The sequence below is a fragment of the Chitinophaga terrae (ex Kim and Jung 2007) genome (assembly GCF_900107795.1).
GTDB lineage: Bacteria > Bacteroidota > Bacteroidia > Chitinophagales > Chitinophagaceae > Chitinophaga > Chitinophaga terrae.
The window spans coordinates 1-324,495 of the sequence record NZ_FNRL01000003.1 but is presented as its reverse complement, the minus strand read 5'-3'; the positions used below and the strand labels follow the sequence as shown (position 1 = coordinate 324,495).

The window sequence follows — 324,495 nt, the reverse complement described above, 5'->3', positions numbered from 1 at the left end:
ATTGCGTGCTGATCGCTCAATTACTGATGGTGGTCATCAGAAAGAAAGCTGCCACGAAAAAATCTTTTGCTAATATGATCACCGTTATAAGATTACACCTGACAAGCTATGTTGGACTGATGGAATTTATTAAAGACACATATAAAGCATGGAGAAAAAAACACAATGCATCATCGCTTGCCTTTTCACCGTAATAAAGGAGGGGAGCTTCCCCCCATTTTGAAACAATCAAATTTTAGGCTGTAATCCTTATCAGAAAGGGATTACAGCCATTTTTAACCCGATTTTTGTCGGACAATAATGATTTTTTTTATTTAACTGTGCAACTTTTTTCATGCCCGTACGTCTTTAGAAAAAACATGGTATGAAAAAAGTTGCTATAGTTTTATGTCTGAGTCTTATTGCTGCACTTTTTGTAGTGGGCAAGGGGCAACTGACAGGACAATACTCTATTTCCGCTTGCAACCCAGATGAATTACCTATATATTTGATTGGACCCGGATATTTACAACCTACTCCTTCTACTCCCTCAAATGATTACTGTGATGTGGCTGAACGAGAACATATACCATTTGGAGTACTGAAAACGGTGGTAAAAAGCGCTATAGGATTATATCAACAAACCCAGGGATCATATTAAGGTACCCAATCAATTAGCACCAGTTTTTTTTAAGGTTTTTTGTTTTTGAGAAAATTTTATCTAGGAATCTAGTATGAAAAAGATCGTCGTATCTATTGGCTTTGCCATTTGCTGCGTATTGCATGTATTTGCCCAGCAAAACCCTACAGGAAAGATCACATTAAAAGTCACGGACCCCGATGGTAAACCCTTGCCATTCACTACAATCATGCTTAAAGCTGTTAAGGATTCTGTACTTGTAAAAGGTGAGTTAACCACCGAAACAGGAGATTGCAGGTTCGAGAAAATTAAAGACGGACATTACTTTATCCAGGTTTCGCAGGTAGGCTACGCCACCCAGCTCGTTCCGGCCTTTCGTGTTGATGCATCTCACCGCAGCATTGATGTTGGAACATTAAAGTTAACTGCCGCAGGCAAAAACCTGCAGGCTGTGAATGTGACCGCAACTAAACCATACATAGAAAGCTCTCCTGGCAAAACAGTACTGAATGTAGAAAACAGCGTGACGGCAGCGGGCAACACCGCCCTGGACCTGCTTCGCCGCGCGCCCGGAGTACAGGTAGACAATAACGAGAACGTAACTTTAAAAGGCCAGAGCGTTACCGTAATGATAGACGGTAAATTAACCTACCTGAGCGGCGAACAACTCACCAACCTGTTAAAAACATTGCCCGGCGAAAGCATTGCAAACATTGAGATTATCACCAGTCCTTCCGCTAAATACGACGCTGCCGGTAATGGTGGTATCATCAACATTAAAACAAAGAAAGGAAAGATGACCGGAGTAAATGGCAACATCAGCGCTACCCTTACACAAGCTAAATACGGCAGGTACGGCATTTCCGGCAACTTCAACTGGAGAACCGAAAAATTCAACCTCTTCGGAAACTTCGATCAGGGTATTTATCCAAGAATGGTGACACGCGAATACGACAGGCTGATAAACAATAATGATGGCACGACATCCGCTTTAGACCAGGATGTTTTCCAACGGAATAAATTCAAGAACAATTATCTCAAACTGGGCCTGGATTATTTTCTGACAGAAAAACATACCATCGGCGTACTGGCAAGCGGATACAAGAATGGCTTCAGCAACCAGATATACAGCCAGACCTACCTCGGAAGGCCCATGAAAGCCGCCGATTCCATATTGCATTCCATCACCACCAACAATAACAAATTCGATAACATTACGCTGAACCTGAACTATAAAGGCGTACTGGATACGGCCGGCGGACGCGAGATCACTTTCGACGCCGATTACGCACAATTCAATAATCACCGCATCCTGAGGCTTAACGACAGCATGTATGATACGCATACCAGCCTTTACAGGAACAACAATCATATCCAGAACTTTTCCAACGCCCAGATCATTATCAAAAGTTTAAAAACAGATATCTCCTGGCCTTTAACCAAGAATGCAAAGATCGAAGGAGGAATGAAAGTCAGCTTTGTTACTACCAGGAACAATTCCCAATTCGACTCTTTACTCAACGGTAAATACACCACGGTTCCGGGCTTAAGCGATGAGTTCACTTACCAGGAAAATATTTATGCCGCCTATACATCTTACAAACAACAGATCAATAAAACAGGTATCCAGTTAGGGCTGAGAGTTGAAAACACCTCCTCTCTCGGCCGCTCCTACTCTACCAACACGGAAGTGAAAAGGTCGTACACCGACTTCTTCCCTAACCTGTCGATAGAACAAGTGTTGAATCCTAAAAACAAACTGACATTAGTTTTAAGCCGCAGGATAGAACGTCCTAGCTACAGCCAGTTAAACCCCTTCATGTTCTACCTGGATAAATACACTTACGGGAAAGGCAACCCTTACTTAAAACCGCAATACAGCAATATTGCAGAGATAGGATATACCTTCAAGGAAAAGTATATTGCAACGCTCAGGTATACACGAACAACAGATATGATGGAGGAGTTTATTTACATAGACGAAAAGACAAATGCCTCTGTCAGCACTGAAAGGAACTACGATAACACGGATATCTACAGCGTATTGTTCACGCTGCCGTTCCAGGTAACGAAGTGGTGGGAAAACACCAATAACATCGATATTTCCTATAACAAGTTCAGGTTTGCAGATCTGAATGACCAGCCTTATACTTTAACCAATATCAACTACTATATCAACACAACCAATACCATTACTTTACCAAAAGATATGAAGCTGGAAGTTACCGGCTATTACAACTCTCCTTTTGTATACAGCATCTTCAGGGGCTATGCCCAGTATAACATGAATGTTGGTTTGCAGAAACAGTTCTGGAATAAGAATGCTACCGTAAAAGTGAGCTATAACAATATCCTGCGCAATGAGTCGTACAGGGGCGCTGCCGAATATGGCAATATGCGTTTAGGTATTTTCAACACCTGGCAATTCAGGACCTTTAATCTTTACTTCTCTTACCGCTTCGGCAGCACGACCATCAAGGCCGCGAGAGAACGGAAGGCTAACGAGGAACTTAACAGGGCAGGATCCTGAAATCAGTATTTCCTTAACACTGCATAGATACCGGTCCACATACGATGGCCGGTATCATTTTTTTCAGATATGCGTACCCTTTATATACCCCTCCAGGCTGTTAATGATCTGGCGCTGATCGTCGATAATATATTTCACTACGTCGCCAATGGATATGAGGCCGATTAACCGGTTCTTATCATCGATCACCGGCAGATGACGAATATGTTTATCTGTCATCAATTCCATGCAGGCTTCGATAGAATCCTCTTCCGATACAGTGAAAGGATTTTCTGTCATGATCTCCCGGATCAGTGTTTCTTTGGAAGTACGTCCTTTAAGCATTACGCGCCGTGCATAGTCGCGCTCTGAAAAGATACCCAGTACATTGTTTTGGTCGTCTGTTACTGTCAGGGCGCCAATGTTATGGTCTACCAACTGCTGTAACGCTTCATAAACTGTGTTGTCAGGTTTAATGGAGTAAACTGCATGTCCCTTCACCTGCAGGATGTTACGAACTTTTCCCATTGCGAGGTATTTAAGAGAGTAAATAATGAAAAACCACCATTCTGAAGATACGTAAATTCGCGGAATTTTCCACGCGGATGTTTCACGCAGAGGCGCAAAGGAATTTTTGATCGGAGCGAATTTTAAGACCGCAAAGAAGCGGAGATTAATTTAATGAAAATGTTTCACGCAGAGGCGCAAAGGAATTTTTGATCGGAGCGAATTTTAAGACCGCAAAGAAGCGGAGATTAGTTTTGTTGTATAACTTAATCTCCGCTTCTTTGCGGTCTTAAAATTCGCTCCGATCAAAAATTCCTTTGCGCCTCTGCGTGAAACATTTTCATTAAATTAATCTCCGCTTCTTTGCGGTCTTAAAATTCGCTCCGATCAAAAATTCCTTTGCGCCTCTGCGTGAAACTATAAATGTGGTTCGCCGGTGACGGAAGCCGGAGTAGTTTGATGCAGGTCGAAGATGAGGATCTCGTTGCTGCCTTTCCTGAGCCAGGTGGCGGGGCAGTATAAGCGTTGCTGGGGGCCTATTTGCCAGTAACGGCCCAGGTTATGGCCGTTCACCCATACGATGCCTTTTTGGTAAGCCGACATGTCTATATAGGTATCTCCGGTTTTGTCGAGGTTGAAACTGGCTTTAAAGTACTGACCTGGTTTGTCTGAATGGGTAGCCGACGCCGTTAGCGACTGCACGGAGGCTTCATTCATTGGTAAACTGTACATTTCCCAGTTCATCAGCGTCATCCCGTTCAATACTACCCTGTCGGTTATTCCTTTCCTGTCTATCATGGCCTCTGCAAAATTAATGCGGCCCATTCCTTCTACCAGGATTTCCAGCTCGGGGTCCTTTACATTGCTGGTTGGGATTTCGATGGTCTTCTCTCCCAACCTCCTGTCTAATTTCCCGATGTATTGCCCATTGAGGAAGACGGTAGCGTAATCGTGCAGGTCTTTGATCGTAAGCTTGCCGCTTTTATGACCGATCAGTTTGGTTTTATATAACATGAACCCGTAGTCCTGCCCTACTGCTTCGAAAGGTTTAGGCTGCGGTACACTTACAGCCGCCGGCAGGTGATCCCATACGGAAGTAAACACAGTTGGCGTAAAGGCGGGGATGCTGATTGTTGGAATAGCGGCAGGAACAGGAGGCAATTTTTTTCCTTTAGGCAGGTAGCTGGCCAACAGCTGCCTGAGGGCCATATACTTTGGAGTGGCCGCTCCCTGTTCGTTGATCGGCGCATCGTAATCATAGCTGGTTACATCCGGCTCATACCCTTTGCCGCCCGAATTAGCGCCGGCTGTAAAGCCAAAGTTGGTTCCTCCGTGTATGACGTAGAGGTTAAAAGAGCGTTTGGTGTCCATAAGGAATTTGACTTCCTTTACTATGCCGTCGATGCCTGGCCGTTGCCAGTTTTCGCCCCAGTGGGTAAGCCAACCGGGGTAAGTTTCACTGCTGAAAGAAGGGACATTCGGGTTTTGTTTCCTGGCCGCCTCAAAGTCTGCTTCCGAACTGCCGGAATCCAGCCCTATAGCTGCGCCAGGTACTCCTCCTGCCTCCAGCATATAAGCCGTGGCCCCATCTGCAGTGTAGAACGGAACATTGATCCCGTTTTCTACCCACAGATCTTTCAGCGTGTTGAGATAAGTTTTATCGTTACCGTAGCTTCCATATTCGTTCTCTATCTGCACCATTACGATGGGGCCGCCATTCGTTACCAGCAAAGGTTTTACTTCCTTAGCCAAGGCTGTCACATACCGTTTTACCGCTTCCATATAACGGTGATCCATACACCGCACTTTTATATCCGGTATTTGCAGCAGGTAAGGCGGCAGGCCTCCGAACTCCCATTCTGCGCAGACATAAGGACCGGGGCGCAGCAACACCCACATTCCTTCCTGCTGGGCAAGGCGGATAAATTCGGCGATATCGCGGTTCTCTGAGCTGAAATCGAACTGCCCTTTTACCGGCTCGTGGTAGTTCCAGAAAACATAGGCCGCAATAGTATTGCAGCCCATTGCTTTGGCCATTTGTATGCGATGGCGCCAGTATTCTTTGGGTATCCTTGCAGGATGCATTTCCCCGCTGATCATCTGGAAGGGTTTATTATCCAATAAAAAAGCAGTTGGAGAAAGGGAGAAAGAGTGGCGGTTCTGCGCCTGTAACGGAGTTGCGAACCAGCAGCAAAGCGCCAGTCCACTTGTCAAGAGGATCTTTTTCATTGTTCAACTGTTGTTCGTAGCGTTCAATTTACGCTTTATTCCTGAATATCATTACGGCGGGCCGTTCTGACCAGCCAGCCGTAATGATAACGTATTATATATTACCTTTCTTCAGTTCGGAAACTGCGTGATCGCATGCCCTGGCTGTTAACGCCATGTAGGTAATAGAAGGATTTACACAGGAAGAAGAGGTCATGCAGGCGCCATCAGTAACAAATACATTTTTGGCAGCATGCACCTGGTTAAATTCATTCAATACGGAGGTTTTAGGATCGCGGCCCATCCTGGCTGTTCCCATTTCGTGGATACAGTGGCCCGGAGGCGGCATATCGTCGTACCCGTGTACGTTCTTCAACCCTGCAGCTTCCAGCATTTCCACTGCGCTGGCCATCATATCCTTGCGCATAGCAAGTTCATTTTCCCTGAATTCGCAGTCGATGTCTAATGTTGGCAGGCCGTATCTATCTTTCTTGTTATGATTCAGCGATACCTTGTTTTCGTAGTATGGCAGGTGTTCGCCCCAGGAGCCAATTCCCATGCTCCATTTGCCGGGTTGGGTCTGCGCTTCTTTCAGCTGCACGCCGATCCCTTCCCAGCTGGTACCACGACCGCGGCCTGCGCCGCCCTGGTAACCGAATCCGCGCACATAATCCGAACGTTTCGTTTGTTCGTTTACGTTACGGAAGCGGGGAATATAAATACCATTAGGTCTTCTTCCGCTGTTGTAATACTGGTCTTCGAACCCTTCATATTCCCCTGATGCGCCAACGCCGAAGTGGTGATCCATCAGGTTGTGGCCAAGTTGTCCGCTATCGTTTCCAAACCCGTTAGGGAAGCGGTCAGACACGGAGTTGAGCATGATCCAGGAAGTACCCAGTGTAGAAGCATTGAGGAAGATGATATTGGCGTAGTATTCTACCGTTTGCAAGGTATGTGCATCCATTACCCTTACGCCGGTAGCTTTGCTTTTATCTTTATCGTACAACACTTCCAGTACAATAGAATCAGGACGCAGGGTGAGGTTACCGGTTTTCGCGGCTGCCGGCAAGGTTACCCCATTGCTGCTGAAATAGCCGGTAAACGGGCATCCCCTGGCGCAAAGACTGCGGTACTGGCAAGGTCCACGACCATTATGTTCTTTGGTAACATGCGCTGCCCGGCCTATAGTGAGGATACGGTCTTTGTATTGCTCTTTTATCCGTTGAGCTACATGTTTTTCCAGGCAATTCATTTCCATTGCCGGCATGAATACGCCATCGGGCAGTTGAGGCAGTCCTTCGGCCTGCCCGCTTACGCCAATGTATCTTTCCACGTATTCGTACCAGGGAGCGATGTCTTTATACCTGATAGGCCAGTCAACTCCGTGCCCGTCTTTTGCGTTAGCGGTAAAATCCAGGTCGCTCCACCTGTATACCTGCCTGCCCCACATGAGGGAACGGCCGCCTACGTGATACCCGCGCAACCAGTTGAATGGTTTTATTTCATTGTAAGGGTTTTCCCTGTCGTTCACCCAAAACTGCTGGGTAGCTTCATCAAAAGCGTAGCAGCGGCTCTGGATAGGGTGATCTTCCCTCATTTTGTTGGTATGTTCCAGGTGATGGGCAAACTCCCACGGCGCTTTCATAGCCGTTGTGTAGTCTTTGATATGCTCTACGTTACGCCCTCTTTCCAGTACAAGGGTTTTCAGGCCTTTTTCGCAAAGCTCTTTGGCCGCCCAGCCTCCACTAATACCGGAGCCTACGACGATCGCATCGTAGGTATTTTCCTTTTCGGCCTTGATGTTAAGATTCATGTTGCGGTGTTTTGTTTCTCCCAAAGGAGTGGGGTTTCACGCAAAGACGCAAAGGAATTTTTGACCGAAGCGAATTTTAAGACCGCAAAGGAGCGGAGATTAGTTTTGTTGTATAACATGATCTCCGCTCCTTTGCGGTCTTAAAATTCGCTTCGGTCAAAAATTCCTTTGCGTCTTTGCGTGAAACATTCTCATTAGATATTTCCTTTCTTCATTTCTTTTACGGCATAGTCTACAGCTCTCGCTGTGAGGGCCATATAAGTAAGAGAAGGGTTCACGCAGGCGGCGGAAGTCATACAAGCGCCGTCTGTTACGAATACGTTCTTCACGCTATGCATCTGGTTAAACCCGTTCAGGATAGAAGTTTTAGGATCTCTACCCATCCTGGCGGTACCCATTTCATGGATAGCCATACCGGGGTATGAACCGTTATCGTATGTTTTTACATTTTTGATACCGGCAGCTTCCAGCATTTCTGCAGCGTCGTTCATCATATCTACCCTCATTTTCTTTTCATTTTCCTTGAACTCTGCGTCGAATTTCAATACTGGCAGTCCCCATGCGTCCTTCACTGAGTTGTCGAGTGTTACCACGTTGTCTTCGTATGGCAAACATTCGCCGAAGCCGCCCAGGCCGATGCTCCAGTTGCCCGGTTCCTGCAGCATTTCTTTGAAGTCTTTACCTACGCCCATTTCAGCGATACCGCGGCTCCAACCCTGGCGGCTGGCGCCTCCCTGGTAGCCGAATCCACGGAGATAATCGCGTTTATCTGACCCGATGTTGCGGTAACGAGGTACATAGATACCGTTGGCACGGCGACCGAAATAATATTTATCGTCGTATCCTTCTGCCGTTCCTGAAGCGCCTGTGCGGAAGTGGTGATCCATCAGGTATTTACCCAATACGCCACTATCGTTACCCAGGCCGTTAGGGAAACGGGAAGAGATAGAGTTCAGCATAACAAAAGTAGAACCCAGCGTAGAGCCATTGATAAAGATGAGCTTCGCGTAGTATTCTATTTCCTGCTTGGTGTTTTTGTCTATTACCTTTACGCCTGTTGCTCTTCCTTTCTGATCGTCGTAGATCACGGAAGCTACAATAGAATCAGGGCGGAGTGTCAGGTTGCCGGTTGCCATGGCAGCTGGCAGGGTTGATGATTGGGTGCTGAAGTAAGCGCCAAACGGACAACCGCGGCTGCAAAGGTTACGGTACTGGCATTTTTCGCGGCCAGGCAGTGGTTGCGTGATGTTCGCAACACGGCCCATGGTAATGATACGGCCTTTGAACTTGGATTCAACGCTTTTCTTTACGTCTTTTTCCACGCAGTTCATTTCCATTGCCGGCATAAACTGGCCATCAGGGAGCTGTGGCAGGTTTTCCTTAGATCCGCTGATACCAACAAATTTTTCAACGTAGTCGTACCATGGCGCAATATCCTTGTAGCGGATAGGCCAGTCAACAGCGATACCATCTTTCAGGTTAGCTTCAAAATCTATATCGCTCCATCTGTATGACTGACGGCCCCACATGATGGATTTACCGCCTACGATATCCGGCCGGTACCAGTCGAAGCGTTTTACTTCGTTATATGGACTTTGAGAGTCGTTGATCCAGTATTTTTCGTTGTGCTCACTGTAGGGATAGTCCCTGCTCAGCTTAGGGTGAGTTTCGCGTTGTTCAACGGTGATACGGCCGCGGTGAGGGAATTCCCATGGGTCTTTGGTCGCAGTTTCGTAGTCTTTCACATGCTCCAGTTTTTTACCCCTGTCGAGCATGAGCACTTTCAATCCTTTTTCTGTAAGCTCTTTAGCAGCCCATCCGCCGCTGACACCAGAACCGATTACGATCGCGTCGTAAGTGTTCTGTTCCTGTGCTTTTATATTCAGGTTCATGAAATATCGGTTTAAAGATAAAAAGATAGGGTTGGCAGGTTGATGGTCATATTATACCGCCCAGGCTTTTTCGCCTTTGGTATATGGGATACAACCTTCGTATTTACCAGGTACTGCTACATAGCGCAATGCTTTGGTAGCTCCAGGTTCTGACGTGAAATACCCCAGCAGGGTCAGTTCTTTCAGATACTGGAAGTAGTGGGTAGGATCTCCTTCTTTTTTATCTTTACGTTTGTTATAGTCGACACGCTCCTGCTCTACCTTGGTCAGCAGTTCGGTGCGTTGTTCAGGAGTAATATCCATGAACCCTTTCTTGAATTGCTGGCGGCTCGCCTCATCGATCTTTTTGAGTCCTTCGAGGAAGTTCTGCTGATCTTCTTTCTTGTAGCAATCATTCATCATCGTAATAATGAAATCTTCTACTTTGGCATCTTTAGCACCGGGAGTATTCGTTTTTGGAATAATGGTTTCCGCTATTTCTGCCAATAAAGATTTGGTTTCCGGCTTGTTCAATTCATAATTTTTCGGCGCGGAAGTACAGCTCTCCAAAGCTGACAACGTGGAAGCGGAAATGGCGGTTCCCAAAAGGATGGCCACATTCCGTATGGCTTCTCTTCTATGCATAATATAGTTTATTGTGATTTGACCTGGAAAACAAGGTAAGAAAAAAATTCACTAAAATCCAAGATTATTTCGCGGAGGTTTCACGCAAAGGCGCAAAGGGGCATAAGAAGCATAAGATATTGTCTTAAGGAAAATAAGAAAGCAAAGGGAGCGGAGATTGTATAATAACACAATCTTCGCTCCCTTTGCTTTCTTAAAATTCGCTTCGGTTAAAAATTCCTTATGCTTCTTATGCCCCTTTGCGCCTTTGCGTGAAACCTCCGTGCAACACTACATCACGTATTTGCCTTTTTCGTCGACGAGGACGACAGGGAGGCGGTGATGTTTCTCGAAATAGTCGTAGGCGGTCCGGAGCTCCGACCAGAACTGCTTGGAGCTGGGATCAGTGAGGGTGAATGTTCCCAGGTAGTTCATTGACCCGGTGTTATTGAACTTAACCGGGAAAACGTGCACTGGTATGAAGTCCTGGCCTGCGTTCTTGGCGTTTACGGCCAGGATGTATACTTCGTCAATAAATTCGTCGGTGAGCGGAATACAGCCAACAGTGATACAGTTACCATGGATGTAGATATCGCCTCCCGGGCTTTTAGGATCGCTCAGGATGCGGTCCGAAAAGTTCGGATAATTGATACCCAGTGATAAATGGTAGTTACTGTTCGGGTTAAAATCGTTGATATAATAGAAGCCTTCCGGTACCTGCCTGTCGCCTTCCTTCCTTTTCGGACCCATTTTGCCTGAGAGGGTACATACCCTGTAGCTTTTAAAGAGGCGGAAAGTATCGGAAGGGTTGTTTTTCACCCAGATCTCCATTTCGCTGTCCAGTTTAAAAGAGCGAACAAAGATGTACCTGGCGGGGTAAGTCAATCCCTTCTTCTCAAACTCTTTTTTCAAAAGTTCCTCTTTCTCACGGTAGGCCTCTCCCACTTTCGGGAACATCTTTTGGTTCTCTAAAAATGATTGCTGGGCAAATAAATCACCAGCGCCTAACAAAAGCAGAACAAATACAACAAGTCGCTTCATACACAATTACAACAAAATTTTAATTACACCAGGTTCGTATATGCGAGGAAAAATAATACAAATGCAAAAATAAAATATATAGCCATACCAACCTTCCTGTTGGCAATTTTTAATATATAATGTTTATGCCCTTGGTAAATAAGTATAGCAGTAAATGCCTGAAAAATTCCCCCCAACAAAAACAGTATCCCGAACAGTGTCTGTATACTCATAAAAAACGGAACAATATTTTTAAATATTGTTGTAAAGTTAAGTGTTTATTCGCTTACTGTAGCTTTATCCATTCCAGTTTTACGACACTTCCGTCTAACCCCGCGTTCAGCGTAGCTTTCACCGGGAACTTCCCTGCATTGTAAGCATAGCTCCAGGTGTTGGTGATCACGCTCGACGAATTGGCAGATGCAATGGTTTCAGATAACACGTTATGGGCAGACAGGCTGGCCACACCCGCGTCCAGGATCAACGCCAGGTCGCGCTGCTGGGATGGGTTTTGTTTGTTATCGTAGGTGAAAGCTGTGGTAGAAGTATTTATCAGCTTGTTGTATCCCGGCTGTTTTCCAAAAGTGTGGGCTTCGGTCACATTTCCTTCCTTATCCCAGCTAAGTTCCTGGTAACCATCCTGCTGTAATTTTCCTGACGCTGCGTTAAGATGGGAAAAATAACGGGTAGCCAGCTGTCCATCAGCGTTGTAAACCAGCGAATCTACCGATACCAGGGCTGCCTGGCGGTAAGACAATACCTTCAGCAATTTGCCGTCGGCCTGGTATTCGAAAGACCTGTACAATTCGCCGTCCTGACCGGCAGCATTGGCCAACAGTGTTTTAACGATCCGGCCATTTTCATACACCGGAAGCTGGGAAACCGTGTATTCGTCATTGTTTTGCCCGTGAACCTGGAGAATACTGCGGATGGTCCTGTCCGGGTTGTATTCTACCAGCGTTTTACCGGCCGGGGAAATGATCTTTGAAAGATAAGTTTCAAAACTGCTGCCGTTGTTGAAGGCAGAAAAAATGGTGAATGATGCAGCCAATGAGGCATAGATCACTCCATGAGTGAGAAATCTGCGTAGCATAGGTTCTAAAATATTAAAAAATAAACAATTATATAACTTTAAATAAAAAGCTGGCAAGCTATGGCATCCGAACATATATACGGATAAGGATTTACCAGGGATCTATGTTAATGATGGATTAACATACAACGCAGATTTATAATTTATATTTTTTTAATATAAATAAAAAATGGGGCATCTCGTTGCCGAGAATGCCCCTAAGCAGGCTGAAAAAGTTGTAACCTTTCAGCGTTGGGATTCCAAATTGTTAATTATTTTATAAGTTACCTCTCAGGGCCTGTTCCCGTTCAATTGACTCAAACAGCGCCTTGAAGTTCCCTTTACCAAATGACTGGGCCCCTTTACGCTGGATGATCTCAAAAAATACCGTCGGACGGTCCTGGATCGGTTTGGTGAAAATCTGGAGCAGGTAGCCTTCATCATCCCGGTCTACCAATATGCCGAGTTTCTCCAGCGCCTTTACTTCTTCATCTATATTCCCCACCCTGTCTAACAATGTTTCATAATAAGTGGTAGGCACTTTCAGGAATTCTACTCCCCTGTTCTGCAACTCGGTAACGGTCTGGATAATATTATTGGTAGCAATGGCCACATGCTGAACGCCCGGACCTCCATAGAAATCCAGGTATTCTTCGATCTGTGATTTCTTTTTGCCTTCAGCCGGCTCGTTGATAGGGAATTTCACCCGTCCGTTGCCGTTGCTCATTACCTTACTCATCAGGGCTGAGTATTCTGTGGAGATGTCGTTATCATCAAAGGAAATGAGGTTCCTGAATCCCATTACCCGTTCGTAGAACTCTACCCAGGTGTTCATTTCGTTCCATCCTACGTTACCTACACAGTGATCCACATACTGCAGGCCGGTATCAGCGGGCTTGTAGTCGGTTGCCCATTCTTTATACCCCGGCAGGAAAGGACCATTGTAGTTCTTACGCTCTACGAAGAGGTGAACGGTGTCGCCATAGGTATGGATACCGCTTCTTACCACTTCTCCGTATTCATCTTTTTCTACTGTGGGCTCCAAATAAGGAGTAGCGCCCCGTTTCACCGTTTCTTCGAAAGCGGCGCGGGCATCGTCGACCCAGAGGGCCAGCACCTTCACTCCATCGCCATGTTTGGCCACATGCCGGGCGATCTCTGTATCCGGCAACAGGGAGGTGGTGAGAACAAAGCGTAATTTGTTTTGTACCAGCACATAGGATGCGCGGTCTCTTACCCCGGTTTCGGGGCCAGCGTAAGCAACCGACTGGAAACCGAAAGCTGTTTTATAATAATGAGCTGCCTGTTTGGCATTGCCCACGTAAAACTCCACGTAGTCGGTTCCGTTCAACGGTAAGAAATCTTGCACACCGGCATGGTTACCTGCAGTTTTTAATGCTGTTTCCATTACATTCAATTGTTTTGGTTAATAGTTGGTTGGTTTTTGATTTTCGGTTTATTCTGCCCAGCTCATCACGTACGATGCATCTTCAATTTCCAGCGCATCAGCGGTGATCTGCAGGGGATGAAATGTATCTACCATTACGGCCAGTTCTTTTGTTTCTTTTGCGCCAAGGCTTTTTTCCACCGCTCCCGGGTGCGGACCGTGCGGGATACCGGCGGGGTGCAGCGTGATCATTCCTTTTTCCACGTGTTTGCGGCTCATGAAGTCGCCATCTACATAATACAGCACCTCATCACTATCTATATTACTGTGATTATAAGGGGCCGGGATGGCCTGCGGATGGTAATCGAACAACCGCGGGCAGAAGGAGCATACAACAAAGTTGTTGCCCTCGAAGGTCTGGTGAACGGGAGGCGGCTGATGAACACGACCGGTTATCGGTTCAAAATCGTGGATCGAGAAGGCAAACGGGTATTCGCATCCATCCCACCCGATCACATCGAAGGGATGATGTTTATAATGGAGGGGATAGATAACGCCTTTCTTTTTGATCCTGATCAGGAAATCGCCTTCCTGGTCGATGGTTTCCAGGTTGGCGGGCTGGCGGATGTCGCGCTCGCAATAAGGCGAATGTTCCAGCAACTGCCCGTATTTGCTGAGGTAGCGTTTCGGGTAACGAATAGGACTAAACGACTCTACAATAAATAAACGGTTATCCGGCGTATCAAAGTGGATATGGTAGATGGTGCCGCGGGGGATCACCAGGTAATCGCCATACCCAAAGGTTAATTGACCATATTGCGTTTTCAGCACACCGGTTCCCTGGTGTACAAAGATCATTTCATCTGCGTCTGCGTTCTTGTAAAAGTAGTCTTCCATGCTGTTGCGCGGCGCGGCCAGTACAATATGGAGATCGTTGTTCACCAGTACCGGTTTCCTGCTTTCCAGGAAATCGCTGACCGGTTGAATGTTGAATCCCATAAAGCTCCGGTGTTTCAGCATCTTTTCTTCTGCCACTTTCGGGGCAACAGAGTAAGGTTCATCTACTTTAACAATTTCGGTGGGCGGGTGACAATGATACAGGAGGGTGGAATTACTTGAAAAACCTTCCGTGGAAAAGAGTTGTTCAGAATAAAGAGTTCCATCCGGTTTACGAAACTGGGTGTGTCGCTTATGCGGTATCTGTCCGAGTTTATGATAATGTGGCATATCGGATGTTTTTTAAATAGATTGTCTGGTGTATGATTTAATTGCTTAGTGTATGATCCAATTGTTCTGGTGTATAGTTGAATGATCGAATCGGTGTATGATCAAATCAATAACAAGTTTGCCAACAACAATGATGTATGCCTGGAAAAATTCCTGTTGTAACCTGGCTGAAATGCAGCAAATATTGCACCCGCACCTGGTAAACAACTAGTAAGAAAAAATGGAAATAATAAGGATGGGTTATGCCAAAGCCGAATCCATGGCAAGCGTTGCCATGAGGAAGTAGTAGTTAAGCTGACTATTGCTTGTATATTTCAGAGAAATGGACAAGTGGCTGATGTTTAGGCAACTAAGGTAGGAGAATATTCCGGAATATTAAAATTTTAATAGTTGCGTATAAAAAAGCAGGCTAAAAAACAGGAAATTGTCATTATATTGTCACCAAACAAATATTACTCGATTCAACCCTTCTCTGTAAAACTTTCAAAAATCTTCATTTTATAAATATATTTTCAATAAAACACCATATAAACGATATATTTTCAAATAAACACCAGGCAAAATGAAAGATTTCAAAAAATGCTCACTGCGCTTTTATTTACCGGTGTAATTTTAGACTTTTGTTACACAATCGTCATATTTCAATAGTGAAACCGTTATTTACATATCATTTTCCAGCCATTACCGTTCCCACAACGGCTAACACGGCCACTATTGCCACAACGTCTACCATTACAATTACCCCAACCCGGGGTTAGTATTTACATATAGTCCAACGACCACATGAGTGGTATACCAGCCGGGAGAACCCGGAACCTTATCTACGTATAAAATTTCCATATGCAAGTATTAAAATTCGGAGGAACTTCCGTAGGAAGCGCCAAGGCAATAGAACAAGTTTGTAACATTCTCCAAAACCATAAACCCGCAGGAAAATACGCGATCGTCGTATCTGCCCTGGGCGGGGTAACGGACATGCTTATACGCTGCGGTCAACAGGCCGAAAAAGGACAGGAATCATACAAAAACATCCTGCAGGAAATTGAAACCAGGCACCTCGATACCATCCGCGAATTATTCCCGATCACCGCACAAAGCAGCCAGATCAGCCAGCTTAAAAAGAAACTCAACGCCCTGGAAACCCTCTGCGACGGCATCTTCCAGGTTGCGGAACTGAGCGCCCGCTCCCTCGACAAGATCATGAGCTACGGCGAATTGCTCTCCTGCTCTATCGTTGCCGAAAAATTAAAACAACTGGGCTTCAATGCAACCTGCAAAGACAGCAGGGAACTCATTGTTACCGATAACAACTTCGGCCATGCCGCTGTTAACTTTCCCGTTACCAATCATAACATCTCTCAATACTTCGCCCAGCAACAGGCAGATTACGTAGTACTGCCGGGCTTCGTGGCCGCCACTTCCGAAGGCGAAACCACTACCCTGGGCAGAGGAGGTTCCGATTATACCGCCGCCATCATCGCCGCCGCAGTGAATGCCGCCGTGCTGGATATATGGACAGACGTAAGCGGGATGATGACCGCCGACCCAAGGATCGTATCCCAGGCTATTCCTATCTCTCATATTTCTTATGTGGAAGCCATGGAACTTTCTCACTTCGGCGCGAAGGTCATCTACCCCCCTACCATTCAACCGGTCATGAACAAACGTATACCCATCTGGGTTAAGAATACGTTTGCACCGGAAGATCACGGCACCCTGATCCAGGAAAATGCAGACAAAAGCTATCCCGTTACCGGCATCTCCGGCATCCAGCACATTGCCCTGTTAACGCTGGAAGGAAGCGGCATGGTTGGCATCCCCGGCTTCTCCAAACGTTTGTTTGAAGCGCTGTTACGGGAACGCATCAACGTAATCCTCATTACCCAGAGCTCTTCCGAACACTCCATCACCGTAGGCATACACGAAACAGATATGCTGAAAGCCAAATCGGCCGTGGACAGCGAGTTTGCACAGGAAATACTGGAAAGGAGGATCTCGCCGCTCATCGTAGAAAAAGACCTTTGCATTGTAGCGGTAGTAGGCGATAAAATGAAGAACCATCACGGCACCAGCGGTAAACTTTTCGGCACCCTCGGCAGGAACGGGGTAAACGTAAGAGCGATCGCACAGGGATCTACCGAAAAAAATATTTCCGCTGTGATCAATAAAGCAGATCTCAGGAAAGCGCTTAACTTAATGCACGAAACTTTCTTTGAAACGCCTCTTAAACAGGTAAATCTCTTTATTGCCGGGGTAGGAAATGTGGGCGGCAAACTGCTGGAACAACTGCAACAGCAGCACGAATACCTGCAGAAAGAACTGGGCCTGCAGATAAGGGTGATAGCGCTGGCCAACAGCAAACGCACACTCATCAACGATAAAGGCATTTCCCTGGCCAACTGGAAAGAGCAACTGGAAAATGGCGCAGCCATGAGCACCGCCGAACTGGTAGACCAAATAAGAACCCTCAACCTGCGCAACAGCGTATTTGTGGATAATACCGCCAGCGCCGACATCGCAACTACCTACCACGAATTCCTGCAACATGGTATTTCTGTGGTGACCTGCAATAAGATCGCCTGCTCTTCCGACTATGTTTACTATAAACAACTGAAAGACCTGGCCAGGAAATACAACGCTTCTTTCCTTTTCGAAACTAATGTTGGCGCAGGTTTGCCGGTGATCAACACCCTGAACGACCTCGTAAGGAGCGGCGACAAAGTGCATAGTATAGAAGCGGTATTATCAGGAAGCCTGAACTTCGTGTTCAATCATTTTGTGAATGGCGCCAGTTTCAGGGAAGTAGTAAAAGCAGCGCAGGACGAAGGGTATACCGAACCGGACCCGAGAATTGACCTGAGCGGCAAAGATGTTATGCGCAAGATCCTGATACTGGCCCGTGAAAGCGGTGCGGCTATTGAAATGGATGAAATCACCAACCATTCTTTCCTGCCCGCCGAATCATTGAACGCGCCTTCTGTAGAAGCATTTTATGAAACGCTGGATACTTATGCGCAACACTTCGAAGACCTGAGAGCGGCCGCCGACAAAGAAGGAAAACGTTTGAAATTCGTTGCGCGTTATGAAAACGGGAAAGCATCCGTAGGCCTGCAAAGCGTAGGCGCTTCCCATCCTTTCTATCAACTGGAAGGAAAAGACAACATCGTTCTTTATACTACCAGCCGTTATAAAGATCAGCCGCTGATCGTAAAAGGCGCCGGGGCGGGAGCAGATGTTACAGCATCTGGAATTTTTGCTGATATCATCCGCAGTGCAAGATTGTAACAAAAATCATCTAACTTCTAACTAACAAATGGCTTATGGATAGTATTAAAGTATTTGCACCGGGAACAGTGGCGAATGTAGCGTGTGGATTCGATGTAATTGGCCTGGCCCTGGACGCCCCCGGCGATGAAATGATCATCCGGCGTTCGGAAGTACCGGGCGTAAGGATCAGCGCCGTGCATGGCGCCGATCTCCCCCTGGAAGCATCCAGGAATGTTGCCGGAGTAGCCGTACAGGCATTACTGCAAAAACTGGAAGACCCGAAAGCAGGTTTCGAAATAGAGATCTTCAAGAATATACATCCCGGCAGCGGCATAGGGTCCAGCGCGGCCAGCAGCGCCGGCGCGGTGGTAGGCGTCAACCTACTGCTGGGCGAACCGTTCAGCCGCAAACAACTGGTGAGGTTCGCCATGGAAGGCGAAAGACTGGCCAGCGGCGCAGCGCATGCCGACAACGTGGCGCCGGCCATACTCGGCGGCTTTACCCTGGTAAGGAGTTACAGACCGCTGGATATAACGGCCTTGCATACACCCAAAGACCTCTGGGTTACCGTTATTCACCCGCAGATCGAAGTTAAAACTTCCGACGCCCGGGAAATACTGAAACAAAAGGTGCTGATGACAGACGCCATCCGCCAGTGGGGCAATGTAGGCGCGCTTGTGGCGGGCCTGTACCAGGAAAATTATGACCTGATCAGCCGTTCCCTGGAAGATGTGATCGTAGAGCCTATCCGATCTATCCTTATCCCGGCCTTTCATGAACTGAAACTCCGGTGCAAGGAAGCCGGCGCATTGGGAGGCGGCATCTCCGGCTCCGGTCCTTCCGTTTTTATGTTGAGTAAAGGAGAAGAAAGCGCCAGGAAAGTAGCCGACACCATGAACCAGGTATATGCGCCATTAGGAGTGGATTACAAAATATATGTGTCCCAGATCAATACCGAAGGCGTTAAAGTGATTGGATAAAATATAAAACAGTACATGAAATATTTCAGTTTAAACAATAAATCGCACCAGGTCAATTTCGAGACTGCAGTTATACAGGGCCTGGCCCCCGACAGAGGATTATATTTCCCTGAAAAGATCCCGGCCCTGGACCCCGCTTTCATAGCGAACCTTCATCAATTTTCAGATCATGAGATCGGCTACCGGGTGATCAGTCCTTTTATTGGCGATGAAATAGAAGAAAAGGAATTAAGAAAGATCATTGCGGATACGCTCAGCTTCCCCTTCCCCGTTCAGAAAGTAACAGGGCAAACCTTTGCATTGGAGCTTTTCCATGGCCCTACCCTCGCTTTTAAGGATGTAGGCGCCCGCTTTATGGCAGGTTGCCTGGGTTATTTCCGCCGCAACAGCAAAGAGCCGGTTACCGTGCTGGTAGCTACAAGCGGCGATACCGGCGGCGCAGTGGCCAGCGGCTTTTACGATGTACCAGGCGTGGAAGTGGTGATACTGTACCCTTCTAAAAAGGTAAGCCAGTTGCAGGAAAAACAACTGACCACATTAGGTAAAAACATACATGCGTTAGAGATAGAAGGAACGTTCGACGATTGCCAGCAACTGGTAAAAACTGCGTTCCTCGACCAGGAACTGCAACAGAAAAGAGCGCTCACCAGCGCCAATTCTATCAACGTTGCCCGCTGGCTGCCGCAGATGTTCTATTATTTCCTCGCATACAAACAGATGAAGGCGGCGCATCCTAAACTGATATTCTCTGTACCCAGCGGGAACTTCGGGAATATCTGTGCGGGCATGATGGCAGCAGCTATGGGATTGCCTGTATCTCATTTCGTAGCAGCTACGAATGTGAACGATACCGTTCCCCGCTTCATGGAAACAGGCAAATACGATCCGCACAGCGCCGTACCTACGCTTTCCAACGCCATGGACGTTGCAGACCCAAGCAACTTTGTAAGGATACTGGAACTTTTTGGCAACAGCCTGCCCAGCCTGCAGGCCAAACTCAGCTCTTATAGTTTTACAGATGCTGAAACCAGCGTAGCAATGGAAAAGGTCTGGAAAGAACACCATTATATGCTGGACCCGCATGGGGCCGTAGGATACCTGGGCCTGCAACAATACCTGCAGGACCATCCGGAACTTACAGGAATTTTCCTGGAAACAGCCCACCCGGTGAAGTTTGAAGATACCGCTCCGAAGAGCATAAGGGATGAGATCTATACCCCGGCAAAAGTGGCCTCATTGTATTACAAAGAAAAACAGGCGACACTGCTGCCAACAGACTATAATACCTTCAAAAACTGGTTAATGCAATAAGGATTGTGTAGTTTTACGCCCGTATGAAGCGTATACCTATCCTTTTCTTATTAATGGGTGCTTTGGCATGTCATCATGCCGGCACCCGGCAACCGGAAACATCGTCAAAAGACTCTGCACTCTACAGCGATATCGTTCGCCCGGTCACCGATTCTATTCATCAATTTCCGGATAACCCGTCTTTATACTATCGCCGCGCCTTATTGTTGTTTAACACTGATCCATCACTGGCGTTGACAGACTTTGAAAAGGCCGCCGGCATCGACACCGCCAATACCGATTACTGGGCAGGCGCCGGAGAGGCCGCGCTTGTGGTGAATGATTTTAAAAAGGCGGCGCAGAATTTCCAACAGGCGTTGCAGACGGCGCCCGATTACACTTACCTTCAATACCGGCTCGCTATGGCCTGGGTCGAGAATAAACAATATGAAGCAGCCGATAGCCTGGCCAATGTGCTGGCGCAGTCGGCCGACGGAAGGGACAAAGCTTTTTACCTGAAAGCCCGGATGGCGGAAGACAAGCAGGATACCGTAGCAGCTATCAGGCACCTGACCTCCGCGATACAGGCGGCGGGGCAAGCGCCGGAATTTGAAGCGGTGATGGAGCTGGCCGATCTGCTGCGCACCCGTAAAGCTCCCGCAGCGTTGAACTATTATATGCTGGCATGGAGACTGGATACCACCAACGCGCATCCTGTTTTTGAAGCGGGGCAATACCAGGAAGAACTGAACAACCAGGCGGCGGCTATGCAGGCTTACAAACAATGCATCATAGCTGATCCCGGGTTTGAACCGGCATATATGGCAATGGGCAAGATCAGCCTCCGGAAAAAGGACTGGAAAGAGGCCTATAATTATTTTAACATGTCGGCGAAGGTAGCGCCAACAGATGCCTGGGCTTATTATTACCGTGCTATGTGCCTCGAAGAACAAGGCAAAAAGCAGGAAGCGCTGGCGGATTATGCAAAAGCCGCTTCCTTTAAAAAAGATTTTAAAGAAGCCCTTACGGCCATCAAAAGACTAAATCCTTAAATTTACAATACACAAAAAAACTGTGCATTTGGAAAAAGATCCTGTTTTAGTAGCACCGTCTTTGCTGGCTGCTAATTTTTTAGAGTTGGGTAAAGAAGTAGAGATGATCAACCGCAGCGAAGCTGACTGGTTTCATTTAGATGTGATGGATGGTCGCTTTGTGCCTAACATCAGCTATGGCCTGCCGGTGATCGCACAGATCAGCAAGCTGGCAAAAAAACCGCTGGATGTGCACCTGATGATAGAAGAACCGGAGAAGTATGCTGCCGAATTCAAAAAGGCAGGAGCCAATAGTTTAACCGTGCATATGGAAGCCTGTGTGCATCTTCACAGGAACATTCAACAGATCAGGGGCCTGGGGATGAAGGCCGGCGTAGCGCTTAACCCGCATACTCCCGTTGTGACGCTGGAAAACATCATCAGGGACATTGACCTGGTACTGGTTATGAGCGTGAATCCGGGCTTTGGGGGACAAACATTTATCGAACAAACCTATCATAAGATCAGGCAGGTAAAACAACTGATCGCGGAAACCGGATCATCGGCGTTAATTCAGGTAGATGGCGGTGTGGAACTCTCGAACGCGGGACAATTAGTGGCAACAGGCGCTGATGTACTGGTATCTGGCAGTGCTATATTTGCGTCTCCTGACCCGGAGAAAACCATTCACTTATTTAAGACAAGTGGGCAATGATCTCTTTTGACAGGGGCTTGGTCAGATAGCCTGTAACAAACTTATAACCGGCTACTCTTTCCCTGTCTTTCTCATCGATCGACGAGGTCAGTACAAAGATCCGTATCTGTTTGGGAAGATCGTTACAGAATACCGCGTATTCTTCCAGGAATTCCCATCCATCCATCACAGGCATATTTAAGTCCAGCAAAATAAGGTCAGGAAGCGCGGCATCGTTCCCGGCATTTTCGCGGAGGTAATCCAGTACCTCCTGGGCGTCCGAAAATACCCGGATACCAGTGCTGATAGCCTGGCGTTCGATCATGATTTTGGCAATCTGCTGGTGAATCGGGTCATCATCTACAATAAAAATCATATTGATCAACTTCATAAGAGGGGTTTATTCATTTCTAAAAGTAATTATAAATTTTGTTCCTTCACCAGGGCGGCTTTCAGCCCTGATATTGCCTCCCATTGCCTCTACCTGGGTCTTGGTAATAAACAGCCCGATACCTTTGGCATCTTTGTTTTTATGGAATGTTTTACGGAAGCCGAATAGTTTATTCCCAAACCGTTCCATATCGATCCCCACTCCATTATCCTGAACAGTTAACACGATATTATCATTCATTTTGCTGGTTTCCAGGTGTAATGCAGGTTCCCGTTCCGGCGAACGATACCTGATAGCGTTTGTAATAAAGTTCTGCAGGATGCTGTCGAGGTAGACCTTTGGATATTCCAGCGTCGTTGCAGCGTCGAAGTTATAGGTGATCTTAATATTGCTGGTTTCAATATCTACCAGCAAAATATCCATTACCTTCTGCAACCTTTCTGCAAAAACCAGTCTTTCTTTTTCCACATTCACATCTTTACGTATCTGTACCACTTCAACAAGATCGTTCAGGGTTTCATCTATCTTTTTGATCACTTCATGCAGCATTCCAAGATACAGGTCCCTCTCCTGTTGTGATGATGCCTCGTTATGCATCAGCATTAAAGCTTTCAGATTGGCAATAGGCGCTCTAAGATTATGGGATGTAATATGCGCAAAATCTTCCAGTTGTTTATTCTGGTTGACCAGGTTTTTATTCAGGTTAGATAGCTGCTCGTTCGCCTTCCGGAGTTCTTTCTGCATTTTGCGGCTATCGGTAATATCACGCATGAAAACAGAAATTCCCCCATCCTGCATTGGTGTAAGCAGGAAATCGTACCATTTGTCGGCGCCCGAGAAATAGATGCCGAACGATTGAGACGTCTGGTGTTCAATACACTCCTGCAAACGGGGGTAAAAAACGGTGCCGGATAAACGCGGAAATTCCTCGAAAATATTGCTGCCAATGGCTACCGGGTGGCCGATCATTTTTTCGGCTTTCCGGTTGAGGAAGTTAAGATTCCCGTTCTTCTCCATCGCCGCATAGCCCATATCGATGGTATCAAAGAAAAGCCGCATCAGCTCTGTATTCCGGGTAAGCGCGTCTTTGATCTCCCAGTGTTCTGTCACATCCTGCACTACTCCGTATAGCCTAACCAGTTGCCCATCCTCGTATCCCGGCTGGCCTATGAACCGCACCCGCTTCTGCTGCCCGTTGGCAAGTACGGTGAGGTGTACATCAAACGCCTTACCGCTATCCCGGCAGGCTCTCAGCAATGCCCGCAGGGTGTCCCTGGCCTCGTCGGAGTAGAACGACAGCGCTTTTTCAAGGGTTAGTTCTCCCATGGCCGGGTGACAGCCATGGATCAGATAAGATTCGTCTGTCCATCTCATAACCCCGGTGTTCATCTCCAGCTCCCATCCTCCTATCTTTCCTATATTCCCTGTTTGCTGCAGGAACACCTGGTTCTTTTTATTCTCTTCTTCCTGGGCCTTTTTATCGGTAATATCATTGATCAGCGCTACTACGATCATTTCTTTGTCGACCGGCTCTACTACCGGGAAAACAGTAAGATCCAGGTATACTTCCCTGGCAACGGTTGTCCAGCGGCTATCCTGCGAAAAATCTATCTTCTTCTCCACCCGCAGGGTCTTGTTCTGATCCAGGGCCTGTACGAAGAGTTTATCCAGCTCGAAGGCGATGGCCAGTTCATCGGTCATAACGTTGAAAGGCTGCCGCATAGCGGGATTAGGAGAATTGAAGAAGATGCGCTGGGTTTGATTGATCCGCCTGATGAAACCGAAGTTATCGAACTGGATGTAGCCTATCGGCAGGTTTTCGATGATATTGTCGAGCAGCCGTTCGCTTTTCTGCAGGCTGAGTTCTGAGAGTTTCTTTTCCGTAATATCGTCCAGGATGAGGAAGATGTTAGCGGTATTCCTGGCCTTGTCTGTGAGCGGGAATACGGTAGCTTCGAAGTAAACGGGATATAGCCGGGTGATGTTCCGGATACGTTTTTCCCTGTACCTGAGCAGTATTTCTTTTTTGATGGTTTTGCCGGTGTCCCTTGCTTCTTCGAATATGGATGCCAGGCCGTTGAGGCGGTAGAAAGGGTCTTGCAGCCAGTTGTAGCCGGGATTGGTAAAGAATGGGTGTGCGCTCCCCCAGATCTCGCGCTGCCGGCTGTTCATGTCAATACTGTCGCCATTGGCGGCGAACTGTTGAAGGCCCAGGGGAAGGTTTTCCAGTACCTGGCTGTAATAGATCTCGTTCAGTTCCTGTTTAATAGCGGCGAGTTTGCGGGTAGTGATATCCATGCCGATGAGGAGGCAGCCGATGATCTCGCCGGCTTCGTTGGTAATGGCGCTGCAACCGGCTTCCAGCCACAGGGGCTGATCAGAGGACAGGTTGAAGCCTATTTCACCGCGGGCGGGAGTTCCTTCCAGGGCTTTGGAGAGCCACCCAAACCACTGAAGAGGGTTTTCGGGAGGGAGCACGCTGGTGAACGACCGTCCGATCAGCTGATCGGGCGAGGTCTGCAATACGGCTGTCACCTGCAAATTTACCGCAGTAATAATACCGAGCGTGTCGATAGAAACAGAAAAGGCACAGGCATTAATAGCGGCTTCCAGATGTTGTAAGTGCCGGTAGTGCTGTTCCAGCATAACTACATTCATATGATAGCAAATCTATTCTTTATCATCTAGCAATCCCAAAGTAGGCATTATATAGTGAAAAAGCATTATTATCTGCGATAAAAGTAATAAAATGTCCGGTAACCGGCAATTCAGCGTAACAGGCGGTTGCCGGGAATTGCGGCGATGTGGCGCAGGCTTATCCACTTGTTGTGGATTTTCAGTTTTCTGAAATTGTTAAACGATCAATATCTTTGGGTTGTATTATTATATTAATATTTATCAAATATTATCAGATGAAGATTTGGATTATCATGGGTTCAGGAAGCGGCAACCTGTAAAGGCAGATCCTGGCGCGCCTGCAATCCGGCCCTGGAAAAACATGATTGCAGCGGCGTCATATCCTGATTCTGATAAAAAAGAAATGCTGTGTATCACTGCACAGGCAAAAGGATTGGCGTAATTATTGCCGCAGCTGGCATGGCAGCAGCCTTACCTGGAGTTGTTTTGGCTCATATCTCACTCCCTGTACTTGGCGTTCCATTGGAGATGGCAGTCTGCTTAGCGGCGATAAAAACAGTCCTTCAACCAGAACGGCTACAGAATTTAGTATTAGCTTAACAGCGACGTCGTCCAGGTTGCATTTTATTTAAATAAATTCGGTATCGATAACATCGGCATCGATATTCCTGGAAAATTAAACTATAGAATCATTGACTGAATCCATTATCAATTTAGACAGCATTAATCCCATAGAGTTTTTCGGTGTTAACAATGGAAAACTCGATCTGTTGAAGAAAAAATTCCCATTGTTGAAGATCCTGTCGAGGGGTACCCAGCTGAAACTGAGCGGGTCGCCTGAGGAAGTAGCAACAGCAGAGGAAAAGATCAAACAGATAGTGAAGTATCTGGAACGGAATGGCAACCTGACGGAAAACTATTTCGAGCAGATCCTGGGAGACGAGGAAGGAACGAGGATAGATAATTTCAGTGAGCGCAATCCCAACGATGTATTGGTTTTTGGTCCGAATGGCCGTACCGTTCGAGCCCGTACCAGCAACCAGAAAAAGATGGTTGCATTGGCAGAAAAGAACGATATCATATTTGCGATTGGACCTGCCGGTACCGGTAAAACCTATACGGCTGTTGCATTAGCAGTAAGGGCGCTGAAGAACAAAGCAGTAAAAAAGATCATTTTAACCCGGCCGGCGGTTGAAGCAGGTGAAAGCCTGGGTTTCCTGCCCGGTGATCTGAAGGAAAAGATCGATCCGTATTTACGCCCGTTGTATGATGCGCTGGATGATATGATCCCAGCAGAAAAGCTCAGCTATTACATGGCCAACAGGATTATAGAAATTGCTCCCCTGGCGTATATGCGTGGCCGTACCCTCGATAATTCCTTTATTATCCTGGATGAGGCTCAAAATGCTACAGACCTGCAGATCAAAATGTTTCTGACCCGTATTGGCGCTTCGGCCCAAGCCATTATCACAGGCGACCTTACCCAGATAGACCTGCCAAAGAACCAGCAATCCGGTCTGGAAAGGGCAACCCGCATCCTGCGCAATATTGAAGGGATAGGGCATGTAGAGCTGGATGAAGAAGACGTGGTAAGACACCGGTTGGTTAAAGCAATTATCAAAGCGTACGACGCACATAAAAACAGTTAGGATCTTTATCCGGCTATCCCCGGTACTATCGGGGATAGCCGGGTTAACCTGCCTTAACACAAATATTAACGCTTTGTTAACGGCAATTGCCGTAAGTTCATTTTTGGGAAATTCAGTCCGAAAGCCTGTGAATATACGTTTCAATCAACGGCGAGACTTTGCAGAATTGAAGTTTACCCCTATTTTTGTTGTGATATACTATAATTTATCGACCGCATGACCAATTTCTTTCGAATCATGACACTGGCATTCATTACAACCATGCTATTGGGTAGTTGTAAGAAAAGAGCTTCTCCCGAAGAGGTAGCGCTTGCGTTCATGCATGCGATTCAGGATTCGAACTATGACCAGGCCAGAGAATACGCCACTAAAGAGTCCCAACAGGTAATACAGATCTATGCTATTTTCGATGGCCGCAGAAGCGGAGCGGAAAGAGAAAAGATCAAGAACGCAAAGATTGAAGTGGTGAATATCGAAGAAAACGGGGATAAAGCTGCTGTGACGATCCTGAACTCCTCTGCTCATCAGAAAGAAGTACTCCAGATGGTGAAAGAGAACGGGCAATGGAAAATATCACTGACATTCGACAGTATTATACCTAACTACACCCCTCAATCCGGCAGCGCTGCCACTGATACCACATTGCTGGATCAGGAGGCAGATTCCACTGTAACAAATGGCGCCAACGTACCTGTAAACTGATTTCTCCCGAAAGATTGGATAATTTTTTAGCAATTATCCTCCAGTTCCTTAATTTTGCCCTCGCATTATGCAAGGATGGGGTAGATTTCCGGTTTTATCTTACAGGAACAACGATCATCTCTTTCAGTTCAGAAAGAACAGTAACCTTATTCTGCTGCATAATAGCGAACGAATAATTATATACTATATACAAAGTAAAGTAGATTTATTATGATGACAAATCCCTGGCACAGTGTAAGTCCTGGATCTGAAGGGCCACATATTGTTAATGCTATAATCGAGATTCCGAAGGGATGCCGTGCCAAATACGAATTAGACAAAGAAAGCGGCCTTTTAAAACTGGACCGTGTATTATATTCTTCCGTATACTACCCAGCCAACTACGGTTTCATCCCGCAATCTTACTGCGATGATCATGACCCGCTGGATATCCTGGTGCTTTCCCAGGTAGAATGCGTGCCTATGTGCATCATCGAAGCAAAAGTGATAGGCGTAATGCAAATGATTGATGGCGGCGAAGCAGATGATAAGATCATCGCTGTTGCAGCTAACGACATGAGCGTAAACTATATTAACGATATTTCCGAACTTCCACCTCACTTCATCGATGAAATGCGTCATTTCTTCGAAGAGTACAAGAAGCTGGAAAAGAAAACAGTAGTAGTAGAAGAATTCCAGAATAAGGAGAAAGCGGAAAACATTATCCTGAAGAGCTTCGACGACTACCGCAAGATCTTCAAACAAAGCTAATACCCGCCTTAGGGCAATGAAATAAAGAAGCATAAGGAATTTTGACAGGCAGGGATATCATCTTCTCCCTAACATCAAAAACCTTATGCTTCTTTTTTGCCTGATACAAGCCTGCATCAGAAAAAGCGTTTGATTATACGCAGGCGGTGCGTCCGGAGCCCCGTGTCTTTGTTGGTGATGCCCTGGTTATCGATCGGGTCTATCCTTACTTTACCGGCAGAATGGATGATCTCCTGTTCGCTCAGCAAGATGCCCACGTGGGTAATGCGGCCTTCATCATTGTCGAAGAACGCGAGGTCGCCCAGCCTGGCCTGCTGAAGAAAATCAACAAGCTGACCTTGGGTTGCCTGCAAATAGGCGTCGCGCAACAAGGGTATCCCGAACAACCTGAAAACATGCTGGGTAAACCCCGAACAATCGACCCCAAACACGCTGACGCCTCCCCAGAGGTAGGCAGTGTTCAGGAATTGAAATGCGGCGGCCTTTAAAGCTGTTGTATCCACTGGCTGATGCGACAGGATGCCAGACAGCGGTTCTTCGAAGCTTACGGATATATCGCCCCACTGCGCTGATTTACCGGCATATTGTTTTACCGGGCACCCGTAGGGTACATGCATTGGTATGCCGTTCATCTTCACCAGGTTAGCCCAGGAAGGGGTAAAATGAGAAGCGGGCGCCTCGTATAACGCGGTATCTATAGTTTCGAGATGCGACAAAGAAGCCCATCCTGTATAATTATCGTACTGGTTTCTTATTTCTGCCCAACCATCGGCAGTAGTAGAGAGTATTTCTACGCAGGAGCCCCATAACAACTGGGAAACCATTTCACTCCGGTGAGCGGCCGATGCCCGCATAGGCGCTACCGGCACGGTTACAATGGCGTATGGCATATTAATTGTATAAAACCCTTTTATAATTCAATAATTCTATGCTAGAAATGAACTTTTTCCGCTTTTGTACGTAAATATAAATTAATAAGTGTATGCAACAACAGTTAACCAATTTATCAGATAAGGAGTTAATATCCCGCGCCAGGAAACAGAACGACCGCGAGGCTGAAGGCGTATTGATGGAGAGATACAGTCATTTATTGGTTGCTGTTACATTACCCTACCTGCACAAAGACAGTTCCCTGGACCCCAATATTGTATTCCCTACACTGACACAGAGATTAAGCGCCAGCCTTAAAACCCAAACTATTTACAAAGCCAGCGAGTGGATCCTGCACATCCAGAAAGGATACCTGGGTAAACCTGAAAAGAATACCCCCTTCTACCCCTCCCGCGAAGTGAGAGATCTGCTGCATATCGAAAACCTTGTAGATAAGGCCAGCAATAATGTTATCGACAGGAATGAGCTGGTAGTCAGATTGGCACAATCCATGGACAGGCTTCAGCCGGAAGAAAAGACGCTCATTACGCATTTCTATATAGACAATAAATCTTTTGCAGAGCTTTCAGCCATTACCGGCCAGACACGCGATAAAATCAGGGCCCAGCTGAAAAGCACCAAAGGAAAACTAGCCAAGCTATTTATGAACCAGGGATATGTTAAGTAACAAACAACATAACGAAAAGATACTCAAGATTTTTTCCGCTATCCGTTGTGTCAATAAAGATCAGTTGCCCCGGTATATGGACGGCAGGCTGACGGAGGTAGAAAAACATCTGTTAGAACAGCACCTGGTCGATTGCGACCTGTGCTACGGAGCGTTGCAGGCATTGGAGAAAGAAGGAGAACAGGAGCAATACCAGGACCTCACCAGCAAACTGCAGCGGTATGTAAAAGACAGCATACAGCCCGTTTCACACGTTCAGAAAGTTGCCCAATACACGAAGAAAGAGAAAACAAAAGAACACCTGCTTTTTTATTTCTGGGTATTTGCATTTATAGGACTGGGAATAGGCAGCGTGTACGTGTTGCGCGGGCATATCCGCAACCAGCCCCCGCCAGTAAGGTACGTGGCGGCTGTAAACCCCGCTTCCGACAGCAATGCTGCAGAAAATAACGGCCCGGCGCCTGCCACCAATGCAGCCGTAGTAGCGCCTGTAAATAACGCGCATGCCTCTACGCCAAACCCGGTAAACCTGCCTAACGACCCCGTTGCTTCCGCAGCTACTGCAAAGACGCCTGCCAGCGTAGATTCCGCTGCCATCAAAAAAGCATTGGCGTTAAAGGCCGCTCAGAAAAAGGCAACTGCCGACAGCCTCGCTAAAGTAAAACGTGCCCAGTTGCTGCAAAAGCAACAGGACTCCATTCGCCGGGAAGCAGAGAAAGCAAAGGAAAAAGAAGCTGAAAAACCTAAAGAAAAAGACAAGAGCGACGAGCAACCTAAACAAGCGCCTAAACAGGAAACCGCGGCAGTAAAAGAAAAAGAAAATAACCCCGAACCTGCAAAAAAGGAAGCTGCACAGCCAACCGCTGTTGATAGTGATGAATATCTCTATAAAGCAGCCATGGTGTTCCAGCAGCAAGGCAACTACAATGAAGCCATCGACAGGTACAGGCGACTGGAATCCGTATCCTCAGGCAAATACAAAGAGATGGCACGTTACCAGCTTGCTGTATGTTACCGCAACAAGGGGCAGACAGGTAAGGCGCGTCGTATGTTCAAGGAAGTTATCAGGATGGACGGTTCCATGAAAAATGCCGCCCAACAGGCGTTAGATGGATTATAAAAAAAATTTCTGCAATTATTTGTGCATTTTTACGGTAGCTGCATCTTAGCTATAGTATTCCATTTTATTAGCCTGTGAATAATCCAGCCATACAACAACTAACAGACCAGGAGCTTTTGCAAAGGTTCAAAGCTGACCACAACAGCGAATGGATTGGCGTGCTTTTCGACCGGTATGCAGTGCTGCTTCTGGGTATGTGCATGAAGTACCTGAAAAATGAAGAGGATGCACGCGATGCCGTACAGCAAATCTTTCTCAAAGTATTATCCGATGTCAATAACCATGAAATTCAGTTTTTTAAAGCCTGGATATACCAGGTAACAAAAAACTATTGTCTCATGCAACTGAGGAGCCATCCTTTGAAGTATAAAGAGGAGATCTCCGACCGGACCATGGGCGAAATGGTTGCAGAACCCTTGGATAAAAAAGCATACCAGGAGAAAGACCTGCTGATAGAAAACATGGAACATGCTATCCAGCAGCTGAATCCTGAACAGCGTACCTGTATCCAGTTGTTTTATTTAGACAAGAAATCTTACCAGGAAATTGCGGATAAAACCGGCTATTCCCTGTTACAGGTTAAAAGCTATATCCAGAACGGGAAACGAAATTTAAAACTATTGTTGGAGAAACAACAACGCACAAACCACTAACTTGCATTATATAGTGATATGAACGAGCATTTCAACGATATATTTGTTACGACAGGCTGTCCTTCTCAACAGCAGTTGCTGGACTATGTCCAGGGAAAACTGTCTGCTGCCGAACAGCATGAAGTAGAAATGCATCTGGCAGATTGCGAGCTTTGCAGCGAAGCCATAGAAGGACTTTCTGCAATTAAGGAGAAAGAGAAGATCCCCGGATGGATCATCGAAATGAAATGGAATTTATTGAAGCAATTACGTCTGCGCTCCAGGTCAAGGAGAAAACTTGAAACCTACATATACCTGGCGGTCCTGATCTTTGGTATCATCTTATTACTGCTCGGCGCTTTCTGGGCTTATTATTTTATAAACAGGAAATAAGGATAGGAAGCATCTTTTTCTCTATCCTTATTTCCTGTTATCAGTATAAAGTTTTGTCTCCTTTCTCTTTCCACTCTCTGAACACCGCCAAAGCTTCCTGATCCGGCATCGGAATAAGCGGGATCTTCTTCTTCGTATGCGGTACTTCCAGCTCCTTGTAAATAAAGGAATCATCGAAGTCTATGGCTGCCGCATCTTCTTTTGTATTGGCATAATAGACCCGCTGAGGCCTGGCCCAGTAAATTGCACCTAAACACATGGGGCAAGGTTCGCAGGAGGTATATATCTCGCAACCCGTCAGCTGAAAGGCGCCTAAACGTTCACAGGCCTGGCGGATGGCCACCACTTCTGCATGCGCTGTAGGGTCTGTTGTTGCCAATACCTGGTTCCAACCCTCTCCTATTATTTCATCTCCCTTTACCACTACTGCCCCAAAAGGCCCTCCATCCCCGCTTTCCATCCCTTTGCGCGATAATGCAATGGCATGTTGCATAAATCTTTTTTCTCTGGCTCCGATCATATACCTGCGTTTTTGGTTCATTCAAATTTACTGAAAGCTAACGGATAAAAGAGGGCACAAAAAAAGCCCCGCGAAGAGTCGCGGGGCTTATTGTAACTATGTATCGTCGTATTTAGAATTACTTGTTTCTAATCACCACTACTCCATCAAAAACATCGACAAGTACTGGCTTAGATTTATCTATGTCGCCTGCCAGGATCTTTTTACTCAGCAGGTTGATAATTTCTTTCTGGATAAGGCGTTTAAGCGGCCTTGCACCAAACTGAGGATCATAACCCTGAACGGAGAGATACTCAATTGCATAGTCAGAAAATTCCAATATCATGCCACTTTTAGCCACCATGTCTTTCAACTGTTGTAATTGAATGTTAATTATTCCTTTGATCTCTTCTCTCATCAATGGCTGGAACATGATCACTTCATCTATCCTGTTCAGGAATTCCGGACGGATGGTCTGTTTAAGCAGGTTTAACACTTCTTCCTTAGTTGCATCTACTATCTCTTCCCTGTTCTCGTCGTTGATCTTTTCGAAGTTTTCCTGGATAATATGACTACCCATGTTGCTGGTCATGATAATGATGGTATTCTTGAAATTGACCACTCTGCCTTTGTTATCTGTCAACCTTCCATCGTCGAGCACCTGCAATAAAATGTTAAAAGTATCCGGGTGCGCTTTTTCAATTTCATCCAGCAGGATCACGGAGTAAGGTTTGCGTCTTACGGCTTCGGTCAACTGACCGCCTTCATCGTAACCTACATATCCCGGAGGCGCTCCTACCAGTCGGCTAACAGAATGTTTCTCCTGGTATTCGCTCATGTCGATACGCGTCATCATGTTCTCATCGTCGAACAGGTATTCAGCCAATGCTTTGGCCAGCTCTGTTTTACCCACACCTGTGGTACCGAGGAAGATGAAGGAACCGATCGGGCGGCGAGGGTCCTGCAGGCCGGCGCGGCTGCGGCGGATAGCATCGGATACAGCCACTATGGCTTCTTCCTGTCCTACTACGCGCTGATGCAGTTCTTCTTCCAGGTGCAACAGTTTATCCCTTTCGCTCTGCATCATTTTCGATACCGGGATACCAGTTGCTTTGGCTACATTTTCTGCGATATCTTCTGCATCCACTTCTTCCTTCAGCAAACGCTTATGATTTGCCGACATCTGGTCTAATTCCGCGGTCAGATCTGTTACCAGTTTCTCCTGTTCTTTAACTTTACCGTACCTGATCTCTGCCACTCTACCAAAATCGCCGTTCCTTTCTGCCTGTTCTGCTTCCAGTTTCAGGTTTTCGATATCTGCCTTCGCATTCTGGATCTTATCCACTATTTCTTTTTCTGCCTGCCATTTAGCCTTGAAAGTATTTCTTTCTTCACCTAAACGGGCGATCTCTTCTCCCAGTTCTCTCAGTTTTTCTTCATCATTTTCCCGTTTGATCGCTTCTCTTTCGATTTCCAGTTGCCTGATCCTTCTTTCCAGTTCATCCAGTTCTTCCGGCATAGAGTTCATTTCTAACCTCAGCTTTGCAGCGCTTTCGTCTATCAGGTCTATGGCTTTATCCGGCAGGAAACGATCGGTGATATAACGGTGCGATAATTCAACTGCCGCAATAATGGCCTCGTCTTTTATCAGCACGTGGTGATGGCTTTCATATTTTTCCTTCAGTCCACGTAATATAGAGATGGCATCTTCAACGGTAGGTTCGTCTACCAGTACTTTCTGGAAGCGCCTTTCCAATGCCTTGTCTTTTTCAAAATATTTCTGGTATTCATTCAGGGTGGTTGCACCGATTGCGCGGAGTTCACCTCTTGCCAATGCAGGTTTGAGGATGTTGGCAGCGTCCATTGCTCCTTCCATGGCTCCGGCGCCTATCAGCGTGTGAATTTCATCGATAAAGAGAATGATCTCTCCATTACTTTCTGATACCTCTTTTACAACGCCTTTCAAACGTTCTTCAAATTCACCCCTGTATTTTGCACCTGCCATCAGGGCGCCCATGTCCAAAGCATAAATGACTTTGGATTTCAGGTTCTCGGGCACGTCGCCGTTGATGATCCTGTGTCCTAATCCCTCTACGATCGCGGTTTTACCAACGCCTGGTTCTCCAACGAGGATAGGGTTGTTCTTAGACCGGCGGGAAAGTATATGTAAAGTTCTTCTGATCTCGTCGTCGCGGCCAATTACCGGGTCCAGTTTTCCTTCACGGGCCATTTCATTTAAGTTCTTGGCGTATTTCTGAAGGGTATTGAACTGGGTGCCTCCTGTTTGTGAATTGACTGTCTGGCCTTTGCGCAATTCCAGGATGGCGGCTTTCAGCCCTTTTTCTGTGAGCCCTGCATCTTTCAGCAGTTTAGCGGTATCGTCGTTCCCCTGGAGTATTGCCAACAACAGGTGTTCAACGCTTACAAATTCGTCTTTAAATTCTTTTATAGAAGCCCCTGCTCTCAGGATGGCATTGTTAGCCTCCCTGCTGAGCGTCTGGCCAGCGTCTCCGCCTACGATCTTTGGATACTTCTGAAGTTGTTCGTTTAATTTGGTATTAACAAAGGAAACGTTTACATCATTCTTCTTCAGTAAGTATTCCACCGGGCTGTCCTGGTCTTCCAGCAAAGCCTTTAAAAGGTGGCCTGTTTCAATCGCCTGGTTCTGGTTGTTGAAAGCGAGTTGCTGAGCCTGTTGCAGGATCTCCTGTGATTTTATAGTGAAATTATTCAAATTCATATCTTCCTTTTTGATGTTTTCAAAACGTGCTAGATAAACAACAAATCCTAATCCAATGTTGTACGTCCGGAAATTATGACATATAAGTTTAATTTACACTGCATTTTTAGCAGGTTTGCCGTGAATTGACTGCTATTTTTACATATTTTGACCCTAAAACCAAACAACCGGAGGGGTCCGGCTGTTAACCATTCGGTTTCGCGGCCTGAACCGGCCGATCTTACCCGAAGCCGAGCTAAAATTTCTTCATCACAACAAAACTCACAATTATGTCTTTCGACTTAATAGAGACTGCAAAAAGCGTCTTTAACAGTAGTATCGTTAGTCAGGCCTCTTCGCAGTTAGGAGAGAGTGAGGGGGGCATCCAGAAGGCTTTGACGGGCATTATTCCAACCGTCCTGGCTGGCTTGCTGAACAAAGCGGGCACATCTGGCGAAGCCGGGGGTTTGCTGAATATGGTAAAAGGAGTGGCAGACCAGGCCAATCCGTCGGCTGTCAGCAACGCCATACAGAGTGGCTCGGGCGGTTTGATCAGCAAAGGTTCCGAACTGCTGCACAACCTCTTTGGCGACAAAGTCAGCTCGATCATTGGCATGCTTTCCAGCTATGCCGGCATCAAAGAATCGTCTGCCAATACATTACTGCAATCTGCTGCTCCGGCTACGCTGGGAACTGTTGGTCAATACGCTGCTGAAAACAATCTCACTCCTTCTTCTTTCCTCTCTTTTTTAAATACCCAGAAAGACAAAATACTCTCGGCGGTACCGGGAGGATTTAACCTGGCCGGGCTCTTAGGTTTAGGCAGCCTGGGCGAACTCGGTTCAAGGTTCGGCAACCTGGTTAGCGGCGTAGGCCATTCGGCTACCGGGGCGGCAACAGGAGCTGTCAACTCCGTCAGAACAGGCAACACGAAATGGATATGGTCTTTACTGCTTATACTGGTAGCGATCATATTACTCTGGTACCTGATGCGCGGATGCGGCGGCAGCAAACCTGATACTTCAACAACCGACAGTGTGACCACCAGCCAGCTGGTTGATTCAGTCACTACTCCTCCGGCTGTATCCACTCCTTCTGCCCGGGAAAGCATACAGGTAACATTGCCTGACGGAACTGTGCTGAATGCTTATAAAGGCGGAATTGAAGACCAACTGGTCACTTTCCTGAAAGACGACGGCAAAAAGGCCGGTAAAGATGTCTGGTTCGATTTCGATAACCTGAACTTCAAAACAGGAAGTGCAGAAATTACGGAAGAAAGCATGGCCCAGGTGAAGAATATTGCCGCTATCCTGAAAGCCTTCCCTAAAGCGAAGATCAAGATAGGCGGTTATACAGATAAAACAGGCGACAGCACCGTTAACCTGAAGCTCTCTACTGAGCGGGCCGTTGCTGTTGAAAATGCCCTGAAGAAAGAAAATGCCAACGCAGCGCAATTACTGGGCGCTGAAGGTTACGGCTCTCAATTTGCAAAAGCTGCCGCCGATGCGCCTGAAGAACAACGCAAACTGGACAGGCATATATCTGTAAGCGTTCGGGAAAAATAAATGAGATCAACTATTCCCAAAAAGAGGGCGCCTCAAAATCAATTTGAGACGCCCTCGTGGTTTAAACAATGGCGGACTGTCTAATAGCCTTTATTCTGAGTAAGGTTTGGATTTGCCTGCAATTCAGTTAACGGAATCGGCAACACCGTTTTGTTATCATTAAAATTGTAGTTGACCGCCGCTCCTTTGGTCATAGTACCGTCGTTATTACAGTTGTAATATGTTTCTCCCAGCCCGTTCATCGTACTAACGGTTACATTATACCTGTTCAGGTCATTCCATCGCTGCCACTCAAATGCCAGTTCCAACTGTCTTTCTTTCAGGATGATTGTCAGCAGCTCCATTTTGGAATTACCAGAGATGTCCGGCAACTTCACGCGGCTTCTCACCTGGTTTACAAAGGAGGCAGAGAGCTCCAGGTCTCCCAGGTTCGCCAGCGCTTCGGCTTTTAAAAGCAGTATATCTGCCAGCCTGAATAAGTAAGTGTGATCGCCGCCGCTCCAGTTGCTTGGATTATGCGCCTTAAAGGCAAATGGTACCAATACATCACCGGCGCCGCATGGATTCCAGAACACATCACTCCAGGGTACAGATTCGAAGCTGATAGAGGCATTCTTCCTGATTACATCACCCGCTTTATCAAATGCCGATACCAGGGTTCTTGAAGGCACGCAATAGCGTTGCCAGGTATCTGAAGGAACTTGTCCGTTATCATGAGTAGGGTACAGCATTTCAGTACCCCAGTTAATTACGCCTGAAGTATTGGCTATATATGGTATTTCCATGATCGACTCGGTATTGTAATTATGATTGCCATCGAACAGGTCGGCATACCGGGGGACCAGTGAATATCCTTGCAACAATACGCTATCACAATACAAACTCACCTTTGTATAATTCCTTTCCGGGCGCTGTGCCCAGATCTTTGCCAGCAAAGCATAAGCGGCTCCTTTCGTAGCTCTTACCTTGTCTATATTATCAGCGCCATAAGAAGCGGGCAGGCTTCTTACAGCTACCTGCAGGCAGGAATCTATGAATGTATAGGTACCTTCTGCCGTGGCTCTTGGCAGATTTATATCTTTTGAAGCAGCGCTGTTTGAATATCGTTCTATCGGCACTCCACCCCAGAGCGAAACCAACTGATAGTAATGGAAAGCTCTCAGAAAGAGCGCTTCCCCGATAATCTGCTGCCGGCGCTCGGTTGTAAGTGACTCATCTTTTATATTATCAATATTCACCAATACGGAATTGGCTCTTGCAATGGCCGCGTATAGCTCCGTCCACGCCCGGTAAACCGATCCGTTGGTATTGGGAACGCTGTTCATATCCAACTGGTAGTAGTCTACATCGTTACTTCCGCCGCAATAGGCATTGTCTGATCTTACATCTGTATGCGCATAAATTTCCCACTGGTAAAAGTTAGTGGCCATAAATGAGCCATAGGCGCCGGTCAGGGCGGCTTCTATATCATCCCCGGTTTTATAGGCATTACCGGTAGTAGTAGAGGAAACAGGCGTCAGGTCCAGGAATTTCTTGCAACTGCTGGCAGCAACTACCAATCCCAGGGCCAGTATTGCTAATTTATTTTTAAGCATTGTTGTTACATTTAGAATCATAAAACTCAGAAAGTAGCATTCAAACCAAAAATGATGCTGCGGGTTTGAGGATAAGAACCAAAATCCACCCCGATAGCCGTATTGCTGTTATGGCCAAAGGCGCTTACTTCAGGATCATAACCGGAATACCTGGTGATTGTAAACAGGTTTTCTCCCGTGCAATACAATTTAAGGTTAGCGCTTTTCAGTTTAAATGTATAACCAAGGGTAAGTGATTTCAAACGGATATAAGAACCATCCTCTACAAATCTTGATGAAATCTGCGAGTTATAATTGCTGTAAGGAGCGTCCGTATTGTTGTAATCAGGTCTTGGCACATTGGTTATATCCCCTTCTTTTTTCCACCTGTTGAGTACGGCGGCCGACTGGTTTCTCAGTTCCCACATGCCTTCAGAATAAATCCTGGTTGCATTCAGTATCTGGTTACCCTGTACACTTTGAACGAAGAAAGAGAAGTTCCAGTTCTTATATTTGAAATCATTTGTAATACCGAATGAGTACTTTGGATTGGCGTTGCCTATTACCGCCATATCGCTGGTTTGCAGTCCTTCATCTGCATTGGCGATCTTATAGATCATATTGCCGGTTTTGGGGTCTACTCCCTGTGCAACATAACCAAAGAATGAACCGAGGGGAAGGCCCGCTTTTACAATAATACTATTCCCCTTGCTGTTGATAGCACCATCATAGATAATCCCGTCATTTACATTCAGCACTTTATTGCGGTTCAAACTGATGTTGAAATCGGTTGACCAGGTAAGATTGGGGGCTTCGATATTTTTGGAACTGGCGGTAAACTCAAAACCCCTGTTTTGCAGGCTGCCAACATTTTTCAACACGGTAGTGTAACCAGAACTGCCGGGAATTGGGGACTGGAGGAGCAGGTCTATTGTTTTCTTGTTGTAGTAGTCTGCAGTCAGGATCAAGCGGCTATGGAACAGCGACATGTCAAATCCGATATCTGTTTGCCTGGTAGTTTCCCAGTGCAGGTCATCGTTTCCAAGAGTTGTAGGCGTATACCCTGCAGTAACTTTGTTGCCAAATACATAGCTGCCGTTTGCAGCGATCATTCCTAAATAGGAATAGGCGGCAATCTGGCTATTTCCTACATCGCCCCAACTGAACCTGAACTTGAGGTCATTGATGGCAGGAACCCTGTCTTTGAAGAATGCTTCGTTACTGATCCTCCAGGCTACAGAAAAAGCAGGGAAATATCCCCAGCGGCTTTGAGGACCAAACACAGACGAGCCATCAGCCCTGAAGTTGCCGGTAAAATAATATTTGTCGTCGTAACTGTAGGTAAGCCTGCTGATCACAGAGCTCGTAGCAATCTGGGTGATCGACTGCGTAGCTCCATCAATGATAGATCCTCCGTTCACAGTAGTAATATTTCCATTGGCAAAATTCCGCGTGCTGATGCTAGCAACGTTTGCAACTGTTTTCGAAGCGATAAAACCGGCCATAGCGCCGAAGTTATGCTTACCAAACAACTTCTGGTAAGTAAGGGTGTTTTCACTCATCCAATATTCGTTAGCATCAGATGAATAGTTAGCCATCCCCTTCTTACTTCTACCTTCGGTAGTTTTATAAGGATCTACAAAGCTCTGATATTTGCCTGCGAAGTTTTCATAACCCAGCATCGTTCTTGCCTTGAGGTCGGCAGTAATATTCGCTTCTACATATGCATTGCCTAAAAACCTGTTCTTTACATAGTAGTGGTCATTCCCTTTTGCAAGTCCTACCGGGTTATCGAGATCCTGGTAGAAAGGATCTACTGTAAATTTGGTACCTGTAGGATTATATACTTTGATGACCGGAGCGCCGGTAAGCGTATTCAGTAATACGCTGTTCGCGCCGCCGTTAGCGCCTTCAGATACATCCACATCATACCACCGGTTGTAGGATAAACTGGTGCCTATCTTGAATATGTTATTAATCTTATGATCCAGGTTGGCTTTGAAGTTGGCCCTGTTCATGGTATTGTTGATAACCACGCCATTCTGGCGCACAATGCCGCCTGATAAATAGAAAGTGCTTTTAGCATTACCGCCTCTTACAGACAGGTTCAGATTCTGACTGGTACCGGTTCTGAACAATTCATCCTGCCAGTTGGTGTTAGCATCGAACACGCCGAGGTCTATGCTTTCACCCATATCATGAATCAATTGCGCATACTGGGTACTATTTAGCACCGGGATTTTCTTTCGTACGTTTGAGATGCCATAGTAAGAATCGAACGACACTATTGTTTTGCCATTGTTACCTCGTTTAGTAGTGATCAATACTACGCCGTTAGCCCCAGAAGCACCGTAAATGGCAGCGGCAGAAGCATCCTTAAGAATGGAAAAACTTTCGATATCGGACGGATTGATCTCAGAAATACTTTGAGTAGGCACCCCGTCTACCAGGTATAACGGTTCGCTGCCTGAAGTGATGGAAGACGTACCGCGAATCCGTATACTGAAGCCAGATTGAGGCGAGCCGGATGATTTAATGATTTGCACGCCGGCTGCCTTGCCTTCCAACGCATCTCCAAATTGCACGTTAGGCCTGTTTTCCATCGCTTTTGAAGAAACTACGGCAATAGAACCGGTGATATCTTTTTTACGTTGGGTGCCATACCCGACAACTACGACTTCTCCCAGGTTGAAAGTATCTTTCACAAGTTTTACATACATGGTAGTAAGACCATCTTTGGAGAGCGAGTAGTTATCGAATAATTGCGGAATATAACCTGTATACGAAACAGTAATGGAAATAAACCCATTATTAGGCAGGTTATTGAAATAAAATGTACCGGAGGTATCCGTTTGCATGCCCTGCGAGAAATGCAGTTTATCGTTTTTTGCAACAACAATGGCTCCCGTTATAGCGCGGCCATTTTCATCCTGGACCAGGCCTTTCAGCCGGGCGGCAGATTGCGCGTTGGCTAAAACTGCGACCAGCATTAAACAGCCTAAAACAAGCCTTCCTTTGAAGGATAGCGATACCGAACGTATTCGCAGAAATACATTACATGACATGTGTCGTGACATTTGGTTGATTATTTATAGATCAGGTATGTTCCGTCGTTTTTCTTTTGATATTTTAATTCATTCAAGGAGGTGATCACCTGAATAATGTGCTCTAATGAATCATTTTTGTCAAACTTTCCTATGAAATGCAAGTTGGCCAGTTCACTCTTTTTAAATTTGATCGGTTGCCCGTATAACTCTGAAAGCCTGTCGAGAATTACCGGGAGCGAAGCATTATCAAACGAGAACCAGGCAGGTCGCACCACCATCCGGTCTTCAGCCCCGGCTTCTTTTGGCACTGGCGCCAGCGTAGTTTTTGCTTTTTTGGTTGTGTTCACAATATTCATGGAGGCGGCTGTTCTATCCCAGATGAACAGGTCATTAACCGCCAACAGTTTCGGCGATTTTCGCATTACCCTGTCAGTTACCTGTACGATGCCTTCCTCCAGCAGTACCGATTCGCTGGTCGCCTGTTTCTCATTCTTAACGAGAAATTTTGTACCAATCGCTTTAATAGTGAGGTTATCTGCGTATACGATAAAAGGACGGGAGCGGTCCTTATGTACGTCAAACTCCCCTACTCCATCCAGGTACAGTTCGCGGGCCGACCGGTTATAGGCAGAAGTAAAAACCAGCATTGCATGGGGGTACAACACCACCTGCGTGCTGTCCGGCAACCGAAACCGGCTGATAGTATCGCTGGCGTTATGTATTACCTTAATCACCGGGCCACCGGCTATTTTAGGCTGCTCCGGCCCTGGAGCGAACAAATACGCCCAGGTACAGGCCACCAGGAAGACGCCTGCAAAAGCCGCAGAACCATACCTGATCCATTGTTGCTTTTTACGATCCCTGTGAATACGACGGCGGATGGAATGATAGTTTTCGTTCCAGTCCATCCCTTCAGGCACATCTTCCTGTTTAAAATCGTCCCATTCTTCAAAGAGACCATCATTATTACTGCTCATAACATTAGATAAAAGTAGCTTTGCAAGGATACTTTTTTATGAGATCATAAGCGCCCTTACATTAGTATTACGATGGCAGGAAGGAAATTCCTCCGGCCTAATTCAATTTTTTCCTGAGCCGTTTTAAAGTCTTATTGATATAATTATCTATACTTTTTACGGGCATGGATAAAAGATGGGCAATTTGCTGGTAGGAATAGCCATGCAGCTTATTCAGAAGGAAAATGCGCTGGTTTAAGGGCGCTTCTGATTTGAGATGGTAAAGAACGGATTCCCTTTCCAGGTAATCATAATTATTTTCATCAGCGGGAAACTCGTGAGCCTCTATTGGCTCATTCGCATGGCGTTTGCTGGTACGCAGGTAATCGATATAAACATGTTTGGCAAGCTGGAAAAGGTGCTGGTCGATGGTCGCATATACGTCAATGGTATGCCTGTATTTCCAAAATCTGAAAAAAACGCTTTGCATCAAGTCTGCCGCATCATCTACCGACCTGGTTTTTTTGTAAAAAAAAGCCAGGACCTTTTCTCTTTTTAATTTGTAAACCTGCTCAAAAGCCGGTTCCTCATTGTTCTTAACACCTAGTAATAATTGGTCCATACACCATCAGTTTCAGGAGCTGCGATAAAACAAAATATGGACTGAAATCTCCTATTATGAATGCCTGCAAAGCTTATTGAATGATAAAATAGTCAATTTTTCCCAATTTTCAAATGTAGGTGATTCAAATGAAATGAGCTAAACTGAAACCCGGCAGTCATTGTCATATTAATTTACTTTCTCTTTATTCTTTTACCAGTACTACTTTTGCCTTATCGGCCTGCGTAATGGCGTTATAATAATCTGCCAGTTCAGGATATGCAGCCGGCGGATATTCTCCCTGGTAACACTCACGCTTCCGGATAAACGTTAAACGATTGCCTTCGAAGGTACATTGGCTGGAATACCTGCCAAACCTGGTGTCCAGGTTCACTTTTGGCGGCAGGGCCTCCGGTTTGTAACCGGCAGGAACGGAGATATGCACCGTATCTGTATCCACATACGAGAAATCGATATACACAGGCGTTTTCCGGGCCTCGGCCTTATAAAAACGGGAAAGGCTCTTCGTCATCATATTCGGGGTGATAAAGATCCTTTTCCCCGTTACTGCGGCATAGCTGGTAGCCTTTATCGACAAGTCTTCCCGGATAGAAGGAATATCGCCGGGAATCTCGCTGTAGTTGAATTTTGTTACATCATAGCTGGAAAAATCCAGGTACTTGCGGAGGTGTTCCAACTGCTTATCGTTACCCAGGCTATGTATGCGGCTATGCAGATCGTCTTGCTGGATGCCAGTATATAAGGTTACGGCGTTGACAACCGCATCTCCTTTATCATCGATCGTTGCCTCGATATTGCGGATCTGCCGGTTGCTGTTCATATCGTAAACGGGCGTACGAACAAGTTTGCTGTTCTTTTCATCTACCAGTAATCCTAACCTGTTATCAGTAAAGCTGGAAAGGTAGCCCGGCGGGAGCGTCTGACTGGTACATTCCAGCCAGGTGGTATCTTTTGCGCCAGGCACGCAGAGAATAACATGGTTAAACTGGCTGGATGGAAAATCTTCACGGATACGATGTTCTCCCTCTCCTGCTTTAATGATCACGCAGTTGGATTTTATCCCCGCTTCTTTCAGCAAAGCCATCATGTAATTGCTGAGGGCTTTACAGTCGCCATATCCTTTGGCCGCAACGGAAGCAGCGTCAAATGTTTGCCACCCTCCTATTCCAAACTGCAGGCTGATATACCTGTAGTTCTTTTGCAGATACCTGTAAAGCGTATTGATCTTTTCTTTATCAGTGCTCAATCCATCTACCAGCTTATGCACTACCGCTTTGGTATTATCGGGCAATACATCCCTGTTTTCATTCAGCTTATAAAAGAATGTTCCGAAACTGTTCCAGTCGCTCATTGATCCTTCATACCCGGAGATCTTAAAGTTAGCAGGGCCCAGGAAAACGGTAGGAAGAACCTGCGAGATCCTGCCGCTGAAGGCTTCTTTTTTTACAGCGGGTTGGTTGCTGATCTGCCAGGTATACACTGTCCTGTTTTTTTCCTTTGTGATCACAGGAGTTTCCTGGCATTGAGCCCCTTTATACCGCAGGTTAAAATCGGCAGGCGCGTCTACGCTCAGTTTTGCTTCCTGCAGCGAGCATTCATAGTCCGACTGGGGCGACCATGTTGGCAGGAAGGCAGTAGTGGCAACTGAAATTTCAACTTTATATTCTACCGTATATGGGTAGACGTTATAATAGAAATTATGCATTTTCATCCTGGCGTCTGTCATCAGGCTTCCGTCATCTACCGCGCTGATATCTTTTATTTCGCTGTTCTTCAGGCTTTTGACCTTGTTTCCGTCAACATCGTAAAGGGTACCGTCTACAGACCGGATGGAAGTGAACTGATCATAGTGCAGGTAAAGCCCCGCTTCTTTGGCGCCGCCTTCATTCATGATCGTAACAATGTAGTGGCGCACATAGCGTACATCGCTGAGACTTCGGATGGTCAGATTTGTTTCGTCCAATCTGATCACTGCATGCGCGTTTTCCTTCAGCGCTGCCGGGATGTCCTTTACGGGGTAAAACGGGTTGGCGGCTTTTAGCAGGCAGGGAAAGATGCAGCACAGCACCCAGGTGATACAGAAATGCTTTTGCATGCTATTTTTTCTTTTTAAGAACAATTTGTTCTGCTTGTTTTTTTACTACCAGGTCAAAAAATTCTCTTAATGTCGCATATTCTTCCGGGAGGAAATTAGCTTTTTTCAACTGCAGCCGGAACCGGAACTGGATATAGCCGTCGGATTGTTGCAGGATATATTCGAAATATCCGTCGTTCCCGTTCAGCGTAGCCCTGGCCGATTTAGGCAGTTCGTCTACTTCATACCCCTGGGGAATTGCCCAGTTAAGGGTAAATACTTCGTCGGATACATACGGCATCTCAACAGGGAATTTACGCTCCATTGCAATGAATGGGTTCTTTTTGTACGCTTCGTCCATCATCGGCGTGAAGTAGATAATATCAGGATTATCCACAGCATATTCGAAATTGCAACTTTCGATCAGTTGCTTATCGAGGCTATCGAGTCCATCGAATTCGAGGTTGTTGATCTCCAGGCCGTTATTAGCCTTATTCAGCGACTCCAGGTATTTATCTTTTCCTTCCTCCTTTATTTTTTCGCGCAGGGCCAATGATTCGAAATACCCGGATTTCCTGGATCTCATGCCTTTCATTTTGCCGTTTTCCATACCGAGGATGGAGACTGAAGTAGTTCTCTGTTCAAATATTGAATCTGCGCTTAACATCAGCTGATCGCCGAAGGCATTCACCTTTCTTGCCCCGCCGTTGTAGCAATCTATTGGCAACCGGCCAAAACCCATTAACGGATCTGAAGCGTCGAGGGTCACATACCTGTCGTCTAACGTCAGCCCTATAATGGTGTAGTTGAAACGGGAATAGATAGGGTAATGCTGGAAAACATATCCATGATCCCGGGTGCTTAGTACAATTGCTTCGGCGTTGAGACCGGCCTTTATGAGCATAGCGCCCAACAGGATATTGATATCCGTGATGTTGCCTTTCTTTGAATTGAAAGTGGTTTTAAGCGACTGGCTTGTCCATATCTGGTCATCTCCCACTTTTGTAATGTTATCTCTCACCCAATCGTAGATCTTCCTGGCTTTTTCTTCGTTGGAGCTGGTATTACTTACCAGGCTGTTAACCATGCTTTCCAGGAAATAGTTGGGCTCTGTAAGGTACTTACCCATGTCCTTATCTTCCATCAGGTTTTTCATCAGCTCACCCCAGGTACTTTGTTTGGAAGAACGCGGGGTATTCGGCAAGGTGATACCGGATAACTGGAACTCTATGCGGTTTACATAGTTCCTCGTAGTGGTAATGAATTTTTCCGGATGGATCGCCGGTACATCCTGCGAAGCCCAGGTGAATTTACCCACTGTTGGAGTAGCGGTGAAAGTACTGGAAGAAGCGCCGGCGCTGGCGCCACGGTCAACAAAGGAAAATGTCTGCCGTACGATCTCCGATTTCTTCACTGCAAAACTTTCAAAGCCCTGCTGTATCTGTACGTAATCAAAATACTCAGGGATCGCTACCTGGTATTCACTCCATAACCTCGGGTATTCGCCCTGGAAGTTCCAGGGCCGGAGGCGCTGGTAGAAAGGAGAATGAACGGTATAGCTGTATTCAATGATAGAACCTTCCTTAACGGCAGGCATGGTAAAACGTTTGTTTACATATTCCTTATCTATCTTCTCCGAGAAAACGCTTTTACCATCCATTTTTGTTTCTACTACCTGACCGTTTTCCAAATTATAGGTAGAAGCTTTTAAATTCAGCAGTTTCTCTTCCTGTTCCCCTCCGCGGTAGAGGGTAATAACCATATTTGCTTCGTCGTAACCGTTCTTATCCACGATGAGGATGCGACGGTGTACCTTGTAAACGAGTTTGAACCAATCCCCTTCGCTGTCGAAGGACGAGCTCCCGATCTCGGTTAACACGATAGCATGGGCGCCGGTATCATTGCGGAATTTATTCATTCCGAATTCTTCTTTGGATACCTTCCCGAATTTCATTTTACTTCCGATTTGTGCGAAGGATGTAGAAGTCAACAAACACATCGACAGGCAGAAAAGGATAACAAAATAGCGAGTCATAAAACAACAAGTATAGGTATTTCTAATCGGGGGTAAAGATATATAAATAACCTAATGCCCCTGAAAAAAACCGTTAAACGCTTATCAAGTTATAAAATGTAATTTTGCGGCGATGAATGCAACTGTGTACATAAAGCAACTGGCGGCCCAACTGGGATTTGACTATTGCGGGATAGCGGCTGCCGTGCAGTTAGACGATGATGCCCGCCGGCTGGAAAGCTGGCTGAATAAAGGTATGCACGGGAATATGCAGTACATGGAAAATCATTTCGATAAACGGATAGACCCAAGGAAGCTGGTAGATGGAGCAAAATCGGTGATCACCCTGCTTTTTAACTATTATCCCGGCGAGCGGCAAAGGGAAGATGCGCCCCAGGTTTCCAAGTATGCATACGGGGAAGATTATCATGAAGTGATCCGGGCGCGGTTAAAGACCATGCTCGCCAGGATGCAGGAGCAGTTCGGACAGGTACAGGGCCGGGGCTTTGTAGATTCAGCCCCTGTACTGGAAAGGGCCTGGGCTCAGCGCAGCGGCCTGGGATGGATCGGAAAGAACGGGAACCTGATACATAAACAAGCCGGGTCTTTCTTTTTCATAGCCACTTTGATCACAGACCTGGAACTGGAATACGACGGGCCGGTAGCGGACTTCTGCGGTACCTGCCGCAGGTGCCTGGACGCCTGTCCTACCTCCGCTATTGTGGCGCCTGGCGTTGTAGACGGGAGCCGTTGCATTTCTTATTTCACTATAGAACTGAAGGAGCAGCTGATCCCTGAACAGATGCAGGGGAAGTTCGACAACTGGTTTTTCGGATGCGATACCTGCCAGGATGTATGTCCCTGGAACCGTTTTTCCAAAGCGCATAATGAAGCGGCTTTTACCCCATTGCCGGAGATACTGAACTTCAGTACCAGCGATTGGGAAGAGATGACGGAAGAGACTTTTAAGGAAGTGTTCAGGCGTTCGCCTCTCAAACGCAGTAAATATGCAGGGATACGGCGAAACCTGCGGTTTTGGAAAATGAACCGGGGCTCCTGAAAAAAATGTCAGACGACCTGACGTTTAACTTATCTTGAGCTGGATTTATAGGCAAAAAGGCGAATTTTGCAACTTTTTTAAAAGATTGTTCACAGATTTCTTGACAATCCTTCCTCCTTCCCCTACTTTTGTATTGATTTTCCGGTAGGATATCGTAAAGCTAAAAGCAGAACAGTGACCAGAACACATAATCATTTGCACTAATAGGATAGCTATTAAGGCGTTTGTTTATACCAGTAATCTGTATTCACCGATCGATTCCTGTCAAAAAAATTCAGTATTAACACAACTTAAAATACAATATTACCAGGCGTTCGGCCTGTGAGTCTTATTTAAATTTTTATGGACCTGAGTGCCATAACGTGGAATTTTAGCAATAAAGGTCGAATTCTTTCGACCTTTCTTTATTATCTTACCTACCCATAATTCATTTTTGTCATGGAACTTCAAGTGCTAACGTTACCGGGATTAAACGGCTCTGGGCCAGTTCACTGGCAAACCATATGGGAGAACATCCTGCCTGGAGTGGCGAGGGTAGAGCAATCGGATTGGAACCAGCCTGTATGCAGTGAGTGGGTAGCCACATTGGAGGAAAATGTGGCGGCCGCAGGGCCGCAGGTAGTGATCGCCGCCCATAGCCTGGGTTGCGTTACACTGGCTCACTGGGCGGCACAAACGAAATTGAAGATCCGTGGCGCGTTGCTTGTAGCGCCGGCAGATGCAGAACGTCCCGGCTTTCCCGAAGCCGCCAAGGGATTTGCACCTATACCCCTGCTTAAATTGCCTTTTGCAAGTATCGTGGTAGCCAGTACCAACGACCCGTATTGCCAACTGGAAAGAGCTGTCTGGTTTGCATCTCAATGGGGCGGCCGGTTTGTGAACGTAGGCGCAAAAGGACATATCAACAGTGAATCGGGGTTGGGCGAATGGAGAGAAGGGCAGCACCTGTTACAGGAACTCGTACATAACTGGCCCACGCTCTAACGCTTAACATAAAAGTAAACTCCCTGTTATTTCTAGCCATCATATACTTACTACCTTCGCATCCTTCTTTAATTTTTGGTAAACAATGAAGAAAATTTTTCCCTTAGTGTCTGCCCTCTTGGCGGTTGGCAGTGCAAATGCACAAATGAAGCAGTATACTATGGCGCAGGCTCATTCGCACAACGATTACGAGAGAGCTACTCCATTTTATGCGGCAGCGTCTTTACATTTTGGATCAATCGAAGCAGATGTACATCTTAAAAACGGCGTGTTGTATGTGGCGCACGACGAAAAAGATATACAACCATTCAGAACTTTTGATGCGATGTACCTGCAGCCTGTGCTCAGGCAATTTGCGCTCTATGGCAAACCGTATTCAGACAACAGTCCCCTGCAATTGCTGATAGACCTGAAAACAGAAGGCCCGGCTACCTTGCAGGCATTACAAGCCTTGTTGAAGCCTTACAGGCAGTATTTCGACAGAGCGGCCAATCCATCAGCCGTTAAGCTGGTAATTTCAGGAAACCTGCCCCCACAGGCGCAATGGGAGCAATATGACCGCATCTTCTATTTCGATGGGCGGCCAGACAGTACCTATCCCGCTTCGCTGAAAGACCGGGTAGCCATGATCAGTGTCAGTTTTGGCGACTACAGTAAATGGAGCGGCAAAGGCGCCATGACGCCGGAAGATCTCAGCAAGGTTACAGCGGTGATTGATAAAGTTCACCAGAAAGGATATCCGTTCCGTTTCTGGGGCGCCCCCTCTGTAAAGACCTGTTATTATAAACTGATGGACCTGGGAGCCGACTGGATTGGCACCGACTACCCGACAGACCTCTACGATGTGATGCAGAACACCAAACGTACTACCGCTGGTAATCTGCCCACCCATAACGTATATACGCCTACGTATGCAAGCGACGCTACCAGCGTAAAAAGCAAAAACGTTATCCTGCTGATAGGCGATGGAACCGGGCTTGCACAACAGTTTGCAGGTTACACGGCAAATAAGGGAGCTCTTAATTTGTTTATGATGAAACAACTGGGTCTTTCCAAAACCCAGTCAACAGACAACTATCATACAGACTCGGCTGCCGGCGGCACTGCCCTCAGCAGCGGCAACAAAACGCATAATGGAGTGATAGGGCTGGACAATACTTATGTGGCAGCACCGCTGATCCCGGAACTGCTTGCGCCTAAAGGTATCCGTAGCGGGGTGATTGTTACGGAAGAAATTACCGGCGCCACGCCAGCCTCTTTCTATGGGCATACCAGGAGCAGGGATAGCGTATACACCCTTGCACACCAGCTTTTACAGAGCAAATTGCAACTGGCTGTTGGCGGCGGGAAAGAGCAACTGGACCATGACCTGAAAGATAGCCTGAGCAAATCCGGTGTGGCGATCTACGATAACCTGGATAACTGGCCGGTTGATCAGAAGGGACGTACCCTGGTTATCCTCTCTGATAAAGTGGTGACCAGCATGAGAGACGGCAGAGGCGCTTACCTGAAACAGGCTTTACAGAAAGCGCTTCAACAGTTGAGCAAAGGCAATGGCTTTTTCCTGATGGTAGAAGGTTCCAGGATCGATAATGGCGGGCATTTCAACGACCTGGACTACCTGGTAAGGGAGATGCTGGACTTTGATGAAGCCATAGGCGAGGCATTGAAGTTTGCGGATAAAGACAAACAGACCACTGTTATTGTAACTGCAGATCATGAAACCAGCGGACTGGCGTTGATGGATGGAGACATCTCCCAGGGCTGGCTGCGCGGCCACTTTGCCACCAACGATCATACAGGCATCCCCGTGATGGTTTTCGCCTATGGACCTAATTCACAGTTGTTCAGGGGCGTGTATGAGAACAACGAGATATTTAAGAAAATACTTAGCTGTTACGGTAAATAGTAAATAAAAGGATCACCTCAGGTTGCCGGGATCGGTTACAAAATTGAGGAATGCGTTGAACTTGGCGTTGTATTTTCTTTTATCAAGTTTATAATAGAAGGCGCCGCGTTTGGAACTCAATCTTTCCTTATCCTTTTGTTTGATCAGCAAACCGGTAGACAGGACTTTGCGGCTGAAGTTCCTTTTATCGAACGTCACATCATAAACGCCCTCGTACAGCAGTTGCAACTGGGGAATAGTAAATTTACTTGGCAGCAGTTCAAACAAGATCGGGTGAATTGCTGCCTTGTACCTTAACTTCTCTTTAGCCATATTCACCATTTCCATATGGTCGAAGATGAGGTCTGGCAGGCTGTCGAGATCTACCCACTCCGCCTTGTATTCGTCTGTCAGCTGTTGTACATACTGGTTGATATCTATCAGTGCAAAATAGGTGACAGAGATAGTTCTTTCAACAGGATCGCGTTCCGGCTCCCCGAATGCGAACAACTGTTCCATATATACGCCTTCGAGGCCAGTCAATTTATGCAAAATGCGGGCGGCAGCGGCTTCCAGGCCTTCGCCCGGTTGTACGAATCCACCCATGAGGCTCCACTTGTTCTTTTGTGGCTCAAATCCACGCTTGATCAACAACAGTTTCAGTTTTTCGCCATCGAAACCGAAAATAATACAGTCAACCGCCACGAGCATTCTCGATTGCCCAGAGTAACGAGTCATACAGAAAAATTTATATAAGGCGGCAATTTATGTTTCCTGCCTGATATTAGAAAATATATACCTGCTAAAATAAGTGTTGCAACACCGGATCAGTATAATCACTGACAAAGGCTTCGATATTGTCGTAAGCTGCAAATTCTTCCCGTGTATGCATGGTAGTTAATACTACGGCTTTCATCCCGGCATTCCGGGCTGCCTCCACTCCTTTTGGCGCATCCTCAAATACAAGACAGGAAACAGGGTCTGCGTTTAAGGCAGCGGCGCATTTAAGGAACACTTCCGGATCAGGTTTGCTCATCACTACATCTTCAGCACTGATCACTGCTTGGAAATAGTCGCGGATATGCAGGTTGTCCAATACAAAATCGATATTAAACTGGTTGGCGGCGGTGCCTATTGCCATAGGGATCTGTTGTTCCCTGGCTTTGCTGAGAAAAGCAGGGAGGCCTTCTATAAGGGCCAGGTGTGGTCTGAATGCTTCCTGGTACAATACCTCTTTTCTATGGGCAATGTCCATCATTTCTTCCAGCGTGAAATGATCTTTCCCGAAGACCCGTACCAGCAGTTCTTCATTCTTACCATACATATGCCCTCTTACCTGTTCCCTGGATAATGAAGCTCCCAGCGTTTGAAGCATATTATACCAACCTTCAAGATGGAATTCCATGTCGTTGATCATCGTTCCGTTCATATCGAACAGGAACGCTTTGTATTTTCCTTTCATGGCGCCAAAATTAAACATTTGCAGCGATAAAGCCATATGACACCGTGCAGGACCGTGTTTTAACTGTTTATGCAACAATTAATAAATAACCGGCTGTAGCCATTAAAACCTGCCGAAATCCTTATATTTGAACCGGTAGCTAAACAAATGATAACATATCCTAACCCTTTGTTTATCTCTAAAAGAACATTATGGACATCATAGAACGCAACAATATCCATGTGACCGGAAACCTCGACGCCCCATCTTGTATCGTTTTCAATGCGGGATTCGGACTTGACCAGACCTCTTTCAAAGAGGTCATACCGGCGTTTGAAAACGACTACCAGATCGTAACTTTCGACAATGTAAGCGTCGGGAAGTCGGACAGTAATGCGTTTAGTCCTAAACGTTACGAAACCATCAACGGTTTTGCAGCAGACCTGGCAGAAATTATTACAGCGCTGGAACTTAACAACATTATCTATGTGGGTCATTCGGTCAGCGGAATAACAGGCATGCTCACCTATACCCATTACCCGGAACTGTTCCAGAAAATGGTGCTGGTAGGCGCCAGTCCCCGGTACCTGAACGATCCGGCCACTTCCTATATAGGCGGTTTTGATGTTCCTACCCTCAACAGTTTATTCGAAGCCATGGAGGCTAACTACTACGCCTGGGCGGCGGGATTTTCGAAGCTGGCTATGCGGAATGAAGACAGGCCCGAGCTGGCAGAAGAATTCGCCTATAACCTGGGAAAGATCAGGGAAGATATGGCCATCATTATAGCCAGGGCTATATTTTATCTCGACCATCGGGCAGAACTTCCCAAACTCAAGATCCCAACATTGATCCTGCAAACAGAAAATGATGTTGCGGTACCCCCGGTAGTGGGCGAATACATACACCGGCACATCTCCGACAGCAGGCTGGTTAAAGTGCATACAGAAGGGCATTTCCCGCAGATCTCTGCGCCTCAGGAGGTTATTGCAGCCATCCAATCATTTATCTGATCGTATTAAAAAAGCATCATGCCCCAGAATAACTGGATTCGTAAAGCGCTCGATTTTGTCAATCAAACCAGTTACCTGGACAGGAACAATCCTGCGCCGGTTATCCTGTCGAACAGCCTCCGGCATGTTAAACAGGCTACCGATGCCAGTTTGATATTGCATATCGAGTTTGTAGATGAAGATACGGCCAGGGTGCGCGGCGCCTTGCCGGAGAGCTATAACGAATTCACCATTACCTCTGCTTCTTTGCAAAGGGTTATTAAAAGCCAGGGGTCCCGTGTTGTTTTCTGGGAAGAGATCCCGGAAGCAGGCCATGGGTTGACAAATATCCTGAAGCATATCCATGCTGTTGTTATGTTGCCTGTTACTACCATAACCACTGACGGCATATTACTGATCGGCTGGGAACATCCGCTGAAATTCAACGAGGACTTCAAAGTTTGTATGGAAACCATCAGTGTGCGGCTCAGGGAGATATTGGAACAGACAAGACAGCTGAATTACTTCCGGAAAATAGCTGTCAGGTATGGGGCAATCCTTCACCGGGTACCACATGCCCTGGTATTTATCAATAACGATGGGCGCAGCGGCTGGATCAATGAAGAAGCGGCGCAGCTGTTGCACCTGGCTACGCCGGGCGATCAGCTGACGGCGGTGATCTCCGATGCCATGACGCACCTGAGGGAACGGGCGTTGAATAAAGAGGAAATATATAAGAAAGCTATAGAAGTGTTTTCGAAAGTAGATGTAACCCGCGACTGGGAATGGCATTTTCCTGATGAAACCCTGCTGGTATCTTACCTGCCTGTCCAGATGCCGCAGATCTCCGGCCGGTTATGGGTGTTCGAGAAAAAGCAGCCTATCGGCGGTTGATCAGTCGATCACATACCTGTCTTCCGCCTGACCTTGCGGAACACGGCCTCCACTTAATTCAAGTACAGTTTCTTCTATTGTTTTACACATACTGTTGAGCGCAAGATCATTAGATTCAACCCCAAATGGCTCTTCTATTTCGTCGGCAATCGCTTCAAAAGCCACAAACGTATAAGCGATAAAAACGACTATAAAAGGTGTGAACCAACCCAGGTTGTCCACTAACCCGAACGGCAACATGAGGCAATAAATGTAAACCGTACGATGCAGCAAAACGCTGTAACTGTAAGGGATAGGTGTGGATGTAATCCGCTCGCATCCTCCTTCTACGTCGTACAACCTGTCGAAGTTTGTGTCAAAAAGGGACTGTTGAATAGAATCGATCCTTCCCTGCTCCTTCGCGGCTGCTACCCATCCGGCCATTCGTTTTGTTAACACGGCAAACTTATATTTAGCCTCGCGTACTGCTTCCAGGTCTTCGCCCTGCAGGTATTTCTCCATGTCCTGCGTGGCGTCTGTTCTCCTTAACTGGTGTTTTAAAGCGTATAAGGATGCGATCTGCAGGTGAATGAACCTTTCTTTCTCCGCTTCGCCTGCCGCATTGCCAAGGGTGAGCATTTGCCTCGTCAAAGCCCTGTGGATGTTGAGCAAGGCGCCCCAGAGTTTACGTCCTTCCCAGAACCTTTCATAGCTTGCACTATTCCGGAAACCAAGGAATAAGGCTAACACAAAACCAAACATAGTAAGCGGTACCGGGTTAAGAGGTACCTTAAAGGAGAGAACAACACCATGAAAGTAGGTTACCAACAAGGCAACGGTGAATAACAGACCTAACCTCGGTAACAATGCCGGTAACACAGAACCCCTCCATACAAAAAGCATTTTGAACCAATGTTCCTTTTTCCTTACTATCATATTTCTCATGCCCCGTATGCAGGGAGCACACTAAAATTACTCAAATTTGTTACTATTCACATGCAGAAAAATAAATGCCTCAAGATATCAGAACCATTAATTACATTTGGACTATATTACTTAGGAACACTGATATGGCAACAACCAACGCACCTGCAACAAACACTCCGCAAAACGTCACGGATTATCCCAATAACAATACCTACTTCCTGGTTTGGAACTTCCGGGAAAACACGGCAGCAGAACAATTGAAATCCGTATTCCAGCGGGTTTGCGCTTTAGTCATTAACCTGAATAATTCAGCGCTCGACAGGTTTCCCGACTCGAAGGCCAGTTGCGTAATGGGCATTGGTTACGAGGCCTGGTTGAAATTGGATTTACCGCAACCGCTTCCAAAAGAGCTCAAAAATTTTGAGGCAATAAAAGGCGATAAACATACCTCTGTATCCACAAAGGGCGACCTGCATTTTCATATCCGTTCAGATGTTAAAAGCCTGGCTTATGATATGGCTGCCGTCATTTCAGAAATGATGAACAGCGTTGCAGATTGCGTAGTAGAAGTACATGGCTTCAGGTACTGGGATAGCCGCTCGATCCTGGGGTTCGTGGATGGAACAGAAAACCCTCACGGCGCCGACAGAACTTATTTTGCCGTCATCGACGACCAGGACCCACTTTATAAAGGAGGCAGTTATCTTTTCGTTCAGAAATACATCCACGACCTGGATGCATGGAAGTCGCTCACGGTAGAAGAACAGGAGAAAGTGATAGGCAGGTCGAAGGACCGGGACATTGAAATGAGCGACGATATAAAACCTAAAAACTCGCATATCGCGCTGGCAAATATCGGCGACGACCTGAAAGTGGTGCGCGATAACATGCCATTTGGCAGCGTAGCTTCCAATGAAATGGGCACATATTTCATCTGCTATGCAAGTACTTTCAGCACTGTTGAAAAAATGCTGACGAATATGTTCATCGGTAATCCTCCGGGCAATTACGATCGTATACTGGATTTCAGCAAGGCTACTACCGGGGGTTTGTTCTTTGTTCCGTCTACAGGATTGCTGGATTCGTTCGGGGGATAACTACCCCGTTTTCGAAAATAAATTTGGAAACTAAACACTGTTTAGTATATTTGCACTGTAAATAAATTATAACATTGGGAATAGTAGAAAGAAAAGAGCGGGAGAAAGCAGAAATGCGCAGGAAGATTGTAGACGTTGCTGTCCGCATGTTCGTAGAACAAGGATATGAGAAAGTATCCATCAGGAACATTGCCGATAAAATTGAATACAGTCCTGCTACTATCTATCTTTATTACAAGGATAAAGACCAACTGTTGTATGATGTACAAACGGAGGCCTTTGATAGTCTTTACAAAGCTTTTGCTGAACAGGTGACCAGCAGCGATCCGTTTGAACGCCTGGAGCAATTAGCCTACGCATACCTGGACTTTGCCTGGAAGAACCCTGAACTTTACGACCTGATGTTTATTATTAAAGCGCCAATGAACGCCATCGCGGAGGAAGAAAAATGGAAAGGAGGCGATGATTCTTATAATGCATTAGTGAATTTAGTATCTGAGTGTGTAGAGAAGAAGCTGATCCGGCAAAACGATCCTGCGCTGGCGGCTTTGTCGATGTGGGCATTCGCTCACGGGTTTGTCAGTTTGCAGCTTCGGGGTCGTTGTCAGAAAGCTACGGGGTATACCGAAGAAGAAATGCCGGATGTGATACGGCGGGCGGTAAAAGAATACCTGCAATTAATTAAAGCCTGAGGGCTTTTTTTTAACAATGCAAATAAACACCGTTAAGTATATCAACAATGATTACAACAAGCCACTGTGGCTTATTTTTTTGAAGATCAATAAACACCGTTCACTATGTACACACTCGTCAAAAAAGGATCAATGTTAACCGCCTCGCTGGCCGTCAGCATCACTTCCTTTGCACAACGCAACGTATTAGACGACTACATACAGCAGGCATTTCACAATAACAAAGGATTGAAATCGCAGCAATTTGAACTGACACAGTCTATGCTCGCCCTGCAGGAAGCAAAAAGCCTCTTCGGACCCAACGTTGCCGTTCTGGGTAGTTACACGAAATCAAAAGGCGGGCGAACCATCGACTTTCCCATTGGCGATATTATGAATCCTGTGTATAACAGTCTTAATCAACTCACCAACAGCCACCAGTTCAAATCGCTCGACAACGTATCTGTACAACTGAATCCCGACAACTTCTACGACGCCAAAGTGAGAGCCTCTCTCCCGCTCATTAACGCAGAGATCTATTACAACCAGAAAATAAAACAGGAACAGATCTCCCAGCAACAGGCAGCGCTGAACGTTTATAAAAGGGAATTGGTAAAAGACATTAAAACCGCTTATTTCCAGTATTACCAGGCGTATCAATCTGTCGACATCTACCGGAACGCTATGCTGCTGATCAATGAAAACATCCGGATCAATGAAAGCATGGTCCGCAACGGCATCCGGAACAACACAGCTTTATACAGGGCTAAAACGGAACAGGAAAAGATCACCGCAGATATCAACCAGGCGGAGAACAATCGTCGTAACGCCAAAGCCTATTTCAATTTCCTGCTTAACAGGGAGCTCGACGCAGATATACAACTCGACAGCACCCTGCTTAATACCCGGGCTTACCTTCCCGGCAACGACATCAGCGGACGGGAAGAATTACAGCAATATAAAAGCGCTACCAAAGCATTGCAGTTAAACGAAAAAATGCAACGCTCCTACCTGGTGCCCAAGCTCAATACCTTTATCGACCTCGGCTCTCAGGGCACGTTTGCCGCCTTTAACAGGGATACCAGGTATTACCTGTTTGGCGTGAACCTGGAATGGAACATCTTCTCTTCCAACAAACAGAAATATCGGATACAGCAGGCTAACAACCAGGTATTGCAGGTAAAAAATGATGCAGATAAAACTGCCGACGCCCTGCAACTGCAGCTCTATCAAAGCATCCAGGACTACCAGACAGCCATCGCCAACCTGGCTGCAGCCAAAAGCCAGCTATCATTTTCGGAAAAATATTACAGGGACCAGCTGAAAGTCTACAAAGAAGGACAACTCCTCTACCTGGAGCTGCTGGATGCACAAAACCAGTTAACACAATCTCAACTTAAACATACCATGGCCCTTGCTGCTGTACAAACCGCCTATGCAAATGTAGAGCGCACCCAGGCAGCGTATGATATTTCTGAACATCAATAATCCATCAACATGAAAAATACTTATCTCCTTGGTTCACTGGCTGTCGTTCTTGCCGCCTGCGGCCAGCCAACTCCTGAAAATAATTCCCAGCCTACCGATACCATTCCTGTTCGTGTTATCTCGCTGGGGCAGCAAGCGGTAAATGGCGTCGTACAGGCATCAGGCCAATTCACTACAGACGATGAAGTGTATCTCTCCTTCAAAACCAATGGTATCATCAGCCAGATATATGTGAAAGAAGGCGACAAGATCAGGGCCGGGCAACTGCTGGCAACATTAGATCCTACAGAGATCAATGCACAGTTGCAACGCGACCAGCTGACCGTAGAAAAGGCGCAGCGGGATTATGAAAGAACATTACGCCTGTATAACGACAGCGTATCTACGAAAGAACAACTGGAAAACAGCAAAACGGCACTGGACCTGGCCAAACAGCAGCTAAATGCAACCCGGTTCAACAGAACACATTCAGAGATCCGCGCACCCAAAGACGGGTACGTGTTGCATAAACTGGCTAACAGCGGTCAAACCATCACCTCCGGCACGCCGGTGCTGCAAACCAACGGCGCATCCAACGCCAAATGGCTGCTGCGTGTAGGCTTAAGCGATAAGGAATGGGCATTGGTTAAAAATGGCGACAGCGCTACTATAGAAGCCGGGAACCAGGTACTGGCAGCAAGGGTCAGCAGGAAGGCAGAAGGTATTGATCCCGCCAGCGGTACTTTCCTGACGGATATACAGCTAAACAATCCAGGCGTTGCTGCCATTGCAACAGGAATGTTTGGAAAATGCACTATCAAAACCAGCGGCCAGGCACATGCCGCAGTATGGCGCATTCCCTACAGCGCGCTGTTAGACGGAGATGGCACTACAGGCGCCGTTTTCATCACCAACGACAGGAAAACAGCGCAACGTATCCCGGTTACTATTGCTGGTATGGAAAAAGACGAGGTATTGATCAGCGGCGGTATGGAAAAGGCCAGCAACTTAATAGTATCAGGAAGCGCTTACCTGAAAGATCAATCACTTATCCGCATCATTCCTTAAACGCTGCAGTCATGAAAATAGCCAAATACGCGGTAAAGAACTACCAGTTCACCCTTGTAATATTTATAATGATCATTGTACTGGGCGTGACCACTATCCTGACCATGCCCAGGTCTGAAGATCCGGAAATGAGATCCCCGCAATACACCGTGGTTGTATTATACCCGGGTACCAGTCCCAAAGACATGGAAGACCTGGTAGTAGATCCGCTGGAAAAAGAGATCTACGGGCTGGATGATATCAAACATGTACGTACCACGATTAACGATGGCGTGGCCGTGATACGGGTAGAATATAAATACAGTTCGGACGTAGACCAGAAATACCAGGAGCTGGTAAGAGAAGTCAATAATAAACGTAAAGACCTGCCTGCTGATATTTACAGCATAGACGTAAAGAAACAGGAGCCTTCAGATGTAAACGTCTTGCAGGTAGCGCTGATATCAGAAAACGCGTCCAGGGACCAGTTGAAAAAGTATGCCGATAACCTGCAGGATGAATTGGAAAAAGTTCCGGCGCTAAAAAAGGTTGAGATCCATGGATTGCCTGATCAGCAGGTGCGGATTGAACTGGCGCTGGATAAAATGGCGCAGCTTCATTTGCCACTGGGCGCTATCATGAATGCCGTACAAAGTGAAATGGCGAATATCCCCGGTGGAAGCATAGAAGCAGGCGACAAATCTTTCAACATCAAAACCAGCGGCAATTACCAGCATATCGATGAAATTGGCAATACCATTGTAGCTGCGCCTAACGGCAAAAATATTCTGCTGAAAGACATTGCCACCATTTACTATGGCTTTGAAGACGAGAAATATTTTGTACGGCTGAATGGCCATAGAAGCGTAGTGGTTTCGGCAGCGCAGAAAACGGGAGAAAACATCACTAAAACGCAGGAACAGTATAAACCGGTACTGGAAAAATTCAGGAAAACGCTGCCAGCCAATATAGACATGGTGCAATACTTCGACCAGGCGGATGCGGTGAACAGCCGGCTTAGCGGGCTGGGTAAAGATTTCCTGATCGCCATATTGCTGGTAGCGCTCACACTGCTGCCCCTGGGTCAACGCCCTTCCCTGATCGTAATGATCTCTATCCCGTTATCCTTATCGCTGGGCATTGTGTTGCTTCATATGTTCGGTTATAACCTGAACCAGCTCAGTATTGTAGGTTTGGTAGTGGCGTTGGGGTTATTGGTAGATGACAGTATTGTAGTGGTAGAAAATATTGAAAGATGGATGCTGGAAGGATACAGCAGGATGGACGCAACCCTGAAAGCGACGAGCCAGATAGGTATGGCTGTAATTGGTTGTACGGCTTCTCTTATCATTGCATTTATGCCGCTGGTATTTATGCCTGAAGGGAGCGGCGACTTCATACGCAGTTTGCCGTTGGCAGTAATATTCAGCGTACTGGCATCCATGGCTATTTCCCTTACGATCATCCCATTCCTTTCCAGCCGTTTACTGAAAGAACATACAGGGCATCCCGACGGCAATATGTTTATGCGTTTCCTGAAAAAGCTGATACACGGAAGCTATGCACGGTTGTTGGACAAAGCGTTGCAAAGACCGGTGTTAAGCCTGCTGGTAGCGCTGGCGATTTTCGTTGGGTCGCTTGGTTTATTTAAGGTGATTGGTTTCAGCCTGTTTCCTGCTTCAGAAAAACCGCAGTTCCTCATCAATATTTTCACGCCGCCGCAGAGCAACCTGGCCTATACGAATAAGATCGTGGAGCAGATCGAGAAAGAGCTGAAGAAAGAACCACGCGTTGCTTCCTTTGCAAGCAATATCGGTAAAGGAAACCCCAGGATCTACTACAATGAGGTCCAGGAAAACGAGAGAAGCGATTACGCCCAGTTATTTGTGCAGCTTGATAAGCATACTACCACTGCACAGAAAATGCAACTGATAGAAAAGCTGAGAGGTAAATGGACCCCTTATCCCGGCGCCAGGATCGAGGTTAAGAACTTTGAACAGGGGCCGCCGGTAACGGCGCCTGTGGAAGTACGGATATTCGGCGACAACCTGGACACGCTCCGTACATTGGCTGCGAGGGTACAGAAGATGCTGGAAAAAACACCGGGTACTATCTATATCAACAACCCCATCGACCAGTTAAAATCCGACATCCGGGTAGAAATAGACCGGGAGAAAGCGCAACAGCTGGGTATCCCAACGGTGAACATAGACCGGGTAGTACGGCTGGCCATTGCAGGCATCAACCTGGGGCAGTATAACGATAAGAATGATAATGATTACGATATCCTGCTTACAAAACAGAAAACCGGTAAGCCAACCATGGATGTATTCAATTCATTGTATGTAAACAACCAGCAGGGAGCTGCCATCCCTTTATCGCAGGTTGCCCAGCTGAAGCTGGAAACATCGCCTTTAACCATCAGGCACCAGGAAAAGAACAGGGTGGCGGCTGTAACTGCGTTTATCCGGAAAGGATACCTTACAGATAAGGTAATTGAAAACGTAGTGAAACAAATGGATGCCACGGCGTTGCCTGCAGGATATTCTTACGAAATGGGCGGAGAAGTTGAAAGTAAAAAGAATTCGTTCGGCGGATTTATGACGGTGATCATCGTTACTGTATTCCTTTTCATTGCCGCGTTGATCCTGCAGTTTAAAACCTTTAAAAGCATGCTCATCGTTTTATCAGTCATCCCGCTGGGAATTGTGGGAGCTGTCATAGCCTTATGGATGACAGGCAACAGTTTATCTTTCGTGGCTATTATCGGGCTGATTGCACTGGCAGGGATTGAAGTAAAGAATACCATCCTGCTGGTAGACTTTACCAACCAGTTGCGCATGCAGGGCAAACCGATAGCGGAAGCGATCAGGGAAGCCGGCGAGGTAAGGTTCCTTCCAATTGTGCTCACTTCGTTAACGGCCATTGGAGGGTTAATACCGATCGCTATCTCTACCAACCCATTGATCGCACCACTGGCTATTGTGTTGATCGGGGGATTGATCAGCAGTACTCTTTTGTCGCGTGTGGTAACGCCCGTAGTTTACCAATTGATCCCGCCTGCTATTGAACAGGTTAAGGTTGTAGGACATGAGGAGAAAAGGAAGATAAATGAGCCGGCGCTTATATAATTTCGTAATAGTTCCGTATTTTTAGGGCTGATTCGAGAAACTCCAATCCTCTGAAAAATTGAATTCTATGAAAAAAATCTTACTGCCGTTTGTAAGTATGTTGTTGCTCCTTTGCGTTATCAACCAATCAGCGCAAGCACAATTGAAAAGGTTTAGTATTGGTCCTTTCGTTGAAGTAGGCTTTCCGACAGGCGATTTCGGTGATACTCATAATACAGGTTATGGTATTGGTCTGGGCGCCGATCTCAAGTTGGTTGCAGGTCTTACTGCTGTAGGTTCTGTAAGCTACTTCCGTTTCCCGGGCAAAACCGTTTCTACGCCAACAGGCAACTACGACGTTAAAAGCGCTAACGTGATCCCGATCCGTTTAGGTTTGAGATACAATCTTATTTCACTGTTGTATGTTAAAGTAGAAGGCGGTACCGCCAATTTTACCGGCGACTATAACAACGGGGTAGGCGCGTTAGTGGCTCCTGGTATCGGTATCCGTTTACTGGGCCTTGATGTGGAAGCAAAATATGAAGCCTGGTTCCATGATAAAACTCATGGCTTCTTCGGGCTGAAAGCGGGTTATAATTTCTAATTACTACTTCTTAAATTTAAAAGGGCCGGTCAGAACGTTGTTTCTGGCCGGCCCGCCTATTTTTGACAAACACTCAGAATAATTCTACCGTCCAGGTTTTCTCCAGTACTTCACCCGGCGCCAGTTGATTGATCCCCTCCTTCTCCTCCAGGTTACCGCTGGCATTCACGCTATCGGCAATCCCGCACCAGGGTTCAATACAAACGAAATCGGCATCTTTTGCCGCCCATATACCCATATAAGGGAATCCTTCGTAACTAACGGTAAGGCCGTGCGGCGTCTTTTTACTCCGGATGCTGATGGCGGTTGAAGCCAGCGACTTAAACACCAACGCATCTTTATAAAAGAGAGATTTCTTCAATGGCAAATCGCTGGTATGCGCCAGGAAAGGTACAGGCGTAAGCTCTACCTGTCCTTCTGCCGATAAAGGCCAGATACCGGCGTTTTCTTCTTTATTGAAAGAAAGATAATAGTCCTCATAACTGGTACCTTCTGCAAGCGGCACTTTAAACGCCGGGTGTGCGCCTACTGAAAACAACATTACGTTGGTATCGGTATTCTCTACACGATAAGTTACCTTCAATGTATTTCCATCCAGGCGGTAAGTAACATTGAACTTAAACCTGAACGGGTATACTTCATGAGACGCAGCGCTGTCTGCCAGCTGGAAGGTAGCCGACTGCCCGTCTTGCTGTACCACGGTAAACAACTGCTCCCTTGCAAAACCATGCCGGCCCAGCTTATAGGTCTGCCCTTTGTATTGATAGGCGTTTTGTTTCAACCCTCCTACTATCGGGAACAGCACCGGGCTTTTCTTCCCCCAGAACGCGGGATCGCCGCTCCAGAGATATTCGAGGTTCAGATCATTCCGGCGGATACTTTGCAATTCAGCGCCCTGCTCAGCCACCTGGACTGTAAGTTTTTCGTTAGCTATTTGTATCATGAGAAGAAGTTTTTTTTTCACGCAAAGAAACAAAGGAAGGCAAAGAGGCAAAGGATTTTTTTTAAGAAAATAAGAAGCGAAGAAATTTATTAAGGTATTAAGGAGGGAAGGAACAAAGAATGTATTTATATATTCTTGCCTTTTGCTCTCCTTACAAAAATCCTTTGTTTCTTATTTCTTACAAAAAACCTTCGCTGCTTATTTTCTTAAAAAAGTCCTTCGCTTCTTATTTTCTTAAAAAAAATCCTTTGCCTCTTTGCCTTCCTCTGCGTCTCTGCGTGCCATCACTGCCTGATGCGGAAGCCATAACCCAGCACCACTGTACCTGCACCGATGTTGTTCTTACCGTTGGCAGAACCTTTCTGGATGTTCAGGAAACCGTAGTTGCCGCCACCTTCGATAAAGATGGAGCTGCGACCGAATTGGTACGCTACGCCAACGTTACCGCTGATACCTACGTTCACTTTGTTAAGCTGATTTTTGATGTCTACATCTGCATCCAATGGCGTGGCCGGAAGAATTTGCGTCTGGCCTTGCGGATCGAGGTAAACAGGGCTGGTACCGGTAACAACCTGTTTAGCGCTGAGCAGGAAGCCTACGAACGGTCCTGCATCAACGTAGAGGCGGAAAGGCGACTTGCCCAGGTTCCAACCGAATTTAGCCAGGATAGGTACCATCAGGTAATTGAACTTCGCTTCGCTTTTGAAGTTGGCGTAGGTATATAAAGTACCCGGAGGCAATTGCGACGCCATACGGGGATCGGCAGGCATGGCCTGCAGCCCTTCTTTTTTACCTCCTTGTCCTGAGAAGTTTACCTGGGCCTGTATGGAGAATAATTTGCTGAAATGATATTCGCCAAAGATGCCGAATTCAGGCCCTAAACGGGATTTATACCCCTCGTTTAAAGGATTGCTTTCTTTACCGCCGGCAGAAAGGTTGGGAATACTGATACCGCCTCTTGCACCGAGGTCGATCTGTTGTGCATTAGCCTGGAGTCCGCAGAATGCGACAACAACTGGCATAAGCCATTTAAAGGAATGTTGGATTTTCATAACTAATGAATAGTTGTTAAATAGAAAGCATAAATGTAATCATTAATTAACATTACTTAGCCACCCGGCAATAAATGACAGTACTTCCCTGCCTTCCGGTTCGTTATGTAATTCGTGATACATCCGTTCCCATTCCTTGTATGTAAGCCATTGTTCGGGCGCTTTGGCAGCAAAGCTGCGGGAGCCTTCTATGGCTGTAAAAGCATCGGCGGTGCCATGTATTAAAAGTGTAGGAATCTTCAGTTCGGCGGCATGTTCAATACTCCATCTTCCATACTGTATCATATCATTGGCCAGCCGGAGACTCAGCTTATCATGTCGTAAAGGATCATTCGCAAATTTCGTGATGGCAGCCTGATCGTGGGAGATCTTGTTGATGTCGAGTCCCTGGTTGATCCTGAGATTGGGAGACAAGCTGCTGAGTAATTTCAATGTACTGCGGAGTACTGCCCCGGGGTTCCGGGCAACGATCAAAGCAGGAGCGGAAACTACGGCAGCCTGTATATCAGGCTGGCGTTTCAGGAGAAAACTCATCAGTATACCGCCGCCCATGCTGTGCCCATACATGACAACGGGAAGATGATAGGTAGCTTTGACATGGTCCAGGAAGGCGGAAAGATATGCAAACGTCCATTCATAGCCCCTGGACGCCCCTTTTTTACCATCGCTTTTTCCATGCCCGTAATGATCGATCCCTATCACAGCAAAGCCCTGCTGTTCAAAAAAGGCGGCTACATGTTCGTAGCGTCCTATATGCTCTCCTATTCCATGAACGATGATCATTACCCTGTTGAATTTTGCAGGAACCCAACTGGCGCCATGGAACCTGGTTTGCTCATAAGACCAGTAAAAATCTTTCATACCTGGAGTTTTAGTGCAGGAAATGACAATAAAGAATATCTTTATGCCCTGTTTTTTCAGGAAGATAAAAATAACCAATCCTTACACATGAGCAAACAAGATCCGGCTTCGCCGGTTTACAGCATTCCCCTCAGCTACCGGAGAATGGAGAATCTTCATATTGTGTTCTGGCTGCTGAAAGATATCAGCTGGTGTATGATATGGAAACCACTAGGCGTGGCGATGATCTTCCCTACGCTGATCATCTCTATTGTCATTGCCTGGAGAACCCGGCAGTTTATGTCGGAGCTTTGCCACAATGTTGCCATCACGGTTTGGATCACCGCCAACTCTTACTGGATGATCAGTGAATTTTTCCATTTCGACGCAATGGTGGTATATGGAGATATTACCTATAAACACCTGTCGCTGATCCCATTCTTTACGGGTATCCTGATCCTTGCCTGGTATTATATTTACTGGCAGCCGCGGCATAAAGAAACAACGGAAGTGATCAGTGAATAAGACGGGCTTTCATGACTTCGTGGATCCGGGTTTTCAGGGCGCCGGGGGCGCCGACTGTTACATTCACCAGGTAATAACGGCTGCCGTTGCGCAGCGCATCCCAACGCCAGTCGAGCTGGCTGGTGCTGCGCCTCTTATTGCTTTCGTACCACCAGGCGGTATACAAGGTAGATCCTGGCTTCTTTAAAACCGCCTGGAAAACCATGTTTCCATCCAGTTCTGTTTCTTCCACTTTCGAAAATTCATACCCACTTCCTTTCCAGCAGATCATAGGCTGATGATCTGAAAAATAGAAGGAAGGAATGGGTTTGATATACAACAACAGGTCTTGGGCCGTTTGCCTGATAACCTGGTCGTCTAGCCTGGTAGCCACGGTACCCGGCAATATGCCTACGTTTTCAGGCGCTATGGATTTCTGCCTGTGCGTATTTACTATCCAACTAACTCCCAGCACCAATGCCAACGGCAAAAACAGGGAACCATGATGTGCATTAACAACTGGTTCCTCATCGGGTTGCAGTTTACCATACCGCTTAACTATCCACTTGCTTAGCAAATAAGCAGGAAGTAATACATAGATCAGGAGGGCGCAGATCCCTACCAGTTCATGGGCGGGGTTTTCAGGCGGTATGGCCATCAATACCAGCACCACCATCCTGAAAAGATTGGAAAAGATGTTAAGCAGGACGATCAATGTTAATAACACCGTTACCCAACCCAGGGAGAGGCGTTTGTTAAACCGTTTCTGGAAGATCGCTATCAGTATAATACCGCATAAAAGAGAAGTGATCATCATGTTAAGACCCATACAGGCGGCATCTACACTGAATTCGTTATTGTTCAGCAGGATCACATTCCCCTGGGTTTTGACAGCCGGCGAAAAGATAGCGATGCTCTTGCCTACCACAGTACTAAACCATAAACGGATAGGAAAAGTAAAAACATTGGCAAAATAGCCGAATACCGGCGCTGCCAGGAAAGCCGCCAGGAAGGTAAGGATAGATATGCGCCGGCCCCCGGATTCTATCACAGATCCCGCAGCAAACAGAAGCCCGAAATAGCATACGGTATATACAGGCAGCCGCCAATAGATCACCCAGCAGACCAGCGATAAACATACGCAACGGAGCAGCGGTTTCCGGGTCGGCGTTGTTTGCCAGGCAGCGGCGATCGCCAGTATTGCCAGCAGGAAGACAGGACTTTTCCAGTTCAGGTATGCATGTAAAGTAAAACAAGCTATAATACCTATTACTGCCAGTAAAACGCTACGGATGATATGCGGATAATTTTTTAACATGCTGTCTTCTTCCTGCCAAAAAATAATTTTCCATACCTGACATAGGCAAGTATGCTTACCGCCAGTATAAACAGGGCCCATTCGTGAGGTTCGGGAACAGATCCATGCCCTTTCAGCGCAGCATTCTGCAACCCGATCTCGTTGTTCGCGATCTTATGCTTATCATAGTCGGCCTGTGTTTCCAGCACCAGTAAACTGGAAACAGGAGATACCACATATCCTTTGGCGGCAACGTCCATTAGCTTGTTTGTATCTGCCGGTTGCCTGGCGCTGGCTTCCAGCAGCCAGTGATAGGCAAACAGCCTGGCAAGATGATCGGGGCCCCGGGTAGCGCCGCTGTCCGGAGCCTGTACAATGCTGATCCCGGCGGCTGGAATATCAATTCTATCCTGCGCTTTTACCGGTAGGGAAAAAGTGCGTCGCTGAAGTTGCGTAACCAGTGACGACAATTCTCCTTTTTGCAAAGTGATCTGTTTGGCGGCGCTTAAAGACCCGATAAAGGGAGAAACCGTATCGCCTATATTGAACACAACAGGGTGATGAGATTGCAGGTATTGATTTAAGGAAGCAGAGAAAGAATCGAACGACAGGTCGCTTAAAAACGGTCCGCTCTTCCCTCCCGCCGTGATCACCAGCGTATTGTTGCCTGCCGGCACCCGGTGGAAGGGGAAAAGGGAAAACCGCAGTTGCTGCCTTTCTTCAAATACCTGTCTGGCATTGGAGGGATTGACAGAGATCCATTTCTGATCCTTGTATACATAAAGTTTTTTAGACCTTAGGGTTGTTACCAGTTGCAGGTAGTCTTTATAGGGCCAGTGGCGGTTGATGTCCAGGTATAAAGTATCAGGATCGAGCACCGAGATAGCTGGTTTGTAGGGTTGCAAAGTATAGCGGGTGTTATCGAACCGGAAAGCGCTGTTGGTTAAGCCGGGATCGGCAAAGGTTACTTTCCAGTCGTCGCTATACCTGCCTATGTTGCCAACTATATTATCTTTAGCCAGGTAAAACCCGTTGGGATATACGATGTTTATTGGTTTGTCTTCAAACTGCAGCTTTACATCATAACTGGCGGAATTACCGGCAGGCCCTTCAAACCAGCCGGGTTGATACGTTAACTGGCGATCGCCTGCCTGCAAAGGAGCCGTGATGCCAATTTTAAATTTCCTTGGAGCGTCTTGTGTTACCGGGAAAACGCGAACGGATACACGGTCGCCTTCCCTCCATTGAACGATGGATGGATCGCGGCGTTGTACGCCCACTACATCCCTGTAAGCAGCCATTGCTTTATCCCTGGTGGTAAGGATACCTTTTTCTTCGCGATCGCCGATCCAGAGAGATAAAGCTGTTACGGTTGCTCCTTCCGGCAGGTGAAAAGTATAGATTGCCTCTTCGGAAGTAGTCCAGCGGTGGGGATTGGTATTTTCTACAACAATTGTATGCTCCGTATAGGCGATGTGGTTAGATGGCCATACCTGCGCCCGGGTGTTCACACTGGCGGTTCGCAGGTAATCTCCATCCCACAATCTCTCCTCGGCATAATGGCGTTTATCGGCCAATACGCCAAGGATATTCAGGCGGTCTGTTTCCTCAACTATTGTTGTAGAGAACAGGCCGGTTGCCAGAACGAACAACGGATCATAATGCGCGTTGTCGTCAAATGACCTGTTGCCCATATCGGCGAAATCACCAAAGGCATCCAGCGTGATCCTTGTTCTCAGGATGCGGTTCATCATGGGAGTAAGTTCCAGTTGCTGGGCAACATTGATCCAGGCGGGTTGTTCATCGCTGCCTGGCGCTGTAGATTGCTTGTACAGCCTTTCGAAATGATTCAGGGAAGTGGCGTAGGTTATACAGTAAACCATTGCATATATGGTTACAATAGAAAGACCGGAGAAAAAGAAGTACCTGTATCTTTTCACCGGTAAAAAGAGCCTGTAAGCTATTAAGGAGTTATGAAGAAGGAGCAGTAAGGGAGCAAATGCTACAATGCCCATTCCGATAACTATCAATCCCACTACCCCTGCAAGGTATACAAAACCCATGGTCAACGCCGGCATCAGGGGAACGAGGAACGATACGCCGCTGGTGAATGCCAGTAAGCATTTCAACCATTCAGGGAACCGTTCAATGAACGATACAGCCAGGATATTTAAACAGAGCAACACTATTGACACGCCAAACCAAACAGCCATGGGAGAAAAGACATCAAACTGGAAATTAAGCGAGTAGGCGTCTATTACCAGCATAACCAGCAGGATCGATAAAGTTGCCCGCGGTTGGCTGTTCTTTTTGAATATTCTTGCCAATAGCAGTAGTACGGCATATAACAGGATTATAAAGTGGTTAACCAGTACTGCTTCGCTTCTTTGTTCGTTGGAAAAAACGAAGATGCCCAGCAAGCCTGTCATGATGGTTAACAATACCGCTCCCGCTATCAGCGGTAATTTTTTTAAAGGGGATTTTTCCATTTCAGGGATATTTACAACGCAAACCTATAAAATAAAAAGCACTTTGCAATACAAAGTGTAAAAATTATAAAGCTAGATAATAACCACAGGAGCTATTTGTGCTTACCAATAATCGGTTGCATCTTTTGAGCCAATGCTTTTTCCAAAACTGGCAATATAGACTCGCACCCGCCATGTAACTGCATTAGATTAAATCGTACTCTTAAACCAATTTGCTTTCCCCAATGGTACATTTGCAGGCCCTGTGTTTTATGTGAACGATGAAATCCCATGTGGGTCATAACTCGTACGAATATATCTTTCTCGACTTTTCCAACATACAGAATTCTGGAATGATAGCTGACTTTTTTCCTGATTGCCGGAACATGTCTTCTATTTGTGATTTTAAATGTTTCTGCAGCATTCAATATCTCTTTAATCTCATTGTCTGATATAACCTCGATCCAATAGATAACCGGGCCGGTGATAGTTTTAAGTTTGTTAAACATTTCAACAAATTGGCCGAAATGCAGGATGTTTGTTTCAAGGTAATTATCCGAGGTAGCACAATCGAATTCAAATGTAAAGTCTCCCTTTCTTCCTTTTTCACTAAAATCATTAAGGATTTTAACAGTGCCTGCTGAAACTTCTTTCAGAAAGTTCATAGTTTGTTCCATAGATATAAGAGTATTATAGATAAATATAAACCGGTTAGTTTTCATTTGAAATATATTTTCATCACCAAAACAGAAAACTCATCTACCGCCTCTCACATAAAAGCAAAAAACTATTACTCTCCATTCAAATACTACAAGCGTATTTTCGCCCCTTATTCCCCTACCCTCCTTTACCATCCATCCTTTAATAAGATCACTAAAAAATAATTTAACGGTATTTATAAAAAATCCTACCTTCATTTTCAAACAAAATATTAGTCAACCACCTTCCACTTCTTTCATCTTAATTGTGGCCCAGTGAATAAAATGAAAAACAAAGGAAATTGTCAACTCGATTGCTTTAACGATTTAGCAACGCTATAAACATTCACCAATTACTCAACCATAAAACAGAACCACGACAACGTGTAGTTCCATTACAAATCACGTCTTATTCACACACATTATGAGGTATGCAATGATCCGAAAATTATGCCTTTTAATGGTCTTGCTATGTGCTACCGGCAGCACATTACTGGCTCAAAAGACCATTACCGGAAAAGTAACAGGAGCCGCCGACGGCGCCCCCCTTCCCGGTGTTACAGTAACCGTTCCCGGCACCACTTCAGGCGCCACCACCAACGCACAGGGAACTTATACTGTTACCATTCCTAACAGTGCTACTACCCTTCAGTTCTCATTTATAGGATTTGAAACTCAAAAGATCAATGTCACGAACCAGACCACTATCAACGTCAGCCTCGTAGCTGCCAGCAAAGGCCTGGGAGAAGTACTGGTAGTAGGGTATGGTACCCAGACCCGCAGGGATGTAACAGGTACTATTTCATCCATCAAAGGGTCTGACATTAAAAACCTTCCCGTGAGCGATGCGGCAGCAGCCATGCAGGGCCGGGTAAGCGGCGTGGAAATAGTACGGTCCGACGGAGCGCCAGGCAGCTCGCCTTCCATCAGGGTACGTGGTACAGGTACCATTAACAACGCTGATCCGCTTATCATCATCGATGGTGTGCCGGCAGGAGGATTAAATGATATCAACCCGAATGATATCGCTTCCATGGAAATACTAAAAGACGCTTCCTCTTCCGCTATCTACGGTACCAGGGCGGCTAACGGCGTAGTGATCATCACTACCAAGAAAGGAAATTTCGGCGAAAAACTGAGAGCGTCTGTGAATGTTTACAGGGGCGTTTCCAATGTTTCCAGGTATATTCCCTTACTCACAGCGCCAGACCTGGTAACACTGAAACAGGAACGTTATACCAACGACGGCGTAGCCATTGAACCTATCTGGAAAGATCCTTATTACGCTACGCAACGCACCGACTGGCAACGCGCTCTTTTTACCACAGGCCATGTTACCAATGCAGACGTAAGCGTCAGGGGCGGTAACAATGCTTCCAACTACCTGCTCAGTGCCGGTTATTATAATGAACAGGGTATCATCACCAACTCCTACTTCAAAAGATATACGGCGCGTATCAACTCCGAACACAAGATCGGCAAACGTTTTAAAGTAGGTGAAAACCTGCAGCTGACATACAAACAAAACAGCGGTCCTGATACCTACTCCTCCCAGACAGGGCTGATCTTCAGTGCGCTCCGTTTCAATCCTGCTATCCCGGTATACAATCCTGATGGCAGCTTTGGTTCTTCCAAAGCCAGCAATGAACTGGGCGATATCAACAACCCGGTGTACACAGCGGTGACAACCGATACCTGGACCAAGAACTATCGCATGCTGGCAAACGTATACGGCGAATTGACCATCATCGACGGTCTTACTCTTCGTGGCAATTATGCATTCGATGGCAGTCTTACCAACCAATACAGTTTCTCTCCTAAAGTGCTGGATCAGACAAGGACCAGGGACCACGCAGAACTGTGGAACAGGAACGATTCTTATAACAGCCAGTTGAGTGAAGTATTCCTGACTTACGATAAAAGGATCAACAGTATTCACCATATTACCGCAACAGGCGGTTACTCCCAGCAAACTACGAACAGTTCTTATTTCCGTGCCGACAGATGGGGCTTTAACGACGAAGCGCCGGATCAACGCGTTTTAAGTAACGGTAACGACATCCACGACGCGCAAGGCAATTACCTGCCGGCTACCGGACTGGCATCTGCGTTTGTAAGAGGATTCTATGGGTATAAAGATAAATACCTCTTAACCGTCACATTCAGGGCGGATGGTTCTTCCAGGTTTGCCCCGGGACATCGTTGGGGTTACTTCCCTGCATTTTCTGCCGGTTGGAGGATCTCTGATGAACCATTCTTCAAAAACAACGTGAAAGCAGTAAGCAACTTAAAGATCACCGGCGGCTGGGGACAACTGGGTAACCAGAACGTAAATGATTTCCAATACCTGGCGCTGATCAACAAAGACCGCAGGTATAACTTTGGAGAAAATCCTTACACCGGCGTATGGAACTCACGTCTTGCCAACCCTGATATTACCTGGGAAAAAGCAGAAATGACGAACATCAGCCTGGAAGCCGGTTTCTTCCAGAACAGGCTGAATGCTACCATTACCTGGTTCAATAAAAATACCCGCGACATGTTGGTCCCCGCACCTGAAATGGATACGCATGGCACCTCCGGGATCCCCGACAGGAACCTGGGTGAGCTGAACAACAAAGGATGGGAAATTGAACTGAACTACCAGGGCGGAAAAGGTGAATTTAAATACAATGTAAGCGCCAATGCTTCCTTCATCAAAAATGAAGTGACCAAACTCTATGATCCCAACAGCTATATAGGTTCTACTCCTTACGGCCGCCAGGGACAAGAGATCTCCAGGACCTATGTAGGCCAGCCTATTGCTTCTTACTACGGATGGAAAACAGATGGCATTTATCAAACGCAGGCGGATATCGACAATGATCCGAATATCTCCAAAGATCCTAACAAGGGCAAAATCCGCCCCGGGGATGTAAGGTTCCTTGATACGAACAACGACGGTATCGTGAATGATCTCGACAGGGTTAATTTAGGCAGTCCTAACCCGAAAGTAGCGTATGGTATACAGGCCGGCGCCACCTATAAAGGTTTTGACCTGAGCGTATCGTTTGCCGGCGTTGGCGGAGTAAAATTATACAACGCAGATAAAATGCAGGGAATGGATGCCAACTATCCATACAACCTCTATGCAGATGCGCTGAACCGCTGGCATGGCGCAGGTACCAGCAATTCCGTACCGCGTATGACCCTGAATAACGACAACCAGAACAACAGGGTTTCTGATCGCTTCGTTGAGAACGGCGATTACCTGGCGCTGAAGAATATCTCTCTCGGCTATACGATCCCTTCAAAGATCTGGGGCAACAGCGGAATCTCTGATCTGCATATCTACATTGCTGCACAGAACCTGTTCATGATCACCAACTACTCAGGTCTTACACCCCAGTTGGGATATAACTATGGTACTTCAGATGGCAACCGCCAGAGAGGCGTAGACGTGGCTGCTTATCCACAGGCAAGGACATTTACATTTGGCGGAACCCTTAACTTTTAATTCAGACTACTATGCAATCCATGAGAAATATATTATTCATCGGTATGACGGCCTCGCTTGCTTTAGGGGCATGTAAAAGCGTATTGGATGTGAACCCGCAGGGCAACTACTCGACCGGCAACTACTGGCGAAACCAGAGCGATGCAGTTGATGGCGTTACCGGTATATACAATGTTTTACTGGAAGAAGATTATACAGGGTTTAATGAATTTGTTTTTGACAACTGTTCAGACGACCAGGTAAGAGGCGGCGACCATGACTATGACGCGGCGATAGAGGACTTCTCTTATGATCCTTCTACTTACAGCGTAAGAGTGGGATGGCGCTGGAAATATGAAACGATCAACCGCGCCAACAACGTACTGATCTACGTTCCAAAGATCACAAATATTGACGCCGCTATAAAAAACAGGTGCCTGGGAGAAGCTCATTTCTTCCGTGCCTTTTCGTACTGGCGCCTGCTGCTGATCTATGGAGAAGCGCCTATCATCACAGAAGATGACGTATTGAAAGCGAATTACAACAAACCAAAAGTAACGGCCGATGAACTGCGTGCGCAGATTGAATCTGACCTGAATGCGGCGGCCGACCTGCTGCCTGAATCGTACGGCGATGCCGATAAAGGCCGCGTAAGCAAAGGCACTGCCTATGGCCTGCTTTGCAAGTTATACATGGAATGGAATAAACTGGATCAGGCAATTGTTGCAGGCAACAAAGTGATCACTAACTCAAACTATGCGCTGGCCACTAATTATGGCGATAATTTCAAAGTGGCTACCGGCAATAATTCTGAAATGCTGCTGGCAGTTCAGACAGTAGATGGAGCCGGCTACTCAGATTTCATCACTTACCATGCTCCACGTAACTGGAACGGATGGAGTTTCTTCTACCCGACCAAAGGGCTGGTAGATGAGTTTGAAGCAGGCGATCCGCGTAAAGACATCTGTATTATGAAACCAGGCGATAAGGTGAATATAGGCACCGGCATTGCAACCTATGAGGCAAGTGCGTCATGGAGCGGTTACCATTATGCCAAGTTCTGTTCCTGGAAGCCATCCGGGGGCCTGGATTATTCTCTTAAAACGCCATTGATGAGATCTGCCGATATTTACCTGCTGGTAGCAGAAGCCAAGATCCGTTTGCATGGTGCAGGCGCCGGCGATGCAGAGATCAATGCAGTTCGCAGTCGCGCTTCCAAAGCATTGAAACCTGTTGTAAATGGCACCATGGCCAACCTGATGCATGAAAGAAGAGTTGAACTTTGCGGCGAGAATGAAAGACACCAGGACCTGATACGCTGGGACAAAGCAGGGTTGATCAATATTGCCGACATCTATGCTAAACCAAAGCTGGCGTATGACGGAACAGAGATCTCAAGAGGCGGCAAAGGAAGAAAGTTCTCCAAGCCTAAAAACTATTACTTCCCTATTCCGCAGCAGGAAATAGACAGAAGTAAAGGAACATTGAAACAGAATCCGAATTTCTAAATACGTGATTAAATAAACGAAAAAGCGGCTGCATCAAATTTGAGGCAGCCGCTTTTTCATGCATTTAACAGGTAATGCGCTCCGGGAGTTCCTTTGTATTGATATCTCACCCATAAAAAAACCCCTCTACCAGGTAGAAGGGCTTTTTGGAAAATAGCTGATATTAATTATTTGGTACTGAATTTATACACAGTGGTCTGAGAATAGGTTTCGCCTGGTTTCAGCACTACGCTTGGGAAGGAAGGCTGATTAGGCGAATCAGGGAAATGTTGTGTTTCCAGGCACAAGGCGGCATGCTGGCCATATTTCTGACCGCCGCGTGTATTCGTAAGCGTACCATCCAGGAAGTTACCAGTATAGAACTGGATGCCTGGCTGGGTGGTAGCCACTTCCATTACACGGCCGCTGGTTGGATCGTACAGCGTTGCAATGGTTGCCATCTCTCCATCTTTTTTATCCAGTACAAAGTTGTGATCGTAACCGCCTTTCACTTTATCGATATCTGCACCGATCTTTTTACCGGTTGTGAAGTTCATTGGAGTGCCATCTACAGGGTCCAGTTTTCCTGTCGGGATCAGTTTATCATTTACCGGGGTATAACGGCTTGCTTTCAGGGTCAGTTCGTGGCCCAGGATAGTGCTTTCTTTACCGGCAGACAGGTTAAAGTATGCGTGGTTAGTAAGGTTCAAGACAGTTGGCTTGTCTGTGGTTGCCTTATAACTGATCTGCAGCGCATTGTCAGGAGTTACGGTATATACCACGGTAGCCACCAGGTTACCCGGATATCCTTCTTCCCCATCTTTACTGTTATATACTAACTGCAGGCTGCTGTCGCCGGCCGGAGTAGCTGTCCATACCACTTTGTCGAAGCCTTTTAAACCGCCATGCAAACTGTTGCCGTGGTCGTTGGCTGCCAGTGTATACTCTTTGCCATCCAATTTGAATTTGGCATTGGCAATACGGTTGGCATAACGTCCTACCAGGGCGCCAAAGTAAGGCTGGCCTTTTTGCTGGTAACCGGATAATGAATCGTAAGAAAGAACAACATTGCCTTTCTGACCTTGTTTGTCGGCAGTGATGATATCAGTGATGATACCGCCATAGTTCAGGATCTTAACTTCCATTCCGCTGGCATTTTTCAGTGTATATTGCAACACTTCCTGGCCGTCAACCTCGCCGAATTTTACGGGGCCCTGGGCGGCGGTAGTAGCTACTGAATCCTGCTTACTCTCTTCACCTTCCTTAGGGGCGGTGTTGTTGTTACAAGAGGCCAGAATGGCGCCGCTGGAGATCAAAAGGGCTGTAAGTGCCCTGACATTCCTATTCATAACGTTTTTTTGGTATTAAGTGAAAAAGAAGTTCCCAATATCGGGATATTTTCTGAAATTCATGGCTCACTTCTTCTCAATTTTTATATCATTAGTCTCATTCCCGGCTGCCTGGCCCCGGGCAAAGAAACTCTTCTTCAACCTTTCCCTGCGCCGGCCCTAAAGAACTTTACAGGCACGGCTTACCTCCTGATATAAAACGACCGCGATACCGGCAATGCAGACTTGAATATGCCATTGATCCCATACTGCCATGCAACAACAGTGACCTTTACGGGAAGCCTGGCGCGTGGAGGGAGCGCCGTAAAATAAAGCCTGTTATCTTTAACATAAGCCGGTCCCTCTTTTACGTAATAGGAAACCGGGAGGCCGGAGGAAGCCTTTGCGGAAAGCGGCATTGACCCTGCTCCCGGTTGCTGATCGGGTAATTCTTCAAATGATATTTCCTGTGCCTCCCCGTTTTTTAACGGCAACGGTATCTTTATATTTACCTGCTGCACGATGCTTTTGAACCGGTCATCCCCTTTGTTACTTGCCAGCAACCAGATATCGTTGCTCCGCTTCGCGTTATTCAATCCCATCCTGTAAAAGTCCAGCACGAAAGTAGTATCATCGATCTTCTTTACGGGCCCGCAGATCCGGTTGATCTCCAACAGCCCCGAGGCTGTTGCCTGAGCAGGCGCCAGGCGCGTAGAATCTGAAAAAAAGGCCTGGAGATGAAAAGTAATCCCGTCGTTTCCCGGTTGAAACGCTGCTGTAAAAACCGCGTGTGTATTGTTAGGTTTCAATACTTTCCCATCCTGTATAAACCCTATGAACTGCCTTTGTTTACCTCTCGCGGCATTGTAAAAAGCCTCCGTTGCCTCAGCCATTTCCCTGTCAAACACCCAGGCGGCATACCGTTTATCGCCCCGGTAACGGTTGTAAGGGGCGGCAGGTGCCGCAGGCAGGCTGTCTTTACGCCACCTGTCTGCCAGCCAGCCCGATTGCGGCCTAAGGGCGCGTAAACCGTTCTTTTGCCAACGGTAGCGCATTGCCTTGCGAAGAAACAAACACACATACCTGGTCAATTCATCGGAGGCATCGAAATGTCCATGCCCTGCATCTGCAAACAAGGTGATAACACTGAGCGGGTTGGATTGGATAAAATCAAAAGCGGGAGAAATGCGATCTTCCCACCATTCGTATTCCCCCATTATGAACAGGGAGGGTACCCCGTTAATATTCCGGCCATGCCAGTTGGGATTAGGGCGCCCGCTTCCTGTCAGCGGCGTCAGTGGCGCATCGCCGTGCAGGGAGATCAAAGCCAGGGTTCTGCCGGGATTCCAGGCGGCAAAGTTCCAGGGGAAGCTCGCAAGGGCGGAATGCCCTATAGGGATAACCGGCGCAGAGGCTAGCCCACCGTAGCCCGATAAATCCGCCAGCTTGTCCATTATATGTTGGAAATACGTAGGGTCGTTACTGTTAAAATCAAACATCTGTGAGATAGCAGGAGTTACCCATACCTCTCCTATCCCCAATTCAGCCAGCGTTTTACGGAATTCAGGATGTTCCAGCATCGTTTCTTCCGTCATATTATGCTGGGCAAAAACAACGGCCTTTAACTGTTTGCAGTTTTCCGGGATCCATAAAAATGCCTGCGGGCAGTCATTGGTTTCGGAGGAGCGTGTACTATCAACAACGCAGCTCCACTGCCATACCTGCGCCATTGCCGGTAACGGGAAACAACATAACAGGAGTATGTATATTCTCCTCATGTTATCTTACATGATTTTACTTCATTAATCCTTCCGCCTTCATCTGATCCCAGAACGAATGCGGGATCTCTTTATTCACCAGGTCGTAGTTCTCCTTTACCCTGTTTGCTTTCGTAGTATTTACCGCTACGCTTTTCACACCGGGAACGTTAAGGCCAAACTGCAGGCATGCTTCCACCGGCCTGATACCGTTGCTTTCGCATAGGTTGTTGAACTTCTCCCTCCATTCGAAATACGGTTTGTCTTCCTGCCGGGAAGGATCCAGTTTCCGGTAGTCGAAATATTCGCTGCCCAGCAGGAAACCTGAATGATATACCGCGGAATTGATGATATGCACTCCTTTGCTGCTTTGTTCGGCAATGAACTGCAAAAGCGCCGGCGGGTGGGTAAAAACGGTTAAGCTGTTGGCAATCATCATCCAGTCAAGGTTTATATCCTGGGATATGCGTTTCAGGATGGTCCAGTCTTTTGCTCCAACGCCTACAGCTGCTACCAATCCTTTTGCCTTCAGATCGAACAGGGCCTGGTATGCCTGCAGGATGTCATCGTACAGCTGCATCCAATGCTTTTCATCTTTTGCCTTTGCCAGGTACTCGTCGGGATCATGCACGGATACCAGCTGCGGCAGGTAGGCTCCCAATAATTCGTTACCCTGTTCGAAACATTCTATGATCCCGTTGTAGCTGATCCTTTGTACGGCGTCATGTTTCAGCGCTTTCCAGACACCAGGCTCAAATGTAGGTTCAGGAGTTTTCAATTCAGTTCTATACCATCCCAGTTTATTGCTGATGACGATATTGTTGGGCGATGTACCCAATTCTTTCAGCACTGTTCCCAGGGTTTCCAGCGCCAGTCCTGCGCCATATTTGCCGGCAGAATCGAACACCGTAAGGCCGGGGGAATGGGCGATACATGCTTCAACAATATTGTATTTCTCCTGGTAATCGACGGCGGTGAAGAGGTTGCCCAGACCGCTCGTTCCAAAGATCAACCGGGGAAATGGCTGACCGTTCATTAACAATGCAGCACTCATAAGGGAGTGGGTATTTCAGTTGTGAATATTGTTATTAATCGAGGCTGATCATGGCCTTTACTAATTCCGGCTTAACTATCAGGGAAGGAAAATCATTCACCACATCATCAAACTGCAATTTATGCGTGATATATTTTTCAGGGTTGATCAAACCCAGCCTGATACTCTCTAATACGTGGCTGAAGTCGGCCTTTGTTGCGTTCCTGCTGCTCATAAGCGTCCCTTCACGTTTGTGGAATTCGGGATGACTGAAAGAGATATCTCCTTTCTGCAAACCTACCAGTACATACCTGCCGGCATGCGACATATACCGGAAGGCGTTGTTGATGGCGTTCAGGTTACCTGTAGCATCGATCACCACGGTAGGCATATCTCCGTTTGTCGCTTCCCGCAACTGCTCTTCCAGCCCTTCGGCCGCCGCATTCAGGACAACTTTTACGCCGCTGATACGCTTAGCCCATGCAAGGCGGTTTTCATTAACATCCATGGCTATGACATTTGCCCCGGCAATGGAAGCCATTTCCATTGTGGCCAACCCAATAGGCCCCGCCCCGATCACCAGCACATTTTCGCCAGCTGCAACCGCTCCCCGCCTAATCCCGTGTGCCGCAATGGCAAAGGGTTCTACCAGGGCTAATGTGTCAAGGTCCAGCCCTGTTGCCGGCAGCAGTAAATGCGATGGCACCTGCAGGTATTCGGCCATCCCTCCGTCTGTATGCACGCCTATCACTTTCATGTTCTGGCAGCAATTTGTATGGCCTGTTCTGCAAGCGATGCAATTACCGCAATGCTGGTAAGGAATAACAGTTACAATATCGCCTTTCTTAATACCGGGAACGTCTCCTTCTTCATATTCGGCCGCCAGTTCATGTCCCAGGACCCGGGGATAATTGAAATACGGCTGTACACCCCGGAACGCGTGAATATCCGTTCCGCAAATACCGATACGGCGTATTTTTATAACAGAATATCCCGGCTTGGATTCAGGCTTGGAGACTTCTTTATATTCCATCTCACCGGGTGTCTTACAGGCTATGATCTTCATGATTTCTATAGATTTTTAAACCCTTTTTCTTACCGGGTTACGCTACTGTATCTTTAGTTACAAGATACTGATACCGGCAAAGAAATCGGTTGCTTGTATACCGTTCAGGGTATGTATTCTCAAAAATAGCACTAGCCCGGCCTTTAATTTTTACACATATCGACAAAAACGCTGTACGATATCGATTTCTGTAAATTCCCCCGGCTTTGTCCTTACTTCACTGCAACCCTTACGGTAGTAGTATTGGCGATATTGGAAGCAGCGGCAATACCTAACAGGAGCGGCGCCCCTGTTGTCCACCTGCTTTCGCCCAGCTGCCGCCAGGAATGGCCATCATCCGAACCCCAGCCTGTCAGAAGGTTTCCTTTTCTTGTTATTTTTATCCAGTACCGCCCTGTGAGTCTGCCATTCGTTACGGCCGGCGCTGCAAGGGCCTGCCGGCTGATAATGGCAGAAGTCCCGGCGCCGCTGCCTTGCGACAACTCGGCAAACCAGTTTGGCGCTTCCAGTTCTTTGGCAACAACAGGGCGGATCAGCAATGCGAGAAATGGCGACGCTTCCCTCAGATCCGCCCTAACCATCGGCCCTACTGCAGTGAACTGGGAGCTGGGCTGCGGGTATAGTTCCATGATCATCTCATCGTTCTTCTTCAGTTTCCTGTAGGTGTAGTTAAAAGCCGGGGGCAGACTATCTTTTAACATACCTCCCGCTTCTATCCTGAAAATATCTTCACCGGCCAACGCGTAGCCGGGTTTATTGACTGAACCTATATCGATATTGTGCCAATCCCTGGGTAAACCGCCCCCGTAACCGGATACGGGGAAAGAGGGCAACGACTCGCCGTTATTACCCGTACCTGTTACGGTGTAGTAATAAAGTTTCCCGTTTTTAATGCCGGAATCAGAGAATATGTTTTCTTCCGCAACACCAATGGTCACAAATGGTCCTTCTCTTTTCTCCGCCCGTTTCACTTTGTAAGCAGTAGCGCCTCGCATCCGGACCCACGACAACAGGTTACTACCCGGTTTAGCTTCCAGTTGCAGGCCCGCAGGGCTTAACATAGTTATTGGCGCAGGCAGATGCTGTGCAGCCGGGGAATCGATGGTATAAAACAAAGTGCCATAACCGGGATGGTCGGCTCCCGGGTTGCCCGGGCCTTCCGGCCGCAGCTTTTCGGCGGCCCTGGCGATATAGGGGGCGTTTAACCCCATCCGTTTTACATAATGATTGTAAACCTGTTCGTATACCGCGCGCAGGTTACCCCGGGCTATTTCCGAAGGCCGCTGGTGCAGGTATTTGCCCGTGCGGTCTATCGCCGGCGTGTAGGGTATCCCGTTATCGCCCAGGTTGTACCTGGCCGTGTACTCAAATCCTTTCAACAAACGGTTACCGGCATACGAATAGAGGTCCAATCCCTGGTGCCAGGCCATTTCACTGCATTCAGCCAGCATGCCGATACCGAGTTGTGAATGCGCCTGGTCGCGCCCTGTTTCCTGTACCTGTCCCTGGTCGTTAATGATATAATTGGTAAGAGAGCCATTTCCCCAGCCATTCACATAATAGCGGATAGCCCGCTCGAAGATCCCGCGATTGTTGCAATAGATCCCGATTGCCATTACAGTTTTAAGCGCTGCTCCATCCCAGTTGCCATTTGCGAAGGGAGCAAATTCCGCCACAACAGGATAAATTACATTAAGGAAATGTTGTTCCGTACGCTTTGCCGCAGCTTCAGCGGTTCCCCGGTTTCGGAATTAATGACCTTACCCGTCACGGTCTTGTTTTGCGCCCATAGAAAATTGGAGAGCAGAATGAATAATAATGTCCCGAAACTTCGGGTAAACATTGATAAGTGGAATTTAATCATACCAGTTTTTTTAAATGGCTGTGAACGTGGAGATAGAATAGTTGATAACGTGAAATCCTGGATCGCCAGCGGAGAGCGATGTAGCCTTCCGCCGGTAATGCAAATTAAACACTCACATTCCCTATTTATAAGGGGAGTATTCGCATAAAAAGGGGTGTGTTTTGTGAATTTAAGGCAGCGGGAGCTGCCAGGGGCTTGCTTTTACACTGAACGGGAAAATATCCTGTGTTATACAGGTTTTTGTTTTACCCGCCTTTTCCGGGTTTCAATTTTTTCGAGGCTGTATTTATCTTCAAACACCTTGCGATACCGCCGGATATATTCAGATGGGTTCATGCCAAATACTTTATTGAATTGGGCGCGGAAGAACTTTACATCATTTATTCCCACCTGGAACCCGATTTCGTTTACATTCAGGCTGGTATTGATCATCAGTTCCGCCGCTTTCCGCAAACGCACGAACCTTACAAATCCCCGCAATGATTCGCCGGATACCAGTCTTATTTTTTTATAGACAGATGAATGGCTCATGCCTATTTCCCTTGCCAGGATCTTGATATTAAAATCGTCGTTATCCAGGTTAGCTTCAACGATCTCTATGCATCTTTCAACAAACTGTTTGTACTGGCCCGATACTTTGGAGTCGTTCTTCCGCAAGGTTACCTCGTTGAGGAAGTAATTCCGGAGATTGCTCCTTGTTTGTAAGGCCGTTTGCACGGCGGCCTGCAGGAATTCTTTTTCAAAGGGTTTGGTTATATAATGATCCCCTCCCACTTCGGCGCTTTCCAGTTTGATCTCTTCAGATGAAGTACCTGTTAGCAGGATAACGGGAATGGTGTTGAGCGCCGGGTTAGTTTTAATTGCTTTGCAAAGTTCAATGCCCGACATAGATTGCATCCTGATATCGCTGATCACTATATTGGGGATTATTGCCGTTGTTTTTTCCAGTCCTTCTTTTCCATCGGCTGCTTCCTCTATGTTGAAGCCTGTCTTAAACATGTTGGAAATATATTGCCTGATCTGCGGATCATCGTCTACGATCAGCATAGTAGGCTTGGAACTGATCAAGGCGCCAAGCGCTTCTTCAGCAGGGCTTCCGGTAGTTGTTTCTGGAAGTATATCCTCGGCCATTTCCTGGAGCAACGGGGTTATGGCAGGTGCTGGGCCGCTTTCGGCAACCTCCGTTTGCTGTTCAATTCCGGGCGGCAATGTGATGCTGAAAACTGTTCCTTTCCCCTCCCGGCTTTCAAATGTTACCCTGCCTTTATGCAACTCTGTAAACTGCTTAACGAGGTATAACCCGATGCCGAAACCTGGTTTCTGTGCATGTTCAATGCCTTCTGAGCGGAAGAATTTTTCAAAGATGCGATGCGCACTGGCAGCCGGGATGCCGCAACCGGAATCTTCTATCGTTATGTCGGCTTTCCTGAACAACAGCAACTGATCCAGCAACCGCAACAGCCTGCGGGCATTCCGGTAAATGATATTCAGCTCAGGATGATGATTGGTATTAAACTCCTGCCTGGCGATCAGGACTTTGATCGGGTTGATAATAAGGGTAAGCGGCGTACGGAATTCGTGTGATACATTGGTGAAAAATGCAATCTTCTTTTCATTCAACTCTCTTTCTTTCTCTGTCTGCATATTTGCCAACGCAACCTGGTACTTCAATCTTCTCTGTCGCTTCGTGTACACCAAATATATGTATGCGATGCCCAAAACGATTATCATATAACCCAGGTAAGCCCACCAGGAGGCATACCAGGGAGGCAGTACGATAATTTCAAGAGAAAGCTCATTATCTATCCACTGCCCTTCCGGGTTCGTACTTTTTACCCGGAATATATAACGCCCGCTGTTCAGGTGAGTGTAGGTAGCCACGCTGTTGTTCCCGGCCTGGTTCCAGCTTTTATCCCATCCTTCCATGTAATAGGAATAGGAGATCTTGTTGGATGTGGAGAAATCAAGAGCTGTAAAGTCGAAAGAAAAAATAGCGTTGCGGTAAGGCACTTCAATGCTTTTTATTTCATCGTCAGTTCTCTTTTTAATATAATCCAGGCGCTGCCCCAAGCCGTATCCCTGCACCATTACCCACACATCCCCGTTAGCCGTCAGCTCAATCGATGCCACATCATACTTTTTTTCCTGCCGCCCATTGGCCATAAAGCACATATTCCGTTGGCTGGCCTGCAGCCACTTCTTCAGGTTTGGTATCCTGACCTTTGGCTGGCCTGGTATCTTTAATGATGGTGTAATAGTTTTCCTGTACATAAAGGAAAATAAATCCCTTGTTGTAGAGCAGCTCTTTCAGCAGGGCTTCTACCGGCTCTTTCTTTGTCAGCGGCCTTTTCAGGTTTACATAAATGTTATCTAACAGGTGTTCTTCGTAAGCGAACCTGGTACCGTAAACAGCTCTTATTTCATTCAACGCTGTTTTCAGGTTCACCTGTTGTTGAGCAAATAGCTTCCCCGGCAGTGTTGCCCACAGGCAACACAGGACAAATAGCAATCGTCTGTACATGCAATTAATTTTGGCTGATAATTAAATGATTCGCGTTTCTTTTAATTTTTAGATTAAACACTTTCCTGATCACAAAGAGGATATCTTCGGCGCTGGCTGCCGGCACAGTTCCTGAAAGCCTTTTCCCGGCTAATTCCGGCGCTTCCAGTGTGATTTCATACCCATAGTTGTCTTCCAGTACTTCTAATATTTCCCGGAGCGAATACCCGTCCAGGTCCAGTTCATTGGTCGTCCAGGCTTTATTAGCCTGTGGTTTCCTTTCCATTGGCGCCAGCAGTTGCCTGCTGCTATCGTAAACAAAAGCCTCTCCCGGTTTCAGTATTTTGACAAATGCTTCCGGGCCGTTCTTTTCGATCCTGAGGCTGCCTTCCAACAGGGAGATCTCTGTCAGGCCACGTCTGTTCCGAACATTAAACTTGGTTCCCAATACAGTAAGCGCCAGATCGCTTACATGTACCTGGAAAGAATCTGATTGTTGCAAACGGTTTTTGATCGCAACATGTTTTACTTCAAAGTAGGCTTCCCCGTTCAGCCAGATCTCTCTTGGCTTATCTGACTTCCAGGAGCGTAAAAAATGGATGGATGAATTACCGTTTAAGGTAACTGCCGATTCGTCGGGTAATATTACCCGTTCGTGATCTGCAAAAGTTGTGGCATAGGTTTTTTCGCCATGCGAAGTCCATTCTCTTAATATCAATATAGAAAACAGTACTGCGGCAGCAGCGGCCGACCATTTGAAAATAAGTTTTAATGGTTGATAACGTCGGCGCCGCTCCTCGTACCCGGCAATTTCATTTTTTATTTTATCCCAGAGCTGTAAACGGTCGGTTGCTGGCATATAGGCCGGTTGCTTATTCAGCAACAATATCCAGGTGCGCGCTTCTTCCATGAACAGCCTTTTATCCGGATACTGTTGAATTAACTGCTCCCAGTATGCGATGGCATCGGCATCCCGGTTCAATATATGGCGTACAAACTCTTCATCTTCGAAGAATGCAGTAGCTGTGTATTGTCCATAATCCCTGATCTTTTTCTCCATAGCTATTTATACATACACGACAATCCCCGGTTTTATCCCTTCCCGGGATTAAAAAATTAATAATTTCTTTTTTCTGCCATAAAAATGAACAAATTTCAAAAAACGCGTCATTATAAAGGCTGCATTAGATTTTTTTCAAAGAAAGAGCAGCAAGTAAAATAAGGAGATCAGATTTGGACAGGTATTGCCTGAGGGTATCAATTGCTTTATACAGCAATTTGTAGGTGCTGGAAACGGAAAGCTGCATCAATGCGGCTATTTCATCGTATTCCATTTCTTCGTAATAGCGTAAATGTATAATTTCTCTTTGCCTGGGCGTCATTTTTTCCAGGGCTGCTTTCAGGTTACGCCGTATGTTTTCCAGGCGTTCGCGGCTGATGATAGTATGGTCATAAGCCAGTTCCTGTTCCAGTTCCGGCCACTCGTCGAACACTGAAAAGGTATATTTCCGTTGCCGGGCATCCAGCAAACGCAGTAATACCCGGCGAAACGATTTATATAAGTAGTTTTTTACAGAACCAGTTTCTTTAATACTGTCCCTGTTCTTCCAGAGTTTAACAAACAATTCCTGCAGGGCGTCTTCGATAAGGTGATTATCTGCAGAAAAACGATGCCCGTAGTTAAAAAGAGGGAAATAGTATTTATCAAAGATCACCTGCAGGGAGGATTCATCTCCTGAACGAAAAGCATCCCATATATCTCTTTCATCCTGCATGATATCTGACAAATTCAGTTGTGCTGCGAAATTGCTGAAAATGTTTTACATTTCAAATATCCGCGCTGAATGGCCAGCTATCCTACTATTTACCTGCGCCTATCCTCAGCACAGTAAAAGAGTTAGGCGCTACTGTTAACGGAACAACGTTGCCGCTTACGTTAATTGCAGCAACCACAGGCTGAACTGGTTGCGCATCAAATTTATTTGAGCCAACAGGGTTGTCGCCCGTCAATGTTGTAAGCGTAGCTTTCTTTGCAAGGCTTTTCCGGCCCTGGAATTGAATCTTCGGACTCGCCGGTTGCTGGCCTGCATTTACGATCTTCACGATAATATCGTTCGTTTTTTTATCGAAAACGGCGCTTGCATACAGGCTATCCTGCCCCGATACCGCTTCGTTGCCCGACACCAGCGGCAATACATTTGTTCCTTTATTCAGGCTATATAATTTCTGTACATGGTAGCTGGGCGTAGGCACTACTTTCATACTGTTTACCCAGATCAGGTCGGGCGCCCATTGCCACTGTTCTGCATTGGCGAAAAGCGGTGCATAGGAAGCCATCTGAACAACATCCGCGTTCCGTTCGAGTCCTGTAAGGAACGCTGCTTCGGCAATGGCGGCACGGAGCGTGTTGCGGTCGGCCCCTACAAAATCTTTCGTTTCATGAGCGGCGTATTCGCCCGCAAATACTTTTGAACCTGTTCTCGGGTAATTATCGTAACGACGCGCATTGGAAAGGAACCATTCAGGATTCCTGTAATAATGTTCGTCAATAAAATCAGCTTTCATTTTACGAAGCGTATCATTCAGGAAGTTGAAACGATCGCCATTCGGATCAGTACCGGAACTAAATACCAGTTTGATCTCGGGATGCGCTGCTTTTAGCTGGCGGGCAAATTCGCTGGCCCGTTCGATGTATTGCGGTCCCCAGTTTTCGTTCCCTACTCCTATCATCGTCAGGTTAAAGGGCTCGGGATGTCCCATCGCCGCGCGAACTTTTCCCCATTCGCTGGTTGCCGGGCCATTTGCAAATTCCACGAGGTCGATGGCGTCCTGGATGTAAGGCTGCAGTTCTTCCATGGGCGCCAGTTCGGCGGTATTGAACTGGCAGGCCATACCGCAGTTCAGGATCGGTAATGGTGCGGCGCCAATATCTTCTGCCAGCTGGAAATATTCAAAGAAACCCAGGCCGAAGCTCTGGAAGTAGTCTGGTGTCAGGCGATGACTGAATTCCGTGTTCCATCGGTTGATGATCAATTCCCGGTTCTCTATCGGTCCTATGGTTTTCTTCCATTGAAAACGGTTGGCCAGATCGCGGCCTTCCACAATACAACCGCCTGGGAAACGGATAAAGCCGGGCTTCATATCCGCCAGCATCTGTACCATATCCGCCCGCAGACCATTCCGCCTGTTCTTCCAGGTATTGGAAGGGAACAGCGAGATTATATCCAGGTCGATCATTCCGTTGCCTTCCAACCACAAGGTCAGTTTAGCTGCCGGTTCGTCGGCCGTTGCGCGCAGGGTGATCTCTTTCTTTGCCCACTTACCGCCTGTTGGCGCGGCTTCGAATGCACTTTCGCCTATTACTTTACCAGAGGGAGTGAGCAACTCTGCATGCACAGTGATGCCGGGTGCGGCAGTACGGAACATGGCAGACAGGTAGTATTCAGTACCCTGGCGGATGCCCATCCCGCGGAAGCCTTCGTTGGTAAGGCCAAACTCACGTTTGCCGCGGTTATTGACCTTCACCTGCAAGTAGTTCGGATTCGCTTTGTTATAGGTTGTGCTATGTACAACCAGTATATCGCCTTCTTCTTTGCGGCCATTCAACGTCCAACCCATGAGTGGCGAATTAAATTCGAACGACCTGTTCTTCACCAATTCAGCATACAACCCTCCGTCTGCTCCCATATTAATGTCTTCAAAAAAGACACCGTACATGGTTGGTTGTATTTCCGCACCCAGCTGGCCTGCAGATACAGTGAACGTTTTCTGTTGCGCCGCGGCCGGCTGAAGAACGGTCAGCAGGCTGCAGAGCGGAAGCAAATATTTTAAATACATACGATGTATAGAAAATTTACAAGTGAATAAATAATACTTACCTGACAATGGCAGAGCGCTGCAGGAGCGTATCAGGAACGAAGTTCAGGAAAGCATAGAAGTTGACGTTATATCGTTTTCTGTCGACTTTGTAATAGAACGCTCCCTTCTTTGAACTCAGTTTATCTTTATCTGCCAGTTTAACAAGCAACTTGGTAGAGAGGATCTTACGACTAAAATTCCCTTTATCGAAAGTTGTATTGTAGACAGATTCATATAACTGCTGCAATTGCGGAATGGTGAACTTATCAGGCAGAAGTTCCAGCAGCAGCGGGTGCAAGGCTGCTTTATACCGTAGTTTTTCTTTTGCCAGGTCTACCATTTTTTTATGATCGAAGATCAGTTCCGGGTGCCGGTTGATAGAAAACCAGACGGGATGGAAATCTTCATGCAACTGCTCTTTATAACGCTGGATATCTATCAACGCGGTGAAGGCTACCGATACTGTTCTTTCCACGCTATCCCTGTCGGGAGCGCTGAAAGTATGCAATTGCTCCATATAGATACCATCGAGTCCTGTAAGGTTTTTCAGTACCCTGGCAGCTGCATCTTCCGCACTTTCATTTTCCTGCACAAATCCACCTACCAGGCTCCATTTTCCCTTGCAGGGCTCGAAACCGCGCTGGATAAGCAACAATTTCATCTCCTGCCCGTCGAATCCAAAAATGATGCAGTCGACGGCGAACAATAACCTTGTTTGCAGTGAATATCTCTTCATATAAAACAATTATACACTAATGTACAAACCAGGTTTGTCATTATTCTTAATCCTTACCAAAAACGTATATAGAGCGCCGACAGTAACAGCAGGGTAACTACGATCAGTACGGTAGTAACCGGCGAGATCTTAAACATTCCCTTATCCAGTACAAAAGCCCGCGGGTTTACCTTTGGTCCGGCCAGGCTTATCAGCACCATTACAATCATGGTGAACATGAAAGCCAGTCCCATACAAATAAGGAATGGGATCTCGTATCCGCCGGTCCCGTTCGGGTAAGCGGTATAGAAGAAGGTTTCATGACCCAATACCTGCGGTGCAAACTGGTTGAAAAATACGCACAGCGTAAAGCCGGTAATGATACCGGCAACAGCTGCAGTACCTGTTGTACGTTTCCAAAACATGCCCAGGAGGAACATGGCGAAAACGCCCGGGCTGATATAGCCTGTATATTTTTGTATAAATGTAAAGCCTCCGGCCCCGCCGATGCCCAGCAGGTCATTCCATGTAAAAGCAATAGCAAGCAGCATTGCCGCGATCACCACCCATCGTCCAACCCATACAAGTTTTTGCTGGGAGGCCTCTTTATTCATATACTTCTGGTAGATGTCGAGCGTAAAAATAGTAGAGATGCTATTCGCTTTGCCAGCCAGGGACGCCACAATAGCTGCAGTTAAAGCGGCAATGGAAAGTCCTTTCAGGCCCGAAGGCAGGAAGCCCAGGATAGCGGCATATGCCCCGTCTTTGTTATCCAGTCCCGGCAACTGTCCGTTCTTATGCAATACATAAGCGGCAATACCCGGCAGCATAACAATAATAGGCATCATGATCTTTAACAGGCCGGCAAACATGATCCCGTTGCGGGCAGTTTGCAGGTTGGCTCCCAGCGCGCGTTGCGTGATATACTGGTTGCAACCCCAGTAGTTCAGGTTCACGATCCACTGGCCGGCTGCATACATGAGAATGCCCGGCAGTACCAGATATTTATTGATGTACTCCTGGGACGAGCTAGCATCCGGCTTTGCCAGGATCATATGGAAATGATCCGGCGCGTCTTTCATTAATGCATTGAAACCTGCAATCGCGTTTCTTCCCAAACCAAAATGTTCGCTTACCAGCGTCAGCGCCATATAGGTAGTGGCAAGCCCTCCAATGATCAGCACACTTACCTGTATTACATCTGTATACCCGATCACTTTCATCCCTCCGAGGGTGATGATGATGGCGAATACTGAGAGCGCTATCATGACTACATGCAAATACTCTCCTCCCAGCAACCCGTTAATGGCGAGGGCGCCCAGGTATAAAATGGAAGTGAGGTTAACGAATACGTATAAAAACAACCAGAAAACGGCCATGATCAATGCAACCGTTTCATTGTACCGCTGTTTGAGGAATTGCGGCATGGTGTAAATCTTGTTCTTCAGGTAGATAGGAATAAACCAAACAGCAATAATGATAAGCGCAATAGCAGCGATCCATTCATAGGCTGCAACAGCGATACCCACAAAAAAACCATCACCGCTCATGCCTATAAACTGCTCTGCGGAGATGTTGGAAGCGATCAGGGAAGCGCCGATAGCCCACCAGGTAAGCGATCCTTCCGCGAGGAAGAAGTCTTTGGCATCAGGATTTTCTTTTTTCTTCCTTCTATATACCCAAAAACCATAGCTGGCAACTACAACGAAGTAGATAATAAATACAAGGACATCACTAAAAGAAAGTACATTTTTCATAACGGGAAATTTGCCGAATATCTAATTGGTATTTGTTTATGTTTTGGCTTACGGAAGGCTGACAGCTGTAGCGTGTTGTTGTCAGAAGAATTGGGATTAACATGCCAACCTTCCGTAAGCCGAATTATAAGATTAAAAAGCTGCGTCGTTCCATCGCAACTCGTTTTGGAAATTTCTTAACTCTGTATGTTTGTCGATCAACGCCAGTTCAATGCCGGCGATGTTGGCAAAATCCTGCATCTGCACTGCTGTCAGGTTCTGGCTGAAGCAGGTATGATGCGCGCCGCCTGCCAGGATCCATGCGGTGCAGGCTTTTTTCATATCAGGGTATGGCTTCCACAATACGCGGGCAACCGGCAGTTTCGGCAATTCATGTTGTGGCGCTACCGCTTCCACTTCATTCACCAGCAAACGGAACCTGTTACCCATATCCACGATCGATGCGTTGATAGCCGGTCCGCCTGCGGTGTTAAATACCAGCCTTACCGGGTCTGCTTTCCCGCCTATTCCTAACGGGTGCTTTTCGCAGGAAGGTTTGCCGTCGGCGATCGACTCGCATATTTCAAGCATATGCGCTCCCAGCACCATCGGGTTCTGCGGATCGAAGTGATAAGTATAATCTTCCATAAAAGAGTTGCCGCCTGGCAAACCGCTGCCCATTACTTTCATAGCGCGTACCAATGCAGCCGTTTTCCAGTCGCCTTCCCCGGCAAAACCATAGCCAGCCTTCATGAGGCGTTGCACTGCAATACCCGGCAACTGCACCATGCCATGCAGGTCTTCAAAGGTATCGGAGAACCCTTTATAGTTACCATCTTCAAGGAAAGCTTTCAATCCCAACTCAATTTTTGCAGCGTCCTGCAATGCAGGATCATTCAGCAAAGCAGGGGAAATCGTATAAGAGGCTGCGTATTCATCAACCAATGTTTTCACCGCATTGGCAGGTATGCTGTTGATAACGGCTACCAGGTCGCCGATGCCGTGAGTGTTGCAGGAAAATCCGAAAACAGATTCTGCTTCCACTTTATCGCCGTCTGTTACCGCTACGTATCTCATATTGTCGCCGAACCTTACAAAACGGGCGCCTTGCCAGTCGTGCCATCCTGCTGCCACGCGGCTCCAGGAGCCTAATTCTGCCAGTACCTCCGGATCTTTCCAGTGGCCTGTGATCACTTTCCTGTTCATGCGCATACGGCTCATCATAAACCCGAGTTCCCTGTCGCCATGCGCGCTCTGGTTCAGGTTCATAAAGTCCATATCTATTTCGCTCCATGGGATATCCCTGTTGTACTGCGTATGCAGGTGACAAACAGGTTTCTTGAGGGCTTTCAGCCCGCGTATCCACATTTTAGCCGGTGAAAAAGTATGCATCCATACTACCACGCCTATACAGTTAGCTGCGGCGTTGGCCTCCATGCATACGGCATAGATCTCTTCCGGCGTGGTAACGATCGGTTTGTATACCACGGTAACAGGAATATGGCTATCGGCGTTAATGGCCGATGCTATTTCCTGGCTATGCTGTGCAACTTGTTTTAATGCTATCTCGCCATATAAATGCTGGCTTCCGGTAACCAACCAGATCTCTAGTTTTTTCAGATCAATCATACAATCAATTTTGTTTATTGGCCGTAATAAGAGTTGGGGCCGTGTTTGCGTTCGTAGTGTTTCTTAATTAAGGAATCCTTTAACCGGGGCGCCCTGAAATTAATAGACTCGGTGAGGTAAGCCATCTTCGCTATTTCTTCCAGTACGGCGCTGTTATATACTGCTTTGGCAGGAGTGCTTCCCCAGGTAAAAGGAGCATGGTTCCCTACCAGGATCATTTCAATTTCCTGGTAAGAGAGTTGTTGTTCCGCCAGGGTGTTCATGATCTGGAACCCTGTCTGGTATTCATAATCGCCCGCTATCAGTTCATCTGCCATCGGCGCCGCGCAAGGTATGTCCAGCGTATTATGATCTGCATGGGTGGTTCCGTAAATGGGAATGCTTCGCTGGCTCTGCGCCCAGGCAGTAGCGTAAGTGGAATGGGTGTGTACAATACCCCCTATTTCTTTCCAATGCTTGTATAACACTGCATGTGTTAATGTATCGGAAGAAGGACGGAGCTCGCCATCCACTACTTTGCCGTCGAAATCCACGATCACCATTTTTGCAGGCGTTAACTCTGCATATGGTACGCCGCTGGGTTTAATAGCAAACACGCCTGCATCCCTGTCGGCTGCGCTTACATTTCCGAATGTAAAAAGGACAAGCCCCAATGCCGGCAACTGCATATTTGCTTCATAAGCGGCTTCACGAATAGCCTGGTATTTCTGCATAGTCATGTTAATCGATATTCAGATTAGCGGTGAATGCACCTAATGCTTTATATTTCCTGTACCTGTCTTCATACAATCCTGTACGTTGCTGATCCGGCGTATAAACCGTTTCAAAGCCCTGCCCCATTGCCTGCATGGCATCTTCCACTTTAGGGAAAATACCGGCAGCGGTAGCGCCAAACATAGCGGCGCCCAATGCGCAGGTTTGTTCGGAACGATGAATTCGTATAGGCATATTCATTACATCCGCCATCATTTGCATGATAAAAGGAGATTTCTTTGCCACGCCTCCTATTCCTATCAGTCCTTTTACCGGTACTCCCTCCCGTTCAAATCTTTCTACGATGGCTTTAGCTCCGAAACATGTAGCCTCGGCCACCGCCCTGAATATCCTTGGTGCGTCGGAAGCCAGGTTAAGTCCTGTAAGGGTGCCTTTGAGCGACTGATCAGCATCCGGGGTTCTGCGGCCGTTCAGCCAGTCGATGCCCCATTCGCTGTTTTCATCCGGCACAATGGCAGCCGCCTGCCTGGATAGCTCTGCAATCATTTTTGCATTTGCTTCCTTTATAAGTGCGGCGATCTCAGGATTCGAGCTCTGTTGAAAAAGATTTTGCAGCGGCCACGACAGCACGTTGCTGAACCACGCATATGCATCGCCGAAGGCCGATTGCCCCGCTTCCATTCCCATCATTCCGGGGATCACAGATCCGGGTACCTGTCCGCAGATGCCTTTTACCAGCGTGTCTTTCACTTCATCCAACGGGGCTACCAGCATATCGCAGGTCGATGTACCCATTACCTTGCTGAGGTGATAAGGTTCTATTTGTCCGCCTACTGCACCCATATGCGCATCAAAAGCGCCGATGCCGATCACCACGCCGGTATTCAGTCCCAGGCGTTCCGCCCACGCGGCAGATAAATTGCCGGCCGCTTCGCTGGAAGTGAACGTTTCGTTGAACAGGCGTTTGGTAACTCCTTTCAGCAGCGGGTCTATAGCTGTGAAGAAGTTATCGGGCGGCAGTCCGCCAAATGCTTCTGCATACAATGCCTTATGCCCTGCGGCGCAGACGCCGCGCCTGATCTGGCTGGCATGTTTGCCGCCGGTCAGGAGGAAAGGTATCCAGTCGCAGTGCTCCACCCAGGAGTAAGTAGCGTTTCTAACGGCTTCGTCTACACGCCATATATGGAGCAGTTTAGCCCAGAACCATTCGGAAGAATATATTCCTCCTACATAGCGCAGGTAATTCTCAGGGAAAGTAGCGGCCACTGAATTGATCCGGGCAGCTTCTGCTATAGCCGTATGATCTTTCCACAATACGAACATGGCATTGGGATTATCTTTAAACGCCGGCAGCAATGCAAGCGGCGTCCCTGTTTCATCTACGGCTACGGGCGTACTCCCGGTAGTGTCTACCGATATGGCTTTGATGTAAGGAGCGATATTGTTGCCCGCCAGTTGCAGGCATTGCCTGATGGTAAATTCCAGTCCGTCTATATAATCCTGCGGGTGCTGGCGGAACCGGCTCTGAGAAGGATTGCAATACAACCCGTCTTTCCATCGGGGATAATAAAATACGGAGGCAGCTATTTCATTCCCGTTCCGGGTATCTACGATGATAGACCTGACAGAATCAGTTCCGAAATCAACTCCTATTACGTATGATGCACTCATGATCTATTATTAATTGTTTCTACGACACTTAAATAAATGGGCACACGAAAACCTGGTATGCCCAATTTTTTACTTCTTATTTAAGTTCCAGTACTACTACAGAGAATGGAGGCAGTTTAACAGTCAGTTGATTGTTTTTGATAGTTGCGCCTTTGAATGCAACAGGTTTGATCTTGTCGGGCTGGTTGAAAGTGTTACAGTCCTGCAATTTGGAGGAAGTAAGGATACGGCCGTTCACTGACTTGTAGCTGGCGCCGGTTTCGACAGTTATTTCCTGTGGTTTGGAAGCATCGATGTTCACGAGGGAGATATGGGTCACCCCTGCTTTGTCTTTAGACGCTGATGCTGTAACTGCCGGAAGCTGTTCATTTTTGTATGTATAGTTGTTGCTTTGAATGCTAACGGGTATCAGCGTAGCATCCTGGTGCACGTTATACATTTCCATTACATGGTAGGTAGGCGTTAAGATCAGTTTTTCGCCTTTGGTGAGGATCACCGCCTGTAATACGTTTACAGTCTGGGCCAGGTTGGCCATGCGTACCCTGTCGGAGTGGTTGTTGAAGATGTTTAAGGTTACGCCGGCGATCATTGCATCGCGCATTGTATTTTGCTGGTAGAGGAAACCAGGATTCGTACCTGCTTCAACGTTATACCATCCGCCCCATTCGTCTACTACCAGGGCTACTTTTTTCTTTGGATCATATTTATCCATGATGGCAGAGTGCTTGCGGACCAATGTGTCCATAAAGCATGCGCTGCGCATGGTCTGGAAGTACTGTTCTTCTGTGAAATCAACGGCATCTCCTTTTTTATTCCAGTCGACCACTGAGTAGTGGTGCAGGGCCAGGCCATCCAACATATGTAACGGGATGTTCTTCATCAGTACCTCTGTCCAGTTATAATCAGATGAATTGGCGCCGGAGGCTATTTTGAAAAGGTTGCCGCTCATGAAAGTGGAATATTTCCGGTAGATATCAGCATAATATTCTGGTCTCATATTTCCGCCGCACCCCCATGCTTCATTTCCCACACCCCAGAAATGCACTTTCCATGGTTGCTGGCGGCCGTTCTGCTGGCGGAGGTCCGACATCGGGCTTTTACCCGGGAAGTTTACATACTGTACCCAGTCGGCCAGTTCCTGTGGGGTTCCGCTTCCAACGTTACCTGCCAGGTACGGTTCGGCGCCTAATTCTTCACACATGTCAAGAAAGTCGTGCGTTCCGAAACTATTATTCTCTGTTACCCCTCCCCACCAGGTGTTAACGATGGTAGGCCTTTTATCTTTAGGTCCGATCCCGTCTTTCCAGTGATAGGTATCTGCGAAACAACCGCCGGGCCAGCGGAGGTTAGGCACTTTCAGCGTACGGAGCGCGCTGATAATATCTTTTCTTACCCCTTTGACGTTAGGAATAGCGGAACTATCGCCTACATAAAATCCACCATAGATACAGTTTCCCAAATGTTCGGCAAAATGCCCGTAAATGTTCTTATTGATTGTCTGAGTTGGCGCGTCAGCTCTTAACGTAACTTTATTCTGTGCTTGTAATGCCTGCGAAGAAAGCAACAGCCCCAGGATGCCGGTACGAATGTAACTATACTGTTTTTTCATAACGAGGATTTAAAAAAAATTTTACGGTCGTTGTTCGATGATCCAAAACAACAAAATAATTGTCATAATTACAATTAAAAAGTTAAAAAAACATTTAAATACCGTGAAACATAATACTACAGCTGATTTACATATTCAGAAATTTATCTAATTATTTTCAAAATCGCTTTTCTGTACATTTGCCCCGAACTTTTGAGCGTATGAAACACTTTATTTTGGCGAGTACTTCTACCCTTTTCGGGCAAGGGTACCTGGAATACCTGAAACCGGCGATGAAAACATTGTATGCCGGCGTAGATGAAATAGTATTTATACCGTATGCGCGGCCGGGGGGTTGTTCGCACGACGACTATACCGCCAGGGCGGCAGATGCGCTGGGCGCTATCGGGATCAGGGTAAAAGGATTGCACACATTTGCTGATCCGGCAGCCGCTATCCGCGAGGCTAAAGGATTTTTCACCGGGGGAGGCAACACCTTCCTGCTGGTAAAGCAATTGCACGAACTGTCGCTCATGGAACCGCTGGCAAACGCCGTATCCGCCGGCGCGCCTTACCTGGGTTGCAGCGCCGGCAGCAATATTGGCGGCGTTACCATGCAAACCACCAACGATATGCCTATCGTATACCCGCCCAGTTTCAAAACCATGGGACTGATCTCCTATAACCTGAACCCGCATTACCTGGACCCGATCCCGGGATCTGAACACATGGGAGAAACCAGGGAAACCAGGATAAAAGAATTTCATACTCAAAACGCCATCCCGGTAATAGGACTGCGGGAAGGCAGCTGGATCTATGCAAAAGGCGACAGCCTGACGCTGGAAGGCAGCCTTACCGCCCGCATATTCCTGGCAGGCGAACAACCGTACGAATTACCCGCCGGCAGTTCCCTGGCAGACCTGAAAGAAAAAAGATAAAAGAATAATCATTCTTTTATCTTTGTAAGATGCGGACAAAGGACGAAAACAAGGAAATAATTATAAGAGAAAAGGCTATCGAAATGATCGTCAACGAGGGTTTCGATGGTCTTAGTATGCATAAATTAGCCAAGGCAGCCAATATTTCCGCATCTACCATCTATATCTATTACAAGAACAGGGAAGACCTGTTAAACAAACTATACGCATTTGCCACCGATTCCTTCATGGAAGCAACGCTGGCAGGCTTCGACCCCGAATCTGATTTCGAAACAGGTTTATGGAAACAATGGACCAACCGCCTGGATCATATCCTGAAATATCCCCTCCTTTACCGGTTCCTGGAACAATTCAAGAACTCACCCCTTATTACCAAACAAACCAGCCTCCAGGAAGACATCTTCAGGAAAGCAATGCAACGCTTCGTGGAGCATGCCGTATGCAAAAAAGAAATAGTGGAATTGCCACCGGAAGTTTTCTGGGCATTAGCATATGGTCCGTTCTATACCCTGGTCAAATTCCATTTGGATAACGCGGCTATGTCGGGCCGCCCTTTCAACTTCAATAAAGACATGCTGCGGTTGGCGTTCAGACACACCATGCGGGGGATTGCACGCAGAGAGGCGTAAGGAGGCAAAGAGCGCAAAGGATTTTTTTTAAGGGAGCAAAGAAATAATAAGAAGCGAAGGAAATAATAAGGGGCGAAAGGATATTGAAGAAAAAGATTAGTAAAAAAACAGCTACTTCAATTTCTTTGCTTTCTTAAAAAACCTTCGCTTCTTATTATTTCCTTCGCTTTCTTAAAAAAATCCTTCGCTTCTTATTATTTCTTTGCTCCCTTAAAAAAAATCCTTTGCGCTCTTTGCCTCCTTACGCCTCTCTGCGTGAAACTACCTCGCGATGTCGATTTTTACCTTCTTGTTCTTGATCTTCTCGTTTTTGATCAGTTCCAGCGTGTAGCTCATTTTGGAGCGTACGACAGCCGCAAAGGAGAAGAAGTCTTTCACTTCGATGAGGCCTATATCGTCTTTTTTCAGCTCCCCTTTCTTTGAAAGGAAACCTACGATATCTATTTTGTTCACTTTGTCTTTTTTTCCTGCGCCGATGAACAGGGTAACCCATTTGGGCTTTTCAGGGAGTACAGCTTTTTCCGGGAGGGTAATGGTATCTACTTGTTCTTCCGATAAGTATGGCATCAGCTTTTCGTCGGGCGCCAGCATCACAATGGCAGTACCGCTGGCTTCCATCCTGGCTGTCCGGCCGTTGCGGTGCGTCCAGCTATCTTCTGTATGCGGTAACTGGAAATGAATAATGTAGCGGATATGCGGGATATCCAGTCCCCGGGCTGCCAGGTCTGTGGTTACCAGTACGTTCACAGTGCCATTCCGGAACTTGGTCAGCGCTACGTCGCGGTCGCGCTGTTCCATAGCGCCATGATAAAAGGTATTGAGTATCCCTTTTTCAGAGAGCATTTTGCCGGTGCGTTCAACCGACTCACGATGGTTGCAGAAAACGATGGTAGACCTGTTGCCGAGGTGACAGATCAGCCTGAACAGGGTTTCTACTTTATCATTTTCCGGCGAGAGCACCTGCTTTATTTCAAGGCGGGGAGCTGTGATGCCATCTTCCGGCAGGAAATCCAGTTTCGCCGGCTCCTGCAATTCCAGGAACGAAGGTATCTCCACCGCTTCTGTAGCGGAAGTAAGGATATGCTTCTTAATATGGGGCAAAGACTCAACAACAAAAGATACTTCTTCCTGGAAACCTAATTCCAGTGTTTTATCAAATTCGTCCAGCACCAAAGTTTCTATACCGTCGGTTTTGATGTTTTCCCGGCGGATGTGGTCTCCGAGTCTTCCGGGCGTACCCACGATCACGGCAGGGGCTTCAATGAGGTTGTTTTCTTCCGTTTCCCTCAAATGGCCGCCATAGCAGGCAGTTACCTTATAACCGGTGCCCATCTGCCTGAACACTTTTTCTATCTGTAAGGCCAGCTCCCTGGAGGGAACTACGATCAGGGCCTGTGTTTTCTTATTGGCGGGATCTAAGCGTTCCAGTACAGGCAACAGGAAAGCCAGGGTTTTGCCGGACCCGGTTGCCGATAGCAGGATCACATCCTTATGTTCCTTGTTTGCTTTCAGGGATGCCTCTTGCATTTCGTTGAGGGCATCGATCTTCAGATTGGTAAGAATATTACCTAATGTCTTTTTTTGCATTGCCGCAAAAGTACGAAGTTCTATTTACATAGCTTGATTTGCTGCTTTTCGGGGTATGCAAACTCGTTAGGCAGCACCCAGCGGGCTTTGTACATCTTCCACCCAGCATGGCCCGCTACGTGTTTCCCTTCGGCATCCAGCACTTCGTCTGTCCACCACTGCTCTTTAGGCTTTATGACAATGGTCGGGTAACCTTCAGGACCGCTGGATACGCTCTTGATATCCTGTTGAATCACCGCTGCCTGTTCGAACTTCAGGGTGTTGACATCAAACTGGTAAACGTTGGAGCCTACCGTCATCCAGAGTTTGTTCTTGCTGCCATATACCGGGAACAGGTCGTGCGCATCGTGACCGGGAATAGGAAAAGAGCGCTCCGCTATTAAGTCGGGCTGCTGGCAGTTGTTGTTGTACCGGTATACTACCATAGAATCGCGACCGGCCGACCAGAGTTTCTGCCGGCGTTTGTCCCATACCACGTTATGGCCGAAAGTGATGTAGATCTTTTTAGTATATACCTGTTCGGGGAAATTGAGGGTATCTGTTTTGAACAGCATCAGGTAGTTGCCTGTGCTGGAAGCGGAAACGATGTTTCCGTCGGGCAGCAGTTCGGCCGAGTGGGTATTACCGCCGGCATAGGCGTAAAACACCGCCTTCTTATCCGCTATCCTGATCAATGCTACTCCGCCGCCGGAAGCGTTGGTAAGTACGTATTGGCCGTCATACACCACTTTTGCTTCGCTGGGCGTGTTGAACCACTTCACATGCTCCGGTTTGACATTGGATTCTGCCGCTTTCCACTCCCAAAGAATATTGCTGGTAGCGGCATCTATAATAATGATGCGGTTCTGCGATTGCTCCGCAATGACCATACATTTTTTACAATTCTTCACATCTGTTTGCGCATAACAAGCAACAGTCAGCAATACAAGGCAACTTAAAAAGAACGATTTCATTAGTTCACAGGATTATTATCCTGTAAATATAGTTGTTAGGTTATAATGAAAAGGAGCTATCTTCAAATAATTTTGGCGCAGCTTTTTTATTTGATGAACTGTGGGTATTTATAAAGTTGTATTGCGTGTATGGTAGTGGACAGGAAAACTTTTATGCCAAGTCCTGAACAATGCTTCACCCTAATTAAAGAACCCGCCTCTTGTTTTGAAGAGACGGATTTTTGGTTTGATAACCCTCCCAATATATTTGTGATTAAACCCTGTTCAGTTTAGATCTTCCCGGTCAATGATGTTAATCTTCTAAATCATCAGGAACAAAAGGGTCCGGAGCTTCTTTTTCTGATTCATAAACGACCTCGGTGAGAGTTATTCTGGTATAATCAGCAAATTCAGCCATTATTTTTTGGAGCAGCCCAATCGGTGCATCCTTACTCAAATAATTTTTATATTCCTCTTCCGTCAGAGAAAGCTTTTCAATAATCTCCGCATCTTCAAGGAGTTTACCTACCTTTCCGGCGTTGGTTTTAATATCTTTAACCACAAATGCAAAAGCGTTTATCATGTCATTATTGGTATTTTTTTACCTGTTATTTCTCCCATGATTACCAGGACTTAGGCTGTGCATAAACATATTTGATATCCTGATAGGAGATTTATTGAGTCTGGGGAGGCAAAAATGGATATGAAAAGCTAAAAATAATAATTAATATCATACTACCATTCACAAATAGATACCGATACACCAGTGGCTCCAGGAAAAAAAGTCAAGGTCATTACTGTTGCTGTTCTGGCTACATTATATTGATTTTTATATCTAAAATATACACTTTTGTTTTTAGTGATTTCCAGGAAAAGAATGTAGCTTCTCTTTTAAAAAAAAGACCGCCTCATAAAAAGAGACGGTCTTAATGTATAAACAGTTGTGCCTAGAATTTGTAAGAAACAGTTCCTGTGAACTGGGTAGGCGGAATAGGATTGATGCTGTAGTTCTCGTGTACGTAGTAATTGTAAGTATTGGTAACGTTCGAAACTTTAGCCATTACTGCAAAACGTTTGAAGGAATAACCGGCGCTAAGGTCCAGTGTTGAGAAGCCCGGAACGGAGATCAACCTGCTTTTAGCCACCATTCCCTTGCTGTCGGTGGTATTGTTCCAGCCTGCGTAACGCTGACCAATATAGTAATAACCTACCCCGAATTTCAACCCTTTCAGTTTAGATTGCTGGATGGTATAGAACACGCTTGCATTAGCGGTGTGGTTCGGGTTACCTACCAGCCGCTCGCCTGATACAGATCCATTCTTTTCAGGCGCTTTTTCTATCGTGATATTATTGTAGCTGTATCCTGCAATCACATCCAGGCCTGCAGCAGGGTGACCGGCAATGTCCAATTCCACTCCCTGGCTCAGTGTTTCGCCTATCAATGCCTTCAGGGAAGTGTTGTTGTTAGGCTCTCCGAATTTATTAAAGATAGCCGTTTGCGCATAGTTGTTGTTGCGGATACGGTAAAGTGTCAGGTTAACAGACAATAGTCCTTTAAACAGGTCGTTCTTCACCCCTACTTCATACTGTTCGATAGTAGAAGGTTTCAGGGAGTTGCTGTCGATATCCAGACCGGAGTTTGGCGTAAAAGATGTCGAATAGCTGGCGAATATTGCCGTTGCAGGGATTGGCTTATATACGATACCAAACCGTGGTGAAAATGCGTGATCGTATTTAGCGTTGTTATTATCTTTTTTCGCGCCTGATTTCATATCATAGGCAACGGTAGATTCGTTTTGCAGGTAAGAAAATCTAACCCCTGCCAGCACTTTCAATTTCTCTGAAACGCTGATCAGGTCCTGTACGTATACCCCTACCCTGTTAACCGGAGCATTTGTCACGGTTTTCAGCGTATCGCCGGGCCTGTCTGTACGCCTTGCGTATTTATCCAGGTCATAAACATTTACGCTATCGTAAATCCCCGTTGTTTTATTGATGCTTGGTACGGTGTAAGCATAGGTGCCTGTCAGGTACCTGTCTGCATCTGCCCCTACCAACACAGTATGTTCCAGTGAACCGGTTTTGATCTTTCCTGTGAAATCTACCTGTGCTGCGTAGTAATCTTCGTTAGTTGCATTTCTGCCCAGGGGACGTTGCCAGATACTGTCTTTGCGGGCCTGTATCCTTTCTATCGAATAGTAATCGCGTTGGTATTTGGAATAAGCGATGTTAGCGGTTAAAGTCCAGTTGCTGTTCAGTTCATGCCTTAAGTTGGCAGAAGTAGTGGTTTGCTGGGTATGCGCATACTGCCATGGCGCTCCAAAGAAGGTGTTGCGCGATACTTTGTTGATCGCCGTATCTGCAATAGAACCAATACCAAAATCAGGTGTAAAATCATGTTTCAGGTAATCGGCCTGCACGAGCAATTGAGTACGGTCGCTCAGTTTAAACAGCAAAGAGGGGTTAATGTAGTAACGTTTGCTGTGTACCTGGTCGCGGTAACTGTCGGCAGTTTCAAAAGCGCCGTTAACGCGGTAAGCAACGTTTGAAGAGAGCGGGCCGTAAACATCGAACGCCGGTTTAAGCAAACCATAGCTGCCTGCACGAACGTTCACTTCTCCGCCAAACTTGAATTTAGGTTGTTTGGTAACCATGTTCAATACAGCGCCGGGAGATACGTTGCCGTACAGGATGGCTGCACTGCCTTTCAGCACTTCAACCTTTTCAAGACCGCTCATTTCAGGCATAGCGCCGGAATTCACGCGGGCGCCATTCTTAAAGGTATTGGTGCTGGAGAAACCGTAACCGCGGGAGTTGAAAGTTTCCTGGGTACCGGCCCTCATAGAAGCCATATATACGCCGTTGATATTTTTAACTACATCGCTCAGGCGTTGTACCTGTTGTTCCTCCAGGGTTTTCTGTCCTATTACGGTAACGCTTTGCGGAAGGTCCATAGCCGCAACAGGTAATTTACCGATACTAACCGGTTTCCTGTTGATGGTTTTGCCATGTGCGCCGGCAACAACGATTTCGTTTAACTGGCTGGCGGTAGCTTCCAGGGCAACGCTGATGTCGGTAACCTGGTCGGGCTGTACTGTTACGCTTTTGCTTATAGTTTTAGTGCCTGTATAGGAAATGACCAATACATGCTCTCCTGCTTTTATATTTTTTAATGTAAAGAGGCCATCTTCGCCTGTGATAGTGCCCTTTTTGGTATTCTTAAGTCCAATTGTTACAAACGCCGCAGGCTGACCGTCGGCGAATGTTACTTTCCCCTTAATGATGCCTGATTGTGCCGTTGCAATGAGGTTAATCAGAATTAGGTTGATAATGAGGTAAAACTGTTTCAATTCAGATAAATTTTCCGCAAAGAAACAGGTAACGGCAAATTAAAGCTGATCAGATCGGGAAAACGAATGATCCAAAACGGAAATTTTCCCGACCTGGTCAGGTTATTTGTCTATATTTCAGCGCTTCATTTCATTGATCCATCTCGACACCAGCGCTACGCCTTCTTTATGTATCACCGTTCTTGCCAGTTCCGGCATGGCAGTCCCGGGAACGGTGCTGTTCATCCGGTAAGCCAAAATAGAATGCAGCGCATCGCCCGGCACAATGTCGTAATCCAGCCCGCCGGCCCCCCCGCCTGCGGAAACGGGCGATTTCATAAAACCCAGGTGATTCTCGTTCTGCTGCTCATATTCCAGGAATAAGCCAGTATTATAGGCGTCGCCTCCGTGCGTATGACAATGCGCACAGTTCACATCCAGGTAGGCCCTGGCCCGCTCCTTTACGGAATAATTCACACTATCCTGCCAGTCGGGTAGCTTGGCAACGGCAGAAATACCGGGCAGGCCGGCCAGTTTTTGCAACTTCGCCCATTGTTGCAGTTGGTTGCCCTTACCCGCATCATGGTTCAGGTTACGGGCTTTGGGCCCAATTGGCGTCAATACGCTGTTGTTGATATGACAGCGTTTACAATCGTTGGTATTCGGCATCTGGTACACCGTGGTATGCGCGGCGCCTGAATCGTCCAGCAGTGTAATGGGGATCTTTTTGCCAAGTATCCATTGCCTGGCGTCCTGCTGGGTACTGTCCCAAAGGTAATTCATCACTTTCCACTGGTGATCGGCCGGATCGCGGAACAACAACCGGGTTTCTATCATTACTTTCTCCTGCCGGCTGTTCAGGTAAGCGAAGTTTTTAATGATAAAGGTAGAATCAGGGAACTCCAGCAGGCCGGCTCCTTTATACCTCATTGCGCTATCGGCCGGTAATACGATGAACCGGTCTTTCAGCGTATAATCGGTAAACAGCGGGGTAGCCAGGTAATATGGCAATACCCCGGCCTTTGGCCGCAGGGATCTTAAATTCCCTTCAAAGAAACCGTAATCAGATAATTTCTCTTTAAACCGGAATGCTTTCGCAACGGGAGTGGTCGTACAACTCTGCACCGCCCATAGCCATCCCAAAAAGGCGCAGATCAACCAGCAAATCTTCTTCCTCATCTTCCTAAAACATTATTTACAAGTATATGGCGTTACATCCAGGCTGGGTTTCCAACCTTTATCTTTCATATGCAAAGCATCGATATTGATGAACAGGTTAGGATCGTTCTGCTGGATACAAAGGGAATCAGGGTTGATAGCCGTACCTTTGGTAAGCAGGTTAGTGGTAATGCCATCGTACGCGATCAGCGGTATCCGTTTCCTGGATGGGTCCATCGCTTTCAACTGCTGCTCTATACCTACCAGTATCTTGCCTGTATGATGTTCGTACACCGCTGCCGGGAAAGCTGTGTCCATCTTCATCTCATTATCATGGATATGAATATTCCTTGGTATAGGGAAATAGTTATCATTTATTTTCGATCCTGCATTTTCATCAATAAAAAATCCTGACACTACAGAAATAGCATTGGAATTGTTGTTGATGATCCTGTTCTTATAGAGTTCTACATTTGAAGCGGCCAGAATAACGATACCGCTGCCCGGTGCGGCGTTGCCTACGCCCCAGGTTGAGCCGAAACTGCCTGCCTTGGCAAAATTCCTTTCGTTATTGTCATGCAGGTAGTTGTTATAGGCTTTCACATTGCCCCCGCGTTTGGAAAGATCGGGCAGATCAAATACCAGGAACCCGGCTGTATTGCCCCAGAATTCATTATCGTAAACTTCTGCATTGGAAGTATTTTCTATTTCACAACCGGCAACGTTCTTAAAGGCTTTACATTTGCGAACGACCGCGCTGTCTGTTTGTCCTACATAGATACCGGCATCAGAGGCTCCTTCTGCATAACAATTCTCTACCAGTACATTTTTACACAACACCGGGTAAATAGCATACCCGCCGCTGGTAGAATCGGCCTTCGACCAGATAGCATGCAGGTTAGTGATCACTACCTGTTCACTTTTATTGATCTTAATAAGATCTCCTTTACTATCTTTCAACGTCATACCATCGATAGTGAATCCTTTGGTATCAGTTACCCGGATGCCTTCGCCGCCCTGCGACTGCCCGCTGAAATCCAGCACTGTTTTACCGGCGCCCGCCCCTTCTATAAGAATATGTTTCACCTGTGCAATGCTCAGGTTATCGAACTTGTAATCGCCTGCTTTCAGCGTGATCCGGCTGCTGTCGGTCAGCGACAGGAAAGCGGCTGCGATCTTTGCTTCTTCTCCGGGGCCAAATGTCTGGTGTGTTTTATAACCATCTTTATCAGTAGCCGGCTGCTGGATGCAAGCCACTAACGATAAGAGTAACAAACAGGGCAATAACTGTTTCATGCGGCAAATTTTAAAAGATTAAAAAACATTGTATGCATAGGTTATGTAATACAGTCCGCCGATGGCCGGGCTGCCGAAACCGTTCCTATAGTAGGTATTGGTAATGTTCGTTCCTCCCAGTTTGATAGTGGAATGCGCCTGCAGCAAACGGTAACTGAACTGGGCGTCGATCACCGCCGATGCCGGCACTGTACCGCTTGCAAATCCTATCTGGTAGAAATACGCAGGTCTGTACCTGAACGTAGTATTGAACGAGCATCTTTCTTTTTTACCAAATCCTGTATTTCCGAATTCGATATTGAATTTATAATTAGGCGTATTGAAATTATTTACCTGGTTGTTGTTTTTGTTGTTGAGAAAATCGGAAGAAAAATTCACTTTAGCGAGGAAGTGATGAGACAGATCAACGCCTACGCTGGCTGCATAACCATAGGTGTTCACTTTTTCGGCGCCGTTGTAAGCGATGTTGTACTGGATATATTTATTCCTGTCCAGGAAGGCCGCAGGATCTGTTTCTCCCGGCGTGTTCGCTACGTTTACATATCCTATAAAATTCTTCCATGTAGAATAATATCCCAATACATCTATCAATACCTTACCCGCGATAAGCGAGGAATAACCTAACTCGAACGCATCTACGGACTGCGGCTTGATGTCGTTCAACTGGAATAGTTTCAGATCGGCAGGATTCTTCGTACGCTGGAAAGAGTCAACACTGGCCAGGGTGTAAGCAGGATATTTATCGAATTGGTATACGCCGTTCAACAACCTGTCGCTGCCCCCGGAGGCAAAACTGTTATAGTCGACCAACGTGCTTTGCAAAGCCTGAATGTTGGATGGGAAGCTATATGCATTCTGGTAAGAGAAACGGATAAAGCTCTCTTTATTTACTTCCAGCACTGCCGATAAGCGGGTAGTAACCCGGGGCTTGGCGAAGAGAGTGTTCTTGTCGTACCGGAAAGCGGCGGCAAGACTCAGCTTATTACGGATAACTTTTTTCGTGAGATGGGCATAGGCGCTGTATTCCGCTACATCGATAGGGCTTTCGTTGTCGGGAAATAAAGTGCCTTTAGAATCGAGCCTGTAGAGGCGGTAGTTTAAACCGGCGATCAGTTCTGCAAACTTCACCAGGTGAGTAAAGTTGTATTGCAGTTCGGTATTAAACAACCTGCTTTTATCGGTGAATAAAGTGCCGCCTTTGGAAGTAGGGATGCTGGCTATGCTGTCTTTCAGCCGGAGGAACTCCGTGCTTCCCGCCAGGGGCCTGCCCTGGTCGGCAAAGCTCCTGGCGACGTTGCTTGCATCCAGGTAGCTTTGGCCTGCGGCCATTGATTGTAATAACGCGGAAACATATTGAGGATACCAACCATCGCCTGTATTTCCGTCGTAGCTGGGTTTCCAGGCTTCGTTGATCAGTTGGGCGGTAGGCCCGGCGATGATGGTTCTGCCAGAATTTTCCCTGCTGGTATAGGCCCTGAGGAACCAATGCTGCCCTCTCAGTTCCGCCCTGTACTGGCCCAGGTGAAAACGGGTCAGCGCATAACGGGTATCATTGCTGTACACTGCATTTCCCTGGCCGTAAGTGGCAGAAACGATCGCTTCCAGGGTTGGTTTGAACTTATACCGCAGCTCCACGTTGCCTTTGAAGAGCTGGGCGTCGCTGCTCAGGTACCCATACTCGGGGTAACCGGTACGGGAAACAATATGATGTCCTTCAGCCAGGAGGGGTTCTACGATTGGCGCCAGTTCGGGCACCTGCGCCATGGCTCCTTCCAGGAAGGGATTGATGTCGGCCGAGGTTTTGGTGCCGTATACATTCACCCCGTTGTAGCCGGGGTCCTGCAAGGGGCCGCCGGGGCCGTTGGTATTGGTTGTATCGGAAGCCATCCAGTCTTTGGCCTGGGTATATTGCACATTGATCTTAAAGGCAAACCGCTCGCTCACCTTTTTACCCCAGCGTACCGTCCAGTCGTAATACGGTGAGGGGCCTAGCGGGTCGTTTGCTTTGCCTTTCTTTACATGATTGATCCCCTGTGTTATCTGTGCGCTGAGTCCCTGGTATTTGAACGGGTCTTTGCCTGTCATGACCATCGTACCATTCAGGCCCCTGGACCCGTACAGGGCAGACGAAGCGCCTGAAAGCACTTCCAGGTTATCTACATCCAGTTCGGTGAGCCCGATCACGGCGCCAATGGGGAAATTCAGGCCGGGGGCCTGGTTGTCCATACCATCCACTATCTGGGTAAAATTGGTATTACCGCTGGTATTGAAGCCGCGGGTTGTGATCGTGGTGAACATCATACTGCTTGTGGTAACATCTACCCCTTTCAGCCCTTGCACCATATTATAATAGCTGGGCTGGGGAGAATTAATGATATCTTTTGTACCGATCCGTTCTATGGTAACCGGCGATTCTATTTTCTTCTGAACAAAACGGCTGGCCGAAACCACTACTTCCCTGCCTAATACTGATACCGGCTGCAGCTCTATATGCTGCGGCCCCGGACCGCTCACTACAATTTCTTTCGACTCGAAACCCAGGGAGGAACAAACCAGTGTAACGGGGAATCCTTTTCGTACCGTTACCCGGAAATTACCCTGGTCGTTCGTATAATCACCTGTTTGCGTTCCTTTTATCATCACCGAAACAGCGGGTACCACTTCTTTGGTATCGCTGTTCCTGATATTTCCTGTTACCACTTGTTGGGCGGATGCGCCCAGCGACAATAAGATCAATAAAAAAGAAGTGACAGTCCTAAACATAGGCGGATAGATTTTGGCAAGCGTTGCTGCGATATTACAAATCGCCGTCTGACATTGGATCGCCGCACTATCCTTTTGGGGTGAAATAGGTTATGAAAGGGGTAAAATTTAACCCTCAGGGGTAAATCGTTGCTGGATGGCAGGTAAAAAAGTAGCGGAAACGGGTACGGTGATCTCCTCCAATCCTTCCAGTTGCAACTGGTGACCTTTGCTGTTTTTCCTGAAAAGCACCACTTTACCTATGTTAATTAAATAAGAGCGGTGAGCTCTAACAAAATGGCCGGCAGGCAGTTTTTCCTCCATTTTTTTCAGCGTTGTTCTTACCAGTTCTTTGTGGAGTGAGTTGCCCACTAGATAAAATAACTGTACATAGTTATCTTCTGCTTTCAGCAGTAAAAGTTTACTTGTATGTACGGTGAGTACAACTTTATCATGTTCGTCGGTGATCTGCAGGCAGTTATCTTCCTTTCCCTTTTCCAGTGTCCGGAGTTTGCTGACCTGTTCTCTTGTATAGAACCATAACAATGCGATGCAGTATGGAAGCGGTAATAATAAAGCGGTGTAATGAAGTGTGGTAATATATTCATCCAGTGTAAAAAAGAAAACCGGGCTGATAGAAACATTAAAAATAGTGACCAGTAAAGTTACCAGAATTATCTCACCAATGAACCAGGCCAGGTAAGTAGCGTTGGTCAGCTTTTTCCGGAAAGGCAGTTTTGCCAGCAGGAACTGGGTAACCGACAGCACCACTACTCCGCAACCTGTGAAGCACAGGAATATGGGGGCTAAAGAAATATCGATCCCTTCATACCATAGGTTCATATTAAATGGCAGGAAGAGGTACATGAAAAGAAAACTGAACACGCTGCAGAACAGGATCAGGGTAACCCGGTTAGACACGCTATCCAGCAGGGTAAAACGAGGTTGGCGGGTTGCATAAGAAATAAGCGGCAAAGTGGTGAAGCTTTTCATACCGGGAATTTTTACTTCAATTAAGTTAAGGAAAAAACGCCGGATAACCTTAGCCAGGATCACATGCCTTCTATCATAGTAGAGATGCATTTGGGAAGAAACCGAGTATAGGCCCCGCCGATGGCCAGGACAATAGGATAAGCGATCCTGAGCCTTCTTGCCGCCATTATCAGCAGCAGGATAATAAAGACCACGATGACATGGTTGATAATAGTAGACAGCAGCATGTGTCAGAGGTTCTTTTTCTTAAATTTCTGCGGGAGGGCCAGTTCTTTACCCGACACCATAAATACGCCTTCTCCCCGATAGTGAACAGTTCTCGGATATTTAGGATAGGTAGCGGCCTGCGCTCTCACTACTTCAAAGATGAAAAAATTGTAATTATCAAGCAAGGAGGCGTCGGCAATTTTACATTCGTAATTGGCATAGCATTCTTTGATGATGGGCGCCTTAACGATTTGGGCAGGTTCGGGTGTGAGGCCGAATTTGCGGAATTTATCCATACGCTGACCGCTGGAGTTGCCGATGCCGATTATTTCATCTATTAAATCCACCGTTGGAATATTAATGACACATTCGCCGCTTTTCCGGATCATATCGAAACTGTGATTGCTGGCAGTGATCATGCAGCCGATCAGAGATGGGTTAAATTCCAGCACGGTATGCCAGGCCTGGGTCATGATATTTGATTTCCCTTTATAGTGGCTGGAGATAAGGGCTACGGGCCCCGGTTCGAGGAACTTGCGGATTTTGGAAACTGGGAAGTCGGATTTTTTGTAGTTGCGTTTCATGTAGGGGAAACAAATTTGGGAGGGGATTGTTTGGGGAAGGGAGGGAAAATCTGTATTAGGTAAAGTGAAGATTATATATTTTTATAACAACTTTCTGTTCATCATAAAACTATTACCTATGAATAACTTAACATCTTGCCCCAATTGCGGTGCAAAAATAAAAGACGGCGTATTTAGCAGCAACTTTCTCATGAGTGATATAAAGTCCGAGTTGATCGCGGAAATGAATAACACCCCGAAAGTTACCGGGTGCAGCAAATGTCTTTCCGCTATATACGATGAGGCGTTTAATAAATTTGTAGCCAGCCGGAAAAAGATCCAGGATGAAATGTTGGAGCATATTAAAAACGTTCCGGTGATCACTGCTCATACTCCCTATAACTGGGACTATAATGTATTAGGATTAGCAACCGGGCAAAGCACAACTGGTACCGGCTTATTTGCGGAGGTTGGCGCATCGTGGACTGACTTTTTTGGACTGCAATCCCATACTTATAATAAAAAGATAGCTAATGGCGAGGAGCTATGTCTTCAGCAAATCAGGGCTAAGGCTGTGAAGATGGGTGGTAATGCGATCATTGCAGTTGATATTGATTACTCGGAGATGGGAGGAGAAAAAGGGATGATTATGGTTTGCATGTCGGGCACCGTCGTAAAATTGAATAACCTGGATGTTCTTGATCAGTACAAAGTAGATTCTATAAAAAAGATATCTTTTCTTGCCGACAAACTGCATGTATCTAACAACAAGTATGCAGAGATATTAGAGAAATTTGAATGAGCGGTAAGGGATTTTTGATCAAAGACGGACCGGAGATACAAAGAGAAAGCAGTTGCTTTTTTTTCAATTATTTTCTTTGACTTCGCCGATAAGCGCAACCAAACGCGTGGCGACCTCCTCGGCAATTTCACAAATCTTTTCCCTTTCTGCATTACTCAAAACCTGTATTGGCTTATTTTCAGTCCATCTGTTATGTCCTTTAATCTTCCTATAAAAGGTGGGAGTACTATAGTTACATTCTTCGCATACCCGCTCCCTGAAAAAAATTGGTAATTTGGAAATTTCGGTATGCAGCTCATTTAAAATGTTCATTGGTTCAGATTCGGTAGTCATATAGATAATTTTAAAAGGTTAGCACTTGCATTTATTTTAGCATCGAATTTTAAGGCGTGAAGAATCAGGAAAAAATTTTTAAAATAATGCCCTATAATTTTGGCTATTGTTTTATCTACACTTTTGTGCTCATTTACTAATATGGAAATGTAATAATCAAGGACGGCAACCAGGTCTTGAAAGTCAATCCCCGATTGAAAGCTAGACAGTTCATAGAGTGCGCTTTCCAGCTCAACTACTAGTTCAGAGGTTAAATTAGATACCCCCTCCCTTTCCAGCGCATTAAGGATATCAAAAGCAGCTATGGTAACAGATCTGAATAGAGTGGCAAACATCATAAAGTCCACACGCTGGTCCGCCGTCCAGTAGTCAGCAGTTCTGCTGGCAACAACATTGGATAGCTGGTAATCGCAAAGATCGGTTAGTTCTTTTGAAGTACCGCATGCGGTGATTTGTCTTAAGGTGTTTAATAGATTTTGCATAATGGATATTTAAAGTGAAGAAATACGCTTTTGTCAGCAGTACTACAGTCGTATCAGCCGCTCATGCTGAATAGCTCTATAAAATTTTGTTTAAAATGATGACGAAGAATAGATATAAGCATGTTGATGTATTCCGTTAACTGTAGATACGAAAATAATTAAAATAATGACATATTCGTCATTATTAAGAAAAATATTTCGCCCCATCTTGTAATTTAATGGCGAAGCAAATAAAAAATAATAAACTGTTAAAGGGTATAGCAGCGGTTCTTAAAGAATTGCGGGAGGCCAAAGGCGTTAGCCAGGAGGAGGTTTATAATGATGCTAACATACATGTTGGCCGTATAGAAACGGCTAAGGCGAATCCTACGGTAAGTACAATCGCTGCGCTTTGCAAGTATTTCGATATTTCGCTTTCGGAGTTTTACAGGAGAGTGGAAGAGTTTTAGGGTCTATAGGCTATGTGGCCTGGTTAGTTTTTATGGAGGATTTGTTATTGTAATGGAAGTAGATTACTTCCTGAACATGTACTAATAATTTCAAATATTGTTACGGGTCGACCTTTGTTTCACCGGCCAACCTGCACCAATACTCGAGGCAAAAAAGGGGATGACAATACCGAAAAGTATCATCATTAACAATAACTAAGGTTTTGCCGGTGTCGGAATCTCCAGAAACACAGGATCTATGAGACTATTACAAAAAGGGGCTGTAGTTTCTTTGGTTAACCTAATTTTACAACGAAAAAATCGTTGTAACTATGTTTTATTTTGAAAAAAATAGGCTCCTTAACCACCTCTTTCTACCCCCTCAACCTCTTCAACTCGTCCTCCAACCTGCCGATCCGCTCCCTGTATCTTTCAATCCTATGTTGGATGAATTCAGCCCTGCTTTCCACGCTTTTTCTCTCCGCATCCCCGGCATCCGCTTTCAATGCTTCCATATGTTTCCTGCGCTTTTCCTTCAGTACATCAATGGCTTTGCTTATTCTAACTTTTTCTGCATCTGCGGCGGATTTTAACCTCTTCCTGTCTGCCGCTATTTCTTCATCGATCGTTATTATCTGTTCATCGTCGAATAACTGGTAAGCTGCATCGGCGTCTGTTCTGATAAGCGTGCCACCAGTTTCTTTTGCATAGCTATCTACATATACAGGATCATCTTCTGCAATTTCTGCCACGATCGCTGCATCGCCTGGCTTCAAGGTTTCAGCTACTTTCTTCGCAAAGTCTTCCGAGAAACTGTATTTATCTGTTTCATAGGCGATCCCGGTAAGTGTTCCCAGTAACAAACCGGAGATAAGTCCTACTGGCCCGGCAAGTGCGCCTATCAATCCGCCGATGGCCATGCCGGCAAGGGTGCCGGAACCCGCAGCAGTATCTTCTTCAATAATATGGATCTCGTTGCTTTCATTCTTCCGGATGAGCACACTATCGTAAACGGTGATATCGCCGATCGATTCTATTTCCGCTAATCGCTTCGCGCCTGCAGTGGCCTGGGCTGGAGTTGGATATGAAATAATAATGAGGTTTGTCATGATAGTAAGTTTTAAGTAATAACCACCGACAGAAAAAATTGTTCCAATAAAAACCCCTAAGCAAATTGCTTCGGGGAAGATGTTTGGATATCGTATATCCCTCATTGTTACTATTCTAAATTAAACTCAGCTATGACTGGTGCAAATCATTGAAGTAGACGATCTTCCTGGCCACCTGTTCTTTAACGAGCCGAAACCAACTATTGTATTTGAAACCACGGCGTCAATAGACCTACCCTCCTTCTTAAACAAATTTAAAAACACCGTTGCACAGCATATAAATATACACTAACTTGTAACCCTTATCAACCTTATTTGAGGTCACAGTAACATGAAAAATCAGAAGTATGCGTAAACATTTCCTTGTTTTTGGATTGAGTGGATTAATGACTCTTGGCGCTTTTCAACACAGCATAGCTGCCGGTAAACCTACCGTAACCGTGCAACAACAAGCAGATCAGAAAGAGTTGATCGGCAGATGGGACCTGACCGTTGACATGAACGGCACTCCTACTCCCTCCTGGATGGAAGTAAAACTCTCCGGCTTCAGCACCCTGGTAGGCTACTTTGTAGGTAACAGCGGAAGTGCGCGCCCGGTATCTAAAGTGAACTTCGATAATGGTAAATTCAGCTTCTCTATCCCTCCACAATGGGAAAAAGGTCAGGACCTGACCGTAGAAGGCGCCATCAGCAACGGCGAATTGCAAGGTACCATCGTAATGCCCGATGGCAAAAAATACAACTGGAAAGGGGTAAAAGCTCCTTACCTGAAGAGAACTACCGCTCCAACATGGGGTAAACCAATTAACCTTTTCAATGGTAAAGACCTCACCGGCTGGAAAGCTACCGGCGAAAACCAATGGATAGTAAAAGACGGTATTCTCACCAGCCCACACTCCGGATCTAACCTGTATACAGAACAGACATTCACCGATTTCAAACTGCATGTCGAATTCCGCTACCACGAAGGCAGCAACAGCGGCGTTTACCTGAGAGGACGTTACGAATGCCAGATCGAAGACAGCAAACCGGAAACACATCCTTCCAGCGTACTGTTCAGCGGTATCTACGGCTTCCTGGCGCCTAGCGAGATCAATACCTTAGGCCCCGACAAATGGAACTCTTACGATATCACCCTCGTTGGCCGCATGGTTACCGTTGTAGTAAACGGCAAAACCGTGATCTCCAACCAGGAGATCCCTGGTATCACCGGCGGCGCTATCGATAGCAACGAAGGCGCACCGGGACCTATCTACTTCCAGGGCGACCACGGACCTATCGAATTCAGGAAAGTAGTGATCACTCCTGCTAAATAATATTCTTTCTAAAATAAAAAAGCGTAAGGGATGCCGATAAGAGCGGACATATTAATCCGCGAACCATCAGCATCCCTTATGCTTTTTTATCGCCTGTTATTTCAAACAAAAATTCTTTCAAACATCAGAGCCCCTCTCTCTGCCTTGCCACCAAATGATCCCAGGCTTTCCTGGATATCTCCGCTATCACCCTGTTATTCTTCGCTCCCTGCTCCCAGGAATCGGATACAAACACGGCAATGTAGTAATGCCTTCCATCCGGCAACGCCACAATACCGATATCGTTAGTAGCAGCCGTAAGCCCGGCCTTATTCGTGTCTGATGTGCCGGTTTTATGCGCCACTTTAGTTCCTGCCGGCAAAAGCCCCGACAAACGGTCGTTAATATTGGTATTGGTTGTCATAAACCGCATCATCACATCCCTGCTCGCGGGTTTTAATATCTTTCCTTCATCAAAGGCCTTCAACAAACGGGTAGCTTCCCGCGGCGTAGTCCAATTCCGGTACTGTACATCCCAGTCGGCATGCATTTCCTTTTCTGTTGCCACGATAGAAAGATCTGTAGCCCCCAGCCCGTGCAGGTATTTATTAAGGGCGGCAGGACCTCCCACCAGTTCAAATAATTTATCGCAACCAATATTATCGCTGGTCGATACGGTGCTTTTCAACACTTCTTCCAGCGAAAGATCTACATTACCGCCCGGGTATTTTTTGGCGATTGGGCTCCAGCTTTTCAACGCCATGTCTTCAGGGGTAAAATGTACCTGTTGCTGTAGTGATAGTTTACCTTCATCTACCAGGTGCATCACCAGTAATCCCAGGTGAAATTTGAATACGCTTTGCATAGGGAAACGCTTATTTCCCCTAATGGTAAGGGTATCCCTATCCGATAATACGCTCACGCCTACCCTTGCCTTTACGGAGGCAGCCGTACCTGTTATCTCCTTTCTCCAACCCGCTTTCTGTGCCTGCGCTGTATATAATGTGCTGCAGAAAAGGCCTGCCGCCAATATTATCTTCTTCATCTTATAATCTTTGATGCAAACCTATGAAATGCTTCAACACCATCCCGGCATTTTTTCTTCAAGGGAACAAATATATTTCTCTTTAACCGAGTTACAGAAGTACATCTTTAACGTACATTTTATTTTGTATTTTAGAGCGGTATGACAAACACACAAAAATATTCAGCAGATCCTGCGATCGTTGCCACCTGGCTTAAAGGCTGGTCTATTGCCCGCTCTCTTCCCCTCCCCGTTCCCGACCAGGGAGCATTACGGGTAGATGTTGGATGGCCCGACCAGAAAAAACGCTACGTATTCGCAGAAGTGGGGCAGTCATTTAAAGACCTGGCTGCCAGCATACACGCGCCGCTTGTTTTCCTGAAAGCCTGCGCCGGCGAAGAAGAAGTACGCGCCCTGCTTCCTTCAAACTGGGAGATACAAACACCGGCCTACATGATGCGCTACCTGACGCAGCAACTCATGAACGCCAACCCGCTGCCAGAGGGATATACGTTAAGCGCCAGCAATGAAGACAAATACTTTACCGTCGCCATCCTGGACCCCACAGGTTTTGAAGTGGCAAACGGGGGATTGGTATTGGTAGATGATTATGGAATATATGACCGTATCGCCACCCATCCCAGGTACCAGCGAAAAGGATTTGCTTCCATCATCATGCAAAGCCTGCAAAAGATCAGCCATCAGCATAACGTCTACAATGGCATACTGGTAGCTACTCCTCCGGGCAGGAACCTGTACGATACACTGGGATGGGAACTCTATTCGCCCTACACAACGGCAGTTATTCCATCCGCTTAATACAATTGCTCAACGCCCTGAAATTATGGTAAGTGCCTTTCCAGATATGCGATTTCAGGGCCAGCTTCCTCTGAGGCTCATTGTCCAGCCCCTCTTCATACCAATCGCCATACGTATGATCTACCAGGTAGGTTTGCACATAACTCCATAGTTGCAGGAACTTCCCGTAATACTGCATTGGGTCGTTGGGATATCTTTCTGCCATGATCAACAGGGTATTCAAGCCCTCCGCCTGGGCCCACCAGTTCTTGCTTCTTTTAACAATCGTACATCCCGGCTTGTCTTTGAAATAATATCCCTCGTCAAAAAATCCACCCAATTGCTGGTCCCATCCCTTCTGCAGGGCATGATCCACCATTTTCTTTCCTATGGCCAACGTTTTCGGATCGTCGCGCATGCCGCATGCCCTCGCCGCTTCTTCCAACAGGTATGCCGTTTCCACGTCATGACCAAACGATACATGATCCAGGTTTTTAGAACGGAGAATTACGGCCTCGGATGAATCCCTGAATGTCACCGGTTTCCAGTCCGTGGTAAAGAACAGTTGCAGGTAGCCCTTATCTGTCACGATCTTATCGCGTATCAATACCAGCATTTCCTTCAGCCTATCTTTCAGTAATGGCGATGGCCATACCTCATACAACGACGTGAAGGCTTCCAGCAAATGAATGGAGCTATTCTGATCTTTTAATCCCGTTTCGGCCAGCGGGGCTACATCTTTGGTTCTCTTCACCGGGTTACCCTGCCTGTCGAGATGTTGGAAATACCCTTTATGCACGGCATCATGACTGTGTTTTTCCAGCCAGTTAAAAGCTTCCCGGGCTAACTGCAAGGCTTCAGGATCATGGGAAGCTTTATAGTACGCCGCCAATGCATAGATGGCAAAAGCATTGCCGTAAGCGTCTTTCATGGTACTCTTTGGCTTTCCTGCCCTGTCTGTAAAACTATAAAAGCCGCCGTATTGCTGGTCCCACATTTTATCTTTCAGGAAACGGAAGCCATGGCGGGATAAAGCGATATAGCTGCTATCGTGATAGAACATGGCCGCCTGCGCGGTGGTCCAGGTATGCCTGGCCTGTGTTACTATCATTTTATCCTGGTTTCCTACGGGTTTAAAATCGTAGGAATAAGTGGTGATATATCCACCATACGCGGAATCGGTATTCCGTGGGTAATAACAATCCAGCAATCCTTCTTTTGCCGCATACCTGAACTGGCGGATCAGTGAGTCATTTCCCGGCTTTTGTTGGGCATAGGTTGCCTGCATACCGGCAAATGCCAGTACAACACTAATTATCCGTTTCATACTTAATTATTTTTCGTTTAGAAGTTGATTAGCCGCCAGGGCAAGGAACAGGTAATCTGTTGTTCCGCCGCCCAACACATATTCTCCCTGTTGCCAGAAATAAGGCCATATCATCAGCTCCGGGAAATCGGGCCTGATCAGCGCCGTACCCGATGCTACGCCGCCGGGGATATAAGACCAGTCGGCCCTGTTAAACCCATAAGCCGTGGTAACGGAATTCGCTCCTACCCCCGACACAAAGGAGGCGGTGTTGGAACCTGGATGACAACCTAAAATAAAATTCAGCGCGTTTAAAAGGTATTTATCAGATACTATTTCAGGAAAAGCACGATGCAGGAAATACTGCCTGTACCCAAAGTTCTGGATTCCCCAGCCTGCACCCCAGATATTAGGCTCGTACGGTACGCCGTAAGGGGTTTTATGTCCGTCTTGCTCTATAGAGGCATACAACTGCTTAACGGCATTGCGGACCGCCTCCCTGAAACCGTTATCCTTTATCAATGGCAAAGCCCTGCAAACCATCCATCCATTCCTGCCAAAACTTTTCAGGATACCTTCCTGTTGCGATACCAGGAAATCTGCATACGCCTGGTCTTTCGTGGTGATCAGCAATTCGACTGCCAGGGAAACGCTGCGCGAAGGCTGTTGTTTGCCCAGCGTATTCCATACCGCCAATGCAATTTCCAGGCTTTGCTGTGCCAGTGTATCGTTATACCCTTTCATTACCCTGCTGGCTGCAGCCAATGCTACTGCGGCTTCCAGCGCCCTGCCGGGGTTTTCTTCCGTGAAAACCCATCGATCATCTGGCGATCCCGGCACTCCTACTTCCGGCGCCTTCCCGTTGTGATGCAGCGTGTTAAAATCGACATTATCTGTAAGGTTCACCGGGTCGCCCAGCAATACGTATTGCCGCAACGTTGGTTCAATGATGCCCCTGTAAAACCGGCCCAAAGAGCGATAGCCGTTAACCACGGAGAAGAGTCCGTGTTCTATCTGCTGCAACGCATCAGGCTTGCCGTCGGGTCGCTGGATCTCAACAACCCGCGTAGCCTGGTCTATAGTTGTGTTATCGTAGTTCAAGTGAAAGTTTTCGAATGCCAGTACCAGCCCATGGATGGTTTCGGCCTGCGATTCCACTCTCAGGTCATAATCGCCTGCATCATGCCATCCGCCCTTATTGAGGTCTGGTACTGTTTCGCCGGGTTTATAATTTGTTAAGGTAGATGATCCCTGGATATACCCGTCGAAATGATTGGAATCCACAGGGGCCATACGCGCATCGTCGAGGTGACAGGCGCCATGCCATACCCGGTATTTATCGTTTACCCGTACATGGCACATCTGCGCCGGCAGGAAGTAAGCCAGCGTAGGCTGCCAGACGTTATCGCTATACACTTGTTCACTGATCCGGAAAGGCGGGGTTTTCGTGTCGCCATATTGCACCATGTACATACCCGGTTCCTGGATCTTCGAAAAATCGAAACGCCGGTAGTGGTATCTTAAAAAATCGCCCCACTCTTCCGGCTGGGCTTCCAGCACTGTTTGCGTTCCACTGCCCCCTATACGCAGCAGCTTTGCCGGCAGCCTGCGGGTGTCGTTTGCATCCAGTTCTATCACTGCTTTCTTTTCCTGCAGCGGATGATAGCCCACCTGCGATACCTGCACCACGGGGGCCGACTGCCATCCATTCACTGCATTAGGGGTAACCAGCCACTCTATGGCGTTTTTGGTAGCTCCTTTCTTTATCAACGCCCGCACCACGTACCAGCCATTGGAATGCAAAGCCCTTCCGTCGAGCAGCTGTAACGAATCGCCTGCCACGCTTTCGATGGTCATCCGCTGTAAAGGCGATTCCGGGGCGATAGTTAACTGTTTTCCCACAGCGATGGGTTTTACCTGCAATTCATTCCCGGTATTCCTGAACACCTGGTCGCTGGACTGGCGGGGGAAGATACCTGATTGCTGATCCATCAGGTAAGATTTTCCGAACAAGGCGCCCGGAAACAATTCGAAGTTAAAGCCCACTTTCCCTATCCACTCGTCGGGCAGGGGCTTCTCCAGATCGGCAATAATCTTAAATCCTTTCCCTGCCGGCTGTATGCTGATCACATACGCGAAATGCAGGTCGGGATAGATGATAGGATTAAATCCTTTCCTGTCGATGGCCGAATCGGGGTATACCATCCGTACGCTGACCATCTGCCGCGCTTTATCTACTATTCGTTTGCCTACTTTCGGGATGGGCGACCATTGGCCGGGCGTAGGCTCCAGCCTTAAATCGCCGTTAGTCGCCACTCTTTGCCCGTGCTGTATCACTCCTACCCCTCCCTGGTGCCCTTCGGGATAAAAGTCGTGGGCCAACATTACATTTACTCCCTGGTTTTCCAGGTATTCTTTGCTATTCAGCTTCATTTGTCCGAATCCTGCCAGCGATCCCAGTAGAAGCAAAAGGGATAGGCAATAAGGAGCCCTACGATACATTTTCGTACTGTTTTTCATACCGTTTTACAAATTGTTAATTCGATGATGTAGCGAAGCTGGAGGTACAAAGTTAAAGTGTCAACCGCACAATTATATTAATATAAATGAGATTATTTTATCTATTTCTTGCCCTTTTTCTACCGCTACGACCGCTAAAATAATTTCTTTTAAATTAATTGTCACATTAACACTTAATTATTATCTTGGTATCCAGAACAACGATTCCACTTATGAAAAAGCACTGGCTGACTTTTCTTTTGAGCACAATGGCATTGGGTACCAGCGCCCAAACAAGGTTGCAATCATTTACACTGCAGGAAGTAACCTTATTACCGGGCATATTCAAATCGGCCCAGACAACCGATCAGCATTATATCATGGCGCTGGATCCCGACAGGTTGCTGTCGCCCTATTTCAGGGAAGGGGGGTTGCCGGCCAAAGCAGCGCCCTACGAGAACTGGGAAAGTATGGGATTAGACGGGCATATCGGGGGCCACTATCTTTCCGCGCTCTCTCTTCTTTATGCCAGCACGGGCGATAAAGAAGCCCTCCGGCGGCTGGATTATATGATAGCCGAACTGGCAAAAGTGCAGCAGGCCAACGGCAATGGTTACATAGGAGGCGTTCCGGGCAGCAAAGCATTGTGGAACGATATCCTGCAAGGTAAAGTGAATGCCATCACGCACCGGTGGGTACCGTTCTATAACATTCATAAAGTATATGCAGGGTTAAGAGACGCCTACAGCATTGCAGGCCGTAAAGAAGCATTGCCGATGCTGGTAAAGCTCAGCGACTGGATGGTTGGCATCAGCGAAGCGTTGACAGACGAGCAGATGGAAACAATGCTGAAAACGGAGCATGGCGGCGTGAATGAAGTCCTCGCTGATGTATATGTTATAACCGGCAATAAAAAGTACCTGGCAGCTGCAAGAAAATTCTCGCATAAGGCCATACTTGAACCGCTGGAAAAAGAACAGGATAAGCTGACAGGCCTGCATGCCAATACACAGATCCCGAAGGTAATAGGCTTTAAAAGGATTGCAGATGCAGACGGAGATACCGATTACAACAGGGCTGCCCGTTTCTTCTGGCAAACAGTGGTGAATAACCGCAGTGTTGCCATAGGCGGAAACAGCGTAGGCGAACACTTTAATCCTGTTGATAACTACAGCGCCATGATCACCGCTGTTGACGGCCCCGAAACCTGCAATACCTATAACATGCTGAAGCTAACGAAAGCGCTGTTCCTTTCTGATGCACAGCAAACATATATGGATTACTACGAAAGGGCTTTGTACAACCATATCCTCGCGTCGCAGTTGGCGGATAAAGGCGGGTTTGCATACCATACGCCTATGCGGCCGGGCCATTACAGGGTTTATTCCCAACCTCTTACTTCCATGTGGTGTTGCGTAGGCACGGGTATAGAAAATCATGTGAAGTATAATGACATCATCTATGCAAAAAACAACAATGATCTTTATATCAATCTCTTTATCGCCTCTGAACTGAACAGTAAAGATGGCAAGTGGAAGATCAGCCAGCAGACAGCATTTCCGCAGACCGATAGCACTACCATACTTATTTCAAAAGCTGATAAAGGGAAGATATATATCCGGTATCCTGAATGGGTAACAAACGGCGCGTTAACCGTTTCTGTCAACAACCAACCACTCGCCATACAGAAGAACGGCGTGGGCTATGTAGCGCTTTCCCGCAACTGGAAAAAGGGCGACAGGATCACAATTAAACTGCCAATGCACAAATCGATGGAACAGCTGCCGGATAAATCCGGCTACTATGCTTTCAAATATGGGCCGTTAGTTCTTGCGGCGAAAATAGATACCAACGAGATGACAGGATTGATGGCCGACACAGGCAGGTTTTCGCAGATCCCTCCGGGGAAGAAATACCCGCTGGAAGAAATGCCGTCTTTAAAAGGATCGCCGGAAACTATTTTATCTGGTATCCAGCAGGTAGAAGGACAACCGCTCAGCTTCCGCATCAAAGACGTAGTATACCCGGCTAAATACCAGGACCTGGTGCTGATACCTTTTTACCAGGTAAATGCAGCCAGGTACCAGTTATACTGGCCCGTAAAGAAATAGGTTCGCGTAGTTATAAATGTTGGCATAACACAGGAAAGGTGTCTCTCTACCAATGTAGAGACGACACCTTTCAATTTTTTTATCGCCTTAGAAATTATAACCCAATCGTACTTTCACGGGATCGGTTCTCGGAACATGCTGGTTGTACAGGAAATCGAACAACACCATCATGTTGCCTTTCATTTTATTGTTGATCTTGTATTTTTTAGAGATCCCTAGCAAACCGCTCTGCGTCCATGCCTGTCCTGCTCCTTCCGGCAAGCCTTCGTAATTAGGTTGATAGTTCTGTTCGTAACCGCCGTTCAGGAAAAACGTTCCTTTCAGCTTCCAATCAATAAACGAACGCAAACCTACTCCCTGCCCGGAGAAATGAATATCGTTGAACCCCGTACCAAATCCCAGTTTATAAGAAACGCCAACGCCGGTGCTTCCGTTCTTATGGAATTTATAAGCCACCTGCCCTGCAAAGTCGCCTGTTGAAGGGAAGAATTTATTGCTGCGCTGGAACTGGATATTGCTCCCAAATTCCAGGCGCTGGAGGAAGCTCTTTGTTTTCATTTCATTGGGTTTGAAATCGGGCATTTCCGCTGCATTATCCAGGTCGGGGAACTTGCTTTTCAGCTCATCGAACCGGCTCCGGGCTTCCGCCATTTGCTGGCTCACAGCCGCGCCGGCATTAGGTCCGCTGCCCAACCGCTGCTGGATCAGTTGTTCTACCTGTGCGCGTGTCTGCAATCCTTCCAGGTTAGCAGGATTAGAGGCGCCCTGCAAGTTGAACAGGCCGGCCAGTTGCGAATGCTGCTGCATGAAGTTATTGAAGGCCGGCACTTTCTTAAGTGCTTCCATCGCCTTCTGTTCTATCTTCTTCTTATCTTTTAAAATCTCTTTATACTCTCTTACCTGTTGTGCGTAATAGTAGGCTTCTTTGTTGATCTTCTGGAGGTCTTTCGCCATACCCGCATACTGGCCCAGTTGTTCTTTCAGCAGTTGTTTGCGTTCGCGTATGTATGCTTTGATCTGGTCGGCCTGCTGGAATTTATTTTTCAACTCATCTACCGCTTTGATGGAGCTGTTCAGTTTATCCGCCACTCCCTTTCCCTGCTTTAACAATGAGTTAGGCCCTTGCAGGAAAGAAAGCGTATTTCCCAGGCTATCAAGCGAACCGATGTTACCCGGGAGTTTCGACTGGAAACTAGATAATTTATTTTGCAATCCTGCTTTCAGCTTACCAAGAGAATCTATGCTGTTGGCAAACAGGTTATTGGCTTTCAGGGAATCTATTTTCGCCAGGCGCTTTCTCAACTTCTCTTCCTGTTTCATAAAACGCTTCAGCGACTGCTCGCTTTTCGCGGTGAGTTTCCGTTCGAGGCTACCCGACTTCTTTTTAACGGCGGAAAGGTATTTTTCAGAGATCTGGGCAACTGCAATTTTAGCGCTGTCCTGGGCAACTATAATTCCTACAGGGGCAAACAACAGCAGGAACAAAATGGATAAATATTTCATGGTATATAATTAGAACTGGTCAGGTTACAAATCCGGGTCTCAGGCTATAACTTCTTTGTTTTCATAATAAACGACATGCAATAATAAGAAAAGAAAGTCAAAATAAAATTATCATGTAACTCTTGCGGTTTTCGCACGTTTAACTATAAAATTCCCCCTTATGAATCACACTTTACATTGTTTTAGAACCATTTTCGGCGTTGCCCTGTTTGCTCTGATACAAAGTAGTTGCCTGAAACAAAGTTGCGAAAAACTGGTCCCTGCCAAACTCTACAGACCCGTTTATTTACCCCTCGCTGAGATCCGCAGCGCAGTTAAAGAAACAGGGCCTCAACCCATTTCCCAGAACGGTAAAATATATCTTTACGGGAATTATATTTTTATCAACGAAGTGGGAAAAGGCATTCATGTTATTGACAATGCCGATCCAAAAAACCCAAACGTCGTTTCCTTTATCAACGTTCCCGGCAACACAGATCTGGCTATGAAAAACAACACATTGTATGCTGATAGTTATATAGACCTGGTTGCCATTGATATTACCAATCCCCGCCAGGCCAGGGAAGTACACCGGGTGAACAACGCTTTTCCGCGGGTTGTGTATACTTTTAACTTTGCGCAGTCAGACAGCCTGGGTGTGATAACAGGTTTTACAGAGAAAGACACTGTTTACCACTACAACTGCAACAGCAGCAATCCACAGATCCTGGATAGGTATTTCGACAGCTATTCCAATTCCCTGTCTATAGCCAATTCCAGCTCTCAGCAGGCGCCCCAGGCCATTGGCAAAGCAGGTTCCATGGCGACTTTCGGGCTGCTGAACAATCACCTCTATTCCATTGCGGGTTTCACTGCCACAACTTTCAACGTTACCCAATCTGCCAGGCCGCAGCGGGAGAAAAAGCTGGACCTGAGAGCTTTTGCAGAAACTATCTTCCCTTACAAACATTACCTGTACATGGGAGGTCCAACAGGCATGGCGATCTACGACGCCATCAATACCGATACTTTACAGTTTAAAGGTATTTACCAGCATATCAAGGGCTGTGATCCGGTGATCGTGGAAAATGATCTTGCCTATGTAACGCTAAGAAGCGGCGCTATCTGCAATACGAATACCGAAAACGTGCTGGATGTACTGGATGTGGCTGATCCTACCAACCCTAAGCTGATGAAAAGCTATGGTATGTCAGGGCCTTACGGGTTGGGGCTTGCAACCGATAAAAAGCTGGTAGTATGTGAAGGAGTTAATGGCATGAGATTACTGGATGCAAAAGACCCGTTGAATATTTCAACTATCCAACTTGTCACTTCCGTTGCTCCTACTGATGTTATACACGAAGGCAATGACATAGTTCTGCTGGTTGGCAACGATGGACTTTACCAGTTCGACATTAAAGATATGCGGCATCCAAACCTTTTAAGCAAAATCAACTTCTCTCCAAAGTCCCTTTAAGATGCGTTTAAGATATATTTTACTATTCCTGGCGCTGGCAGCCGGACATGAATCAATAGCACAGACCAAACACGGCGTTTATGGATTTGCGGAAGGAGGAGTATCGGTTGGCGAGAACACGAACTTCATTGCCAGGGCCGCCGTTGGCTATCGTTTTGCCTATCAATGGCAGGTAGGGCTGGGCGCAGGCTTGAATGCAGCATTTGCCCGCCATGTACCGCTGTTTACAACAGTCAGGTACGATCTTACCAAAAAGAAAAGCACCTTTTTCCTCATCGCAGACGGAGGCGTAACCATGCCCTGGCTGATGGATGATCAGTGGCCCGACGGAAACTCGAAAGCCAATAAACAGCATTGGGGAAAATATTTGCAGGGCGGATTAGGATACAGGCTGAACACCGGCGATGGAGCGGCTTTTACGTTTGCGGCAACCTACATGCATAGCGGTTTCAAACTGGAATACCTTTACTACGGCAGCAGCAACGACTATAAATACGTCTTCAACCAACTCGGCTTCACGGTAGGCTTCTTCTTTTAGGGTTTCATGCGGAGGTTTCACGCAGAGAGGCATAAGGTGCATAAGAGGCATAAGATATTTTGATCGAAGCGAATTTTAAGAAAGCAAAGGAGTTGACGATAATGTTATATAACACAATCTTCAACTCCTTTGCTTTCTTATTTCCCTTAAAAAATATCTTATGCCTCTTTTTCCACCTTATGCGCCTCTGCGTGAAACCTCCGCGTGAGACCCCATTTTGATATTATAGGAAAAATGTGTAATTTGAGCCTCGTTTGTTAGACCCTAAATAATAACGTTACCTATGTCAAGATTCCTATCTTATGTTAACGATACCTGGAGGGTATTGTATCCCGTATTGTTCTCGATTGCATTATTGTTGCTCGGTTATTTTTGTTTCGTAAATAATGACCAGGGAAGAGACTTTTCAACCGCGGTAATTGAAGACCGCTATTCATTCAACTATTTCATCAGGAGTGCTATTGCACTGATCATATGGTCGCTGAGTTTATGGTATACTGCCCGTATCCTGCTGCGGCTGAAAATGATCGACTACAGCAACTTCGGATACACCCGGTTCCTTATCAAATGGTTGCCCAGGGTGTTTGGCGTGATCCCCGTGCTCATCTTTATTGTAGCCCTTTTCTCCGTACGGTCTACGGTGCCTACCTACAATATTGTTTACTTCTGCATTTATGTGATATCGTACGCGGCGCTGGGCGTTTCCATCATGTTGTTCCTGGTCTACCGGTCGAGGCTGGCCAGGAAGATGAATATAGAAATGATGCCCGACAGCGAAAGGTTCAATCCTTCGCAATCTTCGCTGAAAGGCGTGATGTCGGCCGGTGTAACGGGGATAGTGATATATATCGTGTTGCTGGTAAATCTGCTGCTGTTCACGATATTTTTGCTGCCGGTAAGCGCCGGCATTGCTTCTTACCTGCATCCGGCTACGATCGTGTTACTGGGATTGTCTTTCTATACCATCGTTTTTGCCGTGATCATTGCCAACTTCAATTTAAGGAAATCGCCCCTGGGTGTTCTTGTGCTTATCTATATCATCAGCATCAGTCACTGCAACGACAACTCAGTGCTGCGCACGATCGATGACCGGCCCCTGCCTGCACGGGAAACGGTAAAGAGCAATATCAAAAACTGGTTAGCGGCAAGGTTGCCTATACATCCTGACACAGCATCTTCCCGGAAAAAAATATATCCCATCGTGCTGATAGCCGCCGAGGGAGGCGGCATCAGGGCTATGGACTGGACCGCCATGGTACTGCAACACCTCAACAACCTGCATCCTGAACTCTACAAACATGTATATGCTATCAGCAGCGTATCGGGGGGCGGAGTAGGTTCTGTTTTCTTCCAGGCTTATTACCGCGACAGGAACAGCCAATACATTCATCAACCTACGCCGGTATGCGATTCATTATTCAGGAAGGCAATAGGAAGCGATTTCCTGAGCGATGTAACAGGCGCCTTTATTTTCCAGGACAATTTGCAAAGGATCATTCCTTTTGCTATCCCTTATTTCAACCGTAACAGGAAACTGGAAGACAGCTGGAGTTATGGCTACAGTCATTACCTGCAGGCTAATACCTTCGAAGAGCCGTTTCTTTCTCTCTGGCAAAAAGATACAACGCTGAAATACTTTATTCCCAATATGCTTATCAATGGCGTACTGGCGGAGTCGGGGCAGAAAGCCATCACCACTAACCTGGATATCAAGAGCGATTCATCGGGTTTATTTGATGATGAAATTGATGTGATTAAAACATTAGGAAGGGACGTACCGCTGAAAACCGCTGCCTCTCTATGTTCCAGGTTCCCGATGATCACTTCGGGCGGTTTGCTGAAACGCGGCGATAGTACCGCGATCGGTCATATTGTGGATGGCGGTTATAAAGAAAACACAGGTATAGAAACCATGTGGCAACTCATGGCGCTGATGCGGCCATATATCGAACAAATGGAAGACTCATTTAAAGTCAGACTACCATTGTACCTGGTGTATATTCAAAACAGCCCGGTTACCCATCCCAATTCAGAAGCCTCGTTAAAAGCAGTGACAACGCTGCCAGACATCACCACCATACTAACGGGCTTCATGAATGCATGGGACAGGCGTACTCCGACCTTTACAGGCCTGTCTAATAAAGTATTCAACGAAAGTAAGCTAAACGAGAGCTATCGCTTCTACTCTATTTCCCTGAACCGGGACGAAGTACAATTGCCATTGGGATGGTATCTCAGCAAAACTGCGCATAATTATATCTGGCAGGAGGCTGGCAGGATACAAGTCCCTCCTTTGATATTAAAACAATTTGAATAAGCTATTTGATATTAAGACCTAAACCAATCTGCGCCTGCTGTGTTTTCCACTTGTAACGGTCGTCGATGTCGTTGATATTGGTGAATCCCCACACGTAACGACCGAATACATGCAGCCTTTGAAAGGTAAGTGTTAAACCGGCAGCCGCGCCCAGGTCGTTGCGTTTGAATGCACGACGGTTATAGTTCAGCAGGTTCTCATCTTCAAAGAAAAGGAAGCTGTATTGCGGCCCTGCATTCACCGTAATAATGTCGTTGATGTTGTAACGCAGCAGGAGCGGGATAGTTATATAATTCAGTTTGATATTGGTATTGGCAGTTACATTACTGCCATGAATGTATTTGGCGCTGAAATCGTCCGATTTCTTCGGGTTGGCCTGGGTGATCAGCAGTTCAGGCTGGAAGCCCCAGCGGGCGCTGAAATCGCGATACGCAAACACACCTATTTGTCCTCCTATTGTATACTTCGACTGTATACCTTCCCCATCCAGTTTAAATAGGTTTGCATCGGCTTTTATACCGAAGTGCGTAGTATTTTGTGCATAAGCGGCAGTCAGATTGAACAACAATAAAACGGATAACAGTTTCTTCATGGCTGATTATTTTCCATAAAGAAACGAATTGCCGGCCGCAATGGTACAGCCGTTAGCGCACTAATAGATCAGTGCACTTTTTTTCACTATAACATCGGAAATTCCCTCGGCGGATCAAACGAGTTTTAACGGTACTTTCCTGCCGGATTTGACTGCCGCATAGATAGCGTCGATGATCTTAAGGTCTTTTACCCCCTCTTCGCCGTCGACTGCCACAACAGGTTGTTTACCTTCCAGGATGATGCCGGCCATTTCTTCCATCTGCCGGGTTTGATGAGTAACATGAGGTTGGGTTAACTCCCCGGAATTCGTTCTTCCTTTAATAGGGCCATAACCGGTAGAAGGCTGCATTTCAGCAAATCCTTTTTCGCCAACCAGGTAGAACCTGTCCAGGTAATTCATCTGGTATGTAGAGAGGCAGGAGGCGACAGCGCCGCTGGGGAAGCCCAGTTGGAACTGTATGGTTTCATCTACGCCATCTTTAAACTTCACAGGATCTGTTTTGGTTTCCTGCGCGGTTACCCATACCGGCTCTTCTCCTACCATGTAACGGGCGCCGTTGATTGCGTATATGCCGATATCCATCAGCGATCCCCCGCCAGCCAGTTGCTTATTTAATCGCCATTGCGTAGGGTCGCCGATCCGGAACCCGCACTGGCCCTGGAAGAACTGTATCTTGCCAAAAGAGCCTTCTTTCCGCAGGCGTATCACTTCCAGCGTTTTTGGTTCAAAGTGCATGCGGTAACCTACCAGCAATTTTACGCCGGCCTTTTTGCAGGCGTCTACCATTTCCTGGCCTTGCTTTGCATTGAGGGCCATCGGCTTTTCACAGATCACATGTTTGCCTGCGGCAGCGATCCTGATAGCCTGGTCGTGGTGCAATCCATTTGGCGTGGTAATATATACGGCATCAATATCTTTATTATCCTTTACCTGGTCGAAGTTCTGGTAGTTATAACAGTTCTTTGCAGGAATTCCATATTTCTCCTGCCAGCGGGTGAGTTTATCAGGAGTTCCGCTGATGGCGCCAACCAGTTTGGCTTTCTGGCAGGCGGTCATCGCATCTGCTACACGGTTGGCGTAACCGCCCAATCCCATAAGGGCTACTCTCAGCACCGGACCATCATAAGGTTTGTGTTCGGCCAGGCCGGCAAGCGGCATTAGCGGAAGCAGGGCAGCAGACGCTGCAATTTGTTGTAAGAAGTTGCGACGTGTACTCATTGACGTGAAATTTTGCACTACATAATACAAAATATTTCCTGGATTAGGAAGCGCTGATTTTGCTTTGCAGGGCAGGGAAAGATTTGTATTTTGAAATATGACCGTTACATCATTAGCACAGAGTTTAATCGCCTTAGGTATAGGAATTACGATCATTGTATTGCTTACTACCCGTTTCCGTATTCATGCCTTCGTTGCATTGTTCCTGGCAGCGTTGGTTACCGGGGGTATCCTGCAATTGCCGGTTCCCGAGATCATCAGCATCATCAAGGGAGGCATGGGCGCGATCTTTGGCTCTTTAGGCCTGATCATTATTTTGGGATCAGTACTGGGCCAGATCATGGAGCATACAGGCAGCACTGCAGTGCTGGCGCATTATGTACTGCGGCTCACAGGTATACGGAGGGCTTCGGCGGCCATGAGCGTGATCGGTTACCTGGTAGGCATGCCTATCTTCTGCGATTCCGGCTTTATTGTGATGAGCGGCTTAAACAAGGCGCTGGCAAAACGTTCGGGCATTCCTGCACTCGTCATGTCTTCCTCCCTGGCTACCGGCTTATACGCGGTGCATTGCCTGATGCCGCCGCATCCCGGCATCACGGCCGCTGTAACCAACCTGCAGGCCGACCTGGGCAAAGTGATGTTATACGGCCTGGTTATCGCCATCCCGGTCAACATTGCCGGCTTCCAATGGATCAGGTATATTACCCGCAACATACCCAGAGATACCACCGCCGCAACCGGTGAAGAGAAACCCGGAGGGCCCTCTCTCCTTCTCGCCATATTACCTGTTATCGTGCCTATCCTGCTTATAGCCATCCGGGCGTTGGCATCGCTGGAGCATAATGATCCAAGCTGGATCAATGTATTGGGCATGCCTGAAGTAGCGCTGACTATCGGTATCCTCATCGCCTTATTATCTGTTAAAAAGCAGCTGCCATCCATCCTGGCAGAAGGAGTGGAAAAAGCAGCAATGGTGCTGCTGATTATCAGCGGAGGCGGGGCTTTTGGGGCAATGCTAACTAAAGCTAATATTGGCGCACATATCGCCACTCCAACGTTAACGGCTATGGGATTATTTCTTCCCTTTCTTCTTACAGCTATATTAAAAACCGCACAGGGCTCTTCCACTGTTGCGATCATCACTGCAGCAGCCATTATCCAGCCGTTGTTGCCGGTAATGGGGTTAGATGGAACAAACGGACGCATCATATGCGTATTGGCCATGGGCACCGGTTCTATGATGATATCGCATACCAACGACGCTTATTTCTGGGTGATCTCAAAATTCGGAGAGCTGGAAGTAAAAGAAACTTTGCGCGTTTACAGTACCGCTACCATTGTAATGGGACTAACAGCCATCCTCTGCGTATATCTCCTCTCTCTACTCCTGTAAACTTTTTCCTACCTTCGAAAATAAAAATCTTATGATCGCATTCTTAGGTATGGGCCTGCTGGGCTCCAACTTCGTGAAAGCCTTATTGGATAAAGGAGAACAGGTAAGGGTATGGAACAGGACAACAGAAAGGGCCACTGCGCTGGAGATATTCGGCGCGCAGCCTTTTGCCGATGTGGCCGACGCTGTAAAAGGCGCTGCCAGGGTACACATTACATTAAAAGATGACCAGTCGGTAGACGATGTACTCGCTGCTGCACATCCCGGGTTGCAAGCCGGCGCTTATATTATAGATCATACCACCACTTCGGTTGATGGCGCCAGGAGAAGAACAAAGGAATGGAAAGAAAGAGGTTTTATCTATGTGCATGCTCCTGTTTTTATGGGTCCGCAGAACGCACTGGAAAGCAGCGGTTATATGCTGGTATCCGGCGACCAGGGGATTATCAATTCCCTGCAAACCAGCCTGGAAGCTATGACGGGCAAACTGGTGAACCTGGGTGAAGAAACAGGTAAAGCAGCCGCTATGAAACTGGTAGGCAATACCTTCCTTGTTTGCCTGACCGCCAGCATTACCGAAACGCTTAAAGTAGCTAAATCATTAGGCGCCGGCCCTGAAGATCTCAGCGCCCTGTTTGATGTATGGAACCCCGGTAATGGCATACAGGGCCGCCTGCGTCGTATCACCAGCGGCAACTACGATAAACCGTCATGGGAACTGAATATGGCCCGCAAAGACACACAACTCTTCCTCGATGCCGCACAAAAAGCCGGTACTCCCCTGAACCTTTTGCCTAACATCGCAAAAGAAATGGATAAATGGATTGAGAAAGGTTTCGGAGCCCAGGACTGGACAATCATCGGTAAAGAGAGCTTTTAACCATTTTCGTAACAAATTCTGGCAGCTTCGTCACTTTACCCATATCAGTACAGCGGCATATACCCATCTTGCCGGGAAATATGTCGCTGTAATGAAAAATATCCTGCTCTTCTTCTGCCTTATCACAACATCCGCCCTGATGGCGCAAACGCCGGCGCCTAATAAACTGGTCAGTTTCGGGCAGCCCGATAGCCTCTACTCCTCTATCCTAAAAGAAAACAGGCCTTTATGGATCTTCAGTCCGCCTCTCGACACGCCCTATTTTTCTGCGGCCCAATATCCTGTACTTTTTATAATGGATGGCGACGCATACTTCCCTTACCTGGTATCGCTGATGCAACAACTGGCTTTTGTTAACGGCAATACTGCTTTGCCTAAAATGATCATCGTTGGGATACCCAATACCGGGAATAACCGGACAAGGGACCTGACGCCAACTACAGATACGGCATTCCCGGGTTCGGGCGGCGGTGCGCAATTCACCGCCTTCCTTGAAAAGGAACTGATCCCCTATATCAATAAAAAATATCCGGCAGCCCCTTACCGTGTAATTATCGGGCACTCGCTGGGCGGGTTAATGGCAACAGATATGATGCTGCACCATCCGCATCTTTTCAATGCTTACCTGGCATCCGATCCATCGCTGTTCTTTAATTCGAAAGCCATCATGAAAGATCCCCATCTTAAAAATGCCACCGGCAAAAAATATTATATGGCTATCGCTCATACAATGAGAGAAGGATTGGATACAAGTGATGTGCGGAAGGATACGGAAGCATCTTCTACCCATATAAACACCATACTATCGTTCATGGATCTGCTGAAAAGCAGGGCGCCGGGATCGTTGGCCTGGAAAGCAAAATATTATGACGATGATGACCATGGTTCCTTACCATCGATCGCCCTGTACGACGGGCTAAGGTTCTTCTTCAAGAATTTCAGGTTCCCGACTTATCTGTACAGGGATGCTTCCTGCCCTGCCGATTCGCTGAAACAACTGATCACTGAGCATTTCGATCTCCTGTCAAAAGACCTGGGATACGACGTTAAACCTGAAGAAGCGTGGTTCAATGGATTGGGGTACATGCACCTGCAACAAAAACATTTTGAGCAGGCAAAGTTATTTTTCGGGCTGAATGTTCATTACTTCCCCGGGAGGAGCAATCCTTACGACAGCATGGGCGACTATTATCAGGCGATCAATGATAGCGCCCATGCAATAGAATATTATAAGAAGGCTTTATCAATCTATTTCAGTACAGATACCAATGATAAACTGAAAAAGCTGCAGGGGCGTTAGTCGGCCTGCAAAACCACCTTGTAATTTGCCGGTATATAAGTGGTAGCCGTTACGTTAGTGATCACCTGGAGGTTCATGCTTCCGGGTTCCGGCGTGGTAAGGCGATAATGTATCACCGCTTCCTCGCCGTTGAAAACAATGCTGGTTACAGTGAGTATATAACCTGAAGTAGGTTTCTCGCCAGCGGAAAGTATTACGCTGTTCACCTGGTCGTTTACCGGCGTAACGGTGAAGCTTACTTCTGATCTATTAACCGCCGCTTTATGTCCTTTCACGAAGGCCGCCGCTTTATCTACCATTTCCCGGGCTTCCGCCGGGGTGATATATGATTTGGGCTTGAAACTTCCATCCTGCAACTCAACCACCTTGAATTTAATCAGCGTTTGAACGGCATTCAGGGTATTGCGGGAGAAAGATTTTTGATCTTTAATGTTGATCCACATCATGTTCACCGGGTATTGACCTGTAGCCTGGATGGCTTCATACAACGCCAATGCAAACTGCTCCCGGGTAGCGGGTGAAGAAGGTTTTACAGAACGGTTCGAGTTAACGCCGTTGTTGGCTGCAATGATCAGATCATTGGCATAAGCGGCGTTATTATCCGCATACTTGAAATAATCGGTCGCTTTGGGTGCTTTAATAAAACGGATGTTATCAATGTTCAGTTCCAGTCCTTTAACGATCATGGATATACCCTGGCCGAAGCTCAGACGCTCCGCAGGTTTGGGCGCTACGGTACTCATAGGCGCTGCACCGGCTTCTGTTACGTGTGGTGTTGTCATTAGTATTAAAGGGATGGCAACAGCTTTAAAGAGGTTCATAAAATTGAATTTAAAATTGTAAATGCGCTATTAGCAATAAGTGTTCCGGAAAGATATTTTAATGAATAATACGAAATGTTAAATTAATCCTGGGTCTCAGATTCCTGGTACTTTTAGGAATGCGATGATCCCAGAATTGCTGCAGGTCTCCTTTCATGATCAGCAAACTCCCGTTCCCTAACGTCAACGCATACTTCCTTTTATGATCTTTCTTATTCCTGAATTCGAAAGTCCTGGCCTGTCCTACACTTAAAGACGCGATATTGGGATGCTGTCCCAGTTCCCGTTCATGATCGCTATGCCAGGCTACAGAATCATTGCCATCCCGGTAATAGTTGAGCAGTACGCAGTTGAAATGCAAATGCGTCAGGGCCTCTACCCGCTCCTTCAACGACAGCAGTCTTTCCGTCCAGGGATTGGGCGTAAAGTCCTTGTCGGACAGCCTGTAACTCCTGCCGGCATCTCCATACCAGGCTGTTAAACGGGGAGTCAGCACCACTTTATCCTGTATGGTCAGGGTCGATTGCTTCCAGGGAACCGTATCGATCAACTCATTCAATAATGCTATCCCCTCTGCTTCTTCCAGAAAATGAGGGTAATAGGTCAGCAATCCCTCAGGGAAGATCAAATGTTCGTTGTCGTCAAATAAGCTAAACTGTGTCATTACCCAGGTACTTTATCAGTTAAGGAAAACAAATAATTGCCCAGGGAGTTCACCCTGATACATTTTATGGAAATAATGATCTTTTTAAGCTAACCCCGGGCCAGAAAATAAGATAACTTGCCGGTCAATTATGCAGAAAAGAATGAAGAAAATCGCCTTATTTTCCACGGTACTGATAAGCCTTTCCCTTCCTGTGCTGGCACAGCGAACCAAGAAACAAGCGGAACCTGTACCCACCTATTATGCCAACAGGTTGCCTTTACATCAGAAACCATACCTCGAACTCCCGTTAGGAAGCATCAGTCCTGCCGGCTGGTTAAGAACAATGCTGGAAAGCCAGCGTGACGGCGCTACAGGCCAGCTCGACAAACTTTACCCATTGGTAATGAACCACCGCAACGGCTGGCTGGGCGGGGATGGCGATCAGTGGGAAAGAGGACCATACTGGATAGATGGATTGTTGCCGCTTGCTTATATCCTTAAAGACGAAGCGCTCATCAAAAAAGTACAACCCTGGGTAGAATGGTCTATCAACCATCAGCATCCGGACGGGTATTTTGGTCCGTCGACCGATTACCCATACGAGCCAGGTATTCAGCGCGACAACAGCCGCGACTGGTGGCCTAAAATGGTGATGCTGAAAGTACTGAAACAATACTACGACGCCACAGGCGACAAACGGGTTATAACGCTGATGACAAAGTATTTCCGGTACCAGCTTAAAGAACTGCCATCCAAACCCCTGGGTCACTGGACCTTCTGGGCAGAATGGAGGGGCGGCGATAACCTGCAGGTAGTGTACTGGCTATATAATATAACCGGCGACCAGTTCCTGCTGGACCTGGCAGAACTGATCCATAAACAGACCTTCAATTTCACTAACGCCTTCCTGCATACGGATATGCTGTGGACGCCGGGATCGGCCCACGGCGTAAACCTCGCGCAGGGCTTCAAGGAGCCGGTTATCTATTACCAGCAGCACCCCGAAGCCAAATACCTGGAAGCGGTGAAGAAAGGCTTTGCAGATCTCAGGCGCTTTAACGGGATGGCGCACGGGCTGTATGGCGCCGACGAAGCGTTACATGGCAATGTACCGACGCAGGGATCAGAACTGTGCACGGCCGTTGAAATGATGTATAGCCTCGAAAGCATGCTGGCCATTACGGGGGATGTAGATTTTGCAGACCACCTGGAAAAAATTGCCTTCAATGCATTGCCTTCACAAATATTTGAAAACTTTATAGATCACCAGTATTTCCAGCAGGCAAACCAGGTAATGGCTACCAGGCATATACGTAATTTCCAGGTGAACCATCATGGAACAGATCTTTGTTACGGGTTGCTGTCGGGCTACCCCTGCTGTACATCCAACATGCACCAGGGATGGCCTAAATTTACCCAGAACCTCTGGTATGCCACTATCGACAGCGGGGTTGCAGCCCTGGTATACGCGCCGAGCGAGGTGAAAATATACGTGGCTAACCAACAGCCGATAACCATTAAAGAAGAAACGAACTATCCGTTCGAAGAAAGCATCAACTTTACTATTAATACTAATAAAAAGGTAAGTTTCCCTTTTCACCTGCGCATTCCTAAATGGTGTAAGAAAGCCAATATCAAAGTAAATGGCGAAACGGTGATGGAAGCAGCCGGCAATAAAATCGTGCAGTTGAACAGGGAATGGAAGAAAGGCGACCGGGTAACGCTCGAACTGCCAATGCATATTTATAACGATACCTGGTCAGAGAACTCATTGTCTGTGCAACGCGGTCCGTTGACCTATGCACTGAAAATAGATGAGAAGATAGAAAAGGTTCACAACACCAAAGATCCTATCGACTATGGCGATACTTACTACGAGATCCGCCCGGCCAGTCCCTGGAACTATGCGTTGATCAGGGATAACAATAAGTTTGATCTGGAGAAGAAGGCTGCTGTTGCCCGGTATCCGTGGAGCATCGAAAATGCGCCGCTGATCCTGAAAACAAAAGCCAAACGCATCCCGAGCTGGGGACTGTACAACGAAATGGCAGGCCCATTGCCGTTTTCTACTACTTACCAGATGGAAGTAGGACAGGAAGAAGAAATTACGTTGATCCCTTATGGTTGTACAAGGTTAAGGATATCGCAGTTTCCCGTGGTGGATAAATGATCATTTTTCGGTATTATAAAAAGAAGGCCGGTAGCGTAGAAGTTACCGGCCTTTATTGTTAATTATTGGGAGAAGATCACACGCTACTTTTTCTTCACATTCAACAGGAACATGGCAAACAACATCACTGCTACGCCCAGCCATTGCACAACAGTTACCTTCTCGTTCAGCAACCAGTGCGAACAGATAACGGCTACCGGCAACTCGGCAGTCATCAGTACAGCGCTTACCCCTACGCCAATTTTAGGAACTCCTTTAGAAAACAGGATTGGGGGAATGATGGTTCCGAAAGTAGCCAGGAATAAAGCCCATTTAAGCAGTCCCAGGTCCAGGTGCGCGGCATGCGATAGTTCTGGCAGGTTGGCCAGCAGCAAACCCAGGAAAGAGCCGGTCATCATAACAGCGCTTTTCGGGAGGGCCGGAATTGTCTTTCCCACGCGGGCGTTAGCCAGCAGGTAGATGGCATAAAGGAGCGCCGACAAGGCGGCCAAAGCAAGACCTTTTAATGGCAGGTGAGCGCCTGCGCTTATTCCCCCGCTCCCCATACCGCTTCCCAGTATGATCAGCACCGTGATCATTAGCTGCGACCTGCCAGGCGCCTGTTTATAGATGAGCCATTCGAGCAATAACCCTATCCAGGTAAATTGCATGAGGATAATAATAGCTACCGATGCAGGGAGATAGACGACGGAGAGATAATATACAAAACTGGAAAACCCGATCGCCGCGCCGGTAGGCAACAGCCATAACAGGGTTTTCAGGGTGTATTGACGAAAGTTCCATTGTTTATTGAGGCATACAAGCAGCCATAGGAACAGCATACCTGCCAAAGCCTGGGATACGGAGATCTGAGCTGCTGTATAACCTTCCCTGTAAGATAGTTTTACAAACGTTGATAAAATGCCATAGCTGCATGCGCCGGCAAATACCATTAATATATACCTGGTCATTTATTGAAAATTTGAATAAAAAGAGATGATGCCGCCTGCGGAAATGCAGAGGCACGAAAAAATAACCAGGTCAACAGACTCAGTGAAATACACAACCAGTCCCGGGTTCAGGACATAGCATAAAAGAGAAAGTAAGCGCTGGTTATTAAGCCTGAACGGCTACAACAACAACAGCTGGAGGAGGTGTAGATATATAAGTATGCATTGTGTTATACGATCATTTTGCGCAAGATAGTAAAATTAGAGTAGTTTAAAAAGAGTTGCCAGCGAGGTTATCGCTGGCAACGGTTATAAGGTTGGTTTCTGATTAATCTGCTTTTACGACAACTTTACCTACAGTTCTTCCTGTTTCAACGAAGGCATGCGCTTCGGCCATTTCATCGAATGCAAATGTTCTGGCAATAACAGAACGGATCTTGCCTGATGCCAGCAATTTCGCGATCTGCTCCATGTCCGCGCCGTTGGAGTGTACCAGGATACCATTGCCGGTTACATTGTAGGCTTTGGCTTTTTCCACGATGGTACCTTTTCCTGCGCCGAAAATAGTGGTGATAGCTCCGCCGGGCCTGATCACTTCCAGGGATTCGTCAATGGTTTTCTCTCCCAGCATATCCAAAACAAAGTCCAGGTCTTTTACCTCGTTTTTCAGGGTCTGGGTTTTATAATCGATATGTTGATCGGCGCCCAGCGCCAGTACCGCGTCTTTATTTGCGGCGGAGGAAGTGCCTATCACATAGGCGCCCAGATGTTTGGCTATCTGCACGGCGTAATGGCCAACACCGCCGGAGGCGGCATGTATCAGTACTTTGCTGCCTGGTTTGATAGCGGGGTTGGGAGTCAACGCCTGCCAGGCGGTTAGCGCAGCTAAAGTAGCGGCAGCAGCTTCCTCAAAGGAAATATTGGCGGGTTTCAAGGCCAGTTGATCGGCCGGCGCGGCTACATATTCCGCATAGGCTTGACCGTGACCGGGGAAATTGACCATTCCAAAAACATCGTCGTTCACTTTAAACAGGGGCGATTCGCTGGCTACTACCGTTCCGGCAATATCCCATCCTAAAATAATGGGATCAAAATCTTTCAGGACGCTGGCAAAACCGCCGCCGGCACGGCTTTTTACATCTACGGGATTAATACTGATGGCTTTTACCCTAACCAGTACTTCTCCTGTTTTGATAGTCGGGGTAGCTATATCCTTGATCTCCAGGTTACTGGTTGGTCCGAATTCCTTTAATACTATTGCTTTCATTGGTCGTGTGATTTATAAAGCAAATTTATACCGACGGAAAGGTTATTTACCTGTACAAATTTTCCATAATTCTGTATTTTTATGCTATGAAAAGAGATAACCTGTATCAGCCGTTCGAAATCCAGGTGAAGGAGCTGGCCTCCTGCAAGGAAGTAACGCATGGTCACAATTTTTTTGAACTGGTCTATATTGTTGATGGCATGGGCCGGCAATGTATCAATGATCATTACTTCAACTACCGGCCTGGTCATATGTTCCTTGTTACCCCGGAAGATTCGCATTCGCTGGAAATTGACACCCCTACTACGCTCTTCTACCTCCGGTTCACTAATATCTATATCCGGCAGAATGCCTTAACGCAGGATAATATCAGGAAGCTGGAATATATTCTTCAGAATGCCAATCATCAGCCAGGTTGTATTTTAAAGAACCAGATAGACAAGAGCCTGGTCAGGCCGGTTGTGGAAGCGCTGATCAGGGAATATACAACCAGGGATATTTATAATGGAGAATTGATCCAGCTGATGGTAAATACCCTGATTGTAATTGTTGCCCGCAATATCAGCAAGTTTTTGCCGGTGAATATGGATGAACAGACAGATGAGAAGGCGAAAGATATACTTGAATATATCCGCCTGCATATTTCGCAGCCGGAGAAGATCCGTTCGGAGGTGATCAGCAAACATTTCGGTGTTTCTGAACACTATGTGGGCAGGTTTTTCAAACGGCATACAAATGAAACCATGCAGCAGTTCATTATGAATTATAAGATCAAAATGATAGAACACCGATTATTGCACAGCGATATGCGGATCAGTGAAATGGTGTCGGAACTTGGATTTACGGATGAAAGCCATCTGAACAGGATCTTTAAAAAGAGAAAAGGGATGAGCCCAACTGCATTCAGGCGGAGCAGACGTCTGGCTTCCTAACTATTTGGCTTAAACTCCCACCCTATGATATATTCCCGCCAACAATGTTCATAACTTTAAAATCCCTGTGCATTTCTTGTGCGGATTTTATAACTTCAAAGATAAACAGGAAGCTATCCCGCACTGTTTTTAACATTGGATTTACACTTGATAAAGTGCATTCCTTTACCTTGAGCGCTGTATTTTATTATCAACCATCCTCAATAAACCTGGAAGAAAATGAACCATAGCAATGTATTACCCAGGCAAACTAATTCGCTAGATGGAGTGAACGGGCAAAAAAGAATTTCACAGATCGTGAATTCCCTGTCGGTAACCGCAGCGTCGCTTGCATTTATATTAGGCTGCCTGTTCTACAGCCTTACCGGCTATGAGACCATTTTTTACCCGGCCATGCTGGAAACCTGCCTGTTCCTCGCAGTAATACCGCTATCCAGGCATACTTCGCCGGAAACAGGGCAAAAAACTTTATTCGCACTTCATACGCTCTTCATTATCTTCTTTGGTATTGTCCTGGGGCCCGCTTCCCAGGTATACCTGTTTGCTCCCTTTCTCGCGTTCTGTACTTTCCTGGTATTCAGGGAATGGAAAAGCAGGATCGCGGTACTGCTTGCATGCACGGCATTAATAGTGTTCGTCCAGGTCAACTACCGTATACAACTTATTCCCGGTCTTGCCCTCTCGGCCGGTTTTATCAATACGCTGAACTGGATCGCTATCGCAACGGCCACCTTCCTGAACTGCTCCGTCTTGTACTACTTTGCAAAAGAGAGCAGATCGCGCTACCAGCAGCTGACCGAATTGGTAGATCAACTATATAAGACCAACCAGTCAATGAAAGTATATGTAAGAGAAACCACGCACGAGATCAGGTCGCCTCTGAATGTTGTAAACAGTATCCTCCAGAATTATCTTGATAAAGCCGATCATTCAAAACGCACCATACAAATAGGTAAAGCACACCTGGAAGCAGTGCATTTTGCCTGCCAGGATATACAGCTGGTAATGAACAATGCCCTGGGATGGTCTAAAATCGAAGCAGGAAAAGATGAAGTGATCAAATCGTCGTTCCAGTTCAGGGAATGGCTTAGCCAACTCTGTGAAACCTACGAATACCTTGGCAAACAAAGAGGAGTATATGTCAATACGGTGATCAGCGAAGCGATCCCCGACTATATCCATACCGATATCGCCAAACTTCGCAGCATCATCGTCAATTTATTAAGCAATGCCATTAAGTTCACCGCCCATCACTCCGTGGTAACCCTGGAAGCATTCGTCAGAAACGAACAACTCTGCTGCACGGTGACCGACCAGGGCAAAGGAATACCAGACGAAGAAAAAGAACATATTTTCGATCCCTATGTCAGTTCCGCCCAGCAACAGAACGAGCCGATAGGACTGGGCCTGCCCATTGCCAGGTACCTTGCGCGGCAACTGAACGGCGATCTTAAGGTCACCGACAACCGGCATGCTTCCGGTTGCACATTTATCCTCTCGCTTCCCCTGGAAGCAGCCGCCCCACCGGAACCGGCAGAAGAAAGTATCGACTATGAACTGATGAAAGGACTGAAGATCCTCGTGGCCGACGACGATTCCATGAATCGCCTGGCTTTTACCATCGTACTGGAACGTTTAGGCATCCAGGTTATCCTGGCCGATTCCGGCGATGAAGTTGTGCCTATGGCGCTGCAACATAAACCGGATATCATTATTGCAGATATGGTAATGCCGGAAGTCAGCGGCCTGGAAGTCATTTCCCTGCTTAAGAACAACAAGGAACTTAAACATATTCCTGCTCTCCTTGTTTCCGGCAATTGTTTCAGCGAAGTACAGGAAGAAGTGGCCGCTTCAGGAGCCGATGGCTTTATCAGCAAACCTGTAACCGCAGCTGCGCTGTTCCAGGCGCTAAAGAAAAATTTGTCTGTCTGCGCCTGATGTAACGCATTACTGTTGCACCCGGCAATTCCTGTATAAGCAATGTTCCTTATTCGCCCCAGGCAGTGACCACCAGGCTCCTGGAACCGCCATGATTCCTGTGTTCGCATAAGTAAATACCTTGCCAGGTACCTAATGCCAATCTCCCATGCCGGATGGGAATCATTACAGAGCTGCCAAGCAACGAAGCTTTTAAATGGGCCGGCATATCATCGGGGCCCTCATCTGTATGCCTGTAATCCGGGTCCGATTCGGGCGCTACCTTGTTGAAGTAAGTTTCGAAATCCATCCTCACCGTAGGATCAGCATTTTCATTTATAGTCAGCGAAGCGGAAGTATGCTGGATAAAAACCTGCAACATGCCCGTGCGGATATCTGACAACTGCGGCATGGCCTGCACTATTTCAGGGGTGATCAGATGAAAGCCCCTGCGTCGTTGGCTCAATTGAATAACTTGTTGGTAGATTTTCATAGCTGCAATTTACTGTATCCTCCAGATTCTGTTATTCTTATCATCCGTCATCAACATACTTCCATCTTTCAGTACCAGTAACCCTACCGGTCTGCCCTTCACAATTCCTTCCGTGGCATTGTGTACAAACCCGGTCAGGAAATCTTCCGGCGGCCCTGCCGGCTTTCCATTCTTAAATGGAACGAACAAAACTTTATAACCACTTACCGGTTTGCGGTTCCATGAACCATGTTGTGCTATAAATGCCCCGTTATGATATTTCTCCGGAAATCTTTTAGCGGTATAAAATACCAGGCCCAGTGAAGCGGTATGCGATCCCAAAGGCACATCAGGTACGATCACCCGGCTGGCCGGCACTGTTGGAGCATCTTTGACCCGTGGATCGCGATGGGCCCCGAAATAGTAATACGGCCAGCCGTAAAATCCCCCTTCTTTTACGCCTGTCAGGTAATCGGGAACCAGGTCGTTGCCCAGGTTATCCCGTTCGTTGACGGCTACCCACAAAGTGTTGGTTCCCGGCGCCCAGCCCATACCTACAGGATTACGCAAACCGGTTGCATATAGCCGCTGGTTGTTCCCATCAGGGTCCATCTCGATAATGCAGGCGCGGTGATCTTCATTGGCAATACCTTTCTCGGCATGATCGGTGCCTGAACCTACAGCGACGTACAATTTTGTTTTATCGGCATTGGTGATAATATTCCGGGTCCAGTGCCTGTTAATTTTACCGGCAGGGAAAGTAGCGATCTTCGTTCCCGGGGCAGTGATCAACGTGTCGCCCGTGTTGTAGGGAAATGTCAGCAGGGCGTCGGTATTGGCAACATACAAACGGTTGCCGAGGAGTAAAATTCCAAATGGCTGGTGCAGTCCTTTCAGGAATATGAACCGTTGTTCGGGAATACCGTCACCATCGGCATCGCGGAGTAAAGTGACCTGGTCTTTACTCTTTTTCATACTGTTGGATTTATTAGCTCCAACGAATACGGCGCCTATCTTGGTAAAAAATGAGTGATTGCTGTTGGATTCCGAAACCAATACATCGCCGTTGGGCAACTGGTACATCCAGCGTGGATTGTGCAACTGGTCTGCATACAAAGTAACTTTAAGTCCCGGCGGCGCCGTTGGCGTTTCGTTAGGTTGCCATCCCATCACATGGCTGTATTTCATGTAGGATTTGGTAGCGTGAGGCGGCGGAAGCTGAAGCGTATCCTGCTGCGCCCAGAGATATAGCGGGCCCGATAATAGGAGTGATAACAAACATTTTTTCATATAAAGTGTTTCCCGTTGCTCTTACAATATCCAAGCCAGCGCCAGGTATAGAAAACGGGGTCTGCGGTCAAACATTAGCAAATATTTAATTCGAAAAGTGAGATTTATTTAAGTAACTTCATGGTTCCTGCCAGCCAAAGAGTAATTAAAAGACATGAAAATCCTTAACGTAAAATTTTAACCATGGTGACACCACAGCAGGTAATGATTATAGATGATGATGCGGATGACAGGTCATTTTTCCAGGAGGCAATCACTAATATTTCCCCTGTTATCGAAACGCGTGTATTTGCCAGTGGCGTACAGGCGTTAGCGTTATTCAAAGAGAATAAGGTATATGCTCCTGACTACATTTTCCTGGACTTCAATATGCCTTTAATGAATGGCCGGGAATGCCTGGTTGAGTTGAGAAAACTTCTGCAACACAAAGTAACCCAGATTATCATTTTAAGCACTTCCGATACAAAAGAAGACCGGGAAGATGCCTTCAGGTTAGGAGCAAAACTATTCCTGACTAAACCCAATACTTTCCAGGAACTGTGTAATATGCTTAAAGGTGTATTGGAAGGAAGCTTCCAGATGTTGTTCCCTTCCCAGCAACCAAATATGAGCAGCCATTAAAGGACCGGCTAATTATTTAGAGATTGATTTATTGTATTTGTTCCTATACTCCATAGGAGAGATGCCCGTCGCCTTTTTGAAAATATTCCTGAAAGCCTTGGTATCAGAATATCCCACTTCGTACATAATTTCATTAATATTTTTACGGCTCGACTCAAAGCTTTTTTTAGCCACTTCCATTTTCACCCGTTGGATGTATTCCGTAACGGTATTGCTGGTAGCTTTTTTAAACCTTCTTTCCAGGCTTCGGCGGCCTACGGAGAAGATATCGGCCAGCTGGTCTACGGTTATTTTTTCTCCCCAGTTCTTTTCAATATAATCCTGTGCTTTCAGAACGGAATCGTCCTGGTGATTGCGTTGCCCTACAAACATACTGAAGGCGGCCTGGCTATCCCTGCTCAGGTCTATTTCAAAATACTTGGAGAGAGCGATCGCCATCGGTCTGCCATGGTATTTTTCTACCAGGTAAAGCAGGAGGTTCCAGAAAGAATTGGCCCCGCCGCTGGAATAGATGCCGTTTTCGTCTATAATGATCTTTTCTGACACCAGTTCAATATCCGGGAACATAGCCTGGAAATCTGCTACTGCGCTCCAGTGTGTGGAACAGCGTTTTCCTTTCAGCAAACCGGTGCTTGCCAGCAGGAATGCCCCAACGCATAAACTGGCCACTTCCGCGCCTTTGGCACGTTGACCCGCTATCCATTTGGTAATAGTGTCATTGTCTTTCAATACTTTATGCCATCCGCCTTCCGGGTCGGGATTCACCGCCGGGATAATAATAAGGTCGGGCCTGAAAGTATTGTCAGATATCTCAACATCAGGCGTAACCCTGAAGACCTGGTGATAATCTTCAGGCTTTTTGGTGGCGCCCACCAGTTTTACGTCAAACATCGGGTCGTTTCCTTCCCTTACGAGGAAATTGTTCAACTGTGTAAAACAGACAAGGGGACCTTCAATACAGCTGAGTGCTACGGCTCCGCGTGGAACTATTATGGCAACTTGCTTCATATTTCAAATCTAAGAGAAAAGATTATTATCTCAACAATCATTTTATTCATTTTTGGAGGCAGAATATCCTGCCTTCCACACAACCCGTTCCGGGCCAATTTGTTATTTAAGCAATCCTTTCACCACAACATTAAAAGCCTGTTCCATGATGGCTGGCGTCAGCTCAAAGGCGTTGCCCTTAAAGTCCCTGCCTTCGCGGTGAAAATTGATAAGAGAATAAAGCGGTGCAAAGCTCAGGGCCCAGTAAGTGACCAATGGCATCCTTTCTATCTCCCCCCTCTCCATAGCTTTCTCCACATACCTGCCTAATGTTTTGGAATATTCTTCAGATACTATTTCCAGCATTTGTTCACGGTAGGTAGAGTTAGTGAGTTGTTCGAAGAAATACCCTGCCTGCAGGTTCGCCAGGTTATAGGCGGTCCTGTTCTGCCACTGCCGCCAAAGCGTTTCCCTGAAGGGCATATCCGGGTCGAACCCCTCGAGGGTAGCCCTGGCCATTTTCAAACCTTCTTCAATAGCAATACTGGTGATCAGGTCATCTTTATCCTTATAATAAATATAAATCGTGGCGGGAGACACGCCCGCAGCTTTAGCCAGCTTGTTAATACTGAAGTTTTCAAGGCCATCATTGGCTATCATTTCAACGGCGCTGTCCCTGATTGCCTGAACCTTATTTTCATCTCTGTTCCGCATAGTCTCAAAAATATAAAAATTCTTCAGTGGATAATGGCTGAGGGATGGCTATTAAGTTAGTGAAAATATTTCTTCATTACCTGTTCTGTTGTCAACATCCCGGTGGTAGTGTTCAGGGAATCAATTTTCGAGAGCTCCGCCTTGGCGAGCGGAATGGTGGATGTTTCCAGCATTCGCTGCATTACCGCACGCTTGGAGGCCGGCAATGAATCTTTTAAATACTTCTCCATCATCAGGTTGGCGATAGGAACCGCGAAAGTAGCGCCGGTACCGGCATTTTCCACGATCACGGCAATGGCGATCCGGGGATTGGCCCTGGGCGCAAAGGCCACGAATACGGAGTGATCTTTCAGGTCGGTCACTTTCCCGTTTACAATTCCCCTGTTCTGGGCTGTTCCTGTTTTACCGCAAACGGCAATACCGGGTATCTGTGCGCCTTTTCCTGTTCCGTGTTCTATTACATCTTCCATTCCGTATATCACTGCGTTATAGGCAGTATCAGATATCCTGGCCACGGTATGCCGTTCTTTGAATTTAGCCAGCAGATCTGAGCTATCCTGGTCGATAGATTGCACAAAATGCGGCAGGTAGTAATATCCCCGGTTGGCAATAAGGCACATGGCATTGGCCATCTGCAAAGGCGTTACCGCTACCTGTCCCTGCCCCATTCCTACATACAGCTCGGAACAGGAGTTCCAGTTGCCATGATATCGTTTATTGATCACCGTAGTATCGGCCACGAAGCCGGGATTTTCGCTGGGAATGTCGATCCCCAGCCGGTGCCCCAGGCCAAAGCGCGACATATATTCGGCCCACCTGGCATGTCCATTCTTCACTCCTCCCCATTTGCGGGCGTCCACTTCCAGCCTGTACAGGTGCAGGAAATACGCATTGCAGGAATGGGCCATCGCTACCCGCATATTGGCGGCATGCCCCGGTTCCCGGTGCAGGCATTTGATCGTACGGTTGCAGGGAGTATAGGCGCCCAGGCAGGGATAGCCAAAGTCGGGGGTAATGATCCCTTCGTCCAGCGCCACAATAGCGGTAAGCGGCTTCATAGCCGATCCTGGCTGGTAAGTGGCCTGTATGCCCCGGTTCAGGAATGGTTCTGTAGGATCTGAAAACAGTTTGCCCACGTTTCGGGCACGGGCAGACCCCGACAATAGATTCGGGTCAAAGACGGGACCACTAACCATAGCGAGAATGCCGCCGGTGGCGGGGTCTATTGCCACCACGCTTCCAACCTTGTTCCGCATCAACTCTTCTCCCAATACCTGCAACTCTATATCCAGGGAGAGCCGCAGGTTCTTTCCGGCAACGGCGGCTGTATCGAACTCCCCGTTCTGCAAGGATCCCTGTGGCCTGTTCAAATTGTCTTTAACGATATATTGTGTACCTCTTTGTCCCATTAATACCCGCTCATAGTTCTTCTCCAGCCCCGTTAGTCCTATATAATCGCCTGACTGATATCCCGTATAATTATCTTGTTTGAGCAAACCGGGTGATATTTCACCAATATAACCTAGTATATTAGCAGCAGCTTTGTAAGGGTAAGTTCTGGCAGGCCGGGGTACCAGTTCGAAACCGGGTTGAAAGAGATACATACTTTCCTGCAACTGGCTGAAGGAAGAAGCAGAAAGTAAACTTGCAAATACGGAAGGTCTGACCTTACCGTTCTTTTTAACAGCGTCGGCTATACGTTTTTTAAACGCCGTCCTGTCAATTCCGAGAATGCTGCATAAATAACTGGTATCAATATTTTTAACGGCAGCAGGAGTAACAACCAGATCGTATAAAATTTCGTTGCTTAAAATACTTTTATTTTTACGATCGAAGATCAACCCTCTGCTGGGGTAAACTATTTTTTTTGTTACAGCATTTGCATCGGCCAGACGCTGATATTTTTTTTCAACGATCTGAAGATAAAACAGCCTGGAAGTCAACAATAGCACGAGGCCTGCGATGAGCAGCACGACAATGCGTCGCCTGGGTTGCGTGAAAACGGACATGAAAAATGGAGGGAGATTTAGAACGCAAAACTAATTTATAAAAATCATTTGTAGTAAAATTCCTACACAGGTGGTCTTTAAAAATGATAAGAATTTTTTGCGAAAAAATTAAGTGGCGCGGATATTGTTTCTAGTAAAAAAAATGGCGGATACGAAGCCGGAAAGTTCACGTTTACGTAAATACTTCCGGGACGATTGCCGTCTTACCAAAAATCAATCGCATGTTCTTGAGTGCTAAAAGGAACCTATCGCCTTTGTTAAAAAAACTATCTTATCGATTAATTGGAGAACCTACCGAGTTTTCCCTCGAAAACCGCATCTTCAACACTATTTGTTTAATTGCTGTATTCATTCTTGCTTTCAATGTACCGTACAACTACCTGACAGGACTAAAAGTAACGGCGCTGATATTTTCAGTGTTGGTGATCGCATTCGCCGGTATTTATTACCTGTCGCGTTTCCATAAAAAGCTTAACACCAGTATTGCCCTGTCAGTGATCGTTGTCAATGTGTTGTTTGCTGTCAACTATTTTTTCAGCGGCGGCATACAGGGCGCTTCGCTGTTATCCTTTACCCTGGCCTTCTTCCTTACTATGCTCATCAGTCCGCGTAGCCAGTATGCCTGGTGGCTGATCGTAAACCTGGTTGTAGTAATAGGATTGATCACGTATGAATACTATTTTCCCGGTTCGGCGCCATCGGTATATGATACCCGGGAAGACCTGTTCGCCGATATGACACCTACCTACATTACCAATGTGATAGTAATATTCATAGGCACTGTTTACCTGAAGAATGCTTATAAAAAAGAGAAAGAGAGAGGGGAAGAAAAAACAAGATCGCTGGAACTAATGAACGCGGAGAAGAGCAAACTGTTCTCCCTGATCTCCCATGATCTCCGGAACCCGCTGGCATCTATCCAGAGTTACCTGCAACTGATCCGGGAAGTGGAACTGGATGCGGCAGATAAAGCACAGATCGAAGGGGAACTGCTCTATGTAGTGAACAACACGCAGGAGATGCTGTACAATATCCTTGTGTGGTCGAAGACCCAGATGGAAGGGCCTAATATCAACCTGGTTCCGGTGAATGTTGCCACGGCGCTGGAGCCCATCCTGCAAATCACCAGGATGGCAGTTGTCAAGAAAAATATTGATTTCAAGGCTGAGATAGATACTGCTGTCGACGTACTGGCAGATATCAATATGCTTCAGCTGATCATCCGCAACCTGCTGGGAAATGCGGCGAAGTTTACTCCCGCCAAAGGAACTATAGAGGTAAGCACCAGCAAGCAGGGAAATAACTGCCGGATCGAGATCAAAGACAGCGGTACAGGCATCCGTCAGCAGGAAGATATCTTCTCGCTGAAAGTACGTTCTACCTTCGGAACGGATAATGAGAAAGGCGTAGGAATGGGATTATATTTATGTAAGGAATATACCATTGCCCAGAACGGGAAAATCTGGTATCAGAATAACCCGGAAGGCGGCAGCTCCTTTTTCCTGGAACTGCCGCTTGCCGGTTAGTTGGTGTAAGGACGCGCCCTTAAAGCGGTCCAGGTATCATCTATGGCGGCGCTGCTTACCACGTTCAATGCAATGGTATCGAAGGCAGCCCAGACGGTTTCCCTTTTTATATCGCTATTTAGTTTCCCCCCTTTCGGATAACATGCCCAGAAATAAGCGTCTTCTTTTACAAAAGGAGCCAGCTTCTTTAATAATGCCAGCAGTTCTTTTTGCTTAACGGCAAATACCTGTACGAAATCGTAGCTTCCTTTTTTTGCAGCCGCAGGCTCCTGGTCAAAACCCCGGTCGCCTATTAGTTCGAGGTAAGAAGCCGGCGCATTCACAATGAGATGTTGCGAGGCTTTTTGATAGTATAATTTTTTCAGTACTGCATCTCCCGACATGATCATGATTATTTGGGAGGGAAAATTACAATTTTAAAGGAACATTCCTCCTGATGCTTCGATTCTTTGCGCAGTTATCCACCTGGCATCTTCACTGCACAGGAAAGCCACGATACCGCCTATATCATCAGGTACGCCTGTACGACCCAGCGCGGTCTGAGATTTAATGAACTCGATGGCCTGAGGAGCGTGTTCGAATACGGAACGGGTAAAATCAGTTTCAATAATACCAGGCGCTACTGCGTTGGCTGTAATACCCCGGCTTCCGATCTCCTTGGCGAGGTAACGGGTAAAAACCTCTATGCCACCCTTCATGGCTGCATAAGCTGCATATCCTGGTGTTACAAACCTGGCCAGCCCTGTAGAAAGATTGATCACCCTTCCTCCATCTGCTATCAATGGTAATGCTTTCTGTGTAAGGAAAATAACTCCTTTCAGGTGTACATTGCACAGTTCATCGAATTCCGCTTCAGTGATCTCAGGGATCAGCGACCGCCTGTCGATACCTGCATTGTTCACCAGGAAATCAAAACTCGCCTTACCTGTTGTTTCCTGCAGGTACCCGGAAATTTCGCCGATGAATGCATCAAAAGTTGATACGTTGGCAGTGTCCAGCTTAAACGCTGCCGCTTTAACGCCCAGTTCCGCCGCTTCTGCTACTACTTTGTTCGCCTCTTCCTGGTTGCTTTTGTAAGTAATAATAAGGTCATGTCCGTGAGCCGCCAGTTTGAGGGCCATATTTCTACCCAATCCCCTGCTGCCGCCAGTTACCAATGCTATTTTCTTTGTTGCCATAATTAAAAATTTAATGATCCAAAGTTCCGGCAAAGCAGTCATTCTGTTATGGTGAGACGTTAAGTATTTATGGTGACTGTTTAAGTATTTTAAACTAACCTGGCGGTCTATTTTACACAATAAACCAAATGAATATTTGGTTTATTAAAAAATTCCTGTACCTTTGTTATGCCCAAAAATATTATTAAGATGAAAGTAGGTTTATTAATAGGAAGTATCAGGCAGGGGCGACAATCACATAAAATAGGTCACTACCTGGCCAACCAATTGGAAGCGCGGCAACATGAGCCGCAGTTGCTGGACCTGGCAGCTCTTTCCCTTCCCCTGCTGGAAGAAAGAGTATCGCTGCACCCTGCATTACCTCAAACGGTAAAAGAATTAAGCGGGAACCTGCACCAGGCGGATGCGCTGATATTGATCACACCCGAATACCATGGCAGTTTTTCGGGCGTGATAAAAAATGCGCTGGATTATTTCTCCGCAGAATTTTACCGTAAGGCAACCGGCATTGTGGCCGTAAGCGCAGGGAAGCTCGGCGGCGTGAGCGCAGCAAACCAGTTACAGCAGGTTGTTAACAGCGCAGGTGGGATTGCAGTACCCACCAAGTTACTGGTGCCGGAAGTTTACGGCGCTTTCAATGAAAAAATGGAACTGGTAAATGAACATACCATTCGTTCCGCTAAAAAGTTCCTGGATGATTTTGAATGGCTGGCCACCGCCATTAACGAAAAGAAATCAGTACCCGCAGGATAGTTCAATTAAACTTCCCTCTCAATACAAGAACGCAGTACACGGTAGCTAATACCCGCTGCGTTCTTTTTTATTAGTTCTATTCTCGCAAAAAAAATTTTATCTTGTCGGCTTATACAATTTTTACCTCGCAAGATCGTCTCTTTCTGAACACCCAACTGATAAGTTGAATAAAATGAAACAAAAACAACCTGGTTTATTCAGTTTGCTGCAACCTTACGGGAAAATGGTAGCACTGCTGATAATATTTACTTTGCTAAGCAGCGGCTTAAACCTATGGCTCCCCAAAATAATAGGAAATGCAGTAGATGCCTACGAAAAGAACAGTTTCAACCTTTCTTCAGTACTCATTACTTTCCTCTCGGTCGCCCTTTTCATCCTTATTTTCACGTACCTGCAAAACCTTTTACAGGTAAGGGTATCCGAAAAAGTAGCCCTGCATTTAAGGAACAGGATCGCTGAAAAGATCTCTACCCAAAGCTATGCATGGGTAGAGCAGGCCAATCCTTCCCGCCTGCTCACGAACCTGATCGCGGATGTCGACAGTATTAAGCTGTTCGTATCGCAGGCGATCGTTTCCCTGGTATCGTCTGTCTTCATTATAATAGGCGTCAGCATCCTGCTGCTCAGCATCAACTGGAAACTGGGCCTGATCATTATCACCATCATCCCCATCATCGGGGTCACTTTTTTCCTGGTACTCAGAAAAGTCAGGGCCTTATTCATAAAAAGCCGGGAAGTGATGGACTGGCTGAACAAAGTGATCAATGAAAGCATCCTGGGTGCCGCGCTGATCAGGGTGGTGAACAGCCAGCAACTGGAAGACAACAAATTTCTTGATGCCAACACCAAGGCAATGAACTTTGGTCTCTCCATCGTAAAATTATTTGCCGGCCTGATGCCTGTTATCACTTTTGCCGCCAGCATGGGCTCTGTAGCCATTTTGCTGCTGGGCGGCCATTATGTGATCGACAATTCCATGTCGCTGGGCGATTTCACAGCCTTCTCCACCTACCTCTCCCTGCTCATCTTCCCTATTATCATCATCGGGTTTATGAGCAACATTATTGCACAGGCAACCGCCTCTTACCAGCGTATCAGCAGCGTACTGCACCTGCCCGATACCATGCCGGCAGGCAATATTACCACTCCCCTGAAAGGGGATATCACTTTTGATAAAGTGAATGTAAAGTATGGAGAGAAACCTGTATTAAAAGATATCTCTTTCAACATAAAAGCAGGAAGCAAAGTAGCTATCATTGGTCCTACCGCCGCCGGCAAAACACAGCTGCTTTACCTCATCACGGGGTTATTGAAACCAACTTCGGGTCAGGTACTGGTAGACAACCGCCCAGTGACCGAATACGACGCCAATGCCTATCACAGCCAGGTTGGATTCGTGTTCCAGGACAGCATCATTTTCAATATGAGCATCCGGGAAAACATTGCCTTCAATGAAACCGTAACAGATGCGGATATGGAGAAAGCTATCCAAACCGCGGAACTTTCGGCGTTTATTAACACCCTTCCCGAAAAGCTGGATACGCTTGTATCTGAGCGGGGCTCCAGTTTATCGGGCGGTCAGAAACAAAGAATTATGCTGGCCCGCGCACTGGCTATCAAACCTACTGTTTTATTGCTCGACGATTTCACGGCAAGGGTAGATACCACTACAGAGAAAAAGATCCTGGCCAATGTTGCAGAAGCGTTTCCCGGTATCACCCTGGTTTCGGTTACCCAGAAAATAGCGGCTGTAACCAACTACGACCAGATCATCCTGTTGATGGAGGGAGAAATTGTTGCGACAGGCACACACGACGAATTAATGCATAACAGCCCTGAATACGTTCAGATCTATCATTCTCAGCAAAGCACCAGCAACTATGAATTACAATCTAAATAAAACATTCACCCAGGGCCAACGCGCTTCGAACTATACTGCCTTTAAAAATCTTTTGCAACTGATCACCAGCGAAAGGAAAAACCTCTGGCTGGCTTTGGGAGCCATCCTGCTCAATTCGGCGATCAACCTGCTGGGACCATTGCTCATCAGCTACGCGGTCGACCATTTTATTGTACATAAAGAATACCGAGGTTTGCTGATCTCCGGTGCAATACTCATCTGCATGTACCTGATCTCGCTCTTCACCAGTTACTTCCAGACCAAGCTAATGGGAAGGGTTGGACAGCGTACGCTATTCACGCTGAGAAATGCCATTTTCAACAAGATCCAGCAATTACCTGTAGCCTTTTTTAACCAGAACAAAGCAGGCGACCTGATCTCCAGGGTCAATAACGATACGGATAAACTGAACCAGTTCTTTTCCCAGGCCCTGATGCAGTTCCTGGGCAGCATTGCCAACATGGTTGGCGCAGGAATTTTCCTGCTGGCGCTGAATGTGAAGATGGGAGCCATTTCACTGCTTCCTGCGCTACTCATTCTCCTGTTTACAAGGGTGCTTTCTCCCTGGGTTAAACGCCGGAACGCCGCTAACCTGAAAACGGTAGGTGCATTGAGCGCCGAGATCCAGGAAAGCCTGGGCAACTTCAAAGCAATTGTTGCCTTCAACCGCCGCGATTATTTCAGGAAACGTTTCAGCGAAGCCAATACCAACAACTATAACACAGCTGTTTCCGCAGGCATTGCCAATAATATATTCCTGCCATTCTACGCCCTTTGTTCCAGCATCGCACAACTGCTGGTACTGGTGGCTGGCATCTACCTCATTTCGCAGGGCGAGTTTACCATCGGTCTGGTATTGGCCTACCTGGGGTATACCAACTATTTCTACACTCCTTTACGGCAACTGGCTACTTTATGGGCCAACTTCCAGGTGGCCATGGCAGGTTGGGACAGGATCTCCGAGATCCTGAACCTGGAATCCGACCTGGTTACCGTCCCCGCTGGGCCGGTCACACCGCCATCCAGTTCGCTGGTCGAGTTCCGCAACGTGCATTTCGGTTACCCTGAAGGCAAAGAGATACTGCATAACATCAACCTTTCTTTCGAACAGGGTAAGACCTATGCGCTGGTTGGGCCTACCGGCGGCGGCAAAACCACTACCGCATCCCTGATCGCCCGCCTGTACGACCCTACCAAAGGAACGGTGCTGCTATCAGGCAAGGATATACGTAGTTATAGCGATAGTGAAAGAACGAAGAAGATAGGTTTCATTTTGCAGGAGCCTTTCCTGTTTTCCGGCACCATCAGGGAAAATATCCTTTACGGCAACAGCGAATATCTTCATGCCTCCAACGAAGAGCTGGTAACCCTGATCAGGGAAGCCAACCTGGAAAAACTGCTGGCCATATTTGAAGAAGGCCTGGATACCAGGGTAACTTCAGGTGCAGAAGGCATCAGCTTAGGACAGAAACAAATCATTGCTTTCATGCGGGCCGTGTTGCGGAAACCTGATCTGCTCATCCTCGATGAAGCCACTGCCAACATCGACACTGTTACTGAACAGTTGCTGGAAGAGATCCTTCAGAAATTGCCGGCTACCACTACCCGCGTGATCATTGCGCACCGCCTGAATACTATAGAGAACGCCGATGAGATCTATTTTGTGAATTCGGGAGAAGTTACCAAAGCAGGTTCATTCCAGAATGCCATGGAAAAACTTATGCAGGGAACAAGAGAAAGCTAGTTTTTTGTATTTTGTTTCTATGAAACACGGCATATTGTTGATACCTATACTGTTCGTCCGCCTGCTCCTGCCGGCACAATCGCTGCCCGTAGTAGATACCGCGGTAATGAACTTCATGAGAACCTATAAAGTGCCGGGCATGGCAATAGCCATCACCCATCATGGAAAGTTAGTATACAGCAAAGGATACGGATTGGCAGATTCAGTGAACCAGGTTCCTGTAACTGCCAATTCTCTTTTCAGGATAGCCAGTGTTTCCAAATCCGTTACCGCAGCAGCTATATTGAAACTCGCAAAAGCAAACAGGTTGAACCTGGATACAACTGTTTTCGGCCCAAAAGGCATATTGGGCGTCCGTTATGGGAAGCAGCCCTACAGCAGCGACCTGCAGGCTGTGACCATCCGGCAGTTATTACAGCATACAGCCGGCGGATGGCAAAATAACGGTGACGACCCTATGTTTTTACATCCTTCCATGAGCGCAGATGAGCTGATCTCCTGGACCCTCGATCATCAACCGTTGAAGAACCCGCCGGGAAAAGTATTTGCCTATTCCAATTTCGGCTATTGCGTGTTAGGGCGCATCATTGAAAAAGTAAGCGGTCAGCCTTACGAAGATTTTGTAAAAGCAGCCATACTGGCGCCCTGCGGCATCCGGACCATGCAGACAGGTGGTAATACCCTGGCCGACAAACGGCCAGGGGAAGTGGTATACTATGGTCAGAATGGCGAAAACCCTTATATATATAATATCAGCAGGATGGATGCGCATGGAGGATGGATAGCTTCGGCTACCGACCTGGCTAAACTCCTTGTACGCCTTGACGGGTTTCCTCAACCGCCCGACATCCTTTCTCCTGCCAGTTTGCAGGCCTTTACAACCGGATCTGCCGCCAACAGCGGTTATGCTTTAGGCGTGGCAGTTAATATGAACCGCAGCTGGTGGCATGCCGGCTCATTACCCGGAACAGCTTCCGAGATCATCCGTACACAGAAAGGCTTTAACCTGGTACTTCTCTGCAACACAAGAACCGACGGCCCTTTCTTCAACGATCTTGACGGCCTGCTCTGGAAAGCGGTCAATGATCCTGCAACACCCTGGCCGCAGGAAGACCTATTTACGCGATGAACTCACCTGCTGCCCTACCCAGATAATGGCATCTTCATACATTTTATTCTGCAGGGAATCTGTAAATATCTTATCTCCATGCCCCATGTTCAGATACAACATATGATAACGCCTGTTGGTCCAAACCACGGGAATATCGCCATAGGTAAGCAGGTTCTTTTTACCTAACGGATAGTTGGAGGGATCGAGGGTTACCAGTACCTGTATATCTTTATTGGCCCTGGGGCTGGGCTCCCATTGGTACCATTCGTTGGCCGGGCTTAAATAATCGGCGGGCAAATGACGGGTAACAGGATGGCTGGTGGGATCTACATGCAACCGTGCAGGCAGTGGCGGCCAGTTGTTGTTGTAAAATACTGCCCCACCCATAAACTGCACAAACCAGGGCCATTGCGTGTATTTATCGTTGTACCCCGCTACATGAAATCCCATCCATCCGCCACCATGTTCCATATACTCAACAAACCCATTTCGCTGGTCTGCCGTTGTAGGAAAGAAATTCAGCCATACCACCACTTCGTATTTTTTCAATTCCTGGAAATTCATTTTCGTCCAGTCGGTAGTTGTATCGAACCGGAAATGCTTCTGCGCCGCCAGGCGCTGGAAATAGGCGATAGCATCCCGTGCAAAATCAACATGGTCGGGCTCTACACGGGTATTATAAAACGCCAGCACCCTGAATTTAGGCGGCTTTGCGCCTGCAAGTCCTGCTACGGGGACGATGATAAGTATGTAAAGCAGTAGTTTTTTGAAGCTCATAGACGTGGAGGTTTTAAAGGGGCCTGCGTTGCAAGCCCCTGCTATCAACAGTGCGTAACCGTAAATTTTATGGAACTAGTTGCCTGCCCAAAGTATCGCGTTTTCCAACAGTTTGGTATAAGTGGGGTTATCAAACAACCAGGGCCCGTGGCCCATAAAAATGTACAGGTTTTTGGCCTTGTAATGATCATTGGTCCAAACAACGGGATGATCTCCCATGGTAACAGAGGAAGCAGGTTGGTAGGTAGATTCGTCTACACTGGCCAATACCTGTACCTGCGGCCTGGGACTTTTATCGTAGATATACCATTCTTCTTTGCTGATGGGAAAAGTACCGCTGATCCCTTTCATTACAGGATGCTTCCCGTTTTCAACCTTCACCTGCGCATCGGCAAACTTCGCTATGTAGTTTTTGAACCGGATCCCTCCCATAAAATCCGAAAACCATTGCCACATGGGGTAACCATCAAATTCTCCCAGCAAGGTAGCATGGTGGAAACCTATCCATCCCTTATGTTCATCTGCTATAAAATGCTCAAAAGCACTGGCAGCAGCAGGTTTCCAGCCATAAGGCGGGTAATCGAGCTGGATGAACAGCCGGAATTGCTTCAGGTAATCTTCATTGATAGAATCTGTATTGTTAATATACCGGAGGTTAATATTCTTTTCGGCAGCCAGTTTATTCAGCCATATCCTGGCGGCTCTTGAAAAGGCTACATGATGTCCGCCGTTCTCATACAGCACCAACGCGGTAAATGAAGGTCTGGCATGTTGAACCTGGAATGCGTTGTTGATCTCATCCAGCAGATATTCTTTTTCATCAGACGAATATTCCCAGAACATTACCCCGCCCATTTTATGTTCCAGCACGTAAGCGCATTTTGCCTGTACGGATCGTTCATCGTCGTAAGTGATGAATTCTCTTGTTGTGGCGTTGAACATATAAGGCGCCTTTGCTTTATCATCCCAGTAGGCTTTGAAATTGCCTTTATCTATCATGCTGTCTTTCATAAAGGAGAATCCTTTACCGAACGACTGCTTCACTACCCTGGCGCCGAGGCCTGTGCCCAGGCTGTCTTCAACCAGGAACCTGCGCCCGTAGAAGGCAATGCCCATCACCAGTTTTTCAACAGGTACTCCGGCCGCTATATAAGCCTTTACGGCTTTGTCGGCAGAGAGGCCATCAGGATTGGTAGAAGACGCATATAGATTGGTATGGTGGCCTGCAAATTTATCAGAGTAAATATCGTAGGTCATCAGGTTTACGAAGTCCAGGTATTTTGCGGCTTTGTCCATTTCCGTGGTTTCAAGGAACTGCGGGAAACCGCCTGTTGCCGTAGTGAGCAACAGCCTGCGTTTCGTCTGCTTCTGCAGCCGGTCCAGCGACTTCCGGAGTTCCGCAAACATCAGGGTGAAGTTCTGTTTGTCTTCAGGCCTGAATACATTCCCTTCTTCGCCGGGGCGACCGGGATATTCCCAATCGATATCCACTCCATCCAACTGGTATTTCTTCACTATTTCAACTGCGCTCTCTGCAAAGGCTTTACGGCTGGTATCAGTTAATACCGCGTCAGAAAAATTCTCGCTCCATGCCCAGCCGCCTATAGAGATAAGGATCTTCAGGTCGGGGTTCTTTTGTTTTAAAAGATTGAGCAGGCGCAGGTTAACCGTATCTGTTTTCAGGTTGCTCAATACAGCCCTGTTAGAAAGTACGTTTACAAAAGCATAATTGATATGCGTTAATTTGTTGGCGGCAATCTTATTAATATCCACGAGCCCCCGGTACCCGCCTACATAGCCAATTATTACCGGTCTCCTCTGCTCTCCCGGCTTTTGAGCAATGACCCGGAGAGCAGTAGCGTTGAGGAGAACCGTTAGCAGCATTAATAAACAAATACCTCCTTTCTTTAGTGAATGCAAATACTTCATAATTAGTTGTTGATGTTTTGACGGGTTAGATCTTTAACCGAAGGTGCTTTTTCTCCATTACTCCTACTATCGCTATCAGCACAAAAGCAACGGCAAACGAACGGATGATACCTCCAATACCGGTATTGAACCAATGAGGATACCGGAAATGACATAAACTCATCACTCCATATAATATATAAGGCATCAGGTAACAGGTGAGCGTGCTGGTTCCGGCAGGCTGTATCGGTTTAAACCACTTCACGTGGCCACGCACATCTACCAGGAAGATCAGCAGGTTAAAAATGAGAATACCGAGCCCGCCGCAGATCAACACCCAGGCCGGGGTGCTGCGGATCTTTGAAATACCATCGGTATAGGGGCGCAGTATAAACCCCACCGCGATACAGGCTGCCCCTATCAGCGCAAAAGTGACGAACAGTTTTCTCCACTCATTATTTTTAACGTAATGACGGTGCAATGATCCTATGAACGCGCCGCCCATTACCAGGCAGACAGCAGACGCATCTCCCAGCGGCCATATATTGAAATTCAGCCAGCCGCCATGATCGCCTATATTGATGCCTAAAAACACGAGGGTTAATATGCCTGTCAGCAATCCATTACCTTTAATAATAAGGAACACTGTGGCGCTGATCAGGTATGCCCACCCTATGATCCCCAGGATGCCGCCCCACGACATCCTCATGCCATGGGTCTGATCTCCTTCCCCTCCCACATATAACTTCGCCATCAACAGCAACGCGGCAATACCCAACCCTTTTAACAGGTATTGCACCCATTTCTGTACAGTGTCAGGATAATCCAGCCATACCAGGAAGAACGCCACTGTTATGATCAGTTCCCAGACGGCGTAAGGCAACAACGCCTGCTCACTGTAGCTTTCCAGGTTCACATGGTAGAAGCCCATCACTATCAGGGCTACAGACCTTAATATTATATGCAGCTCTATCCGGAAGAAAGAAGCCTGCTTCCTTAACCTGTTACCGATGGCAATAGGCATGGAAAGTCCTACTATGAAGAGGAAAGTAGGGAATACCGTATCAGCGAATCCCATTCCGTCGTCCTTATATCCCACATGTTCGATCCAGGAAGGGATATTGCTTACCCCACTCACATCATTCACAAAGATCATCAGCAACATGGTAACTGCCCGGAAGGCGTCGATGGAGCGTTGTCGATTTTGATTGCTTGGCATAAAAAAGGGTTATAAATAAGATGCAGGCACACGATACTTAAGCTACAAAACATTCATCACCTGGCAACGTGGAAATAGCAATAATGGCCTGAACAAATATCCGGAATAAAAAATACACCCACTATTTTTTCGCCCTAACATCACTACTACGGCTATTGATAATCAAGCTTTTTCACTACTACATTACCACTACAAGCCCTATATTTCACCCCCTGCAGCTAATTTTTTCCTATTTTGTCGGGGTCTATGCGGAGAGTTATTATCTTTTTACTTTGCTATTGCTTTATGGGATCGCTGGCTGCCCAGAATACCATCGGGCTTCCTGATATTATAAGTTATAACAGTAAAGATTTTCATGCTCCCCCTGAAACCAGGTGCATACAACAGGATAAAAACGGCATCCTTTATATAGCTAACAACGAAGGGCTGCTTACCTTCAACGGGAAGCACTGGCAATTGCACCCGCTCCCAAATAAAGCAAGCATCCGCTCCCTGGCGATCAGCAACGACGGGAAGATCTATGCAGGCGGCCACGACGAGATCGGGTACTTCTACCCTACCGCCAATGGGCGACTGGAATACCATTCCTTAAAACATCTTATTCCGCCGGTAGACCACCAGTTTGCCGATATATGGGATATCCTCATCACTCCCCGGGCCATTTATTTCAGGACCACCGAAAGCATTTTTGAGCTGAAAGACAACAAGATCAATTTCTATGACGCCCCCGGCGGATGGTCGATGATGACCTGGTTTAACGGCCAGCTATATACGAACGACGGGGCAGCAGGCCTGTTAACCCTGCAGGGAAGCCAATGGACGAAGGTTAGCGATCAGCCGTACGCCCACCTGAGAATAAAAGATATCACTACCTATAATAAAGATACCCTGCTGGTAGCATCATTAAGCAATGGTCTCTTTCTTCTCCATCAACATACCTTAACACCTTTTAAAACCGGAATAGATGAACTGTTGCTGAAAGACAGGATCAATTGTGTAAAACAAATAGGCAATCGCTATGCGATAGGCACTACCGGCAACGGGCTTTTCATCCTCGACGAAAACGGGCGGTTAATGCAGCATTTCAGCCGGAATGAAGAACTGCAAAGCAATAATGTACTCACTATATTCAGCGACCGGGAACAGAATTTATGGCTTGGCCTGGAGAACGGGCTGGATTTCGTCAACTATAATACGGCGCTCAAACATATTTACCCGGATAAGTTCAGCCAGGTTTCGGGTACGGCTGTAATAGTTTCCAACAACCAATTGTATGTGGGCACCTCCAACGGCTTGTACGCTTTGCCTATCCGCCAGGCCGGCGAGGATCTGAGTACCGGCAACGGCATGTTCACCGAAGTGGCCAACACTAACGGGCAGGTATGGGCATTGCAGGAAGTTAACAACCACCTGCTTATGGGGCACCAGGATGGGGCGTTCATTATTAATAATGGTAAAGCCCAGGCGCTGAGCCGGCACCAGGGAGTATGGTCGTTCCTGCCCGGGCAGCAGTTGATCGCCGGCTGTTATACCGGTTTACTGCGGATCGATAGTACCCTGAACCCCGACAAGGTAATAAAAGTGGATAGTTTATATGAGTCTATGCGTTTCCTGGCGGCTGATAACCACGTGATCTGGGGATCGCATCCCTACAGGGGCGTTTTCAGGATGATCCTGTCCAAAGACCAGCAGACAGTTGTGCAGAAAAATATCTATTCAGAAAAAGATGGTTTGCCTTCAGGCGCCAATAACTTTGTTTACCGGGTAAAGAACAGGGTGGTAGTAGCTACTGAAAAAGGGATCTATGAGTATAATGTATCCAATGGCAAAATGGTTCCCTCCTCTTACTTCCAGCCAATATTTAAAGATATGCCAGTCAGGTACCTGGCAGAAGACAAGGCAGGCAACATCTGGTTTGTCAGCAACCAGCTGATAGGCGTGGTAGATTTCAATCAACCTGCCGACAGCAGCTATTTCACCATTAACTGGTTCCCTACCCTGCCTGCCGAGGCCAATACCAGCCCGGGTTATATATACCCTTACGATCAACAGAACATTTTCATCAGTTCCGCCAAGGGCATCTACCATATAAATTACGAACAGTATGTAAGAACAAATACCCAACTGGGCGTAAGGCTGCATAGGGTAACTGCCTTGTCGCCCGCCGACAGCGTACTGTTTGGCGGTTATATCCCCGCTGCCAAAGCGCCGGCGCCCCGGTTAAGCACGTCAATGAACGCCATCCGCTTTGAATATGCCGCCAGCCTGTATCCGCAGCAGAACAATATCCGGTACAGTTGCCGGCTGAAAGGATGGGATGATGAATGGAGCGACTGGTCGGAGCGTACGGAGAAAGATTTTACCAATCTTCCCGCCGGCGCCTATACGTTCCTGGTTAAAGCGCGTAACAGCTCCGGCAATATTTCAGCGCCGGTAGAATATAGTTTTGTGATTTTGCCTGCCTGGTACCAAACTACCTGGGCATACCTGCTATACCTGGCGGCAGTGGCAGGCCTGGTGTACCTCCTTTTGCAGTGGCACCGTAAAAGATTACAGTTCCTGGAAGCGGCGCATAAAAAAGCGCAGGAGCAGCTGCATTACCAGCACCAGGCGGAGCTCTATAAGAACGAAAAAGAAATTATCGCTTTGCAGAATGATAAACTGGCTACCGAGGTAGCGCTGAAAAACAAGGAGCTGGCTACCATTACCATGCATATGGTGAACAGGGGGCAGCTGATATCCCGGATCAAGGAAGAGTTAACGGATATTTTAAAACAAAAGAACCCGCCCGATCCCGCCAATGATTTTAAGCCGGTATTCCGATTGCTGGAAGATGCAGAGAAAGGAGATGATTGGGAGCAATTTGCTGCACATTTTGATGAAGTGCATCATAACTTCCTGGGCAAGTTAAAAAAGAAGTTCCCCGTATTAAGTATTACCGACCTGAAACTCTGCGCATACCTGAAATTGAACCTCAGCTCCAAGGAAATTGCCCAGTTGTTGAACATTTCAGTAAAGGGAGTGGAGATCAGCCGTTATCGCCTTCGCAAAAAACTGCAACTGCCTACGCCTGTAAATCTTTATGATTTTCTTATCCAGAGTACAGAAGATTAAGCTTTTTAGCTAAAAAAACAATTAATATCCAATTAATGGGCCCCGATTAATGCTTTGTTAACGCAGTTGTTAGCGCTGTAATCCGTACTTGCACGCAATTCTGGAGCTACAGCCAGAAATATAACTAAGGTGAATGCAACCAATGGAGGATCCGGCTCTCCGGATTCTCCCTCTTTTTGAAGAACGATTAAAATTCCGGTTTATGAAAATGGCTTGCCAACACAAATTCCACTTTCGTCAAACAATTACTTTAAATATGACTCGTATTTTTTTAGCTGTATTGGTGTTGTTGACAGCATCGGCCCGGGCTCAACTGAAGCATAGCAGGGAAACCCAATATCCTACCTATCATGGCCTTGTAATGGCCGGTTACCAGGGATGGTTCCGTGCAGAAGGCGATGGCTCCGGCGCCAAAAGATTTGCCTATGGAGATGAAACCCGAAGTGGAATTGATATGTGGCCTGATGTTAAAGAGTATGAAAAGACTTACGCCACTCCTTTTAAAATGGCTAACGGCGAAGCGGCCCGTTTCTTCAGCTCGTACGATAAAAGCACCGTTGACCTGCACTTTAAATGGATGCAGGAATATGGCGTAGACGGGGTGTTCATGCAACGGTTCTTCGGAAATGCGAAACGCAGGGACAGTTCTTCCACCGTTGTGCTCAGGAATGCTTTTGCAGCAGCTTCCAAATACAAAAGAGCTATTGCCGTGATGTACGACCTTTCGGGGCTGGCGGCAAAAGATGAAGATTGTTCCGCCATCATCGAAGACTGGAAATACCTGGTAGACCAGCTGAAGGTCACCAACCAGACAGGTAATAAAACCTATTTGCATGAAAACGGCAAACCGGTAGTGGCTATCTGGGGAATAGGATTTCCTGATCGCCCCTACAATATCCGGAACGTTGGCCTGGATAAACTGATCAACTTCCTGAAAAATGACCCGGTATATGGCGGATGTGCTGTAATGCTCGGCGTTCCTACCAGCTGGAGAACGCTGAATGCAGATTGCCTGCCGGACCCGTACCTGCATACACTGATCAAACAATCAGATATCATCCTGCCCTGGACAGTTCAACGTTATTCTCCCCTGCTGCATAATGATATGGACAGGCTAAGAGACAACTTTATTGACGATTTAAACTGGTGTCGTGAAAACAAAATTGAGTATGTACCATGCGTGTATCCCGGTTTCAGCTGGCATAACCTCAGCAAGTATGAATTCCCGGACGATGTAAAACCGGTCGGATCTATTCCCCGCCAGGGAGGCAGGTTTTACTGGCAGCAGATATCTACCCTGCTGACCGCGGGCGCCAATATGTTATATGTGGCAATGTTTGATGAGGTGAACGAAGCAACCGCAATTTTTAAAGCAACAGATACGCCGCCTGTGAGCAGCACTACTCCATTCATTAACCTGGATGGTAAACCATCAGACCATTATTTGTGGCTGACTGGAGAAGCAGCAAAAATGCTCAGGAATGAAAAGCCGCTGAGCGTGAAAATGCCCGAGAGAAAATAATTTTTACCTGCCAGGTCCCTGTTCCGGGGGCCTGGTATTAAAAGCTAATGATGCTTTATAGTTGTGTTAATTGCATGCGGTTCATGGTTGGCCAGCCATTGAAGGCCATATAAATAAGAAGTAAGCCCCAATATCAGGAACAACACAGCCATAAAGATCAGTTTCTGTTGCGTATCCCGGCGACGTACTTCGCGGTTGATCACATATTGCTCCATTTCCAGCCACTTCGCTGCAGGGTCTTTCGTCATGTATTGTTTATCGACCTTCCCTCCCCTGTTCATCTTCTGGTACAGCGTAGCTACAGATCGGGCGTTCGGAATATTGTCCATCAACTTAATCAGCTCCCTGGTTTCCTCATCTTTACTATCCGGCAACTTTTTCAGCCACAACCTATCTGCTACAATTTTGAAGTAAGAATTCATAGATTGATCCTTTAAGCGTGGTAGAATATCTACGGATATTTTTCACTAATAGTTTTAAATTGATAGCAAAAAACCGATTTTGTGGCCTGGGCCCCTAGAATATTGATATGGTTAATATGGACGCCTAACAATGGAAAGCCTACAGAATTCCTTTAGAAAGCAAGAATAATTTTGGACCATGAAATTGTTGATAATAGAAGATGAACCGGTGTTAAGAGACAGTATCCTGGAGTATCTGGAGCGACAGGGCTATATCTGCGAATCGGCTAATGACTTCAAACAAGCCCTTGAAAAGGTAAGGGAATTTGACTATGATTGCATTGTTGCAGATATTACCTTACCCCTGGGCAATGGGCTTGATATTGTGAAAGAACTTAAATCGCTGGAATCCCATGCCGGTATTATCATCATCTCCGCCAAAGACGCCCTGGAAGACAAATTGAAAGGACTGGAACTGGGGGCGGACGACTACCTGACCAAACCTTTTCACCTGTCTGAACTGAATGCAAGGATCAACGCAATACTGAGGCGGAAGAACTTCGATGGAAACACCATTATCAGGTTCAACGAAATTACCGTAATCCCTGCTTCACAAACAGTACTGGTAAATAATAACAGTATTTCCCTTACGGGGAAAGAGTACCAGTTATTGTTATATTTTATCGCCAACCAGCGAAGGGTAGTTACCAAATCGGCGCTGGCCAGTCACCTCTGGGGAGATGAATATGATTCGGCGGGCTCGTACGATTTTATTTACACCCATATTAAAAATCTCCGTAAAAAAATGCTGGAAGCTAACGGGGAGGACTATATTAACACCGTATATGGCACCGGCTACCGGTTTGGTTGATCCATTGCGCAAATCAACAGGATGAAACTTCTGACTAAAACCACTTTATACTTCCTCCTTATCATGCTGCCTGTTTTCACAGCAGGAGCCTTCTTCCTTTATAACCGTTTCAACAAAGAGATCAAACACGAAACGGACGAAGAACTGTTGAACGACCAACTGGAGTGGGTCCGGTACCTGGATACCACCAGCGCCGGTAATCCTGTTTTCAGGATCAGTACGCCGGAGTTCAATATCCGGCCGGTTGATGCGCCGGTTCAGCGCAAACCCCGGCTTACCACTGTCGACATCTACCAGGAGCCGGAAGATACTTACGCCCCTTTCCGCCAGTTATCGCAGGTCATAACAGTGCGTGACCAACATTATGAGCTGATCATCCGGAAATCGCTCATTGAAAAAGACGACCTGGTAAAGAATATAATCCATGTAATGCTGCTGGCCTTCGGCGGGTTGCTCGTTTTTGCGCTGGTTTCCAATTGGCTTATCAGCCGGAAAATATGGAAACCATTTTACCGGTCGCTGGACCAGATACAACAACTTCAGCTTAATAAACTGGCCAAGGTAATATTTGAGCAAACCCCGACCTATGAATTCAACCAACTGAACAGTTCGCTTACCAGCATGACCGCCAGGATGTACCAGGACTACCTGAATATGAAAGAGCTGACAGAAGATGCAGCCCACGAAATGCAAACCCCGCTGGCTATCGCGCAAAGTAAACTTGAATTACTGTTGCAGGACGAATCGCTAACTGCCGCGCAACAACGTAATATCCTGCTCAGCTACGATGAATTGCAACGTCTGTCACGCTTAAATCACAGTCTCCTGCTGCTGGCGAAAATAGAGAACCGGCAATTCCCTGTATCGGCGCCTTTAAAACTGGCCGCCGTTATCAGGAAATATCTTCAGCTTTTTGAAGAACTGATCGCAGAAAAACAACTGACCATCAACAGCCAGCTGGATGAAGAAAGCGAATGGCCGCTTCATCCCGCCCTGGCCGACCTGCTGATCAGCAACCTGCTGGGCAATGCCATTAAATACAACTACGCGGGCGGAGAGATCACGTTGCTGCTGACAGCAAGATCGTTACAGATCAGCAATACCAGCGAGCTTGCCGCTATACCGGCAGACCAGTTATACCAGCGGTTCAAAAAACAGCAGGACACCTACTCCAACTCCAATGGCCTGGGATTGGCCATAGTAAAGAAGATGGCCGACAGCTACCAGCTAACTCTCACTTACCTGCATACCGGCAATGTTCACCAGTTTACAGTAACCCTGCCCTGACAAACAGATTTACTCCAGATTCAGTTCCTTCATTTGCAGCAGAAATTGAACAACATGAAAGGCAAATTGATACTGGCATTACTCGCTAACACGGCCATCGCCGTGGGGCAAAATAATGCGCCACGGAAAGATTCCGGCATTGTAGCTAAAGACACTGCGCAAAAAACGGCAGACCTCCACGAGATCGTTGTTTCCGCTACCCGCAACAACAGTCGTATCACTGATCTTCCAATGAAAGTAGAAGTATTGGGCACCGAAGAACTACAGGAAGAAAGCGGCATCAAACCCGGTAATGTAACAAGCATATTAGGGGATCTTTCGGTGATCCATATCCAGAACACCAGTGCGGTAAATGGCAACAACGTCATCAGGATGCAGGGGCTGGATGGGAAATACACCCAGCTGCTCCGCGACGGGATGGCGGTATACGAAGGATTGAGCGGCAACTTCGGCGTACTTTCCATTCCCCCGCTGGACCTGAAACAGATAGAGATCATCAAAGGCTCGGTATCGACCCTTTACGGAGGCGGCGCCATTGCGGGCATCATCAACTTCGTATCAAAAACGCCCGGCGAAAAACCAACGCTGGATGTGCTGGTGAACAGGAGCACTCTAAAAGAAACCAACTTCAACACCTTTTATTCACAGAAATACGGTAAAACTGGATTAACATTATTTGCAGGCGTTACCACCCAGAATCCCGTAGATGTAAATAAGGACGGGTTCAGTGATGTGCCGAAGCTGCGTCAATACCTGCTGCACCCCCGCTTCTTCTGGTATATCAATCCGCAAACCACGCTGATCGCCGGGTATTCCGGTACCATAGAAAGAAGGGAAGGCGGCGATATGCAGGTGCTGGACGGGCATCCCGATGCCAAACATATTTACACGGAAACCAATAACAGCGAACGAAACAGCATCGAACTGCAGTTGATCCGCAAACAACTGGCTAATGGTACGCTCACCATTAAAGGCAATGGCAGCTTCTTTCACCTGCAGAACGACCAGGGAACTTTTACGCTCCTCGGCAACCAGACCAATACCTATGCAGAAGCCAGCTATAATATGAAGTCCGGGAACCACGACTTCGTTGCAGGACTGAACAACACCGGCGAAGTTTACCGCAGGGCAAAAGGCGACAGCACTTACCTGAACAACTATACTTACAATACTATGGGCGCATTTATACAGGATGGTTTCCATGTTACCTCCCGGCTCCTGGTAGAAGGCGGGTTAAGAGCCGATTACCATAATGTGTTCGGATGGTATATCCTGCCCCGCCTTGCGCTGGTATATAAACCGATAGACGACCTGTCGTTACGCCTCAGCGGCGGCACAGGGTATAAATCGCCCGCCATCTTCACGAACCAGACGCAAACCATCGGCTACCGGAACCTGCTGCCGTTGGGGGCGGACGTAAAATCAGAAAGAAGCCAGGGCATTAACTTCGACGGTAATTACAATACTATGCTGGGCGAAGTATCCTTAACCCTGAACCAGGCATTTTATTATACGCATATAAAAGATCCTATACTGCCGGTAGCTTCGCCGGGAATTGATAAAGTGATGTTGACCAATATGCCTTACGCGATGAGAAGCGCCGGTACAGATACCTATGTAAGACTGGAATACAATGATATCGAGTTATATCTCGGGTACAATCATACTGTTTCCAGGTACCAGGATGATATTAAAACCAATGTTCCGTTTGCGCCCCAGGATAAATTCGCGGGCACGCTGGCTTACGATATACCGGAGAAATGGCGGTTCGGAATTGAGAACAGCTGGGTAGGCAACCAATATGACTATCAAAATCAAAAAACGCCGGCATACTGGTTCTGGGCAGCCATGATTTCGCGGCAGTTTGGTGAGCATATGACGCTGGTATTGAATGGAGAGAACCTGTTCGACGCCCGCCAGGGTAAACATATCCCGCTTTATACCGGCAGCGTTTCCAACCCCGAGTTTGCACCGCTCTGGGGGCCGATCGATGGAAGGACAATTAACATGTCCATAAAATTTAATTTATAGTGTACCTTCGCCAACCTAATTATTTAACAAAATGATAACCTGCAAAAACCGGTACAATGTGTTGTTCGGGTTTAGCGCCATGATATTGCTCCTGTCGTTCCTTGTCAGAACTGCATTGCTGTGTTGGGCCTTCCCGCAGTCCGGGTTAACAATTGCCGATATCCCCGGCATCTATTTCAAAGGCCTGATCTACGACCTTGGAGTAACTTTATTTTTCACTTTCGGGTATGCACTTTACCTGCTTTTCCTGCCGGCAAGGCTGAATAACACCATCTTCAACCGGGTATTTACCTATTTCACGGTATTCCTGGCAGCAATGATACTGGTGTTTTCCTTTTTTGCTGAATTCACCTTCTGGGGAGAATATTCGGGGCGGTTCGATTTTATCGCCGTCGATTACCTCATTTATACGTATGAAGTGATCTCCAACATTAACCAATCGTATCCCCTCCCCCTGCTGATAGGAGGCGTTATCCTGGTTACTGCTTTCCTGGTATGGGTGCTGCACCGCTTAGGATTTTTCCGCAGCAGCTTCCAGTCGAAAACCCCTTTCGGGAAAAGACTGCTGATCACCGCCATACTGGCCGGGCTTACCGTTCTGCATATCTCTTATGTGAGCAACAGCTGGGCCGAGCAGCATCCGAACCGCTACGCCCAGGAACTCTCCAAGGCCGGCGTATATTCATTTGTATCAGCCTACCTGAACAACGAGCTGGCGTATGATAAATACTACATGCAGGAAAATGAGAACATGGCGTTCAACCTGGTGAGAAGCCAGTTGCAGACCAATAACAGCCATTATCTAACGACTGGCAACAACTTGTTAAGGCAGGTAACGGACACGAATACACGTATTATACCGAACGTGATCATGATAACGATAGAGAGCTTCAGCGCCGACTTCATGGAACGCTTCGGGAACAGGGAACATATTACGCCGGTACTGGACAGCATAGCCAAACAAAGCCTGCTCTTTACCAACATGTATGCAACCGGTACCCGTACGGTAAGAGGAATGGAAGCGCTGAGCCTTGCCGTGCCTCCTACTCCCGGCCAGAGTATCGTGCGCAGGAAGCATAACGAGTCGCTCTTTACCGTCGGATACATATTCGGGCAAGCAGGTTACGACCGTGGCTTCTTTTATGGGGGCGACGGGTATTTCGACAACATGAACAATTATTTCGGCAATAATGGCTATGATATCACCGATCGCCTGCGACATAAATTCGTGGATGATAAACTTACCAGTACCAGGACAAATATCCCCGATTCCGCTGTGCATTTCGAGAACGCCTGGGGCATATGCGATGAGGATATTTACGATGCTGTTATCCGCAATGCGGACAATAAATTTGCAGCCGGGAAACCGTTCTATGATTTTGTGATGACCACTTCCAATCATCGTCCTTTCACCTATCCATCCGGTAAAATAGATATCCCTTCGGGCTCCAGCCGCGAAGGCGCAGTGAAATATACAGATTATGCGATCGGCGAATTTCTTAAAAAAGCCGCTTCCAAACCATGGTTTAAGAATACGGTGATCATTTTAGTGGCCGACCATTGCGCCAGCAGCGCCGGCAAGAATGAAATCGAGATCAGCAAATACCATATTCCCTGCATGATCCTCAACCTTCCGGGCGTTGCGCCACAGGAAATAGACAGGATGTGTTCACAGATCGATATTTACCCAACCCTTTTCAGTTTACTCCATTGGACGTATAACAGCAAGTTATACGGCGAAGATGTGCTCTCACCTTCCTACCAGCCCCGCGCCATGGTTAGTACTTACCAGAAACTAGGCTACCTGGTACCGGGAAAGCTGATCATTCTCAGTCCCCAGCAGAAAGCGGAATTCTTCACCTGGAACCAGGAAAAGAACGAACAACATGCCGCACCAATGGATAGCTCCCTTTTAAAAGTTAGCATTGCCAACTACCAGACGGCGTACAACCTCTTCAAGAACGGCGGCATGAAGCGGTAGTTGCACGCAAAGGGGCAAAGGGAAGCAAAGGAGCATAAGATTTTTTTAAGGGTGATAAGAAAGGGAAGGATTTAAGATTAAGATTTTTATTAAAGGTGATAAGAAAGGGAAGGATTTAAGATTAAGATTTTTATTAAGGGTGATAAGAAAGGAAAGGATTTAAGATTAAGATTTTTATTAAAGGTGATAAGAAAGGGAAGGATTTAAGACTAAGACTTTTTTAAGGTAATAAGAAAGCGAAGGATACAAAGATTGTTTCACAACACAATCTTCGTATCCTTTGCTTCTTAAAACCTGCTTCGATCAATATCCCTTATGCCTCTTTGCTCCCCTTTGCCCCTTTGCGTGAAACTTTGCTGGAAATTACATAACTTAAAACCAGTTTAGAACCAGTTAAACCGTTTTCAGATGCTGGCTACCCCGAATATGCCTTTACAGGAACTTGTGATGCAGCAACAGCACCTGCTGCGTATAATAGGCCAGATACAGGATGATGCTTACTGGCAGGATGATGCACGTAACAGTTATGAACATCTTCTTCATAGCCTCATGGAACTTACAGGAAGCAGGTATGGATTTATCAGAACAGTGGATAAGGCCCTGGAGGCGCCGGAACAAACGCTGATCAATATTTCTCCTGAGAAGGGGAAAGAGTTTTTCTCCTGCCTCCAAACAGTAGTGCAAAACAAAGAGCCTTTGATCAATGTGCTACCCGACAGTATGGCCAACAGCATACTGGCTTTGCCCGTAAAGTTCGGGAACGAAGTATTGTCTGTGATCGGGCTGGCCGGTAGAGCAGGCGGTTATAACCAGGATACCATCACATTATTGGAACCACTGTTAAAACTGGTGGGCAGGATACAACAGGAAGAAAAGCAAAGAAAAAAACAAGCGGAATTGGTCAGGAAAGCAGACAAACAGGAAGAAGACTGGAATTCGCTGATGTTAACACTGGATGATATTGTAATGGAGATGAACGAACAGAAGATCTTCACCAATGTCTGGTGCCGGCAGGACGATCTCTTATTCATGCCCCGTGAAATATTTCTGGGGAAAACCATACTGGAAGCGCTGGGCGAACATGCAAAAGAGTTTGACGACCTGGCGGATATTGTGCTTCAAACAGGGATCAGGCAGCAGAAGATCTATAGGGATATCAGGCCTGAAATGGAAAAATGGTACAGCATAAAAATTAGCCTGTTCGAAAACAGCGTACCAGGTCCTAAACGCCTGCTGATACTGATCAGGGACGTGAGTAATTTTGAATCGCAGAAAATAAACCTGAAACGCTCCCAGGCCGAATTAAAGAGAAGCAACCAGCTGCTGAATATGTGCCAGGATATGAGCAGGATGGGAGGATGGGAATTTAATCCGCATACCGGCCAGATCTACTGGACAGCCGAAATTTATAAATTGAGGGAAATTCCTCATACCTACCCGCTCTCCATCCAGGCGGATGCGGAATTCTATCACCCCGCCGACCAGGCTGTTTATGAAGCGGCAAGGGACAACCTTCTTTACAATTACCAACCTTATGACCTGGAGTTAAGACATATTTCGGCCAAAGGAAAACAAACCTGGGTAAGAACTGTAGGGCAGGCGATCCTGAACACTGATGGTATGGTTACGCATTTACGCGGCATCATTATGGATATTACAGATAAAAAAGATGCGGAACTGCGGCTGGTAAAAGCGATGGACGACGCGCAGAAAGCGGCGCAGGCGCGCAGCGAGTTCCTTTCTGTCATGAGCCATGAGATCCGAACGCCCCTTAATGCCATCATAGGTTTTTCGGGCATTTTAAACAACGGCCCTACCGATGTCCAGCCCGAAATTATCCAGAACCTTCAATTCTCGGCCCGTCACTTGCTCGGACTAATTAACGATATCCTTGATTTTACAAAAATGGAAGCAGGAAAAATAGAACTTGAGCACATTGCCTTCAACCCCGTAGACCTAATTCAAGGTATTGCCCGGAACCAGCAGCCAACGGCGAAATCGAAAGGCCTGAAATTATACACGTCGTTTGATGATACCATCCCTGAAAATGTGATCGGAGACCCTGTACGACTTGGGCAGATCATTAATAACCTGCTGGATAACGCGATTAAGTTCACCAGCCAGGGATATGTTTCCATCGAAGTGCAGCAGGAAACCTGCAGCCATCCCGACTCCTGTACCCTGAGCTTTACCATTAAAGATACAGGTATAGGCATCTCTGAAGAAATGCAGGAGCGGATCTTTGAATCCTTTGTGCAGGAGAATTCAGCTATTTCCCGCCTGCATGGCGGAACCGGGTTGGGACTGGCCATCACCCGGAAACTGGTGGAACTTTTCAACAGCCGGATAATACTGGAAAGCAAAAAAGATGAAGGCACCACCTTCCGATTCGATATTACTTTCCGTGTTCCCCCGGCGAAAAGCGCTATACAGCAGAAAAACAAAACGCCCAGGCATCAACTGTTAAAAGATAAAAAGATACTTATAATAGAAGACAATGCCATCAATATCCGTATCCTTGAATTGCAGTTGCAGGCCACAGGAGCGCTTATCAGCAGCGTTTCCAACGGGAAAATTGCCCTGGAAAAAATGAAGGAAGAATTGTTTGACGGGGTCATTCTCGACCTGCATATGCCTGAAATGAACGGTTATGAAACCATCCCTCATATCAAAGCATACCAGCCGGATGCCTTTATTATTGTGCTAACGGCCGACATCATGCCGGAGGTAAGCAAGCGGCTCAGCGCCCTGGGTGTAAACAACCTTTTGCCCAAACCTTATGCAGCGGAAGATCTTATGCAAATGCTGCAGCGTAATATAGTATAGGTACAATTAAAGTATATTCGCGCATTCATAAATGCCAACGAGTATGCAAAACAATAACTTATCGGCACGTGACCTGGCAGTGATCTGGCATCCTTACACCCAGATGCAGACAGCCCCCGCTCCTATCGGCATAGTACGCGGAGCCGGCGCGCTCTTATTCGACGAACAGGATAACGCGTATATCGACGCCACAAGCAGCTGGTGGGTAAATATACATGGCCATGCCCACCCGCATATTGCCAAACAACTGGCCGCGCAGGCATTGGAACTGGAGCATTGCATCTTTGCAGGCTATACCCATCCCCCTGCCGTTAACCTGGCAGAAAGGCTCCTGCAGCTCCTGGGAGGCCAACAGGGCAAGGTATTTTATTCTGATAACGGAAGCACGGCAGTTGAAGTAGCGCTCAAAATGGCGCTGCAATACTGGGATAACAAAGGAATGCCCAGGCGCAATATACTGGCATTCAAAAACGCCTACCACGGCGATACATTCGGCGCCATGAGCGTGAGTGGCCGAAGTGTATTTACCCGGGTGTTCGACGACCTGCTGTTCGATGTACATTTTCTTGATGTGCCTGCCCCCGGCAACCTGGACGAACTGATAGCGCACATAAAGAAGATAGATCCCTCTACCATTGCAGCTTTCATTTTTGAACCATTGCTGCAGGGTTCCGGCGGGATGATCATGTACGACAAAACAACCTTCGATAAACTGCTGCAATATTGTGCAGGAGAAAAAATATTGCTGATCGCCGACGAGGTAATGACAGGATTTGGCAGAACAGGCCCCGACTTCGCCATGCAACAGGTTTCTGTAGAACCGGATATGATCTGTTTATCAAAAGGCCTGACCGGCGGAACAATGGCGCTTGGCGTTACTACCAGCACCAACACCATCTATGAAGCCTTCCTCTCTGCCGATAAACTGAAAACATTATTTCACGGGCATTCTTTCACTGCCAATCCACTGGCCTGCACCGCCGCTCTCGCGAGCCTGGATCTGTTCCTGGACCCTGCCTGCAAAGCAAACCGCGAGCGGATAAACGCCCTGCATCAATCCTTCCTCCTCACCCTGCAAGCCAATCCCCTGGTTAAAAATCCCAGGCTGTTAGGTACCGTTCTCGCCTTTGAGATAGTCACCTCCCACGCTGATGGCTATACGAACTCCCTGGCCGATAAAGTCCACGCCTTTTTCAGGGAACGGCGCCTGATGCTGCGGCCTCTCGGCAATACGCTATACATACTGCCCCCATATTGCATTACCGATGAGCAACTACATACCATCTACAACGCAATAACCACTTTCCTTCATACACTATCATAATCAAAACAAAGAAGCATAAGAACTTTATAAAAAAACTCTTATGCTTCTTTGCCTCCTTCACTTCTCCATCCCTAAAAAAGTAAAAAACCATAAAAGCTTCACTAAAAACCCTCATACCTCTCTACCTTCTTCATCCCTTTGCATAAAAAAAAGCATAAGAGCTTATTAAAAACCCTTATGCCTCTCTGCTCCTTTTGCGTCTCTGCGTGAAAAAAAGCATAAGAGCTTATTAAAAACCTTATGCCTCTCTGCTCCTTTCGCGTCTCTGCGTGAAACATCTGCCTGAAAAAAAAGCATAAAAGCTTATTAAAAACCTTATGCCTCTCTGCCTCCTTTTGCGTCTCTGCGTGAAACCTCTGCGTGAAAAAAAAGCATAAGAGCTTATTAAAAACCCTTATGCCTCTTTGCTTCTTTTGCGTCTCTGCGTGAAACCTCTGCGTGAAACTACTTCACCGGGATTGTGATCCTCGTATCATCCCATTCGAAAACCACTGCGTTACCTGGTAAAGTAAAGGTCAGTTTCTCTACCGGCGTAGACAGCGCTTCTCTTTTTACTTTAACGGATAATACATCCTGTGATTTATTCTTCTCATAATCATAAGCGCCCCATTGACCCAGTTTGCTGTTTAAGATAACTGTCCAGGTTTGCTTATCAGGGATGGTAAATAATGTATAAGTACCGGCTTTAACCTTTTGACCACCGAAAGTAACATCTTTGCTGAAGGTGATCTCGGTTGCCTGGTCGGCGCCTGTACGCCATACCTGGCCATAAGGAACCAATTCGCCATAGATCACACGGCCTCTTTTGGAAGGTTGGCCATAAACGACCTTAACGCCTTTGTTTTCAACGGTGAGATGTGGGCTCTTAGGCGCTTTTTCTTGAGCAAAAACTAAGCTGGTAAAGGCTAAAAATAAGATTGCCAAAAAGAAATGTTTCATTTTTGTTGTTTTTTCCAGGATGATGAAAAGTTTTAAAGAATGAAACAATTTAATTCATTAATCTGGTATAAAATTTAAATATCTGGACCAGTGGTAAAAAATTATTGCGGACGAGATTCACAGATGGTACTTAGTTTATTCAGGGCATCATTCATTGTTGAACCATAGACCCTATCTGCCATAAACCCACGTAATTTCCACCAGGGTAGTAAACCAAGTTTAATCTCCATATGCCAGAATATAGCAGTCGCTTTTCCATCGCTGGTTGGCTTGATCTCTATCCCCCCGTTCACCGGCCGAAGATTATTGATGTTCATGAGGTAATGAATGCCTTTATCGGGAGCGCTGTCGAGGATCGTAACCTTCCCTTCATTCTGTTTCCCGCTCCAGGTGTAGTAAGCGCCGGCCCCGGAAGCAGGACTGGAAAACGACAATGCCGCAGTACTGTCCGGTTTGGCCCAGGGATTCCAGGATGGCCAGGCTTTCAGATCATTGATCTGTGCATACACAACGTCGACAGGCGCCTGGATAACCCCCGAACGTTCAACAACAGCAGTAGACGGGAAGATAAGGGAAGTCAGAAAAATTAATGATCCAAAAATGATGATACTGATCAGTATCAGCTTCATAAAACGCATAACAATCTATTTTTACCTGGAGTCTTTTGATCCTGCCAGTTCTTTTATTTTTTGTAACCCTTTATTAAAGTCTTCTCCCACCCATTTATCCATCATCAGGCCCATTATTTTCCGGACCGGGTTGCTGCCGATCTCGCAGATCATTTCCCAGGTCACCACGGTTCCGCCGGTTACCGGTTCTAACCTGAAAAATCCTTTTGCTGTACCCATACGCATAAAATCCATATTCGTAGCCAAAAAGCTGTCGGGCCGTGATTCTGCGATGGTCATATGCCCGCTGCCTACGCTCCTCAGCTGACTTACCCAGCTGAAACTGGCCCCTGCCCCGCTTTCCTTTTCTCCATAGGTCATTTTAATATTGGGGTCCAGGTGCTGCCAGGGCGACCAGAGTTCCCATGTTCTCACATGGTTGATCAGTGGAAAAATAACTGCTGCATCGGCCGGTATAAATACAGACCGTTCTATTTTGACAGAAGAAGGAAGGAACAGGCTGAAAATAAATAATCCCAGTATTAATACTGCCACAGCGCCCAGGATTATAAATAAGGTTTGCATTTCAAAAGCTTTTGATAGTACAAAACTAACAAATCCGCCCTACTCCCACTTGAATACTTTTACTGCAACAGCGTAAACAACTATCCCCCAGATACTTAAAATTGTCACTTCCCAACCGACCTGCCATAAGTGAAGGCCTTCAAAGGCTACCTTCCTCAACGCCTCTGTCAGATACGTCAGCGGCATTAGTTTACATACCGGCTGCAGCCAGGCTGGGAAAGCATCTATCGGCCATAAAGTGCCTGCCAGCAGGAACTGCGGCAAAGTAAATATATTAGCCAGCATAGGGATGATGCTTACATTCTTTGCAACGCTGCTCACGATGAAGCCGAAACCCATAAAGATGAGCAGACCAAAAACCGAGAGAACGAGCATTTCAACGAAGGTAGAAAAGCCATGCACCAGGGTAAACCCGAATGCAAAGTGGCCCAGTGCGATGATAATCACGGAAGTAAGTAACTGGAAGATCATCCTTGCAATGGCTTCTCCCAATACGATATAGAAACGGCGTATAGGCGTGGCGAAAAACCGCTTCAGCACCAGCATCTGCCGCATATTAAAAAACAGGAATGCAGTAGTGAAAACGGCAGAACTCATGAGCGCAAAACCCAGCTGTCCCGGCAAAATAAAGTCGATGGTCTTATAAAGACGCCCCGGTATAACAGTTTCACTGATGGTAGCCACCGAAGGTCGCGGGTAATATGCATCGTCCAGGTGTTCTGTCACTTCCTTCAATACCGACTGCAACAACAACTTCTTGCTGGCATCCGACGCAGTGGAAGACCGGACATTGATATCGTACACCACCCGGTTGGCGCTGTCCTTACGGGTCAAGATGTTTAAGATGGCCACCAATCTCCCTTTTTTCAGGTCGTCTTCCATCTCGCCGGCCGACTCATCCGTCACCAGGTTCAGGGCCGTAGCCTTTGACAACCCCTGGTACAAGGGGCTGTTGATGTCTGTTTGCCTGTCGACCCCTACTTTCACAGAAACTTTACTGTTCCCGATAAACCCAAAAACCAGGATAAAAACCAGTGGAAAACCCAGGCTGAAAACAACGGAAGACGGACTACGCATGATACCTCTTAAACTTCCTTTGGTAATCGCCAGCATGGCTCTCAACTGACTGTATCTAGCTCCATTCATCTGATCATCTTTTTAAAAACGGCGGTAAAACTACTATAAAAATCACCGAATAACGAATTACAAAACGGGATTTGCCCAAAGCAGCCACTGTGGCTCACTTTTGGCAAATCCCGCTACTATAGGTAAAAGGTAAAAACTATTGGAATCTAAACCTGAAAGGCATCCTGGCCTGGATCTCCCCACGGATATCCTGCACTTCCTTCAGTTGTTTATAGATCTCATAGTTCACTCCCAGTTCTTTTTTCAGCATACGCTGGCTGGCTTCTTCCCCGCTCAGGCTCTTAACCAGCATGGTAACCGGCGACTCCTTCACTTCAGGGTATTCTTTCAGCCCGAAAGTAGAGACCTTAGCCAACCTGGCAGCGCAGGCCAATGCTTCGTTGATACCGCCCAAATGGTCGACCAGCCCTATCTTCTTAGCCTGTTCCCCGCTCCATACGCGTCCCTGTGCAATGCTGTCCACTACGTCGGCCGGCAATTTCCTGCCCGCAACAACCCTGGATTTAAAGGTAGCGTAGGTACTGTCAACCCCGTTTTGGATAAACTTCCTCTCCACTTCGCTCAACGGGCGGCCAACAGATCCCAGGTCGGCATACGGCGCTGTTTTAACGCCATCGAATGTTACGCCCAGCTTATTCTTGAAAAAGTCCTGCATATTGAACATCACCCCGAAAACGCCGATAGAACCTGTCAGCGTATTCGGTTCCGCAAATATACTGTCTGCCATGCAGGAGATATAGTACCCGCCGGAAGCCGCATAGTCGCCCATGGATACCACTACCGGTTTAACTTTTTTAGCCAGGCTCAGTTCGCGCCAGATCACTTCAGACGCCAGGGCGCTGCCCCCGCCTGAATTCACCCTGAAAAGGATGGCCTTTACGTTCTTATCTTCCCTTGCTTTACGGATATCTTTGATGTAGTCGTCGCTGGCAATAGTGCCTTTCCTGTCGGAATGCCCGCCAACAATATCGCCCTGTGCATAGATGATTGCAATGGCATTGGAAGCGTCCCCGTTATCCAGGTATGTAGCGTTGTTGTATTTGCCGATGGTCACCAGGTTAAGGTCTGCATCTTCTTGGATCCCGGTTTTAGCCTTTAATTCGTTCACCACTTCGTCGTCATATTTCAGACCATCTACCAGTTTGTATTTTAACGCATCTGCAGGCTCCTGGATCAGGTTCTGGTTTGCATAACTGTGAAGGGTAGCCGTGTCTATATTCCTTGCCTTGCTGATACCGGCGAGGTAGTTGCCATACAGCTCTCCCAGGAACTCGGTTGTCTGCACTTTGTTGGCTTCCGTCATCTGTGTTTCACGCAGCGGCTCGGTAGCGCTTTTATATTTACCGCAATAGAATATTTCAGGCTTTATTTCCAGTTTATCAAGTGTGCCTTTTAAGAACAGCAGCTGGGTGGAGAAACCCGTAAAATCAATTCCTCCCTTCGGGTTCAGGTATAATTTGTTTGCAGCGGTAGCCAGGTAATAGGCGTTCTGGTCCATCACCTCGCCGTAAGCGTATACGAACTTGCCGGAGGCCTTGAAACGTACCAGGGCATTACGCAGTTCTTCGGTGCTGGCAAAGCCGTTGGGATTTCCATTCACTTTTAAATATATCCCCTTGATGTTATCATCTGTTGCCGCTTTTTCCAGCAGTCTTACGGTTTGAAACAGGCCTGGCACTTCGCCCGGCTCATCTTTCATTAAAATGCCTAAAGGGTTTACTAAACGTTGCTCCCGGTATTCCTGGCCGGTTTCCAGTACCAATACGCCATTGGGGGAAATAACTACTTTTTCTGAGGACAAGGCTCTCCCGATCATTATGGACAGCACTATAAAAAGGAGTACTACAAAGGTTACCAAAGCAAGTAGGGATGCAAAAAAGATTTTAAAGAAACGCATACTATTTGGTTAAGATGAAAGTGAACTGGAAAGATACATTTTTTCAAAAATAAGGAATATGGCTACTTTTGAGGCCTGAAATCTACATGAACACAGCAATATTACTTATAGGTGGCAATCTGGGCGACCGGGAAGCCAACCTCGCAAAAGCGGTACAACTCATCGGGAAAATAGCCGAGGTAAAAAAGGTATCCGCCTTATATCAAACCGCCCCCTGGGGGTCGGTAGACCAGCCCGATTACCTGAATCAGGCCCTGCTTATCAGCACATCGCTTGATGCGCTAACGTTACTGCATACACTGCTGGACATTGAAAGACAAATTGGCCGCATCCGGCAGGAAAAATGGGGCTCCAGGGTGATCGATATAGACATGATATTTTTCAACTCGGATGTCATATCCCTGCCTGAGTTAAAAATACCGCATCCCCGTTTGCATCTGCGGAACTTTGTGCTGATCCCGTTGCTGGAAATAGTGCCGGACCAAATGCACCCCGTATTCAGGAAAACGGTACAGGAACTGGCCGATGCCAGTATCGATCAATTACCTGTCACGAAACTGGGTTAAAACGAAAAAGATTTTCATGCAATATAAATTTATCACCATAGAAGGAAATATCGGCGCCGGTAAAACTACCCTGGCAACCATGCTTTCTGAGCATTATAAAGCCAGGCTGATACTGGAAGAATTTGCCGATAACCCCTTCCTCCCGCTTTTTTACGAACGTCCGCAACAATACGCTTTCCCGCTGGAACTGTTCTTTATGGCCGAACGCTATAAACAACTGAAAGAAGTTTTGCAGTCGCTCGATCTTTTCAGTAACCTGATCATATCAGACTATCTCTTTATTAAAAGCCTCCTGTTTGCAAGGATCAACCTGCCGCCCGAAGAGTATTCGCTTTACCAGAAACTGTTCGACATCATTAACCCCCAACTGGTGCAGCCGGAATTGCTGGTTTACCTGAATGCTCCTGTCAGCAAACTGCAGGAAAATATCAGGCATCGCAACCGCCCATACGAACAGCAGATCCCCGACGAATACCTGCTGAATGTGCACGATACTTATATGCAATATATCAAGCAGCATCCTGTCAGAACGCTGGTGATAGATACCACGCGGGTAGATTTCCTGCACAACCCGGACGATTTCAAAAAAATACTGGATGCCCTGGAACAAACATATGAACCTGGCGTACATTATTTAAAGTTTTAATATCGGGAGATGGGGTAACGGCTAAGTCCTTAATCCCTTCCCTCAATAAGGGAGGCGGTGTCAAAAAAATGATACCGCCTTTTTTCATTTCTTCCTTTTTCTTCAAATATTCTACTTCTTCCCTTCACCCTTTTTCATGCTTTCATTGCCTGCTGTATAGAGCGCCCACATAAAGGCAATAATTGTAACAATATGAAAGTATTCAAGAGCAATAAATGGCTGTTCCTTTTGGGAGCAACCATGACAGGCTATGCTGCGCATGCCCAGGTACCAACAGATCCTGCGGCTGTACCGGCATTCAGAAGCGCATCGTTAAATGCCGTCTTCACGAAGGTTCAGAAAAGTCACTTTTCCCCCAGGCCCATGGATGACGCCTATGCCGCCTCGGTATGGAAAAATTTTATCCAGACGCTGGACCCTTACAGTTATATCTTTTTGCAGGAAGACCTGGACCGCCTGGCTTCCTATAAACAAACCATCGACGAAGAATTGAATACCGGCAGCACGGCTTTTTTTGATGCGGCGATGGCAATCTATAAACAACGCCTGCAGGAAACAGAAGCGTTATACCGTCAACTCATTGCAACGACTCCCGATTTCAAAAAGCAGGAAGCGGTGATCACCTGGCGCAGAGAGCTGCCTTTTCCGGCTAATAAAGAGGAACGCGCCGACCTGTGGCGTAAACTGATCAAACATGGTATTATCAGGAACTACCAGGAAATGGCGGCGGCAACAGGCGATAGCAGCAAGATAAAAGGCGCTATGGACGCAGCTTTGGAAAAGAAGGCTACAGAAAAGGTGAAAAAGTACTACGAAGCGTTCTTCCGGAAGAACAACGCAGGTTCCTTCGCGGATGATATGTTCACCCAATACATCGCTGTGGCATTGCTGGAAATAGATCCGCATACGGGTTTCTCGGGGCCTAAAGACAAATCGTTCTCCGAAGCCCTGAACAGGCGCTATTATGGCCTGGGTATCGAGTTGGGAGTAAATGAGCTGGATTATTATGTAAAACGCCTCATGCCCGGCGGCTCTGCATTCAGGAGCGGGGTAGTTAAAGAGAATGATAATATCCTGGCAATCTCCGATGTCAAAGGAGAAATGTTACCTGTCAGCGGCCTGGAAGCCACAGAAGTTGCCGGCATGATCAGGGGCGAAAAAGGTACGGAAGTGAAACTGACCTTGCAGCAGCCGGGAGAAAAATCCAGGGTTGTGGCGGTAAAGCGCGACGAAGTGGTAGATACTGAAAACAAATCCAAAAGCGCCATCATAGAAAAAGATGGAAAGAAATTCGGCTATATCTACCTGCCAATGTTCTATACAGATGAATCAGGCAAAGGTAAAGGCTGTGCCAACGATGTTGCGGCGGAAGTGGAGAAGCTGAACCAGAACGAGGTAGATGGTATTATTATGGACCTGCGCAGTAATGGCGGCGGATCGCTGGAAGAAGTGGTACGGATGGGCTACTGCTTCGTACCTGGCGGACCTTTCTCCTGGCTGCGGGAAAAAGATAAGATCAACAGGTATAATTCGCCGGAAGCGCCTCCGTTATACGACGGACCGCTGACGGTGCTGATAGATGAAAGCAGCGCTTCAGCTTCAGAGATCTTTGCGGCGGCGATGCAGGACAGGGGTCGCGCCATCATCATGGGTACCAGTTCCTCTTTCGGGAAAGGCACTGCCCAGGTAAATGTAAATGTGGGTAAACTGGGAGATAAAGCAAAAGGTACCGAAGATGTGAACTTTGGCAGCATGCGCCTTACAGTACAGAAATTTTACCGGATCAACGGGTCTACCACGCAACTGAAAGGCGTAATCCCCGATATCGTATTGCAGGATAGAATGAGCTTCCAGACGATCATGGAGAAAGATTTCTCTTCTGCTCTCCCATCCGACTCTGTTATCCTTCCTCCATACAACCGCATGACCTTCCCTTTCAATTACGATGCAGTGATCAGCAATGCCAGGAAAAGGGTTAAGAACAATGAAGCCTACGCTAAAGTAGACGACTATACGAAAAAACTTAAAGCGCTGATGCAGTCGCCTACCCCGCTGGATCTTAACGGGTACAGGAAACAGAACGAAGAAGTGAGTTTTTATAAGAACGGCATACAGCAGGCCAAGGAACTGCCTGCATCACAGCGGCTGAACGTATCGGCGGCGGAGTTCCGCAATATCAGCCCGGCGCTCCAGGCCAGTTTACCTGCTCAGACACCCGGCTACAAAGACTTCCTGGAAAGAGTGAAGAAAGATATTTATATCACTGAATCCATCTCCGTCCTGGAAGATATTATTAAACATCCTAAACAATAGTCGCTGCAAAGCATCAATTTTTTATCAACCTTCCCGGGTTTACCCGGTTTCTAAAAGCAACCAAGTATGATCAGACAATTTTTAACAGTCGCTGTTGCAATAAGTAGCTTTACTGCCTACGCACAGGAAATGGGACCAAAGATCTCGGCAAAAGAACCTACAGTTACCATTACCGCGAAACTGGACAATGCGCCTAACGATACCATGGTAATACTGATGGAGCCTTACACAGGCGAATTCGACTCTACCATTATCAGGAATCACCAGTTCACGATCACAAGACCCATGACCAAAGGGGGCAGTGTATACATCCTGCAGATCGGTGCTGCAAGCGAAAAATCAGGCACTGTCCTTTACCTGGAACCTGGCAAGATCAACATCACCGGTAAAGGGCCTTACTTCAAAGATGCCAAATACACCGGCGATCTATGGGTAAAAGAATGGCAGGAAGTTGCTAAACTGACATCGCCGGAAGAAGGCGATGGCAAACGGTTAGTTGAACTGGAAGCTATGTACAGGAAAGCAATGGAAGTAGGCGATGAAGACAAAGCGGAAGCTTATGCCAAAGAAGGCGGAGAAGTGGAAGCAAGGATGGTTAAAAGCTATAAGAACTGGATCGCCACTCACAGAAATTCCGGAATCTCTGGTTACCTGATGACGTGTTATATCAAAAGCCCTAAAGAACGGGATTCTATTTACAACACGCTTGGCGAACATGCCAAAGCATCCAGGATACTTATGCGTTATAAGTACCCGGGCAAAGTAGACCCAAGTCCTTTGACGGTACACGTGGGCGACGGAGAAGCTCCAGGCATGCCCAAACAACTGAAAGTAGGAGAAGTGGCGCCTGACTTCAGTTTACCTGATACCAACGGTAAAATGGTTTCATTGTCCGACTTCAAAGGCAAGTATGTGTTCATTGATTTCTGGGCAAGCTGGTGCGGGCCCTGCAAACCGCAGATCCCTTTCTTAAAGGCAGCTTACGAGAAATACAAAAACAAAAACTTCGCTATGATGGCCATATCCCTGGATTCCAAACGCGAGGCATGGATAAAGGCGATAGAAAAACATGAACTGCCATGGTTAAATCTTTCATCTCTGAAAGGATGGGGAGATACCGCCGCTACAGCTTACGGCATCAGTTATGTACCGTCGAACGTCCTGATCGGGCCCGATGGCAAGATCATCGCCAAAGACCTGTACGATGAAAAGATTGAGCTTAAACTGGCTGAGCAATTCAATAATCCAACAGCCCTGACCAAATAATACGGATCATTAACATGAAACAGCGTCTGAAAATTATTATTCTGCTCCTTCTGCCATTTTGCAGTTTCGCTGAGGAAGGGTTTGTGATCAGCGGCAAAGTAACGGGCATCATCAGCGGCAGCGTATCTATCGTTCCCCGCTCCGGCGACGATCTGCGAAACCTGCCGGAGAAAGTACGGATCGTAGACGGCGTATTTACCTTTACGGGTAAAATTGATCATCCACAGCCGGTGCAATTGAAAATCAGTACTAAAACCTTAAACATATTCCTGGAAAACACCAGGTATACGGTTGACTGCAGTTTTGAATCGCTGTCGGGCAGCCAGATCAAAGGCAGTAAGGCAAACGACGAATTCCAGGAATTTATGGCCAGCGGGCAATCTAATCTGGATTACCTGAGGGCTCACCCTTCCTCTCCCCTGGCCCCATGGATGGCCAGCATGGCATCATTTAAAAAAGAGAGTATCCTGGAGGCATACAGCCTGCTCACGGAAGAAGGCAAAAAAAGTGTTGAAGGGCGGGAACTGAAAAGACAGATAGATATCTACGAGAAAACAGCCGCGGGAAAGCCTATGCTGGATTTCAAGATGAATGACCCGGCAGGAAAACCATTATCGGTAAAGGACCTGGCAGGAAAGATCGTGGTGCTGGATTTCTGGGCATCCTGGTGCGCGCCCTGCATTGGCTTCATTCCCAAACTCCGCGAACACTACGCAAACTACAGCAACAAAGGAGTCGCCTTTGTAAGCGTGTCAGTAGATGAGAACAAGGAAAAATGGAAAGAAGCTATGAGTTTTCATCCTATGGAATGGAAACAGGTAGTGGCCGCCGGCGGGTTTTCCGACACTGAGGGAGTAAAGCCCCTGTTCAACATCAAGGGTATTCCTTACCTGATAATCGTTGACCGGCATGGGAACATCGCTGCATCGCTGGATGGTTACCACAAAGAAGAACTCGGGAAAGTACTGGAAGATCTGGTCAACAAATAATCGCAGCAGCCGGGCCGTTACAGCGCCCGGCTGCTTTTTTATACAGCTGCTTTAGCTGCAATCGCCGCAGCCGCAAGATAACCGCTGGTCCAGGCATGCTGGAAGTTGAACCCGCCGGTGATCCCATCCACATCCATCACTTCTCCCGCAAAATACAGGTCAAGTAATAGTTTACTCTCCATTGTAGCAGGGTCGATCTCTTTTAACTCCACTCCCCCGCAGGTCACAAATTCTTCTTTAAAAGTAGTTTTCCCTTTTACGGGGAATTCCATTCCTGTCAGCAGTTTAATAAGCTTATTCTGTTCTTTTGCCGGCACATCTGCCCATCGCAGATCTTCTCCTATTCCTGCCTGCAGCAGCAGGAACTGCCACAGGCGCTGTGGCAGTCCAAACGGGTTTTTATTGTGTATCTTCTGCCTGCCCAGTTCAACCCGCAGGCCTGTCCAGGCTTCTCTCAGGGTGTTTTCGTTGTATTCCGGCGCCCAGTTGACAATGGCTGTAAAAGTATAATTCAGCTGCTGCAATTCCCGGGCTCCCCAGGCGGATAAACGGAGAATAGCCGGCCCGCTCATTCCCCAGTGGGTAATAAGCAAAGGCCCCTGTTCATTTAATTTAGTTCCGGCAATGCGGATATGTGCCGTTGTTGCCACTCCCATCAGCTGGGTAACAGGGTTGCCAGGCATATTGAAGGTGAATAAGGACGGCGCCGGGGGCGCTATCTTATGGCCGGTTTCCTTCAGCCAGTTGAATTTCTCTGCCTGGGCATAGCCTCCAGCGGCAATACACAGGTAGTCGGCTTTCAACTCCCCATCCGAAAGGGTGAGGCGCCAGCCGTCTTCAACGCGCTTTACAGCCTTTAACTCGGTATTGGTACGGATGCTGATGCGTTGCTGGTCAGCTTCCCTTAAAAGACAATTGATAATGGTTTCTGAGCTGTCGGTTACGGGGAACATACGGCCATCTGCTTCCGCTTTGAGCTTTACCCCGCGTTGGGCATACCATTCGATGGTATCCGGTACAAAAAAACGGGAAAACGCTTTTTTCACGAAATGCTGGCCCCTTGGATACCGGCTGGCCATATAAGCAATATCAGGCGCATTGTGGGTTACATTGCATCTGCCTCCCCCGCTCACCCGGACCTTCGACAGCAGTTTGCCGGTTTTTTCCAGCAATATCACCTTCAGCGCAGGCGACATCCTGGCTGCGTTCACCGCACAAAAGAAACCCGCGGCTCCGCCCCCGGCCACCACTAAACATTTTTGTCCTTTGCTCATTAAAATCTTGTTAAAACTTATCTTGGCCCCGCAATAATAATAAACCTGAAGTAATCTTAGGGATTAAACTTTCAGAAGTTTATATATTTACATACATATATTGGCTCAAAATCTATTGCATGCAACCAAACCGGAAGAAGAACAAAAGATACTTTTCGTTAAAATGGATGATCCCTGCAGTACTTATGCTAACAGGAGTTGTGAGCGCCCTGGCTGTATTTCCAGACCCGACAGACTGGTCAGACAAACTGATACAGGCGCTTCAGAACTATGACCGCCGTTTTCCTACCGAAAAAGTATACCTGCACCTGGACAAAGACTATTATGCGGCAGGTGAAACCATCTGGTTCAAAGGATACCTGACCTTGCAGGGATTACCAGATGACCAGGCCACCAACCTGTATGTTGAACTCCTGGATAAGAACAACAATATTGTTCAGAAAAAGCTGCTTGCCGTTTATAAAGGCCAGGCGTCAGGGTATTTCGACCTGCCCGACAACCAGAAAGCAGGCGAATATCAACTGAGAGCATACACTTCCTGGATGCTGAACTTTGACCCGGCATTCACCTATATGAGAACGCTGGAAATATTCGATAACAGCAAAAAACAGTCATCAGACAGCCTGGTGGTCAGCGATTTTGCAGTGCAGTTCTTCCCTGAAGGCGGTAACCTCATTGCAGGCCAGCCCAATACGGTAGCATTCAAGGCGATCGATAACAACGGGTATCCTATCGCGGTGAGCGGAACAGTAAAAGGAAAATCAGGAAGCGCCAATATCACCACCCTCCATGATGGTATGGGCAGCTTCGAGATCACCCCTGCTGATAAGGAAGATATTTTCCAGGCCACTGTGAAAACAGCCAAAGGCCAGACAAAAACAGTGGCGCTGCCAGCACCCGTAGCCGGCGCCTCTATTAAAATATTCAACAAAGGAAGCAGGGTATTCTACCAGGCCGTGGTCAGCAACGCGGAAGATACTTCCCTGAACGATATCGCCATCATTGCGCAGATGGGCAACCAGCTGGTTTATAAAGCTATTCTCAATATCGGCGAAGGCCGTATCAGCGGCTTTATCCCGACAGATATGCTCCCGTCAGGCATCATGCAGGTGACCATTTTCAACAAGAATGGCGTTCCGTTGGCCGAAAGGTTAACTTTTGTAAGGAAGAACGACCTGCTGGATATGGATGTACTGGATGCTGAAATGCATAAAGAGCCAAGAACTAAAAATGCTATTGAACTCCGGCTGCCGGATACCATACAATCCAATATTTCCATTTCGATCACAGACGCAGATGCCGTACCTGTTGATAAAAACGCCAGCAGTATTGTTTCCAGCCTCCTGCTGACTTCCGACATCAAAGGGTTTGTATACAACCCTGCCTGGTATTTCAGAAACGATTCTGCCAGCACCCTCCAGGCATTGGACCTGGTGATGATGACCAACGGCTGGAGAAGGTTCAGCTGGGAGAAGATCGTCAAAAACGAATACCCTGAACTCAAATATCCTTTTGAACAGGGCATGTACGTTACCGGTACCGCTTACCTTCCAAACGGCCGCCCGTTACAGAACGGCCGCCTGGATATGATCATCAAGATACCGCTGGACAGTATGACATCCTACGCCAACGCCCCTATCAACGAAAAAGGGCAGTTCGTGATCCCGCAGATGATCTTTATGGACACCGCGCTGATCTATTACCAGGGTAATGAACAGAATAAAAAAGGAACGGATATCTCCGTTAAATTCGATCCGCATTTCTTCGACAGGCCTACCCAGGTTAAAATACCATTCCCGCTGAAAGTGCCGCCACCGGTGAACAACAACACCTTAAAGCAGTTCCTCACCACAACCACTGACCTGGCGAAACTTAACAAAGCTTCTAAAACAGTGATGTTGCAGGAAGTAAATGTAAATGCGAAGAAACCGGAAGAATCTATAGAGAAACGCTATACCAGCGGTATGTTCACCGGCGATGGTTATAGCTTCGACCTGACAAAGGAAAATCCTACTGCGCTGAACGTGTTCCAGTACCTGCAATCGAGAGTTGCAGGCTTGCAGATCACAGGCGATTACAACAACCCAAGCCTCTCATGGAGAGGCGGCGCGCCTACTTTATACCTGAACGAAATGCAGTCGGATGTTAGCATGCTCAGTACTTTATCCATGCAGGACATTGCATTGGTAAAAGTGTTCCGTCCTCCGTTCATGGGTGGATTCGGCGGCGGCGCTAACGGAGCTATTGCCGTATACACGAAGAAAGGCGGCGACGGAGTGCCGAGGAATGATAAAGGAGTGGTTGGATTTAAACTCTATAAAAAAGGCGGCTACGCGTTGACCAAGCAATTCTATTCACCGGATTATTCTGTAAAGAAAGATATCCACTCATTGCCTGATAAACGCCTGACCCTTTACTGGAATCCGAATGTGCCGGTAGATACGCTGACACATACCGCCAGGGTAGAGTTCTACAACAATGACATGACTAAAAAATTCAGGGTAGTTGTAGAAGGTATAGGAGAGAATGGAAATGTAGGACGACTGGAAAGAGAATATTAATTACCGGGTTACCCGGATATATAAAAGAGCAAAGTAGTTTATTCCTGCTTTGCTCTTTTCTTTTTGAAGTGATCTGCCACCTTGAAGTGATCTGCCACCGTTTAAAGTACCTGCAACGGTGTTACTATACCCACGGTAAAGCGATAAGTATCGTCGTTCACCAGCCCCAGGGCGCTCCTGGCGTAATCGGTATACCTGTAAACCCTTCCCACCATATTACCATAGACTTTAAGGTTTACACGTTTAAGCGGGTATACCTCAACCCCGGGAATATATCCCCAGGCGGTTCGTAAATGTTTATCCTTTGCAGGGTCGGGGTTCCCATTCCAGTATGCCAGGTCCACCATTCCTGTAAAAGCAAGATGCACAAGACGGCTAACCTGGAGATCGGCGCTGAGCCAATGACTCATGTATTTTACATCCTGTGCGGGTTTGTGATCGGGCGTCCAGCCGCTCACCAGCAGTTTCCTGTCGAGGTTTTCCAGGCTTAGTTTAAAGTCGTACTGCAGCCTGAATCTTTTTAACTGCAACTGGTTGCCGAATGCGAAGTAGTTCATGTAGGTATGGGTAGCTTCCTTGAACAGGCTGTAAGACCATATGGTTTGGAACCTGTCGTCCCAGAACTTACCCCGCCAGCTCAATACTGCGGCGAACGGGAATTTTGCTTCTGAAATTCCGGGGATGGTATCATATAGTTCTTTAAAGGTTTTGGTGCGGCTGTTCAGCAGCTGGAAGGTGAATTCATTACTGGGCGTTGGTAAGAATCCCACACCGGCGCCGGAAAGAAAATTGTCTGCATACTCGATGATATCCGAATACTCGTAGATATCTATGGGATTGGCGTCGAACTCGTATCCTCCCCAGTCGGCACAGAGTTTACCTGCATAGATCTTCCATTTTTCGTTGGGATCGAACCTGACAAAAGCCAGGTCGGTAGAGCGGCTGATATTATCGACAGACTGGGTTTCAGGATCGCGCGTATACCGGTCGCGGAACCGGAAGAACAGCTTATCGCTTACCTTTCCTTTGATCTCCAGCCTGAATTGTTCGTTTACAAACCTTGAATCCTGGTAGGCGCCTTTATCAAATTCGTTGCGGAACCCGAAACGCATATTCGCGATCACGTCCACATTATTCAGCAATGATTGCTTTGAAACGGGTATCAGCGGCGTGTACAGCGAAGTATCTGCAGCGGCTTGTTTGTGTTGGGCCGGCGCCTGCATGACATAAAGCAACAATACGGCGATCAGCCAATTACGTATGTACATAACCGTTAGATTGAGGGTTTCTTTCACCTGTCTTTTAAAAAAGAATACCTGCCAGCAGGAAGCCTACAGCTACAGAGACTCCCACGCCAACGAGGCCGGGTATCATAAAACTATGATTGACGAGGAATTTGCCGATATGCGTGCTGCCGGTTCTGTCGAAATTGATAGCAGCCAGCAAAGTAGGGTAACCTGGTAAAACAAAATCGCCGTTTGCAGCGGGGAACATGGCTACCATGTGAGGAGGAAGTATGCCCAGCGTCATGCCTAATGGCATGAGGGCTTTGGTGGTAGCCGCCTGGCTGAACAGCAATATGCTTAGCAGGAACAGGGCTATTGCGAAGGTCCAGGGAGCGGAACGCACCATATTGCTCAGCGAGCTTTCAATGATGGCGGTATTGGTTTGCATGAAAGTAGCGCTCATCCATACTACGCCGAAAATAGATACGACGGCCTGGCCTCCGGCGGTAAACAAACTTACCTTGGCTACTGCGGTAGTATCGGTTTTACAGAAGAGGATAATAGCCGCCGTGGCAGCTAACATTACCAGCTCTATAACCGCCGCCATTTTGATACGCCCGGCGGCATCCACAGCGAGGTTCGACACACCTTCGCCAAAAGATGGAAGAATTGAAGGCACTGCGCCTACCAATACGATGAGCAATACCGCCAGTGCAAAGAACAGCACGGAGGTTTTAGCGCCCGGCTTCAGCGGTTCGTTGCTTGTTTTCGCGTCTGCCATGATATGGGCAGCAAATTCTGGATCTTTCATTTTTTCCAGGAACAGGGGATCTTTATCCAGGTCCTTCCCTTTTTTCCAGCATACCAGTACCCCCGCCAGCGTACCGGCAATGGTAGAAGGAATGCAGACCTTCAGGATGTCCAGCAGGGTAACTCCCTGGTCGCCGACGATGGTCAGCAATGCGGCGGTAGCCGCGGAAATAGGGCTGGCGGTAATAGCCAGGTGAGAAGAAATGACAGAAATGCTCAATGCGCGCTCCGGGCGTATCCGTTTTTTGAGAGATACCTCGGAAATAATAGGTAACAAGGAATAAGTAATATGTGCAGTACCTGCGAAAACGGCGAATAGATAAGTTACCAGGGGGCCGAATAGGACGATGAGAGAAGGTTTGCTGCGCAGGATCTTTTCGGCCAGCCTTACCAGGTAATCCATCCCTCCTGCCGCCTGCAATGCTGCCGCAGTGGTAACAACCGACAGGATGATCAGCATTACATCTATAGGCGGTTCGGCAGGGCGCATACGGAACAGGAAGATGTAGATAGCCAATCCTACCATTCCCATCACACCTAAGCCTATTCCCTTCATCCGGGCGCCGATAAGGATAGCCGCCAACAAAATGATAAATTCTAACCAGATCATAAAGCGCGTAATTCTGAGGGTAACTGATAACCTGTATCTGGGATGGGAACAGGCGATTGTTTTGGTGCGGAGGATAAACAGGAGGAAGAACGGGCAACTTCCGGCCGCCCGTTCTGTTATAGTTATTTGTTGATGAACTGGGGCTTGATCAGGTTATCGAACGTAAACACTTCGTCCCACTTTTCCTGGGTCACCCATTTCTTTTCCTTTACTGCCAGGTCGTGTACCGACTTACCTGTTTCCAGCGCTTCCCTGGCAATTGCAGCGCTTTTCTCGTACCCGATAATAGGATTCAACTGGGTTACGATGCCTATGCTGTTCATTACCATATCTCTCGTGCGGTCTGCGTTGGCAGTAATACCAACCACGCATTTATCCTGCAGTGTTTTGCAGGCATTGCCCATGTAAGAGATAGCAGTGAAGAGGGAAAAGGCGATGACAGGTTCCATTACATTCAGTTGCAATTGTCCTGCTTCTGCCGCCATGGTAACTGTAAGGTCGGCGCCTATTACGTAGAAAGCTGTCTGGTTCACCACTTCGGGGATCACCGGGTTTACCTTGCCGGGCATAATAGAAGATCCTGGCTGCATAGGCGGCAGGTTAATCTCATTTAAGCCGGTACGGGGACCCGACGACAGCAATCTCAGGTCATTACAAATTTTGGAGATCTTGACAGCAGTACGTTTTAATACACCGGATAACTGGACATAAGCCCCGGTATCGTAAGTTGCTTCAATCAGATCTCCCGCCAGTTGCAGGTCCAGGTTGGTGATCTCTCTCAGGTACCTGGTCACCAGTTCAGCATATCCTTTAGGGGCGTTAACGCCGGTGCCTATGGCTGTAGCGCCCATATTGATCTCGGAGATCAGTTTTTTGCTCTCCTCTACCCTTGCAATTTCTTCATGTATATTGGTATAAAAAGCGGTGAACTCATCGCCCATGCTCATCGGAACAGCGTCCTGCAGCTGGGTGCGGCCCATTTTCAATATATCTTTAAACTCCTTTCCTTTTGCAGCAAAAGCATTTCCGAGATCGCTCAGTATTTCTTTATAAATCGTCAGTTTATTGATCAGGGCTATACGGAAAGCGGTAGGATAAGCGTCGTTGGTCGATTGGGAACAGTTAACATGGTTATTGGGATGGCAAAACTCGTACTGTCCTTTTTCTTTACCCATCATTTCCAGGGCCACATTGGCGATCACCTCATTGGCATTCATGTTAATGGAAGTACCGGCGCCGCCCTGGATCAGGTCTGTGAGGAACTGGTCGTTGAACTCACCGGCAATAACCCTGTCGCTTGCCTTGATGATGTATTCGGCAATATTTTTATCCAATACGCCTAAATCCCTGTTTGCCATAGCCGCAGCTTTCTTAACATAGCCTAACGCCTGTACGAACAATGGTTCGACTTTCATAGGGATACCCGTGATATGAAAGTTCTCAAGTGCCCGCAATGTTTGAATACCATAATAGACGTCCTGCGGTATTTCTTTCTCACCCAGGAAATCATGTTCGATTCTCTTTGCCATATTTAAAGTAATTTAGGCTTGAAAGTTAAACGCTTTTACAACAATGAAACAAACTGAATTGTTTTAATCTGGTAGAAATACGACAGACTTTTATTTGTTACGCAATTACACTGGCTATGAGGTTTCGCTTTTTATTAATTTGTTACGTAGTATTATTATTTGGAAACAACACAACAACGGCACAACATCTTAAACCGTATTTTGACCCAGCCGAATACAGTGATCTGTTGAAGTTAGTAGAGCGAATGGGCGATACCCCCTGGACTAAGGTTAAAAGTGTTTTACCCCCCGATTACAAGTTGGTTTACAGAGCCCCTGAAAGCGGCCTTCAGAACAGGTGGGATCTCTGGACCTATCAGCAGCGTACAGGCATTATTGTTATCCGTGGTACCAATGGAACCGGCACTTCCTGGCTGGAGAATTTTTATGCAGGCATGATCCCGGCGCAGGGAACAGTAGTACTGAATGATAGTACCAAAGTGCCTTACCGGGTGGCAAAAGACAGCGCGGCATATGTACATGCAGGCTGGATGCTGGCCGTTGCAGCAATGGGACCAGGAATGATAGAGAAGATCAACCAGTACTACCGCCAAGGGATACACGATTTTATTATTTTCGGGCATAGCCAGGGGGGCGTGATCAGCTTACTGATGCGATCGTATTTCGAGTATAACGACCAGGTGCCTAAAGACATCACCTTTAAAACATATGCCAGTGCGGCGCCTAAACCCGGCAACCTGAACTATGCATATGATTTTGATTATATCACCCGTGGAGGATGGGCTTTAAGAGTAGTGAACGCAGACGATTGGGTACCTGAAACGCCTTTCTCCATCCAGACAACAAAAGATTTTGCTCCTGTCAGTCCTTTCATGAACGTAAAGGGAATACTTAAAAAACAGAAGTTCCCCGTACGCAGTGTATTGAGCTATATGTACGGGCGCCTCGACAGGCCGGGTAAACGGGCTTCTCGCAGGATGCAAAGGATACTGGGAAAAACTGCGTACAAACGTGTAAAGAAAGTGCTGCCGGAATATGCAAGGCCTGGTTTTGTAAAAAGCCATAGTTATATGCCGGCAGGCATTCCTGTGATCCTTTACCCGGTTGAGGGGTATAGAGAGCAGTTCCCTTTCGACGGAAAAAATATATTTATACATCACTCCATCCAGGCTTACAGGTGGGAGCTGGAAAAGATCTATAAAGTACAGGTACCTTAATCGTTCCCGCTTTTCTCTCCTACAAACCAATGTTCTTTTTCTTTGAACAGAACATTGAAAGTGGTAAGAGAGCCGTATATGCGGGTAATGTATTGCTGCAGGTTGATCTTGTCTTCGTCACTCAGCACCTTATGGCTGTTGATGTTTTGCTCCAGCACCCGGAGGCGGTCGCGTAACATTACTATTTTATGAAAGAAGGTGTCAATAGGCAGCTCTTTAGGCTTTAAGCCGGCATCGCCTGGTTGCAGGATCATGGTACCGTTCTTCCAGCGATCGCCTAAGGGCACTACTTCGGTTATGCCGCCCCAGAGGCGAAGTATTTTAAGGAGGGAGGTTTCAACTTCCGAAGTGGTTTCAATTTCTTTGGTTACATTTTCTGCTACCAGTACTTCGAAGAGCGGATCGGTTTTATCAATCATTTTAATGCCGTGATCCATGAAGGTAACACGGTACTGTGCATAATTCACCTGTATGATAACTCCCGGACCAAAATGAGCATGCTGAACACGGGAACCAACGCCCAAGTATAGTTCTTCCATTTCTTTTTCTCCCAAACTTAAGTACTTTTTCCGAAGAAATAATTACTAACGTGCAGGGATATATGGAAATAAAAAAGGCCGGTCTGCGCGACCGGCCTTCACTATCTTTCAGATGGCACTATTCCTTTACTTTATTAAGGAAATAAGATAATTTAAATAATAATTCGTCCTGCAATCCCGCCCTCAGTTTGGCTTCTTCATCTGTGATCCCCAAGCGGCGCAGGCGTTGATAATAGACATAGGAGCCGCCTATCAGTTCCAGGCATTCCTGGATCTTGCGTTTCACTTCTGCATCCTTGGTACGTTTTTCAAACTCTTTCTTCGAGAGGATCTTGTCAACAAAGTAGAAGTTGTCTTTGTCTTCTACCCATTTTTTTCCTTCCCTGTGTTGCGGTTTGTATACTTCCAGGTAGCAGTTATCCAGTTTCAGCACATCTCCGAATTCGGCGCGGATATCTATCACCATTGGCTTTTCCACGTTTGGAGCGGCCAGTCTCTTTTTGATATGATTGCTGATCTCTACTCCCAGCTCATCGCTGCTCATCAATATCTGGTTCAGCTCAGAGAATTCAAGGCTGATAGTGATGCGGGCATAGCCCCTTCCGCTTTTGATCTTACCAAAAAGGCTTGGCGTGGTATTTTCGTCGAAGATGATGTCTTCTACCTGGACTTTGGTGATCGTTTTATAATTAGGCGTATATCCTTCTTCCAGCGGGGTAGCGCGTTTGTTCACCAGTTTGGATGCCGCCTGCTTATGGGCATATTGAATGAAATCATCCACGAACCGCAACTCTTGTTTTTTAAGCTTTGCGTAGAGTTCATGCGTGGTGTGATTATGCATTTTACTAAGCAGGGCAAGGTCATTCCAGCTATCGAAGTGTTGCATTTTTTTCAGTTCATCCAACACGTCTGAAGCTGTCATGTTCCGGCGATAGAACAATTCTCCTATCAGGAATAAGGCGTAATCCTGTACGGGATAACCCAGTTCAGGCAATACATCGTAAGGACTCCTTTTTTGTTCTTTGGCGCCTTCCAACAGATCAATGTCTGAGATCACCGGGGCCAGCAAATACTTACGGGCGGCGGTGCGCAATTTCTTGCTAACATAGTCCAGCAGCTGGTCATTCACATGTGCATGATGCACGAAGTCGTGCAGAATCTGCACAAACCGCCTGGAAGTAGGCAAACCAAACTGTGATAAAATGTCGCTTTCCATGTCCAGCACCTCCTCAAACCCAGGCTCCTCCTTTCCAGGCTTCACCCGCTGATCCATCTGTTGGTAACGCTGATAATACTCCTGTAACTTCAGTTTAAGCTGATCCATAACACATTATACAATTAAAAATTTCTAAACACTTTATATCAACAATCAAATAAAAACGATGGGATTCTGTTAAATTTTTCTTCACTGGTTAACATTTCCTGCCTGTCTACCGGTTCAATGGGTAAATACCAACATTGTACCGATGTTTATCTTCAAACACTCAGCTGAATATCAATAAGTTAGTAATTTGGGAATGGAATGGGAAAGTCCGCAAAGATAATCATTTTTTGGGTGCAGACAAACCGCTGGTAAAAAGAAACCGTGAACTTTTCAGCAACCATGCTCAACCGGAATAAGGGGCAGGTATATCCTAAACAGTAAAAAATATTCCCATACATAACCCACTGAAAAATTTTTTCGGAAAGTATTTGGAATTTCAAAATGCTTTCCCTTATCTTTGCACTCCCGAAAACGGCCAAACGGTGACTGTAGCTCAGTTGGTTAGAGCATCAGATTGTGGTTCTGAGGGTCGAGGGTTCGAGACCCTTCAGTCACCCTAAAAGGAAAGCTTCAAAAAAGCTTTCCTTATTTTTTTGTATATATACATCAATTGCTATACCCCGGGTTGTCCTCTCAAACCGCCGCCCTAACCGCTCAACATAGGAACATAACTTATTTTTTTACCATCGCCGGCTTCCGTATTTTTGCCTCAGGTCTTTTTATAAATTTTTTTAAAAAAAACTTTTCCGGAAGAAAGATTCCATTATCTTTGCACTCCCGAAAACGGATAAACGGTGACTGTAGCTCAGTTGGTTAGAGCATCAGATTGTGGTTCTGAGGGTCGAGGGTTCGAGACCCTTCAGTCACCCTAAAAGGGCAAAATCTTTACATGAGATTTTGCCCTTTTTCATTTTCTATACTCTTTTCTTTTTATCCACTCTCCTCTTTTCGTTAAATTCATATCCCAATAACAGCTATCATGTCTAAACAGAAATTCTATGTTGTTTGGAAAGGCCGCCAAACAGGCATTTTTAATAACTGGGAAGAATGTAAGGCGCAGATCGACGGATTTCCGGGAGCCGTTTATAAATCATTTCCTACCCTGAACCTCGCCCGGGAAGCGTTTGCCGCCGGCCCCTCTGTCAACCACGAAAACAGGAATAACCCTACAACTCCAACCTCCAGCTTTATCCGCGAAAGCATTGCCGTGGATGCCGCCTGGAACACAGTGACCAAAGACATGGAATTTCAGGCAATCGATAACCAGACCAATGAAGTCATTTTCCGCCGCGGCCCCTATAAGAACGCAACAGGCAACATCGGCGAGTATTTAGCTATCATACTGGCCCTGGAATATTGCAGGAAGAATAATCTTCCTCAACTACCTATCTACTCAGACAGCTTAACAGCTATCAAATGGGTAAAAGATAAAGAACCCAACACCAGCCTGCCAGCTACAGAAGAAAACAAACCTATACTGCTGCTGTTGCAAAAAGCAACCGATATGCTGAAAGAGAATGAATACCCCAACCCTATCCTCAAATGGGAAACAAAAGAATGGGGAGAAAACCCTGCCGATTTCGGAAGAAAATAATTTCATTTCAAATTTGTATACCCTACTTTTGCTCAAACTAATTTCATCCTGATGATCTTCATTCTTCCCCTTATTGCTGCATTAATAGGCTGGTTAATTAATAAAATCGCTGTTTCCTTTATCGTACGTGGATTGGTCAAACAACAGGGGGTCATTGCAAACCGGCTGGGCGAGCTGGCGGAAGATCAGTTTTCGTTCGATGATATTAAAACCAAACTGGCCGACCCGGAAAATATAAAGAACCTCATTCCACTGGTTGAGAGCCATCTCGACAGCTTCCTTCGCGAACGGCTGCCCAAAGCAATGCCCGTACTTTCCATGTTTATCGGCGATACTATCGTTAACCAGATCAAATCGCACCTCGTCAATGAACTGGATGCACTTTTTCCTGTACTGATCAACCAGTATATTAGCAACGTGGAAAAAGAACTGGACATCAAAAAGATGATCAGCAGCAGGATCAATAACATTCCATCCGCCACTTTACAAAGCACTGTCCGGGAAGGGTTAAAACCTCAATTCAGGCAACTGGAATTACTGGGAGCTATCAGCGGTTTCATCATAGGTCTTCTTACCCTCGCTGCATGCGCCCTGCTGCATTGTTAACTACTGTTAACAGCATTTCATTGTTAACGACTGTTAAGACCTCTTAGCGCTTAAATTGAGTATTTCCCCGGCTTATAATTCCACTCATCACAAACATAAACCATTCATACCCCACCGGGGATACCTTTGTCATAATTGGATAATAAGTCCGGAATGACACCATGAGGATAATAAAACGCTATACATTACTCGCGGGACTTCTTTTATGGCAGCTTAACAGCCATGCACAAAATCAAACTCCCCCAACCGGCCAGAACAGACCAGCACAAGGACAACAAGGCAGACCCAATATGCCGCAGATCGGGCATCTTTACGGCAAGTTGCTGGACGCCCAAACCGGCAAGCCGATAGAATACGCTTCCGTTGCCGTATTAAAACAAAAGGATTCATCACTGGTTACCGGCATGCTTACCAAACCAAATGGTGACTTCAGCCTGGAAAACCTTCCTTTCGGACCATTGCTCGTGAGGATCAACTTCATGGGCTATACCACGCTTTTCAAAAAAGTTACTTTAACTCCACAGGGTATGGAACAGGACCTTGGCAATATCAAGATCCAGCCTAACACCAAAATGCTGCAGAGCGTGGAAGTAACAGGCCAGAAAAGCGCATTCGCCATGGGCATCGATAAAAAAGTTTTTAACGTCGACCGCAACCTGACCAGCGTTGGCGGTACGGCACAGGATGTACTGAAAAGCGTACCTTCTGTGAACGTAGACCTGGATGGAAACGTAACAGTAAGAAATGCTTCTCCCAATATTTTCGTGGACGGAAAACCTTCTACCCTCACATTAGACCAGATCCCTGCAGATGCAATTGAAAGCATAGAACTGGTAACTAATCCAAGTGCGAAATACGACGCAGAGGGCATGTCGGGTATCCTTAACATCGTGCTGAAGAAAAACAGGAAAGCCGGTTTCAACGGCGCCGTTAATGCCGGTATAGGCAACGGAAACAAGTATAACGGGGGTGGAAACATCAACATCAAACAAGGTAAATTCAACGTATTTGCCAATTACAATATCAACTCCAACCAAAACTGGTCGAACGGCACTACCAACAGGGCCAACTACCGCAGCGGAACGGCAGATACAAACTACCTGTTCCAACGCAGCGACGGGGAAAGTAAACCGCTGTTCCAGTTTGGAAGGATAGGCCTTGATTACAGCATCGATAACAGGAACACCATTTCTGTTGCACAGAACATAGGCGGAGGCGACTTCAAAAACTATGAAGATCTGCTCAGCGTTTTTTCTGATGCGCATAAAAGCGTTACCAGCCAAAGCGATCGTATCAACAACAGCAAATTCGGGTTCCGCAACTATACTACCGTTCTCGGTTTCCGTCATACCTACGCGAAACCGAACAAGGAGTGGACAGCTGACTTCAACTATAACAAAAGCACCAACACGCGGAACGGCGAATATATCACGCAGGCTTTATCGCCGGGCGGCATCGCCCTTGGCCAGCCGCTGCTGCAACAGAACAATACCGATGGCAAAACCACTTTCCTGACCATACAAACAGATTATACTGATCCTATTGGCAAGAACGGGAAACTGGAACTGGGCGCGAAAGCTACCATCCGCCGGTACAGCAGCATTTACGACGTACAGGATAAAGACACCCTGACAGGTTCGTTCGTTCCGAACACCATGCTTTCTACAAACTATAAGTATAACGAAGAGATCTATGCAGGCTACGCCAATTTTGCGAACACCATCGGCAACTTCGGCTACCAGGCAGGTTTAAGGGTAGAGCAATATGTTTATGCAGGCGAAAATGAAGGCGCCAAGTATAAACCCACCAAAGCAGTACCAGGCTTCTTCCCCAGCATCTTCCTTTCTCAAAAACTGAAAAAAGACCAGGAGTTGCAGTTGAATTATTCGAGAAGGGTAAACAGGCCTAATTTCTTCCAGTTAATACCGTACCGCGACTACAGCGATCCGCAGAACCAACGGGAAGGAAATCCTAACCTGAAACCTGAGTATACCAACAGCTTTGAGTTGTCTTATGTGAAGAACTGGACCAACAGCAATTTCCTCGGTAGCGTATATTTCAGGAATACAAACAATATGATCTCTACCATCAGTACGCAGATCGGTGCAGATACGTTGCTGACGCAGTATATCAACGCCAACAGGAGCAATTCCTACGGCGCTGAATTGACGATGAAAAACCAGATAGCCAAGATCTGGTCTGTTACCACAAACGTGAATTTGTATCAGACCGATCTGAAGGTAAATACCAACGGGCAGAATTATAACAACAGCGGTTTCAGCTGGTTCGCTAAATTGAACTCTGAGCTGAAATTGCCTGCCAACTTCACTTTCCAGGTGAATGCCACTTACCAGGCGCCAACCATTGCACTGCCTTCCAGCGGTGGCGGTCGCGGCGGCGGGTTCAACCAGATCCCTTCCTCAGCGCAGGGCACTATCAAAGGATTCAGCACAGTGGACGCGGCAGTGCGTAAAGACTTCCTGAAGAATAAAGCGGCATCGCTCACGCTCAGCGTTTCAGATATTTTCAATACCCGCCAGTATGAGCTGAACCAGGAAACGCCAACGTTTGCACAGGATTATATCAGGAAACGCGAATCCAGGATCGTGAAGCTGAACTTCAGCTACCGGTTCGGCAAATTCGATACTTCCATTTTCAAGAAAAAGAAAAGAGACCAGGGAGGCGATATGCAGATGGGCGACCAGATGCAGGCTTTCTAAACATACTAAACTCGGTGAATGCAAACCAATGGCCGGCAAGCAGCGGAAAGCGCTCTGCCGGCCATATTTTTTAACCTACCATTCATCATAATTAGTTAATATTTACGCATCTCCCTAGTACTTTTACAGTGTTGTTGTATCACTGAAATCTAAAGTTGCTAAATCCACGCATGCGAAATTCATTTATCATCCTGTTCGTGCTGTTTGCTGTTGTTACTAACGTTTATGCACAAACGCAACCGGCCTCTCCCATGAAGATCACGGGAAAGGTGGTAGATGAGTCGACAGGTAAGGCTATAGAGTACGCATCTGTTGTATTGCTTAAGCAGGAAGACTCATCGATGGTAACCGGCGTATACACGAATCCAGCCGGTATTTTCACTTTCACCAAGATCCCCGCCGGCGTATATGTTACCCGCGTCACTTTCATGGGTTACGACAGGTTGCAGAAAGCTATACGGGTAACCGAAGGAAAACAAACCCTGGTTGGCACTCTCCGGCTAGTGCCCGCAGGCAAAGTATTGAACGAAATAGAGATCAAAGCTGAAAAGCCTGCATTCTCCATGCAGATAGACAAACAGGTATTTGACGCCTCCAGCATGCTTACAGCAGCCGGCGGTACAGGTACCGACATCCTGAAGAACATTCCCAGCGTTGATGTAGATATAGACGATAACGTGACCCTGAGAGGCAAGGCGGTGACTATTTTCGTAGACGGCAAACCTTCTCCCTTCGGCGATGTAAAAACAGCATTGCAAATGCTGCCAGCCGAAACGGTAGACAGGGTTGAAGTGATCACCAACCCTTCCGCCAAGTACGAGGCTAACGGAAGCGGAGGTATCATTAACATCGTGCTTAAAAAAGATAAAGCTATCGGCTATAACGTGATGGTAAGCGCGAATGGCGCCACCCGCGGCGAAGTTGGCGGAAGCGTCAATGCCAACCTGCGTATACGTCGTTACAACATTTTTGGCAGCTACAATACCGGCTATGACCAAACCCGCGGCAGCGGTATGAGCACCCGTAAAAACCTGGTTGGCGATACTACCAATACCTGGTATTTCACGCAGAGCAGCAGGAACGAGAATATTGGCCGCAGGCATGGTGCACGGCTCGGTTTCGATTATTTCCTGGATGATAATAACACCTTCACCTTCTCGCAGGGCATGGCCCTGGGTGGCGGCAATGGAGAAGACCATATGGACCTTGAGTACCTGGATCAGCATAACGTTCCCGTACGTGAAGGAAACAGGAATAACGGAAGTCATAACAACTGGTCGAACTACAACACCAATATCAACTATAAACATACTTTCAAAAAAGAGAACCAGGAGCTGACGGCTTATGCGTCTTACAGCAAGAACAGCGGCGATAATTTCAGCGATTATTATACGCTGAACAAGTACATGAACGTAGACACTATACCCAACCCTGATCAGCAGCATAATACCGGCGATAATGGCAACAGGTTCTGGAACATACAGTCAGACTTCACCAGCCCGATGGGTAAAAAAGGTAAACTGGAAGCAGGTTTGCGTTCTACCTTCCGGCATATAGACAACGACTATATTGCAGCTTTATATAACTGGAGCATCCCGGATTATGTAGTAAGTAATTCGCTTTCCAACAAGTACAGTTATGAAGAAGACATTCATTCCGCCTACATCAATTTTGCAAACGCAATCGGCAACCTGGGCTACCAGGTAGGCGTAAGGGCGGAGCAATCGCACCTGAACGGTTACTCCTATACGAAAGATACTTCTGTGAACAATCGTTTTTTCAACCTGTTCCCAAGCGTATTCCTGAAATATAATTTTCCCAAGAACCAGAACCAAAGCCTGGTGTTTAACTTCGCTACCAGGATAGACAGGCCGAACTTTGACCAGCTTTTGCCTTATATCAACAACTCGGATCCGCAGAACATCCGTATGGGGAACCCCGAGTTGCAACCGGCGCTGTCCAAGAAGTTCGAGGTAAGCTATTCTGTATACTACCCTAAAACCAGGGATTATCTCAGCATCAGCACCTATTACTCGCAAACCAACGATAATATCGACAGGATCAGCGTCCTGGACCCGAAATCAGGCATTACTACCACGAAGCCGCAGAATTTGGCCACACAACAGAACAGCGGCGGAAATATTTCGTATAGCCTGAACATTTATAAATGGTGGAAAGTCTGGGCCAACCTGAACATCGAATACAACAGGCTTACCAGCGTGATCACCAACAACGAGAATTTCAGCTATGGATTGAATGGCAATACCCAATTCAGGCTGCCGGCTAACCTGAATATACAGATAGGCGGTCATTTCCGTTCGCCGCGCATACAGCCGCAGGGTACATTCAAGGCCATGAACGGGATTGATATGGGCGTAAGCAAAGACTTCCTGAAAAGGAAGCTGAATGTAACGGTAAACGTATCAGACCTGCTCAACAGCCAGCAGTTCAGTTCGCACTACGAAACGCCTACCTTTATCCAGGATTATAACCGCAAGCGGGTTACCCGGTTTGTTCGCCTGAGCGTACGCTACAGGTTTGGGAAAATGGACCCGAATATGTTTAACAAGAAGAAAAAAGGACAGGAAGAGGAAGAAAAAGAGAATAAAGACGAAGAGAAAGAAAAGCCCCGTACCGAAGGCCGTTTATAAGTATTACAAAAGAGAAAGGACTCCTCTACCTGGTAGCAGGAGTCCTTTCTCTTTATATTATATTCTATTTCCTGCCGGCCAGCATAGGCACGAAGGAGAAATTGTCGAATAATTCCTGCTCTGTTTCAGTATCGCTTACTTTGGTGATCCGGAGCATACGCTGCACGTCCTGTCCGCCAACCGGGATGACCATTTTGCCGCCTATTTTCAGCTGCTGTACCAGCTTTTCAGGGATTTGCGGGGCTGCCGCCGTTACCAGTACTTTATCGAAAGGGGCATAAGTGGCCAGTCCTTCATAGCCGTCGCCATAAAAGAACCGGATATTAGGGTATTGAGACTTGAATGGAAGGGTTTTAACCTGGTCGAACAACCTTCGCTGGCGTTCGATGGTGAAAACATTGGCCTTCAGTTCGGCCAGTACGCAAGCCTGGTAGGCGCTGCCAGTGCCGATCTCCAGCACTTTTTCGTAAGGCTTTACTTCCAGCAGTTGTGTCTGATAGGCTACAGTATAGGGTTGAGATATAGTTTGGCCTTCACCGATGGGGAAAGCCCGGTCGTCGTACGCTATACTTTCAAAAGCTGTATCAAGGAAATAATGCCTGGGAATATTGCCGATAGCCGCCAGTACGTTTTCGTCTGTAATGCCCTTCTGACGGATATTATCCACTAATTGTTTGCGTAATCCTTTTTGTTTATAAGTATCTTCATACCGCCTCATAGCCGCAAAATTAACTTATTAACTGTGATTTTTAATCAATTTTTGAGGGGGTCGATTTTACACATTCAGTTTTTTATTTTTACTTTACAATCCATTTAAGCATTTAGGGTGCCCAAAAATAAAACCATGGATACAAATATTCAGAACAAAGTAGACCAATGGCTAAACGGAAATTATGATGCTGAAACCGTTGCCACGATAAAGAAATTACAGGAGACAAACCCCGACGAACTTACAGACGCTTTCTATCGTAACCTCGAATTTGGTACCGGTGGTCTCAGGGGGATCATGGGAGTAGGCACCAACCGTATGAACAAATATACGGTAGGCATGGCTACCCAGGGTTTTGCCAACTACCTGAAAAAAGCGTTCAGCGGAGAGGTGAAAGTGGCAATTGCCCACGACAGCCGGAACAACGCCCGTTTCTTTGCTGAAACCGTGGCGAATGTATTTGCCGCCAATGGTATTAAAGTATTTCTTTTTGAAAGCCTGCGTCCTACCCCTGAGCTGTCTTTTGCTATCAGGTACCTGCAATGTAATGGCGGCGTGGTACTTACCGCCAGCCATAACCCTAAGGAATACAGCGGTTACAAAGCGTACTGGAATGATGGCGCCCAACTGGTGCCGCCGCACGACGTCAATGTTATCCGTGAAGTGGAAAAGATCACTACGCCCGACGATGTAAAGTGGTCTGGCGGCGAGGCTAATATTACGCTGATCGGGAAGGAAATAGATGAAGCTTACCAGAACGAGGTAGTGAACTTATCTATCAACCCTGATATCAACAAAAAACAACATGATCTGAAGATCGTATATACGCCAATCCATGGTACCGGGATCACACAGGTGCCTGCGGTATTGCAGAAAATGGGCTTCACCAATGTAACCATTGTAGAAGAACAGGCGACCCCGGATGGCAACTTCCCTACCGTGGTTTATCCTAACCCGGAAGAATCGGAAGCTATGAGCCTTGGCCTTAAAAAAGCCAAAGAGCTGGATGCCGATATCCTCCTGGGTACCGACCCGGACGCCGACCGTGTAGGCATTGCCGTGAAAGACCAGAAAGGCGAATGGATATTGCTGAATGGCAACCAGACAGGCGTATTGCTGTTTAACTATATCGTTGAACAACGTAAAGCCAAAGGCCTGTCCAAACCTAACGACTTCATTGCAAAAACAGTGGTAACTTCCGACCTGATAGACGTATTTGCTGCCAGGAACGAAATGCCTTGCTATAATGTGCTAACAGGGTTTAAATGGATTGCAGACATGATCCGGCGCCTGGAGCCTAAAGAACATTTTATCTGTGGCGGGGAAGAATCTTACGGCTACATGATAGGTGACAAAGTAAGGGATAAAGACGCTATTTCCGCTGTAGCTATGATCTGCGAAATGGCCGCTTTTGCCCGCAACGAAGGTAAAACGCTGTTCGAGCAGCTGCTCGATATCTACGTTCGTTACGGCTATTACAAGGAAAGCCTGCTGTCGCTTACCAAGAAAGGTATGAAAGGCGCAGAAGAAATAGCCGAAATGATGCGCGGGTACCGCGACAACCCTCCTACCGTGATCAACGGATCTGAGGTGGTGACTATCTACGATTATCAATTGCAACAGATAAAGGATATTAAGACCGGGGATATCAAGGCGCTGGATCTGCCAAAGTCCAACGTTCTGCAATTCCTGCTGGCTGATGGCAGCAAGATCTCTGCACGACCTTCCGGTACTGAACCGAAGATTAAATTCTATTTCAGCGTTAATGAACCATTGGCACAGGCCAGCGAGTTTGATAAAGTAACTGCGGATTTAGATAAAAAGATCAGCGGCATCATTGAAGATATGAAGCTGAAATAATCCAGCATCAGGCGGCTGACCGAAGATTCCCGGTCAGCCGGCCTTTTTATCAACCACTTCTATGCAAAAAAAGCTGCTTCTGCTAACCCTGGTACTTCTCCTGTGCTATCGAAGCAACGCTCAAAAACCTGGGCCATTCTTTTCTATACCTGATACTACCTCTCCAAGGAATATCTGGATATTAAGCGGTACCGCCCTGGCGCTTTATGGCTCCAGCCTGGCCGCCCTTAATTCTGCCTGGTACAAAGGCTACCCGCACGAGAAATTCCATTTTTTCAACGACATGGAAGAGTGGCTGCAGATGGATAAAGCCGGCCATGTGTTCAGCGCTTACATGATAGGAAAATACAGCCGTGAACTATGGCGCTGGTCTGGGCTGCCCCGGAAAAAGCAGGTGTGGATCGGCGGCCTGAGTGGCTTCGCCTATCAATCTGTTATTGAAGTGCTGGACGGCTATTCTTCCAAATGGGGCTTCTCCTGGGGGGATATGGGCGCCAATGCACTGGGTTCCAGCCTGCTAATCAGCCAGGAACTGCTATGGAATGAGCAGCGGATACAACTGAAGTTTTCCGCTTATCCACGCACTTACTCAGACCCCGTGCTGCGCGAGAAAGCAACCGAGCTATTTGGCAATACATTCATGGAAAGGGTGTTGAAAGATTATAACAGCCAGACTTACTGGGTATCAGTGAACATACATTCGTTTGCCCGTAACAGTAAATGGCCGGCCTGGCTGAACGTAGCTGTGGGCTACGGGGCTAAAGGGATGTTCGGGGGCCGGGATAATTACTGGACGGATACTCACGGCATCGAAAGGGATTTCAGCAACATCCGGCGTACCAGGCAGTTTTACCTTTCTCCCGATCTTGATTTTACCCGCATCAAAACCCATAAAAAGGGCGTAAAAGTACTGTTCCAGGTATTAAATATGATAAAGGTACCGGCTCCTGCCCTTGAAATAAACGGGGCGGGAGAAGTAAAAGTACATGCCTTAATGTTCTGATCAATCGAAATACGCAGAAACGATCTCTTCTCCGTTCATTTCCACCAGCACCATATCCTGCAGGGTGGTGGCGAGAGAATAGCCGACGAAGTCGACAGACAGCGGGAAGGATTTATGTTTGCGGTCTACCAGTACGGCAGTCTGGATCTTTTTAGGAAGATAATCCAGGAATGGTTTCAGGGCATACAACATGGTACGGCCGGAGTTAGCCACATCGTCCACTACTACGATCACCTTATCGTTAAAGTCGATGTTCTCGGAAACAACTACTTCCTTCGGATGCTGCTTATCCAGTCGGAGCTCGATGATGCGCGTTTTCAGCGGGGAGATCTGCGCCAGGATAGCGGCAATTTTATGAGCGATGATCACTCCCCTATCCCAGATGCCGGCTAAAATGATCTCAGTTCCGTCGCTGTTCAGCTCATATATCTCATAAGCGATACGCTCCAGCTTCTTCTGAATAATATCTTTTGTAAGTATGATGTTCCTGCTTTCCATACCTGCAAAAATAAGGTTTTAGGTATTAGTTCGATTTCAGATAACAGAAAAAAATCTACCTATCTGATTGCTCTTAAAGGCCGATAGCCAAAAAAGGCATAAATTAGGGAGTCAAATCTGGGATAATGCATATTTTACAAGAATTACTATTCGTGGTCCTGTTTGGAGCTGCGGTATACCTTTTCACGAAGAATGCCCGCCAAATATGGAAGAACATCCGGCTGGGAAGGGATCAGGAACTGAACGACCACCCTGAGAAACGATGGAAGAACGTATTGCTGCTGGCCTTCGGACAGAAAAAAATGTTCCGCAATCCCCTCGTTGCAGTACTGCATTTCTTCGTTTATGCGGGGTTCATCATCATTAACCTGGAGATCCTGGAGATCATCCTCGACGGGGTTCTGGGTACTCACCGGCTGTTCGCTCCTTTCATGGGCAGTGCATATCCTGTATTTATCAGCATATTTGAAGTGTTAGCCGTTACCGTTATCCTGGCCTGCGCTGTTTTCCTCATCCGGAGAAATATCCTGAAACTCTATCGTTTCCGCAGCAGGGACCTGGATGGCTGGCCAAGATCAGACGCCAACTATATCCTGATCACGGAAATTACACTGATGCTTCTTTTCCTGACCATGAACACTGCCGACCTGGCATTGCAGGCAAAAGGCGCTGCGCACTACCTCCCTACCGGCAATTTCGCTGTTTCAGGGATGTTTGCTCCCATGTTCAGCGGCCTGTCTGAAGGCGCATTAACAGGTATAGAACGTACCTGCTGGTGGCTGCACATTGCAGGCATACTGGCTTTCCTGAACTACCTTCCATATTCCAAACACCTGCACATCATACTTGCTTTTCCCAACGCTTATTACGCCAGCCTTTTACCAAAAGGTGAAATGGAAAATATGCCTTCGGTACAACATGAAGTGCAGTTAATGCTGCAACCGGAATTAGCCGCTTCCGCTCCGCCAGCCGAAAACATGCCTAAATTCGGGGCTAAAGACGTTACAGATCTTACCTGGAAAAACCTGCTGGATGCATATGCCTGTACGGAATGCGGAAGATGTAGCGCCGCCTGTCCGGCTAACATGACAGGTAAAAAGCTCTCTCCCCGCAAGATCATGATGGATACCCGCGACCGCGCCACTGAAGTAGGTAAAAACATCCAGGCCAACAAGGGATCATTTGTGGATGATCAGAAAACTTTGCTGCACGATTATATCTCCGAAGAAGAACTCCGGGCATGCACTACCTGCAACGCCTGCGTGGAAGAATGCCCGGTAAGCATCAGCCCATTGGATATCATCCTGCAACTACGCCGCTACCTCGTAATGGAAGCCTCCAGCGCTCCCGGTGAATGGACCAATATGTTCAGCAACATCGAAAACAATATGGCCCCCTGGAAATTCAGTATGGACGACCGCGACAAATGGACTCGCGAGTAGTTGCACGCAGAGGAGTTTCACGCAAAGAAGCAAAGAAGCAAAGAGCGCAAAGAATTTTTGGACCGAAGCGGACTTTAAGAAGCAAAGAAGGGAAGATTATGTTATATAACAATAACACAATCTTCCCTTCTTTGCTTTCTTATTTTTCTTAAAACAAAATTCTTTGCGCTCTTTGCTTCTTTGCTTCTTTGCTTCTTTGCGTGAAACTCCTCTGCGTGCAACTACTCGCGGATGATGACATCTACCGGGACACCGGGGATGCCGTCTACCTGTTTGATCTTATCTCCGTTATGGCCAACGCTGATATCCAGGTATGCGATGCTACCGCTGGCGCCCACAAGCAGTTTGTTGCCGTTTTCAAGGATCTTCAGCATGCCGATCGTTTTGCCGTCGAAGCTGGTGGCGAGCGGTTTTACCTCCTGGTTCAGCGGATTATACCTGAAGATCTTATCTCCCTGCGTGAAGAAGAAAACACCAACGGGTGACGCTGCCCAAACAGTGGAGGCATTGATCTGTGCCGCAATAACAGGTTTACGCTTTGCATAGGCATGGAAAACAGGGTCTTTTCCGGGGTCCATAAACTCAAGTCCGAAGCGCAGTTCTCTTACCGACCCGGCGCTATCGCAGAATGCATAGCATTCATTATCATTGAATTTATCCATATGCCATACGGTCATCTTCAATTGTTTTGGATTAAAGGCCGAATCACGCATCACATAGTTGGTATCAAGGTAATTACGCCAGTCCATACGAACCAGTTTCTGTTTGGATGTTTCGTATCCCAGCCAATACCCACTGGCTTCGGGATTGTTGCCTATCAAAGGTTTGCCCAGTTCATAGTTTCCTGATAAAGGCACTCCGAAATATCCATAGTAAGTGGCAAATGGAGCCGTTTCCATAGCGCCAACATACATCTTATGGTTCATGATCGCTACCGGCACCCCGATGGTTACGCCGTCAAGCCTGGTAACAGTGAGAGGGCCGGGATCAGAATAAAAATTCTGCTGCAGTTTTTTAGTCCTTTGCAAAGTACCCGGGTCAAGCAATACGCCTCCTGTGCTGTAAGCAGCCCAGTAGCCGGTGATCAGGTTCCCGTAGTTCACATTCTTCATCATTGCCAGCTGCACGGCGCCGGGAGGCAGGGTATCCTGGTTGATGGCCGTGTATACATTAGGCTGCACCTCGCCAGATGGTTTGATGAAAGAAATAGCCGAATAACTGCCTGCGTCGCTCAATACGATCATGCCTTGTGAAAACGCCGTGGTAGCCTTGATCACGAAGTTGTAGAAGTACTTCATCTTGTACACGCTATCGTACACTGCCAGTACAGCAGGGTAACGACCCGCTCCCAAACCGAATACGATCTCCAGGTTCTGACCATCATATTCTTCGGCATACATCTGTCCGGGTACGCTGATAGTCCAGTGTCCCTGGTATTTCGTGTTGCCGGAAGGCAGCACCACCTTAGGTCTGATGATCAAACTATCGCCTACCACGGCGGTATATAGGGTATCAAAATTAGAAATCACCGGCTCGCCGATCGGGTGATAATCGTAATTGCCTTTGTCTTTATAACAGGCAGTTAAAAAGATGGCGAGCCCCAGTATATATAGTAAAGTATATTTCATGTTATAGCGATTGAAGTTTAAGGAAGCACCAGTTCTCCTGTTTCATCAACAAAATAATATTTGCCATCTGCTGTGTTGTAACGCAATGGATACTGCTTTGTTGGATTGCCTGTGTTATAGAAAACATAGGTGCCGTCAGTGTTCTTTGTAATCACATATCCTTCCTGCGTATAGTCGGCTATCCTGGTAAGCGGGTCTTGTAAAAAGGCCCTGAACCTGCGGGTAAAGTATAAAACACGCGGGGTCGACTGCCAGTCGGTCTGGTCTTTAGGCAGCTCCGTTGTACCGGATGTACGGATAAACAGCTCGTATTTAACCCTGGAATATTCGCCCAGTTCTCCCTGCCACACTACCCACCATACAGGTTTTACCAATAGATTGGAAAACGTGATGCGTGCAGAGTCCATAGCCGGGAACTGGCTGGGTAATGATGGAGTACTTTCCATTTTCAGCAGTAGGGTAACCGCAGTGGTGGTAAGACTGGGATCTGTTCCCAGCAGGATAACAGGTACTACGGCCCTTCCTGAATCGGCAGGCATTTTATACTGGTCTTGCAGCGGTACAAAATGCTTCCCCGGCACAGCGGTAGATGACGCATCTACACGGATCTTGAAATAACGATCAGTGTTGGTGCGCAGGCCGGAGATACGTACAGGTAGGTAAATAGTGTCTTTTGATTTCTCAGGGAACAAAGCAAACGAGTAAAAGAAACTATCTATCCTCGTTTGTTTTATATCGTCTGTAAAGTCGAAATATACGCTGGCAGACTGCTCGTACAGCAATTCACTTCTTTTGGTACAGGACCATAGCAACAAACTGCAGATTATATAAACCGGAATAAATTTTTTCATGTGCTAAAAGTTTATCTGTTACCGTATACGATTTCATCATCAGGCAAAGGCAATACAAAAATGGCATTGGAAGCGGGGATCAGTTTACCTGCTGCCCCTACTATGGCCCTGTTCAGGCGTTTATACATATAAAACACCTGTCCTTCTCCATAACATTCTTTCCTGGCTTCCTTGATCAGCTCCTGGTAAAAAATATCTGGATTTGTTTCGTCGGTACCTCTCGGGCCAATCCCCCTGTGCAACCTTACTTCGTTAAAATATTCCCAGGCTTTTTGCGGGTTCTGACTGAAAGTACATTCCGCTGCGATGTAATAGATCTCGCTTAACCTGATTGCAGGGCCCATCTGGTAATGGATATTGGCATCGCCATCCCTTTTGTATTTATCCAGCTGGAAATAGGTACCGGCACTGGAAGATTCTTCAGTGAACCATTGTTTGAACCTGAAATCGTCTCCTCCTACCCCGGCCACTTCATAAATGCTTTGTACTTCTGCGCCTGAAATCACCAGGCTGCTTACATCCGTACCCCTGAACTGGTCGTTGAGTGATCCTGAACGGTTAGGCATATAAAATCCGAACAGCAACTCTTTATACAATATCCTGTCTTTCTTTTCATCATCTCCATTCAGGAAATCCTCCTGCTTGGTCCAGGGAAATTTATTGGCATTGATCACTTCCAGGGCATTGAGGAGCGCATTCTGTTTGTCGTTCTTGTAGAGATAAACCCTGGCCAGCTCGCCGCATACAGCGTAGTAATTCAACCTGTGCCTGCGTTGCTGGAGAAATATATCGCCTACATCTTCAGAAGAAGAATCCTTTATCGGGTATCCTACTTTATAACCTGGCAATACAATAGGATCTGTTGCTTTCAGCAACTGCTTGGCGGTGTTCAGATCGTTGAGAATAGAATCCATAGCCTGGCTCACGGTGAGCATAGGCGCTGCCTTTTTGGTGAAGGCGGTAACATACGGAATACCTTTGGCTGTGGCGCCTGTAGCAAAAGAAGGTGCAAATAACCTCAGCGCGTCGAAATGACAATAGGCTCTCATTGCCAGCGCTTCTCCCTTTACAATACCTGCCAGTTGCGCCGACAGTACATCCGGGCGCTTTGCAGCCTGGTCGAGGATGATATTGGAATTGGCGATCACTTCATACAGCCCTTTCCAGATATTGTCTTTGCGCTCGATAATGCGTTTATTCTTGTAATTGAACAGCGATGCTTCCCTGTACCCTACCTGGTCTAATACCGGTATGGTATAATTTTGTGCAAGTACGTCCGGCAACCCGCCCATCAATTCACGGCCATACAGATCTTCCTGGGTGCAACGGCTGTAAAGCCCGTTGATCGCGTCTTTAAACCCTGCATCTACAGCGAACAGGTCGTCTTCTGACACCTCCGAGATAGGTTTTATATCTAACCACTTCTTGCAGGAAAGACATAATGGAAGTATAAACAGTAAAAAGTATTTTCTCATTGAGTAATGATTTTAGAACCTGGTTTGAAGTGAAAAGGTGTAACTCCTGGCGAAAGGATAATCTATACCTCTTTCTGCCTGGACGGTAGACCAATAACCGATATCATTCATGTTTAAAGAAAACCGCAGGCTTTTCATCCTGAGTTTCTGATAGAAAGACGCAGGCGCTTCATACGAGAAGTAAAGCGATTTAAATTCGAGCCTGTTCTCTTTCTGCACAAAACGGGAAGAAGCCCTTGTCATGTTCTGATCGGCAATGTCCTTGAAGAAGGTAACATCGCCCGGTTGTTTCCAACGTTCTGCCAGCACCCTGGAGTCTACGTTAAACCTCGGGTCTGCATTCTCTACCCTGTCGAGCAAGGTCTGGTTGTAATAGTCGCCGCCAAACTTAGTGTAGAAACTTACTTCCAGCATGAAGTTTCCAAAGGCCACGTTGCCGCCGAAGAAGCCGTACAATGCTGGCGTTTCATCTCCTACCGGCACTGTATTCTTTACATTGTACTCGTAGGTCCGGGAACCATCAGGATTGAGGAAGATCTCTTTACCGTTTTCAGGATCGATACCCAATGATTTTACTGCGTAGATGGTATTCATAGACTGCCCTTCCTTATAACGCAACAGGGCTACCGACCGCAGATCGGGGTTATCGTTCTGCTGCTTGTCTATCTCATCATTGTAGGCTTTAAGCGCATTGGATATTTTAGTGATGATGTTCTTGTTGTGAACCATGTTGGCGTTCAGGTTCACAGACCATTTCCTGCTGCGTAAAACGTTGGCGCGTAAATAGAACTCATATCCTGTGTTCTTCATTTCTCCCAGGTTCTCTTTATACTGGTAAAAACCGGTCGAAGGCGCTACGTTGATATCTGCCAGCAGATCTTTTGTAAGCTTGGTATAATAATGAGGGGAAAGATAAATACGGTCGTTGAGCAAGCTGATATCGGCGCTCCAGTCGTAGTTCCTTGTACGCTGCCATTTCAGGCCCGCGTTGCCGTAGGCTTTGAACACAGCGCCCACGCCCGTGGAATACCAGTCGCCTGTATAATATTGATAAGTAGTATTGGAAAGATAGGCTGGGAAAGATACTTCACCAGTTAAACCGGTGGTAGCTCTCAGTTTCAGCTGGGAAATAAGCCCCCCTTTAGGGAAGAAGCTTTCGTTATGCACGTTCCAGCCCAGGCCGAACGACCAGAATGGCGCCATACGCGCATCTGCGCCAAATTTGGAAGAGCCGTCCACTCTCAGGGTTGCATCCATCAGGTATTTGTTCTGGTAGGAGTAGTTAACGCTACCCAGCAAACCTGCCAGGCGCTCTTCGTAGGTTTCTCCTCCCGGCGCTTTATCTTTTTCATACCTGCGGGCAAAGGCGATGTCTGTAAACCTGTCGTTCGTAAATCCTTGCGCTGTAAAGCTTTTGAAGGCCGACTTCTGATCCTGTACGTTCAATGCGGCGGAAGCGTTGAAAAAATGTTGCCCCAGCGCCTTGTTATAATTCAGTACCAGGTTGCCGTTCAATTGCCATTCATCCCTGTTTGTATAGTTATAGGTACCCCTATCTTTCAGATCGTCGCCGGTCCAGCTATAGAAATCGTTGCTCAGCGGGGATACGAATTTATCGCCGGTGGTAACACGTTTGGTGATGCTGATATCGCCGCGCAAACGCAGGCTGTTGCTGACATTGTATTCAGCAGAAAACGCATCTACAAATTCCAGGTAGGCAGATTTTTCGAAGCTCCCGATAGAGGCCTCGTACATCGGGTTCAGTACAGTGGCCGATTTAAGTGAATTACCGCTATTTGGGTCCCTGTAGCCATATTTATCTACCTCTCTTAACAAGTGGCCGTTAGAATCAGTACGTGGGTAATAAGGATTCATTTCAACGTAGTTGGAGAAGGAGCGATAAGGCGATTCTTTTCCTTTCACCTGTGAAACGGTGAAGAGGTTCCTGAACATCAGTTTATTGTTGCTCAGGTTATACTGGAGATTGGTGGAAAGGCTGTAACGATCGCGTCCTGAGCCCTTCATTACACCCGCGTTGGTTTGATAGCGGGCATCTACTATGTATTTCAGGGTAGCGGAACCGCCTTCCAGTGAAATGCCGTGTTTATGGCCAAAATCAGTGCGCAGGGGCTGGGATAACCAGTAGGTATTTACCCCCGCCAGCACATTGCGTCTTTTGGCATAATACTGTTCGTCCAGCGACTGCTGGCTATCGGCATTTTTATATGTATACACGCCTGCCAGTCTTTCATATTCCAGCTTTTGTTCGGCATCCAGCACATGATAGGCGGTGAGGTCGGGTGTTGTGGTATTGAATTCGTAGTTATAGTAGAGTGAAAGCTTTCCTTCTTTTGGAGGGCGGGTATTGATGATCAATACGCCGTTGGCGGCCCTGGAGCCGTAAACAGCAGTTGCCGCGGCATCTTTCAGCAATGTTACCGCAGCAATACGGCTGGGGTCCAGGTCGTATACCGATTGAACAGGAACAGGATAACCATCGATTACAAAAAGGGGAAGGTTGGTGATATTGTTCAGTTGATTCCTGGATAGCTGCTGGTTGCTGCCTGAAGGCAACGCGGTAGTACCACGCACGTTGATATTAGGCAGGGCGTTGGGATTGGAACCTGCAAAATTGTTGTCGACAATCCTGAACGAAGGGTCGTAGGATTGTATACTGGCCAGGATGTTCTGCGGGTTAAATCGTTTTAGTTCTTCTCCCGTAATAGTGATGGCCGTACCTGTAAAGTTATCCTTTTTGATCTGTTGGTAACCGTTCACCACTACGTCTTTCAGGGACTGCATATCCGTACGCAGGGTAACAACAACGCCTGTACGTTTCTGTATTTTTAGTTCCTGGGTTTTATAGCCTATATAGCTAAAGACGAGGGTAGCGCCGTCGGGAACATTCCTGAGTTCAAACTTCCCGTCGGGGGTCGACTGGGTACCATTGGCAGTGCCTTTTACCACAACGGTAGCCCCGGGGATGGGGAGTCCGTCTTCCATCAGCACCTCTCCCCTCACCAGTTGAGGCGCGGGTTGCTGCGGCGCAGGAGTAGCGCTATGCGGCGTTACCGTATCCTTTACCACGGCCTGGGGCGCGGAATGAGGAATCGTTGCCGGAGCAGGTCTGGCTGGTTTATCTTTTTTATAGATGATGAAATAGTTAACGGCTGTTTGCTCCACTTCCAGGGACAGGGGAGCCAGGAAACCCTGTAGATATTGAAGGAGTTGTTGGCTGCTCACTTTAGGAGGGGGCATAGTGGCCCGGATACCTTCTATGGTATTGCCTGTGTAATTGATCTTAATGCGGTATACCGACTCCAGCTTCGCAATAATTTCTTTCAGCGACAGCTGTTGCTGAACAAAATTATAGGCATAGGGAGCCCGGTACGGAACGGCGGACAAAGTAAGAGGCAGGCATAGCAACAAGACAGACAACGTCCTGCCGCCAAGCCGATTGGCGTAAAAAAACTTCATAATACTCAATTAGGTTGGTTGAATAATTTTTACAGCTTATGCTGCTGGTTGATAACCGGGCATAGAAATACTATTCTGCATAGCGCAGTTATTTTTTGTTAAATAAAAATTTATTACTCCTTTAATTTATTTGGTTGATCTTATACTTATTTGAATCTATCTTTTCTATGGTTACTGGTAATGATTTTGACAATACTTTAAAGAACAGGTCGATATTCTCTATTGGTACTATGCCTGTAAATGTTTGCAGTCCTATTTTTTCATCTTCCAGTTCTATCTCTATCCCCAGGTTTTCCTGGATCTGTTTTACTACTTCCGCTATCGGCGTATCGGCGAACACCAGTTTTCGCTGCTGCCAGGCTGTATAGGCTTCAGGGTTTACTTTTTCGTTACGCAATAACCGCGTGGTAACAGAATAAGTGACCATGTCGCCAGGTTTCATGACTATGAGGGTATCCGGCTGTTGTTTCAATGCCAGTTTTACTTCCCCGCTGTTCAGCACAACCTGGGTTTTTACTCTCCTGGTGTTTACGTTGAATTCAGTTCCTGTAACCTGTACATCCACATCCGGCGTATGAACGATAAAACGCTGGTTGTTCTGCAGGTGTTTTACGGTAAAAAATGCTTCCCCGTCCAGCCAGATCTCCCTGGGTTTATTTCGTTTCCAGCCTGTGGCGTACCGGATGCTGGAGTTGCCATTCAACAAGACTTCAGAACTATCGGGCAGCCAGATGGTCTTTAATTCTCCCATTGCCGTTACCTGCTTTACCTCTTCCCTGGAAAACATGAACCATGCAGCTCCATAAAGAATGGCAATAATGGCCAGTACTGCGGCGTAAGGGATCCATTTCCGGCTTCCGCGCCGGCTGATAATCGGCGGCAGATGGAAGAGCCCTGACTTATTATGCTTTTCCGTTGTTTCAATGGTCCGGAGTATCCGGCTCCATGTTTCTTCCGTATCGTTGACCGATGGTTTATAGGTTGCCGTTTTCATTACCTTCAGCCAGTTTGCCGCCTGTTCCACTGTTTCCCTTTTATCGGGATTGTTGCGCAGCCATTCCTCCCAGAAGGCCGTCGCAGCAGCGTCCTGTTGCCATACCCAACGTTGGAATGAAGGTTCCTGTATGAAATCAGCAATCGTATATTCTCTGAAACTCATGAGCGATACTTATGGTATAAAGACGAAGTTTGATCAGATCTTAGCGTCTTTTATCAAAAATTTTTAAATTTTTTTCCGGTTGGTTGAATGAAGCCCCTAGCTGCATGGCAGGATCAGTATCCAGATCAGCGAAACCAGCTTATCGCTGTGCTTTTTCAGGAACCTCAGGGCCTGCGACAGCAATACGTAGGTAGCGTTTACGCTCAACGACATCAATGCAGCCGCTTCTTTTGTATCAAGGCCCTGGAAATAGCGCAGGTGCAAGACCTCCCGTTGCCTGCGTGGCAACTGGTTGATAACACGAATCAGTTTCTGCTGTTGCTCCTGCTCCTGTTCGTCCCCGATAATGATCTGTTCGGGAGAGTAGCTGAAGTCAGCGTCTTCCATGGCTTTCTCATAGAGATGAGGAACATAGAGCGGTTTCAGGCTGCGCAGGATGTTGCGTTTAAGACTGGCCAGCAAATAGAACCTTACAGAGTCAGTTACGGATAAACGTTGCCTGCTTAACCAAAGCGTAACAAAAAGATCGTGAATACAATCTTTCACCAGGGTTTCGTCTTGGTGTATCTTCATTCCATAATTAAACAAAGCAGGAAAATGCTGCGTGTAAATGAAAGACAACGCCTCTTTATCGCCTTCCATCAGCTTGATCCATAACTCCTTGTCATTAAGGTCGGCGTACAATTCAGTTAGATTTAAATTTTGTGCAGTTCAATTCTTTATCTTTATATTCAAATTGTCTTAAAGATATAAATACTAACGTTAGTATGCAAGTGCGGCAATTTCAGCCAACCGGTAAATATCTTAGACAGGTTATTATTTTTCAGACTTTTAACATGATTGCGTACAATCTTTGGATCGATAATTTAAATAATTGAGAATGCAGATCAAAACAATGGCGGAATATGCCGCAAACGGAGAAACACCTGAAATTTTGTTCTGGGTTGGTTGCGCCGGCAGCTTTGACCAGCGTGCACAGAAGATCACCCGCGCATTTGCGGCGATCCTGGACAAAGTAGGTGTGCAGTTTGCCATATTGGGAAAGGAAGAAAGTTGTACAGGCGACCCGGCCCGCAGAGCCGGGAACGAATTCATATTCCAGATGATGGCGCAGAACAACATCCAGCTCCTGAACATGTATAATGTGAAGAAGATTGTTACCGCCTGTCCTCATTGTTTCAATACGCTGAAAAACGAATACCCGGCGCTGGGAGGCAATTATGAAGTGATCCATCATACCAGTTTCCTGCAATCGCTGATCGACGAAGGAAAGATCAAAATGAAAGAAGGAGGCGCTTTTAAAGGTAAAAAAATCACTTACCACGACTCCTGCTACCTGGGCAGAGGTAATAATATATATGAAGCGCCCAGGAAAGTGCTGGAAGTTTTGGATGCAGAACTTGTGGAGATGAAGCGTTGCCGCAGCAAAGGCCTTTGTTGCGGAGCTGGTGGCGCGCAGATGTTTAAGGAAGAAGAAAAAGGAAATGTGCGGGTGAACGTGGAAAGGGGCCGGGAGGCCGTAAGCACCGGGGCGTCTGTTATTGCCGCCAACTGTCCTTTTTGTATGACCATGCTGACTGATGGCGTTAAAGAAGCCGGTAAGGAAGAAGAAGTAAAAGTGATGGATATTGCCGAGTTGATCGCGCAAAATATATAAACAAAAATTATTATAGTTGGTAAACCAGTTTCACCAATCTATAAATGCTTAGTTTTGCAGTATGAATACAAGTAATTTATTCCCTGCCGGCTTTTCGCCGGATTCAAGGGTCTGGATATATCAGAGTAACCGTCCATTCAACGAACGTGAAGTAATAGAGATCAATGAACAGCTGTACCAGTTCACAGCCCAATGGAATGCACATGGCGACCCGGTAAAAGGATGGGGCGGCGTTGTGTACAACCAGGTGATCATATTAATAGCAGACGAAACCCAGACCGCGGTGAGCGGATGCAGCACCGACAGTTCCGTTCGTATTATTAAAAGTATTGAACGCCAGTATGAAGTGAACCTGTTCGACAGGTTATTGCTGGGTTTTATTGTAAATGATAAAGTGCAACTCCTGCCTATGGCCCAGGTTGCCTATGCTTTAGAGAAAGGTTACATTAACGAGAACACCCTCTACCTGAACAATACTGTGCTGACGAAGCAAGACCTGGACACCAAATGGCTGATCCCGCTGAAAGACAGTTGGATGGCTAAAAAGCTGGGCTTGCAGGTTTAATCCTGCTAAAGTTTCTGCCATAATGGCATTTTTACATTTTTATTCCTATTTTTGCCTTCCTAAATTTTTGTCAGGATGCTAGATCTGGATTCTAAAGTGCATGATGAAAGTCGCCAGGGAGAGGCATATGCTCCCGTTGCGGCCAGCACCCAAACATATAATAAGAGATTCTACATTGAAAGCTACGGTTGTGCGATGAATTTCAATGATAGTGAAATAGTAGCTTCTATTTTAGGAGAGGAAGGTTATGGACCTACCCGGAATGTGGAAGAAGCGAATTTGATCCTCGTTAATACCTGTTCTATACGCGAAAAAGCGGAACAAACAGTTCGCAACCGGCTTACAGAGTTTAAAAGATATAAACAGCGTACACCTGGTATGCTGGTAGGCGTTTTAGGCTGTATGGCCGAACGCCTGAAAGGCAAACTGCTGGAAGAAGAGAAACTGGTAGATATTGTTGTGGGACCGGACGCTTACCGCAGCCTGCCTTCCCTGATAGCGGAAGCAGAAGGCGGTCAGAAGTCTGTGAACGTATTACTGAGCCGTGAAGAGACCTATGGCGATATCAGTCCTGTAAGGTTGGATAACAACGGCGTTACCTCGTTCGTGTCTATCATGCGCGGGTGCAACAATATGTGTACGTTCTGCGTGGTGCCGTTTACCAGGGGCCGCGAACGCAGCAGGGACGCACATTCCATTGTCAGGGAAGCAACCGACCTGTTTAATAACGGCTACAGGGAAGTGACCTTGCTGGGCCAGAACGTGGATTCCTACTACTGGATCAGCGACGATGGCAGTGAAACAGTGACCTTTGCCAACCTCCTGGAAATGGTGGCGCAGATCAATCCCTTGCTGAGAGTACGTTTCAGTACCTCCCATCCGAAAGATATTACAGACGACGTACTTTTTACCATGAAAAAGTATGAAAACGTCTGCAACTATATTCACCTGCCGTTGCAGAGCGGTAATACCCGTATCCTGCAGTTGATGAACCGCACCTATACCAGGGAGTGGTATATCAAAAAAGTGGACAGGATCCGCGAAATCCTGCCCGACTGCGGTATTTCTACAGATGTTATCGCCGGTTTCTGCACAGAAACGGAAGAAGAACACCAGGATACCCTCAGTTTAATGGATTATGTAAAATACGACCTGGCTTATATGTACTTCTACTCCGAGCGCCCGGGCACCCTGGCCGCCAGGAGATACCGGGATGATGTTCCGGAAGAAGTGAAGAAAAGAAGGCTGGCCGAAATCGTGGAATTGCACCGCCGTCATTCTGCCGAAAATATGGAGAAGGAAGTCGGCAAAACATTCAAAGTGCTGGTGGAAGGTCCTTCTAAAAGATCGGCTGATCAGCTCTTCGGACGTAACGATCAAAACAAGGCAATCATCTTCCCTAAAGAAAATTATAAGAAAGGGGATTATGTAATGGTAAAAGTGGAAAGCTGCACTTCCGGTACCCTTATCGGGAAAGCAGTGGGTTAATACTTTTAAAACTAAGGTATATGGACATACAGGCTATAAAAAACAGGTTTGGCATTATTGGTAATAGTCCTGCTCTGAACTATGCATTACAGGTGGCTGTGCAGGTTGCAAACACAGACCTTACTGTATTGATCAATGGGGAAAGCGGGGTTGGTAAAGAAGTGTTTTCACAGATCATTCATGCACTGAGCGCAAGGAAGCACAATCCTTTTATAGCAGTAAACTGTGGCGCCATACCTGAAGGAACGATAGACTCTGAATTGTTCGGGCACGAAAAAGGATCCTTTACCGGCGCGGTAGACAGCAGGAAAGGTTACTTCGAAACAGTGAACGGCGGTACTATCTTCCTGGACGAGATCGGGGAAATGCCAATGGGTACCCAGGCGCGTTTATTACGCGTACTGGAAACCGGCGAATATATCAGGGTGGGTTCTTCCAAAGTACAGAAAACAGATGTAAGAGTGGTAGCAGCCACCAACAGAGACCTGCTGGAACGCACCCAACAGGGCAAGTTCAGGGAAGACCTCTACTACCGCCTGAACACCGTACCTATCAGGGTACCCGCGCTGCGCGACAGGAAAGAAGATATTCCTTTGCTGTTCAGGAAATTCTCTGTCGACTTTTCAGAAAAATATAAAACCCCTTCCATTCAACTGGATGAAGAAGCCAGGAATATCCTCGTGAATTATCCATGGAGAGGTAACATCCGCGAGTTGAAGAACATTGCAGAGCAGATCTCCGTACTGGCGACAGACAAACTGATCACAGCGGCAGATCTGAGACGCTTCCTGCCTGAACAGCCGGAAGTGAACAGGCTGCCTGTTCTTGCACCGCAAACACAGCAACAGGGCGGCGATTTTGCCAGCGAAAGGGATATTCTCTATAAACTGTTCTTCGATATGAAAAAGGATGTAACAGAAGTGAAGAAAATGTTCTTCGACATCCTGCAAAATCCTAACATCGCACATTCAGCGGATTTTCATCCCGACAACCATGTATTGCACAGTTACAGCGCTCCTGCAGATGTAGCCGTTCCATCGCCGGGTTTAAGCCCCGCTCAGCCTATCATCCTGGCAGATAATAAGATCGACCATCATGAAGAAGTGGAAGAAACATTATCTATTGCCGATAAAGAGAAAGAGCTGATCGTGAAAGCGCTGAAAAAACACAAAGGCAAAAGAAAAGATGCGGCGCTGGACCTGGGTATTTCTGAAAGAACCCTGTACCGCAAACTAAAAGAATATAACATCGCCGAATAAACGAATTGTAATGATCCGATACATAAAAATTTTTGTCGTTTTCGCGGTCCTGGGACTGATGTCAGGTTGCTCTGTTCACTATTCCGCTACCGGAGCCAGTATTGAGCCGGAAGCCAAAACAGTGAACGTTCGTTTTATCGAGAACAGGGCGCCTATCAATAACCCGACCCTGAGCCAGAAAATGACCCAGAAACTGCGTGACAAGATCACGTCGCAAACCCGCCTGACGCTGGTGCCTGAAACCGAAGGGAAAGCCGACTACGAATTCAGGGCAACCATTACAGGCTACTCTTTCAGCAACGCCGCGGTAACCGATGTTGATAAACCAACACAATCGAGGTTAACTGTTACCGTTAACGTAACCTTCATTAAAAGGATTGGTGATAAAAAGGGTTTTACCCAGTCTTTCAGCCGTTCTGCCGAATTTGATGCCAGGAGAACAGCCAACAGCGTAGAGAACCAATTGCTGGACGATCCGCTTATCCCGGGGATCACAGACGATATATTCAACAGGGCTTTTGCTAACTGGTAATTCATTCATTTTTTACTACATTAGCAATCTATGATGGCAAACCGGATTATAGCACATGTGTTTCTGCAAGCTTCCCTCCATCAAGTAGATCAGTCCCTGATGGAAAAAGTGCTCCAGGAGCATCCTTACTTTTCGGCCGCCCGCATTTTGCTGGCGCGTAAAGTGTATCAGCAAACTGGCGATCTTCAAAACAGCGCCATCAAGAAAGCTCTGGTATATACCAGTCACCCCCACTACGGCTATCACCTGATCATGGAAGACCCGGTTCTTATTGAAGTAGAAGACCGGATTGCCCCGGCGATCCCGGAAGATGGTTTGCCGGGAGACAATTTTTCAGAAGAAAGTAATAATAATATCATCATACAGGAAGAAGTTGACGCGCCAACAGCACCGGAAACGCTTCCTGTCTTCCCTGAGGCGTCGCCGGTCCGCGAACTGCTGCCTGAAGAGGAACTCCCGGAAGCAGAAGATCGCGTTCTTCAGTCGCTGCCGGTAGACAACCTACCAGGAGAAACAACCGAAGAAGCAATCCAGCCGCCGGAAGAATTGCCGCAGGCGGAAGATCATGTTCTTCCTTCGCTGCCGGTAGACAACCTGCCAGGAGAAACAACCGAAGAAGCAATCCAGCCGCCGGAAGAATTGCCACAGGCGGAAGACCATATTCTTCCTTCCCTGCCGGAAGATAACCTGCCAGGAGAAACAACCGAAGAAGCAATCCAGCCGCCGGAAGAAGAGAATAACTTTAACGAAGCAGCAGCACAAACCGCTGCCGCAGATTACGAGAGCATAAACAGAACCTTTGAAGATAAGATCGGCATTACGGTGAAACCGCCTGCCGAAGCGTTGCCGGTTTTCCTTGCCTCCGGCTGGGAAACAAATATCAGCGAACCGGCTGTTACTGCAACAACACAGGAACCGCTGCACGACCAGCAAACAGGTACGGTATTGCAGGAACAGGAAGAAGAAGAAACTATCACCAGCCAACCAGTTGCTGAAAGCAGGGAAGAGACAGGCCTGGAGCTGGAGTCCTCTACCCCGCTTGACGCCTCACTGGAAAATGAATATAAAGAAAACGAAGCATTGGATACAGAAGTAGAAGAAGAAGGAATAAAAGCCGTCGCCGAGCCGGAAGACAACGCCGCTAACAAGGGCGGCATCAGGATCTTCCCTTTAAATATGCCCCAGACAGAGGAAACAGAGCTGATATTCCAGCCGCTGTATACAGACGACTATTTCGCGTATAAGCGGTTAAAGCATCCTGAAGAGGCAGATGAACTGAATGCACAGGGAGCTGCGGAAATGAGAAGTTTTACCTCCTGGCTGCGCCGGATGAAAGAGGATTTCGTGGCTAAAGGCAGCAAAGACTGGTATCAGCAGCAGCTGAACAAGATATATGATGAGGATGAAAAGCCTGAAATTTCAGAGACGGTAGAAAAAATGGCAGTGAACTCGCTGACCTTTAACACCGATATTGTTTCGGAAACATTGGCAGAAATATGGGCTAAACAAAAGCAATATGACAATGCCATTAAGATATATCAAAAATTAAGTTTGCTTAATCCCGACAAAAACGCTTATTTTGCGCAAAAGATATTAGAATTAAAGACACTAACAGACAAAAATAAATAATAATCTATGTTGATAATTTTCGGTATTCTGATCATATTAGCCTGTGTGTTGTTAGGCTTTTTTGTGCTGATCCAGAACCCTAAAGGCGGCGGATTATCCGGCAGCTTTGGCGGTGTTGGCAATCAGGTGATTGGAGTACGTCAGACTACAGACGTGTTGGAAAAAGGTACCTGGATCCTGGCAGCGATCATCGCTGTACTGTGCCTTACCTCTTCTTTTTTCATTGGTAAAGGCGGCAGTACCCAGACCCTCGCTCCTTCCGCTGTTGAAAAAGCGGCAGCAGGTCAGCCGGTTACTCCTCAACAAGCGCCAGCTCAATTGCCTGGTTCTGTACCTCAGGGTCAGCCAGCTCCGGCTCCAGCGCCAAACGGTAAATAATATTAACTTTTTATATTTACTTTAAAACCTCGCCGATAACGCGAGGTTTTTTTAATGGAACAGTTTTCCATATTGAAAAACCTTATTAAATGCCGCTTTAAGCTGTAACTTCTTTATATGGCAAAGAAAAAAAGTAAAAAAGCTAATTCCAATAACGCGTGGATCAAAAGAGTGATCGTGATCGCCTGCTGCCTCGTAGCCGGCGTTATCGTGTATTTCTCCTACCGGATCTTCGGCCCCAACACCAAAGCCTTCGGAGATAATAAATACTTCTATATCCGCACCAACAGCACCTATAACGACGTACTGGAAGGACTGGAAGAACAAGGGATCATCCGCAGCCGCTCCAGCTTCGAATGGGTAGCCAAACGCATGGACTACCCTGCCCATGTTAAAGCAGGCAAGTATAAGATCAATAGTGGAATGAGCAGCTTTGATATTGCCAAATTACTGCGCAGCGGCAGGCAGTCGCCCGTCAACCTGGTGATCACCAAGCTTCGTACAAAAAACGACTTTATCAGGAAAATTGCCGCCAACCTGGAAGCAGATTCCAATGTGCTGCGCTCCCTCATGCAGGACCCCGTATACCTGCGCCAGTTCGGACTGGATACTAACACCGTGATGTGCGCCGTACTTCCTAACACCTACGAATACTACTGGAATACTTCTGCCGAAGCGGCCTTCAAGAAAATCGAAAAAGCCAGGGAAGCCTTCTGGACAGACGAACGCAAAGCCAAAGCTGCACACCTGGGCCTGTCGATCAACGAAGTGACCATACTCGGTTCTATCGTAGAAGAAGAGAGTAACAAAAACGACGAAAAGCCCCTGATAGCCAGCGTATACCTGAACCGCTACAGGAAAGGAATGCGGCTGCAGGCAGATCCTACTGTGAAATTTGCCTTGCAGGATTTCGGGCTGAAAAGGATCAGGGAAAACCATACGCTCTTTGATTCGCCCTACAATACCTACCGGTATGCCGGCTTGCCTCCCGGACCTATCTGCACCCCTTCAGAAAAAACACTGAATGCCGTATTAAACACACCTGAAACAGATTACCTGTATTTTTGCGCTAAAGCCGATTTTTCAGGCTACCACGCTTTTGCAGCCACCTACGCAGAGCACCTGGAAAACGCAAGGAAATACCAGGCAGAATTAAATAAACGAGGATATTGATCAGCTAAAATATTATTTTCAGTTGGCCGTTCGCCTAAATTAAAATAGCACATTGGCATTTAAACCTGAGAACATCATCTTCCGGTCCAAACCCTACCGCAAACTGGTAGAAAGAACTAAAACTCTCTTCCTTCCGGGATTCGAGGGCCTGCCGTTGTATGATGTGCTCAAACACTTTGGCCAGGCAATTAAAAACCGCGGATTAGGCGACAGGGCAAGGGCTATCTCCTTTAACTTCCTGCTGGCCATTCCTCCTTTCTTCATTTTCCTGTTCACACTTGTTCCCTATGTACCTGTAAAGAATATTGAACCAACATTATACGACCTGGCGCAGGATCTTACACCTAACTATAACACCTATATGATAGTGAGGGGAATGATCCACGACTTCCTCTATACTCACCGTAATGGTTTGCTTTCTATCGCTTTTGTGATGGGATATTTTTATTCTTCCAACGGCGTAATGGGTATACTCCGTTCATTCTCGAAGAACCAGGGAGCCGGTTTCAGGAAGCGGAAATGGTGGCAGAACAGGCTGATTGCTTTACAGTTAACCGCTATCCTGGTATTGTTGCTGTTGGTTACAGTAGCGTTGATCATTGCACAGGGAGCCACTTTAACCTGGTTGTTCAACCTCGTTGGTATTAAAAGCGAATGGCTCAGGAATGTAGTGGATATTGCCAGGTGGGTATTGATCGTGATGTTGTTCTATTCTGTGAACGCAGTACTGTACAGGATAGGCGCCGCCACTACCCGCAGGTGGAAATTCGTGACCGCCGGCGCCGCTGTAGCCACCATAGGAATGATATTGGTTACGTTAGGCTTCTCCTGGTTTGTGAACAACTTTGGTAACTACAACAAGATCTACGGCTCCATCGGAACCATCCTGGTATTGATGTTATGGATATTCTTCAATTCTCTTTTATTGCTGGTAGGGTTTGAAATAAATGCAAGCATCAGAGCGTTAAAAGATCGGGAACAAGAAGATGCCCGGCCTGATGATCTGCTGACTATATCAGAATCAATGAAATAGTTCCTCCTGTTTAGAATAGTTGACGAAAACTTTTATTTTAAAAAAAATTCTTATATCTTACTAGATCAATTGCTGGCCCAAAAACTAATTTTACTGTCGCATTTTGGGAATCAGGACCTTAAAATTATCTGTTATGATAAAGGCCTTTTATTTATCCTGCTGTACGCTATTTTTATCCGCTGCCACCCCTAATCCGGAAATTGCGCTGGAGATCGGGGCGCCCATACCTAAAGCCGAACTTACCTGGCAGGATATCTCCGGAAAAGAAATCTCTTTAAACGCTGCCAAAGGAAAAAACGGTCTGCTGGTGATCTTTGCAGGCAATCATTGCCCGTATATGCACCGCAACCAGGACAGGATCAAACAGATCAGCCAGGTGGCGTCAAAGAACGGTATCGGCGTGATCATGATCAACTCCAATGAAGCTACCCGCAACGAAGGCGAATCCTTGGCCGCCATGAAAGAATACGCTGCCACTATGCAATACCACGGCTACTACATTGTAGATAAAAACTCCGCCCTGGCCGACGCATTTGATGCCAACCACACACCTGAATGCTTCCTCTTCGATAAAACCGGCAAACTGGTGTACAAAGGCGCGATCGACGATAGCCCGGGAAACGCAGAAACAGTGAAAGTCCGCCTCCTGCAAAACGCTATCAACGAAACCCTCGCCGGAAAAGCGGTGAACGTTGCTACCTCCAACAGCCTTGGGTGTAACATCCGCCGGCGTTTGTAGTTTCACGCAAAGGCGCTAAGATTTTTGGATCGTAGCGAATTTTAAGACCGCAAAGAAGGGGAGATTGTGTTGTGGTTTCCCGCAAAGCTGCAAAGAAGCAAAGAAGCATAAGAATTTTTTATCAGAGCGATTTTTTAAGAAAGCAAAGAGAAGAGAGATTATATTATATTATATACACTCCCTTTTTTCTTTGCTTTTTTCTTTGCTTTCTTATTCCCCTTAAAACAATATCTTATGCTTCTTTGCTTCTTTGCAGCTTTGCAGGAAACCACAACACAATCTCCCCTTCTTTGCGGTCTTAAAATTCGCTTCGATCCAAAAATCTTAGCGCCTTTGCGTGAAACATTACTGACCAACGAGGAAGACAGCGTTGCTGAAGAGCAGTTTGCCGTTTTCCCAGAAGCTTCTGAATAACGGGTTATCTGCCAGTATCACCACGCTTCCGTTGCCTAGCTCCTTCACGCCGAACAACATGCCGTCTTTCAGCTGGTCGCGGATATTGGCCCCTATAAAGCCGCTCAGGTAGTTGTCTTTCTTTAAGATACCAACGTTCCAGCCGCCTGAGGAAATGAAATCATAAAGGTGAGTACTTTGTTTTAACGTGTAGTAAGTATCTGAATAACCAAAGGCCAAAGGATGAGTATTATCCATCTGTACTTTGAAGATAGCGCCTGGTATATATTCTTTTACTTCTTCCCTTTCGCGGTTCGCATAAGGTTTGATGACGTCGTAAACTTTGCTGGCAACCTTATTATCTTTTTTATTCTTCTCTTCTTTTCCTTCTTTACCTTCTTTTTCGTCTTCAGGGTTTTTCTTTTCTTTAAAACCCCATTCGCCGGAGGCCAGCTGTACAGCTGCATCTTCAATGGCGATGAGTTTCCCGCCTTTCCTTACCCAGTCTTTCAGTTTTTCGCTGCCTGCTTTATCGTCCAGGAAATCATAGTTGCCATCTGCGAGGATCAATACATCGGTATTATCCCAGTTGATAGCGCCATAATTTCGTGTATTCACTAACGTTAATGGGTAATCCAGCTGCTGCTCGAAGAAGTGCCAGATCTCTCCCACCCCCAGTGAAGAGACGCCTTCACCGGCCAATAATACCACGTTTGGCTTCTTGATAAATCTTACTTTATCAGAGCCAAAGTCGGTGCCTTTGTCAACAAATCCGCTTGGTACCGCATCCAATGCAATATTGAACTGGTTGCCCAGGCTGGTGATCAGCTGGTCGAAGCCTGCGCCTTTTTTACTGTTTCCTGAACGGGTAACGATCAGTGTGCCGGCAGGGAAATCTTTTCCGCCGACTGTAAACGGCGTTTCTGTGAAACGCACTTTAACATCCTGTTGCAGTAACGCGGAGAGGAATTTTACGTCTCTGACGCTGTTCCATTTCGCCAGGTAAGCATATGGCTGGGTGGCCGAAAGCGGGGTATTATTTTTAAATGTTGGCGCATCTGCAGCCGGCGTAAGCGCTTGCTTTACGGCATAAGATGTTAAACCATAAGCATATGGCATTGCCCAGGCGGTAATATCATAAGTTACAGAGTCTGTGAGCCTGGAGGTAGGCTCAAATAATACGCGCAGCATATTCGAATGCGCCTGGTATGCGTTGATCACGATGTCTTCTTTCTCTACCTGGAAGTTCTCTGTTTTACCGGTGAAATAGTTAAACCCGTTTGCACTGTTCACGTTGGCGCCGTAACCAAATGAAATCTGGTTCCTTTTAAGCAGGTTAGCCAGCGCGGCTAATTTCTCTGTGTTGCCATTCGCTTTGATCACATACGAGCGGTAAATTCCCGCTGGTTCTTTCTTTGCTTTCTCAAAATAACGGGTATACTCGTTAATGATGCGTGCTGCCTGCTGAGAAGCTATTTCTATGGTTGAAATACCTGTGGTATAGTGGTGAGCGATGCGATCTGTAAGGGTAAGGGTATCGCCGTCCTTTTTCAGCACCGCTACTCCTCCTCTGCCTCCGCCTCCCTGTTCGTAGGTCATTCCCAAAGCGCCATTGTACATAGGATAGGTATCGCCATAACTTGGATAAAACAGGTCGAAGCGTTCTTTCGTAAAGTACAACCAGCCTTGCTGATCGAAATACTTCGCGTTATTTTTGCCTATCATTATTTGCAGTTCTCTCTGCCATGGCGTAACTGCGTCGTGGTACGGTTCGGCCGCCGGTGCAAAATAGTAAGGCGCCTCGATTTCCTGTTCGTGGAAATCGACATGTACCTGTGGCATCCATTGGTTATATCGTGCAACGCGTTGCTGGGATTCCTTTTGCGTTTGCCAGGCCCAGTCGCGGTTCAGGTCAAAGTAATAGTGGTTGGCCCTTCCGCCTGGCCATGGTTCGTTATGCTCACGGGAATAGCGGTAAACATTTGGTTTCAGGGTACGGGTAGTGTTGTAGAAGTTGACATACCTTTCCCTTCCATCCGGGTTCAGGCAGGGATCAAGTATCACCACCGTATTTTTCAGCCACTGCTGCGTTTGGGCATTACTGTTATTCACCAGTTCGTACAGCGTTTTCATGGCTGCTTCGGTAGATACGGCTTCGTTACCGTGTACATTATAGCTTAACCAAACGATCACCGGTTGACCGGCGCCGGGATTTCCGCCGGCGTCAGACATCTCAACACTGTGTTTGCGGATCTCTTCCAGCCTCGCGAAGTTATCTGGTGATGCCACGGTTGCAGTGATCAGCGGACGGCCTTCGTAAGTTGTGCCGTATTGTTCGATCTTAACATTCTTTACTGCAGCTGCAACCTGTTTAAAATATTCGACAACCCTGTAATGTGGCGTAAACTGTGTTCCCAGCGGGTAACCCAGGAACTGGTCAGGAGTTGGCGCCTGGGCAGATAGGTTTAGGAAGCCCAGCAAAGCAATCACCAATGAAAAATATTTGCGCATAAAAAGCGGGTCTGATTATATGCTGTAAGATAGGAATTGTTTCGTTAATTGGGGATTTCTATGATTTTAATTTAATTTCGATGCAAACACAATAGACATGCGTTTCCTGTTGACTATAGGCGTAGTTATATGTACCGCGTATACAACCTATGCCCAAAGAACTATAGATCCATACCATTATTCCATAGAGAAGAACATCCGGGTAGCCAAAGGCGCTGTTGTATCGGCACATCCCCTGGCATCGGAGGTTGGAGCCATGATACTGGAACAGGGAGGCAATGCGGTAGATGCAGCCATTGCTACCCAACTTGCCCTGGCCGTAGTATACCCCGGCGCCGGCAATATAGGAGGCGGAGGTTTCCTGGTTGGGCACCTGAAGAACGGAAAAAACATCGCGATCGACTACCGTGAAAAAGCTCCTGCAAAAGCGAGCCGGAATATGTACCTGGATTCGGCAGGCAATGCTATTACCCAGCTGAGTTTAGACGGACACCTGGCGGCAGGCGTTCCCGGCACCGTTGCCGGGCTCTTTGCATCCATGAAATACGCCCGTTTACCTTTTAAGAAATTAATTGCACCGGCCATTGAACTGGCTGCCAAAGGTTATGTTATCACCGCCGCGGAAGCCCGCGACCTGAATGAAGCCAAAGAACAGTTCATTCGCCTCAATACCGCTCCTACCGCCTTTGTACGCGAAGAACCATGGAAGGCAGGCGATACCCTTTTCCAGCCGGAACTGGCCCATACCCTGGCCCTCATCCGCGATAAAGGCGCGGCAGGTTTCTACCAAGGAGAAACAGCGGCAAATATTGTAGCAGAAATGAAAAGAGGGAACGGCATCATCACCCTGGCCGATCTGAAAAACTACCAGGCAAAAGAACGACAGGCAGTTGCATTTCCTTATAAAAAATATACCATTGTAACCATGCCCCTGCCATCCAGCGGCGGGATCTGTTTACAACAGCTGATGGGAATGGTGGAAAACTACCCAATTGCCAAATGGGGCTTCCATTCGCCGGAAGCTGTACAACTGATGATAGAGGCAGAAAGAAGAGCGTATGCCGACAGGGCCAACTTCCTGGGCGACCCGGATTTTGTGAAGGTACCTGTAAAGCGCCTCACAGACAAGAAATACCTGGCCAGCCGCATGCAGGACTTTGTACCCGGTAAAGCAGGAAGCAGCGAGATCACCAAGGCCGGCGTATTTCCGGAAAGCGAAGAAACCACTCACCTGAGCATCATAGATGCTGAAGGAAATGCAATAGCAGTTACCACTACCTTAAACGGACATTACGGCAGCCGAACCGTGGTTGGCGGATCAGGCTTCCTGCTGAATAATGAAATGGATGATTTCAGCGTAAAACCAGGCGTACCTAACATGTACGGACTGGTAGGCAACGAAGCCAATGCTATTGCCCCCCACAAACGCATGCTAAGCTCCATGACGCCAACCCTGGTACTGGAAAAGAACCAGGTGTTGTATTCGCTGGGTACGCCGGGCGGCTCCACTATCATCACTTCCGTGTTTCAAACGTTAATGAATACACTGGAATTTGGATTAACGGCAGAAGAAGCTATCAATAAACCTAAATTTCATCACCAATGGCTACCCGACCAGGTAATGGTGGAAAATGATTTCCCGGAAAGCACCATCCGGGCGTTGGAACAGATGGGATATAAAATAACGAAACGGGGCGCCATCGGACGTTCGGAGATCATCAAACGCGATCCGAAAACCAAACAGCTGGAAGCATCCGGCGACCATAGAGGAGACGACAGCGCCGCAGGTTATTAATTTTTAAAACTCAAGGATATGACTATCGGTCAGATTTACCTGAAAAGCGTAGTGCAACGGCTGGATACTCACCGTTTGCTGGGCACTACTACCCTGTTAAGATTGAATACAGAACAATTGAACTGGGAACCGCAAGGATCGCCTAACAGCATCGCTATCATTGTTCAGCATATGCATGGCAACATGTTATCAAGATGGACAGACTTCCTCACTTCCGATGGTGAAAAACCAGGCAGGGAGCGGGATAAAGAGTTTGTGGCGCAAGCGCCTACCGCTGAACAGGTAATGGCAAAATGGAACGAAGGATGGGAATGCATGTTGCAGGCCATTACTGCCTTAACGCCCGACGACCTGGATAAAACAGTGTATATACGCAGCGAGCCGCATAGCGTTATAGATGCCATTAACAGGCAACTGGCCCATATTCCTTACCATGTAGGACAAATTGTATACATAGGTAAAATGATACTGGGCGAAAACTGGGAAAGCCTTTCTATCCCGAAAGGCGGATCCGCACAGTTCAACCAAACAAAAATGGGAAATAAATAATTCATGAATCTACGTATTGCTTTAACCGTTATTTCGCTGGCCGGGCTCTTGGTTGCCTGCAAAAGCAAAAAGACCAACGAATTGCTGATGAATAAAAAATGGAGGGTCTACGACGTGCAGATACCACCTGAATCTCCTATCAGCAATACGCAGTACATCCAGGCGGAAGACCTGAAAAGGACTTACTACAAAGACGCCTACTACCAGTTCCTGGACAACAACGTGTTTGTGGCAACTATAGCAGGAAAAGCCGATACGGGCAAATACTATATCCTGAGCAATGGCGCCATGCTCTCGGTTACTGCAAAGAACGGCGATCGCCGGGTAGAAAACCTCGTAACCATTACGAAATTAACAGAAGATAATTTCGATATGAAAGTTACCTCTACCGATTTCCAGTTCATTCTCTGCACCAAAAGGGAAAAGTAACATGCAGTATACAGATCACACTCCGGGACGGACGGTGAGAACAGGCGATAAAGAATGCCTGTTCTTTTCAGGCTTTTCCTACCTGGGTCTGCATCAGCATACTGGCTTTCAAACACTGATCAGGGAAGGAATAGAAAAATATGGATTGATCTTTCCGTCCAGCAGGGTAGCCAACCTGCGTCTGAATATTTATGAAGAACTGGAAACAGCTATAGCAGCGTTACTGCAACAGGAATCGGCTGCTGTCTTTTCCTCAGGCTATTTATCCAGCCAGGCAGCGGCACAGTTTGCAGCACAAACCAGGCAGGTAATTTACGCGCCCGACACGCATCCTTCCTTGTGGGTCAACAATCCTGTTCTTCCTCAAACTTCCAGGGATGAATGGGTAGCAGCCACTATAAAGCTGATCAATTCGCAACCCCACGATACTTTCGCCATCATTACCGATACTGTTCATCCCATACAAGGCGTCATACACAGTTTCAAATGGTTGCAGGAACTGGAACGCAGGGTATTGGTAGTAGCCGATGATTCGCATGGCATTGGCGTATTGGGCCCTTTAGGCCAGGGCGGTATTCATTTCCTGCCCCGATCTCCCTTCCTCACTTACCTGCTAACCGCCTCGCTGGCAAAGGCTTTCAGTACAGAAGGCGGGGTAGTAAGCGGTCCTGCCTCCATCATTGAAGCGCTGAAGAAATCGCCTGTCTTTTCCGCCAGCACCTCCCTGCCCCCGGCCAACGCCCACGCATGGCTGAACGCCAAAGACCTGTTTGCGGCGCAACGCATGCAACTGCAACAGAATATCGCATTCCTGATACATTTACTCAGCGACTGCGGTATTCATAATCCATTTGCGCTGCCCATCTTCGTACTTCCACCCATCAACGACCTGGCCGCCTCGCTGCTGGAGAAGAACATCGTTATATCCAGCTTCCCTTATCCCCTCCCTTCCAGCCAGCCAGTGAACAGGGCTGTGGTATCCGCATTACATTCCCAGGAAGATATTTCCGTCCTGGCAGGGTCTCTTGCGAGGGTTTCACGCGAAGTTTCACGCAAAGGGGCATAAGGTGCATAAGAGGCATAAGATATTTTGATCGGAGCGAATTTTAAGAAAGCAAAGGAGTTGATGATAATGTTATATAACACAATCGTCAACCCCTTTGCTTTCTTATTTTCCTTAAAAAAATATCTTATGCCTCTTATGCACCTTATGCCCCTTTGCGTGAAACTTCGCGTGAGAACTACTTCGAGATGCGGGTTGTTTTAGGCAGCCTGATCTCTACGAGGTAGGTGCCGGCCTTCATGAGGCGGAACGCGAACAGTGGGTTCACGCTTCCGATCTTCGTAGTAAGCGATTTATCTACGGTCGCGAAGGTAGACGGTATACGATAATAGATCAGGTAGTTGAAGTTGGTACCACCGGAAGAATATTTCGCGATCGGGAATGGCGCGATCTCAAAATTACAGATCATGGAAGTATCTGTGTATTCTACCGGGTGGAAACGGGAGTAGCTTTCAAAAGTAGGCCTGTCGCCCCGTTTGATGATCTCCCCGTTTTTCGGGTTGAATGGTTTGCCGTCCTTGTCTGTGATTTTCAGGATCACGGTGGCGCCGCTTTCCTTGATCCTGGATATTTTCATTTCCATAGCTCCCATACCGATAGTGGGTGATCCGTCGTCGGGGAAGAAGTTGCAACCGGTAGTGGTTTCAGATACCAGTGGCGGATCGGCTGTTGTTAAGGTGGCGATATTCTTATACTCTTTGGTGCCTGCAACGTTGGTTACCCTGATATCATATTCATAGGTAACGCCTAAAGGCAAACTGTCGGTAGCGCCGTTGAAGATCCATTGACCGCTGGCCAGGAAGGTGAAGGGCTTCATATTCTTCAGCTCCCTCTTTTTGTTTACCTGCTCGATAGTGGTATCTTTTGCCGGGTCAATAGCGGCGGTATATACGTATACAGGATATTCTTTAAAGAATTCGTCTGCGTGTTTCTTCGTGTCGGCTCTTCTTACATCCAGCAATTCGAAGGTAATGGGGCGGGTAGATCCGTCGGGCAAAATGGCTTCGGTTTTCTGAAACGCCAATCCGCGTTGAATGGTGATAGGAGCATCCGGCACATAAAGCCCGTCGCTTAAAAAGCCTTCATCCAGTTTTTTACAGGCGGTGAAAAACAGGCCGGTAACCACTGCAGCTCCCAATATTTTTTTCCAGTTATAGTGTGATAACATAGTTGATCGTTTTTAATGATTACTTCCAATAAAAAGTATGTGCGTTGCTAAGCACATGCAATACCCCGTTCTTCGTGAGAATACCCGTTGTCTGCAACACATATTCCTTGTCTTTGTCGGTATCCGGGAAATCTGACGGCAACGGAGACGGATCAACGCCGTTAATGATCTTGGACATATACATCAGCGGAACACCGGCAGAAATAACATCATCCTGTGCATAGATGATCTTGAAACCGAATTGTTCATTCACTTTACTTTTGAACACGGTAGTTTCGGTCGACAGGCCCGCTCTCTGGATACCGGCGTCAAAGAGGTAGGTCATGAGACTGTCTCTCAGCTCCGGAACTTTCAGGCTATCGATAGTGTATTTGATGTTCTCGTTGTTGGTTTGCTTCTGCAACTCGGTAGTGCGCGTATTCAGAAAGCGTTTGATGCTGTAATCGGTCGGCGCAACAAAAGTACCCTGGCCGTTCACCATTTCCTTCAACCCTGCTTTATCGATCAGCAATATCAGCGTATCGAACAGCGGGTTGGCTTTCAGGTAATCGTAAGTGCTCAGGTCTGTATGCGCATTGGTTGGACTGCCGCCCAGGTAATGTTCCTTCCTGCAGGAAGCCAGTAACACAATGGCCAATAGGCCCATCCAACCAGTATGTATGAAGAATTTTTTAAACTGCATAGTAGTAGTGTTTGTTTTACTTGATGTCTATCGTACTTTTCCTAACCAGAATTTATTCTGTGTCAGCACATTGTTGCTGGTGAACAATGCGCGGGCCACAGGCCATTTCCAGCCTTCTGCATCATAACGATCCTGCGGGAAGGTCAGGAAACCGTTCAGGTCGGGGTTTGTAAGAAATCCTGTACGCACGAGGTCATACCATCTTTGTCCTTCTGCATATAACTCCCTTGTTCTTTCCAGCAAAACTTCTTCCTGCAATACCTTTTTATCTCCATAATCTTCTGCCAGTAAAGTAGAAGCATTGGCGCGCGCTCTTACAAAGTTGAGGTCTTTCAGTGCGGCGCCGGTATTACCAAGATCGGCATAGGCTTCAGCGCGTAGCAGCAGCAGGTCGGCATATCGCATGATGATCATATTGGCATCCACAGAGCCTTCGGCCGATTGCTGGTTGCGTACGATGTTCTCGCCATTCAGCCCGGCAAACTTGCAGATGGTCACATCAAACTGGTTGCTGGCATCCAGGCTGGAGAAGAAGTATTTCAAACGCAGGTCTTCTTCTTCATAAATAGAATTGATAAGATCCTGGTTCGGTGCATCCAGTTTGCTTTCCTTATCCAGGTACGGGCGTTTCAGGGTGCTGTAATAGAAACCCATACCGATCTGCTGTTCGGAGTATTGCGCCTGCATGTTGATCTCGAACACGCCTTCCGCAGATTTGCCATGAAACACTTTGTGATAATCGGTGGCCGGCAGCAGGATGTATTTGCCGCTCTGCTCTACTGCATCAATAGCAGCAATGGCATTGGTGAGATCGGCAGTGTTAGCTCCTTTGTTCAGGAAATTCCTCCACATATAAGCATGTGCCAGCAGGCCATAGGCAGCGCCTTTCGTTGCCCTCACCGCTTTGTCGTTAACGCTGGCCAGGTCCCACGGCAGCAGCGTAACAGCTGCTTTCAGGTCGTTGATCACGCTGTCGAGCACGATCTTTTCACTGACGCGGGGAATGTTTTGTGCGTGTGCAGGATCAGGATCATAAGACATGATCAATGGCACATCTCCCCATAATCTCACCATATAGAAATAAGCGAAAGCTCTCAGGAAATGCGCTTCTCCCAGGTACCTGTTCCTTGTTGGCGCAGGAGCGGAAGTGAACTGCCCGTCAGGGATCTGCGGGATGAAATGCAGCATGATATTCGCCTGGGTGATCACCTTGTAATAAGGCGTCCAGTCCTGGTATTTCTCCAGGTACGACCCGATGAAATCCGCAGAATTAAATCCATCTCCCCCCTTTACCAACGATGCTACATCATATTGGTCATAATCCTGGAATTCGAAAGCCGCCAGCGATCCGTAGGCAAAGTGCGACATATTCTGGTTGTACTCCGTGTTGGATGTCAACGCTTTTCTTACCAGGGCATAAGCGCCTGCCGCTCCCTGTTCAGCATCCTGCTGGTTCTTCCAGAACACCTCTGCATAAGCGGAGTTGATAGGCGCCTGATCCAGCAATTTCTTACATGCGGTAAATGGTATGAACATTAACCCAATTGCCGCCACTAGTATATTTTTAGACAAAGTCATATCAGCTTCTTTAAAAATTAAAATCCAACGTTTACACCTAATGTAAATTTCCTTGGCAACGGATAGCCGGCGCCGTTATAAGTGCCTCTTTCATCTACTGCTTCTGCATCCGGAACAGAAGATTTCTGGAACATGGCCACATTATCTATTACGCCATAGAACTGTACTTTACTCAGTTTAGTTCTTTCCAGGAATTTAGGTCCCATCATGTAAGAGAGGTTCAGGTATTTGATACGGAACCAGGAACCATTTTCAACAAAGGCAGAAGAAAAAGGAAGGAACTGGTAATAATACTTGTTGCTGTAAGGAATTACTTCCGCATACTTGGTATGGTCGCCTTCTTTGCGCCATGAGTCGATGCTGTTCGGATCAATAGCGGCAATGGTTGCGTAGTTGTTCACCATACCTATCAGGCGGTCGGACATGTATTTGTTGTAGATGTCCCTGCCCAGCGTAAAGGTGGAATATACCTGCAGGCTCCATCTGCCATAGGTGAAGTTGTTGCTTAACCCGCCGGTACAGAAAGGATTCGGATTACCTGTGCGTACTTTATCGTTCCAGTCCCATACGTCGTAGTCGCCGTTCTGGTCTACCCAGATAAAGTCGCCCGCCTGTACGGTATGATTGCCGTTCCAGTAGGTCAGCTTTTCGCCGGTGTATGGATTGAAAGGAATATCTTTCTCTGACGCATATACGCCAAGGCTTTTCATCATATAGAACTCGTTGATGGCCCTGCCTTTGCTCAGGATATAAGTCATGCCGAGGTTATCGTCAGACACGATGATATCGCGTCCGCCATCTGGCAGCGAAACGATCTGGTTCTTTACGAAAGAAAGGATCAGGCCCGGGTTCCACTGGAATTTGCTGGACGGCGACATAACGCGGCCCTGGATATTGAATTCCAGCCCGGTGTTGCGGATGTCTACCGCGTTGGTGTTCACTTTATCATAACCGGTGGTAGCTGGCAGGATCAGGTCAAACAGTTTCCTGGAAGTTCCCCTGTTAAACGCGTCGAAGATGATGTTCAGCCGGCCGTTGAACAAGGTAGCGTCTATACCGATATTGGATTGCTTGGCCTGTTCCCAGGTCAGACCCGCCTGGGCCACGCCGTCTCTAAAGTTTGGCGTTACTGCGTTCACACCGTTATAGGTAACGCCTGAAGAGCCGCCATAGCCGCCCTGGTTGGTGTTGTAGGTATTAAACGGAAGATAATAGCCGTTAGGCAGGCTTCCTGTGATACCAAAGCTTCCGCGGATCTTTAACAGGTCGATCCATTTTTTAAACGGTTGCATAAACGGCTCATCAGAAATATTCCATCCGGCAGAAGCGGAAGGGAAGTAACCCCATCTGCTGTCGCGGCCAAAACGGGAAGAAGCGTCAGCCCTGTAAGCAAATGATAAGAGGTATTTTTCTTTATAATCATAGTTTACCCTGGCGAAGAACGACAGCATGCCGGCCGACTGGTAATCGGAGCCCGATACCAGGTTGCCATAGGCATCCCTGTATAACAGGTAATCTTTATTATATCCCTGCACCACTCTCAGGTTATCGTTACCCTGGGAGCCGCTGCCGATACCGGTAAACTCATTCTTTACATTATTAATGGTATTACCTAACAGCACGTTAACGTGGTGTTGTTTGTTAAACAGGGAAGTATAATAAGAAAGGGTGTTATCGAGGTTCAGGTTCTCGTACCGCGACCTGCTGCTTTGCGCATAGGCGAGGCCCAGTAAGCTGAGGGCGCCTGGCCTGAAGATATCGCGGCTATTGACAGATGACTGTACAGAACCGGTGGAAGCGAACCTGAGCTGCGGGGTAATGTCGTAGTTCAGGGTAATGCTGGCGGTTATATCATCGTTGATATTCTTATCACGGCTGCCGGGATAATCGCCCACCAGGTTTTGTTTATCCCGCTCGCTGAGGTTGTAGAGAGAAGAAAGATACTGGCCATTGGTCAATGGAATAACATCTTCGCCCGGGAACTGTCCGCGTCCCCGGCTCCTGTCGCCACGGCTTAAACGGAAAAGGGAATTCACATTTACGCGCTGCGACATTTTCAGGCCCAAAGCTGCGGAAGTGGTATAACGTTTATAACCGGTTCCTTTGATCGTTCCGTCTTCGTCGTAATAGTTGCCGCTCACGCGGTAGTTAATATTTTCTGTAGCGCCGGAAACAGAGAGATCGTAGTTCTGCACCACGCCGTTCCGGAAGAAGAAATCCTGCCAGTCCATATTCCCGCTGTAGGCAGGGTTCAGGCTGTCTGTCAGCAGCAGGGGGATTTTTGTTTCCTGCTGATCGAATGTCAGTTTCTGTTTCAGGTAGTTCAGCTTAAACTGTCTTTCCTCTGCACCGCCAATAACGGTTTCGAATTTTGGTACTTCCACCATGCCAGCGTAGGCGGAAAGGTTGATCTGTGGTTTGCCTGTTTTTCCTCTTTGGTTTTTACGATCACTACCCCGTTGGCGCCGCGGCTACCGTAGATGGCGGCAGCGGAGGCGTCTTTGAGGATGTCCACGGATTCAATATCGTTGGGATTCAGACCGGCTATGTAGTTGGTTCCCGTGTTATCGAATGCGGCGGCATCGTCGGAGGAAATAGGAATATCATCGATCACGAAAAGCGGGGAACTTAAAGTACGGATGCTGCTGGAAGTCCGGCTAAGGCTGGTATTACCTCTTACGACGAACGAACCTCTTACGCCCGGTTCGCCGGTGAAGTTCTGAACGGCCAGACCTGCGGCCCTACCCTGCAATAACTGGTCGAAGCTGGGAGAAGGCAGGTTTTCGATATCCTTTCCTTTAACACTGGATACAGCGGCTGTAACAGTTTTGCGTTTTACTTCCTGGTAACCGATCACCACTACGTCTTTCAGGCTTTTCTGATCGGTTTTCATCACTATCTTATAAACATTGTTCCCTGTGATAGCTACTGTTTGTGTCTCAAATCCAATAAATGAAACGGATAATGTTTTGGAAGTCCCTTTCAGGGTTAAGGTAAATTTTCCGTCGGGCGTCGTTATGGTTCCATTGCTGGTTCCCACTTCTTTTACAGATACGCCGGGCAGCTGCCCGCCTTTATCATCTGTGATCACCCCTGAAATCTTCCGCTCCTGGGCCCATGCCTGCAGGCATAGCAATCCCATTAGCGCTAATAGTAGCAACTTTCTGTGCATAGATTCTGGTTTAAGAAATGTGTTGGGAATTATTAATTCACACTCGGGGCTATTAGCCCTTTTTGTTCACTGATAATTTAAAATTTGAAAAATACAGGTTGTTGAATTTTGGTTGGCGCAGTGAGTCCACTACCTTCACTGTTCACTTTAAGCAAAAATCTGTCGTTGTTTAATTTCATTGTTCCGAGCCCAAATTATAAATGTTAAGGTTTTCTTAATAACTCGCTTTCATTATCTGACAAATTTATGACAATTATATTTTTATCATGTTTCATCTTAATTAATTAAAATTCAATTTGTTAAATTCTTTTCTTGTATTCATTACATACAATTCAATCAAAATACTATCATTCTTTAATAAAATAACATAAGGAAGACTAGAAAAGTAGACAGTTTTATGAGAAAAGCCAGATGGTCAACTACGGGGTAAGCTATACGAAATTGATGCCTGGTAAGCGGATTTGTTTGGCGAGAAATATCCTTGATTTATCGGCGTTATGAACATAAGGTGGTAACTATTAATTATTTTTGCCCCCATAAATTCACAGGGCCTGAAAAAAGTACGGAAAATATTAACCATTGTTGTACTGAGCGTGTTGGGCCTCGTCATTCTACTCGGAATACTGGTAAACATTCCCGCGGTACAAAATTTTCTCGTTCGCGAGGTTACCAGCCGTTTGTCAGCCCAGCTGAAAACCGAGGTAAAGATCGATCATGTAGATCTCCGGCTTTTCAACAGCATGCAGTTGCAGGGCGCGCTGATAAAAGACCTCAAAGGCGATACCCTGCTTTACGCCGGCAATCTCCAGGTCAGGATCACCGACTGGTTCTTTTTCCAGGAAAAACCAATCATCAAGTTCATTGGCCTGGAAGACGCCCAGGTGAACCTGGTTCGTACAGCGAAAGACTCTACCTGGAACTATGATTTTATTGTAGATGCCTTCAGCTCAGCCCCCGACACTACGCCTAAAAAACCTTCCGGCCCCTCCGCAGGCATCTCGCTGGACCTGAAAAAAATAGACCTGAAGAATATCACCTTCAACCAGGTAGATTCCTGGGTGGGAGAAGATATGCGGGTATTTGCCAAAAGGATCTATGTAGACGCCAAGAACCTGGACCTGAAAAAACATAATATCGATATCCAGGAGCTGACATTGAATGCACCCACGTTCATTATCAGCGACTATGCCTCTTCTCCCCTGCGCCGCAGGAAGCCCTGGGTGCGAAGCGCCGTTTATACTGATTCTATTTTACGATGGAATAACGACAACTGGAAACTGCTGGTAAAAGAAGTGAATATTAAGGACGGTACTTTCGGTGTAGACAATCCCGATGATAAATCCCCCATTGAACCAGGCTATTTTGCTCCGCATCATATCCGCTTCAATGAGATCAATCTTTCTCTTACCAATACCAGCCTGGTAAAAGACAGTATTATCGGCGACCTGACGTTAAGCACCAAGGAACGCAGCGGCTTTGAAGTGAAGAAACTGACCAGCCGTTTTAAGATGTCGCCGGTGGAAATGGAATTCTCACAGTTAGACCTGGAAACGAATCGCAGCCATATTGGCGATTACTATGTGATGCAGTATAATGATATCAGCGATATGAATAATTATATCGACGATGTTATTATGCGGGCGCATTTCAAGAACACCCATGTATCGTCTGACGATATTGCCTATTTCGCTCCTCCCTTATCTTCCTGGAAGAAAGAAATTACCGTAAGCGGAAGCGCCAGGGGGCCGGTAAGCAACCTGAAAGCCAATGATATTTCCGTGGAAGCGGGCAACTCGACCCGGCTGAAAGGAAGCCTGGAAATGCGCGGCCTGCCGGATATAGAAGAAACGTTCATAGACTTCCATGCAGACGAACTGGTAACAACAGGCCAGGATGTAATGCAGATCATGCCTATTGTAAAGGAGATCGTCAGCACGGTAAGGATAGACAGGTTATCCAATATCCGTTTTAAAGGAAGCTATACGGGATTCATTAACGACTTTGTTGCATACGGTGAATTCCAGACCAACCTGGGCAACCTCAGCTCCGACCTGAACTTCAAGACCAATAAAGATGTACCTGTATATTCAGGGAGCCTGACCACCAGTAATTTCAACATTGGCAGCCTGTTCGACAACAGCAACCTCTCTACCCTCACCATGGCGGCGAAAGTAGATGGAGCCGGTTTCAATTTCAAAACCCTGAGGGCCAATGTAGATGCGGACATACAGGAGATAGCCCTTTACGGTTACAACTACCAGCATATCAAAACCAACGCTACTATGGCCCGGAAACTGTTCAACGGCTCTCTGACCGCCGATGACCCTAACCTGGCCATGAACTTTGCCGGAACCATCGACTTCAACCAGGCCTTACCCCTGTTCGATTTCAAGGCGAACATTGAAAAAAGCGATCTCCGGGCCCTGCACCTGACAAGCGATTCGGTTACCCTGCAGGCAAAGCTGGACCTGAACTTCGCCGGCAGCAACATCGATAACTTCGATGGTACAGCCAGGATGTACGAGGTATCAGTGTTCAAAGACAACCGCCGCCTGGAATTCGATTCCCTGAACGTTTCCTCGCATTTTGTCGACAACGAAAAAGTATTGCAACTGGCAGGCAGCGAAATGTCGGGCGCCGTAAAAGGAACTTACAGCTTCCTCCAGCTTCCTGACGCCTTCCAGCTGCTGCTTTACAAATATTACCCCAGCTATTTCAAAGCGCCGGAGAACCCCGTGATCGACCAGAACTTTACTTATGCTTTCCATTTTGGAGATGTAAACAAAGTATTAAAGGGAATCACCCACCAATTCGGTGGTTTCAATGAAACAACCATAAGCGGCGCCCTGAATACGAACGGCAACGGAAACCTGCTGCTGAATATCAATATCCCTAACGCAACCTACGACGCTTACGGGGTACAGGACCTGCAGGTAAGAGGAGAAGGCAATTTCAACAAGGTAAATATCAGTACCAGTATAGGCAAGGTATTGTCGGGCAAGAATGTAGTGCTGCAAAATCCCCTCATTATCGCCAGCTCCAGCCATGATACTTCTTTTGTGAAAGTGGATTTCTCGTCGGAAGATACTTCCAGCCTGGATGGATTCTTTGCCAGGGTAGTAACGGTAGCGGAAGGAGTTAAGATCAATTTCCTTAACAGCGCCTTTACAGTTAACGAACGCCAGTGGAATGTAACGCCGGGCAACGAGATCTATTGGAGCAAACATTTCCTTACAGTTAAAAACCTCCGTGTAACGAGGAATGATCAGCAGATCACGGTTGAAACGAACGAATTCAACCCCGACGAATCCAAATTCCTCATCACCCTGAAAAATATCAACCTCCCGGACGTTATTCCCTCCCAGTTGCTGACCACCCGTATAGAAGGGATCACAGACGGCACTATACATATCACAGATCCGACTACCGCGCTGGACATCAATGCCGCCCTGCGTACCCGGCAACTGCGTATAGACAATGATTCCATCGGGGTAGTGAATATAGATGGCCGTTATAACCATTTAACCGGTGAAGCAGCTTTTAATGTATTGTCAGACAATGAGGGTAAAAGTTTCCTGGCATCCGGCAAAGTGGGGTTAACTTCTTCCAATAACCAAATCGATGGCAATATCAAACTGAATAATACATCCATCAGTTTACTGAATAAATACCTGGCGGGGTATGTATCCGAACTTTCGGGTACGGTTACCGGCAACCTGGATATCGGGGGCACTACCATACAGCCGTCCATAAAGGGAATGCTGACCCTTGACACGGTTGGCGTAACCGTCGATTACCTGGGTACCCATTACCGTATCCCCAAGTTGAAGATCAATATAGACGATAACCTGATAGAATTCGGCAACTTCACTCTTATAGATAAATACAACACGAAAGGCAACGCCAATGGCTATATCAGTCATGATCATTTCAATAAAATGAACTTCGACTTTGATGTAACCGGGCGGGGATTCCTATTCCTGAATACAGATGCGGCGGATAACGACCTTTTCTACGGGGATGTGTTGGCCGATGGTAAGGTGTACTTCAGCGGGCCTATCAACGATATGCAGATGCATATCATCGCAAGGCCGATCAAAGGCACACATTTTTATTTGCCGATGTCCGACAGTAAAGACATTGGCAAATACGAGTATATCAATTTTAAAACCTATGGAACAGAGGTAGTTGAAAAGAAGAAGAAGAAAGATGATACGAAACTGACAGTGAAGTTAGATATCGCCGCGAATCCTGATGCCCAGATCGATGTGATACTCGACGCCACCACCGGCGATGTGATCAGCGCCAACGGTACAGGCAACCTGCAGATCACGGTGAATACAGAAGGGGATTTCACTATGTTCGGGAACTACGAGATCAACAACGGTTCCTATAATTTCACCTTCCAGCGCCTCACCAGCTGGAAGTTCGATATAGAAAAGAACAGCTCTATTATATGGAATGGCGATCCGTCGGAAGCCCGGGTGAATATCATGGCCAAATACTCCCTTCCTAAAGTGAGTTTATATAACCTTGCCGTTCAGGGGACCCAGAATACCGACAGGGACAAGCTGGCTACCCGGACGGAGCGGGTAGATGTAATGATCAATCTCCGCGGGGCGTTGATGAAACCTGATATCACCTATTCCATAGAACTGCCGGATGTAGGAAGCCTGGCTTATGAAAGTGGCGTGGCGGCTCACCTGAAAGAGATCAACACAGACCAGAACAAGGCATTGTTCCAGGTATGGGGCTTGTTGTTCTCTAACCAGTTCCTGCCAGACGACGCTACTGCTTCTGCGGCTACCAACGTGGGCATTACCGGTAAGAACAGCGTTGGGCAGGCATTATCTGCACAGGCGCAGGCTATCCTGAACAATATTACCGGAGCCCTGCTGAAAGGCAGTGGAATTGGCGTGAACGTCAATTACCGGGCTTATAACGTGGGAGGCGGAACAGTGGAAAACACGTCTTACGACCGGAACCAGGTAAGTGCAGGTATTACCAGTAATCTATTCAACAACCGTTTCAGGCTGTATGCAGGAGGCGATTATGACTGGGGAAAATCGGCTACTTCCGCCAACGCCAACAGGTTTGCGGGCGACTTCAGGATAGAATACCTCCTTACTCCTGATGGCAGGTTCCGTATCAATGCCTTCAGCAAAACGGATTACGATGTATATAATTTAAGCAACCGTACCAAGTCTGGTATCGGTATTTCCTATATCCGTGAATACAACCGCATCAATGAGCTGTTCGGGCAGTCGCGCAGGCGGAGAATAGCCAACCTGCCCGACTCACTTCAAAAGAGCCTGCCACCTCAACAGGAAGATTCTTCCAAACCGGGAAGCCGCCAGACAACTAAAACGGAAAAATAACCTGCACGCAAAAAGAAAAAGGACCGCCCCGAAATTGAGACAGTCCTTTAAGTATTTCAACCGGTACATATTATCCTTTCAGGATCTCGTGGCCCAGTTTATCTCTTTTTGTTCTTAAGTAGTTTTCGTTGTATGGATTTGGATGGATCTCGATAGGCACGTTTTCCACGATTTCCAGTCCATACCCATTCAGGCCGGCGCGTTTACGCGGGTTGTTGGTGATGAGGCGAAGTTTGGAGATATTCAGATGGCGCAGGATCTGTGCTCCTACTCCATAATCCCTTTCATCCATCTTAAAGCCTAATTCCAGGTTGGCTTCAACAGTGTCGAGTCCTTCTTCCTGCAGTTTATAGGCTTTCAGTTTATTCATCAGGCCAATGCCCCTTCCTTCCTGGTTCATGTACAGGATCAGGCCTTTACCTTCTTTTTCTACCATCTGCATGGCAGCATGCAGTTGCTCGCCGCAGTCGCAACGCAGCGAATGCAGGATATCGCCTGTGACGCAGGACGAGTGTACCCTGACCAGTACCGGTTCATCTTTTTTCCAGTCGCCTTTTTTCAGGGCCATGTGGATCTCTCCTGAGTTTATCTGCGTGAAGGCGATCAGTTCGAAGTTGCCGTATTTGGTAGGCATCTGTACCCGTTCTCCTTCTTCGATCAGTGTTTCGGTGCTTAACAGGTAAGCGATAAGATCTTTGATGGAGATAAGTTTCAGGTCGAATTTATCAGCTATTTCCCTTAATTGGGGTAAGCGGGCCATTGAACCATCTTCGTTCATGATCTCTACCAAGACGCCGGCTGGTTCGAAGCCTGCCAGTCGTGCCAGGTCGATGGTCGCTTCTGTATGGCCAGACCTGCGCAATACTCCTCCTGTTTTGGCTTTAAGCGGGAAAATATGCCCTGGTTTGCCCAGGTGTTCAGGTTTGGTGTTAGGATCGATCAGCGCCTGCACTGTTTTGGCCCTGTCGTGGGCAGAAATGCCGGTAGTGCAGCCATGACCTAAAAGGTCGACTGATACGGTAAAAGGAGTTTGATGTAAAGCGGTGTTATCCCGTACCATCATTTCGAGTCCGAGTTCTTCACATCTTTCTTCTACCAGCGGCGCACAGATAAGACCCCGGCCATGGGTACTCATGAAATTGATGATCTCCGGTGTTACATTACGGGCGGCGGTTACAAAATCGCCTTCATTTTCACGGTCTTCGTCATCCACTACGATTACGAGCTTACCATTTTTTATATCTTCTATTGCTGCTTCAATTGTGTCGAGTCTCATATATAATTATTATCCTCCGGGTCGGTATTATTGAATGCCGCAAAGTTACGATATATCCATCATGAAAAATGTTTTTCCGGAAGTCTGACAAAAGGAGGATACAGGGCTGTTTCGTTTCTCTGAGGGCAGGCGGCGTGCGGAATTGCCGCAGGAAAGCTGGACAAAATCAGCGACACATAAAACAAAAATATAACTTATAATATTTGATCACCTGTTATGGTAGCGCTCGTTAAAGTTTAAGATGGCAAGAAAGATAGGGATGTTATTCTTTCCAAGTATTCCAAAACAATCTATTAAATAATTTTAATATTTGAAGATTCATAATTTTTGGCTGTTTTCACTAGAATTCGTCCTGTGGATATGGGTATTTATGAATTGCTTCCAAAATTCCGGAGACTTTAGCAGTTTTTTAACGTACTTAACAATTTGTTAATTTCAAGTTAAAGTTTTAACAAGAAAAATAAGCAACTTTGCTGCGTCGAATCAAACTTATCGGGAATTATGAGTTTCAAAAAACTACTCATTACACTATCATTGTTATTAACAGTGATGGTAACCTTTGCACAGGTTACCACCAGTAATATGACTGGTTATATTAAAGACGATAAAGGCGAAGGTCTTATCGGAGCAACCGTAAAAGCTGTACACACTCCTTCAGGAACAGTTTACGGTACTACAACCCAGGAAGGTGGCCGCTATAACATCCCTAACATGAGAGTAGGTGGTCCCTACACCGTCACAGTTACTTTTATCTCTTTTAAAGAAGAAAAAGTAGAGAATGTTAACCTGCCGCTTGGACAAACATTCAAAATCGATTTTACGCTGCAACCCACTACCAAGTCACTGAACGAAGTTGTTATCTCTGGTAAACAGAATACTACCTTCAACAGTGGTCGTACTGGTGCTGCTACTACCATTAGCAGGGAGCAATTGCAGAACCTTCCTTCCCTGAACAGAGGTATTGCGGATTTTACCAAACTGACTCCGCAGTCGGGTAAAGGTTTGAACTTTGCAGGCCGTAACTCGCTGTTCAACACTTTCACAGTGGATGGTTCCTTGTTCAATAACGCTTTCGGGCTAACAGACCTGCCTGGCGGGCAAACAAACTCCCAGCCAATTTCTCTTGACGCGATTGACCAGATCCAGGTAAACCTGGCTCCTTATGATGTAAAGCAAAGCGGTTTTACCGGTGCTGCCATTAACGCTGTTACCAAATCAGGTACCAATGAATTCTCCGGTTCCATTTATACTTTTCTCAGAAGCAACGATCTTACCGGTAAAAAAGTAAAAGGCGTAGATGTGAGCAATGACGTTTATAACCTGAAACAATACGGCTTCCGTTTTGGTGGTCCGATTATCAAGAACAAATTATTTTTCTTCGTAAACGGTGAGCTGGAAAGACAAACTTCTCCTGGTTCCAACTGGAGAGCGAATCCTACTGACACCGGCACTGCTAAAACCCTTCCTCCAGGTATTTCTGTAGTTAAATCCAAAGATCTGGATGCAGTGGCTGCTGCCCTGCGCAAACTGGGTTACGACCCCGGTGCTTACCAGGACTATGACTTCAAACAGAATAACGAAAAAGTTACTGCGCGTATCGACTGGAACATTAACGAAAAGAACAAGTTCACTTTCCGTTACAGTTATATGAACTCGTTTAAGGACCTGAATGCCTCCACTTCTAATTCCAGAAGCGGTCGCGGTCCTAGTAGAACCAGCATGCTGTTCCAGAATACCGGTTACCGTCAGTATAATAAAATCAATTCTTATGTTGCTGAACTGAACAGCAACATTTCCAACAGAATGTCTAACAACGTTTCCCTGACCTATTCCAGGTTCCGTGATTATCGCTCCACTCCGGGGGGGCCATTCCCACTGGTCGATATTGAAAATGGTGCAGGCTCCAACTACATATCTGCCGGTTCTGAACCATTTTCTGGTGTCAACAACCTGAGCCAGGATCTGTTCCAGTTCGTTGACAACCTGAACCTTTACCGCGGTAAACATACTTTAACCTTTGGTGTAGCCGGTGAATACTTCAAATTCTCCAACGCTTTTGCGCAGTTCTATCTGGGTCAATACCGTTATAAAGATCTTGCTACCTTCCTGGCTGCCGCAGGCGGCGATCAGACAGCTCAACCACTCCTTTACCAGTTAACTTATTCTGCTGTGAAAGGCAATGCTGCTCCGGCCGCTAAACTGAATGCTGCTACTATTTCAGCATACGGACAAGATGAATTCCAGATAAACGATCGTTTTAAATTAACTTATGGCATACGTTTCGATATTCCGTTCTACCCAACATCACTGGCTAAAAATCCAACAATCGATACTATTGGTTTCCGCAATGGCGAACACCTGGATGTTTCCAAGCTGCCCGGTGCAAAACTGATGGTTTCTCCACGTATCGGTTTCAACTGGGATGTTAAAGGAGATCAGACCCTGCAGATTCGTGGCGGATCCGGTATCTTCACTGGCCGTATTCCTTATGTATGGGCTGTTAACCAGGCCGGTAACAACGGATTGCTGTATGGTAACGACCAGTTGAACAACCCGACAAACCGTCCGTTCAGCACCGATCCTGGCAAATATATCCCTGCAAACCCAACTGCTCCTAGCAGTGTGCTGATTAACGTAATGTCTCCTGACTTCAAATACCCTCAGATCTGGCGTACTAACCTGGCTGTAGACGTTGTGCTCCCAGGCGGTATAGTTGGTACATTTGAAGGTATCTATACTAAAGACATCAACGCAATATTTCACAGGGATGCAAACCTGGTCAACCCTACCGGCAAATCCGTAGGACCTGGTTCCCGCGATACTTTCCCTGCTAACAACAAAGTAAGTCCAAAAGCTACTAACGCTATCGTTCTGGATAATACTTCCAAAGGCTGGTCTTACTCTTTGTCTGCTCAATTCAGCAAAGCATTTGATTTCGGTCTGAACGCGTCAGTTGCTTATGCTTACCAAAACGCAAAAGACATCACTTCCAGCCCTGGATCTCAGGCTGCCAGTGCTTTCAATGGTAACGCTATCGTAAACGATCCCAATAATCCAGTGCTGTCTTACACCAGCTTCCTGGTACAACACAGGGTAGTAGGTACGCTCTCTTACAAGATTAAGTACGCTAAGATCCTTGCTACCACTGTATCCCTGATCTACGAAGGCTCTCCGTTCAGCGATGCGTTCAATAACACCCGAATCAGCTATGTATATTCCGGTAACGCTAATAGGGATGGTTCTACAGGGAACAACGACCTGATCTATGTGCCTAAGGATAAGAATGATATCATCCTGATTCCTTCTAATCCAGATGATAAACGTACTCCTGATCAGATATGGAACGATCTTAACAGCTTTATCTCCAGCGATAAGTACCTGAACTCCCGTAGAGGTAAATTCGCCGAAAGAAACGGTGATCATTATCCTTGGTGGAATCACTTTGATGTTAAAATCATCCAGGACATCGACTTCGCCCGTATCGCTCCAAAGAGCAAAAGCAAGTTGCAGGCTTCCCTGGATATCATTAACGTTGGTAACCTCCTGAACAGCAACTGGGGTGTAGCTCAAACCGTGAATACTCCGAACTTCCTGATCTATAGAGATAGTAACGGTCCTAACGGTCAACAACGCTATTCTTTCAACAACATCGGTAGTCCATTCCTGGATGCAACTAATATCCTTTCCAGATGGCAGATGCAGCTTGGTATAAGATACTTGTTTAACTAATAACACTCTTCTGCATAAAAAATAGGCTGTGTCAAGTGCGATACAGCCTATTTTATTTGAGTATCCGAGAAGTGCAACCGTTTACTTTATTGCAAATGATAATTAAATCAGGATTTAATGTAATAAGGAAGAACAATGCAACCGACCCAATCCAAGAGTGATATACTTTCACTTTTCATCAGGCCATTATTGTAATCCAGTAAGTAAAACCGTCCCTGGCTGATACTTGTTGTACCGGGCGGAATTATATAAATATAACCTCCACTATCTTCGTTGTCGTATTGAAAATCAACTTTCACGGCAATTCCTGCAGGAACGGGCGCGGGTATTGTGCAAGCCTGATTTGCGTAAAAACGAACATAAACATCCGCCTGTGTCCAATATCTATCCCAGTCAATCCAATAATCTGAGTAATTTTCATACTCTATCCGTGCATATACAGGTGTAGAATTATACATAAGGTTGTAAATCTCTATGTCTCCTTGTGAAAGGCCTGTTCTTTGGGCCGTAAAAGTAGATCCATCTCGCCTTGTCATCGAAAATGGAGCTCCTGGTTTTACAAACGCGGTAGACGGATATAACATAACTGAATTAAAGTCAAATGGTCCTGCTGTCAGACCATAAATAGTCGAAGCACTAACTTTATCAAACTGTGAAAGATAGTCAGGTAGTATGTTGTTCGGATATATTGTAATGAAACTGTCTCTGTCATTACGGCATTGTTCGTGGTACAAGCCAACCGCATGACCAATTTCGTGAATGGCATTTCCTGTACTGGCTCCGGACCCCAGGTTTATAGTTGTAACACCATTTGTTTTTCCAACGGATGTTGAATATGCTCCCGCATCATCAGATCTGAAGTAAACATAACTGGTTTGATTGGTCCGTTGAACAAACTGCAGATTAGTAACCGTCTTCCAGTGATTAATGGCATCATTAACCCGGAAAACATCTGTGAAGCCGGGTGCAATTGAATAATAGATAGTACGATTAGGCCAAATCGCCTCAGGAGCGGCGGTACCGGTGCGCCCGTTGGAATTTGACAAGGCCGGCGGCAATGGTAACCTGTTCTTCAACAGCTTCGCACCCGGTACGTCAATGTGCTTAAACTTGGGAAGCGACGAAGAGCCAGATATTATGACAATATTAGAATAGAATTCCTTCAAAGCCTTAAAATCCGATTCAGAATAAACAATATCCCCTCCCAGAATGTACTTGTCGCCTGATTTTAAAAAACTCATTAGCTGTTTACCAGCTTTGTCAGTAATACTAAGTCGCTCCCCTGACGCAACCGGGTAGCCTTCGTAATTTTCAGCAGCAGAAATAGGTTTGATTTTGTCAGGTGTTTCGGGAGCATTGTCCTTGTGGCAGGACACAGCAATAGCAGTCATAGACACTAATAGTGTCAACTTGATTTTAACAAACATCATTATGTTTTTTATGGGTAAAAAATGAAAGTTAACAATACATAGTCATAGGATTCAGAGCTTAAATTAGCTCAAAAAAATCACAGAAGAAAAAATACCTATATTAAATAATTACCTGGATAATTTGATATTTTCATACCTATAATGCGAGTCTCCAAATATCTGCCAACAAGGAGTTACAATCTTTTATCTCCTACAAGCCACCACGAAAAGGCATCTTCGCTCACAAAATTTATTTGATCACAATTACCTCATTAACGCTATATATTAATTCGCATACCTGATGCCGTTGCACATGACCATCCGTTAGTTTGCATATTGTACCCTTTGGCCTTCAATTTTCAGGCTGAGTGTAGTCGGAAATTTTGCTTAAATTTAGCTAAACCCGTTCCCATGATTGAAAATTACCTCAAATGGCATTCGCCTAATTTGGGAAAAGAATTTGAGATGTTGGTATTTGGTGATAAAGGATTTCCTATGCTATTGTTTCCGACCTCAATGGGCCGTTACTACGAGAGTAAAGACTTTGGGCTGATAGATGCTATCCGCTGGTTTATTGAAGAAGGAAGAATAAAAGTATATTGCCCCGACAGTATTGATGCTGAAAGCTGGTATTGTACAGATATTTCTCCCGCTCAACGGGCGTTTAATCATCACTGTTACGATAAACTGCTGAGAGAAGAGATCCTGCCCAGGATGGAAGATGAAACGGGCTATCAGCGGATCGTGGCGGCAGGCTGCAGTTTCGGCGGTTACCACGCCGCCAATTTCGCTTTCAGATATCCTGATAAAGTGTCGTACCTGCTTAGCCTCAGCGGGATATTTGATATTAAAGGACGGGTAGACGGGCATTACGATGATAACGTCTATTACCATAACCCGATGGACTTTATGCCGGGCAACCAGCATGAAGATCTCTGGCGGATGGGGATCGTTTTAGGCGTGGCAGATAACGACGTTTGCCGGCATTCGAACGAGCAATTCTCCCGGTTGCTGACAGAAAAGAAAATGGCCCACTGGCTGGATGTAAGACCACATACCTCCCATGACTGGCCTGCATGGCGGGAAATGCTTCCTCATTATCTTTCACTTATCAAGTAATTAACATGAAAAAGATCGGAATTTTATTCGGACAGGAGAACACATTTCCACAAGCATTCATAGACAGGGTTAACGAGATCAATCCCCCGGGGATCTTTGCAGAAGCTGTGCGTATTGATAAAGTGTTGCAGGGAGAAGATCCCGGCTACGCCGTGATAATAGACCGGATCTCTCATGATGTGCCTTTTTACAGGTCGTTCCTGAAAAATGCCGCTGCCGCCGGTACCGCGGTTATCAACAACCCTTTCTGGTGGAGCGCCGACGATAAATTCTTCAACTATAGCCTGGCAGGCAAACTAGGCATAACAGTGCCCAGAACAGCGCTGCTTCCCTCCTTCCAGCAACCGGACAACACCAGCCAGCAATCTTTCCGCAACCTGGTATACCCGTTCGACTGGAACACGATTTTTGATTACATCGGGTTTCCTGCCTTCATGAAACCTTATAACGGAGGAGGAGGCAAAGATGTTTTCAGGGTGCCGGCCAGGGAAGATTTCTTCTGGATGCACAGCGCTACCGGCCAGCATGTCATGATGCTGCAGGAAGAAATTGACTTTGCAGAATATTACCGTTGTTTCTGTGTAGGACCTAAAGAAGTAAGGATCATGCCTTACGATCCCAACCTCCCGGCAGGACAACAGTACCAGGCTACTTTCAAACCCTCTAAAACCCTGCAATCAACCATCCAGAAACAGGTTATCCTGTTGCAGCAATACCTGGGCTACGACTTCAATACAGTGGAAATAGCCGTAAGGGCCGATGGTACGCCTTATATTATCGATTGCTACAATCCCGCTCCCCATGCGGATCACGAGATCGGCGAAGAACATTTTGAATGGGTGATTGAAACCAGCGCCCGGTACGCGATACAACGCGCCGCAGCCCAGAAGCCAGGGAAAGATAACCTGACCTGGGGCCAGTTCATCAAGCCCAAAGCTAAAAAAGCGACTACTGCCAGCAAGAAATCCACCGCCAAAAAAGCGCCGGATGCCGATAAAAAAGCAAAAAGCGCCGCTCAGAAAAAAGCGAAATGAATCATTTACATTTGTGAAGCGAACTGCGATAGCGTAGTTCCTAAAACCTATTCACATGTTTAAGGCGTTTACGCTTGGTATAGAAGAAGAATACATGGTGATGGACCCAGTAACCCGGGAACTGAAGTCACATGAGCAAAAAATAGTTGAGCAGGCTCACAAGGTGATCAGCGACCAGGTGAAAGCTGAATTTCACCAGGCAGTTGTGGAAGTAGGCACCCAGATCTGTGCCAACATTGATGAAGCCCGTAAAGATGTAGCCTTACTGCGCAGTACCATTGCGCAGATTGCAGGCGATCTTGGTTTTGTGATCGGCGCTTCAGGTACCCATCCTTTCAGTAAATGGGAAATGCAGCTCATTACTGATCATCCCCGGTATTTCGAGATCGTGAACGAAATGCAGGACGCCGCCAGGTCTAACCTTATCTTCGGCCTGCATGTACACGTTGGCATGGAAAGCAGGGAAATGGCCATTCATATAGCCAACTCCGTTAGGTATTTTCTTCCCCACGTTTTTGCATTGAGCACCAACAGCCCTTTCTGGGAAGGAAGGAACACCGGCTTCAAATCATTCCGTACCAAGGTATTCGATAAATTTCCCCGCACCGGGATACCCGATTTCTTCAACAGCATCGAAGAATACGATAACTATATCAAACTACTTATCAAAACAAACTGTATAGACAATGCCAAGAAGGTATGGTGGGACCTCCGTGTTCACCCGTTCTTTAATACCGTGGAATTCCGTATCTGCGATGTACCGTTGACGGTAGACGATACTATTTTGATAGCAGGGCTTTTCCAGGCCGTTTGCGCAAAGATCTACCAGCTGCGCATGCAGAATATGAACTTTATGATCTACAGCCGGGCGCTTATCAACGAAAATAAATGGAGAGCGTCCCGCTATGGGATTGACGGATACCTGATAGATTTTGGTAAAGAAAAAGAGATCAACACCCGCACACTGATATACGAATTACTTGATTTTGTAGACGATGTGGTAGATGAACTGGGCAGCAGGGAGATAGTGGATGCCACTGTAAAGCTACTGGAAAGAGGTACCGGGGCCGACAGGCAGCTACAGGTATATAGTGAAACCAACGACCTCGTAGCAGTCACCGACTTCATCAACGGGCAGTTCCTCGCCGGTATATAGCCTCCGTTTACCCATCAATTCTGAATTTCGTAATTTTGCACTATGCATCCAATTAAACCACACTGGAAAGTAGCAGTGCTAGACATGTATGAGGGTGTTCCTAACGAAGGGATGCGCTGCATTCGTGAGATCCTGACGGGATATGCCAGCATGCATAATCTCGACCTGCAATTCGACGAATTTGAAGTACGCAACCAGATACAGATCCCAGACCTGAGCTACGATTTTTATATCTCCACCGGCGGGCCGGGCAGCCCGGTTGCCAGCGAAGGCAGCGAATGGGAAAACGCATATTTCTCGCTCATCAACAACCTGATAGAATGGAACAAAAAGGAAGCGGTGAAAAAACCGGCCTTCTTTATCTGCCATTCTTACCAGCTGATGTGCCGGTATTACCAGTTAGGAAATGTATGTAAAAGGAAATCGCCCGCCTTTGGCGTTTTCCCTGTACATAAAACAGGCGACGGAATGCAGGAAAAAGTATTCAGCGCATTACCGGACCCCTTCTACATTGTAGACAGCCGCAACTGGCAGGTGATAGAACTGAACCACGATAAAATTGCTGAAATGGGCGGCCAGGTACTGGCGATAGAAAAAGAACGCCCCCATGTACCGCTGGAAAGAGCCACCATGGCTATCAGGTTCAACGAACACTTTATCGGTACGCAGTTCCACCCGGAGGCGGATGCCGCCGGCATGCACATGTACCTGCTGCAGGACGAAAAGAAGCAACAGGTGATAAATAGTCACAGCGTCGAAAAATACGAGAGCATGATCAGCCAGTTAACGGACCCTGATAAAATTATGCTCACGCACGACCGCCTGCTGACAGCCTTCCTGGACTATGCCATTTACGGCAGTCTTTCCGCACGCCTTGCAGCTATAGAACGCTCTGTACAGGTTACCGCACATAACGATGAAGAGCACTCTTTCTTTTAACAGTTACCAGTATGATCCCTTCCATAAGAACCGCATATAACCAACAATTCACGCCCGAAAAATACGAGGCTTTTTTAGCCGGCATTGCATCCGACGCCGGCATAGCCCCCGCATTCAGGGTAGCTGAAACGCCGGTGTTCATACCCGCATCCCTTACCTCCAAACTGGTACAGGCATGCGAGGAGATCATCGACGTACTGCTAAGGCCCGGTTTCAAAACCCTCACTCAAAATGCCATTCCCCAGCGCCTTAATGTGCCTAACGAGAATGAACATCCGCATTTTATCGTGATAGATTTTGCAGTCACCCGGGAGGAAGACGGTTCGCTGGCCCCCCAACTGATAGAGTTGCAGGGCTTCCCTACCATGTTCGCCTTCCAGGAAGTGATGGCCAGGCGGTTCAAAGAACATTTCGAAATACCCGCTAACTTCAGCAACTATTTCAATAACCTCGACGATACCAGCTACTACGATCTCCTGAGAACAGTGATCCTGGGAGACCTGCCACCTGAAGAAGTGATCCTGCTGGAAGTTAAACCCGCAGAGCAAAAGACGAGGATAGACTTTCAACGCACCGAAAAGATGCTGGGCATTTCTACCGTCTGTTTAACAGAGCTGATCCAGGAAGGAAAAAAACTGTACTACCTGAAAGACGGGAAAAAAACGCCAGTACGCCGCATCTTTAACCGGGTGATCTTCGACGACCTTGAAAAACAGGCGGAACAGCTCGGCGATTTCGTCAACCTCTTCCAGGAACTGGATGTGGAATGGATCACGCACCCTAACTGGTTCTACAGGATCAGCAAATTCATGATGCCATTCATTCACAGCGACTATGTACCCAAAAGCTGGTTCCTGCATCAACTGCCGGTACTGCCAACAGACCTGGAAAACTACGTGTTGAAGCCGCTCTTTTCTTTTGCCGGCAAAGGAGTATTGTTAGATGTAACGCAAGAGGAAATAAACAAGATCAATGATCCGGAGAACTGGATCCTGCAACGGAAGGTGCAATATGCTCCGGCTATCATTACCCCAACAGGGCCGGCTATCTGCGAGATCCGTATGATCTACATCTGGCCCGACGGCGCTATAAGGCCCATGCTCGTACACAACCTGGCCCGTATCAGCAAAAGCAGGATGATAGGCGTCGCCTTCAACACCCAGGACACCTGGGTCGGCGGTAGTTGCTGCTTCTTCGAACGGTAGTTTCACGCAAAGGGTTTCCCGCAAAGGAGCAAAGGAGCAAAGAAGCAAAGAAATTTGGATTGATGCGAATATTAAGAAAGCAAAGAAATGGAGATTGTGTTGTATAAAATAACATAATCTCCATCTCTTTGCTTTCTTATTTATCTTAATAAAATTTCTTTGCTTCTTTGCTCCTTTGCTCCTTTGCGGGAAACCCTCTGCGGGAAACTACAACACTTCGAAGTCGGCCAGGCGGGGGCCTACAGGGTATTCCTGCCGGGAGCCGATGCCAACAGCGAATTCCGTATCGCCTTTTTTCACGATCAGGAAGGGTTGCCCGTATTTTTGTTTCCCCGCCATAACGATTGCTACATCTGTGCAAACAATATCGTCGCTTTCTTTCAGCGTTACTTCCTTGTTTTCGTCGAGGATGTTGGTGGTGATTATGGAGCCATTCTTCAACTGAAGTTTGTGACCAATGTATTGGTTCTTCAGCCACTCGAAATTGGCATTGATAATAACCGGCGTATGCGGCAACTGGTCTTCCGGCACCTGGTAAACCAGTGTTTTCCGGTCGTCGGATAGCAAGGTGAATGTTAGTAAAACAGATCCGTCAGCAGAGGCTTTTCTTTCATAGTCTGCTATTTTGAAGGTCTTGTTCTCGATGGTTTTGTAGGGAGTGTAAAAATGCCCTCCTCTCATTACGCCTTTATAGGGCACTTCCATCACCGCTTTCAGATGGATGTTATCCAGCAAGCTATCTTCTTTGTTCCTGATAGCCCTGTGAGGATTCAGTTTCAGGAAGGTGATCTGCTGGCCTACTAAGGTTAATTCTGCCAGGTCCGGGCTTAATCGCTGGAACGCGATACTGCTGTCGTAAGGTACTAAAGTTGGCTTCTTCTCCGTTTCCCTGTATTTGATTTGAGCAGTTGCAGTAAAAGAAGTAGCTGCTAAAATACACAGAGATAAATACTTCGCTTTCATATCAAAAAAATATCTACCTAAAATAAAATTCATCCGGGCTTCACTTACATAACGTAAGAGGTTGCCAATCCATTGTATCCGGCGGCAATAATATTTATTTTTATGATATATATCAAACACTAACAATTAATTATACAACATCATTCTTTACTGGTGCAAATGTTCTAAATTTAGTATCCTCAAATCTTCCAAAAACAAAAAACTATGAAACGTACAAACTACTCTTCAGGCGCTTTATGGGAAGGTAAAGTCGGTTACAGCAGGGCCGTACGGGTTGGAGATATTATAGAAGTTTCCGGCACAGTGGCTTCAGACAACGACCGGGTTGTGGCAGAGGGCGACGCTTATGAACAAACGAAATTCATCCTTGCAAAGATTGAAGCAGCGCTGATCAATGCGGGCGCTACGTTGCATGATGTAGTACGTACACGGATGTTTGTTACAGATATCAGCCGATGGGAAGAATTCGGGAGGGCGCACGGGGAATTTTTCAAGAGCATCAAACCAGCTACCACTATGGTACAGGTAAGCCAGTTAATAGATCCCCGTTATCTTGTAGAAATAGAAGCTACCGCAATTATTAACGGATAAAAGAAGGGCTGTATCAAAGCAATTCTCAGATACAGCCCCGGTAATTATTTGTTGTAAAGTTCTGTCCATTTGAGCATACCGCCAACCAGGTTTTTGGTGTTGGTAAAGCCCATAGAGTCGAGCAGCATGCAGGCCTGACCGCTGCGGTTGCCGCTGCGGCAATAAACGATCAGTTCTTTATCTTTCCAGTCTTCCAGCTCGTCTACTTCCATTTGCTGGATGAATCCCAATGGAACGTGCCTGCCGCCGATGTTGAATTCTTCTCTTTCATGAGGTTCTCTTACATCCAGGATGTAAAGTTCTTCCCCATTGTCTATACGTTGTTTCAGCTCTTCTGCTGTAATATTTTGCATGACGATAGAATTATAATGTTATAAGATAATTATTCGTTTTCCTGTTGTTCCGGTGCAACCTGGGTGCTGTCGGTAACCGGTTTGGTAGCCGATAGCCAGAGGTCTATGCTTTCCCCTGCCCTTACCATGTTGAAATCGCCAATTTCATTCTTACGGGTTGGCACCTGTTTTATAATATAGGCGTTGGCGGTATCTTTAACGCTTGGATCAATGATAATTGTTCCAGGGTTTAAATTGCTTGCACTTAACATTTCTCTTGCCTCTGCGTAGGTAAGCCCTATGAAATTAGGAACAGGGTTTTCTACGCTTCCGGTACCGCTGCTGATAACCAATGTAATATAACTGCCTTCAGGTATTTCCGTTCCGGGTTTTATCCTTTTACCGTTATACAGTTGTTGCAGGATGGTATTAGCGGCGAAATCGGGTTTATAAATCGTGTCTCCTACGTTTAGCCGTAAACTTTTCAGCATCATTTCCGCGCTGCGGAAAGTAAATCCTTCCAGGTCCGGCATTTTAATCATTGGCGCTACTGTTTTCCTTACTGTCAGGTAAATAGTTCTGCCTACCTTCACTTGTGCTCCGGTTTCGGGAGTTTGCGCATAAACGGCTAATGGCGGGATAGAGTCAACATAGATAGAGTCGCGTACATCCGCCTCAAATCCTGCTTTCTCCAGCAGATCTATTGCTTCGGTAACATTCTTACCTCTTACATCCGGCACAGTGAGTTGCTGACCGTGTTTGGTAATTACGCCAAGCATAGAAAAGAATAACAGCGCCAATACAAAGAACAGCGCTATTACTACTAACAGGTTGAATCCAAATGAGCGTTTGGTTATAAAGTCGAACACAATATTTATATTAAAGTGTGATTTTTATGGCAATCTTCGGACCAGAAGTCGCGTAATTGTCCACAAACTAACTATTTCATACATTCTTCGAGCAATGTGCCGTAAAAATCTTTCAGCGTCATACCTGCCGCCCTTACCTGTTGAGGAACCAGGCTGTTTTCTGACTGGCCCGGCATGGTGTTGGCTTCCAGGAAGTAAAGATCGCCTGTTGCATCTTCATAGATAAAATCGATACGCACAATTCCCCTGCAATTCAATTGATTATACAGCGCTGATGCCGTCTGTTGTATCCGGCTGGCCAGGGTGTCAGGGATCTGGGCTGGCGTCACTTCGTTGGTGATACCAGGCGTATATTTGGCTTCGTAATCAAAGAATTCTTTACTGCTAAGTATTTCGGTGATCGGCAGGGTGGTTAGCTTCCCTCCTGCTTTGAACAGGCCCATGGTCAGTTCCCGGCCCTTGATAAATTCTTCTACCAGTACCTGGGAATCTTCTTTAAATGCTTTCTGGATAGCCGGTTCCAGTTCTTCCGCTGTTTTCACCTTCGACATCCCGATGCTGCTTCCGCCTTCGGCGGGTTTAACAAATACGGGTAAACGCAGTTTTTCCAGTATCTCGCCGGTATTATATGGCTGATCGCGGAAAATATGAACCGATTTGGAAACCTTTACCACGTTCAGCGCCGCTACCACTTTATTGCAATAGCTTTTGTTGAAGGTCAGGGCAGAACTAACCATACCGCAGCTGGTAAAAGGAATGCCCAGCATTTCGAAGTAGCCCTGCAGGCGGCCGTCTTCTCCCGGCGTTCCGTGGATGCCGATGAACACAGCGTCAAATTTTATCTTTTCACCGTTTACAGTCAGCGAAAAATCGTTCTTATCTACCTGGGTAACTACCCCGTCTTTTCCTGTATAGCTCCAGCTATCTTTTGTGACAATGATCTTATAGACATTATATTTCTCGTTGTCCAGGTTCTGTTCTATTGTTACAGCACTCTGAACAGAGATCACGTATTCCCCGGAATAACCTCCGGCTACTAAAGCTATATTCTTCTTCATAAGATAATTTACAATAAGCGGGTAAAGTTAACGGTTTCTCTATTTCTCGCAAAGAAGCAAAGAAAGCAAAGAAGCATAAGATTTTTGATTTTTGTGGAGAAAATCTCCTTGTTAATCAAAAAATCTTATGCTTCTTTGCTTTCTTTGCGCCTTTGCGTGCAACTTAGATGTGCAGTTTGGCTTTTTTGCCCAGCAGTTCGTCTACTGTTTCCTGGTACATTTCGTCTGGTACGCAGCAGTCAACCGGGCAAACAGCAGCGCATTGCGGCTCTTCGTGGAAGCCCTGGCACTCTGTACATTTATTTGGAACGATATAATATGTATCAACACTGAGCGGAGCGTTTCTTTGATCGGCGTCCATTACTGTGCCATCCATCAACGTGTAAGCACCTTTTACTGAAGTGCCATCGGCAATAGCCCATTCAACACCACCTTCATATATCGCATTGTTGGGGCATTCTGGTTCGCAGGCGCCACAATTAATACATTCGTCTGTTATCTTAATTGCCATAGAGTAAACTTTTTGATTAAGTAGTAAGCCATTAATTTTGTGCAACAAAAATAAAATTTTATCGGTTTAATAGGACATTTATTTATAATAGTTTCATGAATATATCAGAAAAAGAAGCCGCTTTAGTACGCCTGGGCCAGTATTTAACGGAAAACAGCCCTGAATTGAACACTGTAAAAGAGAGAGCTTTCCATGCAAACGGCTGGTTCATCCCCTCTTTTATCGATCAGTCGCTGAGCAATATCCACCGTTATTTCCTGTCGCCAGCGCCGCTAAAGGAATGGATTGCTACCTATCCGCGCCTGCAGGAGCCGGTAACTCCCAGGAAAGTAGGTATTGTTGCGGCAGGAAACATTCCCCTGGTAGGCTTCCAGGACTGGCTTTGCGGCTTTATGAGCGGGCATCATATCAAAATGAAGCTATCGGGCAAAGATGAAGTTCTTATGCGCCATATCATCGAAAAGATGGAAGAATGGTACCCGGAGATCAAAGGGCAGACAGAAATACTGGATACCCTGAAGAACTGCGACGCCTATATCGCCACCGGCAGTAACAACTCTGCCAGGTATTTTCACTACTATTTCTCCAAATACCCTCATATTATCAGGCATAACCGCACTTCAGCCGCCGTGCTCACAGGCCAGGAAACACCCGGAGACCTGGACGCCCTGGCAGATGATATCATGCTTTATTTCGGGTTGGGTTGCCGGAACGTTACGAAGCTTTATGTACCGGCCAACTACGATTTCCAGCCACTGTTAAAGGCATTGGAAAAATATAACTACCTGCTGGATCACCACAAATACAAGAACAACTACGATTATAACCTCGCTTTACTGCTGCTGAATAACGCCGTTTATATCACCAATGGCCTGATACTCCTGCAGGAAGCCACCTCCCTGTTCTCGCCTTTAAGCGTCCTGAATTACGGGTACTATGCCGATATGGCACAGTTGCAACAGGAGCTGAGCGGCGACGACTCGTTGCAATGCCTGGTCGGCAAGGACTTCACTCCTTTCGGCTACGCCCAGCAACCCTCCCTGATGGACTACCCCGACGGCGTGGATACGCTTCATTTCCTCCTCGCTTTATAATTTTCACGCAGAGGGGCTGCGTGAAAACAATAACAAATTGTCGGGAATACTTGTTATTATGACATGTTAACTGCCAGTAATGTAGGTCGTATTTAAGGCTCATTTAACGATTCATCTAAAAATGTGTTAAAGTGATTACGCCCTCTTGCGTTTAGATAAACGCAGCAATTAAATTTGTATCAAAGGCATGTAAATTGATGATATGCTGATGTTATTATCTATAAATTTATTGTCACAAGCAAACACACTATAATATGAAATTCAAGCAAATTGTTACGACAGTACTAATTAGCGTTGTAACTGCCGCTGCGTCCATATTTGTGTATGGCAGGTATATCCAGGAAAGGCGGCCAATAGTGGTTCAGAATGAATCCGGTATCCCTGTAAACTACGCCAGGTATATGCCTGGAACTGAAGGAAATGCAAATGCGACCCCTCCATCAGATTTCACGATTGCAGCAAAAGCCGCCGTACCAGGCGTAGTCCATATCAAAACTAAGATCAATCCAAGGCAGATCAACAGCCCCAACAGGCAACGCAGTATCTTACAAGACTTGTTCGGAGACGAGTTCTTTGGCGACGAGTTTAACGGAGGAGGAGGCGGCCGCAGGTACTATATCCCAGGCCAGATGGCTTCCGGTTCGGGCGTACTGATCTCACAGGATGGTTATATCGTAACCAACAACCACGTGGTAGCGGATGCCGACGAGATCACCGTAGCCCTGAGCAGCGGAAACAAGGTTTACAAAGCCAAACTGATTGGCGCCGACCCAAGCACCGACCTCGCAGTTATCAAGATCGACGCTACCAACATGCCTTACCTTGTATATGGTAACTCAGATAATGTGGATATAGGCCAGTGGGTATTAGCAGTTGGTTATCCATTAAACCTGGATGCTACCGTAACTGCCGGTATCGTAAGTGCCAAATCCCGTTCTATCGGTATCAATAAATCCAGCAGCGGAAGGGTAAATACAGCCATCGAGTCATTTATCCAGACAGATGCTGCAGTAAACCAGGGTAACAGTGGTGGCGCATTGGTGAATACTGCCGGCGAACTGGTAGGTATCAACTCTGCAATTGCTTCTCCAACAGGTTCTTATGCCGGTTACTCTTATGCTATCCCGGTAAACCTGGTGAAGAAAGTAGTGAACGATATCGTGAAATACGGTAATGTCCAGAGGGCTTACCTGGGCGTGCGTTATGCGCCTAACTCAGTGATCGCCAATATGTCGGACGAACAGCTGAAAGAAGCAGGCATCAGAAGAGATGTGCCAGGCGTACAGGTTACAGATGTAATGCCTAACAGCTCCGCAGCGGCAGCCGGTATCAAACCAGGCGACGTTATCACTGCTGTAAACGGCGTGAAAATACCAACTACAGCCCAATTAGGCGAACAGGTTGCCCGTTACAAACCAGGCGATAAGATCAGCCTAACTTACATCCGCGATAATAAGGAGTATACTGTCAATAACGTGATCATGAGGAACCTGAAGGGCAATACCGACCTGGTAAAGCTCACCACCATTGACAGGCTGGGCGCGGATCTTTCAGACCTGAGCAAGGAACAATCAGCCCGGTTAGGGATCAACGGAGGCGTGTTGGTAAATGATATCGGAAACGGTATCCTGAAAAAACAAACCTCAATGATGCCAGGATTCGTAATACTGAAAGCCGGCAGCACTACTATCAATAATGTAGATGACCTGAGCAGCGCACTGGAAAAACAGAAAAGCCTGAGATTAACAGGTTTCTATCCTGAAAGAGGCGCTGACATTTACTACTATAACATCAATACAGGATCAGGCGCTACTGAAAACCTGTAATACACAAGAATATTCCCAAGAAATTAAAAGGCCCGCTCCTTTCCGGAACGGGCCTTTTCCATTAAGTCATGCATGCATTGCCTGGATAAACGGTGTATGCAATCAGCCATATCTATGAAAACCCATAATTAAAATAATATAAGTATATGATATTCTTTCACAGTATCTCGTGAGTGATGTAATTTGGTTAGGGAAAGAGAGGATTAAGGGGTTCAACGTGTCATGCAGTGCGCGGAGAATGCCGGGGATCAAATAAAAAGGGCCCTCTCAAAACTGAGACAGCCCATCCTAAATTATTAGCAATAAAATCTTTATAGGTTGATGACTCCTTTTAACTGGGTAAAGAATTCATCTTTTTTCCTTGAAGAGATAGGAATATTTTTCTGATCGCTCATGACTACTGCCGTTCCCAGGCCTTTGATAATTTTCACGATATGGTGAATATTGATCAGGAAGGATTTATGAACACGGTAGAATCCTTTATCAGACAGCATTTCCTCGTATTCTTTCAACGACTTGGAAATGAGATGAGATACGTTATTGATGAGTTGGATCTTCGTATAACTATCGAATGCTTCGCAATAAATGATGTCTTTCAGGTCTATCACGTTATACCCGTCGTTTACTGGTATAACGATCTTGGAGAAAGCGTTATCATTGTTTTTCACATAGTCTTTAAGTATAGACGCCAGTTCATTCAACCGCCCTTTTTTGCTCTTTTTCACTTTTTCCAGCGCGTCTTCCACTTCGCTTACTTTGATAGGTTTCAGCAGGTAATCTAACGCGGCAAACTTAATAGCCTGCAAAGCATATTCCTGGAAAGCAGTGATGAATATAACTTCGAAATTCAGCACAGGGAACATTTCCAGCAACTGGAAGCCGTTGTGCGGAGGCATTTCAATATCCAGGAAAAGAACATCAATGGGGTTATTCTTAATCATTTCTGCCGCCTCATTAATATTTTGCGCCTCCCCGACAACTGTTACATCTTTGCAATAGTTCTCGAGAATGTTTCGTAAAATATGGATGTTGCGGACTTCATCGTCTACAATGGCAGCTTTAATATTACTCATAACATCTTAACAATGGGAATCAGAATTTCAACTAAGGTACCTTCCTTATTGCCGAAACCAGATTTAAATTTATCAATAATTTCTAACTTTCCAACACTTCCATTAAAAGATTTTATTATCTGCAAGCGCTCCTTAATCACACTCAACGCGGTAGATTCGTGCTTGATCAGCCTTGAACTTTTAATGCTGTTTGATTTGTCCCAACCTATTCCGTCGTCGTCTACCGAGCAGTATAGGAGGTCATCCACTATTTCCAGCCTGATTTCCAGGTAACCGCTGATGCTCTTCGGCGCCAACCCATGTTTGATCGCATTCTCAACAATCGGTTGGATGATCATTGGTGGGATATAGATGGTATAGTCTTTTAGTGCATCTTCCAGGATAAATTTATAGGTAAATGAATGTGCAAACCTGATCTTTTCCAACTCCAGGTACCGGGTCAGGAATGCGATCTCTTCTTCCAGAGATATATATGATTTGCGCGAATTATTCAGCATTTGCCGCATCAAAGTGGCAAAGTCCGATAAAAAGTTCAGCGCCTGTTTTTCTTCTTTTTCCAGGATCAGGTGCTGTACTGAATTCAGCGAATTGAAAATAAAATGAGGATTCATCTGATTTGTCAATGCTTTCGCTTCCAGCTCGGCGATCCGCCGGTTGTATTCAGTCTTTCTTTTCTCTGCTTGTTTAATCCTTCTTACTATATAACGCAAAACGCATAACACCAGCAGCAAACCTGCCAGCAGCAAGATACCCCGTGACCACCATTGCTGGTACCATCGCGGGAGGATCGAAACATCCAGGCTTAAGGTTTTAGACCAGTCGCTCTTATACTTCCTGGCCCTCACCATTAGTTTATAGTTACCCGGCTGCAAATCAGGGAACGGGATAATGTTGGACATAGTGGTCACCCATCCGCTGGTTGTATCTCCCGAAAAATTATACTGGTACTCGACCAGGTCAGGTAAATCAAAGACTATAGTTCCGAATTCGGCTTCAAAAGAGGCTTTTCGGATGTAAAGATGAGCAAAATTATTGACTGCTAAAAATGTACTGTCGCCATACCTGATATTATTTAAGTAAATAACCGGAGGAACGGTATCTACCGGTATATGGTCGGCATTAAAATAGCATAGCCCGTTGGAAGTGGCTATATATAAAGTATCATTATCTGCAAACACACCCCTGATATCGTCCGACATTAGTCCGTCGTTGGACGTAATGTTCCTGGTAATACTTTGTTTTTTAACGTCGATAACCGAAACGCCGTGGTTGGTAGCTGCATAGAGCCTGCCTACCCCGTCGTAATACAATTGCTGGCAGATATCGCTGGCCAGGCCTTCCGCGGAAGAAAGATGATTGCTGAGCCTATCGTTCTTCATCACGTAAATGCCTTTATCACTGGTTCCTATCCACAGTTCGCCGTTGATCCACTTCAGGTCTTTGATGCTTAGTTTCCGTAAGGTATCTGTGCCGGCAGGCATGAGTTTCCGCTGGTTATCCACGCAGAAATAAAGCCCGTTATTGGTACCTACATAATAAGCAGAATCGTTAATGCTGGCAATGGAAGTAACCAGTACATCCAGGTCGCCTATCGTATAGTCGTTCAGTGCAATAACCTGGTTCTTGGCGGCTACACGAATTTTGCCGCCAGGGGTGATATCTACTTCCTTCAGCATTCTGATAGGTTGCTGGCGCGACCACTTATAGGTAAGGGTATTGAAATTAAGCAGCCCGTTATCGGTGCCTATCACCACATTATCGTTGCCGTAGGGCTGAATGGTAAGGATGCTGTTACGCCCCCGCGTGGTATCCAGCGTAAACTGGCGTATTTTGTTATTGGCGTCCAGGGTGTTGAGCACGCCTGCATTTTGTCCTATCAGCAGCAGATCATTTTTCTTGTCTTTATAAATGCTGAAGATAGAGTGAGAATAAAGACCGTTGGTGTTATTGAGATAGCTGAAATAGAAATTTTTATACGGGATATGATATACGCCGTCGCCGAACGTACTGATCCAGATGTTGCCGTCCCTGTCTTTCAGCAGGGAGGTGATATAGTGATTATCCAGCAGGCGGATCACGTTATGTTGCCCTTTGAAATATCCTTTCAGGAAGTAGAGCGCTCTTTGAGTGCCTATCCAGAGGTTATCGCCATCCAGGCACATATGGCTGATATCATCGTTAATGCCCCAGTCGGAACCTTTAAAAAAGGCGATAGCGTCTTTAGATGTATAGGAATACAGGGTATTTTTCAGGATCACTACGATATGTGTCCTGATCCGCTCGAGGAACGCGGCATCTTCGAATGCGCCGGGAGGTGCGGAAAAGACCTGTTGATTGGGATTGGTAGGATCGTTCAGGCTTTCGAGATGGAAAGATGATTGAAGCGGATGAAAAATGCTGTCGTTCCGCATTGGGAAAAACAGGTCGGCGCCTGAAGCGCCCAGTTTGTCGTAGGTGGTTTTTTGCCCGTTATACTGGATGATCCGGTTGTTGGTGTTGAGGAACCAGATATATCCGCCGCCTCCTTCGAAGGCATATTGCATGTAATGGCTCCTGTTGTTGAAGATCAGGGAGCTGTCGTTGTCTTCACTATGGATAAGGGATTTATCGTAAAATGATAGCTTGCCGTTCAGGGTAAAGAACCATACGCGTCCTTTGGAATCGGCAGCCAGTTTAATGACCTCGTTATCTGTAAGGCCATCTTTTTTAGTGTAATTCCTGAAGCGTTTTCCATCAAACTTGCTTACGCCGGTGGGAGTGGCGAACCAAATAAACCCGTTTTTATCCTGCACGGCAGCATAAACAGTTGCATTGGCCAGGCCGTCTTTCACGTTGTAGTTGCGGATCATGAGGCCCTGGGCAAGCGATCCGGTAACGAAACAGAAGAAGGCCAAACCCGATATGAATAAATAACGGATAAAGGGCATTGGGCTAATTTAATGGTTTATAGGGAAAAATAAACATCCTTTATAAGATCAGGAATTTATTGAAACCGATTTCAATAAATTCCTGATCTTTTTATGTCTGTTTGTCGAAGCAAGTCTCCTAGTATGCCCTTGCAAACAATACTCTTTCTTTACTTGGTTTACCGGTTAAGATACACTTTCCTTCTTCCTGTGGATTGTTCAGTGGAATACAGCGGATGGTAGCTTTAGTGCGGTCTTTGATCTGTTCTTCTGTTTCGGCGGTACCGTCCCAGTGTGCAGATACAAAGCCTCCTTTTTCATCCAGTACTTTTTCAAACTCTTCCCAGGTATCAACACGTGTGATATGGCTATCACGGTATTGTTTGGCTTTATCGTACAGGTTTTGCTGGATCTGGTCCAGCAGGTTTTGGATATTGCCTGCGAGTCCTTCCAGCGGTAAGGTCATTTTTTCTTTGGTATCGCGGCGGGCCACTTCCACTACCTGGTTTTCCAGGTCGCGGGCGCCAACGGCTATACGAACAGGCACCCCTTTCATTTCGTATTCAGCGAATTTCCATCCGGGGCGGTTATTGTCGTTATCGTCGTATTTCACGCTGATGCCGGCGCTGCGCAGGGTTTTCACTATCTCCATCACTTTTTCGTCGAGTCCGGCTTTCTGATCGGCCCCTTTATAGATAGGCACGATCACAACCTGGATCGGAGCGATCTTCGGAGGGAGAACAAGTCCCTGGTCGTCGCTGTGCACCATGATAAGGCCGCCGATGAGACGTGTTGAAACGCCCCAGGAGGTAGCCCATACATAATCGAGTTTATTTTCCTTGTTGGAGAACTGAACGTCGAACGCTTTGGCGAAGTTCTGGCCCAGGAAGTGGCTGGTGCCGGCCTGCAGGGCTTTACCATCCTGCATGAGCGCTTCGATGCAATAGGTATCTACTGCACCGGCGAATCTTTCGCTGGGCGATTTCACTCCTTTCACTACCGGTACTGCCATATAGTTTTCGGCGAAGTCGGCATACACTTCCAGCATCTGGCGGGTTTCTGCGATCGCTTCGTCGGCGGTTGCGTGGGCGGTATGGCCTTCCTGCCAGAGGAATTCAGCCGTTCTCAGGAAGAGGCGGGTACGCATTTCCCAGCGCACTACGTTTGCCCATTGGTTGATGAGCAGCGGCAGGTCGCGGTACGACTGGATCCAGTCTTTATAAGTATTCCAGATAATAGTTTCAGAAGTTGGGCGAACGATGAGTTCTTCTTCCAGTTTTGCTTCCGGGTCTACCACTACCCCGCCGCCATTGGGGTCGTTTTTGAGGCGGTAATGGGTTACTACGGCGCATTCTTTAGCGAAACCTTCGATGTGATCTGCTTCTTTACTCAGGAAGCTTTTAGGGATGAACAGCGGGAAGTAGGCATTCTGGTGGCCGGTCTCTTTAAATTTGCGGTCAAGCACATCACGCATGGCTTCCCACAGGGCAAAACCGTATGGTTTAATGACCATGCATCCGCGAACGGCAGAATAGTCTGCCAGTCCGCCTTTCAGGACGAGGTCGTTATACCATTTCGAATAGTCTTCCGAACGAGCTGTAATCTCTTTACTCATAAAATTTTTTACTTATTTATATATCTATGCTTTATAGCCGTTTTAATTCAAATTATCCAGCATAAAATAAAGCCATTCGCCCTTGTCAGAAAGGTTGAATTGGCTTAATTTTTGACCTTACTATGTAAGAAAAAAATGCCACAAACATAGATGAAAAACATAACTGTGCAAATAGTTATCACAAAATAATATGGGAAGAAAGGGCATTCTGTAACATTATTACCCTATTATCCGTTAAAAAATAGTAAATTTACTCAACGAATCACGCTTAAAATATATTTAAATGAAGCCTATATTATACGTTGGATTGGCAGCATCACTCGCTCTGGGGGCGTGCGCCAGTACATATAAAACGGCTCAGACTCCGGATGATGTTTACTACTCTCCACGTCAGCAGCAACGTACCTATGCCTCCAGTGACGGTTCTAATGGCAACAGCAGGCAGGACGAGAACGCAAGTTACGTTCAGGCCGCTGACGAAGAAGGATCGTATGTAACTTACCAGGATGAAGATCAGGGTGATTATCAACGTCGTTTAAACCGTTTTGGCGATAATGCCAATAGCTATTCCGGTGGTTACTGGGATGGTTATAACGCAGCATCCAATTTATATTTCAACAGTTTTTACGGTGGCGGTTTAGGATGGGCATACAGTCCTTTCAACAGCTGGTATGGTAACAGTTTCAGCCTTGGTTTTGGTTGGGGTAGTGGTTTCTATCGTCCATGGGGCTCTTTCGGCCTTGGTTTAGGATATGGATGGGGTTACCCATATGTGGGCAGCTACTGGCCTGGTTATTACAGCTATTACCCAGCTTATTACAACCCGTATTACGGCGGTGGCTGGATCCACGGCGGCGGATATTATTCTTCATACCGTTCTCCTTCATATGGCCCTGTCAGAAGCGGCAACGAAAGGATCATTACCAGGAGTCCTTCAGGTTACACCAGGGGTAATACCGGTGGCAACGTAGGAGGTAATGGTTATGTACGTCCTGCAAGAGGAAGCTTCCAGCCTAGTGGCAGCAACGGCGGTTATACTCCAAGCGCGGCAGAAAGACCACGCAGGATCTTCCAGCAATCTCCAAGCGAGCGTCCGGTAGTGACCCGTCCTGCCAACAATTACAATGGCAGCAATAACAGCAACAATACCTACTCTCGCCCTCAGCGGGTTGAATACAGCAGACCTGTTCAGCAGAGCGCTCCGGTTTCAAGACCAAGTTATTCTCCCAGCCCAAGTCCTAGCGGCGGCGGCGGTGGCGGTTACAGCCGTCCTGTCAGAGGAGGTCGTTGATAAAAGCACTTCAAGATAAGCGTAGCCTAAAAACTACGCTTATTTTTTATCTTCACACACGTTTTATACTGATAGCACGTTATACCTATCTTTAAACATCTATTTTAGCCTGCAAAGCAACCATTTTTTGAATATGAATAAGAGACTTTTTCCTCTTTTAGGAGGGCTGTTCCTATCTGCTACGGCCATGGCCCAAAGTTCCAACGATGCTTTACTGTATTCACCTATGCAGCCGCATGGAACTGCCAGAACCCAGGCATTAGGTGGTGTCGGAGCCGGATTAGGAGGCGATTACTCTTCCGCCCATATTAACCCTGCCGGTATAGGAATTTTTAAAACCGGTGAATTCTTTATCTCTGCAGGAGTGGGAATCACCAACAATACTTCCAACTATCTTGGCAACAACCAGCTGGATAACACCGGCAACCGCACAAATTTCCAGATCCCTAACATCGGGGTGATCTTTGCGACCAATTTTAACAGCGGGCCGGACAGATGGAATAACGTAACTTTTTCGTTAGGCGTAAACAGGCTGGCTAACTACAACAGCAAAATGGCCATAGCCGGCGTAAACGCAGTATCATCCTACAGCAATATCTGGGTAGAGCAATTGCAGGGAGCTTCCCTTAACTATTTTGAAGCCGGAGATCCTACCGGCGCCAGCCTTGGCTACCAGTCATTGCTGATAGATACCGTTCGCCAGGCAGGCGGAGGTTTAGGCGCTCTCAGTTTTGCAGATCCGCGAAGAAACCAGACAGATCCCCGCATCGGCCCATTGGAAGGTGTAACACAAAGGGGCACCTTAACTAAGGAAGGCGGAATGAATGAATACGCATTTGCAGTCGGCGGCAACTATGGCGATCGTCTTTATATCGGCGCCAGCGTTGTATTACCTTCTATCAACTATAAAGAAACTTTCTCCTGGTCAGAAGACGACAGGGCAGAAAATAACCAAAACAACTATTTTGGTTTCTTTGATTACAATAAATATCTAACCCGTACCGGTTTGGGTATTGGCGGTAAACTGGGCCTTCTTTATAAAGTTACCGACAGGTTCAGGCTGGGCGCAGCAGTTCATACGCCAACTTATTTTTCGATCCACGACAGTTATTCAGGAGACATTCATACCAACACCGAAAATTTCGGAGGCGAAACAACTGTTTATTCAGATCAACTGACCAACGATGGCGGTCCACAGTTGTTTGACTACAACTATGTTACGCCAATGAAGTTACTGGCAGGCGCCTCCTTCTTCTTCGGAGACCTGACCGACCCGAAGAAGCCGCAGGGCTTCATTTCCGCAGATTATGAATACGTGAACCAGGCTTCGGCGAAGTTCAAAATCAAGGACGACAGGCAGTACGAACGTATGCTGAACGATAATATCAGCGCTATTTACAAATCTGTATCGAACTTCCGTGCAGGGGCCGAGCTGAAACTGGCTTCGTTGTACGCCATCCGCGCAGGTTATGCGTATTACGGCAACCCTTACAGCAACGATTATTACAATGCAGGGGCCGACGGATCTACCAATGTATTCAGCGGCGGCGTAGGCGTACGTACAAAAGGATTATATGTAGACCTGACCTACAGCTATGCAGAATCTGCCTACAAATACCGTCCGTATACTACTGCCAATGCTGAAACCACGCCTGCAGCCGCAGCTGTGGACTACAACAGGAGCAACATCATGATGACTATCGGATTTAAATTTTAGTGTATAATTGGTTTAAAATAAGGAGGCTGTCTCTACCCGGAGATGGCCTTTTTTATTGAAGCAAATATCTCATCCTGCTGGCGGGGATCGAACCAGGTGATGGCAGGGTCTTTACGGAACCAGGTCAGTTGCCGTTTAGCGTATTGGCGGGTATGCGTTTTTATGTCGGTTACCGCCTGTTCCAATGTACAGTCGCCATCCAGGTATTTGAATATCTCGGAGTAACCTACTGTTCTTAATGCGTTATGATTGCGGTAAGGAAGAACAGCTCTCACTTCATCTACAAGTCCGGCTTCCATCATCAGGTCTACCCGGTGATGGATATTGGCATGCAGTTGTTCTTTGGGGAGGGTGATACCAATTTTGATGATGTTGAACGGGCGTTGAACAGGAGTCGCCAGCCTGAATTCCAGGATGGAGCGGCCGGTAGCCTCCAATACTTCAAGGGCGCGGATCAGGCGTTGGGGGTTTTGAGTTTCGGCCACTGCATAGAAGGCCGGGTCCCGCTGCTGCAGTTGTTCCTGCAACCAGGTAATACCGTGAGCGGCGTATTGTTCGTTGAGGAAGGTGCGGATGCCGGCAGGAATTTCCGGCATTTCATCTATCCCATCAGTAAATGCTTTGATATAAAGGCCTGTGCCGCCGCAAACTACGGCGATATCATTTTTTGAGAAGATCTCGTCTGCATATTGCAGGGCGAGTTTTTCGTAGAGGCCAGCGTTCACTTCCTCCTTAATACTATGCGAATTGATGAAATAGTGAGGTACGGCGGCCAGCTCTTCAGGCGAAGGTTTGGCGGTGCCGATGCTGATTTCCCTATAACATTGCCTGGAATCTGCTGAGATAACGGCAGTATTGAATAACTGCGCTATTTTAATGGAGAGGGCTGTTTTCCCGGAAGCCGTTGGGCCTGCAATAATGATCGCTGTTTTCTGCATACCGTAAAGCATTCCACCGCAGGAGACAGGCGCCTGCGGTGGAAAGTTATTTAGTAACTATCTTCATCTCCTCCAAACTCATCTCCTCCCATTGCATCACTTTCTTCTCCTTCTTCTCCCTCTTCACCATACCCTTCAGCATCCATACCTTCTTTATTGAGATCATATTTTTCTTCCATCTCAACAAGTTTGTCGCCAACCAGGCCTTTGGTGCCGTATTGGCTGGGCGCCAGACCTTCTTTCCGGACCACAGCGGGATAGGTGATCTTGCTGTTCTCGTCTTTGGATACGCCAATGAGTTCGACCAGGAATACCCAGTTTTTATTGAAGTCGTAGAGGTAGATGAATTTCTGGTTTGGATCTTTTACAGCGGCGCCGATAGGCGTTTCGGCCATCAGCAATGGTTCAGCCTTCCGGGGTTGGTTATCGGGTTCCAGAATGATTTCCCGGCCCCTTTGCCAGTTATCGTTGCTGCGGAAAAAGGTAGCTTTATGTTTTGAATCAAATTCGAATGCTTGCAGGATAGTTTGGTGAAAAACTAAAAACGTCTGATTCGGCTTAATGGCAATGTCTCTGTAGACACTCTCATCTTCTTCCCAGTAAACTCTGAATTTCAAAACCGGCATGACAAAAAGGTTATAAGTTATAATAATAGTTTAAACATTCCGCTTTTCTGACGGTATCAAATGAGTCAATATGCTGAATGCTATTTCTAAATTTACCCAAATTTATTTAACCGGACTTAGATTCAATTCTCCGGCTTTTTCCAGTAAATAAGCGTAGGCTGCGTCGTAGGTGTTGGGGATGATCCCATCGAGAATAGCTTCACGGATGGCATTTTTCAGCTCTCCAACTACTCTCCCGGGATTTAACCCAAAAGTTTCCATAATAATCTCGCCGGTTACAGGAGGTTGCCAGTTCCTGATCTTATCTTTTTCTTCTACCTCTTTGAGGCGTTTCCTCACCAGTTCGAAATTTTCGAGGTAACGTTTAACCTTAGCTTTATTTTTTGACGTGATGTCTGCTTCACATAACAACATCAAGGCTTCTATATCATCTCCGGCATCGAACAGTAATCTTCGTATGGCCGAATCAGTAATATTTTCTTTTGTCAGGCTGATAGGCCTCAGGTGCAATTCTACCAATTTCTTTACCAATTTCATTTTTTCGTTCATTGGCAATTTCAACCGGCTGAAAATCCTGGGCACCATTTTGCCTCCTACAGCATCGTGGCCATGGAAAGTCCAGCCATGACCAGGTTCAAATTTCTTGGTAGCAGGTTTGCCTATATCGTGCAGCAGCGCCGCCCATCTTAACCACAGATCTTTTGTATGAGCTGAGATGTTATCAATTACCTGCAAGGTATGATAAAAATTATCTTTATGCCCCTTTCCTTCATACATCTCCACTCCTACCAGGTCTACCATCTGCGGAAAAATGATTTTCAGCAGCCCGGCCTTATACAATAAATCCAGCCCCACAGAGGGTTTGGCAGAGAGCATGATCTTGTTCAGCTCATCCGTGATCCGCTCCTGTGAAATAATCTTTATGCGGTCTGCATTTTCTTTAATCGCGTTAAATGCAACCGGGTCGATTGTGAACTGCAACTGGGAAGCGAACCGTATGGCCCTCATCATCCTTAACGGATCATCGCTGAATGTTTGCGCGGGAGCCAGCGGAGTTCTGATCAATTTGTTATCCAGGTCGCTGATGCCGTCGAATGGGTCAATCAGCGTGCCATAATCGGCGTCTCTCAGGCTGATGGCCATTGCATTGATGGTGAAATCGCGGCGGTTCTGGTCATCTTCCAGTGTACCGGCAGTTACTTCCGGGTTGCGCGACTCCTGGCGGTAGCTTTCTTTCCGGGCGCCTACGAACTCAATTTCCAGGTCATTGTATTTTACCTGAGCAGTGCCATAAGTTTTGAAAAAACTTACAGGGATCTTATTACCCAAACTTTCTGCCACTTTATGTGCAAGAGCGATACCGTCTCCCACACAAACAATATCCATGTCTTTTGTTCTTCTTCCTAAAAGCTTATCCCGCACGAATCCCCCGATCAGAAACGCCGGGACGCCCAGATCCTGGGCCGCCAGGGCAATCTTTTCGAGCATTTTTCTTTCCTGCAGGGAACAGGGTATGTCCAATGGCTTGCTACTGATCATATTAATTTTTTATTCCTTTCGCTGAAAATCAGGGCGCAAAGGTAATATAAACATTTTTAATCCCTGATGACAGAGATGGTTCCATCGGCAGCTATCCTGATAATCCGGGACGCGGCATGGGGCGACTCATCGTCCTGCCGGTATTTTACCACGTAGTCTACCCCCGCCCTGATGGGTTCACTTACCTGGCCGAAATTGGCCGGGGAAGGTTGTCCGCTGATATTGGCAGAAGTGGACACCAACGGCTTGCGCAGGCGTTTGATGAGGTGGCGGCAGAATGTATCCTGTACGATGCGGATAGCTACGCTTCCATCTTCGCTGATCACATTTGGGGCCAGTCCGAGCGCCCCTTCGTAAATAACGGTAGTGGGGCGTTCAAAGCCGGAAAGGATGTCAATGATATCGGGCCTTGGGTTGGCTACATAATGCAGCAGGTCTTTTGCGTCTGCCAGCAAGATCACCAGGCTTTTGCTTTCACTGCGTTGTTTGAGGGAAAAAACCTTTTTTACAGCTTTTTCATCTGTGGCATCGCAGCCGATCCCCCAGATCGTGTCTGTAGGATACAGGATCAGTCCCCCGTTCCGCAGAACGGCAAGGGCGGCTGTGATATCTTCTTCAAAAATTTCCATTGTACATTTTTATTTCAGTTCCCTGTAGACCTGCATCATGGCTGCGGCGCATTTCGACGGAGTAAAGCGCTGCGCATGTAGGATGCCTTTCTTTCTCAGATCGGCGGCCAGGTCGGGGAAGTTGATGATTTGTTGCATAGCCTGGGCAATGGAGGAAGGTTGCAGCGGGTCTACGTACAGGGCTGCATCCCCGGCGGTTTCGCTGAAACAGGAGCCGGTAGAGGTGATCACCGGCGTACCGCTCCACAATGCTTCCAGGATCGGTATTCCAAACCCTTCAAAAAGAGAAGGATAAAGCAGGGCGGCTGCTCCCTGGTATAATAAAGGTAATTCTTCATTTTCTAAACGGGAATGCTCGTTGAGGAAAATAACCCTATCTGTCAGCTGGTGAGCCGAGAGGTATTGTTTTACTTTCTCCTTGTATTTCTTCCCGCTGCCTAAAACCACAAGCGGTACGTCCAGCCGGCCTTTCAGCTCATTCATGGCGGTTACGATCCCCAAGAGGTTCTTTCTTTCTATCAATGAACCAACGTACAGGAAATATTGGCCGGGGAGCTGGTAACGCTGCCTGAATGCCGCAATTTCGCCTGTTGGTCTCAATGTTTCGAAAATAGGGTCGCAGCTTTGGTATACTACCCTGATCTTTTCTTCCGGCACCTGGTAATAGGTAACCAGGTCGTCTTTTGTTTGCTGGCTGATGGCCACAACCAGGTCGGCATATTTGCAGGCATACCTGGCTTTGCGCCTGTAGGTAAGCACATCTATAGGATTGTATTGCTGCGGGTAGCGTTCGAAGATCAGGTCGTGCATGGTCACCACTGATCTGACGCGGGTAGTATGGATGCCAAAGGGCAGTTCATGGCTGAGGCCATGGAATATATCCAGCTGGTACCTGTCCAGGTCTTCCACTATCCAGCGGCTTCGCCAGATGGATTTCAGCCATTTGTGAATTTTTTTTCCCGGTAAGATTACGGGCAGGTTGGTAGGGTACATATTTGTTTGCCTGGGGGCGAACAGCAGGTACTCCTCTCCCGGGAAATCGGTTGCCAACGAAGATATGAGGGTCCGGCTATAGTTGCCTAACCCCGTGTTATTTTGAAAAGCGCGTTTGGCATCGAATCCAATTTTCATACGATTATTTTCGTCTGAGAAGCTGCGAAAATAAGGAAACCGGGAGATTTTGCTATGTTGTTATTCGTAATTTCCCGTTTCAGATATTATGTTTGCAAAAAAAAGCACATGGATTTACAACAACAAATACAGGCTGCCTGGGCTGATCGCGGCCTTTTACAGGAAACGCAGTACTCAGACGCAGTTAAAGCGGTAATTGAAGCAGTAGACAAAGGAAATCTGAGAGTAGCTGAACCTACTGCTAACGGATGGCAGGTGAATGAGTGGGTGAAGCAGGCGATATTGATGTATTTTTCTATTCAGCCAATGGAGACTATGACACTGGCTCCATTTGAGTTCTATGACAAAATGAGGCTGAAATCCAACTATAAAGAATTGGGCGTTCGGGTAGTACCGCATGCAGTAGCGCGTTATGGCGCTTATATTGCGAAAGGATGTATCCTCATGCCTTCTTACGTTAATATTGGCGCGTATGTAGATGAAGGAACAATGGTAGACACCTGGGCTACCGTAGGTTCCTGCGCGCAGATAGGCAAGAACGTTCACCTGAGCGGCGGCGTTGGTATTGGCGGCGTATTGGAACCATTACAGGCCAGTCCTGTTATTATTGAAGACGGTTGCTTTGTTGGTTCCCGTTGTATCGTTGTAGAAGGCGTGGTAGTAGAGAAAGAAGCGGTATTGGGCGCTAACGTGGTATTGACCCAATCCACCAAGATCATAGATGTGAGCGGCCCTACTCCTATCGAGTATAAAGGCCGTGTACCGGCTCGCAGCGTAGTGATCCCGGGTACTTATACCAAGAAATTCCCGGCTGGCGAATACCAGGTTTCCTGCGCGCTGATCATTGGTCAACGCAAACCATCTACCGATCTGAAAACCAGTCTGAATGACACTTTACGTGAATTTAACGTAGCTGTATAAATGTATTTTTGGGTTTGTAAGAGAGCGGGGTGTGATGCCTCGCTCTTTTTTTATTTTGAAAAAAATTTGGCAAATTAAAATAAAAAATTACCTTTGCAATCCCTTTACAAAAGGACCTGGATGCCCAGATGGCGAAATTGGTAGACGCACTGTGTTCAGGTCGCAGCGCCTGCAAGGGTGTGCTGGTTCGAATCCAGTTCTGGGCACGAAAGCCTCTATAAATCAAATGATTTACAGAGGCTTTTCTTTTCTTTATTAAATCCCATTTTTGGGGATCAATAATTAAGCCTCCGTTAGAAATGAGTTTTATGAGGGAAATCGGCCCACACTTCCTTTTACAATTGAATTATGCTCCCACGACATTAACTTCCGGTTAACGCTTATCATTTTTTCTTTATTTAATTTTCATGTTATCCATTTAATATGATATTGGAATACTAATGTATAATCGCTCCAACAATCGTTATTCAATGAGCTTCCGCAGTTTATTGAGCAAAACCAGCAGCAAGTATTTTTACATGCTAACAACACGCTTACCGCACTTTCCTGGAAAATTGGTCATCCATTAATGATGAAATCTTGAAAAATAGACGGGCGGAGTATGCAAAACAAATCGTGTCGACACTGTCGACACAATAAAAAAGGCAATACTGAAAAAACTTCGGGATAAGGAATTTAAGGAGAATAATGCAGTTTGCCGAGCAATTCAAAACCTGGAGACAATCCTACCACTATCCCAACAGGTGAGTTGGTCCGCTTTTGCCCATTATTTGGACACATAATTGACACACAACATGACATACGAAAATTATCTCCTCTTTCCTCAACTATAAAGAATATAATCGAAACCTTTCAACCTATTTCTGAAAATCTAAATTGCTTATAATATTCATTCTTCCTTTTAAATTTATTAATAGAATTCAGCACAAGAACTTGCCAAGATTGTAAATCATTTGAATACCCCCTGAAGCATAATCACCGCCTCCTCGTTAGAGGCATCCAGGTCAACAGCATGCTCAACTTCCTTTCTTGCCTCATCCCGTTTACCTGCTGCCAGCAGCGATTTGCCAAGTAAGTAATGAAGATAAGACGACCTTGGAAAATCTTGCAACCCCCTATTACAAAGAGATATGGTTTCCGGACCGCGATTCAATTGCCCCATCAGAGAAACTGCGCTGATCCAGTCTTTTTCCGTAAAATGCTTTTCGTCGATCAATGATTTCATACGCGGTTCGTCTTTCAATAAGTAGAAAGCGGGTAAATTTTCTTTCCATTTTGGGTTGGCTGCCAGGGCAGCCCGGATAACATCCACGGCTTTGGAGGGCTCCTTTAATAGCAGGTAGGCCAGGGCCACTTTGCTTTGTATCCCGTTCCAGCCTTTTACCATGCGCTCCGCTTCCGCCAGGCGCGATTTTCCCAAAGCAACATTTCCCATATTGATCGCGTTGATCGCCTGGTTCAACATAATCCTTCCATAATGGAAATTCAGTAAGCGGGTTAATTCCTCAAACGGGTCTGTTGAATTGTCGACCCTCAGGTCGATGTTATTATACCACTCGTTGTTGGCGCCTTTGACCATGAGTGCTGCAGATTGCTTGCCCTGGATTTGTCCGCCGGCCCGTTGACCCGCTGTTAATGCGGCGAGCAGCCGCTGACCGAGCGTTCCATTAGTTTGCTCGAAGGCAGAAACGATGGCCTGAAGTACTTTGTCGCCAAGTTGGTTTCCCATGGCCACGCAATTTTTACCTTTTAATGTCCCTGCAAAACCTGGCTGATATTTCCAGGCAGCGCCGGTGAAAGCAAATGTAAAACCGTTCCTATCAATGCCCGATACCTGCCTGAGATACCGCTCAGCGTCTTCCTGCATCGTATATTCTATGGCCTGCTGAATCGTTTTGCCCTGCTTTAACTGCTCAAATCCTTCGATGGCATACTTCGGTTCTGTTTCTGCAATCACTGAAAAAGCCCCCAGTCCCGGCTGTATGTAAATCGTGGAATTTCCGACATAAATATTGTTCGTGGCAACAGCGACACCCCATTCCTTCGCAACGGAATCAAATGCTACAATGGAAAAAGTGGTATTGATATTCTTGCCGCTAACAAGGGATGGTAAATTCTGAGCGGTCGTATGAAGGGAAAAAAATAAAAAAAGGGGAATAAACAATATTCTCATCGGTTGCAGGTTTATTGGGCAATTTAATTATGTACGAATCTAAATAATACAAGATAAGACCAGACTGCCCAAAGCATGTGCAAGCCTGTCCGAATCTCCACAGAAAGATATACAATTTATTATCATACCGGCAAGGATAAACGCCCGATCACCCGGCAACCGGTTTGGGCATAGCATCCATTAACGAGAACCATGTGGTTACTTTTATCAAGGTATCTCTTTTAGTCGTATTTTAGATTCGGGATGAAAAATGGCGAGTACCTTTCCGGTTAGCCGTTATTCTTTCAATTCATGTTATATTCAATGTGCAAACGCCTGATCACCCGCTTTGCGCCAAGTACGAATTATGCAAAACAGATACATACCCGGCATCCGGACTTTATTAACCTGGCTTTTATTCAGTTTAACCATGACCGGTAGCGGACAGGCTTCCGGAAACACATATTGGAAATTGTCGAACTTAAAAAGAGTGGATGGCAAGGCAATGTATGGCGCTACCCTTTCCATGATGGAACATGCTGCCGAGCGCAATCCTTATTTTATAAAGGAAGGCGACCGGCTAACTTTCAGCTATCCTCAAAAGAAATCTATCACCCTAGCGGAATTCATAACAATGACCGGCGAAAAAGCCGGACCTGGCGCAGCAGCCGCAGGCTTCAACAATACTTATCTTGATTCGATCACGGGTATCGAAGTTTCCGAAAGCAAACTGGTCGTTCATTTCGAATACTTCGGTACGCTGGACAATGACAAACGGTTCGTAGCTGAATACAAACTTATAACCCCCGAACAATACGCGAAAAGAGTGGAGGCCGATATACAGGAAGAAAAGGTAAGAGAGGGAGCAAAGCAACGGTTCCTGGAAACATACAAACAAAGGGCTGCCTGGAAGCAACCCTCAACAACAGGCGCGCTCAAAGAAATTGTACTGCAAGGCAGTTTGGGTTCTATTACCCTCCTGGCGCCCAAAGGATATGACGTACGGGAATCGGGCGACTTTGAGGTGCATCGATTTGGCCCCTTCGATGCCGGTACCTTCTCACACAACAACGTCTTCAAGCTATACCAGGAACCTTCAACCAATACGGAGGCTACCTGCTTCGTAGTACCCGCTGAAGGCCGTACATTTAACCTGCAGGAATATATCAACAGCAAAGAACGCTATATCGTGGAGCAGGAAGGCAACGGTTTTTATGCTATCGAACCTGAATATGACGAAGACACGAAAGAGGTGAGCATTGAAAATCATATTTTTTTCCGGTATTTCGTAAAGGGCGACCGGGTTATTTTCGTCATGGCCGAAACCGATGAAGAACCCAAAGCATCGGAATTGTATCGCTTCATGCAGCAACTCCGGCTAAAATAAGCAATGAAATACTCTCCCTGGTTGCCCGGACTGTAAAAAGCAGCAACGAGCCTGATTGAAAGCGACCAAGCAACATATCATATATCAATTTCTCAACATCATTCTTTTGCAATTGATAAGATATTTGAGCATTGATATCAGGCCGTGATATTCGGTTCCTTTGCGAAATATCCATCAAACAAAAAGTGATAAATGGAATATGGCTGAGCAGGCATATCTTCTATTGCTCCAAAAGGAACCGCTCCATTAATTTTATTATAGAAAAGCGATGCATGGTTAACATAAGTATGCCCAGGAAAAAATTTTCTGATTTCTGCGTCCGCCCTTTCGATTATTGGTTTCGCCTTTTCAAAAGATAAGTGATTTTCAAGTGAAACAACATTAGTAGAGTATATCTTCCTGCGCTGGGAAAAAAGTATTTGAGAATCTATCCGGTAAAAATCATGGATAAAGCAGGTATAATATTCACATAGCAGCGATATTGTAAAAACGATCTCTGTTCTTCGATTCAGCTCCCCGGAACCGGCTTCTTCATAAAGAACAGACATTGTATAAGACGGAAATTGGCGTGCAGAATTGTCTATTACCTGGTAATTTGCAGCCAGTTTTTTTAAGGAATGAAAAAGAGCTGTCCACTCAGTCTGTTCCTCATTGATAAGTGCATTGATTTTCTTTTCAATAATCTCCATCATTCTTTTTTCGCCAGGGTAACCGGTGAGCCGCTGCATTCCTACGGGGTAGAACTCATGTATTTTTTCCAGGAGTCTATATATGAATGCTGGTTCCATGATCTGAATTGGTTTAAGGATTTGAATAGCCGGTGTATCGACAAACCTATATTTAAGATACAGAAACTCCGGGGATAAGGGAAATAACTCTTTAAACATACCCCAAGCTTGGAGGTATGAGGAATAAAGTTTATTTTTATCGTATGAGAATGACTGTAATGTTATAAAACTCCTTCCAGGCTTAGTTCTTAAGCAATGCACCGTGTGTCGGCACAGTGCAGATCCTCGTTTTTTAAACTTCATTAATAACAATTAAGCCAGCGGCTTGGTCAATAAACTATTATTGCACCATCTGCCAGCCCACACTTATAAATGGTTATGCCAGAATTACTAAGTAAAAAAGAAATAGAACAATTTGTTCTGAATGGTTTTATACGCGTAGATAACGCGTTTTCAAGGGAAATTGCAGATGCAGCTGTTGATATCCTGTGGAACGATCTGCCTTGCAACAGGTTTGATCCGGCCACCTGGACTGAACCGGTTATACGTTTGGGCATGTACACTCAGCAACCCTTCATAGCGTCGCTGAACCACGAAAAACTGCATTCGATCTTTGACCAATTGATCGGCAAAGATAAATGGATACCCTGTCGAAACGTTGGGACATTCCCGGTTAGATTCCCGTCTGCCCGCCAGCCCAATGATACCGGTAAACACGTAGATGCAGGTTTTCCCGGAAATGATCCTAATAACTTCTTTGAATGGCGTGTCAACATCCGGTCAAAAGGGCGGGCCTTATTAATGCTTGTGCTATATTCAGATGTCAGTGAAGCTGATGCACCAACGATCATTTACGAAGGTTCTCATATGGATGTGGCCAGGCTGTTATCGAAGGAGGGCGATTGGGGTCTTTCCTTTATGGAGCTTGCAGGTAAGCTAGATGAACTCCCTGAAAGGAAAAAGGTTTACGCAACAGGTAAAGCTGGTACCATCTACCTGTGTCACCCATTCATAGTTCATGCAGCTCAACCGCATAGGGGAACTAATCCTAAGTTTATGGCACAACCGCCTTTACTGTTGAAGAGCGAACTGTCGATCTCGGATTCCGCAGGCAGTTACACACCGGTTGAACAGGCTATTCGTTTGGCTTTAGAATAGAGATACTACATGTAAAAGAGGTTGCAAAATGCAACCTCTTTTAGTATAATGAATGATTTGCCGGAACTATTACAAGAATTATTAAATCTCCCCATCATAAGAAAACAAGTTCTCTTTATAACCTTTATCAGGTTCTAACCCGAAGAAACGAAAGATCTCCGCCTTTATAGCCTCATTGGCAGGATTACGAAGATCGCCGCTGGCGGAATAACTATTGGCGCCCCAGTAGGGATCATTAGAACCGGCTGCGATACATTCGCGCAACTTAGGGATATCCAGCCCAAAACTTACCCCGCTGTTGCTGTAAGGGTTATCCATACCATATCCTCCATCCCCCCCTTCCTCTTTCAGGTAGCGGTTAAACTGCGAAATAGTGGTTTCTTTATAGATCATTCCATACTGGAGATAAACAGTATCAGGATCGGAATAGTTGATACTGCGGCCATACGATATGATCATATCTTCCTCTTCCGGCTCCACCGGCCTGTTGCCGATAATTGGTTTTTCACCGTAATAGAAATGATTGTCCATAATCGCCTGCGAAGGTTGGGCGGGCTTTTTCCTGAGTTCATCCAGGTTTACATCAGGGGTATCGCTGATATAATGATATACTTTAACAATAAGCGGCTTCCCCATCAGGTGAACAAGACCATAATGTTTCTTATTCCCGAAACCGGGAGCCTTTCTACGTTTCGATACATCCATAAGTATCCGGCCAAAGCCCCATTCCCTGCGCCCTATTTTGAATGCAAAGAAATCGCCTTCCTTGTATTTGCAGTGCTTACGTTCCGCCTTGCTGAAAGCAGCGATTTCCTCCAGGTCGGCTGGCGTGGTTTCTGAAACCCACTTATCCAGCCACTCTTTCAGGTCGGGCAACGTTTTATTATCGCCTAAATTGTCGTAGTAGTAAGTTGTTTGCGTGGTATAATTAGCGATGGAAATATAGCCGGCCGGAGAGAACAGGAAGTAAACGCCGAATGGACTGAATGACTGCGTGGCAGTAAAATTCAGTTTTTTGGGTTTTCCTTTGGCAGTTTTCGGCAGCAGGATGGTCCTGTTTTCAGCCGTGGTTTCCGCTAATTCGTCTTCACGATACTGGTTATCTGCAAAAGATATTTTCTTCCTTATAATATCGCCATCAAAATACAGGTACATCTCCCCCAGCCTGACAAGTTCCCAATGATCTTCTACTGGGGCTAATCCAAGGTATTTGCGTTCGTGGTTCGAGAGTTCGAATGGTAGTTTTTCCATAATGGAAAAATACGGATGAAAAACAGGATGAGCAAATGGAGGTATCCGGAATTAAAAATAAAGTGCCGCGGGTTTGTTACTCCCGCGGCACTTCCATTCCTCATCAAAAATATTACAGCTACAGATCAATAGTTTAAAACGCCCGTGTACGGCCTATATAAATATTCCGCGCTTTCAGGTAGGTGTCTGCCGTGGGGCCGGGACTGCCGCTGGAACCTTCCATCTGCAGGTTGATAATGATATACATCGGCTTATCGACAAAATTTGCGGAATGCTTCGCTTTCCACACTCCATCGATGTAGTAGTGAATATCTACATTTGTAGGACTCGTCTTCGTGATCCAGGCCCTGTAGTTATGCCAGCTACCGGCGCCGGATACAGTGGTTTGCTGGGTAGATACATCGGATGGCGTGCGGAAGGTATTCTGCCAGTTCACTGAATTTCCTTTAAACTCCATTATATCGCTTTCCGGCGGCCAGCTGTTTACAGCAGTAAGCCAGAATGCAGGCCAGGAGCCTTTTACTGTGGGCACCTGGAAATCGCATTTCACTTCCCAATCCGGGAACTGGTCGTTGATCACTACATTGGTTTTTGCATGAATAGCGCCCGAATGATAGTGGATGGGCAACCAGGGATCATGGGGACTGCTGCCTTCATCCCAGGTAATGCGTGTAGCCTTTATAGTTAGTACGCTATCCTGCAGGTAGATGTGGTTATGATCGGTACTGCTGCCATACATCCTGGCAGAGCCGTTATGATCGCTGCCCCAGGGATAAAGGTAATTCCAGGCCGCCTCAAACGCTGTATAATTGGCGAAGGTCGACTGGTCGATCACCGTTTCCCATGTGGAGGCCAAACGGGCCTTCCCGTTGGTATCCGCTTCCGCTTTGGCAACAGGAGCAGCATTCAGTTTTTCGGGTTCACTTTTCTCGCAGGAAAATAGTATTACACTAAGTCCTGCCATTAGTAGGTTCGTAACAGATTTCATAATGTGGATTTTGAGTTTTTGGAAATTCTATCTGTGATCTGTAGCCATAACATTTTATTTATTGTTAAAGAAAACCGGGGTCCAATCTGTGCGCCACGGGATGGTTGGCAGGCCATCCCGCCATACTACAGGCAGCCAGTGATAGCGGCTGTCTTTCAGGTTATGCGGGTTCCATTGATCGCCGACATAAACAAATGCATCCTGTTTCCCGGGAACAGCGAATACAAAGGCAGGCTGGCCCTTAAACGTAAGCGCAGCCCCATCGCCCAACATAGGGTTTCCAACAGCTTTCCATGGTCCATAAGGCGAACTGGCGGTGTGCAGCGACGCCGCATTTGGGTCCCATCCCGTACAACCGCTGGTGATCAGGTAATAGGTATTATTCTTCCTGAACATGGCAGGCGCCTCGCGATGCTTCGCAAACAACAGGCTATCGTCTGTTGTCGGGCGCAGGTAATCAGCCGACAGGCGTACGATCCGCAGATCATAATTTTCATTCGACGCATACACGAGATAGGCTTTGCCGTCGTGATCCCGGAAAAGGGTGAGGTCTCTCGACATATTCCCATTAGGGCGGAAGCTGCCAAGGTATTTATAGGGTCCCGTAATCCGGTCGCTAACGGCAACGCCTGCACGCGCAGCTTTATATCCCTGTCCTTTCAGCTCCAAATGAAACCACATTATATACTTGCGGGTTTTAGGGTTGTATAATACCTTCGGCCGCTCCATCAGGCAACCTTCCGCTATTTCGCTGCTGGGATCGGCTGAAGGGCTGAATGCAACACCCTCATTCTTCCAGGTGATCAGGTCTTCGGACGAATAAACAGATACGCCCTGCGAATTCTTTTTATCCCGTTTCTCGCCCAACCAGTAATACTTTCCTTTATCAAACAAGAGACTGCCTCCATGCGCATTGATGGTATCCCCGGCTGTATCGTACCATACGCCGCCCGTAGGTAATTGGTTTCCGGCCTGCCCGTCGATACCGATATTGAGTGTGCCGTTGTTCAGCGGCTGCCGGAAGAAATCATTTCCCGGCGCAGCTAAGGCAAGCCCTTTACCGATAGCAGGCGAACCGGCTTTAAGCCGTAAACTTTGCAACGCAGCGAATCCATCACTTCCCGGTGCTGGTACCTGCAGGAACATCGGATCGCCAAGTACCGCATTTTTATCGGCAGGCCGTTGAAGATGGGTACCGGCATAAAGATTATTGAGGAAGATATTCCGTTTGCTCTTCGCCAGCTCATAATCCGCCACTGTTGCCGTATAGAAAATATTATTGGCAAACAGGGTACTGTCGGCATAGCCGCCCCAGTTACCCATTTCAATAATGGTACTGTCGATACCCCTACTGGCAGGCATAACGATCACGTTGTTGTAGATCTGCGTATTCAGTACGGGGCCGGCTATATGAAAAACAGGCGAGAACCCGCTATGCTTGCCGGCAGTACGGAACCCGTCGTTGATGCTTACGTTATAGCGGACAATGGTTCCGTTATTGCCAATGTTCCGCGGGCGTGGGGCGCTGCCATCATTGCAAACCAGCAGGAAACCGCCTTCGTTATCATGACTGTAGTTATACTGTATCACGGTATTGTTGCAGTTCCAGTCGGAATCGAAGCCCTGCCCATCCCAGGGCGCTTTGTGATCGCTCACTTCATTGTATTGAACAAGGGTATTGTCGCAGCTCCATGGCCATATCCCTGCAGCAGCTTCTCCATCGGGCAGCAGGCGCGGACAGTCACGCATCACATTGTATTCGATAAGCGCGCTGTCGCAGCCTATAGGAACAATGCCATCTCCCGGTACGCCTTCGATCAGGTTAGCCCGTATAACAACTCCTTTATTCGGGAACCAGCGTTCGCGCGACCAGTTGCCGTTAATCAAGATACCATTCCTTTCGCAGCGCAGGATAGAGCAACTATCGATCAGCAAACCATTAAAGTTCGAGGGGATTCCATCTCCCCCATTATTACAGGTAATCCCTGCTCCCCCTCCTTCTTTTTTCACCAGGCTTCCGTTCACATCATGTATTACGAGCCGCCGCAATACAGTATTGTTCACTGTTCCGTAGTTCTTCGATTCTACCAGTACCCCCGTTCTGCCAGCCATACGATTTGCGCCGTAATTGGAAATATCAAGGTCCTGCACAGTGATGTAAGGAAAATTCGCCAGGTGAAGCGTGGCCTTTTCCTGTCCATTTCCCTGCAGCCTGGGCTTCGGTCCTTCTCCATATGGCTCTATGAATACACTGTTGGCAGCGCTGCCGCTCCCCTGCGGTTTCAGTTGCCCTTCAAATATCCTTCCTGCACGAAAGCGCACGCGGTCGCCGGGTTTCAGCACCTGCCGGTTCACCCGGTCAACCGTTCTCCATGCGGCCCCTGATGAGAGGCCGCTGTTTTCATCATTCCCGGTTATCGCATCAACGTAATAGATATTTTCAGCTAATACCGCTGCCGGGAACAAGTGGAGGAAGAACAATAAATACAAATACTTCATACTCTTTTCTTTGAAATAAAGCTACCAGCCGGGCGTTTGTACAAGACTGGGCGATTTGATCTTTTCTGCATCCGGTATTGGATAGCGGTTCATATGTGGAAGAAAGACCCTCGACTCTAACGTGAACGGGGCATATTGAAATACTCCCGGAGCCGTACGGGTAATGTTGACGCCCCGCACAGGGCCGTTAAACAATTGGGTTCCCAGGTTCCAGCGTCTTACATCCCAGTACCGTTGTTCCTCAAACGCCATTTCCACTCTTCGTTCGTTCTGCACCTTTTCACGGAACGATTGCTTTTGCCAGTCGCCTGCTATTAACTGTGGCATATTCACAGAATTCCGTTTCCTCACATTGTTGATTGCATCAATGGCTGTAAGGCCATATCCTTCAGGGTCCTGGTCGGGCCCGTACGCCTCATTCATTGCCTCCGCATAGTTGAGGTAGATCTCTCCCAGCCGGAAAAGTATCCAGGTGTGTACGCTGGCTTTGTTTTGCAACAGGTCCAGGTTTTCATCCACATACTTCTTCAGGTAGTAACCGGTGCGGGAGGCACGGTCAATCCCTTTTCCATCGCGGCCGCCAGCCCAGGCTTCTACAGCGCGGTTCTTCCACTGCGAGTTGTTCACTATGACGGTCATTTTAAGACGGGGATCGCGATTGTCGTATGGCGCTGCTGCATGTACCGGATTGCTCCAGGAGAATTTACTTCCGTCGGTCATCTCATATGCGTCAACCAGGTCCTGTGTTGGCGTGGTGCCGCTTTGGCCGCCGTCGTAGCCGATAGGATAATTAGCGCGCTCAAAGTCGTTACTGGTGCTATAGCGGTGAGCGAAAATGATCTCTTTGCTGGTAAATGACCTGAATAAAGCCTTGTAATCATTTTCCAATTGGTAGGTATTTAATGCCAGTACATCATGCGCCGCGGCTGCCGCTTTCTTCCAGCGATCCTGCAGGTTGGATGGATTGTTCAGCGGGCTTGCCCAATACAGCAGTACCCTGCTTTTCAATGCCAGCGCGGCGCCTCTTGTAACTCGTCCAAGGTCCACATCCGGCGCTTTCGGCGGCAGGTGCAATGCGGCAGAATCACATTCATCGGCAATAAACTGTACGCAATCATCAAACGGCGTTCTTGCCATGTCCAGGTTCTCAGAGATCTCCAATGATCTTTTGATGAGTGGAACGCCGCCATATCTTTTTATTAATTCGAAATAGAAATATGCACGCAGGAAACGGGCTTCATATCGCCAGCGTTCCAGGTCGTCCAGCATTTTTCTATAAGTTTCCTGGGAGCTGGAAGCAGGGTTCAGCTTATAATTATCCAGGTTCACATTCCCTGAATTTTCCAGGAACAGATTGGTACGGCGAATGGCTGTATAGCTGCGGTTCCAGTTATCGTCGGGATTGACGTACGGATTCCAGCTACCGGTATTGTAACGCTGTATCTCGTTCCCCTCATTTGTGAACTCCGCATCATCGGTAGCGGCATCCAGCATAGCGCCGTTAAAGCGGCCAAAACCATCCGGGAGGTAGGCATAGGTGCCTACGAGGAAATCACGCGTACGGGCATACGAAGAAAAGACTTCCTTTTCCGTAAGCTCCGTGCTGATACTCCTATCCAGGAAATCTTTTTTACAGGCGGTCTGGAACAGTAATCCGGCCGCCAGGAAAAACAATATTGAATTTTTCATAAACGTCTTTTTTAAAGATTACATCTGCACGCGGATACCAATGTTCACGGATTTCATTACCGGGTAACCGATCAGCACTTCAGGGTCGGTCAGCTTCACCGCGTCTATCGTAAACAGGTTCACCGCGTTCACATACAGATAGGTTTGCTGAAGCGATACGATCTTCGATACTTTTGCCGGCAAGGTATATCCTAATTCCACGTTGCGCAGGCGAAGGAAGTTCCCGTTACGCTGCCAGAAATCTGAAGCCCTGTAATTGTTATCATTTGCAGTGGTTGTCAGGCGCGGATAAGTAGCAGTGGCGGCTGTTTCAGGCGTCCATCGTCCCAACGCCAGCGGAGCGGCTTTTGCATCGTTTACAAATGCCCACACCAATGGGCCCTGCAGCATTACACTGCGGCCTGTCGCTCCCTGGAAGAACGCTTCCAGCGATAACCCTTTAAAGCGGATACCGGTGTGCAAACCGAAGGTCCATGCGGCAATGGAAGGTTTACCAATCGCTACTTCGTCATAGATATCTATGATCCCGTCTCCATTCTGATCTTTGTATTTGATATCGCCTGGTTTTACCGGCGCAAATGTTTGTCTTGGGCTGGCTGCTATCTCCGCTTCATCTTTAAAAAATCCTATAGCCTGTAAACCGAATGGCTGCCCTATAGACTGACCGGTACGGTTCAGGTAAGCAAAGGGTCGCTGCGCCTCGGCCATATACTCAATTTTGTTATGTGCATACGATGCTGAGGCATTGATGAAATACCCGATACCCTTTGCATTGTTTTCTTCAAAACCAAGACTCACTTCCAATCCCTTGTTGTTCACAATACCTATATTTTCAGAAGGCAGTCCCACTCCTATATAGCCCGGAATTGAAGAAGAGCGTTCTGCGAGGATATCTGTTCTTCTTTCATGAAAAACATCCAATACAAAGTTCAGCCGGTTCCTGAAGAAATTTCCTTCCACTCCGATGTTTGCTTTTCTCGCTTTTTCCCAGGTCACATTCGGGTTTCCAAGGCTGCCCTCATCCATGCCGCCGGCATAATGGTTGTCTGTACCGAAGTAGTAGCCATTGCCGCCATAGTAGTATTGCTGGTAAGGGAACCTTCTTCCTCCTACCTGGTCATTTCCTGCCAGGCCGTATGAAGCGCGCAGCTTCAGGAAATCGATCCAACCGGCAGATTGCAGGAATGCTTCCCGCGACAGTATCCAGCCTGCGGACAATGCAGGGAAGAAACCAAATCGTTTGCCCTTGGGAAAATTCTCTGAACCATTATAGCCGAATGTCAGTTCAGCAATATACTTCCGGCTGTAAGAATAGGTGATACGCCCGCCGGCGCCCTGGTGCGCAAAAGGAACGTTGTTGCCGGAAATAGTATATACGTCCTGCTGGTATTGCAACAGCGCATTGATATCACTTTTCCCGAACGATCTGTCGTAAGTCAGGTTGAACAGGGTATTAGTGCGTCGCCACTGGTTATTTTGCCCATCATTGACTGATGCCGTGGTGTTGTCACCGAACTTGTTGTAGATGGTATCTCCTGAAGTTCCGCGCAGCAGTTGGTATACGGCAAAGTCTTTTTGCTTGTCGTCGTTGCCCCTGAACCAGTTGTTGAAAGAAATGGCTCCTGAAATAGCCAGGCCTTTGGTAACCTGGTCTAAGTCGTATTTGAGGCGCATCGTTGCCTGCATGTTACGGTCGTGGGTACTCGCCACACCTTTAGCCAACACCAGCCCTACCGGGTTGTTGCGGTAGATGGATGCTCCTCCGTAGCTGCCATCCGGGTTCTTTACCGGGAACGCGTTTGGCGGGATCAGCATCATATTGTCCCAGATATTGCCGGCGCCCGTGCCGGGATATGTCCTGTCTTCCACCCGGCCGGCCAGGTCCAGCGACGCGCTCAATCTTTTTGTTACATTGATGTCGACATTCGACCGGAAGTTATATCGCAGGAAATTCGCATTGGAGTTTTCCTCTCTTTTACGATCTGTATTTTTATAGAGACCTGTATTTTTCAGTACATTCAGCAACACGAAGAAACGTGCGTTATCATTACCTCCGCTGACGTTGAGTTGATAGTTCGACATAGGTGCAGATTTCTTCAACACCTCGTCATACCAGTTCACATCCGGGTGAAAATAAGGATCGCTTTGGGAGCGGTAGGCTTCAAGATCCGCTGCTGAATAGCGTTCCGGTTGCCCGTCGTTCCTCCTTGCCTCGTTATACAATGTTGCATAATTGTAGGAATCGAGGAATTCGGGAAGCCTGGTAGGGCTTTGCCAGCCTGTTTGAGCGCCGAATGTAATTTTAGGTTTTCCTGCCATACCGCGTTTGGTAGTTACCAGCAGCACCCCGTTGGCGCCGCGCATGCCGTACATAGCTGTGGCGGCGGCGTCTTTCAGTACTGTTATCTTATCGATCTCGTCGGCGGTCAGCTGATCAAAAGGACTTTCAAATCCATCTACGAAAGTGAGGATGTCGGTATTCCTGTAAGATGCCAGTCCGCGGATCGCCAGTCCCGGCACATCGTAACCGGGTTCTCCGCTCCCTTGCAGCACCGTTAATCCCGGCAGCCGGCCATATAATGCGTTGCTTAATGTGGCGGCAGAAGAAGGCCGCAACTGGTCGCCGCTGATATGCGATTGCGCGCTGGTGATCTGCCAGGCGGGCTGCAGGCCGTAAGCTACGGGCAAGCGACTGGAATCCCTCAGTGAACGGCTGCTATCAGGCAATTGCTGCGCATAGGCATGCGCAAAGGCAAGCGACTGAAGACTTATAAAAACTGCAAATATTTTATGTCTGGTTTGCATAATGAATTAGTTTTTGGTTGCATCTCCCCTATTACCATCCTGGATTCTGAACAAGGTATTGCTTGTATATTTCGGTATTAGGGAACGGATAGAGATACATCTTATCTTCCCACACTCTTTTTTCGAACACTACCTGGTCGAAGTGAAATTCAGTTGAGCCGCTGACAGGCCGCAGGCGCAGGCCGAGCATATCTCCTTTCATCACGCCTTCCTGGCCGGCAATTTTCCAGCGGCGTACATCCCAGTAGCGATGTTCTTCGAATGCCAGTTCCACTGCGCGTTCGCGGCGGATCGCTTCGCGCATCGACTGCTGGTTCAAGCCCGAAAGCGGCGGCATACCTGATCTGCTGCGAATAGCGTTAACAGCATTATAGACCTCTGCCGACGGCCCCTGCGCTTCGTTAAGCGCTTCTGCATAGTTGAGGTAAAACTCGGCCAACCGGAATACCGGCCAGTTCAGGGTTGCGCCGTAGGAGGCCCAGGTAACGGATTGAGGCAGGAACTTGCGCATCCATTGGCCGCCTCCCCTGTCGCCGCCATTAGGCGCAGGTTTGCCATCCGGCTTGATATACATTTGCAGGTTGCCAATCTCATTATTCCATTTAGCCCCGTTGTAGCCGATGGATTGTTTAAAGCGCGGGTCCAGTTCTGCATAGAGCTGGTTGGCATTGTCCCCGGATGCTGGCCAGGTTTGAGGCCCGCCTGTTCTTTTCTCATACTGCTTCACAAAATTCAGCGGAACGGTAATGCCATACCATCCTCCATAAATACCTGCCGGCATGGTAAAGTTGAAATAATCGCCATAAATGCCCCACCAGCCATTTGACTTATTGGCGAGAATGATCTCCGCATTATCAGGCTGCGACCAGGCATATTCATAATTGCCTTCCACTCCCTGGTCGGTGATGAGGTGACTATTGCCCGCGGCAGCCCAGTCCAGCACTGCTTTTGCCGCATCTGCCGCTTTCTGCCAGCGGGAATTATCCTGTGCGCCCAGGCAAACCAGCGACGCTACGTCGCCACTCGCTGAAACATAAGGTTGGTTAGTATTGAACAGCGGGCTCGCAGCGTATAGGAGTACCCGTGATTTCAACGCAAGGGCTGCACCGCGGTGTACCCTTCCTCTCAAATAGCCTTCCTGGTTCGCAGGAAGCGCGGCATAGGCAGCATCGCAATCGCTTACGATCAGGTTAATGCAATCGTTAAGGGTATTGCGGGGCAGCTTGAGATTATCGCTGTTCAAGAGGCGTTTGGTAACAAGCGGTACGCCTCCATATCTTTTCACCAGTTCGAAATATTGCAGTGCGCGCAGGAACTGCGCTTCTGCTTTCAGTTGGTTTTTGTAGCCAGATTCTGCATCCGGCACATCGCCAATCCGTTCCATGAAAATATTCGCACGGCGGATAGCCTGGTAATGGGCGCTGAAATCATCTTCCGGGTTATCATTAGGTCCCCACTGGCCTTCATTGAAGCGGTTGGCGCCAGGCCAGCTATCGGCAATGTCTCCTTCATCACAAGCGGCTGCCAGTACGCCGGCTACTATGCCGCCGCTGGTGTTGGCACTCCAGCCCGTAGGAAAACCCGATGGCATGCTGGCTGCATAGGTGCTCCACAGGAAGGTTTCTGCATTCCGGATCTTCGAGAATACTGTATCCTCTGTGATATCCACTGATGGCGGCTTCTCGAGGAAATCCTTGCTGCATGAATGGGAGGCGAGATACAACACGCCGGCTATAATTGCATATATTAAACGTCGCATAGTTCGAATTTTAGAACTGCAGGTTCAAACCCGCGTTAAACACTTTTTGCTGAGGGTAAAACTGTCCGCGGCCTGCAGGCGCTTCAGGATCATAAGTCTGGAGGCCAGACCAGGTAACGAGGTTCAGACCATTCACATAAACACGGAGACTGCTTATTTTCACCCGGTTGAGGAAACCTTTGCGGAAAGTATATCCTATCTCAGCATTCTTTAACCGCAGGTAGCTGGCGTCTTTTAACCAGTAACTGGAATATTGGTAGTTGTGGCCTGCGGGGCTGGGAGAAAGACGCGGAAAGTTGATCGGGTCGCCGGCCTTGTATCTTTCTTCTGTCCATCTTTCCAGGTGGATCTGCATAGCATTCCGCCAATCCGTATCAAACGGCCATGCCGCCATCTGATCCAGGTATACCGATACCCTGTCTGCCCCCTGGAACAATACGGAAAAGTCGAATCCTTTATAGTTGCCGCCTACAGAGAAACCGTAAATGATCTGCGGGAAGGGAGAGTAACCCATTGGCATGCGGTCGTCGTTGTTGATGATCCCATCGCCATTTACATCGCGGTAACGGATATCGCCGGGTTTCAGACCATCGCGGCCTCCCGTGCCTGCCGCAAAAGACGATTGCGGTCTTTTAGGATCATTGATCTCGTCCATTGTATTATATAAGCCCTCTGCGATCAGGCCAATGTATTGACCAACAGGATTTCCTGTTTCATTCTGGTAGGCGTATGTTTTAGGCGCTTCGTCTTTAAACAGCACTTTATTACGGGCGAAGGAATAGTTGCCTTTTACCCAGTAGTTCAGTTTACCTATATGATCGGTCCAACCCAGTTCCAGTTCAAATCCTTTGTTGCTCACGCGGCCAAGATTATAGGCAGGAAGGCCTGATACTCCAACAATACCGGGTACGGCGCCGCGCTGGGCAAGGATATTGTCGCGTTTTTCCTCGAAGTAGTCGCCGGTGAATGAAAACCGGTCGTGGAACAGTTTAAGTTCCAGCCCGATATTCGATTTTACAGCACGTTCCCAGGTAACGTCGGGGTTTCCCAACTGGCCTTCGTACGAGCCGCCGAACCATTGATAGGAACTGCCCACTTCCCCGAAGTTGTAACCGCCGCCATAACCGTAAGTAGAAGGCAGGTACAGGAAGCGCTGACCGCCGTTAAAGATATCCGAGATCTTATCATTGCCTACTTCTCCATAAGATCCCCTGACCTTAAGGAAAGTGATCAAATCCGTTTTAGGGAAGAACGACTCTTCAGAGGCTACCCAGCCGGCTGAATAAGCAGGGAACCAGCCGAAACGTTTTCCTTCAGGAAAGTTTTCGGAACCGTTATATCCCATGTTAAACTCGAGCAGGTAGCGGCTTTTATAGTTATAGGTAACACGACCTACAAGTCCCTGGTAAGCATTGGGCACTTTGTAGGTTAACCCTGGCGCATATGCTTTGCTTTGGTTATAGAGCAACAGGCCGCCAACATTGTGCGGACCGAAAGCCCGGCTATAGTCGAGCGCCAGCTCCGTGTATACTTTCCTGTTCTTGCCGTATGATTCGCTGAAGCCTAAAGTGGTTTCCTCGCCCTGTGGAACGAACAGCACGTTAGCATCGTTATTGGGATCTTTTACTACCAGGTAGGTCACATTGTTTTTTGACCGGGTAACAGAATGCTGGTACCAACTGTCGTAGGCCACGGTTCCCCTGGCAGAGAGGCCCGGTGTGATGAAGTCCAGCTTATGACCCAATATTACGGATGCGTTGATATTGCTTTTGAAGATCTGCTGGTAACCTGCGTTCAGCATGGTCATCAGCGGATTGGTACCATTTACGGCCTTGTCCAGCGTCACCAGTTTATTATCGATAATCCCGGGACTGCTGAAGGGATTCGCTTTCAGTACATCAAAAAATATATCGGCGGCCGATTTGCCCGGGTAATTCTGATCTTCTACCTGCCCTGCGAGGTTTACTTTGATGGTAAACATGCGGGTAACATCGAAGTCGAAATTGGAGCGGAAATTATAGCGTTTATACTTTGGATTGGCGCTGAAGTCGCGGTTGTAATCCGAGTGCCTGTAAGCGCCGTTCTGATCGAAATAGCCGCCGGAAATGAAGTAGCGGGCCAGGTCGGTACCTCCGCTGATATTGAGGTTGTGCTGCGATTGCATGGAATAAGGACGCAGCATCATTTTAAACCAGTCGATGCTTGGATGGAAGATAGGATCGGTTCCGGAGCGGAACTTATCCAGGTCGTCCTGTGTGAAATAAGGTTCTTTGCCATCATTTGCCAGCGCTTCGTTTTTCAGCGTGGCATAGTCAAAGCTGTTGAGCATTTTAGGCAGCTTGGTCGGTTTCTGCATCGCTGCGCTGGTAGTAAGGCTTAATTGAGGTTTTCCTACCTTCCCGCGACGGGTAGTGATGAGAATAACCCCGTTAGCGCCCCGTACCCCGAATACGGCTGTTGAAGAGGCGTCTTTAAGGATGTTGATAGTTTCTATTTCGTTGGGATCTATCTGGTTGATGTTGGAACGCTCCACTCCATCCACCATGATAAGCGGGTCAGAACCTTTACCGGCATCCAGTGTGCCGATACCGCGTATTTTAAGGGAAGAACCATCCTGGCCCGGTTCTCCGCTTCGCTGCACGGCAATAAGTCCAGGCAGGCGGCCTACCAGCATGTTGCTGATATTGGCGGCAGGAGTTTGCAACAGGTCTTTTGTTCCGATGGAAGCAACAGCGCCTGTCACTGTCATCTTTTTCTGAACCCCATAACCTACAACGAACACCTCTCCCAAACTTTTCTGGTCGGGTTGCAGTTGTACGTTTATTACCGTGTTGCCGTTAATAGGCACTTTACGGGTCTGGTACCCGATACAGGAAAACACCAGTACATTCCTCCCGTCAGGAATATCGATCCGGTAATTCCCGTTTTCGTCGGCAGAGGTAGAACGGATGGTTCCCTCTACTACCACTGTTGTACCGATCAGTGGTCCGCCTTTTTCATCGGTAACCTTTCCCTTTACAACAAGGGCGGCAAAGGCAGGGATGTTGGCCATAGATACCTGGGCGGTCAGCAATAAAAGCGACAGCACGGGAATAAGGTATCCTCTTAAAAAGGAACGCGCGTAGTAGCATTTTTTCATAACGCAGCTTTTCATAAACGTTTAAGTAATTCAGGATTTAATCTGATCCGATGGCAGGGATCATGCAATTTGAATATTGGTTGACGGGGCTAAAATCGTATGAATTCCCAGAAAGCAGGGGGGACAGATTCTGACAATAAGGGGAGAAAATAGTAAATCAGGCCGGGTTGCCGGGGGTTTTATCAAATTTCCGGCGGTACCGCTGAAGATATTTGGAAGGGGTCATCTCGAAGACCTTGGAAAACTGTTCCCTGAAATATCGCAGGTCATTGAACCCGACCATATAAGCTGCTTCGCTTATATTGCATTCGGTGGTGATCAGCAACTCGGCAGCTTTACGAAGACGGATCAGCCGTATAAACTCGCTTACCGAACGCCCGGAAACCGCCTTGATCTTTTTGTATAACGACGAATGGCTGATGCCCAGCTCACGGGCTAACACCCGGATATTGAAATCGGGGTCTAAAAGGTGCTTTTCCGCCGTGCTGATACAACGGTTCATAAATTCTTTGTGCTCGTTGGGGATCTTCTGGCTTCCTGCCATCCCGGTTACTTCGCTGTAAAAATATCGTTGCAGGGCATGGCGGCTCCTTATAATATTTAGTATGCGGGCAGAAAAAAGCTCCTTATCAAATGGTTTGGTGATGTAGTCTTCCGCTCCTCCCTCGATCCCCTGGAGTTTCGTTTCTTCAGAAGCGCTGCCTGTAAGCAGCACGATTGGAATATGCGCCAATGCCGGGTCATTTTTAATGCGCCGGCAAAAATCAATGCCGTTCAATTGATCCATCAATACATCGCTGATCACAATATCCGGCAGGTATTTCACGGCCAGGGCAACGCCTTCTTCCCCATCACTGGCTTCATAAATGGTAAACCGGCTCCTGAATATCTCGCGTATATACTCCCTCATTTGCTCGTTATCGTCCACGATGAGCATAGATGGCTGTAGGGAAAGCAGTATCTCCAGGGCGTCTTCTGCAGCCGGTTCTTCTTCCGCATTCTTTTCAAGCGCCTGGTCTTCGGCCAGCATGCCCAGGAAGGTATCCGTAACCATCGTTTCGTCCTGGCCGGGTATGTTTTCCATTTGCGCAGAAACTACCGGCAGGCAGATGGTAAACGTAGTTCCGTTCCCGGGAATGCTTTCGAAAGATACCTGGCCTCCATGACTGGTAACAAATTTCCTGACCAGGTACAGGCCAATACCGAACCCGTTCCTTCGTGCTTCACGGGTACGCGGCTGGTAATAGCGTTCGAAAACCTTCTCGCCTATTTCTCCTGAAATACCGCAACCGGTATCTTTTACATATATATTAATAAGTTCTGTTGTTGAAGTAATGGAGAGAGAAATAGCCCCTTCGTCCGGCGTATATTTGAAAGCATTGGAAAGAAGGTTAAAAATGGCGACTTCCAGTTTTTCACGGTCGCCATATATTAATGGCAAGCCTTCTTCCGTATTAAAATCAAACCTGATCTTCTTCAACTCCGCCTGGTGGGAAAAACAGAGGAACACATCCCGGCACAGGTCTGTGATATTGAGCGGAGCTATCTTCAATTTATCCTCTTCACTTTCTGCCTTCCTGAAAAGCAATAATTGGTCAACAAGGCTTAATAACCTGCGGGCATTCCTGTAAACAATAGACAGGTTCTTGTTTTCACTGCCGCCATCCTGCAGCAGTTCTTTCACCGGGTTAATGATCAGGGTAAGCGGAGTGCGGAACTCATGTGAAACATTTGTGAAGAAAGATAATTTCTTCTCGTTCAGCTCCTTCTCCTGTTCTACCAGCAATCTCGATAGCTGCAATTCATAATCCATTCTCGCCTGCCTGCGCTGGTACAGGCGGTAAGCATACAACATGCCGGCAACCAGCGAAATATAAATGCAGTAGGCCCACCAGGTACGGTACCAGGGAGGCAGTACTTTTATAAAGATCTTCAGTTCATCAGGATTCCAGATGCCATCAGCATTTGTACTTTTCACTCTTAATATATAATCTCCTTCTTTCAGCCTGGAATAATTGGCCGTCCGGAGCTGGCGTACATAGTTCCAATCCTTGTCCCATCCTTCCAGGAAATAGGCATAGTTGATCTTATCAGGCGCTGAATATTCAAGCGCTACATAGTCGAGAGAAAACATTGCCTTATTATACGACAAGGTAACCTGCGTTGTGGGGTGAGCGTCTTCATTCGAGATACGAAGCCCTGAAATCCTGAGGTCAGGAAAAATGGTCCTTTCAGATATGCTATCGGGATGGAATATATTAAAGCCCTTTATGCCTCCCATAAGAATTTCGCCGGTGCTAAGCCCCAGCGCCGCGTTATAGTTGAACTGGTTGCTCTGCAATCCATCTGAAGCATAAAAGTTCTTGATGCGCCGGTCTTTTGTTCCGAACCTGGCAACACCGTTGTAAGTGCTCATCCAGAGGTTACCGCTGTTATCGGGAATGATATTGAGGATAGAATTGCCGGGCAATCCGTCCTTCTCCGTGATCTGGGTAAATGAACCATTCGTTCTGTTGAAATTCAGCAGCCCTCCTTCTTCCGTACCGACCCAGAAATTCCCTGATGCATCTTCATACAGGGAACGGACAATGAGATTAAGATGAAAGACCTGGTGACCGGTCCCCGTTTTATTCACCTTTACCAGCGAAGAATAAGTGCCGGCCCAGAGCTGGCCGTTCCTGTCTTCTGCGATGGTGAGTACATCCTTTAACGAATGATCAAATACCTCGAACCTGTCGGCCTGCGGGTTATAACGGTAAAACGCTCCGCCCATACAGGCCCCGGCCCACAGGTTGCCGGCTGCATCCAGGTACAGTTTCCAGATAAACCTGTCTTCCCTTCCATCTATACATTTATAATGAACAAAACATTGGCGCCTTTTGTCGAAACGATTTATACCGCCGCCAAAAGTAGCCGCCCAGATATTTCCTTGCTTATCCCTGACTATGCTGGTAACATTATTATTGGAGAGCGAGTTAACGTTGCCGGGTTGATGTACAAAATGCTGCCAGTCTTCCCTGGCCCTGTTCCAGCGGGAGATGCCTCCGCCGTCGGTACCGATCCAGATATTATCGCCGTCTTCTTCACAGAATGAAAAAGCAAAATTATTGACCAGGCTCCTGGTGTTGGCAACATGGCTGATGGTACGGAAACGTACTTTCTGGCGATCGATTATATTGATCCCGCCACGCAAGGTACCTATCCATTTCCGCTGGTCTTTATCTTCATACACTGCATATACAGCATTACTGGTCAGTCCTTCCCTGTCGTTCCCCGCTTTCATGACAGTGGCTTTGCCTGCTTTTTCCGAGAAGATAAAAATGCCGTCGCCATCTGTGGAGATCCATAACTGCCCTTCGTGATCCTTCACCAGGTTTATAATTTTACTTCCGCTGCATCCCGCTGCCTGGCTGAGAGATTCCCACTGGCCCGTGGAAATATCGTACCTGTGCAAACCATCGTCGGTGCCGGCAAGGATGCGCCCCTGCCCTGCGGCCAGCAAACAGTTGGCGGCCAGCAACTGGTTATTCACCTGTACGATCTTTTGGTTATCGGCATCATACCTGAATAATCCACGGCCATTGATAAACAACCAGCTATTGTTCTTTTCATCGGTTACTATACCGGCCACCGCATATGCAACCGGCCCTGTTGCAGAAGGTAACGGCACCTGGTATAATTCTTTCTTTCCCCGCTTGCCTGCCAGCAATCCTTTATCAGCAGTTCCTGCCAGGATATTGCCGGATTTATCGGCAGCGATGGAGTATATTTCGGAAACCACCTGTTGTTTTGCGTTGCTGTTGCAGGGCTGATATTGTACCTGGGAAAACAGGCCGGAAGAGTCGTTGTATGTGCATAACCCATGTTTGGTTCCCACCCAGATATTCCCGAGCGGATCTTCCAGGATCGCTGTGATACGGTTGTAAGCCAGCGAAGTGCTGTCGTGCAGCCGGTTCCTGAACGACCGGATCGCGTAGCCATCATACCTGTTCAGGCCATCATAAGTACCAAACCACATGAAGCCTTTATGATCGCGGTGAATGCAGGTTACAGAATTGTTGGATAAGCCTTGTTCAATACCCAGGTAGCCGGTAATGCGGTGCTGCGCCACAACGTGGCTGCAAAGAAAAAGCAGTAACAGGTAAAAGGCGTTTCGCATTCGTGGAAATAGTCAACAGGAGCAGGCAAAATAATGTATTTTTGTCTGACTGACAATTATTAACTCTTATTGTATCCAAATGAACAAAAACACACCCTTTATTGCCATTGCATTCATCTTCCTGTCGCTGGCTTTGGGTATGACAGCCCGGGCGCAGAAGAAAGAGATCGCAAAAGGCACCACGTTACGAATCAGGATCCACAGCCAGCTTCTCGAAGGCAACCTGAGCGGCGACTCCGCCGATCGTTACATTTCCGTTTACCTGCCGGCCAGTTACAATTCCCAACCCCGGAAACGGTACCCGGTAGTATATTTCCTGCATGGCTATACGGATAACGACGCAAAAGTATACGGATTCCAACCGCATTGGATGTCGTTGCCTCCAATATTGGACACCGCATTTTCCAAAGATCCGGCACATGAAATGATCGTTGTTACGCCCGATGCGTTTACCCGCTTCCAGGGCAGCATGTACTCCAACTCTGTTACAACCGGCAACTGGGAAGACTTCATCGCCCGCGAGCTGACAGGCTACATGGACAGTCATTACAGGACTATCGCCAGGAAAGAAGGAAGAGGCATTTGCGGTCACTCTATGGGCGGCTATGGCGCATTGCGGATCGGCGAAAAGAACCCGGATGTATTTTCCGCCGTTTACCTGCTAAGCCCCTGTTGCCTGAATTCACCCACCGAACCTGTGGCGGCAATGACTTCACAACTGCAGCGTGCAGAGGGTATCAAAACAATTGAAGCATTCCAGCAAGCCGACTTCTTCACCAAAGCGCTCTTTGCATCGGCGGCGGCCTGGTCGCCCAATCCCGAGAATCCTCCCTTTTACCTGGACCTGCCGGTAAAGGACGGAAACCTGCAACCGCAAATATTGCAGAAATGGGATGCAAACAGGCCGCTCAATAACCTGGATCAATATATCTACAATATCCGCCAGCTAAAATCCATCGGGTTTGATGCAGGAGATAAAGACAGGGGAATAGCGGAAAGCATCAAAGTGCTCGACAGCGAATTAAATAAATACAAGATCGAACATGCTTTCGAGATATATGAAGGCGATCACATCAACCGCGTAGCTAAACGTATTGAAGAAAAAATGCTGCAATTTTTCTCTAAAAGTTTGGTGTTTGGGCAGAACGGGAAATAAATTCATTACTATAAAAACAAAAGAGGATGCCTCAATAAAGTTGAGACATCCTCTTTGTTTTTTATAGTTGTGTTGCGGGGAAGTTAGAAAGAATAACGAAGGCCAACCTGTCAAACAATCTATTCAGAGTAAGGGCGGCGCCCCTCTTCGCGAATTTCTTATTTTATACCCTTTGCTGCACGGAATAGAGGCCAGGAGCAAAGGGCGATCACCAGGCCGGTTATCAACGCTACCCGGCCGCCAACCGCTACCCATCCCAGGACCGCGATTCCTCCTCCCACTATTGCAATAGCAGCGGCAATCACCCTCATACCAAATTGGTTCTGCGTTCTGGCATCTCCCTGCTGCTCTACGGTATGCGTTGCTGCCGACGGCGAAGATTGCAGCAGCTCCGGCGCTACTTCTTCCTTCTTAATAAAATAATACACTTCCCACAACAATAGCACCACAATCGGGATACCTACTCCCAGCGCTGTTTCCCATACCCGGTCCAGCTTCGGCCCCATGAGCTTTAACCCAAGGCTGATCACCAGGCCGCATACGGATGCGGTAACAACAGAAACCGCTGTCTGACGCCTGGAATACAGCGTCCAGATGATGGGGGCAAACAAAGCACCACCCGCGATGGAAGCGGTACTTAACACCATTTCCACGATACCGCCGATCAGCGGCACCAGCATTGCAATCCCGATAGTAACGCCGCCAAAGAATACGGTAAAAAACCGGGCGGCGCGTACCAGCGCTTTCTCTGAAGCATGCCTGTTAAGAACTTTTTTGTAGACATCATGCGCAAATACAACCGCCATAATATTGATAGTTGTATTGGCTTTACTGGCGCTGGCCGAGATCATACCCGAAAGTACAAGCCCAATCAACCCTGCCGGTAATACCTGCTGGCAAAGCATCATATACGCGCCTTCGGGTTGCAAACCTGTAAGCGTTGGATTGATCACCCGGTATAACATAGGAGGCAGCATCCAGATAAAGGGGCTGACAAGGTACAGTAGTGTAAACAGCCATGCTACTTTTTTGGAATTGCGCTCGCTGGATACGCTGGTGTACCGTTGCACATATGCCCAGTTGCCGCCTATATAAACCGTTTGATAGGCCAGGAATGCCAGGAAGAAACCAAAAGAATATTCGGAATTGAAGAAATTAAAAAAGCCGTCGGGGGCTTTGTCTACAAATGCATGCATCCCGCCGGCTTCCTGCAACGCCATTGGGATCACGATCACTACCGCCGCCGTGAGGATCACAAACTGCACAACATCTGTAACCAATACCGCCCATAAACCGCCGGCAGAGGTATACAATACAATTACGCCTCCTATGATCAGGATGCAGGTGTTCAAAGAAAGCGGCGTCGCTACGCTCACCATTTTACCTACGGGGTATAATACAGAGGCTGTAGTAAAAAGCCCGTGCAGCATAATAAGGAAGGTATAGAATTTCTGGGTGCCTGTTCCCAGCCGCTTTCCTATATATTCGGCAGCAGTAACAGCGCCTGTACGTTTCCATCGCGCCGCGATGAACAACGCCACCAGCACGCCGCCAAACACCATGGTCAGTTGAATACCATTAGCCACAAAACCGCTTTTGTAAGCAATAGACCCCCACACCACGAATGTGCCGGCAGAGAAGTAGCTGATGAATAAAGATATGCTATTGATCCACCAGGGCGTAGCGCCGCCGGCTTCAAAAAAAGCAGATGAATTTTTACTGCCTATGCGGGTGAACAACATACCAATGCCGAGTACCAGCAAGGCAAAAACTGCCATAACTATAAAATCCAGTTGCGCCATTCGAATGATTTAAATTATTTTTTATGCTATCAACTACTGTATCATCAACACCTTTATGCCATATCCATCCAATGCTACTTCCGGCGCATTTACACCGGCGCCGGTAACAAGATCTGTTATTCCTGCCGCGTTCTTAATTTCCAGGCGCCCTTTTACAGGTGTTCCTATATCGTTCAGCAGTATAACAAACTTTCTTTTACCGTCCGTTCCTTTTGCCAGTATATATTCAATGTTCGGATTATCGCAGGTTACAAAACCTTCCTCCTGCCAAAGATTAGCTTCATACCCAAAGATCTTTCCCGGTGCAAAACCATACGACTCGTGCGGCCCTACTTTTGGCGTAACAAATCCTCTCGGGAAAGTTACCTTGCCGTTAGAGCGAAGCGTTGCTTCCGATAAAAGGTAATCGGTGATCCATCCTATCTGCCACCACGCATGATGCGGGTATGGGCCAGCGCCTTTGTTCATGGCGTTCCAGTAATAGGTAGCTACGCTGGTTGCAGGGTCTACAAACGCATCCCTGCCTATTGCAGCCGCCCTGGCCATCTGAACAAATATACTATCGCCGGTCAGTTGAAACATCCGCACAAACATGCCGGCATGACTGCACAGCATAATAGGACCTGCGCCATTTGCAGAACCAATGATGCCTCCATGCTCGAAGCTGAGGCCGGCCTGCGATATCTGCCAGTCTTCCCGCTTAACTCCTTTCACCGTTTTTATTTTTCTATCCGGTACCGGTTGGGTATAAACAGAGGTCAGGTACATGCGTGCAGTGCGGATAGCGGCTGATTGGTATTTCTTATCGTGCGTCAGATCATAAAGATCCAGCAAGGCCTGCGCCGACTGTGCAGTAGCAAAATCCGGGGCATACCGCGCATCCCCGCATACGCCGATGAAATGGCCTTTATTGACAGCATTTTCTATGAACCAGTCGGCTCCCTTCCTTGCTGCTGCCAGGTATTTCTCATCTTTCAATACCCGGTAAGCCACCAGCAATCCGTAAAATGTTGGCCTCAGGTCTTTAATATCTGTGAACAGGGGCTGACGGGTATGCCGATCGTATGCCACTTCCCAGCTGCCATCAGCTTTCTGCCATTTCATAAGCAGATCGGCGCCCAGCGCCAACCTGTGCTTTAGCGTATCGTCGTTTGGTTCAAACAACAATATGTTTCCTATGTCCAGCATCACGTAATAAGTAAGGCTGACAGGCTCCACGAAGTCGCCCCATTCTTCAGTGAACATTTTGCTTCTGGAAAGATAGTATTGCCCTGTAGCTGCACCCTGGAAAAACCCGGGCGCTGTTTGTTGCTGGGCCAGTTTGAAATTCAGCGCATAAGGCAATACACTGTCTTTCAGGTACGGATCGCCGCTGATAGCTGCCAGCATCCACATAGCGCCATAATCGGCGTTTTTGATCGCATCCCCCTTGGAACCTACAACTCCTCCCAGGTACGATTGCCCGCCGATCATGAGACCATTATAGTCTTTAATATTCCACAGGGAAGTATGTTTGTCGGCCAGGTAATGATGCATATGTTCTACCCGGCTGGTAAGCGACTGCGTATTTTTCCGTAATGTAAGTGTTTTGCTGAACCCATAAATGTCGTTAACCGCGTGGGTGAGTAACTGGTACCATTCGCCCTGTTGAAGGCTGAACCGAAAACTATAGCCAATGGTATCATCCGGTTGTTTCAGCGAATGAGGTTCACCCAGCACAGGATAGTAGATAGTAGGCGATAACTGCGCCCGCCTGTTCATGTGCGAGAGCGCCAGTTCCCATTGCTGATGCGTATAGTGATCGTTTTCCCAGGGGTCTCTACCCAGCCCCGGGTCGGGTATCACGGCCAGGGATATATTTTTTTTCGTTGTGATAACAGGACAGAAAGAACTGGCACAACGTTCTCTATACAGTACAGGCATAACCGGTATGCCTTGCCCATAGGCGTAACTGCGCACCATATCCTCCTGCAGATCGCCGCCCTGGAAATAACCCGGCATAACGGTCCACGACATATCCTGCTTAGCCACAGTAACAGTAGCCGGGCTGGCCAGTGAATAATAGCCCGCCTTTTTACACTGAAGCTGCATATGCACCCGGACGTCGCCGGCGTATAGGCGATCCAGTGACCAGGTAGCGGTTAAGGTAGCAAGCGGAGACGACCAGGTGAATACTACTTCCGTAGGCGATACCTGTTTAGCGCCAGCCGGGTAAAAATGAAATGCCTGGCCGGCAGTATTCAATGCTACAGGAGTGGTTGCCTGTTTCCAGGCGTTGATCTGGTAATGATAGGCCGTGTCGGGCCATGGTTTGCCATCGTTCCGTTGGAAGGTGATAGCGGCTTTGTCGGCCGGCTTTTCTGCGGAATACAATAAAGTATACTCGCCCGATGGAATAGCCACCGGTTGGTTATGATAACGCAGGTCGCTTATTTTCCATCCTTCTTTTGTTTGCTTCCATTGAATGCGCACTTCGCTGTTAGCCAGCGATACCTGCTGGGCGCGAACAGTGAAGGATAACAACAGGCATATAGTAAACAGGCTAATTGTTCTCATATACTCGTATTTCAAAAACTGCAGCCGGCGTATTGGCTGAAGGATGCGTGAACCGGATAGTAAGACTGGTAGTATTTACCGCCTCATGGAATTCGATTATATTCCTTGTCTGGTAATTTCCTTGCTTCTCATATACTTTTCGCCCCTCGTCGTCAAAGATGGCATAGTCGCGTACACAGAACACCATTACATTTTCAGGATGCGACATCAGTACCGATTCCATAGGGTGATCAAAGTCTGTATCAAAAGATAAGATAAGCTTTTTAACCTGCTTTGTTGCATCCCACGATAAGGTAAGAGCAGGCGCCGGGTCGTTCAGGTCTGCCACCCAGGCGTTAGGCTGGGTAGTAGGCCTGGCCAGGCCATTGCGGATATTGTCTGCGCCAAAGGCCTGCAGTGGTTTATCAAACCGCAATGCAATGTTATGACCGGCAGGCCTGCGCTGAGGCACCCAGAATTCAAAGTTATCGATGCCGATGCCATCAGGCGCTTCCTGTTTGCCATAGTTAGAAACAGCGGGATTGATGGTATTGAATACAGACAGGATGCCTGTGATCCGCCTGGCTGACCGGTTGATACTGATCAACGGATTTTTTTGCAGCATGATAAAAACATACTGCGACTCGTTGACCGTTACGCCGGGGTTCACCTGGATCCAGTTCCTGCCAGGTTGTATCTTATATTCAAACGTGGCAATGGTTTTATCAGGCGTATAACTGCCCCTGCGGGAACTGAGCCTGATCTCTCCCTGCAACACGGTAGGTTCGTCGCTATACGCATGCAGGCTGAAAGCGGGTATGGGTCCTGCGGCTACGGGTATCATCTGCGCAGCCGCCAGATCCAGCGGCATCAACATATCTTCTTCCAGTACAGAAAGAGCCAGTTCGCTGCTGGCGCTGATGGTTGCAGATTGTACAAGATCGTTCTCCTCTACGGATGCAATACCTGGAATAAACTGCCCGCTGCGCAGCAACCATTGCTGCAGTTCCGGCATATGCCCTTCTGTATACAACGCAGAGGGTTGGCAGCCCAGTTTTGCACACAGTACAGCGGCCATACCTACAGCCTGCGCAACATAAGCGCTGGTAGCCATAACGCGCGAAGAACCAAAGGCAACATGCGAAACGCTGATAATACGCCCTGCGAGAAAGAGGTTGGAAATATTCCTGGAATAAAGGCAACGGTAAGGTATCTGGTAAATGCCCTTGCTATGCCATTGCGTGCAGCCCGGCTGCGTGGAATAAACGCCATCTGAGGGGTGCAGGTCCAGGCTCCATCCGCCAAATGCCACAGCATCGTCGTGTATGCGTTGTTCAATAACGTCTTGCTGTTTAAGTATATAATCGCCTTCGAAGCGGCGGCTTTCCCGCTTGCCGGGGATCATGCCAACCCATTCCAGGGTGAGGGTTTCCGCCTCGGGGAAATTCCCGGAGTTCTTGATGTAATCCCATACCCCGTAAACGATCTTCCAGAGCTCCCATTTAATTTTTTCTGTATCGTGTACGGTATCCATACGTCCCCCGTATTCTATCCACCAAAGTTTGCAGCCATAGTCCTGCGCATTGAAACTGCGGAACCTCGGGATCTCTGTAATATCCTTAAGTGCAAAGGAAGGAGGAATAAATCGTACAGGCTTGCCCGTATCTTTTGAATAGAAGTAAAGTGAATGCCCCAATAGTTCGCCATAACTTTCGGGCGGCGCAAACAGTTCGTTGAACTCTTCCATGGGCTCTGCCCCCATTCTGAAAGCGGCTCCCGCCAGGAACCCTACTACCCCGTCGCCCGAGGCATCGCAGAACAAAGGCGCCTTCAGCTCGTAAGTTGTCTGGTTCTGGCTGCAAAAGGCCCTGAGAGAGGCGATGGTATCTTTATCCTTTTTTTCTACATGGTATACAGCGGTGTTCAGCAGCAGCGTAATATTGGGTTCTGCCACAACCTTGTCCAGCAGAATGGTGTCCAGTATTACCGGGTTGCCTTCGGGATTCCTGTACGTATTCTCTACCAGTATTTCGTCTATAACGCCTCCTTCTCTTGCCCACCTGTTATTGTTACCCATGTGAGAGGTAGCGCCCAGGACCCATAAACGTACTTCACTGCTTGCATTTCCGCCCAGCACACTCCTATCCTGCACGAGTACTACCTTTAATCCTTCCCTGGCCGCCGTCACGGCACAACAGATACCCGACAATCCTCCACCCGTGACGATCAGGCCAGCTTCCAGTGTAACCAGGGGGCAGGAACGTTTCTCAATGCTCTCTGATCTTATCATTTTATTTTAATGTTTTTTGCATGATTGTAAAGCCGCCTGGTTTCAGCAGGGCGATGTCTGCAAGTCCTCCTGCCAGCGCTATATCCAGCTCCATGCTTTCTCCCGGTCTCAATGTCCGGAGCTGGTGATCTACCCCATTACATTTCAGCGTATAGCCTTTAAGGGTATATGCAGGAAAATCATTACGGGCAGTGATACGGATGCTGGCGCGTCCCCCGTCTTTCCTCGTCAGTTCAATAGTAGCGGGGGCAAATTCTTCCTGCCATACCTTGTACATATCGCGGGGCGACCTGTCTGGCTCCACAAGGCCCCAGGGCCTGTAGCCGTTTGGATTGGTGCCGGGGAAACGGCTGAAATAATCGTTGAATGTCCATACCGAAGCGCCTACCAGGTAATCGCATTGCCTGAATGCCTGCATAGCCTTGCGGAGATAAGCTACCCTGTCGTCTTCCGATTTCACGGCATCTGTACGGATACCGAATTCGCTTACATAAATGGGTTTGTCGGGGTACAGGGAATGAACATGCTGGAGTGCATGCAGGTGATTGCCGTATATGTTAGCGCTCACGAAATCCACGTATTGCGAAGCTTCATCTTCCGGTTTTTTAATAAAATCCTGGAATACCAGCATGCTGGCGAAGGTGATCAGCCGCGAGTTGTCCAGCGATTTAACAAACGCGCTCATATCCCGTACCCAGGCTTTTCCTGCATCCGTGTGCGACTGGAATTCGTTGCCTACGCTGTAAGCGATCACGCTTGGATGGTTCCAGTCGCGTTCCATCATTTCAGCAAGCTGCGATTGGAATTTGCGGCGCATCATGGTATCATTCATCTGCTTTGGCGTCATCTGCCAGTTGCCCGCTTCTTCTATGATCATCAGGCCATGTTCATCGGCCCAGTCGAGCAGTTCTTCAGACACCGGGTAATGGCTGATGCGGGATAATTCCATGCCTCCGCTTTTGATCATTGACAGGTCTTTCTCCAATACCGCCTGGGGGTCCAAAGATCCGTAACCGGGGTAATCGAGCGGGCGGTTACAGCCCCCCATCTTTATCGGTTCGCCGTTAACAAGCAAACGGGTACCGCTTACTTCTACTTTACGGATACCGAATTTTTTCTGAATGGTATCCCTGCCGCAGCTGATAGTGGCTGTATATAAATTGGGCGCATCCGGATGCCATAACGCTACTTCATGCGCAGGGATGACGCCTGTTAGTTCTACTGTTGCTTCGGCTCCCGGGCCGAGTTTTATTTCCTGTGGTTTAAAGCGTACAGTACTGCGGGCCACAACTGCATTCACTTTCTCTGTAACCGGAGCAGTACCGTTGTTACGAACAAACGCTTTTATGCGGATAGCAGCATTATCCTTCACCAGATCCGGGGTAGCCAGGATCTTTGTATTACTGATAAAAGTTGCCGGCCGTGTAACCAGGCTTACTTTCCTTGTAATGCCGCCGTAATTGATCCAGGGATAGAATTGCCGGTGATTGGCGCCGGAATAAGGGACGGTTGTTTTTGCACCGGGAATAGTGGTAGTGTCCCAGGAATTATCTGCCTGTACAACCAGCGTGTTCCTGTTTTTCAGCAGGGTAGTGATATCGAACTCAAATGGCGTGTAGCCGCCTTCGTGAGTGCCCAGCAATACGCCGTTCAGCCAAACCTTCGACCTGTAAAAAACGGCATCAAACCGGAGAAAAACATGATCATTTGCAACCGGGGCGGCAGCCTCGAATTGCTTGAAATACCAGGCGGCGCCTGTGTAAAAGAAATAACGGGGATCTGTGGAAAAACAGTGCGGCACAGTTACTTTATCGAAGTTGCCGGAAGGAAAAGTAGTATCCTGCCATTTTTCCTGTTCACCTACTTTTATCGGGTCTGCCGCAAACCTCCATTCACTGTTCAGGCTATGGTCCAGCCGGCGTTGCCCAAAGAGCAGGAATGGCGCAAATACCAGCAAACAAATTAATCGTCCTGTCATAATTATCTTTTTTCTTTTTGTGCAACCTGTTCTGCAACTGTTGCTCCTATGTGGTTTAATGCTGTTTGGTTATAATGTATTTCATCTTTCATCCAACCTTTGCCTGCGAAGCCTGTTGTTCCGGTATACACGATAAAGACATGCTTCATTTTCCTCGCCGCATTTTCCTGTGCCTCGCGAACGGCGTCGAAACCGGCGGCAGGATGATTGAGATAATGACCTGTTTGAATAATGTAAAAGGGGACCTGCCTGCCAAGCGCTTCTCTGAACTGTTTCACTACTGCCATAAGTTGCTCTTCATACTCGCCAGCTGTCAACTGTTTTGCGTTGATGGCATTGGCATCCCTTTCTCCCTGGCTCCACAGGATGCCTGCTATGGGTTGTCCTGTTTTTTTGACGGCTGCCCGGGCTTTGATAATGGCGCTGTCGATCAGCGGAAGCCTTCCTTTCCTGTCCCAGGTTCCATAATTGTTCAGCTCCGCTTTATAGTGGCAGGAACTGCCGCCCCTGGCTGCCGGTACAATCACTACCTGTTTACCTGTCAGGCTATGGTAAGCTTTTGCGAATGCAGGCCATGCGCTTCCTGTATGCGCGCTTTCAAAATGCAGTTCCCGTTCGCCCACCGGGTCTGCCAGGTACACCAGCGAGTCGGACGCCCAACGGTATTCAAATGCGGTACCTGGCGCACAGGGAACAGACATTGCGCTATCTGCCATCCCAACGGCATTGCTCTGGCCCGCGGCGAGAAACAACTGTTGCGCCATTGTGCGTTGCGAAAAAAGTATCATCAGGCAAATGAACCATCTCATTTCCAATCAGGATTTTGTTCCAGTTTCGGGTTCGCGTTGATCTCGTCCAGCGGGATAGGGAAATAGCGATGTTTTGCCTGCGGCGCACGGGTAGGAAATACATCATTAACCGCATGAGGAATAACCTGCAGGAAAGTATTGGTCCTTGTCAGGTCGTACCAGCGGTCGCCTTCTGCAAACAGTTCCCAGCTGCGTTCCTGCAATACCGAATCCACGAACTGATCTTTCCCCAGGCCTGTTGTCAGGTCGGGCAGCCCGGCCCTTTTCCTCACTGTATTAATATAACTATATGCTTCCGCTGTGGGACCGCTTTTCCGTGCCGCCGCTTCCGCCGCTACCAGGTAAACATCCGCAAGGCGCAGGATAGGAATATTGATAGCGCCGCTTGAGCCTACGGAATTCTTATCCATATATTTCTTCACCAACACTCCATGGGTGGTGATAGGAGTAATATCTTTCTGCGCTACCACCTGGCCCAGTTTATTGATATAATTGGTATCGAGCAGTTTTCTTCTTTTATCTGAAGGATTGAATGAATCAAAGAATGCCTGGTAAGCAAACGCAGAGCCGTATGAAGTGACGGCATACTGGGGACCATCGCTGTTCTTAGGTCCGTACAAGCCTATGATCTGGGTAGAGTAGCCTGGCGAAGCGCTCTCGCATTCGAAGGCCCACATATTTTCCTGTCTTGCCGCATCTTCTTTCGTTACATCATATACATCCAGTACTTCAGGCATCAGGCTATAACGGCCGGAAGAGATGACCTGCGAAGCCTTGTCCAGCGCCGTAGCCCAATCCTGTGCATACAAAGCCGTTTTGGCATATAGCGCCATGGCTACTTCCTTGGAAGGCCGTCCTTTCTGAATGCTGGCAGAGTAAGACGGCAGCTTGGCGATGGCCTGGTCCAGGTCGCGATAGATCTGTTTAAATACGTCTGCCTGGGCTGTTTTGCCGATAAGGGCAGAATCGAGGCTGATGCTTGGCGATGTTTTAACTACGATATCGCGGAAGTTCTTGGTAAGCATCCACATATAGAATGCGCGCATGTAAAAGGCTTCGCCCAGGATCACGCTTCTCCTGGCAGAATCCATGTTTGTTTGCGGCACCTTGTACAATACCCAGTTAGCCTTTTCAATACCTGAGTAGCAGCTTTGCCAGATCTGTTGCGGAGATTCTGTTTGCCGGCTGAAGCTCTTCTGTGTTGTATAATTCGCATCGTAGCTGAACAGGGTATAAGTATCCCTGCCTACTACGGGTCGCGGGTAGATCTGGTCTGCGCTGAAGTCAGACGCTCCTGTACCGGCGGTGTTATACAAGTTCACCATAGGACCATATACCGCTGTTAGCGCAGCTTCGGCATCTGAAGCTGTTTTATAAAAATTGTCTGTAAAGATCGAAGAGTATGGAGTTTCCTTCAGTTTGTTGCAGGAAGTATGCACCAGCAGCAGGAATAAACCACCTATAAAATATTGTATATTTTTCATATTGCTATTTTTTTAAAATCCCACTTGTAAACCAACGAGGAAAGATCTTGACATCGGGTATACCAGGTTATCAACTCCTATCAAGGTATTGGAGCCGCCGAAGGAATTCACTTCCGGGTCATACCCGCTGTAATTGGTGATAGTAAAGAGGTTGTTGGCGCTGACATATACCCGTACGTTCGTGAGATATTTGATAGGAGGCAATTTATAGCCCAGGGTGATATTCTTCATTCGGATATAGGAACCGTCTTCTACAAAGCGGTCGGATATCGGCAGTCTTCCGCCCTGGAAACCATTGGCGTATTCATTGCTCGGATTGGTAGGCGACCACCTGTTAACCAGTCCTTCCAGCACGTTCCTGCCTCCGAGTCCATTTTCGAAAGTATAGCGGCTCAGGTTAAATACTTTGTTTCCCTGTACGCCTGACAGGAAGAACGACAGATCGAAATTTCGGTAGGTGAAATTTGAAGACAGGCCGAAAAGAAAGGAAGGATTTGCATTGCCGGTAATAGTCTGGTCGTCGCCGGTGATCTGTTTATCATTATTCAGATCCGCTACTTTTACGCCGCCGATCCTGCTGCCGCTGCCTGGCAATACTGTTTCGCCCGTCTGGTAAATACCGTTGAATACATATGTTTTAAAGATACCCAGGGGCTGGCCTACACGAAGTACGCTGTAGGGACTTAACACGAATTCATTCATGCCGCCTTCCAGGCTTAAAAGTTCATTGCGGTTTACGGAGAAGTTCACGTTCATGTTCCATTTCAGCTTGCCGGTGAGCAGCCTCGCGTTGGCGGCTATTTCCACGCCTTTGTTGCGGATGCTGGCAAAGTTGCCGGTAATGGAAGTATAGCCTGAAGAAAGCGGCAGGTTCTTTACAAACAGGAGATCTTTTGTTTTCTTGTTATAGAGGTCGGCCACGATGCTCAACCGGTCTTCGAACAACCCGATATCTACCCCCACATTTGCCTGTGTAGATTTTTCCCAGCGCAGGTCGGCGTTCGGGATGCCGGTTGGGCTGATACCCACTGTATAAATATGATTGAACTGGTAGTTGCTGCCCGAACCTTCCAGGGCGAGCGACTGGTAAGGAGAGATAGCGCCTGCATTACCTGTCTGCCCGAAGCTGGCCCTTAGTTTAAGATCGCTGAACACCCGGCTGTTCTTAAGGAAAGGCTCTTCAATGATACGCCATGCGCCGGCAACAGCAGGAAAGAAACCCCATTTATGGTTTTCCCCGAATTTAGAGGCGCCGTCGTAACGGGCGGTGATATCCAGGAAATATTTATCTGCGTAGCCATAGTTGATACGGCCCATGTAAGAGGTCAGCGACTCTTTGCTCCGGTTGCTGCTTACTGTCCGGTTAACGGCCAGTTGTACAGCTTCGTTCTGGGTTGCATCGTTAGGCAGGCCATTGGCATTGATGGTATTATCGTTATACATATTACTCTGTATAGCGTATACGCCTGTGAATTTAAGCGAGTGAGCGCCAAAGTCGCGGTTATAGGTAAGCACGCTTTCATGCAGCCAGTTGGTAGTATTAACGTTGCCTTTGGAAGCGGTACCGGAGTTGGCGTTCACTTCCGCCTTACCCAGTATATAGATAGGTGAATAATAGTCGTTCAGCGTATTGCCCATATCAGCATTCAGGGAAGCCCGGTAGGTAAGTCCTTTGACGATCTTTGCTTCGGCATACAGGTTGGCCAGCGTGCGGCGGATAGTGTTGCGGTTGAGGATCTGGGAAAGGCCTACGGGGTTGGCAATTTCCCGGTACCGGCCATTGAACTGGTCGGCAAACGGGTACACGGTACCATCTTCCCTGTAGGGTATAAGAGTTGGCGGCGCGCCCAGGGTAGCGCCAACAATGCTCTGAGTAACCAGCGGCCCGTCAATGGAATTGATACCGGTAGGTATGCTGTTATTGATGGTGTAGCTGGTCTGCAGGCTTGTTCCTACCTTGAAGTGGTCGCTGATGGTATGATCAATTGTAGCCCTGAAGGAATAGCGTTTGAAATCCGAAGAAATAATGATACCTTCCTGATCGAAGAAGTTACCGGACATGGAGAACTGGGTCTTATTGGACCCGCCGCTCACAGAAGCCTGGTAATTCTGCACATTGGCCTGGCGGTAAATAACATCCTGCCAGTTGGTACCCTGGCCGAGGGAAGCCGGATCGTCGTAAATCTTTGAATTATAGATATCGTTTTCCAGCTGGGCAAACTGCGAGGCATTGAGCATGGATAATTTGCGGGTAATGTTCTGGATGCCCCGGTACATATCCAGCTGCACACGGGTAGCGCCGCTTTTTCCACGTTTGGTTGTGATCAGCACAACCCCGTTGGCGCCCCTGGCGCCATAAATGGCGGTAGATGAAGCGTCTTTTAATATTTCTACCGATTCAATATCATTTGGGTTGATGGTAGATAAGGGGCTTACATCGTTTACACCGCCGCTGTTGGAGATCTGGATGCCATCAATAATGTAGAGGGGTTCAGATGAACCATTGATAGAGTTAGTTCCGCGTATGCGTACACTGATATTACCACCCGGCGCGGCATTGTTCTGGGTGATCTGAACGCCGGGCACCCTGGCGGCAAGGCCCTGGGCCACGTTGGTAACAGGCGTTTGAGTAATGTCGGCGCCCTTTACAGACGCAATGGAACCGGTAGAAGCGATCTTCTGTTGCGAACCATAACCAACCACTATCACGTCGTTGAGTTTACTGATATCAGGATTCAGCGTAACGGCAACAGAAGACTGACCATGAAGTTCTATAGTAGTATTCTGGTACCCCTGGAATGAAACCAGTAGCGATGCGTTGGCAGGTACGTCTTTGAGTGAAAACTGGCCGTTGACATTCGTAACGGCGCCTTTGGCAGTACCTTTTACGGCAACAGTTGCACCGGGCAATGCCTGTCCTTTTTCATCCGTTACTTTCCCGGAAAGAAGCGGGACCAGTGATTGCGCCCGGGATAAAAACGGGACAAGTATAAATAGCAGAACTATAAACAAGGGACTTGTTCTTTTCATAACGTAAGCGTTTGTGGCAGTGAATCATAAGTGGTAAAGCAATGTTATAGAAGAATTTTAAACAATGAAAGGGCCGGGCCAACTGAATCTACCGGGAACGATACCGCAAACGTTTCCGATAGGTGAATTATCGATTTAAATTTTTTTGTATGATAAAATGTACCCGCTGCAGCCAAGTGCACGCGATCAGTAAATCAGGTACTGTAAGGGGTAAACAACGTTATTATTGCAAGGATTGTAATATGTATTTTACGTTGCCGGAAGAACCGGCGGCAGAGATACGGCAGCATAAGAAGCATATGACCACCATCGTGGACATAGCCAAAGCCCTGAACATATCCAAATCTACCGTTTCCAGGGCTTTGCATGAACATAGCGACATCAATCCCCAAACCAAAGCAGCCGTGCTGGAAATGGCGCAGCAACTGGATTATCAGCCCAACCTGCTTGCCAAAAGCCTTGTAAAAAGCAAGAGCAACACCATCGGGATCATCGTTCCCGAATTCCTTACCTACTTCTTCCCCACCATCATCATGGGCGCACAGCAGGTAGCTGCGCAGGCAGGGTATAACGTGATCATCTGCCAGTCGCAGGAGTCTTATAAAACAGAAGTAGCCAACGCCAATATATTACTGGCCAACCGGGTAGATGGGGTGTTGATCTCCATGACAAGAGAAACAAAAAAGTTCGATCATATCAAAGCATTCGAAAAGCATGGTATCCCCGTAGTATTCTTTAACCGGGTGTGCGACGAAATGAATACATCCAAAGTCCTGGTAAATGATTATGAAGGAGCTTTAAAAGCAGTAGAGCATTTGATAAAGAATGGGTACCGTAACATCGCCCACATTGCCGGCCCTCCGTCCTTACTCCTGACGCGCAATCGCCTTGGCGGATACCGCGATGCCCTGAAAAAATACAATTTGCCCTTCAAAGAAGATTTGGTTGTGCATTGCAACCTTTCGAAAAAGGATGCTGTCCAATGTGCAGAGCAATTACTCAATATGAAGAACCGCCCGGACGCCGTATTCTGCGTGAACGACCCGGTAGCCATACAGTTGATGCTGGAAGCGAAGAAAAGGAAAATAAAGATCCCTTCGGAATTAGGAATAGTTGGCTTTAGCAATGAACCCAGCGGAGAAGTGATAGAACCGGCTTTAACTACTGTACAGCAACCGGTAGCGGATATAGGACGGTCGGCAGCTGATATATTATTGACGGCGATTAAACAGGGAGAAGATTATGTACCTGAGATGAAGTCGCTGAAGACAACGTTGATAGTGAGGGAATCGTCGAAGCGCTGATATTTAACGTTAATCTTCGCTTTGAAGCTTTTCAATCAGATATTGCGCAGATTACCGCAGTATCCAGGCTTTGATGACTGGTTTTATTTTTTTTGCAAGATGATGGGATGAGGTTTGAATATTTTCTTTTGAAATTTTGAATTAGTTCTTATATTTGCCGCCCTGAATGCCCAGATGGCGAAATTGGTAGACGCACTGTGTTCAGGTCGCAGCGCCTGCAAGGGTGTGCTGGTTCGAATCCAGTTCTGGGCACTAGAATCCCCTGTAAGTAATCACTTACAGGGGATTTTTATTTTATCTCCCCTTTTGCCGGTACTTTTCGCTTTTACTCGGATCAAGTTAAATAATTGGGGGATTAATATAAAAATAGTTTTTTTGCATTGGATTAGCCAATAAAGCATGTGGATCAGAACTTTCGCAAACTTGTAGAATTGCTGTTACCAGCGGGAATATTAGAGTATTTTGACTTAATAGATTCAAATCAGGACAAAGAAGGTATTCACATATACCTGGAGGAAAAGAATAGCATTCCAGTAGAACATCAACATAAGAAAGCTCACTCTAAAGGATTCTTCTCAGAAGTTGTTATTCAGGATTTTCCCATACGCAATCAGCGCGTCATGTTGCATGCAAAGCGCCGTCGGTGGGAA

Annotated in this window: 242 protein-coding genes, 4 tRNA genes and 1 pseudogene; 111 read left to right on the top strand and 136 right to left on the bottom strand. The window is 47.0% G+C overall.

Annotation, left to right across the window (positions count from 1 at the left end; translation table 11 throughout):
- From BLV62_RS28510 to BLV62_RS05225, 3 genes and pseudogenes are all read left to right on the top strand, one after another.
- A pseudogene (locus tag BLV62_RS28510) lies at positions 1-194 on the top strand (hypothetical protein); the annotation flags it as partial.
- A gap of 170 nt (positions 195-364) precedes the next feature.
- Positions 365-640: a hypothetical protein gene (locus tag BLV62_RS05230; RefSeq protein WP_089759391.1), complete on the top strand. Its 276-nt coding sequence runs from the start codon at positions 365-367 to the stop codon at positions 638-640.
- A 73-nt stretch (positions 641-713) separates the two neighbouring features.
- Positions 714-3,149, top strand: a complete 2,436-nt coding sequence (locus BLV62_RS05225) for an outer membrane beta-barrel protein (RefSeq protein WP_089759388.1) — start codon at positions 714-716, stop codon at positions 3,147-3,149.
- Positions 3,150-3,212: 63 nt separating this feature from the next.
- Here BLV62_RS05225 and BLV62_RS05220 read toward each other — a convergent pair whose 3' ends face one another.
- The 9 genes from BLV62_RS05220 to BLV62_RS05175 all read right to left on the bottom strand — a co-directional run bounded on the left by BLV62_RS05220 (position 3,213) and on the right by BLV62_RS05175 (position 14,857).
- Positions 3,213-3,656: a CBS domain-containing protein gene (locus BLV62_RS05220; RefSeq protein ID WP_089759386.1), complete on the bottom strand. Its 444-nt coding sequence runs from the start codon at positions 3,654-3,656 to the stop codon at positions 3,213-3,215.
- 396 nt (positions 3,657-4,052) lie between these two features.
- Complete coding sequence (locus BLV62_RS05215; protein ID WP_089759384.1) at positions 4,053-5,864, bottom strand: glycoside hydrolase family 35 protein; 1,812 nt, start codon at positions 5,862-5,864, stop codon at positions 4,053-4,055.
- Between the two features lie 94 nt (positions 5,865-5,958).
- Positions 5,959-7,656: a GMC oxidoreductase gene (locus BLV62_RS05210; RefSeq protein ID WP_089759426.1), complete on the bottom strand. Its 1,698-nt coding sequence runs from the start codon at positions 7,654-7,656 to the stop codon at positions 5,959-5,961.
- A gap of 194 nt (positions 7,657-7,850) precedes the next feature.
- Positions 7,851-9,548 (bottom strand): GMC oxidoreductase, encoded by a 1,698-nt coding sequence (locus tag BLV62_RS05205; protein ID WP_089759383.1) that lies wholly within the window; start codon positions 9,546-9,548, stop codon positions 7,851-7,853.
- 51 nt (positions 9,549-9,599) lie between these two features.
- Positions 9,600-10,172: a gluconate 2-dehydrogenase subunit 3 family protein gene (locus tag BLV62_RS05200; protein WP_089759381.1), complete on the bottom strand. Its 573-nt coding sequence runs from the start codon at positions 10,170-10,172 to the stop codon at positions 9,600-9,602.
- 270 nt (positions 10,173-10,442) lie between these two features.
- Positions 10,443-11,192 (bottom strand): L,D-transpeptidase family protein, encoded by a 750-nt coding sequence (locus BLV62_RS05195; protein ID WP_089759379.1) that lies wholly within the window; start codon positions 11,190-11,192, stop codon positions 10,443-10,445.
- 265 nt (positions 11,193-11,457) lie between these two features.
- Positions 11,458-12,264: a hypothetical protein gene (locus tag BLV62_RS05185; RefSeq protein WP_139169940.1), complete on the bottom strand. Its 807-nt coding sequence runs from the start codon at positions 12,262-12,264 to the stop codon at positions 11,458-11,460.
- A 256-nt stretch (positions 12,265-12,520) separates the two neighbouring features.
- Positions 12,521-13,651, bottom strand: coding sequence for a 4-hydroxyphenylpyruvate dioxygenase (hppD, locus tag BLV62_RS05180; protein ID WP_089759373.1), 1,131 nt, complete (start codon positions 13,649-13,651; stop codon positions 12,521-12,523).
- 48 nt (positions 13,652-13,699) lie between these two features.
- Positions 13,700-14,857, bottom strand: a complete 1,158-nt coding sequence (locus BLV62_RS05175; RefSeq protein WP_089759371.1) for a homogentisate 1,2-dioxygenase — start codon at positions 14,855-14,857, stop codon at positions 13,700-13,702.
- An 840-nt stretch (positions 14,858-15,697) separates the two neighbouring features.
- Here BLV62_RS05175 and thrA point away from each other — a divergent pair.
- From thrA to rpe, 5 genes are read left to right on the top strand one after another with little or no spacing between them, the layout of a single operon-like run.
- Complete coding sequence (gene thrA, locus BLV62_RS05170) at positions 15,698-18,142, top strand: bifunctional aspartate kinase/homoserine dehydrogenase I (RefSeq protein ID WP_089759369.1); 2,445 nt, start codon at positions 15,698-15,700, stop codon at positions 18,140-18,142.
- Between the two features lie 35 nt (positions 18,143-18,177).
- On the top strand, positions 18,178-19,104 hold the full coding sequence (locus tag BLV62_RS05165) for a homoserine kinase (RefSeq protein WP_089759366.1): 927 nt from the start codon (positions 18,178-18,180) through the stop codon (positions 19,102-19,104).
- Positions 19,105-19,119: 15 nt separating this feature from the next.
- Entirely contained in the window at positions 19,120-20,415 is a 1,296-nt protein-coding gene (gene thrC / locus BLV62_RS05160; protein ID WP_089759364.1) for a threonine synthase, read from the top strand.
- A 23-nt stretch (positions 20,416-20,438) separates the two neighbouring features.
- The gene (locus tag BLV62_RS05155; RefSeq protein WP_139169938.1) at positions 20,439-21,446 is read left to right on the top strand and encodes a tetratricopeptide repeat protein; all 1,008 of its coding nucleotides are present in this window, start codon (positions 20,439-20,441) and stop codon (positions 21,444-21,446) included.
- Between the two features lie 28 nt (positions 21,447-21,474).
- A complete protein-coding gene (gene rpe / locus BLV62_RS05150; protein ID WP_089759361.1) occupies positions 21,475-22,140 on the top strand; it encodes a ribulose-phosphate 3-epimerase in 666 nt (221 codons plus the stop codon).
- Here rpe and BLV62_RS05145 read toward each other — a convergent pair.
- Positions 22,121-22,510, bottom strand: a complete 390-nt coding sequence (locus BLV62_RS05145; RefSeq protein WP_089759358.1) for a response regulator — start codon at positions 22,508-22,510, stop codon at positions 22,121-22,123. The two genes, rpe and BLV62_RS05145, sit on opposite strands and share 20 nt — an antisense overlap.
- Positions 22,511-22,519: 9 nt before the next feature.
- Positions 22,520-25,168: a PAS domain-containing sensor histidine kinase gene (locus BLV62_RS05140; protein ID WP_089759356.1), complete on the bottom strand. Its 2,649-nt coding sequence runs from the start codon at positions 25,166-25,168 to the stop codon at positions 22,520-22,522.
- Between the two features lie 387 nt (positions 25,169-25,555).
- Between BLV62_RS05140 and BLV62_RS28940 the strand changes: the two genes are divergently transcribed.
- From BLV62_RS28940 to BLV62_RS05115, 4 genes are all read left to right on the top strand, one after another.
- Positions 25,556-25,747, top strand: a complete 192-nt coding sequence (locus BLV62_RS28940) for an AIR carboxylase family protein (protein ID WP_139169936.1) — start codon at positions 25,556-25,558, stop codon at positions 25,745-25,747.
- A 92-nt stretch (positions 25,748-25,839) separates the two neighbouring features.
- Positions 25,840-26,796, top strand: a complete 957-nt coding sequence (locus tag BLV62_RS05125) for a PhoH family protein (protein ID WP_089759350.1) — start codon at positions 25,840-25,842, stop codon at positions 26,794-26,796.
- Between the two features lie 216 nt (positions 26,797-27,012).
- Entirely contained in the window at positions 27,013-27,498 is a 486-nt protein-coding gene (locus BLV62_RS05120) for a DUF4878 domain-containing protein (RefSeq protein WP_089759349.1), read from the top strand.
- Positions 27,499-27,708: 210 nt separating this feature from the next.
- Positions 27,709-28,248 (top strand): inorganic diphosphatase, encoded by a 540-nt coding sequence (locus BLV62_RS05115; RefSeq protein WP_211117668.1) that lies wholly within the window; start codon positions 27,709-27,711, stop codon positions 28,246-28,248.
- Positions 28,249-28,364: 116 nt separating this feature from the next.
- On the opposite strand, the gene BLV62_RS05110 is transcribed toward BLV62_RS05115, so the two are convergent.
- The gene (locus BLV62_RS05110; protein WP_089759345.1) at positions 28,365-29,138 is read right to left on the bottom strand and encodes a C40 family peptidase; all 774 of its coding nucleotides are present in this window, start codon (positions 29,136-29,138) and stop codon (positions 28,365-28,367) included.
- A gap of 92 nt (positions 29,139-29,230) precedes the next feature.
- On the opposite strand from BLV62_RS05110, the gene BLV62_RS05105 reads away from it, so the two are divergent.
- The 4 genes from BLV62_RS05105 to BLV62_RS05090 all read left to right on the top strand — a co-directional run bounded on the left by BLV62_RS05105 (position 29,231) and on the right by BLV62_RS05090 (position 31,951).
- The gene (locus BLV62_RS05105) at positions 29,231-29,806 is read left to right on the top strand and encodes a sigma-70 RNA polymerase sigma factor region 4 domain-containing protein (protein WP_089759344.1); all 576 of its coding nucleotides are present in this window, start codon (positions 29,231-29,233) and stop codon (positions 29,804-29,806) included.
- Positions 29,796-30,926, top strand: coding sequence for a zf-HC2 domain-containing protein (locus BLV62_RS05100; protein ID WP_089759341.1), 1,131 nt, complete (start codon positions 29,796-29,798; stop codon positions 30,924-30,926). Before BLV62_RS05105 ends, BLV62_RS05100 begins: the two co-directional genes overlap by 11 nt.
- A gap of 74 nt (positions 30,927-31,000) precedes the next feature.
- Positions 31,001-31,579 carry an RNA polymerase sigma factor gene (locus BLV62_RS05095; protein WP_089759339.1) on the top strand — a complete coding sequence of 193 codons (579 nt, stop codon included), beginning with the start codon at positions 31,001-31,003 and terminating at the stop codon, positions 31,577-31,579.
- Between the two features lie 18 nt (positions 31,580-31,597).
- Positions 31,598-31,951 carry an anti-sigma factor family protein gene (locus BLV62_RS05090; protein WP_089759337.1) on the top strand — a complete coding sequence of 118 codons (354 nt, stop codon included), beginning with the start codon at positions 31,598-31,600 and terminating at the stop codon, positions 31,949-31,951.
- A 40-nt stretch (positions 31,952-31,991) separates the two neighbouring features.
- On the opposite strand, the gene BLV62_RS05085 is transcribed toward BLV62_RS05090, so the two are convergent.
- On the bottom strand, positions 31,992-32,471 hold the full coding sequence (locus BLV62_RS05085; RefSeq protein ID WP_211117667.1) for a nucleoside deaminase: 480 nt from the start codon (positions 32,469-32,471) through the stop codon (positions 31,992-31,994).
- A gap of 118 nt (positions 32,472-32,589) precedes the next feature.
- On the bottom strand, positions 32,590-35,190 hold the full coding sequence (gene clpB / locus BLV62_RS05080) for an ATP-dependent chaperone ClpB (RefSeq protein ID WP_089759336.1): 2,601 nt from the start codon (positions 35,188-35,190) through the stop codon (positions 32,590-32,592).
- Between the two features lie 269 nt (positions 35,191-35,459).
- On the opposite strand from clpB, the gene BLV62_RS05075 reads away from it, so the two are divergent.
- Positions 35,460-36,734 (top strand): OmpA family protein, encoded by a 1,275-nt coding sequence (locus BLV62_RS05075; RefSeq protein ID WP_089759334.1) that lies wholly within the window; start codon positions 35,460-35,462, stop codon positions 36,732-36,734.
- 80 nt (positions 36,735-36,814) lie between these two features.
- On the opposite strand, the gene BLV62_RS05070 is transcribed toward BLV62_RS05075, so the two are convergent.
- The 6 genes from BLV62_RS05070 to BLV62_RS05045 form a co-directional block, all read right to left on the bottom strand.
- A complete protein-coding gene (locus tag BLV62_RS05070; protein ID WP_168927740.1) occupies positions 36,815-38,329 on the bottom strand; it encodes a RagB/SusD family nutrient uptake outer membrane protein in 1,515 nt (504 codons plus the stop codon).
- Positions 38,330-38,355: 26 nt separating this feature from the next.
- On the bottom strand, positions 38,356-41,298 hold the full coding sequence (locus BLV62_RS05065; RefSeq protein WP_168927739.1) for a SusC/RagA family TonB-linked outer membrane protein: 2,943 nt from the start codon (positions 41,296-41,298) through the stop codon (positions 38,356-38,358).
- Positions 41,299-41,393: 95 nt separating this feature from the next.
- Positions 41,394-42,332 (bottom strand): FecR family protein, encoded by a 939-nt coding sequence (locus tag BLV62_RS05060; RefSeq protein WP_089759328.1) that lies wholly within the window; start codon positions 42,330-42,332, stop codon positions 41,394-41,396.
- 97 nt (positions 42,333-42,429) lie between these two features.
- Complete coding sequence (locus tag BLV62_RS05055) at positions 42,430-42,933, bottom strand: RNA polymerase sigma factor (RefSeq protein ID WP_089759326.1); 504 nt, start codon at positions 42,931-42,933, stop codon at positions 42,430-42,432.
- A 184-nt stretch (positions 42,934-43,117) separates the two neighbouring features.
- Positions 43,118-45,028 carry a DUF3857 domain-containing transglutaminase family protein gene (locus BLV62_RS05050; RefSeq protein ID WP_089759324.1) on the bottom strand — a complete coding sequence of 637 codons (1,911 nt, stop codon included), beginning with the start codon at positions 45,026-45,028 and terminating at the stop codon, positions 43,118-43,120.
- Between the two features lies 1 nt (position 45,029).
- Entirely contained in the window at positions 45,030-46,961 is a 1,932-nt protein-coding gene (locus BLV62_RS05045) for a transglutaminase domain-containing protein (protein WP_168927738.1), read from the bottom strand.
- Between the two features lie 193 nt (positions 46,962-47,154).
- Between BLV62_RS05045 and queG the strand changes: the two genes are divergently transcribed.
- The 3 genes from queG to BLV62_RS05030 all read left to right on the top strand — a co-directional run bounded on the left by queG (position 47,155) and on the right by BLV62_RS05030 (position 50,974).
- Positions 47,155-48,081, top strand: coding sequence for a tRNA epoxyqueuosine(34) reductase QueG (gene queG / locus BLV62_RS05040; protein WP_089759320.1), 927 nt, complete (start codon positions 47,155-47,157; stop codon positions 48,079-48,081).
- A gap of 438 nt (positions 48,082-48,519) precedes the next feature.
- A complete protein-coding gene (locus BLV62_RS05035; protein ID WP_089759318.1) occupies positions 48,520-49,065 on the top strand; it encodes an RBBP9/YdeN family alpha/beta hydrolase in 546 nt (181 codons plus the stop codon).
- Positions 49,066-49,150: 85 nt separating this feature from the next.
- Entirely contained in the window at positions 49,151-50,974 is a 1,824-nt protein-coding gene (locus BLV62_RS05030) for an alkaline phosphatase (protein WP_089759316.1), read from the top strand.
- Positions 50,975-50,986: 12 nt separating this feature from the next.
- Here the strand turns inward: BLV62_RS05030 and BLV62_RS05025 are convergent, their stop codons facing one another.
- A complete protein-coding gene (locus BLV62_RS05025; protein WP_089759314.1) occupies positions 50,987-51,691 on the bottom strand; it encodes an NUDIX hydrolase in 705 nt (234 codons plus the stop codon).
- A gap of 64 nt (positions 51,692-51,755) precedes the next feature.
- Complete coding sequence (locus tag BLV62_RS05020) at positions 51,756-52,415, bottom strand: HAD family hydrolase (RefSeq protein ID WP_089759422.1); 660 nt, start codon at positions 52,413-52,415, stop codon at positions 51,756-51,758.
- A 191-nt stretch (positions 52,416-52,606) separates the two neighbouring features.
- Here BLV62_RS05020 and BLV62_RS05015 point away from each other — a divergent pair, with 191 nt between their 5' ends.
- Positions 52,607-53,407 (top strand): alpha/beta fold hydrolase, encoded by an 801-nt coding sequence (locus tag BLV62_RS05015; protein WP_089759312.1) that lies wholly within the window; start codon positions 52,607-52,609, stop codon positions 53,405-53,407.
- A gap of 18 nt (positions 53,408-53,425) precedes the next feature.
- Positions 53,426-54,280, top strand: coding sequence for a hypothetical protein (locus tag BLV62_RS05010; RefSeq protein ID WP_089759310.1), 855 nt, complete (start codon positions 53,426-53,428; stop codon positions 54,278-54,280).
- Here the strand turns inward: BLV62_RS05010 and BLV62_RS05005 are convergent, their stop codons facing one another.
- Positions 54,281-55,195, bottom strand: coding sequence for a bestrophin family protein (locus BLV62_RS05005; protein WP_089759420.1), 915 nt, complete (start codon positions 55,193-55,195; stop codon positions 54,281-54,283).
- A 134-nt stretch (positions 55,196-55,329) separates the two neighbouring features.
- On the opposite strand from BLV62_RS05005, the gene BLV62_RS05000 reads away from it, so the two are divergent.
- From BLV62_RS05000 to BLV62_RS04975, 6 genes are all read left to right on the top strand, one after another.
- Positions 55,330-56,283: a Dyp-type peroxidase gene (locus tag BLV62_RS05000; protein WP_089759418.1), complete on the top strand. Its 954-nt coding sequence runs from the start codon at positions 55,330-55,332 to the stop codon at positions 56,281-56,283.
- Between the two features lie 74 nt (positions 56,284-56,357).
- Positions 56,358-56,975 (top strand): TetR/AcrR family transcriptional regulator, encoded by a 618-nt coding sequence (locus BLV62_RS04995; protein ID WP_089759308.1) that lies wholly within the window; start codon positions 56,358-56,360, stop codon positions 56,973-56,975.
- A 105-nt stretch (positions 56,976-57,080) separates the two neighbouring features.
- Positions 57,081-58,442 (top strand): TolC family protein, encoded by a 1,362-nt coding sequence (locus BLV62_RS04990; RefSeq protein ID WP_089759306.1) that lies wholly within the window; start codon positions 57,081-57,083, stop codon positions 58,440-58,442.
- Positions 58,443-58,451: 9 nt separating this feature from the next.
- Positions 58,452-59,489, top strand: a complete 1,038-nt coding sequence (locus BLV62_RS04985) for an efflux RND transporter periplasmic adaptor subunit (RefSeq protein ID WP_211117666.1) — start codon at positions 58,452-58,454, stop codon at positions 59,487-59,489.
- Between the two features lie 11 nt (positions 59,490-59,500).
- Positions 59,501-62,599, top strand: a complete 3,099-nt coding sequence (locus tag BLV62_RS04980) for an efflux RND transporter permease subunit (protein ID WP_089759301.1) — start codon at positions 59,501-59,503, stop codon at positions 62,597-62,599.
- Positions 62,600-62,666: 67 nt separating this feature from the next.
- Positions 62,667-63,182, top strand: coding sequence for an outer membrane beta-barrel protein (locus BLV62_RS04975; RefSeq protein ID WP_089759299.1), 516 nt, complete (start codon positions 62,667-62,669; stop codon positions 63,180-63,182).
- A 73-nt stretch (positions 63,183-63,255) separates the two neighbouring features.
- Here BLV62_RS04975 and BLV62_RS04970 read toward each other — a convergent pair whose 3' ends face one another.
- From BLV62_RS04970 to BLV62_RS04960, 3 genes are all read right to left on the bottom strand, one after another.
- The gene (locus BLV62_RS04970) at positions 63,256-64,125 is read right to left on the bottom strand and encodes an aldose 1-epimerase family protein (RefSeq protein WP_089759298.1); all 870 of its coding nucleotides are present in this window, start codon (positions 64,123-64,125) and stop codon (positions 63,256-63,258) included.
- Positions 64,126-64,409: 284 nt separating this feature from the next.
- A complete protein-coding gene (locus BLV62_RS04965; protein ID WP_089759295.1) occupies positions 64,410-65,177 on the bottom strand; it encodes a porin family protein in 768 nt (255 codons plus the stop codon).
- Between the two features lie 42 nt (positions 65,178-65,219).
- A complete protein-coding gene (locus tag BLV62_RS04960) occupies positions 65,220-66,038 on the bottom strand; it encodes an alpha/beta hydrolase (protein ID WP_139169934.1) in 819 nt (272 codons plus the stop codon).
- Between the two features lie 87 nt (positions 66,039-66,125).
- On the opposite strand from BLV62_RS04960, the gene BLV62_RS04955 reads away from it, so the two are divergent.
- Positions 66,126-66,542 (top strand): hypothetical protein, encoded by a 417-nt coding sequence (locus BLV62_RS04955; RefSeq protein WP_225889511.1) that lies wholly within the window; start codon positions 66,126-66,128, stop codon positions 66,540-66,542.
- Here the strand turns inward: BLV62_RS04955 and xrtN are convergent.
- From xrtN to BLV62_RS04940, 3 genes are all read right to left on the bottom strand, one after another.
- Positions 66,532-67,839 carry an exosortase N gene (gene xrtN, locus BLV62_RS04950; protein WP_168927737.1) on the bottom strand — a complete coding sequence of 436 codons (1,308 nt, stop codon included), beginning with the start codon at positions 67,837-67,839 and terminating at the stop codon, positions 66,532-66,534. The genes BLV62_RS04955 and xrtN overlap by 11 nt on opposite strands.
- Positions 67,833-70,307 (bottom strand): XrtN system VIT domain-containing protein, encoded by a 2,475-nt coding sequence (locus BLV62_RS04945; protein ID WP_089759288.1) that lies wholly within the window; start codon positions 70,305-70,307, stop codon positions 67,833-67,835. The genes xrtN and BLV62_RS04945 overlap by 7 nt, the downstream gene beginning before the upstream one ends.
- 92 nt (positions 70,308-70,399) lie before the next feature.
- Positions 70,400-70,963 (bottom strand): hypothetical protein, encoded by a 564-nt coding sequence (locus BLV62_RS04940; RefSeq protein ID WP_089759286.1) that lies wholly within the window; start codon positions 70,961-70,963, stop codon positions 70,400-70,402.
- Between the two features lie 481 nt (positions 70,964-71,444).
- Between BLV62_RS04940 and BLV62_RS04935 the strand changes: the two genes are divergently transcribed.
- Together BLV62_RS04935 and BLV62_RS04930 are read left to right on the top strand one after the other, a co-directional pair.
- Positions 71,445-74,480, top strand: coding sequence for a SusC/RagA family TonB-linked outer membrane protein (locus BLV62_RS04935; RefSeq protein WP_168927736.1), 3,036 nt, complete (start codon positions 71,445-71,447; stop codon positions 74,478-74,480).
- 20 nt (positions 74,481-74,500) lie between these two features.
- Positions 74,501-75,967 (top strand): RagB/SusD family nutrient uptake outer membrane protein, encoded by a 1,467-nt coding sequence (locus tag BLV62_RS04930; RefSeq protein WP_225889510.1) that lies wholly within the window; start codon positions 74,501-74,503, stop codon positions 75,965-75,967.
- 167 nt (positions 75,968-76,134) lie between these two features.
- Here BLV62_RS04930 and BLV62_RS04925 read toward each other — a convergent pair whose 3' ends face one another.
- The 16 genes from BLV62_RS04925 to BLV62_RS04855 all read right to left on the bottom strand — a co-directional run bounded on the left by BLV62_RS04925 (position 76,135) and on the right by BLV62_RS04855 (position 97,426).
- Entirely contained in the window at positions 76,135-77,295 is a 1,161-nt protein-coding gene (locus BLV62_RS04925) for an aldose epimerase family protein (protein WP_089759280.1), read from the bottom strand.
- A gap of 182 nt (positions 77,296-77,477) precedes the next feature.
- Positions 77,478-79,052: a hypothetical protein gene (locus tag BLV62_RS04920; protein ID WP_089759278.1), complete on the bottom strand. Its 1,575-nt coding sequence runs from the start codon at positions 79,050-79,052 to the stop codon at positions 77,478-77,480.
- Between the two features lie 16 nt (positions 79,053-79,068).
- Positions 79,069-80,085: an aldo/keto reductase gene (locus tag BLV62_RS04915; RefSeq protein WP_225889509.1), complete on the bottom strand. Its 1,017-nt coding sequence runs from the start codon at positions 80,083-80,085 to the stop codon at positions 79,069-79,071.
- Positions 80,086-80,119: 34 nt separating this feature from the next.
- On the bottom strand, positions 80,120-81,130 hold the full coding sequence (locus BLV62_RS04910) for a zinc-binding alcohol dehydrogenase family protein (RefSeq protein ID WP_089759274.1): 1,011 nt from the start codon (positions 81,128-81,130) through the stop codon (positions 80,120-80,122).
- Positions 81,131-81,342: 212 nt separating this feature from the next.
- On the bottom strand, positions 81,343-82,806 hold the full coding sequence (locus BLV62_RS04905; RefSeq protein WP_089759273.1) for an alginate lyase family protein: 1,464 nt from the start codon (positions 82,804-82,806) through the stop codon (positions 81,343-81,345).
- A gap of 416 nt (positions 82,807-83,222) precedes the next feature.
- On the bottom strand, positions 83,223-85,124 hold the full coding sequence (locus tag BLV62_RS04900; RefSeq protein WP_168927735.1) for a hybrid sensor histidine kinase/response regulator transcription factor: 1,902 nt from the start codon (positions 85,122-85,124) through the stop codon (positions 83,223-83,225).
- Between the two features lies 1 nt (position 85,125).
- Complete coding sequence (locus BLV62_RS28260) at positions 85,126-85,515, bottom strand: hypothetical protein (RefSeq protein WP_168927734.1); 390 nt, start codon at positions 85,513-85,515, stop codon at positions 85,126-85,128.
- Between the two features lie 4 nt (positions 85,516-85,519).
- Positions 85,520-86,554, bottom strand: coding sequence for a FecR family protein (locus BLV62_RS04895; RefSeq protein WP_089759270.1), 1,035 nt, complete (start codon positions 86,552-86,554; stop codon positions 85,520-85,522).
- 124 nt (positions 86,555-86,678) lie between these two features.
- On the bottom strand, positions 86,679-87,269 hold the full coding sequence (locus tag BLV62_RS04890) for an RNA polymerase sigma factor (protein ID WP_089759268.1): 591 nt from the start codon (positions 87,267-87,269) through the stop codon (positions 86,679-86,681).
- Positions 87,270-87,354: 85 nt separating this feature from the next.
- Positions 87,355-89,331 carry an alpha-L-arabinofuranosidase C-terminal domain-containing protein gene (locus BLV62_RS04885; protein ID WP_089759266.1) on the bottom strand — a complete coding sequence of 659 codons (1,977 nt, stop codon included), beginning with the start codon at positions 89,329-89,331 and terminating at the stop codon, positions 87,355-87,357.
- A 37-nt stretch (positions 89,332-89,368) separates the two neighbouring features.
- The gene (locus BLV62_RS04880; RefSeq protein WP_089759264.1) at positions 89,369-90,088 is read right to left on the bottom strand and encodes an NUDIX hydrolase; all 720 of its coding nucleotides are present in this window, start codon (positions 90,086-90,088) and stop codon (positions 89,369-89,371) included.
- A gap of 53 nt (positions 90,089-90,141) precedes the next feature.
- Positions 90,142-91,824, bottom strand: a complete 1,683-nt coding sequence (locus BLV62_RS04875; protein WP_089759262.1) for a sodium:solute symporter family transporter — start codon at positions 91,822-91,824, stop codon at positions 90,142-90,144.
- A gap of 132 nt (positions 91,825-91,956) precedes the next feature.
- Complete coding sequence (gene araA / locus BLV62_RS04870; RefSeq protein ID WP_089759260.1) at positions 91,957-93,432, bottom strand: L-arabinose isomerase; 1,476 nt, start codon at positions 93,430-93,432, stop codon at positions 91,957-91,959.
- Positions 93,433-93,446: 14 nt separating this feature from the next.
- A complete protein-coding gene (locus BLV62_RS04865) occupies positions 93,447-94,151 on the bottom strand; it encodes an L-ribulose-5-phosphate 4-epimerase (RefSeq protein ID WP_307379523.1) in 705 nt (234 codons plus the stop codon).
- A gap of 1 nt (position 94,152) precedes the next feature.
- A complete protein-coding gene (locus BLV62_RS04860) occupies positions 94,153-95,817 on the bottom strand; it encodes a ribulokinase (protein WP_089759258.1) in 1,665 nt (554 codons plus the stop codon).
- 76 nt (positions 95,818-95,893) lie between these two features.
- On the bottom strand, positions 95,894-97,426 hold the full coding sequence (locus BLV62_RS04855) for an alpha-N-arabinofuranosidase (RefSeq protein ID WP_089759256.1): 1,533 nt from the start codon (positions 97,424-97,426) through the stop codon (positions 95,894-95,896).
- A gap of 200 nt (positions 97,427-97,626) precedes the next feature.
- Here BLV62_RS04855 and pepE point away from each other — a divergent pair, with 200 nt between their 5' ends.
- Together pepE and BLV62_RS04845 are read left to right on the top strand one after the other, a co-directional pair.
- Positions 97,627-98,343, top strand: a complete 717-nt coding sequence (pepE, locus tag BLV62_RS04850; protein ID WP_089759254.1) for a dipeptidase PepE — start codon at positions 97,627-97,629, stop codon at positions 98,341-98,343.
- 29 nt (positions 98,344-98,372) lie between these two features.
- Entirely contained in the window at positions 98,373-98,972 is a 600-nt protein-coding gene (locus BLV62_RS04845) for a TetR/AcrR family transcriptional regulator (protein ID WP_089759252.1), read from the top strand.
- 261 nt (positions 98,973-99,233) lie between these two features.
- On the opposite strand, the gene BLV62_RS04840 is transcribed toward BLV62_RS04845, so the two are convergent.
- From BLV62_RS04840 to BLV62_RS04800, 10 genes are all read right to left on the bottom strand, one after another.
- The gene (locus BLV62_RS04840; RefSeq protein WP_089759250.1) at positions 99,234-100,559 is read right to left on the bottom strand and encodes a DEAD/DEAH box helicase; all 1,326 of its coding nucleotides are present in this window, start codon (positions 100,557-100,559) and stop codon (positions 99,234-99,236) included.
- A 20-nt stretch (positions 100,560-100,579) separates the two neighbouring features.
- Positions 100,580-101,512 (bottom strand): DUF6528 family protein, encoded by a 933-nt coding sequence (locus BLV62_RS04835; RefSeq protein ID WP_089759248.1) that lies wholly within the window; start codon positions 101,510-101,512, stop codon positions 100,580-100,582.
- A 292-nt stretch (positions 101,513-101,804) separates the two neighbouring features.
- Entirely contained in the window at positions 101,805-102,074 is a 270-nt protein-coding gene (locus BLV62_RS04830) for a hypothetical protein (protein ID WP_089759245.1), read from the bottom strand.
- Positions 102,075-102,438: 364 nt separating this feature from the next.
- Positions 102,439-104,841, bottom strand: coding sequence for a TonB-dependent receptor (locus BLV62_RS04825; protein ID WP_089759243.1), 2,403 nt, complete (start codon positions 104,839-104,841; stop codon positions 102,439-102,441).
- A gap of 117 nt (positions 104,842-104,958) precedes the next feature.
- Positions 104,959-105,999: an SO2930 family diheme c-type cytochrome gene (locus tag BLV62_RS04820; protein ID WP_089759241.1), complete on the bottom strand. Its 1,041-nt coding sequence runs from the start codon at positions 105,997-105,999 to the stop codon at positions 104,959-104,961.
- A 12-nt stretch (positions 106,000-106,011) separates the two neighbouring features.
- Complete coding sequence (locus tag BLV62_RS04815) at positions 106,012-107,274, bottom strand: parallel beta-helix domain-containing protein (protein ID WP_089759239.1); 1,263 nt, start codon at positions 107,272-107,274, stop codon at positions 106,012-106,014.
- Between the two features lie 18 nt (positions 107,275-107,292).
- Entirely contained in the window at positions 107,293-110,037 is a 2,745-nt protein-coding gene (locus tag BLV62_RS04810; protein WP_089759237.1) for a TonB-dependent receptor, read from the bottom strand.
- A gap of 108 nt (positions 110,038-110,145) precedes the next feature.
- Positions 110,146-111,009: a LytTR family DNA-binding domain-containing protein gene (locus BLV62_RS04805; RefSeq protein WP_168927733.1), complete on the bottom strand. Its 864-nt coding sequence runs from the start codon at positions 111,007-111,009 to the stop codon at positions 110,146-110,148.
- 59 nt (positions 111,010-111,068) lie between these two features.
- Complete coding sequence (locus BLV62_RS28255) at positions 111,069-111,236, bottom strand: hypothetical protein (RefSeq protein ID WP_168927732.1); 168 nt, start codon at positions 111,234-111,236, stop codon at positions 111,069-111,071.
- Positions 111,237-111,239: 3 nt separating this feature from the next.
- Positions 111,240-111,800 (bottom strand): flavin reductase family protein, encoded by a 561-nt coding sequence (locus tag BLV62_RS04800; protein ID WP_089759234.1) that lies wholly within the window; start codon positions 111,798-111,800, stop codon positions 111,240-111,242.
- Positions 111,801-111,918: 118 nt separating this feature from the next.
- Between BLV62_RS04800 and BLV62_RS04795 the strand changes: the two genes are divergently transcribed.
- Positions 111,919-112,581 (top strand): YbjQ family protein, encoded by a 663-nt coding sequence (locus tag BLV62_RS04795; protein ID WP_089759232.1) that lies wholly within the window; start codon positions 111,919-111,921, stop codon positions 112,579-112,581.
- Between the two features lie 63 nt (positions 112,582-112,644).
- Here the strand turns inward: BLV62_RS04795 and BLV62_RS04790 are convergent, their stop codons facing one another.
- Together BLV62_RS04790 and BLV62_RS04785 are read right to left on the bottom strand one after the other, a co-directional pair.
- Positions 112,645-112,914 carry a hypothetical protein gene (locus tag BLV62_RS04790; RefSeq protein ID WP_089759230.1) on the bottom strand — a complete coding sequence of 90 codons (270 nt, stop codon included), beginning with the start codon at positions 112,912-112,914 and terminating at the stop codon, positions 112,645-112,647.
- Complete coding sequence (locus BLV62_RS04785) at positions 112,911-113,396, bottom strand: hypothetical protein (RefSeq protein ID WP_089759228.1); 486 nt, start codon at positions 113,394-113,396, stop codon at positions 112,911-112,913. Before BLV62_RS04785 ends, BLV62_RS04790 begins: the two co-directional genes overlap by 4 nt.
- Before the next feature lie 218 nt (positions 113,397-113,614).
- On the opposite strand from BLV62_RS04785, the gene BLV62_RS04780 reads away from it, so the two are divergent.
- Complete coding sequence (locus BLV62_RS04780) at positions 113,615-113,845, top strand: helix-turn-helix domain-containing protein (RefSeq protein ID WP_089759226.1); 231 nt, start codon at positions 113,615-113,617, stop codon at positions 113,843-113,845.
- Positions 113,846-114,198: 353 nt separating this feature from the next.
- On the opposite strand, the gene BLV62_RS04775 is transcribed toward BLV62_RS04780, so the two are convergent.
- Positions 114,199-114,933, bottom strand: coding sequence for a DUF1269 domain-containing protein (locus tag BLV62_RS04775; RefSeq protein WP_168927731.1), 735 nt, complete (start codon positions 114,931-114,933; stop codon positions 114,199-114,201).
- 347 nt (positions 114,934-115,280) lie between these two features.
- Here BLV62_RS04775 and BLV62_RS04770 point away from each other — a divergent pair, with 347 nt between their 5' ends.
- A complete protein-coding gene (locus BLV62_RS04770; RefSeq protein WP_089759223.1) occupies positions 115,281-116,249 on the top strand; it encodes a 3-keto-disaccharide hydrolase in 969 nt (322 codons plus the stop codon).
- Positions 116,250-116,373: 124 nt separating this feature from the next.
- On the opposite strand, the gene bla is transcribed toward BLV62_RS04770, so the two are convergent.
- Positions 116,374-117,273: a class A beta-lactamase, subclass A2 gene (gene bla, locus BLV62_RS04765; RefSeq protein WP_089759221.1), complete on the bottom strand. Its 900-nt coding sequence runs from the start codon at positions 117,271-117,273 to the stop codon at positions 116,374-116,376.
- A 141-nt stretch (positions 117,274-117,414) separates the two neighbouring features.
- On the opposite strand from bla, the gene BLV62_RS04760 reads away from it, so the two are divergent.
- Positions 117,415-118,071: a GNAT family N-acetyltransferase gene (locus BLV62_RS04760; RefSeq protein ID WP_089759219.1), complete on the top strand. Its 657-nt coding sequence runs from the start codon at positions 117,415-117,417 to the stop codon at positions 118,069-118,071.
- Here the strand turns inward: BLV62_RS04760 and BLV62_RS04755 are convergent.
- Positions 118,055-119,377: an AGE family epimerase/isomerase gene (locus BLV62_RS04755; protein WP_089759217.1), complete on the bottom strand. Its 1,323-nt coding sequence runs from the start codon at positions 119,375-119,377 to the stop codon at positions 118,055-118,057. The genes BLV62_RS04760 and BLV62_RS04755 overlap by 17 nt on opposite strands.
- Before the next feature lie 6 nt (positions 119,378-119,383).
- Entirely contained in the window at positions 119,384-121,858 is a 2,475-nt protein-coding gene (locus tag BLV62_RS04750; RefSeq protein WP_089759412.1) for a glycoside hydrolase family 9 protein, read from the bottom strand.
- A 230-nt stretch (positions 121,859-122,088) separates the two neighbouring features.
- Between BLV62_RS04750 and BLV62_RS04745 the strand changes: the two genes are divergently transcribed.
- Entirely contained in the window at positions 122,089-123,966 is a 1,878-nt protein-coding gene (locus tag BLV62_RS04745; protein WP_089759215.1) for a glycoside hydrolase family 127 protein, read from the top strand.
- 87 nt (positions 123,967-124,053) lie between these two features.
- On the opposite strand, the gene BLV62_RS04740 is transcribed toward BLV62_RS04745, so the two are convergent.
- Positions 124,054-125,469 (bottom strand): coiled-coil domain-containing protein, encoded by a 1,416-nt coding sequence (locus tag BLV62_RS04740; protein WP_089759213.1) that lies wholly within the window; start codon positions 125,467-125,469, stop codon positions 124,054-124,056.
- Between the two features lie 160 nt (positions 125,470-125,629).
- Here BLV62_RS04740 and BLV62_RS04735 point away from each other — a divergent pair, with 160 nt between their 5' ends.
- The 3 genes from BLV62_RS04735 to BLV62_RS04725 all read left to right on the top strand — a co-directional run bounded on the left by BLV62_RS04735 (position 125,630) and on the right by BLV62_RS04725 (position 129,780).
- Positions 125,630-126,925, top strand: a complete 1,296-nt coding sequence (locus tag BLV62_RS04735) for an LVIVD repeat-containing protein (protein ID WP_089759211.1) — start codon at positions 125,630-125,632, stop codon at positions 126,923-126,925.
- Between the two features lies 1 nt (position 126,926).
- Positions 126,927-127,463, top strand: a complete 537-nt coding sequence (locus BLV62_RS04730; protein ID WP_089759210.1) for a hypothetical protein — start codon at positions 126,927-126,929, stop codon at positions 127,461-127,463.
- Positions 127,464-127,746: 283 nt separating this feature from the next.
- Positions 127,747-129,780 carry a hypothetical protein gene (locus BLV62_RS04725; RefSeq protein WP_089759208.1) on the top strand — a complete coding sequence of 678 codons (2,034 nt, stop codon included), beginning with the start codon at positions 127,747-127,749 and terminating at the stop codon, positions 129,778-129,780.
- 1 nt (position 129,781) lies between these two features.
- Here the strand turns inward: BLV62_RS04725 and BLV62_RS04720 are convergent, their stop codons facing one another.
- Positions 129,782-130,372 (bottom strand): porin family protein, encoded by a 591-nt coding sequence (locus tag BLV62_RS04720; RefSeq protein ID WP_089759206.1) that lies wholly within the window; start codon positions 130,370-130,372, stop codon positions 129,782-129,784.
- Positions 130,373-130,486: 114 nt separating this feature from the next.
- Entirely contained in the window at positions 130,487-131,593 is a 1,107-nt protein-coding gene (locus tag BLV62_RS04715) for a Gfo/Idh/MocA family protein (RefSeq protein WP_089759204.1), read from the bottom strand.
- Between the two features lie 97 nt (positions 131,594-131,690).
- Between BLV62_RS04715 and BLV62_RS04710 the strand changes: the two genes are divergently transcribed.
- From BLV62_RS04710 to BLV62_RS04700, 3 genes are all read left to right on the top strand, one after another.
- Complete coding sequence (locus BLV62_RS04710) at positions 131,691-132,989, top strand: GntP family permease (RefSeq protein ID WP_089759202.1); 1,299 nt, start codon at positions 131,691-131,693, stop codon at positions 132,987-132,989.
- Between the two features lie 31 nt (positions 132,990-133,020).
- Positions 133,021-133,869 carry an NAD(P)-dependent oxidoreductase gene (locus tag BLV62_RS04705; RefSeq protein WP_089759200.1) on the top strand — a complete coding sequence of 283 codons (849 nt, stop codon included), beginning with the start codon at positions 133,021-133,023 and terminating at the stop codon, positions 133,867-133,869.
- Positions 133,870-133,960: 91 nt separating this feature from the next.
- Positions 133,961-135,169 carry an alpha/beta hydrolase-fold protein gene (locus BLV62_RS04700; protein ID WP_089759198.1) on the top strand — a complete coding sequence of 403 codons (1,209 nt, stop codon included), beginning with the start codon at positions 133,961-133,963 and terminating at the stop codon, positions 135,167-135,169.
- On the opposite strand, the gene BLV62_RS04695 is transcribed toward BLV62_RS04700, so the two are convergent.
- Positions 135,166-135,990, bottom strand: a complete 825-nt coding sequence (locus BLV62_RS04695; RefSeq protein WP_089759196.1) for a protease complex subunit PrcB family protein — start codon at positions 135,988-135,990, stop codon at positions 135,166-135,168. The genes BLV62_RS04700 and BLV62_RS04695 overlap by 4 nt on opposite strands.
- A 58-nt stretch (positions 135,991-136,048) precedes the next feature.
- Positions 136,049-136,654: an alpha-ketoglutarate-dependent dioxygenase AlkB family protein gene (locus BLV62_RS04690; protein ID WP_089759193.1), complete on the bottom strand. Its 606-nt coding sequence runs from the start codon at positions 136,652-136,654 to the stop codon at positions 136,049-136,051.
- A 142-nt stretch (positions 136,655-136,796) separates the two neighbouring features.
- Between BLV62_RS04690 and BLV62_RS04685 the strand changes: the two genes are divergently transcribed.
- Positions 136,797-138,806 carry a beta-L-arabinofuranosidase domain-containing protein gene (locus BLV62_RS04685; protein ID WP_089759410.1) on the top strand — a complete coding sequence of 670 codons (2,010 nt, stop codon included), beginning with the start codon at positions 136,797-136,799 and terminating at the stop codon, positions 138,804-138,806.
- 83 nt (positions 138,807-138,889) lie between these two features.
- Here BLV62_RS04685 and BLV62_RS04680 read toward each other — a convergent pair whose 3' ends face one another.
- Both BLV62_RS04680 and BLV62_RS04675 read right to left on the bottom strand, forming a co-directional pair.
- Positions 138,890-139,756 (bottom strand): EamA family transporter, encoded by an 867-nt coding sequence (locus BLV62_RS04680; protein WP_089759191.1) that lies wholly within the window; start codon positions 139,754-139,756, stop codon positions 138,890-138,892.
- Between the two features lie 307 nt (positions 139,757-140,063).
- A complete protein-coding gene (locus BLV62_RS04675; protein WP_089759189.1) occupies positions 140,064-141,002 on the bottom strand; it encodes an NADP-dependent oxidoreductase in 939 nt (312 codons plus the stop codon).
- 86 nt (positions 141,003-141,088) lie between these two features.
- On the opposite strand from BLV62_RS04675, the gene BLV62_RS04670 reads away from it, so the two are divergent.
- Together BLV62_RS04670 and BLV62_RS04665 are read left to right on the top strand one after the other, a co-directional pair.
- Positions 141,089-141,934 carry a helix-turn-helix domain-containing protein gene (locus tag BLV62_RS04670; RefSeq protein ID WP_089759187.1) on the top strand — a complete coding sequence of 282 codons (846 nt, stop codon included), beginning with the start codon at positions 141,089-141,091 and terminating at the stop codon, positions 141,932-141,934.
- A 219-nt stretch (positions 141,935-142,153) separates the two neighbouring features.
- Positions 142,154-143,872, top strand: a complete 1,719-nt coding sequence (locus BLV62_RS04665) for an ATP-binding response regulator (RefSeq protein WP_089759184.1) — start codon at positions 142,154-142,156, stop codon at positions 143,870-143,872.
- Positions 143,873-143,921: 49 nt separating this feature from the next.
- Here the strand turns inward: BLV62_RS04665 and BLV62_RS04660 are convergent, their stop codons facing one another.
- Together BLV62_RS04660 and BLV62_RS04655 are read right to left on the bottom strand one after the other, a co-directional pair.
- Positions 143,922-144,344, bottom strand: coding sequence for a secondary thiamine-phosphate synthase enzyme YjbQ (locus BLV62_RS04660; protein ID WP_089759182.1), 423 nt, complete (start codon positions 144,342-144,344; stop codon positions 143,922-143,924).
- A 9-nt stretch (positions 144,345-144,353) separates the two neighbouring features.
- A complete protein-coding gene (locus BLV62_RS04655; RefSeq protein WP_089759180.1) occupies positions 144,354-145,613 on the bottom strand; it encodes a PQQ-dependent sugar dehydrogenase in 1,260 nt (419 codons plus the stop codon).
- Positions 145,614-145,796: 183 nt separating this feature from the next.
- Between BLV62_RS04655 and BLV62_RS04650 the strand changes: the two genes are divergently transcribed.
- Entirely contained in the window at positions 145,797-146,234 is a 438-nt protein-coding gene (locus BLV62_RS04650) for a response regulator (protein WP_089759179.1), read from the top strand.
- A gap of 12 nt (positions 146,235-146,246) precedes the next feature.
- Here the strand turns inward: BLV62_RS04650 and BLV62_RS04645 are convergent, their stop codons facing one another.
- The 3 genes from BLV62_RS04645 to mrdA all read right to left on the bottom strand — a co-directional run bounded on the left by BLV62_RS04645 (position 146,247) and on the right by mrdA (position 149,944).
- Positions 146,247-147,242, bottom strand: coding sequence for a GlxA family transcriptional regulator (locus BLV62_RS04645; RefSeq protein ID WP_089759177.1), 996 nt, complete (start codon positions 147,240-147,242; stop codon positions 146,247-146,249).
- Between the two features lie 102 nt (positions 147,243-147,344).
- Positions 147,345-147,935: a TetR/AcrR family transcriptional regulator gene (locus BLV62_RS04640; protein ID WP_089759175.1), complete on the bottom strand. Its 591-nt coding sequence runs from the start codon at positions 147,933-147,935 to the stop codon at positions 147,345-147,347.
- Positions 147,936-147,991: 56 nt separating this feature from the next.
- A complete protein-coding gene (gene mrdA, locus BLV62_RS04635; protein ID WP_089759173.1) occupies positions 147,992-149,944 on the bottom strand; it encodes a penicillin-binding protein 2 in 1,953 nt (650 codons plus the stop codon).
- A gap of 221 nt (positions 149,945-150,165) precedes the next feature.
- On the opposite strand from mrdA, the gene BLV62_RS04630 reads away from it, so the two are divergent.
- On the top strand, positions 150,166-151,470 hold the full coding sequence (locus BLV62_RS04630) for a sensor histidine kinase (RefSeq protein WP_089759172.1): 1,305 nt from the start codon (positions 150,166-150,168) through the stop codon (positions 151,468-151,470).
- On the opposite strand, the gene BLV62_RS04625 is transcribed toward BLV62_RS04630, so the two are convergent.
- Both BLV62_RS04625 and BLV62_RS04620 read right to left on the bottom strand, forming a co-directional pair.
- Positions 151,467-151,853, bottom strand: a complete 387-nt coding sequence (locus BLV62_RS04625; RefSeq protein WP_139169932.1) for a DUF3052 domain-containing protein — start codon at positions 151,851-151,853, stop codon at positions 151,467-151,469. The two genes, BLV62_RS04630 and BLV62_RS04625, sit on opposite strands and share 4 nt — an antisense overlap.
- A gap of 33 nt (positions 151,854-151,886) precedes the next feature.
- Complete coding sequence (locus tag BLV62_RS04620; protein WP_089759168.1) at positions 151,887-152,648, bottom strand: SDR family NAD(P)-dependent oxidoreductase; 762 nt, start codon at positions 152,646-152,648, stop codon at positions 151,887-151,889.
- A 189-nt stretch (positions 152,649-152,837) separates the two neighbouring features.
- Between BLV62_RS04620 and BLV62_RS04615 the strand changes: the two genes are divergently transcribed.
- The 4 genes from BLV62_RS04615 to BLV62_RS04600 all read left to right on the top strand — a co-directional run bounded on the left by BLV62_RS04615 (position 152,838) and on the right by BLV62_RS04600 (position 158,174).
- Entirely contained in the window at positions 152,838-153,401 is a 564-nt protein-coding gene (locus tag BLV62_RS04615) for an NADPH-dependent FMN reductase (protein ID WP_089759408.1), read from the top strand.
- Between the two features lie 172 nt (positions 153,402-153,573).
- Positions 153,574-155,301, top strand: a complete 1,728-nt coding sequence (locus tag BLV62_RS04610; RefSeq protein ID WP_089759166.1) for an ABC transporter ATP-binding protein — start codon at positions 153,574-153,576, stop codon at positions 155,299-155,301.
- Positions 155,282-157,045: an ABC transporter ATP-binding protein gene (locus BLV62_RS04605; RefSeq protein ID WP_089759164.1), complete on the top strand. Its 1,764-nt coding sequence runs from the start codon at positions 155,282-155,284 to the stop codon at positions 157,043-157,045. Before BLV62_RS04610 ends, BLV62_RS04605 begins: the two co-directional genes overlap by 20 nt.
- 19 nt (positions 157,046-157,064) lie before the next feature.
- Positions 157,065-158,174, top strand: a complete 1,110-nt coding sequence (locus tag BLV62_RS04600; protein WP_168927730.1) for a serine hydrolase domain-containing protein — start codon at positions 157,065-157,067, stop codon at positions 158,172-158,174.
- On the opposite strand, the gene BLV62_RS04595 is transcribed toward BLV62_RS04600, so the two are convergent.
- The 3 genes from BLV62_RS04595 to BLV62_RS04585 all read right to left on the bottom strand — a co-directional run bounded on the left by BLV62_RS04595 (position 158,160) and on the right by BLV62_RS04585 (position 162,060).
- Positions 158,160-158,933: a ThuA domain-containing protein gene (locus BLV62_RS04595; protein ID WP_089759161.1), complete on the bottom strand. Its 774-nt coding sequence runs from the start codon at positions 158,931-158,933 to the stop codon at positions 158,160-158,162. The two genes, BLV62_RS04600 and BLV62_RS04595, sit on opposite strands and share 15 nt — an antisense overlap.
- A 75-nt stretch (positions 158,934-159,008) precedes the next feature.
- Positions 159,009-160,862 (bottom strand): glycosyl hydrolase family 18 protein, encoded by a 1,854-nt coding sequence (locus BLV62_RS28505; RefSeq protein WP_211117665.1) that lies wholly within the window; start codon positions 160,860-160,862, stop codon positions 159,009-159,011.
- Positions 160,863-160,887: 25 nt separating this feature from the next.
- Positions 160,888-162,060, bottom strand: a complete 1,173-nt coding sequence (locus BLV62_RS04585) for a DUF5009 domain-containing protein (RefSeq protein WP_089759159.1) — start codon at positions 162,058-162,060, stop codon at positions 160,888-160,890.
- A 246-nt stretch (positions 162,061-162,306) separates the two neighbouring features.
- Between BLV62_RS04585 and BLV62_RS04580 the strand changes: the two genes are divergently transcribed.
- Together BLV62_RS04580 and BLV62_RS04575 are read left to right on the top strand one after the other, a co-directional pair.
- Positions 162,307-165,174, top strand: a complete 2,868-nt coding sequence (locus BLV62_RS04580; protein WP_089759157.1) for a ligand-binding sensor domain-containing protein — start codon at positions 162,307-162,309, stop codon at positions 165,172-165,174.
- 256 nt (positions 165,175-165,430) lie between these two features.
- Positions 165,431-166,696, top strand: a complete 1,266-nt coding sequence (locus BLV62_RS04575; protein ID WP_211117664.1) for a glycoside hydrolase family 71/99-like protein — start codon at positions 165,431-165,433, stop codon at positions 166,694-166,696.
- Positions 166,697-166,740: 44 nt separating this feature from the next.
- On the opposite strand, the gene BLV62_RS04570 is transcribed toward BLV62_RS04575, so the two are convergent.
- A complete protein-coding gene (locus BLV62_RS04570) occupies positions 166,741-167,118 on the bottom strand; it encodes a hypothetical protein (RefSeq protein WP_089759154.1) in 378 nt (125 codons plus the stop codon).
- A gap of 178 nt (positions 167,119-167,296) precedes the next feature.
- Between BLV62_RS04570 and BLV62_RS04565 the strand changes: the two genes are divergently transcribed.
- The 6 genes from BLV62_RS04565 to bioA all read left to right on the top strand — a co-directional run bounded on the left by BLV62_RS04565 (position 167,297) and on the right by bioA (position 177,417).
- Entirely contained in the window at positions 167,297-167,968 is a 672-nt protein-coding gene (locus BLV62_RS04565) for a response regulator transcription factor (protein WP_089759152.1), read from the top strand.
- Positions 167,969-167,989: 21 nt separating this feature from the next.
- Positions 167,990-169,255, top strand: a complete 1,266-nt coding sequence (locus BLV62_RS04560; protein WP_089759150.1) for a sensor histidine kinase — start codon at positions 167,990-167,992, stop codon at positions 169,253-169,255.
- A 54-nt stretch (positions 169,256-169,309) separates the two neighbouring features.
- Complete coding sequence (locus tag BLV62_RS04555) at positions 169,310-171,286, top strand: TonB-dependent receptor plug domain-containing protein (RefSeq protein WP_139169930.1); 1,977 nt, start codon at positions 169,310-169,312, stop codon at positions 171,284-171,286.
- A 31-nt stretch (positions 171,287-171,317) separates the two neighbouring features.
- Complete coding sequence (locus tag BLV62_RS04550; protein WP_089759146.1) at positions 171,318-173,267, top strand: LTA synthase family protein; 1,950 nt, start codon at positions 171,318-171,320, stop codon at positions 173,265-173,267.
- 408 nt (positions 173,268-173,675) lie between these two features.
- Positions 173,676-176,093, top strand: coding sequence for an ATP-binding protein (locus BLV62_RS04545; protein ID WP_089759144.1), 2,418 nt, complete (start codon positions 173,676-173,678; stop codon positions 176,091-176,093).
- A gap of 43 nt (positions 176,094-176,136) precedes the next feature.
- Positions 176,137-177,417 (top strand): adenosylmethionine--8-amino-7-oxononanoate transaminase, encoded by a 1,281-nt coding sequence (gene bioA / locus BLV62_RS04540; RefSeq protein ID WP_089759142.1) that lies wholly within the window; start codon positions 176,137-176,139, stop codon positions 177,415-177,417.
- Positions 177,418-177,861: 444 nt separating this feature from the next.
- On the opposite strand, the gene BLV62_RS04535 is transcribed toward bioA, so the two are convergent.
- The 5 genes from BLV62_RS04535 to sppA all read right to left on the bottom strand — a co-directional run bounded on the left by BLV62_RS04535 (position 177,862) and on the right by sppA (position 182,592).
- The gene (locus tag BLV62_RS04535; RefSeq protein WP_089759403.1) at positions 177,862-178,356 is read right to left on the bottom strand and encodes a DUF2911 domain-containing protein; all 495 of its coding nucleotides are present in this window, start codon (positions 178,354-178,356) and stop codon (positions 177,862-177,864) included.
- A gap of 101 nt (positions 178,357-178,457) precedes the next feature.
- Positions 178,458-178,994 carry an SRPBCC family protein gene (locus BLV62_RS04530; protein ID WP_089759140.1) on the bottom strand — a complete coding sequence of 179 codons (537 nt, stop codon included), beginning with the start codon at positions 178,992-178,994 and terminating at the stop codon, positions 178,458-178,460.
- Between the two features lie 12 nt (positions 178,995-179,006).
- A complete protein-coding gene (locus BLV62_RS04525; RefSeq protein ID WP_089759138.1) occupies positions 179,007-179,549 on the bottom strand; it encodes an SRPBCC family protein in 543 nt (180 codons plus the stop codon).
- 39 nt (positions 179,550-179,588) lie between these two features.
- Positions 179,589-180,695 (bottom strand): ABC transporter permease, encoded by a 1,107-nt coding sequence (locus BLV62_RS04520; protein ID WP_089759136.1) that lies wholly within the window; start codon positions 180,693-180,695, stop codon positions 179,589-179,591.
- A gap of 136 nt (positions 180,696-180,831) precedes the next feature.
- A complete protein-coding gene (gene sppA / locus BLV62_RS04515) occupies positions 180,832-182,592 on the bottom strand; it encodes a signal peptide peptidase SppA (RefSeq protein WP_089759133.1) in 1,761 nt (586 codons plus the stop codon).
- 86 nt (positions 182,593-182,678) lie between these two features.
- Here sppA and folK point away from each other — a divergent pair, with 86 nt between their 5' ends.
- The 5 genes from folK to BLV62_RS04490 all read left to right on the top strand — a co-directional run bounded on the left by folK (position 182,679) and on the right by BLV62_RS04490 (position 188,372).
- Positions 182,679-183,158: a 2-amino-4-hydroxy-6-hydroxymethyldihydropteridine diphosphokinase gene (gene folK / locus BLV62_RS04510; protein WP_089759401.1), complete on the top strand. Its 480-nt coding sequence runs from the start codon at positions 182,679-182,681 to the stop codon at positions 183,156-183,158.
- 16 nt (positions 183,159-183,174) lie between these two features.
- Positions 183,175-183,804, top strand: coding sequence for a deoxynucleoside kinase (locus tag BLV62_RS04505; protein WP_089759131.1), 630 nt, complete (start codon positions 183,175-183,177; stop codon positions 183,802-183,804).
- Positions 183,805-183,996: 192 nt separating this feature from the next.
- Positions 183,997-186,117 (top strand): carboxy terminal-processing peptidase, encoded by a 2,121-nt coding sequence (locus tag BLV62_RS04500; RefSeq protein WP_089759129.1) that lies wholly within the window; start codon positions 183,997-183,999, stop codon positions 186,115-186,117.
- Between the two features lie 66 nt (positions 186,118-186,183).
- Positions 186,184-187,383, top strand: a complete 1,200-nt coding sequence (locus BLV62_RS04495) for a TlpA disulfide reductase family protein (protein ID WP_089759127.1) — start codon at positions 186,184-186,186, stop codon at positions 187,381-187,383.
- 14 nt (positions 187,384-187,397) lie between these two features.
- Positions 187,398-188,372 (top strand): TlpA disulfide reductase family protein, encoded by a 975-nt coding sequence (locus BLV62_RS04490; protein WP_089759126.1) that lies wholly within the window; start codon positions 187,398-187,400, stop codon positions 188,370-188,372.
- 38 nt (positions 188,373-188,410) lie between these two features.
- Here BLV62_RS04490 and BLV62_RS04485 read toward each other — a convergent pair whose 3' ends face one another.
- Positions 188,411-189,646: a BaiN/RdsA family NAD(P)/FAD-dependent oxidoreductase gene (locus BLV62_RS04485; RefSeq protein WP_089759124.1), complete on the bottom strand. Its 1,236-nt coding sequence runs from the start codon at positions 189,644-189,646 to the stop codon at positions 188,411-188,413.
- Between the two features lie 119 nt (positions 189,647-189,765).
- Between BLV62_RS04485 and BLV62_RS04480 the strand changes: the two genes are divergently transcribed.
- Entirely contained in the window at positions 189,766-192,207 is a 2,442-nt protein-coding gene (locus BLV62_RS04480) for an MG2 domain-containing protein (protein WP_089759122.1), read from the top strand.
- A 101-nt stretch (positions 192,208-192,308) separates the two neighbouring features.
- Here BLV62_RS04480 and BLV62_RS04475 read toward each other — a convergent pair whose 3' ends face one another.
- The 3 genes from BLV62_RS04475 to aspA all read right to left on the bottom strand — a co-directional run bounded on the left by BLV62_RS04475 (position 192,309) and on the right by aspA (position 196,382).
- Complete coding sequence (locus tag BLV62_RS04475; protein WP_089759119.1) at positions 192,309-193,475, bottom strand: porin; 1,167 nt, start codon at positions 193,473-193,475, stop codon at positions 192,309-192,311.
- Positions 193,476-193,509: 34 nt separating this feature from the next.
- Positions 193,510-194,853 carry an anaerobic C4-dicarboxylate transporter family protein gene (locus tag BLV62_RS04470; RefSeq protein WP_089759117.1) on the bottom strand — a complete coding sequence of 448 codons (1,344 nt, stop codon included), beginning with the start codon at positions 194,851-194,853 and terminating at the stop codon, positions 193,510-193,512.
- 122 nt (positions 194,854-194,975) lie between these two features.
- The gene (gene aspA / locus BLV62_RS04465) at positions 194,976-196,382 is read right to left on the bottom strand and encodes an aspartate ammonia-lyase (RefSeq protein ID WP_089759115.1); all 1,407 of its coding nucleotides are present in this window, start codon (positions 196,380-196,382) and stop codon (positions 194,976-194,978) included.
- Positions 196,383-196,609: 227 nt separating this feature from the next.
- Here aspA and BLV62_RS04460 point away from each other — a divergent pair, with 227 nt between their 5' ends.
- A complete protein-coding gene (locus BLV62_RS04460) occupies positions 196,610-197,599 on the top strand; it encodes a lipase family protein (protein WP_168927729.1) in 990 nt (329 codons plus the stop codon).
- Here BLV62_RS04460 and BLV62_RS04455 read toward each other — a convergent pair.
- Both BLV62_RS04455 and BLV62_RS04450 read right to left on the bottom strand, forming a co-directional pair.
- Complete coding sequence (locus BLV62_RS04455; RefSeq protein WP_089759399.1) at positions 197,596-198,138, bottom strand: hypothetical protein; 543 nt, start codon at positions 198,136-198,138, stop codon at positions 197,596-197,598. The two genes, BLV62_RS04460 and BLV62_RS04455, sit on opposite strands and share 4 nt — an antisense overlap.
- Positions 198,139-198,256: 118 nt before the next feature.
- On the bottom strand, positions 198,257-199,462 hold the full coding sequence (locus BLV62_RS04450; RefSeq protein ID WP_089759111.1) for a hypothetical protein: 1,206 nt from the start codon (positions 199,460-199,462) through the stop codon (positions 198,257-198,259).
- A 422-nt stretch (positions 199,463-199,884) separates the two neighbouring features.
- Here BLV62_RS04450 and BLV62_RS04445 point away from each other — a divergent pair.
- From BLV62_RS04445 to BLV62_RS04420, 6 genes are all read left to right on the top strand, one after another.
- A tRNA-His gene (locus tag BLV62_RS04445) sits at positions 199,885-199,958 on the top strand.
- 238 nt (positions 199,959-200,196) lie between these two features.
- Positions 200,197-200,270 (top strand) — tRNA-His (locus BLV62_RS04440).
- Between the two features lie 111 nt (positions 200,271-200,381).
- On the top strand, positions 200,382-200,996 hold the full coding sequence (locus BLV62_RS04435) for a ribonuclease H1 domain-containing protein (RefSeq protein WP_089759109.1): 615 nt from the start codon (positions 200,382-200,384) through the stop codon (positions 200,994-200,996).
- 51 nt (positions 200,997-201,047) lie between these two features.
- Positions 201,048-201,602, top strand: coding sequence for a DUF445 domain-containing protein (locus BLV62_RS04430; RefSeq protein ID WP_089759107.1), 555 nt, complete (start codon positions 201,048-201,050; stop codon positions 201,600-201,602).
- Positions 201,603-201,763: 161 nt separating this feature from the next.
- Positions 201,764-204,322 carry a TonB-dependent receptor gene (locus BLV62_RS04425; RefSeq protein ID WP_089759105.1) on the top strand — a complete coding sequence of 853 codons (2,559 nt, stop codon included), beginning with the start codon at positions 201,764-201,766 and terminating at the stop codon, positions 204,320-204,322.
- A 170-nt stretch (positions 204,323-204,492) separates the two neighbouring features.
- A complete protein-coding gene (locus tag BLV62_RS04420; RefSeq protein WP_089759103.1) occupies positions 204,493-206,973 on the top strand; it encodes a TonB-dependent receptor in 2,481 nt (826 codons plus the stop codon).
- A gap of 64 nt (positions 206,974-207,037) precedes the next feature.
- Here BLV62_RS04420 and BLV62_RS04415 read toward each other — a convergent pair whose 3' ends face one another.
- Positions 207,038-207,691 (bottom strand): protein-L-isoaspartate(D-aspartate) O-methyltransferase, encoded by a 654-nt coding sequence (locus tag BLV62_RS04415; protein ID WP_089759101.1) that lies wholly within the window; start codon positions 207,689-207,691, stop codon positions 207,038-207,040.
- A 126-nt stretch (positions 207,692-207,817) separates the two neighbouring features.
- Here BLV62_RS04415 and BLV62_RS04410 point away from each other — a divergent pair, with 126 nt between their 5' ends.
- Both BLV62_RS04410 and BLV62_RS04405 read left to right on the top strand, forming a co-directional pair.
- Positions 207,818-209,542 (top strand): phospho-sugar mutase, encoded by a 1,725-nt coding sequence (locus BLV62_RS04410; protein WP_089759397.1) that lies wholly within the window; start codon positions 207,818-207,820, stop codon positions 209,540-209,542.
- A 61-nt stretch (positions 209,543-209,603) separates the two neighbouring features.
- A complete protein-coding gene (locus tag BLV62_RS04405; protein WP_089759099.1) occupies positions 209,604-210,545 on the top strand; it encodes a DUF2279 domain-containing protein in 942 nt (313 codons plus the stop codon).
- On the opposite strand, the gene BLV62_RS04400 is transcribed toward BLV62_RS04405, so the two are convergent.
- Entirely contained in the window at positions 210,546-211,043 is a 498-nt protein-coding gene (locus BLV62_RS04400; RefSeq protein ID WP_089759097.1) for a phosphoribosyltransferase family protein, read from the bottom strand.
- Positions 211,044-211,168: 125 nt separating this feature from the next.
- Here BLV62_RS04400 and BLV62_RS04395 point away from each other — a divergent pair, with 125 nt between their 5' ends.
- Positions 211,169-212,485 (top strand): 4Fe-4S dicluster domain-containing protein, encoded by a 1,317-nt coding sequence (locus BLV62_RS04395; protein ID WP_089759095.1) that lies wholly within the window; start codon positions 211,169-211,171, stop codon positions 212,483-212,485.
- Positions 212,486-212,706: 221 nt separating this feature from the next.
- Here the strand turns inward: BLV62_RS04395 and BLV62_RS04390 are convergent, their stop codons facing one another.
- The 6 genes from BLV62_RS04390 to BLV62_RS04365 all read right to left on the bottom strand — a co-directional run bounded on the left by BLV62_RS04390 (position 212,707) and on the right by BLV62_RS04365 (position 221,759).
- Entirely contained in the window at positions 212,707-214,113 is a 1,407-nt protein-coding gene (locus BLV62_RS04390; protein WP_089759092.1) for a PKD-like family lipoprotein, read from the bottom strand.
- A gap of 17 nt (positions 214,114-214,130) precedes the next feature.
- Complete coding sequence (locus BLV62_RS04385; protein ID WP_089759090.1) at positions 214,131-214,964, bottom strand: DUF4843 domain-containing protein; 834 nt, start codon at positions 214,962-214,964, stop codon at positions 214,131-214,133.
- Positions 214,965-214,975: 11 nt separating this feature from the next.
- Positions 214,976-216,439, bottom strand: a complete 1,464-nt coding sequence (locus BLV62_RS04380; RefSeq protein WP_089759088.1) for a RagB/SusD family nutrient uptake outer membrane protein — start codon at positions 216,437-216,439, stop codon at positions 214,976-214,978.
- A gap of 12 nt (positions 216,440-216,451) precedes the next feature.
- A complete protein-coding gene (locus BLV62_RS04375; protein WP_089759086.1) occupies positions 216,452-219,916 on the bottom strand; it encodes a SusC/RagA family TonB-linked outer membrane protein in 3,465 nt (1,154 codons plus the stop codon).
- A gap of 121 nt (positions 219,917-220,037) precedes the next feature.
- A complete protein-coding gene (locus BLV62_RS04370) occupies positions 220,038-221,075 on the bottom strand; it encodes a FecR family protein (protein ID WP_089759084.1) in 1,038 nt (345 codons plus the stop codon).
- 96 nt (positions 221,076-221,171) lie between these two features.
- Positions 221,172-221,759, bottom strand: coding sequence for an RNA polymerase sigma factor (locus tag BLV62_RS04365; protein WP_089759082.1), 588 nt, complete (start codon positions 221,757-221,759; stop codon positions 221,172-221,174).
- 196 nt (positions 221,760-221,955) lie between these two features.
- On the opposite strand from BLV62_RS04365, the gene BLV62_RS04360 reads away from it, so the two are divergent.
- The 10 genes from BLV62_RS04360 (at position 221,956) to BLV62_RS04315 (ending at position 231,528) form a co-directional block, all read left to right on the top strand.
- Positions 221,956-222,732 carry a (Fe-S)-binding protein gene (locus tag BLV62_RS04360; RefSeq protein ID WP_089759080.1) on the top strand — a complete coding sequence of 259 codons (777 nt, stop codon included), beginning with the start codon at positions 221,956-221,958 and terminating at the stop codon, positions 222,730-222,732.
- Between the two features lie 61 nt (positions 222,733-222,793).
- Positions 222,794-223,297 carry a hypothetical protein gene (locus tag BLV62_RS04355; protein WP_089759078.1) on the top strand — a complete coding sequence of 168 codons (504 nt, stop codon included), beginning with the start codon at positions 222,794-222,796 and terminating at the stop codon, positions 223,295-223,297.
- Positions 223,298-223,372: 75 nt separating this feature from the next.
- On the top strand, positions 223,373-224,785 hold the full coding sequence (gene miaB, locus BLV62_RS04350) for a tRNA (N6-isopentenyl adenosine(37)-C2)-methylthiotransferase MiaB (protein WP_089759076.1): 1,413 nt from the start codon (positions 223,373-223,375) through the stop codon (positions 224,783-224,785).
- A 20-nt stretch (positions 224,786-224,805) separates the two neighbouring features.
- Positions 224,806-226,044: a sigma-54 interaction domain-containing protein gene (locus BLV62_RS04345; RefSeq protein ID WP_089759074.1), complete on the top strand. Its 1,239-nt coding sequence runs from the start codon at positions 224,806-224,808 to the stop codon at positions 226,042-226,044.
- A gap of 10 nt (positions 226,045-226,054) precedes the next feature.
- Positions 226,055-226,576 (top strand): LptE family protein, encoded by a 522-nt coding sequence (locus tag BLV62_RS04340; protein ID WP_089759072.1) that lies wholly within the window; start codon positions 226,055-226,057, stop codon positions 226,574-226,576.
- Between the two features lie 99 nt (positions 226,577-226,675).
- Entirely contained in the window at positions 226,676-228,205 is a 1,530-nt protein-coding gene (locus BLV62_RS04335) for a hypothetical protein (RefSeq protein ID WP_139169928.1), read from the top strand.
- Between the two features lie 6 nt (positions 228,206-228,211).
- Positions 228,212-228,583, top strand: coding sequence for a preprotein translocase subunit SecG (gene secG, locus BLV62_RS04330; RefSeq protein ID WP_089759069.1), 372 nt, complete (start codon positions 228,212-228,214; stop codon positions 228,581-228,583).
- 117 nt (positions 228,584-228,700) lie between these two features.
- On the top strand, positions 228,701-229,756 hold the full coding sequence (mltG, locus tag BLV62_RS04325) for an endolytic transglycosylase MltG (protein ID WP_089759067.1): 1,056 nt from the start codon (positions 228,701-228,703) through the stop codon (positions 229,754-229,756).
- A gap of 52 nt (positions 229,757-229,808) precedes the next feature.
- Entirely contained in the window at positions 229,809-230,789 is a 981-nt protein-coding gene (locus BLV62_RS04320) for a YihY/virulence factor BrkB family protein (protein ID WP_089759063.1), read from the top strand.
- Between the two features lie 133 nt (positions 230,790-230,922).
- Positions 230,923-231,528, top strand: a complete 606-nt coding sequence (locus BLV62_RS04315; protein WP_089759061.1) for a redoxin family protein — start codon at positions 230,923-230,925, stop codon at positions 231,526-231,528.
- A gap of 345 nt (positions 231,529-231,873) precedes the next feature.
- Here the strand turns inward: BLV62_RS04315 and BLV62_RS04310 are convergent, their stop codons facing one another.
- Complete coding sequence (locus BLV62_RS04310; RefSeq protein WP_089759059.1) at positions 231,874-234,432, bottom strand: M14 family metallopeptidase; 2,559 nt, start codon at positions 234,430-234,432, stop codon at positions 231,874-231,876.
- Positions 234,433-234,529: 97 nt separating this feature from the next.
- Here BLV62_RS04310 and ggt point away from each other — a divergent pair, with 97 nt between their 5' ends.
- Genes ggt through BLV62_RS04290 form a run of 4 tightly spaced genes read left to right on the top strand, consistent with a single transcriptional unit; the run spans position 234,530 to position 238,271 of the window.
- Positions 234,530-236,227 carry a gamma-glutamyltransferase gene (gene ggt, locus BLV62_RS04305; protein ID WP_089759057.1) on the top strand — a complete coding sequence of 566 codons (1,698 nt, stop codon included), beginning with the start codon at positions 234,530-234,532 and terminating at the stop codon, positions 236,225-236,227.
- 18 nt (positions 236,228-236,245) lie between these two features.
- Positions 236,246-236,776: a DUF1572 family protein gene (locus BLV62_RS04300; RefSeq protein WP_089759055.1), complete on the top strand. Its 531-nt coding sequence runs from the start codon at positions 236,246-236,248 to the stop codon at positions 236,774-236,776.
- A gap of 3 nt (positions 236,777-236,779) precedes the next feature.
- Positions 236,780-237,205, top strand: coding sequence for a hypothetical protein (locus BLV62_RS04295; RefSeq protein ID WP_139169926.1), 426 nt, complete (start codon positions 236,780-236,782; stop codon positions 237,203-237,205).
- Position 237,206: 1 nt separating this feature from the next.
- Positions 237,207-238,271 carry an aminotransferase class I/II-fold pyridoxal phosphate-dependent enzyme gene (locus BLV62_RS04290; RefSeq protein ID WP_089759050.1) on the top strand — a complete coding sequence of 355 codons (1,065 nt, stop codon included), beginning with the start codon at positions 237,207-237,209 and terminating at the stop codon, positions 238,269-238,271.
- Between the two features lie 175 nt (positions 238,272-238,446).
- Here the strand turns inward: BLV62_RS04290 and BLV62_RS04285 are convergent, their stop codons facing one another.
- Genes BLV62_RS04285 through BLV62_RS04265 form a run of 5 tightly spaced genes read right to left on the bottom strand, consistent with a single transcriptional unit; the run spans position 238,447 to position 244,868 of the window.
- Positions 238,447-239,436: a DUF5007 domain-containing protein gene (locus BLV62_RS04285; protein ID WP_089759048.1), complete on the bottom strand. Its 990-nt coding sequence runs from the start codon at positions 239,434-239,436 to the stop codon at positions 238,447-238,449.
- A gap of 19 nt (positions 239,437-239,455) precedes the next feature.
- Positions 239,456-240,118 carry a hypothetical protein gene (locus BLV62_RS04280; protein ID WP_089759047.1) on the bottom strand — a complete coding sequence of 221 codons (663 nt, stop codon included), beginning with the start codon at positions 240,116-240,118 and terminating at the stop codon, positions 239,456-239,458.
- 27 nt (positions 240,119-240,145) lie between these two features.
- Positions 240,146-241,696: a RagB/SusD family nutrient uptake outer membrane protein gene (locus tag BLV62_RS04275; RefSeq protein ID WP_089759045.1), complete on the bottom strand. Its 1,551-nt coding sequence runs from the start codon at positions 241,694-241,696 to the stop codon at positions 240,146-240,148.
- Positions 241,697-241,713: 17 nt separating this feature from the next.
- Entirely contained in the window at positions 241,714-244,083 is a 2,370-nt protein-coding gene (locus BLV62_RS04270) for a SusC/RagA family TonB-linked outer membrane protein (protein ID WP_089759044.1), read from the bottom strand.
- Positions 244,020-244,868, bottom strand: coding sequence for a TonB-dependent receptor plug domain-containing protein (locus BLV62_RS04265; RefSeq protein ID WP_089759042.1), 849 nt, complete (start codon positions 244,866-244,868; stop codon positions 244,020-244,022). Before BLV62_RS04265 ends, BLV62_RS04270 begins: the two co-directional genes overlap by 64 nt.
- Positions 244,869-245,461: 593 nt before the next feature.
- Here BLV62_RS04265 and BLV62_RS04260 point away from each other — a divergent pair.
- Entirely contained in the window at positions 245,462-250,246 is a 4,785-nt protein-coding gene (locus BLV62_RS04260; RefSeq protein WP_139169922.1) for a translocation/assembly module TamB domain-containing protein, read from the top strand.
- Positions 250,247-250,316: 70 nt separating this feature from the next.
- Here the strand turns inward: BLV62_RS04260 and BLV62_RS04255 are convergent, their stop codons facing one another.
- Positions 250,317-251,522, bottom strand: coding sequence for a bifunctional 3,4-dihydroxy-2-butanone-4-phosphate synthase/GTP cyclohydrolase II (locus BLV62_RS04255; RefSeq protein ID WP_089759039.1), 1,206 nt, complete (start codon positions 251,520-251,522; stop codon positions 250,317-250,319).
- A 501-nt stretch (positions 251,523-252,023) separates the two neighbouring features.
- On the opposite strand from BLV62_RS04255, the gene BLV62_RS04250 reads away from it, so the two are divergent.
- Positions 252,024-255,251 carry a TonB-dependent receptor gene (locus tag BLV62_RS04250; protein WP_089759037.1) on the top strand — a complete coding sequence of 1,076 codons (3,228 nt, stop codon included), beginning with the start codon at positions 252,024-252,026 and terminating at the stop codon, positions 255,249-255,251.
- A gap of 107 nt (positions 255,252-255,358) precedes the next feature.
- Here the strand turns inward: BLV62_RS04250 and BLV62_RS04245 are convergent, their stop codons facing one another.
- A complete protein-coding gene (locus BLV62_RS04245) occupies positions 255,359-256,642 on the bottom strand; it encodes a M12 family metallopeptidase (protein WP_168927727.1) in 1,284 nt (427 codons plus the stop codon).
- A gap of 429 nt (positions 256,643-257,071) precedes the next feature.
- Between BLV62_RS04245 and BLV62_RS04240 the strand changes: the two genes are divergently transcribed.
- Genes BLV62_RS04240 through BLV62_RS04220 form a run of 5 tightly spaced genes read left to right on the top strand, consistent with a single transcriptional unit; the run spans position 257,072 to position 262,113 of the window.
- Complete coding sequence (locus BLV62_RS04240; RefSeq protein WP_089759033.1) at positions 257,072-257,779, top strand: esterase family protein; 708 nt, start codon at positions 257,072-257,074, stop codon at positions 257,777-257,779.
- A 5-nt stretch (positions 257,780-257,784) separates the two neighbouring features.
- A complete protein-coding gene (locus tag BLV62_RS04235) occupies positions 257,785-258,813 on the top strand; it encodes an ATP-grasp domain-containing protein (RefSeq protein ID WP_089759030.1) in 1,029 nt (342 codons plus the stop codon).
- Between the two features lie 55 nt (positions 258,814-258,868).
- On the top strand, positions 258,869-259,969 hold the full coding sequence (locus tag BLV62_RS04230; RefSeq protein ID WP_089759028.1) for a carboxylate-amine ligase: 1,101 nt from the start codon (positions 258,869-258,871) through the stop codon (positions 259,967-259,969).
- Between the two features lie 42 nt (positions 259,970-260,011).
- Positions 260,012-260,908, top strand: a complete 897-nt coding sequence (locus BLV62_RS04225; protein WP_089759026.1) for a type 1 glutamine amidotransferase — start codon at positions 260,012-260,014, stop codon at positions 260,906-260,908.
- 11 nt (positions 260,909-260,919) lie between these two features.
- The gene (locus BLV62_RS04220) at positions 260,920-262,113 is read left to right on the top strand and encodes a hypothetical protein (RefSeq protein WP_089759025.1); all 1,194 of its coding nucleotides are present in this window, start codon (positions 260,920-260,922) and stop codon (positions 262,111-262,113) included.
- A gap of 207 nt (positions 262,114-262,320) precedes the next feature.
- Here BLV62_RS04220 and BLV62_RS04215 read toward each other — a convergent pair whose 3' ends face one another.
- Entirely contained in the window at positions 262,321-263,076 is a 756-nt protein-coding gene (locus tag BLV62_RS04215) for a hypothetical protein (RefSeq protein ID WP_139169920.1), read from the bottom strand.
- Between the two features lie 204 nt (positions 263,077-263,280).
- On the opposite strand from BLV62_RS04215, the gene BLV62_RS04210 reads away from it, so the two are divergent.
- Positions 263,281-263,667: a RidA family protein gene (locus BLV62_RS04210; RefSeq protein WP_089759021.1), complete on the top strand. Its 387-nt coding sequence runs from the start codon at positions 263,281-263,283 to the stop codon at positions 263,665-263,667.
- Between the two features lie 44 nt (positions 263,668-263,711).
- Here the strand turns inward: BLV62_RS04210 and BLV62_RS04205 are convergent, their stop codons facing one another.
- The 4 genes from BLV62_RS04205 to BLV62_RS04190 form a co-directional block, all read right to left on the bottom strand.
- Positions 263,712-264,020: a rhodanese-like domain-containing protein gene (locus tag BLV62_RS04205; protein ID WP_089759019.1), complete on the bottom strand. Its 309-nt coding sequence runs from the start codon at positions 264,018-264,020 to the stop codon at positions 263,712-263,714.
- A 29-nt stretch (positions 264,021-264,049) separates the two neighbouring features.
- Complete coding sequence (locus BLV62_RS04200; RefSeq protein WP_089759017.1) at positions 264,050-264,868, bottom strand: PASTA domain-containing protein; 819 nt, start codon at positions 264,866-264,868, stop codon at positions 264,050-264,052.
- Positions 264,869-264,939: 71 nt separating this feature from the next.
- Complete coding sequence (locus BLV62_RS04195) at positions 264,940-265,926, bottom strand: D-alanine--D-alanine ligase (RefSeq protein ID WP_089759015.1); 987 nt, start codon at positions 265,924-265,926, stop codon at positions 264,940-264,942.
- 163 nt (positions 265,927-266,089) lie between these two features.
- Positions 266,090-266,437 carry a 4Fe-4S dicluster domain-containing protein gene (locus BLV62_RS04190; RefSeq protein ID WP_089759013.1) on the bottom strand — a complete coding sequence of 116 codons (348 nt, stop codon included), beginning with the start codon at positions 266,435-266,437 and terminating at the stop codon, positions 266,090-266,092.
- Positions 266,438-266,532: 95 nt separating this feature from the next.
- Here BLV62_RS04190 and BLV62_RS04185 point away from each other — a divergent pair, with 95 nt between their 5' ends.
- Together BLV62_RS04185 and BLV62_RS04180 are read left to right on the top strand one after the other, a co-directional pair.
- Positions 266,533-267,531, top strand: a complete 999-nt coding sequence (locus BLV62_RS04185; RefSeq protein ID WP_089759012.1) for an acyl-CoA reductase — start codon at positions 266,533-266,535, stop codon at positions 267,529-267,531.
- A gap of 254 nt (positions 267,532-267,785) precedes the next feature.
- Positions 267,786-269,357 carry a trypsin-like peptidase domain-containing protein gene (locus tag BLV62_RS04180; protein ID WP_089759010.1) on the top strand — a complete coding sequence of 524 codons (1,572 nt, stop codon included), beginning with the start codon at positions 267,786-267,788 and terminating at the stop codon, positions 269,355-269,357.
- Positions 269,358-269,668: 311 nt separating this feature from the next.
- Here the strand turns inward: BLV62_RS04180 and BLV62_RS04175 are convergent, their stop codons facing one another.
- The 3 genes from BLV62_RS04175 to proS form a co-directional block, all read right to left on the bottom strand.
- Positions 269,669-270,430 (bottom strand): LytR/AlgR family response regulator transcription factor, encoded by a 762-nt coding sequence (locus tag BLV62_RS04175; protein WP_078672331.1) that lies wholly within the window; start codon positions 270,428-270,430, stop codon positions 269,669-269,671.
- Positions 270,427-273,357, bottom strand: a complete 2,931-nt coding sequence (locus BLV62_RS04170; RefSeq protein WP_089759008.1) for a sensor histidine kinase — start codon at positions 273,355-273,357, stop codon at positions 270,427-270,429. Before BLV62_RS04170 ends, BLV62_RS04175 begins: the two co-directional genes overlap by 4 nt.
- 118 nt (positions 273,358-273,475) lie before the next feature.
- Positions 273,476-274,951: a proline--tRNA ligase gene (proS, locus tag BLV62_RS04165; protein WP_089759006.1), complete on the bottom strand. Its 1,476-nt coding sequence runs from the start codon at positions 274,949-274,951 to the stop codon at positions 273,476-273,478.
- A 283-nt stretch (positions 274,952-275,234) separates the two neighbouring features.
- On the opposite strand from proS, the gene BLV62_RS04160 reads away from it, so the two are divergent.
- Positions 275,235-276,242, top strand: coding sequence for a hypothetical protein (locus BLV62_RS04160; RefSeq protein ID WP_089759004.1), 1,008 nt, complete (start codon positions 275,235-275,237; stop codon positions 276,240-276,242).
- Between the two features lie 133 nt (positions 276,243-276,375).
- Positions 276,376-277,959: a hypothetical protein gene (locus tag BLV62_RS04155; protein ID WP_139169918.1), complete on the top strand. Its 1,584-nt coding sequence runs from the start codon at positions 276,376-276,378 to the stop codon at positions 277,957-277,959.
- 32 nt (positions 277,960-277,991) lie between these two features.
- On the opposite strand, the gene miaA is transcribed toward BLV62_RS04155, so the two are convergent.
- The 5 genes from miaA to BLV62_RS04130 all read right to left on the bottom strand — a co-directional run bounded on the left by miaA (position 277,992) and on the right by BLV62_RS04130 (position 282,822).
- Entirely contained in the window at positions 277,992-278,897 is a 906-nt protein-coding gene (gene miaA / locus BLV62_RS04150) for a tRNA (adenosine(37)-N6)-dimethylallyltransferase MiaA (protein WP_089759000.1), read from the bottom strand.
- 50 nt (positions 278,898-278,947) lie between these two features.
- Positions 278,948-279,523 (bottom strand): IS1096 element passenger TnpR family protein, encoded by a 576-nt coding sequence (locus BLV62_RS04145; RefSeq protein WP_089758999.1) that lies wholly within the window; start codon positions 279,521-279,523, stop codon positions 278,948-278,950.
- Positions 279,524-279,625: 102 nt separating this feature from the next.
- On the bottom strand, positions 279,626-281,062 hold the full coding sequence (locus tag BLV62_RS04140; RefSeq protein ID WP_089758998.1) for a CCA tRNA nucleotidyltransferase: 1,437 nt from the start codon (positions 281,060-281,062) through the stop codon (positions 279,626-279,628).
- Positions 281,063-281,118: 56 nt separating this feature from the next.
- Positions 281,119-281,691 carry an L-threonylcarbamoyladenylate synthase gene (locus BLV62_RS04135; RefSeq protein WP_089758996.1) on the bottom strand — a complete coding sequence of 191 codons (573 nt, stop codon included), beginning with the start codon at positions 281,689-281,691 and terminating at the stop codon, positions 281,119-281,121.
- 9 nt (positions 281,692-281,700) lie between these two features.
- Entirely contained in the window at positions 281,701-282,822 is a 1,122-nt protein-coding gene (locus tag BLV62_RS04130; protein WP_089758994.1) for a glycosyltransferase family 4 protein, read from the bottom strand.
- 108 nt (positions 282,823-282,930) lie between these two features.
- On the opposite strand from BLV62_RS04130, the gene BLV62_RS04125 reads away from it, so the two are divergent.
- Together BLV62_RS04125 and BLV62_RS04120 are read left to right on the top strand one after the other, a co-directional pair.
- Positions 282,931-283,743: a 2,3,4,5-tetrahydropyridine-2,6-dicarboxylate N-succinyltransferase gene (locus BLV62_RS04125; RefSeq protein ID WP_089759395.1), complete on the top strand. Its 813-nt coding sequence runs from the start codon at positions 282,931-282,933 to the stop codon at positions 283,741-283,743.
- 122 nt (positions 283,744-283,865) lie between these two features.
- Positions 283,866-283,949 (top strand) — tRNA-Leu (locus tag BLV62_RS04120).
- 743 nt (positions 283,950-284,692) lie between these two features.
- Here the strand turns inward: BLV62_RS04120 and BLV62_RS04115 are convergent.
- On the bottom strand, positions 284,693-285,916 hold the full coding sequence (locus BLV62_RS04115) for a DUF1028 domain-containing protein (RefSeq protein ID WP_089758992.1): 1,224 nt from the start codon (positions 285,914-285,916) through the stop codon (positions 284,693-284,695).
- A gap of 346 nt (positions 285,917-286,262) precedes the next feature.
- Here BLV62_RS04115 and BLV62_RS04110 point away from each other — a divergent pair, with 346 nt between their 5' ends.
- On the top strand, positions 286,263-287,282 hold the full coding sequence (locus tag BLV62_RS04110; protein WP_139169916.1) for a hypothetical protein: 1,020 nt from the start codon (positions 286,263-286,265) through the stop codon (positions 287,280-287,282).
- Between the two features lie 137 nt (positions 287,283-287,419).
- Here the strand turns inward: BLV62_RS04110 and BLV62_RS04105 are convergent, their stop codons facing one another.
- On the bottom strand, positions 287,420-288,070 hold the full coding sequence (locus BLV62_RS04105) for a hypothetical protein (RefSeq protein ID WP_139169914.1): 651 nt from the start codon (positions 288,068-288,070) through the stop codon (positions 287,420-287,422).
- Positions 288,071-288,388: 318 nt separating this feature from the next.
- Here BLV62_RS04105 and BLV62_RS04100 point away from each other — a divergent pair, with 318 nt between their 5' ends.
- Positions 288,389-289,168, top strand: coding sequence for a phytanoyl-CoA dioxygenase family protein (locus tag BLV62_RS04100; RefSeq protein WP_089759393.1), 780 nt, complete (start codon positions 288,389-288,391; stop codon positions 289,166-289,168).
- Positions 289,169-289,249: 81 nt separating this feature from the next.
- On the opposite strand, the gene BLV62_RS04095 is transcribed toward BLV62_RS04100, so the two are convergent.
- The 8 genes from BLV62_RS04095 to BLV62_RS04060 all read right to left on the bottom strand — a co-directional run bounded on the left by BLV62_RS04095 (position 289,250) and on the right by BLV62_RS04060 (position 307,457).
- Positions 289,250-290,419 carry an immunity 26/phosphotriesterase HocA family protein gene (locus BLV62_RS04095; protein WP_089758985.1) on the bottom strand — a complete coding sequence of 390 codons (1,170 nt, stop codon included), beginning with the start codon at positions 290,417-290,419 and terminating at the stop codon, positions 289,250-289,252.
- 133 nt (positions 290,420-290,552) lie between these two features.
- On the bottom strand, positions 290,553-291,407 hold the full coding sequence (locus BLV62_RS04090; protein WP_089758983.1) for a LamG domain-containing protein: 855 nt from the start codon (positions 291,405-291,407) through the stop codon (positions 290,553-290,555).
- Positions 291,408-291,461: 54 nt separating this feature from the next.
- Entirely contained in the window at positions 291,462-293,906 is a 2,445-nt protein-coding gene (locus tag BLV62_RS04085) for a family 43 glycosylhydrolase (protein ID WP_089758981.1), read from the bottom strand.
- Between the two features lie 21 nt (positions 293,907-293,927).
- The gene (locus BLV62_RS04080) at positions 293,928-295,595 is read right to left on the bottom strand and encodes a RagB/SusD family nutrient uptake outer membrane protein (RefSeq protein WP_089758979.1); all 1,668 of its coding nucleotides are present in this window, start codon (positions 295,593-295,595) and stop codon (positions 293,928-293,930) included.
- A gap of 18 nt (positions 295,596-295,613) precedes the next feature.
- Positions 295,614-298,400: a SusC/RagA family TonB-linked outer membrane protein gene (locus BLV62_RS04075; protein ID WP_089758976.1), complete on the bottom strand. Its 2,787-nt coding sequence runs from the start codon at positions 298,398-298,400 to the stop codon at positions 295,614-295,616.
- Positions 298,401-298,431: 31 nt separating this feature from the next.
- A complete protein-coding gene (locus BLV62_RS04070; protein WP_089758974.1) occupies positions 298,432-300,159 on the bottom strand; it encodes a RagB/SusD family nutrient uptake outer membrane protein in 1,728 nt (575 codons plus the stop codon).
- A 10-nt stretch (positions 300,160-300,169) separates the two neighbouring features.
- Entirely contained in the window at positions 300,170-303,298 is a 3,129-nt protein-coding gene (locus BLV62_RS04065) for a SusC/RagA family TonB-linked outer membrane protein (RefSeq protein WP_168927726.1), read from the bottom strand.
- 157 nt (positions 303,299-303,455) lie between these two features.
- Positions 303,456-307,457, bottom strand: coding sequence for a hybrid sensor histidine kinase/response regulator transcription factor (locus BLV62_RS04060; protein WP_089758970.1), 4,002 nt, complete (start codon positions 307,455-307,457; stop codon positions 303,456-303,458).
- 79 nt (positions 307,458-307,536) lie between these two features.
- Between BLV62_RS04060 and BLV62_RS04055 the strand changes: the two genes are divergently transcribed.
- A complete protein-coding gene (locus BLV62_RS04055) occupies positions 307,537-308,613 on the top strand; it encodes an alpha/beta hydrolase (RefSeq protein WP_089758968.1) in 1,077 nt (358 codons plus the stop codon).
- A gap of 158 nt (positions 308,614-308,771) precedes the next feature.
- Here the strand turns inward: BLV62_RS04055 and BLV62_RS04050 are convergent, their stop codons facing one another.
- From BLV62_RS04050 to BLV62_RS04020, 7 genes are read right to left on the bottom strand one after another with little or no spacing between them, the layout of a single operon-like run.
- Positions 308,772-310,415 carry a sodium:solute symporter family protein gene (locus BLV62_RS04050; RefSeq protein WP_089758966.1) on the bottom strand — a complete coding sequence of 548 codons (1,644 nt, stop codon included), beginning with the start codon at positions 310,413-310,415 and terminating at the stop codon, positions 308,772-308,774.
- 33 nt (positions 310,416-310,448) lie between these two features.
- Entirely contained in the window at positions 310,449-312,971 is a 2,523-nt protein-coding gene (locus BLV62_RS04045; protein WP_089758964.1) for a glycerophosphoryl diester phosphodiesterase, read from the bottom strand.
- Positions 312,958-315,240, bottom strand: coding sequence for an FAD-dependent oxidoreductase (locus BLV62_RS04040; RefSeq protein WP_089758962.1), 2,283 nt, complete (start codon positions 315,238-315,240; stop codon positions 312,958-312,960). The genes BLV62_RS04045 and BLV62_RS04040 overlap by 14 nt, the downstream gene beginning before the upstream one ends.
- A 1-nt stretch (position 315,241) precedes the next feature.
- Entirely contained in the window at positions 315,242-317,218 is a 1,977-nt protein-coding gene (locus BLV62_RS04035) for a glycoside hydrolase family 2 protein (RefSeq protein ID WP_089758960.1), read from the bottom strand.
- Positions 317,219-317,220: 2 nt separating this feature from the next.
- Positions 317,221-318,027: a sialate O-acetylesterase gene (locus BLV62_RS04030; protein ID WP_089758958.1), complete on the bottom strand. Its 807-nt coding sequence runs from the start codon at positions 318,025-318,027 to the stop codon at positions 317,221-317,223.
- On the bottom strand, positions 318,024-319,511 hold the full coding sequence (locus BLV62_RS04025; protein WP_089758955.1) for a RagB/SusD family nutrient uptake outer membrane protein: 1,488 nt from the start codon (positions 319,509-319,511) through the stop codon (positions 318,024-318,026). The genes BLV62_RS04030 and BLV62_RS04025 overlap by 4 nt, the downstream gene beginning before the upstream one ends.
- A 12-nt stretch (positions 319,512-319,523) precedes the next feature.
- Entirely contained in the window at positions 319,524-322,541 is a 3,018-nt protein-coding gene (locus BLV62_RS04020) for a SusC/RagA family TonB-linked outer membrane protein (protein WP_089758953.1), read from the bottom strand.
- 149 nt (positions 322,542-322,690) lie between these two features.
- Between BLV62_RS04020 and BLV62_RS04015 the strand changes: the two genes are divergently transcribed.
- From BLV62_RS04015 to BLV62_RS28500, 3 genes are all read left to right on the top strand, one after another.
- A complete protein-coding gene (locus tag BLV62_RS04015; protein ID WP_089758951.1) occupies positions 322,691-323,845 on the top strand; it encodes a LacI family DNA-binding transcriptional regulator in 1,155 nt (384 codons plus the stop codon).
- A 168-nt stretch (positions 323,846-324,013) separates the two neighbouring features.
- Positions 324,014-324,097, top strand: a tRNA-Leu gene (locus BLV62_RS04010).
- Between the two features lie 149 nt (positions 324,098-324,246).
- The coding region (locus tag BLV62_RS28500) for an ISAon1 family transposase N-terminal region protein (RefSeq protein ID WP_211118322.1) at positions 324,247-324,495 on the top strand (249 nt) is incomplete at its 3' end.

Excerpts from the sequence above, each read along its gene's own strand:
- BLV62_RS05230 (WP_089759391.1), top strand. The coding sequence starts at position 365 with ATGAAAAAAGTTGCTATAGTTTTATGTCTGAGTCTTATTGCTGCACTT.
- BLV62_RS05225 (WP_089759388.1), top strand. The coding sequence starts at position 714 with ATGAAAAAGATCGTCGTATCTATTGGCTTTGCCATTTGCTGCGTATTG.
- BLV62_RS05220 (WP_089759386.1), bottom strand. The coding sequence starts at position 3,656 with ATGGGAAAAGTTCGTAACATCCTGCAGGTGAAGGGACATGCAGTTTAC.
- BLV62_RS05215 (WP_089759384.1), bottom strand. The coding sequence starts at position 5,864 with ATGAAAAAGATCCTCTTGACAAGTGGACTGGCGCTTTGCTGCTGGTTC.
- BLV62_RS05210 (WP_089759426.1), bottom strand. The coding sequence starts at position 7,656 with ATGAATCTTAACATCAAGGCCGAAAAGGAAAATACCTACGATGCGATC.
- BLV62_RS05205 (WP_089759383.1), bottom strand. The coding sequence starts at position 9,548 with ATGAACCTGAATATAAAAGCACAGGAACAGAACACTTACGACGCGATC.
- BLV62_RS05200 (WP_089759381.1), bottom strand. The coding sequence starts at position 10,172 with ATGCATAGAAGAGAAGCCATACGGAATGTGGCCATCCTTTTGGGAACC.
- BLV62_RS05195 (WP_089759379.1), bottom strand. The coding sequence starts at position 11,192 with ATGAAGCGACTTGTTGTATTTGTTCTGCTTTTGTTAGGCGCTGGTGAT.
- BLV62_RS05185 (WP_139169940.1), bottom strand. The coding sequence starts at position 12,264 with ATGCTACGCAGATTTCTCACTCATGGAGTGATCTATGCCTCATTGGCT.
- hppD (WP_089759373.1), bottom strand. The coding sequence starts at position 13,651 with ATGGAAACAGCATTAAAAACTGCAGGTAACCATGCCGGTGTGCAAGAT.
- BLV62_RS05175 (WP_089759371.1), bottom strand. The coding sequence starts at position 14,857 with ATGCCACATTATCATAAACTCGGACAGATACCGCATAAGCGACACACC.
- thrA (WP_089759369.1), top strand. The coding sequence starts at position 15,698 with ATGCAAGTATTAAAATTCGGAGGAACTTCCGTAGGAAGCGCCAAGGCA.
- BLV62_RS05165 (WP_089759366.1), top strand. The coding sequence starts at position 18,178 with ATGGATAGTATTAAAGTATTTGCACCGGGAACAGTGGCGAATGTAGCG.
- thrC (WP_089759364.1), top strand. The coding sequence starts at position 19,120 with ATGAAATATTTCAGTTTAAACAATAAATCGCACCAGGTCAATTTCGAG.
- BLV62_RS05155 (WP_139169938.1), top strand. The coding sequence starts at position 20,439 with ATGAAGCGTATACCTATCCTTTTCTTATTAATGGGTGCTTTGGCATGT.
- BLV62_RS05145 (WP_089759358.1), bottom strand. The coding sequence starts at position 22,510 with ATGAAGTTGATCAATATGATTTTTATTGTAGATGATGACCCGATTCAC.
- BLV62_RS05140 (WP_089759356.1), bottom strand. The coding sequence starts at position 25,168 with ATGAATGTAGTTATGCTGGAACAGCACTACCGGCACTTACAACATCTG.
- BLV62_RS05120 (WP_089759349.1), top strand. The coding sequence starts at position 27,013 with ATGACCAATTTCTTTCGAATCATGACACTGGCATTCATTACAACCATG.
- BLV62_RS05115 (WP_211117668.1), top strand. The coding sequence starts at position 27,709 with ATGATGACAAATCCCTGGCACAGTGTAAGTCCTGGATCTGAAGGGCCA.
- BLV62_RS05110 (WP_089759345.1), bottom strand. The coding sequence starts at position 29,138 with ATGCCATACGCCATTGTAACCGTGCCGGTAGCGCCTATGCGGGCATCG.
- BLV62_RS05105 (WP_089759344.1), top strand. The coding sequence starts at position 29,231 with ATGCAACAACAGTTAACCAATTTATCAGATAAGGAGTTAATATCCCGC.
- BLV62_RS05100 (WP_089759341.1), top strand. The coding sequence starts at position 29,796 with ATGTTAAGTAACAAACAACATAACGAAAAGATACTCAAGATTTTTTCC.
- BLV62_RS05090 (WP_089759337.1), top strand. The coding sequence starts at position 31,598 with ATGAACGAGCATTTCAACGATATATTTGTTACGACAGGCTGTCCTTCT.
- BLV62_RS05085 (WP_211117667.1), bottom strand. The coding sequence starts at position 32,471 with ATGATCGGAGCCAGAGAAAAAAGATTTATGCAACATGCCATTGCATTA.
- clpB (WP_089759336.1), bottom strand. The coding sequence starts at position 35,190 with ATGAATTTGAATAATTTCACTATAAAATCACAGGAGATCCTGCAACAG.
- BLV62_RS05075 (WP_089759334.1), top strand. The coding sequence starts at position 35,460 with ATGTCTTTCGACTTAATAGAGACTGCAAAAAGCGTCTTTAACAGTAGT.
- BLV62_RS05070 (WP_168927740.1), bottom strand. The coding sequence starts at position 38,329 with ATGCTTAAAAATAAATTAGCAATACTGGCCCTGGGATTGGTAGTTGCT.
- BLV62_RS05065 (WP_168927739.1), bottom strand. The coding sequence starts at position 41,298 with ATGCTGGTCGCAGTTTTAGCCAACGCGCAATCTGCCGCCCGGCTGAAA.
- BLV62_RS05060 (WP_089759328.1), bottom strand. The coding sequence starts at position 42,332 with ATGAGCAGTAATAATGATGGTCTCTTTGAAGAATGGGACGATTTTAAA.
- BLV62_RS05055 (WP_089759326.1), bottom strand. The coding sequence starts at position 42,933 with ATGGACCAATTATTACTAGGTGTTAAGAACAATGAGGAACCGGCTTTT.
- BLV62_RS05050 (WP_089759324.1), bottom strand. The coding sequence starts at position 45,028 with ATGCAAAAGCATTTCTGTATCACCTGGGTGCTGTGCTGCATCTTTCCC.
- BLV62_RS05045 (WP_168927738.1), bottom strand. The coding sequence starts at position 46,961 with ATGAAATTCGGGAAGGTATCCAAAGAAGAATTCGGAATGAATAAATTC.
- queG (WP_089759320.1), top strand. The coding sequence starts at position 47,155 with ATGAATGCAACTGTGTACATAAAGCAACTGGCGGCCCAACTGGGATTT.
- BLV62_RS05035 (WP_089759318.1), top strand. The coding sequence starts at position 48,520 with ATGGAACTTCAAGTGCTAACGTTACCGGGATTAAACGGCTCTGGGCCA.
- BLV62_RS05030 (WP_089759316.1), top strand. The coding sequence starts at position 49,151 with ATGAAGAAAATTTTTCCCTTAGTGTCTGCCCTCTTGGCGGTTGGCAGT.
- BLV62_RS05025 (WP_089759314.1), bottom strand. The coding sequence starts at position 51,691 with ATGACTCGTTACTCTGGGCAATCGAGAATGCTCGTGGCGGTTGACTGT.
- BLV62_RS05020 (WP_089759422.1), bottom strand. The coding sequence starts at position 52,415 with ATGAAAGGAAAATACAAAGCGTTCCTGTTCGATATGAACGGAACGATG.
- BLV62_RS05015 (WP_089759312.1), top strand. The coding sequence starts at position 52,607 with ATGGACATCATAGAACGCAACAATATCCATGTGACCGGAAACCTCGAC.
- BLV62_RS05010 (WP_089759310.1), top strand. The coding sequence starts at position 53,426 with ATGCCCCAGAATAACTGGATTCGTAAAGCGCTCGATTTTGTCAATCAA.
- BLV62_RS05005 (WP_089759420.1), bottom strand. The coding sequence starts at position 55,195 with ATGATAGTAAGGAAAAAGGAACATTGGTTCAAAATGCTTTTTGTATGG.
- BLV62_RS05000 (WP_089759418.1), top strand. The coding sequence starts at position 55,330 with ATGGCAACAACCAACGCACCTGCAACAAACACTCCGCAAAACGTCACG.
- BLV62_RS04990 (WP_089759306.1), top strand. The coding sequence starts at position 57,081 with ATGTACACACTCGTCAAAAAAGGATCAATGTTAACCGCCTCGCTGGCC.
- BLV62_RS04985 (WP_211117666.1), top strand. The coding sequence starts at position 58,452 with ATGAAAAATACTTATCTCCTTGGTTCACTGGCTGTCGTTCTTGCCGCC.
- BLV62_RS04980 (WP_089759301.1), top strand. The coding sequence starts at position 59,501 with ATGAAAATAGCCAAATACGCGGTAAAGAACTACCAGTTCACCCTTGTA.
- BLV62_RS04975 (WP_089759299.1), top strand. The coding sequence starts at position 62,667 with ATGAAAAAAATCTTACTGCCGTTTGTAAGTATGTTGTTGCTCCTTTGC.
- BLV62_RS04970 (WP_089759298.1), bottom strand. The coding sequence starts at position 64,125 with ATGATACAAATAGCTAACGAAAAACTTACAGTCCAGGTGGCTGAGCAG.
- BLV62_RS04965 (WP_089759295.1), bottom strand. The coding sequence starts at position 65,177 with ATGAAAATCCAACATTCCTTTAAATGGCTTATGCCAGTTGTTGTCGCA.
- BLV62_RS04960 (WP_139169934.1), bottom strand. The coding sequence starts at position 66,038 with ATGAAAGATTTTTACTGGTCTTATGAGCAAACCAGGTTCCATGGCGCC.
- BLV62_RS04955 (WP_225889511.1), top strand. The coding sequence starts at position 66,126 with ATGAGCAAACAAGATCCGGCTTCGCCGGTTTACAGCATTCCCCTCAGC.
- xrtN (WP_168927737.1), bottom strand. The coding sequence starts at position 67,839 with ATGTTAAAAAATTATCCGCATATCATCCGTAGCGTTTTACTGGCAGTA.
- BLV62_RS04945 (WP_089759288.1), bottom strand. The coding sequence starts at position 70,307 with ATGGAAAAATCCCCTTTAAAAAAATTACCGCTGATAGCGGGAGCGGTA.
- BLV62_RS04940 (WP_089759286.1), bottom strand. The coding sequence starts at position 70,963 with ATGGAACAAACTATGAACTTTCTGAAAGAAGTTTCAGCAGGCACTGTT.
- BLV62_RS04935 (WP_168927736.1), top strand. The coding sequence starts at position 71,445 with ATGGTCTTGCTATGTGCTACCGGCAGCACATTACTGGCTCAAAAGACC.
- BLV62_RS04930 (WP_225889510.1), top strand. The coding sequence starts at position 74,501 with ATGAGAAATATATTATTCATCGGTATGACGGCCTCGCTTGCTTTAGGG.
- BLV62_RS04925 (WP_089759280.1), bottom strand. The coding sequence starts at position 77,295 with ATGAATAGGAATGTCAGGGCACTTACAGCCCTTTTGATCTCCAGCGGC.
- BLV62_RS04920 (WP_089759278.1), bottom strand. The coding sequence starts at position 79,052 with ATGAGGAGAATATACATACTCCTGTTATGTTGTTTCCCGTTACCGGCA.
- BLV62_RS04915 (WP_225889509.1), bottom strand. The coding sequence starts at position 80,085 with ATGAGTGCTGCATTGTTAATGAACGGTCAGCCATTTCCCCGGTTGATC.
- BLV62_RS04910 (WP_089759274.1), bottom strand. The coding sequence starts at position 81,130 with ATGAAGATCATAGCCTGTAAGACACCCGGTGAGATGGAATATAAAGAA.
- BLV62_RS28260 (WP_168927734.1), bottom strand. The coding sequence starts at position 85,515 with ATGTACAGACGATTGCTATTTGTCCTGTGTTGCCTGTGGGCAACACTG.
- BLV62_RS04895 (WP_089759270.1), bottom strand. The coding sequence starts at position 86,554 with ATGGAGAAAAAGATCAGGGATTATGGACAATACACAGCTACTGCATTC.
- BLV62_RS04890 (WP_089759268.1), bottom strand. The coding sequence starts at position 87,269 with ATGCAGGATGAAAGAGATATATGGGATGCTTTTCGTTCAGGAGATGAA.
- BLV62_RS04885 (WP_089759266.1), bottom strand. The coding sequence starts at position 89,331 with ATGTATTTAAAATATTTGCTTCCGCTCTGCAGCCTGCTGACCGTTCTT.
- BLV62_RS04880 (WP_089759264.1), bottom strand. The coding sequence starts at position 90,088 with ATGAAGAGATATTCACTGCAAACAAGGTTATTGTTCGCCGTCGACTGC.
- BLV62_RS04875 (WP_089759262.1), bottom strand. The coding sequence starts at position 91,824 with ATGAAAAATGTACTTTCTTTTAGTGATGTCCTTGTATTTATTATCTAC.
- araA (WP_089759260.1), bottom strand. The coding sequence starts at position 93,432 with ATGATTGATCTGAAAAAACTAGAGATCTGGTTGGTTACCGGAAGCCAG.
- BLV62_RS04865 (WP_307379523.1), bottom strand. The coding sequence starts at position 94,151 with ATGACTATGCAGAAATACCAGGCTATTCGTGAAGCCGCTTATGAAGCA.
- BLV62_RS04860 (WP_089759258.1), bottom strand. The coding sequence starts at position 95,817 with ATGAGTGCATCATACGTAATAGGAGTTGATTTCGGAACTGATTCTGTC.
- BLV62_RS04855 (WP_089759256.1), bottom strand. The coding sequence starts at position 97,426 with ATGAAAAAACAGTATAGTTACATTCGTACCGGCATCCTGGGGCTGTTG.
- pepE (WP_089759254.1), top strand. The coding sequence starts at position 97,627 with ATGAAACACTTTATTTTGGCGAGTACTTCTACCCTTTTCGGGCAAGGG.
- BLV62_RS04845 (WP_089759252.1), top strand. The coding sequence starts at position 98,373 with ATGCGGACAAAGGACGAAAACAAGGAAATAATTATAAGAGAAAAGGCT.
- BLV62_RS04840 (WP_089759250.1), bottom strand. The coding sequence starts at position 100,559 with ATGCAAAAAAAGACATTAGGTAATATTCTTACCAATCTGAAGATCGAT.
- BLV62_RS04835 (WP_089759248.1), bottom strand. The coding sequence starts at position 101,512 with ATGAAATCGTTCTTTTTAAGTTGCCTTGTATTGCTGACTGTTGCTTGT.
- BLV62_RS04830 (WP_089759245.1), bottom strand. The coding sequence starts at position 102,074 with ATGATAAACGCTTTTGCATTTGTGGTTAAAGATATTAAAACCAACGCC.
- BLV62_RS04820 (WP_089759241.1), bottom strand. The coding sequence starts at position 105,999 with ATGAGGAAGAAGATTTGCTGGTTGATCTGCGCCTTTTTGGGATGGCTA.
- BLV62_RS04815 (WP_089759239.1), bottom strand. The coding sequence starts at position 107,274 with ATGAAACAGTTATTGCCCTGTTTGTTACTCTTATCGTTAGTGGCTTGC.
- BLV62_RS04810 (WP_089759237.1), bottom strand. The coding sequence starts at position 110,037 with ATGTTTAGGACTGTCACTTCTTTTTTATTGATCTTATTGTCGCTGGGC.
- BLV62_RS04805 (WP_168927733.1), bottom strand. The coding sequence starts at position 111,009 with ATGAAAAGCTTCACCACTTTGCCGCTTATTTCTTATGCAACCCGCCAA.
- BLV62_RS28255 (WP_168927732.1), bottom strand. The coding sequence starts at position 111,236 with ATGCTGCTGTCTACTATTATCAACCATGTCATCGTGGTCTTTATTATC.
- BLV62_RS04800 (WP_089759234.1), bottom strand. The coding sequence starts at position 111,800 with ATGAAACGCAACTACAAAAAATCCGACTTCCCAGTTTCCAAAATCCGC.
- BLV62_RS04795 (WP_089759232.1), top strand. The coding sequence starts at position 111,919 with ATGAATAACTTAACATCTTGCCCCAATTGCGGTGCAAAAATAAAAGAC.
- BLV62_RS04790 (WP_089759230.1), bottom strand. The coding sequence starts at position 112,914 with ATGACTACCGAATCTGAACCAATGAACATTTTAAATGAGCTGCATACC.
- BLV62_RS04785 (WP_089759228.1), bottom strand. The coding sequence starts at position 113,396 with ATGCAAAATCTATTAAACACCTTAAGACAAATCACCGCATGCGGTACT.
- BLV62_RS04780 (WP_089759226.1), top strand. The coding sequence starts at position 113,615 with ATGGCGAAGCAAATAAAAAATAATAAACTGTTAAAGGGTATAGCAGCG.
- BLV62_RS04775 (WP_168927731.1), bottom strand. The coding sequence starts at position 114,933 with ATGACAAACCTCATTATTATTTCATATCCAACTCCAGCCCAGGCCACT.
- BLV62_RS04770 (WP_089759223.1), top strand. The coding sequence starts at position 115,281 with ATGCGTAAACATTTCCTTGTTTTTGGATTGAGTGGATTAATGACTCTT.
- bla (WP_089759221.1), bottom strand. The coding sequence starts at position 117,273 with ATGAAGAAGATAATATTGGCGGCAGGCCTTTTCTGCAGCACATTATAT.
- BLV62_RS04760 (WP_089759219.1), top strand. The coding sequence starts at position 117,415 with ATGACAAACACACAAAAATATTCAGCAGATCCTGCGATCGTTGCCACC.
- BLV62_RS04755 (WP_089759217.1), bottom strand. The coding sequence starts at position 119,377 with ATGAAACGGATAATTAGTGTTGTACTGGCATTTGCCGGTATGCAGGCA.
- BLV62_RS04750 (WP_089759412.1), bottom strand. The coding sequence starts at position 121,858 with ATGTATCGTAGGGCTCCTTATTGCCTATCCCTTTTGCTTCTACTGGGA.
- BLV62_RS04745 (WP_089759215.1), top strand. The coding sequence starts at position 122,089 with ATGAAAAAGCACTGGCTGACTTTTCTTTTGAGCACAATGGCATTGGGT.
- BLV62_RS04740 (WP_089759213.1), bottom strand. The coding sequence starts at position 125,469 with ATGAAATATTTATCCATTTTGTTCCTGCTGTTGTTTGCCCCTGTAGGA.
- BLV62_RS04735 (WP_089759211.1), top strand. The coding sequence starts at position 125,630 with ATGAATCACACTTTACATTGTTTTAGAACCATTTTCGGCGTTGCCCTG.
- BLV62_RS04730 (WP_089759210.1), top strand. The coding sequence starts at position 126,927 with ATGCGTTTAAGATATATTTTACTATTCCTGGCGCTGGCAGCCGGACAT.
- BLV62_RS04725 (WP_089759208.1), top strand. The coding sequence starts at position 127,747 with ATGTCAAGATTCCTATCTTATGTTAACGATACCTGGAGGGTATTGTAT.
- BLV62_RS04720 (WP_089759206.1), bottom strand. The coding sequence starts at position 130,372 with ATGAAGAAACTGTTATCCGTTTTATTGTTGTTCAATCTGACTGCCGCT.
- BLV62_RS04715 (WP_089759204.1), bottom strand. The coding sequence starts at position 131,593 with ATGAGTACACGTCGCAACTTCTTACAACAAATTGCAGCGTCTGCTGCC.
- BLV62_RS04710 (WP_089759202.1), top strand. The coding sequence starts at position 131,691 with ATGACCGTTACATCATTAGCACAGAGTTTAATCGCCTTAGGTATAGGA.
- BLV62_RS04705 (WP_089759200.1), top strand. The coding sequence starts at position 133,021 with ATGATCGCATTCTTAGGTATGGGCCTGCTGGGCTCCAACTTCGTGAAA.
- BLV62_RS04700 (WP_089759198.1), top strand. The coding sequence starts at position 133,961 with ATGAAAAATATCCTGCTCTTCTTCTGCCTTATCACAACATCCGCCCTG.
- BLV62_RS04695 (WP_089759196.1), bottom strand. The coding sequence starts at position 135,990 with ATGAACCTCTTTAAAGCTGTTGCCATCCCTTTAATACTAATGACAACA.
- BLV62_RS04690 (WP_089759193.1), bottom strand. The coding sequence starts at position 136,654 with ATGACACAGTTTAGCTTATTTGACGACAACGAACATTTGATCTTCCCT.
- BLV62_RS04685 (WP_089759410.1), top strand. The coding sequence starts at position 136,797 with ATGAAGAAAATCGCCTTATTTTCCACGGTACTGATAAGCCTTTCCCTT.
- BLV62_RS04680 (WP_089759191.1), bottom strand. The coding sequence starts at position 139,756 with ATGACCAGGTATATATTAATGGTATTTGCCGGCGCATGCAGCTATGGC.
- BLV62_RS04675 (WP_089759189.1), bottom strand. The coding sequence starts at position 141,002 with ATGAAAGCAATAGTATTAAAGGAATTCGGACCAACCAGTAACCTGGAG.
- BLV62_RS04670 (WP_089759187.1), top strand. The coding sequence starts at position 141,089 with ATGAAAAGAGATAACCTGTATCAGCCGTTCGAAATCCAGGTGAAGGAG.
- BLV62_RS04665 (WP_089759184.1), top strand. The coding sequence starts at position 142,154 with ATGAACCATAGCAATGTATTACCCAGGCAAACTAATTCGCTAGATGGA.
- BLV62_RS04660 (WP_089759182.1), bottom strand. The coding sequence starts at position 144,344 with ATGAAAATCTACCAACAAGTTATTCAATTGAGCCAACGACGCAGGGGC.
- BLV62_RS04655 (WP_089759180.1), bottom strand. The coding sequence starts at position 145,613 with ATGAAAAAATGTTTGTTATCACTCCTATTATCGGGCCCGCTATATCTC.
- BLV62_RS04650 (WP_089759179.1), top strand. The coding sequence starts at position 145,797 with ATGGTGACACCACAGCAGGTAATGATTATAGATGATGATGCGGATGAC.
- BLV62_RS04645 (WP_089759177.1), bottom strand. The coding sequence starts at position 147,242 with ATGAAGCAAGTTGCCATAATAGTTCCACGCGGAGCCGTAGCACTCAGC.
- BLV62_RS04640 (WP_089759175.1), bottom strand. The coding sequence starts at position 147,935 with ATGCGGAACAGAGATGAAAATAAGGTTCAGGCAATCAGGGACAGCGCC.
- mrdA (WP_089759173.1), bottom strand. The coding sequence starts at position 149,944 with ATGTCCGTTTTCACGCAACCCAGGCGACGCATTGTCGTGCTGCTCATC.
- BLV62_RS04630 (WP_089759172.1), top strand. The coding sequence starts at position 150,166 with ATGTTCTTGAGTGCTAAAAGGAACCTATCGCCTTTGTTAAAAAAACTA.
- BLV62_RS04625 (WP_139169932.1), bottom strand. The coding sequence starts at position 151,853 with ATGTCGGGAGATGCAGTACTGAAAAAATTATACTATCAAAAAGCCTCG.
- BLV62_RS04620 (WP_089759168.1), bottom strand. The coding sequence starts at position 152,648 with ATGGCAACAAAGAAAATAGCATTGGTAACTGGCGGCAGCAGGGGATTG.
- BLV62_RS04615 (WP_089759408.1), top strand. The coding sequence starts at position 152,838 with ATGAAAGTAGGTTTATTAATAGGAAGTATCAGGCAGGGGCGACAATCA.
- BLV62_RS04610 (WP_089759166.1), top strand. The coding sequence starts at position 153,574 with ATGAAACAAAAACAACCTGGTTTATTCAGTTTGCTGCAACCTTACGGG.
- BLV62_RS04605 (WP_089759164.1), top strand. The coding sequence starts at position 155,282 with ATGAATTACAATCTAAATAAAACATTCACCCAGGGCCAACGCGCTTCG.
- BLV62_RS04600 (WP_168927730.1), top strand. The coding sequence starts at position 157,065 with ATGAAACACGGCATATTGTTGATACCTATACTGTTCGTCCGCCTGCTC.
- BLV62_RS04595 (WP_089759161.1), bottom strand. The coding sequence starts at position 158,933 with ATGAGCTTCAAAAAACTACTGCTTTACATACTTATCATCGTCCCCGTA.
- BLV62_RS28505 (WP_211117665.1), bottom strand. The coding sequence starts at position 160,862 with ATGAAGTATTTGCATTCACTAAAGAAAGGAGGTATTTGTTTATTAATG.
- BLV62_RS04585 (WP_089759159.1), bottom strand. The coding sequence starts at position 162,060 with ATGCCAAGCAATCAAAATCGACAACGCTCCATCGACGCCTTCCGGGCA.
- BLV62_RS04580 (WP_089759157.1), top strand. The coding sequence starts at position 162,307 with ATGCGGAGAGTTATTATCTTTTTACTTTGCTATTGCTTTATGGGATCG.
- BLV62_RS04575 (WP_211117664.1), top strand. The coding sequence starts at position 165,431 with ATGACTCGTATTTTTTTAGCTGTATTGGTGTTGTTGACAGCATCGGCC.
- BLV62_RS04570 (WP_089759154.1), bottom strand. The coding sequence starts at position 167,118 with ATGAATTCTTACTTCAAAATTGTAGCAGATAGGTTGTGGCTGAAAAAG.
- BLV62_RS04565 (WP_089759152.1), top strand. The coding sequence starts at position 167,297 with ATGAAATTGTTGATAATAGAAGATGAACCGGTGTTAAGAGACAGTATC.
- BLV62_RS04560 (WP_089759150.1), top strand. The coding sequence starts at position 167,990 with ATGAAACTTCTGACTAAAACCACTTTATACTTCCTCCTTATCATGCTG.
- BLV62_RS04555 (WP_139169930.1), top strand. The coding sequence starts at position 169,310 with ATGAAAGGCAAATTGATACTGGCATTACTCGCTAACACGGCCATCGCC.
- BLV62_RS04550 (WP_089759146.1), top strand. The coding sequence starts at position 171,318 with ATGATAACCTGCAAAAACCGGTACAATGTGTTGTTCGGGTTTAGCGCC.
- BLV62_RS04545 (WP_089759144.1), top strand. The coding sequence starts at position 173,676 with ATGCTGGCTACCCCGAATATGCCTTTACAGGAACTTGTGATGCAGCAA.
- bioA (WP_089759142.1), top strand. The coding sequence starts at position 176,137 with ATGCAAAACAATAACTTATCGGCACGTGACCTGGCAGTGATCTGGCAT.
- BLV62_RS04535 (WP_089759403.1), bottom strand. The coding sequence starts at position 178,356 with ATGAAACATTTCTTTTTGGCAATCTTATTTTTAGCCTTTACCAGCTTA.
- BLV62_RS04530 (WP_089759140.1), bottom strand. The coding sequence starts at position 178,994 with ATGCGTTTTATGAAGCTGATACTGATCAGTATCATCATTTTTGGATCA.
- BLV62_RS04525 (WP_089759138.1), bottom strand. The coding sequence starts at position 179,549 with ATGCAAACCTTATTTATAATCCTGGGCGCTGTGGCAGTATTAATACTG.
- BLV62_RS04520 (WP_089759136.1), bottom strand. The coding sequence starts at position 180,695 with ATGAATGGAGCTAGATACAGTCAGTTGAGAGCCATGCTGGCGATTACC.
- sppA (WP_089759133.1), bottom strand. The coding sequence starts at position 182,592 with ATGCGTTTCTTTAAAATCTTTTTTGCATCCCTACTTGCTTTGGTAACC.
- folK (WP_089759401.1), top strand. The coding sequence starts at position 182,679 with ATGAACACAGCAATATTACTTATAGGTGGCAATCTGGGCGACCGGGAA.
- BLV62_RS04505 (WP_089759131.1), top strand. The coding sequence starts at position 183,175 with ATGCAATATAAATTTATCACCATAGAAGGAAATATCGGCGCCGGTAAA.
- BLV62_RS04500 (WP_089759129.1), top strand. The coding sequence starts at position 183,997 with ATGAAAGTATTCAAGAGCAATAAATGGCTGTTCCTTTTGGGAGCAACC.
- BLV62_RS04495 (WP_089759127.1), top strand. The coding sequence starts at position 186,184 with ATGATCAGACAATTTTTAACAGTCGCTGTTGCAATAAGTAGCTTTACT.
- BLV62_RS04490 (WP_089759126.1), top strand. The coding sequence starts at position 187,398 with ATGAAACAGCGTCTGAAAATTATTATTCTGCTCCTTCTGCCATTTTGC.
- BLV62_RS04485 (WP_089759124.1), bottom strand. The coding sequence starts at position 189,646 with ATGAGCAAAGGACAAAAATGTTTAGTGGTGGCCGGGGGCGGAGCCGCG.
- BLV62_RS04480 (WP_089759122.1), top strand. The coding sequence starts at position 189,766 with ATGCAACCAAACCGGAAGAAGAACAAAAGATACTTTTCGTTAAAATGG.
- BLV62_RS04475 (WP_089759119.1), bottom strand. The coding sequence starts at position 193,475 with ATGTACATACGTAATTGGCTGATCGCCGTATTGTTGCTTTATGTCATG.
- BLV62_RS04470 (WP_089759117.1), bottom strand. The coding sequence starts at position 194,853 with ATGATCTGGTTAGAATTTATCATTTTGTTGGCGGCTATCCTTATCGGC.
- aspA (WP_089759115.1), bottom strand. The coding sequence starts at position 196,382 with ATGGCAAAGAGAATCGAACATGATTTCCTGGGTGAGAAAGAAATACCG.
- BLV62_RS04455 (WP_089759399.1), bottom strand. The coding sequence starts at position 198,138 with ATGGAAGAACTATACTTGGGCGTTGGTTCCCGTGTTCAGCATGCTCAT.
- BLV62_RS04450 (WP_089759111.1), bottom strand. The coding sequence starts at position 199,462 with ATGGATCAGCTTAAACTGAAGTTACAGGAGTATTATCAGCGTTACCAA.
- BLV62_RS04435 (WP_089759109.1), top strand. The coding sequence starts at position 200,382 with ATGTCTAAACAGAAATTCTATGTTGTTTGGAAAGGCCGCCAAACAGGC.
- BLV62_RS04430 (WP_089759107.1), top strand. The coding sequence starts at position 201,048 with ATGATCTTCATTCTTCCCCTTATTGCTGCATTAATAGGCTGGTTAATT.
- BLV62_RS04425 (WP_089759105.1), top strand. The coding sequence starts at position 201,764 with ATGAGGATAATAAAACGCTATACATTACTCGCGGGACTTCTTTTATGG.
- BLV62_RS04420 (WP_089759103.1), top strand. The coding sequence starts at position 204,493 with ATGCGAAATTCATTTATCATCCTGTTCGTGCTGTTTGCTGTTGTTACT.
- BLV62_RS04415 (WP_089759101.1), bottom strand. The coding sequence starts at position 207,691 with ATGAGGCGGTATGAAGATACTTATAAACAAAAAGGATTACGCAAACAA.
- BLV62_RS04410 (WP_089759397.1), top strand. The coding sequence starts at position 207,818 with ATGGATACAAATATTCAGAACAAAGTAGACCAATGGCTAAACGGAAAT.
- BLV62_RS04405 (WP_089759099.1), top strand. The coding sequence starts at position 209,604 with ATGCAAAAAAAGCTGCTTCTGCTAACCCTGGTACTTCTCCTGTGCTAT.
- BLV62_RS04400 (WP_089759097.1), bottom strand. The coding sequence starts at position 211,043 with ATGGAAAGCAGGAACATCATACTTACAAAAGATATTATTCAGAAGAAG.
- BLV62_RS04395 (WP_089759095.1), top strand. The coding sequence starts at position 211,169 with ATGCATATTTTACAAGAATTACTATTCGTGGTCCTGTTTGGAGCTGCG.
- BLV62_RS04390 (WP_089759092.1), bottom strand. The coding sequence starts at position 214,113 with ATGAAATATACTTTACTATATATACTGGGGCTCGCCATCTTTTTAACT.
- BLV62_RS04385 (WP_089759090.1), bottom strand. The coding sequence starts at position 214,964 with ATGAAAAAATTTATTCCGGTTTATATAATCTGCAGTTTGTTGCTATGG.
- BLV62_RS04380 (WP_089759088.1), bottom strand. The coding sequence starts at position 216,439 with ATGAGAAAATACTTTTTACTGTTTATACTTCCATTATGTCTTTCCTGC.
- BLV62_RS04375 (WP_089759086.1), bottom strand. The coding sequence starts at position 219,916 with ATGAAGTTTTTTTACGCCAATCGGCTTGGCGGCAGGACGTTGTCTGTC.
- BLV62_RS04370 (WP_089759084.1), bottom strand. The coding sequence starts at position 221,075 with ATGAGTTTCAGAGAATATACGATTGCTGATTTCATACAGGAACCTTCA.
- BLV62_RS04360 (WP_089759080.1), top strand. The coding sequence starts at position 221,956 with ATGCAGATCAAAACAATGGCGGAATATGCCGCAAACGGAGAAACACCT.
- BLV62_RS04355 (WP_089759078.1), top strand. The coding sequence starts at position 222,794 with ATGAATACAAGTAATTTATTCCCTGCCGGCTTTTCGCCGGATTCAAGG.
- miaB (WP_089759076.1), top strand. The coding sequence starts at position 223,373 with ATGCTAGATCTGGATTCTAAAGTGCATGATGAAAGTCGCCAGGGAGAG.
- BLV62_RS04345 (WP_089759074.1), top strand. The coding sequence starts at position 224,806 with ATGGACATACAGGCTATAAAAAACAGGTTTGGCATTATTGGTAATAGT.
- BLV62_RS04340 (WP_089759072.1), top strand. The coding sequence starts at position 226,055 with ATGATCCGATACATAAAAATTTTTGTCGTTTTCGCGGTCCTGGGACTG.
- BLV62_RS04335 (WP_139169928.1), top strand. The coding sequence starts at position 226,676 with ATGGAAAAAGTGCTCCAGGAGCATCCTTACTTTTCGGCCGCCCGCATT.
- secG (WP_089759069.1), top strand. The coding sequence starts at position 228,212 with ATGTTGATAATTTTCGGTATTCTGATCATATTAGCCTGTGTGTTGTTA.
- mltG (WP_089759067.1), top strand. The coding sequence starts at position 228,701 with ATGGCAAAGAAAAAAAGTAAAAAAGCTAATTCCAATAACGCGTGGATC.
- BLV62_RS04315 (WP_089759061.1), top strand. The coding sequence starts at position 230,923 with ATGATAAAGGCCTTTTATTTATCCTGCTGTACGCTATTTTTATCCGCT.
- BLV62_RS04310 (WP_089759059.1), bottom strand. The coding sequence starts at position 234,432 with ATGCGCAAATATTTTTCATTGGTGATTGCTTTGCTGGGCTTCCTAAAC.
- ggt (WP_089759057.1), top strand. The coding sequence starts at position 234,530 with ATGCGTTTCCTGTTGACTATAGGCGTAGTTATATGTACCGCGTATACA.
- BLV62_RS04300 (WP_089759055.1), top strand. The coding sequence starts at position 236,246 with ATGACTATCGGTCAGATTTACCTGAAAAGCGTAGTGCAACGGCTGGAT.
- BLV62_RS04295 (WP_139169926.1), top strand. The coding sequence starts at position 236,780 with ATGAATCTACGTATTGCTTTAACCGTTATTTCGCTGGCCGGGCTCTTG.
- BLV62_RS04290 (WP_089759050.1), top strand. The coding sequence starts at position 237,207 with ATGCAGTATACAGATCACACTCCGGGACGGACGGTGAGAACAGGCGAT.
- BLV62_RS04285 (WP_089759048.1), bottom strand. The coding sequence starts at position 239,436 with ATGTTATCACACTATAACTGGAAAAAAATATTGGGAGCTGCAGTGGTT.
- BLV62_RS04280 (WP_089759047.1), bottom strand. The coding sequence starts at position 240,118 with ATGCAGTTTAAAAAATTCTTCATACATACTGGTTGGATGGGCCTATTG.
- BLV62_RS04275 (WP_089759045.1), bottom strand. The coding sequence starts at position 241,696 with ATGACTTTGTCTAAAAATATACTAGTGGCGGCAATTGGGTTAATGTTC.
- BLV62_RS04270 (WP_089759044.1), bottom strand. The coding sequence starts at position 244,083 with ATGGTGGAAGTACCAAAATTCGAAACCGTTATTGGCGGTGCAGAGGAA.
- BLV62_RS04265 (WP_089759042.1), bottom strand. The coding sequence starts at position 244,868 with ATGCACAGAAAGTTGCTACTATTAGCGCTAATGGGATTGCTATGCCTG.
- BLV62_RS04255 (WP_089759039.1), bottom strand. The coding sequence starts at position 251,522 with ATGAGACTCGACACAATTGAAGCAGCAATAGAAGATATAAAAAATGGT.
- BLV62_RS04250 (WP_089759037.1), top strand. The coding sequence starts at position 252,024 with ATGAGTTTCAAAAAACTACTCATTACACTATCATTGTTATTAACAGTG.
- BLV62_RS04245 (WP_168927727.1), bottom strand. The coding sequence starts at position 256,642 with ATGACTGCTATTGCTGTGTCCTGCCACAAGGACAATGCTCCCGAAACA.
- BLV62_RS04240 (WP_089759033.1), top strand. The coding sequence starts at position 257,072 with ATGATTGAAAATTACCTCAAATGGCATTCGCCTAATTTGGGAAAAGAA.
- BLV62_RS04235 (WP_089759030.1), top strand. The coding sequence starts at position 257,785 with ATGAAAAAGATCGGAATTTTATTCGGACAGGAGAACACATTTCCACAA.
- BLV62_RS04230 (WP_089759028.1), top strand. The coding sequence starts at position 258,869 with ATGTTTAAGGCGTTTACGCTTGGTATAGAAGAAGAATACATGGTGATG.
- BLV62_RS04225 (WP_089759026.1), top strand. The coding sequence starts at position 260,012 with ATGCATCCAATTAAACCACACTGGAAAGTAGCAGTGCTAGACATGTAT.
- BLV62_RS04220 (WP_089759025.1), top strand. The coding sequence starts at position 260,920 with ATGATCCCTTCCATAAGAACCGCATATAACCAACAATTCACGCCCGAA.
- BLV62_RS04215 (WP_139169920.1), bottom strand. The coding sequence starts at position 263,076 with ATGAAAGCGAAGTATTTATCTCTGTGTATTTTAGCAGCTACTTCTTTT.
- BLV62_RS04210 (WP_089759021.1), top strand. The coding sequence starts at position 263,281 with ATGAAACGTACAAACTACTCTTCAGGCGCTTTATGGGAAGGTAAAGTC.
- BLV62_RS04205 (WP_089759019.1), bottom strand. The coding sequence starts at position 264,020 with ATGCAAAATATTACAGCAGAAGAGCTGAAACAACGTATAGACAATGGG.
- BLV62_RS04195 (WP_089759015.1), bottom strand. The coding sequence starts at position 265,926 with ATGAAGAAGAATATAGCTTTAGTAGCCGGAGGTTATTCCGGGGAATAC.
- BLV62_RS04190 (WP_089759013.1), bottom strand. The coding sequence starts at position 266,437 with ATGGCAATTAAGATAACAGACGAATGTATTAATTGTGGCGCCTGCGAA.
- BLV62_RS04185 (WP_089759012.1), top strand. The coding sequence starts at position 266,533 with ATGAATATATCAGAAAAAGAAGCCGCTTTAGTACGCCTGGGCCAGTAT.
- BLV62_RS04180 (WP_089759010.1), top strand. The coding sequence starts at position 267,786 with ATGAAATTCAAGCAAATTGTTACGACAGTACTAATTAGCGTTGTAACT.
- BLV62_RS04175 (WP_078672331.1), bottom strand. The coding sequence starts at position 270,430 with ATGAGTAATATTAAAGCTGCCATTGTAGACGATGAAGTCCGCAACATC.
- BLV62_RS04170 (WP_089759008.1), bottom strand. The coding sequence starts at position 273,357 with ATGCCCTTTATCCGTTATTTATTCATATCGGGTTTGGCCTTCTTCTGT.
- proS (WP_089759006.1), bottom strand. The coding sequence starts at position 274,951 with ATGAGTAAAGAGATTACAGCTCGTTCGGAAGACTATTCGAAATGGTAT.
- BLV62_RS04160 (WP_089759004.1), top strand. The coding sequence starts at position 275,235 with ATGAAGCCTATATTATACGTTGGATTGGCAGCATCACTCGCTCTGGGG.
- BLV62_RS04155 (WP_139169918.1), top strand. The coding sequence starts at position 276,376 with ATGAATAAGAGACTTTTTCCTCTTTTAGGAGGGCTGTTCCTATCTGCT.
- miaA (WP_089759000.1), bottom strand. The coding sequence starts at position 278,897 with ATGCAGAAAACAGCGATCATTATTGCAGGCCCAACGGCTTCCGGGAAA.
- BLV62_RS04145 (WP_089758999.1), bottom strand. The coding sequence starts at position 279,523 with ATGCCGGTTTTGAAATTCAGAGTTTACTGGGAAGAAGATGAGAGTGTC.
- BLV62_RS04140 (WP_089758998.1), bottom strand. The coding sequence starts at position 281,062 with ATGATCAGTAGCAAGCCATTGGACATACCCTGTTCCCTGCAGGAAAGA.
- BLV62_RS04135 (WP_089758996.1), bottom strand. The coding sequence starts at position 281,691 with ATGGAAATTTTTGAAGAAGATATCACAGCCGCCCTTGCCGTTCTGCGG.
- BLV62_RS04130 (WP_089758994.1), bottom strand. The coding sequence starts at position 282,822 with ATGAAAATTGGATTCGATGCCAAACGCGCTTTTCAAAATAACACGGGG.
- BLV62_RS04125 (WP_089759395.1), top strand. The coding sequence starts at position 282,931 with ATGGATTTACAACAACAAATACAGGCTGCCTGGGCTGATCGCGGCCTT.
- BLV62_RS04115 (WP_089758992.1), bottom strand. The coding sequence starts at position 285,916 with ATGAGAATATTGTTTATTCCCCTTTTTTTATTTTTTTCCCTTCATACG.
- BLV62_RS04110 (WP_139169916.1), top strand. The coding sequence starts at position 286,263 with ATGCAAAACAGATACATACCCGGCATCCGGACTTTATTAACCTGGCTT.
- BLV62_RS04105 (WP_139169914.1), bottom strand. The coding sequence starts at position 288,070 with ATGGAACCAGCATTCATATATAGACTCCTGGAAAAAATACATGAGTTC.
- BLV62_RS04100 (WP_089759393.1), top strand. The coding sequence starts at position 288,389 with ATGCCAGAATTACTAAGTAAAAAAGAAATAGAACAATTTGTTCTGAAT.
- BLV62_RS04095 (WP_089758985.1), bottom strand. The coding sequence starts at position 290,419 with ATGGAAAAACTACCATTCGAACTCTCGAACCACGAACGCAAATACCTT.
- BLV62_RS04090 (WP_089758983.1), bottom strand. The coding sequence starts at position 291,407 with ATGAAATCTGTTACGAACCTACTAATGGCAGGACTTAGTGTAATACTA.
- BLV62_RS04085 (WP_089758981.1), bottom strand. The coding sequence starts at position 293,906 with ATGAAGTATTTGTATTTATTGTTCTTCCTCCACTTGTTCCCGGCAGCG.
- BLV62_RS04080 (WP_089758979.1), bottom strand. The coding sequence starts at position 295,595 with ATGAAAAATTCAATATTGTTTTTCCTGGCGGCCGGATTACTGTTCCAG.
- BLV62_RS04075 (WP_089758976.1), bottom strand. The coding sequence starts at position 298,400 with ATGCAAACCAGACATAAAATATTTGCAGTTTTTATAAGTCTTCAGTCG.
- BLV62_RS04070 (WP_089758974.1), bottom strand. The coding sequence starts at position 300,159 with ATGCGACGTTTAATATATGCAATTATAGCCGGCGTGTTGTATCTCGCC.
- BLV62_RS04065 (WP_168927726.1), bottom strand. The coding sequence starts at position 303,298 with ATGAAAAAATGCTACTACGCGCGTTCCTTTTTAAGAGGATACCTTATT.
- BLV62_RS04060 (WP_089758970.1), bottom strand. The coding sequence starts at position 307,457 with ATGCGAAACGCCTTTTACCTGTTACTGCTTTTTCTTTGCAGCCACGTT.
- BLV62_RS04055 (WP_089758968.1), top strand. The coding sequence starts at position 307,537 with ATGAACAAAAACACACCCTTTATTGCCATTGCATTCATCTTCCTGTCG.
- BLV62_RS04050 (WP_089758966.1), bottom strand. The coding sequence starts at position 310,415 with ATGGCGCAACTGGATTTTATAGTTATGGCAGTTTTTGCCTTGCTGGTA.
- BLV62_RS04045 (WP_089758964.1), bottom strand. The coding sequence starts at position 312,971 with ATGAGAACAATTAGCCTGTTTACTATATGCCTGTTGTTATCCTTCACT.
- BLV62_RS04040 (WP_089758962.1), bottom strand. The coding sequence starts at position 315,240 with ATGATAAGATCAGAGAGCATTGAGAAACGTTCCTGCCCCCTGGTTACA.
- BLV62_RS04035 (WP_089758960.1), bottom strand. The coding sequence starts at position 317,218 with ATGACAGGACGATTAATTTGTTTGCTGGTATTTGCGCCATTCCTGCTC.
- BLV62_RS04030 (WP_089758958.1), bottom strand. The coding sequence starts at position 318,027 with ATGAGATGGTTCATTTGCCTGATGATACTTTTTTCGCAACGCACAATG.
- BLV62_RS04025 (WP_089758955.1), bottom strand. The coding sequence starts at position 319,511 with ATGAAAAATATACAATATTTTATAGGTGGTTTATTCCTGCTGCTGGTG.
- BLV62_RS04020 (WP_089758953.1), bottom strand. The coding sequence starts at position 322,541 with ATGAAAAGAACAAGTCCCTTGTTTATAGTTCTGCTATTTATACTTGTC.
- BLV62_RS04015 (WP_089758951.1), top strand. The coding sequence starts at position 322,691 with ATGATAAAATGTACCCGCTGCAGCCAAGTGCACGCGATCAGTAAATCA.